Origin of the sequence: Bacillus sp. 2CMS4F (genome assembly GCF_023161785.1) — a bacterium.
GTDB lineage: Bacteria > Bacillota > Bacilli > Bacillales > Bacillaceae > Bacillus > Bacillus halotolerans.
The window spans coordinates 1-461373 of the sequence record NZ_JALNTO010000002.1 but is presented as its reverse complement, the minus strand read 5'-3'; the positions used below and the strand labels follow the sequence as shown (position 1 = coordinate 461373).

The 461373-nt window shown below is 44.1% G+C and carries 479 protein-coding genes, 3 tRNA genes, 1 other RNA gene, 6 pseudogenes, 2 riboswitches and 7 other annotated features (1 of these 498 only partly in view); of the genes and pseudogenes, 97 read left to right on the top strand and 392 right to left on the bottom strand.

The window, feature by feature from the left end; all coding sequences use genetic code 11:
* The 6 genes from MTN95_RS05740 to MTN95_RS05715 form a co-directional block, all read right to left on the bottom strand.
* Window positions 1-1629, bottom strand: partial view of a glycoside hydrolase family 32 protein gene (locus tag MTN95_RS05740; RefSeq protein ID WP_248337311.1) — the 5' portion only. It extends 408 nt beyond the left edge of the window; the window shows 1629 of its 2037 coding nt (coding positions 1-1629); the start codon lies at window positions 1627-1629; the stop codon falls past the left edge of the window.
* A gap of 140 nt (window positions 1630-1769) precedes the next feature.
* Window positions 1770-2597: a PTS fructose transporter subunit IID gene (gene levG, locus MTN95_RS05735; RefSeq protein WP_105953536.1), complete on the bottom strand. Its 828-nt coding sequence runs from the start codon at window positions 2595-2597 to the stop codon at window positions 1770-1772.
* Between the two features lie 20 nt (window positions 2598-2617).
* Window positions 2618-3424: a PTS fructose transporter subunit IIC gene (gene levF / locus MTN95_RS05730; RefSeq protein WP_044154405.1), complete on the bottom strand. Its 807-nt coding sequence runs from the start codon at window positions 3422-3424 to the stop codon at window positions 2618-2620.
* Window positions 3425-3428: 4 nt separating this feature from the next.
* A complete protein-coding gene (locus MTN95_RS05725; protein WP_059293540.1) occupies window positions 3429-3929 on the bottom strand; it encodes a PTS sugar transporter subunit IIB in 501 nt (166 codons plus the stop codon).
* The gene (gene levD / locus MTN95_RS05720) at window positions 3929-4369 is read right to left on the bottom strand and encodes a PTS fructose transporter subunit IIA (RefSeq protein WP_059335489.1); all 441 of its coding nucleotides are present in this window, start codon (window positions 4367-4369) and stop codon (window positions 3929-3931) included. The genes MTN95_RS05725 and levD overlap by 1 nt, the downstream gene beginning before the upstream one ends.
* A gap of 191 nt (window positions 4370-4560) precedes the next feature.
* Window positions 4561-7371 (bottom strand): sigma-54-dependent transcriptional regulator, encoded by a 2811-nt coding sequence (locus MTN95_RS05715; RefSeq protein ID WP_248337309.1) that lies wholly within the window; start codon window positions 7369-7371, stop codon window positions 4561-4563.
* A gap of 678 nt (window positions 7372-8049) precedes the next feature.
* Between MTN95_RS05715 and MTN95_RS05710 the strand changes: the two genes are divergently transcribed.
* A complete protein-coding gene (locus MTN95_RS05710) occupies window positions 8050-9423 on the top strand; it encodes an amino acid permease (RefSeq protein WP_248337307.1) in 1374 nt (457 codons plus the stop codon).
* Between the two features lie 27 nt (window positions 9424-9450).
* Here the strand turns inward: MTN95_RS05710 and MTN95_RS05705 are convergent, their stop codons facing one another.
* Together MTN95_RS05705 and MTN95_RS05700 are read right to left on the bottom strand one after the other, a co-directional pair.
* Window positions 9451-9591 (bottom strand): hypothetical protein, encoded by a 141-nt coding sequence (locus MTN95_RS05705; RefSeq protein ID WP_248337305.1) that lies wholly within the window; start codon window positions 9589-9591, stop codon window positions 9451-9453.
* Window positions 9592-9664: 73 nt separating this feature from the next.
* Entirely contained in the window at window positions 9665-10297 is a 633-nt protein-coding gene (locus MTN95_RS05700; protein WP_248337303.1) for a LysE family transporter, read from the bottom strand.
* Window positions 10298-10450: 153 nt separating this feature from the next.
* Between MTN95_RS05700 and MTN95_RS05695 the strand changes: the two genes are divergently transcribed.
* The 5 genes from MTN95_RS05695 to MTN95_RS05675 all read left to right on the top strand — a co-directional run bounded on the left by MTN95_RS05695 (window position 10451) and on the right by MTN95_RS05675 (window position 15641).
* On the top strand, window positions 10451-11278 hold the full coding sequence (locus MTN95_RS05695; RefSeq protein WP_059293538.1) for a TrmB family transcriptional regulator: 828 nt from the start codon (window positions 10451-10453) through the stop codon (window positions 11276-11278).
* A 250-nt stretch (window positions 11279-11528) separates the two neighbouring features.
* On the top strand, window positions 11529-12026 hold the full coding sequence (gene sigV, locus MTN95_RS05690; protein WP_095713414.1) for an RNA polymerase sigma factor SigV: 498 nt from the start codon (window positions 11529-11531) through the stop codon (window positions 12024-12026).
* On the top strand, window positions 12026-12883 hold the full coding sequence (gene rsiV / locus MTN95_RS05685) for an anti-sigma-V factor RsiV (protein ID WP_248337301.1): 858 nt from the start codon (window positions 12026-12028) through the stop codon (window positions 12881-12883). The genes sigV and rsiV overlap by 1 nt, the downstream gene beginning before the upstream one ends.
* Window positions 12884-13012: 129 nt before the next feature.
* On the top strand, window positions 13013-14911 hold the full coding sequence (locus MTN95_RS05680) for an acyltransferase family protein (protein ID WP_248337299.1): 1899 nt from the start codon (window positions 13013-13015) through the stop codon (window positions 14909-14911).
* 466 nt (window positions 14912-15377) lie between these two features.
* Entirely contained in the window at window positions 15378-15641 is a 264-nt protein-coding gene (locus MTN95_RS05675; RefSeq protein ID WP_207203690.1) for a YrhK family protein, read from the top strand.
* A 331-nt stretch (window positions 15642-15972) separates the two neighbouring features.
* On the opposite strand, the gene cypB is transcribed toward MTN95_RS05675, so the two are convergent.
* The 7 genes from cypB to MTN95_RS05640 all read right to left on the bottom strand — a co-directional run bounded on the left by cypB (window position 15973) and on the right by MTN95_RS05640 (window position 23009).
* Window positions 15973-19137, bottom strand: a complete 3165-nt coding sequence (gene cypB / locus MTN95_RS05670; protein WP_248337296.1) for a bifunctional cytochrome P450/NADPH--P450 reductase — start codon at window positions 19135-19137, stop codon at window positions 15973-15975.
* 16 nt (window positions 19138-19153) lie between these two features.
* Complete coding sequence (gene fatR / locus MTN95_RS05665; protein WP_024122281.1) at window positions 19154-19744, bottom strand: transcriptional regulator FatR; 591 nt, start codon at window positions 19742-19744, stop codon at window positions 19154-19156.
* Window positions 19745-19966: 222 nt separating this feature from the next.
* Window positions 19967-20515 (bottom strand): class I SAM-dependent methyltransferase, encoded by a 549-nt coding sequence (locus MTN95_RS05660; protein WP_105990315.1) that lies wholly within the window; start codon window positions 20513-20515, stop codon window positions 19967-19969.
* 188 nt (window positions 20516-20703) lie between these two features.
* Window positions 20704-20862 carry a hypothetical protein gene (locus MTN95_RS05655; protein ID WP_125825436.1) on the bottom strand — a complete coding sequence of 53 codons (159 nt, stop codon included), beginning with the start codon at window positions 20860-20862 and terminating at the stop codon, window positions 20704-20706.
* Window positions 20863-21029: 167 nt separating this feature from the next.
* Window positions 21030-21179, bottom strand: a complete 150-nt coding sequence (locus MTN95_RS05650; protein WP_105953524.1) for a YrzI family small protein — start codon at window positions 21177-21179, stop codon at window positions 21030-21032.
* Window positions 21180-21575: 396 nt separating this feature from the next.
* The gene (locus MTN95_RS05645) at window positions 21576-22376 is read right to left on the bottom strand and encodes a formate/nitrite transporter family protein (protein ID WP_105953523.1); all 801 of its coding nucleotides are present in this window, start codon (window positions 22374-22376) and stop codon (window positions 21576-21578) included.
* Between the two features lie 264 nt (window positions 22377-22640).
* A complete protein-coding gene (locus tag MTN95_RS05640) occupies window positions 22641-23009 on the bottom strand; it encodes a Na-translocating system protein MpsC family protein (protein WP_010335088.1) in 369 nt (122 codons plus the stop codon).
* 315 nt (window positions 23010-23324) lie between these two features.
* Here MTN95_RS05640 and fdhF point away from each other — a divergent pair, with 315 nt between their 5' ends.
* Together fdhF and MTN95_RS05630 are read left to right on the top strand one after the other, a co-directional pair.
* A complete protein-coding gene (gene fdhF, locus MTN95_RS05635; RefSeq protein ID WP_248337294.1) occupies window positions 23325-26267 on the top strand; it encodes a formate dehydrogenase subunit alpha in 2943 nt (980 codons plus the stop codon).
* Window positions 26268-26286: 19 nt separating this feature from the next.
* Entirely contained in the window at window positions 26287-26769 is a 483-nt protein-coding gene (locus tag MTN95_RS05630; protein WP_010335090.1) for a helical membrane plugin domain-containing protein, read from the top strand.
* Window positions 26770-26801: 32 nt separating this feature from the next.
* On the opposite strand, the gene MTN95_RS05625 is transcribed toward MTN95_RS05630, so the two are convergent.
* The 5 genes from MTN95_RS05625 to MTN95_RS05605 all read right to left on the bottom strand — a co-directional run bounded on the left by MTN95_RS05625 (window position 26802) and on the right by MTN95_RS05605 (window position 30600).
* Window positions 26802-27032, bottom strand: a complete 231-nt coding sequence (locus tag MTN95_RS05625) for a YrhC family protein (protein WP_010335091.1) — start codon at window positions 27030-27032, stop codon at window positions 26802-26804.
* 84 nt (window positions 27033-27116) lie between these two features.
* The gene (locus MTN95_RS05620) at window positions 27117-28256 is read right to left on the bottom strand and encodes a bifunctional cystathionine gamma-lyase/homocysteine desulfhydrase (RefSeq protein ID WP_248337291.1); all 1140 of its coding nucleotides are present in this window, start codon (window positions 28254-28256) and stop codon (window positions 27117-27119) included.
* Between the two features lies 1 nt (window position 28257).
* Complete coding sequence (locus MTN95_RS05615; protein WP_202853639.1) at window positions 28258-29181, bottom strand: O-acetylserine dependent cystathionine beta-synthase; 924 nt, start codon at window positions 29179-29181, stop codon at window positions 28258-28260.
* A gap of 61 nt (window positions 29182-29242) precedes the next feature.
* Window positions 29243-29938 carry a 5'-methylthioadenosine/S-adenosylhomocysteine nucleosidase gene (gene mtnN / locus MTN95_RS05610; RefSeq protein WP_248337289.1) on the bottom strand — a complete coding sequence of 232 codons (696 nt, stop codon included), beginning with the start codon at window positions 29936-29938 and terminating at the stop codon, window positions 29243-29245.
* A gap of 20 nt (window positions 29939-29958) precedes the next feature.
* Complete coding sequence (locus tag MTN95_RS05605) at window positions 29959-30600, bottom strand: class I SAM-dependent methyltransferase (protein WP_227597898.1); 642 nt, start codon at window positions 30598-30600, stop codon at window positions 29959-29961.
* Window positions 30601-30792: 192 nt separating this feature from the next.
* Here MTN95_RS05605 and MTN95_RS05600 point away from each other — a divergent pair, with 192 nt between their 5' ends.
* Window positions 30793-30996, top strand: a complete 204-nt coding sequence (locus MTN95_RS05600; RefSeq protein ID WP_024122294.1) for a YrzA family protein — start codon at window positions 30793-30795, stop codon at window positions 30994-30996.
* 34 nt (window positions 30997-31030) lie between these two features.
* Here the strand turns inward: MTN95_RS05600 and MTN95_RS05595 are convergent, their stop codons facing one another.
* The 13 genes from MTN95_RS05595 to MTN95_RS05535 all read right to left on the bottom strand — a co-directional run bounded on the left by MTN95_RS05595 (window position 31031) and on the right by MTN95_RS05535 (window position 44315).
* Window positions 31031-31738, bottom strand: coding sequence for a YrrS family protein (locus MTN95_RS05595; protein WP_105953518.1), 708 nt, complete (start codon window positions 31736-31738; stop codon window positions 31031-31033).
* A 64-nt stretch (window positions 31739-31802) separates the two neighbouring features.
* Window positions 31803-33557: a peptidoglycan D,D-transpeptidase FtsI family protein gene (locus MTN95_RS05590; protein WP_105953517.1), complete on the bottom strand. Its 1755-nt coding sequence runs from the start codon at window positions 33555-33557 to the stop codon at window positions 31803-31805.
* A 53-nt stretch (window positions 33558-33610) separates the two neighbouring features.
* Window positions 33611-34084, bottom strand: a complete 474-nt coding sequence (gene greA, locus MTN95_RS05585; RefSeq protein WP_010335099.1) for a transcription elongation factor GreA — start codon at window positions 34082-34084, stop codon at window positions 33611-33613.
* A 248-nt stretch (window positions 34085-34332) separates the two neighbouring features.
* On the bottom strand, window positions 34333-34968 hold the full coding sequence (udk, locus tag MTN95_RS05580; RefSeq protein ID WP_010335100.1) for a uridine kinase: 636 nt from the start codon (window positions 34966-34968) through the stop codon (window positions 34333-34335).
* A gap of 6 nt (window positions 34969-34974) precedes the next feature.
* A complete protein-coding gene (locus tag MTN95_RS05575) occupies window positions 34975-36243 on the bottom strand; it encodes a peptidase U32 family protein (protein ID WP_044154332.1) in 1269 nt (422 codons plus the stop codon).
* An 18-nt stretch (window positions 36244-36261) separates the two neighbouring features.
* Window positions 36262-37191 carry a peptidase U32 family protein gene (locus MTN95_RS05570; RefSeq protein ID WP_248337287.1) on the bottom strand — a complete coding sequence of 310 codons (930 nt, stop codon included), beginning with the start codon at window positions 37189-37191 and terminating at the stop codon, window positions 36262-36264.
* Window positions 37192-37196: 5 nt separating this feature from the next.
* Entirely contained in the window at window positions 37197-37850 is a 654-nt protein-coding gene (locus MTN95_RS05565; protein ID WP_105990310.1) for an O-methyltransferase, read from the bottom strand.
* 151 nt (window positions 37851-38001) lie between these two features.
* On the bottom strand, window positions 38002-39084 hold the full coding sequence (gene mltG / locus MTN95_RS05560; RefSeq protein ID WP_227597903.1) for an endolytic transglycosylase MltG: 1083 nt from the start codon (window positions 39082-39084) through the stop codon (window positions 38002-38004).
* 126 nt (window positions 39085-39210) lie between these two features.
* Window positions 39211-39492, bottom strand: a complete 282-nt coding sequence (locus tag MTN95_RS05555) for a DUF1292 domain-containing protein (RefSeq protein ID WP_105953513.1) — start codon at window positions 39490-39492, stop codon at window positions 39211-39213.
* Between the two features lie 17 nt (window positions 39493-39509).
* Window positions 39510-39926 (bottom strand): Holliday junction resolvase RuvX, encoded by a 417-nt coding sequence (ruvX, locus tag MTN95_RS05550; protein ID WP_024122301.1) that lies wholly within the window; start codon window positions 39924-39926, stop codon window positions 39510-39512.
* Between the two features lie 7 nt (window positions 39927-39933).
* A complete protein-coding gene (locus MTN95_RS05545) occupies window positions 39934-40200 on the bottom strand; it encodes an IreB family regulatory phosphoprotein (RefSeq protein ID WP_003225903.1) in 267 nt (88 codons plus the stop codon).
* 84 nt (window positions 40201-40284) lie between these two features.
* The gene (gene alaS, locus MTN95_RS05540; RefSeq protein ID WP_227597905.1) at window positions 40285-42921 is read right to left on the bottom strand and encodes an alanine--tRNA ligase; all 2637 of its coding nucleotides are present in this window, start codon (window positions 42919-42921) and stop codon (window positions 40285-40287) included.
* A 332-nt stretch (window positions 42922-43253) separates the two neighbouring features.
* Window positions 43254-44315, bottom strand: a complete 1062-nt coding sequence (locus MTN95_RS05535) for an AI-2E family transporter (protein ID WP_105953512.1) — start codon at window positions 44313-44315, stop codon at window positions 43254-43256.
* A gap of 218 nt (window positions 44316-44533) precedes the next feature.
* On the opposite strand from MTN95_RS05535, the gene MTN95_RS05530 reads away from it, so the two are divergent.
* From MTN95_RS05530 to MTN95_RS05515, 4 genes are all read left to right on the top strand, one after another.
* The gene (locus tag MTN95_RS05530; protein WP_105953511.1) at window positions 44534-45262 is read left to right on the top strand and encodes an amino acid ABC transporter ATP-binding protein; all 729 of its coding nucleotides are present in this window, start codon (window positions 44534-44536) and stop codon (window positions 45260-45262) included.
* 22 nt (window positions 45263-45284) lie between these two features.
* Window positions 45285-46106, top strand: coding sequence for a transporter substrate-binding domain-containing protein (locus tag MTN95_RS05525; protein WP_024122305.1), 822 nt, complete (start codon window positions 45285-45287; stop codon window positions 46104-46106).
* A 63-nt stretch (window positions 46107-46169) separates the two neighbouring features.
* A complete protein-coding gene (locus MTN95_RS05520) occupies window positions 46170-46820 on the top strand; it encodes an amino acid ABC transporter permease (protein WP_044154313.1) in 651 nt (216 codons plus the stop codon).
* A gap of 16 nt (window positions 46821-46836) precedes the next feature.
* Window positions 46837-47493, top strand: coding sequence for an amino acid ABC transporter permease (locus MTN95_RS05515; protein ID WP_095714638.1), 657 nt, complete (start codon window positions 46837-46839; stop codon window positions 47491-47493).
* A gap of 33 nt (window positions 47494-47526) precedes the next feature.
* Here the strand turns inward: MTN95_RS05515 and MTN95_RS05510 are convergent, their stop codons facing one another.
* The 8 genes from MTN95_RS05510 to cymR all read right to left on the bottom strand — a co-directional run bounded on the left by MTN95_RS05510 (window position 47527) and on the right by cymR (window position 54312).
* Window positions 47527-47658: a YrzQ family protein gene (locus tag MTN95_RS05510; RefSeq protein ID WP_024122308.1), complete on the bottom strand. Its 132-nt coding sequence runs from the start codon at window positions 47656-47658 to the stop codon at window positions 47527-47529.
* A gap of 21 nt (window positions 47659-47679) precedes the next feature.
* Entirely contained in the window at window positions 47680-47871 is a 192-nt protein-coding gene (locus MTN95_RS05505) for a hypothetical protein (RefSeq protein ID WP_010335110.1), read from the bottom strand.
* An 11-nt stretch (window positions 47872-47882) separates the two neighbouring features.
* The gene (locus MTN95_RS05500) at window positions 47883-48407 is read right to left on the bottom strand and encodes a PRC-barrel domain-containing protein (RefSeq protein ID WP_151174396.1); all 525 of its coding nucleotides are present in this window, start codon (window positions 48405-48407) and stop codon (window positions 47883-47885) included.
* A gap of 58 nt (window positions 48408-48465) precedes the next feature.
* Window positions 48466-50862 carry an SF1B family DNA helicase RecD2 gene (recD2, locus tag MTN95_RS05495; protein WP_248337285.1) on the bottom strand — a complete coding sequence of 799 codons (2397 nt, stop codon included), beginning with the start codon at window positions 50860-50862 and terminating at the stop codon, window positions 48466-48468.
* 24 nt (window positions 50863-50886) lie between these two features.
* Window positions 50887-51507, bottom strand: a complete 621-nt coding sequence (locus tag MTN95_RS05490; RefSeq protein ID WP_081638347.1) for a tetratricopeptide repeat protein — start codon at window positions 51505-51507, stop codon at window positions 50887-50889.
* An 82-nt stretch (window positions 51508-51589) separates the two neighbouring features.
* A complete protein-coding gene (mnmA, locus tag MTN95_RS05485) occupies window positions 51590-52705 on the bottom strand; it encodes a tRNA 2-thiouridine(34) synthase MnmA (RefSeq protein ID WP_004398509.1) in 1116 nt (371 codons plus the stop codon).
* Between the two features lie 28 nt (window positions 52706-52733).
* Entirely contained in the window at window positions 52734-53876 is a 1143-nt protein-coding gene (locus MTN95_RS05480; RefSeq protein ID WP_059293514.1) for a cysteine desulfurase family protein, read from the bottom strand.
* A gap of 19 nt (window positions 53877-53895) precedes the next feature.
* Window positions 53896-54312, bottom strand: coding sequence for a cysteine metabolism transcriptional regulator CymR (cymR, locus tag MTN95_RS05475; protein ID WP_003225879.1), 417 nt, complete (start codon window positions 54310-54312; stop codon window positions 53896-53898).
* Window positions 54313-54513: 201 nt separating this feature from the next.
* Between cymR and MTN95_RS05470 the strand changes: the two genes are divergently transcribed.
* Window positions 54514-55779, top strand: coding sequence for a replication-associated recombination protein A (locus MTN95_RS05470; protein ID WP_248337283.1), 1266 nt, complete (start codon window positions 54514-54516; stop codon window positions 55777-55779).
* Window positions 55780-55820: 41 nt separating this feature from the next.
* On the opposite strand, the gene MTN95_RS05465 is transcribed toward MTN95_RS05470, so the two are convergent.
* The 5 genes from MTN95_RS05465 to MTN95_RS05445 form a co-directional block, all read right to left on the bottom strand.
* Window positions 55821-56585 (bottom strand): tRNA threonylcarbamoyladenosine dehydratase, encoded by a 765-nt coding sequence (locus MTN95_RS05465; protein WP_248337281.1) that lies wholly within the window; start codon window positions 56583-56585, stop codon window positions 55821-55823.
* 83 nt (window positions 56586-56668) lie between these two features.
* Window positions 56669-56861, bottom strand: a non-coding RNA gene (gene ssrS / locus MTN95_RS05460) — 6S RNA.
* A 60-nt stretch (window positions 56862-56921) separates the two neighbouring features.
* The gene (aspS, locus tag MTN95_RS05455; RefSeq protein ID WP_248337279.1) at window positions 56922-58700 is read right to left on the bottom strand and encodes an aspartate--tRNA ligase; all 1779 of its coding nucleotides are present in this window, start codon (window positions 58698-58700) and stop codon (window positions 56922-56924) included.
* A gap of 13 nt (window positions 58701-58713) precedes the next feature.
* The gene (hisS, locus tag MTN95_RS05450; RefSeq protein ID WP_105990303.1) at window positions 58714-59988 is read right to left on the bottom strand and encodes a histidine--tRNA ligase; all 1275 of its coding nucleotides are present in this window, start codon (window positions 59986-59988) and stop codon (window positions 58714-58716) included.
* Between the two features lie 90 nt (window positions 59989-60078).
* Window positions 60079-60309 (bottom strand) — a binding site (T-box leader).
* Window positions 60310-60368: 59 nt separating this feature from the next.
* Window positions 60369-60539, bottom strand: a complete 171-nt coding sequence (locus MTN95_RS05445; protein WP_010335119.1) for a YrzK family protein — start codon at window positions 60537-60539, stop codon at window positions 60369-60371.
* Between the two features lie 133 nt (window positions 60540-60672).
* Between MTN95_RS05445 and MTN95_RS05440 the strand changes: the two genes are divergently transcribed.
* The gene (locus tag MTN95_RS05440; protein ID WP_105990302.1) at window positions 60673-62226 is read left to right on the top strand and encodes an N-acetylmuramoyl-L-alanine amidase family protein; all 1554 of its coding nucleotides are present in this window, start codon (window positions 60673-60675) and stop codon (window positions 62224-62226) included.
* A gap of 25 nt (window positions 62227-62251) precedes the next feature.
* On the opposite strand, the gene dtd is transcribed toward MTN95_RS05440, so the two are convergent.
* From dtd to MTN95_RS05400, 8 genes are all read right to left on the bottom strand, one after another.
* Window positions 62252-62692, bottom strand: coding sequence for a D-aminoacyl-tRNA deacylase (gene dtd / locus MTN95_RS05435; protein ID WP_059293508.1), 441 nt, complete (start codon window positions 62690-62692; stop codon window positions 62252-62254).
* Between the two features lie 12 nt (window positions 62693-62704).
* Window positions 62705-64909, bottom strand: a complete 2205-nt coding sequence (gene relA, locus MTN95_RS05430; RefSeq protein WP_044154273.1) for a GTP diphosphokinase — start codon at window positions 64907-64909, stop codon at window positions 62705-62707.
* Window positions 64910-65076: 167 nt separating this feature from the next.
* The gene (locus tag MTN95_RS05425) at window positions 65077-65589 is read right to left on the bottom strand and encodes an adenine phosphoribosyltransferase (protein WP_010335123.1); all 513 of its coding nucleotides are present in this window, start codon (window positions 65587-65589) and stop codon (window positions 65077-65079) included.
* Between the two features lie 5 nt (window positions 65590-65594).
* Window positions 65595-67955, bottom strand: a complete 2361-nt coding sequence (gene recJ / locus MTN95_RS05420) for a single-stranded-DNA-specific exonuclease RecJ (protein WP_248337277.1) — start codon at window positions 67953-67955, stop codon at window positions 65595-65597.
* 66 nt (window positions 67956-68021) lie between these two features.
* Window positions 68022-68357 (bottom strand): LapA family protein, encoded by a 336-nt coding sequence (locus tag MTN95_RS05415; protein WP_044154255.1) that lies wholly within the window; start codon window positions 68355-68357, stop codon window positions 68022-68024.
* Between the two features lie 75 nt (window positions 68358-68432).
* Window positions 68433-68930, bottom strand: coding sequence for a cation:proton antiporter regulatory subunit (locus MTN95_RS05410; protein ID WP_105953503.1), 498 nt, complete (start codon window positions 68928-68930; stop codon window positions 68433-68435).
* Window positions 68931-69089: 159 nt separating this feature from the next.
* On the bottom strand, window positions 69090-71303 hold the full coding sequence (secDF, locus tag MTN95_RS05405) for a protein translocase subunit SecDF (RefSeq protein ID WP_248337275.1): 2214 nt from the start codon (window positions 71301-71303) through the stop codon (window positions 69090-69092).
* 37 nt (window positions 71304-71340) lie between these two features.
* Window positions 71341-71637, bottom strand: coding sequence for a post-transcriptional regulator (locus MTN95_RS05400; RefSeq protein ID WP_010335127.1), 297 nt, complete (start codon window positions 71635-71637; stop codon window positions 71341-71343).
* 115 nt (window positions 71638-71752) lie between these two features.
* Here MTN95_RS05400 and spoVB point away from each other — a divergent pair, with 115 nt between their 5' ends.
* Window positions 71753-73309: a stage V sporulation protein B gene (gene spoVB, locus MTN95_RS05395; RefSeq protein ID WP_248337273.1), complete on the top strand. Its 1557-nt coding sequence runs from the start codon at window positions 71753-71755 to the stop codon at window positions 73307-73309.
* 3 nt (window positions 73310-73312) lie between these two features.
* Here the strand turns inward: spoVB and MTN95_RS05390 are convergent, their stop codons facing one another.
* Window positions 73313-73969: a DUF421 domain-containing protein gene (locus MTN95_RS05390; protein WP_024122323.1), complete on the bottom strand. Its 657-nt coding sequence runs from the start codon at window positions 73967-73969 to the stop codon at window positions 73313-73315.
* Window positions 73970-74165: 196 nt separating this feature from the next.
* Here MTN95_RS05390 and MTN95_RS05385 point away from each other — a divergent pair, with 196 nt between their 5' ends.
* Window positions 74166-74552 (top strand): TIGR04086 family membrane protein, encoded by a 387-nt coding sequence (locus MTN95_RS05385; RefSeq protein ID WP_024122324.1) that lies wholly within the window; start codon window positions 74166-74168, stop codon window positions 74550-74552.
* A 58-nt stretch (window positions 74553-74610) separates the two neighbouring features.
* Here the strand turns inward: MTN95_RS05385 and yajC are convergent, their stop codons facing one another.
* The 9 genes from yajC to iolG all read right to left on the bottom strand — a co-directional run bounded on the left by yajC (window position 74611) and on the right by iolG (window position 82078).
* Window positions 74611-74877, bottom strand: coding sequence for a preprotein translocase subunit YajC (yajC, locus tag MTN95_RS05380; protein ID WP_024122325.1), 267 nt, complete (start codon window positions 74875-74877; stop codon window positions 74611-74613).
* Between the two features lie 47 nt (window positions 74878-74924).
* Window positions 74925-76070 (bottom strand): tRNA guanosine(34) transglycosylase Tgt, encoded by a 1146-nt coding sequence (gene tgt / locus MTN95_RS05375; protein WP_024122326.1) that lies wholly within the window; start codon window positions 76068-76070, stop codon window positions 74925-74927.
* 26 nt (window positions 76071-76096) lie between these two features.
* Complete coding sequence (gene queA, locus MTN95_RS05370; protein ID WP_024122327.1) at window positions 76097-77125, bottom strand: tRNA preQ1(34) S-adenosylmethionine ribosyltransferase-isomerase QueA; 1029 nt, start codon at window positions 77123-77125, stop codon at window positions 76097-76099.
* A gap of 26 nt (window positions 77126-77151) precedes the next feature.
* Complete coding sequence (locus MTN95_RS05365; RefSeq protein ID WP_248337271.1) at window positions 77152-77352, bottom strand: DUF2905 domain-containing protein; 201 nt, start codon at window positions 77350-77352, stop codon at window positions 77152-77154.
* Entirely contained in the window at window positions 77345-78349 is a 1005-nt protein-coding gene (gene ruvB / locus MTN95_RS05360; protein ID WP_024122329.1) for a Holliday junction branch migration DNA helicase RuvB, read from the bottom strand. Before ruvB ends, MTN95_RS05365 begins: the two co-directional genes overlap by 8 nt.
* A gap of 10 nt (window positions 78350-78359) precedes the next feature.
* Complete coding sequence (gene ruvA / locus MTN95_RS05355) at window positions 78360-78965, bottom strand: Holliday junction branch migration protein RuvA (RefSeq protein WP_024122330.1); 606 nt, start codon at window positions 78963-78965, stop codon at window positions 78360-78362.
* Between the two features lie 139 nt (window positions 78966-79104).
* Window positions 79105-79614, bottom strand: coding sequence for an intercompartmental signaling factor BofC (locus tag MTN95_RS05350; RefSeq protein ID WP_105953499.1), 510 nt, complete (start codon window positions 79612-79614; stop codon window positions 79105-79107).
* Window positions 79615-79661: 47 nt separating this feature from the next.
* A complete protein-coding gene (locus MTN95_RS05345; RefSeq protein WP_024122332.1) occupies window positions 79662-80969 on the bottom strand; it encodes an MFS transporter in 1308 nt (435 codons plus the stop codon).
* An 83-nt stretch (window positions 80970-81052) separates the two neighbouring features.
* Window positions 81053-82078, bottom strand: a complete 1026-nt coding sequence (gene iolG / locus MTN95_RS05340) for an inositol 2-dehydrogenase (RefSeq protein ID WP_248337269.1) — start codon at window positions 82076-82078, stop codon at window positions 81053-81055.
* A gap of 237 nt (window positions 82079-82315) precedes the next feature.
* Between iolG and MTN95_RS05335 the strand changes: the two genes are divergently transcribed.
* Window positions 82316-82966, top strand: coding sequence for a phosphotransferase (locus tag MTN95_RS05335; RefSeq protein ID WP_248337267.1), 651 nt, complete (start codon window positions 82316-82318; stop codon window positions 82964-82966).
* 41 nt (window positions 82967-83007) lie between these two features.
* On the opposite strand, the gene MTN95_RS05330 is transcribed toward MTN95_RS05335, so the two are convergent.
* Window positions 83008-83130 (bottom strand): hypothetical protein, encoded by a 123-nt coding sequence (locus MTN95_RS05330; protein ID WP_216394355.1) that lies wholly within the window; start codon window positions 83128-83130, stop codon window positions 83008-83010.
* A gap of 251 nt (window positions 83131-83381) precedes the next feature.
* On the opposite strand from MTN95_RS05330, the gene MTN95_RS05325 reads away from it, so the two are divergent.
* Together MTN95_RS05325 and MTN95_RS05320 are read left to right on the top strand one after the other, a co-directional pair.
* Window positions 83382-83660 carry a DUF5412 family protein gene (locus MTN95_RS05325; protein ID WP_227597920.1) on the top strand — a complete coding sequence of 93 codons (279 nt, stop codon included), beginning with the start codon at window positions 83382-83384 and terminating at the stop codon, window positions 83658-83660.
* A 270-nt stretch (window positions 83661-83930) separates the two neighbouring features.
* Complete coding sequence (locus tag MTN95_RS05320; RefSeq protein WP_248337266.1) at window positions 83931-85385, top strand: alanine/glycine:cation symporter family protein; 1455 nt, start codon at window positions 83931-83933, stop codon at window positions 85383-85385.
* A 48-nt stretch (window positions 85386-85433) separates the two neighbouring features.
* Here the strand turns inward: MTN95_RS05320 and MTN95_RS05315 are convergent, their stop codons facing one another.
* The 6 genes from MTN95_RS05315 to nadB all read right to left on the bottom strand — a co-directional run bounded on the left by MTN95_RS05315 (window position 85434) and on the right by nadB (window position 91793).
* Complete coding sequence (locus MTN95_RS05315; protein WP_217827916.1) at window positions 85434-86153, bottom strand: YebC/PmpR family DNA-binding transcriptional regulator; 720 nt, start codon at window positions 86151-86153, stop codon at window positions 85434-85436.
* A gap of 103 nt (window positions 86154-86256) precedes the next feature.
* Window positions 86257-86859 (bottom strand): YhcN/YlaJ family sporulation lipoprotein, encoded by a 603-nt coding sequence (locus MTN95_RS05310; RefSeq protein ID WP_059293496.1) that lies wholly within the window; start codon window positions 86857-86859, stop codon window positions 86257-86259.
* Window positions 86860-87005: 146 nt separating this feature from the next.
* Window positions 87006-88169 (bottom strand): SafA/ExsA family spore coat assembly protein, encoded by a 1164-nt coding sequence (gene safA, locus MTN95_RS05305; RefSeq protein ID WP_248337265.1) that lies wholly within the window; start codon window positions 88167-88169, stop codon window positions 87006-87008.
* Between the two features lie 115 nt (window positions 88170-88284).
* On the bottom strand, window positions 88285-89388 hold the full coding sequence (nadA, locus tag MTN95_RS05300; RefSeq protein WP_248337264.1) for a quinolinate synthase NadA: 1104 nt from the start codon (window positions 89386-89388) through the stop codon (window positions 88285-88287).
* Window positions 89375-90244 (bottom strand): carboxylating nicotinate-nucleotide diphosphorylase, encoded by an 870-nt coding sequence (gene nadC / locus MTN95_RS05295; protein ID WP_248337263.1) that lies wholly within the window; start codon window positions 90242-90244, stop codon window positions 89375-89377. The genes nadA and nadC overlap by 14 nt, the downstream gene beginning before the upstream one ends.
* Window positions 90198-91793 (bottom strand): L-aspartate oxidase, encoded by a 1596-nt coding sequence (gene nadB, locus MTN95_RS05290; RefSeq protein ID WP_248337262.1) that lies wholly within the window; start codon window positions 91791-91793, stop codon window positions 90198-90200. The genes nadC and nadB overlap by 47 nt, the downstream gene beginning before the upstream one ends.
* Window positions 91794-91895: 102 nt before the next feature.
* Here nadB and MTN95_RS05285 point away from each other — a divergent pair, with 102 nt between their 5' ends.
* The gene (locus MTN95_RS05285; protein ID WP_248337261.1) at window positions 91896-93077 is read left to right on the top strand and encodes an IscS subfamily cysteine desulfurase; all 1182 of its coding nucleotides are present in this window, start codon (window positions 91896-91898) and stop codon (window positions 93075-93077) included.
* The gene (locus MTN95_RS05280) at window positions 93043-93585 is read left to right on the top strand and encodes a transcription repressor NadR (protein WP_024122346.1); all 543 of its coding nucleotides are present in this window, start codon (window positions 93043-93045) and stop codon (window positions 93583-93585) included. Before MTN95_RS05285 ends, MTN95_RS05280 begins: the two co-directional genes overlap by 35 nt.
* Window positions 93586-93606: 21 nt before the next feature.
* Here MTN95_RS05280 and pheA read toward each other — a convergent pair whose 3' ends face one another.
* The 4 genes from pheA to MTN95_RS05260 are packed head-to-tail and all read right to left on the bottom strand — an operon-like array spanning window position 93607 to window position 96879.
* On the bottom strand, window positions 93607-94464 hold the full coding sequence (pheA, locus tag MTN95_RS05275) for a prephenate dehydratase (RefSeq protein ID WP_024122347.1): 858 nt from the start codon (window positions 94462-94464) through the stop codon (window positions 93607-93609).
* Between the two features lie 17 nt (window positions 94465-94481).
* Window positions 94482-94925 carry a transcriptional regulator ThrR gene (thrR, locus tag MTN95_RS05270; protein ID WP_010335153.1) on the bottom strand — a complete coding sequence of 148 codons (444 nt, stop codon included), beginning with the start codon at window positions 94923-94925 and terminating at the stop codon, window positions 94482-94484.
* Window positions 94926-94979: 54 nt separating this feature from the next.
* Window positions 94980-96266, bottom strand: coding sequence for a GTPase ObgE (obgE, locus tag MTN95_RS05265; RefSeq protein ID WP_024122348.1), 1287 nt, complete (start codon window positions 96264-96266; stop codon window positions 94980-94982).
* Window positions 96267-96300: 34 nt separating this feature from the next.
* Window positions 96301-96879: a sporulation initiation phosphotransferase B gene (locus MTN95_RS05260; protein ID WP_095714292.1), complete on the bottom strand. Its 579-nt coding sequence runs from the start codon at window positions 96877-96879 to the stop codon at window positions 96301-96303.
* Between the two features lie 77 nt (window positions 96880-96956).
* Here MTN95_RS05260 and MTN95_RS05255 point away from each other — a divergent pair, with 77 nt between their 5' ends.
* Window positions 96957-97079 (top strand): hypothetical protein, encoded by a 123-nt coding sequence (locus MTN95_RS05255; RefSeq protein WP_125825434.1) that lies wholly within the window; start codon window positions 96957-96959, stop codon window positions 97077-97079.
* A gap of 119 nt (window positions 97080-97198) precedes the next feature.
* Here the strand turns inward: MTN95_RS05255 and rpmA are convergent, their stop codons facing one another.
* From rpmA to valS, 16 genes are all read right to left on the bottom strand, one after another.
* Complete coding sequence (gene rpmA, locus MTN95_RS05250) at window positions 97199-97483, bottom strand: 50S ribosomal protein L27 (protein WP_003222623.1); 285 nt, start codon at window positions 97481-97483, stop codon at window positions 97199-97201.
* Window positions 97484-97495: 12 nt separating this feature from the next.
* Complete coding sequence (locus MTN95_RS05245) at window positions 97496-97837, bottom strand: ribosomal-processing cysteine protease Prp (RefSeq protein WP_024122350.1); 342 nt, start codon at window positions 97835-97837, stop codon at window positions 97496-97498.
* Window positions 97838-97839: 2 nt separating this feature from the next.
* Complete coding sequence (rplU, locus tag MTN95_RS05240; protein ID WP_003222620.1) at window positions 97840-98148, bottom strand: 50S ribosomal protein L21; 309 nt, start codon at window positions 98146-98148, stop codon at window positions 97840-97842.
* 13 nt (window positions 98149-98161) lie between these two features.
* Window positions 98162-98239, bottom strand: a sequence feature (ribosomal protein L21 leader region).
* Between the two features lie 57 nt (window positions 98240-98296).
* A complete protein-coding gene (locus tag MTN95_RS05235; RefSeq protein WP_105953485.1) occupies window positions 98297-99163 on the bottom strand; it encodes a M50 family metallopeptidase in 867 nt (288 codons plus the stop codon).
* Window positions 99156-99950: a M23 family metallopeptidase gene (locus MTN95_RS05230; protein ID WP_248337260.1), complete on the bottom strand. Its 795-nt coding sequence runs from the start codon at window positions 99948-99950 to the stop codon at window positions 99156-99158. Before MTN95_RS05230 ends, MTN95_RS05235 begins: the two co-directional genes overlap by 8 nt.
* 149 nt (window positions 99951-100099) lie before the next feature.
* Window positions 100100-100906, bottom strand: a complete 807-nt coding sequence (gene minD / locus MTN95_RS05225) for a septum site-determining protein MinD (protein ID WP_227597943.1) — start codon at window positions 100904-100906, stop codon at window positions 100100-100102.
* A gap of 1 nt (window position 100907) precedes the next feature.
* Window positions 100908-101588 (bottom strand): septum site-determining protein MinC, encoded by a 681-nt coding sequence (minC, locus tag MTN95_RS05220; RefSeq protein WP_024122354.1) that lies wholly within the window; start codon window positions 101586-101588, stop codon window positions 100908-100910.
* A 52-nt stretch (window positions 101589-101640) separates the two neighbouring features.
* A complete protein-coding gene (gene mreD / locus MTN95_RS05215; protein WP_010335162.1) occupies window positions 101641-102159 on the bottom strand; it encodes a rod shape-determining protein MreD in 519 nt (172 codons plus the stop codon).
* The gene (gene mreC, locus MTN95_RS05210; RefSeq protein WP_010335163.1) at window positions 102156-103028 is read right to left on the bottom strand and encodes a rod shape-determining protein MreC; all 873 of its coding nucleotides are present in this window, start codon (window positions 103026-103028) and stop codon (window positions 102156-102158) included. The genes mreD and mreC overlap by 4 nt, the downstream gene beginning before the upstream one ends.
* A gap of 30 nt (window positions 103029-103058) precedes the next feature.
* Entirely contained in the window at window positions 103059-104072 is a 1014-nt protein-coding gene (mreB, locus tag MTN95_RS05205) for a cell shape-determining protein MreB (RefSeq protein ID WP_010335164.1), read from the bottom strand.
* A gap of 91 nt (window positions 104073-104163) precedes the next feature.
* The gene (radC, locus tag MTN95_RS05200) at window positions 104164-104859 is read right to left on the bottom strand and encodes a RadC family protein (RefSeq protein ID WP_024122357.1); all 696 of its coding nucleotides are present in this window, start codon (window positions 104857-104859) and stop codon (window positions 104164-104166) included.
* 37 nt (window positions 104860-104896) lie between these two features.
* Window positions 104897-105466: a Maf family nucleotide pyrophosphatase gene (locus MTN95_RS05195; protein WP_103672517.1), complete on the bottom strand. Its 570-nt coding sequence runs from the start codon at window positions 105464-105466 to the stop codon at window positions 104897-104899.
* 150 nt (window positions 105467-105616) lie between these two features.
* Window positions 105617-106615: an SPOR domain-containing protein gene (locus MTN95_RS05190; protein ID WP_105953484.1), complete on the bottom strand. Its 999-nt coding sequence runs from the start codon at window positions 106613-106615 to the stop codon at window positions 105617-105619.
* 132 nt (window positions 106616-106747) lie between these two features.
* The gene (locus MTN95_RS05185; protein ID WP_105953483.1) at window positions 106748-107494 is read right to left on the bottom strand and encodes a prepilin peptidase; all 747 of its coding nucleotides are present in this window, start codon (window positions 107492-107494) and stop codon (window positions 106748-106750) included.
* A gap of 141 nt (window positions 107495-107635) precedes the next feature.
* Window positions 107636-108928 carry a bifunctional folylpolyglutamate synthase/dihydrofolate synthase gene (locus MTN95_RS05180; RefSeq protein WP_248337259.1) on the bottom strand — a complete coding sequence of 431 codons (1293 nt, stop codon included), beginning with the start codon at window positions 108926-108928 and terminating at the stop codon, window positions 107636-107638.
* Between the two features lie 59 nt (window positions 108929-108987).
* Window positions 108988-111630 (bottom strand): valine--tRNA ligase, encoded by a 2643-nt coding sequence (valS, locus tag MTN95_RS05175; protein WP_248337258.1) that lies wholly within the window; start codon window positions 111628-111630, stop codon window positions 108988-108990.
* Between the two features lie 59 nt (window positions 111631-111689).
* Window positions 111690-111912 (bottom strand) — a binding site (T-box leader).
* A 166-nt stretch (window positions 111913-112078) separates the two neighbouring features.
* Here valS and MTN95_RS05170 point away from each other — a divergent pair.
* On the top strand, window positions 112079-112270 hold the full coding sequence (locus MTN95_RS05170) for a hypothetical protein (protein WP_024122364.1): 192 nt from the start codon (window positions 112079-112081) through the stop codon (window positions 112268-112270).
* 19 nt (window positions 112271-112289) lie between these two features.
* Here MTN95_RS05170 and cotN read toward each other — a convergent pair whose 3' ends face one another.
* From cotN to hemA, 8 genes are all read right to left on the bottom strand, one after another.
* Window positions 112290-113315, bottom strand: a complete 1026-nt coding sequence (cotN, locus tag MTN95_RS05165) for a spore coat protein CotN (protein WP_248337256.1) — start codon at window positions 113313-113315, stop codon at window positions 112290-112292.
* A gap of 32 nt (window positions 113316-113347) precedes the next feature.
* A complete protein-coding gene (locus tag MTN95_RS21515; RefSeq protein WP_396022367.1) occupies window positions 113348-115669 on the bottom strand; it encodes a LysM peptidoglycan-binding domain-containing protein in 2322 nt (773 codons plus the stop codon).
* Window positions 115670-115803: 134 nt separating this feature from the next.
* Window positions 115804-117096: a glutamate-1-semialdehyde 2,1-aminomutase gene (gene hemL / locus MTN95_RS05150; RefSeq protein WP_059293481.1), complete on the bottom strand. Its 1293-nt coding sequence runs from the start codon at window positions 117094-117096 to the stop codon at window positions 115804-115806.
* 29 nt (window positions 117097-117125) lie between these two features.
* Window positions 117126-118100 (bottom strand): porphobilinogen synthase, encoded by a 975-nt coding sequence (hemB, locus tag MTN95_RS05145; RefSeq protein ID WP_024122369.1) that lies wholly within the window; start codon window positions 118098-118100, stop codon window positions 117126-117128.
* The gene (gene hemD / locus MTN95_RS05140; protein WP_248337254.1) at window positions 118097-118885 is read right to left on the bottom strand and encodes a uroporphyrinogen-III synthase; all 789 of its coding nucleotides are present in this window, start codon (window positions 118883-118885) and stop codon (window positions 118097-118099) included. Before hemD ends, hemB begins: the two co-directional genes overlap by 4 nt.
* Entirely contained in the window at window positions 118875-119816 is a 942-nt protein-coding gene (gene hemC, locus MTN95_RS05135; RefSeq protein WP_095714283.1) for a hydroxymethylbilane synthase, read from the bottom strand. Before hemC ends, hemD begins: the two co-directional genes overlap by 11 nt.
* 36 nt (window positions 119817-119852) lie before the next feature.
* Window positions 119853-120683 carry a cytochrome c biogenesis protein gene (locus tag MTN95_RS05130; protein ID WP_010335178.1) on the bottom strand — a complete coding sequence of 277 codons (831 nt, stop codon included), beginning with the start codon at window positions 120681-120683 and terminating at the stop codon, window positions 119853-119855.
* 7 nt (window positions 120684-120690) lie between these two features.
* Window positions 120691-122058: a glutamyl-tRNA reductase gene (gene hemA / locus MTN95_RS05125; RefSeq protein WP_044156696.1), complete on the bottom strand. Its 1368-nt coding sequence runs from the start codon at window positions 122056-122058 to the stop codon at window positions 120691-120693.
* 230 nt (window positions 122059-122288) lie between these two features.
* Between hemA and MTN95_RS05120 the strand changes: the two genes are divergently transcribed.
* Complete coding sequence (locus tag MTN95_RS05120) at window positions 122289-122786, top strand: hypothetical protein (protein WP_105953476.1); 498 nt, start codon at window positions 122289-122291, stop codon at window positions 122784-122786.
* A 23-nt stretch (window positions 122787-122809) separates the two neighbouring features.
* Here MTN95_RS05120 and yihA read toward each other — a convergent pair whose 3' ends face one another.
* The 13 genes from yihA to ilvB all read right to left on the bottom strand — a co-directional run bounded on the left by yihA (window position 122810) and on the right by ilvB (window position 139904).
* Complete coding sequence (yihA, locus tag MTN95_RS05115; protein WP_010335181.1) at window positions 122810-123397, bottom strand: ribosome biogenesis GTP-binding protein YihA/YsxC; 588 nt, start codon at window positions 123395-123397, stop codon at window positions 122810-122812.
* The gene (gene lon / locus MTN95_RS05110) at window positions 123394-125718 is read right to left on the bottom strand and encodes an endopeptidase La (RefSeq protein ID WP_248337252.1); all 2325 of its coding nucleotides are present in this window, start codon (window positions 125716-125718) and stop codon (window positions 123394-123396) included. The genes yihA and lon overlap by 4 nt, the downstream gene beginning before the upstream one ends.
* Window positions 125719-125897: 179 nt before the next feature.
* Complete coding sequence (gene lonB, locus MTN95_RS05105) at window positions 125898-127556, bottom strand: ATP-dependent protease LonB (protein WP_248337250.1); 1659 nt, start codon at window positions 127554-127556, stop codon at window positions 125898-125900.
* A gap of 152 nt (window positions 127557-127708) precedes the next feature.
* Complete coding sequence (gene clpX, locus MTN95_RS05100) at window positions 127709-128971, bottom strand: ATP-dependent protease ATP-binding subunit ClpX (RefSeq protein ID WP_024122377.1); 1263 nt, start codon at window positions 128969-128971, stop codon at window positions 127709-127711.
* 271 nt (window positions 128972-129242) lie between these two features.
* A complete protein-coding gene (tig, locus tag MTN95_RS05095; RefSeq protein ID WP_059293478.1) occupies window positions 129243-130517 on the bottom strand; it encodes a trigger factor in 1275 nt (424 codons plus the stop codon).
* Window positions 130518-130744: 227 nt separating this feature from the next.
* Window positions 130745-131749 carry a DNA damage checkpoint antagonist DdcA gene (gene ddcA, locus MTN95_RS05090; RefSeq protein WP_059293477.1) on the bottom strand — a complete coding sequence of 335 codons (1005 nt, stop codon included), beginning with the start codon at window positions 131747-131749 and terminating at the stop codon, window positions 130745-130747.
* 120 nt (window positions 131750-131869) lie between these two features.
* Window positions 131870-132469, bottom strand: a complete 600-nt coding sequence (gene leuD / locus MTN95_RS05085) for a 3-isopropylmalate dehydratase small subunit (protein ID WP_101861315.1) — start codon at window positions 132467-132469, stop codon at window positions 131870-131872.
* 12 nt (window positions 132470-132481) lie between these two features.
* On the bottom strand, window positions 132482-133900 hold the full coding sequence (gene leuC / locus MTN95_RS05080) for a 3-isopropylmalate dehydratase large subunit (RefSeq protein ID WP_044154095.1): 1419 nt from the start codon (window positions 133898-133900) through the stop codon (window positions 132482-132484).
* Between the two features lie 51 nt (window positions 133901-133951).
* Window positions 133952-135049: a 3-isopropylmalate dehydrogenase gene (gene leuB, locus MTN95_RS05075; protein ID WP_024122382.1), complete on the bottom strand. Its 1098-nt coding sequence runs from the start codon at window positions 135047-135049 to the stop codon at window positions 133952-133954.
* A gap of 20 nt (window positions 135050-135069) precedes the next feature.
* The gene (locus MTN95_RS05070) at window positions 135070-136626 is read right to left on the bottom strand and encodes a 2-isopropylmalate synthase (protein ID WP_105953472.1); all 1557 of its coding nucleotides are present in this window, start codon (window positions 136624-136626) and stop codon (window positions 135070-135072) included.
* Entirely contained in the window at window positions 136613-137641 is a 1029-nt protein-coding gene (gene ilvC, locus MTN95_RS05065; RefSeq protein WP_105953471.1) for a ketol-acid reductoisomerase, read from the bottom strand. The genes MTN95_RS05070 and ilvC overlap by 14 nt, the downstream gene beginning before the upstream one ends.
* 23 nt (window positions 137642-137664) lie before the next feature.
* Window positions 137665-138183 (bottom strand): acetolactate synthase small subunit, encoded by a 519-nt coding sequence (ilvN, locus tag MTN95_RS05060; protein WP_105953470.1) that lies wholly within the window; start codon window positions 138181-138183, stop codon window positions 137665-137667.
* Entirely contained in the window at window positions 138180-139904 is a 1725-nt protein-coding gene (gene ilvB / locus MTN95_RS05055) for an acetolactate synthase large subunit (protein ID WP_105953469.1), read from the bottom strand. Before ilvB ends, ilvN begins: the two co-directional genes overlap by 4 nt.
* A 121-nt stretch (window positions 139905-140025) precedes the next feature.
* Window positions 140026-140275: a binding site (T-box leader), on the bottom strand.
* Between the two features lie 450 nt (window positions 140276-140725).
* Between ilvB and MTN95_RS05050 the strand changes: the two genes are divergently transcribed.
* The 3 genes from MTN95_RS05050 to MTN95_RS05040 all read left to right on the top strand — a co-directional run bounded on the left by MTN95_RS05050 (window position 140726) and on the right by MTN95_RS05040 (window position 142690).
* On the top strand, window positions 140726-141049 hold the full coding sequence (locus MTN95_RS05050; protein ID WP_248337248.1) for a hypothetical protein: 324 nt from the start codon (window positions 140726-140728) through the stop codon (window positions 141047-141049).
* A 171-nt stretch (window positions 141050-141220) separates the two neighbouring features.
* Window positions 141221-141676 (top strand): GNAT family N-acetyltransferase, encoded by a 456-nt coding sequence (locus MTN95_RS05045; RefSeq protein ID WP_248337246.1) that lies wholly within the window; start codon window positions 141221-141223, stop codon window positions 141674-141676.
* 186 nt (window positions 141677-141862) lie between these two features.
* Window positions 141863-142690 carry a YsnF/AvaK domain-containing protein gene (locus MTN95_RS05040; protein WP_248337244.1) on the top strand — a complete coding sequence of 276 codons (828 nt, stop codon included), beginning with the start codon at window positions 141863-141865 and terminating at the stop codon, window positions 142688-142690.
* 57 nt (window positions 142691-142747) lie between these two features.
* On the opposite strand, the gene MTN95_RS05035 is transcribed toward MTN95_RS05040, so the two are convergent.
* The 9 genes and pseudogenes from MTN95_RS05035 to MTN95_RS04995 all read right to left on the bottom strand — a co-directional run bounded on the left by MTN95_RS05035 (window position 142748) and on the right by MTN95_RS04995 (window position 149295).
* A tRNA-Arg gene (locus MTN95_RS05035) sits at window positions 142748-142821 on the bottom strand.
* A 129-nt stretch (window positions 142822-142950) separates the two neighbouring features.
* The gene (locus MTN95_RS05030) at window positions 142951-143460 is read right to left on the bottom strand and encodes a YfcE family phosphodiesterase (protein ID WP_044154061.1); all 510 of its coding nucleotides are present in this window, start codon (window positions 143458-143460) and stop codon (window positions 142951-142953) included.
* Between the two features lie 14 nt (window positions 143461-143474).
* Window positions 143475-144071, bottom strand: coding sequence for an XTP/dITP diphosphatase (locus MTN95_RS05025; protein WP_101863450.1), 597 nt, complete (start codon window positions 144069-144071; stop codon window positions 143475-143477).
* Window positions 144072-144083: 12 nt separating this feature from the next.
* Window positions 144084-144821 carry a ribonuclease PH gene (rph, locus tag MTN95_RS05020; RefSeq protein ID WP_044154054.1) on the bottom strand — a complete coding sequence of 246 codons (738 nt, stop codon included), beginning with the start codon at window positions 144819-144821 and terminating at the stop codon, window positions 144084-144086.
* 110 nt (window positions 144822-144931) lie between these two features.
* Entirely contained in the window at window positions 144932-146032 is a 1101-nt protein-coding gene (locus tag MTN95_RS05015; RefSeq protein ID WP_105953465.1) for a GerMN domain-containing protein, read from the bottom strand.
* Between the two features lie 115 nt (window positions 146033-146147).
* The gene (racE, locus tag MTN95_RS05010; RefSeq protein WP_101863452.1) at window positions 146148-146966 is read right to left on the bottom strand and encodes a glutamate racemase; all 819 of its coding nucleotides are present in this window, start codon (window positions 146964-146966) and stop codon (window positions 146148-146150) included.
* A gap of 7 nt (window positions 146967-146973) precedes the next feature.
* Window positions 146974-147414: a MarR family winged helix-turn-helix transcriptional regulator gene (locus MTN95_RS05005; protein ID WP_003222521.1), complete on the bottom strand. Its 441-nt coding sequence runs from the start codon at window positions 147412-147414 to the stop codon at window positions 146974-146976.
* A gap of 239 nt (window positions 147415-147653) precedes the next feature.
* A pseudogene (gene gerE / locus MTN95_RS05000) lies at window positions 147654-147740 on the bottom strand (spore germination transcription factor GerE); the annotation flags it as partial.
* A 31-nt stretch (window positions 147741-147771) separates the two neighbouring features.
* Complete coding sequence (locus MTN95_RS04995) at window positions 147772-149295, bottom strand: recombinase family protein (RefSeq protein ID WP_248337242.1); 1524 nt, start codon at window positions 149293-149295, stop codon at window positions 147772-147774.
* Window positions 149296-149423: 128 nt separating this feature from the next.
* On the opposite strand from MTN95_RS04995, the gene MTN95_RS04990 reads away from it, so the two are divergent.
* From MTN95_RS04990 to MTN95_RS04980, 3 genes are all read left to right on the top strand, one after another.
* Window positions 149424-149762 (top strand): YolD-like family protein, encoded by a 339-nt coding sequence (locus MTN95_RS04990; protein ID WP_248337240.1) that lies wholly within the window; start codon window positions 149424-149426, stop codon window positions 149760-149762.
* Between the two features lie 107 nt (window positions 149763-149869).
* Window positions 149870-150076 carry a hypothetical protein gene (locus MTN95_RS04985; protein ID WP_124072816.1) on the top strand — a complete coding sequence of 69 codons (207 nt, stop codon included), beginning with the start codon at window positions 149870-149872 and terminating at the stop codon, window positions 150074-150076.
* Window positions 150077-150078: 2 nt separating this feature from the next.
* Window positions 150079-150975: an SDH family Clp fold serine proteinase gene (locus MTN95_RS04980; RefSeq protein ID WP_248337238.1), complete on the top strand. Its 897-nt coding sequence runs from the start codon at window positions 150079-150081 to the stop codon at window positions 150973-150975.
* Between the two features lie 29 nt (window positions 150976-151004).
* Here the strand turns inward: MTN95_RS04980 and MTN95_RS04975 are convergent, their stop codons facing one another.
* From MTN95_RS04975 to MTN95_RS04960, 4 genes are all read right to left on the bottom strand, one after another.
* Window positions 151005-151235, bottom strand: coding sequence for a helix-turn-helix domain-containing protein (locus MTN95_RS04975; RefSeq protein WP_202328365.1), 231 nt, complete (start codon window positions 151233-151235; stop codon window positions 151005-151007).
* Window positions 151213-151488, bottom strand: coding sequence for a hypothetical protein (locus tag MTN95_RS04970; RefSeq protein ID WP_248337236.1), 276 nt, complete (start codon window positions 151486-151488; stop codon window positions 151213-151215). The genes MTN95_RS04975 and MTN95_RS04970 overlap by 23 nt, the downstream gene beginning before the upstream one ends.
* Before the next feature lie 28 nt (window positions 151489-151516).
* Entirely contained in the window at window positions 151517-151660 is a 144-nt protein-coding gene (locus MTN95_RS04965) for a hypothetical protein (protein WP_017696611.1), read from the bottom strand.
* A gap of 122 nt (window positions 151661-151782) precedes the next feature.
* Window positions 151783-152319 (bottom strand): hypothetical protein, encoded by a 537-nt coding sequence (locus tag MTN95_RS04960; RefSeq protein WP_248337233.1) that lies wholly within the window; start codon window positions 152317-152319, stop codon window positions 151783-151785.
* A 74-nt stretch (window positions 152320-152393) separates the two neighbouring features.
* On the opposite strand from MTN95_RS04960, the gene MTN95_RS04955 reads away from it, so the two are divergent.
* Window positions 152394-152729, top strand: a complete 336-nt coding sequence (locus tag MTN95_RS04955) for a hypothetical protein (protein ID WP_248337232.1) — start codon at window positions 152394-152396, stop codon at window positions 152727-152729.
* 36 nt (window positions 152730-152765) lie between these two features.
* On the opposite strand, the pseudogene MTN95_RS21635 reads toward MTN95_RS04955, so the two are convergent.
* Window positions 152766-152865, bottom strand: a pseudogene (locus MTN95_RS21635) (peptidoglycan-binding domain-containing protein); the annotation flags it as partial.
* Between the two features lie 186 nt (window positions 152866-153051).
* On the opposite strand from MTN95_RS21635, the gene MTN95_RS04945 reads away from it, so the two are divergent.
* Window positions 153052-153801, top strand: a complete 750-nt coding sequence (locus tag MTN95_RS04945) for a hypothetical protein (protein ID WP_248337230.1) — start codon at window positions 153052-153054, stop codon at window positions 153799-153801.
* Window positions 153802-153859: 58 nt separating this feature from the next.
* Here the strand turns inward: MTN95_RS04945 and MTN95_RS04940 are convergent, their stop codons facing one another.
* The 3 genes from MTN95_RS04940 to MTN95_RS04930 form a co-directional block, all read right to left on the bottom strand.
* The gene (locus tag MTN95_RS04940) at window positions 153860-154033 is read right to left on the bottom strand and encodes a hypothetical protein (protein ID WP_248337227.1); all 174 of its coding nucleotides are present in this window, start codon (window positions 154031-154033) and stop codon (window positions 153860-153862) included.
* Window positions 154034-154105: 72 nt separating this feature from the next.
* A complete protein-coding gene (locus MTN95_RS04935; protein WP_248337225.1) occupies window positions 154106-154228 on the bottom strand; it encodes a hypothetical protein in 123 nt (40 codons plus the stop codon).
* Window positions 154229-154365: 137 nt separating this feature from the next.
* Entirely contained in the window at window positions 154366-154737 is a 372-nt protein-coding gene (locus MTN95_RS04930) for a MerR family transcriptional regulator (protein ID WP_248337223.1), read from the bottom strand.
* Between the two features lie 96 nt (window positions 154738-154833).
* Here MTN95_RS04930 and MTN95_RS04925 point away from each other — a divergent pair, with 96 nt between their 5' ends.
* Window positions 154834-155226, top strand: coding sequence for a carboxymuconolactone decarboxylase family protein (locus tag MTN95_RS04925; RefSeq protein WP_248337221.1), 393 nt, complete (start codon window positions 154834-154836; stop codon window positions 155224-155226).
* Window positions 155227-155460: 234 nt separating this feature from the next.
* On the opposite strand, the gene MTN95_RS04920 is transcribed toward MTN95_RS04925, so the two are convergent.
* The gene (locus tag MTN95_RS04920) at window positions 155461-155688 is read right to left on the bottom strand and encodes a hypothetical protein (protein ID WP_044156343.1); all 228 of its coding nucleotides are present in this window, start codon (window positions 155686-155688) and stop codon (window positions 155461-155463) included.
* A gap of 106 nt (window positions 155689-155794) precedes the next feature.
* Between MTN95_RS04920 and MTN95_RS04915 the strand changes: the two genes are divergently transcribed.
* Window positions 155795-155983: a hypothetical protein gene (locus MTN95_RS04915; protein ID WP_044430359.1), complete on the top strand. Its 189-nt coding sequence runs from the start codon at window positions 155795-155797 to the stop codon at window positions 155981-155983.
* 43 nt (window positions 155984-156026) lie between these two features.
* Here the strand turns inward: MTN95_RS04915 and MTN95_RS21505 are convergent, their stop codons facing one another.
* Both MTN95_RS21505 and MTN95_RS04910 read right to left on the bottom strand, forming a co-directional pair.
* Window positions 156027-156158 (bottom strand): hypothetical protein, encoded by a 132-nt coding sequence (locus MTN95_RS21505; protein WP_255004112.1) that lies wholly within the window; start codon window positions 156156-156158, stop codon window positions 156027-156029.
* Window positions 156158-157288 (bottom strand): Rap family tetratricopeptide repeat protein, encoded by a 1131-nt coding sequence (locus tag MTN95_RS04910; RefSeq protein WP_044156345.1) that lies wholly within the window; start codon window positions 157286-157288, stop codon window positions 156158-156160. Before MTN95_RS04910 ends, MTN95_RS21505 begins: the two co-directional genes overlap by 1 nt.
* 210 nt (window positions 157289-157498) lie before the next feature.
* Here MTN95_RS04910 and MTN95_RS04905 point away from each other — a divergent pair, with 210 nt between their 5' ends.
* Both MTN95_RS04905 and MTN95_RS04900 read left to right on the top strand, forming a co-directional pair.
* Complete coding sequence (locus MTN95_RS04905; RefSeq protein ID WP_248337218.1) at window positions 157499-159319, top strand: T7SS effector LXG polymorphic toxin; 1821 nt, start codon at window positions 157499-157501, stop codon at window positions 159317-159319.
* Window positions 159320-159331: 12 nt separating this feature from the next.
* Window positions 159332-159772 carry an SMI1/KNR4 family protein gene (locus MTN95_RS04900; RefSeq protein WP_248337216.1) on the top strand — a complete coding sequence of 147 codons (441 nt, stop codon included), beginning with the start codon at window positions 159332-159334 and terminating at the stop codon, window positions 159770-159772.
* Window positions 159773-160041: 269 nt separating this feature from the next.
* On the opposite strand, the gene MTN95_RS04895 is transcribed toward MTN95_RS04900, so the two are convergent.
* The 58 genes and pseudogenes from MTN95_RS04895 to MTN95_RS04610 all read right to left on the bottom strand — a co-directional run bounded on the left by MTN95_RS04895 (window position 160042) and on the right by MTN95_RS04610 (window position 197078).
* Window positions 160042-160404 carry a hypothetical protein gene (locus MTN95_RS04895; protein WP_248337214.1) on the bottom strand — a complete coding sequence of 121 codons (363 nt, stop codon included), beginning with the start codon at window positions 160402-160404 and terminating at the stop codon, window positions 160042-160044.
* Window positions 160405-160419: 15 nt separating this feature from the next.
* Window positions 160420-160899, bottom strand: coding sequence for a hypothetical protein (locus MTN95_RS04890; protein ID WP_248337212.1), 480 nt, complete (start codon window positions 160897-160899; stop codon window positions 160420-160422).
* Window positions 160900-161063: 164 nt separating this feature from the next.
* Complete coding sequence (locus MTN95_RS04885; protein ID WP_248337210.1) at window positions 161064-161885, bottom strand: peptidoglycan recognition protein family protein; 822 nt, start codon at window positions 161883-161885, stop codon at window positions 161064-161066.
* Between the two features lie 45 nt (window positions 161886-161930).
* Entirely contained in the window at window positions 161931-162353 is a 423-nt protein-coding gene (locus tag MTN95_RS04880; protein WP_041052495.1) for a phage holin family protein, read from the bottom strand.
* A 39-nt stretch (window positions 162354-162392) separates the two neighbouring features.
* Complete coding sequence (locus MTN95_RS04875) at window positions 162393-162587, bottom strand: XkdX family protein (protein WP_041052497.1); 195 nt, start codon at window positions 162585-162587, stop codon at window positions 162393-162395.
* Window positions 162577-163017, bottom strand: coding sequence for an XkdW family protein (locus MTN95_RS04870; protein ID WP_041052499.1), 441 nt, complete (start codon window positions 163015-163017; stop codon window positions 162577-162579). Before MTN95_RS04870 ends, MTN95_RS04875 begins: the two co-directional genes overlap by 11 nt.
* Before the next feature lie 12 nt (window positions 163018-163029).
* The gene (locus MTN95_RS04865; RefSeq protein WP_248337208.1) at window positions 163030-164271 is read right to left on the bottom strand and encodes a hypothetical protein; all 1242 of its coding nucleotides are present in this window, start codon (window positions 164269-164271) and stop codon (window positions 163030-163032) included.
* 12 nt (window positions 164272-164283) lie between these two features.
* Window positions 164284-164913 (bottom strand): hypothetical protein, encoded by a 630-nt coding sequence (locus MTN95_RS04860; protein WP_199680908.1) that lies wholly within the window; start codon window positions 164911-164913, stop codon window positions 164284-164286.
* Entirely contained in the window at window positions 164910-166094 is a 1185-nt protein-coding gene (locus tag MTN95_RS04855) for a baseplate J/gp47 family protein (RefSeq protein ID WP_248337206.1), read from the bottom strand. Before MTN95_RS04855 ends, MTN95_RS04860 begins: the two co-directional genes overlap by 4 nt.
* The gene (locus MTN95_RS04850; RefSeq protein WP_248337204.1) at window positions 166078-166434 is read right to left on the bottom strand and encodes a contractile injection system sheath initiator; all 357 of its coding nucleotides are present in this window, start codon (window positions 166432-166434) and stop codon (window positions 166078-166080) included. Before MTN95_RS04850 ends, MTN95_RS04855 begins: the two co-directional genes overlap by 17 nt.
* The gene (locus tag MTN95_RS04845; RefSeq protein ID WP_248337202.1) at window positions 166431-166778 is read right to left on the bottom strand and encodes a Gp138 family membrane-puncturing spike protein; all 348 of its coding nucleotides are present in this window, start codon (window positions 166776-166778) and stop codon (window positions 166431-166433) included. Before MTN95_RS04845 ends, MTN95_RS04850 begins: the two co-directional genes overlap by 4 nt.
* A complete protein-coding gene (locus MTN95_RS04840) occupies window positions 166778-167743 on the bottom strand; it encodes a phage protein (RefSeq protein WP_248337200.1) in 966 nt (321 codons plus the stop codon). The genes MTN95_RS04845 and MTN95_RS04840 overlap by 1 nt, the downstream gene beginning before the upstream one ends.
* Complete coding sequence (locus MTN95_RS04835; RefSeq protein ID WP_248337197.1) at window positions 167730-168086, bottom strand: phage baseplate plug family protein; 357 nt, start codon at window positions 168084-168086, stop codon at window positions 167730-167732. The genes MTN95_RS04840 and MTN95_RS04835 overlap by 14 nt, the downstream gene beginning before the upstream one ends.
* A 13-nt stretch (window positions 168087-168099) precedes the next feature.
* Window positions 168100-168654, bottom strand: a complete 555-nt coding sequence (locus MTN95_RS04830) for a LysM peptidoglycan-binding domain-containing protein (protein WP_015715399.1) — start codon at window positions 168652-168654, stop codon at window positions 168100-168102.
* The gene (locus MTN95_RS04825) at window positions 168655-173316 is read right to left on the bottom strand and encodes a transglycosylase SLT domain-containing protein (RefSeq protein ID WP_248337195.1); all 4662 of its coding nucleotides are present in this window, start codon (window positions 173314-173316) and stop codon (window positions 168655-168657) included.
* Between the two features lie 158 nt (window positions 173317-173474).
* Window positions 173475-173771: a hypothetical protein gene (locus MTN95_RS04820; protein ID WP_089030046.1), complete on the bottom strand. Its 297-nt coding sequence runs from the start codon at window positions 173769-173771 to the stop codon at window positions 173475-173477.
* Window positions 173772-173868: 97 nt separating this feature from the next.
* Window positions 173869-174264 carry a phage structural protein gene (locus MTN95_RS04815; protein WP_015715395.1) on the bottom strand — a complete coding sequence of 132 codons (396 nt, stop codon included), beginning with the start codon at window positions 174262-174264 and terminating at the stop codon, window positions 173869-173871.
* Window positions 174265-174278: 14 nt separating this feature from the next.
* Window positions 174279-175310: a DUF3383 family protein gene (locus MTN95_RS04810; RefSeq protein WP_248337193.1), complete on the bottom strand. Its 1032-nt coding sequence runs from the start codon at window positions 175308-175310 to the stop codon at window positions 174279-174281.
* A 5-nt stretch (window positions 175311-175315) separates the two neighbouring features.
* The gene (locus MTN95_RS04805; protein ID WP_248337191.1) at window positions 175316-175786 is read right to left on the bottom strand and encodes a phage neck terminator protein; all 471 of its coding nucleotides are present in this window, start codon (window positions 175784-175786) and stop codon (window positions 175316-175318) included.
* Complete coding sequence (locus MTN95_RS04800; RefSeq protein WP_248337189.1) at window positions 175743-176132, bottom strand: hypothetical protein; 390 nt, start codon at window positions 176130-176132, stop codon at window positions 175743-175745. The genes MTN95_RS04805 and MTN95_RS04800 overlap by 44 nt, the downstream gene beginning before the upstream one ends.
* Window positions 176132-176635: a hypothetical protein gene (locus MTN95_RS04795; protein ID WP_248337187.1), complete on the bottom strand. Its 504-nt coding sequence runs from the start codon at window positions 176633-176635 to the stop codon at window positions 176132-176134. The genes MTN95_RS04800 and MTN95_RS04795 overlap by 1 nt, the downstream gene beginning before the upstream one ends.
* A 4-nt stretch (window positions 176636-176639) precedes the next feature.
* Window positions 176640-176975 (bottom strand): phage head-tail connector protein, encoded by a 336-nt coding sequence (locus MTN95_RS04790; protein ID WP_248337185.1) that lies wholly within the window; start codon window positions 176973-176975, stop codon window positions 176640-176642.
* A 14-nt stretch (window positions 176976-176989) separates the two neighbouring features.
* Window positions 176990-177868: a phage minor head protein gene (locus MTN95_RS04785; protein WP_248337183.1), complete on the bottom strand. Its 879-nt coding sequence runs from the start codon at window positions 177866-177868 to the stop codon at window positions 176990-176992.
* An 11-nt stretch (window positions 177869-177879) separates the two neighbouring features.
* Window positions 177880-178044 carry a hypothetical protein gene (locus tag MTN95_RS04780; protein ID WP_248337181.1) on the bottom strand — a complete coding sequence of 55 codons (165 nt, stop codon included), beginning with the start codon at window positions 178042-178044 and terminating at the stop codon, window positions 177880-177882.
* A gap of 13 nt (window positions 178045-178057) precedes the next feature.
* Window positions 178058-178918 carry a phage major capsid protein gene (locus tag MTN95_RS04775; RefSeq protein WP_041351390.1) on the bottom strand — a complete coding sequence of 287 codons (861 nt, stop codon included), beginning with the start codon at window positions 178916-178918 and terminating at the stop codon, window positions 178058-178060.
* A 14-nt stretch (window positions 178919-178932) separates the two neighbouring features.
* Window positions 178933-179655, bottom strand: coding sequence for a DUF4355 domain-containing protein (locus MTN95_RS04770; RefSeq protein ID WP_248337179.1), 723 nt, complete (start codon window positions 179653-179655; stop codon window positions 178933-178935).
* 142 nt (window positions 179656-179797) lie between these two features.
* Complete coding sequence (locus tag MTN95_RS04765; RefSeq protein WP_248337177.1) at window positions 179798-181195, bottom strand: phage portal protein; 1398 nt, start codon at window positions 181193-181195, stop codon at window positions 179798-179800.
* Window positions 181196-181206: 11 nt separating this feature from the next.
* On the bottom strand, window positions 181207-182445 hold the full coding sequence (locus MTN95_RS04760; RefSeq protein WP_248337175.1) for a PBSX family phage terminase large subunit: 1239 nt from the start codon (window positions 182443-182445) through the stop codon (window positions 181207-181209).
* A complete protein-coding gene (gene terS, locus MTN95_RS04755) occupies window positions 182438-183175 on the bottom strand; it encodes a phage terminase small subunit (protein ID WP_248337172.1) in 738 nt (245 codons plus the stop codon). The genes MTN95_RS04760 and terS overlap by 8 nt, the downstream gene beginning before the upstream one ends.
* Window positions 183176-183220: 45 nt before the next feature.
* Entirely contained in the window at window positions 183221-183451 is a 231-nt protein-coding gene (locus tag MTN95_RS04750) for a hypothetical protein (RefSeq protein ID WP_248337170.1), read from the bottom strand.
* A 249-nt stretch (window positions 183452-183700) separates the two neighbouring features.
* On the bottom strand, window positions 183701-183922 hold the full coding sequence (locus MTN95_RS04745; protein WP_248337168.1) for a hypothetical protein: 222 nt from the start codon (window positions 183920-183922) through the stop codon (window positions 183701-183703).
* An 81-nt stretch (window positions 183923-184003) separates the two neighbouring features.
* Entirely contained in the window at window positions 184004-184477 is a 474-nt protein-coding gene (locus MTN95_RS04740; protein WP_248337166.1) for a hypothetical protein, read from the bottom strand.
* A gap of 319 nt (window positions 184478-184796) precedes the next feature.
* A complete protein-coding gene (locus MTN95_RS04735) occupies window positions 184797-185321 on the bottom strand; it encodes a stress response protein YvgO (protein ID WP_396022366.1) in 525 nt (174 codons plus the stop codon).
* Window positions 185322-185700: 379 nt separating this feature from the next.
* A complete protein-coding gene (locus tag MTN95_RS04730) occupies window positions 185701-186216 on the bottom strand; it encodes a sigma-70 family RNA polymerase sigma factor (protein WP_248337164.1) in 516 nt (171 codons plus the stop codon).
* Between the two features lie 13 nt (window positions 186217-186229).
* Window positions 186230-186358, bottom strand: a complete 129-nt coding sequence (locus tag MTN95_RS04725; RefSeq protein WP_041344252.1) for a hypothetical protein — start codon at window positions 186356-186358, stop codon at window positions 186230-186232.
* 133 nt (window positions 186359-186491) lie between these two features.
* Complete coding sequence (locus tag MTN95_RS04720; protein ID WP_202328086.1) at window positions 186492-186662, bottom strand: hypothetical protein; 171 nt, start codon at window positions 186660-186662, stop codon at window positions 186492-186494.
* A 12-nt stretch (window positions 186663-186674) separates the two neighbouring features.
* Window positions 186675-187022: a hypothetical protein gene (locus MTN95_RS04715; protein WP_164998433.1), complete on the bottom strand. Its 348-nt coding sequence runs from the start codon at window positions 187020-187022 to the stop codon at window positions 186675-186677.
* A complete protein-coding gene (locus MTN95_RS04710; RefSeq protein ID WP_248337162.1) occupies window positions 187019-187453 on the bottom strand; it encodes a YopX family protein in 435 nt (144 codons plus the stop codon). Before MTN95_RS04710 ends, MTN95_RS04715 begins: the two co-directional genes overlap by 4 nt.
* Window positions 187450-187668, bottom strand: coding sequence for a hypothetical protein (locus tag MTN95_RS04705; protein WP_248337160.1), 219 nt, complete (start codon window positions 187666-187668; stop codon window positions 187450-187452). Before MTN95_RS04705 ends, MTN95_RS04710 begins: the two co-directional genes overlap by 4 nt.
* A 109-nt stretch (window positions 187669-187777) precedes the next feature.
* Window positions 187778-188532, bottom strand: a pseudogene (locus tag MTN95_RS04700) (DNA cytosine methyltransferase).
* Between the two features lie 4 nt (window positions 188533-188536).
* On the bottom strand, window positions 188537-188794 hold the full coding sequence (locus tag MTN95_RS04695) for a YrzE family protein (protein WP_248337158.1): 258 nt from the start codon (window positions 188792-188794) through the stop codon (window positions 188537-188539).
* On the bottom strand, window positions 188791-189120 hold the full coding sequence (locus tag MTN95_RS04690; protein WP_248337156.1) for a hypothetical protein: 330 nt from the start codon (window positions 189118-189120) through the stop codon (window positions 188791-188793). Before MTN95_RS04690 ends, MTN95_RS04695 begins: the two co-directional genes overlap by 4 nt.
* 35 nt (window positions 189121-189155) lie before the next feature.
* Window positions 189156-189359, bottom strand: coding sequence for an XtrA/YqaO family protein (locus MTN95_RS04685; RefSeq protein WP_248337154.1), 204 nt, complete (start codon window positions 189357-189359; stop codon window positions 189156-189158).
* An 87-nt stretch (window positions 189360-189446) separates the two neighbouring features.
* Window positions 189447-189614 (bottom strand): hypothetical protein, encoded by a 168-nt coding sequence (locus tag MTN95_RS04680; protein ID WP_248337152.1) that lies wholly within the window; start codon window positions 189612-189614, stop codon window positions 189447-189449.
* 119 nt (window positions 189615-189733) lie between these two features.
* Window positions 189734-190192 carry a DUF1064 domain-containing protein gene (locus MTN95_RS04675; protein ID WP_248337150.1) on the bottom strand — a complete coding sequence of 153 codons (459 nt, stop codon included), beginning with the start codon at window positions 190190-190192 and terminating at the stop codon, window positions 189734-189736.
* Complete coding sequence (locus MTN95_RS04670; RefSeq protein WP_248337148.1) at window positions 190179-190469, bottom strand: hypothetical protein; 291 nt, start codon at window positions 190467-190469, stop codon at window positions 190179-190181. The genes MTN95_RS04675 and MTN95_RS04670 overlap by 14 nt, the downstream gene beginning before the upstream one ends.
* Window positions 190466-190864 (bottom strand): YopX family protein, encoded by a 399-nt coding sequence (locus MTN95_RS04665; protein ID WP_248337146.1) that lies wholly within the window; start codon window positions 190862-190864, stop codon window positions 190466-190468. The genes MTN95_RS04670 and MTN95_RS04665 overlap by 4 nt, the downstream gene beginning before the upstream one ends.
* A 93-nt stretch (window positions 190865-190957) precedes the next feature.
* A complete protein-coding gene (locus MTN95_RS04660; protein WP_248337144.1) occupies window positions 190958-191101 on the bottom strand; it encodes a hypothetical protein in 144 nt (47 codons plus the stop codon).
* On the bottom strand, window positions 191098-192060 hold the full coding sequence (locus tag MTN95_RS04655) for an ATP-binding protein (RefSeq protein ID WP_248337143.1): 963 nt from the start codon (window positions 192058-192060) through the stop codon (window positions 191098-191100). Before MTN95_RS04655 ends, MTN95_RS04660 begins: the two co-directional genes overlap by 4 nt.
* Window positions 191945-192643, bottom strand: a complete 699-nt coding sequence (locus tag MTN95_RS04650; protein ID WP_248337141.1) for a DnaD domain protein — start codon at window positions 192641-192643, stop codon at window positions 191945-191947. Before MTN95_RS04650 ends, MTN95_RS04655 begins: the two co-directional genes overlap by 116 nt.
* A 164-nt stretch (window positions 192644-192807) precedes the next feature.
* Window positions 192808-193650 carry a recombinase RecT gene (locus MTN95_RS04645; RefSeq protein WP_248337139.1) on the bottom strand — a complete coding sequence of 281 codons (843 nt, stop codon included), beginning with the start codon at window positions 193648-193650 and terminating at the stop codon, window positions 192808-192810.
* 2 nt (window positions 193651-193652) lie between these two features.
* Window positions 193653-194603, bottom strand: coding sequence for a YqaJ viral recombinase family nuclease (locus tag MTN95_RS04640; protein WP_248337137.1), 951 nt, complete (start codon window positions 194601-194603; stop codon window positions 193653-193655).
* Window positions 194603-194791 carry a hypothetical protein gene (locus MTN95_RS04635; RefSeq protein WP_248337135.1) on the bottom strand — a complete coding sequence of 63 codons (189 nt, stop codon included), beginning with the start codon at window positions 194789-194791 and terminating at the stop codon, window positions 194603-194605. Before MTN95_RS04635 ends, MTN95_RS04640 begins: the two co-directional genes overlap by 1 nt.
* A 100-nt stretch (window positions 194792-194891) precedes the next feature.
* Window positions 194892-195089 carry a YqaI family protein gene (locus MTN95_RS04630; RefSeq protein WP_248337133.1) on the bottom strand — a complete coding sequence of 66 codons (198 nt, stop codon included), beginning with the start codon at window positions 195087-195089 and terminating at the stop codon, window positions 194892-194894.
* A 174-nt stretch (window positions 195090-195263) separates the two neighbouring features.
* Complete coding sequence (locus MTN95_RS04625) at window positions 195264-195521, bottom strand: YqaH family protein (protein WP_248337131.1); 258 nt, start codon at window positions 195519-195521, stop codon at window positions 195264-195266.
* A complete protein-coding gene (locus MTN95_RS04620) occupies window positions 195518-196087 on the bottom strand; it encodes a helix-turn-helix domain-containing protein (RefSeq protein WP_248337130.1) in 570 nt (189 codons plus the stop codon). Before MTN95_RS04620 ends, MTN95_RS04625 begins: the two co-directional genes overlap by 4 nt.
* Before the next feature lie 56 nt (window positions 196088-196143).
* On the bottom strand, window positions 196144-196890 hold the full coding sequence (locus MTN95_RS04615) for a Rha family transcriptional regulator (RefSeq protein WP_248337128.1): 747 nt from the start codon (window positions 196888-196890) through the stop codon (window positions 196144-196146).
* A 47-nt stretch (window positions 196891-196937) separates the two neighbouring features.
* Window positions 196938-197078: a hypothetical protein gene (locus MTN95_RS04610; protein WP_017696669.1), complete on the bottom strand. Its 141-nt coding sequence runs from the start codon at window positions 197076-197078 to the stop codon at window positions 196938-196940.
* A gap of 124 nt (window positions 197079-197202) precedes the next feature.
* On the opposite strand from MTN95_RS04610, the gene MTN95_RS04605 reads away from it, so the two are divergent.
* Window positions 197203-197454 (top strand): hypothetical protein, encoded by a 252-nt coding sequence (locus tag MTN95_RS04605; protein WP_041345248.1) that lies wholly within the window; start codon window positions 197203-197205, stop codon window positions 197452-197454.
* A 129-nt stretch (window positions 197455-197583) separates the two neighbouring features.
* Here MTN95_RS04605 and MTN95_RS04600 read toward each other — a convergent pair whose 3' ends face one another.
* Window positions 197584-197760: a hypothetical protein gene (locus MTN95_RS04600; protein WP_248337126.1), complete on the bottom strand. Its 177-nt coding sequence runs from the start codon at window positions 197758-197760 to the stop codon at window positions 197584-197586.
* A 10-nt stretch (window positions 197761-197770) separates the two neighbouring features.
* Entirely contained in the window at window positions 197771-198016 is a 246-nt protein-coding gene (locus MTN95_RS04595; protein WP_248337124.1) for a helix-turn-helix transcriptional regulator, read from the bottom strand.
* 172 nt (window positions 198017-198188) lie between these two features.
* On the opposite strand from MTN95_RS04595, the gene MTN95_RS04590 reads away from it, so the two are divergent.
* From MTN95_RS04590 to MTN95_RS04580, 3 genes are all read left to right on the top strand, one after another.
* The gene (locus tag MTN95_RS04590; RefSeq protein ID WP_248337122.1) at window positions 198189-198572 is read left to right on the top strand and encodes a helix-turn-helix domain-containing protein; all 384 of its coding nucleotides are present in this window, start codon (window positions 198189-198191) and stop codon (window positions 198570-198572) included.
* Window positions 198573-198854: 282 nt separating this feature from the next.
* Entirely contained in the window at window positions 198855-199892 is a 1038-nt protein-coding gene (locus tag MTN95_RS04585) for a hypothetical protein (RefSeq protein WP_248337120.1), read from the top strand.
* Between the two features lie 138 nt (window positions 199893-200030).
* A complete protein-coding gene (locus MTN95_RS04580) occupies window positions 200031-200507 on the top strand; it encodes an ImmA/IrrE family metallo-endopeptidase (RefSeq protein ID WP_248337117.1) in 477 nt (158 codons plus the stop codon).
* 41 nt (window positions 200508-200548) lie between these two features.
* Here the strand turns inward: MTN95_RS04580 and gerE (MTN95_RS04575) are convergent.
* The 5 genes and pseudogenes from gerE (MTN95_RS04575) to sdhC form a co-directional block, all read right to left on the bottom strand.
* Window positions 200549-200701 (bottom strand): annotated as a pseudogene (gene gerE, locus MTN95_RS04575) (spore germination transcription factor GerE); the annotation flags it as partial.
* 115 nt (window positions 200702-200816) lie between these two features.
* Window positions 200817-201260, bottom strand: a complete 444-nt coding sequence (locus MTN95_RS04570; RefSeq protein WP_103671725.1) for an acyl-CoA thioesterase — start codon at window positions 201258-201260, stop codon at window positions 200817-200819.
* A 58-nt stretch (window positions 201261-201318) separates the two neighbouring features.
* Window positions 201319-202080, bottom strand: a complete 762-nt coding sequence (sdhB, locus tag MTN95_RS04565; RefSeq protein ID WP_024122397.1) for a succinate dehydrogenase iron-sulfur subunit — start codon at window positions 202078-202080, stop codon at window positions 201319-201321.
* A gap of 2 nt (window positions 202081-202082) precedes the next feature.
* Window positions 202083-203843 carry a succinate dehydrogenase flavoprotein subunit gene (gene sdhA / locus MTN95_RS04560; RefSeq protein WP_044154038.1) on the bottom strand — a complete coding sequence of 587 codons (1761 nt, stop codon included), beginning with the start codon at window positions 203841-203843 and terminating at the stop codon, window positions 202083-202085.
* 33 nt (window positions 203844-203876) lie between these two features.
* Entirely contained in the window at window positions 203877-204485 is a 609-nt protein-coding gene (sdhC, locus tag MTN95_RS04555; RefSeq protein ID WP_248337115.1) for a succinate dehydrogenase cytochrome b558 subunit, read from the bottom strand.
* 292 nt (window positions 204486-204777) lie between these two features.
* Here sdhC and MTN95_RS04550 point away from each other — a divergent pair, with 292 nt between their 5' ends.
* Window positions 204778-205224 (top strand): YslB family protein, encoded by a 447-nt coding sequence (locus MTN95_RS04550; protein ID WP_059293467.1) that lies wholly within the window; start codon window positions 204778-204780, stop codon window positions 205222-205224.
* Between the two features lie 44 nt (window positions 205225-205268).
* Here the strand turns inward: MTN95_RS04550 and MTN95_RS04545 are convergent, their stop codons facing one another.
* The 14 genes from MTN95_RS04545 to zapA all read right to left on the bottom strand — a co-directional run bounded on the left by MTN95_RS04545 (window position 205269) and on the right by zapA (window position 221635).
* Entirely contained in the window at window positions 205269-206498 is a 1230-nt protein-coding gene (locus MTN95_RS04545) for an aspartate kinase (protein WP_105990259.1), read from the bottom strand.
* 125 nt (window positions 206499-206623) lie between these two features.
* Window positions 206624-206803: riboswitch (Lysine riboswitch) on the bottom strand.
* Window positions 206804-206867: 64 nt separating this feature from the next.
* A complete protein-coding gene (gene uvrC / locus MTN95_RS04540; protein ID WP_024122401.1) occupies window positions 206868-208640 on the bottom strand; it encodes an excinuclease ABC subunit UvrC in 1773 nt (590 codons plus the stop codon).
* Window positions 208641-208775: 135 nt separating this feature from the next.
* A complete protein-coding gene (gene trxA / locus MTN95_RS04535) occupies window positions 208776-209090 on the bottom strand; it encodes a thioredoxin (RefSeq protein ID WP_003222500.1) in 315 nt (104 codons plus the stop codon).
* 305 nt (window positions 209091-209395) lie between these two features.
* Window positions 209396-210883, bottom strand: coding sequence for an alpha-N-arabinofuranosidase (locus MTN95_RS04530; RefSeq protein ID WP_248337112.1), 1488 nt, complete (start codon window positions 210881-210883; stop codon window positions 209396-209398).
* 205 nt (window positions 210884-211088) lie between these two features.
* A complete protein-coding gene (locus MTN95_RS04525) occupies window positions 211089-212066 on the bottom strand; it encodes an electron transfer flavoprotein subunit alpha/FixB family protein (protein WP_024122403.1) in 978 nt (325 codons plus the stop codon).
* 36 nt (window positions 212067-212102) lie between these two features.
* Window positions 212103-212876, bottom strand: a complete 774-nt coding sequence (gene etfB / locus MTN95_RS04520) for an electron transfer flavoprotein subunit beta/FixA family protein (protein ID WP_248337110.1) — start codon at window positions 212874-212876, stop codon at window positions 212103-212105.
* A gap of 14 nt (window positions 212877-212890) precedes the next feature.
* The gene (locus tag MTN95_RS04515; protein WP_248337108.1) at window positions 212891-213667 is read right to left on the bottom strand and encodes an enoyl-CoA hydratase; all 777 of its coding nucleotides are present in this window, start codon (window positions 213665-213667) and stop codon (window positions 212891-212893) included.
* A 14-nt stretch (window positions 213668-213681) separates the two neighbouring features.
* Window positions 213682-214266 carry a fatty acid metabolism transcriptional regulator FadR gene (fadR, locus tag MTN95_RS04510; RefSeq protein WP_014477593.1) on the bottom strand — a complete coding sequence of 195 codons (585 nt, stop codon included), beginning with the start codon at window positions 214264-214266 and terminating at the stop codon, window positions 213682-213684.
* Window positions 214267-214384: 118 nt separating this feature from the next.
* Window positions 214385-216067: an AMP-binding protein gene (locus tag MTN95_RS04505; RefSeq protein ID WP_248337106.1), complete on the bottom strand. Its 1683-nt coding sequence runs from the start codon at window positions 216065-216067 to the stop codon at window positions 214385-214387.
* A gap of 187 nt (window positions 216068-216254) precedes the next feature.
* Entirely contained in the window at window positions 216255-216659 is a 405-nt protein-coding gene (locus MTN95_RS04500) for a DUF350 domain-containing protein (protein WP_010335217.1), read from the bottom strand.
* Window positions 216660-216673: 14 nt separating this feature from the next.
* Window positions 216674-219031 (bottom strand): endonuclease MutS2, encoded by a 2358-nt coding sequence (locus MTN95_RS04495; RefSeq protein WP_248337104.1) that lies wholly within the window; start codon window positions 219029-219031, stop codon window positions 216674-216676.
* A gap of 20 nt (window positions 219032-219051) precedes the next feature.
* Complete coding sequence (polX, locus tag MTN95_RS04490; RefSeq protein ID WP_248337102.1) at window positions 219052-220764, bottom strand: DNA polymerase/3'-5' exonuclease PolX; 1713 nt, start codon at window positions 220762-220764, stop codon at window positions 219052-219054.
* 73 nt (window positions 220765-220837) lie between these two features.
* Window positions 220838-221371, bottom strand: coding sequence for a CvpA family protein (locus tag MTN95_RS04485; protein ID WP_024122409.1), 534 nt, complete (start codon window positions 221369-221371; stop codon window positions 220838-220840).
* Between the two features lie 6 nt (window positions 221372-221377).
* Window positions 221378-221635, bottom strand: a complete 258-nt coding sequence (gene zapA, locus MTN95_RS04480; protein WP_101863461.1) for a cell division protein ZapA — start codon at window positions 221633-221635, stop codon at window positions 221378-221380.
* A 133-nt stretch (window positions 221636-221768) separates the two neighbouring features.
* Between zapA and rnhC the strand changes: the two genes are divergently transcribed.
* Entirely contained in the window at window positions 221769-222710 is a 942-nt protein-coding gene (gene rnhC / locus MTN95_RS04475) for a ribonuclease HIII (protein ID WP_059335557.1), read from the top strand.
* A gap of 36 nt (window positions 222711-222746) precedes the next feature.
* Here the strand turns inward: rnhC and pheT are convergent, their stop codons facing one another.
* Both pheT and pheS read right to left on the bottom strand, forming a co-directional pair.
* The gene (gene pheT / locus MTN95_RS04470; protein WP_248337100.1) at window positions 222747-225161 is read right to left on the bottom strand and encodes a phenylalanine--tRNA ligase subunit beta; all 2415 of its coding nucleotides are present in this window, start codon (window positions 225159-225161) and stop codon (window positions 222747-222749) included.
* Window positions 225162-225176: 15 nt separating this feature from the next.
* Window positions 225177-226211 (bottom strand): phenylalanine--tRNA ligase subunit alpha, encoded by a 1035-nt coding sequence (pheS, locus tag MTN95_RS04465; protein WP_105990248.1) that lies wholly within the window; start codon window positions 226209-226211, stop codon window positions 225177-225179.
* An 83-nt stretch (window positions 226212-226294) separates the two neighbouring features.
* Between pheS and MTN95_RS04460 the strand changes: the two genes are divergently transcribed.
* On the top strand, window positions 226295-226543 hold the full coding sequence (locus MTN95_RS04460; protein WP_202852729.1) for a hypothetical protein: 249 nt from the start codon (window positions 226295-226297) through the stop codon (window positions 226541-226543).
* 24 nt (window positions 226544-226567) lie between these two features.
* On the opposite strand, the gene MTN95_RS04455 is transcribed toward MTN95_RS04460, so the two are convergent.
* Window positions 226568-227314, bottom strand: a complete 747-nt coding sequence (locus tag MTN95_RS04455; RefSeq protein ID WP_202852730.1) for a TrmH family RNA methyltransferase — start codon at window positions 227312-227314, stop codon at window positions 226568-226570.
* Window positions 227315-227434: 120 nt separating this feature from the next.
* On the opposite strand from MTN95_RS04455, the gene sspI reads away from it, so the two are divergent.
* The 4 genes from sspI to MTN95_RS04435 all read left to right on the top strand — a co-directional run bounded on the left by sspI (window position 227435) and on the right by MTN95_RS04435 (window position 231673).
* On the top strand, window positions 227435-227650 hold the full coding sequence (gene sspI, locus MTN95_RS04450) for a small acid-soluble spore protein SspI (protein WP_010335228.1): 216 nt from the start codon (window positions 227435-227437) through the stop codon (window positions 227648-227650).
* Window positions 227651-227719: 69 nt separating this feature from the next.
* A complete protein-coding gene (locus tag MTN95_RS04445; RefSeq protein ID WP_202852731.1) occupies window positions 227720-228826 on the top strand; it encodes a CdaR family transcriptional regulator in 1107 nt (368 codons plus the stop codon).
* A gap of 103 nt (window positions 228827-228929) precedes the next feature.
* Window positions 228930-230342, top strand: a complete 1413-nt coding sequence (glcD, locus tag MTN95_RS04440; RefSeq protein ID WP_248337098.1) for a glycolate oxidase subunit GlcD — start codon at window positions 228930-228932, stop codon at window positions 230340-230342.
* Window positions 230339-231673, top strand: coding sequence for a (Fe-S)-binding protein (locus MTN95_RS04435; protein ID WP_248337096.1), 1335 nt, complete (start codon window positions 230339-230341; stop codon window positions 231671-231673). Before glcD ends, MTN95_RS04435 begins: the two co-directional genes overlap by 4 nt.
* 37 nt (window positions 231674-231710) lie before the next feature.
* Here MTN95_RS04435 and MTN95_RS04430 read toward each other — a convergent pair whose 3' ends face one another.
* From MTN95_RS04430 to MTN95_RS04355, 16 genes are all read right to left on the bottom strand, one after another.
* Window positions 231711-232094 carry a VOC family protein gene (locus MTN95_RS04430; RefSeq protein WP_248337094.1) on the bottom strand — a complete coding sequence of 128 codons (384 nt, stop codon included), beginning with the start codon at window positions 232092-232094 and terminating at the stop codon, window positions 231711-231713.
* A gap of 33 nt (window positions 232095-232127) precedes the next feature.
* Window positions 232128-233924 carry a carbon starvation CstA family protein gene (cstA, locus tag MTN95_RS04425; protein ID WP_248337092.1) on the bottom strand — a complete coding sequence of 599 codons (1797 nt, stop codon included), beginning with the start codon at window positions 233922-233924 and terminating at the stop codon, window positions 232128-232130.
* A gap of 111 nt (window positions 233925-234035) precedes the next feature.
* The gene (locus tag MTN95_RS04420; protein ID WP_248337090.1) at window positions 234036-234926 is read right to left on the bottom strand and encodes a DUF4097 family beta strand repeat-containing protein; all 891 of its coding nucleotides are present in this window, start codon (window positions 234924-234926) and stop codon (window positions 234036-234038) included.
* The gene (locus MTN95_RS04415) at window positions 234923-235477 is read right to left on the bottom strand and encodes an HAAS signaling domain-containing protein (RefSeq protein ID WP_248337088.1); all 555 of its coding nucleotides are present in this window, start codon (window positions 235475-235477) and stop codon (window positions 234923-234925) included. The genes MTN95_RS04420 and MTN95_RS04415 overlap by 4 nt, the downstream gene beginning before the upstream one ends.
* On the bottom strand, window positions 235474-235800 hold the full coding sequence (locus MTN95_RS04410; RefSeq protein ID WP_024122421.1) for a PadR family transcriptional regulator: 327 nt from the start codon (window positions 235798-235800) through the stop codon (window positions 235474-235476). The genes MTN95_RS04415 and MTN95_RS04410 overlap by 4 nt, the downstream gene beginning before the upstream one ends.
* 151 nt (window positions 235801-235951) lie before the next feature.
* Window positions 235952-237454: an arabinosylfuranosidase ArfA gene (gene abfA, locus MTN95_RS04405; RefSeq protein WP_248337086.1), complete on the bottom strand. Its 1503-nt coding sequence runs from the start codon at window positions 237452-237454 to the stop codon at window positions 235952-235954.
* A gap of 18 nt (window positions 237455-237472) precedes the next feature.
* The gene (araQ, locus tag MTN95_RS04400) at window positions 237473-238318 is read right to left on the bottom strand and encodes an arabinooligosaccharides ABC transporter permease AraQ (protein ID WP_044153972.1); all 846 of its coding nucleotides are present in this window, start codon (window positions 238316-238318) and stop codon (window positions 237473-237475) included.
* Entirely contained in the window at window positions 238319-239260 is a 942-nt protein-coding gene (gene araP / locus MTN95_RS04395) for an arabinooligosaccharides ABC transporter permease AraP (protein ID WP_010335239.1), read from the bottom strand.
* A 35-nt stretch (window positions 239261-239295) separates the two neighbouring features.
* Window positions 239296-240597 (bottom strand): arabinooligosaccharides ABC transporter substrate-binding protein AraN, encoded by a 1302-nt coding sequence (araN, locus tag MTN95_RS04390; RefSeq protein ID WP_248337084.1) that lies wholly within the window; start codon window positions 240595-240597, stop codon window positions 239296-239298.
* 30 nt (window positions 240598-240627) lie between these two features.
* Complete coding sequence (gene egsA, locus MTN95_RS04385) at window positions 240628-241812, bottom strand: sn-glycerol-1-phosphate dehydrogenase (RefSeq protein WP_248337082.1); 1185 nt, start codon at window positions 241810-241812, stop codon at window positions 240628-240630.
* The gene (locus MTN95_RS04380) at window positions 241809-242627 is read right to left on the bottom strand and encodes a sugar-phosphatase AraL (RefSeq protein ID WP_248337080.1); all 819 of its coding nucleotides are present in this window, start codon (window positions 242625-242627) and stop codon (window positions 241809-241811) included. Before MTN95_RS04380 ends, egsA begins: the two co-directional genes overlap by 4 nt.
* On the bottom strand, window positions 242605-243294 hold the full coding sequence (araD, locus tag MTN95_RS04375) for an L-ribulose-5-phosphate 4-epimerase (protein ID WP_024122427.1): 690 nt from the start codon (window positions 243292-243294) through the stop codon (window positions 242605-242607). The genes MTN95_RS04380 and araD overlap by 23 nt, the downstream gene beginning before the upstream one ends.
* Window positions 243295-243306: 12 nt before the next feature.
* Window positions 243307-244992 (bottom strand): ribulokinase, encoded by a 1686-nt coding sequence (araB, locus tag MTN95_RS04370; RefSeq protein ID WP_248337078.1) that lies wholly within the window; start codon window positions 244990-244992, stop codon window positions 243307-243309.
* A 15-nt stretch (window positions 244993-245007) separates the two neighbouring features.
* Window positions 245008-246498: an L-arabinose isomerase gene (gene araA, locus MTN95_RS04365; RefSeq protein WP_248337076.1), complete on the bottom strand. Its 1491-nt coding sequence runs from the start codon at window positions 246496-246498 to the stop codon at window positions 245008-245010.
* Window positions 246499-246679: 181 nt separating this feature from the next.
* Window positions 246680-247651 carry an arabinan endo-1,5-alpha-L-arabinosidase AbnA gene (gene abnA, locus MTN95_RS04360; RefSeq protein ID WP_105953437.1) on the bottom strand — a complete coding sequence of 324 codons (972 nt, stop codon included), beginning with the start codon at window positions 247649-247651 and terminating at the stop codon, window positions 246680-246682.
* 197 nt (window positions 247652-247848) lie between these two features.
* Window positions 247849-248934 carry a M42 family metallopeptidase gene (locus tag MTN95_RS04355; protein WP_029441383.1) on the bottom strand — a complete coding sequence of 362 codons (1086 nt, stop codon included), beginning with the start codon at window positions 248932-248934 and terminating at the stop codon, window positions 247849-247851.
* Between the two features lie 187 nt (window positions 248935-249121).
* Between MTN95_RS04355 and ysdB the strand changes: the two genes are divergently transcribed.
* Window positions 249122-249514 (top strand): sigma W pathway protein YsdB, encoded by a 393-nt coding sequence (ysdB, locus tag MTN95_RS04350; protein ID WP_168748494.1) that lies wholly within the window; start codon window positions 249122-249124, stop codon window positions 249512-249514.
* A 16-nt stretch (window positions 249515-249530) separates the two neighbouring features.
* Here the strand turns inward: ysdB and MTN95_RS04345 are convergent, their stop codons facing one another.
* From MTN95_RS04345 to infC, 4 genes are read right to left on the bottom strand one after another with little or no spacing between them, the layout of a single operon-like run.
* Complete coding sequence (locus tag MTN95_RS04345; protein WP_010335250.1) at window positions 249531-249800, bottom strand: DUF1294 domain-containing protein; 270 nt, start codon at window positions 249798-249800, stop codon at window positions 249531-249533.
* Between the two features lie 53 nt (window positions 249801-249853).
* Window positions 249854-250213, bottom strand: a complete 360-nt coding sequence (rplT, locus tag MTN95_RS04340) for a 50S ribosomal protein L20 (protein ID WP_003222420.1) — start codon at window positions 250211-250213, stop codon at window positions 249854-249856.
* A gap of 31 nt (window positions 250214-250244) precedes the next feature.
* Entirely contained in the window at window positions 250245-250445 is a 201-nt protein-coding gene (rpmI, locus tag MTN95_RS04335) for a 50S ribosomal protein L35 (protein WP_003222418.1), read from the bottom strand.
* Window positions 250446-250457: 12 nt separating this feature from the next.
* Entirely contained in the window at window positions 250458-250979 is a 522-nt protein-coding gene (infC, locus tag MTN95_RS04330) for a translation initiation factor IF-3 (RefSeq protein WP_071543361.1), read from the bottom strand.
* A gap of 57 nt (window positions 250980-251036) precedes the next feature.
* Window positions 251037-251167: a sequence feature (ribosomal protein L20 leader region), on the bottom strand.
* 478 nt (window positions 251168-251645) lie between these two features.
* Here infC and MTN95_RS04325 point away from each other — a divergent pair.
* Window positions 251646-251921, top strand: a pseudogene (locus MTN95_RS04325) (hypothetical protein); the annotation flags it as partial.
* A gap of 30 nt (window positions 251922-251951) precedes the next feature.
* Here MTN95_RS04325 and lrgB read toward each other — a convergent pair.
* The 4 genes from lrgB to lytS form a co-directional block, all read right to left on the bottom strand.
* Complete coding sequence (gene lrgB / locus MTN95_RS04320) at window positions 251952-252647, bottom strand: antiholin-like protein LrgB (RefSeq protein WP_202852739.1); 696 nt, start codon at window positions 252645-252647, stop codon at window positions 251952-251954.
* Between the two features lie 21 nt (window positions 252648-252668).
* Entirely contained in the window at window positions 252669-253109 is a 441-nt protein-coding gene (gene lrgA, locus MTN95_RS04315) for an antiholin-like murein hydrolase modulator LrgA (protein WP_248337074.1), read from the bottom strand.
* A gap of 134 nt (window positions 253110-253243) precedes the next feature.
* The gene (locus MTN95_RS04310) at window positions 253244-253969 is read right to left on the bottom strand and encodes a LytR/AlgR family response regulator transcription factor (protein WP_248337072.1); all 726 of its coding nucleotides are present in this window, start codon (window positions 253967-253969) and stop codon (window positions 253244-253246) included.
* Window positions 253947-255728, bottom strand: coding sequence for a two-component system sensor histidine kinase LytS (gene lytS / locus MTN95_RS04305; protein ID WP_105953431.1), 1782 nt, complete (start codon window positions 255726-255728; stop codon window positions 253947-253949). Before lytS ends, MTN95_RS04310 begins: the two co-directional genes overlap by 23 nt.
* Before the next feature lie 173 nt (window positions 255729-255901).
* Between lytS and MTN95_RS04300 the strand changes: the two genes are divergently transcribed.
* The gene (locus tag MTN95_RS04300; protein ID WP_105953430.1) at window positions 255902-256687 is read left to right on the top strand and encodes an HAD family hydrolase; all 786 of its coding nucleotides are present in this window, start codon (window positions 255902-255904) and stop codon (window positions 256685-256687) included.
* Window positions 256688-256726: 39 nt separating this feature from the next.
* Here MTN95_RS04300 and thrS read toward each other — a convergent pair whose 3' ends face one another.
* From thrS to MTN95_RS04255, 9 genes are all read right to left on the bottom strand, one after another.
* Window positions 256727-258658, bottom strand: a complete 1932-nt coding sequence (gene thrS / locus MTN95_RS04295; RefSeq protein ID WP_010335257.1) for a threonine--tRNA ligase — start codon at window positions 258656-258658, stop codon at window positions 256727-256729.
* Window positions 258659-259054: 396 nt separating this feature from the next.
* Window positions 259055-259900, bottom strand: a complete 846-nt coding sequence (ytxC, locus tag MTN95_RS04290) for a putative sporulation protein YtxC (RefSeq protein WP_105953429.1) — start codon at window positions 259898-259900, stop codon at window positions 259055-259057.
* A 78-nt stretch (window positions 259901-259978) separates the two neighbouring features.
* Complete coding sequence (locus MTN95_RS04285; RefSeq protein WP_248337070.1) at window positions 259979-260620, bottom strand: TVP38/TMEM64 family protein; 642 nt, start codon at window positions 260618-260620, stop codon at window positions 259979-259981.
* Between the two features lie 36 nt (window positions 260621-260656).
* A complete protein-coding gene (gene dnaI / locus MTN95_RS04280) occupies window positions 260657-261589 on the bottom strand; it encodes a primosomal protein DnaI (protein WP_024122442.1) in 933 nt (310 codons plus the stop codon).
* 27 nt (window positions 261590-261616) lie between these two features.
* Entirely contained in the window at window positions 261617-263038 is a 1422-nt protein-coding gene (gene dnaB / locus MTN95_RS04275) for a replicative helicase loading/DNA remodeling protein DnaB (RefSeq protein WP_248337068.1), read from the bottom strand.
* Between the two features lie 113 nt (window positions 263039-263151).
* Complete coding sequence (nrdR, locus tag MTN95_RS04270; protein ID WP_010335260.1) at window positions 263152-263610, bottom strand: transcriptional regulator NrdR; 459 nt, start codon at window positions 263608-263610, stop codon at window positions 263152-263154.
* A 273-nt stretch (window positions 263611-263883) separates the two neighbouring features.
* The gene (gene speD / locus MTN95_RS04265; RefSeq protein WP_003223584.1) at window positions 263884-264264 is read right to left on the bottom strand and encodes an adenosylmethionine decarboxylase; all 381 of its coding nucleotides are present in this window, start codon (window positions 264262-264264) and stop codon (window positions 263884-263886) included.
* Between the two features lie 237 nt (window positions 264265-264501).
* Window positions 264502-265524, bottom strand: coding sequence for a glyceraldehyde-3-phosphate dehydrogenase (locus MTN95_RS04260; protein ID WP_059293437.1), 1023 nt, complete (start codon window positions 265522-265524; stop codon window positions 264502-264504).
* 206 nt (window positions 265525-265730) lie between these two features.
* The gene (locus MTN95_RS04255; protein WP_202852745.1) at window positions 265731-266111 is read right to left on the bottom strand and encodes a winged helix-turn-helix transcriptional regulator; all 381 of its coding nucleotides are present in this window, start codon (window positions 266109-266111) and stop codon (window positions 265731-265733) included.
* 183 nt (window positions 266112-266294) lie between these two features.
* Here MTN95_RS04255 and MTN95_RS04250 point away from each other — a divergent pair, with 183 nt between their 5' ends.
* Together MTN95_RS04250 and MTN95_RS04245 are read left to right on the top strand one after the other, a co-directional pair.
* The gene (locus MTN95_RS04250) at window positions 266295-267485 is read left to right on the top strand and encodes an MFS transporter (protein WP_248337066.1); all 1191 of its coding nucleotides are present in this window, start codon (window positions 266295-266297) and stop codon (window positions 267483-267485) included.
* Between the two features lie 24 nt (window positions 267486-267509).
* Window positions 267510-268373: an aldo/keto reductase gene (locus tag MTN95_RS04245; protein ID WP_248337063.1), complete on the top strand. Its 864-nt coding sequence runs from the start codon at window positions 267510-267512 to the stop codon at window positions 268371-268373.
* A 14-nt stretch (window positions 268374-268387) separates the two neighbouring features.
* Here MTN95_RS04245 and coaE read toward each other — a convergent pair whose 3' ends face one another.
* From coaE to MTN95_RS04195, 10 genes and pseudogenes are all read right to left on the bottom strand, one after another.
* On the bottom strand, window positions 268388-268981 hold the full coding sequence (coaE, locus tag MTN95_RS04240) for a dephospho-CoA kinase (protein WP_095714231.1): 594 nt from the start codon (window positions 268979-268981) through the stop codon (window positions 268388-268390).
* 15 nt (window positions 268982-268996) lie between these two features.
* Window positions 268997-269647 (bottom strand): annotated as a pseudogene (ytaF, locus tag MTN95_RS04235) (sporulation membrane protein YtaF); the annotation flags it as partial.
* A gap of 153 nt (window positions 269648-269800) precedes the next feature.
* Window positions 269801-270628, bottom strand: coding sequence for a DNA-formamidopyrimidine glycosylase (gene mutM / locus MTN95_RS04230; protein ID WP_059335582.1), 828 nt, complete (start codon window positions 270626-270628; stop codon window positions 269801-269803).
* 24 nt (window positions 270629-270652) lie between these two features.
* Window positions 270653-273295, bottom strand: a complete 2643-nt coding sequence (gene polA / locus MTN95_RS04225) for a DNA polymerase I (RefSeq protein ID WP_248337061.1) — start codon at window positions 273293-273295, stop codon at window positions 270653-270655.
* A gap of 243 nt (window positions 273296-273538) precedes the next feature.
* Window positions 273539-275278 carry a two-component system histidine kinase PnpS gene (pnpS, locus tag MTN95_RS04220; RefSeq protein WP_248337059.1) on the bottom strand — a complete coding sequence of 580 codons (1740 nt, stop codon included), beginning with the start codon at window positions 275276-275278 and terminating at the stop codon, window positions 273539-273541.
* Window positions 275271-275993, bottom strand: coding sequence for a two-component system response regulator PhoP (gene phoP, locus MTN95_RS04215; protein ID WP_105953420.1), 723 nt, complete (start codon window positions 275991-275993; stop codon window positions 275271-275273). The genes pnpS and phoP overlap by 8 nt, the downstream gene beginning before the upstream one ends.
* Window positions 275994-276209: 216 nt before the next feature.
* A complete protein-coding gene (gene mdh / locus MTN95_RS04210; RefSeq protein ID WP_010335270.1) occupies window positions 276210-277148 on the bottom strand; it encodes a malate dehydrogenase in 939 nt (312 codons plus the stop codon).
* A 43-nt stretch (window positions 277149-277191) separates the two neighbouring features.
* On the bottom strand, window positions 277192-278463 hold the full coding sequence (icd, locus tag MTN95_RS04205) for an NADP-dependent isocitrate dehydrogenase (protein WP_024122455.1): 1272 nt from the start codon (window positions 278461-278463) through the stop codon (window positions 277192-277194).
* A 160-nt stretch (window positions 278464-278623) separates the two neighbouring features.
* Window positions 278624-279742, bottom strand: a complete 1119-nt coding sequence (citZ, locus tag MTN95_RS04200) for a citrate synthase (RefSeq protein WP_010335272.1) — start codon at window positions 279740-279742, stop codon at window positions 278624-278626.
* A 330-nt stretch (window positions 279743-280072) separates the two neighbouring features.
* Window positions 280073-280537 (bottom strand): DUF441 domain-containing protein, encoded by a 465-nt coding sequence (locus MTN95_RS04195; RefSeq protein WP_010335274.1) that lies wholly within the window; start codon window positions 280535-280537, stop codon window positions 280073-280075.
* Between the two features lie 95 nt (window positions 280538-280632).
* Here MTN95_RS04195 and ytvI point away from each other — a divergent pair, with 95 nt between their 5' ends.
* On the top strand, window positions 280633-281748 hold the full coding sequence (gene ytvI, locus MTN95_RS04190) for a sporulation integral membrane protein YtvI (protein WP_105953419.1): 1116 nt from the start codon (window positions 280633-280635) through the stop codon (window positions 281746-281748).
* Between the two features lie 30 nt (window positions 281749-281778).
* Here ytvI and MTN95_RS04185 read toward each other — a convergent pair whose 3' ends face one another.
* The 7 genes from MTN95_RS04185 to dnaE form a co-directional block, all read right to left on the bottom strand.
* Window positions 281779-282162 carry an FxsA family protein gene (locus MTN95_RS04185; RefSeq protein WP_024122457.1) on the bottom strand — a complete coding sequence of 128 codons (384 nt, stop codon included), beginning with the start codon at window positions 282160-282162 and terminating at the stop codon, window positions 281779-281781.
* 96 nt (window positions 282163-282258) lie between these two features.
* Window positions 282259-284016: a pyruvate kinase gene (gene pyk / locus MTN95_RS04180; RefSeq protein ID WP_105953418.1), complete on the bottom strand. Its 1758-nt coding sequence runs from the start codon at window positions 284014-284016 to the stop codon at window positions 282259-282261.
* A gap of 43 nt (window positions 284017-284059) precedes the next feature.
* Window positions 284060-285019 carry a 6-phosphofructokinase gene (gene pfkA, locus MTN95_RS04175; protein ID WP_024122459.1) on the bottom strand — a complete coding sequence of 320 codons (960 nt, stop codon included), beginning with the start codon at window positions 285017-285019 and terminating at the stop codon, window positions 284060-284062.
* A 185-nt stretch (window positions 285020-285204) separates the two neighbouring features.
* Window positions 285205-286182, bottom strand: coding sequence for an acetyl-CoA carboxylase carboxyl transferase subunit alpha (gene accA, locus MTN95_RS04170; RefSeq protein WP_024122460.1), 978 nt, complete (start codon window positions 286180-286182; stop codon window positions 285205-285207).
* Window positions 286167-287039, bottom strand: coding sequence for an acetyl-CoA carboxylase, carboxyltransferase subunit beta (gene accD, locus MTN95_RS04165; protein ID WP_248337056.1), 873 nt, complete (start codon window positions 287037-287039; stop codon window positions 286167-286169). The genes accA and accD overlap by 16 nt, the downstream gene beginning before the upstream one ends.
* Before the next feature lie 334 nt (window positions 287040-287373).
* On the bottom strand, window positions 287374-288606 hold the full coding sequence (gene ystJ / locus MTN95_RS04160; protein ID WP_095714225.1) for an NADP-dependent malic enzyme: 1233 nt from the start codon (window positions 288604-288606) through the stop codon (window positions 287374-287376).
* 136 nt (window positions 288607-288742) lie between these two features.
* Window positions 288743-292090 (bottom strand): DNA polymerase III subunit alpha, encoded by a 3348-nt coding sequence (gene dnaE, locus MTN95_RS04155; protein WP_248337054.1) that lies wholly within the window; start codon window positions 292088-292090, stop codon window positions 288743-288745.
* A gap of 140 nt (window positions 292091-292230) precedes the next feature.
* Here dnaE and ytrH point away from each other — a divergent pair, with 140 nt between their 5' ends.
* The 3 genes from ytrH to MTN95_RS04140 all read left to right on the top strand — a co-directional run bounded on the left by ytrH (window position 292231) and on the right by MTN95_RS04140 (window position 293364).
* A complete protein-coding gene (gene ytrH / locus MTN95_RS04150; RefSeq protein ID WP_024122464.1) occupies window positions 292231-292572 on the top strand; it encodes a sporulation membrane protein YtrH in 342 nt (113 codons plus the stop codon).
* Window positions 292569-293072, top strand: a complete 504-nt coding sequence (ytrI, locus tag MTN95_RS04145; protein ID WP_024122465.1) for a sporulation membrane protein YtrI — start codon at window positions 292569-292571, stop codon at window positions 293070-293072. The genes ytrH and ytrI overlap by 4 nt, the downstream gene beginning before the upstream one ends.
* A gap of 100 nt (window positions 293073-293172) precedes the next feature.
* Entirely contained in the window at window positions 293173-293364 is a 192-nt protein-coding gene (locus MTN95_RS04140; protein WP_010335284.1) for a YtzJ family protein, read from the top strand.
* A 17-nt stretch (window positions 293365-293381) separates the two neighbouring features.
* On the opposite strand, the gene nrnA is transcribed toward MTN95_RS04140, so the two are convergent.
* The gene (gene nrnA / locus MTN95_RS04135; RefSeq protein WP_105953416.1) at window positions 293382-294323 is read right to left on the bottom strand and encodes a bifunctional oligoribonuclease/PAP phosphatase NrnA; all 942 of its coding nucleotides are present in this window, start codon (window positions 294321-294323) and stop codon (window positions 293382-293384) included.
* Between the two features lie 130 nt (window positions 294324-294453).
* Between nrnA and MTN95_RS04130 the strand changes: the two genes are divergently transcribed.
* On the top strand, window positions 294454-294756 hold the full coding sequence (locus MTN95_RS04130; protein ID WP_024122467.1) for a YtpI family protein: 303 nt from the start codon (window positions 294454-294456) through the stop codon (window positions 294754-294756).
* A 19-nt stretch (window positions 294757-294775) separates the two neighbouring features.
* Here the strand turns inward: MTN95_RS04130 and MTN95_RS04125 are convergent, their stop codons facing one another.
* The 13 genes from MTN95_RS04125 to MTN95_RS04065 form a co-directional block, all read right to left on the bottom strand.
* Complete coding sequence (locus MTN95_RS04125) at window positions 294776-296095, bottom strand: CBS domain-containing protein (RefSeq protein ID WP_010335287.1); 1320 nt, start codon at window positions 296093-296095, stop codon at window positions 294776-294778.
* A 209-nt stretch (window positions 296096-296304) separates the two neighbouring features.
* Window positions 296305-297207 carry a sulfite exporter TauE/SafE family protein gene (locus MTN95_RS04120; RefSeq protein WP_248337052.1) on the bottom strand — a complete coding sequence of 301 codons (903 nt, stop codon included), beginning with the start codon at window positions 297205-297207 and terminating at the stop codon, window positions 296305-296307.
* 73 nt (window positions 297208-297280) lie between these two features.
* Window positions 297281-298513: an amidohydrolase gene (locus MTN95_RS04115; protein ID WP_248337050.1), complete on the bottom strand. Its 1233-nt coding sequence runs from the start codon at window positions 298511-298513 to the stop codon at window positions 297281-297283.
* Window positions 298514-298535: 22 nt separating this feature from the next.
* The gene (gene ribR, locus MTN95_RS04110; RefSeq protein ID WP_248337048.1) at window positions 298536-299237 is read right to left on the bottom strand and encodes an RNA-binding riboflavin kinase RibR; all 702 of its coding nucleotides are present in this window, start codon (window positions 299235-299237) and stop codon (window positions 298536-298538) included.
* A 28-nt stretch (window positions 299238-299265) separates the two neighbouring features.
* Complete coding sequence (locus tag MTN95_RS04105) at window positions 299266-300594, bottom strand: LLM class flavin-dependent oxidoreductase (RefSeq protein WP_105953413.1); 1329 nt, start codon at window positions 300592-300594, stop codon at window positions 299266-299268.
* On the bottom strand, window positions 300591-300872 hold the full coding sequence (locus MTN95_RS04100) for a glutaredoxin family protein (RefSeq protein WP_105990219.1): 282 nt from the start codon (window positions 300870-300872) through the stop codon (window positions 300591-300593). The genes MTN95_RS04105 and MTN95_RS04100 overlap by 4 nt, the downstream gene beginning before the upstream one ends.
* A gap of 12 nt (window positions 300873-300884) precedes the next feature.
* Window positions 300885-301889, bottom strand: coding sequence for an LLM class flavin-dependent oxidoreductase (locus MTN95_RS04095; protein WP_248337046.1), 1005 nt, complete (start codon window positions 301887-301889; stop codon window positions 300885-300887).
* Window positions 301886-302665, bottom strand: coding sequence for an amino acid ABC transporter ATP-binding protein (locus tag MTN95_RS04090; protein WP_105953410.1), 780 nt, complete (start codon window positions 302663-302665; stop codon window positions 301886-301888). The genes MTN95_RS04095 and MTN95_RS04090 overlap by 4 nt, the downstream gene beginning before the upstream one ends.
* Window positions 302662-303369: an amino acid ABC transporter permease gene (locus MTN95_RS04085; protein ID WP_105953409.1), complete on the bottom strand. Its 708-nt coding sequence runs from the start codon at window positions 303367-303369 to the stop codon at window positions 302662-302664. The genes MTN95_RS04090 and MTN95_RS04085 overlap by 4 nt, the downstream gene beginning before the upstream one ends.
* Window positions 303370-303399: 30 nt before the next feature.
* A complete protein-coding gene (locus tag MTN95_RS04080; protein WP_024122477.1) occupies window positions 303400-304119 on the bottom strand; it encodes an amino acid ABC transporter permease in 720 nt (239 codons plus the stop codon).
* A 21-nt stretch (window positions 304120-304140) separates the two neighbouring features.
* A complete protein-coding gene (locus MTN95_RS04075) occupies window positions 304141-304950 on the bottom strand; it encodes an amino acid ABC transporter substrate-binding protein (protein WP_024122478.1) in 810 nt (269 codons plus the stop codon).
* Between the two features lie 21 nt (window positions 304951-304971).
* The gene (locus MTN95_RS04070; RefSeq protein ID WP_105990217.1) at window positions 304972-305784 is read right to left on the bottom strand and encodes an amino acid ABC transporter substrate-binding protein; all 813 of its coding nucleotides are present in this window, start codon (window positions 305782-305784) and stop codon (window positions 304972-304974) included.
* A gap of 13 nt (window positions 305785-305797) precedes the next feature.
* Window positions 305798-306334, bottom strand: coding sequence for a GNAT family N-acetyltransferase (locus MTN95_RS04065; protein WP_024122480.1), 537 nt, complete (start codon window positions 306332-306334; stop codon window positions 305798-305800).
* A 154-nt stretch (window positions 306335-306488) separates the two neighbouring features.
* On the opposite strand from MTN95_RS04065, the gene MTN95_RS04060 reads away from it, so the two are divergent.
* Window positions 306489-307409 carry a LysR family transcriptional regulator gene (locus MTN95_RS04060; RefSeq protein ID WP_202852757.1) on the top strand — a complete coding sequence of 307 codons (921 nt, stop codon included), beginning with the start codon at window positions 306489-306491 and terminating at the stop codon, window positions 307407-307409.
* A gap of 76 nt (window positions 307410-307485) precedes the next feature.
* On the opposite strand, the gene MTN95_RS04055 is transcribed toward MTN95_RS04060, so the two are convergent.
* From MTN95_RS04055 to sppA, 13 genes are all read right to left on the bottom strand, one after another.
* Entirely contained in the window at window positions 307486-308169 is a 684-nt protein-coding gene (locus MTN95_RS04055; RefSeq protein ID WP_105953403.1) for a metal-dependent hydrolase, read from the bottom strand.
* Window positions 308170-308232: 63 nt separating this feature from the next.
* Window positions 308233-309000: an SDR family oxidoreductase gene (locus tag MTN95_RS04050; RefSeq protein ID WP_248337044.1), complete on the bottom strand. Its 768-nt coding sequence runs from the start codon at window positions 308998-309000 to the stop codon at window positions 308233-308235.
* Window positions 309001-309128: 128 nt separating this feature from the next.
* Window positions 309129-309260: a hypothetical protein gene (locus MTN95_RS21500; RefSeq protein ID WP_010335290.1), complete on the bottom strand. Its 132-nt coding sequence runs from the start codon at window positions 309258-309260 to the stop codon at window positions 309129-309131.
* Window positions 309261-309324: 64 nt separating this feature from the next.
* A complete protein-coding gene (gene argH, locus MTN95_RS04045; protein WP_248337042.1) occupies window positions 309325-310710 on the bottom strand; it encodes an argininosuccinate lyase in 1386 nt (461 codons plus the stop codon).
* Complete coding sequence (locus tag MTN95_RS04040) at window positions 310707-311918, bottom strand: argininosuccinate synthase (protein ID WP_024122485.1); 1212 nt, start codon at window positions 311916-311918, stop codon at window positions 310707-310709. The genes argH and MTN95_RS04040 overlap by 4 nt, the downstream gene beginning before the upstream one ends.
* A 168-nt stretch (window positions 311919-312086) precedes the next feature.
* Complete coding sequence (locus MTN95_RS04035) at window positions 312087-312599, bottom strand: MogA/MoaB family molybdenum cofactor biosynthesis protein (RefSeq protein ID WP_248337039.1); 513 nt, start codon at window positions 312597-312599, stop codon at window positions 312087-312089.
* Between the two features lie 78 nt (window positions 312600-312677).
* Entirely contained in the window at window positions 312678-313865 is a 1188-nt protein-coding gene (locus MTN95_RS04030; protein ID WP_024122488.1) for an acetate kinase, read from the bottom strand.
* 347 nt (window positions 313866-314212) lie between these two features.
* Window positions 314213-315199 (bottom strand): class I SAM-dependent methyltransferase, encoded by a 987-nt coding sequence (locus tag MTN95_RS04025; RefSeq protein ID WP_248337037.1) that lies wholly within the window; start codon window positions 315197-315199, stop codon window positions 314213-314215.
* 61 nt (window positions 315200-315260) lie between these two features.
* Window positions 315261-315764, bottom strand: coding sequence for a thiol peroxidase (gene tpx / locus MTN95_RS04020; protein ID WP_024122490.1), 504 nt, complete (start codon window positions 315762-315764; stop codon window positions 315261-315263).
* A 109-nt stretch (window positions 315765-315873) separates the two neighbouring features.
* Window positions 315874-316329, bottom strand: a complete 456-nt coding sequence (gene ytfJ, locus MTN95_RS04015; protein WP_024122491.1) for a GerW family sporulation protein — start codon at window positions 316327-316329, stop codon at window positions 315874-315876.
* A 13-nt stretch (window positions 316330-316342) separates the two neighbouring features.
* Window positions 316343-317023 (bottom strand): DUF2953 domain-containing protein, encoded by a 681-nt coding sequence (locus MTN95_RS04010; RefSeq protein WP_105953399.1) that lies wholly within the window; start codon window positions 317021-317023, stop codon window positions 316343-316345.
* A gap of 75 nt (window positions 317024-317098) precedes the next feature.
* Window positions 317099-317593, bottom strand: a complete 495-nt coding sequence (locus MTN95_RS04005; RefSeq protein WP_105953398.1) for an RDD family protein — start codon at window positions 317591-317593, stop codon at window positions 317099-317101.
* A 12-nt stretch (window positions 317594-317605) separates the two neighbouring features.
* Window positions 317606-318613 carry a signal peptide peptidase SppA gene (gene sppA / locus MTN95_RS04000; RefSeq protein ID WP_044153849.1) on the bottom strand — a complete coding sequence of 336 codons (1008 nt, stop codon included), beginning with the start codon at window positions 318611-318613 and terminating at the stop codon, window positions 317606-317608.
* Between the two features lie 184 nt (window positions 318614-318797).
* Between sppA and MTN95_RS03995 the strand changes: the two genes are divergently transcribed.
* Window positions 318798-319601, top strand: coding sequence for an NAD kinase (locus MTN95_RS03995; RefSeq protein ID WP_024122495.1), 804 nt, complete (start codon window positions 318798-318800; stop codon window positions 319599-319601).
* A gap of 34 nt (window positions 319602-319635) precedes the next feature.
* Here MTN95_RS03995 and MTN95_RS03990 read toward each other — a convergent pair whose 3' ends face one another.
* The 5 genes from MTN95_RS03990 to MTN95_RS03970 form a co-directional block, all read right to left on the bottom strand.
* Complete coding sequence (locus MTN95_RS03990; RefSeq protein WP_248337035.1) at window positions 319636-321228, bottom strand: amidohydrolase; 1593 nt, start codon at window positions 321226-321228, stop codon at window positions 319636-319638.
* 19 nt (window positions 321229-321247) lie between these two features.
* Complete coding sequence (mbcS, locus tag MTN95_RS03985; protein WP_105990208.1) at window positions 321248-322837, bottom strand: acyl-CoA synthetase MbcS; 1590 nt, start codon at window positions 322835-322837, stop codon at window positions 321248-321250.
* A gap of 177 nt (window positions 322838-323014) precedes the next feature.
* Window positions 323015-323224 carry an alpha type acid-soluble spore protein SspA gene (sspA, locus tag MTN95_RS03980; protein WP_014114778.1) on the bottom strand — a complete coding sequence of 70 codons (210 nt, stop codon included), beginning with the start codon at window positions 323222-323224 and terminating at the stop codon, window positions 323015-323017.
* A 92-nt stretch (window positions 323225-323316) separates the two neighbouring features.
* The gene (thiI, locus tag MTN95_RS03975) at window positions 323317-324522 is read right to left on the bottom strand and encodes a tRNA uracil 4-sulfurtransferase ThiI (protein WP_024122498.1); all 1206 of its coding nucleotides are present in this window, start codon (window positions 324520-324522) and stop codon (window positions 323317-323319) included.
* A 3-nt stretch (window positions 324523-324525) separates the two neighbouring features.
* A complete protein-coding gene (locus tag MTN95_RS03970) occupies window positions 324526-325671 on the bottom strand; it encodes a cysteine desulfurase family protein (protein WP_248337033.1) in 1146 nt (381 codons plus the stop codon).
* A 192-nt stretch (window positions 325672-325863) separates the two neighbouring features.
* On the opposite strand from MTN95_RS03970, the gene brnQ reads away from it, so the two are divergent.
* Entirely contained in the window at window positions 325864-327204 is a 1341-nt protein-coding gene (gene brnQ, locus MTN95_RS03965; protein WP_095714206.1) for a branched-chain amino acid transport system II carrier protein, read from the top strand.
* A gap of 89 nt (window positions 327205-327293) precedes the next feature.
* Here the strand turns inward: brnQ and ezrA are convergent, their stop codons facing one another.
* On the bottom strand, window positions 327294-328982 hold the full coding sequence (ezrA, locus tag MTN95_RS03960; RefSeq protein ID WP_044153843.1) for a septation ring formation regulator EzrA: 1689 nt from the start codon (window positions 328980-328982) through the stop codon (window positions 327294-327296).
* Between the two features lie 196 nt (window positions 328983-329178).
* On the opposite strand from ezrA, the gene hisJ reads away from it, so the two are divergent.
* Window positions 329179-329985 carry a histidinol-phosphatase HisJ gene (gene hisJ / locus MTN95_RS03955; protein WP_105990206.1) on the top strand — a complete coding sequence of 269 codons (807 nt, stop codon included), beginning with the start codon at window positions 329179-329181 and terminating at the stop codon, window positions 329983-329985.
* Here the strand turns inward: hisJ and refZ are convergent.
* Window positions 329969-330604 carry a transcriptional regulator RefZ gene (refZ, locus tag MTN95_RS03950; protein ID WP_010335311.1) on the bottom strand — a complete coding sequence of 212 codons (636 nt, stop codon included), beginning with the start codon at window positions 330602-330604 and terminating at the stop codon, window positions 329969-329971. The two genes, hisJ and refZ, sit on opposite strands and share 17 nt — an antisense overlap.
* A 129-nt stretch (window positions 330605-330733) precedes the next feature.
* Between refZ and MTN95_RS03945 the strand changes: the two genes are divergently transcribed.
* Complete coding sequence (locus MTN95_RS03945; protein ID WP_101860116.1) at window positions 330734-331222, top strand: GAF domain-containing protein; 489 nt, start codon at window positions 330734-330736, stop codon at window positions 331220-331222.
* A gap of 44 nt (window positions 331223-331266) precedes the next feature.
* On the opposite strand, the gene MTN95_RS03940 is transcribed toward MTN95_RS03945, so the two are convergent.
* Complete coding sequence (locus MTN95_RS03940) at window positions 331267-333009, bottom strand: diguanylate cyclase domain-containing protein (protein ID WP_248337031.1); 1743 nt, start codon at window positions 333007-333009, stop codon at window positions 331267-331269.
* Window positions 333010-333303: 294 nt separating this feature from the next.
* On the opposite strand from MTN95_RS03940, the gene rpsD reads away from it, so the two are divergent.
* Window positions 333304-333906 (top strand): 30S ribosomal protein S4, encoded by a 603-nt coding sequence (gene rpsD / locus MTN95_RS03935; protein ID WP_024122504.1) that lies wholly within the window; start codon window positions 333304-333306, stop codon window positions 333904-333906.
* A gap of 22 nt (window positions 333907-333928) precedes the next feature.
* Here the strand turns inward: rpsD and sr7p are convergent, their stop codons facing one another.
* From sr7p to acsA, 3 genes are all read right to left on the bottom strand, one after another.
* Window positions 333929-334057, bottom strand: a complete 129-nt coding sequence (gene sr7p, locus MTN95_RS21495; RefSeq protein ID WP_258182092.1) for a small protein SR7P — start codon at window positions 334055-334057, stop codon at window positions 333929-333931.
* Window positions 334058-334188: 131 nt separating this feature from the next.
* The gene (gene tyrS / locus MTN95_RS03930) at window positions 334189-335457 is read right to left on the bottom strand and encodes a tyrosine--tRNA ligase (protein ID WP_248337029.1); all 1269 of its coding nucleotides are present in this window, start codon (window positions 335455-335457) and stop codon (window positions 334189-334191) included.
* Window positions 335458-335505: 48 nt separating this feature from the next.
* Window positions 335506-335747, bottom strand: a binding site (T-box leader).
* 54 nt (window positions 335748-335801) lie between these two features.
* Complete coding sequence (gene acsA / locus MTN95_RS03925; RefSeq protein WP_248337027.1) at window positions 335802-337523, bottom strand: acetate--CoA ligase; 1722 nt, start codon at window positions 337521-337523, stop codon at window positions 335802-335804.
* 160 nt (window positions 337524-337683) lie between these two features.
* On the opposite strand from acsA, the gene acuA reads away from it, so the two are divergent.
* From acuA to MTN95_RS03910, 3 genes are read left to right on the top strand one after another with little or no spacing between them, the layout of a single operon-like run.
* Entirely contained in the window at window positions 337684-338316 is a 633-nt protein-coding gene (gene acuA, locus MTN95_RS03920; RefSeq protein WP_069487059.1) for an acetoin utilization protein acetyltransferase AcuA, read from the top strand.
* Between the two features lie 26 nt (window positions 338317-338342).
* Entirely contained in the window at window positions 338343-338987 is a 645-nt protein-coding gene (locus MTN95_RS03915; RefSeq protein ID WP_227598057.1) for an acetoin utilization AcuB family protein, read from the top strand.
* On the top strand, window positions 338984-340150 hold the full coding sequence (locus tag MTN95_RS03910; protein ID WP_105953386.1) for an acetoin utilization protein AcuC: 1167 nt from the start codon (window positions 338984-338986) through the stop codon (window positions 340148-340150). Before MTN95_RS03915 ends, MTN95_RS03910 begins: the two co-directional genes overlap by 4 nt.
* A gap of 11 nt (window positions 340151-340161) precedes the next feature.
* Here the strand turns inward: MTN95_RS03910 and motS are convergent, their stop codons facing one another.
* The 13 genes from motS to MTN95_RS03845 all read right to left on the bottom strand — a co-directional run bounded on the left by motS (window position 340162) and on the right by MTN95_RS03845 (window position 352307).
* Window positions 340162-340890 (bottom strand): flagellar motor protein MotS, encoded by a 729-nt coding sequence (gene motS, locus MTN95_RS03905; protein WP_105953385.1) that lies wholly within the window; start codon window positions 340888-340890, stop codon window positions 340162-340164.
* Window positions 340880-341698 (bottom strand): flagellar motor protein MotP, encoded by an 819-nt coding sequence (gene motP, locus MTN95_RS03900; protein WP_105953384.1) that lies wholly within the window; start codon window positions 341696-341698, stop codon window positions 340880-340882. The genes motS and motP overlap by 11 nt, the downstream gene beginning before the upstream one ends.
* A 69-nt stretch (window positions 341699-341767) precedes the next feature.
* A complete protein-coding gene (ccpA, locus tag MTN95_RS03895) occupies window positions 341768-342772 on the bottom strand; it encodes a catabolite control protein A (protein ID WP_024122513.1) in 1005 nt (334 codons plus the stop codon).
* 281 nt (window positions 342773-343053) lie between these two features.
* The gene (locus MTN95_RS03890; protein ID WP_024122514.1) at window positions 343054-344130 is read right to left on the bottom strand and encodes a bifunctional 3-deoxy-7-phosphoheptulonate synthase/chorismate mutase; all 1077 of its coding nucleotides are present in this window, start codon (window positions 344128-344130) and stop codon (window positions 343054-343056) included.
* 234 nt (window positions 344131-344364) lie between these two features.
* Window positions 344365-344691 carry a bacillithiol system redox-active protein YtxJ gene (gene ytxJ, locus MTN95_RS03885; RefSeq protein WP_044153830.1) on the bottom strand — a complete coding sequence of 109 codons (327 nt, stop codon included), beginning with the start codon at window positions 344689-344691 and terminating at the stop codon, window positions 344365-344367.
* A 24-nt stretch (window positions 344692-344715) separates the two neighbouring features.
* Window positions 344716-345171 (bottom strand): YtxH domain-containing protein, encoded by a 456-nt coding sequence (locus MTN95_RS03880; protein ID WP_044153829.1) that lies wholly within the window; start codon window positions 345169-345171, stop codon window positions 344716-344718.
* Window positions 345172-345201: 30 nt separating this feature from the next.
* Window positions 345202-345621: a DUF948 domain-containing protein gene (locus MTN95_RS03875; protein WP_024122518.1), complete on the bottom strand. Its 420-nt coding sequence runs from the start codon at window positions 345619-345621 to the stop codon at window positions 345202-345204.
* 162 nt (window positions 345622-345783) lie between these two features.
* Entirely contained in the window at window positions 345784-347082 is a 1299-nt protein-coding gene (gene murC, locus MTN95_RS03870) for a UDP-N-acetylmuramate--L-alanine ligase (RefSeq protein WP_248337025.1), read from the bottom strand.
* 246 nt (window positions 347083-347328) lie between these two features.
* Complete coding sequence (locus MTN95_RS03865) at window positions 347329-350220, bottom strand: DNA translocase FtsK (protein WP_248337022.1); 2892 nt, start codon at window positions 350218-350220, stop codon at window positions 347329-347331.
* Between the two features lie 160 nt (window positions 350221-350380).
* Window positions 350381-350986, bottom strand: coding sequence for a YtpR family tRNA-binding protein (ytpR, locus tag MTN95_RS03860; protein ID WP_248337020.1), 606 nt, complete (start codon window positions 350984-350986; stop codon window positions 350381-350383).
* Window positions 350987-351002: 16 nt separating this feature from the next.
* Window positions 351003-351812 carry a DUF1444 domain-containing protein gene (locus MTN95_RS03855; protein WP_248337018.1) on the bottom strand — a complete coding sequence of 270 codons (810 nt, stop codon included), beginning with the start codon at window positions 351810-351812 and terminating at the stop codon, window positions 351003-351005.
* Between the two features lie 15 nt (window positions 351813-351827).
* Complete coding sequence (locus MTN95_RS03850; protein ID WP_010331513.1) at window positions 351828-352151, bottom strand: thioredoxin family protein; 324 nt, start codon at window positions 352149-352151, stop codon at window positions 351828-351830.
* Between the two features lie 39 nt (window positions 352152-352190).
* Window positions 352191-352307 carry a hypothetical protein gene (locus tag MTN95_RS03845; protein WP_125825412.1) on the bottom strand — a complete coding sequence of 39 codons (117 nt, stop codon included), beginning with the start codon at window positions 352305-352307 and terminating at the stop codon, window positions 352191-352193.
* 77 nt (window positions 352308-352384) lie between these two features.
* On the opposite strand from MTN95_RS03845, the gene MTN95_RS03840 reads away from it, so the two are divergent.
* On the top strand, window positions 352385-352831 hold the full coding sequence (locus tag MTN95_RS03840; RefSeq protein WP_227598060.1) for a YtoQ family protein: 447 nt from the start codon (window positions 352385-352387) through the stop codon (window positions 352829-352831).
* Between the two features lie 57 nt (window positions 352832-352888).
* Here MTN95_RS03840 and MTN95_RS03835 read toward each other — a convergent pair whose 3' ends face one another.
* Window positions 352889-353962 (bottom strand): M42 family metallopeptidase, encoded by a 1074-nt coding sequence (locus tag MTN95_RS03835; RefSeq protein WP_248337016.1) that lies wholly within the window; start codon window positions 353960-353962, stop codon window positions 352889-352891.
* A gap of 157 nt (window positions 353963-354119) precedes the next feature.
* On the opposite strand from MTN95_RS03835, the gene MTN95_RS03830 reads away from it, so the two are divergent.
* A complete protein-coding gene (locus MTN95_RS03830; RefSeq protein ID WP_248337013.1) occupies window positions 354120-354437 on the top strand; it encodes a PepSY domain-containing protein in 318 nt (105 codons plus the stop codon).
* A 54-nt stretch (window positions 354438-354491) separates the two neighbouring features.
* On the opposite strand, the gene MTN95_RS03825 is transcribed toward MTN95_RS03830, so the two are convergent.
* From MTN95_RS03825 to trmB, 3 genes are all read right to left on the bottom strand, one after another.
* Window positions 354492-356192 carry an NAD-dependent malic enzyme gene (locus MTN95_RS03825; RefSeq protein WP_248337011.1) on the bottom strand — a complete coding sequence of 567 codons (1701 nt, stop codon included), beginning with the start codon at window positions 356190-356192 and terminating at the stop codon, window positions 354492-354494.
* 82 nt (window positions 356193-356274) lie between these two features.
* Window positions 356275-357120, bottom strand: coding sequence for a YtnP family quorum-quenching lactonase (locus tag MTN95_RS03820; protein WP_181185708.1), 846 nt, complete (start codon window positions 357118-357120; stop codon window positions 356275-356277).
* Window positions 357121-357190: 70 nt separating this feature from the next.
* Entirely contained in the window at window positions 357191-357832 is a 642-nt protein-coding gene (trmB, locus tag MTN95_RS03815) for a tRNA (guanosine(46)-N7)-methyltransferase TrmB (RefSeq protein ID WP_038954257.1), read from the bottom strand.
* Between the two features lie 208 nt (window positions 357833-358040).
* Between trmB and MTN95_RS03810 the strand changes: the two genes are divergently transcribed.
* The gene (locus tag MTN95_RS03810) at window positions 358041-358319 is read left to right on the top strand and encodes a YtzH-like family protein (RefSeq protein ID WP_024122528.1); all 279 of its coding nucleotides are present in this window, start codon (window positions 358041-358043) and stop codon (window positions 358317-358319) included.
* Here MTN95_RS03810 and MTN95_RS03805 read toward each other — a convergent pair whose 3' ends face one another.
* From MTN95_RS03805 to thpR, 5 genes are all read right to left on the bottom strand, one after another.
* A complete protein-coding gene (locus tag MTN95_RS03805; RefSeq protein ID WP_248337009.1) occupies window positions 358320-359117 on the bottom strand; it encodes a phosphotransferase family protein in 798 nt (265 codons plus the stop codon). It abuts the gene before it with no gap.
* A 181-nt stretch (window positions 359118-359298) separates the two neighbouring features.
* Window positions 359299-361455 carry a type I pullulanase gene (gene pulA / locus MTN95_RS03800; RefSeq protein WP_248337007.1) on the bottom strand — a complete coding sequence of 719 codons (2157 nt, stop codon included), beginning with the start codon at window positions 361453-361455 and terminating at the stop codon, window positions 359299-359301.
* A gap of 25 nt (window positions 361456-361480) precedes the next feature.
* A complete protein-coding gene (locus MTN95_RS03795) occupies window positions 361481-362410 on the bottom strand; it encodes a YegS/Rv2252/BmrU family lipid kinase (protein ID WP_202852618.1) in 930 nt (309 codons plus the stop codon).
* A 48-nt stretch (window positions 362411-362458) separates the two neighbouring features.
* Complete coding sequence (locus MTN95_RS03790; RefSeq protein WP_105953375.1) at window positions 362459-363373, bottom strand: hypothetical protein; 915 nt, start codon at window positions 363371-363373, stop codon at window positions 362459-362461.
* Window positions 363374-363396: 23 nt separating this feature from the next.
* On the bottom strand, window positions 363397-363948 hold the full coding sequence (gene thpR, locus MTN95_RS03785) for an RNA 2',3'-cyclic phosphodiesterase (RefSeq protein ID WP_248337005.1): 552 nt from the start codon (window positions 363946-363948) through the stop codon (window positions 363397-363399).
* Window positions 363949-364096: 148 nt separating this feature from the next.
* Between thpR and cysK the strand changes: the two genes are divergently transcribed.
* A complete protein-coding gene (cysK, locus tag MTN95_RS03780; protein ID WP_029441392.1) occupies window positions 364097-365032 on the top strand; it encodes a cysteine synthase A in 936 nt (311 codons plus the stop codon).
* Between the two features lie 33 nt (window positions 365033-365065).
* Here the strand turns inward: cysK and pepV are convergent, their stop codons facing one another.
* Window positions 365066-366457, bottom strand: coding sequence for a dipeptidase PepV (gene pepV / locus MTN95_RS03775; protein WP_248337002.1), 1392 nt, complete (start codon window positions 366455-366457; stop codon window positions 365066-365068).
* A 96-nt stretch (window positions 366458-366553) separates the two neighbouring features.
* Here pepV and pbuO point away from each other — a divergent pair, with 96 nt between their 5' ends.
* Entirely contained in the window at window positions 366554-367852 is a 1299-nt protein-coding gene (gene pbuO, locus MTN95_RS03770; protein ID WP_095714540.1) for a hypoxanthine/guanine permease PbuO, read from the top strand.
* A gap of 35 nt (window positions 367853-367887) precedes the next feature.
* Here pbuO and MTN95_RS03765 read toward each other — a convergent pair whose 3' ends face one another.
* Window positions 367888-369045 carry an ABC transporter permease gene (locus MTN95_RS03765; protein ID WP_248337000.1) on the bottom strand — a complete coding sequence of 386 codons (1158 nt, stop codon included), beginning with the start codon at window positions 369043-369045 and terminating at the stop codon, window positions 367888-367890.
* The gene (locus MTN95_RS03760) at window positions 369042-369752 is read right to left on the bottom strand and encodes an ABC transporter ATP-binding protein (protein ID WP_248336998.1); all 711 of its coding nucleotides are present in this window, start codon (window positions 369750-369752) and stop codon (window positions 369042-369044) included. The genes MTN95_RS03765 and MTN95_RS03760 overlap by 4 nt, the downstream gene beginning before the upstream one ends.
* A gap of 287 nt (window positions 369753-370039) precedes the next feature.
* Here MTN95_RS03760 and MTN95_RS03755 point away from each other — a divergent pair, with 287 nt between their 5' ends.
* Window positions 370040-370261, top strand: a complete 222-nt coding sequence (locus MTN95_RS03755; protein ID WP_003152337.1) for a DeoR family transcriptional regulator — start codon at window positions 370040-370042, stop codon at window positions 370259-370261.
* A 125-nt stretch (window positions 370262-370386) separates the two neighbouring features.
* Here the strand turns inward: MTN95_RS03755 and MTN95_RS03750 are convergent, their stop codons facing one another.
* Both MTN95_RS03750 and murJ read right to left on the bottom strand, forming a co-directional pair.
* Window positions 370387-371106, bottom strand: coding sequence for a pseudouridine synthase (locus tag MTN95_RS03750; protein ID WP_069487047.1), 720 nt, complete (start codon window positions 371104-371106; stop codon window positions 370387-370389).
* Window positions 371107-371171: 65 nt separating this feature from the next.
* A complete protein-coding gene (gene murJ / locus MTN95_RS03745; RefSeq protein WP_105953367.1) occupies window positions 371172-372809 on the bottom strand; it encodes a lipid II flippase MurJ in 1638 nt (545 codons plus the stop codon).
* A 204-nt stretch (window positions 372810-373013) separates the two neighbouring features.
* Between murJ and MTN95_RS03740 the strand changes: the two genes are divergently transcribed.
* A complete protein-coding gene (locus tag MTN95_RS03740) occupies window positions 373014-374276 on the top strand; it encodes a BaiN/RdsA family NAD(P)/FAD-dependent oxidoreductase (protein WP_248336996.1) in 1263 nt (420 codons plus the stop codon).
* Between the two features lie 193 nt (window positions 374277-374469).
* On the top strand, window positions 374470-376002 hold the full coding sequence (gene opuD / locus MTN95_RS03735) for a glycine betaine transporter OpuD (protein ID WP_248336994.1): 1533 nt from the start codon (window positions 374470-374472) through the stop codon (window positions 376000-376002).
* A gap of 43 nt (window positions 376003-376045) precedes the next feature.
* Here opuD and MTN95_RS03730 read toward each other — a convergent pair whose 3' ends face one another.
* The 6 genes from MTN95_RS03730 to rmgP form a co-directional block, all read right to left on the bottom strand.
* Entirely contained in the window at window positions 376046-376228 is a 183-nt protein-coding gene (locus MTN95_RS03730) for a sporulation protein Cse60 (RefSeq protein WP_003325003.1), read from the bottom strand.
* 64 nt (window positions 376229-376292) lie between these two features.
* The gene (locus tag MTN95_RS03725) at window positions 376293-376961 is read right to left on the bottom strand and encodes a YesL family protein (RefSeq protein WP_105953364.1); all 669 of its coding nucleotides are present in this window, start codon (window positions 376959-376961) and stop codon (window positions 376293-376295) included.
* 21 nt (window positions 376962-376982) lie between these two features.
* A complete protein-coding gene (locus MTN95_RS03720) occupies window positions 376983-378272 on the bottom strand; it encodes a Gfo/Idh/MocA family protein (RefSeq protein ID WP_248336993.1) in 1290 nt (429 codons plus the stop codon).
* Window positions 378273-378284: 12 nt separating this feature from the next.
* Complete coding sequence (locus tag MTN95_RS03715; protein WP_248336992.1) at window positions 378285-378788, bottom strand: lipoprotein YteS; 504 nt, start codon at window positions 378786-378788, stop codon at window positions 378285-378287.
* A complete protein-coding gene (locus tag MTN95_RS03710) occupies window positions 378785-379906 on the bottom strand; it encodes a glycoside hydrolase family 88/105 protein (protein ID WP_248337448.1) in 1122 nt (373 codons plus the stop codon). The genes MTN95_RS03715 and MTN95_RS03710 overlap by 4 nt, the downstream gene beginning before the upstream one ends.
* Before the next feature lie 7 nt (window positions 379907-379913).
* Entirely contained in the window at window positions 379914-380879 is a 966-nt protein-coding gene (gene rmgP, locus MTN95_RS03705) for a polygalacturonan/rhamnogalacturonan ABC transporter permease (protein ID WP_059352175.1), read from the bottom strand.
* Window positions 380880-381086: 207 nt separating this feature from the next.
* On the opposite strand from rmgP, the gene MTN95_RS03700 reads away from it, so the two are divergent.
* A complete protein-coding gene (locus MTN95_RS03700; RefSeq protein WP_248336991.1) occupies window positions 381087-383402 on the top strand; it encodes a helix-turn-helix domain-containing protein in 2316 nt (771 codons plus the stop codon).
* Window positions 383403-383441: 39 nt separating this feature from the next.
* On the opposite strand, the gene MTN95_RS03695 is transcribed toward MTN95_RS03700, so the two are convergent.
* The 10 genes from MTN95_RS03695 to MTN95_RS03650 form a co-directional block, all read right to left on the bottom strand.
* Window positions 383442-384932: an extracellular solute-binding protein gene (locus MTN95_RS03695; RefSeq protein WP_105953360.1), complete on the bottom strand. Its 1491-nt coding sequence runs from the start codon at window positions 384930-384932 to the stop codon at window positions 383442-383444.
* Window positions 384933-384955: 23 nt separating this feature from the next.
* A complete protein-coding gene (locus tag MTN95_RS03690) occupies window positions 384956-385816 on the bottom strand; it encodes a carbohydrate ABC transporter permease (RefSeq protein ID WP_105953794.1) in 861 nt (286 codons plus the stop codon).
* A 205-nt stretch (window positions 385817-386021) separates the two neighbouring features.
* On the bottom strand, window positions 386022-386792 hold the full coding sequence (locus MTN95_RS03685; RefSeq protein ID WP_248336990.1) for an NAD-dependent epimerase/dehydratase family protein: 771 nt from the start codon (window positions 386790-386792) through the stop codon (window positions 386022-386024).
* A gap of 82 nt (window positions 386793-386874) precedes the next feature.
* Window positions 386875-388059, bottom strand: a complete 1185-nt coding sequence (gene bioI, locus MTN95_RS03680) for a biotin biosynthesis cytochrome P450 (RefSeq protein ID WP_248336989.1) — start codon at window positions 388057-388059, stop codon at window positions 386875-386877.
* Between the two features lie 89 nt (window positions 388060-388148).
* Window positions 388149-389156 carry a biotin synthase BioB gene (gene bioB, locus MTN95_RS03675; protein WP_105990185.1) on the bottom strand — a complete coding sequence of 336 codons (1008 nt, stop codon included), beginning with the start codon at window positions 389154-389156 and terminating at the stop codon, window positions 388149-388151.
* A 2-nt stretch (window positions 389157-389158) separates the two neighbouring features.
* Window positions 389159-389854: a dethiobiotin synthase gene (bioD, locus tag MTN95_RS03670; protein ID WP_059352171.1), complete on the bottom strand. Its 696-nt coding sequence runs from the start codon at window positions 389852-389854 to the stop codon at window positions 389159-389161.
* Window positions 389851-391023, bottom strand: coding sequence for an 8-amino-7-oxononanoate synthase (bioF, locus tag MTN95_RS03665; RefSeq protein ID WP_248336988.1), 1173 nt, complete (start codon window positions 391021-391023; stop codon window positions 389851-389853). Before bioF ends, bioD begins: the two co-directional genes overlap by 4 nt.
* The gene (bioA, locus tag MTN95_RS03660) at window positions 391013-392359 is read right to left on the bottom strand and encodes an adenosylmethionine--8-amino-7-oxononanoate transaminase (protein WP_248337446.1); all 1347 of its coding nucleotides are present in this window, start codon (window positions 392357-392359) and stop codon (window positions 391013-391015) included. The genes bioF and bioA overlap by 11 nt, the downstream gene beginning before the upstream one ends.
* On the bottom strand, window positions 392331-393125 hold the full coding sequence (bioW, locus tag MTN95_RS03655; RefSeq protein ID WP_248336987.1) for a 6-carboxyhexanoate--CoA ligase: 795 nt from the start codon (window positions 393123-393125) through the stop codon (window positions 392331-392333). The genes bioA and bioW overlap by 29 nt, the downstream gene beginning before the upstream one ends.
* 269 nt (window positions 393126-393394) lie before the next feature.
* Window positions 393395-394294 carry a dienelactone hydrolase family protein gene (locus tag MTN95_RS03650; protein WP_248336986.1) on the bottom strand — a complete coding sequence of 300 codons (900 nt, stop codon included), beginning with the start codon at window positions 394292-394294 and terminating at the stop codon, window positions 393395-393397.
* Window positions 394295-394540: 246 nt separating this feature from the next.
* On the opposite strand from MTN95_RS03650, the gene MTN95_RS03645 reads away from it, so the two are divergent.
* Genes MTN95_RS03645 through melA form a run of 5 tightly spaced genes read left to right on the top strand, consistent with a single transcriptional unit; the run spans window position 394541 to window position 399938 of the window.
* A complete protein-coding gene (locus MTN95_RS03645; protein WP_248336984.1) occupies window positions 394541-395599 on the top strand; it encodes a LacI family DNA-binding transcriptional regulator in 1059 nt (352 codons plus the stop codon).
* Between the two features lie 10 nt (window positions 395600-395609).
* Entirely contained in the window at window positions 395610-396887 is a 1278-nt protein-coding gene (locus tag MTN95_RS03640; RefSeq protein ID WP_248336982.1) for an ABC transporter substrate-binding protein, read from the top strand.
* The gene (locus MTN95_RS03635; RefSeq protein ID WP_248336980.1) at window positions 396880-397791 is read left to right on the top strand and encodes a carbohydrate ABC transporter permease; all 912 of its coding nucleotides are present in this window, start codon (window positions 396880-396882) and stop codon (window positions 397789-397791) included. Before MTN95_RS03640 ends, MTN95_RS03635 begins: the two co-directional genes overlap by 8 nt.
* Window positions 397788-398618, top strand: a complete 831-nt coding sequence (locus MTN95_RS03630) for a carbohydrate ABC transporter permease (RefSeq protein ID WP_105990178.1) — start codon at window positions 397788-397790, stop codon at window positions 398616-398618. The genes MTN95_RS03635 and MTN95_RS03630 overlap by 4 nt, the downstream gene beginning before the upstream one ends.
* A gap of 21 nt (window positions 398619-398639) precedes the next feature.
* Window positions 398640-399938: an alpha-glucosidase/alpha-galactosidase gene (melA, locus tag MTN95_RS03625; RefSeq protein WP_248336977.1), complete on the top strand. Its 1299-nt coding sequence runs from the start codon at window positions 398640-398642 to the stop codon at window positions 399936-399938.
* A 23-nt stretch (window positions 399939-399961) separates the two neighbouring features.
* Here melA and MTN95_RS03620 read toward each other — a convergent pair whose 3' ends face one another.
* From MTN95_RS03620 to MTN95_RS03610, 3 genes are all read right to left on the bottom strand, one after another.
* The gene (locus tag MTN95_RS03620) at window positions 399962-400273 is read right to left on the bottom strand and encodes a rhodanese-like domain-containing protein (protein ID WP_248336975.1); all 312 of its coding nucleotides are present in this window, start codon (window positions 400271-400273) and stop codon (window positions 399962-399964) included.
* A gap of 115 nt (window positions 400274-400388) precedes the next feature.
* Window positions 400389-402803 carry a leucine--tRNA ligase gene (gene leuS / locus MTN95_RS03615; protein ID WP_248336973.1) on the bottom strand — a complete coding sequence of 805 codons (2415 nt, stop codon included), beginning with the start codon at window positions 402801-402803 and terminating at the stop codon, window positions 400389-400391.
* Window positions 402804-402913: 110 nt separating this feature from the next.
* Window positions 402914-403128: a binding site (T-box leader), on the bottom strand.
* Between the two features lie 103 nt (window positions 403129-403231).
* Entirely contained in the window at window positions 403232-403567 is a 336-nt protein-coding gene (locus MTN95_RS03610; RefSeq protein ID WP_003223352.1) for a DUF4257 domain-containing protein, read from the bottom strand.
* 402 nt (window positions 403568-403969) lie between these two features.
* Here MTN95_RS03610 and ytvA point away from each other — a divergent pair, with 402 nt between their 5' ends.
* Window positions 403970-404755: a YtvA family blue-light photoreceptor gene (gene ytvA / locus MTN95_RS03605; RefSeq protein WP_105953349.1), complete on the top strand. Its 786-nt coding sequence runs from the start codon at window positions 403970-403972 to the stop codon at window positions 404753-404755.
* Between the two features lie 30 nt (window positions 404756-404785).
* On the opposite strand, the gene MTN95_RS03600 is transcribed toward ytvA, so the two are convergent.
* On the bottom strand, window positions 404786-405979 hold the full coding sequence (locus tag MTN95_RS03600) for an MDR family MFS transporter (protein WP_248336970.1): 1194 nt from the start codon (window positions 405977-405979) through the stop codon (window positions 404786-404788).
* Between the two features lie 189 nt (window positions 405980-406168).
* On the opposite strand from MTN95_RS03600, the gene MTN95_RS03595 reads away from it, so the two are divergent.
* The gene (locus tag MTN95_RS03595; RefSeq protein ID WP_248336968.1) at window positions 406169-406915 is read left to right on the top strand and encodes an LMBR1 domain-containing protein; all 747 of its coding nucleotides are present in this window, start codon (window positions 406169-406171) and stop codon (window positions 406913-406915) included.
* A 37-nt stretch (window positions 406916-406952) separates the two neighbouring features.
* Here MTN95_RS03595 and bceB read toward each other — a convergent pair whose 3' ends face one another.
* From bceB to MTN95_RS03535, 12 genes are all read right to left on the bottom strand, one after another.
* Complete coding sequence (bceB, locus tag MTN95_RS03590) at window positions 406953-408893, bottom strand: bacitracin ABC transporter permease BceB (RefSeq protein ID WP_202852640.1); 1941 nt, start codon at window positions 408891-408893, stop codon at window positions 406953-406955.
* Window positions 408883-409644, bottom strand: a complete 762-nt coding sequence (bceA, locus tag MTN95_RS03585) for a bacitracin ABC transporter ATP-binding protein BceA (protein WP_044153733.1) — start codon at window positions 409642-409644, stop codon at window positions 408883-408885. Before bceA ends, bceB begins: the two co-directional genes overlap by 11 nt.
* Before the next feature lie 101 nt (window positions 409645-409745).
* The gene (locus MTN95_RS03580) at window positions 409746-410750 is read right to left on the bottom strand and encodes a sensor histidine kinase (protein ID WP_248336966.1); all 1005 of its coding nucleotides are present in this window, start codon (window positions 410748-410750) and stop codon (window positions 409746-409748) included.
* Entirely contained in the window at window positions 410743-411438 is a 696-nt protein-coding gene (locus MTN95_RS03575; RefSeq protein WP_248337444.1) for a two-component response regulator BceR, read from the bottom strand. Before MTN95_RS03575 ends, MTN95_RS03580 begins: the two co-directional genes overlap by 8 nt.
* A 99-nt stretch (window positions 411439-411537) precedes the next feature.
* Complete coding sequence (ytrF, locus tag MTN95_RS03570) at window positions 411538-412848, bottom strand: ABC transporter permease YtrF (RefSeq protein ID WP_105953346.1); 1311 nt, start codon at window positions 412846-412848, stop codon at window positions 411538-411540.
* Window positions 412838-413533, bottom strand: coding sequence for an ABC transporter ATP-binding protein YtrE (ytrE, locus tag MTN95_RS03565; protein ID WP_105953345.1), 696 nt, complete (start codon window positions 413531-413533; stop codon window positions 412838-412840). The genes ytrF and ytrE overlap by 11 nt, the downstream gene beginning before the upstream one ends.
* A gap of 14 nt (window positions 413534-413547) precedes the next feature.
* On the bottom strand, window positions 413548-414525 hold the full coding sequence (locus MTN95_RS03560; RefSeq protein WP_248336964.1) for an ABC transporter permease: 978 nt from the start codon (window positions 414523-414525) through the stop codon (window positions 413548-413550).
* A gap of 30 nt (window positions 414526-414555) precedes the next feature.
* Window positions 414556-415539 (bottom strand): ABC transporter permease YtrC, encoded by a 984-nt coding sequence (ytrC, locus tag MTN95_RS03555; protein WP_248336962.1) that lies wholly within the window; start codon window positions 415537-415539, stop codon window positions 414556-414558.
* Window positions 415533-416411 carry an ABC transporter ATP-binding protein YtrB gene (gene ytrB / locus MTN95_RS03550; protein WP_095714569.1) on the bottom strand — a complete coding sequence of 293 codons (879 nt, stop codon included), beginning with the start codon at window positions 416409-416411 and terminating at the stop codon, window positions 415533-415535. The genes ytrC and ytrB overlap by 7 nt, the downstream gene beginning before the upstream one ends.
* The gene (ytrA, locus tag MTN95_RS03545; RefSeq protein ID WP_105953342.1) at window positions 416404-416796 is read right to left on the bottom strand and encodes a GntR family transcriptional regulator YtrA; all 393 of its coding nucleotides are present in this window, start codon (window positions 416794-416796) and stop codon (window positions 416404-416406) included. The genes ytrB and ytrA overlap by 8 nt, the downstream gene beginning before the upstream one ends.
* Before the next feature lie 33 nt (window positions 416797-416829).
* Complete coding sequence (locus MTN95_RS03540; RefSeq protein WP_141243802.1) at window positions 416830-416967, bottom strand: hypothetical protein; 138 nt, start codon at window positions 416965-416967, stop codon at window positions 416830-416832.
* A gap of 156 nt (window positions 416968-417123) precedes the next feature.
* Window positions 417124-417396, bottom strand: coding sequence for a YtzC family protein (locus MTN95_RS03535; protein WP_010331570.1), 273 nt, complete (start codon window positions 417394-417396; stop codon window positions 417124-417126).
* A gap of 159 nt (window positions 417397-417555) precedes the next feature.
* Between MTN95_RS03535 and mnmL the strand changes: the two genes are divergently transcribed.
* The gene (mnmL, locus tag MTN95_RS03530; protein ID WP_213417855.1) at window positions 417556-418524 is read left to right on the top strand and encodes a tRNA modification radical SAM protein MnmL/YtqA; all 969 of its coding nucleotides are present in this window, start codon (window positions 417556-417558) and stop codon (window positions 418522-418524) included.
* Window positions 418521-419105 carry a tRNA 5-(aminomethyl)-2-thiouridylate-methyltransferase MnmM gene (gene mnmM, locus MTN95_RS03525; protein WP_202852644.1) on the top strand — a complete coding sequence of 195 codons (585 nt, stop codon included), beginning with the start codon at window positions 418521-418523 and terminating at the stop codon, window positions 419103-419105. The genes mnmL and mnmM overlap by 4 nt, the downstream gene beginning before the upstream one ends.
* On the opposite strand, the gene tbcS is transcribed toward mnmM, so the two are convergent.
* Entirely contained in the window at window positions 419095-420198 is a 1104-nt protein-coding gene (gene tbcS, locus MTN95_RS03520) for a tetraprenyl-beta-curcumene synthase (protein ID WP_202852661.1), read from the bottom strand. The genes mnmM and tbcS overlap by 11 nt on opposite strands.
* An 18-nt stretch (window positions 420199-420216) precedes the next feature.
* Window positions 420217-420996, bottom strand: coding sequence for an alpha/beta hydrolase (locus MTN95_RS03515; RefSeq protein ID WP_227598088.1), 780 nt, complete (start codon window positions 420994-420996; stop codon window positions 420217-420219).
* Window positions 420997-421046: 50 nt separating this feature from the next.
* Between MTN95_RS03515 and MTN95_RS03510 the strand changes: the two genes are divergently transcribed.
* Window positions 421047-421562, top strand: a complete 516-nt coding sequence (locus tag MTN95_RS03510; RefSeq protein WP_095714573.1) for a gamma carbonic anhydrase — start codon at window positions 421047-421049, stop codon at window positions 421560-421562.
* A gap of 255 nt (window positions 421563-421817) precedes the next feature.
* Here MTN95_RS03510 and alaP read toward each other — a convergent pair whose 3' ends face one another.
* The 3 genes from alaP to metK form a co-directional block, all read right to left on the bottom strand.
* Window positions 421818-423209 carry an amino acid permease gene (alaP, locus tag MTN95_RS03505; RefSeq protein ID WP_248336960.1) on the bottom strand — a complete coding sequence of 464 codons (1392 nt, stop codon included), beginning with the start codon at window positions 423207-423209 and terminating at the stop codon, window positions 421818-421820.
* 136 nt (window positions 423210-423345) lie between these two features.
* On the bottom strand, window positions 423346-425244 hold the full coding sequence (gene asnB, locus MTN95_RS03500) for an asparagine synthase (glutamine-hydrolyzing) (RefSeq protein WP_248336958.1): 1899 nt from the start codon (window positions 425242-425244) through the stop codon (window positions 423346-423348).
* Between the two features lie 149 nt (window positions 425245-425393).
* Window positions 425394-426596 (bottom strand): methionine adenosyltransferase, encoded by a 1203-nt coding sequence (metK, locus tag MTN95_RS03495; protein ID WP_010331578.1) that lies wholly within the window; start codon window positions 426594-426596, stop codon window positions 425394-425396.
* 168 nt (window positions 426597-426764) lie between these two features.
* A riboswitch (SAM riboswitch) is annotated at window positions 426765-426904 on the bottom strand.
* Between the two features lie 197 nt (window positions 426905-427101).
* On the opposite strand from metK, the gene pckA reads away from it, so the two are divergent.
* Entirely contained in the window at window positions 427102-428685 is a 1584-nt protein-coding gene (pckA, locus tag MTN95_RS03490) for a phosphoenolpyruvate carboxykinase (ATP) (protein WP_105990164.1), read from the top strand.
* A gap of 39 nt (window positions 428686-428724) precedes the next feature.
* On the opposite strand, the gene MTN95_RS03485 is transcribed toward pckA, so the two are convergent.
* Together MTN95_RS03485 and MTN95_RS03480 are read right to left on the bottom strand one after the other, a co-directional pair.
* Window positions 428725-428967, bottom strand: coding sequence for a DUF2584 domain-containing protein (locus MTN95_RS03485; protein WP_024122585.1), 243 nt, complete (start codon window positions 428965-428967; stop codon window positions 428725-428727).
* 51 nt (window positions 428968-429018) lie between these two features.
* Complete coding sequence (locus MTN95_RS03480; RefSeq protein WP_248336956.1) at window positions 429019-429792, bottom strand: alpha/beta hydrolase family protein; 774 nt, start codon at window positions 429790-429792, stop codon at window positions 429019-429021.
* Window positions 429793-429941: 149 nt separating this feature from the next.
* Here MTN95_RS03480 and MTN95_RS03475 point away from each other — a divergent pair, with 149 nt between their 5' ends.
* The 3 genes from MTN95_RS03475 to MTN95_RS03465 are packed head-to-tail and all read left to right on the top strand — an operon-like array spanning window position 429942 to window position 432528.
* On the top strand, window positions 429942-430946 hold the full coding sequence (locus MTN95_RS03475; protein ID WP_202852645.1) for an ABC transporter substrate-binding protein: 1005 nt from the start codon (window positions 429942-429944) through the stop codon (window positions 430944-430946).
* Between the two features lie 12 nt (window positions 430947-430958).
* The gene (locus tag MTN95_RS03470) at window positions 430959-431741 is read left to right on the top strand and encodes an ABC transporter ATP-binding protein (RefSeq protein ID WP_024122588.1); all 783 of its coding nucleotides are present in this window, start codon (window positions 430959-430961) and stop codon (window positions 431739-431741) included.
* On the top strand, window positions 431716-432528 hold the full coding sequence (locus MTN95_RS03465) for an ABC transporter permease (protein WP_198097398.1): 813 nt from the start codon (window positions 431716-431718) through the stop codon (window positions 432526-432528). Before MTN95_RS03470 ends, MTN95_RS03465 begins: the two co-directional genes overlap by 26 nt.
* A gap of 23 nt (window positions 432529-432551) precedes the next feature.
* Here the strand turns inward: MTN95_RS03465 and ytkD are convergent, their stop codons facing one another.
* From ytkD to MTN95_RS03450, 3 genes are all read right to left on the bottom strand, one after another.
* Window positions 432552-433028, bottom strand: coding sequence for an RNA deprotection pyrophosphohydrolase (ytkD, locus tag MTN95_RS03460; RefSeq protein ID WP_202852646.1), 477 nt, complete (start codon window positions 433026-433028; stop codon window positions 432552-432554).
* Window positions 433029-433240: 212 nt separating this feature from the next.
* Window positions 433241-433645 carry a phage holin family protein gene (locus MTN95_RS03455; protein ID WP_202852647.1) on the bottom strand — a complete coding sequence of 135 codons (405 nt, stop codon included), beginning with the start codon at window positions 433643-433645 and terminating at the stop codon, window positions 433241-433243.
* A 158-nt stretch (window positions 433646-433803) separates the two neighbouring features.
* Window positions 433804-434241 carry a Dps family protein gene (locus tag MTN95_RS03450; protein ID WP_010331587.1) on the bottom strand — a complete coding sequence of 146 codons (438 nt, stop codon included), beginning with the start codon at window positions 434239-434241 and terminating at the stop codon, window positions 433804-433806.
* Between the two features lie 123 nt (window positions 434242-434364).
* Between MTN95_RS03450 and ytzI the strand changes: the two genes are divergently transcribed.
* Window positions 434365-434514: a YtzI protein gene (gene ytzI, locus MTN95_RS03445; RefSeq protein WP_044153683.1), complete on the top strand. Its 150-nt coding sequence runs from the start codon at window positions 434365-434367 to the stop codon at window positions 434512-434514.
* Here the strand turns inward: ytzI and MTN95_RS03440 are convergent.
* Both MTN95_RS03440 and MTN95_RS03435 read right to left on the bottom strand, forming a co-directional pair.
* Window positions 434508-434951, bottom strand: a complete 444-nt coding sequence (locus tag MTN95_RS03440) for a FixH family protein (RefSeq protein ID WP_202852648.1) — start codon at window positions 434949-434951, stop codon at window positions 434508-434510. The two genes, ytzI and MTN95_RS03440, sit on opposite strands and share 7 nt — an antisense overlap.
* A gap of 121 nt (window positions 434952-435072) precedes the next feature.
* Window positions 435073-435546, bottom strand: a complete 474-nt coding sequence (locus tag MTN95_RS03435; protein ID WP_010331590.1) for an S-ribosylhomocysteine lyase — start codon at window positions 435544-435546, stop codon at window positions 435073-435075.
* 127 nt (window positions 435547-435673) lie between these two features.
* Between MTN95_RS03435 and yidD the strand changes: the two genes are divergently transcribed.
* Window positions 435674-435901 carry a membrane protein insertion efficiency factor YidD gene (gene yidD / locus MTN95_RS03430; RefSeq protein WP_010331591.1) on the top strand — a complete coding sequence of 76 codons (228 nt, stop codon included), beginning with the start codon at window positions 435674-435676 and terminating at the stop codon, window positions 435899-435901.
* Here yidD and MTN95_RS03425 read toward each other — a convergent pair.
* On the bottom strand, window positions 435898-436461 hold the full coding sequence (locus MTN95_RS03425; RefSeq protein ID WP_024122594.1) for a beta-class carbonic anhydrase: 564 nt from the start codon (window positions 436459-436461) through the stop codon (window positions 435898-435900). The two genes, yidD and MTN95_RS03425, sit on opposite strands and share 4 nt — an antisense overlap.
* A 110-nt stretch (window positions 436462-436571) precedes the next feature.
* Window positions 436572-436820 carry a type B 50S ribosomal protein L31 gene (locus MTN95_RS03420; protein WP_010331593.1) on the bottom strand — a complete coding sequence of 83 codons (249 nt, stop codon included), beginning with the start codon at window positions 436818-436820 and terminating at the stop codon, window positions 436572-436574.
* Between the two features lie 201 nt (window positions 436821-437021).
* On the opposite strand from MTN95_RS03420, the gene MTN95_RS03415 reads away from it, so the two are divergent.
* Genes MTN95_RS03415 through MTN95_RS03405 form a run of 3 tightly spaced genes read left to right on the top strand, consistent with a single transcriptional unit; the run spans window position 437022 to window position 439651 of the window.
* A complete protein-coding gene (locus MTN95_RS03415) occupies window positions 437022-438353 on the top strand; it encodes a cytochrome ubiquinol oxidase subunit I (protein WP_044153676.1) in 1332 nt (443 codons plus the stop codon).
* A 42-nt stretch (window positions 438354-438395) separates the two neighbouring features.
* Window positions 438396-439439 (top strand): cytochrome d ubiquinol oxidase subunit II, encoded by a 1044-nt coding sequence (locus tag MTN95_RS03410; protein ID WP_024122596.1) that lies wholly within the window; start codon window positions 438396-438398, stop codon window positions 439437-439439.
* A 53-nt stretch (window positions 439440-439492) separates the two neighbouring features.
* Window positions 439493-439651 carry a DUF1540 domain-containing protein gene (locus tag MTN95_RS03405; RefSeq protein ID WP_010331596.1) on the top strand — a complete coding sequence of 53 codons (159 nt, stop codon included), beginning with the start codon at window positions 439493-439495 and terminating at the stop codon, window positions 439649-439651.
* 22 nt (window positions 439652-439673) lie between these two features.
* On the opposite strand, the gene MTN95_RS03400 is transcribed toward MTN95_RS03405, so the two are convergent.
* The 10 genes from MTN95_RS03400 to MTN95_RS03355 all read right to left on the bottom strand — a co-directional run bounded on the left by MTN95_RS03400 (window position 439674) and on the right by MTN95_RS03355 (window position 451318).
* A complete protein-coding gene (locus tag MTN95_RS03400; protein ID WP_248336954.1) occupies window positions 439674-440561 on the bottom strand; it encodes a metal ABC transporter permease in 888 nt (295 codons plus the stop codon).
* A complete protein-coding gene (locus MTN95_RS03395; protein WP_248336952.1) occupies window positions 440551-441858 on the bottom strand; it encodes a metal ABC transporter permease in 1308 nt (435 codons plus the stop codon). Before MTN95_RS03395 ends, MTN95_RS03400 begins: the two co-directional genes overlap by 11 nt.
* 5 nt (window positions 441859-441863) lie before the next feature.
* Window positions 441864-442616 (bottom strand): metal ABC transporter ATP-binding protein, encoded by a 753-nt coding sequence (locus tag MTN95_RS03390; protein ID WP_202852662.1) that lies wholly within the window; start codon window positions 442614-442616, stop codon window positions 441864-441866.
* Between the two features lie 18 nt (window positions 442617-442634).
* Entirely contained in the window at window positions 442635-443558 is a 924-nt protein-coding gene (locus tag MTN95_RS03385; protein WP_248336950.1) for a metal ABC transporter solute-binding protein, Zn/Mn family, read from the bottom strand.
* Between the two features lie 276 nt (window positions 443559-443834).
* Window positions 443835-444950: an o-succinylbenzoate synthase gene (menC, locus tag MTN95_RS03380; protein ID WP_105953330.1), complete on the bottom strand. Its 1116-nt coding sequence runs from the start codon at window positions 444948-444950 to the stop codon at window positions 443835-443837.
* The gene (locus MTN95_RS03375; protein ID WP_105990154.1) at window positions 444947-446407 is read right to left on the bottom strand and encodes an o-succinylbenzoate--CoA ligase; all 1461 of its coding nucleotides are present in this window, start codon (window positions 446405-446407) and stop codon (window positions 444947-444949) included. The genes menC and MTN95_RS03375 overlap by 4 nt, the downstream gene beginning before the upstream one ends.
* A 91-nt stretch (window positions 446408-446498) precedes the next feature.
* Complete coding sequence (gene menB, locus MTN95_RS03370) at window positions 446499-447317, bottom strand: 1,4-dihydroxy-2-naphthoyl-CoA synthase (protein ID WP_010331603.1); 819 nt, start codon at window positions 447315-447317, stop codon at window positions 446499-446501.
* Between the two features lie 34 nt (window positions 447318-447351).
* Entirely contained in the window at window positions 447352-448176 is an 825-nt protein-coding gene (gene menH, locus MTN95_RS03365) for a 2-succinyl-6-hydroxy-2,4-cyclohexadiene-1-carboxylate synthase (RefSeq protein ID WP_227598099.1), read from the bottom strand.
* Complete coding sequence (gene menD, locus MTN95_RS03360) at window positions 448164-449906, bottom strand: 2-succinyl-5-enolpyruvyl-6-hydroxy-3-cyclohexene-1-carboxylic-acid synthase (RefSeq protein ID WP_227598100.1); 1743 nt, start codon at window positions 449904-449906, stop codon at window positions 448164-448166. Before menD ends, menH begins: the two co-directional genes overlap by 13 nt.
* On the bottom strand, window positions 449903-451318 hold the full coding sequence (locus MTN95_RS03355; protein ID WP_105990151.1) for an isochorismate synthase: 1416 nt from the start codon (window positions 451316-451318) through the stop codon (window positions 449903-449905). The genes menD and MTN95_RS03355 overlap by 4 nt, the downstream gene beginning before the upstream one ends.
* Window positions 451319-451609: 291 nt before the next feature.
* Here MTN95_RS03355 and MTN95_RS03350 point away from each other — a divergent pair, with 291 nt between their 5' ends.
* On the top strand, window positions 451610-452329 hold the full coding sequence (locus tag MTN95_RS03350; protein ID WP_024122606.1) for a yteA family sporulation protein: 720 nt from the start codon (window positions 451610-451612) through the stop codon (window positions 452327-452329).
* A gap of 153 nt (window positions 452330-452482) precedes the next feature.
* Window positions 452483-452950, top strand: coding sequence for a TspO/MBR family protein (locus MTN95_RS03345; RefSeq protein WP_106020319.1), 468 nt, complete (start codon window positions 452483-452485; stop codon window positions 452948-452950).
* A 29-nt stretch (window positions 452951-452979) separates the two neighbouring features.
* Here MTN95_RS03345 and glgP read toward each other — a convergent pair whose 3' ends face one another.
* The 7 genes from glgP to MTN95_RS03310 form a co-directional block, all read right to left on the bottom strand.
* Window positions 452980-455376, bottom strand: a complete 2397-nt coding sequence (gene glgP, locus MTN95_RS03340) for a glycogen/starch/alpha-glucan phosphorylase (protein ID WP_248336948.1) — start codon at window positions 455374-455376, stop codon at window positions 452980-452982.
* Complete coding sequence (glgA, locus tag MTN95_RS03335; protein ID WP_248336946.1) at window positions 455363-456817, bottom strand: glycogen synthase GlgA; 1455 nt, start codon at window positions 456815-456817, stop codon at window positions 455363-455365. Before glgA ends, glgP begins: the two co-directional genes overlap by 14 nt.
* A complete protein-coding gene (gene glgD, locus MTN95_RS03330; protein ID WP_248336944.1) occupies window positions 456814-457845 on the bottom strand; it encodes a glucose-1-phosphate adenylyltransferase subunit GlgD in 1032 nt (343 codons plus the stop codon). Before glgD ends, glgA begins: the two co-directional genes overlap by 4 nt.
* Before the next feature lie 24 nt (window positions 457846-457869).
* Window positions 457870-459012 carry a glucose-1-phosphate adenylyltransferase gene (locus tag MTN95_RS03325; RefSeq protein ID WP_248336942.1) on the bottom strand — a complete coding sequence of 381 codons (1143 nt, stop codon included), beginning with the start codon at window positions 459010-459012 and terminating at the stop codon, window positions 457870-457872.
* Window positions 459009-460892: a 1,4-alpha-glucan branching enzyme gene (gene glgB, locus MTN95_RS03320; RefSeq protein WP_248336940.1), complete on the bottom strand. Its 1884-nt coding sequence runs from the start codon at window positions 460890-460892 to the stop codon at window positions 459009-459011. The genes MTN95_RS03325 and glgB overlap by 4 nt, the downstream gene beginning before the upstream one ends.
* Window positions 460893-461129: 237 nt before the next feature.
* Window positions 461130-461201: transfer RNA gene (locus MTN95_RS03315), tRNA-Glu, on the bottom strand.
* Window positions 461202-461205: 4 nt separating this feature from the next.
* Window positions 461206-461296: transfer RNA gene (locus MTN95_RS03310), tRNA-Ser, on the bottom strand.
* Between the last annotated feature and the right edge of the window lie 77 nt (window positions 461297-461373).

The window sequence follows — 461373 nt, the reverse complement described above, 5'->3', positions numbered from 1 at the left end:
TGATCGTCCTTGTTTTCCATCAATTGTGTCGGCCCACGTACCGTTTACAGTTGTCCAGCCAGTCAAATTGGATATAAACGGTGACGCTCCCCATGCTTTTTTTAAAGGATGAATCGTTAGGGAGTTTACCTTAGCACGGCCATTAATAGCATATAATTCAAGACCTTTGCTTGATCTATCCGGAAGAATGATGTCAGTCAACACCTGTTGCCCGTCATTACCAAATACTTCGACTGAAGAGCGGTCAACAAAAATACGCATTTTAATCTTTCCATTTACCGGCTTCAGCGGAGCTGCTTGCTTCCCAGTATTAAAGGTTGGATTAAAGGTGACATTTCCGGATTGGCTTCGGTCAACGAACAGTTTGCCGCTCTTTTGATGATAACCGATTTTTGTATATTGATTTCTCCCTGTTCGAACCTTAAAACCGAATTCAGAAGCCGAACCTGGATTCACTTGAAACTCTGCATTCATTTCATAAGCATCTCCAGATATACCCGCCAATACATTACTGCTTTCTGGCGATATAATCTTATTTTTCCACTTCTGCGCGGCTCCCCTGATAGATTGCAGCTCTGTTACTGGTGTTTGAATAACTCTGATCCCTCCAGAAAGCGCTTTCAATTTTACTTCTCTTGGAATAGTCGTTGCACTTCTCCATGGAGATGTAGGAACATCGTTGGCATATTGCCAATTGCTCATCCACCCTAGCCAAAGCCGCCGTCCATCTGAAGAAGGGACATCGGACCAAGAAACAGCCGCATAAAAGTCTTTACCATAGTCAGTCCATAATACTTTGTCTGACGGGTTTTCGTTCTTGAAAGTTGTTCCATCAAAACTTCCTACAAAATATTGCATGCCTGATCCTCCTGAAACCGCACCGTTTCCGACACTGACTTGCATCACCCATTTCTTTTGTTTCGGATTGCCGTCTACAGGAAGCTCAAATAAATCCGGACATTCCCATACGCCTCCATGACTTCCTTGTCCTTGACCAAACTCACTTGCATATGTCCACTTCTTCAGATTTTTTGATGTATAAATGAGGATTCGGTCACCAGCTGCCAGGACCATCACCCACTTTTTATCTTCTTCATACCAAAACACTTTCGGATCGCGAAAATCTTTTTTTCCCGGGTTTGGAATAACCGGATTACCTGAGTATTTCGTCCACGTTCTGCCTTTATCATTACTATAGGCAACGCTTTGCACTTGGCCGTCTTCATGATCCTGCGTATATATAGAGACAAGCGGCTTCTCCTTTCCGGTTTGAAAACCGCTTGTATTATTCCAATCGACCACTGCGCCCCCGGAAAAAATTGTGCCTTTTTCATCAGGTGACAGCGCTATGGGAAGGTGCTTCCAGTGAACTAAATCCTTGCTTACTGCATGGCCCCAATGCATCGGCCCCCATTGCAGACCGTATGGATGATGCTGATAAAACAAATGATACTCCCCTGCATAATAAACCATTCCGTTTGGATCATTCATCCAGTTTGCCTCTGGTGTGAAATGATATTGAGGACGGTAATCCTCATCATAGTAGCTTGAATCGGCTGCACTTACTGGCAGTGCCATAGTAAACAGCATGGTGAATAGGATCACGACTTGAATAAGCTTCTTTTTCATTCTGATTCTCTCCTCTCTAACATATAAAAACATTCAAGAGAGACATCTGCACGAGTGATCCGTGATAAAAGCTGTATCGAATGATGAAGAGGTTATGAGAAAGACTTCGGCAGGTTCTCCCCTTTTTACCCGTTAAGCGCTTATGCCAGAAATCCAGCCCAATAGCCAAGAATACCGATCACAAATATGCCAACTATAATTAGGAGAGGATTTACTCCTTTTCGCAGCATCCATGCCACTAATAAAGTCAATCCTAAAGGCAGCGCCCCCGGCATAATGCTGTCTAAAATATTTTGCACAGTTTGAACGTCAACTTTTCCGTTATCATCTTTAATTCTTGAAACAACGATCGGGATGTTGATGGTGGTCCACTTGGAGACCAAAGCCCCCATCACAAATAACCCGAGGATGGAAGCACCTTCTGTCAGTTTTTGAATACGATTCCCTGCTAGATCCTGCAAAATCTCCATCCCTTTTACATAGCCATACTTTAAACCGTAATATTTTGTGGTTAATCTGATGGCATTCAGCAGAAAAAAGAACAGCAGAGGACCGGCAATGTTTCCGCCTAAAGCAAGAGAAGCCCCTAAAGCAGCCAATACGGGACGTACGGTTCCCCAGAAAATAGGGTCGCCCACACCCGCTATCGGGCCCATTAAACCGATTTTCATCCCGCTTATTGCTTTCCCGTCAATTCCTTTATTGTTCGCCATTTCTTCTTCCATGGCAGCTGTCACCCCAAATATGGGTGCGGACAGCCACGGGTGTGTATTAAACCATTCCAAGTGGCGCTGTAATGCTGCGTTTCTTTTCGCTCCCGGACCGTACAATTTTTTTATCGCCGGTATCATCACATAGCAATATCCCATTGCCTGCACACGTTCAAAGTTAAATGAGCCGAGCAAGAAATTCGAACGGATAAACATACTGAAAATGTCTTTCTTTGTTAATCTTTTTTCTTTCTCCAATTTTCATCCCCCCCTCGTTCTTATGCATCAAGATCGTCATCATCATCATAGACAGCTGCATTGCTGCCGTCTGCGGCTGCGGCAACTGCCCCGTGGGCGCTATTTTTTTGCATAACCTGCTGGTATAAAAGCGCCAGACAGAGACCAAGAGCGCCAAACCCTACTAAATTGAAATCGGTAAACGCTGCCAACAAAAAACCAATATAGAAAAATGGCTTAAGATAAGGGATATTCATCATATTGATCACCATTGCATACCCCACAACAACAATGATGCCCCCTCCTATTTGCAAACCTTTGGTAATGACTTCCGGAATATTTCCTAAGAACGCCTGAACAGCGCTCACACTGATTAAGGCCACAATCAAAGTCGGTATCATAACACGCAGCGCCTGAAACACCATGGCAGTAATATGCATAATTTCAATTCCTTTGATATTCCCCTCCCTGGCATATTTATCAGCACGGTGAATGAAAAAGACAGTAATCGTTCGGACAAAAATAGTAAGCGCTTGACCTGCAGCTGCCAAAGCAACAGCGACGGCAATGCCTTCACCAATGCCTTGATCAGCGGTAATCACTAAAATGGTTGAAATCACAGAGGCAATGGCTGTATCAGGCGCCATGGCGAGGCCGACATTCATCCAGCCCAGCGCCATCAGCTCCAGCGTTCCTCCTAAAATGATTCCTGTTTTTAGATCACCAAGCACAAGGCCAACCAAAGTGCAGGCAATCAGCGGACGGTGTGTTTGTCCTTCATCCAATACACTTGCAATACCTGTAATGGCTGCAATGATTAACAACAAAATAATTTGTATTGAAGTCATCATCTCATCCCCTTGATGATTTTGTTACATTTCTCAAAATCTCCATAAAGTCTTCACTGGCATCAGAAGGCAGCTGCCTCAATTCCAGCGTGACGCCTAATTCATTTAATGTCTCAAACGCCTCTATATCCTCTTCAGTTACGCTGACTGATTTGGTGATTTGCCGGCGATTATTCTCAAAACGCATCCCTCCGACATTTACGGTTTTGATAGGGACGCCTGCTTCTATGAGAGATACAATATCGGATGGGTTTTCAAACAGCAGCATCGCCGTTACCCCTTCGTAGCGCGGACTATGAAACGCCTTTGCCATTTTAGAAATTGATACGGCACTCGCCTTTACATTGGAAGGAGCAACAGAAAGGATCAGGGTTTTTCTCATTTCATCCTGCGCAACGTCATCTGACACAACGATGATTCGGTCTGCTGCATGGACTTTAATCCATCTTGTCAGGATTTGGCCGTGAATAAAGCGGTCATCAATTCTTGCCAATGTAATGTTCATCATAGTTCATCCTCTCTTTTTTCTTCACAAACTGTTTTTGCTTTTTCTAAATGTTCGCTGCACACTTGAAAGCTTTGCTGACTCATTTTTTTTAAGTGATTCAGCATTTCTTTGAGTTTCATGTGTTCTCTCAGGCTTAATACCTCCAGTAATATCGGCAGGTTTATGCCGGCAGCCATATCCATTCTTTGATCCTTAGCGATGAAGGAAGCCGCTGCGTTATATGGTGTGCCTCCAAAAATATCAACTAAAAAAAGCACCTCATTTTCTTTCGGAATATCCTGAAGCGTCTGATGATATTTTTCTTGCAGCGTTTGGATGCCCTCTCCTTTAAAAAACGGCACCGCTATCAGATGATTTTCTTCACCGAATATCATGCCTGAAGATTCTTTTAATGCTATGGGAAAGTCCCCATGTCCGCTAATAATGACTGAAATCATAACACGTTTGCTCCTTTCCTTTTTCGTACATCCATTTATAATGCAAGTATCGTGCCAAAGAATCTGTGTTAAGCGTTTTCATTTATTTTGCAGCACATGAAGAAAGCTGATTGAAACACATGTGAATACAAAAATAAACCTGTATTAAAATGACGTTCCATTTAATACAGGTTTACGGAAAAAAACTGCTTTTAACACATGTGGCCATGTACTTCTTCAGCAAAAATGGCGGCTATAAATAATTTTTCATCATCGCTTATGTTCAGTCCCAATTTTTGTTCATAAGGGATTAATGTTCGCTCTGTCACCTCAAAAATCTCTTTCAGCTGATCGGTTATTTCGTCTTCTTCGGAAAAAGCAATCGGATTCTGTTTAATCACCCTTTCAAAGGCAAAAGCCGTATGCATAATCACTTTGATCATCACTGTGTTATTGAAAATGATGCCTAACTCATCTTGAATGGTCTGAAGCCACTCTAATAAGATTTCTATAATGTGATGGGGGTTCAAAAAAACCAGATACTTTTTCAAACTATCCTCGCAAAGCTCCCGTACAATGATATTTGCGCCCGATAATCCATTACTCATCGGGATGCTGCCTTTTGTGATCGCCTGTTGGATCATCTTCTCTCCTTCTCCTCCAATTAATACCTCCAAAGATACATGCGGAGCATTGATTTTAGGATCTTTTGTTCCTACTGTCGCAAGAATCTCATACTCTTTTTCGATTTCTTTGATGCTGTTTGCCAATTTAATCGATGATACGGTCAATATGTGGATGGGAACATCAGAGGCCTTGTTTACGATCGTTGTTAAGATGTCTTCCAGCTTTTTTGCCGTTCCGCTGCCTGTTGTGCAAATCGAAACCAACGCTCTCTTTTTGCCTGGTGAGGCGGCAGGCTGCCGATCCCATAACTCAATAAAATCCTTTGTGACCGAATCATATATGGCATGTAAATGTAAATTCAGATAGTTCACCTTTCTGACGGCGTCCAGCACCATTGAGGTCGTGACATTGCTGATTGTTTTGATTTTGATGCCTGTTTTTTCTTCAAGCTTGCTTTCCAGCATTGCAAGTGACCCCATATCAACAAGCATTAAAACACCTTCACCTTCATCTACCTGCTGTATTTTCCCCGCTAAGCGCTCCATAATTTCCGCAGGTGAAACAGAAAGGGGCATATCGACGGCCGCAATTGGGGTGCTTCCTAAAAGCTCCGTCGCTACTTCAACCATGGAACTCGCCATGCTATTTCCATGTGCGGCAACCACAATCCCTACTCTTTTGTTTTCTTTTAACGTTTTGATGGAATGAATCAGCATCGTTAAGTAGATGACTTCTATTTCCGGGACGGTTACTCTGAAGTGTTCCTGAATTTTGTCTTTGAATATGAGCGCCACCTGATACTCTTTCACATGGGTATCACGGATTTCATCCGTTTCCTGCGCATTTAAAACATCAATTTGCTTACCGCGTTTTAAAAATGAATCGATATGCATACTTAAAAAATAGATAAATTTACGGTCAAATGTGCAATTCAGTTCTTGTTCAGCAACTTCTTTTAATTGCTTCGTCATTTGAATCACGCCGTCCTCAACAAATGTCAGCAGGTTGTCATTTCGGAACGCGCTTTGATTAAAAAAGCTTCTGACATGCAAATGAATATCCGTTAAAATATATTGGTTTATTTCCTTTTTGGACAAGCCTTCTTTGTTTAACACTTCGACTTTTTCTTCTATCAAATGATACAAATTAAATGATAGATCATCATCAATTTTTGTTGTTTCATCTTCTACTATCGGGGATATGATGGTTGTGATATTGACATATTCAGAAATCGTTTTGCTTCTTTTCATGTTTTTGCTGCTCGACATCCAATCTTGCTTGATTTCATCCGGGAGATCCCGAACGGTCAGTTCAACAACTTCATCTCTGTCAAGATTATGTAAAAATCCATGTGCACAAACTAACTGCACATTTGATTTCAGCTGTCCCACATTCCCAAACTTCGCAGAATGAATCAATGCATTATATACATCGATATGCACACTTAGATTCTTCTTAATACGCTCTGCTTCTTTCCCTAATAAAAACGTTGTGAGATCAACTCTCTCTTTAAGAGATCGTTCTCCCAGCGATGGAATATGAATCGTCATTGGAATTCTTCGCAAAAATGTTTTTAATAGAGCAGAATTAGGGTTTTCGGTAGTTGCGCAAATAAATAATACTTTCGATGTTCTTTTATGTTCAGTTTCTCCAAGACGGTTATAAGATCCGCTGTCGATAAAATAAAACAGCATTTCTTGTCCCTCAGGCGGAAGACGATGAATTTCATCCATAAACAGAATGCCCCCGTCGGCCTGCTCAACTAAACCGGCTTTATCTTCGCTGGCGCCGGTAAATGCTCCTTTCTTATGACCAAATAATTGAGAGAGTAATAATTGAGGATTGTTATAGTAATCTGCACAGTTAAATGTGATGAACGGAGAACCAGGATTCAAAATGTCAGAGTAAATCGCAAACTGGTAAATCCGGTTCGCAAAAAGGGATTTACCGGAGCCTGTCGGTCCTAAGAGAAGCATGTGCAGACCGTGCGGAGGATAAAAAACAGCTGCTTTTGCTTGAGAAATTGCTTTCTTCAAACTGCCTTTTGCTCCAATCATAAGTTCAAGAGGATTCGTAGAAATATTTTGATCGTTCTTTTTTTGATTTTCAGAAAGCCCCTTCAGCTCTTTAACTTCCATTATCTCTGTATTCCATTTTTTGTTGAATGCTCTTTCCACTACTTCCACTGGAATGTACCGCACGGGAAACGTTTTAATTTTTATCACCTTTTTGGACCGCACGAGATTGTTTAATTCAAAACTGACATTGGACCGCTCTATCTTCAATTGCTGAGCAATTTCCTTTGCTGAATTTCCCTGTACCTTTAAAAGATGATCTAAGCTGGAGTCATGAAAATTATGCATGAGCTGATGGTATATTTTATCAATTCTTTTCATCTATAACATCCTTTGTCCTTATTAGTCAAAATTGAAAAAACGGACATCAATTTTTATGCCTTGTACTGAGGATCTCATCTCATTCTATGGCCTTGCGTCCGCACTTGGATTTTCTTTTTCAATATTCTGTGAAATGTTTTTATATGCAGGAACAATAGCACGTATCTCAACACAAAAGCTTGCACCGATTAAAAAATAATTTCGTTATTTGTCTAAACAAACACCCTTTTTTGGTGTTTTTGATCTATGATTCACTCAGGTTGTCCCCCTTCAAAAGTAATAATTCGTAAACAGTTTACCACTCTCCGTGAACATATTGGTGACAAAGTTCTGATACTTCGGAAAATACATCTTAAAGATCAGGGCAAACAACCCAAAACTTAATCTCTTGTCATTATAAACATGACTGAATGTAAACTCTCTATTCTTCTTATAACATTATTATTTTCATAAAAAATAGTTGGATATATTATTAGAGCGGCAGAAAAGAAATCCTTTACACATCCTGGTGGATATTACACCTTATAAAAATAGATACATTAGTTACATTTAATTAAAAAAATCAATAAAATTTAATATAATATAAGTTTCCTGTTATAATGATAGATAAAAAATTCAGGAAGCTATGATTCCTAAACAACCAAGATAACTATATTTTTTATTGGAGGAAAACATAAAGTGACGGACGATTCCACTATGGACAATTCTCTGCACAAACGGAAATTGTCCAGAGGCCTTAAAAACAGGCACATACAACTCATAGCGATTGGGGGGGCAATCGGAACTGGTTTATTCCTAGGATCAGGGAAATCAATACATTTTTCAGGACCCTCTATTTTATTTGCTTACATGATCACGGGCGTATTTCTCTTTTTCATTATGCGTTCACTGGGAGAGCTGCTCTTATCTAACGCGGGATATCACTCTTTTGTCGATTTTGTAAGTGATTATTTAGGAAATATGGCAGCATTTATTACCGGCTGGACGTACTGGTTTTGCTGGATCTCACTTGCTATGGCTGATTTAACAGCTGTCGGCCTTTATACCCAATATTGGTTTCCTGGTGTACCCCAATGGATGCCAGGGTTCATTGCGCTTATGATGTTGCTCATCATGAATCTAGCGACTGTAAAACTTTTTGGTGAATTGGAGTTCTGGTTCGCATTGATCAAAATCATCGCAATACTGGCACTGATTGTTATCGGTATTGTCTTGATCATAAAAGGATTTTCCACACAGTCAAACATAGCCTCCTTCACGAATCTTTGGAGTCACGGCGGCATGTTTCCAAATGGTTTACATGGATTTATCCTCTCATTCCAGATGGTCGTGTTTGCATTTACGGGCATTGAACTTGTGGGGCTTACTGCAGGCGAAGCAGAAAACCCAGAAAAAGTAATCCCTAAAGCAATTAACAATATCCCTATTCGAATTTTACTTTTTTATATTGGCGCTCTTCTTGTGATTATGAGTATTTATCCATGGAATATCATCAATCCTGCTGAAAGCCCGTTTGTTCAAGTATTCTCAGCGGTCGGTATCACAGCAGCCGCCAGCATAATTAATTTTGTTGTACTGACATCTGCTGCTTCAGCTGGCAATAGTGCTTTATTTAGTACAAGCCGGATGGTATACTCGCTTGCCAAGGATCATCATGCACCTGACCCATTGCAAAAGCTGACTGCCTCAAATGTACCAAGCAATGCATTGTTCTTTTCAGCCATTGCCATTCTTATTGGTGTTATTCTGAACTATGTAATGCCAGAGCAAGTCTTTACGCTTATCACAAGTGTTTCTACTATATGCTTCATCTTTATTTGGGGCATTATTGTGATTTGCCATTTGAAATATCGGAAAACAAGACCGGATGCAGCAAAGGTGAATACATTTAAAATGCCGCTTTTTCCATTATCCAATTACGTAACACTGGCTTTCCTAGTGTTCATACTGGTTGTGCTGGCACTCGCGAAAGATACGCGTGTTTCCCTATTTGTCACTCCAGTTTGGTTTCTCTTATTGATGATTGCTTATAAAGTTCGTCATACTAAGTGAAATCATAAAAAAAGACAAGGGAGCTGTTTATCCCTTGTCTTTTTTGTGTGCTGCGAGGTACTGGATATTCCATGTTTTACGATCCCGCTCATGTAGTGTCATGATCTTTTCTCTGACAAATGTCTCCAAATAAACGTATGCTGAAGATAAAAACATACCTGCCTCCATGATTTAATCTCCTTATTTATCAAAAGACTCCGTTCAAAATATGAACGGAGTCTTTTGATAAGTGGCCGTGACATCAATTTAAACCAGTTTTAATACCAAACCCAACTAATATGATTCCCGTTATTTTTTGAAAAGCTTTCTGGAACTTGGGGTTTTTCATCCATTTTTTTGCGTAATCAATGATATAAACGAGAAAGAGGAACCATAACACCGCTAATAGGGTGAGAATTGAAGCTAAAATAATAAGCTGCTGGTTTACATTTCCCTTCAGATTGATGAATTGGGGCATGATCGTGACATAGACCAAAACCGTTTTGGGATTAAGAATGTTACTGAGTGACCCTTGCATAAAGGAAGATTTATAGTATCGTTTCGTAGAAATTGCTGCGGTTTTTGCTTGAGCTTGCATGTCGTCTAAAGAAAACATATTTTTTGCAAAAAAACTTTTTATCCCTAAATAAATTAAGTATGCTCCTCCCAAATATTTGATTGTTGTAAAAAGAATCACCGACTTGGCAATGACCATTGATAAACCTAGAATGGCAATAACCGTCCAAAAAGATAGTCCCGTTGCCAATCCGAGAATATTATATCGGCCAGCCTTTGCGCCATACCTAAGGGTATTTTTCATAACAAGCATCGTATCTGCTCCTGGAATGATAACCATCATGGCAGCGATCGGTATGTATGCGAGTAAGCTGTGCATGTTCTTTCCCCCTTTAAATGAATCGCCTTAATATATAGTGACTACTAAAGTAACTCCCTACAAAAAGTGTATCAATACGTTTGGAAAAAATCAATATGGTTTGTTAAAATAGCGATTACAAAGGCAGCGACTGCTCTTTATATTGGAGGATGTATGAAGGAAAATATGTTAGACATTTTAAAAAACCTTAATTTTACCGAATATGAATCAAAAGCTTATCTGGCATTATTGCAAGAATCGCCTTTAACCGGCTATGCGGTAGCCAAAAATTCCGGCGTGCCTCGTTCAAAAATATATGAAGTCTTGGAAAGCCTTGTCTTAAGAGGAGATGTTTTTGTAAGCCACGGAAACACGCCTCAGTATGTCCCTGTACCCGCTAAAGAACTGATTAAAAACCGACGGCTCAAAGCGGAAGAGAATTTTGACCAGGCTGAAAAATACTTTGAAAAATTCGAGCAGACCGCAAATGACCGGGAAAATATCTGGAATATCACCGGCCGCAGTGAAATTCTTGAAAAGGTGAAGGCTTGTATATTATCAGCAAAAAAAAGAATCCTCTTGGAGATCTGGAAAGAGGATTTCAAAGAGGTGGAATCAGAGCTGAGACAGGCGGCAAATAAAGGTGTCATTGTCACCATTATTGCCTACGGAGATATCGCATCTGATTTTGCTAATGTGTACCTTCATGATATGAGCAGTGAAATTACAGAAGAGTATGACGGACGGTGGCTTGTATATAGCGGAGATGATTCAGAAGTAGTAGCAGGTATTGTCTCTCTTGGCAACGATAGCCGTGCTGCATGGACGATGCATGTAGGTTTAGTCATGCCTATTACAGAAGTGATCATTCATGATCTGTATCTCATGGAAATTATGAAGAAGCATAGAGGGCTTTTAGAAGATAGTTTTGGAAAAAACCTCATCCAGTTACGACGCAAATTTTCAATCCACTCAGATTTTAAAAAACATTACTTGGAATAGAACACATGATATTTCCTGTATACCATGTAACCAAAAAACATGGCTTGTATCAACAAGTCATGTTTTTTTATGCATTCCCCCATTAATAGGGTCTTTTCCGTTTATTTTTAAGCAATTGACCCTCCCCTCCCGCTCCTGATCACTTTTTTTAAAAAAATAATATCTGCGCAAACTATTTTTCAAACTGCCCCGTCTATCCTAGGTAACGTCCTACGATATACGTATATTCAAAAAGGAGCCCTTTATTGCAATGAAGAAAAAACAAACAATAAAAGCGTTGCTTGTCACGTGTATAACTGACCATAAGCAAGATTTCTACAGGTTAGCCTTCAGTTATGTGAAAAATCAAGATGACGCATTAGATATTATTCAGGAATCTATAAAAAAAGCGCTCAGCTCAGTTGAAACGGTCAGAAACCCTGAGACGATAAAAAGCTGGTTTTATAAAATCTTAGTACGTACAGCTATTGATTTTTTGCGAAAACAAAAAAAGTTAAAGGTGATGGATGACGAAACGATTGAGTTTTTAAGCTCAGGAAAGGAAGATCACTATAAGGACACTGATCTTCATGAAGCGCTCGACGAATTGCCGTCCCACTATAAAACAATTATTATTTTGCGTTTTTTTGAAGACCTCAAACTAGAAGAAATTGCGGAAATTACAGGGGAAAACTTGAATACCGTCAAAACGCGCCTTTACAGAGCATTGAAGCTGATGCGCATTCAGTTGACGAAGGAGGATTCTTAATGGATAAGAGATTACAGCAATTAAAAGAAGAATATAAAAATGTCCAGATTCCTAAAGAATTGGATATCATTGTTGAAAAAGCCCTTCAGCAAAAACCAAAAAAGAAAAGAATCGTCATGTGGCCGACATCAGCAGCTGTCGCGGCAGCTATTTTATTCACTGCACTTGTCAACATCAACCCAGATGCAGCTCAAGCTATGTCAAAAATCCCTGTCATCGGCAAGATCGTCAAAGCCATCACTTTTATTGAGATCAAAGAAGAGAAAGATGAATCAAGCATCGATGTCAAAACGCCTGCTCTGTCGGGACTTTCTAATAAAGAGCTTGAAAACAGCATCAACCAGAAATATTTGAAAGAAAGCAAGCAGATGTATAAAGAATTTATACAGTCCACATCCAAAAATAAAAAAGGACATCTCAGCATTTACAGTGATTACGAGACAGTAACAGACACGCCAGATTTAATTTCTATTCGGCGAGATATTGAAAAAACACAAGCATCATCTTACACACAAAGCCGTTATATCACAATTGACAAAAAGAATGATATCTTACTTACCTTAAAAAGCTTATTTAAAGATGACCGCTATATCAAAGTCATCAGCCAAAACATCAAAGAACAAATGAAACAGCAAATGAAGGAAGATCCAAATAAAATCTATTGGGTCACTGACGAGGATGCAGAACCATTCAAACACATTCAGCCTGATCAAACGTTTTATATTACAGAAGACCATAAACTTGTGATTTCATTTGATGAATATGAAGTTGCCCCCGGCTATATGGGCGTTACAGAGTTTAAAATTCCGACCAGCGTCATCTCACATCTGCTCATGGGAGAACGTTATGTTCGATAACAGAAAAACATCCATGTCATCATCTGTCATGGGTGTTTTCCCTTTCGCAAAGGGACCTGACAAATATCAAGAAGGCGTAACCTTGCAGCCAAAACAACGAGAATATCTGCACATTATTGGAGGAATATCATGTATCACAAGACACAGCATCACCGCTACATCACTGGGCTCGATGGCCTTCGGGCTTTTGCCGTCCTGGCAGTTATCGCTTATCACCTAAACTTCAATTGGGCTAACGGTGGCTTCATTGGAGTTGATATTTTTTTTGTATTATCAGGCTACTTAATTACATCTATTATACTGCCGGCACATGGAAATAATATCAGCCTTGATTTTCGGGACTTTTGGGTGCGCCGAATTCGGCGGCTTCTGCCAGCGGCTTACCTTATGATCATTTCCGCTGTTATTTGGGTCGTCGTATGCAACCGGGAACTTTTGCACACTGTGCGCGGAGATGCCATCTCTTCTCTCTTTTACATGAGCAATTGGTGGTTTATTTTTCATAAACTCTCGTATTTTGATAGCTTCGGATCCCCGTCACCGCTTAAAAACCTTTGGTCATTGGCAATTGAAGAGCAATTTTATATTGTATGGCCGATGTTCTTGGTTGCTGGAATGTACATATTTAAAAACCGTGCGAAACTGGCGGCAGCGGTATCGTTGCTTGCGCTCTGTTCAGCCGTGATGATGAGCGTACTGTATGAACCCGGCGGAGATCCGAGTCGCGTGTACTACGGCACAGATACTCGTTCGTTTGAACTTCTCATAGGATGTGCTCTGGCTCTGATATGGCCGATGAAAAGGCTGTCTTCCAACAGGCTGCCATACAAACTGAAGCGCCTTTTGTATGTCACAGAACTTTCGGCGTTTTGTATTTTAGTTTTGTGTGTTTATTTTACAGATGAATACGAACCTTTTCTTTACAGAGGCGGAATGTTTTTAATAAGCATTACCGCAGCGGTCCTTATTGCATGTGTATCCCATCCGAGCAGCTTTTTGGGCATTCTGCTTTCATGGAGGCCTCTTCGTTGGCTTGGAACGAGGTCTTACGGTATTTATCTTTGGCACTACCCTGTTATTGTGTTAAGCACGCCGGTTCAAGAAATCGGAAACCCTGTTTTTTGGCATATTGCGCTAAAGATCATCGCTACATTTATACTCGCCGAGCTTTCCTATCATTTTATTGAGAAGCCGATACGGACAGAAGGGGTTAAGTCATTTTTCTGCCGGGCTTTTATTCATAGAATTCGGGAATGGAAAACGACATCTGTCATCAGCAAAATGTCAATTGGCTTCGTCATTCTCGCTATACTTATTTTTGCAGGGGGACTGTCAGGGGTAGCCGGAGAGAAAAAACATCCGCAATGGACGTATAGCTCACAAGAAACAAGCGCTGACACAAACCAGACGTCAGAGCATAGAAAGATGGCAGCATCCGATAAAGACGGAGAAAACAAATCCAAACAAAAAACAACAGCCTCAACTAAAGATCAAGAGGAAACGAGCGCAAAAGGACAGGAGACTAAGAAAAAAAAGGACATAAAATCTCAGAAAGAACCGGCAGCTGCTGATAAAGAAGTATTAGCTATAGGGGATTCCGTCATGCTTGATATCGCCTCCAGCCTCCGTCAGTCTCTTTCACATGTCATAATTGATGGGAAGGTGGGAAGACAAATGTCTCAAGCTTTAGAACTGACACGGGAATACAAGTCTTTTAATCAGCCGAATAAAGCCGTCATCATTGAACTGGGAACCAATGGCTATTTTACAAACAGCCAAATCGATCAATTGCTTACATCTTTCTCAAAAGCTCATATCTATCTTGTCAATACGCGGGTTCCCCGGCAATGGGAAAGCAAGGTGAATGAAGCTTTGCGGCAGCAGGCTAACACGCATAACAATATTACGTTGATTGACTGGCATACAGAAGCTCTCCAGCATCCGGAGTATTTCACCCCCGACGGCGTACACTTGGTTCCTCAAGGGGCTAAAGCTTTAACCGCTCTTATCATTCAGGCAATAAAATAGATTAGCAAAAAAGAGGTCTAAGCAGGACCTCTTTTTTTGCTATAGATCAATTCCAGCTGCGTGCAGCAAACTGCTTTTAAAAAAGGATTGCCGTTCACATTGATGACATGGACCAGGCATAAAACCTAATCTATTGGTAATTTATATTCTGCATTCTAAAATTATTCCTTCCGCTTCGTTCTCAAATTCACCTAATACGATAATAACCTTCGATTCTTTATTCATATTGCCACCCCCTTCGTTTATGATCCATTTATATTATAACATTTTTCAATTTATGTTAATAAATAGGTATAAGAAAACTCACAAACTACCGCCCTTCCTAACTTGAGAAATGGCTGACCTATATATGGTCCTCATCATTTTTATTTCTAGCTGTGAAGCTCTTATGTTTACCTATCGTTTACGTGAGGGTAAGCAAATATAGAATGGAGGGATCATCGTGGAAGCTAATGCAGAAAAAGAGATGAAAAAGCAAATAAATCGATACGAGCTTTTTTTCAAAAAACGATATAAAGTTCTCTATACAGTAAACGATTTTATCATTGGCGCTTTATTTTTAATCGGCAGCTTTTTCTTCTTTTACGATGAATTAATGTCTGCAGGGATATGGCTGTTTGCGGTTGGCAGTTTCCTGCTTTTAATCAGACCGACGATTCGTTTGGTTCATGATTTTCATTACAGAAAACATCTTGAGCGTCTATATCATCATGGAACATCCTCTGACTAGATTGGAGTGTGAGGAAGCGAACAGACAAATGCATAGTCTCAAATAGGATAGTCTAACTCAAACGGCAGGATGAGATGCAAGAATAAAAAGGAAAAAACGTTTGATTAAGTTTCTGGAAAATTAAACTCCAAGATACAAATATATAACTTTATAACTATTTATTTATAAAAAACCAGAAAAAAAACCTAAAGTATTATATCTTTCGGGCGATAATAATAACAAGGCCGGCGCGATACTCCCTATAACATCCTTTTCAGTAGATTTCAATATCGTGCCGGTTTTTTTCACATGCTAAAGCAATCCCGCCATCTCTGGCGGGATTTATTTTTACTTACATTCCAGTCCATACATCTTTTACATAACGTTTTTGATGTTGCAGCTTCTTCAGCCATTCTGCTGACGCTTCCTGACTTGCTCCTTTGTCAGCTTCATAAGCCGCACGCAGTGTGTTCTCTACTTCAGGAGCCATTTGCGCACCATCGCCGCATATATAAACGTGCGCACCTTTCTCGATCAGTGAAATTAATTTATGTGCATCTTGTTTTAGCAAGTGCTGAACATATACTTTTAGTTCGTCTTCCATTCGTGAATAGCATCGATGGACTGTTACCAAACCGGCTTTTTCCGCCTTATCAAGCTCTTCTTTATAAAGATCGTCATGATCAGGACGCCGGCATCCGAAGTATAAATGAGCTTCTCCAAGCGCACTTCCTTCCTTCTTCAGAACGGATCTGGCCTGGATGAAACCTCTGAATGGCGCAATTCCTTTACCCGGCCCCACCATAATAAGAGGGGTTTCAGGATCATCAGGCAGTTGGAACCCAGATTGCGGCGTCCGAATGAAACAGGCAATCGTATCACCTTGACGGAGTCCGGCTAAATAATTGGATGCAACGCCCTTGTATTCTCCGCGTCCGCTCCAAGCTGAGGCCTTTACAACTCCCACCGTCATACTGACCCTATTTGCTTTTACCTTCGGTGAGCTTGAAATTGAATAATATCTTGGCTTTAGTGATGGCAAAAGCTCTAAAAACCGTTCAAACGGCATTTCGCAGGCCGGATAGTCCTCTAACAGATCCAGCATTGTCACACGTTTTGTCAGAACCTGTTCCTTGTACATTTCATCACTCGATACAAGCAATTCCAGCTCTTTTTTATGAGGCGGGCATACTGTATATGGAGCCAGCTCACGAAGCTGAAGCCTTGAAGCAGAATCCTGCAGCTCTACGTAGGATGATAATAACTCCGTCACTCTGATCGGCCGATCCAGCGGAAGGTGAGCCATATGCGGGCTCCCGTTCAGTTTTATCACAGCTTGCGGCTGCAAATCGAATCGGTTGAGAACCCGTTGAACCAGCTCTTGGCTGTTTTTCGGCAATATTCCGATGTGATCGCCTTCTTTATACGTTTTTGAGTCAGGGAGCTCCAATTCTATATGACGCGTCGAACGCAAACTGCTTGCTGTCTGAAGCTCATGGTTTTCAAGAACGATACCTTCAAACGCGCCATACGCTTTAGCAAGGGGTGTCTCTGTTGCTTCACTAAGGAATGTAATGGATAGTGACGGCTTCGTTTCTTTCTCGGTTATTTCATTCACGTGAAAGGCTTCCATTGTTTCCTTCCAAAAGCGGTTCTCCCAAGACTCACGATGGCTTTCAAAGTCATCGGCCGCATCGCCTTCCCCAATGGATGTCAATCGTGATGCTCCTTTTGATGCCATCATGTCATCGATAAGGCGAGGAATTCGCTGATACGTGCTGGCCCAGCTCCGGTTTCCGCAGCCAAATACCGCATAGGAAACACCCTTTAATTGACCTTCCTCCAACTCTCCCAGCCACTCGACAAAGCCAGCAGCATTATCAGGCGGCGCTCCGTTATATGAGGCAGTCACAATGACAACAGCGCCTTGGTCGGGGAGTTTTCCAATGTAATCATCAAGAGGTGCAGTTTCCGCTGTAAAGCCGAGCCGGCGCCCGTAAGCTGCCAATTCACCTGCCATGCCTTCTGCGGTGCCGAGGTTTGAACCGTAAAGAACGAGTAAAGGAGTGCCGTGTTTAGGTTTTGTCTCGTTTTCCTTCGTTTCGTGCGCAGTGCCAGTCTGTTCTTTTTTCTGAACATTCATTTGGACCGGTTTCCTTGGTTTCACTGTAATTTTAAAATCATCCGGTTTAATTGTTAATGCCTCTTTGATTTTGAGCTCGTAACCAGTGTGATTCATCAATTCAAAGTGCTTTAATACAAGTCCGAGAACCATTGTCGCTTCTTGAAGCGCAAACTGCATCCCGATACACGCCCGCTGGCCGTTTCCAAACGGTTTATACGCATGGTGAGGAATATTTTCAGGGTTCTCAAACCGTTCCGGACGAAAAACTTCTGCATCTTCACCCCAAGCCTTTTGATCTCTGTGAAGTTTTGGGATCAAGACGGATACGGGCTGTCCTTTACTGATAGGGTATTCGCCGCCTAAAACTGTATCCTCCTTGGCATAAAGAGAAAAAGCGGGCGCTGTCGGATACAGCCTAAGCGTTTCATTGAGAACCATCCGAACATATTTCAGCTGCTGAATGTGTTTATATTCAGGCGTGTCTTCCGTTAACACGCGATCGGCTTCCTCTTGAGCTTTTTTAAGTTTTTCCGGATGTTTAAGCAGACAGTAAATCGCAAAGGAAAGCAAGCCGCTCGTTGTTTCATGGCCTGCGATTAAAAACGTGATGATTTGATATCTGATGTTTTCATCATCCAGTGTCTCACCCGTTACAGGATCTTTCGCATAAAGCATGAGCGATAACAGATCCTTAATGTTTTGGTCCGGGTTTGCTTTTCGCTCTGCTATAATTCTGTCAACCAGCGAATTCATCACTTCGATATCCTTTTGGAACTGCTGTCTCGTTTTGACCATCATCTTATCCTGCAGGCCCAGTCTTTTTGTTTGATTCATTCCCTCTTTTAAAGCCCGGAGCATGCTGGTGATAAACGGATGCTGCGTATCACGGTAAAAGCTGTTAAACCGATAGTTAAATCCGCATAACCCGATGGTATCAAGCGTCAGGCGGGTCATATCGTCTGCCACGTCAATTTCTTCATTTGGATTCAGCCGGCTCCATTTTTGAATCAGCTGTGTCGCGATATCCAGCATCATAGAATGATAGCCTTTCATTGCTTTTTGACTGAAGCTCGGCAGCAGAATACGATGGGCTTTCTGCCAATTCGGCTCGTGCGTCCAGCTAGTAAACAACCCGTCTCCTCCGAACTCACGCACTTTCAGCAAGCCTTTTCCAAGGTTTTTGTCAAATCGGCTCTCGTCACACACTTCAGCAACGAGTTCATGGCCTGATACAAAAACGCCGGATACACCAGGAAAATCGAAACGGAAAATCGGCCCTAACTCATCAGCAATCCGCCATAAGGATTGGGAAAGCTGTTCCTTTTCCAAATGCGGGAGATTTTTTAAAGGTCCGTATGTTTTCGGCTGCGGTATTGCACTTGCCTGTTTCATAAACATCTTCCTTTCTTTATTCTTCTGAAGTCAATGAATGAAGTTTAATCGCGTCCCAGCAGCACTGCTCCAATTCAGAAATCAAATCAGCATTCATCTCTATATCACCTTGTTGCACAAGCTGATACAACTTGAGAAATGCGCCTAATACAATCGCAATTAATACATTGGAGGGCAAGGAGCGGATCACTCCTTCTGTTTTTCCCTTGTTAAAGAAATCGTCAAGCATTTGAGTCAGGTTTTCTATCATTTTTTTGCTTGTTTCATTTAAATAGTGAGCATCCTTTTTCGTTTCAAGGAAAAATAGCGCGTAGTCGCTCTCCTTCGTAAATTGAACGAGACAGCAAAATATGTGGCGAAAGCCCTCTCTGACAGGCATTTCAGAATAATTTCGCTTTACCTTTTCTGAAAAACGCTGAATGCTTTCTTGAAACAAAACATTGACGAGTGTTTCTTTGCTGTCAAAGTAGCGATAAATCGTGCCTGTACCAACTTCAGCTCTTTTTGCTATCATTGGGATGGTGGTGGCATCAAATCCTCTTTCCGTAAAAAGCGAAAGCGATGCCTTCATGATCAAATCGTATTTACTGATAAGTGCGGATGCCATGTAAACTTAAAACCTCCGATTCATTTAGGAATGAACATTCATTCCGTTTGTTCATAAATGATATCCACTCTGTCTCGAATCACCTCTTACCCATTCTTATGTTTATAGTTTATATGAAAAAAACTTTTTTTAATATAAATGCTATGCAAAAAATATAAAATTAAGAAAATATACCCAAATCCCTGAATGTCAGAAGTCTGGATATATTTCCCGAGAAATTTTTTATTTAACAGCGACAATACAAAGACACGAATCGCGTCTGATGACAGAAATGTCTCTAAAATGCTGATCTTGCAGCAATTGAATATATTTTTTCTCGTTTTTTTCTGCATTGTTATCAATACTGATGTAAAATCGGCCGTCAATTTGAAGCACTCGATAAATCTCTCTTAATGCAAGCCTGACATCAGTACAAGCCTGAACCGTATGTAAAGAAAATACTTTATTGAAGGTACGGTCTTCAAAGGGGATCCTTTCCGGATGACCATGGAAAATGCTCCCTTGATCTGTTTTCTTTTGCTTTTGGATTGCACGAGATACCTGTCTTACTTTTCGCTTAGAAGAGTCGATGCTTTTTATGCTTCCCTTTTCAAGTTTTCCCGTTATTGTCTTAAAGACAGAGCCGTTTCCGGTTCCAATTTCTAAAATTCTGTCATTTTCTTGTATGTCTATAGAATCAATCATCATATGCTCAATTATTTTAGTTTGCTTATATTTCCCAGAAAATAATTTCAATAGGTTCGCTCGTTTATAAAGTTTGTTTTCTAGCATTTTAAACACCTGCTTTTGGTTTCCTGTGCTTATTTATTATATTGAAAAAATAAACATCGCTTCATTTCTTATACAGAATGAAGATATCAACTAGACGGCAATGTGTTTAGAAATGTTTCAACAGAACTGAACATTTTCATTTTTCCCCGCAAAAAAAGGCAGAAAACAAAATGTTTTCCGCCTGCTTTTTAATGCCAATGATATGGGAACATATACAGCCTTTGCTGCTGCATCGCCGCCAGCCTCTGCTGACGGAATGGATTGCCATAGCCGTGTTTGAAGGAATGCGGCATGGATGCATAACCATGACCTATCGACGGCAGCCTTTTTTGTTGAAAGTTCATCATGCCATCACCTGCCCTTACATAAAGTGCTGCTTTTTTTATGATATGCAGGACGGCATTTCCTTGACAGCTTCATTCGCTACACTTGGTCCTTCTCCATCGTATAATGCATCAATAGTTCCATTTTAAGCATTTGTCATCTCTCCCTTCTGTATTTTGTTTCCTTTTTTTTAGCGCCAGTTTGTCAAATAAAGATGTTTCAGCTGAGATTTTTTCATTTCATCATAAATCTGCTCGATCTGCTGTTCTTGTTCGAACTCTTCCGGGCTTTTAAACCGTTTGTTAATCGTTAAAGTCAAAAAGAATAGGTTAATCGTCATATCGCTCACCCCCTTTCAAAGTCCGCTCCAAGCGAAATAACCCGCGGCATCTCCCTGCTGCGGGCACATAAAAACCGCAGACAAAAGAAGACACCCATGTCTCTACTGCCTGCGGGGAGTTGCGTATGTCCGACGATTCCGAATTTAATGCGTGCGATAAGCATCGGTTAAGGAAGGACACGGACTCTTCCACAGGCTGAATAAACCATTATAAATTCCTTGTACATTGCGTGAGCCATTAACTGGTCTGCGTCGTTGTCGCATTGTCATTTTGATTCAGCCTCCTTTGCTTTTTTTCTTACTTTGTAAGTATATCCACCAAATTCCATTTTGTAAACATCTTTTTCTAAAAATGGACGTAAATTGTGTGATTCATCGACTGTCTTTGTCCCTTGTTTATGATACCTGTTTCATTTCTTTTCTGGAGCGGTCTTTCTTATGATATGCGATAAAATAGATGAATCCGACAAACACTGCTCCTCCAATAACATTGCCGATAAAAGCCGGAATGAGGTTTCCGATAAACTGCCCCCACGTAAACGAGCCCGCAAAAATGGCAGCCGGAATTACAAACATGTTGGCGACAACGTGCTGAAATCCGATTGCCACAAAGGCCATGACAGGGAACCATATGCCAACAATTTTCCCTGCGCCATCTTGAGCACCGAAGGAAAGCCAAACTGCAAGACACACCAGCCAGTTACAGCCGATGCCGGAAACGAGAACCTTGCCAAAGCTCATATCAAGCTTGCCTTGCGCGACAGCGATCGTCTTTTCCAAATATGGCCCCGTTTCGGTTAAGCCGACAAGATGGCCGAAAAAGTAAGCAACAAACAAAGCGCCGACCAGATTCATAATGGTAACGATCACCCAATTAACCGCCAATTCCTTTAGTGATATTTTTCTCGAAAATAATGCCATTGCCATTGACATCATATTTCCTGTTATCAGTTCAGCCCCTGCAAGAACCACAAGTATCAATCCTACAGGAAATACCGCAGCCCCGATAAAACTGGACAGGCTTCCCCATTCTTTCGGAAGATCGCCGATCACCCTGATATCAAGCAAATAACCGAGTGCGATAAAAGCACCGCCTAAAAAACCCAGCACCAAGAGAGACAGCAGCGGAAGCTTTACCTTTTTCATCCCTGCTTCAATTGCTGCTTCTGCTATTTCATCCGGTTTCCGAAAACCCATACTACATACGCCTCCATTGTTACTCCATTTTTACAGTTATAAAAGAAAAGCATCAAAAAAGGCAGCACTCAAATAACCTGTATCAATCAGGTGTTTGAATGCTGCCTAACTTGTGTGCATACCCATACAACAACATCAAGCAGAATTAAGATATTGATAGAGAATATATACAGTTCGTGCATACATTCCATTGCTTTTGTCCTTCTATAACTGCAGTAAAAACATCATATCAAATGTGACAATTTTGTGTCAATGGCAAATATGCTAGTTATAAAGGACTTCTTTTTGGTCGTCAATTTTTCGGTCAAAGACAAAAACAGATACGGCGATATTTTCTTCAATTTTGATATCAGAAAACAAATGAACAAGCTTAGCCCCGATCAGCTCCTCCATTCCTTCCGGCGTTTTTTTAGAGTAAAGGTCTTGAATCAGGCTTGTCCGGGCCGCATGCACCATTTCTCTTCCCTCAGGCGTGCGGGCGATAAACTGCTCGCTCGCGCTCAGGTTGCCGTAGAGCGTCGACACAGCCATATTATCTACAAATACCGTGTGAATCCGTTCAGGTCCTTTGCCGAACAATTCCTTGCGAAGTTTTCGAATAATATCATTGAACTCATGAATTTTCTTTGACATGCTGATTACCCCTTCCGATTTTGCCTTAAAAAAGGCCGTTCCCGGTTCCCCTCAGGACATTTCACTTGGTTAAAATTTTCCTGTCATATTGTATTATAATAAATATCACTTTATAATAAAAGCAGTGTTGATGGATTTGTAATAGGATCTTGTTATGAGTCTATCGGTTTATAAAAATCCAGGATTGGTCTGTTAGTAAGACTTGCTAGTGAACTATTCCGCCATGTGTGTTTACACCTTCTGTGAATGAAAGACAGGTGTATCTATACATGGCTTTTTTGACTTCTTGAAAGAAAGATGGAGGGGAATATGAGTATGATGGACGATAAGTCGATCAGTGTCCGCGTTGACGGAACAGAAATTCAAGCACGAGCAGGGGCCACAATTTTAGATATTTTAAATGAAAATGGGATTGAGTATCCGCAAATCTGCCACGTCCCAGAGGTTGATCCGATTCAAACATGCGATACATGCATTGTAGAGGCAGACGGCAAGCTGGTTCGTTCATGCTCTACGGTCGCTGAAAACGGAATGTCAATTGATCTTTCGGGAAATCGGGTGAAAGAGGCACAAACCGAAGCAATGGATCGCCTTCTTGAAAATCATTTGCTGTATTGTACGGTTTGCGATAATAACAATGGGAACTGTACACTGCATAATACAGCGGAAATGATGGGGATCGAGCATCAAAAATACCCTTATACGCCAAAAGAAGATCCGTCTTGTGCGGTTGATATGTCTCACCCTTTTTACCGATATGATCCAAACCAATGCATCGCCTGCGGCCAGTGTGTTGAGGTGTGTCAGAACCTTCAAGTCAATGAAACACTCTCTATCGACTGGGAACGCGAACGTCCGCGGGTTATTTGGGATGAAGGAGTTTCAATCAACGAATCTTCTTGTGTCAGCTGCGGCCAATGTGTCACGGTTTGTCCGTGTAATGCACTGATGGAAAAATCAATGCTTGGCCAGGCTGGCTTTATGACGGGTATCAAGCAGGATGTCATGGAACCAATGATTGACCTTGTCAAAAATGTTGAACCGGGGTACAGCAGCATTTTTGCCATTTCTGAAGTTGAAGCGGCAATGCGTGAAACAAGAACGAAAAAAACAAAAACGGTATGTACGTTCTGCGGTGTCGGCTGTTCCTTTGAAGTATGGACAAAAGGACGGGATATTTTAAAAATCCAGCCTGTTTCTGACGCTCCTGTTAACGCAATTTCTACATGTGTCAAAGGGAAATTCGGCTGGGATTTCGTTAATTCTGAAGAGCGGATCACAAAGCCTTTAATCCGTAAAAACGGGGCTTTTGTGGAATCTTCTTGGGAAGAAGCCCTCGATCTTGTCGCAAGCAGATTAGGTACAATTAAAGAGACATACGGCAAAGGCTCTGTCGGATTCATTTCTTCTTCTAAAATTACGAATGAAGAAAACTATGTCATCCAAAAATTAGCGCGTCAGGTATTTGAAACAAATAACGTCGATAACTGCTCTCGCTACTGTCAGTCTCCTGCTACAGACGGGTTGTTCCGTACGGTCGGCATGGGCGGTGACGCCGGCACGATTAAAGATATTGCCAAAGCCGGACTCGTCATCATCGTCGGCGCCAATCCGGCTGAAGGACATCCGGTGCTTGCAACACGGGTCAAACGTGCACACAAGCTCCATGGACAAAAATTAATCGTTGCCGACCTGCGGAAAAATGAGATGGCTGAACGGTCTGATCTGTTCATCAGCCCTAAACAAGGTACAGACCAAGTATGGCTGATGGCCGTTACGAAATATATGATCGACCAAGGCTGGCATGATCAAGCGTTTATTGATGAGAACGTGAACTACTTTGAAGACTATAAAGAAACACTTAAAACCTATACGCTTGATTATGCGGAACGCATCACAGGCCTCTCAAAAGAAAGCATCATTCAAATTGCCGAGATGATTCGTGATGCTGACGGCACTTGTGTTCTTTGGGGAATGGGTGTTACTCAAAATACGGGCGGCTCTGATACGTCAGCAGCGATTTCGAACCTGCTTCTGGCAACAGGCAACTACCGCCGTCCGGGTGCCGGCGCTTATCCTCTGCGCGGACACAATAACGTTCAAGGCGCTTGCGACATGGGGACATTGCCAGGCTGGCTTCCGGGATATCAGCATATTACAGATGACGAAGCACGCGCCAAATTTGAAAAGGCTTATGGTGTGGAGATTGAAGGAAAACCAGGTTTAGACAATATTCAAATGCTTCATTCCATTGAAGAAGGCAAGATGAAGGCCATGTACCTTGTTGGTGAAGATATGGCACTGGTCGATTCGAATGCGAACCATGTGCATGATATTTTATCAAGCCTTGATTTCTTCGTGGTTCAGGACATTTTCCTGTCGAGAACGGCTCAATATGCCGATGTCGTCTTGCCTGCCACTCCATCTCTTGAGAAAGATGGAACGTTTACCAATACAGAGCGCCGTGTGCAGCGATTGTATCAAGCGCTTCCGACACTTGGAGACGCGAAACCGGACTGGTGGATTATTCAAGAGGTGGCAAACCGCTTAGGAGCCGGATGGAGCTACAGCCATCCAAGCGACATTTTCTCTGAAATGGCGAGTCTTTCTCCTCTGTTTGGAAAAGCCAGCTATGAGGTGCTTGAAGGCTGGAACACCTTCCTATGGGGCAGCTTCACAGGTGAAAGCACGCCGCTTCTGTATGAAGACGGATTTAATTTCCCAGACAAAAAAGCCCGTTTTGCACTGTCTGATTGGACTGAACCTGCCGCTTTCCCTGAAGAATATGATCTTCACATCAATAACGGCCGGATGCTTGAGCATTTCCATGAAGGAAATATGACAAATAAATCGAAAGGCATTCAATCCAAAGTGCCGAATGTATTCGTCGAAGTATCGCCGGAACTTGCACAGGAGCGCGGCATTTGTGACGGTTCACTGGTTCGCCTCGTATCTCCGTTCGGAGCTGTTAAATTAAATGCGCTCATTACTGACCGTGTGCGAAAAAATGAACTCTACCTGCCAATGAACTCGACAGACAAGGATTCAGCGATTAACTTCCTGACAGGGCCTGCGGCTGATAAACGCACAAACACGCCTGCTTACAAACAGACGAAGGTTCGCATGGAGGTGCTTGGAGGCTGCGAAAGCGCACCGCTTCCTAAAACAAATCCGCGTAACAAGAAACGGAATCCGCAAAACGGCGTCGAGGCAGAAAGAAAATGGAACCGTCCGGGTTATATCCATTTGACTGATTAAATGAAAGGGGGAAACGAAAATGGCCACTCCGATTACAACGATCAAAAAAGAAACAAAAACAGCGGAGCAAATCAAGCTTGAGAAAATCGAGGAGCTGAAGGAGCTGCTGACGGAAAATGAGGATGCCGTCTCGAAAACCATGACGTTAATGAGTGAACTTAATGAGCTTGGCATCTTTGATGCAGCAGCAAGCATGCTGAGGGCGAAAGAAGACATCGCCAAAATTGCGCTTGGCCAGGTATCTCGCGAGCCTGTCACAAACCTCATCAACACGATGATGGCGGCTGGAGGCGCTTTGACAAAGGCTGATCCTGCGTTTACAGGCAAGCTTTTAGAAAGCGTAATGGCGGGAACCGAACAGGCGCAAAGCTTTTTAAAAGAAGACAAGAAAGTCGGCATTCTCGATCTCTTAAAAGCGATGAACGACCCTGATATTAACAGAGCAGTCGGCTTCGGCCTTCAGTTTTTAAAAGGCATGGGAAAAGAGCTGCGGGAAGAATAACAAAAAAACAGCCATCAGTTGATGGCTGTTTTTTATTCGTCGGCTTCCTCCAAGCGCTTCTTATATACGAGTGAACGGTCGGCGCAAAAGAAAGCGCCGGCTAAAAACACGCAATCCGTCATAAACATAACTGATTTCTGGCCTAACGTTAAGCCCTGATCAGGAAGAACCGCGCCTATATATAAAAAAGTGCTGACTGCAAGCAAGGTAAAAGCGAAATGCTTGTAGTCTTCTTTTAATGATTTCATTCTATTCTTCTTCATAAAAGAATCACCTGCCAGATTCATAGTATATGACTATTATAATATACTCTGGCAGCTTACAGAGAAAGTAAATCTATCCATTTGTTATAAAATGTTAAGAGCCTGCTCGATATCTTCCAGCAAATCCTCCCCATCCTCTATTCCCACAGAGATTCTGATCAAGCCGTCTGTAATGCCGAGTTCAAGCCGGCGCTCTCTCGGAATAGAGGCATGTGTCATTCTAGCCGGAACAGAAATTAAGCTTTCTACAGCGCCCAGGCTTTCCGCAATTGTAAACAGCTTAAGTTTGCCTAAAAAGGCATCCACTCGCTCTTCACTGCCAATATCAAAGGAGATCATGCCTCCAAAGCCTGATCCTTGAGATTTCGCAAGCTCATGTCCCGGATGGTTTGGAGAACCAGGGTAATATAACGTTTGAACAGCAGGATGTTGCTCAAGAAAACTTGCGATTTTCCGCGCGTTTTGATCGATTGCTTCCATTCTGAGCCCCAGTGTTTTGATCCCTCTCATTAACAGCCATGAATCCTGAGGGCCGAGCACGCCGCCTGTTGAATTTTGCACAAAATGCAGCTCTTCTCCAAGCTCTTTCGAAGCTGTAATAACTAAACCGCCGACAACATCACTGTGTCCGCCGAGATATTTAGTCGCACTGTGAAGCACGATATCAGCGCCTAAAGTAAGCGGCTGCTGAAAATATGGTGTATTAAAGGTGTTGTCTACGATTAGAAGAACACCCGCTTTTTTCGCAATATCTGCCATCAGTGATAGATCGGTGATTTTGAGAAGCGGATTTGTCGGTGTCTCAATATAAATTGCCTTTGTATTGGGACGAATCGCTTTTTCGACTTCTTCTCCGCTGCTTGTATCCACAAAAGTTGATTCAATGCCGAGACGGTTAAGCACCTTTGTCATCACTCGATATGTCCCGCCGTACACGTCATCAGTCAAAACAACATGGTCTCCGCTGTTAAACAGCATCATAACAGCTGTAATTGCAGCCATTCCTGAGCTGAACGCATAACCTGCTTCCCCGGCTTCGAGCTCTGTCACAAGCGTTTCCAGTGCAGTTCTTGTCGGGTTGGCCGTTCTTGAATATTCATAGCCGGTATGCTGGCCTGCTTTCGGCTGCTTGTACGTGCTCACTTGATATATCGGAACGGAAACAGCTCCTGTTTTCTCATCACCTGTGATCCCGCCATGTACCATCAATGTTTTTTTCTTCATATCAGATGCCTCCTTCGTATATATGTTTGCTGATATATCGATCACTGCTGTCTGGGAATACTGTGACAATATTTGTTCCGGCAGACGATTTTTTCGCTTCCTCCAATGCCGCATAAAGCGCTGCACCTGAAGAGCTTCCGATCAGCAGGCCTTCTTTTTCAGCCGCTTCTTTAACAAGTCTAAAAGCATTCTCATCTGTTACCGTATATATTGCATCAAAATGGCTTTCATCCATATAGTCAGGGATAAACTCCATGCCGATCCCTTCTGTTTTATGAGCATGAGGCTCTCCGCCGTTTAATATGGAGCCTTCCGGTTCGACAATTACTGTTTTGACTGCGGGATGTTTTTCTTTTAAGAAGGATGCTGTTCCCGCGAATGTGCCTCCTGATCCTGCCCCAGCGACAAACGTATGAATCTTGCCGTCAAGCGCTTTCCATATTTCAGGCCCAAGAGTCTTATAGTAAGTCGATGGATTTACTTGGTTTTTAAATTGCAAAACACAATAGGAATTATCAATTTCCCTCTCCAGCTGTATCGCTTTTCGAATGGCTCCCTGCATTCCGTCTTTACGCGGCGTATGCACGATTGACGCTCCTAGCGCCTGCATAATTTGCTGCTTTTCTTTGCTGAAATGTTCCGGAACACAGAAAATGGCTTTTAAACCATGTTTTCTGGCGTTAAGGGCAAGCCCGATACCTGTATTTCCGGCCGTTGCCTCTATAATGACTCCCCCGGGCTTTACTTTGCCTGAATCCAGGGCGTCACGGATCAGCATATCTCCCAGTCTGTCTTTTATGCTTCCGCCAGGGTTCATCATTTCCAGCTTGGCATATACAGCCACACCTTCAGGAATATCAAAATTCTTCAAGCGGAGAAGCGGTGTATTCCCAATCAGCTCGGTAATGTCCGTAATAACTGTCATATATGTCCTCCTCCTTGATAGAGGTTGTTTTAGGGAAAACGGAGGAGAACACTCCCCCGTTTTAATGAATTCGTTTGATCACTTTTAACACAAGCTCTGTTGAGTGAACAGCAGCCTGCTCTAAAAATTGGTCAAATGATACAGGTGATTCTTTTCCTGCGATATCAGATAATGCTCTGATCACAACAAACGGCGTTTTAAACTGGTGGCACACTTGAGCGACTGCCGCTGCCTCCATTTCTACCGCATACAGATCAGAAAATCTCGCACGCACCTCTTCGACCCGCTTCGGATCATTCATAAAGGAATCGCCTGTTGCGATCGTTCCTTTTGCAACTTGAATGCCGTCAAGCTCAGAAATCGCTTCTTCAGTAATGCTGATCAGCGTTTCATCTGCGGCGTAAGCAGCCGGAAGGCCTGGCACCTGTCCGTATTCATAATCAAAGGCCGTTACATCTACATCATGATGGCGAACGTCAGTAGAAATGACAACGTCTCCCACATTCAGTGTATGATGAAATCCGCCCGCTGAGCCTGTGTTAATCACATAATCAGGCTTGTAGCGATCAAGCAGAAGTGTCGTGCTGATCGCAGCATTCACTTTTCCGATTCCTGATTTTAAAAGAATGACTTCAGTTCCTTCATATTGGCCTGTTGTAAATTCACAGTGCGCGATCGTTTCTGTTTTTGCATTTTCCAGTTTGTTTCTTAGGATGGTTACTTCCTCTTCCATTGCTCCGATGACTGCTAGTTTCATCTATACACATTCCCTTCACTTTACCGTTTGATCGCCTCCATTATCCACACGAAGTCGTTTTGCTGAATGAATTGGACTGCAAAACCTTCAGCTGTAAACATCTCTTTCATCGTTTCCAATGTGGGATAATGCTCCGTCTTTAAATCATTCGCCAGCTGATAAAAGCCCTGAGAACGTGCTTTATCAATGGCTTGATTATACGCTTCCTCGTGTTCAAAGACAGTATCGGCAAACACTATTTTATCATGCATGTGAAGGTATTTGCCATATTGCTTTATTGCGGCTCGTTTTTCTTCGTCAGTCAAATGATGAAAAGCATATGAACTGACAATCGTGTCAGCCTGAAATGGCGGTTCAGGGAATGTCAGGAAGTCTCCGTCAACAATTTCCGCCCTGCCGCGGAGCTTGTCAGATGCTAACTTGCGCATCGCCGGAGACGGCTCGACTCCAAATACAGATTTCCCCGCTTCAAGCAGTTTCGCTGTCAAGTTGCCGGTCCCTGGCCCAAATTCTAATACACGAATCCCTGACCGGCTGACAATGGCATTCAAAATATCATCATAGCCTCTGAATGCCTCTTTATACTGAATATCCAAACCTTGAACTGTTTGATCGTAAGTTGCGGCCCAATCCTCAAAAAGAGGGATAAATTCACGTCCCATAGTTGTCACACTCCATATTTTATAATTCCTATAAGCATACTATGAATTAATGATGGAACAGTTCCTATCTTACCATATCTTCTTGAAAGTAGGTACTAAAACACTTTGTGTTTTTTATCCAGTCATATATTGCGCGTACAGCGTAAAAAGGCTTATACTTCATATGACTTGTAAAGGCGGAGGGGTCGAAAGATGAATTTTCAATTGGATCTGATTAAAGACAAAGTAGAATTTTTCGAAGCGGCATCATTGCAGGAGCTTGAAAAGAAAATCAACACACAAATTGAAAACAATAAAGCGATCATGCTGCGTGTGAAATCTGTCTCGCATCAAACAGCTGTGGCAGACGGAAAATTTTTTTACAGCGCCGTTGTTCATTTTGCAGCTGAGGTGTAAAACAAAAGCAGCCGAAAGATTCGGCTGCTTTTGTTTATTTTAATTTTTCTACTTTTGTCGGCTTCCAGCCTTTTTCATCAACCCATGTAATCGTTACTTGATATTTCTCTCCGCTCGTTTTATCTAAAATCTTACCTTTGGCATCCTGAGGGCTGCCGTTATTTCCGAGCCAGAGAACGGTCATGTTATCTGTTGAAACACCGGTTGCATATGATATGGCTTTCAGCATCTCAGCCCAGTCTTGTGAGCTTGAGTCATAAGTGGCAGCATGCTCGCCCTTCTGCTCAGTTCCGACTGCCTTCCAGTCAGGATTTTCATACGTTTTTTCCACATCACTTGATGAGCCGCCTTCTGTGACTTTTGCGTCTTTAAGCGGGTCATCTGAATTTGAGTTTGAGTCTGAATCAGAATCAGAGTCATCACTTTTAGAAGAATCATCTTTTTTGGAATCTGAATCTGAGTCAGAAGATTTCTCAGAATCCTTTTCGCTGTCAGATGTATCTTTCTTACTGTCTTTTATATCCTCATCCGATTTCTTTTCCGTCTTTCCTGAAGCCGGAGATTCCTGTTTTTGCGCCGTTTCAGAATCCTTGCTGACATCTTTGCTAGAAGGACTGTTAATGAAGAGATTGGCTGCTACTACAACAATTAGAATAGATACGATTGCGATTAAGATGTTAAGCACTAAATTAGCTTTCCTGCGCTTATCACGGTTTTCATAACGAGATTGATTATTGCTCAATAATTCTGCACTCCTTTATCCCTCTTGGCTCAGCATATATTTTACCATGTGCTGAGAAGTTGTTCTATTTCTGATTGATTTCAATTTCGTGTACTTTTTTAACAATATCATAAAACACCGAATTTGTCAGAGCCTTATCCCCCGGCGTATCCATGTGCAATACGACAAGCGCGTATTTTGGCTTATCCGCGGGAAAATACCCGGCAAACCATTTTTCATAAAGCGTTTCTTTATCTTTTGAAAGCTTGCCTGTCTGGGCGGTGCCTGATTTCCCTGCTACAGTATACGAAAGATCCTGAAACCTTCTGCCCGTTCCGGAAGGAGATTCCACCACCCGCCGCAGCATTTTTTGAAGCTGCTGTGCCGTATATTTGTCTATTGTTTCTCCTTTAAGCTTCTGATCTTTAAACTTGACGAGCGTTGTGCCGTTTTTGTATTCAATCTGCTCTGCGATTTTCACCTGCCGCTTTTCACCGCCGCGGGCGATTGTCGCCATCATATTAGCTACCTCAAGCGGCGTTACCTTTACATTTTTCTGCCCGATCGCTGTTTGCGCAATTGCTTTTTTGACTGATTTGTCTTTTTCATCCCCCCAAATCACGCCGCTTTTTTCATTATAGAATTGGCGGAAATCTGACTCGTGGTACAGTTTTCCTTCCCAGCCTGCCCGATCTGTAAGGGACAGCTTTTCTGACATGTCTTCAATGACGGAATGGTCTTTCTTCATTAATTGTTCGGCAAGACTTGTAAACGTGTAATTGCAGCTTTGTGCGAAACTTTCTTCAAAGGACAGGGTTCCTTTGTCGTCTCCCGGTTCGCCGTACAGGTTTAAATTACAATTAAAGGTTTGGCTCGGCTTTACCGCGTTATGCTCAATCGCAGCTGCCGCTATCACAGTTTTAAAAACGGAGCCGGGATAGATTGGCGTCAGCATATAATTTTGAAGCGTGTTTTGCCTGGACACATCGGCATCCGGTTTGCTTACGATGCCCAACACACTGCTCTTTTCGATGTCCAGCAGCACCGCTCCTCCTTTTTTCAGCCCCTGATCATCTAGTATGCCTTCTATCGCTTTTTGAATGCTTTGATCAATCGTTGTTTTGACTTGGAGCGGATAAAATGAGTTGGCCTCAGCTGTATATTTGACGTCCATGCCGAACAAAGGGTTTCCTTTTCCGTCCACATGATACAAAAGCTTCGTGTCCTGTTCCGGGAGCAAAAACTCATCAAATGTCCTTTCTAAACCAGTTGTGCCGATTTTCGTTTTAATCGGCAGGTTTTCCTTTTCTGGATACTTATTGCGGAGAAGCGCCGGATCTTGATTGGTTGTGCCTATCGTATGCGAGGCAAGACTGGGCTTGTCTTCATTCTCCATATATACGCCGTAAATGCCAGGATATTTCAAAGAATTGATTTTTGTGATAGATTCCTTCGAAAGTGTTTTGATTTTCTTTTGATGTAAAATAACTGGTTTTTTCGATTTTGCAAGAGTCTGATGCAAATCATCTTCAGACATGCCGAGAATCTCTGCGACTTTTTTAATCGGCCAGTCCTGCGTTAACAGAAAAGGGAACAAGACAACCGCAGGCTCGCTTGTCCCAGTCAGCGCTTGTCCGTTTCGATCTAAAAACGCTCCTCTGCCGTCAGAAATGAGCACTTCCTCCGTTCTCTGATTAACACTTTCCTGTATTAAATTAATTTTCTTTTTCGAAAATGATTCTGTGAAAAACAGCTGGATTTCCGCGAGCCTCAGCAAAAGCAGAAAAAACACGATTAAAAAAGCCAGGACAGCCAGCTTCATTCGTTTCGATAACTTCATAAAAAAACACCTCACCCACATTGTGGACGAGGTGTTTCTTTGCTAAACGGATATTATGAAATTTTCACAATTTTCACGAGCATTTCTCCGCCCGGTGTCTGAACTGTGACTTCATCATCTACTTTTTTGCCAAGCAGGCTTTTAGCGATCGGCGAGTCGTTTGAAATTTTCCCTTCAAACGGATCAGCTTCAGCGCTTCCGACGATTGTATAAGATTCTTCATCACCATCAGGCAGTTCGACGAAAGTGACGGTTTTACCTAAACCGACAACGTTAGAGCCGCCGTCATCTTCAATGATTTTCGCATTGCGGATCATATTCTCAAGAGTCGTTACACGGCCCTCTACGAATGCCTGCTCTTCTTTCGCTGAGTCGTATTCAGAGTTTTCGGAAAGATCCCCGAAACTTCTCGCGATTTTGATGCGCTCTACTACTTCTTTTCGTTTAACCGTTTTCAAATATTCTAATTCTTGTTCAAGTTTTTGTTTTCCTTCTACAGTCATAGGAAAAACTTTCTCTTGTGCCATGTCCCTTCACTCCTTCTGGTTGTCCCTCAACATCTTCGATTATGTATGAGAGCATAAACTAAAATACAAGAATGAGAACACAGGGCAGTCCTCGTTCTTCTCTCCCATATTGGTACTGTTTATCTTAAACTGAATCTTGTGGTTCTGCAAATATTTCGCGTTTATAAACAGGGAAAGAAGGGAATTTACACATCCCCTTCCTGCCTATACATAATATGGTCAGAGTTATTTATGTCTATGCTATGGTATTACAAAATCGCGTTTTGTTCAAGAATGGTTTGAATTTTTGTGACCATCAGATCAATTGCAACGTGATTTTGTCCGCCTTCCGGGATAATAATATCAGCGTATCGCTTTGTCGGCTCAACGAATTGATTGTGCATCGGGCGGACAACAGACACATATTGTTCAATGACAGAATCAATAGAGCGTCCGCGCTCATTAATATCTCTCATAATCCGTCTGATGATGCGCAAGTCTGCGTCTGTGTCAACGTAAAGCTTGATATCCATCAGGTCGCGCAGCCTTTTATCCTCAAGAACAAGAATGCCTTCAAGAATAATCACGTCTTTCGGCTCTACGTGAACCGTTTCTTCTGACCGTGTGTGAAGCTTATAATCGTAAATCGGCTTTTCAATCGGACGGTAATTCAATAGGTCTTGAATATGCTCGATTAAATAGTCATTATCAAACGCAAGCGGATGATCATAGTTTGTATTCAGCCTTTCTTCAAATGGAAGATGGCTTTGGTCTTTATAATAGAGGTCTTGCTGGATCATTAAAATCGAGTGCCCTTTGAATTGTTCATAAATTGAACGTGTTACACTCGTTTTTCCTGAACCGGAACCTCCTGCGATTCCAATGACTACTGGACTCTTACCCATGGGTGATTACTTCCCCTTTCTCATCATGTTGCTCGGATAAATCTTTTTGTCTAATTTGAATTTGACAATTTGCAGGGGATGGCGGGCAGCGTCTAGCTCATTTCCGTCTTCGTCCCAAATGGTTTCAATCGTATGTGTAAAGTTTTCGATTTCCGGACCGAAAAATTCTACTTCGTCGCCTTTTTTGAAGAAATTGCGCTGCTGAAGAGTGACCATTTGTGTATCCTCATCATAATTCAGCACTAAGCCGACAAAATCAAATGTTGTTTTTTTGCCGTGTTCGCCAAACATTTGCTCTTCATAGCCTGGTGTTCCTTCGAAGAAAGCTGTCGCAGTGTCACGGTTGGCGCATTTATCAAGCTCTTCCAGCCATTCTTTTTGAATCACAAAGTTATCGGGATCAGCGCAATAAGCGTCAATCACTTTACGATATACGCTGACAACTGTCGCTACGTAGTGAATGGATTTCATCCGTCCTTCAATCTTTAAGCTGTCGATGCCCATTTCAATCATTTTCGGAATCGACTCAATCAGCTTCAAGTCTTTCGGACTCATTGCAAACGGAGCGTCTTCTTCACTGTATAAAGCAACGGCATTGGCACCGTCGGTTTGATATAAATCATAATCCCAGCGGCATGACTGGCAGCAGCCTCCGCGGTTGGAATCGCGGGCTGTCATGTGATTGCTCAAGACACAGCGGCCGGAGTATGCAATACACATCGCACCGTGAATAAAGGATTCGATTTCGATATCTACTTTTTCTTTCATTTCTCTGATTTCGAGCGCGCTTGTCTCACGGGCTAACACCACACGGTCAAGCCCTTCTTCCTTCCAGAACTGAACAGCCTTCCAGTTGGAGAGAGATTGCTGCGTGCTCAAGTGAACCTCAACATGAGGAGCTACTCTGCGGCAGGTTTCGATAATAAGCGGATCTGCCACAATGATGCCGGCAACATTGGCGTCACCGAGAGCTTTTAAATAATCTTCAAGCCCGTCAATATTCTCATTATGGGCAAAAATGTTTGTCGTGACGTAAATTTTCGCGCCGTATTTTTTCGCAAATTCGACGCCCTCTGCGATTTCTTCAATCGTAAAGTTATCCGCATTCGAACGAAGCCCGTATTCCTGCCCTCCGATAAAGACGGCATCCGCTCCGTAATGTACAGCAATTTTCAGCTTTTCAAGATTCCCCGCAGGCGCGAGAAGCTCTGGCTTTTTCGTAATCACACGCTTACCATCAACTATTTTAGAAATCTTATCATTTACGGCAGTCATAGCGTAACCTCCTTTTCATTAATAAACCGTTTCTTTAAAGAAGAAGCCGGTATCTATTTTTCTGTTTACTGGCTGAATGTTTTCAATACGTTCGATCCAGTCTTCTTTTTTCGCTTCGTAATCGTCACGGTTTTCCGTACACAGATCAATCGCTTCTCTGTACATGCTGGTGACTTCCACTAAGTATTCAGATGATTTCAGAACACCGTCGATTTTGAAAGAATCGACTCCCGCATCTATCAGCTCTTCAAGTTCATCAATAATGCACACATCGTTCGGGCTCATGATATGTGTGCCGTTCTCATCTTCGAAAATCGGATATTTATTATGGCGTTCCTTATCATGCAGGAACATGCCGGATTCCTTTTTCTTTCTTTCAATGTCCATGACTTTGCCTTGGTATTCGAAATAGTTTCCGATCAAGGAACGTTTCGACTGGAACATGCAGGTCATTCCATGCACCTGAACTTCAATTTCAACTTCTGCGTTTTCTTTGATCTCAATAATGCTGTCCATATTTAATTCTCTGGCAAGCACAGATCGAGCTGCGCCTTTACGTCCCCAGTAGTTGCATGTATAATAGTTGGTTCCTGTCGTTTCTGTGCTCCAATGAAGCTTCAGATCCGGCGCTGATTCACGTGCAGCCATAAGAACGGCAGGATCGCCGAATACAGCCGCATCAACGCCCGTTCCCGCTAAGAAAGCGAGATAATCGCCAAGTTCTCCCACTTTATCGTTATGAAAAATTCCATTTACGGCAACGTATACTTTTGCTCCTTCGTTATGGGCAATGTCTACCGCTTTCGTTACATCCTCACGGGAAAATTCCCCCGCTAATCTCAGACCGTATCTCTGTTCCCCAACTAAAAACGCAGTTGCCCCCGCCTGAATCAGCGGCAAAATGTCTGCCGTACTTGTCGGTGTGACTAAGAGCTCTGGTTTTTTCATGACGTTCACCTCTTCTTTTTACTGATCGCAAGCCCGTCCCCAACAGGGATAATCGCAGTTTGATAATCAGGATGATTCATCAGCCAATGATTATACTCATCGATTTTTGATACCAGCCTGCGCCTTCTTTTTGGTTCTATTTTGCTGTAATCCTCTGCCACCAGACCTTTAAACAGCACGTTGTCTGTTAAAATCACCCCGTCTGGCGAAAGCATCGGTTCGTATAAGTGAAAAAAGTTTTGATATTGACCTTTAGCAGCATCAATGAAGATCACATCATATGGCGCTGTGACATGAACGGCTTCTGCTAATTCGAGCGCGTCCCCGTAAAACACATGGATTCGGTCATCAAGCTGAAAATCCTTTATGTTGTGAACAGCTTCCTCATGGCGTGTCTCATTGCGTTCAATCGTATATATTTCTGCAGACGGCAGTGCCAGCGCCATTCGAATGGCCGAGTAACCGATAGCCGTTCCGATCTCCAGTATTTTCTTCGCCTGTTTGACAGACAAAATTTGGAGCAGCACTTCTATGCCCGCTTTTTCCATAATCGGAACATGATGTTCTTCCGCATATGCTTCCAGTTTCCTCACGTTATCCGGCTGAGGCTTCAATAATGCTTCTATATAGTCATTTATTTGTTCATAGCGGTCTGTCACAACAAACAGCCTCCCGTTCTAAAAAGGAGTGCCCCAGTCTTTGACACAGGACACTCTCTGAGCACAACTTGTATACGTTAGTAAACAACCCGATATATTTTATCATAAAACCTTGCGGAATGCGAATAAAAGGAGAGCTTTTGCTCTCCTTTTATTTCTGATTTTTTGCCGAAATATATTTTTCTTTTGCTTTATTATGTTCTTTTAATGTTTTCGTAAATACGACCTCACCGTTTGATTTTGCTAAAAAGTACAGATAGTCCGTTTTATCCGGATGAAGCGCCGCTTCCCAAGACGACATTCCGGCATTGGCAATCGGTCCTGGCGGCAGACCGGTGTTTTTATACGTATTGTACGGCGAATCGATTTCAAGGTCTTTATAAAGCACCCGGTCTTTATGCTTTCCAGCCGCGTACAAGACGGTCGGATCGGTCTGAAGCGGCATCTTCTTTTTCAGCCTGTTATAAAAGACGCTGGAAATTTTATGGCGATCCGCTTTTTCAGTCGCTTCCTCTTCGATCAAAGAAGCCATCGTCAGCAGCTTATGCACAGAAAGCTTTTCTTTCTTCATTTCTGTTTTGTATGTCTTCACATAAGAATCTGTCTGTTTCATCATCTCAGTTATGATGTTCTCAAGCGACGTATCCGGATCGTTGAATGGATATGTAGCCGGGAATAGGTATCCTTCCAGCGGATGCTTTATATTTTTCTGAAAAACATCGTTTGTAACGGTGTCCGGAAATTCCTTTTTCAGCTGATTGATAAACGTTTTATCGTCCAGCTTTGCCATGACCTGTTTTTTTGAGTATTTCGTTTCCTCCGCAATGGCGTCGGCGATCTGTGTCAGCTGTTTCCCCTCAGGGACCGTGATTTGAAAGGCGTAGTTTGTTGCTCCGCTTGTCAGCTTCTTGATAATGGCATCCAGATCCATTCCTTTGTTCAGATGGTAGTACCCGGCTTGGAATCCGGAAGCTTTTTTATATTTCACATAATACTGAAATGCCTTTTCACTTTTTATGACATTGTTTTCCTTCAAAATCGTTGCGATCGCAGATACAGACGATCCGCTCGGAATGTTAATATTAACTGTCGTTTTATTGTTTTTTTCAACAGGTTCCAGCAGTGATTTCCCATATAAAAATGCTCCGCCTATGATGAGAAGCAGCACAATAATGGAAGACAGTACAATTCTTTTTTTATTTAAAAATGATTTTTTTTGCTGATTAATATACATAAGGTCTCCTCCCATCAGCTTTTATACTACATGATTCATGCTGTTTCGGCAATTTATTACAAAAAAAGGTCTCTTTATAAGCAGAAAAAAGCCGGAGCAGTATAGGCTCCGGCTTTTGGCGCGGTTTTACTCTTCGTCTTCTTCCGCTAAAAACGTGTTTAATGTCTCTTCGATCATATCCCATTCTTCATCGGTTTCGATCGGGAATAGTTCGCCGTCTTCACCATCTTCGTTTGGCGTAAAGCTGGAAGCAAGAATTTCTACTTCTTCATCATTCTTTGTTTCAATTGGGTAGTACAACACATAAGATTTGCCAAACTCTTCGTTTTCAAATGTAAACAGCACTTCGCAAAGCTGTTCATTTCCTTGTTCGTCAACAATTGTAATATTTTTTTCGCCGTGTTCCATTATATTCACCTCTGGCTTTAATTTAAGCTGTCAAGATATCCTTGCAGAATCATAACAGCCGCCATTTTATCAATGACTTTTTTTCGTTTCTGCCTGCTGACATCAGCGGCAATCAGCATTTTTTCAGCCGCCATTGTAGTAAGACGCTCGTCCCACAGCACAACAGGAACATTGTACGTGGTTTCAAGCACTTTCGCAAATGTTTGGCTGGCTTCACCTCTCGGGCCGACTGTTCCATTCATGTTTTTAGGAAAGCCGAGCACGATCTTATCTATAGTATAGTCTTTTGTCAGTTCAGATAAACGGGGTAATCCGTAATCGCCCTCTGCTTCATTTATCTTTATGGTCTCAATGCCTTGAGCAGTCCAGCCCATTTCATCGCTCAGAGCAACACCGAGTGTTTTGGTTCCTAAATCGAGCCCTAATATTCTCATTGTTTATTTACGCCTCTTTATGCTGTTCTAAATAAGACTTCACCAATTCCTCGATTAATTCGTCTCTTTCAAGTTTGCGAATTAAATTGCGAGCGTCACGATGCCTAGGAATATAAGCGGGATCACCTGACAGCAAGTATCCGACAATCTGATTGATTGGATTGTAGCCCTTTTCCTGAAGCGCGTCATAAACAGTAATCAGCACCTCATTTACGTTAGTCTCGGCAGAATCATCGGAGAAATTAAATTTCATCGTTTTATCAAACGAGCTCACCGTTTTGCACCTCTTTCCCAAATTCGCAGGCAAAGTTCAGCCTGGGGTCCTAATCTTACCATCATTCTACACTACATGGGCAAATTATAAAACGGATTTCACCCAATCTTCTACAGAAGCCAATGCTTCTTCTAATTTTTCCGGCTGTTTGCCGCCTGCCTGTGCCATGTCCGGACGGCCTCCGCCGCCTCCGCCGCAAACTTCTGCGGCTTGTTTGACAAGCTTGCCGGCATGAAGGCCTTTCTCAATCAGATCCTTTGTAACACCTGCAGAAATATTGACTTTATCATTTTGCACAGCGCCAAGCACGATGACCGCAGAGCCGATTTTTGCTTTCAGTTCATCAACCATTGTGCGGAGATGGTTCATGTCTTTGGCGTTTACCTTTTCCGCAAGCACGCTGACACCATCAACTTCTTTTACTTTTGATAGAATCGCGCCTGCTTCAACGTTGCCGAGTTTCGCCAGAAGAGATTCATTTTCTCTTTGCGCTTCCTTCAGCTCAGCCTGCAGCGCAGCAACGCGCTTCGGCACTTCTTTGATATTTGTTTTCAGTTCGTCGGCAGTCTGCTTCAAAACTGAGATCTGGCTGTTCATTTCCACGTAAGCGCCTTGTCCTGTTACAGCTTCAATCCGTCTAGTGCCCGCTCCGATTCCAGACTCAGATACGATTTTAAACAAGCCGATTTCCGCTGTGTTGCTGACATGGCATCCGCCGCAAAGCTCAAGGCTGTAATCTCCGACTTGAACAACCCTTACAATATCACCGTATTTTTCTCCGAACAGAGCCATAGCTCCCATTTCTTTTGCTTCAGCGATCGGTTTCAGATCAATGCTGACCGGGATGCTTGCCCAAATCTTTTCGTTTACAATGACTTCAATTCGTTCGAGTTCTTCTTTTGTCACTTGCCCGAAGTGTGAGAAGTCAAAACGAAGGCGGTTTTCATTCACAAGAGAGCCCGCCTGATTGACGTGCGTTCCAAGAACATCCTTCAAGGCCTGGTGCAATAAGTGCGTTGCCGTATGGTTTTTAATCACGCCGCTTCTCATATGATCTTCAACCTCAGCTGTTACATGCATGCCTTTTTGAACGGTTCCGCTCTCGACAACACCTTCATGCACATGCTGGCCGTTCGGCGCTTTTTGCACATCTTTCACTTTTACCACTGCCTGCTCGCTGCGCAAAAAGCCTTTGTCGCCGATTTGACCGCCGCTTTCCGCATAGAAAGGTGTTTCGTCAAGAATGATCTGTACAGTTTCGCCTTCATGTGCTTCTTCAATTAACTGGCCGTCCTGCAGAAGCACAATCACATTGGCATCAGCCTTTGTTTGGGAGTAGCCGACAAATGTGCTTTCTTCTGTTACGTCGCGTAATGCACCGCCCTGCACCTGCATGCTGCCGACATCCTGACGTGCATTTCTGGCCCGCTCGCGCTGCTGGTTCATTTCTTCTTCAAAGCCTTTATGGTCAACTGTCATGTTCTCGTCTTCCGCATATTCTTCAGTCAGTTCAACCGGGAATCCGTAGGTGTCGTAAAGTTTAAAGACATCCGCACCTGAAATGACGCTGCTGCCCTTATCTTTTTCCTTTTTGATCATTTCTGACAAGATGGCAAGCCCTTCATTCAATGTTTCGTGGAAGCGTTCTTCCTCCGTTTTTATGACCTTTGAGATGAATTCTTCCTTCTCTTTTACTTCAGGGTAGAAAGCAGTCATGATCTCAGCAACAACCGGCACAAGATCGTACATGAACGGACGGTTGATGTTGATCGTTTTGGCATAACGCACAGCGCGGCGCAATAAACGTCTTAATACATAGCCGCGTCCTTCATTAGACGGAAGCGCCCCGTCACTGACAGCAAAAGCAACCGTTCTGATGTGGTCGGCGATGACTTTAAATGCAGTGTCTTTTACATGGTCTTGGCCGTATGCTTCACCGGAAATCGTTTCTGTCGCTTTGATGATTGGGACAAACAAATCAGTATCGAAGTTTGTCGGGACATTCTGGATGACAGATACCATTCTTTCAAGTCCCATGCCTGTATCAATGTTTTTCTTCGGAAGCGGTGTATAGGTGCCGTCCGGGTTATGGTTGAACTCAGAGAATACAAGGTTCCATACTTCAAGGTAACGGTCATTTTCTCCCCCAGGATAAAGCTCTGGATCATCTGGATCGTTCCCATACGCTTCACCGCGGTCGTAGAAAATTTCTGTGTTCGGTCCGCTCGGCCCTTCGCCGATGTCCCAGAAGTTCCCTTCCAGGCGAATAATTCTTTCTTCCGGAATACCAATTTTTTTCGCCCAGAACTCATATGCTTCTTCATCTTCGGGATGAACCGTCACAGAAAGAAGCTCTTCATCAAAACCAATCCACTTGTCACTCGTTAAAAACTCCCAAGCCCATGTGATCGCTTCTTCTTTAAAATAATCGCCGATGGAAAAGTTTCCGAGCATTTCAAAGAATGTGTGATGGCGCGCGGTTTTACCCACATTTTCAATATCGTTTGTTCTGATTGCTTTTTGAGCGTTTACGATTCTTGGATTTTCCGGCACAACGCGGCCGTCAAAATATTTTTTCAGCGTCGCAACACCGCTGTTGATCCAAAGCAGTGAAGGATCTTCATGAGGCACTAATGACGCGCTCGGCTCTACAGCATGTCCTTTTTCTTTAAAGAAATCCAAAAACATTTGACGCACTTCAGCAGAAGTTAAGTGTTTCATTGTATTTCCTCCTCTATAAAAATCGAAATTCTCTTCAGTGACAGCAAAAAAGCCCTCCCCCTATGCAAACACACGTTTACACAGGGACGAGAGCTGTCTCGCGGTACCACCCTGATTACGGGCCTTATGATTCGCCCGTCACCTTTCATCCAATAACGCAGGATGTGCGGCAGCGATTAACTGCACTCAGGATTAGCTTCCTCCGATCTTCTGATAAAGCTCCTTTCAGCTTGCGGAGCTTCTCTCTTTAACAGGGCTTCGGCGTACTCAGATCCGTCACTCGAGATTCGTATGTATTCTACGAGAAATTATAGACAAGCGGCACGCCAATGTCAATGCTCCGTCCGCATCCGCAGAAAATGGATCATCATTACTTTTAAAACAGCCGCAGCAGGCACTGCCAGTATCATGCCGACAATCCCCGCCAGCTCTCCTCCGGCAAGAAGCGCAAGCATAATCACTACCGGGTGCATCTTGAGGCTTCTGCCGACAATAAACGGACTGAGGACATTTCCTTCCAAAAATTGAAGTACAAACACCGTAATGACAACGACAAGAACGGCCTTCACAGAAATCGTCATTGCAATCAAAAGCGCAGGAACAGCGCCGATAAAGGGACCGAAGTATGGGATGACATTCGTAATACCCGAGATAAGACCCAGTATCAGCGGATACGGAAGGCCAAATATCCAAAATGTAATACCGGCTACGGCTCCGAGAATCAAGCAGACGAGCAGCTGGCCGCGAATGTAATCACCGAGAGAATCATCTACATCAAGCAAAAAAGCGCTGCCCCGCTTCCTCCACGACTTCGGCGTCAAATACCACACCGTTTTTTTCATCAATTCGATGTCCTTGACCATATAAAACACGAGAAAAGGAATCGTTGCCGCAATTAAGAAATAGTCGAGCACTTTACGGATTCCGCTGATTGCCCCTTCGATTGTGCCGGCGAAAAACGCCTCTGTCTGCCTAATCATTTTGTCTATGCGGTCATGCATGCCGTCCGGCCAGTCATCTGTATGGTTATGCACATGAAGAAGGAGCCCATTGTACGTCTCGGCAAACATAGGTATATTTTCCGACAAGTCCGTCAGCTGCACAATTAAAACGGGCACACCTTTATATAATGCCCACCCCAGCCCGCCAAAAAAAAGGACGTAAATCACCAAAATGCTTAAAGTCCTTGGCAGACCTTTGTCATGAAGCCACTCAGTGACCGGAAGTAATAAATAAGAAATAAAAATAGAAATGATCAAGGGAATAAAGATCGATTTTATGACGAGCCACAGGGGAGACCATAACATATCTAGCATACAAAAGACATAGACTGTTAACAGGACCAATAAACAAATGGCCACCCATAACAAAAGCTGCACCGGTTTCTGGAGCATCTGCTTTCACCTCTTCTATATCTTTTGAGGATTATAGGGAATTATTCTCTTATGTTTTCTTTACACAGACAAATGGAATGGATATTTGCGTTAAATTTTCAGAAAAGTTTGACCCTTTTGCACTAAGGTATGCATCATATCGTGTTGTTACTTTCCTCAACCTTGTAAGTTAGTTACATTTACACATAATTATTGAAGTTTCTGTTAGGAGGATTGTGATGATCTCATTTCAAAATGTAAACAAGCATTACGGAGATTTTCATGTGTTAAAGCAGATTAACCTGCAAATCGAAAAAGGTGAAGTCGTCGTCATTATCGGCCCATCCGGTTCCGGAAAAAGCACTTTGCTCAGATGCATCAACAGGCTGGAGACAATTAACGAAGGAACACTTACCGTAAACGGCACAGTTATTAATGACAGAAAAACTGACATTAATAACGTACGGCGAAATATCGGAATGGTGTTTCAGCACTTTCATTTATATCCTCATAAAACCGTGCTGCAAAATATTATGCTGGCGCCCGTAAAAGTACTCGGACAATCCGCTGAACAAGCAAAGGGAACTGCGCTGTATTACCTTGAAAAAGTCGGAATCCCTGAGAAAGCAAACGCCTATCCTTCCCAGCTTTCCGGCGGGCAGCAGCAGCGTGTGGCTATTGCCCGGGGACTGGCGATGAAGCCGGAGGTCATGCTGTTTGACGAGCCGACATCGGCGCTCGATCCGGAAATGATCGGTGAAGTGCTTGATGTGATGAAAAACCTCGCCAAAGAAGGCATGACAATGGTTGTCGTGACGCATGAAATGGGGTTTGCGAGAGAAGTGGCGGATCGTATTGTCTTTATTGATGAAGGAAACATTCTGGAGGAAGCAGCACCGGCTGAGTTTTACGCAAACCCGAAGGAAGAACGGGCACGCCTATTCTTGAGCCGTATTTTAAATCATTAAAAAGAGAAATGGGGGAGTTTGTGTGAAAAAGATTTTATCGTTAGCATTGATTTCTTTAATCGCTGTTGTCATGCTTGCTGCATGCGGAAGCAAGGGGTCAAACGGAGAAAGCGCAAAGGATAGCAAAAAAGATACATTAGCTGCCATTAAAGATCAAGACAAAATTGTTTTCGGTGTTAAAACCGACACCAGGCTGTTCGGCCTGAAAAACCCAAGCTCAGGTGATATCGAGGGATTTGACATCGACATTGCCAAACAAATCGCTAAAGATATTTTAGGGGACGAAAACAAAGCTGAATTTAAAGAAGTCACATCAAAAACAAGGATTCCGATGCTTCAAAACGGAGATATCGACGCCATTGTCGCAACGATGACGATCACTGATGAACGAAAAAAGGAAGTTGACTTTTCCGATGTCTATTTTGAAGCAGGCCAATCACTTCTCGTGAAAAAAGGCAGCAAGATCAAAAGTATTGAGGACCTTGGCAAAGGCTCGAAAGTTCTCGCTGTAAAAGGCTCCACTTCCTCTCAAAACATACGCGAAAAGGCGCCAGATGCGAGTGTATTAGAGTTCGAAAACTACACCGAAGCCTTTACAGCGCTGAAATCCGGTCAAGGCGATGCTCTCACAACGGATAATGCCATTTTATACGGAATGGCTGACGAGAATAAAAATTATCAATTAACAGGAGAACCATTCACGGATGAGCCATATGGAATTGCCGTAAAAAAAGGACAATCGGCTCTCGCGAAAGAAATTAACGCTTCTCTCGAAAAGATGAAATCGGACGGTAGATATGACGAGATTTATAAAAAATGGATTAAAGAAGAACCAGCTGAATAACGAACATCCCGGGGTGAGCAGGCGATGCTCATCCCGATTTTATAAGGAGAGTGAATAAAGCATATGAATGTGTCTATTCTATTCGATAACTTCGACATGTATATGGACGGTTTTTACCACACGCTGCTCGCAAGCCTGATCGCGCTGGCCGGCAGCTTTGCGCTTGGCGTTCTTGTCGCGGTGATGAGAATAACAGTATTTAAGCCCTTGCAATGGCTCGGGACGGCTTATGTCGAATTTATCCGCAATATCCCTTTGCTTTTGATCACATTTGTCTTTTACTTTGGACTTCCAAATGCGGGTCTGAGGCTGGATGGATTCCAAGCGGGTACCGTTGCGCTCACAATTTATACGTCTGCTTTTATCGCAGAAGCCATCAGAGCCGGCATCCAGTCTGTTTCAAAAGGGCAAATGGAAGCAGCAAGATCGTCAGGCTTTACCTACAGCCAGGCAATGGTATATATCATTTTGCCCCAGGCGATCAAAATTGTGATCCCCCCCTTGGGCAATCAATTTTTAAACTTGGTCAAAAACTCGTCTATTCTCGGGGTTGTTGCCGGATTGGATCTCATGTATCAGGCGGATTTGGTGTCATCAAGCACGCTCGTCGTTTTTGATGTCTATATCTTTGTGGCACTCTTTTACTTAGTACTGACGATACCGCTTAGTATCGGTGTTAACTATTTGGAAAAACGGCTGGAAAGAAGCTATTGATAAGGAGTGAAAACCATTGGATTTCATCGGAGCTTATTCATCTGAACATTTAGCTTTTTTATGGGACGGCTTTCTCGTCACACTGTACGTTGCATTTATTTCTATCATTCTGAGCTTTATTTTTGGGTTGATCGCAGGTACTCTCCGCTATGCGAAAATCCCAATTCTTTCTCAACTGATTGCCGTTCTCGTTGAAACGATCAGAAATCTCCCCTTATTATTAATTATTTTCTTTACATTTTTCGCCCTGCCGGAAATCGGGATCAAACTTGAAATTACAGCTGCCGCTATTACAGCCTTAACAATCTTTGAATCCGCCATGCTTTCTGAAATCATACGGAGCGGCCTGAATTCAGTTGACAAAGGGCAAATTGAAGCGGCGCGTTCCTCCGGTCTTAGCTATACACAGACACTTTTCTCTATTGTGATGCCTCAGGCGCTTCGCCGGATGGTTCCGCCGATCGTAAGCCAGTTTATTTCTTTATTAAAGGATACATCGCTAGCTGTTGTGATTGCGCTGCCTGAGCTTATTCATAACGCGCAGATTTTAAACGGGCAAAGCGCTGACGGCAGTTATTTTTTCCCGATTTTTCTGCTGGCGGCATTGATGTATTTTGCAGTCAATTACAGTCTGTCACTTGCAGCCAGACGCCTAGAGGCACGCCAGACATAAAAAGGATACTCTAAAGAGAGTATCCTTCATTCCTTAAAACATCTTCATCATTCTTTTTCTCATCCGCTTCATGCTTCGATTATTCAGCATGTCAGATTGAGTCGCCATTCGGTACACGAGAGCCCCGGCTCCCAGCGCCAAAAGAGAAGTCATTGTCCGATTCATCCTGCGCATCTCCTTTCGTTATTAAAAATTGATGCTGCGTTCATCCTCAGAAAACAAATCATCCAGGCTGCTTAGCGTTCCGTCTTCTTCCACTTGATGAGTTTCAATCTTCCCTTTGACCACTGTCAGCTCAATGAAACAGCCCCAGCAATAATATTGGTTCACGCCGATTTTCCCGATATCCTTACTTTTGCAGTTCGGGCATATAAGCATATCTCACACCTCTATCCGTTCAGAACGATCTCGTCTTTCCGCACCTCTACAAGCGAATCCGCTCTTTGGATCTGGCGTTTGCACCCCGCTAAGTCAGAAAAGAAACCGTCCGAGAGTTCATATGCTACGATTATGCCCTTGTCCAAACAAAAGTATACATCTTCCAGCATCCCCAAAATATCACCCTCTTGCGATTTCACGAGCTTCATTTTCATCTGCTCATATGTGAAGCATGATTTCGGAAGAGGCAAAAGCTGTTCTGAATTGACTGCGGCCAATATCCGGTCATGAAGAATGCAACTGATATCACATGCTCGTAAAAGCGCATGATGGTTATGAAAAAGACGTTTTTGTTCAAGAATAAATCCGAGACAATTTCCCTCAAGAGAAAAACAAATATCAGAAATCGTCCCAAGATAAAAAGAAGTTTGTTCTGAATATACAGGAAATCCTTCTACCTCATGGCATGTTCTCAAAGTGTGATCAACCACCTTTTGTTGAACAGGCTTAGGTTTTGCTTTTCGCCTTTGACACATACGATGAAATCACTTCCACCCCCAATGAAAAAAGCTCCCGCAAACACGGGAGCCCTTTTTACAGCTGTTCTTCTTTCATAAAATCGAATGGCGTAATGCCTTCCATTCCGATATTTGCGTCGTGCACGCTGAACGGGAGCTCTTTTTGCAAAGCCGCAAGCTCAGCATCCATTTCAGCCACCTGCGCTGACAGCCTGTTTTTTAATGAGGTCTGTCTGACAGTCGCGTCATTATTTTTCACGCCCCACTCCAGCGCTTCCTCTTCCCCGCATAAAATGAGAAATTTCTTCGCCCTCGTGATGGCGGTATATAGAAGGTTTCTTCTGAGCATTCTATAGTAGCCCTTCACTACAGGAAGAACCACGATCGGAAATTCACTGCCCTGCGATTTATGAATAGAGCAGCAATACGCATGAGTAAACTGACTGAAGTCTTTTTTCGTAAACGTCATTTCATTGCCGTCAAAAGAGACAACAGCCATGTCTTCTTTTTCTGTATTTTCCTTCGCATAGAAAATGGAAGTGATTTCTCCAATATCGCCGTTAAACACATTGTTTTCCGGCTGATTGACAAGTTGCAAAATTTTATCCCCAGTTCTAAAGACAACGTCACCGAACTTAATTTCCCTCCGCTTTTCTTTTGGAGGGTTTAAAATATCCTGCAGCATCACATTCAGCTCATTGATTCCGGCTTTCCCTCTGTACATTGGGGCGAGGACCTGTATATCTTTTGCCGTATATCCTTTTTTCAATGCATTCGCGACAACCTTCTCAACCACTTCTTTAATTTGCGAACCACCGCAGCGAATAAAGGAACGATCCTTTGTCGGGGCCGTCAAGTTGTTCGGAAGCAGCCCGTTTTTCATCTCGTGGGCAAGCTCGACAATCGACGATCCTTCCGCTTGCCGGTAGATGTCTGTCAGTCTTACGGTCGGAATCACCTGGGATGCCAAAAGGTCTCTGAGCACTTGACCGGGTCCGACGGAAGGCAGCTGGTCTTCGTCTCCGACAATGATGATTTGAATATGGTCAGGGATCGCTTTGAACAAATGATTCGCAAGCCATATATCAAGCATACTCGCTTCATCGATAATCAAAAGCTTCCCTTCAATCGGCTGGTCCTCTGTATGAGTAAATCCTTCCGCGCCATTCCAGCCGAGCAGCCGGTGTATCGTAACCGCCGGAAGACCCGTTGACTCACTCATTCGTTTCGCCGCTCTACCTGTAGGCGCGGCCAGCACAATCGGAAAGGCTTCATCTTTTTTATAATCCGACGGATCAAGCGAAGCACCGTGGAGTTCTCCATACAATTCCACAATGCCTCTGATGACCGTTGTTTTACCGGTACCCGGCCCTCCCGTTAAAAGAAGCATCGGTGACGACAGAGCTTTTTGTATCGCTTCCTTCTGACTCGGCGCGTACTGAACATTCATACGCTCTTCCAATTCTCCTAAAGCCAGAAGGAATTCTGATTCAGGAAACTGATCGTCATATTCGGTTTGGCTTGCGATCTGTTTCACACGCTTTGCAACATTTTGTTCAGCGAAAAACAGCGACGGAAAGTAACATCGTTCATCTTCAATGACAATATCCTTATTTTCTCCAAGCGCAATAATTGCGTTAGCGGCATCCATTTCTGTAATGCGCTGTCCATCTGCCGCTGACTGATTTAACAGCGTTTGGGTTTCGATAATCAGCTGCTTCGTTTCTATGTACGTATGCCCTTCTGAAAGGCATGTCGTTTCAAGCGTGTACAAAATAGCCGCTTTTATCCGCTCAGGATGATTCCCTGAGAGCCCCATTCTTCCGCCAAGCTCATCTGCTTTTCCAAAGCCTATGCCTTCCACGTCTCTCACAAGCTGATAAGGGTTTTCCTGAATTTTCTCCAGCGTCTCGGATTCATAGGCCTGATAAATTTTCATAGACAGCTGAGGGCCGAACCCAAATTGATTCAGCGAAATCATAATTTGCTCCAGTCCCTGATGCCGCTGCAAAGCACCGGCAAGGGTGTCAGCTTTCTTTTTTGACAGTCTGGGAACATCATAAAGGACTGAAGAATCAGCCAAAATTTTATTAATCGCACTGTCACCCAGTTTTTTCACAATCTCTTCAGCGGTTTTTTTACCGATTCCTTCAAACAGATCGCTCGACAAATACTGAATGACGCCTTCTTTTGTTGTCGGGATCTCCTTTTTGAAATGCTCAGCTTGAAATTGCAGTCCGAACTTTGGGTGAGTAACGGTTTTTCCGTAAAACGTGTAGGTCTCTTCTTCTTGAAGCGCAGGGAAGTAGCCCGTCACGGATACGACTTTATCTTCAATAGCTTCGGAGGTCTCTGTGACTTTCACTTTCAGAACCGTATATAAATTGGCGTCATTGTGATAAATGACGGTGTTTACTGTCCCTTTTAAAAAGGGCTCCTCCTCCATTTTCAGCTGATCCGGGTGCTGCTGCACGAGCCGTCCCTCCTCCTGAGCTTTTTATGATGGGTCGATCAGTTTTTTTGCATGAAGCGCCAGCATATGATCGGGCTGGATTTCGATAGCCTTGTCCAGCATTTCAAGCGCTTTTTCACGATTTTCTTTATAAGCATAAGCGACACCGGAATTATAAAACGCATCCGCGTGCCCTGGGTCTTGCTCTGTTACAGCTTCGAATTGGCTGAGTGCTTCGTCCAGCATGCCTTCGTTCGCTAAGCACATCCCGAATTGGAAACGCGCTTCTGCATCGTTTTCATTCAGCTCGACGGCTCTTTGTAAATATGGCAGAGCGAGCTTAGGCTGCTCAAGCTTTACGAGAACGGTTCCAAGCATGTAGAAAAGATCACCGTTCTCCATTCCGGCACGCAGCGCTTTTTCAAACATGTCTTTCGCTTCTTTGTACATTTCTTTTACAACATAGACATTTCCTGCTCCATAATAAGCAGTGGCTGCCCCGCTGTCTAAGTCAAGCGCTTTTTCATAAAACGCAAGTGCCCGTTCCAGTTCATTTACTGATGAAAGCAGGTTAGCAAAGTTAATATACGGAATTGCGTCTTCTTTGTTCTCTTCAATCGCTTTTGTAAAAGCCTCTGCCGCTTTTTCGTAATCGCCTTCCTGCATTGCCTCTATACCAGCTTGATTGTAGTCCACATACATCTTCCTTTCATTAAAAAACCCCAACTCGCTGTTGAGGTTTTTCATTTTATACATACCACAATTTTGTTCCGTCTTTATATACGTCATCGATGGTTCCGCCGCCAAGGCATTCTTCGCCATCATAAAAGACAACGGCTTGTCCCGGTGTGACAGCACGGACCTGTTCGTCGAAGATAACCTCCGCTTCGCCTTCCCCAGTCATTCGAACCGTGACTTTATGGTCTTCTTGACGGTAACGGAATTTGGCCGTGCAGGAAATCTCTTCGCCCTTCATGATATCCGAACGAACCCAGCTGATATTGGTTGCTGTGATTTTATCGGAGTAAAGGAGCGGGTTGTGGAACCCTTGATCCACGTAAAGGATGTTCTTTTCAAGATCTTTACCGACCGCAAACCACGGCTCGCCGCTTCCGCCGATGCCAAGGCCGTGACGCTGTCCGATCGTGTAGTACATTAACCCGTCATGGCGTCCTTTTACTTCGCCGTCCATCGTCATCATATCGCCCGGCTGTGCAGGGAGATATTGGCTGAGAAACGTTTTGAAGTTGCGTTCGCCGATAAAACAGATGCCTGTACTGTCTTTTTTCGTTGCCGTTGCAAGTTCTGCTTCTTTGGCAATTTCACGCACACGGCTTTTTTGAAGCTCGCCGATCGGGAACATGACTTTGCTTAGCGTATCTTCTGTCAGCTGATTCAAGAAGTACGTTTGATCTTTGTTTTCATCAATGCCGCGCAGCATTCTGACTTTGCCGCCGCTTCTGTCGACCCTTGCATAGTGGCCAGTCGCTAAATAGTCGGCGCCAAGTGACAGGGCATGCTCCAAAAATGCCTTGAATTTAATTTCTTTGTTGCACAGCACATCCGGGTTTGGTGTTCTGCCTGCTTTATATTCATCTAGGAAGTATTGAAATACCTTCTCGTAATATTGCTTTTCAAAATTAACGGCATAGTACGGAATTCCGATTTGATTGCAGACGCGGATGACATCTTCATAATCTTCCGTTGCCGTACAAAAACCATTTTCGTCCGTATCATCCCAGTTTTTCATAAAGATTCCGATCACGTCATAGCCCTGTTCTTTTAAGAGCAGAGCCGCCACAGATGAGTCTACTCCGCCGGACATGCCGACAACGACTCTTGTATCCTCCGGCCGTTTTTCCATTTCATTCACTCCAATAATTAAGTCCGCCTTATTGTGTCAGCCGCTTTACAACGGCAGCCACATGTTCGGCAGCGGTTTTCACTTGCTCAGCCGTATTGCCGAGACCGAAGCTGATTCGAATTGAGGACGTCAGCCGGTCGCTCTCTTCACCGAACATGGCAGTCAGAACGTGTGACGGCAGGACTGAACCAGCGGTGCACGCTGATCCGCTGGAAACCGCGACTCCCGCCATATCAAGATTTACCAGCAGGGCCTCCACAGATACACCGGGAAAATAAAGGTTCATGACATGCGGAAGGCTATGCTCTTGATCTCCATTGATCTCGAATGCCACACCGGCATCCTTAAGGGTGCCGGCAATGATTGTTTTAAACGATTGATACTTCTCGTTTTTTTCGTCCCGTTCTTCGCCCGACAGCTTGACCGCTTCTTTCAGCCCGACAATTCCCGGAACATTTTCTGTTCCGGCACGGCGTTTTCTTTCTTGCTCTCCTCCGAATAACAGCGGAGAAAGCTTTACATCCTTACTTGCATATAAAAAGCCTGTCCCTTTTGGCCCGTTGAGCTTGTGCCCAGAAACAGACAGAAGGTCAATATGGCTGCTTTTCACATCAATTGGAAAAAATCCGAATGCCTGAACAGCATCGGTATGAAAATAAGCCTTATGTTCCTTCAGCAGCTGGCCGATTTCATCGATTGGCTGCACAGTTCCGACTTCGTTATTTCCATACATCACTGTCACAAGGATTGTATCATCACGGAGTGCTTCTTTCACCTGATTTGCACTGACTCTGCCGTTTTCATCAACATCCAGATACGTCACTTCAAATCCGTCTTCCTCCAGTTTTTCACATGTGTGAAGCACGGCGTGATGCTCAATTTTTGTCGTGATGATATGTTTTCCCTGATCTTTTCTGGCAAGCGCAGTTCCCATTATCGCTAAATTATCGGCTTCCGTTCCCCCGCTAGTGAAAATAATTTCCTGTTCTGCCGCACCAATTTCAGCTGCAATCTGCGCTCTTGCTTCGTCCACCCATTTCCGTGATTCCCTTCCAAATGAATGAATGCTGGATGGATTGCCGAAATTTCCGGAGAAATGCGGTATCATTTTCTCCAGCACGCGATCATCCATCGGAGACGTTGCGGCGTGATCCAAATAAATCCGTTCCATTTTGTTTTACACCTCTGATCTAAATATAGAACATATAAGCTTCTTGCTCTCCATCTGTGTAGCTGGCAAGGTCCTCTAATGTTGTGCTGTCTAACACTTCTTTAACGGCATCCCGTATGCGGATCCACAGCTCCCGCTTGGCAGGCTCCTCGTCTTCGAGCACTTCCACAGGGCTGATCGGACCTTCAAGCACGCGGATGATGTCTCCAGCTGTAATGGCATCCGGCTCACTGCCTAATACGTATCCGCCGTATGCGCCTCTGATGCTTTTGACTAAGCCGGCATTTCTGAGCGGTGATACCAGCTGCTCTAAATAATGCTCTGACAAATTATTCGTCTGTGCGATGCTTTTTAATGAAGTCGGGCCTTCACCATGCTTTTTCGCGAGCTCGATCATAATGGTGAGACCGTATCTTCCTTTAGTTGATATTTTCAACATGAACACCTCTGTTATTTCATGATTTTCCACATATATAATGGTAATTTCTATATAATTCGTCCGTTTATTAAATAATAGACCAACTGCTATTATAGCATACCTTCTGTGAATTTTCATGGAAGCCGGCGGAAACGGGGCTTCCCCCTTTTCTAATTTCCGGTTTTCCGTTACCCTGTAATTAAGTAAGGAGAGATGATGATGAAGCCATTGGCATATCGGATGCGTCCGACGAAAATAGAGGATATTATCGGCCAGCAGCATCTGGTGGCTGAAGATAAAATTATCGGCAGAATGGTTCAGGCAAAACATTTGTCATCCATGATTTTGTACGGGCCGCCCGGAATTGGAAAAACCTCAATCGCAACAGCAATCGCCGGTTCAACAAGTATTGCTTTCCGCAAGCTGAATGCCGTTATTAACAATAAAAAGGATATGGAGATCGTAGCCCAAGAAGCCAAAATGTCCGGCCAGGTCATTTTGATTTTGGATGAAGTCCACAGACTCGATAAAGGAAAACAGGATTTTCTTTTGCCTTATTTAGAAAATGGCATGATTATTTTAATCGGCGCCACTACAGCTAACCCATATCACGCCATAAATCCGGCCATCAGAAGCCGAACGCAGATTTTTGAGCTAGAGCCATTAACACCTGAATTGATTAAACAGGCATTAGAGCGATCTCTTCATGATGAGCATCGGGGGCTTGGCACATATTCCGTTTCAATTGATGACCAGGCGATGGAGCATTTTGCCCACGGATGCGGAGGAGATGTCCGTTCCGCTTTAAATGCGCTTGAGCTTGCCGTATTGTCAACGAAGGAGTCTGCGGATGGCGTGATCCACATCACATTAGAGACTGCGGAAGAATGCCTGCAAAAGAAGAGTTTTTCTCACGATAAAGACGGTGATGCGCATTATGACGTCTTGTCCGCTTTTCAAAAATCGATCCGCGGCTCTGATGCCAACGCCGCTCTTCACTATTTGGCCAGATTAATTGAAGCGGGTGACTTGGAAAGCATCGCCAGAAGACTCTTGGTTATCGCCTATGAGGATATCGGCTTAGCCAGCCCGCAGGCCGGACCGAGAGTGCTGCATGCAGTTCAGACCGCCGAACGTATTGGCTTCCCTGAAGCGCGCATACCGCTGGCCAATGCGGTCATTGAGCTCTGTCTCTCGCCAAAATCCAATTCAGCTATTTTAGCAATCGATGAAGCGCTCGCGGACATCAGAGCAGGAAAAATCGGCGATGTCCCAAAACATTTAAAAGACGCGCATTATAAAGGCGCACAGGAACTTGGAAGAGGAATCGACTATAAATACCCTCATAATTACGAAAATGGATGGGTTGAACAGCAGTACCTCCCTGATCCTTTAAAGAACAAGCAATATTACAAACCGAAACAAACTGGTAAATTTGAATCTGCGTTAAAGCAAGTGTACGATAAATTAATAAAAAGAAAATAAAAAAACAGCCTTGAATATGCTTCAAGGCTGTTTTTTATTCATTATTTATCCTTCACGCGTTTGATTTCAATATCTTTCAAAAGATCCATGACAACATGACCGCCCATAATCAATCCCGCAACAGACGGCACAAAAGCATTAGAGGACGGCGGCATTTTGGCTTTGCGGATTTTCGCATCGTCATTTCCGACTTCTTTTCTGACGTCTTCCCGGATCACAATTGGGCTTTCATCGGAGAAAATCACTTGAACGCCCTTTTTGATGCCTTCTTTACGGAGTCTCGTACGAACCACCTTTGCAATCGGGTCAGTATGTGTTTTAGAAATATCTGCGATTTGGAAACGTGTCGGGTCTGTCTTGTTCGCCGCACCCATGCTGGAGATCAGCGGAATATCCCGTTTCAGACATTCTTTCATTAAATGGATTTTATAATGAATGGTGTCTGACGCATCAATTACGTAGTCAATGTTATACTCAAAGAATTGCTCATACGTTTCTTCCGTATAGAACATTTTTAACGAAATCACTTCACACTCAGGGTTAATGTCTGCAATACGCGCTTTCATTAACTCCACTTTCGGCTGACCGACAGTTGAAAGAAGAGCGTGAAGCTGACGGTTTACGTTTGTGATGTCCACATCATCCTTATCGACAAGCAGGATGCGTCCAACGCCTGAACGTGCAAGCGCCTCCGCTGCGAACGATCCGACGCCTCCAACTCCAAGCACAGCAACCGTGCTGTTTTTCAGCGTTTCAAGGCCTTCTTTTCCGATAGCTAATTCATTGCGTGAAAACTGGTGTAACAAGAACCTCACTCCACATTCGTAATCTGGTTTTCATATGATAAATGGCTATTACAGAAACAGCCGTTTTTTCTGCGCATAAAAAATAAAGTCCCAATCGTGCCGTTGCAGCTTTCCTTTGTTTTGAACCCGCTCTCAGCAGGTGGGTGCCCTCTTTTAAATCTTGTAAGTCCTCTTTACCGAATGAAAAGAGGCATGTACGCCATTTAAAAATGCGGGCTCCCAAATCAAAAAAATGTTCGGTCAAAACTAGGTGTACAACTAACACATCAGGACTTTATTTAACTTGTCAAAATCATATCATAGACGATTTTGATTTTCAAGAATCGAACTGCACATTCAGTTCTTTACTTTTGTTTTAATAGAAAGATGAAGTTCATCAAGCTGCGCGTCGCTTACTTCTCCCGGCGCATCTGTCATCAGACAGCTTGCACTTGCCGTTTTCGGGAAAGCGATCGTATCTCTCAGATTCGTCCGGCCGGCAAGAAGCATTACGAGACGGTCTAAGCCAAGCGCGATTCCGCCGTGCGGAGGAGCGCCGTATTCAAATGCCTCAAGAAGGAATCCAAACTGTTCTGCTGCTTCTTCTTTTGTGAAACCAAGCAGTGCAAACATTTTTTCCTGAATATCCTTTTCGAAAATACGGATCGAACCGCCGCCAAGCTCATAGCCGTTTAAGACGAGGTCATAGGCTTGCGCTTTCATGTCCTCAGGCGCTGTTTCAATCAGCTCAATGTCTTCACGGACAGGCATTGTAAACGGATGGTGCGCTGCGTAAAAACGGCCTTCCTCCGCATCATGCTCTAAGAGCGGCCAGTCAATAACCCATAAGAAATTGAAGAGGTTTTCGTCAATGAGTCCCCGTTCTTTCCCAAGCTTTAAGCGCAGGGCGCCGAGTGATGCGGCAACAACTTCGAATTTATCCGCTCCGAACAGCAGCAAGTCACCCTCAGCGGCATTAAGTGCTTCAATCAGCTTAGACTGCTTTTCATCATCAAAGAATTTGGCGATCGGGCCTTTCACTCCGTCCGCTTCGACCTTCACCCAAGCAAGTCCTTTCGCTCCGTAATTTGCAGCAAACGCACCTAGAGCATCGATGTCTTTTCTTGAGTAATCGCCTGCCCCGCCTTTTACATTGATGGCTTTGACTACTCCGCCGTTTGCCACAGCTGATGAGAACACCTTAAATTCAGTATCTTTTACAATGTCAGATACATCTGTCAACAGCATGTCAAAGCGAGTATCCGGTTTATCAGAACCGTATTTGTTCATCGCCTCGTCATACGTCATTCGAGGCAGAGGAAGCTTGAGTTCCACACCTTTCGTTTCACGCATAATCTTTGCCATCATATCCTCAGCCAATGACATAATGTCTTCCTGGCTCATAAAGGACATTTCAATATCGATTTGCGTAAACTCAGGCTGGCGGTCCGCACGCAAGTCCTCATCGCGGAAACAGCGGGCAATCTGATAATAGCGTTCAACGCCTGAGACCATCAGAAGCTGTTTAAATAGCTGCGGAGATTGAGGGAGCGCATAGAATTCACCTTCGTGCACACGGCTCGGCACCAAGTAGTCACGTGCGCCCTCAGGTGTGCTTCCTGTTAAAATCGGCGTTTCAATATCAAGAAACCCTTTTTCATCTAAAAAGCTCCGAGCAGCTCTCGTCACGTTATGGCGCAGCTGGATCGTTTGAAACATAGCCGGTCTGCGCAAATCTAAGTAACGGTATTTTAAACGCACGTCCTCTGATACATCATCCGCTTGATCAGAAATGGCGAACGGAGGCGTCTTCGCAGCACTCAATACAGTCACTGCATCAGCGTGAATTTCAATCGCGCCTGTTTTCAAATTCTTATTCACTGTACCTTCTTCGCGCGCAACCACTTTTCCTTGAATATCAAGTACGTATTCGTTTCTGATGCCTTCCGCAATAGCAAGTGCTTCTTTTGATACATCAGGGTTAAAAACGACTTGAACAATTCCCGTACGGTCACGCAAGTCAATAAAAATCAATCCGCCGAGGTCCCGTCTTTTTTGGACCCAGCCTTTCAGCGTTACAGATTCGCCAATTGCTTTTTCAGTCATTTCGCCGCAATAATATGTTCTTCCAAACAATGCATTCCACTCCTTATCCCTTTTGGTTTGCTTTCATCACATGTATAAATTCATCAAGAGCCACTTCAATCTGTTCGCCTGTTTTTGCATCCTTTACATTGATTTTGTTTTGAGCAAGCTCATCCTCTCCCAAAATCGCAATAAATCTGGCGTTGAGGCGGTCAGCTGTTTTAAACTGGCCTTTCATTTTCTTATTTTCGTAATCAATTTCACTGGAAATGCCTGCTTCTCTCAGTTTGTACACCAACGAAACGGAATAATCCTTCGCTTTTTCGCCAAGCGTCACGATATAGCAGTCAATCCCCTGATCGACAGGCAGTTCTCTTTTTTCAGCATCAATTGCGGCAAGCAGACGTTCAATGCTCATCGCAAATCCGATGCCGGGCGCTTCTGGTCCGCCGATTTGCTCGACCAATCCGTCATAGCGGCCGCCGCCGGCAAGCGTTGTAATAGCGCCAAAGCCTTCCGCATTGCTCATGATTTCGAATGCGGTATGATTATAATAATCCAGCCCTCTCACAAGGTTAGGATCAATTTCATAAGAAATGCCGAGATCGTTTAAATATTGCTTCACTTTTTCAAAATAAGCGGCTGATTCTTCATTTAAGTAAGTAAGAATAGAAGGTGCCGATTTCATCAGCTCATGATCCCGGTCCTTTTTGCAATCCAAAATTCTGAGCGGATTGGTGTGCAGACGTGACTGACAGTCTGAACAAAATTCCTCGATGCGCGGCTCGAAGTGTTTCACGAGCGCTTCTCTGTAGCTTTTGCGGCTGTCCCGATCGCCAAGACTGTTTATGACAAGCTTGACGTTTTTCAAGCCGGCCTTCTGATAAATACCCATCGCCAGCGCCATTACTTCAGCATCTATTGCAGGGTCTTTCGAACCAATCGCTTCGATTCCAAACTGATAAAACTGGCGGTAACGGCCTGTCTGCGGACGTTCGTAACGGAACATCGGCCCGACATAATACAGCTTTGTCGGCTGAACAGGATTCGCAAATAATTTATTTTCATTAAAAGCGCGAACTGCTGCAGCAGTTCCCTCGGGGCGAAGCGTCAGGCTTCTGCCTTTGCGGTCCTGGAAGGTGTACATTTCTTTTTGTACAATATCCGTAGACTCCCCGACGCCTCTGGCGAACAGTTCTGTATGCTCAAAAATCGGCGTGCGGATTTCTTTATATTGATAAGTTCGGCAAGTGTCTCTCATGATTTGTTCAACATACTGCCAGCGCTCTGATTCTCCGGGCAGAATATCTTGTGTTCCTCTTGGAATGTTATATCCCATGTGTAGACCTCCTTATGTATCCCTTATAAAATATACATTTATCGTCAATGATGAAAAATAAAAAAACTCCCGTCTCTACTATACACATATAGTAGGGACGAGAGTTATACCCGTGGTGCCACCCTAGTTGGAATATTTTCGTATTCCCGCTCGATCCTTTAACGCAGGTTCACGTTCACTGCCTAATGACGGTATCACGCGTTCAGCAGGAAACCTCCGGAGTGTTGTTTCGAGAAAGACGCAATGGGAGCCGCTTTCAGCCTGGGGCGGTTCCTCTCTAGCCATGCAATCTGACCTACTCTTCTCCATTATTGGTTCAGTTTAATTATTATTTATTATGTACTCGATTTCTATTATAATAATGGCATTGCTGTACTCTGTCAAGCTTTATTCCGGTTGTTTTTCTGCTGTGATGCTTCTTTGGACATAAGACCAAATTCCGTTGCCGTTTCAGTGAGATAACCGATTGTATCAGGATCGGCATGATCACTGAAATGCAGGTTTCCTTCGCCGTCGTGAAATGCACGTCCCATTTTTGGATGATATTTCATGATTTGCACACCTTTTTCATTGGTTTTATGCCTAGTATAAACAAATCATTTTATTTTTATTTAAAAATCAGAAAGGACTTTACGATATTAAGAAAGAATGCTTTTTTTTATGATCATTAGAAAGGAGGACACAATGAGCAAGAAACACTTTGTCCTTATTGTATGTATTATCGTCGCCGGGGCGCTTTTCCCGCCTTTTTCTGCCGTTACAGCCGCTCAGGGAGAAGCCGTCATCGCAACAGATGAAATGAACGTCAGAAGCGGCCCGGGGCTTAGCTACGGCATCATGGCGGAGGTGAAAAAAGGAGAACGCTACCCCATCTTGAAGGAAGACGGAGACTGGGTGCAAATACAGCTTGGTTCCGGAGATAAAGGGTGGGTTGTCTCCTGGCTTATTACTAAGGAAAAACAGTCAGGCACAAGCTCTACAGACAGCAGTGAAACTGTAACATCAACAGATCCCGATTTACGGATGAGAACAGGCCCTGGTACTTCATACGAAGTCATCGGCAAATTCCCGCAGGGCAGCCAAGCCGCAGTGATTGACAAGAATTCCGGCTGGATCAAGATATCATATCGAAATTCCACCGGATGGGTATCTTCCGAATACGTCACTTCAGGCAGCGGCAGTTCAGCGTCTGAGGAAAGTGATCAGACAGAATCATCTGGTTCAACAACGGGCACGGTTGGCGTTTCTTCACTGAATGTCAGAGGCTCTGCCTCACATGATGCAGCGATTATAACAAAACTTTCACGAGGAACGAAGCTTACAATCCTCGAAGAGAAAAACGGCTGGCTCCATATTGAAGTGAATGGGCTAAAAGGCTGGGTCGCAAGCCATTACATTGTGACCAGTTCTGACCCAGCTGAAGATTCAGCTGATGTCAGCAGTTCAGACAGTACAAAAAAAGCCTATATCGTATACGGAGGAACGAATTTAAGAAGCGATGCCTCAACGTCAGCTTCTATCGTTAAACGCGCAGCCAAAGGCGATGCGTACTCCATTACCGGATCAAAGGGCAGCTGGTATGAAGTAAAACTTGACAATGGGCAGACCGCTTATGTCGCCAACTGGGTGGTACAGACGTCTAAAAGCGCTGAAGAATCCGGAGAGCCGCCTGTCGCTGATTCCGCTTCCGGAAGCGGGTCGCTGAAAAACAAAGCGATTGTTGTCGATCCGGGGCATGGAGGAAAAGACAGCGGAACAATCGGCTATTCAGGCCAATTCGAGAAAAAACTGACGATCAAAACGGCGAAACTGCTGGCCAGCAAACTTAGATCAGCAGGAGCAGACGTGTATGTGACACGGCAGGATGATACATTTGTCAGCTTACAATCACGAGTCTCGACGTCTCACTACCGCAATGCAGACGCCTTCATCAGCATTCATTACGACAGCTTTGCGGATACTTCTACAAGGGGAAGCACAGCTTATTACTACAGTCCTGCAAAGGATCAGGAACTGGCATCAGATGTACACTCTGAAGTGGTTAAGCGATCTTCCATTCCTGACCGCGGCGTACTGTTCGGAGATTATTATGTGCTCCGTGAAAACAAACAGCCCGCTATGCTGTACGAGCTAGGATATGTAAGCCATCCGCAGGAAGAAGCCATTGTACATAGCAATTCATATCAAGAAAAAGTAACAGATGGAATCGAGAGCGGATTGGAGAAATATTTCCAATAAAAAAAGCTGCCTTTTGGCAGCTTTTTTATTTTGAATCCATAATCAAAGTGACCGGTCCGGAGTTAGTGAGCTTTACATCCATCATGGCGCCGAATTTACCGGTTTCTACTTTGATTCCTTTTTCACGAAGCAGGTCATTCCATTTTTCATAAAGGCCCAAAGCCTTATCAGGTTTTGCGGCGTTCATGTAGTTCGGGCGCCGTCCTTTTCTCGTATCTCCGTAAAGCGTAAACTGTGAAACAGACAAAATCTCTCCGCCTGTATCCAGAAGCGACAAATTCATTTTTCCATCGCTGTCATCGAAAATGCGAAGATTCACCATTTTATCCGCTAAGTAAGCGGCGTCCTCTTCTGTATCATCGTGAGTGATGCCGACCAGGACCATAATGCCTTGTCCAATTTGGCCGATCACATCTCCATCAACGGTTACGCTTGCTTCTGTTACTCGCTGAACCACTATTTTCATTTTGTGACTCCTTTAATTCATGACGCGGCGCACAGAATATATATCCCTTATTTGCTTAATGCGCTCGACGACTTTATGCAGATGATTGATATTCTGGATAAAAATAGCCATATGAATGGTTGCCACTTTGTTGCGATCCGATTTGCCAGAGACAGAAGAAATATTTGTTTTCGTTTCATTCACTGCCTGAAGCACCTCGTTAAGCAATCCGCGGCGGTCATACCCAAGAATCTCGATCTCAACATTGTATTCCTTGCGTTTTTGCACCTGTGACTCATGTTCCCACTCTACGGGGATCAGCCGCTCCTGTGCTTCATTCGTTTTGACATTCGGACAGTCGTCGCGATGGACGGAAACCCCTCTGCCTTTTGTAATGAAACCGACAATATGGTCACCAGGCACAGGATTGCAGCATTTCGATAATCGCACAAGAAGATTGTCGATCCCCTTGACGCGAACGCCAGCTTCCCGCTTTCTTCCTTGCGGATACGGTTTAGGCTCCGCAGCGACATCCTGAACGATTTTTTCTTGTTCTTCCTGATCGCGCTGTTTTCTTTCTTTTTCCGTCAGCCGGTTCGCCACCTGCAGGGCTGTGATGCCATTGTAGCCGACCGCTGCGTACATGTCTTCTTCATTTGAGAAATTAAATTTATCGGCAACTTTTTGGATGTTCTCCGGTGTCAGGACGTCCTTCACTTCAAAGTCCAGATTTTTAATTTCTTTTTCTACCAATTCACGGCCTTTTTCAACATTTTCTTCGCGCCGCTGTTTCTTAAAGAATTGACGGATTTTATGCTTCGCCTGTGAAGTTTGAGCAAGCTTCACCCAATCCTGACTCGGCCCATAGGAATGCTTGGAGGTGAGAATTTCAACGATATCACCTGTCCGGAGCTTATGGTCAAGGGTCACCATTTTTCCGTTGACCTTCGCACCGATTGTTTTATTGCCGATTTCAGAGTGTATCCGGTAAGAGAAATCAATCGGGACAGAACCGGACGGAAGCTCGATGACATCTCCTTTTGGCGTAAAGACGTACACCATATCCGAGAACAAATCGATTTTGAGCGATTCCATAAATTCTTCGGCATCTGTTGATTCATTTTGGAATTCCAAAATTTCGCGGAACCATGAAAGCTTTTTCTCAAATGTTGCGCTTTCACTCGCTGCTTTTCCTTCTTTATAAGCCCAGTGAGCCGCAACCCCGTATTCCGCGATTTCATGCATTTCAAAGGTGCGGATCTGCACTTCCAGCGGGTCGCCTTTAGGCCCTATAACTGTTGTATGAAGCGATTGATACATGTTCGGCTTCGGCATTGCGATATAATCTTTGAACCTGCCGGGCATCGGCTTCCAGCAAGTATGAATAATGCCGAGCACCGCGTAGCAGTCCTTTATGCTGTTCACGAGAATCCGGACAGCAAGCAGATCATAGATTTCATTGAATTGCTTATTTTGCAGCACCATTTTTCTATAGATACTGTAAATATGTTTCGGCCGGCCTGAGAAGTCAGCCTTGATGTTGACTTCTTCGACACGTTTTTTCACCTCATTGACAACCTCGTCGACATAAAGCTCGCGTTCTGCGCGTTTTTTCTTCATGAGGTTGACAATTCTGTAATATTGCTGAGGATTCAAATAACGGAGCGCCGTATCTTCCAGTTCCCATTTAATCTTTGAAATCCCGAGGCGATGAGCCAAAGGAGCAAAGATTTCCAGCGTTTCATTAGAAATTCTGCGCTGTTTTTCTTGGGGAAGATGTTTCAGCGTCCGCATATTGTGAAGACGATCCGCCAGCTTGATCAGTATGACCCGGATATCTTGAGCCATAGCGACAAACATTTTGCGATGATTTTCCGCCTGCTGTTCCTCTTGAGATTTATATTTAATTTTACCGAGCTTTGTTACACCGTCCACAAGCATTGCCACTTCCTCGGAGAATGCTTCCTTCAGGTCATCAAGCGTCACATCAGTATCCTCCACTACATCATGCAGAAATCCGCCCGCGATTGTGGATGGATCCATTTCAAGATCAACGAGAATTCCCGCAACCTGAATCGGATGAATGATGTAAGGCTCACCTGATTTGCGGTATTGCTCGCGATGAGCATCTTCAGCGTACAGGTATGCTTTTTCGACAAATGCGATATGCTCATCGGATAGATAACTGCGCGCTTTATCAATAACTTGCTCGGCAGTCAATACTTGTTCGTTCGCCATGGAATCACCTTTTTTAAAATGTAAACTGTATTGTAGTTTATTATCAAGAAAAAAACGATAGATGTAAAGAGCAGAAGTTCAAATCACCAAATAATATATCAAATAAATGCAAAACAATAGGAAAAAAGCACCCTGTATCGAGTGCTTTTTCCTTTATGAGGTTATCTTTAGTATTTCATTAGTGTTAAGATGTCATAATTATCAAGTTTATTTCTGCCGTCAAGGTAAGAAAGCTCGATTAAGAAAGCGATACCAGCTACAATGCCGCCAAGCTCCTCAACTAGTTTGATTGTCGCTTCAATTGTGCCGCCTGTCGCAAGCAGGTCATCTGTAATAAGCACACGCTGGCCTGGCAAAATCGCATCTTTGTGGATCGTTAATACGTCTTTTCCATACTCCAAACCGTAATCCACTTTGATGACCTCACGCGGCAATTTGCCTTCTTTGCGAACCGGTGCAAAACCGACGCCGAGCGCGTAGGCAACCGGACAGCCGATAATAAAGCCGCGCGCCTCCGGGCCGACAACCAAATCAATTTGTTTTTCTTTCGCATATTCAACAATTTGATCTGTTGCATAGCGATAGACATCGCCTTTATCCATCAGTGTCGTAATATCTTTAAATTGCACGCCTTCTTTCGGGTAATCGGGTACAATTGTTACGTATTGTTTTAAATCCATCTGTTTTATGTCCTCCTCGTACTTTCATAAGCCTCTGAATCTTGTTTCATCAGCTTATTCAGCCATTCCTTCAGCTCTTCAGCCGCAGAATAATTCAGCTTTTGATCCAGCTCCATCAGCTGCTGTTTTGCTTGATATGTTTGTGAGTCTGTTAAATCGCGTTTTTTCGCTCCGCTTATCACAGACAGCACACCATTCTCTATTTTAACAAAACCGAGATCAAAAAACACCTTTGTCATGAAATTGATTGTTTCAACGGACCAGCCTTTATGCCTCGCAAGCTCTGAACCGTGTTTTTTCAAGTCAAAAGCGCCTCTTTTCAGCAAGAATGCATAATACCATTTAAAGTGGTCTCTTGCCGGAAAAGATGATAAAAAGTGTTCCTCATGATTGAGAAAGATGAAGTAAATCCGCTCAGGCGCTTTGCCTTCCAGCAAACGTGCGAGCATGTCCAGCGAAGGCGGAGAATCCAGTAATACAATATATGCACCGTCAAGTTCATATGCCTTCGCTTGGTCTTCAGAACTGATAACGTGCACGTCATGGCGAAGATCTTCAGACTGAAGAAGCGTTGTGGTTTCTTCTTTGAAGGAGACAATGACTCGTTTATCAGACGGAAGGGCGGAAACCGTATCTTTCCACGTGCGTTTTCCTCTTAAGTCAAACAGCTGCCATTCAGCAACAGCCGCATCCTTGATCATCAGCTGCGGTTTTTTTCTGTTATTCCATTCATTGATCGACATTTCACCAACAATCGAAATTTTTGAACCGGGCACTATACTTTCCTCAAGCTCGCCTTTGTTAAAACCGACGCAGTCAAGCTGGGATGAATCGTTTCTAATCGTCATTTTGACATGATTTTTATTCGCCCCGATTTTGCGGACATCTTCCAGCACTGCGTTTTCTACCATCACATGCGGTTTCGGGTTCAGCATGCCGAAGGGAGAAAGCAGATTCATCTCTGTGATGCTTTCAACCGTAATGTCCTCCACGCTGCATACGAGGTCTACTTCCTGTACAGGAATAAAATCTTCTTCTGTAAGCGTATTGTCAGCTATCTCATTCAGCCTGTTCCGCAATTCCGGCACATCTTCGGCATTCAGCGTCATGCCAGCCGCCATTGGATGGCCTCCAAAGTGCGGAAGAATATCTCTGCATTCAGAAAGGCTTTCAAACAAATTAAATCCCCTGATGCTTCGTGCCGAACCTTTGGCGATCCCTTTTTCTTCATCAATTCCAAGAACAATGGCCGGGCGGTAAAAACGGTCTACAAGCTTTGAAGCTACAATTCCGACGACTCCGGGATTCCACCCTGCTTTTGCCACGACAATCGCAGTTTGATTAAGCCCTTCTTGTTCAACCATTTCAATCGCTTCATCCGTCATTTTGCTGACCATCTTTTGCCGTTCTTTATTAAGCTGATCGATTTCAGCGGCAAGCTCTTCCGCTTCAAACGGGTCCTCGGACATAAGCAAATGAACAGCAGGATCGGCCTGTTCAATTCTTCCGACTGCATTCAGTCTCGGTGCGAGCTGAAATCCGACGGTTTCTTCGTTCGCTTCTCCGATTTCTCCGCCTGAGAGCTTAATCAGTTCTTTTAAACCAAGCCGGTTCGTCCGCCGGAGCTTTTCGAGACCTAATGTTGCAATTAATCTGTTTTCATCATGCAGCGGAACTAGATCGGCAATGGTGCCGATTGCCGCCAGGTCAAGAAGTTCATCTGGCAATTCGCCCAATAATGCGTGGGCAAGCTTAAACGCCACGCCCACTCCTGCAAGCTCCTTAAAAGGGTAGGTGCAGCCAGGCTGCTTCGGGTGAACGATCGCATGGACATCCGGAAGCTCCGGTCCAGGCTCATGGTGGTCGGTAATGATGACATCTAAGCCAAGCTCTTTTGCTACCTCCGCTTCATGGACAGCGGCAATCCCCGTATCAACCGTAATAATGAGTGAGAAGCCTCGTTCTTTAATCGAGCGAAACGCCTGTTCATTAGGGCCGTAGCCTTCTTTAAACCGGTCAGGTATATAAAAATCAACTTGCGCCGACAGCTTTTGCAAAGTGTGCAGCATCACTGACGTACTGGTAACTCCATCGGCGTCATAATCGCCATATATCATAATCTGTTCTTGTTGTGAAATCGCCTGTTTTATTCGTTCAACCGCTTCTTTCATCCCCTTCATCTCATAGGGATCATAGAATTCGGCATCCTTTGTATGTAAAAACAGCCTCGCGTTTTCTGCCGTATCAAAGCCTCTTTTTACAAGCAGCGACGCAACAAGAGGTGTTATGTCCAATTGTTCTGTGAGTGATTTGACCTTTTCCTGATCTGGTCGCTGGATTTCCCATCGCATTTTTGACGCTAACATAAATTCACCCCTCAACCACCCTATTATACTAGAGCATGCTGAGGGGTTTCAAATATAATTCGAAAACTAGTCTTTTTTCTCAATCATGGCGGATGCATCCTGTGTGTCGGCTTGAACATTATTCAAATGAGCATCCTCTTGGTTATGTATCACATCCTGTGCGGTTTTGGTTTCTTTCCGCAACGCTTTTATTTCTCTCTTTAATTTCATGACTTGAAAAATTCCGGCAGAAAAAACGATCAGCGCCCCCATCAGTACTGAACCTAAAATAACTAGAATAAGCGGCCACTCTGATCTGCCAAACAGGTAATCAACTTCTACGGATCTTACATTAATTACTGCGAAAACAGCGACAAGCAACGTAAAAATAAGTGCAAATATAATCGTCCATTGTTTGTTCATTCGATTACCCCCAAACTTCACTTATTGAGGTTAGTTTCCCTATTCACATTGGTTTTAAACATGGCTTGACGCGAGTCAAGCCCCCAGTGCGGTTAATTTTTCACGGATCAGCCTTTTCAGTCCGTCTCTCTCTCCAGAGATGACGAGTGTATCTCCTTCTTCTATCACTGTTTCAAACCCTGGATTCAATTGCTTTTTCTGATTCTTCTTTAATATAGCGATGACTGTCGCTTGATATTCCTGCCGCACGTCCAAATCACCGATTGTCTTGTGAACGGCTGGTGCTCCTGCTTCTGCTTTAAACCATTCTATAATCAAATCGTCAAGAGCCACTTCCACGGTTTCTAACGCTTTCGGTTTATATGCCATCCCGCCCAGAATCGCAGAAATCTGCCTCGCTTCCGCATCATCAAACTGTACGGATGTCACACATTCTTCATGATCATTTTCGTCAAAATAATACAGCTCTCTTCTGCCGTCGTCATGAATGATAATTGATATTTTATCTTGGTTTCTGGTGACAATCTCAACTTTTTGCCCGATACCCGGCAGCTCCGACTCGCGAACCTTCATACCCAAACCCTCCCACATAAATGAAAACCTGTCACAAATCCTCTTCACACCATTTATATGTTTAATTGTAAGCGTATGTCATTATAGCAAATGTCTATTTTAAGATCAATCAAACGCCAAAAAATCAGGCTGCCCATAATGGACAGCCTGACAGTTACTCTATTGTTCCGTACCTTTTTTTAATTCTTTCCCTTTCCAAACAAGCCAAATTTGCGCGGCAATGTAGAGGGATGAATAAACACCTGTTAACAGCCCAACCAATAGAGCGATTGAGAAGTTTGTAATAGAAGATGCTCCAAAGATCAGCAATGTTATGACAACAATTACTACAGTTAATACAGTATTAATGGATCTTGTAAAGGTTTGCTGCAAGCTTAGATTTACGATATGGCTCAAATCGGCAAACGTTTTCGGCTTGCGCTTTTTCATATGCTCGCGAACCCTGTCAAATGTAACGATTGTATCGTTAATCGAATAACCGACAATCGTCAGGACGGCCGCAATAAAGGTAACATCTACCTCCAGCCTTGTAATGCTGAAAAATGTGACAATAAAGAAAGCATCATAAAGCAGTGAAACAATCGCAGCAATCGCCATTTTGTACTCGAATCGGATGGAAACGTAAATAATGATTCCGATTGAAGCAATGGCTACTGCGTACAATGCATTTCTCGCCAGTTCTTTACCAACAGTAGGTGACACCGTGCTGACATTCGGCTCGGATCCGTACTTGTCTTTAAAGTAATCTTTCACTTTTGCAATGGTTTCTTTATCAGGCACTCCTACAAAGCGGGCAACACCAATATTGCTCTTTTCGCCTGACAAGACTACCGTGTCAGGTTCCATGCCGAGTGATGCAAAGTCCTTCTCCACCTGCTCTGTCGTGAGCTTATGGTCACTTTGCACTTCAATCCGTGCGCCGCTCGCAAAGTCAATGCCCAGATTCAGCTTAAATACAAGCAGAATAATAATCCCGGCAACGGTAACTACACTTGAGAAAATAAAGAAAAATTTTCGTTTGCTCGTAAAATCCCATTTTTGGAACGGCGTATACGGTTCTGTATTTTCATCTGTGTCCTGGATGTCCACAATATGTTTCTTTTTGACGCCAAACCAGCCTTTTTTCCGGTCTAACCATCTGCTTTCCACAAGAAGCGAGAGCAGAAATCTTGATAAGAAGACTGCGGTAATAAAGCTTGTCAGAATCGACAGAATCAGCATTGTCGCAAACCCTTTAACAGAGCTTGTCCCAAAAACAAAGAGCACAACCGCTGCAACAATGGTTGTAATATTCGCGTCAAAAATCGTCGCAAATGACCGTCTGTTTCCTGAGCGAAAGGCAGAACGGACGGATTTTCCTAGCTTAAGCTCTTCCTTAATCCGCTCATAGGTGATGATGTTGGCATCTACAGCCATCCCGACGCCTAAAATGAGTGCGGCTATTCCCGGAAGAGTGAGAACAGCGTTCATCCAGTCAAAAATCTGAAGCGTAATGTATACATAAACTGATAGCGTAATCACCGCAATCAATCCTGGCAGGCGGTAATACAAAAGCATAAATAGGAAAATAATAGCTATTCCAACAATACCTGCAAACACCGTATCATGCAGCGCCTGCTGTCCAAATTGTGCGCCTACTGATGTTGAGTATTTTTCAGTCAGTTTAACAGGCAGCGCCCCGGCATTTAAAATGCTGGCTAAATCTTTCGCTTCCTGGACTTTAAAATGCCCTTCAATTTTTACATCTTTTGTATTTAATTCCTGGCTTACATTCGGAGCGGAAACATATTTAGGGTCCTCTTTCTGAACTTCTTTTTTAAAAGAATCGCCTTTTTCGTAATCCAGCCAAATAACAAGCTGGTTGTTTGGCGCCATATTCATGACCTTTTTCGTCACTTCTCCGAATTTATCAGCGTCTTTCAATTTGATAGTGACAATCGGTTCATTTGTTGTACTATCATAAGTTTGTTGTGCGCCGTTTTCGACGAGATCCGCACCATTCAGCAATTCTTTATCATTTGCATCTCTGAAAGAAAGCTGAGCCTCAGTCGCCAAAATTTCCCGCGCTCTGTTTTGGTTTGTCACACCAGCTAGCTGAACACGAATCCGGTTATTTCCTTCAATTTGGATGTTCGGTTCACTGACACCGAGGACATTCGCCCTGCGGTTCAAAGCCTCTACTGTGCTGACCAGAACGTCTTTTGTGATTTTGTCACCTTTTTTTACGGGCTGTACGTCATACAGCACCTCAAATCCGCCTTGCAAATCCAATCCTAACGTAATATTGTTTGCAGCAGGCTTTGTAAAGTAGCCCAGACCCGTGCCAATCAATAGAACGAAAAGGAAAAACGCAATCAAGCGTCCTTTTTTCATTATGTATATCCTCCCTTAAACCTATGCAGATCAACTGCTACCTCAGTAGTTCTTCCAATGCTTCCTGACCTTCTTCACTGCCCAGCCAATTAGACGTTTTAAATGACTCAACAGTTGCATAGTTCATAAATTCTCCAATTTTCACTGATAAAATATCCCTTGTCAGTTCATAGATGTGCAGTTCCGATTTCTTTTTCCACTTCTTGTTTTTTAAGTATGACCACAAACTATCGAGTTCAACATCATCATATCCCAGAATCTTAAACTCTTCCAGTTTGCTGTAAAGAAACGGCCTTACGTGGTCTTTATACAGATCGGCTGGATGCTTATCCACGAATTCCACGCTCCTTTTTTATTGTTTTTCAAGAAGACTTGTCATGCTTGGACGATATATACGCATATCTTTATTGTATATGATTCCAGGTAGTTTGAGAAGGCAGGGGGTAAAAATGGCGAAACAGACGTTTTTAAAGGGCACTCTTATCCTTATCGCAGCAGGGATGGTCACAAGAATGCTCGGCTTTGTCAACCGGGTGGTCATCGCCCGTTTTATCGGCGAAGAAGGGGTCGGGCTCTATATGATGGCGGCTCCTACCTTTTTCTTAGCCACTACATTAACTCAATTCGGTCTTCCCGTCGCGATCAGTAAGCTTGTCGCTGAAGCCAGTGCACGCGGAGATCATCAAAAAACGAAAAATATTTTAGTCATGTCTCTTACCATCACTGGGATTCTCAGCCTGATTTTCACACCGCTGTTTTTATTTTTCGCCCCGGTAATGGCGGAAACCATGCTGACAGATCAGAGGACGCTGTACCCCCTCTTGGCCATTACTCCGGTCGTGCCGATTATCGCCATATCCAGTGTGCTGAGAGGGTATTTTCAAGGAAAACAAAATATGAACCCGCTTGCCGTTTCACAAGTCCTAGAACAGGTCGTCCGCATTTCTCTAGTGGCTGTATGTACGACGATTTTTCTCCCTTACGGAATTGAATATGCCGCAGCGGGAGCCATGCTTTCTTCAGTTGCAGGAGAGCTGGCATCACTCGTTTATTTATTCATTTGTTTCAAATTCAAAAAGACAATGAAAATCAGAAACCATTTTTTTCAATCGATTAAAAATGGAAAAGAAACTTTTTCTCAATTAATGAGCGTCTCACTTCCTACAACCGGCAGCCGTTTTATCGGCAACCTGTCTTGGTTTTTTGAACCCATTGTTGTCGCGCAAAGCCTTGCAATTGCCGGAGTGGCGACAGTTGCGGCTACAAAGCAATACGGGGAACTGACCGGCTTTGCCATGACGCTGCTGACTCTGCCCAGCTTTATTACATATTCTTTGTCGACCGCGCTTGTTCCTGCGATAAGTGAAGGAATGGAACAGAAAAAACTTCAGGTGGTTGAATACCGATTGGAGCAGGCCATGCGGCTGTGCCTGCTTAGCGGGGGCATTTCAGTAGTGATTTTATATGTGTTTGCGGATGAGCTGATGAGCGTGATGTATGGGTCCTCAGGCGCAGCTGTGTTTATAAAAGTCATGGCTCCGTTTTTTCTGCTTTATTATTTCCAGGGGCCGCTTCAGGCTGTGCTGCAGGCGCTCAATTTAGCAGGAGCTGCAATGATGAACAGCTTGATCGGAGCCCTTGTAAAAACAGGCCTTATTTTCGTCCTTGCCACGAGACCGTCTCTCGGCATCATGGGTGCTGCATTAGCGATTGTAACGGGCATGGTGCTCGTCACCCTTTTGCATGCAGCGACAGTGAGCAAAGTGCTGCCGATCAGCATCAAAATAAAAGAGTACGTGCTCTGCTTTGCGGTTATTTTTATATGCGGGTTCCTCAGCTCTGCTGTCAAACAATATGTGCGGTTCGGAGAGTCAGAGGCTGTGAATGTTGCCGGATGGATTGCGATAAGCGCTGTTTTCTATATCATCTTGCTGCTCGTTTTCCGTTTAATCAAAAAAGATGAGCTTCGCCGCATCCCTATTATCGGACGCCTGATCGTCCGATGAAAATCAGGTGCGGTGCCCATCTTTTTCATCAATAAAAAATTCGCCGTCAGTAAACGAACAAAATGATATAGCTGAAGGATTCGTATATCCCTGTTTCAATAAATTCTCCTCAAGCCACTGGTTATCTTTGCCGATCCGAGCCAGGTTCTCAGTTTGAATGTCACCGTCAATGATAAGCGGCATCTCCAGCTGTCTATGTTCATCATTGTTTTGTTTTTTTACGACAGTCAGTTTGCCTGACGGCTCTAATATAGCAAATGATACATCTGCCACTCTGTCGATATTATTTTCTCTTAGCTGAACCATCAAATCATCAAAATTATAACGCTGTGATTTCATGGCGTTTTCGTCAATTTTTCCGTATTTAATGATAATGGTGGGCTTGCCGTCAAGAAGCTGACGTACGTTCCGGTTTTTTAAGGATATGTATGCAAACGTCACTTGGATCATCATTAGCACAAGCATTGGCAAAATGGTATGAAACAGATGGTCCTCTACGTTTTCTATGGCCAGGACAGCAATTTCTGCCATCATGATAAAGACAACGAGATCTAATATACTAAGCTCTCCGATCTCCCGCTTGCCCATGAAACGAAAAATAATCAGGATCACAAAATATAATACGACTGTGCGAAACGTTATAGTAAGAAGCTCTTCCATCATGCACCTCCAACTCATCATAGCATGCAACAAAACATACGATTTATGTAAGAAAAAGCGATCGTATTTCATAAAGCTTTTACGTCTAATTCACGGAACGAGGGAATACATTTTTACAAAGACGAGCCATCAGCATGTCTGAGGCTTTGTTTAAAAAGAACAGAAGCCTTTATAGATAGGCAGGGAGGAGAAATTCATGGAGGAAACGAAACAAGTTGGAAAAGGCATACTCTACGGCTTAATCGCTATTTTTTCAGCCATGCTCCTAACGAGTTTAGCCGTTTCACTTTTACTGACAGCAACCTCGCTTGAAGAATCATCATTCAACTGGCTGATTACCGCCGTATCATTTCTTTCTTTATTTATCGGCGGATTCATATCTGGCGGGAAAGGGAAGGAAAGAGGATGGCTGATTGGGGCATTGACTGCTTTAAGCTTTTCCTTGATTATTTTACTGTTTCAATATCTGGGATTCGGAAAAACATTTACAGCAGAACAGCTGCTCTTCCATCTTGGCTTTTTAGGAGTATGTATGCTTGGCGGCATTTTCGGAGTGAATTTGAGAGGAAGCAGATCTTCCTAATAAAAAAAGAGCGGGGGTTACCCGCTCTTTTTTGTTTGCTATGTATGAACTCCTGCTGTTATTCAGCAGCAGAAGTTTCTCTGATCGCGCGGCGGTCGAAAGTAAGACGTGTGTTATCACCAGTCTTAATGACGACTTTGCTTTCGTCGATAGAGTCAACTGTACCGTGCAATCCACCGATTGTCACGACTGAATCGCCTTTTTTCAGTTCCTCCTGCATTCGACGCACAGCTTTTTGCTGCTTCTGCTGCGGACGGATCAGCAAGAAATAAAGAACCGCAAACATTAAAATAATAGGAACTAATGTACCTAAAGTACCTGTCATCTTTTTCCCCCCTTTCTGAAACAAACTTGCCATTATGGCTTTTTATATTAGAAGCTTTTCGCATTTGGCTTGTTATAGCCGTAACGCTCAAAGAACTCTTCTCTGAAATCACCCAGACGATCCTCGCGAATAGCCTGTCTTACCTGCTCCATTAAGTGTAACAGAAAATGAAGGTTATGGTAAGTTGTTAATCGGAGTCCAAACGTTTCATTGCAGCGAATCAAGTGTCTGATATACGCCCGTGTGTAATTTTTACATGTGTAGCAATCACACTCTTCATCAATCGGACGGAAGTCTCTCTCAAATTTTGCGTTTTTCATATTGAGCCGGCCTTCAGCAGTAAACACTGTGCCGTTCCGTGCAATACGGGTAGGCAGCACACAGTCAAACATGTCTACTCCGCGGATCGCTCCGTCAATCAGAGCATCCGGAGAACCAACTCCCATCAGATACCTCGGCTTATCCTTCGGTAAAAGCGGTGTCGTAAATTCAAGCACCCGGTTCATAACGTCTTTCGGTTCACCAACGGACAATCCACCTATAGCATATCCCGGAAAATCAAGGGAAATCAAGTCTTTCGCGCTTTGTGTGCGCAAATCTTCGTATTCTCCCCCCTGAACAATACCGAACAGGCCTTGCTCGTCCTGCCGGGCATGGGCATTGAGGCAGCGTTCAGCCCAGCGGCTTGTCCGCTCAACTGACCGTTTCATGTAATCGTATTCTGCCGGATATGGCGGGCATTCGTCAAATGCCATCATAATATCAGAGCCGAGTGCGTTTTGGATCTCCATCGCTTTTTCCGGAGATAAAAACAGCTTATCTCCATTTAAGTGATTGCGGAAGTGAACGCCCTCTTCCTCTATATTACGAAACTTGCTTAATGAAAAGACCTGAAAACCGCCTGAATCTGTTAAAATTGCGCGGTCCCAGTTCATAAATTTATGGAGTCCGCCCGCTTCTTTTACAATATCCTGTCCCGGGCGGAGCCATAGGTGATATGTGTTGCTTAATATGATGCCCGCGTCCATTGCCTTCAGCTCTTCAGGCGCCATTGTTTTGACTGTCGCCAGTGTGCCGACCGGCATAAAAACAGGCGTTTCAAAGGAGCCGTGGGGAGTATGCACTCTGCCCAGGCGCGCCCCTGTTTGTTTGCATTCTTTTATAAATTCATAGCGTATTGGTTGTTCAGCCACTTTTTATGAGGCCTCCTGTTCTCAATTTATATAATCAGCATTGCGTCGCCGAAGCTGAAGAAACGGTATTCTTCTTCAACCGCATGGTTATACGCACGCAGAACGTTTTCTCTGCCTGCAAGCGCACTGACCAGCATAATCAATGATGATTTCGGCAAGTGAAAGTTTGTAATCATTCCGTCAATGGCTTTGAATTCATAGCCCGGATAAATAAAAATAGATGTCCATCCGCTTGATGCTTTAAATCGCCCATCATGTTCACCGGCAATCGTTTCAAGCGTGCGGGTTGAGGTCGTGCCGACAGAAATAATCCGTCCGCCCTTTTCCCTTACGCTGTTTAAAGCCGCGGCCGTTTCTTCTGACATTTGATAGAACTCTGCATGCATATTATGCTCTTCCACTTCATCGGCACTGACCGGACGAAACGTTCCGAGACCGACATGCAGTGTGATGAACTCAATCTGAACGCCTTTGTCCTTCAGCTGCTGTAAAATGTCTTCCGTGAAATGAAGTCCGGCTGTAGGCGCAGCGGCAGATCCGATTTCTTTTGAAAACACCGTTTGGTAGCGCTCTCTGTCATCAAGCTGTTCCTTAATATATGGCGGAAGCGGCATTTCTCCGAGTGATTCCAGCACCTCGTAAAAAATACCGTCGTATTGGAACTCAACTTTTCTGCCGCCATGCTCCAGCTCTTCCGTGCAGACAGCTTTTAATCTGCCGTCTCCAAAAGTTACAACGGTTCCTTTTTTTACCCGTTTTGCCGGTTTGACGAGCGTTTCCCACCTGTCACCGGCTTCCTGTTTCAGCAAAAGCAGTTCTACTTTTGCCCCCGTATCCTCTTTTGTTCCGAATAACCGGGCAGGCAAAACGCGGGTATTGTTCAGCACGAGACAATCCCCTTCTTTAAAGAAACTGATAATCTGTTTAAACGAGCTGTCTGTCAGCTCTCCTGTATGTTTATCAAGCACCATCAGCCTTGAAGCGTCACGCTGTTCCAATGGCACCTGTGCAATTAAACGTTCCGGAAGTTCAAAATCAAATAAATCAACTTTCATAATTTCACCTTTATTCTAGTCTTTTGTTATTTCATTCTGCCGAAAAGATTAAGCAAGATTGATAATACCACACTTATGATAATACAAGTGACAACCGGGAAGAAAAACGTCACATTTCCTTTTTTCACAAAAATATCTCCCGGCATCTTGCCGACAAAATGCAAAACCGATCCGATAATAAGCAAAACAGCACCAAGAATCATAATGATCTTAGGAAATTCAGTCATATCGGGGAGCCTCCATTTGAAAATGATGATAAACGGCCGGTGTGACGATCCTTCCCCGCGGCGTTCTCTGGATAAAACCGATTTGCAGAAGATACGGTTCGTACACATCTTCAATCGTATGCGGTTCTTCGCCGATCGTGGCTGAAATCGTATCAAGCCCCACCGGACCGCCGTTAAATTTTTCGATCATTCCCATCAGCAGCTTGTGATCAATGTGATCCAAGCCAAGACGGTCGACTTGAAGCCGCTCCAAAGCGTCCTGAGAAATCTCTTCTGTAATCCGGCTGTCGCCTAACACCTGTGCAAAATCCCGGACCCTTCTCAGCAGGCGGTTGGCCACCCGCGGCGTTCCTCTTGATCTTCTGGCAATCTCAAGCGCTGACGGCTGATCAATTTCAACCTCAAACACATCAGCCGTTCTCGTAACAATATCAGCAAGCTCTTCTTGTGTATAATACTCAAGCCGCGACATGACGCCGAATCGATCTCTTAACGGCGCCGTCAAAAGCCCTACTCTTGTCGTGGCGCCGACCAGTGTAAAAGGCGGAAGATCAAGACGGACTGAACGGGCAGAAGGCCCTTTTCCAATGACAATATCAAGACAAAAATCTTCCATTGCCGGATAAAGCACCTCTTCAATCGATCTGTGCAGCCTATGTATCTCATCGATAAATAATACATCCCCCGGCTCGAGCGCCGTTAAGATCGCAGCCAAATCACCCGGCCTTTCAATCGCAGGTCCCGAAGTCGTCCGCAACTCCACTCCCATTTCGTTGGCAACGATGGAAGCAAGCGTCGTTTTTCCAAGCCCTGGCGGACCGTATAAAAGAACATGATCAAGCGTTTCCTGTCTCATTTTTGCGGCATCTATAAAAACACGCAAATTCTCTTTTACCTTATGCTGCCCGATATATTGAACCAGGCGCTGAGGCCTCAGGCTTTGCTCTATCACTGATTCATGGTTGTCTGCTTCACTTGAGACGAGCCGTTCATCCATGAACATCACCTTACTTCAATAGTTTTTGTAATGCTTTTTTTACGTACTGGTCTGTTGTCAGACCAATATCCTCTTTTAAGTGAGGAAGTACCTTTTTGATTTCTTTTTCGGCATAACCAAGTACCCTAAGTGCCTCCAGTGCTTCTTCAAGCGCCGTTTCTGCCGTTTGTTTTTCAAGTCTTTCTTCATGATTGAACAGATTTTCAATCATTTCAGGCACGACGTCAGCCAGCTTTCCTTTTAAATCAAGGATAATCTGGCGGGCAGTTTTTTTGCCGACACCCGGAAACTTGACTAAAAAGGCTTCATCTTCATTTTCAATTGCTTGAATGACCGCTCCCGGGTCACCTGATCCCAAAATGGCGAGTGCCCCTTTTGGACCGATCCCGGTCACATTTAACAGCTTTGTAAAGAGCGCTTTTTCCTCCCTTGTTGAAAAGCCGTATAGTAAAAACGCATCTTCTCTTACATGATGGTACGTAAAAATGGTTTCTTGACTTCTCTCCTTATATATAAACGGATTTGGCGTAAAAATTTGATAGCCAATGCCGCCGTTTTCTATCACAATATATTGGGGAGATACATAATCAATCGTCCCTTTAACAAATTCGATCACGAAAATTCACCTCTTTGACTGTTCTTCATTGTACCATAAAAACAGCCAAAGGCTTAAAGAAAAGTTAACATATGTTCGCTTCTCATTCATTGTTCCACGAAAAAAAAAGACATGAGCACATGTCTTCAATCAGCAGTGGTCACCCGCTGTACGTCTTGATATGTTCTATGACATCTTCAAACTCCGCTTTCGTCCGAAACGGAATGCCTTTTTCGAGATTTTTTTGCATATGGCTCTCCAGTCTTTCTAAGTCAATTTGAAAAAAAGATTGAATCGGTTCAGAATCCGACTCTGGCCGTCCATGAAAGGTGGAAATTACTCCGCTGTCAGAAACGCCGATATAACCATTCACCTTGCTGAGCGGAGAAATATCGTCCACCTGCTTCCGAAATAGAACGTACCCATTTTTATGTTCGACAAGCGTCCATCCCGCATAATCCGCCCAAAAGTCATCCATGGACAGCACCTTTTCACGCTTATGCTCGATGCTGACCTCTCCATCCAAAAACACTTTTTCAAGCTGCACATGCACCTGCAGCGGTTCATAGTGCTCCACTTCCGCCCCTGACGCGCGGGGAGCACCCATTAGAAAAGCTGCGGCTGAGCATAAAATCCCCAGCAACAGATACGCAGTGCTAAATCGTTTCACCCTTTACACCTCTTTGCACACGTTTATGACTAGTCTGACCAAAGAGGCTACTGCTTAACCGTTTCCTCAAAATTTGTTTGCACATTTTTCCTGACAAGCCGTTCCTCTGGATACATATCGGCGTGCCGTTCTGAAATCGTCAGAAATTGTGTCAGGAAAGCACTGAGAAAATATAATGCTGCAAAAATCCATATCACGCCGCCTGCGCCGAGCGGGCCGATAAAAAGGCTCACGATGCCGGGAGCAATAAAAGCGCACAGACCCGATCCCAGATTTAACACAGACATGGCAGCACCCTTGTTATCAGGCGCAAGCGTCGGCAAAAGCGCGCTTAATGGAACATATCCGGCCAGTGCCGCACCGTAGCAGCAGGCAATGATCATCAGCACCCAGTACTGATGCCCGATCAATTGCGGCGTGTAATAGAGCGCCAGTGTAAAAATGCCGCAGCCGACTCCGCCAAACCACATGACAGTATTGCGCCAGCCCAGTTTATCTCCAACCGCGCCGAAAATGATGTTAAATACAATGTTGACAAAAAACAGCGTCCCCCAAATTTGCAGCCATTCTGAAACAGAATAGCCGTAACGCGCCAAATAGGTCGGAAGAAATATCGCAAATCCGAATTGTCCGATAGCATTTATTGTCTTGACTACGCCGCCGATGCCGACTTTAGGATTTTCAAACATAATTGTAAACGCCTTCGACAGCTCTTTCCATTTCGGCTGATCTTGTTTTTGTACAGGCATAAATTTATCTTTATTAAAAAACAGTGCGAGAACTCCGCCTGCTGCCACAAATAGTAAAGCGCTCCAAAGCGTATTGATTTCTCCAATCGCCGGAACCGCATAGCTCGAATAAAACGGTCCAAGCACGTTCAGGCCGCACGTAAACATAAACCAAAACCAGCCGACGGCTTTACCAAGGATTTGCTGAGAGGTGCTGTATGATACCCATACAAGAAACGAGTATGCAAACAGCGGGTACCCCAAGCCCCTGAGCGCGTAGCTGCCCAAGAGAGCCGGATAGTACATATGAGGAATCGCCCAGCCGATAAAAGCAACCGAACCGAGGATAAAAGCAAGTAAACCGACCGTCATCGTCTTTCTTGGCCCCCAAGTCTGGACAAAGGTTCCTGATAGCCAAGCCGAAATCGTGACAGCAATGCCATACACCGTAAAGAGCGAAGCAGATTGCTGCATACTGAGACCGTGATCAACAAGAAAAGGAGACAGCCATCCTTGCTCAAGTCCGTCTCCAACCATAAAGATGACCACACCAATATAACCCCAAATCATGTGAGAAGGAATTCCGATTTTGTTTAAAGCATTTCCTTTAGCATGTGCTGTATTCATGATTTCCACCGCCTACTTTTTATAAAGTATCAATGGAATGTATATACCCAAGCTTGCTGTATTGTAATCCCTTTATCTGAATATTAAAAAACAATTTTTTCAGTATGTTCAATGCTGACAGGCATGCCTAAAGCGAGTGACTGCTGAGCCGCCCTTGCTATACGTTCCGCCTGAAAGCCGTCATCGCCGGTGCAGGCAGTCTCCCGATTGGTTTTGATCGCGTCTGCAAACTGAAGAATCTCTTCTGTGTAGGCTTCCTTATAGCGTTCAAGAAAAAAGAAATGCGGTTTATCCTTCATGACAAAGTCAGCGGTGGACACTTCTACCGTCGTCGGCCTGCTGTTGTCCGCTGTTGCCGAGCCTTTCGTGCCGAAAACCTCGACCCGCTGGTCATATCCGTACACAGCTTGACGGCTGTTGTCTATCACACCCATGGCACCGTTTGCAAATGTCAAGGTAATGACAGCCGTATCAATGTCCCCCAGCTCTGCAAAGGACGGATTCACCAAAGCCGCTCCTTTTGCATACACTTCCGTCACTTCACTTCCCATGATGTATCTCGCCATATCAAAATCGTGAATCGACATATCGATAAATAAGCCGCCTGATGTGCGGACATAATCAACATTCGGCGGTTCAGGGTCCCGTGACGTAATTTTTAATAAATGAGGAGTGCCGATTTCCCCATTTGAGACAATGGTTTTGATTTTCTTAAAATGAGGGTCGAAACGGCGGTTAAATCCGACTTGCAGCTTAACCCCATGTTTCCGCACGGCCGCAAGTGCCTCCTTCGTTTCATCGGGAGAAAAACTGATTGGTTTTTCACAAAAAATATGTTTTTTCGCCTCAGCTGCTTCTCTGATGATTTGCGCATGTGTATTTGTTGGCGAACAGATAAATACAGCGTCAATATCAGGATCAAGTAATAAATCTCTATAGTCAGCGGTTATGTATTCAATGTGGTGACTGGCAGCCCAATCCTGTAACCAGCTTGCAGAAATATCAGAAACCGCTTTTATTTTCATATGAGGAATCCGATGTATATTTTGAACATGAAGTTTGCCGATGCGCCCTGCACCGATAATTCCTGTCACCATCTGTTTCGTCATAGCGTGTTCCCCCTTGATAGTTTACGAAAGCGCTTTATTTAAAATTAATAGTATCCCATTTGTAAGCGCTTTTCAAGGAGTGGAATAAACGTTTTCATGTCTCTTTTATCACAATCAAAGCTTATAGGTAGCCTTCTTTCCCAAGACCAGATACACTATATTTAGGCTCTTTTTCCTGAACAGTTTTGGATTTTCTTATAAACAACTGCATAAAATAGAGCAAAGAAGGTGAATGAAATGCTGACAAAAGCAGAGGCACTGGCCCATTCAGTCATATACCGCCAAAACAGCAGATTTGATAAAGTCAAAGAGAAACCCGAGGAATTAACATTGATCGGCAAGGGACGAAGCGCCTATGTGTTTGCCATAACAGAAGGTGACCGGAAAACGGCGCTGAAGGTATTTTTTCCGGAGTATCAAGCGACAGCCGTCAAAGAAGCAGCGATTTATGAAAAATTAGCCGGATCCGCATTCTACCCTGACATTTATGAAACTGGTGATTCATTTATTTTAATGGAATATATTAAAGGCGATACCTTTTACAACTGCCTGAAAAAAGGCATCGCGATCAGCGACGATATGATTCAGCAGGTAGAGGACGCACTTTCTGACGCCCGTGCAGCCGGCCTCAACCCGTCAGACATTCATTTGCGCAATCTGATTCTGACAGAATCCGGAGCAGTGCGGGTCATTGATGTTGCGAGATTTGAACAGACGAAAACGTGCACGCAGTGGGACGATTTAAAAACGGCGTATCATACGCTTTATAAAAAGCCGATTTTCCCGAAAAAAATCCCGGGCTTTTGGCTTGAGGTTATTGCTTTTTTATATAAAAAAGATTGGTTTCAGAAGCACTTTGCACAACGGAAAAGAAAATATTCTTCATAGAAAAGGCAGCCGCATATGCGGCTGCCTTTATCATTTTATTTTTACTTTCTGACAGCAGAAATTAAATTCATTTGTTCAGGCGACAGCTTGATGCGATACCCTCTCACACTCAAATAAACCGCTTCTGAGTTCTTTTCGCTGGAATGACAATATGTGTTTTCCATTTCTGTCTCCTCCACCCTTTATCTATTTTCTTTTATCATACCTGCACTTTATTGAGGAAATTTTAAAGAAATGTAAAGATCGTATAAAGTCCGTGATGTGGTAAAATGGGAGAAAAAAGGGAGATAGTCACATCAAAACACGCAGTAAAGTCCTTCTTATAATATTCTCATGTCTTCTGTTTTTTGGCGGTGCCGTCTATTGGATGTTTTTTCCACTGAAAAATGTTCCGTAAGGCAGCCTCGTACAATCAGTGGAATCGCCTGACGGAAGCTATACGCTAAACACTTATGTATCCAAAAATACCTTAAGCTCAGATGCCGCCAGAGGCGAACTCGTGAATGAAAAAACACTTGTCAAAAAAACAATCTATTGGAATTATCCTGACAGCAGACCATCTGTTAAATGGTTGAACAACAATACAGTAAAAATCGGCAGCCAGACTTTACATCTCAATATCGATGAAACTTATGATTGGCGAAAGGATGATCATTGGATTCGTGAGGAACCGCCGCAAGCATCAGTGAGGTGAGATAATGAAAGATCCTTATCGCTTTGCCTTTTATATACGCAATGGCAGATCTTGGCTATTTATTTCTCAAGGACTGTTTCACAATTGGTGTCCACATGCCTTTATAAACAGAAGCGCGGCGTACTTCATACGCTGCGCTTTTTTCACCCCATTCTCCCCTCTCATGATCATTACACGTTAAATAATGTGACAGATTAATTGTAAAAATAGTTCAATTAACCCAAAATCCTCTTTATAAAAGCAATCGAAACGACGTGAGGAGGAAGCTTGATGGCAGATTTTGTTGCTAGTTTAAACGCGATCTTATGGAGTACACCCGTCATTTATATTTTATTAGGAATTGGATTGATCTTTTCTATTGTGACCCGTTTTTTACAAGTCAGACACATCAAGGAAATGATTGTGCTGATGTTTCAAGGCAAGAGCTCAGAGGCAGGGGTATCTTCTTTTCAAGCATTATCAATCGCGCTGTCCGGCAGGGTGGGGACCGGAAACATTGCAGGTGTGGCAACAGCAATTGCGTTCGGCGGACCCGGCGCGGTGTTCTGGATGTGGGCCATTGCTTTTATCGGTGCTTCAAGCGCCTTTGTCGAATCTACTCTTGCCCAAATTTATAAAGTGAAACAAGGCGGCCAATATCGAGGCGGACCCGCTTATTATATAGAAAAAGGATTAGGCATTAAGTGGTTTGCTGTTTTATTTGCGGCTGCGGCCCTTATTGCAATGGCTCTCCTTATGCCAGGGGTCCAGTCCAACTCCATTGCAGCGGGCGTCCAAAATGCATTCGGCATCTCTCCTGCCATTACTGGCTGTTTTCTTGTTCTCTTATTAGGTTTTATCATTTTCGGAGGTGTAAAACGCATCGCCAGTGCCGCACAAATGATTGTCCCGTTTATGGCAGTCGGATACATTCTGCTCTCTCTGATCATCATTGTGATGAATATTTCTGAACTGCCTGCTGTCATTTCTTTGATTTTCAGAAGCGCTTTTGCGTTAGATTCCGCATTCGGCGGTCTCATCGGCATGGCCATTTCATGGGGCGTCAAACGAGGCATTTATTCAAACGAAGCCGGACAAGGAACAGGCCCTCATCCCGCTGCCGCCGCAGAGGTATCTCATCCGGTAAAGCAAGGATTGGTTCAGGCATTTTCTGTTTATATCGATACTTTATTTGTATGTTCCGCTACAGCATTCATGATTTTATTTACCGGTATGTACAATACACAGGCTGCCGACGGTTCATTTATTGTCAATCACCTGAAAGGTGTAGAAGCTGGACCGGGCTTCACTCAGGCCGCCATTGACAGTGTGCTGCCCGGCTTTGGTGCAGGCTTTGTCGCTATTGCTTTGTTCTTCTTCGCTTTTACAACCATTATGGCTTATTACTACATCGCTGAAACAAATATCGCATATTTAGCGAGAGGCAGAGAAAGCAAGTGGGCAATGCTCGGCTTAAAAATGATCATTTTAGCCGCGACATTCTACGGTGCTGTCAAAACCGCTACACTTGCTTGGGCATTAGGTGACGCGGGACTTGGCATTATGGTTTGGCTGAACGTCATTGCCATTGTTTTGCTCGCCAAGCCGGCGCTTATTGCGTTAAAGGATTATGAGCAACAGAAGAAACAAGGCTTAGACCCAGTCTTTGATCCTAAAGCTCTCGGCATCAAAAACGCTGATTTCTGGGAGAAAGAATACACACACGAAAATGAGCGCGTCTCTTAAGACGAAAAAAGACCGGCCTGAGATCACTTCGCGCCGGTCTTTTTTATATTACTGGTAATTTGTATACACTGCCTGAACATCATCATCGTCTTCAAGCGCATCAATCAATTTATCCAGTTTTTCAACAGCCTCATCATCAGCATCTGCATATGTTTTCGGAATCATGGTTACTTCAGCTGAATCGACTGGATAATTTGCTTCAAGTGCTGTTTTTACCTCTTCAAAACGTTCAGGCGCTGTTAATACCTCAAAGTATTCATCCTCTGTCTGCAGCTCTTCGCCGCCCGCTTCTATGACATCAAGCATCAGGTCATCCTCTTCTATTTGCCGATGTGTACGGTCAATTGCAATGTACCCCTTCCGCTCAAATAAAAATGCTACACATCCGCTTTCTCCGAGACTTCCGCCGTTTTTATTGAAAGCTGTCCGCACATTTGTCGCCGTACGGTTTTTATTATCAGTTAAGCACTCCACCATGACGGCAACCCCTGATGGGCCGTAGCCTTCATAGGTGATTTCCTCGTAGCTGCTGCCGTCCTGGCTTCCTGCGGCTTTTTTTAGGGCACGGTCTATATTATCATTTGGCATATTGGCGCCTTTTGCTTTTTCAATCACAAGCCGCAATGCTGAATTTGCTTCAGGATCGGCTCCGCCTTGCTTTGCTGCCACATAGATTTCTTTAGCAAGCTTCATAAATACTTTTCCGCGCTTTGCGTCTTGCGCATTTTTTCTTTTTTGGATGTTTTTCCACTTAGAATGGCCAGCCATGCTTTCACCTTCCTTGATATTTCTATGTACACTTTAATGGGTATTGCAAGCCGTTGTAAAGAAAAAGACCGCCGGGAATCACTCTCCGGCGGCCTTCTTAGTCCTAGCGTCTGTTCATTTTATGAAGTCTTGTGAACAGTCCTTTATCTGTAGATACTTGAACGTCACGGCCATCCGCATAGTTTCGTGCGGCTTTTTTGACATTTTGCCTGTCAGACTGTGTGAAATCAGCGTGGCTTCTGACTGCGATGACTACTTTGTCATCCGTTACCATCACTTGTGTGTCGTTGACGTTTTTGACTTGTTTCACACGATTGGCGATTTTTGCGGCAAGTCTTCTGTTCTCTTGGTTATCATACCCGTTGTTGTTCGTCCCATTTCGGTTCATGTTTCTGTTATTTGTGTTGTTATATGTTCCGTCAGTTGCCAATGGGACGCGATCATCTGCAGTAACACGGTCGTTTACATTGGTTGTGTTTCGGTCACGGCCGTTCTGGTCCTCCATCAATTCAGAGACCGGGCCGTCGTGATCCATCCCGTCTCCCTGTCTGTCAGCGTCATTCTCATTTGTATAATATCCGATTGGACGGGTATTGCCGTTATTACCGTTATTACGAGTATCATTAAGGGCATCATTATTTGCGCCGCATGCTGTTAATCCGGCTGTCATCAAAATGAGGCCTGCAATTGTTAACTTTCTACCCAATGGAAAAACCCCCCGAGGACTGATTGAGCATGTTGTGCTCGTTTTTATCATGTGCATCAGGGAGATATGTTAAGCGTGTCAGTTATGACCATTCGACGATTGTAAGGCAATACAAAAAAAGGAACGATTTACATCGTCCCGAACAATCATTCACTTTCTTCTTCCGGCCGTCCAAACATCTGGTTTGTTGAAGGCTGATTCGGCATGGAAGTTCCTGCTGCATACGGATTCGGATTTGCTCCTCCGTAAGGCATATAAGGAGTTCCATATGCTCCTCCCTGATATCCAGGTGCTGAGAAGTATGGCTGCTGATCATCGTCACACCCGCAATCATCATGATCCTTAAATGGCGGCATATAACCATGTGCCACATTTGGCTGATAAGCACCCATCACTTGAGGAGCGCCATAATAAGGACCATATGGCATATGCCCATAAGGAGATCCATAAGCCGGCGATGCATATTGAGGCGCGCCGTGCGAAGGCTGATATCCGTAATGCCCGTGATGGCTGTTTTCATGATGCTGGTTATCATATTCACCCGGATCATATTGCGAAGGTGATACAAAACTTGGCTGGAAGCCATAAGGCTGATGCATCGGAAATGCATGTGCAGGATAGTATGGGTAGCACAGGCCGGATCCAGGCAGAACCGGTGAGATAGGAACCGGACATGGCACAAAATGGGCTGGATACGGATAGTATGGCTGAACTGCCGGCATATTCGGAACAGTGTGGTGGATGTTTTCTTCTTCCATACCGCCTACATCTGGCGCCTTAGGCGTATTAGGCATATTCGGATAATTTGCATTCTCCATATTACTCATTGCCTCCTGTTGTGGAAATTGATCTTGCATGTCATACATATGATCTATATTTCCGTCATGATGCTTTTTAGGCTCCTCCGGTTTAGGAGGTGACCAAGGCTGAAAAAGCTGATTCATATCATAATAATCGTTCACATCAGCTTCAGGATACACATTATCATGCAAATTCGGCATCGGCGGGACAAAAGGAACAGACTGCTTTTCTTTCGGTTTTGTGTCTTCTACGTCGACAACGGATTTAGGCTTCTCCTTGGAAAATGGGTGTTCTTGCTTCTCATCCCCGACTGCCGCCGGACTTTTGCCCGCTTTTATCTCTTTTCTGACTGGAACACCCCCAGACGGCACTTTTATTTTCATTCCAGGCATGATTAAATCTGGATTGCTGAGCTGCGTATTGAGTTTTTTTACTTCCTCAACATCAACTCCGTATTTTTCAGCTATTTTCCAGAGTGAATCGCCTTTTTGAACGATATGGATTTTCAACGTTTTCCCCTCCTATGCAAAACGTGAACAGTTCAGTTGTGATTACAATATGTTTCTTCACAACATATGCCTGATCAAATGAAATTATGAGTATAGGAGGGGAAATATTTCTGATTTACGTGATGGAAAGCATTCGATTCAGCGCTAGAAGGGCATCGTCCTGAATGACTTTCGGCACTTTGATCACGCCTGCTGGTTCTCCTTTTTCTATTTGCTCTAAAGACCAGAGCAAATGCGGGAGGTCAATTCGATTCATCGTCAGACATGGACACATATCCGGATTGAGTGATTCAATTTGTTTGTCGGAATGCTCTTGAATCAGTCGCTGAACAAGATTCATTTCTGTACCGATTGCCCATTTGCTTCCCGGCTGAGCGTGGCTGATTGTATCAATAATATATTTCGTTGATCCGCTGTCGTCACTTTGCATTACGACTTCATGGGAGCATTCAGGATGAACAATGATCCTGATGTCAGAATCTCGTTCTCTCAAATCATTTATATTTTTCACGGTGAATTTTTCATGAACAGAGCAGTGGCCTTTCCAAAGAATAACCTTGATATCGTTTTGTTCTGCCTCGTTCTCTAATTGATCCTGAATCGGGTCCCAGACAGCCATGTCCTCAAGCGGGATACCAAGTTCATAAGCGGTGTTCCTTCCTAAATGCTGATCGGGCAGAAATAAAATGCGTTTTTTCTGTGTAAACGCCCATTCAAGCACTTTTTTTGCATTGGAGGAGGTTACAGTCGCTCCGCCGTGCTTTCCGACAAATGCCTTGATCTCCGCTGTAGAATTCACATAGGTTAATGGTATGATCGTGTCGCCGAATATATGCTGAAGTTTCTCCCACGCCCTGTTCGTCTGCTGCATGTCAGCCATATCAGCCATAGAACAGCCCGCTCTCATATCTGGCAGGATGACCGTTTGGTCCGCACCTGTCAGCATATCAGCAGTCTCTGCCATAAAATGTACGCCGCAAAATACAATATATTCCGCATCCTTATTTTTTTCCGCCATTTGGGCAAGCTGGAGTGAATCGCCCGTTTGGTCAGCAAATTGAATTACTTCATCCTTTTGATAATGATGGCCTGGAATAAACAACCTGCTCCCGAACTTTTCCTTAATCGCTGCAACACGTCTCTCCATCTCTTTCATTGACAGCTCTTTATAATGGTCAGGCATCATTTCAAATTGTTTGATTGCATCAAGAATTGACATAACCGCATTCCTCCACTGACTGATTTGTTAACGCCACATCCATGCTGATATCTAAGCTTTTGACCGAATGAGTCAGAAAGCCTAAGGAAATATAATTCACACCCGTCCCTCTAAAAGCGGGCAGAGATTCTAATGTAATTCCTCCGGAAGCTTCGGTTTTAATGTGATCCGGTGTGATATTTGCAAAATGGCGGACAGTGTCAGGCGGGCAATTGTCAAACATAATGACATCAGCTTCAGCAAGAATGGCTTCTCTGAGCTGCTCCTCAGATTCAATTTCCACTTCAATATTCACCATGTGCCCTGCAGCCTTCCGCGCTTTTTCACACGCCTTTACAATGGAACCGCAAGCTGCAATGTGATTATCTTTGATCATGATTCCGTCGTACAGGCCGAATCGATGGTTATATCCTCCTCCGACCCTGACCGCATATTTTTCGAGCATTCTTAACCCCGGCGTCGTTTTCCTTGTGTCACAAATCTTAATCTGTTCATCATCAAGCCGTTCAACAGCCTGCCTTGTCATCGTCGCAATACCCGACAGCCTTTGAATAAGATTTAATACTACCCTCTCTCCAGAAAGAAGAGCAGCGGCCGGCCCGCGTAAGACGGCAATCACATCACCCTTTCGCAAATGATCTCCATCTTTTTTGGGTAAAAAGGTCTGAACCTTTTCATCTAATAAAGCAAAGCCTTCCTTAATCACCGCAGCTCCGGCGAAAATGCCGTCTGACTTTGCAACAATTGAGGCCTCACAGTTCTGTCCTTCAAAGATGGACTGTGATGTAAGATCTCCCGTCCCTATATCCTCATGAAAAAAGTGATTCAGCAATTTTTTCAGCTGTAAATGATTCATTTCTCCAAATCCCTTCGTTTTTTCTCATTTTGGTTCTCTTTTTTGTATGGACAATTTGTTTTCCTTGCCAGCCTGCATCAGCCTGAGGAATATCAATTCGAAAATGCGCCCCCCTGCTTTCTTCCCGCAATAGAGCAGACGAAGTCATCAGCTTTGCAACCTGCCACAAGTGAGAAAGCTCCAGCTGCGGAATTGTGATATCCTTCACATTTATCTTCTGAGATGGGAGCCCATAAAGCCAATTGCTCATCCCCATCAGTCTGTCTTTTTCTCTTACTATGGACATGTCGCTTGTCATTCTGTTTTGCAGTTCAGAAAGCTCGATATTCGGCACCTCATAAACTCCGCTGGTTTCACCGTTGAATTGACTATACCTGTTATCAGCCGGTTTTCTCATGATATGTTCTGCTGCTCTTTTACCAAACACAAGTGCCTCCAGCAAAGAATTGCTCGCAAGACGATTGGCTCCGTGTAAGCCGGTGCATGCTGTTTCCCCTATCGCGTAAAGCCCGGGTACAGTTGTTTCTCCCCACCGATTGACTGAAACGCCTCCCATTAAAAAATGCATTCCCGGCGCAACAGGTATTTTTCTTTTGCGAATATCAACCCCTGCCTTTTCGCAAATAGAGGTGATTGTGGGAAAACGCACTTCGAAGTCAGAAATAGCGCTGCAATCGATATACACACGTTTTCCTTTTACTATTTCTTCATGAATCACCCGCGAGACGACGTCCCGTGGTGCTAAATCCTCCAGCGGATGCCGTCCGGCCATAATACGGCGGCCGTTTTGGTCTGTTATAAAACCGCCCTCACCTCTGACTGCCTCTGAAACAAGCCCACACGAGACGCCATTTTTGACAAGAAGTGTAGGATGAAACTGGGTAAACTCTAAATCAGTTAATTCCGCTCCGGCCCGGTAAGCAAGTGAAAGACCATCACCCGTGACAGATGGATCGTTCGTATGGTGCTGAAACAAGCTTCCGCATCCGCCAGCTGCCAGCACAACCTCATCCGCATGCCGCAAATTGATCCGGCCGCGGCTGTCTTTCGTCACTACACCGGCACAGCGCCCATTCTTCATCAGCAAATCAACCGCTGTTTCATTCTCGATGACTTCGATTTGGCTATTGATTTGTTTCAGCAAGTAATCAATGAGCATGCTGCCTGTAGCGTCTCCGCCTGCATGAAAAATGCGGTTGTGCGTATGGGCTCCTTCCCTGCTGAGGCTGACTTTGCCTTGTTTATCCCGGTCAAATGGAAAGCCATTCTCCAAAAAATTCTCAATGATGGTTTTTCCATCAAGTAAAACGTCTGATACGATGTTTTGATCGTTATGTCCGCAGCCTGCATATAACGTATCCTCCATATGAGACGCAATCGAGTCATCTTTTGCATAAGCCGCCGCAATTCCGCCCTGTGCATGTCTTGAATTGCTGTTTTTTGTGCTTTTTTTCGTGATGACAGTCACCTGGTATGATGGCGGAAGTGCAGAAGCCAGGGCAAGTGCCGCCGCTCCTGAACCAATGACCGCAATCGTCTTTATAGACATATGCCACCTCCTGTTGTTTACACCTGTCTTGACACCTATATTTACACAACGATAAAATAAACTCAAGAGTTTTTTATGAAGAACATATGGAGGAAAGACCGGATGATTTATTTAGATTATGCAGCAACCACGCCAATTTGCGAGGAAGCACTGGACGTATTTCAGAAGCTCAGCATTGATATGTACGGGAATGCCAGCAGCTTGCATGACGCTGGGGGAAAAGCAAATCATATACTGGAGTACTGCCGGGAGAAAATAGCTGACATAATCGGCGGAGAAACAGGCGGTATATATTTTACAAGCGGCGGCACTGAATCCAATTTTCTTGCCATTCAATCTTTGTTAAACGGCCTACCAAAAACAAAAAGACATTTTATTACGACTGCCATGGAACATCAATCAATCCATAACTGTGCTGCTTTACTGCAGAATCATGGCTTTGACGTGACAATCATTAAGCCTAACGAGTACGGACTTATTACCGAGGAAATATTGGCAGCTCATATTCGCCCGGACACAGGCCTGGTTTCTATTCAGCATGCCAATTCAGAAACAGGAATTATTCAGCCCATTAAACACCTGTCATCGTATCTTCACAACAGGCAAATTCTTCTTCATTGTGATGCGGTACAAACATTCGGCAAACTGCCCATCCATACTGAAGAAATGGGGGTGGATGCTCTCTCTATTTCCAGTCACAAAATTCACGGCCCTAAAGGAGTCGGAGCTGTCTATATTCGGCCGGACGTCAATTGGAAACCGGTGTACCCTGACACCGTTCATGAGAATGGGTTTCGAGCAGGCACGATAAACGTACCGGGTATCGGAGCCTTTACAGCGGCAGCGGAGCTGATCGTAAGTGAAATGGAAAGTCAGATATCCCATAATCAAATGTTAAGACAATACTTTTTAGAACAAATCCGTATTCGGTCTCTCCCTCTAACCCTTGCGGCAGATGGTGCAAACACAGAATGTCTGCCCCATATTATCGGGTGTTTTTTTGGCTCATTTGAAGGACAATATGTTATGTTAGAATGTAATCGGAATAATATTTGCATTTCAACGGGCAGCGCTTGTTCTGCAGGTTATCACGGGCCGTCTGAAACGATGAAAGCGTTAAGAAAAACAGAACAGGAAGCCCTGCAATTTATCCGCATCTCTTTCGGAAAAAACACAACAACTGAACAGCTGGATATGTTATTACATACGTTTACAGCGCTTTTGGAACAAAGGAAAGGAGAATATCATATTGACCGAAGAATTAAAGCTCTTGGGCGCCAATAGGCGTGAGCAGCTTCTTTTGTGGCTGAAGGAATCCACATCGCCGCTGACAGGAGGAGAGCTCGCAAAAAAAGCAAATGTTTCGAGACAGGTGATCGTTCAGGATATCTCGCTTTTAAAAGCGAGAAACGAGCCGATTATCGCCACAAGCCAAGGCTATGTCTATCTCGACGCCGCCGCTCAGAAGCATCAGCAGGCAGAAAGAATCATAGCTTGTCTGCACGGGCCTGAACGGACAGAAGAAGAATTGCAGCTCATCGTGGATGAAGGGGTAACTGTAAAAGACGTAAAAATTGAGCACCCTGTATACGGAGATTTAACTGCAGCGATCCAAGTCGGCACGCGAAAAGAAGTCGAACATTTCATCAAAAAGATCAATTCCACAAATGCCGCCTATTTATCACAGCTGACAGATGGTGTGCATCTTCATACACTGACAGCACCCGATGAATATCGCATTGATCAAGCCTGTCAAGCACTCGAAGAAGCCGGTATTTTGATTGAAGACTAAAAAAAGCCCTAATAGGGCTTTTTATAATTGATAAGATTGATATGTACCAAGCAGCTTTACTTTGCATCCGAGCGCTTCAAGCTCCTGCATAGCCCCAGGGATTAATACTTCATCAAACGCCTGTTCAATATCAATAATAAAGAAATAATTCCCTAACCCGGTTTTGGTCGGACGGGATTCGATTTTTGACAGGTTTAAGTTTCTCCAAGAAAAAGCAGACAGCACTCTATGCAGCGCTCCGGACTGATCATCCTGCGGAAGCATCACCATCAGTGTTGTTTTTGGTCTTGAATTCAATTTTGAATTCACTTCAAAGGTTATATTTTCATCAGGAGACAGAATGACAAATCGCGTATGATTGTCTCTATAATCCTGTATATCCCGTTTTACGATTTTTAATTCGTATGTAGAAGCCGCCATTTCATTGGCAATCACCCCGATATTCAGCTCGGGATGGTCACTGACAAACTTTGCCGCCGCTCCGGTTGAATTGGCGTATTCATACGGCACAGAAGAAAAATGCCGATGGAGAAATTTATGGCACTGCGCAATCGCATGTGAGTGAGAATAAATTTTGTCTAGATCTTTCCACGCATTTTCTCTGGAAGGATGAACGAGTAAGTGCTGATGAATCGGTAATGTCATTTCACCTACGATGGGCAGAGGCTGTTCATGTATTAAATAGTCTATTGTTAAATTTACTGATCCTTCTAATGCGTTCTCTAAAGGAACAAAAGCAAAATCAACCTCACCTGCGACTGCCGCATCTATACATTCCGGTATCGTGCGGTAAGCAACATGCTCGGCGCCATTTTGGAAACAAGAACTGACTGCTAGATGTGTGAATGTAGCTGCTGGACCTAAATAACCGACTTTCATGACAATATTCTCTCCCCTTACGCTCCTGAACCTAATATTTCAACCTTTTCTACAAAGTCAAACTTTCTCATCTTGTTCATTAATGTATGAATATCCTCTTCCATTGCAGATGTACTGATAGACAGCGTTACGTTTGCTCTCCCTTGAAGCGGGATGGTCTGGTGAATGGAAAGAACGTTGCTTCCAGAGTCAGCCACCGCCTGAAGGAGCTGAGATAACGCCCCGGAGCGATCCTCTAAATGAAAGAAAAGTGTGATAATTTGCTCTTTAACCATTGTATAAAAAGGAAAAACGGCATCTCTGTATTTATAAAATGCACTTCTGCTTAAATCCACCTTTTGAACGGCATCTGCCACTGATTCTGCTTTTTTTCGATCCAGCAGTTTTTTGACTTCCAATGTTTTTCTCATCGCATCAGGCAACACATCTTCACGGACAAGATAAAACGTCTCCTCTTTCACTTGCATCCCCCCTTTTGAAAATAGAGAGCCTGATATCCAGGCTCTCACCCATCATTAATCAATAAATTCAAATTCGAATTCAAGAAGTCTGATAATGTCTCCGTCTTTGGCCCCGCGTTCTCTGAGTGCTTCATCAACACCCATTCCCCGCATCTGTCTTGCAAATCGTTTAACAGATTCATCACGTGAGAAATCAGTCATCTTGAATAACCGCTCAAGACTGTCTCCTGAAAGCACAAAGACTCCGTCAGGATCTCGCGTAATGCTGAATGGCACTTCTTCATTCTCCATCGTGTACATAACACGGTTTTGCGTAAGCTCTTCCTCGTCATACAGCGGGAATTCCGGAGTGTTTTCCAGCTGATTGGCAACTTCATACAGAAGCTCGCGAAGACCTTCTCTTGTCACTGCACTGACCGGGAACACCGGATAATCATCCGTCAGCTTTTCTTTAAACCCTTCAAGATTTTCCGCCGCCTGCGGCATGTCCATTTTATTTGCGACAATAATTTGCGGGCGCTCAGTGAGACGCAAATTGTACTCGCTCAATTCCTGATTAATTGTCACATAATCCTCATACGGATCGCGGCCTTCCAAGCCGGACATATCAATGACATGAACGATAACACGGGTCCGCTCAATATGGCGCAAAAATTGGTGGCCAAGCCCGACGCCTTGATGAGCCCCTTCAATCAGTCCAGGCAAATCGGCTATAACGAAGCTCCGTCCATCATCTGTTTCGACCATGCCAAGATTCGGAACAAGTGTCGTAAAATGATAATCCGCAATTTTCGGTTTTGCAGATGAAACGACGGACAACAAAGTCGACTTTCCTACACTTGGGAACCCGACAAGCCCGACGTCTGCAAGCACTTTTAATTCAAGAACAACATAGCGTTCTTTTCCCGGTTCACCGTTTTCTGAGAGCTGAGGTGCGGGGTTCGCCGGTGTGGCAAAGCGTGAGTTCCCTCTTCCGCCTCTTCCGCCCCTTGCGATGACAGCCTGCTGTCCATGTTCGGTTAAATCGGCAATGACCTGTTTTGTATCATCGTCTGTCACAACAGTGCCAGGCGGAACTTTAATGACCATATCATCAGCATTTCGTCCATGCTGGTTTTTTGACATGCCATGCTCGCCGCGAATCGCTTTAAAGTGTTTTTTATATCTAAAATCCATAAGAGTACGGAGACCTTCGTCCACTTCAAAAACGACGTCTCCTCCTTTTCCGCCGTCGCCGCCGGCAGGGCCGCCTTTCGGCACATATTTTTCACGGCGAAACGCAACCATCCCGTTGCCTCCGTCGCCGCCTTTTACATACACTTTCACCTGATCTACAAACATAATGTCCTCCGTTCTAAACCGTTAAAAAACTCCGCTAGTTCAACCCAATTTCAATCAGACATTCGTGACTTGTGATCTCAAAACGCATGATATCAAAGTCCTCATATCCATTTTGCCGAAAATCGTCAAAGGCAGATATATTGGCAAAAGTGCCGTGAAAATCAAGGTACAGAATCAGCTGTCTGTCAGGATGATCGGTTTGAAGCGAAACGGTTAAATGATTTTCACTGCCTCTAGTGACTGCTTGTTCAAACAGATCAAACAGCTTTCTCATCAGTTTCGCCAATTTTTGATCATAAGCTGACAAATCCTTAATTTCCCCGAGAACTTCATATTCAAGTGTCATACATTGGGCTTTCCAATTAAACGTAAGAAAATCAAACGCTAAATGCGGTGTTTTCAGGTTTGAGAGCTTTGATTCGTGCTTAGCGTCTATCACCATTTCTTCAATGATTTCAAAGACGCGGTCATACTTCTGCAAGCTTAAGTTTCCTTTAATTAGCTGCAGCTTATTCATCCAATCATGCCGGGAATGGCCAAGAAGATGAATCAGTTCATTTGTTAAAGCCGTATCGCTTATATTTTCTTCTTGATTTTTTGAAACATCCTTCATTTTCGCACTCCCAATCATTTGATTTCTTATTTAGGAGTCTGTATAAGTGTGTATTATGAATTATAACAGAGAAGGCTTTGATAGAAAAACAATTGTTTTTCCCAGAAATATCATGTTCCTTTTTTCTGGCTTCGGTTGATTTTCAGCCAGGCAGAACATTTTATGTATTACTGCTTGGGGAACATATCCAGTGGGTTTGAGACATTCGTTCTCATTCTTGGCGGGGTCTGCTCGCACATACTCTGCATAACATTCTTGATGCTTACTCCGCATATTGCAAAAAAAACTCCAGTCATCATCGACCGGAGTTTTTGAATCATTATTGAGCTACAGGATATACGCTCACTTTTTTGCGGTCACGGCCGAAACGTTCGAATTTAACAGTTCCGTCGATTTTCGCAAAAAGAGTGTCATCTCCGCCGCGGCCCACGTTTTCACCTGGGTAAATTTTTGTTCCGCGTTGACGGTAAAGGATAGAACCGCCTGTTACGAATTGACCGTCAGCACGTTTAGCACCTAAACGTTTAGCCTCAGAGTCACGTCCGTTCTTTGTAGAACCTACTCCTTTTTTAGAAGCGAAAAACTGAAGATCTAATCTAAGCATGTAGCTCACCTCCTATATTATGTTTGTGGTCACACGCAAGTGATCTTTATAATCCCGCTCAATTGTCTCTAACGAAACAATCATGCCTTCAATCAGCAACTGAGCTTTTTGGCGCGCCTCCGGATCGAGAGATTCAGGGAATTCAAAATAGAAATAACCCCCATCTTCTCCTATATCAAGAAGCGGCTCGAAGCCCGCCAGCGCGATGACCGCGTTAACGGATCCAAACACAACGGCTGTTACTCCGGCACAAACGAGATCTTGTCCATGTTCAGCAAAGTCGGCGTGGCCCGTCATTTCAAAAGACAATAAGCTTTTGTCAGTACGGGACCTTCTGATTGTTGCCTGAATCATGCTTACGCGTTGATTTTTTCGATCGTCACTTTAGTGTAAGGCTGACGATGACCTTGTTTTTTATGAACGTTTTTCTTTGCTTTGTATCTGAAAACAGTGATTTTTTTCGCGCGGCCTTGTTTTTCAACTTTAGCCGTTACTGTTGCGCCTTCAACTGTAGGGTTGCCGACTTTCACATTGTCTCCGCCAACAAACAAAACGTCTTCAAAAGTAACTGTTTCACCTGCTTCAGCAGCAAGTTTCTCGATGTAAACAGTTTGGCCTTCTTCAACTTTAATTTGTTTACCGCCTGTTTTAATGATTGCGTACATTCTCTGCACCTCCTATTAGACTAAGACTCGCCAGATACCAGGGGGCTGTAAAACAACTCTTAACACCTGTACTGAGCGGTTGTAGCATTGGTGCTACATCCATAACATTAAAAAATATATCAGAATACAAGGCGTTTGTCAATCGATTTTAATAAGGGAGCAGCAGCTCTTCCATGGAGGAATTTGTCCGCTTATCAGCAAAGTAGGCATGCAGCACTTCATTCTCATCCAGCTGGCTTAGCTTCTCTCCGGATTTTTCTATAATAATGGGATGCTTGCAGCCTCGTTTGAATTCCGCCATGACATGATAGACTTTGTCCTCAGCATTAACGGTAAGCGGTAGCAATTTTTCAAGCTCGCGGTTTTTCCCATAATATCTTTCCAGGAGAAACCTCACATGGATGTAGTGTCTTTGCCTGTACTCCTCAAACAAAGAAACAGCCAGAAAGACAAACAAAACCCATGCGCTGATTTGCAGAGGAACCGCAAATAAAACCCAGCATGCGAGAAGCAGGCAGCACACAAGTGAAGTCTTTAGATTCAGCCGGTGCGCTTTTTGAAAAGACAGATGCTTTGAAAAAATTAAAAATAACAGCTTGCCGCCATCAAGCGGCCAAATCGGCAGCAGATTCACAAATAAAATAGCTAGATTATAAAATGTAAACAGTTCAAAGGTCTGCTGATCAATTATTGAGAGGCCTGCAATTATCCAAGCCGCAAGCTGGAGCCAAATGTGCTGAAGAGGTCCGGCAATAATAACCGCAAACTCTTCCTTTAACGGCCGATTTCCGTGCTCTTCCACTTCAACTGTTCCTCCAAATGGTAGCAAAAAAACACGCTTGATTCTCCAAGAAAAAAACACGGCCAGAGCGGCATGCCCCAGCTCATGGATCAGAACAATCACAAGCAAACACAGCAATGCTTTCATATGCCCTGTAATCAGCCCCAGCGCCATGATAATCCAAAGAAAAGGATGAACATGAATTTTCAAGATGAGGTCAAGCCATTTATTCAAATGAGATCACCTGAATCGGATCAATAAATTTGTCGCCGTCTTTCATGGCAAAATAATAGAGCCCTTTGTTATGATCATCGAGTTTAATCGAACCGAGCTTTTTGCCTTTATCTACAAAATCATATAAAGCGACATCCACGTCTTTCAGTTCACCATAAATGCTGTAAGTATTGTCAGCATGCTGCACTTTCACTGTCAGCCCCGTCTCACCGTCTTTACTGACTTCAACAACATAGCCTTCTTTTATACAATCGATTGTATCGCTGCTTGTTTCGACTTTAATGCCTTCCCCGTTGTCCTGAAAATCCTGCTGAACTTTACCAGATGCGGGTGCGACGAGATCCTGACCCACTTCAACCTGCTGTTCCTTATTTTTCTTTTCAGGAGCGAGAAATGCAAGCGGGCTACCAAATTTCGTTTCAAACCAATGGCTTGCTGAAGCAAATTGAAATTCTGTTTCGAAGGTTTGTGCAACGACCGGCTTGATCTGGCTGACGGGTCCACTATTTGTTTTATAGGCTATAGCAGAAACAAGAACAAGGCAGGCCGATAGAAGACATTTCAGAATAATTGAGTCTGTTTTCACCAAAGGGTGTCTTCCGCTGAAATTCGAATTGCCATCCTCATATACCGGGAGGGTTCCATGTTTTTCCTGATCAGACATCATGACCCAGGACGGCGTTTTTTGCTTTTCGGAACCTGTCTGAGTAGGGAAACGTTTTGAGCCGGAAACCTGTTTCCTTCTTTTCTCTAATCGTTTTCTGATTTCATCTGCTCTGTGACTCATTGCCATCATCCTTTGCATTCGTTGGGTTTGTACATCATATGTCTTGTCCACGGCAATTATTCGATTTACCTTCAGCACAGAGCAGTCAGAAACAAAAAAACCTGACACAGCATTTGCTTTGTCAGATTCTTCTCTTTTATTCTATGAAATTATGATCTTACTCCGAAAAATGACTTAATCTTAGCCATCATTCCCTTGTTTTGCTCTTCAAGCACCTGCAAAGGAACAGATTCGCCTAAAATGCGGCGGGCAATATTGCGATATGCGATGGAAGCGCGGTTTTTCGGGTCCATTGCAATCGGTTCGCCATGGTTAGATGCCTTAATGACTTCATCATCATCGACAACGATACCGAGCAAATCAATCGACAAATGCTGAACGATTTCATCGATATCCATCGTGTCACCGTTTTTCATCAGGTGATTTCTGATTCTGTTTACAACGAGCCGCGGCGGTTCAATATTTTCTTCTTGCTCCAAAAGCCCTATAATGCGATCAGCATCTCGCACAGCTGAAATTTCAGGCGTTGTGACCACTACCGCCTTGTCAGCCCCAGAAACGGCGTTTTTGTATCCTTGCTCAATTCCTGCGGGGCAGTCTATGATGACATAATCAAATTCCTGCTTGAGCTCTTGGACCATAGTTTTAATTTGTTCAGGAGCAACAGCCGTTTTATCACTCGTTTGAGCAGCGGGCATTAAATAGAGCAAATCATCAAAACGTTTATCCTTTACGAGCGCCTGATGCATTTTACATCTGCCCTCTACAACGTCTACGAGATCATAAATAATTCTATTTTCAAGACCCATTACTACATCCAGGTTGCGCAGTCCTATATCAGTATCTACTAAACATACACGCTTCCCTAAAATGGCTAAGGCGGTACCGAGGTTAGCAGATGTTGTTGTTTTACCTACTCCGCCTTTTCCCGAAGTTATTACGATAGCCTCACCCAATTCACATTCCTCCCTCAAGCCTTGTTAGATCAGGTCTTAAATGAGCCAAATGTTGAAGGCGTTCAATGACCATATTTCCGTCTGTATCTAAATAAGCACATTCCATTTCGTTCCCTTTTTGAATGTGGTCTGGGGAGCGATTTAACACGTGATTGATTCTTAACTGTGTCGGCAGCATTTCAGAGGCAGCAATGACCGCATGATTATTTCCGTTAAATCCGGCGTGGGCAATCCCTTTCAGCGAACCCAGAACAAAAATGTTTCCGCCGGCTCTGACTGTCCCGCCCGGGTTCACATCTCCGATTAGAAGCAAATCGCCCTTCACCTCGAGCACTTGGCCTGAACGGACAATTTTTGAAACAGAAATAATTTCAGCTTCCTCTTTCATACGCTGTGCTTCTTTTTTAGTAATGACTTCACTCTCAATAGAATGAACAAACAAATCTTTCTTTGACGCAATTAATTCGGTCAGCTGTTCCTCTTGCTCCTGATATAAGCAGCGATTGCCCAGCTTAATGTGAACGCTGATTTTTTGGCCTTTTCCATCTGTATATTGTTCAATTGACAGCATATTCTGAAGACCATCGAGAAGCTCATCAAAAGAACATGCATCATCAAGATGCAATGTCAAACCATTCTTTGTTCCTTTTATCGTTACATATTGCTGCTTTTTGGTCTTCACAATATTCACCTCAACAACATACTCATTTCGTCAAAAAAAGATAAAATCCTTTTTACTCATCTCTCAATTCTTTCTTTAGACTCATAAAAAATAATCTAAATGGGAGAACCAGGATGAGTGCGCTTATCATATTTAATAAAACTGTCGGTATAAACCGGTCTAGCACAAAGCCATTAAACGTCATAATGTCTTTGTGAATCAGTGATTGAATGCCGAATACATAAAATTCAAGCAGGCAAACTGCGAGAACAGCAATCAGGATGACGACAAAAGCGTTTGTGTGCAGCACTTTAAACGCTTTTGACGCCAAATAGCTTAGCCCCGCAAAGCCAAACATATAAACACCTAATAGACTTGTATAATTCATATCATATAGAAAGCCGAAAATAAAACCGTAGATCACCGCGTGTTTTTGATTGATAAAAGCCGACATAAAAATCAGCACAAGCATCAGAAAACGCGGGACGAGCACCTGGTCGTCCGTGACGAACGGGAAATGCACCAGATCAGTAAAGATGCTTTCCGCCGAAAAAACCAACATCATAACGAAAGGGAGAAGGAAACGTTTCACGATCCTTCCTCCTCTGTATCGACAGTCGGCACATCACGATTAACAACGATCACATTATTTAAATCAGAAAGATCAGCCGCAGGTTTTACATAGGCAACTTTCGTTAATCCATAAGAGTCAGACTCGATCTCAGTCACTTCACCGATTGTCAGCCCTTCTGGAAATACGCCTCCTGTGCCCGACGTTTCGATCAGATCGCCTTTTTTCACATCTTGTTTATCCTTGCGTTCGATTATGGTCATCTTAAGCCGTTTTTTGTCTTTATCATAGCCTTCGATTAAACCGTAGCCTTTGCTGCCTTTTTTCCCGGAAATGGTTGTTGCGACTCTGTTATTCCGGTCAGTATCGCTTAAAAGCTGGACCGTAGACGTAAAGTTATTAAGGCCGGAGCTTTTAATCTTCCCGATTAATGCGCCTTTTTCGTTCGTTACAGCCATATCTTTCGCTACGTTTTGCTGAGTCCCTTTGTTAATAGTCACCTGCTTCGCCCAGTTATCAGGACTTCTGGCAATGACTGTCGCCAAAATCGGCTTGTAATCTTTTATTGATTTCACATGGCCGAGTTCGTCACGCAAGGATTTGTTTTCGTCTTCAAGTTCTTGGAGCTTGGCTTCATATTTTGTCTGTCCGTCAAGCTTTTCTCTCAGACGCTCGTTTTCTTCGTATGTGTTTTTTAAATCACTAATGTTCTCAAATATCCCTGCAAAAAATTCGGCAGGCGTATGAAAAATGTTTTGAAATACTCCCGTCGTATCACCGATCAGTTTCTCAGGCCAGGTGGTATTACGGCCGTCCTTCAGCGAAAATCCAATCATAGCCACCAATATGATAATACACAGAAGTAATAGCATTAACCGTTTATTCGGCATCGTGTTACACCTCTTCTATTGAACTCCCGATTATCTTGTTTTTCCTTTGAAAAGATGGATGTGCTCCAGTGCTTTTCCTGTACCGATCGCTACACAATCAAGCGGGTCTTCAGCGATAAGGACCGGCATTTTTGTTTCTTCGCTGATGACTTTGTCCAAATTACGAAGAAGCGCTCCGCCGCCGGTTAACACAATACCTCTGTCCATGATATCTGCGGCAAGCTCAGGCGGTGTTTTTTCAAGTGTGCTTTTCACTGCCTCTACAATAGTTGACACAGTGTCACGCAAAGCATTAGAAATTTCTTTTCCAGTAATTTCGATCGTTTTCGGCAGACCTGTCAGCAAGTCACGGCCGCGGATTTCCATTTTATCGGATTCTTCTGCGGATTCAGCAGAGCCGATATCCATTTTAATCGCTTCAGCAGTGCGGTCCCCGATCATCAGGTTGTATGTTTTTCTGATGTAGTTGATAATTGCATCGTCCATTTCATCACCGGCAACGCGGATGGATTGAGATGTTACAATACCTCCGAGGGAAATAATCGCAACTTCTGTCGTTCCGCCACCGATATCAACAACCATGCTTCCAGTCGGTTCCCAAACCGGCAGATTGGCGCCGATAGCCGCAGCAAACGGTTCTTCGATCGGATACGCGTCACGCGCTCCGGCTTGTCTTGTCGCATCGATAACAGCACGCTCTTCAACCGCAGTAATGCCGGATGGCACACAAACCATCACATAAGGTTTTCTGGCAAACATGCCTTTATTTTTAATGGCCTGATTGATGTAATATTTCATCATGGTAGCCGTCGTTTCATAATCAGCGATAACGCCGTCTTTCATCGGGCGAAGAGCTACTACGTTTCCAGGAGTCCGTCCGATCATATTTTTCGCATCATTTCCGACAGCAACAATCGATTTCGTATCCGTTTGCAGAGCAACGACTGACGGCTCTCTCACAACAATTCCTTTACCTTTCACAAAAACAAGCGTATTCGCAGTTCCAAGATCTATACCAAGGTCTCTTGTACCAATTCCAAACATATGTATGTATCTTCCTTTCTTAAAGCAAAAATACCCTAAAGGGAAAAACTCATAAACTCTATTATAGCTTAATTCGACGAAAAAAAAAGTGTTACAAATATCCTTTTTCCTTTAAACTCACAAATTTTTTGTCGCCAATCACCAAATGGTCAAGCAGCTCGATGCCAATCAGGTTTCCGCATTCAAACAGCCGTCTTGTCACTTCAATATCTTCCCTGCTCGGCGTCGGATCCCCCGAAGGATGATTGTGGATACAAATAAAGGAAGCGGCAGATCGTTTGAACGCTTCTTTAAATACCTCCCGGGGGTGGACAATAGATGAATTCAGACTTCCGATAAAAACAGTGCGTTTATGGATGACTTGGTTTTTTGTATTTAAATATAAACAGACAAAATGCTCCTGGGTTAAAAAGCGCATATCCTCCATGACCAGGTTTGCGCCGTCTTCCGGGGAGCGGATTACAAAATGTTCTTCATTGGCTAATTTATGAATACGGCTTCCCAGTTCAACTGCTGCCAGTATTTGCACAGCCTTCACCAGACCGATTCCCGGGATGCTGGACAGCTCCTCAACGGAAGCTTCTTTCAGCAGACGCAGCCCGTCAAACGAGCGCAGAAGCCTGTTTGAAAGGTTCATAACAGACTCGTTCTTTGTGCCTGTCCGCAATAAAATAGCCAAAAGTTCGTTGTTTGCTAAGTTCTCGGCTCCGACTTTCAGCAGCCGTTCTCTAGGTTTTTCTTTCTTTGGGAAATCTCTGAGCTTTAATGGCAGATCGTGTATGATCAAGCCCTCCTTTTCTTTCCCTTCCCGTTTATAAAAATCGTCAGGCTTCTACATCAAAATCCTTCAGAACTCTCATTGTTTTTGATATAGGGAGCCCTACGACTGAATAATAATCTCCGTCTATTTTTTTTACAAAAAGTGCGCCTTTTCCTTGGATGCCGTAAGCACCTGCTTTATCCATCGGTTCTTTCGTTTCAATATAAGTCCAAATATCTTCTTCACTGAGGGGCCAAAACACAACCTCAGTCTTATCATAGAACGTTTCGCTGTGATTTGCGGCTTGAATACTGACAGCGGTTATCACTGAATGACTACGGCCGGAAAGCCTGCGAAGCATTGCAGCGGCTTCTTCTTGATCTTGCGGTTTTCCAAGGCACTCACCGTCAAGACATACCATTGTATCAGCACCGATTACGATTGCGCCCGGATTGAGATCGGCCACAGCCTTAGCTTTTTGTTTTGCCAACCATTGGACGTTTTCTTCAGGTGAAAAGTTTCGAATTAATTTTTCCTCTACTTCACTGACAATAATGGTGTAGGGGATCTGAAGCAGATCGAGGAGTTCTTTTCTTCGCGGAGATTGTGATGCAAGTATAAGCGGCTTAGCCATGTTCGTCATCCTTTCAGGGTTTGCTTAAGAAAAAAAGATACTCATTTATCCTACCAAATCATGAGGCTCGCCACAATTTCAGAAAAATAACTTTTTCATGACAAAATAAAAAAAGCCTGTCACTAAGGACGAAGGCTCAGGCACTTTCTATTATTTAATTACGGCTAAAAGCTGCTGCTGAGCCTTCCATCCGGCTTCAGCACTTGGGTCCTCTAATTCCTTTAACGCCTGCAAAACTGCTTTTTTCTCTCCCGTTTCAGCCGCTTCTGATTCACCGAGCGACTTTTCTATTTTTTTAACACTTGCTTTTGTGATATCTTCTCCGAGGATCGCCTTTGCAGAGAGCTCTGCTGTTTTCTTGAAAGAATCTGTCATATCCGACTCTATTGATAAGGATAATTCCTTGCCTCCCCAAGCTTCAAAATCGCTGTCGATCAAAAGCTGCCCTAACTGCTGTGATACCGCCTTATCATTTGCCAGGCCCGCAATGACATACGTGTACCCGTCATCCTTCGACAGGGAGACGGCGGAATATCCTTTTTCAGTCAGCTGTTCAGTTAACGTCTCAGCACCCTTTTCATTGGAAAACTTTCCTGCTTGAACTGCATATGTTTTATATGTACCTTCCGTTTGTGCCGCTTGTTTTTCTCCGCCGGTGCTTTGTTTCTCCGCAGATGTATCTCCTGCTTTTGCCGTCTGGCTGCCTAAAGAATCATCTAAGGAGGCTGGCGCCGACGCTTCTTTATTGCCTGATATATTCAATGCGAATAGCCCTAAGCCTGTGCCTAAAACCGCCGCAAAGGCAATTGTCGCCGCCACTCTTTTTACCGGCTTGGCCGACCCTGACTTTCCTTTTGAATAGAGCTTCGATTTCTTCTTTTGATAAGGCGGTACAACTTTGGGGTCATCTTTAAACACCTTATCCTCGTCTGAATCCCAGTTGAATTCATCTTCATCAGTATGTTCATGGGATGCCGCAACCTCCTGCTCCGCCTTTCTCTTTTCCTCCCAATTTGAAAACGTCATGTTTTTTTCTTGCTCTGTCTCCGGTGTCTCTTGTTCGTAAACTGTTTCTTCTTTTCCATTAATCGTCACCTTGAGGGCTTTTTCTTCCGCTTTACTGATTTTTTTTTGCTTCCTTTTTTTCAATTCTGCTTCCTCCCTTCATTTGTGTGACCGTTCTTGTGGCTTTTCATGCTACACACTTTAGCACAGGCGAAAAAAAAAAGAACAAGACTTTTGTCGTCTTGTCCAAAAAACGTTCGTCAAATTTTTCATCAGTCAGCCTAACGCCGTTTTGACATAAAAGGAAATGATAGAGTCACCGTATAAATAAGCGAAAATACTTCCTGCCGCAATTGCCGGGGCAAAGGGAATCGGCTGTTTTCTGGCCAGCCTTCCGAACAGTACAGCGGCAGCTCCGTACAATGCGCCTATAAGAACAGAAAAGAAAAAGGCGGCAGCAAGCATTTTTACACCAAGCACAAGGCCGATAACGGCAAATAATTTAATATCCCCTCCCCCTATTCCTCCATGAGTGATGACGGCAATAAAGGCCAGTAAAAGAAAACCGGCAGCCGCGCCTATAAAGCCTTCATACCAAGAAAGAAGCGGAGAAATGATTCTGCCAGCTGCCAGAAAGGGAAGAAAGAATAGCAATATGCGATTTGGAATCAGCATAAAGTGAATATCTGTCACAGAAACAATAATTAGAAGAGATAGAAACACCAACGCAACAATCAGTTCCCAAGACAAACCGAAACGAAATCCCGCGGCTGCAAATAAACACGCTGTCGAGAGCTCTGCCGCCGGGTACATAAGAGAGAGCTTTTGGCCGCAGCTTTTGCAATTGCCTTTTTGCAGAATAAAAGATAAAACAGGGATTAATTCCGTCGGGGTTAGGGTTCGACGGCAAAAGGAACATGCCGAACGCGGACTTATGATGGATATGTGCAAGGGGATGCGGCATCCAACCGTATAATAAAATGAACCGAGGATAAGGCCGAGGACAAAAAGAATCGGAATCATAGACAACACACCTTTACTCTCTTTAGGATTATGCTATGGATTGTAGCACAGCAAGCATATTGATCTATAATAAACAATTTTAGATTTTGACAGAAAAAATCCCGGCAGAATATTATTATTGATTCTGCCGGGCCAAAGTCATTACAGCATTCTTTTTCGAATGTCAGAAATAAAATAAAGTGATCCCGTAATGAGCACGATATCATTTGAGCCTTTTTTGCTTTCTATTAATTTGATCACATGCTCCGGATCTTCATTCCAGCTTTTGCTGCTGATTTCACTAGCATCATACAGATCTTTCGCAAGAGAAGCACGCGGAAAATCAAAAGAAGCAAAATGAATCGAGTGCGCGATCGTTTCCAGTTTCTTAATCATGTCATGATACGGCTTATCCTTTAACGCACTGAACACCACACAAATGTCGGAATCCGGGAAACGCTGCTTCATCGTTTCAGTCAGCTTATCGATCCCTTCTTCATTATGGGCGCCGTCTAAATATACCGGCGGATGTTCCTGAACCAACTCTAATCTGCCCGGCCAAGCAGCCTTTACGAGCCCGCTTCTTAACGCAGCATCACTCATTTCAGCAATGTTTTCCCTGTTAAGCCATTCGGCAGCCAAAATGGACAATGCCGCATTTTGTCTTTGATGCGTACCGATGAGAGATGTTCGAATATCTTCATAACACGTTTCTCCGGTTTTTAAAGAAAACTGTTCTCCTGCAGAAAGAGCCTTTTCATTATAAATCCTGCTTGTATCATGCAATGACTGAAAAGGAGCAGATTTTCGTTCAGCTTCATGCCGGATTACCTGTAAGGCTTCCGGCTGGGTAACGGCTGTCACGATCGGAATGCCTTCTTTTATAATTCCAGCTTTTTCGCCTGCGATTTCTTCAATGGTGTTCCCTAAAATGTTCATATGGTCGTGTCCGATGCTTGTGATGACGGTTAAAAGCGGTTCGACAACATTAGTAGAATCGTACCTTCCGCCCAGACCTGTTTCAAAAATAACAAAATCGACCTGATGATGCGCAGCAAAATATAAAAATGCACAAGCCGTCATAATTTCAAATTCTGTCGGCTGACCGTGTTCAGTTTGATCAAGCTCTTCAACGATCGGTTTCACCTGATTAACGAGTGTGACCCACTCCTCATCTGTAATAGGTGTGCCGTTTACGCTGATGCGCTCATTAAATGTGATGATATAAGGCGATGTAAACGTACCGACAGTGTATCCCGCTTCTTGCAGCATAGAACGGATAAAAGCGACAGTTGATCCTTTGCCGTTTGTTCCCGCCACGTGGAGCGCGCGGATTTTCTTTTCAGGATGGTCCAATCGCGCCATCAGCTGCTTCATTCGATCAAGACCAGGCTTCACTCCGAATTTTAGACGGCTGTGAATCCAGCTGCGCGCTTCTTCATATGCAGTAAACAATGATAATCCCCTCTTTTATAAGACAAGGCGGTTTCTCAAGAAACCGCCTCGGCTTTTCATTAGCCCTTCAGCTCAGCCATTCGTTTTTGAACAGCGTCACGCTTTGCCACATAATCTTTCTCTTTCTCACGTTCTTCATCAATTACGTGCGCAGGCGCTTTTTTTATAAATCCTTCGTTTCCAAGTTTCTTTTGGACACGCTCGACTTCTTTCGTCAGCTTATCGAATTCTTTTTGCAGACGGGCGATTTCTTCTTCGATATTAATTAAACCTTCAAGCGGAAGTATGACCTCTGCTCCTGTGACAACTGCCGTCATTGCTTTATCAACAGCTTCAATATCTGTACCGATTTTCAGCACGCTCGGATTTGTAAAGCGTTCCACATAAGAACGGTTTGCTTCGAGACGGGCTGCGACCTCGTCCGTGCTCGCTTTAATGTACAGTTCAACTTGCTTGCTCATCGGTGTGTTTACTTCGCTGCGGATATTACGCACAGAACGGATCAGTTCAACGAGAAGCTTCATGTCAGCAGCAGCTTCAGTGTCTGTATGCTCAGGCACAACAACAGGCCATGTGCTTACAGTAATGGATTCCCCTTGGTGAGGCAGGTGCTGCCAAATTTCCTCCGTTAAGAATGGCATAAACGGATGGAGCAGGCGCATCGTTTGGTCCAGAACATAAGCAAGGATGGAACGGGTTGTTTTCTTAGCCGCTTCGTCTTCTCCGTATAGAGGAAGCTTCGCCATTTCAATATACCAATCACAGAAATCGTCCCAAATAAAGTTATATAAATGGCGGCCGACTTCACCAAATTCATATTTATCAGCTAGCTGTGTCACACTTTCGATCGTTTCGTTTAAACGCGTCAAAATCCACTTGTCAGCTACTGATTTCTCACCTGAAAGATCAAGCTCTTCATATGTCATGCCGTCCATGTTCATTAACGCGAAACGAGAAGCGTTCCAAATTTTATTGGCAAAATTCCAAGTCGATTCCACTTTTTCATAGCTGAAGCGAAGATCTTGGCCAGGAGAGCTTCCAGTCGCCAGGAAATAGCGAAGGGAATCGGCTCCGTACTTGTCAATCACGTCCATCGGATCGACACCGTTGCCAAGAGATTTACTCATTTTTCTGCCTTGCTCATCACGGATTAAGCCATGGATTAAAACATCTTTAAACGGACGTTCGCCAGTAAATTCAATCCCTTGGAAAATCATGCGTGACACCCAGAAGAAAATGATGTCGTAGCCTGTAACGAGAACGTCAGTCGGATAATAGCGTTTAAAGTCTTCAGCTGTCAAATCAGGCCAGCCCATAGTGGAGAAAGGCCAGAGCGCAGAACTGAACCATGTATCCAGCACGTCTGTATCCTGCTCCCAATTTTCGCTGTCCTCCGGCGCTTCAAGACCGACATATAACTCGCCTGTTTCTTTATGATACCAGGCAGGAATGCGGTGGCCCCACCATAATTGACGGGAAATACACCAGTCGCGGATATTTTCCATCCAATGCAAATACGTTTTTTCGAAGCGGTCAGGAACAAAGTTGACTTTTTCTTCTTTCTCCTGCAATTCAATTGCTGCATCAGCAAGCGGCTGCATGCGCACAAACCATTGGGTAGAAAGATATGGTTCAACAACCGCTCCGCTTCGTTCACTATGTCCGACAGAGTGCAGATGGTCCTCGATTTTGAAGAGAACGCCTGCCTCTTGTAAATCTTTAACGAGCTTTTTGCGGCATTCAAAGCGATCCATGCCTTGATATTGCAGCGCATTTTCATTCATCGTGCCGTCTTCATTCATGACAAGAATACGCTCTAAGTTATGGCGGTTGCCAAGCTCGAAGTCGTTCGGATCATGAGCAGGCGTAATTTTCACTGCACCTGAACCAAATTCCATATCAACATAGTCATCGCCGACAATCGGTATTTCACGATTTGTGATAGGCAGAATAACCGTTTTTCCGATAAGGTGCTTGTAGCGCTCATCTTCAGGGTGAACCGCAACGGCCGAATCACCAAGCATCGTTTCTGGACGTGTCGTCGCGATTTCAATTGAACCTGATCCGTCAGCAAGCGGATAGCTCATGTGATAAAACGCGCCTTGAACATCCTTGTAAATGACCTCAATGTCTGATAAAGCTGTTTTTGTTGCCGGGTCCCAATTTATGATGTATTCGCCTCTGTAGATCAAGCCTTTTTCATAAAGTTTGACGAATACTTCGCGAACCGCTCTGTTTAAGCCTTCATCAAGCGTGAAGCGTTCACGGGAATAATCAAGGCCAAGCCCTAATTTCGCCCACTGGCTGCGGATGAAGTCAGCATACTCTTCCTTCCACTTCCACGTTTCTTCAAGGAATTTCTCACGGCCTAAATCGTATCGGCTTGTGCCTTCTTCACGAAGTTTCGCTTCAACTTTAGCCTGTGTCGCGATACCGGCGTGGTCCATACCAGGAAGCCACAGTACATCATAACCCTGCATGCGTTTCATTCTTGTTACAATGTCTTGCAGCGTGGTATCCCAAGCGTGGCCAAGGTGAAGCCTTCCTGTTACGTTTGGCGGCGGAATAACGACAGAGTACGGCTCTTTTGTCTGATCGCTGCCTGCTTCAAAAAACTTACCTTTTAGCCAAAAATCATATCGGTCTTTTTCAACCGCAGCCGGATCGTATTTCGTCGGCATTGTTTGTTCATTCGTTTCCATCATAACCCTCCAGCATGTTTAAAATGGCTGAGAACGAAAAAAGAGCCCTTCATCCTTGGGAAAAGGACGAAAAAGCTCTTTCGCGGTACCACCTTTTTTCATGAACCTTGTCAGTTCATGCGCTTCAACGGATAACGGGGGTTTCCCGAATTTCTCTACTCTTCTTTCAAGAAATTATGCTCCCGGGCGACCTTCCAATCAGACAACATAAGAAGCCTTTCAGCAAGCGGCTTCTCTCTCTGCATGCGTCTTTCTTGTACTCTTCCCGTTCTAAGCAGGTGTATCTATCAGCTCATTATATACTTTATTTATGTTCTTTATTATAGTAAAAGTGTTTTTGATTCGTCAATCATCTTTTCCAAAAATACTGCTTCCTATACAAGATGGGCAGGCACCTATTGACCAAGTATACATATGATGCTTGTAAATGCGTAGAGGAGGATGCACCGTGAAGAAACGTTTCAGCTCTTATTCCCTGCCGCCGTGGGTCAGGCAAATTCGGCTTGTATCCGCGCAAGTGATTATCCCGATTACGATTTTCCAAGGTATCAGAACCATTTTCTTTCCGACAACCTTTGATGTCTTGCTGCTCGCAATATTGATTCTGTTAGCCTGTGCGCTTCATTTGGAATGGATATAAACAAACAAGTCCGCGCCAATTAAGACGTGGACTCGTTTTCCGCCTGAAATTTTTTCTCTTGTTCAATTTGATGGATTTTCATCACAAACGGCTCAATATTTTTCATTTGCCAGTATGCCTTTAATAAATGTGTACATTCATCTTTTTCACGCCGTCTTTTCCCGGTCTGATAGCGGTTCAGCACTTTGTACACCGTTGCCGGATAAGCCATGTAACTGAGAAAAAGACTGATTTCAGCCTCATGCAGAGGAAATGCTTTCGTATATGCATAAAACCAATCGACACACTCCGGACAAGCTTTTGGAAAACCGCTGAACATTCGTGTGTAAAAGCCGAGCAAGTCGTTATGCGGCGGCCCCACAGACGCTCTCTCAAAATTCGTAAAGTATCCGGTCCCTGCATCATTGTACAGAAAATGGTGAATAGACAGGCTGCCGTGGGTAATGACAACCCTTGAGGAGCCTTTTTCTTTTGCCGCTTCATACCAGTCCTTAATCCGCTCAAGCGCAAAGTTTACGGCGGAAATGGTTTCTGAATAATAGGTTACAGCCTGCAATTCAAAGGGGGAAAGGTACCATTCTTTCTCAGCTCTTTCTACAAACTGTTCATAAATGATCTTTTCATTTTCCCACTTTTTTCTCGTTTGTTCATAGTGGCGTTCAATGTCTTCACGCCTGACCTTGATTTCCTGCGCAGTTCTCTCGTGAAGGCGGGCTGTTTCTCTAAATAGATAGGCATGTTTCTGATCCCGCTCTTCCTCTTGGTCAAATTGGAGCCAAGGCATTAAGTAATAGGAGTCTCCAGTTTGTACGCCCCCGGAGAAAAACTCTCCCCCATTTGTTCTGTATATGGGAACAAAGGAATGAAAGCCTTTTTCCTCAATTGCCACCATTTGATCTGTAAAATGTTTGCCGTGAACCGATTTCATTTTTTTCAGCGCAAATACCCCATAATCTGAATACACTTTCCACACACGAGAACTGACTGGCTCAATAAATTGAGCCGTCAGTCCGTATTCCTGAAGAACCGATTGGACATCTTCCATTCCATTCACCACATTTTCCGATCGCTTACGGCTTACGCATGGCTGCTGTTGTATTGAGGGATATAAAGAATCTGCCCTGCTTTCAATTCATCATCCAGCGCCAAAGAATTCATCCTGATCAGCTGCTGGGAGGTAATGTCGTATCGTTCGCATAAACGTTCAATGGTATCTTCCTGCTGAACAATACAGATTTTCATTCTAGAAAACTCATCTTCTTCTCTTGTAAAGAGTTTTGTTAAATAAAGAGAATTATGATTTTCCTTTGTTTCAGTTTCCTTTGTTTGAGCAGCAGGAACAGCTCCAGCAACAGCATCTTGTTCCTTCCTTTCAGGTTCGGAAGTGTCTGGCAGCTGGTAAGAATGAAAAGACGCCTCTTCCTCAGGTTCTTCAGGTGAAGGTGTTTTTCTCACTTCAATTTCAAAGCTTTCTTTCTTCTGCTCTTCTTCCTCCAGCAGCTTAGGCGCTGAATAAAAGGAATGCTCTTCTGAATCTTGTTCCGGCAGGAAGGTACGGTAGGCCGGCGTAAGCTCTTCTTCCTGAGATTCCCCTTCAGCACTTATCTTTTGATTAAAATGCAGGGTTGGAGCTGCTGCTGCTTCCTTTAAAAGTGCAGCTGGCGCTTCTTCCTGCTCTCTGCTTCCTTCTAAAGAAACAACGTCTTCACGTATAGTTTCCTGGACTTCCTCCAGTTGTTCTGCATCCTGTCGAGGTGCAGGCTCTATGTGATCCGATAGCTCCGATTCTGTTTTTTGGGATTCTTGACGCAGAGCATGCTCAAGAATAGGAGAATCTGGTTTTTCTGTTTTTTCTTCACCACGCTCAGCCTCTTGCTGAAGCTCAGCTTCTACAGCAGGTGATATTTCCGCCGCTGAAACAAGCGGTTCTGACAGTTCAGCCTGCTCTTCTTCCGCCTCTGCTTTTTCGCGGATCTCTATAGCCTTTGGGGAATCTGCTTCTATTGTTTCCGCTTCCTCACGAAGCCCTGCCTCTGAAAGAATGAGCTCCGGCGGCTTCGCTTCTTCTGCTTTTATATCTTTGCTGTCCTCTGGTTCTAAAGCAGCTGATTCTGATCGTACAGTTTCTTTCTCTTCATTCGCCTGCTCTTCACGAAGCCTCGCTTCCGAGACAACAAGCTCTGACGGCTCGGCTGGCGCTTCTTCCGCCTTTATATCTTCGCTGTCCTCTGCTTTTAAAGCCAATGGCCCTGACCGCTCAGCTTCTTCCTCTTCATCTGCTTGCTTTTCACGAAGCCCCGCTTCCGAGACAACAAGCTCTGGCGCTTCTTCCGTTTTTATATCTTCGCTGTCCTCTGCTTTTAAAGCCAATGGCTCTGACCGCTCAGCTTCTTCCTCTTCATTTTCCTGCTCTTCACGAAGCCTCGCTTCCGAGACAACAAGCTCTGGCGACTCGGCTGGCGCTTCTTCCGCTTTTATACCGCCGCTTTCCTCTGCTTTTAAAGCCAATGGCTCTGACCGCTCAGCTTCTTCCTCTTCATTTTCCTGTTCTTCACGAAGCCTCGCTTCCGAGACAACAAGCTCTGGCGGCTCAGCTGGTGCTTCTTCCGCCTTTATATCTTCGCTGTCCCCTGCTTTTAAAGCCAATGGCTCTGATCGCTCAGCTTCTTCCTCTTCATCTGCTTGCTCTTCACGAAGCCTCGCTTCCGAGACAACAAGCTCCGGCGGCTCAACTGACGCTTCTTCCGCCTTTATACCGCTGCTTTCCTCCGATTTCAAAGTCAATGGCTCTGACCGCTCAGCTTCTTCCTCTTCATTTTCCTGCTCTTCACGAAGCCCTGCTTCCGAGACTAGAAGCTCCGGCGGCTCGGCTGGCGCATCTTCTTCGCTGTCCTCTGCTTCTAAAGCAAATAGCTCTGGCGGCTCAGAAAAACCTTCATCAGGAGCTTCATAGAGAGGAATCTCTTGCTCCCTGTCTGCTGTGTCATCAAGAAGGCCTTCTATTGCTAAATCAGCCTGGATCGTCAGGATGCGCGAGTCTGTTAGTTGATAGTCAAATGCATCAATAAACACAAACACTTCATGTAGATGACTGACTTTATTTTTCGGGATGGTAATATCGACAGGGAAACAATGAGTCAGTTCCGCAGTTCCATCCTCTCTCGTTCTGACCTCTTCGACAAACCGCTTATCGGTATAAAACTCTTCAGTATTTTTGCTCTGATCTATGTTGTACTCACCTGTAAGTTCAAGCGATCCTCTGATTGAAACGTAATCATTTACTTCCTGAACCCTAATATCAGGATCTAATGAAATGGAAAGCAGTTCAGAAACTTCCTGTCCTTTTTGGAAACAGATCGATTCTTCTACAGAAAATTGCAATCGATGATTTTGCGGCAAGTTCATATCCTCCTTTCATCTAATCCTTAAAATTAGATGTCACTAAAGGTGTATGTATGAAATGGAGAAAATATGAATGGGGAAGCATAGAAAAACCGGTACAAGGATGTCCTTGATACCGGTTTTTATCGTACTTATCCGCGGCTGATCTCAGCGAATACGTTCTCAGCTGCCTGAATTGTTTTTTCAATATCTTCATCAGTATGAGCCGTCGAGAGGAAAAGCCCTTCAAATTGAGACGGCGGAAGGAACACACCTTCGTTTGCCATTCCTTTATAATACTTGGCAAACAGCTTCAAATCCGATGCTTTGGCTGTTTCATAATTGATGACAGGTTCATTTGTAAAGAAGAAACCGATCATTGAACCTGCGCGGTTAAAGGTATGCGGAATACCGTGCGCCTCTGCCGCTTTTGAAATGCCTTCTTCCAGCCTGTCGCCTTTTTTCATAAAGGTCTTGTATGATTCAGGCGTGAGCTGCTTTAATGTTTCGAGTCCAGCCGTCATCGCAAGCGGGTTGCCTGACAGCGTACCTGCCTGATAAATCGGACCGCTCGGAGCAATCCGCTCCATAATTTCGGCTTTACCGCCATAAGCGCCGACAGGCAGTCCGCCCCCGATCACTTTTCCTAAGCAAGTCAGATCAGGCGTTACGCCGAAATAGCCTTGAGCGCATTTATAATCGACCCGGAAGCCAGTCATGACTTCATCAAAAATCAGCAGCGTGCCGTACTGTTCAGTAATATCACGCAATCCTTGCAGGAAGCCTTCTTGCGGCGGAACTACTCCCATGTTTCCGGCAACCGGTTCTACGATGACGCCTGCAATATCTTCACCGAACTGTTGGAATGCAAGCTTTACACTTTCTAAATCATTGTACGGAACGGTGATGGTGTTTTTCGCTATTCCTTCAGGTACGCCCGGGCTGTCAGGCAGACCGAGTGTTGCCACTCCTGAACCCGCTTTAATCAGCAGAGAATCTCCGTGTCCATGGTAGCAACCCTCAAATTTTAAAATCTTATTGCGGCCTGTATATCCTCTTGCCAAACGAAGCGCGCTCATGGTCGCCTCGGTTCCCGAGCTGACCATCCGTACAATTTCTACTGACGGCACTCGGTCAATGACGAGCTTCGCCAATTCATTTTCCACCTCAGTCGGAGCCCCGAAGCTTGTCCCGTATTCAGCCACTTTTTTGAGGCTCTCTACAACGCGGTCATTTGTGTGTCCTAAAATTAAAGGCCCCCATGACAAGACGTAATCAATATACTCATTTCCATCAATATCATAGATTTTAGAGCCTTTTCCGCGCTCCATAAAAATCGGGTCCATGTCTACCGATTTAAAGGCGCGAACGGGGCTGTTTACACCGCCCGGCATGAGTTTTTGCGCTTCTTTAAAAGCCGCTTTTGATTTTTCATAGCTTCTCATCTGCCTCAACTCCTGTCAACTGAATAAAATTACTCCGCAAGCCATTTTGCTGCGTCTTTTGCATGATACGTAATAATCAGGTCGGCACCCGCACGCTTCATGCTTGTCAAAATTTCTAAGACAATCTCTTTTTCCTTGATCCAGCCGTTCTGAGCTGCAGCCTTCACCATAGAATACTCTCCGCTTACATTATAAGCCACAAGCGGCAATGTAAACTCATTTTTCACATCCCGCATGATATCCATATAAGAAAGTGAAGGTTTCACAATCAGGAAGTCCGCGCCTTCCTCAACATCTGATTGGGCTTCACGGAGTGCTTCCAGACGGTTGGCAGGGTCCATTTGATACGTTTTGCGGTCGCCAAATTGAGGCGTGCTGTTTGCTGCATCACGGAACGGACCGTAAAACTCACTTGAATATTTCACGGCGTAAGACATGATCGGAATATTGATGAAGCCTTCTTTATCTAACGCTTCTCTGATAACCGTCACAAATCCGTCCATCATGTTAGAAGGCGCAATGATATCCGCTCCGGCTTTTGCTTGGCTGACAGCTGTCTGTGCCAATAGCTCCAAGGATTCATCATTCAGGATCTGTCCGTCTTTGACGAGACCGCAATGTCCGTGATCTGTATATTCACATAGGCATGTATCAGCAACGACAACCATCTCAGGGAAGTGCTTTTTAATTTCGGCAATTGCTTCTTGCACAATCCCGTGGTCATGGTAAGCTTGCGTTCCGCAATCATCTTTTTCTTCAGGTATGCCGAAAACAATGACGGATTGAATTCCGAGACTGACCAGCTCAGCCACTTCATCCTTTAATAGATCTAAAGATACATGATAAACATCAGGCATTGATGGAACAGCTTTTTTTCCTTCTAAACCTTCAACGACAAAGATCGGATAAATAAAATCAGATGGATGCAGACGAGTTTCTTTCACCATCTCTCTCATTGCTTTTGATGACCGCAAACGGCGGTGTCTGTTAAATGATTGACTCATATTCTATCTTCCTTTCTAGACATGCGGCACATTAAATCAAGCATGCCGTCAATTGTAAATGTATCAGGCATATACGACGTGATTCCGTACGACAGCAGAGCGTCCCTCGTTAACGGTCCGATGCTGATGCAGGCCGTCTGGTGCGCCGGCCATTTTTTTATTCCTTCTCCCAAAACATGCATAAATGTATGTACGGTTGATGAGCTTGTAAATGTCACATAATCAAATGAATACTGATTCGCGGCATTTTTTAATTCCTCGATGCCATCTTCATCAGGAACAGTTTCATATACGACCCATTCCTTCACCTCAAAGCCAAGAGGCGTAAGCTCTTTTTTTATCACATCGCGAGATAAATTGCCTTTTATGACTGTAATCCGTTCTGACGGTTCGGCATGCTGCTTAAGAGCGTCCGCCAATTGTTCTGCAATATAGTCATGAGGCATTACATCAACCGATACGTTGTACGATTCTAAACGGCGTGCGGTTTTTTCACCAACAGCCGCAATTTTTTTATGACTGGGAACAATAAGCTGATTTTCTTTCAGATAAGAAAAAAAGAAATCCGCTCCATTTACACTCGTAAACACAAGCCAGCCGGGTATGGTTAGATCTATTCGCACCTGTTCTGCCAGATCATTCGGCAGAGCTCGGCGAAACGTGATCAATGAGGCCAATACCGCTTTTCCGCCAAGCTGCTCCACTTTCTGCCGAAACGATTTTGCCTGCGTCTTATTTCGGGTGACAAGCACTGTTTTTCCTTTCAAAGGAAAATCATTTACCATCCTCATCAAGCTCCCGTTTTACGCGATCGATTAAATCTTTAGCGCCTTTATCAGTCATGAGAGCCGCACAGCGCTTACCGACTTCCTCTGGATCGTTTCCGGTGACGGTTTCTTTGAAAATGATTTTTCCATCGGGCGAAGCCACAAGCCCTGTCAGTTCAATTTCATCCTGGCCGTTTATCACCGAATAGCCGGCGATCGGCACCTGACAGCCGCCCTCCATCGCGTTTAAGTAGGCACGTTCTGCAAGTACAGTCCGTTTTGTGTACTCATCCGTAAACTGAGAAAATAACGTTAAAAGCTCTCGATCGGATTCGCGGCACTCAATTGCAAGAGCGCCTTGGCCAACAGCCGGAAGACAGCGCTCAGGCTCAAGAAATTCAGTTACGACATCCTGCTTCCAGCCCATTCTGGAAAGCCCTGCTGCTGCTAAAATAATTGCGTCATAATCTTCGTTTTCCAGCTTTTGAAGTCTCGTATCTATATTACCTCTAATCCATTTAATTGTAATGTCAGGGCGCTCAATCAAAAGCTGCGCGCTTCTTCTTAAACTGCTTGTGCCAATTACAGCACCTTCCTTCAATTCAGAAAGCTTTACACGATTCTTTGAAATAAGAGCGTCACGAGGATCTTCCCGTTCAGGAATACAGCCGATCACAAGGCCTTCAGGCAAAACGGCAGGCATATCCTTCATGCTGTGAACCGCCATATCAATATCTTCGTTTAAAAGCGCTTGTTCGATTTCTTTGACAAACAGCCCTTTCCCTCCCACTTTTGACAGGGTAACATCGACAATCCGGTCACCCTTTGTGACGATTTCTTTTATGTCAAAAGCAAAAGAAGGATTGATTTCCTTCAGTTTGCGAATCACCCATTTTGTTTGGGTCATAGCGAGTTTGCTCCGTCTGGAACCTACTTTTATCGTTCTCATTTTTTCTTTCCTCCCGAATCTGCTTGGGCACATTATTTAACTGAACCAATGGAATTGAGACAGGCTTCCGAGCAGGAAATAATTGATCATCAGCACGAGAAAACAAGCCGTATTCCACAGTGCGGCGACCTTCCCCTGAAGCTCTTTAATCAGCCTGATATAGAGATAATAGCTGTAGAGAAGCAGGACGACAAACGAACCAAGCACTTTGGCGTCGAACCAATACAGCGTTTCTAGAGACACATACGCCCAAATGACACCAAGAATCAAACTCAGCAAAAGCATCGGAACTCCGATAACATTCAGAACATACGCCATATAATCAAGCTTAGACAAATCTTCTATTCTCAACAGCCACTTTCCCCATTTTTTCTTTTTTAACAGATGATATTGAAACAAATAGAGCACAGAAAATACAAAAGAAAGGGAAAAAGCACCGTAAGAAAGAATCGCCATTGTAATATGAATTACTAACAGCTCCGATACGAGCTGACCCGAAAAAGCCGCTGACTGCTGCTCCGTCGGTGAAAATGTATGAATGGCGATCATAGCAAACCCTATTACATTTGTAAAAAACACAATAAAATCAACACGCAGCAGCTTTGTCAGTACAAGTGACAGTGTGACAAGCACCCAAGCATAAAAATAAAGCGCCTCCGTCACATTTAATACCGGAAACCGCCCCGTCACCCACATAAAGTAGGCTAAATACACGGTTTGCAGAGTCCAGACAATAGAAAGCAACCAGAAGGCCATTTTCCCAGCCTTCCGGTTGTGTTGAAGAAAATCTATAAAATAAAAGAGTACACTTAATGCGTAAATGACGATTGTCCCTTCATTAAGTCTTGCCATTGCAGTATCAATCATTCAGCTTTCACTCACTTACAAGTGGGGCAAACCCCGCTCTTGATTCAGCCTTCTTATAAGAATGGACCTTTTGGCTGCCTTCAACGCTTTTGATCATTTGCCGGCCCGCAGCTTCTTCTATATCAAAAATCTGCTTAAACAAAGCCAGCTTTTCTTCAGAATCAGCCTCTGCCGCAAGTTCTTTCACCTTTAATATCGGGTCGCGGAGCATTTGATTAATGATACTTTTCGTATGTTTATTCAAAAGTTTTTTCTCTCTTGTCGTCAAATGAGGCAGCTTCCGTTCGATGCTGTCCATCGTTTCAGACTGGATTGCCAGCGCCTTTTCACGCAATGCGGAAATGACGGGCACTACACCGAGTGTATTCAGCCATTGTTTAAATTCAACAATGGTTTCTTCGATTAACAGTTCAACCTTCTCAGCGGTTTCTCTCCGCTCTTTCAGGTTCGCTTCTACGATCCCTTCAAGATCATCTATATCATAAAGGAAGACGCCTTCTAGATCGTTCAAAGCGGGATCCAAGTCTCTTGGCACGGCGATGTCCACCATAAATAAAGGACGGCCTTTGCGAAGCTTATTCGCGTTTTCCATCATTTCTTTAGACACAACAAAATCACTCGCACCGGTAGAGCTGATTAAAATATCGGCTTCTGCAAGCGCGCTTTCAAGCTGATTTAAGCTTCGCGCTTCACCGGAGAAACGGTCTGCAAGTTCTTTCGCTTTCAAGTATGTTCTGTTAATGACGGTCACTTTTCCGATTCCCTGTCCGTGCAGATTTTCGGCTGCAAGCTCGCCCATCTTTCCTGCACCAAGGATCAATATATGCTTGCTTGAAAGGTTTCCGAAGATTTTTTTCGCAAGCTCAACGGCCGCATAGCTAACAGACACTGCATTAGAGCCAATGTCTGTTTCGGCGTGAGTCCGTTTACCCACTGTAACCGCCTGCTTAAACAACTCATTAAAAATCGTGCCGATCGTTTTTTCTTGCTGAGCTGTTTTGAAGCTGTCGCGCACCTGGCCGAGAATTTGCGTTTCACCGATCACCATAGAATCCAATCCGCAGGCTACACGGAACAAATGCTCAACAGCCGCATCGCTTTCATAAAATCTTAAAAACGGCGACAGGTCTTCTTTGCTTAAGTGAAACCAGTCAGCTAAGAATTTCTTTATATAATAACGGCCGGTATGGAGCTGGTCGACTACCGCATAAATTTCAGTGCGGTTGCAGGTAGATACGATGATATTTTCGAGAATGCTTTTCTCTGCTTTTAGCTGCACCATCGCTTCTGCAAGCTCATTCGGCTGAAAACTTACTTTTTCACGTATCTCAATAGGGGCGGATTTATAATCTACTCCCACAACAAGTATATGCATAGCTTTCCTTACACCCCCAACACCCAAACTTTAATTTATAATCATTCTAACATAGAATTCATTATTTATAATAATTATAACATAGTTTCTTTCGCAAAATGTGAACAGATTTCAAAAATCTTGTGCTATATTAGAAAAAGCTTCACGAACAAAATATGTTCCTATTGACAATACCAAAAACAGCAGAAATTTACTCAAAATCAGCTCTAGAAAACAAGAAGGTGATATGCATGAAACAAAAATCAATTTTATTTCCTTGTCTGCTGCTCGCCGCATCCGTTTACGCATGGCTTGAAAGCGGCCAAGCCGAACTGTTTTCAGGACAGGATCAATGGCCTGTTCTTCTTATGCTGTTAGGCGCAGCCTTTATATACCAAGGAAAAAAAGAAGCTGTCTCCCCCCATTTCTTTATCGGCTTGCTTCTCTTCGGAATCGGTTTGCACTTTTTCGCTAAGCCAAAGTGGACATGGTGGCCGGATGATTTTGAAATGCTACTCTTCATGGTCGGCTTCTCACTGCTCGTTTCAACCGTTCAGAAAAAAGAATATGTATATGAAGCTGTTTCGATGATTTGTTTTTCCCTGTTTCTTTACTTTTTCAAACAGATTATGGCATGGCTCGAGTCTGCGCATATTCCCACGGCCCTGCTGAAAGAGTATTGGCCGTTTGTATTTATCGGAATCAGTTTATTGTTATTATTGATAAAACGAAAAAAATCTATACGATAAATAAAACCGGCAGAGAGTATTCTCTACCGGTTTATCATTTTTTTGATCACTCCCCAAGCTTCGTCTTTCCCCTTTTTCGTTTCTGAGGAGTAGAGAATCAGCTCGTCTTCCGGATCAATATTTAATGTCTGTCTTACAACCTTCGCGTGTTTGTCCCATTTTCCTTTCGGGATCTTATCGGCTTTTGTAGCGATAATAATAACAGGAATGCCGTAATACTTTAAGAATTCATACATCTGCACATCATCATTAGACGGTGCATGCCGCAAATCAACGATCTGCACCACTGCTTTCAATTCCTCGCGTGTCGTAATGTAGGTTTCAATCATTCTTCCCCAAGCTTCACGCTCGGATTTTGACACTTTGGCAAAACCGTAACCCGGTACATCAACAAAATGCAATTCGTCATTAATAATGTAGAAATTTAATGTTTGTGTTTTTCCCGGTTTTGATGATGTTCTCGCAAGATTTTTACGATTAATCAATGAATTGATAAAAGATGACTTTCCAACGTTCGATCTTCCGGCCAGTGCAATCTCCGGAAGCCCCCCTTCAGGGTACTGTTCAGGTTTAACTGCACTGATTACGATTTCTGACTTTGTGACTTTCATTTCTTCTCTCCTACTAAGGCATGTTCCAAAACGTCGTCTAAGTGAGATGCCAATATAAAGGTAAGCCCCTCTCTGACGCTCTCTGGAATATCCTCTATATCTTTTTCATTATCTTTAGGCGCAATAATGGTCGTCAATCCCGCTCTATGTGCCCCGAGTGCTTTTTCTTTCAGTCCGCCGATCGGAAGCACGCGTCCGCGGAGCGTAATTTCGCCAGTCATTCCGACTTTACGCGATACAGCCCGTCCTGTTAAAGCAGAAACAAGCGCAGTCGCCATTGTGATACCGGCAGACGGACCATCTTTAGGCACCGCACCCTCAGGAACATGTATATGAATATCATACTTCTCATGAAAGTCAGGTTCAATGCCAAGTTCTTCTGTTTTTGAACGCACGTAGCTGAAAGCCGCCTGAGCAGACTCTCTCATGACATCGCCAAGCTTACCCGTCAGGATCAATTTTCCTTTCCCTGGAGAAAGCGATACTTCGATCGACAGCGTATCTCCGCCGACAGTTGTATAAGCCAGCCCCGTGACGACGCCCACCTGATCTTCCGTTTCTGCTTGTCCATATCTGAAAATTCGTTTTCCGATAAAGTCATGAAGATTTTTGTCCGTAACTGTAATCCGTTTTCTATCTTCAGAAACAATGGCTTTTGCGGCCTTGCGGCAGATGGCAGCAAGCTGGCGTTCGAGGTTTCTCACACCTGCTTCTCTCGTATAATAGCGAATAATATCAAGAATGGCCTGATCACGCAGCTGCAGGTTGCTCTTTTTGAGCCCATGCTCCTTGATCTGCTTCGGAAGAAGGTGATCTTTCACAATTTCAAGTTTTTCCACTTCCGTGTAGCCCGCAATATTAATGATTTCCATTCTGTCTCTAAGCGGTCCCGGGATTGTCGCTAAATTGTTAGCCGTAGCGATAAAGAGCACTTTTGACAGATCAAAGGTCTCCTCAATGTAGTGGTCGCTGAAGGTGCTGTTTTGCTCTGGATCAAGCACTTCAAGCATTGCGGATGACGGATCGCCTCTGAAATCAGAAGACATTTTGTCAATTTCGTCTAATAAGAAGACCGGATTCAGCTTGCCGGCTTTTTTCATGCCTTGAATAATACGTCCAGGCATTGCCCCGACATATGTCCGTCTGTGCCCGCGAATTTCTGATTCATCACGCACCCCGCCAAGTGAAATTCTGACAAATTTCCGATCCATACTTTTAGCAATCGATTTGGCCAAGGACGTTTTTCCGACCCCTGGAGGTCCAGCCAAACAGAGAATCGGGCCTTTTAAGGATTTTGTCAGCTTCTGAACAGCCAAATACTCTAAAATACGCTCTTTCACTTTTTCAAGTCCGTGATGTTCTTTGTCCAAAAGATGTTCAGCCTCTTTTAAATCAAGCTTATCTTCGGTCTCATCCGTCCATGGGAGAGCGACCAGCCAGTCAATATAATTGCGGATAACAGAACTTTCGGCAGAACTGGACGGAATTTTTTCATATCTGTTTAATTCCTTAAGAGCCGTTTCCTTCACATGGTCAGGCATGCCCGCTTCTTCGATTTTTTCGGTCAGCGTTTGAACTTCACCTGTTTTGCCTTCTTTATCGCCAAGCTCTTTTTGGATCGCCTTCATCTGTTCGCGCAAATAGTATTCCTTTTGCGTACGCTCCATTGAACGTTTGACGCGCTGGCCGATTTTTTTCTCGATTTCAAGCACTTCTTTTTCATTGTTGATAAAATCAATGACCTTGTTCAGTCTGTCTTTGACATCAGCCGTTTCTAAAATATCCTGCTTATCCTTTAGTTTAAGAGGCAGGTGAGAAGCAACAATGTCTGCCATTCTGCCCGGCTCTTCGATATCAGTAACCGCGGCGTACGTTTCGGCTGAGATTTTTTTAGAAATTTTTATGTACTGATCAAAGTGGTCCAACAAAGTCCGCATCAGCGCTTCGTCTTCTGTATCTTTTGAATCATCTTCATGGATCAGCTGAATGTCTACTGATGTATAATCTTCATGCTCATTGTATTCAATGATCTGGGCGCGCTGTATGCCCTCCACCAGCACACGAATCGTACCGTTCGGAAGCTTCAGCATTTGTTTAATTTTCGTATAGGTGCCGACAGTAAAAATTTCGTCTTCACCCGGTTCGTCTATCGAAATATCCTGCTGAGTAGCTAAAAATATCATATGATCATGCATCATTGCCTGTTCAAGGGCCTGAACCGACTTATCACGTCCTACATCTAAGTGCAAAACCATTGTCGGGTACACTAATAAACCTCTTAAAGGGAGGAGCGGGATGCTGCGTTTTAATTCTTCTGCCATGTGACTGACACCTCCGTGACTTTAGTATGAACCATTATAATACAACTTTTTCATCCTTGTACAATAAACGGCATGGTTTCATTTTCTATAACACAGTCTCCTCGTAGTATACCCTTTCTTTCTGATCTGAAAAAGGAAAAGATGTCCTTCATGAAAAAAACCCTATTTTAAAAATAGGGTCAGACCGATTCTTTATTCATTTGCATGTTAAACGGTTTTTGTTCAGTAGGCGGGTTCACTAAAATTTCATCAAGCACTTCCTGGAACGTTTTCACCGCCACAATTTTGATCCCTTCAATCTGTTTTAAGATCGATTGCTGATTTTCATGCGGGATAATAACTTTTTTGGCACCGGACTGTTTTGCAGCTTTAATTTTCGGGATCACGCCTCCAATCGGTTTTACAAGTCCGTTTAGACTGATCTCGCCTGTCATGGCAACCGTGTGGTCAATCGGAATTTTATGAACCGCTGAAAAAATTCCTGCCGCCATGGCAATACCTGCCGACGGCCCGTCAATCGGAATGCCGCCCGGAAAATTAATGTGGATATCATAGTCTGAAGGCTTCATTCCCATTGTACGCAGTACGGTTAGCACATTCTCAACCGAGCCCTTTGCCATGCTTTTCCGGCGAATTGATTTTGATTGGCTGCCGATGCTTTCTTCTTCTGCTATTCCGGTAATGTTAATTGACCCTTTATCCTGAGCCGGTGTTACGTTCACTTCGATTTCCAGCAGCGAACCGCTGTTAGGGCCATACACTGCGAGCCCGTTTACAATGCCGATTTGCGGTGCAGTGCCGATTTTCTGCTCGTGCTTAGGGGTAAGCTGGCTGGAATGGATCACCCATTCTATATCCTCAATGGTGATGTCCTTCCGATCTTCGGTCACCGCCATTCCCGCCGCGATTTGAATCATATTGACGGCTTCACGGCCGTTCCGCGTATAGCTGGTCAGTAAATCAAGCCCCTCTTCAGAAATATTCTTTTCAATCTTATCCACTGCTGTTTTGGCAACTGATTTCAGCTCATCTTTCTCAAGCTCGCGGAAAAATACCTCTAAACAGCGGGATCGGATTGCCGGAGGGATTTCATTGGGCATTCTTGTTGTCGCACCGATCAGACGAAAATCAGCTGGAAGCCCATTTTGAAAAATATCGTGAATATGGTTCGGTATTTGTGTATTTTCTTCGCTGTAATAAGCGCTGTCTAAAAAGACTTTCCGGTCCTCAAGCACCTTCAGCATTTTATTCATTTGAATCGGATGCAGCTCCCCAATTTCATCAATAAACAATACACCGCCGTGGGCATGCGTGACAGCCCCCTGCTTCGGCTGCGGAATACCCGCCTGTCCCATCGCTCCGGCCCCTTGGTATATCGGATCATGTACAGAACCAATGAGCGGATCGGCAATTCCTCTTTCATCAAATCGAGCCGTTGTCGCATCGAGTTCCACAAAAACAGCCTGCTCTTTAAAAGGTGATTGCTTATGTTTTTTAGCTTCCTCTAACACAAGCCTTGCAGCAGCTGTTTTTCCGACTCCCGGCGGTCCATAGACAATGACGTGCTGGGGATTCGGTCCGCACAACGCGGCTTTTAACGCTTTAATCCCGTCTTCCTGACCGACGATATCTTGAAAGCTTTTAGGGCGCACCTTTTCAGATAACGGTTCGGACAGGCTGATAGCCCGCATTTTGCGAAGCTGCTCCATTTCCTTCTTTGATTCCTTATCTATCGTGACTTTTTGTGTCCTTTGATTTTTAAGCAAATTCCAAAAATACAAACCAATGATAATCCCAAAAAACAGCTGAATAAATAATGCGATCCCTGTCCAACTCATGGTGGTCCCTCCTGAAAAACAATTTATGTATCCAATTCATTCCTCTGGTTGCTAGTATCTCCCACAAAAGAGGGGAATAAACGTTTTCCGGAAGAGTTTACACAACAAAAAAACCTCCTGAATGTTACCACTCAGGAGGTTCATTTTCATTTTTAAGCAGACGTTTTGTCTTGGCTAACCTCAGTACCGTCCTTTAACAAAAGGCGAGGCGGTTCTCCATGCGTTACAGTTGCCCCAGTAATCACACATTTTTCAATGTCATCACGGGAAGGCAGGTCAAACATCACATCAAGCATAATGCCTTCAATGATGGAACGGAGTCCGCGTGCTCCTGTCTTACGCTCAATTGCTTTTTTAGCAATTTCAGACAGCGCTTCTTCTTCAAACTCAAGCTCAACATTATCAAGCTCAAGCATTTTTTTGAATTGCTTCACAAGAGCGTTTTTCGGTTTTGTTAAGATCGCAACCAACGCTTCTTCGTCAAGCTTTTCAAGGCTTGCAATAACCGGAAGACGTCCGATGAATTCCGGAATTAATCCGAAACGGAGCAAGTCTTCTGGAAGCACTTTTGAAAGAAGGTCTTCTTTCTCCAGATCTGCAGCCTTATTATCTGAACCGAAGCCAATCACTTTTTGTCCTAAACGGCGTTTGATGATTTGTTCGATACCATCGAAGGCACCGCCGCAAATGAACAAAATGTTTGTTGTGTCAATTTGAATAAACTCTTGATGAGGGTGCTTACGTCCACCTTGAGGCGGCACGCTCGCCACAGTTCCTTCAAGAATTTTCAGCAATGCCTGCTGCACGCCTTCACCTGACACATCACGTGTAATAGACGGGTTTTCAGACTTTCTTGCCACTTTATCGATTTCATCAATATAAATAATGCCTTTTTCCGCTTTTTCCACGTCATAGTCAGCAGCTTGGATGAGTTTCAAGAGAATATTCTCTACATCTTCACCTACATATCCAGCTTCTGTCAGGGACGTAGCGTCAGCAATCGCAAACGGCACATTTAAAATACGGGCTAAAGTTTGCGCAAGAAGGGTTTTACCGCTTCCTGTCGGGCCGATTAATGAAATGTTACTTTTCGAAAGCTCGACATCGTCCACTTTGCTGTTGGAGTTGATGCGTTTGTAGTGGTTATACACCGCAACAGCTAGTGATTTCTTCGCCTGATCCTGACCGATTACATATTCATTCAGAATTTCACGAATTTCCTGCGGCTTCGGCACATCTTTAAATTCTACTTCTTCTTCTGTTCCGAGTTCTTCCTCCACAATTTCAGTGCAGAGTTCGATACATTCGTCACATATATATACACCAGGTCCAGCTACAAGCTTACGAACCTGATCTTGTGTTTTTCCACAGAACGAGCATTTTAATTGTCCTTTTTCCTCGTTGAATTTAAACATTCTTTCACCCCTTAATCTTGTCTCACTTTTTCTTTTACCGGCAGAGCAAAAGAAAATGATTCTTGAAACGAAACGAGTATGTATTGCATTTTACCATACTTTCCAAAAAGACGGTAACATTGTGTTTCTGACTTGCACATTCTATATGTATGACAAAAAACAACCTGCATTAACTATATTGCCCCAAGAAAAAGAGATATATCATAATTGTACAAAACAAGGCACGAATCATTCGCGCCCTGTTTTATTATTACTATTATTATGCACCATATTAACGGTTTTCTACAAGAAAATCAATTGCTTTGCGAACTTTTAAATCTTCTTTCATCGCGTCAGTAGAACCGATGGCTTGTTTGATATTTTCAACAGGCATGTTGTATGCTTCAGCCATTTTAGAAAGCTCAGCATCAACTTCCTCATCTGTTACTTCAAGGTTTTCCGCTTTCGCAATCGCCTCAAGAGTCAGGTTAGATTTTACGCGTTTTGCAGCATCTTCTTTCATTTGCTCTTTTAACGCAGCTTCATCTTGGCCTGAGAATTGAGTGTAAAGCTCAAGGTTCATGCCTTGCATTTGAAGACGCTGTTCGAATTCTTTCAGCATGCGGTCAAGCTCAGTGTCGATCATCGCTTGAGGAACATCGATTTCAGCGTTTTCAGAAGCTTTCAGAACAAGCTCTTCACGCAATTTAGCGTCAGCTTCGTTTTCTTTTGCTTCTTCTAAACGTTTCTTCGTTTTTTCAGTCAATTCAGCAAGTGTTTCCACTTCTTCATCGATATCTTTTGCGAATTCATCATCAAGCTCAGGAAGCTCTTTCGCTTTGATTTCGTGAATTTTCACTTTGAAGACAGCTGGTTTGCCGGCAAGATCTTCAGCGTGGTACTCTTCAGGGAATGTTACTTCAACATCCTTCTCAGCACCTGCTTCAAGGCCAACTAACTGATCTTCGAAGCCAGGGATGAATGAACCTGAACCCACTTCAAGTGAATAGTTTTCAGCTTTTCCGCCTTCGAATGCTTCGCCGTCAACGAATCCTTCGAAGTCAAGAACAACTGTGTTTCCTTCTTCAACAGCGCCTTCTTCTTTTACAACAAGCTCAGCTTGACGCTCTTGAAGCGCTTTTAGTTCGTTTTGAACATCTTCGTCAGTTACAGCTGTGTCGTCTTTTTCGACGCCTAAGCCTTTGTATTCGCCAAGCTTCACTTCAGGTTTCACTGTTACTTTTGCAGTGAAGATTAAGCTTTCGCCTTTTTCGATTTTTTCAACATCGATTTCAGGACGGTCTACAGGCTCGATTCCAGCTTCTTCAACCGCTTTAGGGTATTCTACAGGAAGAAGAATATCCAAAGCATCTTGGTAAAGAGCTTCTACGCCAAAGCGCTGTTCGAATAAACCGCGAGGAATTTTCCCTTTACGGAATCCAGGAATTGAAACTTGCTTAACTACTTTTTTAAATGCATCATCAAGTGCCGTTTTAAATGTTTCAGCATCAACTTCAACCGTTAAAACGCCTTCGTTGCCTTCTTGTTTTTCCCATTTTACAGACATGTGTTTCCCTCCAAAAATCTATTCAGGTTGTGTCGGTCTTCCATTCTAAAGCAATCATTCGGCTTCGTCCAACAAAAACGAAGCTGCCAAAGATCAGAATCATTATGTATACATTTTAATAATGAACTGTAAAGCCTGTCCAACCGTATTTCTTATAACCCGTTATACACAAATACAACCATTATATTATAACATAACACATACCGCTTTCAACTATATGGCGTGATTTACAAATAAGAAATTTCTTCAATATCTTTAATCATTGTGCACGCTTCATCAAGTTCTCTGTCGGTAAACTCATACATCATATGCAGCTCTTCTCTCTCAATCTCAATCCCATGCATTTCATAGCCGACTTTATGCAGGGCCGCCGCCCAAAGATCTGCAGACAGCAATTTTGGCTGAAATGGATATAAAACATACAAATGTCTTCTCCACAGTTCTTCTACCGCTGCATACAGGGTCGGATTTTCATTCCCAAGCGTTTCATCCAGCACACGGAGAACGCGGTGCAAAATCGGGGAGGCGTCAGGCGGAACAGTCTCGCTCGGCTCGATTGTCATGGAGTCGCCGAATTTTGTAATGTGGACCGGTTTGCTGTAGTCGTGTTCCGCCAATAACATCACGATCATCGTCTTGATAATCGGGTGAGCAGCGGGATCTTCAAGAATTGTTTTTAACAGCCCCGTATACTTCGCTACATTGCGGTCTTTCAATGAATGGATCAAATTCATTTGTTCCTCTGGACTGGCTAACACTTTCTCCGTGTCGATCACATCTTCATACTCTTCGGCCCAAGCCTCGTCTTCTCGCTCCGGGTCGGTCATTTTGCGGCTGAAATCAAGCAGCTTATAAAATTGCTCGGCGCTTTCCGCAGGCAGCTGATTTTCCTCCAGGACGGCCTCAATCGTGCTTTTTACTTCTTCGTATTTCTTAAGCTGAATTAAGATCGTCATGTATACTTGTAAAACCGTAAAATACTGGCCGTATCCTTCTTTCAGCATCTTTTCGCATACACGTTTTGCCTCTTCCAATTCGCCCAGCTCCAAAAAGCAAATGGCCATGCCCAAGTGAAGATCTGATTCAGTATCATCATATTTCATTGCTTCTGAAAACAGTTCCAGCGCCTCTTGATACTTTTTCTCCTTCAGCGAGGACATTCCTTTTTCCACCAGACGGTCTTTCAAATGAGGAAAAGGAATAATTTTTGCGTTTTTCTTGTCATGCGTCATACCTATATTCCTTTCAGGCATTTATTTTGTTCAAGTGTATCAACACCCGTACACAAAAACAAGAAAGGAAAGGTTCTGCCAGACAAAAAAGCTGCCGGACAAATTGCCGGGCAGCTTTTTTTAAGCTTGTAGCCATGAACTTCTCTGCGACTCAAATTGCTTGATTTCATCTTCAAGTAAAAGCGTTAATGAAATTTCATCATAGCCGTTGATCAGCATTTCTTTCCAATGCGGATCGACTTCGAATGAGATCTGATTGCTTTCGCTGTCGTGAATAAGCTGATTTTCAAGATCGACTGTCATTTGCAGTGACTGATTTTCGTATTGTCCGACAAGCTTTTTCCAATTGTCATACGGCATGCGAATCGGCAGCATACCGTTTTTAAAGCAGTTTTGGTGGAAAATATCAGCAAATGACGGTGCGATAATGATTTTAAAGCCGTAATCATCAAGCGCCCACGGAGCGTGTTCACGCGATGACCCGCAGCCGAAGTTTTCTCCCGCTATTAAAATGGACGCCCCTTCATAAGCCGGCTGGTTCAGTTCAAATTCCGGGTTCGGTTCACCATTCGCATCGTATCTCCAGTCAAAGAATGCAAAACGGCCGTAGCCCGTTCTTTCAATTCTCTTTAGAAATTGTTTCGGAATGATCTGGTCTGTATCAACATTAATACGATTTAATACGGCCGCTTTCCCCGTATGTGTTTTCAAAGGTTCCATCTCGTGCACTCCTTACACAACTGTTTTTTCCTGATAAAACTTTCTGACATCCACGAAATGGCCGTGAATGGCGGCCATCGCAGCCATCGCAGGGCTGACGAGATGTGTTTTCGCGCCTTTTCCTTGTCTGCCCTCAAAGTTACGGTTAGAGGTTGACGCACAGCGCTCTCCTTCAGGAACAACGTCATTATTCATGCTCAAACACATGCTGCAGCCTGATTCTCTCCATTCAAATCCAGCGTCTAAGAAGATCTGATGAAGCCCTTCCTTTTCAGCCTGAAGTTTTACGCTCTGAGATCCAGGCACGACGATTGCTCTAACACTTTCAGCCACCTTTTTCCCTTTGATCATATCGGCAGCCTGGCGGAGGTCAGTCATGCGTGAATTTGTACAGGAACCGATAAATACGTGCTCCACTTTGATGTCTTCAATTTTCTGATGAGGAGTCAGCCCCATATATTCATAAGCGCGAATCGCTTCTTTTTTGTCGTCTTCCGCTGAAAAGCTTTCCGGCGCCGGAACTTCCGAATCGACAGGAAGAACCATCCCCGGGTTGATACCCCATGTCACCATAGGGGAAATTTCATTGCCGTCAAGCACAATTGATTTATCGTAAACAGCGCCTGGATCAGTGCGCAGTGCTTTCCATTCTGCTACGGCTTTATCAAATTCTTCTCCTTTTGGCGTATACTTGCGGTTTTTGCAATATTCAAATGTCACTTCGTCAGGCGCAATCAAACCTGCTCTTGCTCCGGCTTCAATTGACATGTTGCAAACGGTCATCCGCTCATCCATCGTCATGTTTCTGAATACTTCCCCAGTGTATTCAATAACGTAACCGGTGCCGAATTTCACACCGTATTTACCGATAACAGCAAGAATGACATCCTTTGCCGTTACCCCTTTTTGCAGTGTCCCGTCTACACGCACCTCAAGCGTTTTCGGGCGCTGCTGCCAGAGTGTCTGTGTAGAAAGAACATGCTCAACCTCACTCGTTCCGATTCCGAATGCCAGGGCGCCGAATGCACCGTGAGTTGAAGTATGGCTGTCGCCGCATACGATCGTTTTTCCCGGAAGCGTTAAGCCAAGCTCAGGCCCGACTACATGAACAATCCCCTGATCTACGCTGTGAAGATCGGCAAGGCGTACGCCAAACTCTTCGCAGTTCCGCTCAAGCGCTGTCACTTGGCGTTTCGCAACTTCATCCGTTATCTCAAAGCGATTGACGGTTGGAATGTTGTGATCCATCGTTGCGAATGTATTTTGCGGTCTTCTGACCTTTCTTCCCTTTTGTCTCAACCCTTCAAATGCCTGAGGGGATGTCACCTCATGGATGAGATGCAAATCAATATAGAGAAGATCCGGTTTTCCCTCACCATGTTTTACAATATGCTGATCCCAAATCTTTTCGATGATCGTTCGAGGCATCATCTTTATTTCCTCCCTCTACCTATGAACTAAGACCGCTTACACCATAAGCTGTCACACGTTAGAAATTGTATTTTCACTCATTAATGCCGTCTTTACTTCCTCTGTAATAGCCTGAGTGCTGCTGTATTCTTCGCCTCTTGCCAAGTCTCTTGTTCTTTTTCCGGAAGTAAGAACCTGATTGACTGCATCTTCTACAGCTTTCGCTTCTTCTTCAAGCCCGAAAGATGTTCTCAAAAGCATTGCCGCTGATAATATCGCCGCGAATGGATTTGCCATCCCTTTCCCTGCTATGTCAGGTGCTGAGCCGTGTACAGGCTCGAACAGATGGAGTCCTGAGCTTGATAAGCTGGCTGACGGAAGCATTCCGAGAGAACCTGTTAGCATGGACGCTTCGTCGCTTAAAATGTCACCAAACATATTTTCAGTCACCACGACATCAAATTGATTCGGTGCATAAATCAGCTGCATAGCCGCGTTATCAACGAGCATATGCTCAAGTTTCACATCAGGATAGTCTTTTGCGACGTCTTCAGCCACTTCCCGCCACAGCCTGCTTGATTCAAGAACGTTCGCTTTATCAACAGAGGTAACCTTGCCTTTTCTGGCAGCCGCCATTTTAAAGCCTTCTCTGATCACGCGTTCAATTTCTTCCCTCTTATAAAACAGTGTGTCTACCGCTTCTTGCTCACCTTCACTGTTTACATAGCGTTTGCTCGGCTGGCCGAAATACAAACCGCCTGTCAGTTCACGAACGATAACGAAATCAACGTTATCAATATATTCTTTTTTCAAAGGCGAAGCGTCAGAAAGGCTTTCAAACACTTTCACAGGCCGTAAATTCGCAAACAGGTCAAGCTGTTTTCTAATGCTGAGCAGACCTTTTTCGGGTCTCAGCTCCGAAGGGTTTTGATCCCATTTCGGGCCGCCGACAGCACCAAGCAAAATAGCATCAGCCTTTTTACAAATCGCAATGGTTTCCTCTGGGAGAGGGTCGTTGTGTTCGTCAATTGCCGCTCCTCCAATAAGGCCGTATTCAAATTCAAATTCATGGCTGAAGCGTTCGGCAACACTTTTCAGCACGTCTGTCGCTGATTCTAATACTTCAGGGCCGATCCCGTCTCCGGGCAATAGAGCAATCCGTTTCTTCAAATTAACCGTTCTCCTTTCTTTTATGATCCGACTGCTGTATGGTTTTGCAGTCCGTTGATATTAGACTGGAAAACCAATTGACGGTTGACTGCGTTCAGATAGGCTTTCGCCGAAGCTTCTAATACGTCTTGCGCTATGCCCCGCCCTGCTGATTCTTTTCCGTTTACTACTACTCTTACATAAACCTGGGCAAATGCGTCTTCGCCTTTTCTATTGGACTGAATGCGGTAGTCTAAGAGCTCCACATCTTTATCAATACAGCGTTCAAGGGTATTGTATATCGCTTCCACGCTTCCGGCTCCTGTTGCCGCTTCCTGAATAAGCTGGGCGTTTTCTTGATTTTTCAAAGAAACCGTAGCCGTAGGGACCTGAGATGTTCCATAATGGACTTGCAGAGAAAGAAATTCATACCCAATCTTGCGGTCTGTTACTTTTTCTTCTAAAATAAGAGAGACAAGATCCTCATCAGTGATTTCTTTTTTCTTCTCAGTCAACTCTTTAAACATCGTAAAGAACTTATTAATCTCTTCACTATCAAATTGGAATCCCAATGCAGTCAGCCGGTCTTTAAATGCATGGCGTCCTGAATGCTTGCCTAGGACAAGCGCATCTGCCGTTACACCGACAAGCTCTGGTGAAATAATTTCGTAAGTTGATTTTTCTTTTAAGAAGCCGTCCTGGTGGATGCCTGATTCATGAGCAAATGCGTTGTCGCCCACTACCGCTTTATTTCGCGGAACAGCCATTCCTGTGAACTTGCTTACTAAATCACTAGTGCGTTTTATTTCATTTAGCGTAATGCCTGTTTCGACTTGATAGAAATCTTTTCTGATATGAAGGGCAACTGCAATTTCCTCTAATGCAGCATTTCCGGCTCTTTCACCAATTCCGTTAATCGCACATTCAATTTGATCAGCGCCATTTTCGATCGCTGAGAGAGAATTGGCGACTGCCATTCCTAAATCATCGTGGCAGTGAGCTGACAGCTTCGCTTGATGAATGTTTGGAACGTTCTCTTTCATATATTTAAAGATATTCCCGTATTCTGCCGGAGCCAAATAGCCGACTGTATCCGGAAGGTTGATGACACTGGCCCCCGCGTCAATCACTTTTTCTACGATTTCCGCTAAAAACGGCAGTTCAGTTCGGCAGGCATCCTCAGCAGACCATTGAACAATCGGGAAACGCTCTTTTGCGTATTTCACCATTTCAACCGCTCTTTCGATGACCTGTTCACGCGTCATTTTCAGCTTGTGTTTTAAATGAATGTCCGATGTGGCAATAAATACGTGAATTCTTGGCTGAGCACCGTCTTTTAACGCTTCCCATGCAGCATCAATATCACCTTTTACACAACGGGCAAGACCTGTCACAGAACAATTTTTTATGGTTCTTGCGATTTCCTGCACAGCTAAAAAGTCACCTCGGGACGAAGCGGGAAATCCCGCTTCAATGATATCTGCCCCGAGTCTTTCGAGCTGCTTTGCTATGGCAAGTTTCTCCTGTGTATTTAAGTTTACTCCAGGGGATTGTTCACCATCACGAAGCGTCGTATCGAAAAAATTAATTTTGCGCAACGGAGACCACCGCTTCCTTCTTCTTGCCTTGTTTGACAAACGGCATCATTTCACGAAGCTTTCTTCCCACCACTTCGATTTGATGTTCGTTTTCGTTCGTATTGATTGCGTTGAAACGAGGACGGTTTACTTGGTTTTCTACGATCCATTCTTTTGCAAATGTTCCGTCTTGGATGTCTTTTAAGACTTCTTTCATTGATTCTTTTACTTTTGCGTCTACAACACGCGGCCCGGATACGAAATCTCCCCATTGAGCAGTATCAGAAATAGAGTATCTCATGCCTTCCAAGCCTTCTTCATACATAAGGTCAACGATCAATTTCAGCTCATGAAGACATTCAAAGTATGCAAGTTCCGGCTGATAACCAGCTTCAGTTAATGTTTCAAATCCAGCTTTTACAAGGGAAGTTAATCCTCCGCAAAGTACAGCTTGCTCACCGAACAGATCCGTTTCTGTTTCTTCTTTAAATGTCGTTTCCAAAACGCCTGCTCTTGCTCCGCCGATTCCTTTTGCGTATGCCAAAGCTTTATCTTTCGCTTCACCTGTCACATCCTGATAGATCGCGAACAACGCCGGTACGCCTGCTCCTTGCTCATATGTTCTTCTAACCAAATGTCCAGGACCTTTAGGCGCTACCAAGAATACGTCAACATCTGCCGGTGGAACAATTTGGTGGAAATGAACGTTAAATCCGTGAGCGAAGACCAATGATTTGCCTGCAGTCAGCTCATCTTTGATTTCAGCTTCATATACTTTTTGCTGCTGTTCATCCGGAAGAAGAACCATAATGATCTCAGCTTGAGCCGCAGCTTCTTTTACTGAAAATACTCGATGTCCGTCTTCTTGCGCCTGAGTGAAAGATTTTCCTTGTCTGACACCGACAATCACGTCAATTCCGCTTTCTTTCAGGTTCAGCGCGTGTGCATGCCCTTGTGAGCCATAACCGATAATCGCTACTGTTTTCCCAGCCAATACGTTCTCTTTGATATCACCGTTATAATATACTTTTACCATTTCAATCTCTCCCTTGTTTTGTTTTATACAATAGATATTGTTTTATTGGATGACGCCTTTTGCTGAGTACCCCTCGCAAAAGCCGTTGTACCTGTTCTCGCAATTTCTTTGATGCCATATGGTTTTAGTAATTCAATCAGCGCTTCAATTTTGTTAGATTCGCCAGTCACCTGTACAACGATGCTGTCTCTGCTGACATCAACGACAGAAGCTCTGAACGGCTCTATCATTCCGTGAATCTCTGTCCTCGTTGACGGTGCGGAAACGACCTTGATTAAGGCAAGCTCCCTTTGGACAATTGATTGATTTGTGATGTCAGTGACTTTCAGCACATCAATTTGTTTGTTAAGCTGTTTTGTCAGCTGTTCAACATCATTTTCTCCTTCAACGTGAACGACAAAGGTAATTCTGGAAACGCCGCTTGTTTCTGTGTGTCCAACTGTAATGCTTTCAATGTTGTAATGTCTTTTTGTAAATAGACCGGTGATCCGGTTTAACACGCCGGAACGGTTCACCACAGTCAATGTGATAATTCTTTTCAAGGTTTCACCCCCACCATTTCATGCAGCCCTTTCCCCGGAGCCACCATCGGGAATACTTTTTCTTCTCTGGCAACCCGCACGTCAATGACAACCGGTTCTTTTGATGTTAATGCCTCTTCCAGCTTTTCTTTCGCTTCCGCTTCTGATGAAATTCTCATGCCTTTAATGCCGTATGCTTCCGATAATTTGACAAAGTCAGGCTGAGAAGCGAATTTAGATTCTGAATAACGTTCTTCATAGAAAATTTCCTGCCACTGTCTGACCATCCCGAGACAAGCGTTATTTAAAATCACAACTTTGACCGGGAGATTCAATTCGCGAATGACATCAAGTTCTTGGAGCGTCATTTGAAAACCGCCGTCTCCGAGCACCGCCACCACGGTTGCATCTTTATCAGCCAGCTGTGCGCCGATCGCTGCCGGAAGGCCGAAACCCATTGTTCCAAGACCGCCTGATGTCACCCATTTATCTGCCTTTTGGAACGGATAAAATTGCGCTGACCACATTTGATGCTGGCCGACATCCGTTGCGACAATGGCTTCCCCCTTTGTAAATTGATGAATGTATTCAATCAGTTTTTGAGGTTTAAAGCCTTCTTCTTCATTGTCTACGTACCAGAGCGGATACTCTTCTTTCCACTCGGCAAGCTGTTTTTTCCATTCGCTTGAGTCGCCTTGTTTGCCGTTTTGTTTGATCAGCTCTTGCAGGACAACTTTGCTGTCGCCGACAACCGGAATCTGTGTTTTCATGATTTTTCCGATTTCAGCCGGATCAATATCAATGTGGGCAATCTTTGCGTTTCTCGCAAAATGCTTCAGGTTTCCTGTGACGCGGTCATCAAAACGGGCGCCGATGCTGATTAAAAGATCACAGTCATGAAGGGCCATGTTCGCTGTATAAGTGCCGTGCATACCCGCCATCCCCAAGAAAAGCGGATGGTCTGCCGGGAAACCCCCAAGTCCTAAAAGCGTGTGTACAACTGGAATTTGCTGCTGCTCGGCATAATTTTTTAATTCTTCTGACGCTTTTCCGTGCAATACGCCCGCACCGGCTAGGATAACCGGTTTCTTTGCGCTGCTTACGGCTTCCACAAGCTTGCGGATCTGCAAATAATTCGGCTCCGTTGTCGGCTGATATCCCGGGAGATTCATCTCGTGATCATAACTAAATTCCCCTTCAATTGCTGCAACATCTTTCGGAATATCGATTAGTACAGGTCCCGGTCTTCCCGTTGTCGCAATATGGAATGCTTCTTTAATGATGCGCGGCAGATCTTCCGGCTGGCGGACCTGATAGCTGTGTTTTGTAACCGGCATTGTAATTCCTAAAATGTCCGCTTCCTGAAAAGCGTCGCTGCCGATAACGGAGGTTGCCACCTGCCCTGTAAAGACGACTAAAGGCAGTGAATCAATCATGGCATCCGCAAGTCCAGTAACAAGGTTTGTCGCTCCCGGTCCTGATGTCGCAATAACGACCCCTGGTTTTCCAGAAACTCTCGCGTATCCTTCTGCTGCATGAATGGCGCCTTGCTCGTGTCGGGGAAGGATATGTACCATTCCTGAATTGTACAGTTTATCGTAGATTGGAAGTACAGCTCCGCCCGGATAACCGAATATCATTTCTACTTTTTCTTTCTTTAATGATTCAATCAGCATTAACGCTCCGCTCATCGTCTGTGTACATTTGGCAGATGCTGAATCCACCTGTACATTAGTCCCCATTTTTAGTTCCTCCTTTTGGATTTTCATCCTCTAAAGATCATCATTTATTAGCTTTACAGCTGATTATTCAATAAAAAAAGCCCTTCCGCCCACAATCAGCCGCGCAGTGAATGCGATAGCCAAAAGGGGCGAAAAGGCTCTTCTTTCCGCGGTACCACCCTTGTTTACGGCCTTTTATACGGCCGTCTCATGGATATTCCTATCCGTTTTAATAACGAGTAAACATCATCGTTCACCCGGCCAAGTCCTACTATGATTTCAGACTGGCACTCTGAGGCGAGTTCACCTTGTAAAGCTTCGCCGGTTCTCAGCTAATCCGGTTCTCTGTGGAAAGCTTTTTCAAGGCTACTTATCCTCATCTGCGCTTTTCATATTCAGTCTCTTGAACAGTTTTTCTGCCGTCCAAGAAGATCGTTTGTTTTTCATTTTTTTAGAATCCTATTGCAATCATTTGTGCTTGTGAAACTTGTGTTTATCTTTTGTTGAACTCATATTACGCCGCTTTGGACGCAGTGTCAACAGCATTTTTTAAAATTATTAGACAATTTAGATTAATCAAACTATACTGTATACGCTTTCATTATTGGTATATAAGGCATTTCAAAAGATAAAAGTTTTTGTAATTTTTTTATTAATCTATCAAGTTTACACTCGAATTTTTCAATTTCATATAAACATGTCATATAATATGACGTGTTTTTGTTTCGATGAGACGTATATATGAAAGATCTTCTGTCAAAAAACAATTTCAGTTCGGATAGGCTCTTTCATTATTTTTCGTCATACACTGGTGTTATCTTGCAAAGAAAAGGTGATACGAGATGAATAAATCATTAGCAGACATCCAATTCCCCGGGGGTTTTCCAAGCTTTCCCCAGCCATTTTATCCGGCAGCTCCCAGCTTTTATCAGCAAGGCCATCAACCATTTGAAGGCTTTGGATACGGACAGCCGTACAGCCAGGCATACAGCCCGCTAAGCACCCCCTCTGCTATGTACTCCTCATTTCCATATGCTTCAGGATTTTACGGGCAGCAATTTTCAGGTGCCGGCTATAGCGGTCATGGCGGCGGTTTCAGTATTCCCGCAACGCACGCCGGAGGATTCAGCGGAGCATCTGGAGTACACGGAGGATTTCGATATTAAAATATCATGGAGGTGCCGAACATCTATGTTCGGCACTTGTTAATTTATTCATCTTTAATAAAGTTAATATACTGTAAGGTTTCCTATCTTACTATTTGGAAGCAAAAAGGATATATTTTAAGATAAAGGATAAGTATGTTCAGAGTTACGGTTTTTGAGGAGGAATTCATTTTGCATATTAAAGTAGATGATTTGACCGGACATCAAGTGATCGAATTAGTGAGTGAGCATTTACATAGCATGACTCTCATGTCTCCGGCTGAAAGTATTCATGCCCTGGACATAGAAAGGCTGAAAAAACCTGAGATTACATTTTGGAGCGCATGGGACGGCAATGAATTGGCCGGCTGCGGAGCACTAAAAGAACTGGACAGCCGGCATGGAGAAATTAAGTCGATGCGAACCTCTTCTTCCCATTTAAGAAAGGGCGTTGCCAGCAAGGTTCTTCAGCACATTATAGAAGAAGCCAAGCGGCGCGGCTATCAGCGATTGAGTTTGGAAACGGGGTCGATGACTTCTTTCGAGCCGGCAAGAAAACTTTATGAAAGCTTCGGTTTCCGGTATTGCCAGCCGTTTGCAGACTATATGGAGGATCCGAACAGCGTGTTTATGACAAAGGAATTGTGAAATATAAAAGATAGATAAGTGCGGGATTATGTTTCTGTCTTATCTATCTTTTTTATTTCCTCCTGTCTTTCGCCTGAATGCTGTTGGCTGCACCAAGTGTTTTCTATTTTGTTTATTTTAAAACGTAACGGGAATTAAAGACGACAAGAACGATAAAATTTTATTTTTACAGAGGAGGAGATTAATATGACAAAAAGTGTAGTTGGTGTATACGAAACTCCGCAAGAGACCATTGCAGTGATTGAAGGCTTACTAACAAAGGGGTATGATTCTGACGATATTTCTGTTGTCACAAATCGCCGGGATACCGATTATCTCGAATCCCGTACAGGGACAGAAGTAAATCAAGCCCTTGAAGCAAATGATAGCGATTCTGAATCCTTTTTCGATAAACTGAAAGATTATTTCACAATGGATGATACTGGCGCGCACAGCAAAGCATTATCAGACCTGGATATCTCAAATGATGAAATAGACAAGTATCAAGAGGATCTGGATGACGGAAAGCTTCTCGTAGCTGTCGATACAGACGCAGACTTAGGTGCGACTATTGATAACGGCAATGCCCTTTCAGGCGGCTTTGCCAATACAAATGAGACAGTAGATTATACAACAAAAGAAGAAAAAACCATGCCGCTTCGAGAAGAACAGCTGAAAGTGGATAAAGAAGATATCCAAACCGGAGAAGTGGAAATCGGAAAAGAAGTCAAAACAGAACAAAGAGATATGGACATTCCGGTAAGACATGATGAAATTTACGTTGAACGCCGTCCGGTGGATGAAAACACGGCAGACGCTTCTCCCGTAAATGACTCAGAAACGGTCAGGGTTCCTATCGTTGAGGAAAAGCTTGAAGTGACAAAAAAACCCGTTGTTACGGATGAAGTGGTTGTCGGAAAACGGACTGTCGAAGAAAACAAACATATTTCCGAAACTGTGAAAAAAGAAGAACCGCGTCTGAATAAAGAAGGAAATGTCCGCGACCTGGATGATGATACGTTAAATAACAAATAAAAATCATCATAAACAAAAACCTCAAATCCTTTAAGGATTTGAGGTTTTTTCTTGGTACGTCCCAGGAGAGATTCGAACTCCCGACCGACGGCTTAGAAGGCCGTTGCTCTATCCAGCTGAGCTACTGGGACACGTTTTGTTTTTTTGTTTTCGCTTTAACTATCAGCGACAAGATTTATTATATATGGGATGCAATGATAAGTCAACGGTTTTTAGAATTTTTTTCATGAGGAAGAATATTTTCTTCCTCATGTGATATTTCATAGGGTTACCCGGTGTTGCAAATCAATGATTTCATCGCCTGCCTGGTTATAAAAACGCACTGTTGCTGTATCATTTTCTAAAGACAGTATAGCATAGCTTTCTGTGCTGCGCACTCTTGGAAGGCGGATGCTGCCGGGATTAATCAGCAGTTTTCCGCGCAGCATTTCGCTTCCTGCGATGTGTGAATGCCCGAAGCAAATGATTTCCGCTCCGAGCTCCTCTGCACGATAGTATACGTTTAATAAGGTCTGTTTAATACCATGAAGGTGTCCGTGCGTAACCAATATTTTTTTGGAACCGGCCGTCAGCAGGAGCTCGTCCTTAAAATCGCCGATAAAATCACAATTGCCTTTTACAACGGAATAAGGCTCTAACGCCGGATGGCCGGTTTCAAGCTCAGAGTCTCCGCAATGAATCATGAGATCAACATCCGCTTCATGACGTTTCGCGATGGTTTGGAGTTCTTCTTCAAGCCCATGGCTGTCACTGATAATCAGCACGTTCATATATACGCTCCCCCTTATGCCTCCAACAGCTTCGACAGCTTTTTAAGTGCGTCAGCCCTGTGGCTGATTTTATTTTTTTCATCACTTGTCAGCTCTGCCATTGTCTTATCTTTATCTTTGACGATAAAGATCGGGTCATAGCCAAATCCGTATTCTCCTCTCGGCTCTTCGGCAATATACCCTTCAACATGACCTTCGACTGTTTTTGTTTCCTCTCCCGGAATACTTACGGCAAGCGCGCAGCGAAAACGTGCCGTACGCTGTTCTTTTTCGATGCCTCTCAGCTCGCTCAGCACTTTATCGATATTCGCCTGGTCATCTTTCTGTTCCCCTGCATAGCGTGCTGAATAGACGCCGGGACGGCCTCCTAAATTATCAACGGACAAGCCAGAGTCGTCTGCAATGACCATTTTGTTCACTGCTTTCGCCACCGCTTCCGCTTTTAGAATCGCATTTTCTTCAAACGTATGGCCTGTCTCTTCAATTTCATCTGTAAACCCGATTTCAGCTAATGATTTTACCTCGTACCCTTTCGGCTCAAGGATTTCTTTAAATTCCTTCACTTTTCCCGGATTGTGAGTTGCAATAATTGCTTCTTTCATGATGATCAAGCCTTTCTGTCATTATTTCAGTTCTGGAAGTGAATCGCCCAGCACTTCTTTTTGCTTGTCAATCAGTTCCTGAATGCCTTTTTCTGCAAGACCGAGAAGCCCATTCAGATCCTCACGTGAAAAGGTTGCCTCTTCCCCTGTTCCCTGAAGCTCCACAAAGCGGCCGCTGCCTGTCATGATGACATTCATATCAACTTCAGCAGCAGAATCTTCTTCATAATTTAAATCTAACAAAATTCCCTGCTCTTTATCAATTCCGACAGAGATCGCTGCCAGGTAATCAGTGAGCGGGTTTGTTTTAATCGTTCCTGCTTTGAGAAGCTTGCCAACCGCAATCGCCATGGCAAGAAATGCTCCGGTAATGGAAGCCGTTCTCGTTCCTCCGTCAGCCTGAATGACGTCACAGTCAATCCAAATCGTACGTTCGCCCAGTTTCTCTAAATCAACGACTGCCCGAAGCGCGCGGCCGATCAAACGCTGAATTTCCATCGTTCTGCCGGAAATTTTTCCTTTGGAAGATTCTCTGATCGTTCTTTGATTTGTAGCCCGCGGCAGCATGCTGTATTCAGCTGTAATCCAGCCTTTGCCTCCGCCCCGCAAAAACGGCGGTACGCGATCCTCTACAGATGCGTTGCAGATTACTTTTGTATTCCCCGCTGTTATTAGAACAGACCCTTCCGGATGGCTGATAAAGTCCAAATCAAACGTGATTGGACGCAGCTCATCATGTTGTCTTCCGTCATGTCTCATGTTTTACCTCCGATTGTATGTACATAAACCATTTTTGTCCCGGAATTGAATAAAGAAAGAGGCAGCCGGAACGCTAACCTCTTTCTTTCTAGTATATCAAAAATCCCAATTTAAAAACTACCCGTATTCACTTGAGACGGTCTGGATACCGCTTCTGAAAGTTTTTCGCCTTTTTCGTTCACAAGCTCGGCTTTTCCGTTCACTTTAACGGATACGCTTTTTACATCCGGCTGTTCTGTTAAAGTCAGCACAATGCTGTTGAGCACTTCTGAGGAAATCATTTTCGTCTTTTCATCTGCGCTTCCGAAAATGGATTGATTAAAATCTAGCGTTACACGTCCATCTTTGATTTTCGGCTTACTGACCAATTTCACATCTTCGCTGAAATCCGTTAACAGGTCGCTCGCCTTGCTCGGGCCCTCAGCCAGTTCATTAATAGCGGCTGTAATGTCGTCTGTTTTAGAATTGTCAATTCGTTTCGTTACCGGCACGTAATACTCACTGTCATCGGTTTCCGCCAAATAGTAGACTGTCAGCGGATGTGTAGCAGTGAGATCATTGACGCCTGCTGTTTCCAAATTAATCCCGTCCTTACGGCTTAAATCGTCCGAGATCGGCGTGCCGCCTACAGGCATCTCCTTAAGTTCGTGCCCGTTGATTCTCAGCTTCACTTTGTCTATTGAACTGAATTGAGTCAGCGTCCACGTCACCGATTGAACGATTTTCTGTTCATCTTCCTTCTTATAGTTTTTAAATTCCTTTGAGAAGTCCGCTATAGCAGTGCCATCTTTTTTGATGTCTACGTTAACAGTTGTGTCAGCCGGCAAAACGGCTCTGAAGCCATTCGGCAGAATCTCTGACACAGGTCCGCCCTGCACAAGGTATTCAAGCGCCTGCTTAGCCGTTCCTTCACTTTTCGGAAGAGGCATCGTTTGCGCAACGACATAACCGTTTTTATCAATGAGATAAAGCTCCCTCATCACTGTAGAAGAGTCCTGATTCGCTTTTTCGGTATCACTTTTTTCATTTTTTGTTTTTTCGGCTGCTGTTGTATTTGAATCGGTCCCCGCTTCATCATTTACGTATGTAACGTCTTGAGGCGGATCGATTTCCTCAGCTGTCTTATCGGATTGAAATAAACCGCACCCGGATAAAAGCAAGGCAGAGGTGAGACAAGTGGCACCAATGACTGCAGGTCCTTTTTTCAGCATACTTTTCCCTCCTAAGGCTGTTTGTACTACTATGTATACGAGCCTCAGCGGGAAATAGACCGATGAATTCCATTAAAAACAGAAAAAACCCGCAACACGCCGTTGCGGGGCAAAACTATCTTCTAATTGGTTCTCGCAAAGAGATGCATTCTACGTGACCTACTTCATGGCCAAACCAGTCATCTGCTATTTTCGCAAACTGATCCCGTTCTCCTGTAGTCAGGAATTGATGATCTGGGGTAAACGGGGATTGATTCAGCAGTCCTTTATACGATAGAATCGTACTCACTTCCCGGGCTGTTTCATCACCTGACGAAATAATATTCACATGCTCTCCCATATATCTTTGAATCGCGTCTTTTAAAATAGGATAATGGGTGCAGCCTAAAATCAGCGAGTCAATCGATGTATCTTTTAACGGAGATAATGATGTTTTGACAATCTCGTCTGCTGTTTTGTCAAGAAACTTTCCGCTTTCCACAAACGGCACAAGCAGCGGACAGGCAAGATTTTCGACCTTCAGTTCGGCATTTAATGCCAGAAGGGCTTCTTCATAAGCATTGCTCTTAATGGTGTTTTCTGTGCCGATTACACCGATATGCTGATTTTCCGTCACTTTTATCGCGGCCCGAGCACCAGGCTGGATCACCCCGACCACCGGAATATCAACGTCGCGCTGGATGTCTTCCAGTGCAATTGCTGTCGCGGTGTTGCAGGCGATCACCAGCATCTTAATGTGGTGGTTTTTCAACAGATAATGTGTCAGCTCCCGCGTGTATTGAAGCACTTCTTCTTCAGGACGCGGCCCGTACGGACACCGTTTTGTATCCCCTACGTAGATTATATTTTCTTTTGGTAGCTGTCTCATGATTTCCTTTGCAACGGTTAACCCGCCAACCCCGGAATCAATGACTCCTATTGGTTGTTCCAACAAAATCGCCTCATTTTCTCTTCATTTCATGCTGCAGTTTCATCAATGATTTTTCGAAGATGGCTATTTCTTCATCTGTAAACGTTTCGAACATATCACGCAGGTATTCCTGCCTTTTTGTAATGACCTCTTGGATAATGCGTTCCCCTTCAGGCAGAAGGTGTATCCTGACGACACGTCTGTCCGCCGGGTCCTTTACCCGCTCGACAAGCTCATTTTTTTGCATACGGTCGATGAGATCCGTCGTCGTGCTGCATGCCAGATACATTTTCCCCGATAGTTCGCCGATTGTCATGTCTCCTAATTCATAAAGCCATTGCAGACCGACAAATTGCGGCGGCGTGATCGCGTATTGGTTTAGGATTTCTCTTCCTTTTTGTTTAATGATCGCGGCAATGTGGCGGAGCGACTTTTCAATGTCCGCAACATGCTCCAAAGGTTTTGATGTCATTTGTCCATCCCTCACTCAAGGATCTCTTACGCACAAAAGCGTTCCGTGTCTATTTTCCTTCTTTTTTAAAGAAAATGCAAGACTCGCGGGACGAGAAATAGAGGGACATTAGGCAAATGAAAGCAAATTGAAAATCTCGTTTTATATCGTATCATCATGGTTTAATATAGGAATTTGGAACTTTTCAAACAAACAGCAATAACCGGCTCCCTCCTGAAAAGAAGGAATACCGGCAAGGATTAAAGCTCTAGCTCACCCATTCTAAGAAGCTCAACAACGGCTTGCGAACGCCCTTTCACACCTAATTTCTGCATGGCATTTGATATGCATATCTATCGCAAACTAAAACAATAATAATCACTTGAATTTATAATGGAAATCGACTGTTCCATCCTCGTATACTACAAGTTTATCAATAAGCGCAGAAAATGCTTCGAATAAATCCTGATCAGTTCTTTCCAGCTGTGCGAATGCATTCTTTATATTCGATATGTCAATTGTTTCTTCTTCCTCACGCTCAAGCATGAACAGCTTATCGTTTAGTTTTTCAATTTGTTCTTCAAGCTCTTTTCGCTTCACCTGGAATTCCGCCTTAGTGATCAGCTGATCTTCCAAGTACAATTCGATTAAACGTTTTTTCTTGTTTTCTGCGTTTTCAATTTCTATTTTCGTTCGCTTGATCCGGTTTTTCTTCTGCTCTTCAAAATCAGATTTTACATCCAGTTTTAACTTCTTGCCCTTTTGTTTCAGTGTTTTAATAACAAAAGCCCGCAAGTCCTTATATTGCATCGGAGCATGGTTTACACAAAGAGCTGTTCCACCTCGTCTATAGGCGCTGCACTTCAAATAATTAAACTCTTTCTTCTCACGTTTCTGATTGTATTTGTACGACGGCAACACAACCATATTGCAACCGCACACACCACATTTCATCATTCCTCGCAGCTCATTCCGAGGGTTAAAACGCTTTTTACGCATCTTGTGTTCTTTGTTATTAGCTTTCTCATACTCTTCTTCTGATATGATCTTAGGGCACCAGTCTTTGTAAACAGTCCATTTTTCTTTTGGATTGCGGATGAATTTTTTCCGTCCGCCTATTTTGACTTGAGTATGTCTATTGGCAATAAACACGCCACAATAAATAGGATTCTTTAAGATTGTTTGTACTGTGGACAGCTGCCAAAAATCAGTCTTTTGAGGCTTTACAATGTTTCCGAGTGCCAATTCTTCATTAAGTTTGAGAACAATCCTTTTATGTCCGTATCCGTGATTATTATGAAGATCGAAAATAAAACGAACAACTTTTGCTTCTTCTTCATTGATAGCCAGGAATTTACCCTCTTTTTTAAATCCAAAAGGTACACGGCCGGAATGTTCACCGCGGCGGGCTTTGGCTGCTAGTGCCCCGCTGGCTGCCACAGAAATTGTTTGAGGGTATTGGGCAGCAAACATTGAAAACATTTCAAATTTCATTGAGTTTTTGCCTTCATAAAGGCTATCATACCCCTCTTCAAGCGTTACAACCCTTACACCATGAGCCAATAAAACCTCACGAATTTCAAGGGCATCTTTAAGATCACGTGCAAGCCGGCTGATTGATTTAAAAACAACCATCTTCAGCTTTCTTTTTTGCGCCTTATCTAAAATGAGTTGCATCGCTTTACGATCAAGCAGCACTGTTCCGCTTATACCGTCATCTAATTGTATAGCTTCGTCTTTCCATTCATAGTTATTTTTCTCTATCCAGTGATGGCAAATATCAATTTGGTTGGCTATTGATGTCACCTGTTCATCTTTTTCTGACGAAACCCTTGCGTAAACTGCATAAGGGTATTCCTCATAGCTGATGATCTCCTGTGTTTCATTTTCTTGGAAGAACACTAAACCACCTCATTTGCATTTGGTACATTTTAGCATGATTATAGCATAATGATTACGAACCTCCTATACTTTTCCGGTTGATTTTCGAACATTTGTTCCTATATATTTTTTTCAAGGAGTTGATCAGAATGAATGAAGGTATTTACGATAAAAGATGGGAACAAAAATTTATTTTGCCGGAGCAAAGGACTGCCCTGTTAAATAGGAAAGAACAAGTCCGAAAAATTGAAAAACCCATTCTTGATGAATACCAACTGGAAGAAATGGCCCGTGTTATTTGCGAGGCGATGGAATTCAACTCGGTTCTGGTCATTAGTGTATACAGAGACGGTTTTATTGAAGAAGTCACAGGACATGTTCATTACATAGATGAAGTTAAACAGAGGCTGCATGTGAAGGATTTAAAAGGTGATACATGGTTTATTGCATTTTATTGTGTTGTTTCCATAAGATTCATTAGAAAATGAATTAACATTTTTTTCTTTTATTTTTTAAAATTTCCCCTCATGTTTATTGCCTAATTTATGAAGGTATCATAAAATAAAGAAACCTTATATAAAGGAGGAAGATATAAATGTTAGCCGCCAAAATGTTAACTACTGCTGAAATTAACAATGTTTTTGCAAGTTTAGACTTATTGACTGAAGAAAAGAGAGAAAAGTTTAGAACTGTTACAACTGCATCACATTCCACAATTCCTACAAATGAGAAACGCCAATCCAAAAACAACTTTAGACTTTCTCATAACTCTAATAGTGTTATTGGCTTTTCAGGGAGATAAAGATGCCAAATTGGAATACTGTTCTCGAAGAAATACATTCACAAGGAACTGCACAAGATATTACAAGAAGAAATTATCTTAGAAAACTTTCTGAACATACTGGAAGGAATACAATCATTTATTATTCTGGTTGGTTGCAAAAGCCTTATCTTGATAGGGATTTTGAATTTCATCAACGAGTTAATGACAATGACAAAAATGGTTTTATGGCGACAATCTCAAATTTAGACCGAACTAAGGGACTAGACTTGATATTGCATACACCAGGTGGTGACATTGCTGCTACAGAATCATTGGTAGATTATTTAAAAGAAATGTTCGGAAATAACATACGAGCAATCGTTCCTCAATTAGCCATGTCAGCTGGCACCATGATTTCTTGTGCATGTTCAGAAATAATAATGGGGAAACATTCTAATATAGGACCTATAGATCCACAAATAGGTGGTATTCCCGCTCATGGGATTATAGAAGAGTTTAATACTGCTGCTCATGAAATTCAACAAGACCCAAGTAGGATTCATGTTTGGCAACCGATTATTGCAAAATATTCACCAACTCTTATTGGGAATTGTAATAAAGCAATTGAATGGTCTCAAGAAATGGTCAAGTCATGGTTGGTCGATAATATGCTATCAGAATATGAAAATCCAGCAGCTTCCGCTGATCAAATTGTCTCTTATTTAGGTAGTAATGAACTAACCAAATCACATTCAAGACATATTTCATTAAATACAGCAAAGAGTATAGGCTTAAAGATCTCAGCCTTAGAAGAAGATTCAACTCTTCAAGATTTGGTTCTTAGTCTCCATCACTCAACGATCCATACTCTATCGGCTTCTAATTCTATTAAAATAATAGAAAATAATGAAGGTGTCTCATATATTCAGCAACACTAAAAAAGGCTCTCCTGCATTAGGGAGAGCTTTTAGTCATCATATGGCCGGTACTTCTTCCGGCCGGCCTCTAATTCTTTTTTAAGGGCTTGTACATGTCCAAGCAAAAACAATGCAACGGTCCCAACCTTTTTCACCGGCTTGAGCTTTCCGGAAGTCACAAGGGTGCTTAAACGCTGCCGGGTGACTCCAAGCAGCTCCCCCGCTTCCGCTGCAGTCAAAACTTCTTCCTGGATAAACTTAATTTTTTCGCTTTCTTTCATGTCGGCTTTCTCTCCACATCATAATGAATCCTTTTAACAAGGTAATAACAACGGCTATCATCAATACAGTATGCGCAATCTTTCCAGACATACCCTCATCGGTCAGATCAATTGCAACGATTCCAGTAACCAAAATGAGCAAAACGGCAAAGTCACCTGTGCTGTACTGCTTAAAATATTTTTTCATACTATCGTGGACGTGGGCTTTTACGGTATACTGTAATTCAATTTTGCAGTATACTGTATAGAGCAAGGGGATTTCTCCCCTTGTCTCACTAGTATCAGCGCTTTCTGCTTGTCCGGCGGGAGCGCTTTTTCTTTTTCTTGCTATGCTTTTCGCTTTCCTTCTGCCATATATCGTAGATGTGTTTTATGATGGTCACGATACCAGCGATAGCAAGAATCCAGTTTCTTACCTCGTCCACTTCAGCACCTCCTTTCTATACTTTAATTATACAATATCTGTTTACCATAGTCAATAGGTAGCACAAAAAAATATATCCTTTACATCACAAAAGGACCTATTGTAAGGTCCTTTTATGAGTTATTAGAATGAAGTTCCAGCGCCAGGCAACACTTTGTATTTACTAAAATCCAATGAGTATGCAGTACCAGTCAAGGTTGCATAACCTCCATTGTTCTTGTTCATGTGTACAGCTCCACTAAGACTAGAGCCTAAAGCTCCCATACCACCTACTGGTGCATCTCTTTTAAAGCCGGAATAATATCTTAATTTTACTTTTCCTTCAAAGTGGTACGGCCATAATGTGTTCGGTCTAACTGTCCAGTAGATAGTTCTTCCGTAATCACCTGCAGTTACAACCGCTCTTCCTCCAGGACCAACAACTTGTGGTTTAATCCCAGCATTTTCTTCAGCTATAACACTATTCGGGTCTTCGGTAATGATATTAGAAATTACAGGATCATTTCCAAAATCTCTTACTGTAATCTCATCATCTTGATAAATAATTTCGCCAAGATTAGATAAATCATCTAAATTCTGAGGTTCTTCGCCAGCGAAAGCAGGGACGGCTAAAAACAAAGAGAAAAGCACAGTAAATGACATTACAAATAATTTTTTCATAATTTTCAAATCCTCTCCCATTTTATTTCCACTTGGATAATGGTACCATAAAAACAAAATAAAGGGGTGATTTTTTGACAGGAAATAGTGAAAATTTAGACATTTTCAAACAATATGTGAAGGGTCTTTGCAAAATTAACGACATTTCTCCCCGGAAACCTAGGTTTGAAACCATCGGAAACACCGTAGTTATTAGTATTAAGAACCATCTAAAAGACGGAGTAGATTTAGATTGTTTTACAATTTTAAACCTGATATACCGAATAGTCGGGCAATCAGGAATAAAATTTAACCAACAATTATTCCTCTATCCAGATTCAGATAGAGTGGATAGAGTAACTGTCTCTTTTAACAAAGAGGATTATGACGCATTAAATTTAAAAATGAAGGATGGAAACATAGAGGATTGAATTTAAGCCCCCTTCAGTTGTAGAAGGGGGTTATTATTACCTTAATAGAGCTTCAAGTTTTGCTTTCGTTCTGTCCGTAAATGCCATCAGGAGTTAGTCCATTCATCAGCTGGAACCGTCTGACGGCGTCTCCTGTGGTTTTGAAAGGCATGTATTTTTCAATACGGTATTGAAGAATGACCAGAAACTGATATCAATTGATTCTAACGAATCTTTGCATTTTCAAGAAACGGAATTTATAGGCACAAGGTCTCTATCAAACACCCAAAAAAAACAGTTACAATCGACACAGGCGCCTAATAATTACCAGAGAGGAGATTTTATGAAGAAAAAAGCAGTTTTAATGAGTATCCTGTCACTGTCTTTGTTAACCACCTCAATTAGTCCAAGTTTAGCTTCAGCCAAAAACACAGAAACAACCCAGACTAAACCCTCTTCGATTCTCTACCAGGATGAATTTGTTCAAAATATGGATGGAGAAAAAACCACAGTCAGAACCGTTGAAGATGTCGACACCATCACCACTACATTCAAAAGTCAAAAAGGAACCCAAGAATTTAAGACAGATAAGGATTCAGGAAAGATTACAGTTAGCAGCAACTATTTAAGTGATGCAGCTGTTAAAGAAAACGAGGAACAAGTCAACCAAATTGCAAAACAGTTTATCGAGGAAAATAAAGAGGCTATCACTTCAAACAATGCTTCTTTATCCAAATTAAGCTCAGATTCAATTGACATTCAGAAAAGAAAAGGTAAATGGGCTTGGAATAAAAAATGGATCAAATACAAAATTTCTGTTCAAGACAAGGCCACTGTTGCGATCATTACATCAGCTATCTTGTCCCAAATACCAAGAATAGGATGGGTAGCAGGTGCTGCTGCTGGGATTTATATTCAATATAATATGAATACTGGCTATTTTAGCGTTAAACATGCAACATCTCTAGATACTGATCAATGTTATCTATGGACCAAAAAACGAGTGAAACTGTTTAAGGATAGTAAGCGAAAAAATTTAAAATTCGATAAGACATCCGAGCCTTATAGAGTTTATATGTGTGGAACTGGTTGATAACCAAAAAAGAACACTCTTTAACTTGGGAAGTCCCCAAAGTCAGAGTGTTCTTTTTTTAATCATGTTTTTTATACAGCGTTTTAAGCAAAATAAATTGGTATGCTCCAAAAAGTAAAGTCAGTATGATCACAGCAGTGATTACTTGTTCAGCCGGTAGAATAAAATAAACAAGAACGAAAGAGAGCAAAAGTACAACATAGCCAATATTAAAGGCCTTTCTAAATGTCATTTAACTCCCTCCTTTTTACAATCATATCATGATCATTGACCACATATAACATTTTTTAAAATTAATTTCCCGTTATCTGTGTATTATTTTTAATGTTCTCGGGGACCCCGCTTCCCAAGTCACATATTCTTTTCTTCTCAGGGCATCCAGCAGCCCTTTTACTGTACTCGTTGAGATTAACTCTAACAGATTCATTAATTCTCTATTGTTGGAACAAACCAGCGTGAGGTTGTAAATTGATCCTCCCTCAAGCAATCCAAAGCCTGTTCTTAAAGCTCTTCATCCGCACTCTTTAGGAGACATCCTTACTCTTTATATAGGTCATACCAAATTTATTTAGTTTCCTCCAATGACTTATAGTAATCAATCTTTTCTTCAATCTTCGTCAAGTTGTCCCTTAACCCTTCAATTTCTTCAAGAACATTTTTTTGATGCGTTTCTAATAATTCTAGTCGCTTGTTTACCGTAGACTCTCCTTGGCTTCTCAGATCAGAAAACCGTATCATGTCAGTAATCGACATCCCAGTTGTTCGTAAACGGATTAAAAAATTGATCCAAGACATATCAGACTCCGCGTACTTCCGATAACCGTTTTTATCCCGTCTCACTTCACGAAGCAATCCTATTTTTTCATAGTATCTTAAAGTGTGGACGGAGAGTTTAGTCATATTTGAAATTTGTTGAATCGTATAAAGTTTTTCCATATAAATCATTTTAGCATAAAAAAGTATTGCTTTAGAGTGTGCTCTAAAGTGTAGCATTTAAATCGAAATTGACTAACCCTAAAGGAGGAAATTGAAATGAGCAACGATCGGTATCAGCGAGGTTGGCAAAAACTTATGGAAGTTGATGGAGAGGGCGGACAACGTGTAATAGATTCACTCAAAGACATTGCTCCTGATCTCGGAAAATACGTAGTGGAATTTGCTTTTGGAGATGTATATCAGAGAGAAGGACTTGATCTAAAGCAACGACAATTAGTTACAATCGCATCACTCACTACACAAGGTGGCTGTGAACCGCAGCTACACGTTCATATCAATGCGGCACTCAATGTTGGACTTTCACCAGGTGAGATAGTAGAAGCAATCATCCACTGTACGCCTTATACCGGCTTTCCAAGAGTGCTGAATACAATCTTTGTAGCAAAACGAATTTTTGAAGAGCATAACATTCAAACGATATCCACTTAATAAATCAGAGGCTTTCCCGTTTAGACGCCAGGGGGAATCCTTGGCGTTTTATCACTATGTTATCTTCTACTTTATCAGAGCAATATTCATTTTCACTATGAAGAGTCTGATCACTGTTAATATACGTTTCCGTTTTGCACACTACCTAATATCATTGTTTATAAAGAGTTTTCGACCTCATCTTTAATGTATTTTTCAATAAATTAGAGTGGTTAAAATTGCCCTTCTGTAATTTCACGCATAATTCCTGACCCCTCTTTTATATGCTGCAGGAGAAACAGCAAGGATATTTTCGATAGTAAACGTCTTTGTTTGACGGCTGGTGAAACAATAAGCGCGTATGTAACTCTGATTAATTTGCCGAACAATAATTGATCTCTTCGTGATAAGACCGTCATTTCTCATATAAATCATATCTAATGCTGTTTTCTCAGTTAATGAACGTTTTAAAATCGATTCCATGCTTTCCTCCTCCTTCTCTACCATTATTTTATACGAACATTAGTTCTATTTCAAGTTGAAAAGAGAATGTTTGTTCTGGTATTATTTACTCAAGGAGGCAATTGAATTGAATGATTTTGAACAAAAAGTATATCGGATTATTTTTAATATGACCCATTTAGGAAAAAATCCTTCGTTGGATCAATTGAAGAGAAAAACTGGGAAAGATGAACGAGCTATACGGGAAGCCGTTAAGAATCTTATGAGGCAGCGTTTGTTAAAATGGGATAAGAAAAAGAATAAATGGATTGTGTAAAAACCCCACCTTAAAAAGATGGGGTTTAACAGGATAATATTACTTAGATATTAATAGCTTTTTCGGCTACATGGAAAGTTCCAGAATCATTCATAGCAGCATATACATTTTCCACATTTAATAAACCTGCAAAAAGAATACCGATTAAAGCGGAGCTGATTAAAAATTTTTTCATTATATAGCCTCCGTAACCTTAAGTATTTGTGTTTGTGCATGTATAGTTCTCTTTAAGAAGCTTCTTCCCTCTGCATAGTTTCTTTGCTCATAATGAAAGTCACCCAATTTTTCTGCTAATTCTGCAAAATCAGACCACAGGCGTTTCTTTTCCAAATAGTCTAAGCTTCGATTTACTTCTGTTTCATTATATTCTTCATATATTGAATTAATGATCTTTAATTTCGCCATATATTCTTCTTCATTAGAATCTTCAGCCCGTTTTATAGCTGTTTCATAAAAGAAACGTGCTTCCTTAGGTTTGTTGCTTTGGTAAAGTACATTTGCCATCATATATAATGATCTTACTCCATACACCGTATCAAGATGTTCTTTCATGTCTATTGCTTTTTTGAAATGCTCTTCAGCTGCACTTAGGTTTTGGGTCCTTAAATAAACTAAGCCTAAATTATGAAAGATCACTCCAATGATCCTTTTTGTCTTTTTCTCATTCATTCCCTCAGCGACACTTAAAGCTTCTCGGTAATATGATTCCGCCTCTCTCAGCCGGTACATATCGTACATATTAGCTCCAAACATCATATTGCATCCGATCACTTTCACCTTATATAATTGATTCTTTTCAAACAAATGCTTAGCTTTTTTCAAATGATTCAGGGAAACAAAATGCTGATCAATTTGATAGTAGGCATCTGCTATTTTATAATGAAATTCAGCTTGTTCCATTTCATCTGAAACTGCAGTCAATTCTTCCTCAGCTTTACGATAATAACTTATCGCTTCAACGTATTCTTTATGATCAAATTCATACATCCCTCGGAAAAATAATGAGTAATATTTTAAAAGGCCTGTAAGTCTTTTTTGCGGTTTTTCTATTTTTTCAAGTAGTTCATCGACTGTGGGACGATCCCGATATCTGTCTTCTGGCTCCAATGAATCTAACATCAATTGATGACGGAAACACATCAACGAATAATAAACAAGTAAATCCTGATCCTCTTCCATTTCCTCTATTTCTTGCTCCACTTCCGCCTTTAAGATTTCTGCATCAGGAACACTGAATTGACGAATCATTTTATACCATTCATTGATCTTGACTCCCACTCGGGATGACGGTAAAACTTGGTCCATACATACCCCTCCCTCTTATGTCTATTTTTGTAATATTGTAACATTTCCAAAAAGTGTTTATACCGCAAAAAAACCGCAAACATTTTCTTCGGTTAGTTTCGTGTGGGATTCATTTTCCAGATAGAAGGTTTTTTGTATTACTCAATATCATAATATGGTAAAATTTTGTTAATCGTTGAAACACGAAGCTTAACAAGAAAGGATATGATCATGAAGGTATTTGAAGCCAAGACGTTGCTTTCTGAAGCAGATAAACGTGCAAAAGAATACAAAGAATTAAGAAGTCAGATGGTCAATCTAAAAAAAGCCTTCAAAGCTGTAGCTGATTTAGATGACAGTGAGTTTTCCGGCAAAGGCGCCGATAATATCAAAGCATTTTATCAAGATCATGCCGGAGTTGCTGACAATTGGATTGATCTAATTGATATGAAAATTGCTTTTTTGACAAGCATTTCAGGCGCTTTAGAGGACGCCAGCTTAGCCGATGCATACATAGAAGAATCCTTTTTAGAACATGAGCTGGCTAACGCCTACACAAAATCAAAATCTATTATGTCAGAACAAAAGAAAGCCATGAAGGATATCTTAAATGATATTGACGATGTCCTTCCGCTTGATTTGTTCTCGACAGAAAACTTCAAAGACGAACTCGCCGATGCCGAGGACAAACGCAAAAAAACAGTCGATAAACTAGGCAACGTGGACGAAGCACTTGTTACTGAATATGCCCAGTCAGAGCCAAACGAGCAATTCATCAAGAAGGACTTCCAAAAGCTTGAGGAATCCACAGGCAAAGGCAAGCATGCTACACCCATCCATTACAATGCCAAAGCTTATCGAGAAAGTGATATACATAAGAAAAAAGGCGATATCGAGAAACAAACTGAAGCTTATTTGAAGATCAAGAAAGATGAAGCGAAAGAACGAGAAATCAAAGATTTAAAGAAGAAGCTAGCTGACGGAGTCACGGATCCGGATGAATACTTAGAAATTGCCAAGAAAGTCGGATATGATAATCTACCCCCTGAACAGATTGAATTTGTCTCATTTCTTGAACAGCGTAAAGCTTTCATGGATAACGGAAAAGAAGTGTTGCAAATCATTGGTGACGGCGCCAAAGGTGCGATTGTTGGTGTATATGATCTTGCCAAAGATACCGGTGAAGGAGCCATTCAACTGGGATGGAATATCGGTTGGACAATTGACACCTTAAACAAGGATCCTCAAAAAGTGCTGGATACAGTTCTGGAATATGACTATCAAGCTGCCTTTCAAAGTATGGTTGACACATTGAAGGATGATTGGGATAAAAAAATGATTCATGGGGATGCATACACACGGATGCACTATGTTACTTACTTAGGCGGAAGTCTTCTGTTATTGAAAGGTGGAAAGTCCTCTGTCTCAACAGGCTCGAAAGATCTTGCTAAAGTTGGGAAAGCAGCTAGTGAAAAGATTAAGAATGGCAATCCATCTGGCAAACCTTATGTTAATCGATATACTCCTGCATTAGAAGGGATTCTACAAGACGCCGGGAATACTATTAACGTTAAAAATACACCGCTTTTAAAGAGATTAGTTCAATCAAAGGATGATTTGTTTACTAAAGCCGCACCTTATACTTACAGAGATGAATACGGAAATCTCAAAACAGTTAACTTAAAAATGGGTCATCTTAAAAACGAAAAACATCCTAAAACTGGAGTTCCATATGATAAAGACGGTTTCCCAATTTTCAAAGCGAAATTTGATACGAAGATTGACTCAAATCTTTATAAGGAAAGCGATTATTTACAATTTAAAGATGCAACCTTAAAATTAAAAGAAGAAATTGAAACGGATCCTTTACTTAGAAATCAATTCAATGACCTTCAAATCGAGATGATTAAAGCAGGCGAAACACCGGACGGTTATACTTGGCATCATCACCAAGAACCAGGGAGGATGCAATTAGTTGACCAAAAGGTGCATCGGAAAACAGGCCATACAGGAGGCCGACACCTTTGGGGTGGAGGAAGTAAGAACAGATAGGAGTTGGACAATATGACAGAGTGGAGATTTGCCGAAAAACCTATTGGGGAAACAACTGTTAAAAAAATCGAAAAGGCATTAGATGTTAAGTTCCCTAACGACTACATTACAACTATATTAAACAACAATGGGGCACGCCCAAGTAAAAAGATATTTGACTTTGAAAATACAAAAGGTGCGGTTTTTAATCGATTACATGGTTTAACTGAGGATAGTTCAAGTTTTATTTTAGAGATCTTTGAAGATTACCAGGATGGAAGAATGCTTTCAGGAATAGTTCCTTTCGCCTGTGATCCTTTCGGTAACGAAATCTGTTTCGATTATCGTCAGAATAAAGAGAACCCTTCCGTGGTATTCTGGGATCATGAGATTGCATATGAAGATCCTGATGGAGCTTTGAGTCATATATGTGATTCATTTACCGAGTTGATTAATAAACTATACGAGGAATGAACGGATAAAGAAAAGACCAGAAATAAATAAGCTCATTGCCCTTCCTCTTTGTGGCAAAGGGCTCTTTTTTTATTTCAATAACTTATTGTTTCACTTTTGTTTCGGACCGCTCAGAATTTCAGGAGTAAGCCATGCATAAGCTGGAACCTTCTCACTGCATCCCTTGAAGGATTTAAAAGGTGATACAAATTTCCTTGAGTTTGATTCACTTTTTTCTGTAGAGTAAAAATAAAAAAGGACCAGCCACATAATAAGCTGGTCCTTTATCTTTAATTAAAGAAATGGTTATGTAAAGGCTTAGAAAAGCCAAAACCTTCTTCTGGTCCCTTTAGCCAGAGAGAGATAAACTTATCGAAATCCACTTCTTTTTCAATGTCTTGCAAAATTCTTTTAAACTCTGCAGTAAAGTTATGAAGAGAGACCTCTTCTCCATTTTTAAGTTTATCAGTGTAATTGCTCGTTAACTCTCTTAATCCCTGATACTGTTTTTCACTTAAATCATAGGCCAAAATTTGATCAAATAAGCCAAACCGATCATAATCAGCTGCTAATTGTTGAACTAACCTTAGTTGAAAAGCCTGCTTCTCGACTTTTTTCTCTAAGTTGTCAAGCCTTTCTTCTACTGTTACCAATTCAAATCACCTCAATTAAAAAGCTAAGAAAGTAAATACATTTGCAATAGTTCTAGCTGTAGAAGATTTTACTCCTGCATCTATTAGATACGAAGACACAGTGTCAATAATTGCATCCTCCACAACATCGCCTCGTTTAACTAACTCGTCCAAAGCATCTGCTACATCATCAGTATGTTTTGCGAATGTTTTTCCTGCTGATCCACCTAACTCATCGACTACCTTACCAACAATTCTCCCTCCATTACGAAGTGCGGAGGCTGTTGTTTTCATCGCTTCTTTAGCAATCCATTTTTTAAAACCATTTGTGTGAAATTCACCAGATTGTTCAGTTGTACTCGTTGGTAATTCGGATAGTTTAGCAGGAGTTTGATAAGTGACTTCTTGCTGTGTCTGTAATGTTACCTCTTGAGCTTTGGCGTGTCCATCCAACGGAAGAACTAATGATAAAGAGAAAGTTAATGCGGATGTTGCTAAAAGTAATTTCTTAAACATGAAATCAATCCCTTTCTTTTAATTTATTTACATGTAAATGATAACATTATATTCCTACTAGAAAAATAATGCTTTTTACTCAAATATTAGAATAATTTTGAACTATCTGCAACAAAATAAACAAAAGTATCTCCTCGAGAAAGATACTCAAGGAGACTATTTATTTACTTCAAGAGCGTTTCAAGTTTCGCTTTCGTAGCTGGTCCATAAATTCCATCAGCTTTTAGTCCATTCATCAGCTGGAACCGTCTTACTGCATCAGCTGTTTTCGGCCCATAGTAGCTATCAATCCCGAAATTTTTGGCTTTCTTATCCGGATAGAAATGCAACGCAGCCAGGGCTGTTTGAATTTGCTCAACTGCACTGCTGTGAATCAACGGGCTTTTCACTTTAAAAATGCCAGAAGGCAGATTAAAAGATGATTTCTTTTTGCTTGAGCTTGATTTCTTCACTGCCTTGGATGAAGTTGTTTTCTTGCTGGATGATTTGCCGCCAAGTGCTTTTAATTCAGCATCAATCGCCGCTTTAACTTCATTCCAGCGTCCCTCGTCTAAAATACGGTGCGGGCAATACTTTCCGCTCCAATCTTGGTGCTTCCGCACACGATCAATGCCCCATCCGCGTTCTTTAAGCAGTTGCGCCACAAACTTGATAGCCAACTTTTCAGCAGCGTAGTATTTAGCCCCTCCCGACTTGCTGTAGCAGATTTCAACACCGATAGACTTACGGTTCCCAGTGCCGTTTGTACCGTCTCCTGTGTGCCATGCATTGCGATCTGTTGGGATGCCCTGCCTTACCTCTTTGTCATCAACGGCAAAGTGAAAGCTCGTTGAACTGGTGTTTCCAATCATGTAGCTGACTTCGTTCGCAGCTGATGCATCATTGTACGTGTTATGAATAGTGATGTATTCCGCGATCATCGGATTAGGGCATTTCAAGCCGTATTTTGATGTTGATACAAGGTTCTTTTTCACTGCAATTGTCATGAAAATCTCTCCTATTCTGTTTTTCAAATAAAAAGAGCCACTGGATTATCCAGCAGCCTGTTCGTCTTTTTCTTTTGTTTGTTCGTTGTCGTTTTCGATTACATGCAGCCGCTCCGTAATGGTAGCCGGAATCTTAACGCCGATCTGTGCTAGGTTCTCTGTAATCGACAGCCCTTCATTTGCGATATAAAAAAGAACGGTTCCAAATGTGAGAACACCGTTCAGGTTAAGAATTGTATCTACTATATTTGCCACAATGACCACTAGAAAACTGAGCATCTTACGCACATAACCGAACCATGCGCTACGGCTGCGGAGCTTTTTGAATTTCCATGCCTTGATTACACCTGTTATAACGTCGATAATGCTGAGAACTAGTAGTAAATCTAGATATTTCACACCTCCAAACAGGTAAACCCTCGCTAAATCTAATGTTTCAAAATTAATAAACACTGTCGTTTCCTCCATTTCTTTGATCACCTCCTTAGAGGCAAAATAAAAAAGCCCTTATTGACTGGCTTCTGTCGTTTCCTCATATGTCTGACCTGTTACCTCGTGGTATTGGTCATGTGTAATGTATTTTGCTTGAACACCCTCTTTCATGTCCTCAACGGAACAATCGTTAAATGCCATAGCCTGCTTTACCATAGATGTTGTAGCCCATTTGTAGAACAACGCAAATACCCAAAAATTAAGATTCACTTGTCATTCCTCCCTTTAAACTCAGTACGTCTAATTTTAAAACCGCCATTTGCTCACCAAGAGATTGATTCAATGCCTCAGCTTCTTTCCTTGCCAGAACTTCTGCGGTAAGCTGCATACCTAAAGCATTTTGAGCCTGCTCAGCTTGTTTTCTTGCAAGTTTTTCGTCCGCCAACTGCTGCCCAAGTGTTGATAACTGTTCCATAATGGGATTCGACTCAACTACATCCTGATACTTGTTTTTTTGATTGTCCTTATATTCTTGATCAGCAGATTCATTCCAAACATTATTATCTATATCAAACTGCGGCCTCCATAAGCCATCGGGAGGCTTTACAGTCGTTGAGTTCTGTGGCATCGGGCTAGCCGGATCATCTAAAATTTTGGGTCTTAGAAAATAAAAATTTTCATCATACAAGAATACTTGCACATTCGTCCCTCCTTACAAAGTGAAATTATTATCTATCGAAACCCCAGAAATGTTTTCCTCAATGTTGGCGTGTTTTCCAACCAATCTTAATTCGCCAGTTGTTTCAGCAATATATTTTGATGTCCCTGTGGTTCCAAAGAGCGTTGCAGCCATCGACTTTTGTGTTAATGGGCGCGCTTCAGCTGGAAGTCTAGCAAAAACACTGTTGAAATCCGGCGAGACTACTTCACCGCGAGTAAACACTTCGTTGCCCCATACAGCATACTGAGGTTTTCTTCCACCAGCCTTATTTCCATTGATTAGCGTTAAGTCATACCAAGTCATTTTTTTGAAATCTGCTTCAGTGATAAGACGTTTCCAGCCCTGCCAACCTAAATTTCCGTCAACATAATTTGTATACATATTGTTCTGGTAATCTACCGCGATAACATATCCAAAAGTGCCATTACCGTCGCTATCTACAGAGGTAAAATGAAAAAATCCCCTCGTTGATAATGTTGTAGGTGCATTTGTTGGCTTACCGGTAGAATAAAAAGTGCCGAATGTTTTGCCGGCTTTAACAATTTTACTTAAAAAGTCGTCTGTATCTCCTATAGACACAAGCACGCCGCCAACATCGTTTGTAATTTTGAAAAGCTGAGCACCATTCCATTTTGTGCGCTCTGTTGCAGATATATGGGCTGTAGTATCTTTAACATGGTTGTCAAACTCTGTTTTGGTTGCCTGTTTGTCATTGGAAACATTACCGAGTCCGACTTGATCTTTTGTCACCCCATGAGGGTTACTTTTATTATTAATGTGTTGATCAGTATACGTTTTTGCGTTTTTCTCGGCTGTATCTGCCTTGTTTTGTGCTCCTGTTGTCGTTTCCTTCGCATTCCAGTTTGAACGCTCTGTGGACGAAATATGCCGCATAGAATCTGTATTGTGTGCGTTGAATTCTGCTTTAGTTGCTTGCTGCACGTTGTCTACGTTCCCTAAACCAACTTGCCCCTTTGTAACTTGGTTGGGGTTATCCCTACGCGCAGCAAATTCATCTGTATAAGCTTTTGCTGTTTTTAAAGCAGTGGAAACATCATCCTGCGTTGCTCCGATCTCTTGCAATTCCTTTAGTGCATGATAGGCCGTATATTGATACCAGTTGAACCAATCCGCAGGGGGATGATCCATCGGTTTGTATCCTTCATCAATGGAGGACTGCGGGGGCCTCTGCCCGGCGTTCCCCCATTCAGGCAATTCTTTTATAAAAGGCATAAAAATCACTCCTTAAATCGGTAAAGGGTAATCATCTTCAGGCTGAAAGATTCCGCCGAGTGTTCCCCCGTCTGTCCCGTCTGTTGAAAATCCATATTGACTCGTTTCTATAGAGTTAGCAGATGACGAAAAACGAAAGGTGCCGTTTAAATCCACATATGCCACCCGCACCCCTGCAGCTACTGTTTTTTGAACAATATTCGAAAACTGTGTTGCGCTCATTCCGACTTTACTCAAAGCCTCAATAGGTGCCTTTTTTACGATAATAGAGGCGGGCTCATCTTCGTTGTTTTCCTTACTGCTTACAATGTGTATTTCACTCGGCTTGCAGTTCAGTGTTTTTGCTAAAGCTTCGATGATCCGGTTTGTGGTGCCGTCAGAAACATTTCTGGCAACCTTGCCACGAATAAGCACACGATAAATTTCATCGGTGGCACGCCCTCGATCCTGTGACACGTTGTCACCAAGTAGATCCAGAGCCTTTCCTTTTGCTGCGTCAATATCCCGCCAGTTCTCAGCTGTAGTCAGTGCGCTTTTAAGTGCTGTCAGCTGTTCATCGACAATTAAAAAAAGCTTACCGATATTGCTCTTTTCATCTTTCAAAAAGGCATCGGTCAGCTTTCCTATTAAGTCTTTAATCATATGAGATTCACCACTATTTCATCAAAATGTACCTGAGCAACCTCTTTAGGTTCAATCTCAATGTTTGACTGTGAAAGGCTTGTCGCATCTTTCCCTATCTTGATCGTTACATCGGAGACACCATCTACTTGATATACCGCGTTGAATAACTGCGACAATATAACATCATCGCCCATTTGTGAGCCGGTATAGTAAGAGCCGTTCGCATCAATTCCCCCGATTTTATAAACGAGATTGTTTTTGATCTGACTAACTCCATCAATAGGGAAAGAAGCATTTGTTTTTAAATCCAGCTGCAGATATATTTTGACTTCCCTTGCAAAATCAAATTTGACGGCATGATCAAGCCCGCTGGCGTCTGTTATCGTAACAACTTGCTCCCCGACCGTTTCAATTCCTGCAGCAACACTGTCAAACAGTGCTTGCGCAACATCATCTTTTGTACCGCCCAGTACATAAGCGTGAATGCTTTTTGGTGGGTTGCCGTCCGCATCGGTCTGCATTGTATTGTTGGCAACAATGTTCGCTGATCTGACGCCTGAAACGTTCAGCAAGGCCGAAATAATACCTCCGTTTGTAGATGCTGAACTGCCCTCAACTGATTTCTTTATACGTGCTCGGAATTCCGAATCTGTTTCCTCGTCGGCACCGCCTGCCGATGGTTCCGGATTTGTAACTGAATACACGCCCTCAGAAGGCTCTGCTTGCACGGTAATGGTATTTGCCGCAACATTGTTTATAACGCCCTTAGAAAGCGAGACAGCCGTCCCTGAGCCTGTCCCATTAGCCTCAATTACAACGTCTTCAATCAATTCAAAATAGATGCCTGATTCCGTAGTAAACTGAGTTTGTTCTTCAATTACGATGTCGGGTTCTCCGGTAAAGGATAGAGTCACAACCGACTCCGCAGCTGGCTCCCGGGTGATTCCCGAGTTACTACCAAGACGATCAAGCTGCACACCCTCAGACTTACTAACAAAGCCACTGTTATAAACTCTTTCTGCAATGTCCCATAGGCCGGCCAGAAACCAAGCGAAAATACGAATAATAATTCCTAACGGTGTTTTACTGGATGTGTTTACATCCTCCCCGAATTGTTCCCGCGCCCGGTCCTCCATACTATCTACAAGCTCGGAATAGGTTTGCCGTTGAAAGCCCGTTTCATCAAGCAAGATCAACACCCCCTATTTCAATTGTTTCTTCATCTTCCTTTGTCATTTTTACATGTACTGAGAGATTGCGTGATTCTTTATTAATCGAAAAGCTCACTGACTCAACACTGGCAATTCGCTCTTCTTGAGAAATCGCATTGATGATGTCATATTGCGCCTCTTCTTGATCAAACTGCTTTCTTAAAATGTTGCTGCGATCAAGGCCGACATGTTCATCAAGATCAAATTCTCCCATACTTGTTTTAAGAATCATTTCTACCGATTGAGCCAACTCAGCGTCACCCTCAACCATCTGCAGCTCTCCGTTTTCGAAGTAGAGATCCCCGTTTTTAAGCTTGAGAGTCTTCATCCTTCCCACACCCCTATGACAACCGGATCATTTATGCTGTGTGTACGTCGGGAATCAGGATCAAAGGTTTGGTTGCCGTCCAGGTTATCAAGTGACCGTTCAGCAAACGAAACAAATACACAGGCCCCCACTTTTATATCAGCCTCAACATGTTTCAAGACAGGTGCATGCTCAATCAAAGGGTATTCATGAAGATATTCACCATCATTGGTTTGAAACAGCAATTTCAGATCAGCAGTATGTTTTTCAGCATTATAATTTACAACCTTCGCTGGTGCCGTTGTATGGATTGACTGTTTTATCCGTTTCTCAAATGCATCAAAAAATCTTGTCGCTTTACTCATTAAATCACCTTACATTCTGTGAAAAAGTCTTTACCGTCAAAAGAATGGGTACCCTCTTTCACTCGATATTTTCCTTTTGCTGTCTTACTGTTCACCTCTATGATTGAGGCTACTGCAATACGATGCTGCAGAAGACATTTCACCTTATACCCTTTGAGATCATCTTCCTCAAATTGTTCTGGCGTTTCTACAAGACCTGTCGCCTCTTCGAGCTTGAAACGTTCGTCATCCCCTTGGCTGAGTGGCCGAATAACAGGACGGCCGCGTCGATAGTACATGACAGCCCCAGCATCATGAATGACCTCTTCAAGATTGTTTTCAATCAATCCAGTGACGCGATAGCCTTTTTTATAAACTTTATTTTTTGGCAGAATGATATTTTTCACTTTGATACCAAGCACACGCAGAAGCTTATCAACAATTTGCCTTGAGGTTGTGCCTGCCTTGAACGTGATTTTCATGTATCTCTTACGGTATCTGACCTCTGTCCGGGTGCCGTAATTCCTGACTGTTTTATATGTCCGGCCGTTTTTGTCTTTTTTTACAGTCACCACTGGTTTTGCGAGCTTGTACCGCTTTTTCACATAATATTTTTCAGCAGGATCAGCGTTTTCAGTGGTAACTTTCATATGTGTGTAATCATCGCCATCTTTTGAATAGATGGCCGTTACCTTATTCAAACCGTCCCAATTATTCAGCACCTTGGTAACTTTACCGATAGTTAAAATACCGTAATCATCTTTATAACCAGCTTGAACAGTGATAGTGCTGCCTTTTTTAATTTTGTTTATTGAATCTTTGCTCAGGTTGTATATTTCAACCTTTGTTTCATTCGGTTTGAAGTCATCATCAAACGGTACTTCAAAATGAATTTCTAAGTCTTTATAGTCGAAAGTTGTCTGTGAACTGCCGTTATCTATCGTGACCTTAACGACGCGCCCAAACAGCATTTTATTCGTTGCCATCGTCTTCTCCCTCCGCATCGTCCGAGACATCATCAATATAAAGAAACACGGTTTGCATAAAATTCTCGTATGTAACCCGTGTTTCTGTATTCGATTCATCCATAGGGATAAGGGAAGGCGCTGGCAGATTTTCATTTACGATGTCTTCCCACAAAGGAACGTTTAATATTAGCTTTTCGCCCAGCACGATTGGTTCCATATCTTGATCGTATAAATCAAGTGAAAAACTATCGTCTGTTTGATTGTAATTGATACGCAAAATGTACGTGTCATCTGCTAAATCAAATTCAAACTGCTGTGGTATGTCCTCTTTGTCAAAAGGAATGTAATCTCTTGATGCCATGCCTTTCCCTCCTTCATCTGATCCTCATTTTGACCCCTATCGGAATTCTTCGGTCCGGCCACGGATTCAGCCGACGCAAAGCATTTACTGTGGTGCCGTATTTTCGAGCGCAGCCCCAATAAGTGTCACCCTTCTTGACCTTGTGGTATAGCTTGCTGGATTTTTTTGTTTTCTTCTTGCTGGCTTTCTTCTTTTTTCCGGCTGTTTTCACTTTCTTTTTGACCCACGGGCTTTTTGCAATACGGATTTCTTGCAACTCAATTGAAATAGCAAAACCGTTTGTGTAATCGCCTGTGTCGCGATCTATCTTTGTGATGATCACATTTTTAGCGACCTTACGCCCGGTATAAGTCAAAAGAGTGCCGGCATAAGCCTGCTTTTTCAGATATTCATAATCACTATTTGCTGTTTTGCCTAATAAATAGCCAGAGACTGTTGTCGTCTCTGGCTTTCTTTGTACATGGTCCGTAATCGGGACCCCTTTTTCAACGGGATATGAAGTTACCTCCACATCCGCGCCGTCAGATTCCTTTTCATTTACAAGATTAATCTTTCCGAGCTTCGCCAATTAATAAGCCCCCTCTGGTGGATAAAGCGACTTCAGCATGTCGAAAACTTCGTCAAATGTTTCAGTTACAGCCTTTTTCACCTTGGTTTCTGCCCCTTCACTGCCGCCCTCAACTTTTACATTGATCGACGGGTTAAACGTGATATTGACAGATGAACTATTCGAGCTTGTAGCAGCCTTTTCTGGTGTGTACCCAGTATCCGCGCCAAGCTCCCGACCCAGTGCAGCATACATTCCGAGTGATTGGTTTCTGTATCGTGGCTCAGTGGTGATGACATATTCTCTAAAGCCGTTTTCACCAAGCGCAGCGACTTGTGGGCTGTTAATGACTCCGCCTGTCGCATAACCTCTATACGGGCCACCATGTGCCATAGACACAAGGCCAGGATGTTTCAAGATGCCGCCGTATCTGCTGTTCAAATAATTGATAGCAGCAAGGATCTGGTCAACTGGATTTTTAATATTTCCGTGACCCGGTTCCTTGTTGGCATTGAATGTACTCGGGATAAACTGCATAAGCCCTTGTGACGGGTGTCCAGCTTTCGCATTTGAATCCCAATTGTTCACGACATTAGGATTCCCGCCTGACTCTTTCATGGCAATGGTTTCAAGTGCGCCAGCATACTCAGAGCCAAGGCCCTTGATTGATAGCGCTTGAGCTACCCACTTTTTGACGGCTTTTGAGCCGCCGCCAGAAAAGCTTTCAGCGTAACTGGACATTTTGCCTTTAACAAAGCCAATCGCATTGTCTTTGACAAATTTAAAGGCCCCTTTCGCCACATCACCGAAAGATCCGGACATAGAAGGAGCTTTGACACCCATTTTTTCTAATACTTTTGTTAAAAGCTTAGATGGGTGCCCGATGTAATCAAAAACATCAAGAGCAACATCTTTCACTTTACCGGCAACGGATTTTACACCATTCCATGCTTTTGTAAAGATATTTCCTTCTGTACCTTTTGCGTAAGCCGGGACTCCTGCTAAAGCAGCTCTTGTCTGTTTCGCAGATAACACCTCAGTGCCTTTCGGAAGGTTCATCAGTGTATCATTTGCAGGGCTAAGTCCCACATGACCTGATGGAGTACGATACATTTCAGGGCCAGCGTTTGCCCCTTTACCGTCTCCCAGTATTGCCGGGCCTCCCGGGTGCCCTCCGGTTCCGTGTGCATATTTAGGCACTTCCCATTTAGGGATATGCTTATCTTTCAAACCGATCTTATCAAGGACCCAGTTCACTCCGCCGATTACACCATTTACACCTTTTCCGAGTGCACCAGCAAGTTTGTTCGCTAAGCTAGTCACACCAGATACAGCCTTATGAGCCATGTTCTTAATTCCATCACCGATTCTACCCGGCAATTTCTTGGCCCCTTCAACTAAGTCGTTGAAACGATCCATGACTTTCTTGCGCAGATCGAAGGCCAATAACGCGACTTTATTTTTTATATAAAGCCATTTGTCAGTGATTGCTGCGCCCATATTGCTTACAAGCTTTTTCACCATTCCGACTGCACTAGAGAAAATCTGCTTCACACCGTCCCACATCATGCGGAAATTCCCAGTGAATAAGCCTTTGAAAACCTTCACTATTCCCATAATAATGCCGATTGCACCCTGTATGATCGCAATGATATTTTTTAGTGCAACTTGTATTATTGAGAGCACAACCGGGAACACAGCAGTCACGATATTTAGGATGAAACGGATCGCTGGAATGACAACAGTTGTGATGATATTCGCCAGAAATTGCAAAAGAGAAACAACAATCGGAAGTGCCGCTTGTATGATTTGCATGATCTGCGGGAATACCTGCTGCACAACTTGAATCAAGATAGGAAGTGCCGCTTGTGCCAACTGTAAAATGATTGTTGCCGCCACAGTAAGCAATTGTGCCACGATTGGAAGAACAGCCATGATGACCTGTTTAATAATCGGGAACACTTGCTGTACCGCTGATAAAATTAACGGCAGCACTTGAACCGCTATTTGTCCGATGGATGAACCTAATAGCTGAATCAATTGCAAAACAATCGGAAGAGCTTGTTGTACAATGCTCAGGATCAACGGGAATGCAAGCTGAATCATCTGGACCAAAATCGGTAAGGCATTTTGCACAATTGAAACAAGGATTCCTGAGAAACTGCCTATCAATTGAATAATGATTGGTAACACCGCATTAATTACGCTCAGAATAACCGGGAAAATCGTCTGGAATCCTTGGACAAGTAACGGCAGAATGCTGCTTGCTATTTGCAAGACACTTGTCCATAAAGTACCCGACAACTGCATCCAAGCTGAAAGCAATTGCTGGATCAGTGGCATGATTTGCGGACCGATTGTCTGGAACGTTTGTGAGATAGATGCAGCAAACAAAACAAGCGTGCCGCCTATTTGAACGAAAGCCTGCTGAAGTTGTCCGGCCAGCTGCTGAAACTGTGGCGTCAATTGCGTGACCAATTGCCCGAAAGACTGTTGAAGCGTGTTGATGATTGGCTGCAATGCCTGAAAAACAGTCGTTAGAACAGATTGTACCGATGTCCATGCTGTCTTTAAGGCCTGGCTTACATTTTGGTTTGTTTGTTGCATGCGATACAAGGCGCCGGCAACACTCAAAATAGCACCGACAGCCACACCGATTGGCCCTGACACTCCGAGGAATGCAAGTCCGATCGCCGCGACAAACGGTGCTACCAATGAAACCATTCCCTTAAAGCTGGATAAACCGACTTTCAGCTGCTCCATGAAACCTGTTACGATTCCATTTAGCCCGTCTGACAGCCCTTTCCCGAAGAAATCCGAGATTGTCTTTCCAGCATTATGAATGAAGCCTGACACGGTTTTCACAGCCGTTTTGTAAGCCGACTCAATACCAGCTACTAATTGAGGGTGTGATTCACCGAGACGATCCCACAGTTTTAAGGACTCGGATTGCATCTTATGAATAGCCGTGATAGCCACTTTTTGCGCGCCCTTAAAACCTTTCATGAAGGCAGGCTTTAGACCCTCAGCCTCTTTGATCATCGTATGGAAAGCACCGACAACCGCCGATTTCCCCATGTCAGCAAAGCGTTTCATCGCGTCTGTCGCTGGCTTGAATCTCTCCTGAAGCTTATCGAAATTCTTGTAAAGCAAATAAATGCCGGTTACAAGGAGAACGATGGCCCCAGCTACGACATACACCGTGCCCGACATAGCAGCCAGCCCGGTTACAACTGGACCAATGAACATCCACAAACTGCTGAGAGCTCCAAGGAAACCATTCACTAACCCTACCCCTATCGCTAGTGGCGATAAAAGTAGGGTTAAAACAGGGATGAGAAGCATAAATCCTTGGATCATTTTGGAGAGTACAGGGTGTGCCTCATTAAACTGAATGATCAGTTTTGCAACGGCCGTAATGCCCTTGTATATCGCCATCGCAAATGCCGCAAACACTTCGATTGCTGGCTGAATGGCTTTTAGTAGTGTACTGCACATCTCTTCCCATGCTTTTGAATAGCCGGGAACTGTTTGTGTTGCCGCTTTATGAAGCCCTTGGAACATGAAAAAGTTTGTAAAGGCTGCACCCAGTGCCACCATTTGAAAACGCATATAACCCTGAGTGATCATCATTGTCATATCGTTAAGCTCTTTCATGTTGGCAGTAGGCCCGAGCATTTTCAGAGCCAAATGCGCAGCAGTACCCTGCTTCGCCATGTTCTCAAGCGTATTTGATACGGCAAGCCCCGCTTTATTGACTTGATATAACGGGTTTCCCATTCGGTCATAGTTGGCCGCGATCTTCTCTGATTGAGTAGACCGGGCCATTAGTGTTCCGACAGTCTGCAACATGCTCATGCGCATCATTTTGTTGTTTTTCATCATGTTGTCTGTGACTTGCTTGTGAGCCCGCCCCAGCCTGTACACTTCATCCATAAACTGCTGATTGGTGCCAGACCAGCTGTCCATCTGGTTCCCTAACTGAAAGAAACCATACTGAGCCCGGATCATTTCATTCCGGAAACCTGACATATTGTATCGTTCATTGTTCCATGCCTGCCGCATCTCGTTCATCATTCGGATTGTGTCTTCTTCCAAACCATGAGTTGAACCGCGCAAAAAGTCCATTTCACGGCTATACTGCCGCACACCCCTATAATCTGGGGCCGGGACAGCTACCGCTGCCACGTTATTTTGAACACTTTGTGTGTTCGGTGTAACGTTTGTGCTTGGTGCAGGCGTACCAATGCGACTCATATCAACGTTATTCAAATTCTCTCTGAGCCTATCAATCTGATCATTTGTATTTATGATTGATGTCTGATCAATATTGATATTCACTTCAGACGGTAGATTCTGAATAAGCCGGCTTGTCTCTTGTACCTGGTTATTCAATAAACCGAAACGTGATGTGACCAAGTCAATTTGTGGCCCCATGCGTTCTAATGTTTGGCTGGCAAGTTGCAGCGAAGAGTTGTCCAGAATCATACTCATGTGTATGTCTCTGAATCTCCGCTGTTCCCTATGAATTTCAGCCATACGAGACTGCATCTGCGAAAACTGACCGCTTGCATCGTCAACATTATCAACGAGCCTATCTATTTGCTGATTTGCTCTTTCTAGAGGGGAGGTATCAACGTTCAATTCAACGTCAATATGCGTACTTCTCAATGCGTCTGACAACGTTCATACCCCCTCATTTCCTTTTGTTCCTTTTGTTTTCTTCCTCAATGTGGATGTCGAGTGCTGCGTTTGCTTCCATCAGTGTATCGAGATCCATCATCGCGACCTCTGAGAAGGAGAACTTCCCAGACATCACGAGTCTATACATAGGCCAGTTGTCACTCGCCTTCTTTTTGTAATACTGCTTTGGTTTCGGTTTCGTCGCTAAGAAAGGTTTGAACCTCTCTCATTAGTTCCATGAACCCTGGGTGCTCATCAAAATAGTTCCAGCTAACTTTTGGAGCAACAATAACTTCTTTCATGTACAGGTCAAATAACGCTGCTGAAGTCGGTTTACCTGTATTCAGGTTGATTGCTTCGTCCTGTAATTCCACCATTCTTTTTGTTCCTGGGTGTTGAAGAGTGTACTCAGTTCCTTTGATAGTTACTTTCTTTTGTTTACCGAATTTTGACATAGGTTTTCCCTCCGCTTGTTTAGTTTGCATATATTGAAAAGCAGCCCTATTGGACTGCTTCTTTGCGTTTGATTTTCTCTTTTTTGCCATAGCTTAATTACTGTTCCAATACTGTATAGTCAAAGACTTGAATCTCGAACTCACGATCTCCAATCTCGTCACTGAATTCAGCGTCAGCAGGCTTTTTGACCATCGCTTCTGTTCCACCGATTTTTTCCTGTCCGCCAGTAACCCAGATAGGGAATGTTTGGGCTGTATTTGCCAGTTTGTTTAGGTACGGCACAAATGGCGATCCCATGGAAAGCGTCAGTGTGATGGTTCCAAGTGGGTTGTTTTTCGTCGCAACACTGACATCACCCTTGGCGCTGACTTTCGTCGAGAACTTTTCTTCATCTTTGGAACACGAAACCATTGTGCCCTCGGAATAACCGGTTACGATTTTCCCGTCAATGTTCGTGTTTACTTCATTTGCATCATAAACATATGCTGCCATTGTTTAGATCCTCCTTAAATTGAGATTTCACCAGTGATTTCAGCAGAATGAACCGCGCCAGCCAGTTCAAAAGTAAAGGACAAGCCGTCGTATACACGATTTTTTCTGTTTTCATCTGTGATTTGATCACGGGTTTTAGTGCTGATTGAATACACTGGCTGCCCGTCTGCATCTTCGGCAACGATGCCATTTGCAAAGGCTGTTTGCAGAACGTTTGTGACCTGTACACTCAGCAATGAAAAACCAGCATTCGAGAACGGGATTTTACCGTTGTTTGAGAATGCTGATTGAATAGAGGTTTCAATATTCAATTTCACCCAGTCTTTGCCGTGCAGCACGTCGATATATTCCCCAGATGCAGTAATGCCCTCGGATGTCTCGTTGTGGCCCGCTTTGGTTACATAAGCAATAGCCCCTTCTGTGTGCAGTTTCTTCAGCTCGTCTGCCTTAATATCTTGAGGCGTGATACCTACGATATTTTTAAACTTCCAAGTTACTGAACCCACTGTATGAGAAGCAACCGAACCAACAAGGCCAGCGTCTGGATGCTCGTCATTTAACGGGTGATAGAAAACGATTGTACGGTCCTTACCTTTGTAAGAAGCAACTTCTTCACGGTCAGTTACCTGTAAGACTACAAATTTATATGACTTCTCTTCCATCGCTTTTGCAGCTTCCAGCCTTTCATCCGCTGTCGCATCAGCAAGGATCAAGAAGTGCCAGTCATTATCGAAATACTCGTCAAACGCATTCCGAATGGAGAATGTTCCTTGTGTAGTAGCTCCTTCTTCTGGTGTTTCTGTGCTGCCTCCATAAGTACCGATGGCAACCTTTGAAGGTGCATTGTCACCCTGCGCAAAAATAGCCGCAGCCTTTTTATATGCTGCTGTGGTTTCCGCATAGTCTGCCTTAATAGCTTCTAATGAGCCATAATCTTTATATGTGTTGTGGCCGTCTACCTTCGCAAGAATCAGAGGTGTTCCCAATCCTTTAAGGCTGGACGGTTTCACTAAGTCAATTTTGACTGTAACGTCACTAAGTGGCATATGATTTACCCTCCTGTATTTTCAATTCGCACAGAGTCGAAAACCTCTGCATTTGCTTCACCATGAGACACACGAGTTCTAAAGCGCGTATCGAAGCCGTGACGACGTTCTGTGTCGATTGTGATAAATGTATCTCGATTACCGAAACCGTCGTTCCTGACCCACACCAGCCCATTATCATGAAGTTTTTGACGTGCTTCAGCTGTTTTGAAGTACGCCGCTGTTTGTTGAGCAAGGGAAATGGCCTCAATATGGCTGTTTGAAACCCATGTAAAAGAGAAAACAAGCTCGATGTCTTCCGTTAACACTCCCTGTTCTTCAATGCCTCTATGTTGGGGCAAATACGGGGATGTCACGGTATACGTGCAAAAAGGGTAGACAGGTTGTTTCCCTGTACCATTTGCGACGATAACGACATAGCCTGTTTTCTCTCTAATCAGTCCCAGAACTGTTTGTATTATGCTGTTGTAGTCCATCTGAATTGATCACCGCCTTTAAGATATAGCTGTTGAAATCGGCATACGTCCCATAAGGCGTCATCGCTTCAACATCAAAGGTGGCACCATCAAAAATCACCTGAGCTTTCAGAGGAATTTCATTCTTGATAAATAGCTGCCTGTCCATAGATGTAAGCCGGCCGCCAGATTGATAGATCAGTTGTGACTGTAAAGGAACTATTGCCCCTCTTTCGTCTGATTTTGTCGGTTTCGGTGGCACCCATTCGCCGAGATCATCGTATGAGCCTTCTTCAGATGGAATAAGCAATGTAAAATCAACGCTGTACCGCTCAATCAGATCAGAAAAAATGAAATGATTCCCCATCAGCTTTCAACCTCATAATTCATAGAGCCAATCATTTCCCCAGTATCAACCAATGGATTTGAAGAGCCTTTTTCCTCGGTTGTAAATGGATGGTTGGCTGGGTTCCGCAAGTCTCTGGCATACACTTGAAGCCGCCCTTTCGCAAGCAGGCCGACTGTTTCCATGATGTCATTCATTGAATCGCCATTCTCTAACGCTCTATTGACCAGATCTTCAACCTTTTGAACAATCTCTTCCTCGTTCTCGTCCCATCCAGCACGGATGAAAGAACGCTCTGGAATATTGATATATTGAGTTTCTTTCTTGAGATACAGCCCTTTTGCAGCAAGATAATTCCGCATGCGATCAGTTACAGCAATACGGCAACCGAATTCGTGAACAGCTGCGATCATTTGCCGCTCACTGTCCAGGATTCCAACTTTCACCTTACCGACTGAACCGAGGTTTCTTATGATTTCTGGAATACGGTTGCTATCTCGTACCCGAATGTTTCTATGCGCCATTTGATCACCTCAGTGCCCTAAAACGTATTTTTCTGTAGGGCCGGAATAACTCATGAACAGGATTGAGCCTTTCTTCATCAGCCGCATAGGATCTACTCATGCCCCCTATTGATTCAGATAAGACACCTGATGGGCTTTCCCTCTCAATCTTAATTAATAGGGCGATCCCCTTTTTTACGGCCGGAGGAAGAGACACAGTATTATCTGGACCAACAAAGAGATTGTTGCAGTATGCCATCGCATATGAAATACCATCTTCCAGATCAATTTGCAGTTTGGCATCCTGCGATGTGTCATCAGCCGGGATTCCCAGCCTGACTTTTAATTCTGCCAAGTCCATTTCTCTCATTCCTTTCAAAGAACCGGTTCATATGTCGCAAAACATCGGCAGTTAATATCATTTGATGGATCACCGCTTTGTCCCGGCGCTTCTGCTGTTACATGAACACCATTTTTATTGATGCCAAGATCAAACAACTGATTGACCATGCGTTCCTGTCCTTCTAAATGAACATGATCCGCATGTTTTGTCTCACGGACTCTTTCATCACCCACGTTGTGCCAGATTTTTTTCATGTTGATGCCCCGTGACTGAGCTTTTTTAGCAGCGTCAAGCGTTGCTTTTTCCCTTGTGCGATGCATTTCTGTATTGGCAATGCGCTTTGATCGGTTGTAACTCAGGCCGACATCAGTCTGCAGCTCCTTCGCAACCTGAGCAAAGCGTTTCCGCTCAATAAAACCGCGTTCTATTGTCTTGTTAATCTGCTGTATTGTCTTTTTGCGATCAGTTTCTATGGCTTTGTCCATTTGTTTACTTTTAATAGCCCGCTGAACGTCTCCGGGAGCCCATTCAGCAGGCAAATTCGTCTGATTCATTGTTGCTTTGGACCGCGCAAGTTTGATCCCTAACGCAGCCAGAACGCCAAGGATCAGCCAGCTATAAGATGATTCGTAGGTTTCTTCAAGAAATTCTATTATCATGGCTTTGACTTTCACTGAAAGATCACTAATCAACGATGTGATTTCCCGCTTTATTCGGTTTAGATCACCGTGTCGATTAGCGTCAGCAAGTGTCGGTTCTTCGGTTTGATCAAGCTTGACGAATAGTGCCGTCAGCTTTGACAGTACATCTTTTGAAGCACGCTGAAAAAGCCGCTTGAGTTTCCGTAAGAATTCCTTGGTTTTACGGTTCAACGGCTTCAAAAGCTCTTTTTCAGTTTGTTCTTTATCCACCGCTTACCCTCCTACTCTTCGGCTTCTGCTTCTTTGCTTACAGGTTTTTTACTGTTCTTCTCGGCTTTTTTAATGGGAGACTGCACTTTTTTAAATTTATCTTCCTTCAAAAGCTTATTGCCGCGCTCTTCACCCACAAACCAAGTAGCATCAGTTTCAGTATTTTGAATCCACATAAAAAATCCCTCCTTATTTCGGACGGGCTGCACTCAGAACGGCCAGCGCTTCCGGTCTAGTTACCTTTGCACCATACAGATGAAGTCCTTTAACTGCATCAGCAAAACGTTTTTCAGGACGGTAAGCTTCAACTTGAGCCGCTTGATCCGCATATGACCATGCAATATTATGACCAGCAATAATCTTATGATTTTCTGTTCCGCCTTCCGGAATAGATACAGGGGCATTATTTGACTTTAGAATTAAGAATCCTGCAGCTTGTCCTACTACGCCGTTCATCAAACGATCTTCGGAAGACATGTTGCCAGCTTTAACAAAACGATCATCTTTCAGCATTAAACCTTCATACCATGGTGGAACAACCGCCCATCTCCCTTGTTCCGGGACATCCGCTTCATCCAGTTTTACTGACAAATCAACAAGATACTCATAAGCATCATTCTTTGTCGGTGTAACAACATTTGTATCACTACCGATCGTATGAGCTGCGTTTACGTATTGAGAAGCAATAAACGAATCTGCTTTATTTTTAAGCGCGTATGCCGCCTCTTTCATAGCTTCATCCATTAATTTAGGGTTTTGCTGGATCTTGTCCACATCATCAATCTGGAAGTTGAAATATTTCATTTCGGTAATGACAAGTTTGCGTGATTGATCATCCAGTGTTTGTGGACTATCCATATCAGCATTTTTTGTGTAATCTCCTACACTTACTCGACCGATGTTGTTAATTGTTACTGAATCACCAAGGTTCTTGATTTCACCTTCATAATCTCTATTGATTACGCCCGGCTGTCCATAAACCAGGTTCTTTTGTAGGTTATAAAGTAGCCTTGCGCTCCAGAGTGTAGGAATAAAATTGTTTAATGCCATGTTTTTTCATCCTCCTATTTTCCTTTGTAAAACTCCTGAATTCGATCCCAGTTTTTATTGATTTCATCAGGTGTCATCTTTTCAATTGCCTCATGAGTTAATGGTGTTGGGGAGCCACCTGATGGTGGTGGTGTTGATCCACCTTGCTTGAACTGTTCATTTACAATGTTTTGCTGAAATGTTTTGAATGCTTCTGAAAGCACGCCAAGATTTTGTTCAGTTGCCGCTTCATCTTGTCCGATAAAAAAGTCCACCAAGTTGGCTGGCAATCCTTTTTCAGTAGCAATTGACAAAGCTTTATTCCTCAAAGTTTCGCGCACTTTCTCCTGCTCTAAGCTTTGAAATTTATCTTGCAGCTCACGTAATTGTTTTTGTTCTTCCGTTTCAGGCGGAAACCTTTTTGAGATCTCTTCTTCAAGTTTCTTCGGCAAGGTCTTTGATTCATAAGTCTTAATAGCGTCTGTAACCCGGCTGTCTGAAAATGATTGAAGCCATTTTTTCCCCTGTTCGTTGTTCTCAACAAAATTACGTACAGCATCTAATGTTATTTCACTGCCGCCGCCCAGCTGAGGTGTCGGTGACGGATTGTTTCCTGCATTACCGGAATCCTGATTACCTGCTGGATCAGCAGTAGAACCACCTTCTTCGCCTTCAGCGAAAAACTGCATATTTTTTAAGTGAAGTGGTAATCTTTCATTACTAAAAAACTTCAATGACTGTGTATTTAATCGTTTCATTCTGTATAGCCTCCTTGCCCTTATCAGTTGCCCTAGCCCCTAATAAGTACAAAAGTATTTCGGTTGCTCTTTAACGCCTACAACGCGAAAAAAAGGCATGAAAAAAGCCCCTCAAGAAGTGAGTTGCTGTACTTTATATATTTTATTTTTGTAATCCGTAATCTTCGTGTTGTTCCTGTTCTTCAATATAGTTTCCCTCAAGATCATAGGCATCTCGTTCCGCTGCCATTCTTTCAAGCTCAAAACGCACATCATCAACGAAGGATAGTAGAGCCAGTCGTGTTTCTTCACTCACTTGTCCTTTGAGTTGCGCAGACGCTTGAGCCTCTTCAAGAATATTTACAGGTAAATTCCTTTTGAATTGAAACCAAAGTTTCAAATACCCATTTTTGTCTGCAAGGATCTTCTTGTCCCATGCTGAGCAAAGAATTTTATACTGATACCGGAATGCTGCTGTCATTTTGCGTTCCATTGTAATTGCTTTATGCTCTAAGGCCATAAGTTTGTAACGCATAGCAACACCCGTTATAGTTCCACCAAATGAGCCATCTGAGAAATTGACCGTCTTTGCGAAACGGAGAATGTTTTCTTCCAACCGGTTCAAATGATTTTCAATCATAGTATCGTTGATTTCCTTGGTTAGAAATTTCACATCGCCATTTTCGTCAAATACTTCAAAAACACCGCTTTTTTTCAGATTCTCCATATCTTCCTCATCCAGTGAAGCCCCTTTTACAATCAGATAAGCAAGACGAAACTGCTCAATCTCATTAGAAGCATCAGAAAGAGTTCGATCATATGCATCAATTAGAGAAATAACCTTTTCTGTGTCGCCTTTCAGTTCTTTGTTATTAGGCACACCAAACAAAGGGCAGCCGTCAAACATGTGCGGTTTTCGTTCGATCAATTGATAAAGCTCTTTATCTGACGACTTGAAAGAATAAATGTACGTAGCATCATAGAAATCGGCCCGATATGATGTTACTTTCGTTTCACCGGACCACTCAAACACTTGATAATAACGCAAACCAAATGTCGGCTCTGTAATGTCGTCAGAAGCAAGAATAATAGCTTCCCAGGGATCAACATTGCGCAGCCGCTCATTACCTTCCTCATCGACATAAAGTAACCGGGCACCGTATCCACATATAGAGGCTGTTTTCCCTAATTCTGAATCAGAGTCCTCAATATTATTTCTTGTATTGAATGTACTGACCATTTTCTTGAGTGCTTCATCTTCGGTTTCATATGTGATCGGATGACCGAACATGTACCCTGTTTTTGTATCTATGATTTCGGAATCGAATGAGTTGTTCAGCTTATTATTCACTTTGTCATCGATCCGTTTCACAGCTTCATTACCGATACCATCATAGTCAATTAACTTTCTTGTAAGAATAGGAACACCAGAGGGATCAGCCTTGTATCGTGCATATAGCTTGATCATTTTGTCCCTAATGGGTCGATGCTCCTCAATCATCAGCTTAATGATATTTCCATTGATACCATTCTGCTGAATAAGATTTATGAATTCTTTCATGGTTTCATCTCCTACAATCGCACGCGCTTTTTGATTGGCTCCATGCTATACCGAAGCGCATCAATGAAATGGTTATACTCATCTATAGGCTTATTGATAAGCTTGCCGTCTTTGTTTTTGTCCCACACATAGTTACTAAATTCCATTGCAGCATTCGAACATTTCGGATGAATAAAGATGGTGAACTGCTGCAGGAACTGGATGCCTGCTTTAATGCTGTCAGGCCCCTTCTCAGCCGGCTTGATCTTCTTTAAGCCGTATTTACGGAGCTCTGCAATACTTTTTTGCTCAGCTGAATCAGCGATAATCAGTTCTTTTCTGTAACCCATATCAGTGATAGTTTCTGCTATCTCGTTATTTAAGAGCCCCGGCTTATACATTTCATCAAATATATAAAGCTCTCGGTTTTTAATATCCACTAATGAACACGCCAGAGCAGATGGATCAGTTGTAAACCCAAAGTCCAAACCGAAAGCCGATTTGATACCTTCACGCTTCGCTATCTCAAAACGATCAAAAGCAAATTCACGCCAGTTCGTAAAGATTGCACCTTCTGCAATCCCCCATTCGCCCAAACCTTCAATTTTGTAACGCCGGAGATTGTTCTTTTTCATCCAGTCAAATAGCTGCCTGTCATCATCACCTAGAAATTCATTGCATTTGTAATTCGTAGTGAGAGCCAAAATATTGTTGTCTTGAACATCAAAAAAACGCCGCTTCAACCAGTGTTTTTCATTCCACGGGTTAAATGACAGCGTTATTTGCTTAAAATATCCGGGTGGCAATTCACCCCGAATACTCATATCAACTTTGTTAAAATCGTCTTCGTTTAATATCTGATATGCTTCCTCAAACCAAGCCCAGCAGAGGTACCCTACATCAACTGTGATTGAAGTTACACTCATTGGATCGTCTAAACCACGAAACAAAATCTTCTGTCCTGTCGGCTTGTATCTGATCTCCAATGGGCTTTTAGTCCATTCCCATAGGTGTTCAACTTTAAGGCGTCTAATAGCCCATTTAAGCTGAGCATATGTTGAATCTTTATGATCTTTGAAAACCTTCCTCACAACAAGCGTATTTGCTTGAGGAAATTGCATCATGCGGTAAATAATGTTTAGTGCAGTTGTGGTGGATTTTTTAGAACCACGGCCGCCCTTTACCACTCGATACCGACCTTGATAATTCCAGAAGGTTTTATAACCGCCGCCCACAATCTCTTTTAAGCTGACGCGTACAGTATTAATCATCTAAATCATTCACAATCTCAACTTTTATATCAGCGCCACCATTTTTAACAACTGCTCTTGTTTTCTCGATATTCAAGCGCATTTGTTCCAATTTAAGGCGCCGTTCGTCTTCTTCATGCGCAAGCTGAACAAACTGCTTTATCAAGCTCCTGAGCTCTCCCATTGCCCGAGATTGAGCGTTCAGGAATGTGGCGTGACGATCCCAAGCGAACTGTATTTCAAGCTCTTCCTCAGCAATGGATTTTTCAAAATAATCGTTTCCATCTTCGTCCTCTTGAGGTTGGTAAACGTATTTTGCTTTTTTCTGTTCTTTTACAAGATCATCTTTATCTTGTACGAACATGATAGGCTGCGCCCGGATAATTGCTGCATATTGAATCTGTATCTGATCCCATATCATATCAGCAGGCGAACGCTCCTGTATCTCTTCCATAATCTCAAGAGTTTCTTCTGGCAGGAATTTAGAGAAAAAGCCGTGAGTCACAGCGTTTTGATTGCCCGCCGGAGCCGCACCGCCTTTGTTTCCTATTGCGTTTTTATTACCGGGTGGCGCACCCACCTTTTTTGTGTGCACACTTTTTTCAGAGGGTGCACCCTTTTTTCTTTCCCAACCGTGCCGCTGTTTCCACGATTTTATGGTGTTCATTGACACCCCGTATTTCTCGGCAAGGTCCTTGTATTTCATGCCTTTGACGTAATCCTTATACGCCTGAATGTGCTTTTCGGGCATCTACATTCACCGCCGCCCCCTTCTAGATTGTGTTTGTTTTGGAGATTATTTTCTCGGGATGAATTCGTCATCGTGTGCAAGCTGATGAATCGTATCCTTCCCAATGTCTGCAAGCCCAACAGCCTGCACATATGTTTCCGTGTCATGTATTGTCATTGTGGTGCCATCCTTCATGTTGAAAGTAGCAACATAGCCATCTATCTCATGAAAGTTCTGCTCCATCCAATTAATCAGTCCGTTAGTAGGACCAGGAAAGACTCTCCTCACATTGCTCATTATGCTCTCACCTTCATTAATCCTTTTTGACTTAAGCGTGAATACAGACCGCAGTCCAAAAAATAAATCCCATTGTCATAAACGGATGTGCATAAATTGTCTCCATGCTCTTCCTCCTTCATATTCTCTCTAAACCAAGCCCAAACTCAGAGGCTGTCAGCCGCCAATAGTCTGATCTGAGATTCACTGGACCCGGTTTACAAAGAACATAAAAAAGCACCCCGAAGGATGCTTTGCTTTATTACGAAACTATTTGAATGAGTTCAAAATATCCGGATCTTTTGTCTCGTAATACGTAAAAGTTTCAACATGATCTAAAAAGATCACCTTTGTTATGTTTTCAATTACAAAAGTGAATGTGTTACCATCTTCAAATACTTCTTCCAACATAGCTTTTTCGCTTTCGGACTGTATAGTTACAGATTCATCTTTGCCTGAACGCATATCAAATCTTAATACATAAGTTTTCAATTTCTTCACCTCCCCCACCTTATTATTGGACAAGGAGGGTGTCAATGGAATAATTCTCAGAATTTATCGAATGAATTCCGATTATTTTACGGACATATCTTTTTCTTTTCTTGCCTTGATTAATTCAAATGTTTTTAAGACTGAAACGGCTATGTTTCTATTTCTTCTATCGACAGCAACTATGTAAACAATACAAATAATTGTAACAGTAGCAAAAACTAATCCCATCCATTTTTGCTCATTAAAATTAAAGAACATTGTGAGGTACGCTGCCAATAAAGGGATAAAAGCAGGAACATATTTTGAATGATCTTTGATATTCTCTATATGAGACAACCTTGAAATAGCAAACTCCAAACATTCAATGTCCAATTCATAAATAAGAGATTGCCGTTCCTTGTAATAACTCATCTCTTCACCATGCCGAAATTCTTCAAGAAAGTGGGCTAGTAAGTCCTTTTCCGAGTTTGTATAAATTACTTCTTCTAGCTCTTTTAATTTTTCTTTGTTTACCTTCTTACTAAAATTTAAATTCCGTTTTCTTTTTTTACTCAATTTCTAATCACTCCCAATTTTTATATCGGGACCTAAATGTTATCTTTAATAAAATGCAAAATTTGTCGAACGAAAGCACCCTACATAAATAGGTGGCAGTCGTAAGACAAAAAAAGCACCCCTTAGGATGCTTAAGTTATATTCCGTTTTTCATTCAATAAATTGTTCTGCAGCATTGAACAAGGGTGCATCCGTATCAACATAAAATAAACCTTACTTGTTGATAAGGAACTTTATTTGACTGATCGGTCTTTAATTTACTTTCAACAGAACATCAAAAAGGTGTGCAACTTTATCAATTGCACACCTTTTTGACATTTTACGGTTTATGAAATGTGACATGTTTGTCATCTCTGTCAAACCAGCCTCTGAACGCCCAGTTATCCCAGCCGCCATCTCCTTTGTTGGTGAATTCTCCGCTTTCAAACACCCAGATGCCGTACACCACTCCGTTAAGAACGGCAGATCCATAGAATTTGACTCCATTGAAGTGATCTTCGTAATCCTGGGCCAAATTAAATACCATGACATTATAGCGCTGTCCCGCAGAGTAAAAGGTAGATTCCATCATGTTTTTGACAAAACCGCTTCGATTTGCGTTTTGCACAACAGCATCTCGGATTGAATTTGCTATGCCAAGTACGTCAAGATTCACGTTGAAATTAACACCGGGGATGCCAGTGCTGGCCTTAGCATTAAGCTGTTTAAGGCTCATTGTTTCGTTAACAGCTGGTACTGATGTAACAGTGGGTTCAGCCTCTTTTTCTTTAGCGTGGGCAAAAGCAGGCAGACTGGAAGTAGCAAGCATCATAGCGGTGACGGATGTAATTATTTTTTTCTTCAATTCATTTCCTCCTTAAGATTTTAATAAGTGTGAGATCAATAGGCCGACAACAGACAACTTATCTTATTTCTCGTTTCCTGCTTTATGCCCCCTCCTTTCTATGAACCCAGTATATAAAGTTTCTCGTTTGGAATAATGATGAAAAATGAGTATTTTCCGATAAGTAAGAAATCATATAAATGGGCAGAAAAGAAAATTAGACCATGGGACAGATCGATCGGTCATATCAATCAATTGAGGCTTATTTAATAGAAATTTTAGTAAATTTTTAACTTTTTCCAGAAGATTTTGTAAGAGAATATCACACTTGTTTTCAACGTGGTCAAAAGGATTCATTTTCAATGATTTAAAAGAGAACGATAACAAAAAAAGAGCCTATTCACCCTAAACAGAATAGGCTGTGTTCTGCTCTATTTTTCATTTTCAACCGGGAACGCTCAATGTTTTTCTGCACTGTTCCTTTTTTAATATCCAGCAGCTGGGCGATCTCTTCAAAGGACATGTTTTGCACAGTGTGCATGATGAAAATGTCCTTCTCTCTTTCAGTAAGGACAGAAAGGGCATCAGCAATTCTTTCTTTGTCCCAGTCGCTTACCTCTCCTTCTGGCTCCTGATTGATCGCATATTCTTCTGGCATTGCATCAATGATACGAGGATCAGCAAGAATCGTTCTTTGATAAACGTCCCTTCTGTCAGCTCCCCGGCGTGCTCCTGGTTGTCTTCCGTTCTGTAGCCATTCGAGAGTGAATTCAATATCGCTGATCATACTGCCGATGATCTTCTTATCGTTCTTTTGTTCTGCTGTCATTTCAATTTCAGGTGTTTCCGAGAATGCCAGGTACATCTTTCTTGCTTCTTTTAACGCTCTTTTGTATTCAATGATTAAATCCTGCATGTTTATCCTCCTATTATTTACGCTTAAAAGCGCCGCCTTTGCCGCGTCTGAGTGTTTGCATGTTGGTGTTCATCATTGATTGCCAGAAACGATCTGAGCGTTCCTGTTGCTTCTGTGATGGCTTCTTTTTGGACTGTTTCATGTTCATCACTCCTTTCACCAAAAGTAATCGCGATAGACATCTAGATAGTTGCGAAATAAAAAAGGACACCGATCAAAGCACAGATTTCTCTGTACAGCGATCAGTGTCCGCAGGCTTTCCGTCTTGGACTTATTTAATTTTGTTCTGATGCCCATTTCAATTTTTTGAAATCATCAGAGCTTATTGCAATACCCTCCGTTCCACAGTGTGCACAATGAACACCATTGGGGTATTTAAGCACTTCGATATATGTCCATTCTTCACAATCCTCGCAATAGTAGCAGTGCAATTCTTCTTTTGTCACTCCGCTCCCTCCTTATTCGGTAAATGTTTCGCTTACCCATCCGCAACGGCATTTCATCGCCCACCAAGACGGATATCCTTCTTTATCGCGCTTTAAGAATTTCCCTGTTTTCACAGACTTCTCAAACCCTAACGTCATTTCGCCATATTCAATAAGCTGATCATTCCCGCATTTTGGGCATTCTGTGTATTCATCCTCCTCTTCATCTTCATCATTTACACCGACTAAAACATGAGGAAATTCTTCATGAGGATAATTTTTTAATGAAAACTCCATACATTCCCGTTCTGTCCCCGTGAACAACGTGGCGTTATTTCTTGTATCAAAAACACGCGCCGGCTTTCTGTTTATCTTCATCACTCCGCGCCCTCCAACAACTCAGGATTTTCAAAAACGTCGCCGATTATTGAGTTTAGCGCCATTTCAGAAAACAACGGGCGGCACTCTTCTTTTTTCTCGTTAACGATGCACCATGAACCCTCAATCATTTTCACTTCACCAATAAGAGTGGGATTCCCACATAAGTCAGGGTCAAGATTCTCTTGTCGGACAATGTGCCCCGCATAAATTGTGTCATCTAGCTTAATTTCCCCGGTTGTTTCTCTTATTTGCGTTCCCCACATGAGAACCGCTGCATCTTCATGACTTCCTGTAATGCAATCCTTGAAGCCTAATCCATACTTATAATCACGCCATAAAATCCACTCGTTGCCCATTATTTGCAAACTAAGTGCCGCTTCATGCCCATAATACATCTGCTTTCCGTCCCAGACTCTGTATGCTGTGTTCATTGCGCATCCTCCTGAATATCTTTTTTGATCACTTTTAAAGCGAATGCAGCCATATCTTTCACGTCTACTTTCTGCAAACAATTTCTACTTTCTGTATCGCACACTGGTATTTTTATGGCTATGTTGGATTGTTCATAGATTTTATACGAATAAGTTTTACTATTGCATACTGCACATGGCTTTTTTTCTGATAATACGACTCTCTCTATTTTCACGCTATTTCCTCCTCAACGCCCATGCTGCAGCCGCATTTCGGACAGCGTGCATCCGGGCGGATTTTTATATCTAATTCGTTGTGACCACATTCAGGGCAGCTGTATTCGATCATGATGCCGCCTCCTGATCCATAATCGCTTTGAATATCGGGTAAATCTGCTGAGCACAACTGCGTTGCCTAAAGCTATACTTCTGTCCACCCGATTGGGAAACCCATCATCCACTCCAACAGGTGGGGATTGATGTATTTGCCAGTAAGATGGGGAAACTGATGGCCCAAGCCACCTGGCAAGATCACCCCGTGTGTTCCGTCCGCTTCCGAAGGAGCTAAAGGTCTGATCGGTTTGTGATTTTGACTCGCGGCCGGAGTGGGCAACAACAAATGTCCTGTATCTTTGATGCGGCGCGCCGACACTGACAGCCGGAAGTACGAATACCCTTGCTTGGTAGTCTTCACTTTCCAAGTCGGAGAGGACTGTGTCCAAGCCCATTGTGATGTGTCCAGCAACGTTTTCTCCAACAACCCAATCGGGGCGTAATTCTTTTGTGAGCCGGAACATTTCAGGCCAAAGCCATCTATCGTCCTGCTCTCCTTTTCTCTGCCCGATAACACTTTCACCTTGGCAGGGATATCCTCCAGAAATAATGCCAACTGTTCCACCGGGTTCGATCACTCCTTTCTCCTCCAAAAGCTGTCTGTTTAAGGTGCAAACATCATCGAAGATAGGGACACCCGGAAAATTCTTCTTTAAAACCCTCTGACAGAAAGCATTTTGCTCACAGAATGCGACTGTTGCAATGCCTGCCCACTCTGCCGCCAGTGAAATACCCCCTATTCCTGCGAATAACTCGATGCTTTTCACGCTGTCATCCCCCTATCCCCGGCAGAACCGCAATTGCAAAGAATAAAACCGCAACCATCGCCCCAATGAGCCAACCGTTTGTCTTATCACGTTTTGCAATGATTGTTTCATCACCGATCATTTTCAGGTCATCTGACTTTGCCACGAGCACCGGTATGTAATCTGGATGCACTTTTAGAAGTTCCGCCGCCTGCTCAACTGTCATCGCCTCGTCTTTCGTGGCTTTGACTGCCCGCTGAAGCTCAACTTGTAAAGGAATCATTTCGCATCCCCCTCCATTCCTCTGCCTTCCAGAAGCTCCTGCGCATACCGGGAATACATTTGAATCACTAACTCAGGCGCCGTTCTAACTAATTTCATATCCACGAACTGACGCAAAGCTTTTCTAAAAATACCGTTCTCCGTCCGTAGCCGCTGAAGCTCTTCCTGCGCCTGCCGGAACTGATGAACCGTTACTTCCTGCTGGCGTTTGTTTTCCTCAATGATTTCCCGTTGCTTAACAGCTAGTTCAGCTTGCTCAATAAGCCAAGCAATTTCCTTCTGAGGAATGTATGTCAATTTTTTAAGACGTTCAATTCTCTCTTTCATGTCCGTTCCTCCCCCTCAGGGGAAAGCCCCTGCTATTAGAATTTGTGGCCGATCCTATAATCTAAACGAGCCAGACCGCCCTTAATTGTTTGAATGATTGTTTCTCCGTGTTCTGGGGCATCAAGGACATGTGCAGTGCCCTCGTTCCCATCTAAAATAAGAATCTGTATTTTGCCCGGCTTAATTGCCTGTTCAATTGTTATATCTTTGCTTAAATTAATTTCTTGTGGTTTGTTCACCTAGCGCGCCCCCTGTGCATGTGCTATGATAGAAGTACCAGTTCATATCAGAGCATCGAGGCCAAGCGCTTCGGTGCTTTTTTGTGTTTAATAGTGATCCGGTTTCCATCCGGCCATTGTGAATGATGGCGATGGTTTCAATTCCTCCCGGTAAACAATCGGATGTTTTTTCAAGTATTCAGCCAGCTGTTCCGGCGTCATCTTCCATTCTTCAACCGGTCCTGGCAGGTAAGGATTGATGCTTTGCTGTTCCACGGTATCTACCTCCTGAATTGATTTTGGGTATTTCCGTGCCGCCGAGCTTCTTGCAATCAGAACCCATTCGGCTGGCGCATGCCTTAAACTGAGAGCAACGTGTCATACAGGCCATGAGCTTATCTTCTTCCTGCACCCACAACGGCCGATCGTCTGCGATTACCACGTTTAACAGTGGACTTTCCCGCCTTTCTTTTGAGTTTTTTCAGCTCGTCCAGCTCGATGAAGCCAAGTGACTTATCAAGAGCCAGCACCTTGAGTGGTTTATCGTAAAGCCGCTCATACAGCTTGCGTTTGATGGCAAATTCCTTTGTTTCTACACCCTTGATGTCAATGATCTCGATGCTGCCGTCCAAGTTATGAACCTCAAAGTCTGCAATATATTCAATCTTCCGAAAAGTTTTGCCGTTCTTTTTGAATGCTTCTTGCAGCAGGAACCGTGGCTGCAGCTTAAAATCTTTGATCTGCTTGCTTACCTTGAGCCATTTCAGCTGCTCATAGTATTTGGCTTCGGCCCGGCTATCGAACGTGATACCGTCCACCTGTGTTTTTCTGGCGCCGTATTTATTTTTCTGCATTTGCTTTCTCCTTAATTTGTTTCCTAATCTCTAGTTCGTTCATGCCGCAATCTACACAATATTCATAGTCGGGCATCATCAAATGATCTTCTCCCGGCATAGTGCAGTAACTCATTTCCATGTGTTTATGTTCACAGGAGTCCTGACGTTTTTTCTGTTCTTCCTCTCTGACAACCGAGCAATATACTCTTTCATGCAACCTAGCCCCATGTTTTGTCATCAGCCGCTTTCCACAATGTTCACACTGATAAAGTGTCTGATTCTCTAACACTTTCATTCTGCCGCCTCCAAAAGCTGAGGATCTTCATAAATGTTGCCAATGACTTCCACATAACCGTTAAAAAGCAAATCGCCCAGACCATTTTCTATTTTTGAAACGTTCCAAAATCCCCATTTAGTTAACCATTCAACTTTTCCTATACCGGTATCAACTCCGCCTAACTCTTCCGCGCCGTTAGTGACTTTCACAATATCTCCCTCATAAATTTCTCGATCGTTCTTGTCCTTAAATCCGGTGTATTGCTGAAAAATTAAGTTTGAGTATTCTTCGTTTATGTCTAAAATGTCACTAGTGTTTCCAATAGGGAATTTGACTTCGCTATCTCCTAAAAAGATGTCGTTTATCAATCTGTCCCACTTCTTATGCCATGCTCTGAATTTAATCTGTCTCATTCTCCTTACCTCCCGTCATTCTCTTCCCATTGCTGAATCTGCTTTTCTTTTGCTGGCGCCGTGATTATTATGGCAGGCAGCAGGATCACCGCTTTAAGCACTGCGCATCAGCTCCATTTGTCTGATCTTTTCCTCAAGCACCCGAATAGCTGGTGTGAGGTCCTTGCCGCTCTTTTGTTCAGCAGGCCCGAACAAATACATTCCTTTGGATCCTATAACGTTCGTTTTCTCACTCAATCCCAATCACCCAATCTATGATTTAATTCCATTCGGTCTCCTTGAATGATCACCGTGTAGTATTTGCACATCTGGTGAATCCGAGAGCCCAACGCCTCGTCAACGTCTAGCAGTTCGTCCGTTGTGAGCTCAGAAGAGATCAACAAAGGCTTATGATTCAGGTAGCGATAATTCACAACTGACTGAATCTGTTCGACTTGCCATTCAGTGGCCCGAGGTTTCTTCACCCGTCCATCTTTGGTATTTGCATACACTGGCTTGAATAAGTCATCAATGAACAGCACATCTGCTTTTCGCATGGCGTTCAGCTTTGTTTCCAGCTGGTCAAAGTCATTTTTCAGATCACTCATGCCCTCAACGTAAGGGAAGTACATGCAGTGAATTGATTTCTTCTTAATGAGGTTGTTCATGATAGCCGTTAACAGATGGGTTTTTCCGCTGCCTGGCTGTCCCAGCAGAGCAATACTGTTGGCACGCTCTCCTTTGATCTTTTCAAAGTCCTTGAAGTATTCGACCGCGCATTCATAGGCATCTTTGATCATTTGGGGCTTGCCATCTAATTTGAAATTGCCGAACAGCAACTTTTCAAATTCCTCAGTAATGCCACTGGCTGCCATGAGCCGCGCTATTTTCTTTCGTTTCACACACTCACATTGCTTGGAATACGTCGTTTTCCATTCCCTGGCCTTATCCGGCGTGCAAACCTTGCCAGAAAGAAAGTCATCTTCCGGCACCATGCTCTCAGGCACTAATAGATCAAGCTGTTTGTCTAAATTCCATTTTGTGTCCTTGTGAACCCGATAAATCACAACGCCGCGATCCTTGCACTCTGAACACTCATACTCAACCTTTTCTTCTGATGCGGCCTGTTCTGTTTCCCAGGAACGCGATCTTGCTTGAAGACCCTTCATCATTGCTTGGAACGCTGTGTCTATGCTGACTGCTTTGTTTATAGCCATACTGTTGTTTCTCCTTTCTCTTTTGGCTGAACGGGTTTGACAGGATCGCCTCAATGTAGTTCAGGCCAACGTTGCTGCCTTTATTTCTGAAAGCCTGCTTCATTGCTTCCATGACCTTCTCTTCGCCGTAATCATCCACCATGTAGCCGATTCTTTGTGCCTCAATGGAGCCGATAGAACGAGCGACCTTATTTTCAAATAGCTCAAAAGCGTTTTTCATTTTGGGATCAACCTCCTGCGTTTCTTTTGGTGCTGGTGCAGGTTCCGGAACAGGCTTTTCAGATGGTTCCTGCTCCGATACAGGCGTTTCAAAAGAGATCAGCCTGTATTGCCCTGCCTTCCTACCCTGCGGCTTATATTCAATTCTCTTAAGATCAATCAACATTTTTCGGTGTTTGATCAACGTGTTTTCGGAAATCTCAATCTTCGCTTGCAAAGTGGTATTGGAAGTAGTGAACCACTCCCGCCACCCAGCTTTATTGTTGATGTGCAAAAGATGAAACCATAATGCTTGAGTTGTAGCAGACAACGGATTCGTTTCTAGCCAATTCATGAAGCCGTTCATTTCTTTCAGGTAGTTCATGGCTCACCTACTTCCTTTCACACAGTGCTGTCATTCCGCTGATGCGGACTAAACGTAAGCCAGGTTCATTTGTCTTTAGATAGCCTTCAACATAAGCACGGAACAGCTGCGCGCGATTTGGTGCCCCTTCTGCCAGCCACTTGTAACAGAAGGGGATACTAACCTTAATCAAATGAGAGGTCATCGTCGCTGATGTCTACAGGCTTGCCGTCAAAAGGATCAGCATCCTGCGCACTTGGTTTTTCCTCGGATGGTTCCGCATCAATGATTTCTGGCTCAGTCATTTCGTCAGTAATGTCAATTCGCTCGCGTTCCTCGTTATCCTCAATGACTGCCTTTTGCATTTCAACGGAGAGAATCCCCCACTTGCTGAGCATGGATTTTAGAACGGTTTTGAGTGCCATCGCATCCCAGTCCTTGCCCCAACCGAAGTCCGACTTGCTAAATTTCTTTTTGTGTTTCTCAACTTGCGCCTTTGTCCAATAGACAGTTTTTCGGAATCCATTTAAAAGTTCAAAATAAGCAGCGTAACCAATAACCGACTCCGATTCCCGCTTTTCAAAATCAATTTCAATTTCCTCGGTCAACGGATTCCACTTTTGCAATTCTCCTTCATGAACCGGTATGCAATTGATAGATTTATATTGGCCAGTCCGCAAAGCAAGCTGAATGTATCCTTTGTAACCAAGCTGAAATTGCGCGCGGCCTTTATACGGAACGATCCAGGCATAACCCAAGTTCTTATCCACTGGCAAATCAAGCGTTGCCGCCACCATAGCCGATGAAATTACACTCATAGGCTCTGCCTTTTGAAGCGTATTTTCACTGTTGTACAGGCTCAAAATTGACGCTGTGAATTGAGACGCTCTTTTTCCCAGAACTTCTTCGAATCGATTCATGACTGCCGGAGAAGAAAGTAGGCCCTTCATCGTTGTTCCCTGCTGTTGTCCTGGGGCACTGTTTTGTTTCTTCTGAATGCTGTTTTTAAGCGTTTGATTTGTAGCCATATTCAGCTAACCTCCTTAATTCCAAAGCGCCTGAATTGCACTTCTTTTGTGACTTTCTCGTATACATCTGGAAACTGCTCTTTTAGTTTCTTGCTGTCGATCCGGTTCGTTGAAACTGACTTCCAGCTAGTTTGATAGTTTCCGATGAAGCCGTATTCTGCTTCTTTCATTTCGTGTTTGATCTGGTTTTCTAATTCCTTTGCCTGCAATGTAAGTTCGTTTATCTGTTCTTTCAGATGCAAATACTGCTGAATGCGTGTTTTATTATCAGATGTGAGATCAACGACTTTGCCGCCTTCTGCCTCGGCATAACGTTGCTTGAGATATTCTTCTGCAGCACTCGAACCGTCAAGAACCGGAGCCTTTCCGCCCAAGACCTTTTCATTCCAAAATTCAATCTCAGCCTGAAAGATCATTGCAATGAGCTCGTCATCGCGCTCAATCTCTTTCCAAACGAATTTATTGCCGCCGATCAGTACAGCAAAATATGCTTTTTTATATTCTGGCCCCAGCACTCCTAGATAGTGTTGAACCTGAACAATATAGCTGTCAGGAATCTCGTCATCTTCCCACTCTTTCAGGTTGTATGCTGAAGTGGTTTTGCACTCCAATATGGCCTTTTCACCAACGATCATTCGGTCAACATTGGCTAATATAAAATCATGTTCTGGATGCTTGAGCATTGCTTTTCTTCGCCTTACTTTTTTACCGCTGCGTATCTCAAACTCTTTTGCAACAATATCTTCAAGAAGTGAACCGAAGTAAGCAGCCTCACTGCCTGATTCGCTCACAGGCACCTGACCTGTTTTGTCCAACCACAATTCAAACGGTGTTTGCCATTTGTTTATTCCTAAAATTACGGAAGCATCAGAACCGCCGATGCCCTTCCGTCGCTCAAGAAGCCATTCGTCCCGACTCATTTCCGCCGTCGAAGCGAAAACCTCTGCTTGCATCAGACCACCCCCACCTTTCTTTTGTATGCTTCCGTTCCAAGCCGCTGCCATTCCCGGTAATGATCCATTGAAGGAAAACTAAACTGAGCTTTTCCGTTTTTGGCGAATACAATTGAACCGCCGACCTGTCTTAAACGTTGCTGATCCTCTGCACGTTCACTGAATGCCACTTTTATTGCTTTAGCCATGTATAAAACCTCCATTGATTTTAATGAGGCATTTTGGTATAATTAAGTAACTATTCAAGTCAAAACGCCTTACCGAGTCCACTTTGCCGAGTGGACTTTTTTATTGCCCATTTATAAACTGGAAACCTAGCTGCTGTTTTAGGTATCGATCAAGATTTTCTCTCAAAATCAAAGTGCCGCAATCAATCACATAATCATCAATTGGTGTTACTTCATCCCCGAAAAAATCCTTTTGCGTTTCCGGCTCAGTCAGCCCGTCATGCCAGTTGTTCAGAATCATTGGGTTCTCGACTTCCATTTTCCTCAGCTCCTTCGTTTGCTTTAGCAAGTTTTGCAAGACTGTCGATCGCATTCTCTAATGAGTAAAATTCCTTATGAAGAATACTCACGGCACCTTTAATCTCTTCCTCTGAATATTTCGCGTTTTGGGCATGTCGCAAGAAGCTCGCCGCTAGCTCAAATTTTCTTAGATTCATCCCAAACACCTACTTATCACTGCCAAATTGATGCCCCGCTGTTGCATTTTCATAGCTGCTTCATACAACCGCCCTTTATTAGCCAGTCGGCTGATATCCTCTGTAAGAACTTTGATGCTTCCAGCAAGGCTGATTGCCTCTTCATAATCACCATCACGTAATGCCTCCGAAAGCATGATAGAAAGCTCTTCCGCAGATTCGATTTTTCTTTTAGCTGACTCTATATCTGTTTTCAAAAACTGATTGGTTTTCATACTAAAACCGCCTGCCTTTCCTCTTGTTTTGACATAGCAACCTGATCCATTAATGCTTTACGTGTCCACCTATCGGCCAGCTCTTGCATGTTTAAGCCGTGACTCCGCACTAATGAATAAATCAACGTTTTATTTGCTGGGATCAAATCAAATATTTGTTTGATGTCTCCCATCGGTATATCATCTGACCTTCCTGGTCGATCATTTGCCAGCCAACGAGCCAGATGTTTTGTCGCTTGCAATGCTTCTTCGAGCTGATGAATCATATTGATAACCGCGCTGCTTGCGCTCTCATTTAATGCCGGATCAATAGGCGCCGCTGCTGTCGGATGAAGCTTAAACAAGAAATGTACGAGATCAATATGTTCATAGGCTCCGCAAGCTTCAAACCACTTGATACACAGATCAGGCGTAAGAGGAAAAATACCGTTTTCGACATTGGAGACATATGATTGATCTCTATTCCCAATCACCTTGCCAATTTGATACTGCGACAATCCTGCCCTTTTGCGTTCCCGCCTGAGAATGCTTGGTAAATTGTCCATATTGTATGGATTGTTCGACATATGTTTGCCCCCTGATATATTTAGTTTTAATTGGTAAAATTTAAGTAATGAAAGAACTAGCTGGCTTGCTGTTTTTTCAGCTTATTGATGATGAAGGCTTGTCCCTTCGGAGTGATGCGCATTGTCAGCCAGGACTTCGGTGTCCCGTTTACTTGGCGCACCCCCTGTGCGATCTCAAAGAAACCTCGCTCGATGTATTCCTGGTATGGCTCATTCTTGTTGGCCATGATCATCTTCCATTCGCGCAGCTTCTGGAACAATCGCTTTTCACCAATCATGATGCCGTTTTTCGAAGCAAGCTTTGCCAGTTCTCTCACAAGCAATGATTTTTCAGCCGCCATGCAACTCTGTGCAAAGTTGACCAATGGTTCCTGAATCTTCACTGTTTGTTCAAGCCGCTGCCGTTCTTCCTCTTCGCTGATCCATCGCTTTGCCCGGCTGACTGGATCTTCGATCATGTAGGACGGTTCATTTAATTGTTGAATGTAATCTTTCATTCTCTTGAACTCGTTGATAAATCTAATTTTCATTTTCATGGCTTCTGGCGTTACATAGGCCATGACAACCAATGTGAATGCATCTTCTGTTAAATTGTATTTGCGATATTCTCGGCCGCGCCCATTCTCATAAGTTGACTCCGCAAAGTTGTGGAGTGAGAATTCCTTTTCGCCGGCTTGTTGAATTTTTTCAATTTGAACTTCGATGTCTCGCAGAACTGTGTCGTGACGTTTTCCGAATACCTCAGCCACTGTCAGGCTGTCTGTCACGGCTTGGTTGCCTTCAATAAAAACAATTTGTTTCATGCTGTTACCTCCTTGCTTGTCCACCAAAAAAAAGGTGAAGCAGAATATTAAGCGTGAAGCCTTAATTCTTTTTTAGAAGTGAAGTACGGCTCAAGAGCTTTACGGAAACACTCTTCTCTGTCCATCGTTCCGTAATATTCTTTGCCCATCTTGATGTTTGTTGTTTTTTTCTTAGTTTGTTTCGCCATGTGATCACCTCACGTCAGTGTATTCGTGTTGGACGGTTGGACTAACCAAGAATTTTGCTTACTTTGTAATCTATCAACCTTTCACTTGTGGTAAAATCTTCTACGTGAAAGGTGGGGAGAATATATGGATTTTAAGAAAATCAGTGACAATGCTTATCTTGAATGGTTTACAGAACACGCTGGTAATCTCAGCATGTACGGTAAGGAAGACTTACCGGAATTCATGAAAGATGAAAAAGATGTTCACTTATTTCTTCAAAAATTCGCTCAAGATATCAGCTTACTAACTGTCAAAAGCTATCATTCTGAGCTTGCTAAGAAACTGAAGGAATACGACATCGACCTTGAATCCTTAGAAATTCCAAACAAGAAATAAGACAAAATTCAACTTGGCCGGGACTGGATTTTTCAATGAAGTTGGCGGCTTCATTGATGGTCCAGTTCGTGGCTGAAGCAATTACTTTTGCTTTGTTCATTTGAATCTAACTCCTTTTATTGGTTCATATTAAGAAATTCTAAATTCACGTTTTAAGTTAATTTCTAATAGTTCTGAGTCGTCAAACTGCACTTTGGCGACTTTAGAACTGAACAACATATCTACATGTTGTTTGATCCGATTCCATTCAGACTGAGACATACCATTCAACAAACCGTTTAATTGATCTATCTTCTTTTGATTCATGTTTTCACTCCTATGCTGTGTGCTTTTTTGAATTACTCAAAACGCGTACCGAATCATCAAAAAAAAGAGTCCAGTTAAAATCAAGAACTTTTGCTATAGCCTTGGCTGTTTGAACCCCCGCATTACGCTCACCTTGTTCAATTGAAGCGTAAGTAGTTCGTGCGATTTTCGCTTTATCAGCAACATCTTTTTGAGTCAATCCTTTGTTTAAACGATGACACTTTAGCCATTCTCGTTGTTTTGATTTAGTGGTCATTCCTTTCACCTCCACTACTCATTTCGTGTCGTTGAATATAATATACTACGCATTTAGAGTATTGTAAACCCCTATACCTAAAAAAAATACTCTTTTCGAGTAATTTAATATACTACGCTTATTGTGTAGTTATAATGTTCTTAGTGCCACAAAATGTGAGAGGCGATAAAATATGAACTTTTCAACCAAAATAAAGAAATTAAGAGAAGAAAAGAAGATGAAGCAACAGGAAGTAGCAGATAAATTAGGTATTGCGCGTACAACCTACGCTTCATATGAACAGGGAAAAAGAGAGCCAGATCATGAGACTCTAATAAAAATTGCTGACTACTATAACGTCACTATTGATTTTCTTTTGAGAGGAGAAAGTCAGGAGACTCAAGATAAAATCTTCAACGAAGAAGCAAGAAGAATTCTTGAAGATCCTGATACTCTGGTAGCTGCTGCTGATGGAAAGATAACAGCTTCAATTTTAGAGGCAGCTCAAAGAATTATTGCTGAGCAATTAAAATCAGGTAGACAACCCGGAGATATTAAAAACGGGAACAAAAAATAATTACATAACATCTCTTTATCTTTATTTATTATTATTGTTTAGTTTAGTTTAATTAATGCTGAACACTTCGCCTCAAAATTTGAGGTAAAACATTCAGTTGAAACCATTTCAACCTCAATTTTTGAGGTGATCCGTGAGGTTATTTCTGCATTCAACCGCAAATTTTGAGGTAAAACATTCAGTATTTTTTAATCAGACGACAGAGAAAAAAAGTAAAAAAATCCTTTATCTAGTCGATACAAAAAGAGAGATAGCACTTCATTATAAAAGGGGAAATTACAATTGAAAAAATGGTTATTAGGTATTGGAGCTCTTACTCTCAGTTTTTCTTTAGCTGCATGTAATTCTGATTCATCAAGCAGTAATGAAAAAGCCTCTTCAAGCAAGACAAGTTCACTTAGTGCTGAGGACCAGTTTAAAAAAGATGCAAAATCATACGCCTATGAAAAAGTAAATAGCGCAGGCATTAAGAAAGGAACAAAAGTTGTTATTGAAGGCGATGTTACTTATGCCGATAAAGTCAATGATGATGGAGAAACAGTTTCTAAAAATGTTGAGTTTACTGTAAGTAAAAATAGCGATGGATCTGAAGTTTTCACAGTAAGCAATAAAAGTGAAGATAAGTTCAAACTAAAAGATACCGTTAAAATTTATGGTACATATGAAGGAAGAGCTGATGGAAGTGCCCTTCCTAAAGTGAAAGCCGTTTACGTTGAAAAAATTGATAAAGAAAAAGAGCAAGCTAAACAAGACGCTGCACTAAAAGAACAGTTTGAAAAAACTGGCGAAGGTGATATTGAAGGATTGGGCCACGTTAAAGATATTGGCGTTGGATATAACGACGAAGTCGGAATTGACGGCAAAGACACTCCTATAAAACCTGTTACTATGGGCAGCATGAAGTTATACATTAATAGTGTCGACGTACTCGAAATTCAACCAGATGATGATGCAAAATCACTTTATTTTAATGATCAAGATAAAGTTCGGGCTATTGTAGTCGATATGAAGGCCGAAAACACTTCTTCTAAAGACGTAACGTTTGACCCTAACCAAGCTGTTATTGTTACAAATACAGGAGAACAGCTGGAATCTGAAATGGGATTAATGGGTGAAGTAGGCGGAGACTTCTTAGGGAAAGTTAAAAAAGAAGGCCAGGCATGGTGGATACTTAAAGATAATTCAAAAGATATCAGTAGCTTGAAAATGATCATTTCTCCTCCAAGTGATGCAAAAACTTATGAGGATTTAGGAAGCGAGAAAAGACTTGATTTTAATATCTTGAGTTTTGAAGAAGCTAAGAAAAAAGACTCAAATTAAGTTGAGCCCCTAAAGGGGGCTTTTCTTTTCGCCAAAAATAGAACATACGTTTGTTCATCTTCAGCGAAATAGGTGATAAGATACAATAAAGCCCATGATAAAAGTCACATCTTTGGTTATTTAAGGGAGGTTTCATCTTTGAGATATACTAACAGCCATTTAGAGGATTGGATTGAACAGTTATACAGAGACATCAATATTACAAAGCCACATGAGATTAATTTTGATAGGATTGCTCAGGCCTTGGACATCTTAATAGTTTACAATCCAGAAACGAGTTTTGCTTTGCGATTCAACGGCATGTATACAATTTCTTTAGATTCGCGAAAGGCACGACAGGAACAGTGGCTGGATTTTGCTCATGAAGTTTGCCACGATTTTAGACACATGAACGATGATAAGATCATGCCCGCTTCATGGAAACGATATTTAGAGTACCAGGCCAATTATTTTGCGTATCACTTTTGTATACCTACTTTCATGCTCCGAGCAATGGACATCCCCCGTAATCAATACGACGCAGCTCAAGTCATTGCCGATGCCTTCAAGGTACCTGAATCATTTGCGATGACCCGCATCAATATGTACTTCAATAAAAAACGACTTATCATATAAAAAAAGAGCCCTTTAGAGGCTCTTAGTTTGCGACCGATATGCATACCATTTGAAATATGGTTTCGAACGGTTTTCTCACTGATAAATAGCTCGCTTGCAATCTCCTTTGTTGTCTTATCTTGAACGAGCAATTCGAACACTTCTCTTTCTCTTTTCGTTAGCAGCGGCTTCGATTGAAATTCTTTCTCCTTCAAGTATTGTAACCCTCCTTGCTAAGGTGAGAGCGAATCTGAAACGAATGGGTTTTGATATAGTCAAGATATCATATGTCAGGAGGGCGCAGGAGGTGACGTTTACAGAAGAATTAGTTTATGGTGTATGGAGAAGCTTTTCTTTCTCCTCATTCGTCCAGCTGACAGCCTTTCCGCTTTCCTTCGACACTTGAACCATGACAACAGCTCCGGTGAAGCAAGGCTCCCCTACGCTGTTTTCTCCGAGGTAATGCAAGGTGAGGGATGAACTGCCGACAGCGCTTGTTTTCACATAAATACGCAAGTCTTCATAAGGCATAACTTGGCGCAGATAATCACATTGCTGACTGGCGACGACTGTCATGGTTTGCTTATGTTGTTTCATCATATTCAGATTTTTAAAATAAGATATCCTCGCTTCTTCAAAATAGATGAAAGGGATTACATTATTCATATGCCCAAACATATCTGTCTCAGAAAATCGTACAGATACTTCATTAAAAAAAGAAAAGGATTCTTTCCATTTTTGAAACGGCATGTCAATGTAAGCAGGAAGCTTCATTTCACTCATCTCCTTATTGTTAAAAAAACCTCTCCCATGCGGAAGAGGTTTTTTCATCTTATACTCTGTCGCTTCCGAAGAAATTGCGGAATGCTTGTAAGTTTGTATCCCTGTTTAAGGCAGCGATAGAAGTGGTAAGCGGAATGCCTTTCGGACAGGATTGAACGCAGTTTTGCGAGTTGCCGCAATCTGCAAGGCCTCCTTCATCCATCAGCGCTTCCAGCCGGTCGGATTTGTTCATGGCTCCTGTCGGATGGGCGTTAAACAGACGGACCTGAGACATCGGAGCAGGCCCCATGAATTTCGATTTGCTGTTTACATTCGGGCAGGCTTCCAGGCAGACACCGCACGTCATGCATTTTGATAATTCATATGCCCACTGGCGGCGTTTTTCCGGCATTCTCGGTCCCGGTCCTAAATCGTACGTGCCGTCGATCGGTATCCACGCTTTTACTTTTTTCAGAGAATTAAACATTCTGCTGCGGTCAACCTGCAGATCACGCACGACCGGGAATGTTTTCATCGGTTTTAAGCGGATCGGCTGTTCAAGCTGGTCAACAAGCGCCGTACAAGACTGGCGGGGCTTTCCGTTTATAACCATTGAACATGCGCCGCATACTTCTTCAAGACAGTTCATATCCCATGTGACAGGAGTTGTCTTTTCACCCTTCACGTTAACCGGATTCCGGCGGATTTCCATTAAAGCGGAAATGACGTTCAGGTTCGGGCGGTATGGTATTTCAAATTCTTCATCGTAAGGCGTGCTGTCGGGTGTATCTTGACGTGTGATAATAAATCGTATGGTCTTTTTCTCACTCATGATTATTTCGCCACCTTCTTCTTCGAGTAATCCCGTTTCCGAGGCGTTATCAGTGATACATCGACATCCTGATACTCAAACTCAGGCGCTTCATACGGGCTTACATGTTTAGCCATTGTTGTTTTGAGCCATTCATCATCATTACGCTCAGGGAAATCCGGTTTATAATGGGCGCCCCTGCTTTCATTACGGTTGTAAGCACCCAGTGTAATCACCCTGGCAAGCTGAAGCATGTTTGAAAGCTGGCGTGTAAACATAGCTCCCTGGTTGCTCCATTTTGTCGTGTCATTGATGTTAATCTTTTTATACCGCTCCATTAACTCCTGAATTTTGTCATCTGTTTTCAACAGCTTGTCGTTATGGCGGACAACCGTCACATTCGCCGTCATCCATTCCCCGAGCTCTCTATGGAGGACGTATGCATTTTCGTTTCCGTCCATATTCATAATCTCAGCCCATTTTTCTTCTTCTTTTTTCACGTGGGCATCGAATATCGATGAAGACAGATCCTCTGCGGAAGATTCTAAGCCGTTTACATATTTCACAGCATTCGGTCCGGCTACCATTCCTCCGTAAATCGCGGAGAGCAGGGAGTTTGCTCCCAAGCGGTTGCCTCCGTGCATGGAGTAATCACATTCTCCAGCGGCAAACAGTCCCGGGATATTTGTCATTTGATCGTAATCTACCCATAAGCCGCCCATTGAATAATGAACCGCAGGGAAGATTTTCATCGGGAGTTTGCGCGGGTCGTCTCCCATGAATTTCTCATAAATCTCAATGATGCCGCCGAGCTTAATATCAAGCTCTTTTGGATCTTTATGAGACAGATCGAGATACACCATGTTCTCGCCATTGATGCCGAGTTTCTGATTCACACACACATCAAATATTTCGCGTGTCGCAATATCACGCGGCACCAAGTTTCCATATGCAGGATATTTTTCCTCAAGGAAATACCACGGCTTACCGTCTTTGTATGTCCACACACGTCCGCCTTCACCGCGCGCCGATTCACTCATCAGCCTTAATTTATCATCCCCCGGTATAGCTGTCGGGTGGATTTGAATGAATTCTCCATTTGCATAATACGCTCCCTGCTGATAAACGATCGATGCAGCAGACCCTGTATTAATCATGGAGTTTGTGGATTTACCGAAAATGATTCCCGGTCCGCCTGTCGCCATAATGACAGCGTCAGAACGGAAGGATTCAATTTGCATGTTTGTCAGGTTTTGCGCGACAATTCCGCGGCAGGTTCTGTCATCATCTAATATAGCGCCAAGGAATTCCCAGCCTTCGTATTTTGTGACCAGACCGGCCACCTCGTATCTGCGCACTTGCTCGTCCAAAGCGTAAAGCAGCTGCTGGCCAGTCGTCGCACCTGCATAAGCTGTTCTGTGGTGCTGTGTACCCCCAAATCGGCGGAAATCAAGCAGCCCCTCAGGCGTCCGGTTAAACATGACGCCCATCCGGTCTAATAAGTGGATAATTGATGGCGCCGCTTCACACATCGCCTTAACCGGCGGCTGATTGGCAAGAAAGTCTCCCCCGTATACAGTATCGTCAAAATGTTCCCACGGAGAGTCGCCTTCCCCTTTTGTATTGACTGCTCCGTTGATGCCGCCTTGGGCACAAACCGAATGAGAACGTTTCACAGGAACGATGGAAAACAGCTTAACCGCCATTCCTGATTCCGCTGCTTTGATTGTCGCCATGAGGCCGGCAAGACCCCCGCCGACTACAATAATGCTTGTTTGACTCATGATAGCCCCTCTCCCTCTAGTAATCTAGTACTCTTATACAAATGCAAAAATCGCTTTTAAGCCTACGTATGACAGTGCAACAAAGATAATCAGCGTAACGTACGTCCAAATTCTTTGAGAACGTGGCGTTACAGTGATGCCCCACGTGACAGCAAAAGACCATAAACCGTTCGAGAAGTGGAAAATTGTCGATAAAACACCTACAATGTAAAAGCCCAGCATAGCCGGCGAGCTCAAGATATTCGCCATCATGTCGAAATTAACCTCAGCGCCCATCTGTGCAGCAATGCGGGTTTCCCACACATGCCAGCTCACAAAAATGAGAGTGATGATACCGGTTACACGCTGCAGGACGAAGAGCCAGTTTCGCATATAGCTATATTGTCCCGCGTTATTTTTCGCAGTAAACGCTATGTACACACCATAAACTGCATGATAAATTAAAGGTAAGAAGATAATAAAGATTTCCAGAGCATACCTGAAAGGCAGACTATCCATAAAATGAGCAGCATTATTGAATGCTTCCGCGCCCCTTGCGGCAAACTGGTTGACGACTAAATGCTGAATCAAAAAGATGCCGACCGGTATGACGCCAAGCAAGGAATGCAATCTTCGAAAATAAAACTCTCTGTTCCCAGACATTACTTTACCCCCTGTTTGATAAGTGCGAAATGTGCTAAATCTCTTCCCCCACTTCTTTCAATTGTAAGCACTTTATTAAGATTTATTGACAATTTCATTTTACTCCTACCACAAAAGGGCGTCAAGAAAACGCGTACATAAATTCTAATTTTCCGAATTGATTAGTTGATTCAAAAATTTTATTTTATCAATATATAATTCTTTCTTAATTTTTCATGAGAAATACAGGATCATTCTGTAATCCTCCCCCCTGTTTGGGCTATAATATACGAAGGAGAGAGGGGAGACAGATATGAAGTCTAAATATGAAGCATCTATACACAATTTAAAAGAAATTGAAATGAACGCCTATGCCTATGAACTGATACGAGAGATTGTTCTCCCAGACATGCTTGGCCAAGATTACTCTTCCATGATGTATTGGGCAGGGAAACATCTCGCCCGTAAGTTTCCTCTTGAATCATGGGAGGAATTTCCGGCTTTCTTTGAAGAAGCAGGCTGGGGAACCCTCACAAACGTTAGCGCAAAAAAACAGGAACTGGAATTCGAGCTCGAAGGGCAGGTTATTTCCAATCGGCTTAAATATCAGAAAGAACCGTGCTTTCAGCTGGAAGCTGGCTTCATCGCCGAGCAAATTCAATTGATGAATGATCAGATTGCCGAATCATATGAACAAGTAAAAAAGAGAGCCGATAAAGTGGTACTGACTGTCAAATGGGATATGAAAGACCCGGTGTAATGAAAAAGGCGGTGACTGCATGAGTCCCGCCTTTTTGGTTGTCATTACACAGCTGAAGGGTGTTTCGAGAGCTCGAATGCATCGTGCAGTGCTTCCACCGCTTTTACCATGTCATTTTCGCTCACTACTGTTGAAACTTTGATTTCAGATGTGCTGACCATTTTGATTAATATGTTTTTTTCCGCCAGTACAGCAAACATTTCAGCCGCTACACCAGGGTTTGATACCATGCCTGATCCGACAATGGATACTTTGGCCAATTTGCTTTCTGTCTCGATTTTTTCGAATTCCAGCGCATCTTTGTACTCTTCAAGTACGGCAACAGTCTGGTCCGCGTCTTCGGATTTAACAGAGAAGGAAATTCCGGTCTCATGGTCTCCCGCCTGCGTTTGGATAATGATATCCACGTTAATGTTTCTTCTTGCAAGAGTTGTAAAAATAGTAGACAAAGTGGTCAGGCCGCTTGTCAGCCCGTAGATGGTTACCCTTGTGATTTGATCTTCGAACGCGATGCCTCTGACGATAAGATTCTGCTCCATGGATGATTCCTCCTCAATTAATGTTCCCGCTTCTGTTTCTGTACTTGAACGCACTTCTAATGGCACTTGGTAATTTTTCGCGAATTCAACCGCTCTCGGATGAAGAACACCCGCGCCTAAGTTGGCAAGCTCCAGCATTTCATCGTAAGAGATGCCGGCAAGCTTTCTCGCTGATTTCACATAGCGCGGATCGGTTGTAAACACGCCGGGCACGTCCGTATAAATATCACATTTATCCGCTTTTAATGCGGCAGCCAAAGCCACTGCTGTTGTGTCTGAACCGCCTCTGCCCAATGTCGTGATTTCACTGTCGTCTGTCATGCCTTGAAACCCTGCCACAACAATGACTTTTCCTTCCTGAAGCTGGCCTTCTAACACGGATGTGTTCATATCCGTAATTCTGGCGTTGCCATGGACGGCCTCCGTGCGGATCCCCGCCTGCCATCCTGTATAGGAAACGGCGTCATAGCCTTTTTCCTGCAGCGCCATGGAAAGCAAGGAAATGGTGACCTGCTCGCCTGTTGCCAGCAGCATATCCATTTCACGTTTGCTCGGCTGATCAGTGATGTCTTTTGCAAGGCTGACCAATGCGTCAGTGGATTTCCCCATAGCTGATACGACAACAACGACTTGATGGCCTTTCTGTTTTTCCGCAATGACGCGATTTGCTGCATTTTGAATTTTTTCGACTGAGCCGACGGAAGTACCTCCGAATTTTTGTACAATGAGACCCATGTATAACCACCCTTTACATTTTGGTTCGTGCGGGTGAGGAGAAAGAGCGCTTTGTCCACAATAAAAAAAGCAATGAGAGGAATTGCTCTCATTGCTTATCAATTAATCATCACGATGATTATGAACAACGAGATAGCCCTCCAAGAAAATGATTTCTTGACAGCCTTACATTTATTCAATGCACGGCCAGCAAATAATACCGATGGGGTTTTATTTACTTCGGCGACGCTCCCCTTTCAGCCTTTTTCTCAGAATCCATCTTTCTCCAAAGGCTTACTCTTGAAGTTCGCACCTCTATCTTCACCATATTACACGATCTAATTATGAAATTAGTTCACATTTTATCAGAATTTTTTCAAAAGGACAACATTATTTTTGCAATTTATCATAAAGCAGCTGTGCCGCCGCTGCGGGTACACCCGCTTTTTTGATGTCCTCGAGGCTTGCTTCCTTCATTTTTTTGACGGAACCGAAATGCTTTAACAGCATTTTCTTTCTTTTTTCTCCAATTCCGGGTATATCGTCTAGCACAGACTGGAACGCGCTTTTCCCGCGGATTTGCCTGTGGAAGCTGATCGCAAACCGGTGCACCTCATCCTGAATTCGCTGAAGCAGGTAAAATTCCTGGCTGTTTCGTTCAAGATAAACCGTCTCCAGCGGATCGCCGATTAATAAATTGGAGGTTCTGTGTTTATCATCCTTCGCCAAGCCGGCAATCGGGATATCCAAGCCCAGTTCGTTTTCTATGACGTCACGGGCCGCGTTGATCTGGCCTTTCCCTCCGTCTATAATGATCAGGTCAGGGAGCGGCAGGTTTTCACGAAGCACTCTCGTATATCTTCGTCTGACAACCTCTCTCATTGAGCCGTAATCATCAGGCCCTGTGACAGTTTTGATTTTGTATTTGCGGTATTCCTTTTTGTATGGTTTGCCGTCGATGAAGACAATCATCGCCGAAACCGGGTTTGTCCCTTGTATATTCGAGTTATCGAACGCTTCGATTCTGTGCGGGGTATAAATATTTAAGGCGTCACCAAGTTTCTGCACAGCACCGATTGAACGCTCCTCGTCACGTTCGATTAAAGAGAATTTTTCTTTAAGCGCGATTTTTGCGTTTTTATGTGCCAGCATAAGCAATTCTTTCTTCGACCCTTTTTTCGGCTGATGGACGTTTGTTTCCAGCAGCTGCTCAATCATCGATTGATCGACGCTGTCCGGCACTAAAATCTCCTTCGGCAGAAAATGGTTGTTTTTTGAATAAAACTGACCGATGAAGGTAAGGAACTCTTCATCTGCTTCCTGATAAAGCGGAAACATACTGACGTCACGTTCGATGAGCTTTCCTTGCCGTACGAAAAAGACCTGTACGCACATCCAGCCTTTATCATAAGCGTAAGCGAATACGTCACGGTCGACTAAGTCGTTCATCGTCATTTTCTGTTTTTCCATCGTTGATTCGATATGGGCAATTTGGTCACGAAGCTCCTTCGCCCGTTCAAATTCAAGGTTTTCAGCCGCCTCAAGCATTTTCTCTTCTAGCTCTTTTTTAACGTCGTTATAGCCGCCCTTTAAGAAACGGGTAATATTCTCAACCAGCTCTCTGTTTGTCTCTTCAGAAATGTCCTTTACACAAGGAGCAAGACATTGTCCGAGGTGATAATAAAGACACACTCTGTCGGGGAGCTTTGAGCATTTTCTGAGAGGGTAGAGACGGTCGAGCAGCTTTTTCGTCTCCCTTGCGGCCTGCACATTCGGATACGGTCCGAAATAGCGCCCTTTGTCTTTTTTGACATTGCGGGTGACAATCAGCCTTGGGTGGCGTTCATGAGTGAGTTTTATAAAAGGATAGGTTTTATCGTCTTTCAGCATGACGTTATATTTCGGATCATGCTTTTTGATCAAGTTCATTTCTAAAATTAGCGCTTCAAGATTGGAGGACGTCACGATATATTCAAAATCCTCGATTTCCGTCACAAGCCTCTGTGTTTTTGCGTCATGGGACCCGGTAAAGTAGGAGCGCACTCTGTTTTTCAGCACTTTTGCTTTTCCTACGTAGATCACTGTCTGCTGACGGTCCTTCATTAAATAACACCCGGGCTGATCGGGAAGGAGGGCGAGTTTTTCTTTCAGTTGTTTGTTCATATGTTACCCTTCCTTATAGTTAGTCCTTTGTTTCCAGTTTAACACGAACAGGTGTTTTTCTCCATGGTTCACGATTGGCGAATAAAAAAAGCGATCCCTCAATTGGAATCGCTCTGGCATGTAAGCAGCCGAAAATTAAAGATGTTTGTTTACAAGCTCTTGAAGCGCTTCTTTCGGTTTGAAGCCTACAGATGTTTCAACAACTTCTCCATCTTTTAAGACAAGAAGTGTCGGGATGCTCATAACGCCGTATTTGCCTGCTGTTTCTTGGTTCTCATCTACATCGATTTTTACGATTTTCAGTTTGTCGCCCATTTCTTGATCCAATTCTTCAAGAACAGGTGCAATCATTTTACAAGGTCCGCACCAAGGAGCCCAGAAATCAGCAAGTACGACGCCTTCGCTTGTTTCAGCTGAGAAAGATTGATCAGTTGCTTTTACGATAGCCATTATTGAATTCCTCCAATTGTGAAATGATGATTTTTAGTATAGCATCTCCCATTCGTTCACGCTATTTAAATGCTTATAAATTATTTTTTCCTGATCACAATCGGTTTACTCATAGAATGGGGCATTAAAACACGAATCTGATAATCGCTCCGATCACCACGATTGCGCCGATGATCATTAAAATTGTACGAAGCATAGGACAACATCCCTTCTATAACCGTCATATACTTTACCATGCCCTTTTGGAGCTGTTTCAAAACAAAAAAGAGCGCTGTCCTCTAGTGGATCGGCGCTCCTTTTTTTGGTTAAGAATCAGTCCGTAATGTGAGTAAGACAACTGCCATTGGCGGCAGCTTTGCTTTCAATTTGTTTTTATTTACAGAATAACGGCTGAACGATTCAGGTTTTACGTGCTCCGGATCATCAAACGTGTTATGGGCGTTCATCTTTTCAGCAGTCAGGATAACGCCGGAATGATCCACAGCCTTGTCAAGACCTCTCAGCTCGATCTCCACCTCTGCTTTATTTTGATGATCAATGTTACAGATGCTGACGTTTATATCGCCCTCAGCATTTCTTGATGCTGACACACTGATTTGAGGCAGCGTTTCTCCCTTCCATTCATAGTCAGCGGACGTTGTTTCAGTATCTAAAAGAGAGGCATCCTGATGTACCTTAAACATGTCAAATACATGGTATGTCGGCGTTAATAGCATCCGTTCTCCCTCAGTCAGAATCATAGCTTGAAGAACGTTTACCGTCTGCGCGATGTTGGTCATTTGCACCCGGCGGCAATGCTGATGGAAAATGTGAAAGTGAGAAGCTGCGACCAGCGCGTCACGAATCGTGTTTTGCTGATATAAAAAGCCTGGGTTCGTTCCTGGCTCAGGGTCAAACCATGTGCCCCATTCGTCAATAATCAGTCCGACCCGCTGTTCCGGATCATACCGGTCCATAATTGTGCCGTGTTTTTCAATCAATTCATCAATGTATTTGGCCTTTTTCATCGTGATGAACCATTCGTCCTCTGTAAATTCTGTGGCCGATCCTTTGCCCTTCCAGAAATCTCCCGGAATCGTGTAGTAATGAAGGCTTAGCCCATCCATCAGGCCAGCGGCTTTTTTCATGAGCACGTCCGTCCAATGAAAATCATCGACGTTTGCACCGCCGGCAATCTTATAAATTTCATTGCCGCTGTAATTGCGGACATAAGTTTGAAAACGGCGGTATAGATCGGCATAGTACTCAGGGTGCATGTTGCCGCCGCAGCCCCAATTTTCATTGCCCACTCCAAAATATTTCAGCTTCCAAGGCTCTTCTTTTCCGTTTTGTTTTCTCCAATCCGACATGGGCGTGCCTTCTTTAAAGGTCATATATTCGATCCATTCCGCCATTTCCTGAACTGTGCCGCTTCCTACATTGCCGCAAATGTAAGGTTCGCACTCAAGCAGCTCGCACAGCATCATAAATTCATGTGTCCCGAATTCATTCGATTCAACTGTGCCGCCCCAGTGAGTGTTGAGCATCGTCTTGCGGTCACCCACACCATTAGCCCAATGATATTCATCCGCAAAGCAGCCACCCGGCCACCGGAGGACAGGAATACGCAGCTGTTTCAGCGCTTCTAACACATCTTTTCTTATACCGTTTATATGAGGAATGCTTGATTCCGTTCCGACCCAAATCCCTTCATAAATCCCTCTTCCTAAATGCTCAGCAAAATGACCGTATATATTTTTGTTGATCGTTCCTTTTACAATATCCGTTTGAATCACTGCTGTATGTTCAGACATGCTTGATCATTCCTTTCATACAAATATGAAAAGCACCACAGTCAAATATAGGATCTGTGTTTTGTCTGAGGAGCCAGCATGAATGTAAGCGCTTTTAAAGTAACCTTATTATATATGTCCGTACATGTCAACGACTTTTTTTATTACTGATTATTTGTACGTATGTATTCAAAAACCCCGAACTTTTGCAGTCCGGGGCTTCCCTTTATGAGTGAATATTCAGCTGTTTGAATTCTTCAGTCAGTAATGGGACGACTTCAAATAAATCTCCTACAATACCGTAATCAGCTATTTTAAAAATATCGGCTTCAGGATCTTTATTGATGGCGACAATTACCTTGCTGTTGGACATACCCGCCAAATGCTGAATGGCACCGGAAATTCCGCAGGCGATATACAAATCGGGAGTGACAACTTTTCCGGTCTGTCCGATTTGAAGAGCATAGTCACAATAATCAGCGTCACACGCCCCGCGTGAAGCGCCGACTGCTGCGCCCAGCACCTCGGCAAGCTCCTGCAGCGGCTGAAAGCCTTCCTTGCTTTTTACTCCGCGGCCGCCCGCAACAATGATTTTCGCTTCAGAGAGATCAACGCCGTCCGCTGTTTTTTTGACGATCTCTTGTATGACGGTACGGAGATCCGTAAGGGAAACTTCGATGCTTTCAATGCTGCCTGCCCGGCTGGCGTCTTTTTCTAAGGCTTGAATGTTGTTTGGACGAATCGTCACAAGCGTCATCGGATCCGTTGAAATGACACGTTCAAATGCCTTCCCTGAGTAAATCGGTCTTGTGAAAACAACGTTCTCTCCGGTAACGCTTACATCTGTAGCGTCAGAAATCAATCCCGTTTGGAGCCGGGCTGCAAGCTTCGGTGACAGATCCTTCCCCATTGCAGTGTGTCCGCATACGACCGCATCAGGTTTCTCCTTTTCAATAATGGTTCGCATCACTTGGCTGTATCCGTCTGCCGTATATGCCTTGAGCTTTGGGTCCTCAGCTGTGAGAACTTTGTCTGCACCGTAGTGGATAAGCTCCTCTGCATGCTGTGATACGTTTTCTCCTATAAGAACACCGATCACTTCTCCATCACCTGAAATGGTTCTTCCAGCGGAGATCGCTTCAAAGGTGACATTTCGCAGTTCTCCGTCACGAATTTCTCCGAGTACGATCACTTTTTTTCCCATCCTAACATCCCCCCTGTTTCTTTGAATGTGCAAGCGCTAAATGACTTTCGCCTCGCTGCGGAGCAATGATACGAGCTCTTTTGCCTGTTCGGCAGACTCACCCTGCAGAAGCTTCCCGGCTTCTTTTTTCGGCGGCAGAAAACGTTCAATTGTTTTCATTTTTGGTTCAGCATCTTCTTCATCCAAGTCCAGATCATCCAGCTCAAGCTCTTCAAGCGGTTTTTTCTTGGCTTTCATGATTCCCGGAAGCGATGGGTAGCGCGGTTCATTTAAGCCTTGCTGAGCTGTGACCAGCAAAGGAAGAGTCGTTTTGATTTTTTCAACATCCCCTTCAACGTCCCTTTCCGCTTCTGCGTCACTTCCATTGATGTCGAGTTTGGTGATCGTCGTGATGCACGGAATGTCCAAAAGCTCTGCCAGGCGAGGCGCCACTTGTCCTGAGCCTCCATCGATCGCGACATTTCCGCCGAGAATAAGGTCAAACTCCTGTTCCTTCATATAGTGGTATAAAACTTGAGAAATGGAATACTGGTCGGGTTCTTCGAGATCATCTTCTATGTTGATTAAAACGGCTTGGTCACACCCCATGGCAAGCGCTGTACGCAGCTCCTTTTCCGCTTCTTCGCCGCCGACAGTAACAACGGTGATGGTGCCGCCGTGTTTTTCCTTCAGCTGAATGGCTTCTTCAATCGCGTACTCATCGTACGGATTGATAATCCATTCAGCCCCGTCATCCTGAATCTTTCCTGCGTCAATGACGATTTTTTCTTCTGTGTCAAACGTCCGTTTCATCAGTACAAATAGATTCATGATCATATCCCCTTTTATTCGCCTTTGAACTGAGGCTTTCTTTTTTCGAGAAATGCCTGAATGCCTTCCTTGGCGTCCTCCGACTCAAACGCTTCTCCAAACCGCTTTGCTTCAAGCTTTAAGCTGCCTTCATAGGAATACACCTTGTTTGTATAGAGAAGCTCAAGCAGAGACGCCAGCGTTTGCGGACTTTTTTCTGCAAATTTGCCAGCAAGCGTTTTCGCTTTTTCAAGCACTTCTGCTTCATCTTTTGCTCCGATTGTCACAAGTCCGAGGTCAAGCGCTTCTTTCCCCGATATCGGTTCTCCTGATCCAATGAGCTCCAATGCTTTTGCTGTACCAACGTATCGCGGGAGCCGCTGTGTACCTGCAAAACCGGGAATAATGCCGAGGTTAAGCTCAGGAAGCCCCAGCTTGGCATCTTCTGCCGCAATTCTGATATGGCAGGCCATTGCAAGCTCCAGCCCGCCGCCGAGGGCAGCTCCGTGAATCGCTGCGATAACCGGTTTTGGAAAGCTCTCCATTCTCTCCATCAGCTGCTGGCCGCGTTCAGCCAGCATTGAGGAATCCTCACTGTTTCTCAGTGATGTAAATTCTTTAATATCAGCGCCTGCGGAGAAGAACCTTCCTTCCCCGTGTATAACAATGCACCGCACGCCGGCATCTGTCTCACACTGATCAAGACAGGAGGACAGCTCTTCTAATATCCGGCTGGAAAGCGCGTTTGCCGGCGGATTGTGAATCGTCATAACTGCAACAAATTGATCAACTGCGAGTGATATTGCATTCATAGGACAGAACTCCTTTACTTATTGTGAATTCCGGATACCAGTAATTCTAAAACACTGTCTGACAAAGCAGCCAGATCGTACTTTTGATCATTCATCACCCAGGTCGTCACGGTTTCGTCAATCGTTCCAAAAATCATTTGCCGGGCGAGGCGGACATCGAGGCCTTCTTTTAACTCGCCTGATTGTATTCCTTCCGTCAGAATGCCGTCTAAAATATTTAAGTAGCCTTTTAATATTTCATTAATTTTCTGCCGCAGCTCCAAATTGGATTGGCGGAGCTCAAGCTGAGTGACAATGGCAAGGTTATGGTCGCCCGCCAAAAGTGAGAAATGTTTTGAAATCACGAGCGCCAATTTCTCTTTTGCTGTTGCCTTTTCTTTTATGTCCTCTTCCATCCGCTCAATGAATTGGCCCATTTTTTCTTTAAACAGAGAAATTAAAATGTCTTCTTTATTTTTAAAATAAAGATAGATGGTGCCGTCCGCTACTCCGGCTTGTTTGGCGATTTTAGATACCTGTGACTGGTGGTAGCCGTTTTCCGCAATTACTTCAACTGCTGCATCAATAATCTGCATATACTTTGGCCGTTTTTGCTTCAATTTTCATCGTTCCTTCCTATAGAAATGAATGACTATTCATTCATAATTTTATGATAAGAAGGATTTTCCGGTTTGTCAAGTTTATTCATAAATGTTCTCTTTTTCTTGCTCTAATTTGTTACTTGATATGATGATTTTCGGTTTCTTCTTCAAGTAAACGCCTTCTTAAAATTTTCCCAACCGCTGTTTTCGGAAGCTCTTTTCTGAATTCATAGGCTTTCGGCACTTTATAGGGTGCGAGACGGGCTCTGGCGAAAGCATCCAGTTCTGCTGCGTCGGCTTGTGCGCCTTTCTTTAACACGACAAACGCTTTTACCGTTTCCCCTCTGTACGAATCAGGCACGCCTGCAACGACAATTTCCTGAATCGCTTCATGTTCGTACAGCGCTTCTTCAACTTCACGCGGGTAAATATTATAGCCGCCTGCGATAATGATGTCCTTCTTCCTGTCGGCAATATAGAAAAATCCATCTTCATCCATATAGCCCATGTCTCCGGTGAAGAGCCATCCGTCCTTTAAGACAGCAGCCGTTTCCTCCGGCTTGTTCCAGTACCCCTTCATGACCTGCGGGCCTTTTACGACGATCTCACCATGCTCATACGGGGCGGCAAAATGGCCAGTCTCGTCAGAGTAAATGGCTGCGTCTGTATTAGGCCAGGGACAGCCGATACTGCCGGGTTTGTTTTTTCCCCAGATAAAATTAGCGTGTGTCACCGGAGATGCCTCGGATAAACCATATCCCTCCACAAGCTTTCCGCCAGTCACCTTTTCAAATTGCTGCTTCACCTCGACAGGGAGAGCGGCTGAGCCGCTGAGGCAGCTTTTGATGGATGACAGATCGTATTGCTGTAATTGGGGATGATGCAAGAGGCCAATGTAAATCGTCGGCGCGCCGGGAAACAGTGTCGGTTTTTGTTTATCGATGAGTTTGAGCGTGTGCAGTGGATCGAACTTGGGAAGCAGGATCATTTCAAATCCTAGTTTAATCGAATAATTCATCACTGCTGTCAGCCCATAGACGTGAAAAAATGGGACAATGCCAAGCACTTTTTCATCGCCTTCCTTTACGTTGTACATCCAAGCCGCACACATTTCGGTATTGGCTAAAATATTTCTGTGCGTGAGCATGACTCCTTTGGGCGCTCCTGTCGTACCTCCGGTGTATTGCAGAACGGCGATATCATGTTCAGGGTCAATGTCCGGAATTGTGATCAGCTCTGTTTTTTCCCGCTTCATGCTCGAAGCAAAGGTATGAATATTGTCGTTTTCATCATAGTCAATGTGCACTTTTTGTTTTTGCGTAAGCGGATAGAGAATATTTTTTGGAAACGGCAAATAGTCTTTTATACTCGTCACCACTATCTGATCTACGATTGATAACGTTTTCATTTTTATTGCCTTCGGGAAAAGCAAATCTAAGGTGATGATCACCCTGGCCTCTGCGTCTCTCAGCTGATATTCGAGCTCATGCTCAGTGTAGAGCGGGTTTGTCTGCACCACGATACCGCCGGCAAACAGCACCCCGTAATAAGAAATGATGGATTGCGGACAGTTGGGCAGCATGACAGCCACTCTGTCTCCTTTTTGCAGGCCATTTTCCTGCAGAAAAGCTGCGAGTTTAAGAGCATCGGTCAAAATGTCATGAAAGGTGAGTTTTTTTCCGAAAAAAGATACGGCTGTTTTGTCAGGGAATCGTGCGGCGGAGTCTGTCAGGATGGATTGCAGGGTTTGGTTCGGCAACGGAAGCTCATGCGGGATATCGTCGGGATACTCGGCAAGCCACGGCTTTTGAGACTGCATAAAACCTCCCCTTTCGATTTTAGAGTTCACCCTATTATTATAGCAGATGGACGGCAAAAAAAAGAAAAAGAAAGGAAAATCTTTCTTTTTCTCATCATACGAACAGATATATAAGACCAATCAACAAAAAGATTCCCGCCGTGGCGAGCAGTATTTTTGCAAGCTTTTCCATCTATTCTCCGTCCCCTTATATTCCGGCTGCCACAACAAATGAGAGCCCGACAGAAATGACAAATGAAATAAAGCCGACAGCCCGGTTATCATTTTCAATTTCTTGATCAATTTTAAACCGCGGTGTCAAAAACTCAAAAATGAAGTAGCTGATCAAAAGCATAACAAACCCGTACACACCCCAGCCGATCATTTGCAGCAGAGAATTGTGCTGAGAGATGGAGTGCTGGAACACATTTGCTATTCCTAAAATTTTCCCGCCTGTAGCCATTGCCACAGCGAGATTTCCATTTTGAATCTCTTCCCAGTTTTTATAAGCTGTCACCAGCTCAAACACAGTCAAAAAGAGGACGAGGCAGAGAACCGCGACACTGTAATACGCCGCGATTTCCACAAGCTCGTTTTCCCAAAAATCACTCATGGCCATACTCCCTTTTATTTTAATTCAACAATTGTAACGCCTGATCCTCCCTCAGCAGCTTCACCGAAACGGGAGTTTTTAACGCTGCGATGATTTTTCAGGAGATCCTGCACGCCTTTTCTTAAAGCGCCGGTACCTTTGCCGTGGATAATGGATACCCTTGGATATCCCGCTAACACCGCGTCATCCAAGTATTTTTCAACACGGCTGAGGGCATTTTCATAGCGCTCGCCGCGAAGATCAAGTTCAAGCGATACGTGGTAATCTTTGCCCTTAACCGCCGTAATGAGTTTTTCTTTTTTTGGTTCCGGAGCCGATTTGATAAATTCCAAGTCTTTTTCTTTCACTTTCATTTTTAAAATGCCGATTTGAACATTCCATTCATTGCCGCCGGTTTTTTCAAGCAATGTTCCTTTCTGCCCGAAAGTAAGGACTTTTACTTCATCCCCCGGCTTCAAGACGCGTTTTTGCGTTTTCGGTTTTTCCGGTTTTTTGGACTTTTCAAAGGTCGGCATCGCGCCTTCTAACCGTTTCTTCGCGTTAATCAGCTCGTGATCCTTGAAGGATTTGTGTTCTTCTTTAATCGAGCGTAATTCGTGAATGATGTCTTCAGCTTCTTTTGTGGCCGCTTTAACTTTTTCAGCCGCCTGCTGTTCGGCCTCTTCCATCAATTTGTCTTTTTTGCTGTTGAGTTCAATGATTTGCTGCTGCAGCTCTTTATGCAGCTTTTCGGCTTCTTTTCTGAACGCCTCTGTTTCAGAAAGCTCTTCTTCCGCCCGTTTTTTGCTTCGTTCAAGAGACGCAATCATCGTATCGACCTCATTATGCTCGGCCGTCATTTCTGATTTCGCCTGCCCGATAATATGGTCCGGAAGCCCGAGCCGTTTAGAAATTTCAAAGGCGTTGCTTCGTCCCGGTACACCAATTAAGAGCTTATAGGTTGGTGAAAGTGTCTCAATGTCAAATTCGACACTGGCGTTCATGACGCCTTCTCTGTTATAGCCATACGCCTTTAACTCCGGATAATGCGTCGTCGCTAATACTCTGGCATTGGTGCGGTGGACTTCATCCAAGATGCTCATGGCGAGTGCCGCGCCTTCTTGCGGGTCTGTACCCGCTCCCAGTTCATCAAAGAGCACAAGGCTGTTTTCGTTGACTTGTTTTAAAATGCCGACAATGTTCACCATATGGGAAGAAAATGTACTTAAGCTTTGCTCGATCGACTGTTCATCGCCGATATCAGCGAACACATGCTCAAATACAGCGGCTTCCGATCCTTCATCTGCCGGAATATGAAGACCCGATTGCGCCATTAAGGTCAACAGCCCCAGTGTTTTTAATGTAACTGTTTTCCCCCCGGTATTCGGTCCTGTAATCACGATCGTTGAAAAATCGCCGCCCAGCTCGATGTCATTGGCGACCACCTGATCAGACGGAAGCAATGGATGGCGCGCTTTTTTCAGACGGACAAATCCGCTGTCATTCATGGTCGGTTTTGTAGCTTTGACCGCTTTTGCGTATTTCGCTTTTGCAAAAATGAAGTCAAGCGTCTGCAGGACTTGCAAATCTTGAAAAAGCTCCTCTGTGTGCTCCGCCGTATGCTCTGTCAGCACGCGTAAAATCCGTTCAATTTCTTGCTTTTCTTTCACTTTCGCCTGCTGAAGCGAGTTGTTCATATCTACAATCGCCTGCGGTTCAATGAACAGAGTCGCGCCAGAAGAAGAGGTGTCATGCACAATGCCTCCGTAGCTTGATCTGTACTCTTGTTTGACCGGGATAACAAAGCGGTCATTTCGGATTGTAACAATCGTATCAGACAGCATTTTCGAAGCGGAGGAGGAACGCAGAATCGACTCTAACCGGTCTCTGATTCTCGATTCGAGCGTTCTGAGCTGCGTGCGGATTCCTCTTAACGTTTCTGACGCGTGATCAAGCACTTCGCCGTGATCATCTATGCAGGAATTAATTTCTCGTTCTAAATCGGGCAGTGTCATGAGCTGTTCAGTATATTGCTGCATCAGCGGAATATCGACTCCGTCTTCAGCCATTTGTCCGAGAAAGTGTTTCATTTGTTTGACTGCGTAAAGCAGTCCTGATATTTCAGTGAATTCCGAGGGACTGAGAACGCTGCCGATTTCCGCCCGTCTTAATGCCCCTCTGATATCGGTAAGGCCGCCAAACGGTGCCTGGCCTCGCAGCCGGATGATCGCAGAGGCTTCATCTACCTCATCCAGCTGTTTTTTGATTTCGTCAATCGAAGCAGAAGGCTTTAGCTGGAGAAGCATTTCTTTTCCGAGCGATGAAGCGGCGTGCTCGATTACCTGTTCTTTCACTTTATGGAATTCAAGAGATGATAATACTTTTTGCTGCACGGTTGTGTGAGCCTCCTTACTTAATCGTTGCGCTTCAGGAATGCCTGTACGTCTTCAAGCGACCGGGCATTCAGGACGTTTTTCGTTTCCGTCCAGCCTTTGCGCGCGGCAGTGACGCCGGTTTTCATATCGTTTAACATCTCGATGTTATGGGCATCGGTATTAATGACCAATGTAACCCCTTGTTCATTTGCTTTGATTAAATGCTCTGTCCGCAGGTCGAGACGCGCAGGGTTAGAGTTGAGTTCAAGCGCCGTATTTGTTTTCTTCGCGAGCTCAATCAAATTGTCGATATCGATTTCGTAACCGGCACGTCTGCCGATGAGGCGTCCGGTCGGATGGGCGATAATGTCAACATGCTTGTTGGTCAGTGCCGTCTCAAGCCGCTTCATAATGACGTGCTCCGGCTGATTAAAGCTTGAATGGATGGATGCAATGACCAGATCCATTTCCGCCAGCACATCGTCATCATAATCAAGTGTGCCGTCAGGAAGAATATCCATCTCAACGCCTTTAAAAATACGGAAGTTCTCAAACTCAGCATTCAGCGCGTCAATTTCTTTCGCCTGCTGCTTGAGCCTTTCAGCAGTCAGCCCGTTGGCGACCTTTAAATATTGCGAGTGATCAGTGATGGCCATGTACTGATAGCCTTTTTCCATGCATGCTTCAGCCATTTCCCTGATAGAAAAGGCGCCATCGCTCCATGTGGAGTGCATGTGAAGATCACCCTTGATTTGATCGTGCTCTATGAGTTCAATGCTGTCGTTGTAGGTTTCCACCTCTTGCCCGCTTTCACGGAGTTCCGGCGGGATCAGCGGCAAGCCGAAGTGTGCGTAAAATTCCCGTTCGCTCGGGAAGGTTTTGATTTCTCCTGTTTCAACCGTCTCGACGCCGTACTCACTGATCCGTTCACCGCGTTCTTTTGCAATTTGCCGCATTTTGATATTGTGGTCCTTCGATCCCGTAAAATGATGAAGAGTTGTCGGGAATTGTTCTTCCGTCACGAGACGGAAATCGACACTTGTTTCATATTCAAAGGAAAGAATGACCGATACCTTCGTGTCCCCGCTGGCAATGACGCTTTTGATGTTTGGCAGCGCAAGCAGCTGCTCTCTTACTTCAGCGGGATGATCCGTCGCAATAATATAATCCAGATCTTTGACGGTTTCGCGTGCTCTGCGGAGACTTCCGGCACGGGAATATTTGATGATGTCTGTCAATTGAGAAAGATGCTCTTCAATTTCCCGCGCGACCCGGAGCGCATAGCCGATCGGAAAACGTTCAGGCTGTTTTCCGGCTTCTCCGAGCGCCTGTAATATTTTTTCTTCTGATTTCTTGCCGAATCCCGCAAGCCCTTGGACTTTCTGCTGTTCGCAGGCTTCCTTCAATGATTCTACATCATGTACGCCAAGCTCTTTATACAGCTTTGCGATTTTTTTGCCGCCGAGCCCCGGGAGCTTCAATAAAGGCACCAGCCCTTCCGGCACCTCCTGCTGCAGTGATTCAAGCGTACTTGACTTTCCTTCATCTATATATTCTTTTATGACGCTGTACGTGCCTTTTCCGATACCGGACAGTGACATCATGTCGTCCATTTCTGATAAACTGCGGTCGTCCTGTTCCAGGGCTGCCGCTGCTTTTCGGAATGCGGAAACTTTAAACGGGTTGTCCCCTTTCAGTTCCATGTAGACTGCAATGGTTTCCAGCAGCCGGATAATATCTTTTTTATGCATAGAATAACCCCCAGACGTTCACATATGTTTCCATCATACTTGAAAAAAACTTCTCCGGACAAGAGAAGTTTTTTTATCCTCCGTATTGCGTCCAAAGCTCCTGTAAAAGCCCTGATAAATACGGTGTATGGTTGATCATGACATTTGCGAGAGACGATTGCCCCATCATTTGCTGTAAGCCGTCTATCGGAAGTACGGAAGCAACATACAGCAGCACAAATGTAAATAAATAGACTTCCAGAAAACCGAGAACGGCGCCGAGCATTTGGTTGATTTGTTTAATCACAGGAATGCCCGCTACAATACTTAGGAATGAGCCGATGATTCTCAGTAAGATTTTAGCGATAATAAATAGAACGACAAACGCAATCGCATTATAGTAGGCTGCTTCCAGATTTCCCGAGAAAAAAGAAAACGCCGGCTGTCCCGCTGAAAAATCGGGCGCAGGAATCCACTTCAAATGCGGTGCGACATTTTTATAGAATAAAGACGCAAACGCGATCGAAAGAATAAAGCTCGTCAAGCGGATAAACTGGAGGATAAAACCGCGTTTTAATCCCAGTAAAGTCCCCATCAGGAGCAAGATTAAGATGATGATATCTAGCATAGTTGTTCAATCCTTTTCTTTAAGCTGACGCTCCAGTTTTTCATATTGCTCTTTTAATTTCACATAGTCGTGCACCACATTTACCGCTGTCAGCACTGCAAGTTTATTTATATCAAGATATGGATTTTTTTGATTGATTTCTCTCATTTTATCATCAACAATTCCGGCCACATATCTCATATGGGCTCTGCTTTCTTCACCGATAATCGTGAAGTGCTGGCCGTAAATGTCAACGGTTGTTTTCGTTTTTTTGCCGTCAGACAACGTTTCTCCTCCATTCCGTGAGAATCCTAGTTCCTATCATAACACGTTTATTAAATGAATGGAAAGACGAGCCTCCCGCTGTTATGATACACTGGTAGATACAGCGAATCGTGTAAAAAAAGGAGATTATTACGTGTCCCATTCTGTGATAAAAGTACCAATGTCTGCTATTGACCAAATGAAAACAGCGTATAACAGTTCACTTACTGCATCTGTGCCGCAGGGTGCCATTTTCCAGGCAAAACCGGCAGGCTGTACCATTACAGCTTATAAGTCAGGGAAGGTATTGTTTCAGGGCAAAAACGCAGAGGCAGAATCTGCCCGCTGGGGAACTGCTGAGCCGCAGGAAAAGAAAAAAACGGCAAAAAAGCCGGCTGATTCACGCTACGCCCCTCCAACAGATATCGCAGGGATGTCTGTCATCGGCTCTGACGAAGTCGGAACCGGAGATTACTTTGGCCCAATGACGGTTGTCTGCGCATACGTTGACAAAACAAAGCTTCCTTTAATGAAGGAACTCGGTGTGAAGGATTCTAAGCACTTAAAGGATCCGCAAATCATTGAGATCGCCCGAAGCCTGATCAAAACCATTCCGTACAGCCTGCTCGTTTTAAAAAACGAAAAGTACAACAGCATGCAGGAACGAGGCATGAGTCAGGGAAAAATGAAAGCTCTCTTGCATAATCAGGCCATAACCCACCTTTTGCGAAAAATGGACGGAGTAAAGCCTGAGGCGATTCTGATCGACCAATTCGCCGAGCCCGGCGTCTACTACAACCATTTAAAGGGAAGAGACATTGTACAGGAGCGCACCTATTTCAGCACAAAAGCCGAAGGCATTCACCTGTCAGTAGCTGCTGCATCGATTATTGCAAGATATTCCTTTTTAATGGAAATGGATAAGCTTTCGCGCGAGGCAGGAATGACACTGCCGAAAGGGGCCGGCCCTCATGTAGATGAAGCGGCCGCCAAACTGATCATCAAAAAAGGGGCATCCGCTCTCCGAACCTTTACAAAACTCCATTTTGCCAATACGCAGAAAGCGCAGCGCCTGGCGGATAAAAAACGTTCATAGAAAAAAGCTTGCAGAGAATATCTGCAAGCTTTTTTCTTAGCCTCTCAATACGGCCTGATAAGTGTTTTCTAACGCTTTCAGCACTTTGTCGTGCGCTTTTGCCACTTCTTCTTCAGTCAGCGTTTGCTCCGGGTTTACATATTGGAGTGAGAAAGCGACTGACTTTTTGCCTTCCTCCATATGCTCTCCTTCGTAGACGTCAAAGACGGTTACTTCTTTCAGCAGTTTGCCGCCCGCCTCTTTGATGACGCTCTCGAGCTGGCCGCTTGTCACTGATTGATCTGTCACAAGCGCGATATCACGTGTCACAGACGGATATTTCGGAATCGCCGTGTACACGAGCGGCGCCGTGTCTGCTGTGAGCAGCGTGTGAAGATCAAGTTCGAACACGTACGTTTCTTTAATATCCAGTTCTTTTTCCAGTGAAGGGTGGACTTGGCCAATAAAGCCGATAAGAGAGCCGTTTAAAAGAATGTTCGCAGTTCTGCCCGGGTGCAGCTGTTTTCTTTCTGATTGCACAAATTCAATGCTGTCCAGGACGTTCAGTTTATCTAACAGCCCTTCAACAATTCCTTTTGCGACAAAGAAATCGACCGGTTTTTTCTCGCCCTGCCATAAATGCTTGCGCCATAAACCGGTTACCGCACCTGCCACGCGCTCCGTTTCAACAGGTTTTGTATCCTCTTCCTTCGTCAGGAAAACGGAACCGACTTCGTACAATGCAACCGAATCAGTTTGTCTTGCCAGGTTGTAAGAAACGGATTCAAGCAGATTCGGAACAAGGCTGTGTCTGAGAATGCTTCTTTCTTCACTCATCGGAAGCGCAAGAACAGTGTTAAACGATTTTTCAATCGCAAATGCCGCCGCTTTTTTCTCGTTTGTTAATGAGTAGGTAATCGCTTGTGATAAGCCGGCTCCTTCAAGGAAACGTCTGACTTTACGGCGTTTTGCCTGGTAAGGCGTCAATCCGCCTGTTGTTCCCGCTGTTTCAGGAAGTGTGGACGGAATGTTGTCGTAGCCATACAATCTTGCTGCTTCTTCAATCAAATCCTCTTCGATTCGAATGTCACCGCGGCGTGACGGAACAGTCACAACGAGCAAGTCATTTGCTTCTCCGACAGCAAAGCCAAGACGCTGATAAATGCTGATCAGTTCTTCTTTGCTGATCGTCATGCCGAGAACGCTGTTCACCTTTTCAGCCGATACATGAACGTTGTTCGCTTCGATTGTGAGATGGTCTTCTTCAACAGTTCCAGCAAGCACTTCACCGCCGGCATACAGGTGGATCATCTGTGCCGCACGTTCTGCCGCAAGGCGCACACGCGCAGGATCAATGCCTTTTTCGAATCTTGCACTCGATTCACTTCTCAAACCAAGATCTTTTGAAGCCTTGCGAACCGTCTGCCCGTTGAAGAACGCAGCTTCAAGCAAAATCGTTGCTGTGTCTTCCCGAACTTCTGATTCTGCTCCTCCCATAACACCAGCAACGGCTTGTGCTTTCGACCCGTTTGTAATGACAAGATGATCGGCAGACAGTTTTCGTTCCTGATCGTCGAGTGTTAAGATTGTTTCATTTTCAACAGCTTTTCTGACTACAACTTCCTTAGAGCCGAATCTGTCATAATCAAACGCGTGAAGCGGCTGTCCGTACTCTAATAAAACAAAGTTTGTGATATCCACGACGTTGTTGTGCGGGCGAATGCCTGCATTCATCAGTTTCGTCTGCATCCAAAGCGGTGACGGAGCAATTTTTACGTTTTTAATGATTTTGGCTGCATACAGCGGATTTGCTTCCTGGTCTTCAACTTTGACAGAAATGTAGTCTGACGCTTGTTCTGAAGCGACTGGGTAATCCGTTTGCGGAAGCTTTACCTCTGTGTCTAAAATCGCTGCAACCTCATAAGCAACACCAAGCATATTCATCGCATCGGCACGGTTCGGTGTTAAACCGAGCTCTAAGACAGCATCGTCAAGCTGTAAAGCAGCTAACGCATCACTTCCTGCTTCAACATCATTTGGGAAAACGAAAATGCCTTCCGCATATTCCTTCGCCACAAGCTTGCTCTCAATACCGAGCTCTTGTAAAGAACAAATCATGCCGTTTGATTCTTCACCGCGAAGCTTGGCTTTTTTGATTTTGAAATTGCCCGGCAGCACCGCTCCGACTGTAGCGACTGCAACTTTTTGCCCTTTATCCACGTTTGGCGCGCCGCAAATGATTTGGACGGGTGCCTCAGCTCCGATATCTACAAGGCACTTATTCAGCTTATCGGCGTTTGGATGCTGTTCGCGCTCCAGCACATGGCCGATGACAACGCCTTTAATGCCTTCTCCTTTATACTCAATTCCTTCAACTTCAATACCGGCTCTTGTTATTTTCTCAGCAAGAACAGCCGGATCCATGCCTTTTAAATCAACATAATCCTCTAACCATTTATAAGAAACAAACATTCTAGCATCCTCCTCTTACGCCTGTTTAAACTGCGAAATAAATCTGACATCGTTTGTATAGAAGTGGCGGATATCATCGATGCCGTATTTCAGCATCGCGATGCGCTCAACGCCCATTCCGAACGCAAAGCCCTGATATTCGTTCGGATCAAAGCCGGCCATTTCCAGCACATTCGGGTGAACCATGCCGGCGCCGAGGATTTCAATCCAGCCTGTTCCTTTACATACAGAGCAGCCGTTTCCTCCGCACTTAAAGCACGTTACGTCTACTTCTACTGAAGGCTCGGTAAACGGGAAGAAGCTTGGGCGAAGTCTGATTTCACGGTCTTGCCCGAACATTTTTTTCGCAACGAGTTCAAGGGTTCCTTTTAAATCACTCATGCTGATGTTTTTATCAACAACAAGCCCTTCAATCTGCATAAATTGGTGAGAGTGCGTCGCGTCATCATTATCGCGGCGGTATACTTTTCCGGGACAAATGATTTTAACAGGCCCTTTGCCTTTGTGCTTTTCCATCGTCCGCGTCTGAACAGGAGAGGTTTGCGTTCTCATCAGCATTTCCTCTGTGATGTAAAAGCTGTCCTGCATATCGCGGGCAGGGTGTTCTTTCGGCAGATTGAGCGCTTCGAAGTTGTAGTAGTCCGTCTCGACCTCAGGGCCTTCTTCAACGGTATAACCCATGCCGATAAATAGATCTTCAATTTCTTCAATGACAACAGTGAGCGGATGGCGTCCTCCGATTGCGACAGGATTACCCGGGAGCGTGACGTCAATTGTCTGTCCCGCAAGCTTCTGTTTCATTTCTTCTTCCTCAAGCTTTTCATTTTTAGCTGCAATCGCATTGGCGATTCGTTCTCTTACCTCATTGGCAAGAGCGCCCATTTTCGGACGCTCCTCCGCAGAAAGCTTGCCCATTCCGCGCAGCACTTCTGTGATCGGCCCTTTTTTTCCGAGATATTGAACCCGAATATCATTGACAACCTTCAATGAGCTTGCCGCTTCTACTTGATCTAAAGCTTCTTGTTCCAGCTGTTTTAGCTTTTCTTCCATTTTGCATCCTCCTTTTATGTAAACAAACCGTTATATGTCTTTGGAAAACAAAAAAACCCGCCCCTTATAGGACAAGGGACGAGTTGTGGCCGCGGTACCACCCTTATTTCAGACAGACTGATGCTGTCGTCAGCTTCATTGACATAACGGAATCAGATTCCGGTTCACCTTTACGCGCAAGGTGCGCGGTCCCGGTGACAACTCGAGAGGTGAAACCAATTTCCGGCTGCTTTAAAAATGCTCTCAGTCTGCGGCATTTTCTCCCTGGAAGGCAGTTGATGAGAAATCGAGATCCTCTGTCACGGTTTTTCAAATATTATGTTCTATTATAGTGAAATACTCCGCTCGGCGCAACACTATCCTCGCAAGTGGTACACCAGGATAGCCGCCGCAATTGCAACGTTCAGTGATTCAGCCTGCCCGTACAGCGGGACGTACAGGTTTAAATCTGTTTTTTCCAGCAATCCGGCATCCACTCCTGCGCCTTCATTGCCGACGATTAAAGCAAATGAACCGGATGGTGAAATGTCCTGGTAAGGCACCCCGTTTTGCAGTGCTGTGCCGTACACTTTTACGCCCTCTGCTTTTAATTCATCCACGTATGATTGTAAATTTCTTCTCACAACAGGAATGTGAAAATGGGAGCCTTGCGCGGATCGCAGCGTTTTTCCGTTAAACGCGTCCGCCGTGCCGTCACCGAGCACAACCGCATCCAAACCGGCTGCGTCCGCCGTGCGAATCATCGTGCCGAGATTCCCCGGATCTTGAACAGCGTCAATCAGCAGCACACGTTTAGGCGGCGCGAGATGTTCTTCCGGCATATGACAAACAGCGGCGATCCGCTGCGGTGTTTCCGTTTCTGTAACAGCTGAAAACGCGTCTTCGCTCAGCACGTAGCACTGGATGCCCATATCAAGATTCGGCGGGATGTCCGCTTCATCCTTGACAAGAATTTCTTTCACCGCGCCCGGGCTCTTCAAGGCTTCTTCAACAAGATGTTCTCCTTCAATCAAATAGGTATTCGTTTTTGTTCGTTCTTTTTTTGTGTGAAGTTTTTTCCAATCCTTCACTTTTTGGTTTTTTGCCGATTCTATTTGTTTCACTGTCTGTGTGGCTCTCCTTTTTTTAACATGATGTTATTATATCGCAAGAACAGCACATAATAAACCGGGTGCAGGGTTAGAATATACGTATTACATTTTAGAAAAAAAGGAGCGCTTCATATGGATCTTAATTTACGTCATGCCGTCATTGCCAATGTAACCGGCAATGATCAGGAGCAGCTTGAGCACACAATTGTGGACGCGATTCAAAGCGGTGAAGAAAAAATGCTTCCGGGACTCGGCGTTTTGTTTGAAGTCATTTGGCAGCACGCATCTGAGAGTGAGAAACAAGAAATGTTAAAGACGCTTGAAGGCGGATTAAAACCTGCCCAATAGCACATCAAAACCGGGTGACAGCGCCCGGTTTTTTTCTTATATAATAAAAACATGAGGGGGATCGCCGCCATGTTTTTACAACCGCTGTTAGCAAAAAAAATCATTGCCGAAGTGAAAAAAATGTACGAACGTGAAGTCATTATTGTCAGCACAGACGGCCTCATTATCGCAAGCACAAATGATGAGCGAGTCGGGCTATTTCATGAAGGAGCGCTCATCTGCGCGAAAGAGAAACGAAATGTGATCATTACAAAAGAAGATGAAAAGAGACTCGAAGGGGTAAAGGCGGGGTTAAACCTCCCCGTATTTTCTGAGCGTGATGTCATCGCCGTGTTCGGACTGACGGGAGAACCTGCTGAGATTCAGCCGTACGGGGAGCTGCTCAGGAAAATGACAGAGCTGTTTATTAAAGAATCGTGGCATTTGGAGCAGACCCAGTGGCGCGAGAGAATGCTGGAATCCTTTATGATCGACTGGCTGCAATTAAAAGAATGGTCTCCGGGCTTTCTCGAAAAAGCGCAGCTTCTTGGCGTTGACCTTACCTCCCTCCGCCAGATGATCCTCATTCAAGGGCACGAATGGTCACCGGGCGATATTGATCAAATGACACGCGCCTGGAAATCAGTGTTTCCATCCGATTTATTCATCAGATGGGGAAATGAACGTATTCTGATTAATCACGAAGTGCCGAAACATGAACAAAAGGAGCAGCTTTTGCGGCAAATTCAGCTTATTTGTTCATTGGCTGAACGCCTCGGAAACAGCCGCGCAGCTGCCGGCGCCGGAAGGGCTGTCGCAAGCTCCGGCCTGCCGCAGTCATACGAACAGGCAGAAAAAGCGCTGGCCGTCAGCCTCAAACGCAAAACCGCCGTATGCGAGGAAGACCTGAAGCTTGACATGTGCCTGACTGAGATCAGCCCGGGGACACGACATGAATTTCCGCAAAGAGTGTTTCAGGAAGCGCTCCGAAACGAAGAGCTTATGAATACGATACGAACTCTCTTCCATTACGATTTGTCCCTGAAAAAAACGGCTGAAGAGATGCATATTCATATCAATACGCTCCGCTATCGCCTGTCAAAGGCTGAACAGCTGACAGGTTTAAGTTTTCAGCGTACAGAGGACATCGTCACGATGTATGTCGCACTTTACTTTTTAGATCAAGATACAAAATAGAGAGAGTTTCAGTTTCATATTTTGTATGTTTCTCCATAGAAAGCTTCTCTTTTTTTCTTTTACAATAGATTGAAAGCGTTTTTTGACAGGGGGATGGGTGAACATGATCACCAAAGACGTAAAAGAACAGCTGATCCAAATCGTCGGACCGGAAAACTATGATGACTCGAAAGCCGGCCGTCTCGTGTATTCATATGACGCGACACCGCAATTTCAGTCTATGCCGGATGCAGTGATTGCGCCGAGAGATACACATGAAGTATCACGTATTTTAAACATTTGCAGTGAGCACCGTGTACCGATTGTTCCGAGAGGATCTGGGACAAACCTGTGCGGGGGCACGTGTCCTACTGAAGGCGGGCTTGTTCTTCTCTTTAAGCATATGAATCAGATCCTTGAAATTGATGAAGAAAATTTGACGGCCACAGTCCAGCCTGGCGTTATTACCTTGGATATAATCCGTGCGGTTGAAAGCAAGGGGTTGTTCTATCCGCCTGATCCGAGTTCTATGAAAATATCAACCATCGGAGGAAACATCAACGAAAATTCCGGCGGTCTCCGCGGCTTAAAATACGGCGTCACCCGTGACTACGTCATCGGGCTGGAGGTTGTTTTGGCAAACGGAGATATGATCCGCACTGGGGGAAAACTTGCAAAGGATGTAGCCGGGTATGATCTCACGCGCCTTTTTGTCGGCTCAGAAGGGACACTCGGCATTGTGACAGAAGCGATTCTCAAACTCGTGCCGAAGCCAGAAACAAAGAAGACGCTGCTCGCCCTTTATGAAAATATTGATGCCGCTGCTCAAACAGTGTCAGCCATTATTGCCGAAAAAATTATACCGGCTACGCTTGAATTTCTCGATCAACCTACCCTTTTGGTGATTGAGGATTATGCCAAGATCGGCCTTCCGACAAATGCGAAAGCGGTTCTTTTGATCGAACAGGACGGGACAGCTGAGACCGTGGCTCGTGACATGGAAAAAATTGAGGCAATTTGCAAAAAAGGCGCTGCCGTCTCCGTTCAAACTGCGCAAACAGATGAGGAAGCATTCGCCCTCACTGAAGCACGGCGTTCAGCGCTTTCTGCACTTGCCCGCTTAAAGCCGACCACCATTTTGGAGGATGCGACTGTACCGCGGTCAGAAATCGCAAATATGGTAAAAGCCATTAATGACATTGCCGTGAAATACGATATTTCGATCTGCACCTTTGGCCATGCCGGGGATGGAAATCTTCATCCGACATGCACGACAGACATAAGAAATAAGGATGAAATGGAGCGAGTCGAGCAGGCTTTTGCCGAGATTTTTGAAAAAGCGATTGAGCTTGGCGGCACGATTACCGGGGAGCACGGAGTCGGGGCCATGAAAGCGCCTTACTTGGAAATGAAGCTGAAAAAAGAAGGCATCGCCGCGATGAAAGCAATGAAAGCGGCATTTGATCCAAAAAATATCTTAAACCCGGGCAAAGTGTTTGCGAAAGATGCCAGAAAACGTGTGGTGACGGAAAGATGACAACAGAAAAAGAAATGAAACAGATCCAACATGAGTTTAAAAAGCGTATGGATGAAAGCGAACTTTTGAATTGTATGCGCTGCGGTTTCTGTCTGCCTTCTTGCCCGACCTATATCGAATCCGGTTTTCAGGAATCTCACTCGCCGCGCGGGCGAATCGCCTTAATGAAAGCAGTCGCCGACGGTGTGATTGAACCGGATGAAGATGTCGCACGTTCACTGTCTCTTTGCCTCGGCTGCCGCGCGTGTGAACCGGTATGCCCATCAGGCGTTAAATACGGACAGCTGCTGGAGGAAGCAAGAGATATTATCCACCAAAATAAAAAGCACTCGCTCAGCGCGCGTGTTATGAGAAAAGCGGCTTTTCAGGAGCTCTTTCCGCATCAAAACCGCATGCGTTCGGCTGTGAGTCTCATTGGGTTGTACCAGCGGTCAGGGCTGCAGACGGCTGTGCGAAAAACCGGCATGCTCCGCATTCTGCCTGAGCATTTGCGCACGATGGAAGCCGTTCTTCCAAATGTGCCTAAACGTGAAGAAATGAAGCATCGGCCACGTTTACTGCCGGCGGTCGGCCCAGCTAAAAAAAGGGTTGCCTTTTTTTCAGGCTGCTTAATGGATACGATGTTTTTGCCGACAAACAATGCCACGCTGAAACTGCTGCAGCTGGCAGGCTGTGAAATTGTCATCCCGCCTGAGCAGGCATGCTGCGGCGCACTGCATGGACACAGCGGCGAAAAAAATGCGGGAAAAGAGCTTGCGAAACAAAACATCGCCGCGTTTGAAGCGCTAGACGTAGATACTGTCATTACAAACGCGGGCGGATGCGGAGCCTTTCTCACTGAATACGGCCATTTGCTGAAGGATGATCCCGAGTGGTCGGAGCGGGCTGTTTCATTTGTGCAGAAGCTAAAAGATTTTTCATCGGTTTTGATTGAGCTTGATTTTCACCAAAAAGACTTGCAGCTTGAAACACCTAAGCTGATTACCTATCAAGATTCATGCCACTTGAGAAATGTAATGCATACATCTTCGGAGCCCAGAAAGCTTCTTCAAAGCATCAAGGGAGCTGAATTCAGAGAAATGGATAAAGCGGACAGCTGCTGCGGATCAGCGGGAATTTACAATATTGTTGAAGCAGACATGTCAATGAAAATACTGGACAGTAAAATGGCTGCTGTCAAAGCAACTGAAGCAGCGGTCATTGTAACCGCCAATCCAGGATGTCTTTTGCAGATGAAGCTCGGCATTGAACGAGAGGGATTAAACGACAGGGTCCGAGCTGTTCACCTTGCTGATTTGCTATTAGAAGCCGCCGGATCGCTAACATCATAAGAAAGCCCAAAACAATTTCTGTTTTGGGCTTTGTGCTTTATTCCATCGGACTGCAAATTTCAATATAATGTCCATCAGGATCGGCGATATAAGCGACCGTCTGTCCCCATGGCTTCACTTTAGGCTCCGCGATAATGGTTACGCCGTGTTCTCTTACTTTTTTGATGACCGCTTCTACACTTTCAGTGACAAACCCGATTTCAAATGTTTGTGAAGAAACGGGTGTTTCCGGTATATCTAACGGCGTCATTTCCTTGACACTTTCTCGTGTATTGAGCGCCAAAATGGTGGAGCCGGTATCAAACTCTACATATGTGCCGTGTTCCGCGCGGATCGGCAGCCCCAAAATATGCTGATAAAAATGAATCGAGCGCTGGCTGTCCGATACATACAGGATGATATACTTCATTGATAAATTCATTTCTTTTCCTCCTTAAGGTTTCCATTTTTCCTTTTATCCCGGTATAGAGGCTTCCATTCTTAAGCTGGGATCTCTCCACATCTGCGCCCATTTTTTCACTGCCGCCACGATAATGATGAAGCCTAACAGCAGCATGATGATAGACAAAACGCCATTCAGGACACTGTAACCCGCCGCGTCTGGATTGAGATACACATAGCGCACCATCCAATAGCCTGCGTAGTTCACAGTCACATATAAATAGGCGAGCGGAATGAGGCAGGTGAGGATGTAACGGCGTTTGTCGGCGATTTTCAGCACAATGGTTGCTCCGATAATCAGACCCACTGAAGCCATCAGCTGATTAGAAACACCAAACAGCGCCCAAATGGATCCGATATCACCTGAGTAAAGCAAATAGCCCCACATAAAGCAGGCAAGCGCACTGGCAAATACAGATCCGGGAATCCAGTCCGTTTTCTTCAGCGGCTTATACGCCTCTCCGAAGAAGTCCTGAATCAAATAGCGTGCCACACGCGTGCCGGCGTCGATCGCCGTTAAAATAAACACCGCTTCAAACATAATGACAAATTGGAAAAAGTATGAGGCCAGATGGCTGAAAAACGGAATTCCGGTAAAAATATAAGTCATTCCTACCGCAAGCGTGACGGCTCCCCCTGTTCTGCCTTCTAAGTCCAAACCGATTTCCCTGCTCAGTTCAGGCAAATGCACAACATCCATGCCGAGCGTACGGAAAACCTCAGGCGTGCTGTTGATCGCAAAGTAATCTGCAGGCTGCAAAGCAGTCGCCGCAATCAGCGCCATAATGCCGACAAGGCACTCAACAAGCATTGCACCGAAAGCAACCGGCTTCATATCACTCCATTTATTAAGCATTTTCGGCGTGGTGCCGGAACCGACAAAGGCATGGAACCCCGAGATCGCGCCGCAGGCTATCGTGATCGAGATGAATGGCCAGACAGGACCCGCAAGCACAGGCCCGCCGCCTTTTACAAACTCCGTAAAAGCCGGAAATGGAATGGACGGATTCACAACAAACACACCCGCAATTAAAGCGACAAACACACCGATTTTCATAAAACTGCTTAAATAATCGCGCGGTGCGAGCAGCAGCCAGACCGGCAGTGCCGCTGCAAAAAAAGCGTAAATCGGCAACGCGATTGCAAGCGTTTTCGTATCAAGGGTTAACAGATCACCAAATGCGGTAGTCTGCACCCAAGGGCCAATAAACACTCCGGCCATTAAAAATAGAAAACCGATAGAAGACGCCAGCTTTAAATTCCCTGTTTTCTTATAAAACAAGCCGACGCCCATCGCTATCGGAATCGTAATCCCTACAGCAAATGTCCCCCACGGATTCCGTTCAAGCGCGTGCAGCACAACCATCGACAGTCCCGCCATCGTTATGGTAATAATAAATAGCATGGACAGTCCCGTACAAAAGCCGGCAACAGGACCAAGCTCATCCTTCGCCACTTCCGACAGCGACTTTCCGTTTTGACGCATTGACGCGAACAGCACAACAATATCATGGACGGCTCCCCCTATCACCGCCCCGATTAACAGCCATAATAATCCCGGCAAATAACCGAACTGCGCCGCGAGAATCGGTCCGACCAGCGGCCCGGCCGCCGCAATGGCCGCGAAATGATGACCGAATGAGACCCATTTATTCGTAGGCACATAGTCTTTTCCATCCTCAAGCGCATGTGCAGGCGTTGGCTTTTCATCAGTCACTTTGAGAACCTTCACCATCATAAATGTTCCGTATAAACGATAGGCGATAGCCAATATACACATTGACGCTATCACAATTGTAACCGCATTCATTTCTCCCCAACCCCTTTGCTGTTTTTCATAAATATATCATAATTTCAAAGCAAAAAGCGGTCATTTTTTCCTATTCAAAAAAGCCGGCTGGAATGGGCCGGCTTGAGGCAGTTAGTTTAGTTCAATGTCTCCAGAGGTTGTACGAACTTTTAAACGGTTAGAGGGGCTATCACCTACATAACCTACAACACGGTGCTCTGTCTTTTCTTTATACAGGATGTGGTCGAGATTGACCGCAGCATCACCTGAGTCAGCCTGAAAATCCACTGCCAAAGATGCAGGTTCTTTCTGATACCCTACTGACACACTTCCGCTCGTAGTGACGATGTCGACCTCTTCGTTCTGATGATCCTGAAGAAGATCAATATCCCCGGAAGTTGTCTTATAGTTCACCTTTTCAGCTGTTGTGTGGCTGCTTTTTATTGATCCGCTTGTTGTCTTTACCTCACCTTGGCCGAATGAATTTTGATCAGCTTGAACATCTCCGCTCGTTGTTTTTAGCGTCAGCTCGTTTTCGATGCGTGTATGCTTCAGCTCAATATTTCCTGATGTAGAGTCAGCAGCTGATTGATCCGTTTGCACATTTTCTATCAGAATATCGCCAGAGGTTGTCGTTACGGTTATCTCATCATACTTCTTTTTCGGAATCGTGATTGTGATTTTCATATCCTTTTCGCTGCCCCACGATATAAAAGAGATGATATTCTCGCGTGCTATTTGATTGATTGTTAATGATTTGCCATCTTGGGTCACATCGAACAGCTTTTTGCTTTTATCACTGACTTGTCCTTCAGCAGCTACCTGAATATCATCCGTTTGCCCGCTTTTGACCTCTGCATTCATCGAGCTCGTTGCTACCTCAATTTTTTTAATATCTGCAGGATCATAAGTTTCGGCAGCTTTCACCTCTTCTTTTGTAAAATCCGAGGCAGCTGCAGAGATGACAGCTCCGATTACCCCGACTGCAAATACTGCGATCAATCCTATTATGATTTTTTTCATGTCTGCGCCCCCGCCACCAGCTTTAAATTATATCTGACATATCGTAAACTCACGCTATACAGCAGCTTTCCTATATGCCACAGCCCTATACAAGATAGCAGTCCCAGACTGCCAAACATGAGTGATAAAAAGAACTCCAGCATCATGTGCGTATTCATTTGAAACATCACCATGCCGACAAACATAATTGGTGATACAGAGAGTGCAAGCGCTGCCCCGCAGAAACCTACGTACACTCCAAAAATGCCAATAGCTGGTCCCAGCACAAAAATCAAATTCAAGATGCTTATCGCTGCTGCTGAACATGCCATCTGGAAGAGGTTCTTCTTAGGGCGCTGCACTGCTGGAGCAGTTTCCGTCACATCTGGCACCAATTCCTTTGCAATTTGTTTTGGGGAGCCGAGTTCCCTGATAATGTTCGCTTCCGGCCTGCCTTCTTTCATCCCTTCGGTAATATGTTCCTCAAAATCAAATAAGATCTCATTCCGCTCTTCTTCAGAAAGCGGCTTTAACGCTTTACTTAACTCCTGTAAAAACTGTTCTTGATTCATCGTTCTCCTCCCCTTGCCGCATCAATGATTTGGTTGACGGATGCTGTGAACTGATCCCATTCTGCCAGCAGCAATTTCATTCGCATGACACCAAGCTTTGACAACGTGTAATATTTTCTGGCTGGCCCTTCAGAAGACGGAGCCATATATGTTTCTAAATACTCCTCTTTCGTCAGTCTTCTGAGAAGAGGATATAAGGTGCCTTCAGCAATAGCCATATACCGGGAAATGTTTTGAGACAGCTCATATCCGTATTGGTCTTTTTCAGCAATACATACAAGCACACATAACTCTAATGCTCCCTTTTTAAATTGAGCATTCATGATCAAATCCTCCCTGCGGCCCATAAATTTTGTTTATATATTCCACCGTCCATCACATGGTAACATCCACTACTGAGCATTACAAGGTACTGAATCATATTTACTAAGAAAAAATAAAAAACCGGAGACAGGTCTCCGGCTCATGTTGCTATTATGATTGTTTTTGCAGGCGGATCACATTCCATGAAAGCGGCGTGAAATGCGCAGTTAGACCGTTTTCGCTGACGGAAGACGTTCCGTTGGAATGTGGGGTGACATTTTTTCTGTTATGCAGGTTTGTCGCTTTGATGTCCTGGTGCTCAAGTACGATGTGCTCTGCGATTTGGTACGATTCAAAGCCTCTGAGGGAAATTTCAGTTTCCATTTGATCTTCAGCTTTGTTCACCGCAAAAATCGTCAGTGTTTCTTCCTCTTCAGAATATACGACAGCGGCGTCAACATACGGCACATCAGTAAAATCAGAGCAGTCATACTTCGGTGAAGAAATAAGCGGTTTCAGCGACTCTCCTCGGCCGTAGACAGAAGCATGCATGTACGGATAGAAAATCGGCTGTCTCCATGCTTCTCCGCCTTTTTCCGTCATGATCGGCGCGATGACATTTACAAGCTGTGCAAGACACGCGATTTTCACACGGTCTGCGTGCTGCAGCATCGTAATGAGCAGAGAGCCTACCAATAAGGCATCTTCAAAGTTATAAATATCTTCTAAAATAGGCCGCGCAGTAATCCACGGTTCTACTTTTTTATCAGCTTCATTTGAGTGATACCATACATTCCATTCGTCCAGAGAGAGATTGATTGTTTTCTTGCTGCGTGTTTTTGCTTTTACATAGTCACAGGTTGCAGCAACAGATTTAATAAAATGATCGAGATCCATGGAACGGGCCAAGTAGTTTGGCAGATTGTTATCCCGGTTTCCGTAATACGTATGGAGAGAAATATAGTCGACATGCTCGTACGTATGCTCCAGTACCTTTGCTTCCCAATCGATAAAGGTCGGCATGCCGCTGTTTGAGCTGCCGCAGGCAACAAGTTCAATTGATGGGTCAACCCATTTCATGACCTTTGCCGTCTCCGCGGCAAGCCGTCCGTATTCATCAGCTGTTTTGTGGCCGATCTGCCACGGGCCATCCATTTCGTTACCCAGGCACCATGTCTTAATGCCGTACGGCTGCTCATAGCCATGCGATCTTCTCAAATCACTCCAGTAAGAGCCTTTCGGATGATTGCAGTATTCTACGAGATTGCGGGCAGCATCTATCCCTCTCGTGCCCAGGTTAACAGCCATATTGACTTCTGTGTTCACCTTTTTTGCCCAAGTTAAAAATTCATTCGTTCCCACTTCATTGGTTTCTGTCGTTTGCCATGCCAAGTCAAGGCGTCTCGGGCGGTTCTCGACAGGCCCGACGCCGTCCTCCCAATTATACCCTGATAAAAAGTTTCCGCCCGGATAGCGGATGATCGGAACCTGCAATTCCTTGATTAACGCCTGAACATCCTTACGAAACCCGTTTTCATCAGCCTGAGGATGATCAGGTTCATATATGCCTTCGTATACAGCACGCCCCATGTGCTCGATGAACGACCCGTAAATCCGTTTGTCGACTTCACCAATTTTATATTCTTTGTCCACAATCACTCTCGCTTTTTTCATTACACGTTTCCTCCTTCATTATCCTTTGACTCCGCCTACTGTCAGGCCGGAGATAAAGTATTTTTGGAAAAACAAGAAAATGATAATCACCGGCAAAATGGCAAATACTGAGCCGGATATGAGCATGTCATAGTTGTTTCCGTAAGGGCTAAGCAAGCTGGACAGCCCGATTGGAAGCGTAAACATTTCTTTCGACCGAAGCACAATCAAGGGCCATAAGAAGTTGTTCCAGCTGTTTAAAGACTGGAGAATAATCATCGCTCCGAATGCCGGTTTCATCAGAGGCGCCATAATCCTGAAAAAAATGCCGAATTCCGTACATCCGTCCATCCTTGCTGAATCCAGCAGGTCTTTCGGAAGGCCGAGTGCATATTGCCGGAAAAAGAAAACAGCTACCGGCGAAACGATAAACGGCAAAATGACACCCGTATACGAATCGATCAAATGCAGTCCGACTGTAAGCTTAAACAACGGGAGCATCATCACTTCCAGTGGAACCATCATAATAATCAGCACAAGAACAAAAATGATATTTCTGCCTTTAAATTCATACACCGCTAGCCCGTATCCGATCATCGACGAGAAAAACAGAGTAAGCACTGTCGTTAATAGACCGAGCACAAGGCTGTTAAAAAACCATTTAAAATAAATGCTGCCGCCGTTAAACAAAAATGTATAGTTATCAAGGCTCATCACTTTTGGATCGATGTCCACATTCAGTCCCACCCGCAAAAGCTCAGATGACGGCTTTAATGATCCTAAAAGCAGACAGAAAATCGGGAAAATATACAACAGGCTCAGCATGATAAAAAATAGAGTAAGCGCGATTCTGTACACCCGAAACTGAGGACTGTGCTGCAACATTTACCCCTCCCCCTTAAACGAGCCTGACAGTTTTAATGAAATCAGGCTGACAACAAGTATGACAATCAAAAGGACAATGCCGATGGCCGCCCCGTATCCCATTTCATTGTAAGCAAGGCCCTGCTGATACAAATATCCGACAAGCGTCAGGCCGATATTACCCGGGGAATTATTTTGCCAAAGGACGTAGCTTTCCTCAAACATCCTAAAACCGCCAATGATGCTGATGGTTAAAACATAGACGGATACAGGCTTCAGAAACGGCAGCGTAATGTGCATAAATTTTTTCATCGTATTTGCTCCGTCAATATCAGCGGCTTCGTACAGCTCTTTCGGCACATTTTGCAGTCCGGCCAAAAAGTAAAGGATGTTGATTCCCATCCATCTCCACGAAGCAAGCAGCACCATCAAAAACATGCCGGTATGTTCATTGTTCATCCAGTTCTGCGGTGAAAAGCCGAGTTTCAATAAAATCGAATTGGCTAAAGATGTTTCCATCTCTCCAAAGATCAGCCTGAAAATGATACCAGCCACAATGGTAGAAGTCAGTGCAGGTATAAATAACGCTGATTTGAAAATGTTTCTGAATTTGACCAGTTTCGAATTCAAGAATATGGCTAACAGCAATGGAACTGGAATCAGCACAATCAGCGTCCAAAACGTATATTCCAGCGTATTAAAAAGGGCGGTATAAAACGTCGGGTTGTTAAGAGCGGTGTAATTGGATAACCCGACAAACGTCACTTCTCCAGGCAATATTCTTTGAAAGCTCATGATGAAGACACTAATGATGGGGTATAGAAAAAAAACAAGAAAGGATAAAACAAATGGCGCTGTAAACAGATAAGGCGCCGCTTTTTTCGAATAAAAAATACCTCGCCAGCCTGATTCTTTCGCAGCCGAAGGAACGGGATGAGCCGTTCCCGTTTTCACAGGTTTCATGAGAACCTCCCCGCTTTCACTTTTTGAATGGGATTCTATTTCTGTTTCAGTTCACCTGCCGCTCTGTCCAAGGCTTGTTTTGGCGTCTTTTGCTGAGATTTGAGCGCGTCGAATAAGACGCTTCTGTTAACAAGGTCTGAAGCCTTGGCAAAATCCTCATGTAAATAAATCGGATTGATTTCATCCTTGATATCGAGCAGCATTGAAAAAATACCTGTTCCGTTTTGGAAGTAATCCGTGTATTTGTTTTTCTCTTTCAATTCCTTGGAGCTCCAGACATCCCAGCGAAGCGGATCGAACCCGAGCACACTCCACAGCTTTTTGTTTCCTTCTTCAGAACCCTTCGCAAAGGCGAGAAACTCTTTCGCTAATTCGACATGTTTGGCCTGCTTTGGCACAACGGTGGCTGTGCCTCCCAAACCTGCTGAACGGTCGCCTCCTTCTTTCCATGCCGGAAGCGGCCGAATGGCAATCTTCCCTTTCAGATCAGGCATATAATCTATGAATCTTCCCATATACCAAATCGGCATCAGAACAGAAGCCGCTCCGCCTTGGTTCATAAAACCGTAATATTCTTCACTGTGATGCCCGCCGCCTGGTGCAGCGATCATTGTTTTATCATTAATCAGGTCTTTTAAATACTGAAGCGTTTTTACGTTGGTGTCATTATTCAGAATCAACTTTCCATTTTTATCAAAATACCCTGAGTTTTGCTGTGAAATCATTGATAAAAATGTTGCTGAATCATTTGTTTCCACCGTTCCCATTGGCTTTCCGGTCGCTTTGCGCACTTTCTGTCCGGCTTTGCGGTAATCATCCCATGTTTTAATATCATCCGGGTTGATGCCGGCTTTTTTCATAATATCCATGTTATAGAACATAACTGTCGTTCCTACATGAGTATCCAGCCCGTATAGCTTGCCATTTTTGCTGTAAAGCGTAAGACGCGCCTCTACGAATTTATCCCGGTCCTTTTCAATAAGCGGGGACAAATCGGCAAGCGGCACATCGGTGCCCTTCAGAAAGTTTGAAAACCGCGCCAATTCTACATCTGCAATGTCAGGCACGCCTTCCCCGGCGATTAAGGAAATCGACAGATTATCGTGCATTTGGCCATACGGATAGACGACCGTATTCAGTTTAATTTGACGGTCAGGATATTTCTTGTTCCACTCTTTCACCATTTCCACATAAAACTGCTCATGAAGTCCGTTAAATGTCCAAAAAGTCAGCTCCGTTTCACCCGCTTTACCGGATGACCGTTCCGCTGAACACCCAGCGATAAATAATGTCAAAACCATCATGAGCGCAAGAAAACAGACAGTCATCTTTTTCATCTATGTTACCCCTTCCATTCGAGGTGCGGGCTATTCATAAAGACCATGATTGACAAGCGTTTTGTTTTCATTGATGAGTCTTAATCCGGTGCAGCGGTCTCTTAAGGTGTGTGCGTGTCTGAAGGCATTTTTGACGGAATCCTGCCCGACACCGATTTCGTCAAAATACGCAGGGCCTCCGGCAGATTTCAGCCAGCCGGCCAGCTTTTTTCCTTCCGGCAGCGTTTCATAAGCCGATTGAATGACTTCCCGCTGACGCGGAGAAAATTCGTTCAGCTCTTCGGCTTGGATCAGCTTTCTGTACGTGTCAGTCAATAAAACGGCCGCACAGCCCACTTTTGCCCCATGGAGAATCTGAGGCCGTTTTTTCTCCATTAATTCCATCTCAATCCAATGGGAAATATGATGCTCCCCTCCTGAAGCAGGACGGGAATGATCCAAAGCCAGCATGACAAGTCCTGATACAATCAAGGACTCCATCAGGACCCGGATGCCGGTTTCCGTTTTCATCGCAATGTCTTCAGCGTTTTCGATACAGGCATCAAGTGCTTCTTGTACGAGCTTTGCGCCTGTTGATGAATATGGCTCACCAGCGAGCTGATGAGAAATGTTCCAATCAGCCAGAGACGTCATTTTGCCTAGCATATCCCCAAATCCAGCCGCCACCATAGGCTGCGGCGCCGATTTTAAGATGTCAAGATCAGCGAACAGCGCGGACGGGGCCTTCGTTTGGATGGTGGTTTTCGTACCGTATAAAATAATGGGCGCACCGGCTGATGTAAATCCGTCAACGGATGGGGCGGTCGGATAAGAAATAAACGGCAGCCCCCTCTGGAAGGCGGCAAAACGCACGATATCATGGATAGTCCCCGAACCGACTGCGATCATGATATCTGTTGATTTTTTCGTATGGACCAGCACATGAATGAGTGACCGTTCATCTGCCGCCACATCTCCCGCTTCATTTTCCGGAATGATCAGACACTCCGCCTGAAGCCCTTCCTTTATCAAGCGGTCTTCTAACTCGATCCCCGCTATACGGTGCGTATTCCGATCACAGACAAGGACGATACGCTGATCATTCTTTCTTTTTACATAATCCAACAACCGATCGGCTGCTTGTTTTTCAAGAACAATTTCTTCTACTTCTACAGGAAATGTCATCTCCCCCGCGTGTTCAAAAGCACGCTGAACGTCAGCTGCGATATGATTCATAGCAGAATCCCCTCCTCAGCCAGTTTGGTTACATCCTTAATGGACTCCAGTACATAATCCGGCGTATACAAACGCTGTTCACCCGGTTTCGCTGAACCAGTCAGCACTAAAGCGCTCTTCATGCCATACAGCTTTCCCATTGCGATATCAGATTCAATGCTGTCCCCTATAATCATACATTCATGTGCAGAAAGCCCCAGCGCAGTACAGGCAGCCTCCGCCATCAGCCACGATGGCTTTCCGATGACAAGCTCCGTCTTCGCCTGAGCAGAAGCTTCTATCGCCCCAATCATTCCGGCGACGTCGATGGCATTGCCGTACTCATTTGGGAAATAGCGGTCTTTGTTCGTGGCAATTATACGAGCGCCTGCGGCGGCCGCTTTAAAGGCTTGATTCAAGTCTTCGTAGGTGAGTGTTTCATGAAGCGAGATGACAAGCCAATCCGCCTCCTTCGGTTCATCTGCTGTCTGGACGCCTGCCAGCCTCAGTTCGTCAATCAAGCCCTGTTCTCCAAGCACCCATACCTTTGAAAAACGATAGTTCCTTTTTAAAAAGGCTGCTGTCACACTTGATGACAGGACAATTTCGTTTACATCTGCATCTATTCCGGTACCAAGCAGTTTTTTTCTGCACATGGCACGGGAGATATTTCCCCGGTTGCTCAAAAAGACGATTTTCTTTCCCATATTTCGAAGTGTACTGATGGCTTCTCTTGCTCCATCGATCAGTTCGTTTCCTCTGAATACGGTACCGTCCAAGTCAATCAGAAAACCGGCCGGTGATACTGCGGGATTATGACTGGCCATAATACGCATTTGCTCCGTGTTTTCGATAAAAGTGCTTTTCGTGGAGAACAGTATTGATCGGGTTGACATTCTTGTTCAGCATCATAGAGTGATACGCCATTTCCGCAACCGTTTCTAACACCACCGCGTTATGAATGGCGTTTAAGGCATCTGTGCCCCAGCAGAACGGGCCGTGGTTATTAACGAGCACGCCCGGCACCTGCTCGTATTTATGATGCTGAAAGGTCTCCGCGATCACTTTGCCTGTATTCAGTTCGTAGTCATGAATGATTTCTTCATCGTACATTTCACGTGTACACGGAATCGCACTGTCGAAATAATCGGCATGTGTCGTGCCTAAAGGGGGTATGTCCCTTCCGGCTTGCGCCCAGCTTGTCGCCCATTGAGAATGGGTATGGACAATCCCGCCGATATTTGGAAACGCGTTATACAAATAAACATGAGTGGGTGTATCAGAAGAAGGTTTGAGCGAGCCTTCTACGACCTCACCTTCCAAATTCAAAACAACCAAGTCATCGGCTGTCAGCTCGCTGTATTCGACTCCGCTCGGTTTAATGACGATTAACTCTTTTTCACGGTCAATACCGCTCACATTTCCCCATGTAAAGGTCACCAGCTGATGCTCTTGAAGCTTCAGGTTGGCAGCCAGCACCTCTTTTTTTAACGTTTCAAGCATGCTCATCACCCTTTATGAATTCTTTTGTGCGGCAGATGAAAATTGAAGATTTTTTATCGTTTTCAGACGCTTCATGACATGATTCTTTCTTCCGAAATATTGAACCAGCTCTTTATATTCAGCGTATAGCTTTTCATATACGGCGGCATGCTCAGCATTTGGCGTATAGGATATATCTTTCAGTTTCCCCATGTGCGCCGCTGCCTCTGTGACGTCATCATAGCCGCCGTTTTCTTTACCGGCCGCAAGCGCGCCGAAAATGGCAGATCCTAAAGCAGGGGCTTGCGGTGAACCTGAGATTTTAATATCCATGTTTGTGACATCCGCATAAATCTGCATGACAAACGGGTTTTTCTCAGCAATACCGCCAGCTGCGTAAAGCTCTTCAATTGGCACTCCGCTTTCTCTAAATGTTTCAATAATCATCCTTGTGCCGTATGCTGTTGCTTCAACTAACGCACGGTAAAGCTCTTCGGGTTTCGTCAGCAGCGTCATGCCAAGCAGCATCCCCGTTAGATCAGCATCAACAAGGGTTGAACGGTTTCCATTCCACCAATCCAGGGCAAGCAGGCCGCTCTCCCCCGGCGCTTGCATGTTTGCCTTCTCGCTCAGCAGCTCGTGAATGCTGACATTTTTTTTCTCCGCTTCGTCTTTATAGGCTTGCGGGACACACGTTTTCACGAACCATTCAAAATGATCGCCCACACAGGACTGTCCGGCTTCATACCCCGCAAATCCCGGAAGAATGCCGTTGTCCACAACCCCGCACATGCCGGGCACAATGTTTACCTCGTCTCCTAAGAGAACATGGCATGTTGAGGTTCCCATAATCATCAGCATTTTTCCTGGTTCTGTGATACCGACAGCCGGAACAGAAACATGAGCGTCAACATTCGCAACAGCCACCGCTGTTCCCGGAAGGAGACCCGTCAGCTGTGCCATTTTTTCCGTCAGCCCGCCTGCTTTTTCCCCTACTGAGTGAATCGATCCCGCTAACTTGTCTTTTGTAATCGTTTTCATTACAGGGTGAAGTTTTTCAAAGAAATTCTCTGAAGGATATCCCGCTTTTTCACTCCAGATCGCTTTATAACCGGCTGTGCAGTTGCTTCGCTTCAGCGAGCCGCACAGCTGATACACGATCCAGTCAGCTGCTTCGATTATCCGATCTGCTGCTTCATAAATGTGCGGCGCTTCTTCGGCAATTTGCATCACCTTCGGAATCATCCATTCTGATGAAATCTTTCCTCCGTAGCGCTGTAAAAAAGCTTCCCCTTCTTCTTCGGCGATTTGATTGAGCCGATCAGCATGCTTTTGGGCGGCGTGATGCTTCCAAAGCTTCACATAGCTGTGCGGCTCCTCTTCAAATTCCGGCAGCATACATAATGGCTGTCCTTCACTGTCGACAGGCAAGATCGTACATGCCGTAAAATCAATTCCGATCCCGATGATCTCTTTTGGATCAACACCAGTCTGTTCAAGTAATGACGGAATCGTTGTTTCCAAGACTTCCAGATAATCTGCCGGATGCTGAAGCGCCCAGTCCCGCGGCAGCTTTTGACCCGTTTTGGGAAGGACGGTATCAATGACGGCGTGTGGATATTCTTTGACAGCCGCCGCCAGCTCTTCTCCAGTTTTGACGTGAACGAGCACCGCTCTTCCTGATAATGTTCCGAAATCAACACCTATTGTGTAAGCCAAGTGACATCCTCCTCTCTACTTTTGAAGCCTGTAAAGCGCCTCGTTCCATTTCAATTCATGTTTCAGCTTGTGAATCGATGTATCGCGAGAAATCAAGATACTTTCAACCCCCGCCATTTCCGCCCAATCCATCAATTGCTCCGCTGTCAATTCGTAAGACAAGCAGGTATGGTGTGCGCCGCCGGCTAAAATCCATGCCTCCGCCGCTGTTTTTAATGAAGGCTCAGGCTTCCAGAGAACGCGGGCGACAGGCAGATTCGGCATATCTTTCTCAATTTCCTGTCCGTTTACCTCATTGAGCACGAGACGGAAACGCCCTCCGATATCAACCAGACTCGCTTGAATGGCTGATCCGCTGATGCCATTGAATACAAACCGCGCCGGGTCATCCTTGCCTCCGATAGACAGCGGATGAACTTCAATTTTCGGCTGATCCAAAGCAACTGTCGGGCACACCTCAAGCATGTGTGAGCCAAGAATCATTTCATTTCCAGGTTCAAAATGGTACGTATAGTCTTCCATGAAGGATGTTCTTTTACCTTCAGCCATGATCTTCATCATCCGGACGAGAGCAGCCGTCTTCCAATCACCTTCTCCAGCGAACCCGTAGCCTTTTTCCATCAGCCTCTGAACGGCCAGCCCAGGCAGCTGTTTCATTCCGTGCAGTACTTCAAATGAAGTCGTAAAAGCCGTGTATCCGCCTTGTTCAAGAAACGCGGTTAGGCCAAGTTCAATTTTCGCCTGTTCTTTAATGGACGCTATCTTTGCTTCGTCTTGTTTCGTTTCCTCGCTGATGACATAAAGCTTGTCATACGCTGCATAAAGTGTTTCGACCTCATCGTCAGTAATTCCATTCATCACTTCGACAAGATCCCCGATGCCATAGCCGTCAACCTGCCAGCCGAATTGAATATGCGCTCCCACCTTGTCTCCGTCCGTTACTGCAACATGGCGCATGTTATCTCCGAATCTGGCAACCTTGATATGTCTGCTTTCATTTAGCGCAGCCGCCGTATTCATCCACTGAGAAATTTCTTTCTTTACCTCTTCATCATCCCAATAGCCCGCGACAACTTTACGGCTCAGCCCCATACGAGAATTGATGTACCCGTACTCACGGTCGCCATGTGCGGATTGGTTGCTGTTCATAAAATCCATGTCAATCGTACCCCATGGAATATCGCGATTATATTGAGTATGCAGATGCATAAGCGGTTTTTGATAAGAGGAAAGGCCTTCTATCCACATTTTTGCAGGAGAAAATGTGTGCATCCATGTAATAATACCGGCGCATGTCTCACTGTACTCCGCTTCTCTTAACAGCTGTCTGATGGTTTCCGATGAAGTTACAACAGGTTTATGCTTCATTTTATATCTGGAAGAAATGCCGCTAAGCCCCTCACAAATGCTTTTTGCATGCTGGTCTACCAGCTGCAGCGTTTCTTCTCCGTATAGGTGTTGGCTTCCTGTTACAAACCAGAATTCATAATCTCTTGTCTGTAGCATGTTAACTGCCCCTTTCTTATAAAATAAAACGCTTCCAATTCTAGATTGATAGATACGTACTAATAAACAAAAAATAGTGAATTATTATTAATTTGTACGAACAACTTCATTATAGTAATTCAGTAGGATACTGTCAATCTTTTCTTTTAAAAAAAGCCAGGTGTTCACCCGGCTTATCAGTTTAATAGGACGGCCAGCCCGAACTCCAATTCAAATCATTGATTAGTAGCTTGGGAATGCCGTTATCTTTCGCGTCATAGGCATGGCGCACAAGTATGTTTCCATTTACAATATCCTGACCTCCAGGCCCTTTCCATTGATCATTGCCTGAATCTAAGATGGTGCCCCCTCCTTCCAGCATGCTTTTTCCGCTTTTATCAAGATAAGGCCCTGTTATGCTTTTAGATCTCCCATAAGCAATTTTGTACGTACTATTTACCCCGTCACAGCATTTATCAAATGAAACCATTAAATAGTAGTAACCATTTTGGTACGTGAGGGTAGGAGCCTCCAGCGCTCCGCTATTACTCGGTCTCGACGCAATGGAATAAAGCGATCCGGTAGGCTTCATCGTGTTCTTATCCAGCTTGGTCAGCTTGATTCCGCTCCAAAATGAGCCGAACGCAAGCCACGGGTTGCCATCCTTGTCAAAGGTGAGTTCCGGATCGATGGCGTTATAATTATTGGAGCTTGTCGACCGGATTACCAGGCCTTCGTCTTTCCAGCTTCCCGAGCTGATGCTTGTTGAAGAAGCAAGGCCTATGGCAGAGACATTTTTTCCGAAAGAAGAAACTGAATAATACAGCCAGTACTTTCCGTTATAATATTGAATGTCCGGTGCCCACTGGTTTTGGCCGTAATTCGGCACATAAGTGGACCACCATGATAAAGGTGTGCTGAAAATCGATTTTTGCACGGTCCAATTTTTAGCATCCGACGATTTGAGAACCCGCAGCCCCCTTTCTTCCGTAAGGCCTGTTCCAAACGCGTACCACGAGCTTCCCTCTTTGATCATCGTTGGATCATGAAGCAGTTCATTAGACGCTCCCCAAAATGCAGCGGATGCCGGAGAAGCGGAAGTCAATAACAAACCCGCTGTCAGAGCAGCACTCGAAAAGTGAAAGAACCGTTTCCATGCTTTTTTCTTTTTCAATTTTTTCAAACCTCCCTTATTTTAGAAAGCGCTTACAAAACGTGAAATTGAATCCTCCTTTCCTTACAAATGAGCTGCATCTCGTACGTGATCAGATTCAGGAATTTTTCGGTATCTCCTTTATTGTAGTCACTCCGCCAAAATTTGTACAGACAAAAAAATAGAATCCGCCTCACAAGGCGGATTCTTCCGTATCTTTATTGGTACGTAATATCGTCAACCGTTTGCCGGTCTAACTTCTTAATGACTTCGGTGATTAATTTTACCGCGTTTTCATAATCGTCACGATGCAGCATGGCAGCGTGCGTATGAATGTATCGTGTTGCAATGGTAATGGACAGCGCCGGAACACCGTTTGCCGTCAAATGAATAGACCCGGAATCAGTTCCTCCGCCGGCGATCGCATCAAATTGATATGGAATGCCTGCTTCTTCTGCTGTATTGACAACTAAGTCACGAAGTCCTTTGTGGGAGACCATAGATGCATCGTACAGAATAATCTGCGGCCCTTCTCCCATTTTGCTTTGCGCTTCCTTCTCAGAAATGCCTGGTGTATCTCCGGCTATCCCTACATCAACACCAAAAGCAATATCAGGCTGTATCGTGTGCGCAGAGGTCTTCGCTCCTCTTAGGCCAACTTCTTCCTGTACAGTTCCAACGCCATACACAACATTTGGATGATCTGTGTTTTTTAAATTTCTCAAAACATCAATGGCGATCGCACAGCCGATACGGTTGTCCCACGCCTTTGCTAAAAGAAATTTTTCATTGTTCATTACCGTGAATTCAAAATGCGGAACGATCATATCGCCTGGGAGTACGCCCCATTCCAATGCTTCCTCACGGCTTGAAGCCCCGATATCAACGAACATCTCTTTGATGTCTACCGGTTTTTTTCTCGCCTCAGCAGATAAAATGTGCGGAGGCTTAGATCCGATAACACCTGTGACCTCTCCCTTTTTCGTCACGATGGTGACACGCTGAGCCAGCATGACTTGAGACCACCAACCGCCGACAGTTTGAAAACGGATAAAGCCTTTATCGGTTATTTGTGTCACCATAAAACCGACTTCATCCAAATGCCCGGCAATCATAATTTTCGGACCGTTTTCCGCGCCTGTTTTTTTCGCAATTAAACTGCCAAGCCGGTCAGTTGTCACTTCATCAGCAAATGGTTCTATGTATGATTTCATCACTTGCCTTACTTCTCTTTCATTTCCCGGAATACCTTTTGCATCAGTTAATTCCTTCAGCATGGTTAATGTTTCATCCAATTTAGCCATGATTCCAAAAACCTCCCTCATATGTCCTGCATTATTATTATACAAAACCTGACGGTAACCATACGACTATTTCACTTAAAAAGCGGGTATATCTTTTTTAACAAACTTCTTTTAGAAAAAGTGAAACCTTTTTCTATGCACTTCGTATTACATCAGATCATCACAATGAGGGAGGTGCCTTCACACAATGTTTATCATGGTTCTCCGGATACTATTGCTTGCTTTATTTGCTTACTGTATTTATGCCTTGGTCAAATATGTCGCCAATCCAAAGAGAAGACTGAAGCTGGCCCAATCAAAAGAACTTTTTTATATTATCGATGAACAGAACAATACCCGAAAGAACTTTCAATTGACGTATAAAGGCGTGCTTTTTGAAGGAGAAAAGCATATTCCTTCCAAGGATCATCCGCTGTTCATCCACACCATCTTCGTATGGACAGAGTCTCCTGAAAAGCTGAAAAACTTTTCTGCAAAAGATTTTAAGAACATTGAAGAAAAAGTACTGGAACGATATCCGGATTGTAAAATTGACTGGGATCAGCCCATAAAACTTGCAAAAAAAGCAGAAGAGCGCTAAACGCTTTTCTGCTTTTTTATAAATCAAACGGACTGTAATAGATACCGATCAACACCGCTTCAATTACCAAAAGAAACGGCACACCGTATTGAAATGATGTGTGCTTCGTTTTATGTCTGAAGGTCTGCATGCCGAGCCAGACACCAAGCGCTCCAAACACAATGGCAATCAGCCACAGCCGATCTTCAGAAATTCTCCATTTGTGGTGCTGCGCTCTTCGTTTATCTGCGCCCATCACCCAAAAACCGCACAGATTGATCAGAACTAGATATACAGCAATTATCATGTTCCCTCATCCTTTATATAAAAAAGCCGCTCTCTAAGAGCGGCTCTATATCATTATTTGTTTAATTGAGCTTTAGCAGCATCAGCAAGCTGATTGAATGCAGTAAGATCATTTACAGCAAGATCAGCAAGCATTTTACGGTTTACTTCGATACCAGAAAGCTTAAGACCGTGCATTAAACGGCTGTAAGAAAGACCGTTCATGCGAGCAGCTGCGTTGATACGAGTGATCCAAAGCTTACGGAAATCACGTTTTTTCTGACGACGGTCACGGAAAGCATAGTTTCCAGATTTCATGACCTGCTGGTTAGCTACTTTGTATAATGTATGTTTTGAACCGAAATAACCTTTTGCTAATTTAAGAACCTTTTTACGACGCTTACGTGTAACAGTTCCGCCTTTTACTCTTGGCATTATATTTCCCTCCTAATTGTTCCTTGTCCGATTACTTGATGTTAGCAAGCATTTGTTTGATACGTTTGAAGTCTCCTGCGCTTACAACAGCACTCTTGCGAAGCTTACGCTTTTGCTTTTGAGATTTGTTGGCGAATAAGTGACTTGTGTATGCATGAGAACGTTTTAACTTCCCAGAACCTGTCTTTTTAAAACGTTTAGCAGATCCGCGGTGAGTTTTCATTTTTGGCATGGGATTTCCTCCTTATTGCTTTTCGTTTTTCGGCGCGAGCATTAAGAACATGCTGCGGCCGTCCATTTTTGGTTTTGTTTCGACTGTCGCAACCTCAGCACATGCTTCAGAAAAACGGTCTAGTACACGCTGGCCGATTTCTTTATGAGTGATTGCGCGTCCTTTAAAGCGGATAGAAGCTTTCACTTTATCGCCTTTTTCAAGGAATTTAATCGCATTGCGCAACTTCGTGTTAAAGTCGTGCTCATCGATTGTCGGGCTTAATCTAACTTCTTTTAAGTTAATGATTTTTTGATTTTTGCGTGCTTCTTTGTCCTTTTTCTGCTGCTCGAATCTGAACTTTCCGTAGTCCATGATGCGGCAGACAGGCGGTTTTGCATTTGCTGCAACTAACACAAGGTCAAGATTTGCGCGGCCGGCTATTTCAAGTGCTTCCTGACGGGACTTGATTCCAAGCTGGTCGCCATTTTGTCCGATTAAGCGGACCTCACGTGCACGGATACCCTCATTAACCAATTGATCTTTGCTAATAATGAGCCACCTCCATAGTTTCTTCGAATTGATTCACAACTCTTTTGACTGCATTCTGCAGGCAAACAAAAAGTGCGGGCATTATAAAACACCCACACTACGAACATCTGTATCAATAAAAATGTACGGTCAACCTGCCAACTACATGAATGTGTCAATCAGGTGAGAAGCGGGTGCTTCTGCTTGTGATTTATATTCAATTCAATAACTATTCTACACAATGCCGGATGTTTAGTCAAGGATGACTTATCCGGAACAACTTTCTCATTGTAACATGGGTTATTTATGAGTGCAAGAGAGAAAAAGAAAATCTTTTATTCTTATCCAGAATGCAAGGTTCTGAACCCTCCAGCCCATCATGCAGGATTTTGTTAAACAGCATCGGCTGAGCCAGCGGCGCTCCATGCCGATCACTGGAAACATAACGGTTCTCGAATTTTCATTCATCTTTGCGATTTCAGCTGCCGATGCATTCATCACTTTTTTTCTTTTTCCCGACCTTCACCAGCAGGCTGGTACTGGTTTGTCTTAACGAATCGGGTATCGTGCATGTTATATTAGTATTTGATAAAGCGTATCTGCACTCAATTGACTGCTTTCTTTTATAGTATGTTTCGAATCGGCTGGCATGAAGATAAAGCATTTTTTCCTGCCGCCTGGAAAAGATCAGAAATGCAGCGTCAGGCAGCAATCCAAAAACAGCAGGAAGCGGATGCCAAAAAAGAACGGCAAGCGCAGGCACAGCGTCAGCAGAATGAGGCTTCCTCATCTAACAGCCAAAATGCGCCATCTTCCCCGAGCCAGACAGATGATGCCATTCAACAGCCGGCTTCAGAGCTTCCTGATGACGACGGCTATGGTTATAAAGAACGAAAAAAGTGGCATGACGATCAAGTGGAATGGGGCATTAAACAGGGATATATCGATCCGGAAGACGCACCATAAAATAGAAAAAGCCAAGGGTTCAACCTTGGCTTAACCTCCGATCAGCTGCACGAACACAGGAATGACCAGAACCGTTACGACCCCGACAACGACAACAGCAATACTTGCCATCGCGGCTTCGACTTCACCCATCTCGATCCCGACAGCTACACCGAGTGCGTGTCCGGACGTTCCGAGAGCCAACCCTTTCGAAATGGGATTATTCACTTTAAACACTTTTAAGAACAAAGCGCCGAGCGCATACACAATGACGGCGTTAAAGATAACAGCAAAAGCTGTGATATCGCTGATGCCACCAATATCTTTTGATAAAGGAAGCGCAATCGCTGTTGTTGCCGCCTGCGGAAGCATACTTTTCATCACTGACGCATCAAGGTGAATCCCTTTTGCAAGCAAATAGACAATCGTGACAGAGCAGATAGAGCCTACGATAATGGAGGACATAATTTGCCACCAGTATTTTTTCAGTTTATCTCTTTGTTTGTACAATGGAATGGCAAAGGCAATCGTCGCGGGTTCCAAGAAAAACTTAATGATTTCTCCCCCGTTATTATAGTCAGCGTAAGAGAAACCGCCGATTTTCAAAAATGCAATCCCTAGCACCATCGCAACAAACAATGGAGTGAAAAGGAAGAACCCTTTTGTTTTTTTAAATAAAAAGGTGCCGATGCCGAAAGCGGCCAGTGATACGACAATTCCGAAATATGGACTCATTGTGCTTTCCATTTCATGAACCTCCTGCTTCTCTTAATGATGAACAAGTTCGTTTTTCTTCTGCGGGGGCTGTACTGTTTTTGCTTTTATGTCATCAGCAGTCTTGCGTTTTCCGCTCAGTGTAAGAATAAGCTGAGAAAACAATCCTGTTGCCCCCAATAAAATAATCGTTGTGAGAAGAATGACAAGGACGATTTGCAGGCCGTATTGCTGCATCACACCAAGAGAATTCATAACAGATATACCTGATGGAACAAATAAAAATCCGATCAATGAGGTTAAAGACGCTCCGAGCGTTTCTACTTGTTCCAGTTTAATCACTTTCAAACATAATAGGAGAAATAATAAGACCAAACCTACAACCGACGCCGGTATAGGAATTGGGACAAAAGCGGCAATCATATTGGAAACCAGCATAATGACGGCAAAAATAAATGCTTGTGTTAAAAATCCGTACACTTTTTTAGCACTCATTTTCTTCACCTCTTTCTCTTTTGTACCCTCATTATAAATAAGAATCCCTCTCTATTAAGCGCTTACATGATAACTTGCCGAATATTAAAGATGAGTTGCAGCATAAAAAGGATGAAATACAAAAAGCCGCCCTGTCAAATATGGAGCAGCTTTTTTAATTCCTTGGCATATGTCCGGCTGACCGGTATTTTCGATCCGTCTTTCATGATCAGATTATAGGTGGAATTAAACCATGGCTGTATCTCTTTGATGTACTCAGTATTAACGACAAAGCTTCGATGGACGCGGAGAAAATCAGTTTCCGGCAGCTTTTTTTCAATGACAACGAGCGTATCATTGACTGAATAAGATGCATCAAAGGTTTTTACATGGACATGGCCGTCTCCGGTTCCCACAAAGATTATATCCTTCGTATCCACAATCACAATCGATTCACCGACAGATAAGGCTAATTTATGCTGGCTGGCATGGCTGATCTGTTCTGGTTCATCAATCTCCCGCTTTACCTTTTTATACTTTTTCATTGTTTGCCTAACCCTTTCTTCATCGAAAGGTTTGGTTAAGTAATCAAGAGCGTCCACTTCAAAAGCTTTAAGTGCATACTGGTCATAGGCCGTCGCAAACACAATAGCCGGGGGGTTCTTCATATTCTTCAATCGTTTTGCGATATCAAAACCATTCTCTCCGGATAAGTCAACGTCTAAAAACAGCAAATCAGGCTTTTGATCCATCATTTGGTCAAACGCTGATTCAATATTTTCCGCTTCATTGATTTCCAATTCCTCATTTGTCCTTTTGAGTAAATAAGCCAGTTCATCTCTTGCCAGAATCTCATCATCAACTATTAACACCCTGAGCATGTTCTTCTCCCTCTTTCATTTGTTGCATAGGTACTTGAAAGGAAACCTCTGTCCCTTTATGTACCTCACTCTTGATATGTAATGCAGCCTGCTGGCCGAATAAACCGATCAGCCGCTGATTCAGATTATAAAGCGCAGTCCCTGTTCCTTCCTTAGAAGGCAGCGGTTTATTCCCCAATTCCGGCAAGACGTCCGGCGGAATTCCGCGCCCATTGTCCGTGACCTTCATATAGACGGATGACTCGTCAGATAAGACACAAACCGTTACCTTGCACATGTCTTGTTTTTTTGGAAATGCGTGCCGTAATGCGTTTTCAACAAGCACCTGCAAGACAAACGGAGGAATCTCAATTTGTTCCAGTCTGCTGTCAATATCAAGCTCAATCTTATATTTCCCGGGAAAACGCGCCTGTTCTAATGACAGATAGGCTTGAAGATGGTTCAGCTCCTTTGAAAGCGGGATCAGCAGCTGTCTTGCTCCCTGGAGATTAGAACGAAAGTACACGCTAAGCTGCAGCAAAAGCTTACGGGTTTTTTCAACATCTGTCCGGCATAAAGCAGAAATCGTATTGATGGCATTAAATAAAAAATGCGGGTTAACCTGTGCTTGAAGCGCTTTGATTTCCGCATCCTTCAGAAGCTTGCTTTGCAGCTCGGCTTCACCGAGCTCAAGCTGTGTCGAAAACAGCATAGCCAGCCCCTCGGCAAGCTCCTCCTCTACCTGACTGAGGCCTGCCGGGCTTTTAAAATACATTTTTAACGTTCCGATTGTGTTGCCGTTTGATGTCAAAGGCAGTACAATCGCCGCATGCAAAGGGCATTCCGAATGGGTGCATTCAATCTCTTCCTGTGAAGTAGCCTTCATGATACGCCCTGATTTAATTACCTTTTTAGACAGGCCTGTGATCAGGCTTTTAGATGGGATATGATGGTCCATTCCCGCGCCGACATGCGCAAGTATTTTCTCATTGTCCGTCAGAGATACCGCATCCGTTCCGGTCATCTTATGGATGATGGCCGCTACACTTTTACAAGAACTTTCATTTAACCCTTGACGGAAAAAAGGAAGCGTCTGATCGGCAATGGTCAGCACCCTGTGCGTTTCAAGCGCCCTTGCCTGTTCTTCCTTGCGAATAATGGCTTGAATAATCGACAGGAAAATAAAGCTGCCTGTTCCGTTAATGAGGATCATCGGAATCCCGATCATGCTGACAAGCTCCCAAGCGTCATTGAACGGCTTTGCCATCAGCAAAATAATGACCATTTGCAAGGTCTCCATACCGATCCCGACGAGGGCTGCGATACGCGGTGTCGGCATTCGATAGCGCTTCGTAAAATACCTGCCGATCCATCCCGCAAGAAACCCTGCTAAAACGGATGAGACCGCACAGCTTAAAGCCGTGCTGCCGCCGAGCGAAAAACGATGAAGGCCTGCTAATAAACCGATTCCCGCTCCAACAAACGGCCCGCCCAAAAGCCCGCCTATTTCAACGCCCAAAATACGGGTATTTGCAATAGAGCCCGACGGATCTATTGTAAACACCCAATCATTATTCACAATCATATGTTTTTGAATTTCGATGCCGGTATAATTGCTGATGATGCTGAAAAGAGAAAAAATAGAAATCAATACGGCTTTTCCTTTGTAGCCCTCCGGATTTTGAAGTGCCTGTCTGAAAAGTTTAGTGTGGGCCAGAATAAATCCCAATATAACAATAATCCCTACTCTTTCCAGCATCATGATCATTAATTGAATCATCTGTGTCACCTGTTCTTTCCCATTTCATTTTATCATTTTTTCGGCAAATCGTTTCATGGCTGACTGTTTTTTTAAAATCGTCTGAAAACATATTTCACAAGGCTTTTATCTATTGTAGAATAAACATGAGCCTTTTGGCAGAAAGAATTGAATCTGAAGCAGAGGAGAAGATCATGAAAGCCGTATTTTTTGATTTAGACGATACACTACTTTGGGATGAGAAAAGCGTCAGAACAACATTTGCAGAAACATGTTTACAGGCCGAGAAAAAATATGGTCTTGACCCTGAGGAATTCGAAGCAGCTGTTCGGGAAGCGGCGAGAGAATTGTACATGTCTTACGAGACATACCCTTATACGGTGATGATCGGCATTAACCCATTTGAAGGGCTGTGGTCGAATTTCTCCGAGCCGATCAGTGAAGGATTTCAGAAGCTGAATAAGATTGTGCCGGAGTACAGACGAAACGCATGGACAAACGGCCTGAAAGCGCTTGGTGTCGACGATCCGGCATATGGTGAATATTTGGGAGAGTTTTTTGCAGCGGAACGCCGAAAACGCCCGTTTGTTTACGATGAAACATTTGATGTGCTTGATCAATTAAAAGGAAAGTATGAGTTGCTGCTTTTGACTAACGGCGATCCGAGTCTGCAAAAGGAGAAGCTCGCCGGCGTGCCTGAGCTCGCCCCTTATTTCAATGAAATTGTCATCTCAGGCGCTTTTGGCAAAGGGAAACCTGATGCTTCTATTTTCGAGCATTGCCTGCAGCTGATGAAGATCCAGAAAGAGGATGCCATCATGGTCGGCGATAACCTGAATACAGACATTTTAGGCGCTTCCAGAGCCGGTATCAAAACCGTATGGATCAACCGGGCGGATAAGAAAAATGAAACAGAAGTGACGCCGGATCACATCATCAGCAGCCTTCATGATTTGTTTCCTATTTTAGAACATAAATAAAAAAGCATGATCTCTTTCATGAGATCATGCTTTTTTGTATTATTTCTTCGCTTCAGCTACAGCCTTTTTCACAAAATCATCAAGTGAAATGGTTTCAGACTTCTGCTCTCCGTATTTACGGACGTTTACCGCACCGTTTTCTGCTTCTTGGTCACCGACCACAAGCATGTACGGAATTTTTTGCATTTGCGCTTCGCGGATTTTGTAGCCGATTTTTTCATCACGGCTGTCGACTTCTACACGCAGGCCTTCACGCTGGAGGCGCTCTTGTACTTGCTTCGCATAATCCAAATGCACAGCCGGAGAAACCGGGATGACTTGGAACTGAACCGGTGCAAGCCATGTTGGAAGTGCGCCTTTATGCTCTTCGATTAGGAATGCAACAAAGCGTTCCATTGTTGATACCACACCTCTGTGAATAACAACCGGACGATGCTGCTTGCCGTCTTCACCGATATATGTCAGATCGAAGCGTTCAGGCAGCAAGAAGTCCAGCTGAACAGTAGACAATGTTTCTTCCTTGCCGATCGCTGTTTTCACCTGAACATCAAGTTTAGGGCCGTAGAATGCAGCTTCGCCTTCTGCTTCGTAATAGTCATGGCCAATTTCGTCCATTGCCGCTTTCAGCATAGATTGCGCTTTGTTCCACATTTCATCGTCATCAAAGTATTTCTCTGTGTCTTCCGGATCACGATAAGACAGACGGAATGTGTAATCGTGCAAGCCGAAATCTTCATATACGTCCTGAATCAAACGAACTGTCCGGATAAACTCATCCTTAATCTGATCCGGGCGGACAAAGATGTGGGCATCATTCAGTGTCATGCCGCGCACCCGCTGAAGACCTGACAGCGCACCTGACATTTCGTAGCGGTGCATTGTGCCGAGTTCAGCGATACGAATCGGAAGCTCACGGTAGCTGTGAATATCGTTTTTATAAATCATCATATGGTGCGGGCAGTTCATCGGACGGAGCACAAGTGTTTCATTATCCATTTCCATCGGAGGGAACATGCCTTCTTGATAATGATCCCAGTGTCCTGATGTTTCATACAGCTCTTTGCTTCCAAGCACTGGTGTATAGACGTGTTCATAGCCGAGGCTGATTTCTTTATCGACGATGTAGCGTTCGATTGTGCGGCGGATTGTCGCGCCTTTTGGCAGCCAAAGCGGCAGACCTTGTCCGACTTTTTGAGAATTCGCAAACAGCTTTAATTCTTTGCCAAGTTTTCTGTGGTCACGCTCTTTTGCTTCTTCAAGCATGCGAAGATGCTCGTCAAGATCAGCTTTTTTGAAGAAAGCTGTTCCGTATACACGCTGAAGCATTTGATTATTGCTGTCACCGCGCCAATATGCACCTGCAAGGCTTAACAGCTTAAACTCTTTAATTTTTCCTGTTGATGGAACGTGTACGCCGCGGCACAGGTCAAAGAATTCGCCCTGCTCGTAAATCGATACGGTTTCTCCCTCAGGAATCGCATCCAGCAGTTCAAGCTTCAGGTCATCGCCGATTTCCGCAAAGCGGGCTTTCGCTTCTTCACGGCTGACTTCTTTTCGAACGATCGGAAGGTTCGCATTGACGATTTTTTTCATTTCTTTCTCGATTTTCGGCAGATCCTCCGGCGTAATCGCTTCTTCCATTTCTACATCATAGTAAAAACCGTTTTCGATAACAGGACCGACACCGAATTTCACGTCTTTGTAAATGCGTTTAATCGCTTGTGCCAGCAAGTGAGCCGTACTGTGGCGCATAATCTCAAGACCCTCTTCTGATCCTTCAGTAATGATTTCCACAGTGCCGTCTTCGTTGATCGGCGTTTTCAAATCGATTTCTTTTCCGTTCAGTTTTCCGGCTAATGATTTCTTTTTTAATCCCGGACTGATGGATGCCGCGATATCTTCTGTTGTTGTTCCTTTCGCAAACTCCTTGACTGCTCCATCAGGAAATGTGATTTTTACCATATCTGACATCATTGTCACTCCTTTTTTTGCATATAAAAACCCCGCCCCCTATGAAAGGGACGAGGTTGAATAAACGGAATCGTGGTTCCACCCTTTTTTCCGCAAGCCAATACACCGGCACCTGCGGCTCTAAACTCTGTAACGGGAGTTCCCGTCAGCTATTACTGTTCCTTATAAAGGGGTTCACAGCTGAGGTTCAAAGGCGGTAAAGCGAATGGTCCTTAGCTGGGAAGCTTGCAGCCGTGACTTCCCTCTCTTTAAGCCGGTATCATTCCTTCATGTCCTTATCAGTACGTGTGTCAATCTTAATCTCCTATGTATTATAAATTGTTCGTTCCAAAAAATCAACACGATTGTATTTCCTTTTTTTCAAGCGGCAGCCTTATGTTTACAGGCTGCCGGCACTTATCCCTCTGAGTGCTTGACCGGTGTTTCAGCGTTTGAAAACGCCTGAAGCGGAAGCATTTGCACACGCTCTTGAAATACGTTTTGAATCGTCCTTACCATCATATGCTCGGGCTGGTCTGTATAGAGAATCACCTCATCAGGCGCGATGGAGATCAGCGGCGCAAGCAAATGGGAGTCAATGTACATGGGATGATCCCGGACAAATCGCCTGTCTATGTATTTCATTTTTTCCCGTTCCGGCACATAGCGCATCTCCCACAGTGTAAATGAACCATCATGGACAATGTGCACCTTTTTGATTCGCGGCGGTTTAGCCATTACATAATCTCTGAGTGTCTGAATAAAGTTTTGGTACTCCTGCTCCATCTTATATTCGTCTATTGCCGCTTCCACAGTTTCTCTAAGCTGTTCGTAGTACTTTCCGAGGCGAAAGGTTTGAAAGGAACGAATTGAAAATACCCCTTCCTCTAAACAAATCGTTTGGAGCTCATCTAAAATACACTGCTTACGCGGCGGCTTCATCGGTTCAAACGGAAGAACATCAGCTTCTCCTTCTATAATACTGTGTGCGAGCTGAAGGATTTGCTGCTGCTCATCCTGGTCCGTGAAACAATACGTCTCTTCAATCAACGACAGCATATGCTCGTCTTCTTTGCAATCTAAAAAAAACTTGACCAGAATCGGCTCCATAAAACCCTGAATAGAGAAAGCCGGCTCAGCTTTTTCAATCCCGATTTTTCGTATGCCTTCACGGACAATGATGTTTTTCCGATCGTCCGAATGCTGAATGAGATGTAAAAAAGCGGCTGTATCATGGTCATCTTCAAAGATTATTTCAAGCATGTTTGTCCCCCCTTACGGCATCTGTTACAAGTATATGGGGGATGTTTTTAAAATAGACGTAAAGGTCACCGGCAAATCTTAATTTGATTCTTGAAACAGGCTTTGCATTTTCCTTCTGAAGATAAATGGCATCGCCATAAAAATGAGATAGAATCCGAGGACGAGAAAGAAGGCGGGCAAATTGCCCGTGAAAAAGCTTGCTCCCAGCACGTTCAGTGCAACGGTCCCAGGGATGATTCCCGCAGCCGTCGCCGCAAAATATGGGAGCGGCTTGACATTAGAAAGTCCTGCCGCATAGCTGACAAAGTCAAAATTAATCGGAAGGATCCGCAGAAGAAAGATATAGAAAAAACCGTTTTCCTCCATCTGTTTCTGGATGTTTTCCAGCCTTTCGTGACGGCTGTTGGTTTTTGCCGCCAACAGACCGGCTGCAAAAAATGAGACAGCCGAAGCGCACATCGACCCGAATAGTGTGTAAAGCGTGCCGAGAATCGGGCCAAAGGCCAGACCGCCCGCAATAGAAATAACTGATACCGGAAATAATACAAGCGGCCTGACGATCGATATCCCGATAAAGATAAGCGGCGCAAAGATGCCGAATGATAAAACCCATATCCGGATTTCTTTCGGAGATAGATTTAAATACTTTTTATTTGCCCAAAAAATCAAGCCTGCTCCCGCAAGCACTGCCAGCCATTTAACAGCCGTTTTAAGTTTCATACCCTCAGTTCCTTCCCCTTTGAACCGCAGCGGTTATTAATGGCGGCGGTTTTCTCCGTCAAGACGGATAGGAGCAGCCAGATATAAAATCCGCTCCATTAATCTTGCCGCTTTCACTTCTTCCTTTTCTCCCCTTTGCGAATACGTAAAATGATGCTTCAGCTCATCAGGCGAGAAATTAGAAGAGAAGAAAGTCGGTAGCTGCTGGGACATTCTGTGCTGAAGCACTGTTCCGATAACTTCATCCCTGACCCAGCTCGTCATCGATTCTGCTCCGATGTCGTCGAGCATCAATACAGGCGTGGTTTTTACCATGTTCAGCTTTTCTTCCAACGAATGATCTTGAAGCGAATTTTTCAGCTCTCTGACAAATTCGGGCACATAGACGATCATGGAGGAATACTCTTTTTCCGCCAGCTCATTGGCAATAGCGGCGAGCATAAAGGTTTTTCCTACACCGAACTTGCCGTACAAATATAATCCTTTCCCTTTTCCCGTCTCATTATAGCTTTTCAGAAAATCCGTGACATGCTGGAACATTGCAAGTCTGCTCGGATCATTAATATCGACCTGCTGGAAGGTCGCTCCGAGAAGGTCCTGCTGAATATACATGCTTTTCATGAGAGACTTCTGTTTTTTCTGCTGATCGAGCTTTCGTTTGACCGGGCATTCGTAATACTCGATATCAATAGAGCGGCCGGTCATCACAAGCTTCGGATGGTAGCCCTCCAACAGATTATTGCTGTTTTCGTCTTCTGAACAATAAGAGCAGTGCTTGCTCTGTCCAATATATTCATAAAGCTTATTTAAGCTTCTTTCAATCATTTTTTGATCGATGACGTCTTCATTTTCCTTTAAAAATGCCTGAACGTCTTGATCCTTCATCACTTTTTCTTTCATTTGTTCAAGACGCTTTTGGAAATCCGGTCTGCCGGTTACGCCCTGCAGGGAACGGCTGATTGGTTCCATGTATTACTTCACCCCGCATCTCTGCTCTTAATAGGCAGAGTATTTTTTCAGTTTTTTCATTTCTTCCATCATCTTTTTCTTCTGTTCTTCCAAGTCCTGTTCATGCAGCATGTGCTGTCCGGTTTCAGAATCGGAAGCCGTTTTCTTTTCTTTCATCCAGTCAGGAAGTTTTTCCTCGCGAATCACTTTTTGATTTCGTTTAGAAGATTGGCTCGTTTTCCCTTCAGCCCATTCGAGATACTGGCGGTTTTCTTCTATGGCAAGCTTCATCGCTTCTCTGACCGTTTTGACTTTTTTGCGCGCCCAATGGGAGGCAATTTTTTGTATATAATTTTTCGACAGCTTCATGTCGGTTTTCAGCATGACGTAATAAATCAATACATTTGTGACGCCTGGCTCCAGCTTCTGTTCAAACATAATTTCTTCTATAATTTTTAGATCTGCTTTTGACGGTTCGGTTCCGTCCGCGATATCCTGAAGAAGCTTTTTCGGTGAGATGACCTCCAGCAATGCGATCAGCTCACTATCCAGCGAATCCTCTTCTGCCGGTTTTCCGCCTTCGCGCAGATGTACCGGCTGTGTTTTCTCCACTAAGTCTGGCAGCTGTCCGTTCCTCTCAATTTGGTACCAGTCGCTTGCTGCTTTTCTTAAAGCTTCGGTGGTAATCACTTCATGCTCATCGATCGCGCTCATGACGACATTTTGCATCTGCAAAGGATCAATGCCGTACAAATAAGAAAGCTTTTTAATCGTTTCCCGCACCTGCTGTGTCATTGCTTTTCTTGGAATCATCGTCTCCGAAAGCCCCGCTAAAAACAAATCAAAATCGAACACATCCTCTGTAACGGTATAGGACGGAGCCTGTCCGACAGTTGTATACTCCCTTCCCGTCGCAAGTCTCACCGTTTCCTCCATTTCGGATGTGAGCTTCCATTCACTCGGCTGCAGTGATTCAAACGCATGATTAAACGGCCTTGTAATTTCTTTGGCGTCTTCTGAAATCGCCGGATGCGTAAAAAATTGTTTTAACTGCTGATATTTTGTTTTTCCGACCCTGTTATACAGAAAAACGTTCAGCATGCCGTCTTCGAAAAATTCATTCGGCCGCAGCGGCGGCAGCAGTTCATATATAAAGAGGCGCTCCTGCCGTTCGGATTCTTTCATATATACTTTTAGCAATCCGATGCCCTCGAGCTTTCCCTGTTCCTGATGGATCGTTTTCAAATTGGACTGGGTCATTCCCATCAGCTGTCTATGTGTGGATTCTCCGCCCCACAGACGGTTTTGTTCAAGTTCTCCCCACAATGTCATATAAAGAGAGAATGCAACAGGGCCGATTAAGGGCTGGTACAGTTGTGTAACAATTTGTCTGTCAATATCCTGCAGCATTGATTTGCTCTTCACCACATAAGGGTCTACAGGCAGTACATCTTTCCAATAGTCAGCCATACATTCTCAAACCTTCCGATTATGTTTCTACCTCTCATTTTACACCGTTTCGAATATCTATCAAATGCCAATTTTGCACATGAGAAAAGAGCTAGAAGAATCCTTTTAGCTCTTTAACGCTCTTTCTTTATTAAATCTTTTAATTCATCGATAAAGACATTAATATCTTTAAACTGCCTATAGACGGACGCGAACCGCACGTATGCGACTTCATCAACCTTAGCCAGGCGGTCCATGACCATTTCTCCGACGAACTCGCTTTTCACTTCGGAACAGCCTTGATTGCGCAGTTCTTTTTCAATGTCAAAACACATATCTTCCAGCGTTTTGAGTGAAACAGGCCTTTTTTCACACGCTTTAATAAGGCCGCGCAGCATTTTTTCCCTGCTGAATTCCTCTCGCACGCCTTCTTTTTTTACAACGATGAGCGGGGTTTCCTCCACTTTCTCAAAGGTGGTAAAGCGGTAATGGCAGGCTTCGCATTCCCGTCTTCTGCGAATGGATTTTCCGTCATCCACAGGCCGTGAATCGAGGACTCGCGTTCCGTTATGCTGGCATGAAGGACATTTCAATAAAATCAGCTCCCAACTATTTCGTTCCCTGCAATGTATATTCGGCAGCCTCCGGCTATAAAGTGATGTGACAGGCATCTGTCGGGAGAGCCGTTGTTTAGGCTGTATCTAACAGCATCAGGCGGTTTATGACATATCTCTTTCTTATTTTACAAAAAAAACGGAAAAAGAAAAAGCTAGCCGCCCCTGTTTGTTCATAAAAATAAAAGGAGCATAAGCTAAAAAGCGCGTAACGGCTTTCTAGCTCCAGCTCCCTTTGTGTTCGTGTTTACTTTATAGGACTTTCGCTTGCGCCTGTTTAATCTGCACAGGCCCCATTCCTCTTGGTATTTCAATGTTTTCTCTTGTATCAGCATGTAATGCCTCTGCAATGTAGTCAGCAGCGACATTAGGATCTAAGTCTCCACAAGTATAAACATCAATGCTTGCATATCCGTGCTCAGGAAAACTGTGAATCGTTAAATGTGATTCAGAAATAATAACGACTCCGCTTACGCCCTGCGGTGCAAATTTGTGAAATGCAACCTCGCGCACCTCAGCTCCTGATTTTAAAGCAGCATTTACAAACGTTTTTTCAATAAAATCCATGTCATTCAGCTTATCAAAATCGCATCCCCATAGCTCGGAGATAACGTGACGCCCCATTGTTTCCATAGTCATGGACCCCCCTTAACAAGAATTAAAAAGTGAAGTTCCAACAACTGGGTCGGCTATTTACCACGGGGGAAAGTTAGTCCGGAGAGGTCCTAACCCTTTAAGTAATCCCGAAACAGTCTCAAGCAAGAAGTTCACGAAAAATAGTATACTGTGTTTAAGTCTAATTTGCAAGAAGCGTTTTTTCAGAAATATGCTGTTAAGGGTTTTTTCTTAAATTGTGTCCATGACCTTATTCTATACAGCAGATGGATGTTTCATTCGTGCCGCCACATGGCGGATGAGATCAACTACTCTGCATGAGTAGCCCCATTCATTGTCATACCATGCGAGAACCTTTACTTTCCTGTCTTCCATCACCATTGTCGTAAGCCCGTCAATAACCGCCGAATGCGGATTCGTATTATAATCTGTCGACACGAGCGGTTCATCCGAATAATCAAGCACTCCGTACATTGACGTTTTGGCAGCCTGTTTGAATGCTTCGTTTACCTCTTCTGCCGTTACATCCGTTTTCAAGTCGACAACAAGATCAACTAATGAGACGTTCGGTACAGGCACACGCAAAGCGAGACCGTGAAGTTTTCCTTTCAGGTGAGGAAGAACAAGCGAAAGCGCCTTTGCCGCTCCTGTTGTCGTCGGAATGATGGATTCACCGCATGCCCGGGCGCGGCGCAAATCTTTGTGCGGATTATCAATGTTTTTTTGATCGTTCGTATAAGCGTGCACTGTCGTCATTAGACCGCTCTCAATGCCAAATTCATCATCAAGCACTTTCACAACCGGTGCAAGGCAATTTGTCGTGCATGACGCATTTGAGATAATCACGTGGCGTTCAGCATCAAATTGGTCTTCATTAACACCCATCACAATGGTAACGTCTTCATTTTTCCCCGGAGCGGTCAGAATGACTTTTTTCGCGCCCGCTTCAATATGTCCCATCGCTTTTTCTTTTGAATTAAACTTCCCTGTTGCTTCAACGACAATGTCAATATCATATTCCCGCCAAGGCAGCTGTTGCGGATCACGGCTGTTTAACAAGAGTACTTTTTTTCCATTCACAATCAGACTGTCTTCTCCAGCCTCAACCTCTTTGTCGTACCGTCCGTGATTTGTGTCATACTTTATTAAATGAGCCAGCGTTTCAGCCGAATAGCTGGCGTTAATAGCCACTACTTGAATTTGATCGTCTAACATTGCTTTTCTAAAGACCATTCTTCCGATTCTTCCAAACCCGTTTATCGCTACTTTTACCTTCACGTTGGTCACCCCTCATCAATTATGTCATTCTAAATTGTTGTCATCTGAAATTAGTATAACACATTAAAAAGAATTCGCCAGTACATATTGATAAAAATCAACGATTATAACGCTAATTTATGATGTATCATACGTTTTCTTGCACACAATATGAGGATAAAGAATCAAAAAAGCAGCCAGCGCTGCGCACTGCCTGCTTTATTTTCTTATGATTCCTGTTTCAATTTATCATTGAGCACACTTTCTTCTAATACAGAGAAAGTATTGCCGTATACCTTGTTGATATGATTCGCTCCCCAATCGCAGAGCATATCTAAAATGCCTTCTAAGCTGCGGCCGTATTCACTCAGTTCGTATTCCACTTTAGGAGGAACCTGATTGTACACGATACGGTTAATGACACCGTCAGCTTCCAGCTCACGCAGCTGCTGGGTCAGCATTTTTTGAGTGATATTCGGCATTAAACGCTTTAACTCACTTGTTCGTTTTTTTCCGTGTGTCAGGTGGCATAAAATCACGCATTTCCATTTCCCGCCTATTACTTCAAGAGTCGCTTCAACTGAAATGTTATATTTTTTCTTCTCCATGCGGTTCACTCTCCTTACAGGCACCAAAAAGTGACTATAGCACTTAAAAGTACGTACTTTTCTTTTTTGATGATATCTTTCATAATCACATTTGCCGGCTGAATTGAATCTGCTCTTTTATTTATATAGCTTGTTCGGCAGAATTTCAATCATACAACACATAACAGAAAAGGAGGAACTTGAATGACTTCAGCCAATAAAAGCAGCATTCCTGCACTTCTGGCTCTCGCCATTAGTGCATTCGCGATAGGGACAACCGAATTTATCAGCGTCGGCCTTTTGCCGTTAATATCTGATGATTTACACATTCCTGTAACAACAGCGGGATTGACCGTTTCGCTATACGCACTGGGTGTTACGTTCGGCGCGCCTATTTTAACGTCATTGACCTCAAGCATGTCACGAAAGACGCTATTGCTTTGGATCATGATCATTTTTATCGCCGGGAATACGATGGCCGCGTCGGCCTCAAGCATCGGGATTCTTTTAGCAGCACGTGTGATATCCGCTTTTTCACACGGTGTGTTTATGTCGATCGGCTCGACGATCGCAGCTGATCTTGTCCCTGAAAATAAAAGGGCGAGTGCGATTTCCATTATGTTTACAGGACTCACCGTCGCAACAGTAACCGGAGTTCCTTTCGGCACGTTTATCGGCCAGCAGCTCGGCTGGCGGTTTGCCTTTATGGTTATTATCGCCGTCGGCATTATCGCTGTCATTGCAAATGGCATTCTTGTCCCTTCCAATTTACGAAAAGGGACGAAAACAACGATGCGGGATCAATTGAAGCTTGTGACAAACGGCCGTTTACTGCTTTTATTTGTCATAACAGCTTTAGGATACGGAGGAACATTTGTTGTGTTCACTTACCTGTCTCCCCTGCTTCAGCAAGTGACGGGCTTTAAGGCCGGCACTGTAGCCATTATCCTGCTCGTTTACGGAATTGCCATTGCCATCGGCAATATGATTGGCGGGAAACTGTCCAATCGAAATCCGATCGCCGCGCTGTTTTATATGTTTATCGTACAGGCGCTCGTCCTGTTTACGTTAACATTTACGGCTCCTTATAAAATTGCTGGCCTCATTACGATTCTCTTTATGGGCTTGCTGGCCTTTATGAATGTGCCCGGCCTGCAAGTATATGTCGTCATGCTGGCTGAACGTTTTGTACCGAGCGCAGTAGATGTAGCATCCGCGATTAATATTGCAGCATTTAACGCAGGAATTGCCCTAGGATCTTTTTTGGGAGGCGTGATTACCGATTCCATCGGACTGATTCATACCGCGTGGATTGGAGCTTTAATGGTAGCAGGAGCCGTCATCTTAACAGGCTGGAGCCGCCTTCTGGAAAAACAGGATCGGCAGGCAGCCTAACATTTTAATAAGGAGGAAACAAACATGACAACACATTTACAAGCAGCAGCAACATTTCATAACGGGGTGAAAATGCCGTGGTTCGGCCTCGGTGTATTCCAAGTGGAAGAAGGATCGGAACTCGTCAATGCGGTGAAAACCGCCATTGTTCACGGTTACCGCAGTATTGATACTGCCGCTATCTACGGAAATGAAGCGGGAGTCGGGGAAGGCTTGCGGCACGGAATTGAAGAAGCCGGCATCTCCAGAGAGGATCTATTTGTCACATCAAAAGTGTGGAATGCGGATTTAGGGTATGAGGAAACATTGGCGGCATTTGAAACAAGCCTGTCAAAACTCGGTTTGGAATATTTAGATCTATACCTCATTCACTGGCCTGTGGAAGGCAAATATAAAGAAGCTTGGAGAGCACTTGAAACATTGTATAAAGAAGGCCGTGTCAAAGCGATCGGTGTGAGCAATTTCCAAATCCACCACCTGGAGGATCTGCTAAAGGGTGCTGAAATGAAGCCTATGATCAACCAAGTGGAATTCCACCCGCGCCTCACGCAAAAAGAGCTGATGGCTTATTGCAAGAAGCAAGGCATTCAAATGGAAGCATGGTCTCCTTTAATGCAGGGACAATTGCTTGATCATCCCGAACTGACAGACATTGCAACATCATATAACAAATCCGTCGCGCAAATCATTTTACGCTGGGATTTACAGCACGGCGTCATCACCATTCCTAAATCAACAAAGGAACATCGAATTAAAGCGAACGCGAACATATTTGATTTTGAATTATCACAGGATGACATGAACCGAATTGATGCGTTGAATGAAAATCTGCGCGTCGGTCCTGATCCGGACAATTTTGATTTTCAATCACAAAAACACCGTTCATAATGAACGGTGTTTTGTTATGCCCAGCAGCTGAGAATTTCCTCAAGCTGCTGTTTTGTCTCTTCGAGTGTGCCGCTATTGTCTATTACGTTATCCGCTCTTGACACTTTTTCCTCTAATGGAATTTGGGAGCGGATCCGGCTAAGCGCTTCTTCCTCCGTTAATTGGTTGCGCTTGGTCAGGCGTTCAAGCTGAAGCTCTTTTGTCACACTGACCACAATAATTTTATCCACTAAAGACTCCAATTTGCTTTCGAACAAAAGCGGGATATCTAATACTACAAATGTCTCCTGATTTGCAATGGACTCATCACGCCGCTTGAGCATTTCCTCTCTGACCGCAGGATGAACAATTGAATTCAAAGCAAGACGCTTCTGTTCATTTGTAAAGACCAGCGCCCCAAGCTTTCTTCTGTCTATATCACCATTTTCGAGCAGAATGTCTTCACCAAATTCGTCAATGATCTGCCGGTAGGCCGGCATCCCTTTTTCTACCGCTTGTTTTGCAATGATATCCGCATCTATGACAGTGATTCCTTTATCTATCAGCATATTGGCAACCGTGCTTTTGCCGCTTGCTATTCCTCCCGTTAAACCAATGACTAAGGTCAAGAGATCCACTCCTTTTTACAATTTCCAGAGCCCGATCGTGATCAGCAGAAGCCCCGGCAAAAACGCCATTTTATCGATCCATCTCCATTTAGACAGAATATGGCCGGCATTGATGCCGACTGACACAAACAGCGAACTCATAATCGCGACGGTTATGCTCATTGCAATGGGAGAAAAACCGAGAATGGCAGCTCCCATACCTGCCCCGAAGGCATCAATCGACAGGGCGAATCCCAATAACACCGCTTCAATTCCATTAATCACACCAGATTTGTCGATATCCGCACTCATCGGTTTTCTCAAAATATGGATCACAATGCCCAATGACCGAACCTCTAAATTAAGCAGCGTTTTTTCATGCAATAAGTAGTCTTTGTCTTTTGCCGGCCTGAAAAATTGATATAAAACCCACACGCCGATTCCAACCAATATTAACCCGCCGAGCTTCTCAGTCACATATACGGGGAAAAACTTGGTGAGAAAGCTTCCGATCAGCATGGATATAAACATAACAGTGCCGGAACAGAAGGCAATGACAATAATGGCTTTTAGCGGTATCTTCATTTTTCGCAATCCATACGTAAATCCGACTGAAAAACTGTCCAAGCTGACAGCTAACGCCAGCAGCAGTATAGAAACCATTTGCATATCCGTTTCTTCCTTTCTGTTGGTGCTCTTGTATCAGATGTTTAATGCCCGGAGATTCATCACAATCATGTATATGGAAAAGTGAAAAATCCGTGTTTCCGAAAAACGGCACTTCCTCTATTACAGAGTTACTGATATATGCACCGACAGCTTGGACGATGAAGCATTCCTCTATTTTTTCTGGCACTTGGCGCAAAAATGTGTGCCTCTGCCTCCGACGACAATTTTGGTAATCATGGTGCCGCAATTTTTGCAGGGCTCATCTTTTTTCCCGTACACAAAATGCTGCAACTGAAACATTCCGATTTCTCCTTGGGAATTGATATACGACCGGACAGTGCTTCCACCGGCATCAATCGCTTCCTGAAGGGTATTTTTAATTTCAGCATGAAGTTTTTTGATTTTTTTATCTGATAGCTGGTTTGCTTTTGTCTCGGGATGGACGCCCGCTCTGAACAGAGCCTCGTCCACATAAATGTTCCCGAGTCCGACGACCGTTTTCTGATCCAGAAGAGCGGTTTTGACAGCTCGGTTTGTTTTCGCCAGCCGTGCTTTCAAATACGCACTCGTAAATTCTTCTGCATCCGGTTCGGGTCCGAGCTGAGAAAGCGGCAGCTCCCCTGCTTCCTCTCCCGGTTTAAATAAATGCATGGTTCCGAATTTCCGAACGTCCCTGTAACGCAGCTGGGTTCCGTCCGTCATCGTAAATATGACATGCACGTGTTTATCGTCCGGCTCCTCCTCTTGGTGAAGTCCGTACTTTCCTTCCATACGAAGGTGGGAGACCATGACATAATGATCTAAGTAAAACAGCAAAAACTTTCCCCGTCTTCCGATGGACTGGATGGTTTCTCCTGCTAAGTTTCGCGCAAATTCCTCCGGTTCGGCAGGCCGTTTGATGATATTCGGCCATCTGATCTCCACCGATTTGATTGTTTTTCCTCTTACAAGCCCGGTCAGAGTGCGCCGGACGGTTTCAACCTCTGGTAATTCCGGCACATCCATCACTTCCTTTATCTCTGTTTATTTCGCATCGTACCAGGATGGGCCTGAAGCAAAGTCCACCTTTAACGGCACATCTAATGCAAGCGCATGCTCCATCACTTCTGGAACAAGCTTTTCAAGTATTTCAATTTCTTCCTTCGGCGCTTCAAAAATCAATTCATCGTGCACTTGAAGCAGCAATCTTGTCTTCAACTGCTTTTCTTTCAGCTTGGCTGCCATATCAATCATGGCTTTTTTAATAATATCCGCGGCACTTCCTTGAATCGGCGTATTCATTGCCGTCCGCTCCGCAAAGCTGCGGATATTAAAGTTTCGGCTCGTCAGTTCAGGGATGTATCGGCGGCGATGCAGCAGCGTGGTTACGTAGCCTTTTTGCTTCGCGTCCTGCACCGAGTCCTCCATATACGCTCTGACGCCCTGGAAGCTTTCCAAATATCGGTCGATGAATGCCCCAGCTTCTTTCCGCGTAATGCCGAGATTCTGTGATAGACCGTAATCACTGATGCCGTATACAATCCCGAAGTTGACCGCTTTCGCCTGGCGTCTCATCGCCGATGTCACTTCATCCTCAGCGACATGGAACACATCCATTGCTGTTTTTGTATGAATATCCATGTCGTTTGTAAAGGCTTCGATCAAATTTTCATCCTTTGAAATGTGGGCAAGCACCCGCAGCTCGATTTGCGAGTAATCAGCCGCAAAAATGAGCCAGTCTTTTTCAGACGGAACAAAGGCCTGGCGGATCTTGCGCCCTTCCTCAAGCCTGATCGGTATGTTTTGCAGGTTCGGATCGGTCGAACTGAGGCGCCCTGTTTGCGTTAAGGCTTGGTTAAAGCGTGTATGCACCTTGTGTGTATCTTTTCTTGTCACCTTTAAAAGCCCTTCGATGTATGTCGATTGCAGCTTGCCGATTTGTCTGTACTGCAAAATATAGTCAACAATATCATGTTTGTCAGCCAGCTTTTCAAGCACATCAGCAGACGTTGAATAGCCTGTTTTCGTTTTCTTCACAACTGGCAGGCCGATCTTTTCAAACAGGATGACGCCGAGCTGTTTAGGAGAATTGATATTAAACGGCTCTCCTGCAATATCATGAATTTTTTCTTCATATTCCTTCAGCTTGGCGCTCAGTTCTTCTCCCATTCGTTTTAAGCGGTCAACATCAACCTTAACGCCTGTTGATTCCATTTCTCCGAGAATAAGCGACAGCGGCATTTCCAGCTCCTCAAACAATTCAAGCTGATCGTTGTTCTCCAGCTCCTGAACAAGCTTTTCCCGGAGGCTTTGAATGGCTAAAGCCTTTCTGACGAGATGCTCAGACAGTTCGCCCTCTGCCGGCACTGCGCGTTTTGCTCCCTTGCCGTAAACTGATTCATCGCTTGAAACGATGTGCAAGCCGTAATCCTTAGCCACACTAGCAACGTCGTCATACGAATTACCCGGATTAATGATATAAGCGGCAAGAAGCGTATCAAACTCCGCACCTTTCAGCTCAATGCCCTGCCAGCGCAAAGCCACGACAGCCCGCTTGCTGTCAAAGACCCATTTTTTCTGATCGTCATTTTCCACCCATTCTTTAAACACATCAGACTCGACAGCAGCGTCTTTTGGAATAAAGTAGGCTCCCGTTTCGTTCACTATCGAAAAACCGAGAATCGGCACTTCATGATAATTATCGCCAATCTGTTCAACGACAAATGCAGATGGAGAAATCAATATATCGCTAGTCACGTCGGTGACTGTTTTGACATCAATTTCTTCTAACGACTGATCCTGCTCCGCCTCTACACCGTCCTCCCCGAGCCGTTCAAGAAGCGTATTGAACCCAAGGTCCTTAAAGATGGCAATGACCTGTTCACGATTAAAGCCTTGATATTCCAGACCCGAAACGGACACCTCAATCGGCGCATCGGTCATAATCGTCGCCAATTCCTTGCTCATCAAGGCCTGATCCTTAAATTCTTCCAGCTTTTCCTTGAGTTTTTTTCCGCTTACCTCATCAATTGATTCGAGCAGCTTTTCAACAGAATGGAATTGCTTTAACAGCTTAATCGCGGTTTTTTCCCCGACACCAGGCACACCCGGGATGTTGTCAGAAGAATCCCCCATTAAACCCTTCATATCAATAATTTGGTCAGGCGTGAGTCCGTATTTCTCCTGGACGTGCTCTGGTGTGTAAAACTCAACATCGGTAATTCCTTTTCTCGTAATGGCAACCGTCGTCTGGTCTGTTGCCAGCTGTGTTAAATCCTTATCGCCCGAGAAAACCTTTACCTCAAAGCCGTCTTTTTCAGCCGATTTGGCGAGTGTGCCGATAATGTCGTCAGCTTCGTATTGTTCCAGTTCGTAGCGGCTGATTTGATAGGCATCTAGCAGCTCGCGGATAAACGGCATTTGTTCTGAAAGCTCAGGCGGGGTTTTCTGTCTTCCGCCTTTATACTCTTTAAATGTGCCGTGACGAAACGTCGTTTTCCCGGCATCAAACGCAACCAGCATATGCGTCGGCTTTTCATCCTCAAGCATTTTCATCAAAATCATCGCAAAACCGTAAACCGCATTTGTATGAATTCCTTTATCATTGCTTAACAGCGGCAATGCGAAAAACGCCCGGTAAGCCAGACTGTTTCCGTCTACAAGCACTAATTTTTTTCGTTCCGTCATTCAATATCCTCCTAAGAAGCAGCAGCTTCCATTCATCTCATAATAATAGTCTTTAGCTTCTCTTATTTTAACAAAGTTCAATTTGAAAGGAAAATACGCGAACCGATGAGAACACACAAAAAAGGACGGGAACACAAAAAGGTTCCCGCCGTCAAAATTGGCTCCTTGGATGAAGGGGTTCTACTACATCCTACCAGCATAGGTTTAACAGTGCATGAAGATATTGTTAAAGCTTTGTAAACATTAAACAGGCTTTTCAGCAGTCCGCTTCAGCGTCACTGTAAACACAGTGCCTCTGCCCGGCTCGCTTGTCACATCGATCTTGCCTTCATGAGCCTCTATTAAATGCTTTACAATCGCAAGACCGAGACCGGTCCCGCCTGAGTTTCTGCTTCTGTCTTTATCAACGCGGTAAAACCGTTCAAAGATGCGGGGAATTTCTTCTTTCTGGATGCCAATCCCGGTATCGGAAACTTCGATTTGAATTTCTGTTTCTCCCGGTTTGACATTGATAGCTACCGAACCCTTCTCCGGTGTATAGGTTAATGCATTGTTTACGAGATTTAAAAACACCTGTTTCAGCCGGTACGGGTCGCCCGCTACATAGAGAGGGTCTTTCGGAACGTTCAGCTGTAAAGAGATACCTCTCTCCGTCGCTTTATGCTTAAGTAGCGTTTCAATATCAGCCAGCATTTTCGCTGCATCGAACGTTTCGATGCTGAGCGTAAAGTTTTGCTGCTCAATCTTAGAAAGATCAAGCAAATCCTGCACCAATGACTGAAGCCTTTTGCTTTCCTTTAAAATAATCGAGAGAAATTCTGAAAGCGCCTCTTTGTCCTCCATTGCCCCGTCTAATAGCGTTTCCGTAAACCCTTTGATCGATGTAATCGGCGTTTTCAGCTCGTGGGAAACATTGGCCACAAAATCTTTTCTCATCTGCTCTAATTTTTTCGTTTCCGTCATGTCATGAAAAACGAGCACGATCCCTTTCCATTCATCATCCGGCCCCATAATAGGAACGCCGTCCACTTCAAAATAACGCCTTTCAATTTTGATCGGAAGCCTTAATAGCTTGCATTTCTTCGTCTCAGTCATAAAAATCTCTTCGACAAGCTGGATCACTTCTTCATGTTCAAATGCATCATGGTAAAGACGGCGCAGCATCTGATTCGGATTGACATGAAACTGCTTCGCGTAAGACCTGTTGACGAGATTGATAAAACCTCTTCCATCAATCATAATCAGCCCGGAGCCGATGTTTTCAATGACAGTCAGCAGGCGGTCGCGCTGCATTTCCTGCGTCCTCGTCATTTCCATCAGATCAACGGCAAGGCTGTTCATGGCCCGGCCAAGCTTGTCAGAACGCCTGATATAACCGCCGTATGTACGGGCATCGTAATTCCCCTTGGACAGCTCTGTTGCCATGTTTGTGGCTGCTTCAATAGATCTTTTGTAGCGAGAGGTCATATTAGAATAAAAGAAAACAATAATAATAAAAGCGGTACAAAGACTGGCTGTCAGCATGCCCCACATCTCGCCATTCAGACCCGAGCTTTCTTCACGGGAAGTAAGCAGCACATACCCCGTTTTTTCGCCTTTGCTCCTAAGCGAAAGCCCATAATAAAGCATGTTCTCCTCTTTCGCGAGAACTCCCTCATGACCGGAGACAAGCGCCTGAATCTGTGAAGAATCCTCCGCGCTGCCGTCAGACCCGTACAGCACCTTTCCTTCTGTATCGATCACGGACGCTTCTACATCAAGCGCACTGCCTGCATCTTTAATGACTTTCTCATTTGCCTGGTCATTCAGGTTGCCGGCATCAAGCAGCGAAGCCATGTATTTGGCTTCCTTTTCAATGTGTTCCTCCGATTTTTTTTGATCAGAAGATTCAAAGAGCTGCTGTAAAAACAGCCCGAGTACACTAAACACCACAATCATACAGACAACGAGCACAGAAAAAAGGCGCACACGATATTTAATCATTCATTTTTGGCTCCTCCAATTTATACCCCAATCCCCTAATGGTTTTAATATAGATCGGTTTTTTTGTATTCGTTTCAATTTTGTCTCGAAGATGGCTGATATGCACATCAACAATTCTCGTATCTCCGGCAAAATCGTAATTCCAGACAGCACTTAAAAGCAAATCTCTCGTCAGCACTCTTCCTTTATGTCTGCCTAAATACAATAGCAGCTCAAATTCTTTCGGTGTCAGCTCAAGCTGATTTTCTTTAAAATAAGCTTCATAATGATCGGGCAGAATCTTCAAATCGCCGATAACAATTTGTCCTTCTGTTTCCTCGTTTTTCATATCACTAGAGGGCGCAGCCATTTCAGAACGCCTTAAAATAGCTTTTACTCTTGCATTGACTTCTCGAGGGCTGAACGGCTTGGTCATATAATCATCAGCACCAAGCTCAAGCCCTAATACTTTGTCAAATTCTTCATCCTTCGCTGTCAGCATTAAAATAGGAAACATGAGTTTTTGCTGTCTCAGCTGCTTGCATACTTCAATTCCATCCAGCTTTGGAAGCATCACATCAAGCACAATTAAATCAGGATTTTCTGTTTCCGCCCTTTTGAGTGCTTCTTCTCCATCCGAAGCAGTAATAACCTCATAGCCTGATCGCTCCAAATTGTACTGCAAAAGTGTAACGATAGATTCTTCATCATCCACAACTAAAATTTTCTTGTTCATGCTGTGCCTCCAGTATCTTAATTCCCCGACATCCTATTTCTCTATTTTATGTCATCTTACCATGTTTCATGATTTTATTTTAACGAAAGCCGGACATTCCGACAATTCGCCTTTTACATCATTTTAACAAGAGGCAGCTGAGAAATAGGAGGAAGCGCTTTCATTTTGTAATAAAAAGAGAAAGGCTTCGATTAAACCAGCCTTTCTCTTTTTATTTTAGGATAATACTTTCATCACATTTTTGACAGATTCAACTGATTTATTCAGCTGTTCTTTCTCGTATTCTGTCAATTCAAGCTCAATGATTTGTTCAAGCCCGTTTCCGCCGACAATTGTAGGAACACCAAGGTAGATGCCTTCATAGCCGTATTCTCCTTCAAGATAAGCAATTGTAGGAAGGACGCGGCGCTGATCTTTTAAGATTGCTTCGATCATTTCTGTCAGTGAAGCCGCAGGCGCATAATACGCGCTTCCGTTTCCTAAGAGATTCACGATCTCGCCGCCGCCTTTTCTTGTGCGCTCCACAATTGCGTCAATCCGGTCTTTTGGAATGAGGGTTTCAAGCGGGATACCGCCAGCATAAGAATAACGTACAAGCGGCACCATATCGTCACCGTGTCCGCCGAGAACAAAACCAGTCACATCTTTCACTGACAAGTTTAATTCCTCCGCCACAAACGTTCTGAATCTTGCCGTATCAAGCACACCTGATTGGCCGATCACGCGCTCTTTCGGGAAGCCAGACTCTTTGTATACTGCGTATGTCATTGCATCAACAGGGTTTGTCAAAACCACAATGATAGAGTCAGGAGAATATTTCACGATTTCTCGTGTGACGCTTCTCATAATTTTTTCGTTTGTAGAGACTAGATCATCCCTGCTCATACCAGGTTTTCTTGCAATACCGGCTGTAATGACAACAATGTCAGAACCAGCCGTATCCTCATAATTAGATGTACCCGTAATTTTCGCGTCAAAGCCTTGAACCGGGCTGGCTTCCAGCATATCAAGGGCTTTTCCTTTCGTCGGGTTCTCCAATTGAGGGATATCAACGAGAACAACGTCCGCCAGCTCTTTTTGAGCGGTTAAGAAAGCTGTTGTCGCTCCGGTAAAACCTGCTCCGATAACAGAAACTTTTTTACGAGTATTTCCCATGTCTCTCTTCTCCTTTATGGCTAATTTTAGGCTGTTTCCTTGCTTAGTCCATGTTTTTAATCAGTTCTTCTCCGAACTCTGAACATTTAACTTCAGTCGCGCCGTCCATTAATCTGGCAAAATCGTAAGTTACGACTTTAGAAGCGATTGTTTTTTCCATAGATTTAATGATTAAATCAGCCGCTTCATTCCATCCTAAATGCTCAAGCAGCAGCACACCTGAAAGAATAACTGAAGATGGGTTTACTTTATCAAGTCCGGCGTATTTAGGAGCCGTTCCGTGTGTCGCCTCGAAAATCGCATGTCCTGTTTCGTAGTTGATGTTTGCCCCAGGAGCAATACCGATTCCGCCTACTTGCGCCGCAAGAGCGTCAGAAATATAGTCTCCGTTAAGGTTCATTGTTGCAACAACATCAAATTCGCTTGGACGTGTCAGAATCTGCTGAAGGAAAATATCAGCAATGCTGTCTTTGATAATGATTTTGCCTGCTGCTTCTGCTTCGCTTTGCGCTTTATTAGCGGCGTCTTTTCCGTCTTTTTCAGCAATGCGGTCATATTCAGCCCATGTGAAAACTTTTTCGCCGTATTCTCTCTCTGCAAGCTCATAGCCCCAGTTTTTGAAGGCGCCTTCCGTGAACTTCATGATGTTTCCTTTGTGTACAAGCGTTACAGACTTGCGGCCGTGCTCAATCGCATATTCAATTGCCGCTCTGACCAGACGGCTTGTTCCTTCTTCAGAAACAGGCTTAATGCCGATACCTGATGTTTCAGGGAAACGGATTTTGTTAACATTCAATTCATTTTGCAGGAAGCTGATGAGCTTTTGCACTTCTTCAGAGCCTTTTGCGTACTCGATGCCTGCGTAAATATCTTCTGTATTTTCACGGAAGATGACCATGTCAGTATCCTCAGGACGTTTTACCGGTGACGGCACTCCAGTAAAATATCTTACCGGTCTCAAGCAAACGAATAGGTCAAGCTCTTGTCTGAGCGCTACGTTCAAAGAACGGATACCGCCGCCGACAGGTGTCGTTAACGGGCCTTTAATCGCGATGAAATATTCGCGGATAACATCTAATGTTTCAGCAGGAAGCCACTCACCTGTTTTATTATAAGCCTTTTCTCCGGCATAAACTTCTTTCCACGTAATTTTCTTTTCACCTTTATATGCTTTTTCTACTGCGGCTTCCAAAACTTTTGAAGCGGCATTCCAAATATCAGGACCGGTTCCGTCTCCTTCAATAAACGGGATAATCGGGTTGTTTGGTACGTTTAATACTCCATTAGAGACTGTAATTTTTTCACCTTGTGCCACAATAAAAACCTCCCAGTATGTAATTCATATTTAGAAAACATTTTATTTTTCTTATATAGAAAACAAAATGATTTTTCTTAACATTCTAAAGTGTAAACCATCTTTGATGTTCTGAACAAGAGGCTAACTTCATTAACATAAGCCAGCCTCCCATGGTTCTTTAGGCTCTTTCTTCAATCGGAACAAAAGTTTGTTTGTCAGGGCCTGTGTAATCTGCACGCGGGCGGATCAGGCGGTTATTGTCATACTGCTCAAGGATATGAGCGAGCCAGCCTGACATTCTGCTTACAGCAAAAATCGGTGTGAACAGGTCATGGTCTATTCCGAGGCTGTGATAAACAGAAGCGGAATAGAAATCAACGTTAGGCGGAAGCTTTTTTTCTGATGTCACGATTTCTTCGATGCGAATCGACATGTCATACCATTTGCTTTCGCCGGTCAGGTTGGTCAGACGTTTGCTCATTTCTTTTAAATGTTTGGCGCGCGGATCGCCATGCTTATAAACGCGATGGCCGAATCCCATTATTTTTTCTTTCTTTTCCATCTTGGCACGAACGAAAGGCTCGACATTCTCCACTTCGCCGATCTCTGTCAGCATTTTCATGACGCCTTCGTTTGCACCGCCGTGAAGCGGGCCCTTCAGTGCGCCGATCGCTGCAGTAATTCCTGAGTAGATATCCGAAAGTGTTGCGACACAGACCCTCGCTGTAAACGTTGACGCGTTCAGCTCGTGATCGGCATGTAAAATCAGTGCTTTGTTGAAGGCTTCAACCTCAATCGGTGAAGGCTCTTCTCCATTTAATGTGTAGAGAAAATTCTCGGCAATGCCGTAGTCTTCTCTTGGCTCAACGGGTTCAAGACCCTTGCGGATTCTGGAAAACGCTGCAACCAGACCAGGCACCTTTGCCTGAAGGCGGATCGCCTTTCTGTAGTTGGCTTCCGGGTTCATGGTATCAGCCTCGCTGTCAAGCAGGCCTAGTAAAGAAATCGCTGTCCGAAGAGCAGCCATGGGATGAACATTTTCGAGGGAATAAGATTTGAAGTGCTCAATAATTTCTTGCGGAACGGCAGCTTCTTTTGCTAACTGCTGTTTTAACTCATCAAGCTCTTTTTTGTTTGGCAGCCTTAAGTGCCAAAGCAAGTAAATGATTTCTTCAAAGCTCGCATTCTCTGTCAAATCATCGATATCATACCCCACATATGTAAGGGTATCATCAATAATCGAACTAACAGATGATGTTGTTGCTACCACCCCTTCAAGACCGCGTGTCGCTGTCATATATAACATCTCCTTTTCAATAAATTTCCCCTTTAAGAGTGTTGTAAAAACATGAGGCTAACTTAAAAAGCACGTTGTAAGTATTTCTCCCCCCAAAAGAAAATGCTTACATTTTACTGCCTGCTGGTGCTGAAACCCTTTGCTTATGAAAGAACATAACAAATTCTTATAAGCTTTTTTAAGTTTGTGCCTATTCCTATTATAAACAATAATCAGACATTTGTTAAATGTTTACCTATAATTTTTTTTTTCATTCTATGATTTTCCCGAAAAAACGCCTTTATTTGCGGGTTTTTGGCATTAAAAAAAAGCGGCAGCAAGCCGCTTTTTTTATGAAGTGAACAGTTTTACGAGCTGCATCGCGATATAAGCAATCCCCGCTCCGATCAGCGGACCCACTGCGACTCCGCCGAAAAGCGCGACTGCGAGAATGGTACCGATGACAAGAGCAGTGGTGATGTGAGGATCGTTTTCCAGCAGGGTCAGGCCATTTTTGGCAATCAGCGCAACGGCAATTCCCGCCCCCAATGCAATCCATGCGTAAGAAGAACGCATTGCCTCACCAAGCTGTTTAAATCCAATCTCGCCTGTGGCGATTGGAACAAGAACAGCAATTGTGATGACGGTCACGCCCCAGTTGATGCCTTTTGACTGGATAGTCGGAAAAAATTTTTGGTCAAGTCCCACGATTTTAATGATCAAAAGGACGGATACAGCAAAAAGCAGCGATTGATTTTTTGCGATAAGTGCAATAGCCAAGAGTAATATTAAAAATAAATTCGCTTGTGTAAACACGCGTTATCCCTCCTTTAAGATGAATGTATTCATATACAGCCGTACCGTGAATAAACATAACAATAGGACATGCTGACGAGAGGAGGATCGTTTTTGTGAATCAATCCTATATCACTATTTTTTTCCGAACCCTCTTTGTCGTGTCGCTTACCGCCGGATCAGCAGCCGCTGTTTATTATTCGTTTCCGTTAACATATCCGTTCCTCATTGCCCTTATTCTTTCAACAGCGATTCACCCTGTTGTAGACTACTTGGACAAAGTGACGGGATTCCCGCGAACTTTAAATGTCATCGGCGTGCTTGCCTTTTTTCTGCTCGCGGCGTTCGGTGTGCTGACCATTGTGGTAGCAGAAATCGTAACAGGGACTGCATATCTTGCAAAAACCCTTCCCCCGCATATCAGCACATTTATCTCTTATTGTGAAAAACTGTTTACCACTCATATCCAGCCGCTCTATCACGAACTGACCGTTTTATTTCATGAATTGGAGACCAACCAGCAGGCTTCCATCGTCACTCACATTCAGACACTTGGAGATTCCGCTGCCAAAAACGCAGGACTGCTGCTGTCTCACATTCTTGAAATGATCCCGAAGTTTTTCGCGCTGCTTCCGAATACCGCGGCTGTTTTGATATTTTCACTTCTTGCTACATTTTTCATGACAAAGGACTGGCACAAGCTGAAAGCGATGCTCGTTTCAGTACTGCCGGATCGAATAACAGCAAACGGAAAGGCGATCAGCAGCGAGCTGAAAAAAGCAATGACCGGTTTCATTAAAGCGCAGGCTGTTCTTGTATTCCTTACGATGGTCATTGTATTCATCGGTCTTTCTCTCTTAAAGGTTGAGCATGCAGCAACGATTGCTTTTTTAATCGGGCTAGTCGACCTTCTCCCTTATTTAGGAGCAGGATCCGTCTTCGTGCCGTGGATTTTGTATTTATCGATTACAGGCCAGCTTCCTCAAGCAATTGGAATTGGTGTGCTGTACCTTGTCGTACTCGTTCAGCGGCAGCTGACAGAGCCGAAAATATTAAGTAAATCAATCGGAATCGATCCGCTGGCAACACTCATTGCCCTCTTTGCCGGCTTTAAATTGTTCGGATTTTTAGGACTGATTGCCGGTCCTGCCGTTCTCGTCGTCATCCAGGCTTTTATCACAACTGGTGCCTTAAAGGAAATATGGTCCTACATCACTGTCCAGCAAAAATAAAACAGCAGCCCATGATGCAGGCTGCCGTTTTTATTTTATAATGATCCGCTTGTTCTTCGACATGCCTCTCAGCCATTTGAACAGGATCGGCTTACACCAGCTGCGGGTGAACGGGATAAGCAGGCATGCGCCGGCCAGATCTGATAAAAAGCCTGGAAGCATCAGCAAAAGGCCGCCAATAAAGATGCACAGGCCGTCAGCAATCGCTTCACCAGGCATCTTGCCGTATTGAAGGTCACGCTGAACCTTGAAGTAAACTTCAGTTCCTTGTTTTTTGGCAGCTGCTGCCCCAATGATCCCGGTCAGAATCATCAAAAGAACCGTCGGAAGAATACCGATCAGCTTGCCCGAAAATAGAAATATGCCGATTTCAATTGCCGGAAACACAATAAAAAGCAAAAATAAAAACCTCATCTCCAGCCCCCCACATGTGTAAAACGCCTTCGTTCAAAAATAGTGCCAAATAGAGAAAAGGAAGGGAATACGCTCCCTTCCCATTTTCAGATGTGATTAAAGTACACTTGCACGTCCTTGGTAGACTGCCCCTCTAGAAGCGTCAACCGTAATATCCTGGCCTTCTGTCAAAATGGATGTCGCATTTTCCAAACCAACAATAACCGGAATGCCGAGGCTTAATCCGACTACTGCAGCATGGCTTGTCAAGCCGCCTTCTTCTGTAATAAGGGCAGACGCTTTTTCAAGAGACGCGATCATATCACGGTCAGTGCTAGTTGTCACCAAAACAGCGCCGTCAGTCATTTTTTGTTCGGCTTCTTTTGCGTTTTGCGCAATGACAACCGGACCGTAAGCTGATTTGCGGCCGATACCTTGGCCTTTAGCGATGATATCACCGACAGTATAAACTTTCATCAAGTTCGTTGTTCCTGACTCACCGACAGTACCTGCTGTAATGACGATCAGGTCACCATTTTTTACAATTCCGCTGTGTAATGATTTTTGCACAGCGTCTTCCAGCATCTCATCAGTTGAGCTTGCATTTTGACCGCTTTCTGCGAAAACGCCGGATACAAGAGCGAGTTTTCTGGAAACAGAATCATTTACAGTCACAGCGACAATCGGTGCCTGCGGGCGGTATTTTGCAATCATACGCGCTGTATGGCCGCTTTCAGTCGGCGTTACAATCGCAGTAGCATTCAAGTTAATGGCTGTATGTGCAACAGATTGGCCGATTGCATCAGTAATCGTCATGCCTACTTGGTCTCTGCGCTTTGAAAGAATCTCTTTGTAATTCAGCGCCTCTTCAGAACGGGATGCGATGTTGTGCATCGTTTGAACCGCTTCAACCGGATAGTTTCCGGCAGCTGTTTCACCAGAAAGCATGATCGCATCTGTGCCGTCGAAAATTGCGTTTGCGACGTCACTCGCTTCCGCACGAGTCGGACGCGGGTTGCGCTGCATGCTGTCAAGCATTTGTGTCGCTGTAATAACCGGTTTGCCCAGTGCGTTGCATTTTTTAATCAGGTCTTTTTGCACGAGCGGCACTTCTTCAGCCGGGATTTCCACACCTAAGTCTCCGCGCGCAACCATTAAGCCGTCAGACACTTCGAGAATAGAATCAATGTTGTCTACGCCTTCTTGGTTTTCAATTTTAGGGATAATTTGAATATCCTGAGCATTATGCTCCTCAAGAAGTTCACGGATTTCAAGCACGTCAGTAGAACGGCGTACAAAAGACGCAGCGATGAAATCTACCCCTTGCTCAATACCGAAAACGATATCTCTCGCGTCCTTCTCAGTAATACCAGGAAGGTTGACGCTGACACCCGGCACGTTAACGCCTTTTTTGTTTTTCAGTGTTCCGTTGTTTAGTACTTTTGTTTTGATTTCGCGTTTAGCGGCATTCACTTCAAGTACCTCAAGACCGATAAGCCCGTCATCTAAAAGAATCGTTGAGCCTTTTTCAACGTCCTCTACTAAACCTTCATACGTTACTGAAATCTTATCAGTTGTTCCAACTACCTCGTCCATTGAAACGATAAGCTCTTTGCCTGTTTCAAGCTCAATAGCACCGTTTTCCATTGTATGTGTACGGATTTCAGGGCCTTTTGTATCAAGCAGGATTCCGACGTTTTTGCCGAGCTTTTTGCTCGCTTCGCGGATATTTTTAATACGTGCTCCGTGCTCCTCAAAATCTCCGTGAGAAAAATTCAAACGAGCCACATTCATTCCTGACTCCATTAATTTCGTAAGCATTTCAATACTTTCACTTGCCGGACCGATGGTACAAACAATTTTTGTTTTTCTCAATTCGTTCACTTCCTTCTGAAATCTTCAGCCTTCTGCTGCATTCTTAAATAGACAGTTCTTTTGAAAGCTGATACATGTTTTGCTCAACTGTGTGTTTTTGATCCAGTATTTCTATAATATCATGGTCTACAAGCTTATTGTTTTGTATACCTACACAGCGTCCGCCTTTTCCTTCAAGCAGCAGTTCAACCGCATACGCGCCAAGTCGGCTTGCCAGAACACGGTCAGCAGCACTTGGGGAACCGCCGCGCTGGATATGGCCTAATACAGATACCCTAGTTTCAAGATTTGTTTCTTCTTCAATGCGTTTCCCGAATTCAACACCGCTGCCTACCCCTTCGGCAACGATAATAATACTGTGTTTCTTCCCGCGCTCATGACCGCGTTTTAGCCGGGCAATGATTTCGTGCATGTCGTAATCAGCCTCAGGGATCAAGATTGATTCCGCACCGCCTGCAAGTCCGGCCCATAATGCAATATCGCCGGCGTGGCGGCCCATCACTTCGATCACATATGTACGTTCATGAGAAGTCGCTGTATCGCGAATCTTATCAATTGCGTCAATTACTGTATTTAAAGCTGTGTCGAAACCGATTGTAAAATCAGTACCCGGAATGTCATTATCAATTGTACCCGGTACACCTACACATGGAAACCCGTGCTCCGTTAATTTCTTCGCACCCATGTATGAGCCGTCTCCGCCGATAACGACAAGCCCTTCGATACCCAGCTTCTTCAAGTTTTCGATCCCTTTTTCACGGCCTTCAACCGTTTTGAATTCAGGACATCTTGCTGTATAAAGCTTTGTTCCTCCGCGATGAATAATATCACCTACAGAACCGAGCTCTAGCTTTTCAATCTTTCCGCTGATCAACCCTGAGTATCCGTTATAAATGCCGTAAACTTCAACGTCATGATAAATCGCTTTTCTGACAACTGCGCGAACTGCTGCATTCATTCCCGGGGAATCCCCGCCGCTCGTCAATACCCCTATACGTTTCATTCTCCATTCACCTCAGCAAACATATATGATTAAAACATAACATGATCATTGCCCTAAAAACAATGAAAAGGGATCTCCATCCTCCCTATGAAACCTTACCTATTATACAATTAAATAAATTGTTTTTAAATAAAATTTAAGGAATGTCACAAAAAATAAACGTGAGCCAAAGGCTTCACGTTTATTTAGTTTACCCCGATATATTGATCTTCAATCGATACTTTCCCAATTGCTTTGTATTTTTCATAGCGCTGCTGAATTAATTCTTCTTCATTCAGCTTCAGCAAAGTCTTTAACGATTGTTTAAGGGTTTCATCCATGTAGCTTGCCTGCAGCTTAATATCGTGGTGCGCTCCGCCTTTTACTTCTTTTATCATATGATCTATAATACCTAATTCTTTTAAGTCAGGCGCAGTGATTTTCATTGTTTCCGCCGCTTTTTTGGCAAGACTGGAGTCCTTCCATAAGAGTGCCGCAGCACCTTCCGGAGAAATAACAGAATAAGTAGAGTTTTCCAGCATATGCAAGTGGTTGCCCACACCTAAACCTAGAGCTCCGCCGCTTCCGCCTTCGCCGATGACGATACAAACAACAGGCACTCTTAGGCCGGCCATTTCAAACAGGTTTTTGGCGATTGCTTCGCTTTGTCCTCTTTCTTCAGCTGCTCGTCCAGGGTATGCCCCCTTCGTGTCAATAAAACAGATAATCGGTCTGTTAAATTTATCAGCCTGTTTCATCAGACGAAGCGCTTTACGATAGCCCTCAGGATGAGGCATTCCAAAGTTGCGGACCAGGTTTTCCTTCGTGTCTTTTCCGCGCTGATGTCCGATAACTGTCACAGGCAGGCCGTGGAACTTGGCAATACCGCCGACAATGGCTTCATCGTCTCCGTACGCTCTGTCTCCGTGACATTCAAAAAAGTCTGTAAACAGGTAATGAATATAATCAAGTGTTGTCGGACGGTCCGGCAGACGTGCGATTTGAACACGGTCCCAAGGCTTCAGATTTTTATAAATATCATCCTGAAGCTTAGCTAGACGGTCTTCAAGCCGTTCGATTTCTGCACTCAGATCCATTTCCGAATCCTGGGTGAATTTTTTCAATTCGGCGATTTTGGTTTGCAGTTCAATCACCGGTTTTTCAAATTCTAATCTTGCAGCCACTCAATGTCACCTCCTGTTTGATGCATATCCAGCAGATTCTCTAACGTTTTTTTCATGTCGTCGCGGTGAATAACCGCATCAAGCTGTCCATGTTTTAATAAGAATTCCGCCGTTTGGAAGTCCTCCGGCAGTTTTTCGCCTATTGTCTGTTCGATAATCCTTCTTCCGGCAAAACCGATCAGCGCGCCGGGCTCCGCGAAATTATAATCGCCAAGAGAAGCAAAGCTTGCCGATACCCCGCCGGTAGTGGGATGCGTCATGACTGAGATAATGAGACCCTGTTCCTCACTGAATAATTTTAAGGCAGAGCTTGTCTTTGCCATTTGCATAAGGCTTAATATGCCTTCCTGCATCCTTGCACCGCCGGAAGCAGTAAAAATAATAAACGGAACTTTATCCGCTTTTGCTTTTTCAATCGCAAGCGTGATTTTTTCACCGACGACAGAGCCCATGCTGCCCATACGGAATGAAGAATCCATTATCGCGACAACAGCAGGAAATCCCCCGATGGTGCCCTTGCCTGTGACAACAGCCTCGTTTAAGGATGTTTTCTCGCGATCTTTTTCAAGCTTTTCCAGATAACCCGGGAAACCGAGCGGGTTTTCCGATAACATCCCCTGATTGAATTCCTCAAAGGACTGTTCATCCATCAAGCTTTCGATACGCTGTTTTGCATTCATTGGGAAATGATAATCGCAGTTCATGCATACCCGCATATTTTTATCCAACTCTTTAGTGAGCATGATTTTTTTACACTTAGGACATTTTGTCATAATGCCTTCCGGAACATCGTGCTTCGCTTGATCTGACGGTACGGAAGCATACTTTTTCTTTTTAGTGAATATATCCTTTAACAAATGATTACCTCCCTTTTGTGAAGGGTTCTCTTCACCGCATGCCATCCAGACAGATAGACTTGCTAATAACTTTACCGAAACTATTGTACTTTTTTTGTCAAACGCTGTCATCCTCAATTCGACAACTTTTTATCCGCAGACGCGTGCGGACAGACTCTTGATAAACCTAATAAATCGTTGAACCAGTAAGGTTGGTAACGTATTCAAAAATCATGTTAAACTCGGCTGAAATTTTTTTAAGTCCTGACCCCAAAAAAATTTCAGCCGCAAGTTTAACTTGAGAACAGCGCGCCGGTCTCCGCCAACGCGCTGCCATTTTTGGAATGAATTAAAATTATTCGCCAATAATCGTAAGTTTTCTGGTTTTTTCTGCAACTTCTTCAGGATCTACAGTAATTCTTGCCACACCTGTTTCCATCGCCGCTTTCGCCACAGCCTTAGCCACAGCAGGCGCAACACGTTTATCAAACGGTGCAGGGATGACGTACTCTGGGCTAAGCTCATCGTCTGATACTAGTGAAGCAATGGCTTCAACCGCTGCAATCTTCATTTCTTCGTTAATGTGAGTGGCGCGCACGTCAAGCGCTCCGCGGAAAATTCCCGGGAAGGCAAGCACATTGTTTACTTGGTTCGGGAAATCTGAACGGCCTGTTCCGATAACGCTCGCTCCAGCTTCACGCGCATCTTCCGGCATAATTTCCGGATTCGGGTTTGCCATTGCGAAAATGATCGGATCTTTCGCCATGCTTTGTACCATTTCTTTTGTTAGCGCACCTTCGACAGACACACCGATAAATACGTCAGCACCAGCGATCACATCTTCCAAAGAGCCGTCTTTACGGTCTTGGTTTGTGAATTTCGCCACTTCGTTTTTAACATCGTTCATACCGTTCGGACGCCCTTCATAAATGGCTCCTTTTGAATCGCACATCACGATGTCGCGCACGCCGAAATGGTAAAGAAGCTTAATGATCGCAATACCTGCAGCACCGGCGCCGTTAGCCACAACTTTAATGGAAGACATGGATTTTCCAGACAATTTCAGCGCGTTTACAAGGCCAGCTACTGTGACAATCGCTGTGCCGTGCTGATCGTCATGGAAAACCGGGATGTTCGTTTCTTTTTTCAGACGCTCTTCAATGATGAAGCAGTTTGGCGCCGCGATATCTTCAAGATTGACACCGCCAAATGTCGGTTCAAGCAATTTAACGGTTTCAATGATTTTATCAACATCATTTGTGCCCAAAGCAATTGGGAACGCGTCTACGCCGGCAAAGCTTTTGAAAAGAACGGCTTTACCTTCCATAACAGGAAGTGCTGCTTCAGGGCCGATATTTCCAAGGCCGAGCACAGCTGTACCGTCTGTCACAACTGCTACCATGTTCCCCTTCATTGTATAATCATATACTTTGTTAATGTCTTCATGAATATCCTTACATGGTTCTGCTACACCCGGGGAATAAGCAAGGCTTAAATCTTTCGCATTTTTAACCTCTACTTTAGATTTGGATTCGAGCTTCCCCTGGTTCACTTTATGCAGATGTAATGCTTCTTCTCTTAATGACATTCTCCTAAACACTCCTTAATGGAATTTTTTGATTCGTATGCTGCTGCATTGATTGCTGCATTCTGCGGAGTTGATCTATCAGAATATTTAAACAGAGTAACATAATTGCTCCAATTGTATAACAAAAAGCGAATGGTTACCACTGTTTTAAAACGACGTTTTTTTGACCTAACAGCTCTTTTAAGCGGTATAACACCTGGTGATCCGCATCGATATGGAACGCCTCAGGAAGCTTTATCGTCTGTTTTTGCCTTTCATAATAGAGATAAACGCCGGTTTCCCCCTTATGCTCCAGCAAAATGCGCTTGATCTTTGTCAGGATCTCCTGACTGTGCTGACTGCTTTCTATCTTCATATAAACCGATGGCGCTTTTTCAGCATTCATATTTTCCAGCAATTCCGCTCTGGACATAATAAACTGGACTTTTTCCTGCCTGATTTCACATTTCCCTGCTGTGAACAATAGAGCGCCCTCTCTTAAAACCGGGGAAAGCTGTCTGAATTGTTCAGGGAACACAACGGCTTCCATTTCGCCGGTCTCATCACTTAACGTTAAAAACGCCATGTTTTGACCTGTTTTTGTCCGAATCGTTTTGATTTTCGACAGCAGGACACCGAGTGAAACCTGCTTTTTAACAGCCTGCTGAGCCTGCTGAATGGGTACCGCTCCTCGCGCTGTCAGCTGGTTTCGAAAGGCAGAGAGCGGATGATTTGAAAAATAAATACCGAGCGTTTCTTTTTCAAATGCAAGAATATCCACAAGCGGAAGCTCCTCGGTTTCCACGTACTTCGGTTTAATGGAGAACGATTCTTCTAAAAACAATCCCATTTGGTCATCGTCCGCGGCGAATAGCTCGGCATGCTCTAACGCAACGTCAATCGATGCGAGCAGCGTAGCCCGGTTTTGATCGAATTCGTCCATTGCGCCAGAAAATATGAGTGCTTCAAGCGTTTTGCGATTTACGCTTTTTGACGGCACGCGAAAGCAGAAATCGAAAAAATCTTCAAATGGTTTCTCTTTTCTTGCTTTATATATATCTTTGACTGCTGAGACGCCTACACTTTTTATCGCACGGAGGCTGTACCTGACAGCTCCGTCTTCAACTGTAAACGGATAGCTGCTTTTGTTCACTGACGGAGGAAGGATACGAATCCCGCTCCCCTTCGCTTCGTAAAGATATTGAGCTATTTTATCCTCATTGCCAATGACGCTTGTAAGCAGTCCGCACATAAAATATAAAGGATAATGAGCCTTCAAATACGCAAGCTGGCAGCCGATCATGCTGTATGCCACCGCATGGCTTCTGTTGAAGCCATAGTTTGCGAATTTGACGATTAAATCGTAGACTTCATTTGCAGTGTCTACAGAATACTCCTTTTTTAAGCACCCTTCAACAAAATGGCTTCGCTCTCGGTCAAGAATGTCTTTCTTTTTTTTGCTGACTGCACGTCTGAGCAGGTCCGCCTCGCCTAAAGAAAATCCTGCCATACGCGATGCAATCACCATAATTTGCTCCTGATAAACGATGACGCCATACGTATCTTCCAATATCCCTCTTAAATCTTCGTGAGGATAATGAACCGGCACGCGCCCGTGTTTACGGTCGATAAATAACGGAATATTTTCCATCGGGCCGGGCCGGTACAGTGCGTTTACCGCGACAATATCTTCTAATCCTGAAGGCTTAAGCCTTTTCAAAACGCTTCTCATTCCTGAGGATTCAAGCTGGAAAATCCCTGTCGTATCCCCTTTTGACAGCAGGGAGAATGTTTTTTCGTCTTGATAGGAAATACTCGAAAGATCTATTTTAATATTTTTTTCTTTTTCAATCATTGAAGTGATGGACTCGATGAGTGTCAGGTTGCGCAAGCCCAAGAAATCCATTTTCAAAAGGCCCAGATCTTCGAGGTGATCCATCGCGTATTGCGTTAAATAGATCCCTTCATGTCCTTCCTGAAGCGGGACAACATCAGTTAACGGTTCCTCACTTAAGACAACGCCGGCCGCGTGGGTTGACGTATGTCTCGGAAGACCTTCTATTTTTCTGGCAATCGTAAACACTTGCTGAAGCAGACTTGACTCACTGAGTCGCTTATTCAGCTCCGGCGATTGCTTTCTCGCATCATCCAAGGTTACGCCAGGCCTTGAAGGAATGAGCTTCGCAAGCTGATCCGCTTCCTTCGGGCTTACACCGAATACCCTTCCGACGTCCCGAAGCGCCGCTTTTGCCGCCAGCGTCCCGAAGGTAATAATCTGGGCGACGTGCATTGCGCCGTATTTCTGCTGAACGTATTGAATGACCTCGTCCCTTCTCGTATCCGGAAAGTCGATATCAATATCCGGCATACTGATTCGTTCCGGGTTTAAAAACCTCTCAAACAGCAGGTGATGCTTGATCGGATCAACGTCCGTGATATAGAGGACATAAGCTACGAGCGATCCCGCCGCAGAACCCCTTCCCGGTCCTGTCACAATCCCTTTTTCATGGGCGTGCTTCATAAAATCCCATACGATCAGAAAATAATCGCTGAACTTCATCCGCTTGATGACATCAAGTTCATATTGAAGACGTCGAATATACTGTTCATCTGGTGTATCGAAGCGGCTGCGAAGCCCTGTCATACAAACATCCGTCAAATAATCATCCGCGGATGTACCGTCTGGAGTCGGAAATGATGGCAGGCGGGTCTGTCCCAGACTGACGTCAACCCGGCATTGTTCTGCAATCTCAACAGATGCTTGCAATGCCTCAGGATGCTCTTGGTATATAACACGCATTTCATCAATGGATTTCAAGTCGAGATCCGGCATCTCTTCGTTTGATGCCTCAGTGAGTTTTTCACCTGACTTTATCGCTTTCAAACAGCGATAGGCAGCCTGATCTTCTTTCCTTATATAATGAACATCGCCTGTCGCCGTGACCGGAATTCCCGTTTCTTCAGACAGCCGGAGGATTTGCTCAGATAAGAATTTATTTTCTTTAAACGGCTGAAAGGATAAATAAAAAGCGCCTTTTCCGAATATAGACTGAAAATAAAGTGCGGCTTGAGCGGCCTGGTCAAACAGCCCTCCTTCAAGCAGCATTTCAATATAGCCCTTCTCGCCGGGAGTGATCGCAATAATGCCTTCGCGATAGCTGTTAAGCCATTTTGGCTTCAGGCCGTTTTTTGATTTCGATTGCAGGACGCTGCTGATTTTCAGCAGGTTTTGATAGCCTGTATTTGATTTTGCCAGCAGGACGAGCGGGTAGGCTTCGAGCTCGTCATCATCTGTGAAAACAGAGGCCGTCAAGCCGATAATCGGGTTGATCCCCCTCGCCTTGCATGCTTTATAAAATTGAATAGCTCCGTACATGACATGATCATCTGTCAGCGCCAAAGACGCATATCCGAGCCTGTCAGCTTCATTGACGAGCTCTTCCACAGCCGCGGCGCTGTTTAGCAGGCTGTACCCGCTATGCACTTGCAGGTGAACAAAAGACATGCTATCACCTCTTTCTCCATTACGATCCATTTCTTTCTTCATTATAAGTCGGGTTTTCAAAAGAAACAAATGTTCTTTTTCGAGTCGTCATCATACTTGTCCCGAATGCTCAATATGATATAAAAGGTGAGGTGATCAAGATGGATCAGGAAGCTGGTTTCATGGTAAATTTTATCAACAGTTATTTTATTGCATTAGGGGTGCTGATCGGAGGCGCACTCATCGGAGGCCTTGGAGCATATTTGGCAGGCGAAGCCCCGCTTACGGTCATTACAAAGCTTGCGAACAGATTAAAAATATGGGCGCTGGTCGCCGCTATCGGCGGTACATTCGATGCGGTATACAGCTTTGAACGGGGTATTCTTGAAGGCAATACGAGAGATTTATTCAAGCAGATTCTTCTCATTATCTCGGCCATGGGCGGGGCGCAAAGCGGCTGGCTTATCATTTCATGGCTGACGCAGGAGCATATTTCTTCATGAGAGTGCCGCAGCATTACAAGAAACCGGGATGGCAGCGTTTTTTTGCAGGTATGATGTGCGGAGCCGTGATCAGCTGGTTTTTTTTCCTGTTTACATACGGAACATTCCAGGAGGAGCAGGTTTCCCTCATCGAAAAACAAAAAGAGCACGTCAAAGACTTGAACGACCAAATTTCCATCTATCAGGAAGACCTCCACAAACTAAATGAAGACAATAAAAGAAAACTGCTTATTCAAAGCGTCGATGTCAAATTGCTGAATGGAGAAAAATATAAAATTTCGCAGCCTGATAAAACAAAATTCGAGGAGCATGTAAAGGATGATATTTCAGAGGTCATTACAAAGGATATAGAAAGCGTCTATAAAACAAAGGAGCTTTTAAAACGGACAATTGAAAATAAAGTCTATACGATCAATGAAAAAAAATATGAGGCAGCCGTCAAGGAATTAATTATTTACACAAGGCTTTCGGTAGAAATCGAAATATCATTCGCGACGTAAATATGGAATTTTTTTAAATTTTTCAAACTCCTGTCGCTTTTTCCCATTCTTTTTTATAAACTATAAATGAGGCTTAATAGCGAAAGGAGGAGGAAGGGAAATGGAGGTTTACAGTGACCGTCAGTTAGCAAAAGATCAAGCAGCCCGACTCAGACAAGGTTTTTCTGCCTATGCCGAAACAAACTCACTCGCTTCCCTCATCAAAAAAGAACTTCAATCTCACAATCTCCAAGTCTACGAGGACCTTACTGAGTTCGGCTGCTGGTTCATCCCCGTCACAGATGAACACTAAGAGAGAGGGTCTCCCCTCTACTTGTGTTCTTTACATAACGTCTCCAGATCAGCTAAAATCTGTTCCGCTTTATCCCAGCTGTAAATGGAGGCGCCTGAAGCCAGAGGATGCCCTCCGCCGTTATATTTCCGGGCGAGTCCGTTAATAACAGGCCCCTTTGAACGGAATCTGACTCTGATTTGATCGTCTTCTTCTATGAAAAACACCCATGCGCGAATACCTGAGATATTTCCAAGCGTCCCGACAAGCTGCGACGCTTCAGAAGCCGTTGTGCCGAACCTTTCAAGAGTATCCTTTTTGATGAAAACAGAAGCAGCGCCATTTTCAGACAAAGACACATTTTGAAAGATATAGCCGTTAAGCTTCACCACATTCAGTTTTGTTTCATACAATTGATTAAACAGCTCTGAAGAAGAGAACGGATACTTAATGAGCTCACCTGCATATTTTAATGTTTTTTCCGTTGTATTGGGAAATAAGAAGCGTCCGGTATCACTGACAATGCCGGCATAGATCAGCTCTGCAGCTTTTGTATTCAGCTTCCAGCCGTGCTCTTTTCCTTCTAAATACAGCTCATAAATCATTTCACTTACTGAGCTGGCATTCGTATCGACCCACAGAAGATCGCCGTAAGGATCTTCGTTCGGATGGTGGTCGATTTTCATTAGTTTGGCGCCTGATAAATAACGCTGATCGTCGATTCTTTCCTGATTTGCCGTATCGCAGACGATCACAAGGGCGCCTTTATATGTTTCATCGTCCACCTCATCGAGGGTATATAAGAAAGAAAGGGACGGTTCCGGTGTGCCGACCGCAAAAATATTTTTTTCAGGATACGTTTCACGCAGGATTTCCGTAAGTCCGCACTGAGATCCGTAGGCATCCGGGTCAGGGCGCACATGTCTATGTAAGATAATCGTGTCATATAATGATATGGTTCTGATCAATTCTGTTTTCATTTGATACTCCTTTATTGTTTTTTTTCATTAAATCACATTCTCTGCCGACGGAAAAGAAAAATAACGTCAAAACCAAGCCCGTTTTTGTATAAAATGGGTTTGTAAACTTTTACGATGGAGGATTTCATTTATGCTGGTTCTTGTTTTTTTGATTGGGCTTTCAGCCTGCTTTTATGTGTACTATAAAGTAAAAGGCGTACGGGCAAAGCAATCTTTGGAAAAAGAAATCTTTTCAGCAAAATCTAGCATGGCATTAGGATCGCTGGTGCTGTTTTACGGACTCAATCAAATGATATTATTCCATTCAGTATTAACGTTAGTAATCGGCGGCATCTTTATCGTCATCGGAGCCGGAAGCGCATGGGCAGGTTATAAAGCCTACAGCCATTACAATCCCCTTCACGCCAAAGAAGCTGAAAGAGATCACGCGTAAGGGGCGCCTGAGACGTCCCTTAGCTTCTTTCCATCAGCTGAACCATCAGCATTGCTTTAGACACGATATGGCCTTGGCTGTGCACTTCAACTTCCATTTTTCCGAACTTTCTTCCAGCCTCTAAAATGCGCGGCTTGACTTCGATGACCGACTCCATCTGCACAGGCTTCAAAAAGAAAATGGTGATGCTTTCTATCACTAGTTCGCCGCGTTTTTTCGAGCGCAAAAACCGATTGGCCGCTTGCGTCAAAATGGTCGTAAACACGCCATAAGAAATTGTCCCCAGCTGATTTGTCATTTGCGGTGTTACTTCATACTGATAAACCGTCTGATCCTGTTTATCATCATCCTCATCTTTAAATCCTCTTGAGACGATATCATCAAGCTTTTCCCCGACTTGAGGCTGCTTTTGAATCATTTGAAGAGCTTTCAGCACGTCTTGGCGGCTGATCATGCCAATCAGCTTTTGGTGTCCGTCAGTGACGGGAAGCACTTCGATCCCTTCCCACACCATCATTTGCGCCGCTGAGGCGACAGACGTTTTCCCAATAACCGTAACCGGATTTTTTGTCATGACTTTTTCAATGGGTGCATTCCGGTCGTGACCTGCGATATCTTTCGAAGTCAAGATCCCGTGGATTTTCATTTGTTCGTCGACAACCGGGAAACGCCCATGGCCCGTTTCAAAATTTTTCTCGTACCATTTTTCAAGTTTATCCTTGGGTGAAAGATATATCGTACGGTCAGCGGGCGTTAAAATGTCCTCCACCAGAACGATTTCTTTTTTGATCAGCTGGTCATAAATCGCCCGGTTAATCATAGCGGCAACTGTAAAGGTGTCATAGCTCGTGGATAAAATCGGCAGCTCAAGCTCGTCTGCCAGCTGCACGATGCTGTCATCTGTGTTAAATCCGCCCGTTACAAGTACAGCGGCGCCTGCCTCAAGCGCCTGTCTATGTGCATTGATTCGATTTCCGACAATCAAAAGATTCCCGGCTGCCGTGTACCGCATCATCGCGTCCAGCTCCATTGCGCCTATGACAAATTTATTTAATGTCTTATGGAGTCCGGCCCGGCCTCCGAGCACTTGTCCGTCTATGACGTTTACAACCTCTGCATATGTAAGCTTTTCGATATTTTCTTTTTTCTTTTGTTCAATTCTGATTGTTCCGACACGTTCAATCGTACTGACAAAGCCTTTATTCTCTGCTTCCTTGATGGCTCTGTACGCCGTTCCTTCACTTACTTTCATTTCCTTTGCGATTCTCCGCACAGAAATTTTTTCACCGACAGGCAGCGAATCAATATACGTTAAAATTTGTTCATGCTTAGTTGCCAAACCTTTCACCTCTAAGGGACAGTCTTCTGCTTTTATTATAAGGGCTCGGATGATTGATTCGCAATGAGGCAGGAAAATAAAAAGGAAGCCTGGTCGGCTTCTTACAGCGCAGTGTGCTGTTGGGTGCTGAAGGACGAATCCATCATTCAGACTTCCCGCAAGCGCCTGGCCCTCGTGTTTCCTTTCACATCTATAAAAAGTCAATGTCTTTATTTTTCTTTTATATTGATGTCAACTGCTGCTTTTACAATCTTTTTATTCCCTATTTTAGATAAAATAAATAAAACAGCAAACAGCCATATTGCTCCTATCGCCGTATAGATAAATGGATAAACAGCTGTGTTTTCAATCCATTCATTTATCAATGTTCTCGCATTTACTAATATAATAAATCCTCCTACCAGCACACCCATCAATTGCGGGTGAAATTTCTGTACGAGCCATGCTGCGATAGGGGCCGCGATAATTCCGCCAGCCATTAACGAACACACCCATAACCAATTGACATCCTCCCATCCCAATGAAACAAGAAAACCGACAGTTGCAGATACTGCGATGGCAAACTCACTAGTATCTACAGTTCCTACTACTTTCCTCGGACTCAGGCCTTTTCGGGATAATAAAATCGGAGTGGTGACGGGGCCCCAGCCACCTCCTCCTGTGGCATCTGCAAAACCGGCGATCACTCCTAAGGGAATGGATTGTTTTCTGCTTAACGGCACATGTTTTTTCTCAAGTGCAGGCTTGTATTGAAATAAAAATCTTATCAATACATATCCGCCCAGCAGGAGCAGAAACAAAGAAATATAGGGTTTCGCCACATCTCCGGGTAAATGGCTGAGAAATGCAGCGCCTAAAAAAGCACCTATTGAACCGGGAATGACAAGCTGATAAACAGTTTGTTTGTCAACATTTCCAAATTTAATATGTGACACTCCTGATGCGGCAGTCGTGACGACTTCCGCTAAATGGACAGAAGCCGAAGCAACAGCAGGCGTTATGCTGAAAGCTAATAACAGCGAAGTTGAGGTAACACCATAAGCCATACCTAACGAACCGTCTATTAACTGCGATAACAAGCCTATAAATGCAAAAACAATTAATTTCTTCATCAGCACACCTCGTCTGTATCAATCGAATATTTTCTCAAAGCAAACCATCTCTGACTCTTCATTCCTGCGTTCATTAACTTAATAATCTCTTAGCGCTTTCATATAAAAAATAAGAGGCTTTTATAATGGCAGTTTCATCAATTGTAAATGCCGGGTGATGCCAATCATGATCACCGCCTGTTCCAAAAAAAGCAAAGGATCCGGGAATATGCTCCAAATAGTAAGCAAAATCCTCCCCGGCAGTGGATGGGTCGGGTGAAATGACCTGAAGCTGTGCTTTATGAGCAGCAGCTCTTACAATTTCAGTTATTGCTGTATCATTACAAAGCGGCGGGGGTCCGGAAATCCACTTCACATTCGCCTTCAAAGAAAAAGCAGAAGAAATCTGCTCTGCAACAGACAGAAAACGCTGCTTCACTTGTTCCCGAACCTCTGAATCAAATGTTCGAACAGTGCCTTCGATCACCGCTGTATCGGGGATGACGTTCCATGTGCTGCCGCCTTCGATTTTCGCTACAGTTACAATCGCGCTTTTTAGCGGATTTACATTTCTGCTTACAATCGTTTGCAGGGCGACGATAAGCTGAGAGGCGCCGACAATAGGATCAAAACCATTATGCGGCAATGCTGCATGAGCGCCTTTTCCTTGTATCGTTACTTTAAATCGGTCAACAGCAGCCATAAGAGGGCCTGTTTTTAACCCTACAGCGCCAACCGGTATATCGGGTTTGTTGTGAAGACCGATAACGGCTTCAATGCCATCCAATTGGCCATCCGCTATCACTTTTGCAGCGCCTGCGCCTGATTCCTCAGCCGGCTGGAATAACAAACGAACCTTTCCTTTCAGGCTATCTTGATTTTCCTTTAGCAAAAAGGCCGCACCAAGAAGCGCTGCCGTGTGAAAATCATGGCCGCACGCATGCATGATTCCTTTCTTTTTAGATGCATAGGGCAACCCTGTTTTTTCTTCGATTGGCAGCGCGTCAATATCAGCCCTCAAAGCAATGGCCGGACCTTCTGACTCCCCTGCTATATCTGCGAATACACCTGTTTTTAATGATGTAGGACGAATTGGTATGCCCTTTTCTCCAAGGCATTTTGCAATAAAATCGGTTGTTTCAAATTCTTCTTTTGACAGCTCGGGGTATTGGTGCAGATGCCGGCGTATTGTGATGAGCTCTTTTTCAAGCGATAAGAGATTCAATGGATTATGCTCGCTATCATCTTTTCCATACTCATCTTCAATTGTTTTTGCTGTCTGATATGGGTATGTCCCTTCTATATTTCTCCAATAATCTAAAGACATGTTTTCTCCTCCTTTCAGCTCTTTACCTATCTGCCTTTAACATCACAAGATCTCCAGTCTCTTCAATATAAGCAGTAATAAAACGGCTCAATTGAAATGCAAGACCGCCCGGCCCAAATTTTACACACTTACCGGGAGGGTTCTCATTCTCTGCCTGCAAAAAGCTTAAAAAAGATAGAATATATATTCGCCGATATGCAACTTGTGTAATACCATAATCAAAAAACCAATTGTCAATCACATTGTAGACACCGCGGTTGATGCCGTATAAACTGTTACACTTCTTGTAAAAGCTGAGATCCGGAAGATTTAACTCAGGGTGCGAGAGCAGGCTTTCTTTATTTTGAGATGCAATTCCCATACGTTCAAAGCGTTTGGAAGCGTATGAAATATCCTTTTTGATTTGCTCTTTTAGTGACTCCAAAGAATAAAACCTTCTTTCATCTCTTATTTTAAAGAGAATGCTGCATTCCATATGTTCTCCGTAGATCTCCCTATCAAAGTGAATCAAAAAAATCTCAATGGTTTTTTTCAGATTAGGACCAATCGTTGGTTTCACTCCGATATTCATAACCCCTAAATAAAATTGCTGATTGATCGCCGTCAGAACCCCGTAAACGCCGTTAGGAAGCCCGTTTATTTCGGTTTCTATATTCGCTGTGGGAAATCCTAATTTTCTGCCCAACTGTTTTCCTTTCACAACCGTACCTGCAATGATTGCCAAAAAAGTCATCCTCCTCCTGCTTCTCCTATTAATGATTTGATGAATGTACAAAAGGATGATGAACCGAAGTATCAAGCCCAAGATTTTCCCGCAATGTCCCGCCGTTATATTCTCTGCGGTACAGCCCTCTTTCTTGAAGAATCGGAATCACTTTTTCTACAAAGGCATCAAGTGTTCCCGGGATATCCGACCCGATGATAAAACCGTCAGCAGCTTCGGCTTTGAACCAAGTCTCAAGCAAGGAGGCGACCTGCTCTGGTGTACCGATGAATGGAGTCCTTGGAAAAGCCATTTCCCGCGCCACTTCCCGTAGTGTCAGATTTCTGGCTTTCGCTTCTCTCTTAATTCGATCTGTTGTGCTTTGAAAAGCGTTCTTTCCAACTTCGCCAATATCGGGAAACGGTTCATCAAGCGGGAACACACTCAGATCGTAATCATCAAAAAATCTCCCCAAATAAGTAACTGCATTCTCAATCGGAATCAATTCTGCAAATTCCCGGTATTTCTTCTCTGCTTCTTCTTCCGTATCTGCCACAATCGGGCTGATTCCCGGAAAAATCAGCACGCTGGAAGGGTCGCGCCCTTGAGCGGCAGCCCGCTTTTTAATATCCGCATAAAATGCTATTGTCTCGCCTAATGAATTGGAATGGGTAAAAATCGCATCTGCATTTTTGGCCGCAAATTGACGGCCTGTTTCTGAAGAACCCGCTTGAAACACGACAGGCTCTCCCTGATTTGAGCGCCCGATATTTAAAGGCCCCTCTACTTGAAAATACTCTCCTTTGTGATTCAGACGATGAAGCTTTGCCGGATCAAAAAACTGCCCTGTTTCTTTATTGTGTATAAATGCGTCCTTCTCCCAGGAATTCCACAAACCACGCACAACATCCAAATGCTCTTGAGCAATAACGTAACGCTCGGTATGTTCTGGCAGTCTGCTTCTGCTATGATTGCGTGCAGCTCCTTCCTGCGGAGAAGTAACCAGATTCCAGCCAGCCCTCCCCCCGCTGATGTGGTCCAGCGACATTAACTGCCTTGAAATCGTAAATGGCTCAGTAAAAGAAGTAGAGAACGTACCTACTAAACCAATGTTTTTTGTGACGGACGCAAGCGCCGATAATATGGTGATAGGTTCAAATCGATTTAAAAAATGGGGAATTGATTTTTCAGAAATAAATAAGCCGTCTGCAATGAAAATGAAACTGAACAAGCCTTTTTCAGCTGTTTGAGCCTTTTGCTTGTAAAATTCCACGTTTGTACTTGCGGAAGGATCGACTTCAGGGTGACGCCAGCCGTCAGTTGTTCCCCCAACCCCATGAATAATGGCTCCAAACTGAATATCATTTCTTCGCGTCACCTTTTTTCCTCCTTTATCTGAGCGTAATTGGCAAGTGCAAGCTCAAGATTTTTAATACCAATTTCAGTAATCCCTTCATAACGATTACCGCTGCCAACTTCTACCACAGGAACGTGGCGTACTCCGTATTTCACCTGTAAAATGTCTCTCAGCTCTTCCTTCTCCGAAACATCGATATTTTGAAATGCTATTGCTTTTTCATGTAAGTAATTTTTGACTTCTTCGCAATATGCACAGCCTTTCTTACTCCAAACCACAACGTTGACAAAATCGCTCATGTTTTATCCCCCTTATTGTTTTGCGGCTAGAACTGCATCACTCAGCAGCTGATAAGACAGCCGTTTTTCGTCTGCATTTTTGATCGGTGAAAAAATGACAAAATCGTTAATTCTGTATGTGTCTGATAAACGTTTTAATTCGTCCGCCACTTCTTCCTTCGTTCCGGCAATCACCCCGGTTTTTTGGACGATGATGTCATAGGGCTGGCTGACGTTCTCAAGATAGGTTTTGGCTTGTTCGCGGGTACCGACATTCACTCTCCTCCCGTCTTGCAAAATCACTTTTATCGATTCACGCGACTCAATATGTTTTTGTGCCTCTTCCTTTGTACGCGCCGCAAAAACAGCGGGAGCAAGGTGAAATTCCGCTTCAGAGCCTGCTGGCAGATGCGTGTCAAAGGCTCGGCGGGCTTCTTTTAGCACTTTCTCTTCACCGTTAATAAAGTAAGCAAAGACAAAAGATATTCCCAGTTTTGCAGCTGAAATTGCGCTCTCTGTGCTTCCCCCCAACAGAAAAAGTCCCGGCCTGTGTTCAGCCTGCGGTGCCGGCCGCAGTTGCGCAAAACAGTGGGCATCTGGAAAATCATCCCGAATGAAATGAGTGAGATCCTCCAGCTTTTCTTCAAACTTGCGCGCCGGTTTTACATATTCATATTGCAGAGCGTCTGTCGACAGCTGAAAGCCGCCGGGCGCTTTGCCTACTCCAAGGTCAATGCGTCCGGGAGCTAATGCAGACAATAGATGAAACTGCTCCGCCACTTTGTATGGGCTATAATGCTGCAGCATCACCCCGCCGGATGCTAAACGAATGGTCTTTGTGCTTGCGGCAAGATACCCTAAAAGAACCTCAGGAGCGGAGCCGGCAATATCACTATTGTTGTGATGTTCAGCGACCCAAAAACGGTAATATCCATACTCTTCAGCCATCTGCGCCAACTTCACCGTATGCTGTAATGTATCGGCTGCGGTTTCTCCTTCACCTGCCAGACTTTGGTCTAATATACTTAAGCGGATCATATTACCGGCTCCTTTATGTGTTCTTTTATTTCATATAAATACTCCGGCGAAACACGGCGGAGAAACCGCTTTGTTCTTTCTTTTTTCGTATGGCGGAAAACTTCATCCGGAGTTCCTTGTTCAACAATGACGCCCTCATCCATAAAAACAACTTGATCTGAAACCCTTTTCGCAAACTCCATTTCATGTGTAACAATGATCATAGTGGCTCCGGTCCTCACAATATCGAGCATGACCTCAAGAACTTCGCCGACCAGCTCTGGGTCAAGCGCAGCTGTCGGCTCATCGAACAGCAGCACATCAGGATTAATGGCAAGCGCCCTCGCTATTCCAACCCTTTGTTTTTGCCCTCCCGATAATTGACTCGGATAAGCGTTCAATTTGTCTTGAAGCCCAACCTTTATCAGCTCGTTCTCTGCTATGGCATACGCGTCTTGTTTTCTCATTTTTCGGGCGACCGTCAAGCCCTCCATGACATTTTCAATCACCGTTTTGTGAGTAAACAAATGATATTGCTGAAATACCATTGCTGTCTGTTTTCTGAGCCAGCGAGTGTCTTTTTTTGTCGGAAAACTGCAATTAATCACTTTGTCATGTAAAGAGATGATCCCTTCGTCCGGCCTTTCTAATAAATTAAGGCAGCGTAAAAAGGTGGTTTTCCCCGACCCGCTTGGACCGATAATTGTCACAACTTCTCCTTTGTGCACAGTCAGATTTATTCCTTTTAATACCTGGTGCATGCCAAAACGCTTATGAATATTTTTAATCTCAATCATAAAGTGCCTCCTTGAAATCTGGATGCCTTCCTCTCAAATATTCCATTTACGGTTTCCATCATAAGAGTCAGCACCCAATAGATAATCGCCGCTCCGATAAAGGCTTCCAAAAACGCATAATTATCAGAAGCAACGATAGTCGCTGTCCCTGTTATTTCAGGAACAGCCACTATAGCTGCAATAGAGGTCGTATGCAAAAACCCGATGCCTAAATTTGTGAAGTTAGGGATTGATACCATCAGCGCCTGCGGCAATATCACTCGACGAAAGGTTTGAGCGTGCGTCAGGCCGATGGAATAGGCCGCTTCGACCTGTCCGGTATCCATTGCCAAGATGCCCGACCGGATAATTTCTGTTAAATAAGCACCAGCAGTTAAAGACAAAGCCATAACCACAAACACGGCGACCGGAATCTCATTGGCGGACCAGCCGAGATGAAAAAAGCTGCTGACACGATCCACAATCGGCGGCACGCCTAAATAAATCAGCATAATATGGAGGATGGCAGGTGTACTCCGAAAAAATGACACATAAAGCCTTGAACAAGCTGCCAAGCCCTTAATTCTAAAAATTCTGACCATTATATTTCCAAGTGCCGCAAGAAATCCGAGAATGATCGGCAAAACAGCCATCATCAATGTCAGCGGAATGGTTTTTATCATTTCTTTCATGGCGGAAGCAATAAATGGAAAGTCAAATTGCAATCGTCTCCCCTCCTAGTCCCCGTACATATTTCAATGTATGTTCATGTCAAAAACGGTAACAAGCCGTTTTTGATCCTTCTTGATTCGTTTTTCGGCCAATGTAAAGAACCTTTCGAATAAAACTGCTACGGCATAATAAACAACGGATAGCGCAATGTACACTTCAAGAGAATGATTGCTTGAGGTAATCAGTGTTTGGCCCCTTCCCGACATATCCATCACACCTATTGAAAAAGCAAGAGACGTATCTTTTAAAGAACTGATCACCATGTTTCCCATATTCGGAAAAGCCTGCACAAAGGCCTGGGGCAGAACGATGCGCCTGAAAGCCTGTCTTCCGCTGAGACCAATGCTGTAGGCCGCTTCCGTTTGGCCTTTATCAACACTGCCCGCCCCCGCTCGAATGATTTCAGCTGCTGCTGCGGCATTGCTTAACGCGTATGTTGCAACAGCGGCATAAAACGGATCCATTTTTGATGTATCAATCCCAATCACCCCCGTCAGCGCCGGTATGCCATAAAACACGATAAAAAGCTGCACCATAACGGGTGTACCTCTGAAAAACGAGATATACACTCTTGCAAATTGATTTACAATAGGAAAGTTATAGATGCGGGGCAGCGCTAAAAAGAGCCCCAATACAAACCCGAATAGCAATGACAGCGTTAAAATGTATAATGTAACCGGCAGATAGCCGATTAAGGTCGGTACAAAATCTGCAATCATGCTGATATCAAACGCTTTTTCCATCACGGCTCCCTCTCTTTATACTCAATACTGTTCCTTGGAATAGTCGTCGCCAAGCCATTTTAAACTGAGCTCTTTCAGTGTTCCGTCATCAATGATTTCCTGTAATGCTTTGTCAATGTTTTTACGTAATGTTTGTTCATTTTTGTTAAACATAAAATACACTTTGGCATTGGAAAGCGCATCACCGACCGTTTTTTCTTTTATCGCGCTCGTTTTGTTTTGAAAATCCACTGCAAAAGGCGTTGAGATTGTTGCGTCGGCACGGCCTGACTGCAGCTGGTTCGCGGCATCGTTTGAACCTTGGCCCGCATAGGCAATCTCGAATGGGTCGCCATGTTTCTCATTCCATTTTTTCAACACAAGGGCGCCGTTTGAGGTTGCGCTTGTAATGACCCGTTTCCCTTTTAAATCTTCAATCCCGTGGATGGTATCGTTATCTTGAAGGACGGTTATTTTTAAAGGAAAATGATTGTAGGCGACCTCGTTAAAGAGAAACTTTTTTTCACGCTCTTCGCTTTTCTCCATTTGATGTGCCACGATATCGACTTTATGCTGGCCGAGACTGACGAGCAGGTTGGAAAATTCCATCGTTTTGAAAGTGAATTTATAATTCGGCAGACGCTTATCAATCTCTTTGACCAGCTCGACATCATAACCGGTCAAATCGCCATCATCATTAATAAAGCAAATATTCGGAAATTGGGTCCCAGTTCCGACCGTAATCGTCTGCACCTTCTTTTCTCCAGCCCCCGTTGTTTGGCTGCCGCCGCAAGCCGAAAGGACTGTTGTAACGGCAAACAATATTGTCATGACAGCTGCTTTTGTCCTCATCTTATCGCCTCATTTTCAGCTTCATTTATTTTTAAAACTTGATTTTGAGTAATCTGCGCCGAGCCATTTTTGACTCAGCCTTTTTAACGTTCCGTCTTTCTCCAGCTTTTTAATGGCTTGATCCGTATCATCAGCTAAGGTTTGGCTGCCTTTATTGAACATGAAATATACCTCAGTATCCAATAACACCTCACCGACTGTCTTTTGACGGAAAGCGTGCGTTTTATTTTGAAAGTTGACCGCAAACGGTGTGGATATGGTTGCGTCGGCACGGCCGGTTTCAATTTGATTGGCCGTGTCATTGCTTCCCTGCCCGGCGTATTTCAGATGAATCGGATTGCCGTGAGCTTTGTTGTACGACGTGATATAATCCGCTGCATTTGATGTGGCACCGACAATGACTGTTTTTCCCTGTAAATCTTTTAATGTATGAATCTTGTTATTATCCTCCCTCACGGTGATATACATCGGCGAATAGTTATACGGCACTTTATGATACAAAAAACGTTTTTCGCGCTCTTTGTTTTTGGCCATATTGTGGGCGATCACATCAATTTTTTTATTTCCGAGACTCGTCAGAAGATTTGAGAAATCCATCGTCTTAAATTCGAAGGTATATTGAGGCAATTGTTTATCGATGGCTTTCATCACTTCAATGTCGTACCCGGTCAAATCGCCTTTTTCATTTAAAAATGCAATATTCGGAAAATCTGTTCCAGTGCCGACAATAATCGTTTGAGCCTGACTATCCGTTTTCCCGTTTGTTTCCTGTCCGCATCCAGCCAGTAATCCAAACACCGACAGCAGAAAAGCTATTCTCATTCGCTTATTCATAGGCTGCCTCTCATTATGCCCAGCTGGGGGTGCCTAAAAGCGACGGCTCAAATCGTTCCGGAATCAGAACCTTATGCATCATGACACCTATATCCCCATCTTTCTCCTGCTCAAAATACACTTCATACCCTCTCCTTCTGTACATATCGACGAGCCAAGGATGCTTGCGCGCCGAGGTGCCGAGCGTCAGCGCCGGGGCCTTCAGCATATCCCGCAGCACTTTTTCCTCAACATACGTCAGCAGCTTACTGCCGACGCCTTTCCCTTTATATTCCGGCAGCGTTGCAAACCACCATACAAATGGATATTTTGAAGGGGGCGCTTCATTCTCCCATGGAAACCGGATGGTAATCGTTGAGATGAGCTTCCCGTCCCGCTCCAGCACAACTGCTGAATGATTTTTGATATTTTCTGACACCATATGTATGTCAGCTCTTGTGGAAGGCCAATCAATATCCAGCTGCCGAATTGGTTGAAAGGCGCTGTTAACCAGTTTTAAAAACTCCGGTGCATCTTCAACAGTTGCCAATCGAAAAATATCCTCACTCATTTTGAGCACTCTCCTCCACAAAATATATAATTCCTATTTGTTTACTAAGCTTTTATTGTTTATACTATAAAGCATACTTTCATGTTTGACTAATCAAAAAAAATAATCCTTGAGTTCAGAAAATGTAATGATGAAAAAACAGGGGGGAAGCACATTGGAGTTTCGCTCAATTAAAACGTTTCATACGATTGTTACATTCGGAAGCTTCTATAAGGCTGCGGAAATATTAAACTATTCACAGCCGACAATATCGATGCGCATGAAGCAATTAGAGCAGGATTTAGGCGTGCAGTTGTTTGAACGTGGAAAACACCTGCAGCTGACAAAAGCCGGAAGACTCTTTTTCGAAAAAACAGGGGATCTTTTAAATCAATACGAGGCGCTTACGCACACTCTTTCCGACTTAAAGGAAGGGGATGCCGGCATTATCAATGTAGGTATTTCAGAGCCGACTGCAAGCTTCATATTTCCTGATATTCTGAGGGATTTCTTAAATGATTATCCAAAGATAACGGTTAATGTAAACGTAGATGACGCCAATACCTGCAGCCAAAAGCTCTTAGACGGCACGATTGATTTTGCAGTCTGCGGCGAACCGGAACTGATTCTTGAAAATTATTACCACCCGTTCTTTTATGACACTTTAAATTTAATTGTATCTGATCGTCATCGGCTCGCTGAGAAAAAAGCTGTTCATTTATCTGATTTAGAAGGCGAATGTTTTATATTTACGCCTGCCAATTGCCCCATTCGTATTCAAATTGAACAGCACTTGCATAAGGCATTTAGTAATCATTACAAGAAAATGGAGCTCACAAGCAGCATGGCACATGAATATTACGTGCGAGAAAACATTGGTATTTCAATCTTCACCAGTACGGCACATTCTAAACCGCTGAAAGGCACAAAAGTCATCCCTATTATCAATCTAGACATATCACCGCCTATAGGGCTTTTGACAAACAGAAAAGAAAAACATTTTGACAGCGCGACAAAGGACTTAATTGATCGAATTAACAACTGCTTCCATCAGCGCAGCCAAGAGCTGAAAGCTGCGGTCAGTGCTGAATTGTAAATGGCAGAAATGGCAACGGTCATTCCGCACGAAAAATAAAAAGCATCTCCTGATTTTCAGGAGATGCTTTCAGCGTTTAAAGCTCAATCGTTTCACCGACGGCCATGACTTTTCCGACTCCGCCCGGCAGGCTGTCTGCAAATGCTTCCGGGTCTTGCTCGATGACCGGGAATGTATTGTAATGAACCGGTACAACTTGTTTTGCCCGCAGCCATTCTGCAGCTAGTTTGGCGTCTTCAGGCCCCATCGTAAAGTTGTCGCCGATCGGCAGGAAGGCAAGATCAATATGGTTCAGCTCCCCGATCAGCTTCATGTCAGAGAAAAGAGCCGTATCGCCGGCGTGGAAGATCGTTTTGCCTTCGACAGTCAGCAGAATACCGGATGGCATGCCTGTGTAGGTGATCGTTTTATTTTCTTCGTCAGTGATGGCAGATCCATGAAAGGCCTGTGTAAGCTTCACTTTCCCAAAATCAAACTGATGGGAGCCGCCGATGTGCATAGGGTGAACATTTAACCCTTTCCATCCCAAATATACAGCCAGCTCATTCGGTGCCACAACCAGCGCGTTATTTTGCTTTGCGATTTGCTCAGTGTCGCCCACGTGATCATTGTGGCCGTGAGTCAATAAGATAGCGTCCGCTTTTGCATCCTCCGGCTTCAAGTCGGTTAACGAATTTCCTGTCAAAAACGGGTCAAATAAAATATGGTGGTCATTCGTTTCTACTGCAACTACAGAATGTCCGTGATACGTTACTTTCATTTCCTTCACCTCGTCACTTTGTTTTTGATGTTTTCATTTTCCCTTTTTAAGATGCTGAAAAACTTATGTGGATTGATTCTTGTTAATCACATTGAGGCCCCCGGTTGCTTCAATTACAGTTCCTGTCACCAGGTCTGAGTTCTCTTCGCACAAAAAAGCAATGATTCTGGCGATATCTTCACCGGTGCCGGATCTTCCTATCGGCGTTTTTTCTTTGCCGATACGCTGTCTGGCTTCCTCAATTGACGCTTCCTTCATGTCGCCGACAATGTCGCCCGGGCAAACCATATTAGCGGTTATGCCCGATTCAGCTTCTTCTATCGCAATTGTTTTTGTTAAAGAAGCCAATCCCACTTTTGCGGCGCCGAAAGCGGAGCGGTGAAGCCAGCCGGGTGCGTGTGCCGCGCCTTGAAATCCGTACGTGATGATACGCCCGAATCGCTGTTTTCTCATGACCGGAATAACTGCTTTGAATAAGTGAAAGACGGCGCTTAAATTCCCTTCCAGCATACCGTACCATTCGTCATCGGTATAATCAGCTAACTTTTTTCGTTCAAATATGTATGGCCCCGCGTTGTTAATCAAAAAGTCGATTCTCCCGAAGCGGTCCAAGGCAGCGTCTGCGATGCGCAGCAAATCTTCTTTTTTGGTGACATCACCTTTTACAAATTGCAGCCGGTCAAGGTAATCAGGACAGGCTTCCTTCAGGCGGTTTACTGCCTCTTTATCCTGCCTGTAATTCACTGTTACTGAATACCCCTTTGCAAGCAATGTTTCAGTCACTTTGCGGCCTAATCCCTTCGAACCGGCAGTAATTAAAGCATGTCGCACATGAATACCTCCCAAAGCAACGTCGCCGCTTTTCAATAAAGTGTTTCTTCTTCTACTTTACTATAAAAGGCCGTCAATATCACTTTTTACACTTTGCCATACAAAAAAAGCTGCCTATAATAGACAGCTTATTCCGCAGAAGATGAAGGCTCTTGATCCGGGATATCCACATAACCGCTTTGATATGCTTCGGAAATGAGCCTTGTTGTCTCCTGGCTTTCTTGTTCATCATAAATATAGCGTTCCGGTTCTTTTTTCATCCTTCTGCCTCCCATCATTATAGAGGTAGGTTGGCTATAATGACGGGATTTTATGAAGGAAATTTTAACAAACTCCGGCAGCCACGCAAGCTTTCGCCTTTACGAGCGCCTCCTCTACCTGTTTGAAGCCCGTGCCTCCTGCGCTCATTCTTTTTTCGACCGCATGATAAGGATCCAAAACAGTGTAAATATCCTCTTCGAAGAGATCGCTCGCCTTCTGAAAATCGTCAAACGGCATGTCGCTTAAATAGATTCCTTTTTCGATGCATGTGTACACAAGCTTTCCGACCACTTCGTGCGCTTCTCTGAATGGCATTCCTTTCTTCGCTAAATAATCAGCCAGTTCCGTCGCATTTGAAAAGTCTTGTTTTGTCGCTTGCTTCATGACGTCTTTGTTAACAGTCATTGTTTGAATCATGCCTTTGAAGATTTGCAGGCTGCCTTCGACCGTTTTCACCGTGTCAAACATGCCTTCTTTGTCTTCCTGCAGGTCTTTGTTATAAGCGAGCGGAAGGCCTTTCATGATCGTAAAAAGCCCCATCATGTCACCGTACACGCGCCCTGTTTTGCCGCGGATCAGCTCTGCCATATCCGGGTTTTTCTTCTGCGGCATCATGCTGCTTCCCGTTGCATACGTATCGTCTAGCTCAATGAATTTAAACTCCTGCGAGCACCACAGAATGATTTCTTCAGAGAAACGGGAAAGGTGCATCATCAGCATGCTGCTGTTGCTTAAAAATTCCAAAATGAAATCTCTGTCGCTGACGCCGTCGAGGCTGTTTTCATAAATGGAATCAAAGCCGAGCAGCTCTGCTGAATACTCACGATCGATCGGGAAGGTGGTACCCGCGAGCGCTCCGCAGCCGAGCGGAGATTTGTTGATCCGTTTCATTGAATCCTGAAAACGTTCCTTGTCGCGCTCCAGCATCCAGAAATACGCAAGCAGATGGTGAGCGAATGAAATCGGCTGGGCGCGCTGAAGATGAGTGTAGCCCGGCAGAATGGTTTCAACATTTGCTTCTGCCTTATCAATGAGCGCGCCTTGGAATGCCTCTAGCAGCTCGATAATGTGAGCGACATGGTTTTTCAGGTACAAATGCATGTCAGTTGCCACCTGGTCATTCCGGCTTCTTCCGGTATGCAGCTTGCCGCCGAGAGGGCCGATTTCGTCAATGAGCATTTTCTCAATGTTCAAATGAATATCTTCATAATCAACTGAGAACTCTAATGTCCCGTCTTCTGCTTTTTGCAAAAGGGCATTCAGTCCCTCACGGATTTTCAGCTCTTCTTCTTCTGTCAGGATACCGCATTTTTTCAGCATGGCAGCATGTGCGAGAGACCCTGTAATGTCTTCGGTCACTAAATGTTGGTCAAATGATATGGACGCGCCGAATTCGTCGACCCATTTTTCCGGTGTTTTTTGGAATCGGCCTCCCCAAAGCTTCTTCATGCTTTAATCTGCTCCTTCTTTTTCACGATGCTGTTCACTTTTGTCGGAAGTCCCCAAAGCTCGATAAATCCGATTGCCGCATGGTGGTCAAACGCATCGTCTTTTGTATATGTTGCAAGCTTTTCATCATATAGAGAGTATTCTGATTTACGTCCCTCTACAATCGCATGGCCTTTAAACAGCTTCACGCGAACGATGCCTGTAACGTGTTTTTGCGTTTCTTTTAAGAAAGCGTGCAGCGCGTCTTTTAAAGGCGAGAACCATAAGCCGTTGTAAATGATTTCTGACAGTTTTTGTTCGATGGCCGGTTTAAAGTGCGCGACCTCTTTCACTAATGTCAAATCTTCCAGTTCTTTGTGTGCTTTGATAAGGGTCATCGCACCCGGGCATTCGTATACTTCACGGGATTTAATGCCGACAAGGCGGTTTTCTACGTGGTCGATACGTCCGACACCATGCGCGCCTGCAATTTCGTTCAGTTTTAAAATTAATTCAGAAAGTGAGTAAGAGACGCCGTCGATGGATACAGGCACGCCTTGTTCAAATGCGATTTCTATCACTTCCGGTGTATCCGGTGTTTTTTCCAGCGGCGCTGTAAGGTCGTATGCTCCTTCTGGCGGAGCAGCCCACGGATCTTCTAAAATGCCGCACTCATTTGCGCGTCCCCAAAGGTTTTGATCAATGGAATATGGGCTGTCAAGATTAATCGGAATCGGAATGCCGCGGCTTGCCGCATATTCAATTTCTTCTTCACGAGACCATTGCCATTCCCGAACCGGAGCGATGACTTCAAGGTCAGGATTTAATGATTTAATTGATACCTCAAAACGCACCTGGTCATTTCCTTTCCCTGTGCATCCGTGCGCAATTGCCTGCGCCTCTTCTTTTTCTGCGATCTCGACTAATTTTTTTGCAATAAGCGGCCGAGACAATGCGGACACGAGCGGATATTTCCCTTCATACATCGTGTGAGCCTGCAAAGATAACAGCGCGTAATCCTGGGCGAATTCTTCTTTTGCATCGATCACGTAAGAATTTGTTGCGCCGACTTCAAGCGCTTTTTGCTGAACAAACGCCAGGTCCTTGCCTTCGCCGACATCCAGACAGCAGGCGATGACATTATACCCTTGCTCTTGAAGCCATTTTATCGCGACGGAAGTATCGAGACCCCCTGAGTATGCTAATACGACTTTTTTCTGTTCTGCCATGATAAAAATCTCCTCTCAACCCTGTTTCTTTTGTATAAAAATAAATTATATTTAATAAAAATACATTTTGTATGTATACACTTTAACAAGTAAGTTCCTTTTTTTCAAGCCTTTTATTAAAAAAACTTCACCCATTTTTCCAGGTGAAGTTTCGTAGTATTTATTCATTTACTTGTCTTTTCTGATTTCTTTGACCACATGGGCGATCTCCGGAATAATCAGCTTATTCATCGCCAGCTTTACCGCACCGCTGGAGCCTGGCGTTGAAAAAACGGCTGTATGTTGGATAACGCCGGCTGTGGCTCTCGACATGATCGCACTGGAGCCGATGTCTTCTGTATAACTGAGCATCCTGAATATTTCTCCAAAGCCGGGCAGCTCTTTAGAAAACAACGGCGAAATGGCTTCAATGGTGACGTCCCTCTTTGCAATACCCGTCCCGCCGTTTAAGAGGACCGCGTCCGTCTGATCATCCATGCATCCCGCTAAGACAGACCGCTGCAGGGCATCCTTTTCGTCTTTCACAATTTCATATGCAGCGATCTGATGGCCGGCTTCTTCTAAAAATGAGATCATCAGCCTGCCGCTTTTATCCGTTTCTTCCGTTCTCGTATCACTGACAGTAATCACTTTGCACCGGACAATATCGGGTGCTTCTTGTTTATGCTCTTGAACGCTCATTAGCTCACCTCTTTGTTTTTTGTCTACCTTTATCATGCTTCAACAAAAAAGCACATTCAAGTGAATGTGCTTTTTGCATTATTTAGCTAAACGAACAACGTCTCGTGCAATCATAACTTCCTCATCAGTCGGAATGATCATAACTTTTACTGGAGAATGAGGGTAGCTGATGAACGCTTCCTCACCGCGTACGTTATTAAGCGCAGGATCCCAGTATACACCCATAAATTCCAGACCGCGAAGAACGCGTTCTCTGACTTCTACGCTGTTTTCACCGATACCGGCAGTAAAGATAATCGCATCAACACCGCTCATTCTGGCAGCGTAAGAACCGATGTATTTGTGGATGCGGCTCGCGAAGACTTCAAGCGCAGTTTCCGCGCGCTCATTTCCTTGTTTCGTTGCTTCAACGATGTCACGAAGATCGCTTGAGAAACCGGAGATGCCAAGCAGTCCGCTTTTTTTGTTTAATGTATTCAGTACTTCGTCAGCTGTCTGGCCTGTTTTCTCCATAATGTATGGGATAAGGGCAGGGTCGATGTTTCCAGAGCGTGTACCCATTGCAACACCGGCAAGCGGCGTGAAGCCCATAGATGTATCAATTGATTTTCCGCCTTCAACAGCTGCAATACTTGCGCCGTTGCCAAGGTGGCAGGAAATCAGGCGTAAATCTTTTAACGGACGGCCGAGAAGCTCTGCCGCACGCTCAGTCACATATTTATGAGAAGTGCCGTGGAAGCCGTATTTACGGATACCGAATTTTTCATAGTATTCGTATGGCAGGCTGTACAGGTAAGACTGTTCAGGCATTGTTTGGTGGAATGCCGTATCAAAAACAGCAACCGCAGGAACATTTGGAAGCACTTCTTTGAAGGCTTTAATTCCGACGATATTTGCCGGGTTGTGCAGCGGCGCCAATTCAGAAATGTCTTCGATCTCCTGAATTGTTTCGTCCGTTAATAAAACGGAATCGCTGAATTTTTCTCCGCCGTGTACCACGCGGTGTCCAATTCCGTCAATTTCATTTAAATCTTTGATAATGCCGAATTCTGTCAGCTTATTAAGCAGCATTTTAACCGCTACCGCATGATCAGGTATATCAGTTACTTCTGTATTTTTTTCGCCGTTTACAGAAATCGTGAACACACTGTCGGCGATACCGATTCGTTCAACTAAGCCCTTCGTTAAAACGGTTTCTGAAGGCATTTCGAAAAGCTGAAATTTCAAAGACGAGCTTCCTGCGTTAATTGCAATAATTTTGGACATGATTGACGCTCCTTTTTACTCTGTATCAACATCTTCGTTTTTCGTACTTTTTTCCCGGGTGAATCATCATTTTCTCCCGAAAAATATCTGACTTTTCCATTTAAACATTGTCATGTCGGCTTTTCAAGTCAACTTGTGTATTGATAACGCTTACAATAAGAAGTCGTTATTTTCAGACACATTACCTATGCGCTTAACATTGATTAACGCTTACATTCGGCAGTTTCTCCTTTCGTATTTTGTGTTTTGAAACCCTATTCAATTCGTTTATCGGCCCCAGATATCCATACAAAAAAAAACAGCTTAAGCTTCCTCATATGACGGACGCTCAAACTGTTTTTTCACTTCTATTTTTCCTTAGTAAACCACGCATCTATTTGCGCCATCATGTCGAGCATCGCCTTCTGGTTGGAGAAAGACGGCAGATTCGCAAGCAGAATTTGGTTCGGCGCTTTCGTCTCTTCATCTGTTTTCTGAAGCACAAGGATACTTTTGGCATGGGCTTCGTCTTTAAAAATTGATTTCGGCAGCTGCAATAGTGCATTGATATGAACCTTGTCCTTGAAAAACTGCTTCAGCTTGTCGCTTTGAGAGCTTTCAAACAAATGATTAGGGATCATAAAGAACAGGTAGCCGCCCGGTTTCGTATGCTTGACGCTTTGCTCAATAAACAAATGATGGGCGAAGGAATGGCCTTCATCCGCTTTCAGTTCAAAGGCTTTTGCCCCTTCGTCATTCGGATAATAGCCAACCGGCAGATCGCATATCACTGTGTCAACCGGATCGATAAACAGCGGCTCGAGGCTGTCCTGGTGGAACAGTTCCATCTCTTTTTTCAGAAGGTTCGCCTGATCATAGGCGATTTTCAAGAGCACGTCATCTATCTCTATGCCATAGCTTTTCGCCGTATTTTCAGACAGCTGGTTTAACACGGTGAACAGAAGATTTCCCGTTCCGACAGCCGGATCAAGAAGCGTTAACTCCTTTTTTCCTGCCATAAATTTATTTACCAGATAACTGATAAAAAGCCCGATTGTGTCCGGCGTCATTTGTCTGTTTGGATGGGATATATCCTTTAATCCCTTTAGGACGGCAAGCTGGAATGCTTTGCGCACCCACTCGTGCTCATATGTGTCAAATTCGGCTTTTTCAAGCAGTACTTGAAGCTTTTCAGCCTTCTCCTTCGGCAGCTTCAGCTGATCCGTTTTTTCAAGAAAATACATTTCTCCCGCTTCGGCAAGCGCTTCTATATATGAAATCTGCAATTCATTTTTTATGATGATCGCGGCATCATCCAGCAGCCCGTATACCGCACCTACATGATCGTTTTGCATAATGTGTTCCTCCTTGCCATGAAAAAAGCTCCGGCGGCAGCCTGGAGCTTTTTTCACCTGCTTACTTCAATAATGCCTTGGCAGCCTCAATCGGCTCTTCATAATTCGGGTGGTTCGTTGCTTCGCTTACATATTCAGCGTAAACGACTTTTCCGTTCTCATCAAGTACAAATACGGAACGCGCAAGCAGACGAAGTTCTTTTATGTATACACCGAACGCTTCGCCAAATGACATGTCTTTGTGGTCTGACAGAGTTTCTACTTTGTCAATTCCGTTTGCTCCGCACCAGCGCGCCTGTGCAAATGGAAGGTCCGCACTGATTGTGTAAATGTTGACATCTCCAAGCTTTGCAGCCTCTTCATTGAAGCGGCGGGTTTGTGCATCGCAAACGCCTGTGTCAATTGAAGGGATAACAGAAATAATCGTTACTTTTCCTTTCATGTCAGCTAACGATTTTTCTTCAAGGCTGTTTGTCAGCACTGTGAAATCAGGAGCTTGATCCCCTACTTTCACTTCTTGTCCGACAAGCGTAACCGGACCGCCTTTGAATGTAATTTCAGCCATTATAATTCCTCCCTTTCGTATGTATGTCTCTATCATAGTAAAGTTTCTTGCAAACTGCAAAGTTTATGCCAAAAAAAAGTTAACTGCGGCCGCCGCAGTTAACCCTTCTTTAATAATTCATATTGTTCATTTGGTTTTGATTTTGGCCTTGGTTTTGATTCTTGTTATTTTTCTTAAACATTTGCTGTATGCGTTCCAGTGTTTGAGGGGCTGCGTCTAGAATTTTCTCAATCAAATGAGTATTTTCATCTAAATGAAGCATTCTGATGCCAGTCGAACCGACAATTAAAAACGCGATCGGCGTAATGGACACGCCGCCTCCGCTTCCGCCTCCGAAGGGCAGTTTTTGTTCTCTTGTTTCATCGTCTTCCGATTTTTTCTCAGCCGGCTTGCCGCCAAACTCGCTGCCGCCTGCGGCGAATCCGAATCCGACTTTAGAAACGGTTAAAATCACGCTTCCATCCGGTGTTTCAACCGGATCCCCGATGATTGTGTTAACATCAATCATTTCCTTCAAGTTTTCCATTGCGGTTTTCATTAAACCTTGGATGGGATGGTCTGCCATATACGCTTCCTCCTTAAACTGATGAATCATTCTTTGAAGTCATTCGAGCCGACGGATTTTTCTTTAATACAGAAAGCTCCCGTCCGTATTTGACGAATTTGAAAGCTGCAAGCATAGCATGTCCAAAGCGAAAAAAGAATATACACTGAAAATGGGTCTTGGAAACAGGGACTTGAAACGATGGAATCACTTCATAAACAGGCTTGTTCACAAAGTCTAAATGGTCATGAAGCATAGCTGCGATACCGCCTTTGACTCCCCATACGGCACCCGTTAACACACCTGTCACCGCTGCGTCATGAACCCCGACAACTGTGATCCATTCGAGTTTTGTGATATGCAAATGCGCCATAAAAGAGGCGCTGATTTTCCTTAACTTAGTGACATGATGCAGAAGCATTTCAATTTTATTGATGCTTTGCTGCACATCATCAAACGTAATTTTTTTCTTGCTGCTGCTTTTTTTCACTTTCGATTTTGTGTTCTGTCTGATATCGACTGTTCCGTCATCTTTGTTCACCTTAATCGCCGGAATTGTTTTTTTAATCCGAACCAGGCCAAACAGCGTTGTAATTTTCAAAGTTATTTTGTCATTATCCTCAGCATGAAGATACTCCGCGGCAACATGAATTTTCATTCTGAGAAGCAGCACGATACCTATAAGAATAAGAATGGCTGACAGCACATATACCATATTCTTCACTTCCTCTAGGAAGCATTATCGCCCATTCAGCAAAAAATAAACCCGGACGGGGTCCGGGTTTAGCTGTTATTTACGATATAATTTTTCGTGCACCACAGTTGTATCAGCAATGTAATCGTGAATCCCCTGTTTTTTAGGAGAAAAAGCGACGACGATATATAAAATCCAAATCTTATCAATATACCGCCCGACCACTTCACGGAAAATCACAGTGCTCCATGTCAGCTTATGGCCCTGCTTGACAGAAATTACTTTGAGGCCGAACACCATTTTCCCGAGCGTTTGCCTGAAGTATTTGGTCATCAGCGCAAAATATGCCAGATAAACGAAAAGCGTTGTGATGCTGTACGCTGAGATGGTAAACATGCCGGATGTTTTCGGCAGATCCAGTAAAGTAAAGATGGGAGAAACGATTAAATGGTTTAACCCCCACACAACGAGCCAATCAAGCAGGAAAGCCCAAAAACGGACCCAAAAGCCCGCATATGCGTGTGTGAGCTGTTCCGCTTGATCCGGGCCTGCGATGTCGCTGCGCTCTAACTCTTCATATGTCGCATCCATTATTGATCCCTCCTACTTCGCATAGAGATACATCATTCTCGGCGAACCGGATTGTGAAAGAACTTCTCTCATATTCAGAAAATCAATTTCACTTTTAAACATTTTGTTCGCTCCCATGGTAAACAGAGAGCCTAATCCGAAGCTTTCCTCGTAAGAGACGACAGAAGCGTTTTTCAAGTTTTTATGATCCTTTTTCATGGCCGCAATTGTATCATCATAAAATCCTAGTTCATCCACAAGATTCAGTTTTTTCGCCTGCCGCCCGTCATACACGCGTCCGTCCGCGATTTTCTTTACTTCCGCTTTCGATATGCCGCGGCCTTCTGAAATGACATCGACAAAGCCTTCATAGGAGTTATCAACCATAGATTGCATGATATTTTTTTCTTCTTTTGTCATCTCACGGGAAGGAGACATAATGTCCTTGTGAGCCCCGCTTTTAATGGTCTCAAAAGAGATGCCGAGCTTATCAGCCAGCTTTGAGTAATTCACGCTCTCCATGATAACCCCAAGAGATCCTGTCAGGGTTTCCGGTGTCGCAAAAATTTTATCGGCAGCTGTTGAGATATAATAACCTCCGGAAGCTGCCATCGATCCCATTGACACATAGATTGGTTTTTTTGTTTCTTTTTTTACCTCTTCCAGTTTTTTATGTATTTCGGCGCTTTCATACACTCCGCCTCCCGGAGAGTTTACCTTGAGTACGATCCCTTTTACCGCATCATCCTCTTTTGCCTGCTCAAGGTTTTTTAAGAATGTTCGGTGGTTATACCCGTCTGAACCGAGCAGACTGCTTGAATCACCATTATCCTGAATGGTGCCGCTGACCTCCAAAACGGCGATTTTGCTGGAAAGGCTTCCGTTTTCAAGCGTCACTTCCTGGGATTCATCTGTCAGTGACGTAAGGTCTGTTTGAGCACCCTTGACACTTTCAAAGAAACTCATTGAGATACTGACGATGATGGACACGCCAAAAATTCCAAGGGCGATCACTAATGCGATCCATCTTTTTGCATTCATTTTTTCTCCTCCTTTTTCCCAAACTCTCTCATTATACGATTCAAATGAAAAAATGTTTCATTGATGAGAAAGCTCCGGCTTAACGGGCTGCCGGCAAACGTGGTACACTTATGACCAAAGGTATTTTATCACAAATACTGGATGGCAGAAAAACTTAAATATGACAGCAAAGGGGAAATGGGATATGACCGATCATCGCCGTAATGTTTATTTTTTTCACAAACAGGACCAGGAAACAAACAAACAAGTCAGCTCCTTAACACAATTGGCTGAAGAGAACGGATTTACTGTTGTCAATCAGCCTTCTGACGCCAATATTATTGCCAGTGTAGGCGGAGACGGTACATTTTTGCAGGCGGTCAGAAAGACGAATTTCCGTGATGACTGCTTATACGTCGGCATCACCAAAAAGGGGAAAGCTCATTTATACTGTGATTTTAATAGTGATGAGCATGAAAAAATGGTGGATGCGATGACGTTTGAACAAATTGAGGTCAGAAAATATCCGCTGATTGAAGTGACAGTGGATCAGACCAGTCCTTTTCATTGTTTAAACGAAGTTTCCATTCGTTCGAGCATAATTAAAACCTTTGTGATGGATGTGCTGATTGACGATCTGCACTTCGAAACGTTCAGAGGAGACGGGATGATTATTTCCACGCCTACAGGCAGCACGGCTTATAATAAGTCTGTGGCCGGAGCTGTCGTTGATCCGCTGCTTCCCTGCATGCAGGTGACGGAGCTTGCTTCGCTTAACAATAATACCTACCGCACTCTAGGCTCTCCGTTTGTCCTCAGCTCTGAACGAAAGCTGACGCTTCGTGTGGTGCAAGCCGGAAATGAACACCCGATTATCGGTTTGGACAATGAAGCACTCAGCACAAGAAACGTGAAAACGATTGAAATCAAGCTGTCTGATAAAAAAATAAAAACAGTGAAACTAAAGGACAATTCATTTTGGGAGAAAGTAAAACGGACATTTTTATAGAAAAAGAAAAGGACAGGCTATCCGCCTGTCCTTTTTACTGTTGATTCTCATATACAATCTGACCGTTGATAACGGTTTTTTCTATCTTTAAAAGATGAAGCTGTTTCGGGTCAATTGTAAACGGATCTTCACTGAGAACGGTAAAATCCGCGTCATACCCTTCGGCTATTTTCCCCCGTGTCTGCTCTTTGTAAATGATCTCAGCACTTCCTGCTGTATAAAGCCTGATAGCTTCATATACTGTTAAACACTCGCTTTCGTTATAGCTCGGACCGTTCTGTTCGCGGCTGCTTGTCCGGAGCACCGCAGACTGAATGCCGAGAAGCGGCTCAACAGGCTCAATCGGAGCATCAGAACCCCCTGCACATAAAATGCCTTTAGAGATCAGTGTTTTCCAAGCAAATGCTGTTTTCATACGGTCTTCTCCAAGACGGTCAATCACCCACGGAAAATCACTGGCGACAAAATGAGGCTGAAGATCAAGAGCAATCGGCATGCGTGCTGCTTTTTCAATCAGTTCATCATTCAGCACCTGAGCATGGATCAGGCGATCATGCCGGCCGCTTTTTGGCGGATGCTGCTCGACAGCCTGCAGCACTTTTTCAAAGGCAAGGTCGCCAATGGCATGGACGGCAACCTCCATTCCTTTCTCTCTCGCTTTTTGAACGAGGCGGCTGAGTGTTTCATCATCATGGACTTGAACACCGTTTGTGGAAGGATCGTCATGATACGGTTCTTTTAACAAAGCTGTTCTCCCGCCAAGCGCTCCATCAGAAAATAGTTTCATCGCACCGAATTCAACGTACGGGCCAGACGGCTTCTTCATTTGCTCCCACCGATCAACCGCTTCATGATGAACGAGCAAATGACAGCGAAACGGATACTTTCCGCTTGCCGCAGCTGTCTCATAAGCTTTCATCGGAACGGACACATCGCCGTAATAAGACAAATCTTCCGAATGGCCGCCTGTCAGGCCTTTTGTCCAGCAATCCTGAATGGCCGCTGTAAGCGCCTGATCAACATAGTGCTGAGATACAGGCGGAACGGCTTGCAGGACCAGATCCTGCGCCTTATCAAACAGAAGCCCCGTCGGCTCGCCGTCTGCATCTCTGCCAATCACTCCGCCATCGGGATCAGGAGTGGCTTTTGAAATTCCTGCGGCTTGCAGCGCCGCAGAATTGACCGCTATTGCATGCCTGCATACCCTCTTGAGCAGGACGGGCCTGTCCGGGAATAAAGGATCAAGGTCATGCTTCGTCAAATAAGCCGGCTTCTCGAATTGATTTTCATTCCAGCCCTCTCCAATGAGCCAATCGTCTTCAGACAGGCTCTCTTCTCTTGCCTTCGCAGCCTGCAGCACAGCTTCTTGAGATGTAAACGAAGACAGATCAAGCTGGAGCTGTTTTTCTCCGTGCCCGATCAAATGTAAATGGCTGTCCACAAACCCGGGAAACATGACTGCTCCGTTCAAGCTGATGTCTTTTGTTTCCGGTGAACTGTATTTCTTCTTCAGACTCTCATAGCTGCCGGTGCCTTTTATGACACCATCCTCAACATAAACAGCCTCTGTTTGGTGGCCTTCTTCGAGCATCGTATAAATGAAACCGCCGTGCCATATCGCCTTCATTCACGTTCACTCTCTTTCTTTACGCCTTTTTATTGGCTTTAAGCTGTTCTTCACGTTTTCTTAATTCCACTCGTCTGATTTTTGCAGAAGCCGTTTTCGGCAGGCTTTCGACAAATTCAATCTCTCTTGGATATTTGTATGGAGCGGTAATGGTCTTCACATGATTTTGCAGAACTTTGACAAGCTCATCACTGCGTTTTTCGTGATCTTGCAGGACAACGTATGCTTTAACGATGGAGCCTCTTATTTCATCAGGGCTTGCGACGACAGCACATTCTTTGACTTCAGGGTGCTTCACGAGCGCATCTTCCACTTCGAATGGCCCGATCGTGTAGCCGGAGCTGATAATGATATCGTCATTCCGGCTTTCAAACCAGAAGTAACCATCCTCATCTTTTCTTGCTCTGTCTCCTGTCAGGAAATAATCGCCGCGAATTTGTGTTTTCATTCTGTCCGGATCTTTAAAATATTCTTTAAAGAGCGCCGGGGTGCTGAGGTGAACAGCGATATCGCCAACCTCACCAGTTTTGCAGATTTCACCGTCTTCATTGATGATTTCCACCTGATTTCCCGGTGTCGGTTTTCCCATGCTTCCCGGTTTAATATCCATATCCTTTAAGACACCGACTAAAAGCGTGCTCTCTGTTTGGCCGTATCCGTCTCTGACCTTGACACCGAAATGCTTTTGGAACACGTCAATCACTTCGCGGTTGAGCGGCTCACCGGCTGAAACAGCGCTGTGCAGGGCTGAAAGATCGTAGCTATCTAAGCCTTCTACCTTAGCCATTAAACGGTATTCCGTCGGCGTACAGCAGAAGACATTGATTTTGTAGCGGTTTAAAAGCTCTAAATATTTTTCAGCTTTGAATCTGCCTTGATACACAAAACCTGTTGCTCCGCTTCCGAGTACCGCCAATAGCGGACTCCACACCCATTTTTGCCAGCCTGGCGCAGCAGTCGCCCATACGGTATCCTGTTCAGAAATATCAAGCCAAGCGCCGGCTGATGTTTTTAAATGAGCAAATGCCCATCCATGTGTATGTACAACACCTTTCGGCTGTCCCGTTGTTCCGGAAGTATAAGACAAGAACGCCATGTCTTCTCTTGTTGTATCAGCAGTTTGAAAACGGCTTCCATCCGCATCAATCGTTAATAGATTTTTCCATCCGGCATCATTTTCGCCAATAGAAAGTTTAATCAGGCGGTCTGCAGTACTGACATCACGGAAAGCGCCAATAAATGCAGAATAAACAATAGCGCCTTTCACTTCGGCATGTTCAATCCGGTATTCAAGATCTTTCGCACGAAGCATTTCAGAACAAGGAATAACAACCATTCCCGATTTCAGGATAGCCAGATAAACGGCATAGGCTTCGAGCACACGCGGCACCATTACAATCAGTTTATCTCCCTTTTTAAATCCAAGATCAGCCAGAGCCGCACCGATTTTATTTGTTTCTTCCATAAGCTTTTCATACGACCATGATTTTTGTTTGCCCGATTCATCCTCCCATAATAGGGCGGTTTTTTGTCCAGTTGCACTGAACTTTTCGATTTCATTAACTAAATTGTATTCCATTGGGGCAATTAAATCTTCTCGTTTCAACACGAACAACTCCTCACTTTCTCCACCCATTATACATAAATACATGCCGTTTCCGTAAGGATATGCCTAAAAACAAGCTCCATAAACATCGGTTTTTATAGGCCGCTGGTCCTTTTTTATAAAAAAACGAAAAAGAGTGGGGAAAAACCCCACTCCTAAGCCATTATGTGAAATTGTAAATTAGAATTGTCCTCCGCCCATGTTTTGTTGAGCAAAAGATACAAGACGTTTTGTGATCTCTCCTCCAACAGAACCGTTAGCGCGAGAAGTTGTTTCTGCTCCAAGGTTTACACCGAATTCAGAAGCGATTTCCAATTTCATTTGGTCGATAGCTTGAGCAGCTCCTGGTACTAAAAGGTTGTTGCTGTTACCTGAGTTATTGTTAGCCATGTGTCTCACCTCCTTGTGAGTATAGAATGTGTTAAAACACATGGCTTCATACAGAAAATCTTTGGTAATTGTATACAGGAGCCGGCTCTTAGTTAAAAGAGTTCTGCGAATTTGTCGTTTGCTTCTTGTTCGCTATATAATGTCATTGTTTCAATGTGATCAACCGCCTCTTGAATCAGCGGTTCAAAATCCACAAAGCTCTCAAAGTGTTCGATTTTTTCTTTTTTCGGGCGTGTTTTCGGACTTGGCGGCGTAAAGATCGTGCAGCAATCTTCAAATGGCTGGATGCTTGTTTCGTATGTGCCGATTTCCCGTGATATTTCGATGATTTCTGTTTTATCCATGGCGATTAACGGACGCAGAATCGGTGTAGACGTAACCGCATTAATCGCGTACATGCTTTCAAGCGTCTGGCTTGCTACCTGTCCGAGGCTTTCCCCCGTAATAATGGCGAGCCCGTTTCTTTTTTCTCTGATTCTGTCGGCAATTTGAAGCATTAAGCGGCGGGTTGCCGTCATCGTATAGTTTTCAGGAATTTGTTTTTGGATCAGCTCTTGCGTCTTTGTAAACGGGACGATATGAAGCGTCATGCTTCCTCCGAAGCGAGACAGACACTTCGCTAAGTCCATCACTTTTTGTTTCGCACGTTCGCTTGTGTATGGCGGGCTGAAGAAATGGACAGCTTCTACTGAGAGCCCTCTTTTCATTGCGTAAAAACCGGCTACCGGGCTGTCAAAACCGCCGGAAAGCATCAGCATCGCTTTCCCCGCTGAACCGACCGGAAGACCGCCGGCGCCTTTTTCATTGCGAATCGTCAAAAAGGTTGCTTCCTCCCTGATTTCAATTCTGAGCGGAATGTCTGGATTGCGGACATCAACTGTCAGCCCTTCTGTATTTCGCAAAATATGGCCGCCGATTTCAGCGTTCATTTCATTCGTATCTAATTCAAACTGTTTATACGCTCTCTTTGTCGCGACTTTAAACGTATCACCAGGCTGGTATTGGTCCTTGATCGCCTGCAGGGCAGTTGTCTTAATATCATCAAGGCGGCTCTCACACTTAATGGCCAGACTGAAGCTTTGAATGCCAAACACCTGTTTCAAGTGAGGAAAAAGAGCCTCAGGGTCCACTCCATTTAATGTAATCGTCATACGATCCCGATTAGAAAAGTATTTTAATGTCGGATAGTCTTTCAGGACAAGCCTGACGTTTTGCTTTAAACGTTCAATAAAGCTTTTTCTGTTTTTTCCTTTGGTTGATATCTCCCCAAAACGAATTAATATATGATCGTAATTCATGTTCTACCTCATCATTTTTTTTAGTTTTTTGATGCCAGGCACAAGCGCGTTCATAAATGGCTCTGTCACATCGCTTGTCTGGCTGTAGTTTAAGCTGATTCTGATGCTGCTTCCGGCGATCTGCTCTCCCTTGCCCATCTGTAACAGGACTTTGCTCGGTTTATGTTCCTTTGCCGAGCAGGCTGATGTCGTTGAAACGAATATATCCTTTTCCTCCAGCATGTGCAAAAGCACCTCCGCTTTTATGCCCGGCACAGAAAAATTAATGATATGCGGAGCGCTATTGAAGTGAGGCGTATTTAAGACAACACCGTCTGAATCACTCAGCCTTTTCATAAACAATTCCTTTGCGGCCGCCATTCTTTCAAGGTGATGATGATAATCATCAGCCGCAAGATTGATGGCTTTTGCCAGTGAAACCGCACCTGCTGTATGCTCGGTTCCTGCACGTATGCCTTTTTGCTGAGAGCCGCCTGTTATCAGCGGGATAAGACGCGTTCCTTCCTTTACTAAAAGTGCACCTGTCCCCTTCAGTCCGTGGAATTTATGGCCGGATATGGAACAAAGATCAATGCCCGCATTCTCGATCGCCAAGGGAACTTTAAAGATGCCTTGCACATAATCGACGTGAAACAGAATGTTCGGATACTGCTTCAGCACTTCTCCGGCCTCTTCAATCGGCTGCACGGAGCCAACTTCATTGTTCACATGCATCATGCTGACAAGCACGGTATCCGGCCGAATCGCATCTTTCAGTTCCTTAATGGACACAACTCCCTCTTCATTTACTGAAAGATAAGTTACTTCAAACCCGAATAGCTCTGTCAGCTGCTCCAAAGATTCAGTAACGGACGGATGTTCGATAGAAGTGGCAATGATATGTTTGCCTGTTTTTATCTTTGACAAAGCGGCTCCTTTTAAAGCCACATTATTAGCTTCTGTAGCACCTGACGTAAATACAATATCATAATTCTTTAGGCCCAAGGCTCTTTTTATTTGATTTTTGGCTGCCTGAAGCAGCTGTTCCGTTTCGGCTCCATATCGGTGCAAAGATGAAGGATTGCCAAAATATCGGCTGCTAGTCTGTTCATAAACGTTCAAGACTTCATTATACGGTTTGGTCGTTGAACTATTATCTAAATATATCATCTTTTTTTACTCCTTTATGAAAGCGGTACAAGGTATGATATTTATGTTACCATAACAAAATTTAATAGAAAATTACAAAAAGCTAGTATTGACTTCTAAATTTTTTACCATATAATAAGATTTGTTCGTTTCGTCATATTATCTGACAATTAATTGACAGAATATTTTAACATAATTATTAGGAGGATTTTCATGAAACACTCACTGCCTGTCAAAGATACCATTATTATTGGTTTCATGCTATTTGCGCTATTCTTTGGAGCAGGAAATATGATTTATCCGCCGGAACTTGGACAAGCAGCCGGACACAATGTCTGGAAAGCCATCGGCGGATTTTTACTGACCGGGGTAGGTCTGCCTCTTCTCGGAATTATCGCTATCGCATTAACCGGCAAGGATGCTAAAGGACTTGCTGATAAAGCTCACCCTGCATTCGGTACAGTATTTACTGTTGTGCTTTATTTATCAATCGGACCATTATTCGCCATCCCGAGAACAGGAACCGTTTCTTATGAAATTGGTGCAGTTCCGTTTCTGGCTGGCGTTCCTGAAAGACTGTCTTTATTAATTTTTACACTCATTTTTTTCGGCATTACTTACTATTTAGCGCTAAACCCAACCAAAGTCGTGGATCGAATCGGAAAAATTCTCACTCCAATTAAATTCACAATTATTTTAGTGATTGTTCTCAAAGCGATTATCACGCCAATGGGCGGTTTAGGTGCAGTAACGGAAGCATATAAAGGAACACCGGTATTTAAAGGATTTTTGGAAGGCTACAAAACAATGGACGCGCTTGCTTCAATCGTATTTGGTGTTGTCGTTGTAAATGCTGTGAAAAGCAGAGGCGTTACACAATCAAAAGCTCTTGCGGCAGCTTGTATTAAAGCCGGAATAATTGCTGCATTAGGACTGACATTCATTTATGTTTCTCTTGCCTACCTAGGTGCAACAAGCACAAACGCAATCGGGCCTGTTGGTGAAGGAGCTAAAATTTTATCAGCATCGTCCCATTATTTATTCGGTTCATTAGGAAATATCGTACTTGGATCAGCTATCACAGTCGCGTGTTTAACCACAAGCGTTGGGCTTGTCACTTCTTGCGGCACATATTTTTCAAAGCTTATCCCTGCGTTATCATATAAAGTTGTCGTTACCATTGTCACTTTATTCAGCCTGATGATTTCTAATTTTGGGCTTGCTCAAATTATCGCTTTTTCAGTTCCTATTTTATCAGCTATTTATCCGCTTGCCATTGTCATTATCGTTCTTTCATTTATTGATAAGCTCTTTAAAGAAAGACGTGAAGTTTACATTGCATGCTTAATCGGTACAGGATTATTCAGTATTTTAGACGGAATAAAAGCAGCAGGCTTTTCGCTCGGAGCTCTAAATACGTTTTTAAATGACAATCTGCCGCTATACAGCCTTGGCATCGGCTGGGTGATTCCTGGAATCATCGCCGCCATTATCGGCTATATTCTTACCTTTTTCATCGGTACATCCAAACAACAGCTTAAAGAAATAAGTTAATGTTATGGTCGCCTGCGTTACTGCGCAGGCGTTTTTTTAATAAAAAAGAGCCCGCTCATAAACTGCGGGCTCTTTTTTACGATCTGAATTTAAGCGGATAAATCAGCTTTTATTTTTTTCACAGCACCTGGCGCAGCTTTCTCTACAGCTGCAGCCGCAATTTCATAGGATTCTTCATAATCATAAGCGTAAAACCGTCTTTCCGCTTCTTTCAGCTGTTCAGATAAAATATGGTTCTGGCTTCTGAAGCGGTTTCCAAACTGAATGATTTTTTCAATCAGCATAACCTGCTCTACCAGTTCCTCTGATTCCCGGCTTGCCCTGTTCACGATATCTTCCGCTTGTTTTAGATGGGCTCCGGCTTCTTCCATATTTAAAGGAATTTCGTTTAATTGATTGACCGTTTCTTGAATGTGATGATGTGCGTTTTCCAGCATCTCTTGAATATGACTCGGGATGCCCGGGATGTTGCTTGTCTTCAGCAGTCTTGCTGTTTCAGAAATTGTTTTTTTCAGATTGCCAAGTGTCTCTCTCGCCTGCAGTTCTTCTTTTCTAAGAGCCTGCAGCTTTTCACGGTAATCCGTATGGTCTTTTTTCACTTCTTCAATCTGCTTCTCAATTGATGCGACCTCTTCAACTAAAAGAGAGTAGGCGACATGCTCTGCATCCAGCTTATCTTTTACTGACGCAAGCAGCTTGCCGACTTCATCAATGCGCTTTTCAAAGGCCTGCTGTTTGCCTAGCTCACCAGCTGTCAGTCTGTAGCTTTCCTTCACCAGTTCAGTTTCCGCCTTTGTCTGCTCCTTCTCTTCTTTCAGCTTATCGTAAGCAATGATCAGCTCAGGCATTTTGCTTAACACAGATTGGCCTGCTTCAACTTCACCCTCGAGCTGCTGGTAAACAGATTGAATATTTTCGTCTATGAGCTGCAGTATGGCAGATGCTTCATCAATATCCAGCTCAGTCATCAAAACATGTTCTGCCCGTTTCAGCTGATTTGACAGGTTTTCCAGTTCCTTATCAATCTGGATATGTTCAAGCTTATACCCTTTCTCTTTCATTTCGCGATATCCGTCTTTGAGCTTTGCAATCTGGCCCGGCAGCGTCTGCTTGCAGTCGGCTAACAGTTTCGGCACATCATCTATGTACGACTGAAGCCGTTCTAGATTGCGGTCCTGCTCAAGGAGAACTTTTCTTGCAGTAATATAGTTCCCGCCCTCTGTCTCTTCTTCAAACTGTTTGATCCCGCTCCAAATCTCGTCAAGATCTGCTTCAAGGCTGTCATAAAGCTCTCCGTAAAGGTGGCTGTATGCCAGCAGGTTTTTTCGGGACTTTGAGTAGCGTTCTCTTACCTGTTCAATCTCTTCGCGGCTCTTTTCTTCACTCGTGACGAGATTGCTGATTTCCCGGAGTATCTTTTCAATGTTCGATTCCGCCGCTGTCAGGAGATCGTCGATATGAACGAGCACTTGATTGGCTTTTTTAAACCGGTATTTGTCCGCGCATTCTTCGGCATCATAAAGGAGCTCTTCAACTTTCGGCATATGGGCAGTGACAATCTCATCCCATTCTTCACGCCATTTTTCAAAGAACTCTTCTGTCTGCCCCGTCATTTTCAGATGTTTAATTTTGGACATTTCTTCCACTATCGATCGATTGAGAATTTCAATCTTCCAAGATTCCAAACGATCAATTTCCGTGTAGATTTTTTTCCTGAAAAAGTAGCCCGCCGCAAACAGCGCGAGCAGTACAATTAATAATCCAATGACAAACTCCATAATGAGCCCCCTTGCTGTTAACCTTAATCTGTCAGGGTGTTTTATTTATTCAGAAAGATTTCAGGATATGTATTGAGAAAAACTGTCGTTTTCATTGTTATTATGATACCATGTAACCAACATTTTTTGAGCAGAAATCAAAAACTTTTTGTGCAAAATCGGCAGGATTTGACTATTTTTTCACGAGGTGACACCAATGCTAAAGCGAGACGGACATATTCACACACCATTTTGCCCTCACGGAACAGCAGACACACTCAGACAATATGCGGAGGAAGCGATAAAAAAAGGCTTTCAATCAATTACGTTTACAGAGCACGCTCCTTTGCCTCCCTCTTTTACCGATCCGACACCGCAAAAAGACAGCGCGATGGCGCAAGCCTCTTTGGAACGCTACATTAATAAAATTTCCGGATTAAAAAAAGAATATCGCGGACAGCTTGACATACGGACCGGGCTTGAGGTCGATTATATTGCTGAATACGAAGATGAAATCAAATCGTTTCTGAATACATACGGCCCATTTTTAGATGACAGCATCTTATCCGTTCATTTTTTGCGCACGGGCTCGTCCTATCTGTGCCTCGACTATGATGAGCATACATTTAAAAAGCTGATCTCAGAGTGCGGAAGCATCGAAGCTGTATATGAACTGTATTACCGCAGCATTTATTCTTCTATTGTAGCATCTCTCGGCGCCTATAAGCCAAAAAGAGTCGGTCACATCACACTCGTTAAAAAATTCATCAGGCTGTTTCCTTATAAAATGTCCGATCATATTCGCAGACTTGCTTCTGAGTGCCTGAACGCTGTTAAGGAAAACGGAATGGAGCTCGACTTTAATACATCAGGTCTGAGAAAAACATACGCGGGGAATATTTATCTGGAGGATTGGATGATTGAGGCGGCGAAGCAAAAAAACATCCCGCTTGTATTCGGGTCTGATGCCCATCAAGCGGGTGATGTCGGATACGCGTATGAGAAATTTACTGAACTGCGCTAATTTGTGACCGCATGTCTCCTGTCCGGAATACGCTTCTGATCCAAATCTTGATTTCTTCAAAATACATTTTATAAAAGTACGGCTCGTGCGGCTGCATATAGAGCACTTCTGAAATATATTGAGGCTGGAGATAGGGCATCATCAAGAGAGATTTTAATTGAAGAATAAAATGAGGCAGCGGCAGCGTTAAATGTTCTCGCTGTTTTTCTCCTTCCTCAATAATCAGCTGGAAGATATACTTTTCCTTCATCAGGTACGTCGACATTATTTCTCTTATTAAAGTCGAATCAATGGTGACTTCCCGGTAGACAAACCGAGTTAATTGACGATTGTTATGCTGATAGGATAAAATATCGAAAACCAATTGGAGAAGCTGTTCCTGCGTGCTTTGAAAAGAGATGTTGCCTGCCGCTGTTTCAAGTGTTTTATTGTAGCCTTCGTAAAACTCTGAAACTAAGTGTTCCATCAAACCTCCTTTGCCTTTAAAATAGTAGGAGATGTGCGCAACATTTACATCAGCTGACTTTGCAATTTCACGGACAGATGTGCCAGAAAATCCTTTTTGGTTAAAGAGCATGACAGCAGATTCAATAATTTTGTCTTTGGTGCTTACTTTCATACCGGCTCACTCCTTCCTCTTGTTACAAATTCAAGGCGGAGACCGGCTGTTCCTGTAAGAACTTATCGACAAATGCCGGCAGAAAAGCCGGGATTTTGTTTTATATTATAGAAAAAGTGAGGGTTTTCCATGTTTCATGTCGAACAACAATCTGGAGATAAAGAAAAAGACTATCAGCTTCTGCTCAAACAGCTCGAAGCCATAACAGAAGACGAAACAGATCAAATTGCAAACTACGCAAATGCGTCAGCACTGCTTTATCATTCATTGCCTGAGGTCAACTGGGCCGGTTTCTATTTTGCTAAAGAAGGGGAAGGACAGCTTGTGTTAGGACCGTTTCAAGGTCTGCCGGCATGTGTTCGTATTCCTTTCGGCAAAGGCGTTTGCGGAACAGCATATGCAAACGGAAAAGTAGAGAGAGTTGCGGATGTAAACGCATTTCCGGGACATATCGCCTGTGATGCAGCATCTCAATCAGAAATTGTGCTTCCGATTCATGTAGACGGAAACCTAGTCGGCGTTTTGGACATTGACAGCCCTGTCAAAAACCGATTTGATGAGATCGATGAAAAGTATCTTACACAATTTGCAGAAATCCTTGAAAAAGCTTTAGTGTAGAGCATACAACAAAAGCCCAAAACATGTAGCGTTTTGGGCTTTTTTCATTTTATCGACTCGTGAATCATCAAACGGTTTTTCCCGCTGCGTTTCGCGGTGTAAAGCGCTTCGTCGGCCTCGTGAACAAGCTCCTTCAAGGATTTTTTCGATTCTGAGTCCCAGCAGGAGATTCCGCATGAAATCGTCACCTCAGGCTTCGTGCTTTTTCTCACAGCACAAACAAGCCTTTCGGTAATCCGTTTCCCGACAGCAACCGTCACATTCGGAAGGTAAACCGCCAGCTCCTCGCCACCCCAGCGGGCGCCGACATCATGCTTTCGGATATTGCTTTTGATAACGGAAGCGACCTGTATTAAAATCTCGTCCCCTGTCTGATGTCCGTACGTATCATTTACATTTTTAAAATTATCAATATCAACAAGAATAAAAACGCCTTTTTGATGAATTTTCATGCTGTATTGGATTTTTTCATCTAAATAAACTCTTGAATACAGCTCTGTCAGCTGATCCGTTTTCACAAGATGCTCAAGGCGGTCGCGAAGCATCGAATTGGTCACAGCCAGTGTTGCGTGATGAATCAGCGCTTGGAACAGCTTGTACATTTCAAATGTAAAAGCGTACATTTCCTTTTTCAGCAAAACGGCAAATCCCAGGAGCTGGGCATTCTCCATCATCGGAACAGCCATAAGTGAACCGTATCCGGCTTTTCCAAACACAGACTGTCCATTTCCGATAAAAACGCCATTCTCTCCTTCGTACAGTTTTTCTTTTATTTCATTATATATATCAGACGACTTCGTTTCTTTAAAAAATGCTGTGCTCCCGGGAAGCAGTGTCTGATGTTCAAAATGGTCAATATGGAAAAAACCCACTTCTTCAGCATGAAATGATTCAGCCATTCTCACAGCAAGATCGTTCATCGTATCCGTCAGCGTCAGCCGCTGGTTGAGACGGCGCGATGTTTCATTAATTAATTCCAAGTTTGCAATACTTGTTTTGGATTGTTCATAGAGCTGGGCATTTTCAAACGCCTTTCCCGCCGCATTTGCTATCAGTGACATTTCATCAAGGTACACGTCGGTAAGAGGACTGTCTCCCGCCCCACCTGCCATCAGAACGCCGTACGTTCCCTGCTGCCCTTTAATTGGGATGTAAGCGACCGTTTCATTTTTCCGCAAAATGTTCCCGGATAGATAGACTTTAAGCGCAAAGGAATCGGCATCTTCCCCTTCCATATACAGTTCCTTTGCAGGAACACCTATACATTGGTCCTGATCATGAGAAATAAACAGAGAAAATTGAAACAGGGGAAACGTGGTGTGTAAGCTTTCAAGAAGCTTCTTCAACACTTCCGTCTGATCGAGCAGCGAATGGAACAGTTCTGTCATCTTGTATATCTTTTTTTGATAGATTGTTTTGATATAAAGTCTTTCCTGTTTCATTGACTGATTTAAAAAAGAAGAAATCAAATCCGGAAGCTCTTCCGGAAACACTCCGCCCTGCCTGCATGTTAAATGAAAGCTCCTGCCGGAGACATGATCCTCGATAACATAAAATGAGGCATTTATTTTCGATGCAGAAAAATGCACTTCATCTTCTGTCATTTGTGCCATGCGATCAGATGGAGACGGTATAAGGGATACGCAAAGTGATGGAAAATATGTTTGAATAGCCGATGTCAGCCATATAAGAGAGTCGGTGAATGAGACCTTTACAGATTTGGTTAATAAAAAATCGAGCATATGATAACGAAAGGCGGGTAATTGATCTTTTGTTTGTTCTATCATGTTTTATCACCTAAAAAGTTTACCACTAATTTTTGTTTATTATATCATAAACAGCAAAGCGATAATGGATGAATGGTTGACTTCAAAACAAATAAATTATATAATGACCTTTGTGTGAAATATTGCAGCCTTTTTGTTCAGCTTCTATGTTTTCATTTTGTTCCTTATCAGTAAGGTGTATCGTGTAACTCTCTGCTGCTGGAGCGAGGATACATGAAAACAAAATGTACATGGTCGAATAGAACAGACGGTTTTTATTTTCCACAAAAATAAAACCAAAGGAGGAGTCACATTATGGCTCGCTATACAGGTCCATCTTGGAAACTGTCCCGCCGTCTAGGAATCTCTCTTAGCGGAACAGGAAAAGAATTAGAAAAACGCCCTTACGCTCCAGGTCCACACGGCCCAGGACAACGTAAAAAATTATCAGAATACGGTTTGCAATTGCAAGAAAAGCAAAAGCTTCGTCACATGTACGGTGTAAACGAACGTCAATTCCGTACATTGTTTGACAAAGCTGCAAAAATGACTGGTAAACACGGCGAAAACTTCATGATTCTTTTAGATTCTCGTCTTGATAACGTTGTGTACAAGCTAGGTTTAGCGCGTACTCGCCGTCAAGCTCGCCAATTGGTTAACCATGGCCACATTACTGTAGACGGAAGCCGCGTTGACATCCCGTCTTACCAAGTAAAAGCTGGTCAAACAATCGGTGTTCGCGAAAAATCAAGAAACCTTTCTATCATCAAAGAATCTGTTGAAGTAAACAACTTCGTTCCTGAATACCTTACTTTCGACGCTGAAAAGCTTGAAGGTACATTCACTCGTCTTCCAGAGCGTTCTGAACTTGCTCCGGAAATTAACGAAGCGCTTATCGTTGAGTTCTACTCTCGTTAATCGTTTAAAAAACCCCCTGCCGCTATGCGGTCGGGGGTTTTTTTTCGTCTGATTCTTCTACCGTTTCCTGCTGGACAACACTTTCTCTGGCCTGCTGCTCCCAATAATCCCGCTGCAATCTTTCTTTGGCGATCGTACACATGAGATTCACGGTGAGCTCTCCCTCCTATTGAAAAGGTGGTGAATGGTCGTGTTTGCCCTATCTAATATACTCTTTCCCTCAAATTCCTATGCGCTAAACCAAAAACATCCTTTGCCAATTAAGCAAAGGATGTTTTTTTCTTATTTATATGTGACAAGGAAGTATTTTTTCTTCCCGCGGCGCAGAACAGTAAATTGATCTTCAATGCGGTCTTCAGCAGATAAGATATAGTCAATTTCTGTCTGGCGTTCACCGTTAATGTAAACAGCCCCGTTTTTAATATCTTCACGGGCTTGGCGTTTAGACGGTGACAGTTTCGATTCAACCAGCACATCTACGAGTGACAGTTCTTCAGCGCTGTCTTTTTCTAGAGAAGGCACATCTTTAAAACCGATTTTTACGTCTTGGGCAGAAAGCTCTTTAATATTGCCGCTGAACAATGCTTGGGAAATATTAATCGCTTGCTCCAGTGCCTCGCGTCCGTGAACGAGCGCTGTCACTTCTTCTGCCAGGCGTTTTTGCGCTTCACGCTTTTCAGGTGCTGTTTCAGTTTTTTCAGCATATTCTTCGATTTCTTCCTTTGAAAGGAACGTGAAGTATTTTAAATATTTCACTACATCACGGTCGTCTGTATTGATCCAGAATTGATAGAACTCATATGGTGACGTTTTTTCTTTATCAAGCCAAATTGCGCCGCCTTCGGTTTTTCCGAATTTTGTGCCGTCCGCTTTCGTTACAAGCGGAATGGTAAGACCGAATGCTTTTGCTCCTTCTTCTTCAGATTTTCTGATCAGCTCAAGGCCAGCTGTAATGTTGCCCCATTGATCGCTTCCGCCGATTTGCAGCTTACAGTTTTTCTCTCTGTACAGGTTTAAGAAATCATAAGATTGAAGAATCATGTAACTGAATTCTGTGTAAGAGATGCCGGATTCGATTCTGGAGCTGACTGTATCTTTTGCCAGCATGTAATTGATGCCGAAGTTTTTGCCGACGTCACGAAGGAAGTCGATCACATTCAGGTTTCCGATCCAGTCGTAGTTGTTTGCCATAACAGCCGAGTTTTCTGCTGATTCAAAATCAAGAAATCTTGAAAGCTGATTTTTGATTTTTTGCGACCATTCGACAACGATATCAGCCGTGTTTAACGTACGCTCAGCTTTTTTTCCGCTCGGATCGCCTATTAAACCCGTCGCGCCGCCCACAAGCGCAATCGGATGGTGCCCCGCAAGCTGAAAACGGCGGAGTGTTAAAATGGGCAGCAGGTGCCCGATATGCAAGCTGTCTGCTGTCGGATCAAAGCCTGAGTACAGGCGGATTTTTTCTTCGTTCAGCTGTTTATTCAGTCCTTCTTCATCCGTCATTTGCTGAATCAATCCGCGGAAGGATAAGTCTTCAAGTAAGTTTGTCATGAGATAAAGCTCCTTTTTTAATAAAATAAAAACGCCCCTTCGTGTAAACGAAGGGACGATTGATTATCGCGGTACCACCCTACTAATAAGAGCATACATACAGCTTTTCGCTCTTATCACTTTGCCTGATAACGGATCAGGTCCGTTCTTTCACTACTGAAAGCCTGAGCGGCTTTGTTTGCAAAAGCGGTTCATGAGTGTATTCGATATATCCGTCTGTGCTGATTTTCACCGGCCATCAGCTCTCTGGAACGTAAGGATATTCTACTTGTCTCAATCTTTACCTTTTCATATGAAGCTATATCATTTTTAACATAAATAAAATCCCGTGTCAACGGCGCCTTTTAATCCTCCATCGTTGACAGGTCTCCGGCCGGAAGATTCAACTCCCACGCCTTCAGCACACGTCTCATGATCTTACCGCTCCGTGTTTTTGGAAGCTTATCCTTAAATTCAATTTCACGCGGAGCCGCATGGGCTGCAAGACCTTGTTTGACAAATTGGCGGATTTCTTCCTTCAGTTTATCAGATGGCTCAAACCCTTCTCTGAGAGCGATAAAGGCTTTGATGATTTCGCCGCGCACGGGATCAGGTTTTCCAATGACCCCCGCCTCCGCAATTGCCGGATGTTCGACAAGCTTGCTTTCCACTTCAAAAGGCCCGACACGCTCACCGGAGGTCATGATGACATCGTCCACTCTGCCTTGGAACCAAAAATACCCTTCATCATCCATGTAGGCAGAATCACCCGACACATACCATCCGCCAGGCATAAAATAAGATTCGTATTTTTCAGGGTTATTCCAAATCGTGTGCATCATAGAAGGCCAGCCCTTTTTAATGGCGAGGTTCCCCATTCGATACGGCGGAAGCTCGTTCCCCTGATTGTCAACGATTGCTGCTTCTACACCGGGAATCGGTTTTCCCATCGAGCCTGGTTTAATATCCATGCAAGGATAGTTGCAGATCAGCTGGCCGCCCGTCTCTGTCATCCACCATGTATCATGAATCCGTTTATTAAAAACTTTATGCCCCCATCTGATCACTTCCGGGTTTAAAGGTTCACCGACACTCAGCACATGGCGGAGTGAAGTCAGATCATATTTGGCAGCCATCTCATCTCCGGCTCCCATCAGCATTCGAAAGGCAGTCGGCGCGCTGTACCAGACGTTTACGCCAAGCTGCTCAATCGTTCCATACCAGCTTTCCGGGCTGAATCGTCCGCCGACAATCACATTTGTCGCTCCATTCAGCCACGGCGCAAAAATCCCGTACACCGTTCCAGTCACCCAGCCTGGGTCGGCCGTGCACCAGTAAATGTCCTCTTCCTTTAAATCAAGGACCCACTTTCCTGTCTGATACTGCTGAACCATCGCCTCATGAACATGAAGCACACCCTTTGGCGTACCCGTAGATCCTGATGTATAATGAAGCAAATAGCCGTCTTTCCTGTCCATCCATTCAATGTCCAGTCTTGTGCTCTCATGCTTAGCCACTTCATCATAATGAATGATGTTTGTTCCGCTCTGTTCAGCCTGGCCGCCGACTATGAATATATGCTGTAAATCAGGCAGCTTGTCAACCGGAATCCTTTCCAAAAGCTCAGGCGTCGTGACAACAACCTTTGCCTCGCTGTTTTGAAGCCGGTCCTTAACAGCCCCCTCCATAAACGCTTCAAATAACGGCCCGGCGATTGCGCCGATTTTGATAGCGCCTAGCATAATAAAATAAAGCTCGGGTGATCTCGGCATAAAAATAAAAACGCGGTCCCCTTTTTCCACATTTCCATACCGTCTCAGCACATTCCCGGCTCTGTTTGTTTCTTCTTTCATTTCTTTAAATGTGTATTTTTCATCCCGTTTTGCGTCCTTATAATAAAGCGCTACTTTGTTTTTCCGAAAAGATTCGGCGTGGCGGTCTATCGTTTCATAAGCCGCGTTCAATTTCCCTGTCTTATGCCAAGAGAAATGTTTCTCCGCTTCGGACCAATCAAATTGCCGATACGTTTCATCGTAGTTTTCTAGGTTATGATCCCCCTCTATAGCTGGTAACGCTTTCAAATTCATGTCCAAACATCCCCCTTTGCTGAAGTTGTCACATTTATTATAGTATATATTCATATTCTTCTCAATTTTTAAAATATAAACCATGTTGAAAACGCTTTATAATTTGTTATTCTTAAAGGAGGCATGTATTTTTTATAGAAATTGATGGGACGGTGAATCAGTGGAACATCATAAAACATATCACTCTGCAAACATCAAAACAGCAACCGGCTCCTTACTGATAGAAGGGCCTGTCTCTCCAGAAGACTTGGCAGGTTATGAGTTTCATAAGGATTTGACCGCATTTCGGCCGCCCCGGGAACAGCATGAAGCATTAGTCGATATTGCCGGCCTTCCTGAGGGACGCATTATCATTGCCAGAGACGGCCAGGCCATTGTCGGCTATGTGACGTATCTATACCCTGACCCGCTCGAAAGATGGTCAGAAGGAAATATGGAGGATTTGCTTGAGCTCGGAGCCATTGAGGTGGCACCGGAATACCGGGGATGTTCTGTCGGAAAAACACTTCTGACCGTCAGCATGATGGACGAACAAATGGAGAACTACATTGTGATGACGACAGAATATTACTGGCATTGGGATTTAAAAGGGATGAAAAAGGATGTGTGGGAGTACAGAAAGATCATGGAGAAAATGATGAACGCAGGCGGATTGGTCTGGTTTGCCACCGATGAGCCAGAGATCAGCTCCCATCCTGCGAACTGCCTGATGGCGCGCATCGGAAAAAACGTCAGCCAGGAATCAATTGAACGATTTGACAGGCTCCGTTTTTATCATCGTTATATGTATTAACTGACACTGACAAAGGGGAAAAGATAATGATTGTTGAGCAAATCATGAAAAAGGATGTCATCACATTAACGAAAACGGATACGCTTGAAACGGCAATACACAAGCTGAAGGAATTTCATATCAGGCATTTGCCTGTTATTAATGAAGACCGTCATGTGATTGGAATGATTACAGACAGAGATATGAAACAGGCCAGCCCCAGTATTTTTGAAGAAAGCAAACGCAGCCGTTTTCTCACACGAAGCGTTGAATCCATTATGAAAAAAGACGTCGTGTGCGCCCATCCGCTTGATTTTGTTGAAGAAATATCAGCAGTTTTCTACGAGCATGGCATCGGCTGCCTTCCAGTCGTGCAGCATCAAAAGTTAATCGGCATTCTGACAAAAACCGATTTGCTGCGGACTTTTGTGAAGCTGACAGGCGCTGACCAGCCCGGATCGCAGGTTGAGATAAAAGTAAATGACATCACAAAAAGCCTCGCCGATATCAGCGGCCTCTGCCAAAGACTTCAGGTGAAAATACTGAGCGTTCTTGTCTATCCCCATGACGATTCCGGCGCAAAAGTGCTTGTATTCCGTGTCAAGACGATGAATCCGCTGCCGTTTTTGCAGGAATTGCAAAAAAACGGGCATCTCATCGTATGGCCGTCAGAGCACAGGGATCAGCTATGAGGGACAGTGTGTTTATTTATTCTCCCTCTTATCAGACTTATATGTTTCATCAGGAGCACCCCTTTAATCAGCAGCGTGTTCTGCTGACATATGATTTGCTCAAATCGATGGATGCCTTTGACGAGGGAGATATCGTCAGTCCGCGGCTTGCTGCGGAAGATGAGCTGGCTCTTGTGCATACGGACGATTATATTCAGGCAGTACAGCTTGCCGGCGCCGGAAAACTTCCACCCGAAGAAGGGGAAAGCTACGGGCTCGGCACTGAAGATACACCCGTCTTTGCAGGCATGCATGAAGCGGCCTCACTATTAGTCGGCGGAACCTTAACAGCTGCGGATTATGTCATGTCTGGACAAGCACTGCATGCTGCCAACCTTGGGGGAGGCCTGCACCACGGGTTTCGCGGAAGGGCTTCTGGATTTTGCATATACAACGACAGCGCTGTAGCGATTCAATATATTCAGAAAAAATATCAAGCCAAGGTGCTGTATATTGATACGGACGCCCATCACGGAGACGGTGTGCAATTTGCGTTTTATGATAATCCCAACGTATGCACCCTGTCCATTCATGAAACGGGACGGTATTTATTCCCCGGAACCGGTCAGATTCAGGAAAAAGGCAGCGGAAAAGGCTACGGATACTCCTTTAATATCCCGCTTGATGCTTTTACGGAGGATGATTCATTTATTGAGGCTTACCAGACAGCAGCTTCAGAAATCGCCGCTTATTTTCAGCCGGATGTGATTATCAGCCAAAATGGAGCTGATGCCCATTACTACGATCCGCTGACGCATTTGTCGGCAACGATTGCCATTTACGAACAGATTCCGCGGCTTGCTCACGCTTTAGCGCATCAATATTGCGGCGGAAGATGGATCGCCGTCGGAGGAGGCGGATATGATATTTGGCGTGTGGTGCCCCGTGCCTGGGCCCGAGTATGGCTTGAAATGAAAGGGATCGATCCGGGACATGACATTCCATCTAAATGGATTGCAAAATGGCAAAAGCAATGCCCAGTCACCCTTCCGTCCAGCTGGAGCGATCCCGCCGATTTATATCCGCCGATTCCACGGAAGCCAGAAATTACAGAAAAAAATGCTCAAACCGTCAGCAAAGCGTTATACGCAATTCGATCAGAGCGTCAGGAAAAAACAAAATAAAAAAACGACCTTCACGAAGAGGTCGTTTTTGATTTTTTGATGACGATTTCTACACGTCTGTTTTCCTTCATGTGTTCATTTGTTTTGTTATCCTTTACAGGCTTTGTATCCGCATAGCCAACAGCGATAAATCGCTTCGACGGGAGTTTCTCTTTTGATGTGAAATATTGAATGACTCCGCTTGCCCGTGCTGCGGATAGCTCCCAGTTAGACGGATACCTGTACGTTGAAATATTTCGGCTGTCTGTATGGCCCTCCACCTGAATATCATTTGGAATAGTCTGAAGAAGAACTGCAATTTGGTGGAGAAGCGTTTCAGCATTTTCCAACACTTTAGCCTCGCCTGAATCAAACAGCACCGCTTCCTGAAGAACGAGCACGACACCGCGTTCATCCCGCTTTGCTGTCATTTTCGCCTTCAGCTGGTGCTCTTGAATGTATGTATTCACTTTTTGCAGCAGTTGATCCTGCTGATTCTCTTGCTTCTTTGCATCGGCTGACGGCGTGTCTTTTTGATCGATGGCTGTTTGGTCTGGCTGAAGCCCGCTGCCTTCCTTTTGGATCGAGTTCACCGCTGCTTTAAATTTCTGCAGATCAATCTGCGACATCGAAAAAAGTAAAATAAAGAACACAAGGATCAGCGTAACCAGATCTGTAAAGGTTACCATCCAGCCGGAGGATGACTGATTGTTTTTCCCGTTTCCATTCCTTCGTTCAAATCGGTCTCTTCTAAGCTTCATGTACAGATCCCTTTTTTGTCTTTACTTGATTATGCTGCTTCCGCCATTCTTCCCGAGAACTGAAAACGACGAGCTGGCTTTCCAGATTGCGCGGATTTTTTCCGGATTGTATCCCGATGATACCTTCCACCATCACCTGTTTGATGAAGATTTCGCTTTCTGTTTTTTCTTCGAGCTTAGCCGCAATCGGGTTAAATACCATGTTTGCCAGCAATGATCCGTATAAGGTCGTCAAAAGTGCAACAGCCATATTCGGACCGAGCATATCAGGGTCATTTAAGTTTTTGAGCATCAGCACCAGCCCGACCAGTGTCCCGATCATGCCCCATGCCGGAGCGAATTCTCCCGCCTTCTCCAAAACACGCCGCCCTTTGCGGTGCCGTTCCTCCATTGCTGCAATTTCTGAATCCATGACAAGCCGAATCGTTTCTTCATCCCAGCCGTCAACCGCCAGAAGCAGCCCCTTTTTCAAGAATGGATCTCTGATTTCTCTAGCCTGGTCATCCAGTGATAAAAGCCCATGTTTTCGCGCATGATCGGAAAGGGAAACGAAGGTTTTCACAAGATCTTTTACATTGTCTTCCTGGCGGATAAATGCCTGCTTTAACACAGTGGGCGTTTTTTTCAGCTCTCTCGGCGGAAAACTGATAAAAACAGCGGCGCAAAGCCCTCCTGTTACGATAAAGAAAGAAGTCAGATCTAGAAAAGAGCGGAAACCGCTTACTCCCGATCCGGAAATAATTCCAATCACAATCATAATCGTTCCTAACACAAAACCAACAGGTGTAAGATAATCAAAACGTTTCATCATTTCTCCTCACTCATACGAAAAAAGCAAGAATCCACCTTAGAGGTGAAGCTTGCTTTCTTGTTTTTCTTATGACTTGGTTGACTGTCTTAACTCTATACGATGCGGCAATTCGACAATATGCTCTTCCACCGGCTCTTTATTCATGAGCTTTGTCAGCAGTCTCATGGCAACCGCGCCAATATCATACGTCGGCTGAACTACTGTTGAAAGCTGCGGTCGAACCATCAAGCTTAATCTCGTATTATCAAAGCCGATAATGTCGAGATCTTCAGGAATGGAAAGACCTTGATCCTGTGCGGCATGAATAATGCCGAGCGCCATTTCATCAGTTGCTGAAAGAATCGCTGTCGGTTTTTTATCCAGGCTCATGAGGTGCTGAAGCGCCTCTAGTCCGGAATCATACGTATAATCACCTTCAGCGACAAATTGTTCATTAAACGGAAGATTCGCCTCTTCAAGCGCCCGTTTGTAGCCTTGCAGTTTCTTTGAGCGGTTGATCGGTTCTGTCATCGGGCCGGAAACAAACGCGATATCAGTGTGCCCCTTATCAACCAAAAGCTTCACCGCATCATAAATCGCCTGCTCGTAATCAATTGCGACTGATGGTGTTTCACCTTGCTCTTCAACAGAAGCGGCAAGCACGATCGGCACTGGCGAACGCTTAAATTCCGCTACATGCTCGTCCGTAATGTTTCCGCCCATAAATACGATGCCGTCGACCTGTTTGCCGAGCATTGTGTTTAATAAGTGCAGCTCTTTCTCCAGGTTTTGGTCAGAGTTGCTCAAAATGATGTTATATTTATACATTGTCGCGATATCTTCAATTCCGCGCGCAAGCTCTGAATAGAAAATGCTTGAGATATCAGGAATGATGACACCTACAGTTGTTGTTTTTTTGCTTGCAAGCCCTCTTGCCACCGCGTTTGGACGGTAGCCGAGACGGTCAATGGCTTCCAAGACTTTTTTTCTCGTTGTCGGTTTTACATTCGGGTTTCCATTCACGACACGGGAAACGGTTGCCATGCTTACATTAGCTTCTCTCGCTACGTCGTAGATCGTAATATTGCTCATCCTAAAACCACTCCTTTTACTGGATACACTTATCCTTATCTATAGCATAAACACTTTATGTAGAGAAATGTCATAATGTCCGAATTTATGTCGTTTATGATTTGTAAGCGTAAGTCAGTAGTCTACATTATTTTTCATTATTCATCAAATTTAAATACTTCTCATGAAATTATACACGTTTTTATAGATGATGAAAACGTATACTTGAGTTTTATAATTAAATAAACGAGAAAGCGCAAAAAAAGGCCGCATATGCGGCCTTTTGTATTGATCTCATTCCATTAGGCGTTGACTTTCACCATTGGTTTCAGTTCATTCAGCCATTTTTCGAATTCAGGGATCGCCATTTGCTGAGCAGAGTCAGAAAGTGCGACTGATGGATCAGGATGAACCTCTGCCATTACGCCGTCAGCACCGATCGCTAAAGCGGCTTTAGCTGTCGGAAGAAGGAGGTCTCGGCGGCCTGTTGAATGCGTCACATCAACAAAGACCGGCAAATGCGTTTCCTGTTTCAGAATTGGCACAGCTGAAATATCGAGCGTGTTTCTCGTTGCTGTTTCGTATGTTCTGATACCGCGCTCACAAAGGATAATTTGATCATTGCCTTGTGCCATAATGTATTCAGCTGCATTGATGAATTCCGAGATCGTTGCAGCAAGTCCGCGTTTCAGAAGCACAGGCTTTTTCACGGAACCTGCAGCTTTCAGCAATTCAAAGTTCTGCATATTACGCGCACCGATCTGAATTACATCAATGTAGTCAAGCGCTTCTTCAATATGAGCCGGCGTTACGATTTCGCTGATAACAGCCAGATCAAATTCATCCGCTACACGTTTTAAGATTTGGAGTCCTTCTACACCGAGGCCTTGGAAATCGTATGGGCTCGTACGAGGCTTAAAGGCTCCTCCGCGGAGAATTTTAATCCCTTGTTTTTTAGCAGCCGCAGCCACTTCCGCCACCTGCTCATAGCTCTCAACCGCACATGGTCCGACGATAAATCTTTGCTGGCCGTCTCCGACTTTTTCACCTTTGATATCAACGATTGTATCTTCAGGTTTTTTCTTACGGGAAACAAGAAGCGCTTTGCTGTGATCTTCCTCCTGAAGCTCTAAACCTGCTTTAAAGATTTCTTTAAAAATGTGCTGGATAGTAGAATTTTCGAATGGTCCGTCATTGTTTTCAATGATTTTATTTAACATTGTGCGTTCTCTGACAGGATCAAAGCGATTGACACCTTGCGCTTCTTTCGCTTTACCGATCTCTTTTACAACATTTCCGCGCTGGTTGATTAATTTTAAAATTTGCAAGTTTAATTCGTCTGCCTGCTGCCTTAGAAGCTCTAATTCTGTGTTGCTCATTTTTTTCATCCTTTCCCTGCACATTCATTTTTTATTTTGTAGTTAACATGCATCTTACTATAAGTAAAACCAAATGGAAATACTGAAATACAAAATTTTTAAAAAAGTCTACTTTATTACCCAAACGCTTTTAAGTGATAAAGTAATGTATGATGCTATCGTACATGATGTGAAGAAAATGATCAATAGTTTTTTCAAAAAAAAAAGCGCCAGATCATATCTGGACGCTTTTTTCTAGGACAGATGCTGCTCAATCGCCGCTTCTGTAATTTGTGAATGTGAGGTATGCCACTTTACTTCACCGTTTTGGATCACGAAAACTTGAGGGCTTTCGTGCTTGACTCCGTATGTTTCTGCGATGAAATTTGACAGGGGCCGTGCCTCTTGTACTTGCAGATAGTAAGCCGGCACTTCTTCATGATGATTTGCAAAGGCATTAAATTCTTGAAATGCGGCTTGGCTGATCGGGCATGTTAAGCTGTGCTTAAAAAACAAGAATGTGCCTTCCTTTTCTGCAATACGCTTAAACTCTTCCTCAGATTGAATTAGCTGTTTTGCCATTAGTCAAGTCTGCTCCTTCCGGGCTCAGCGGTTGATGTGCTCGGCCTGTTTTTGTGCATCTTTCAGCTCGTCTTTTACGTCTTCTTTCGTTTGGAGGACTTGATCTTTTGCTTCGTCAGCCGCCTGCATTGCTTCGTTTTTCATATCTTGCATAGCAGATGATGACTCGGTATTTGCAGATTTTGAACGGTCTCTTAAATCTTTGACCTTGTTCATGATCTGTCCTGACTGATCGGCAACAAGCTGTGTGATGTTAGATGTTTTGTCTTTTGCAATGCTGACATATTGTGTGCCTTTTTCTTTTGCGTCTGCCGTCATTTTATCTGTTTTATCCCGCAGAGCAACAGCTTGATTTCCGAGATCGTCGCGTAGTTCTTTCCCAGATTTAGGTGCTAGGAAAAGCGCAGTGGTGGCTCCGATGATTCCTCCGATTAAAGTACCGATTAAAAAATCTTTACTATTAATTCCATCTTTGCTCATCATTATTCCTCCTCAAAGTGTTTTTCTCTCTTAAAGAGCTGATTTCTTTCGCTTCCACTTCTCCCAAATTTCCATTGCTGCTTGGCTCCAGGTGACAACCTGATTGATTTTATCTTGGTTTTCTCTCACTGATGCCGATACAGACCCTGCCGCCTGCTTCATTGATGTATTGAACTGCTGTACAGAGGTTCCCACCCCTTGAACAGCATGAACGACCGTGTTCAGCTTTTCTGATTTTTCCTGAATATCTTCAGCCAAGCGGTTGGTCTTATGTAAAAGCTCGGCAGTTTCAGTGGTAATGCCTTTCATTTGTCCCTCCAGCCCTTCGAGCGTGGATGCAACATGTTTTAATGTCAGCTGCAGTGACTTTAGTGTTTTAGACAAATAGATCACTAAGACGAGAAATGCTACTGCGATTAGTGCAACGCTTAAATAAAGAATGATAATCATCTTAAACCTCCTTGCTGCAGGATATACTGCTGTTTACCCGATTTGTAAAATCATAAACATATCTGTTGGGCTGTATACATATTATTCTCCATTACATTTGAAAAATCCTTTAAGAGGATGTCTCTTCAGATAAATAAAAAGCAGTGAGATCACTGCTTTTTATTATGCCATGACGTTTTCGTAGGCTCTCATATATTTTTGGATATCTCCTGCTCCCATAAAGATGAGAACGGCTTTATCATGGGCTTTTAAAACAGATGTATCATCTTCTGCAATCAGCTTGGCATTATTAATTTTTCCCTGCAGGTCGCCGATCGTCAGCTTTCCTGCGTTTTCCCGGGCTGACCCGAAGATGTCGCATAAATACACACAGTCTGCCCCGCTCAGGCTTTCAGCAAATTCATCAAGGAATTGCTGTGTCCGCGTAAATGTATGAGGCTGGAATACCGCAACGATTTCACGATCAGGATATTTCTGTCTTGCCGCCTCAATCGTCACTTTTATTTCTGTCGGATGATGAGCGTAATCATCAACTAACACTTGGTTTCCGAGCTGTTTCTCATTGAATCTGCGTTTGACGCCGCCGAATGATTTGAGGCCATGTTTAATAACGCTGGCGTCAATTTCTTCATAATGGCACAACGCGATGACCGCCAATGAGTTCAATACATTATGATGGCCGTACGCAGGAATATAAAATGTGTCATAGAATGTATTGCGGACAAAGACATCGAAAGTTGTCCCTTCTGTGCTTTTTACGATGTTTCTCGCTTGAAAATCATTTTCTTCTCCTGTGCCGTAATAAACGACAGGCACGTTCGCATGGATTTTCGGCAGATACTCATCATCACCGCAGGCAATAATGCCTTTGTTAACTTGAAGAGCCATTTCCTGAAAAGCGTCAAACACATCATCAATATTTGAGAAATAATCAGGGTGATCAAAATCAATATTTGTCATAATCGCGTAGTCAGGCTGATAGCTTAAGAAATGGCGGCGGTATTCGCACGCTTCAAATACGAAGTATTCGCTGTTTTCATTTCCTTGGCCTGTTCCGTCCCCGATTAAGAAAGACGTCGGTTTTGCGTTTTGGATGACGTGAGCCAGCAGCCCCGTAGTCGACGTTTTACCGTGCGCACCAGTAACCGCGACACTGGTGAATTTTTTCATGTAGTCACCTAAAAACTTATGATAACGAATCACCGGAATTCCGTCAGACATCGCTTTTTCAATCTCAGGGTGCGTGTCTGGGAATGCATTTCCGGCGATAACTGTCATGCCGGGTTTGATGTTATCCGCGCTAAAAGGAAGAACAGTGATGTTTCTTTTTTCAAGCGCCGTTTGTGTAAAAATGAATTTTTCGATATCCGATCCTTGGACAGTATATCCATTATCATGAAGTATTTGGGCAAGCGGACTCATACCCGTCCCTTTTATTCCAACAAAATGATAAACAGTCATAATTGTACCTCCAACAAACGTCTATCTGTTCCCCAGTATATGACGTTCATTTCAATTTGCGACCGCGGCGGCTGAAAAGCCGCCTGACGGCGTATCCTTATATTTTTTGTTATGTTCAGTATCCGGTTATTTCTTTCCGATTAAACCTGAATATCACGATTTCTATGCCCATTTGCTGTAAAGCGGCATAGCTGTTAAATGCTCTATCCATTATCATACCATGTTTGCTGTGAAAATGAACCTATATTATTCGTTTATTAAATCACTTGCAGTGATCAGCACCTCTCGAGGCTTGCTTCCTTTCGCCTCAGAGATCATACCTTCCGCTTCCATCATATCAATCAGCCTTGCAGCCCGATTATATCCGATTCTGAATCTTCTTTGCAGGCTTGACGTGCTTGCACTGTTTTGTTCAACAACAAATTCGCACGCCTCATAAAACAGCTCATCCTCTTCCTTTAAGGCAGAGCCTTGTCTGACCAATTCTTCCTGTTCGAATAAATAAGCTGGCGGCAGCTGGTTTCTGACATGGGAAACGACACGGTCAATTTCCCGGTCCGATACAAAGTTGCCTTGAAGACGCACCGGTTTTCCAGAACCGTTCTCTAAAAAGAGCATGTCTCCTTTGCCGAGAAGTTTTTCCGCACCAGCCATGTCAATGATTGTTCGGGAATCAACCTGGCTGGAGACAGAAAACGCAATTCTCGTCGGGATATTCGCTTTAATCAGACCGGTAATGACATCGACTGACGGACGCTGAGTCGCGACTAGCAAATGGATTCCGCAGGCTCTTGCTTTTTGAGCAATCCGGGCAATGCTTTCTTCTACATCATTTGGAGCTACCATCATCAAGTCGGCAAGCTCGTCAATGACCACAACTAAATACGGCAATTTTTCGCCTGTTTGGTGATCAGAGGTTAATTGATTGAAACGGTCAATATCGCGAACACCGGAATGGGCAAACAGTTCATAGCGGCGCTCCATTTCCTCAACGACCCATTTTAAAGCAGCAGTGGCCGCTTTGGCGTCGGTAATGACAGGGCTGACGAGATGAGGAATTTTGTTGTAAGGCGCAAGCTCTACCATTTTCGGATCAATCAGCAGCACCTTCACTTCACTCGGATCAGCTTTATAAAGCAGACTCACTAAAATCGTATTGATGCACACGCTTTTTCCCGATCCTGTAGCTCCGGCAATAAGACCGTGCGGCATTTTCTTCAGATCAATGACAACAGGATTCCCCGAAATATCCAATCCAAGTGCTGCCGTAAGCGGTGACGTGCTCGTCCTGAAAGCAGAGCTGCGAATCATTTGGCGCAAATCAACCACCTTGCTCGTGCGGTTCGGCACTTCAATTCCGATCGTGTTTTTCCCCGGAATCGGCGCTTCTATTCGAATATCTCTGGCGGACAGGCTGAGTTTAATGTCATCAGACAGGTTGGTGATTTTATTCACCTTTACACCCGGTTCAGGGTGTACTTCAAATCTTGTGACTGACGGCCCTTGCGTTACATGAACCACATTGGCCCGAACGTTAAAGTTTTTCAAAGTTAAATCAAGCAGCTGACGCTGGTTTTCTATCCACGCAGTATCGTCCTGAACTTGTGCTGGCGGCACATCAAGCAGTGAGACATTTGGGAACACATAGCTTCCGCGGCGCTCCCCTGCTTTTTGCTGTTTATGCGCATCGCTTTTCAGCATCATAACATTAAAAGGAACAGACGGTCCCTTCTGAAGTGCTGGACTTCGTTCAGGATTGTTACTCGACTTCTCGGTTCTGTTCTGCTGTTCTGCTGGGGCCGTGCGTCTTTCACCCGCAGAAATTTCTTCCTCCCGGCTTTCATCCGCCGCAGAATAGGATTGAGAATCCTCTTCTGTGCTATGTTCCGGTACTGGATAGTCATTTATCTGGGCCGCGGATGCTTCAGGCTGGCTGTTTTCCTCTATCACTTGAGCTGCTGCAGCTTCCGGAATGATTTCTTCGTGAGCAGCTGTATGGCTGTCTGACAGTTCCTCTGCTTCTTGCCCGGCATCTGCCACAGTCTCTTCCTCGTATCTTTCATTATGCAAGAAAGGCTGCTCATGCTCATGGATTTCCATTTGTTCTGCTGGGGCTGACATGGTGTCAGCAGTTTCTGGAACTGCTTTTTCACGAACGTTTTCTTCGTTGGCTGACGGCTCTTCTGCCTCAGTTTCAGCACCTGTCACAGCCTCTTCCCCATATCGCTCATCGGGTAAGAAATGCTCTTGGTTTTCCGTTTGTTCTGCTTGAGTTGAGGCGGTGTCAGCAGTTTCTGGAACAGCTTCTTCGCGGGCATATCCTTCGTTACCTGACAGCTTTTCTGCTTCCATTCCGGCACCTGTCACAGTCTCTTCCCAAGATTTTTCTTCGCGCAAGAAAGATTCTTCCTGCTGCTTCATTTGTTCTGTTTCTTCTGACCGCATCTCAGCAGCTTTTGGAGCCATTTCGTCTCCAGCGTTTACTTTTTTGTCTGACAGCTCCTCTGCTGAGTGCTTTGCCATTGTTTCATTCGTACTTTTTAGGACGCCAGAAGGCTGTTCTTCGAATCGGTCATATGAAAAGAGAGGCTCCTTCTTCTGTTGCTGCGGCGGCCGGTCCGGCATTGGATAGCTGCGTTCGCGTTCGATTTCTTCTGAAAGCAGCGTGACCTTCTCTTCTACCGGCTTGTTTTGCACACCTTTTCTTTCCGCAGATTGTTTCGGCACGTCCTTTTTCACAGATGGTTTTTGATTAAATCCATATACAGGCGAAGGTATATTTGTCGGTTTAAAAGGTTTCTTGGCCGGCTCTGATTTTTCATATGTATGATGCTCTTTTTCATTATTTGTGCGGTCTCTGTGCTGAGCAGCGCTCGAACGAGGCTCCGCTTGCGGTTCCTCCGATGGCGGGCGGCGCCTTCTCAAATCATTTTTTTGGTATCCGTCAGGCACAACCGGAAAACGGAACTTGCCTTTAGGATATTCGTAATATATTTTAGGATCTTCCAATCGTTTTAATTGTCCTTCGGAGTGATGCGATTCTGGCTGTTTCGGAATTTGAGCAGGTTTTGTCTCCCGTTCAGCGTCCTCTTCACTCTCTCCTAAAAACAAATCAAAAAATTTATGAAGCCAACTCATAAGTCATCTCTAACTCCCTTATAGTTTTCTGGGACGATTTTTAGTATACCACTGCTTGTCGGCCCAGAAAAGATTAAGCTTTCAGCAAAACAAAGCCGCTAAACAAGGGCTTAGCGGCTTTTTTTACATGATTCGATTTTTTCGGCGCGTTTATGGGAGTCTAAAACTGAAATGCGTCCCCAGCCTCATGGTCTCCTTCTAATACAAGGATTCCTTTTTCAGCCGGAGCGTCAGGCAATGCAAGCTCTTTTGCGGAGCAGATCATTCCGCTCGACGGTACGCCCCGAAGCTCAGCATCCTTAATGACGAGTCCGCTCGGCATCACAGCGCCGACTTTGGCAACGACAACTTTTTGACCTTGATCAACATTAGGCGCGCCGCAAACGATCTGAAGCGTTTCATCTCCTACGTTGACTTTACATACGCTTAATTTATCCGCATTTGGATGTTTTTCTTTTGATTCAACATATCCGACAACAAACTTTTGCGATAAATCAACGACTAATGTTTCTTCAATGCCGTTTCTGTTTAGCATTTCATTCACATCTTGAACGAATGTTTCTGAAAGGGCAACAGGGCCGTTTTCATCAATGGTTAAGTATGAAGACGCGTTAAAGATGTTAAAACCCGTCGTTTCATTTGTTTCGCTATTGAAAATTTTGACGACGTCGCCGTGTTTTTCATAGCCTACTTGCTCACGCGTTACGTCTTTTAGAGAGATTAGAAGTGTATCTCCCACACCTTCTTTATTATAAAAAGCGTTCATAAGTAAAAAATCCTTTCTAATCCTTTTTCGGACGGCTTTTTGCCAAGATAAACACCGGCTCCAGCTTTCCTTCATTGTACAGGAAAGAAAGCGCCGTAATCGGAACGGTGCCGCCTGCAAAGAAGCTCATCGACATTTGTCCTAAAATATCATAACCTGATTCATTCCGAATGTCAGCAACTATCAGAACGTCCTGATGCGGAACAGAGATCGCGAGCTCACCTTTAGCATTTTGTTTATACTCATTTAAAATCGCTTCGTTCAGAATCCGGCTGGCGTCGTAACCGTCGTTTGCTCTGAAGAAGTAAAAGAGATTGCCGGCAACTGTATCCTCTTTGACAACCGCCGGCAGAGAGCGGAGGTTAAACGCAGCCGTTTCTCTGATCCGCTCCCTTGTCCAGTTTTCTCTCTCCAGCATGCGCTGATCAATTAAACGATAGGTTTTGCCCAGATCAAGCGCATAGTAAATTCTTGTTTCTGCGGTATGATCGTCATAAATAAGCGGAATCTCTTCGCTGGACTTGTCCGGAAAAGAGGTTGAGCGGATGACCGGATAAATGCGGCTTTCCTTCCCGGTTATTTCCTGCGACTTCCCTTCCATAGCTGTCATGGCTTCTGATACATAGTAAACGATCTCGTCAATGGCTTCGTCTTTTTTCAGTTCCCATTTTGCAATAATCGGCGGCAGGTCGAGCGTAATTCCTTTTTTAGTTGTTTCATCCTCAACACGGAGGGTGTCTTTTTCTCTGTCAAATAAAAAGGAGCGATTCTCGTGCTGAAGGCGCTGTTTCAATATGTCTGACAGCTTCCTTGAGGTCATTTTCAAACCGGATATCCTCCTTTACGCTTTTGCGAGAGAGTCAGTTAAAAACTGTTCAATTTCTTCTTTTGTTTTGCGGTCTTTGCTCACAAAACGATTCACTTCTTTTCCTTCATTAAACACAACAAAGCTTGGAATGCCGTAAATCTCCCACTCTGCGCATGTATCAATAAATTTGTCGCGGTCTACATAGTAGTAAGTGAATTCAGGAAAGTCTGCTTCCAATTCCGGAAGAAAAGGCTCTACAAAACGGCAGTCCGGGCACCAGTCAGCAGAAAACATAAATACTGCCCAATCATCCTTTACCGCTTTTTCCAGCTCTTGCGTTGTTTCGATTTTTTTCATCAAATATCCCTCCAGTTGTTTATGTTCTTACATGTTAGTTTATCGATACTCGTCCATTTGGATCATACCAAACTGCTTGCGGCAAAACCACTTATATGCAACGAATGAATATGTAAGATAAGCTTTCCCATTATCATTATCATATTTTATTTGCATTATCAAGCACGTTTCGTTTAACATCTTTTACATGAGGGTAAAATTGACAAATGGTCATACATAAGGAGGGATCCAGTTTGGAGTTTATCGTCTATTTAGCCGGAGAAATCCACAGCAATTGGCGTGAGGAAATAAAGGAGAAAACGAAGTCACTGAAGCTGCCGATTACGTTTGTCGGCCCGATGGAGCATCACGACCGTTCAGACAATATCGGAGAAGAAATCATGGGCGCTCAGCCAAACGCAGTCTATAAGGACGACAAGGCTTCTGATATCAATAACTTCAGAACTGCCGTCTTGATGAATAAAGCCGACTTTGTAATCGCCTTGTTTGGCGAAAAGTATAAACAATGGAACACAGCAATGGATGCTTCCTATGCCATCGCAAAAGGCAAACCCCTGATCATCATTCGTCCTGAATCGCTCCACCACCCATTAAAAGAGCTTTCAAACAAAGCGAATATGACTGTTGAAACGGTGAACCAAGCCATTAAAGCACTTTCCTATGTATTTGAAATAAAATAAGAAAAAAGCTTGTCGACATGGCTTACAGCCTTGCTCAACAAGCTTTTTCTCCAGGTTTTACATATTTTCTTTAATTGCTTCAACAGTCTGCTTGTCACAGGCAGTTACGAGCTTTATCAGCATTTCTTTAGCCGCAGCGTAATCATCAATATGGATAATAGACGCATTTGTATGAATGTAGCGGGAGCAGATCCCGATAACTGCTGACGGAACGCCGCTGTTTGAAATATGCACTCTGCCTGCATCTGTTCCGCCGCCGGAAACAAAGTATTGATATGGAATCTGATGCGTTTCAGCCATATCCAGAACAAATTCTCTCATTCCGCGGTGCATGACTGTCGTTCTGTCAAGAATGCGGAGCAAAAAACCCTTTCCAAGCTGCCCAAACTGCTGTTTATCGCCGCTCATGTCGTTTGCCGGACTGGCGTCAAGCGCGAAGAACAAATCCGGTTTGATCATATGAGACGCTGTCTGCGCGCCTCTTAAGCCGACTTCTTCCTGAACAGTTGCGCCAGCGTAAAGCGTATTCGGCAGTTCTTTTCCTTGCAATTCCTTCAGCAATTCAATGCTCAATCCGCAGCCATACCGGTTATCCCACGCTTTTGATAATATTTTCTTTTCATTCGCCATAATGGTAAACGGGCATACAGGGACAATTTGCTGGCCCGGTTTAATGCCGATTTTGATGGCGTCTTCCTTATCATCCGCTCCGATATCAATCATCATGTTTTTGATATCCATCGGACGGTTTCGCTGAGCATCTGTTAACAGATGCGGCGGTATGCTTGAAATAACCCCCGGAACCGGGCCGTTATCTGTTTGAATTTCCACTCTTTGCGCCAGCAGCACCTGACTCCACCAGCCCCCGAGCGTTTGGAACCTGAGTAATCCGTTATCTGTAATGGATGTCACCATAAATCCGACTTCATCCATATGTCCAGCCACCATGATTTTCGGCGCGTCCTCTCCGCCTTTTCTGACTCCGAAAACACTTCCCAGTCTGTCCTGAACGATATCATCGGCATATTTGGCAAGCTCCTGCTTCATAAACGCGCGGACCTGATGCTCATTGCCCGGCGCTCCGGGAAGCTGCGTCAGTGTTTGGAAAAGCACTTTCGTTTCTTGATTCATGTTTTCCCCTCATTTCTATGTAGTTCTTTTATTTTATTAGAAAAAATTCTGTTTTCCAAGCACGCTGATTGAATCTGCTCAATGAGCCGCGTATCGCTTAACAGGATTTGGCGGTTTCTGTATAATGAAAGTACGATCAATCAGGAGGTGCTTTATTTTGAAATTGCGTCATCTTCTTTTAGGAGCAGGACTTGGAATTTGTACGGCTGTTGTTTTGAAGCAATATGTGATGAAGCCTTATATTTCTTCAGAACGAGCGCTTCGTATCGTAAAATCCGCTTTTAAACAGCGGGGGCCGATTGATGGATCATGGATCTACACCCAGCCGGAGCCCTACAATGTGAATGGAGAAACCGTGCAGGTGTACAAGACCGGTGTTACACGGTCAGCTTTCGGAGAACTAGAGCAATATGAAGTGATGGTGGATGCGAAAACGGGGAGAATTGTAGATGTCATCGATACAATCGCGTCTTAACACCGGACAAGCGTAAAATAGGAGCCGCTGCCCATGCAGCGGCTCTTTTTTATATTATATCGCGCGAATTGGTTTGTATACCGGATACCACATCGCGTCCTGCACAGCCTGAATGATGTCCTCAGGCTCTTCAGTGGCCACGCCTTCCTTAATGGCGGTTTTAGCGACTTCAACTGCAACCGTTGCCGATACAGTCCGTAAATCCTCCACCTTCGGCAGCATCGGCGCGCCAGGCATGCCGACATTGACCATACTTGCGATCGCGCGGGCACATGCTTCAAACATGCCATCGGTGATTAATTTTGATTTGGTGACAATCGTTCCAAGCCCAAGTCCTGGGAAGACTAGTGCGTTGTTGGCCTGTCCGATATGATATGTCACGCCGTTATATTCCACTGGCGGGAACGGGCTTCCTGTCGTGATAAGCGCACGGCCTTCCGTCCATTCAATTAAATCTTGCGGTTTTGCTTCGGAAAGAGTCGTCGGATTCGACATCGGCAAAATCGCCGGACGTTTTACGTGTGACGCCATTTCTTTTACAATTTCTTCAGTAAAGGCACCGGAAACCGTAGATGTCCCGATCAGGATCGTCGGTTTCGCCTGCCGGACCACTTCAAGAAGATCAATGCCCCCGCCTTCTCCGTTACGCTGATAATCCTTCACTTCATCAGCCGAACGGGCATAAGGCTTTTGGAAATCGAGAAGCTGATCCATATCAGCTGTTAACAGCCCGTTTCGGTCTATGCACCAGAATCGCTGGTATGATTCTTCCTCACTCAGCCCTTCGCGCACCAAGGCTTCCCGCAGCTGTTCAGCAATTCCGATTCCGGCCGTCCCCGCTCCGAATATCACGACTCTGTGATCCCTCAGCGGCACTTTAGACGCTTTTGCACAGGATAAGACTGCCGCCAGTGAAACAGCGCCTGTACCTTGGATATCATCATTAAACGTACATACTTTATCTTTATAGCGTTTCAAGATGCTGCGCGCATTTTTCGCTCCGAAGTCCTCCCAGTGGAGCAATGCATTCGGGAATGTCTCTCTCGCAAGTGAGACATATTCATCAATAAATTGGTCATAGCGTTCACCGCGCACTCTGGAATGCTGGTTGCCGACATAAAGCGGGTCGTTCAAGAGGCTCTCTTGATTTGTGCCAGCATCCAAAACGACAGCCAGCACTCTGCTCGGATCAATTCCCGCAGCGGCCGTGTATACCGCAAGCTTGCCAATTGATATCGCGATGCCGCCGACTCCCCAGTCTCCGATTCCTAAAATTCCTTCAGCATCGGTTGCGACAATTAAATCGATGGCATCACTTTTGTCTTTAAACTGTTTAAATGCCTCTCTCATGCCTTCCGGGTCATCGATGGACAGATAGAGCCCTCTCGGCTTCCTGTATTCATGGCTGTATCTCTGAATGGCCGTACCTACTGTCGGCGTGTATACAATCGGGAGCATTTCCCCTAAGTGGTCATTTAACAAACGGTAAAACAGCGTTTCATTTCGATCGTGCAGCGCTGTCAAATAAACGTTTTTACTTAAATCATCAGGCTGTGAGGAAAACTGTTCGTACGCTCTTTTTGCCTGTTCATCAATGGTCAATACCTTCGGCGGCAAAAAGCCATTCAATCCGAGCGCTTTTCTTTCCTCTTTTGTAAAAGCCACTCCTTTGTTCAAAAAAGGAACAGAGAGTACTTCAAGGCCTCTTAATGTTGTCTGAATGTCTCCTTCGTTCGTTACTTCAAATTGTTTCACCCTGCCTCTTCCTTTCTGAGCATAATTAGTACTAGGTTTGCTTTATTAGCCGGAAATCATGCAGGGTAAACATGAAAATATGCTATTGTTTCTTTCGTTTGAGTGATTCTGTCATTCTTTCGTCCCCGTCCCATTTCAGTGCGCGATATACGGCATCATGATAAAAAATAAACCATGCGTCTTTTTCCGCTGCATACGCCTGCCACTTTTGCTTTTGCGGTATAGAGGTCATCGGATAATCATCATAAGCCAGCACCCATAATGGATTGCGGTGGGCGTGTGTCGGCATCAAATCCGCCATATGTACCGCGGTTTCACCCGCATCCTCACATACAAGAACACAGTGGCCGTCACTGTGGCCCCCGGTATGATGCATTGTAACCCCCTCTGTTATCGTGCAAGTGTCTTCAAAGGTCTTCACTTGGCCGGCAACCGCCTCCCAGTTTTCTTTCCAGTAGGTATTTTTCGATCTGATGTTCGGATGGCGCATTTCATTCCATTCGACAGATGAAGTATAAATAACGGCATTTGGAAAAACTGGCACCAGTTTATCTCCTTCGTATTCCGTCAATCCGCACGCATGGTCAAAGTGAAGGTGTGTCATGGCGATCACGTGGATATCTTCAACTGTTAACCCGAGCGCTGCTAATGATGTTTTCACATTGGATTCTTGGGTCACGCCGTAGTTTCTTTTTTGTTTCTCAGTCAGCTTTCCGGACCCGATCCCGGCATCGACAATCACGTTTTGACCGTCCTTTTGAATAAGAATCGGATCTGTCCTTAATTCAATCTGGTTTTTTTCATTGACTGGATATTTTTTTGACCATAACGGCTTTGGAACAACGCCGAACATGGCTCCTCCGTCCATATGAGTCACCCCTCCGTCAAGCCAAGTTAACGTCGTGTTTCCAATTTTCATCGTTTCCATCTTCATCCCCCCTGTCATCATCGTAGCAAACAGCGCATAAAAAAAACAGACTCCTGTGTCAGAGTCTGTTTTACGCTCTCCATTCAACTTCAGCCCGATAGATCGGCTGGCCGAGTGCTGAGAATTTTTCTTCATATTCTGTCATGATGTTATCTTCCATATCGCTGTTATGCAGATCAAGACTGACATATGTCAGCAGCAGACCGTATTCCGAGAAGCTTTTCAGCGAGTACTCAAACAGGCCGCGGTTGTCTGTTTTAAAATGAATTGCTCCGCCTTTCCCCATCACTTCTTCATATTTCTTAAGAAAATGGGAATACGTCAGACGGCGTTTTTCGTGGCGGTTTTTCGGCCAAGGATCAGAAAAGTTCAAGTACACCCGTTTGACTTCACCCGGCTCAAACACGTCTGTCAGCGTGTCCGCGTCTATATTCAAAAGCTTTACATTCGGCACTTCGCTATCCTTTACTTTCTGGACAGCTGTCACAATTACGCTTTTAAATAACTCAATACCAATATAATTAATGTCAGGATTTTGTTTGGCCATCCCGGAAATAAATTGCCCTTTTCCTGTACCGACCTCGATATGGATCGGATTGCTGTTGCCAAACACTGTATTCCATTTTCCTTTATAATCAGCAGGATTGCTGATGGCAATATCTGCGTTTTCAGCCAAAAAGTCATCAGCCCAAGGCTTGTGGCGCATTCTCATATGATTGACACCTCTATCTATTATTTCGACTAACAACATACCATGAATTAAAAAGACCCGCAAGCTTGTTTTTGAAGGTGTGCCTTTTTAGAGCAGATCACATAAAAAAAGAGGGTCCCATCTGTCGGAACACTCGTGTCTCATGCATAAAACCATACTGTTTTGAACAATTTAACCCGTAAGATACTGAAGGGATGTGTACCGTTTTATGGGTTTAAATTACGAGAATCAAGTTGATCTATTGAAGGACATTTTGACTGACCATCAATTAGACTGCTGCGGAACCGTCGCAGAGTACGAACAGCTTGAACGTGTGATTAAATCGCTGATGGCAAACACCGAGCTCGATTCACACTTAAAAAACGTGCTGGAAGATGTGTACCGATACAGCCAATCAGGAATATCATCCAAATCCATCGACTCACACATACAAGAGCATCAGAGCAGCTTGTCTCAATGGGTAGAGGAAATGGATTCGTATTCCTGATTATTGAACAATCCGCTTCATCAGCATATGCAGTTCTTCCATTGCATCATGGAATTCTTTATCGTTTCCTTTGGATTTATGCCAGGCAATGAAAGTGATTGTTTCAGATAGCACATACCATGCCATTCTTAGCCGAAGGCCGTCCGTTAACTCAATGCCGTACATGCCCAGCCAGCTCTCCCAAGCTGGCTTTTCGACGTAGTGGTACAGCAATGGCCCCAGATCCATCGCCGGATCAGCGATCATGGCGCCGTCCCAGTCAATTAAATACAGCTGGTTGTCTTCAGACAATAGCCAGTTATTATGATTGACATCACAATGGCAAACGACTTTCTCACCGAAATGCACTTCATGCAGATGATCTTCTAAATACGTAATCCCTTCTTGAATCAGCGGCGAAGTTTGCTGCACAGCAAATACAGCCTGTTTAAGCTGAGACAGCAGAGCCCCTGGATTCAGCGGTTCCTTTCCAAGTCTCTTCAGCATGTCCAGCAAGGCCTTTGATGTGTGTATTTTACGAAGCAATTCAGCAACCGACCGTCCGCTCATGTCTTTCGGCTTCAGCTCTCTGCCGGTCATCCAGTGCTGGGCCGTAATGACATCCCCATTCTCCATCCGTTTTGTCCAAACCAGCTTAGGAACAATGCCTTCGGCGGATAAAACAGCTAAAAAAGGTGAGCTATTACGTTTTAAAAAAAGCTGCTGCCCGTTATGTTTCGCATAATATGCATCTCCTGTAGCTCCTCCGGCGGGGAAGATCTCCCAATCGCTACCTAGTAATTGTCCCAACCAGTTCATATCAATGTTCAACCCATCATTTCTTAAAATATTTTAGAATAAAGGCCTATTCGTCTTCAGTCTATCCAGCGAATGCCTTTTTCGTACGAATCGTATGAAAAATAAAAAAGACAGCTATTGAGAGTCTCATATGCTAATCAATAGCCGTCTTTTAAATTTTAGCGCTATAGCACAAACTTCGTCAAGCAAAACTCGTAAGATCTCGTGCTAAATATAAGATAACCGTTCCGATGCCGTTTACAGCAACCGCTTTCTTGATTTCTCCAGGATCAGCACGAAACCCGTCAGTATCACATAGAAGGCGGTAAGCCTTATCTTTCGGCAGCTGCCATGTAACAGAATCAGGGCTGGCATGATGGATGACAATGATTTCTTCCCATTCATCGATTGCGCCGAGGTTAAACAGCCGGTATACAATAAGATGCTCTTTGAGAGCCAGACATTCAAGGCAGCGCTGAATATCGGCTGATGACGTAAGCCGGAATGCCGGATGCGCTTTTCTGAGCGAAATCAGCCTGCGGACATAGTCAACATCCTGCTTGAATGTTTCACGCCGCGACCAGTCCAGCTGGTTGATGCTGTCACTGGATTGATAGCTGTTTTCCACCCCCTGCTTCGTCCGGAAAAATTCCTGTCCGCTGTGAATAAACGGCACTCCCTGGGCCAGCAGAATGATTGCAGACGCCAGCTTTTGCCTGCTTCTTTTTCGGCTCTCACTTTCTTGAGGTAGCGCGAGGCTCATTTTATCCCAAAATGTGTGGTTGTCATGCGACTCGACATAATTGATGGACTGGCTCGGCGCAGACACAAGCGGGTCTGTCTCTTTCCATCCGGAAGATCCGGCAATCCCGCGCATGACTGTTTCCGTTTGTTCGCCGTTCCCAAGGGCAAAACCCGCCGCCGCGATATGAAAGGTATTCCCTTTAACAGCGTCACGAAACGAATCATTAAAAAAACCGACGCCCGGCATTTTCGATGCATTCGCCAATGTCGCTTTCTGTTCAGGCGGCAGCGGTGTTGCCAAATCCCAGCCTTCCCCAAAGAGAAGGATTCCGGGCTTTACCTCATATGCTTTTTCTTTCATATGAAGAACCGTTTCAATATCTAAAATGCCGAGCAGATCAAAGCGGAAGCCGTCGACATCGTATTCCTTCAGCCAATACATGACGCAATCCGTAATGAATTTCCTTGCCATCCGCCTTTCTGAGGCGATGTCATTCCCTACGCCGGTGCCATTCGAAGGCATCCCGAATTGATCATGCCGGAAGAAATAACCGGGCACCGTTTTTTCAAAGGGCGAGTGCTCTCTTTGATATACATGGTTATAAACAACATCCAGAATGACACGCAGGCCATGCTGATGCAGGGTGTGAATCATTTGTTTTACTTCTGTGTTTCTTGTCTGAGGGTCGTGAGGATTGGAGGCATAGCTTCCCTCCGGGGCGAAAAAATGAAGCGGATTATAGCCCCAATTGTAGGCGGCAAGCGGGTTTTCTTCATCAACTCCGGCATAATCGTTTAGCGGCAAAAGCTCTATATGTGTAACGCCAAGCTCTTTTAAATAAGAAAGTCCTGTAGAATTGCCATTTTTCGTTTTGGTGTCCGTTTCAGCAAGCGCCGCATATTTCCCCTTGTTCTTCATACCGCTGTTTTCATGAATGGAGAAGTCTCGGATGTGCATCTCATAAATAATGGCATCAACTGGGGCTGAAAATGGTGTAAGCGTAGGAGCCGAATTTACTTGATCAGGGCGCAGCACAACACCCTTCTCTCCGTTGACCGTCACAGCTTTTGCATACGGATCAACCGTTTCTGTCCATTCTAAATTGTTGCAAATCCGGTACACATACTCATAACCGTGCAGATCTCCAGCCACTGTAACGGCGTATACTCCATTTTCCATTCTTGTCATTTGAAGCGTGTGCCCGCTTTTTTCGGGATGTGACAGCTTGACGGCAGCTGACGTGGCAGCAGGCGCCCATACCTTAAATTCAGTATAATCCGAAGCGTAAACAGCTCCGAGCTCCCCGTCATAATAAAATGCAGCATCAAACGCATCCGTCCTGACAACCGCCCCGATTTGGAGATCCGTTTTTCCGCCGCCGAATGCTTTGACACGATGCGTTTTTCCGAAAGTCACCGGCTGTTCAGCTACACATACATACTTGTATTTCCCTTCTATTTGCCATTCCTGACTGACTGTCAGAGGAATTTCCGCTGTATCTGTCTCAAGCTGAAAAGGCGGCGTAAAGGTATCTTTTTGATCAGCAGGAATCAGAACCGTAATGATATTCATTTCATCGGCATACGCTTCAAAGCTGCGTTGGATACTGACCATCAGAATCTCTCTCCTCCAAAAACGTTTATGTTTTGATCCGTAAGGGTGAGGGACTCGATGCCAGACGGAATGGGGTTGTGCCCATGATTTCTCCGTCAGCATGGAACGGAATTTTGTCCTTCGTGTAAAACGTAATGTCTTTCGCTTTAAACATCGTCACGCCGTCCATTTTGGTGTGTTTTCCAAATGTCATCAAGCATAAAAACCAATACTTTTTCAAAAACGGCAGATTCTCAACAATGATGATATCAAATGCCTGTTCGCGCGGATTCGCAAGCGGGGCCGCCTTCATGCCGCCTCCGTAAAACGGATGATTGGAGACGACCGCAAACCAGACATGATGAAATTCCTGTGTCTCTCCTTCAATTGTACAAGCCAACGAAAACGGCTTAAAGGTAGCCGACGCGTACAAATGGGAAAGCGGATAGACAAGGTAGCGGAGGCGCAGAAAATGGATCGCCCGTTTTAATGGAAATTCCATCGCCTTCTTATTGACGTATGCGTCAAAGCCGATTCCGATATGATTCAAAAAATAAAGAACCTGCGATTTATCCTGAAGCAAATTAATGCTTCCTAAATGAAACGTTCGCGTTAACGGACGCTTCAGCTGTCTGATTTCCTGAATCAGATCTATTTTCTTAATGGAGAATCCTCTGGAAAAATCATTGAACGCGCCAGCCGGCACAAAACTCAGTTCGATATCGTCAACATCTTTCAGCCCGTTGACGACTTCGTGCATCGTTCCGTCTCCGCCGATAACGATCAGGCGTTTCAGCTTATGTTCCTGAATCGTTGAAATCTGCCGGGCGAGAACCTCGGCGTGTCCCGGATGTTCAGTTAAAAATGAGCGGTGCTCAATCTTTCGTTTCAGTAATTCCTTTTGTATCGACTTCCAAACACGCAGGCCTTTTCGATGCCCTGCTGCCGGATTAATAATAAAAAACCATTGGCTCATCTTTCTCACCTGCTTATGTTATGAGAAAACCGCTCAAATCGTTCTGCTTTACTCCAGCCACTCTTGTCTGCGATAGGAGTCTGACAGGCAATAAGACAACAAAGCCTTTGCAGCCTTTAATTGATGATGTTTTATCGGAGCAGTGTTTTTCTTCTGCCTCTCCATCCAATCCGCCAAGCCCCGTTTGTCCACTATTTCCAGACCGTACGGCGGCTCGGGGTAATCGATGTATGACGTTCTGCTCAGGAGTAATTTCGAGACTGGAATATCAGCGCCTTTTTCCTTTACGATCTTCGACACAACAGATCCCGTCCGAAACAGACTCAACGCCGGATTTAATACCGATTCAGTCTGAGAGCCTGTTTTCTTCTCCCAAAAACGATGTTTAGATCCTATGTACACACTGTCTTCCTCTGCCTCTATAAAAGAAACGCAAAAAATGTCAAGAGGTGAAATGATCACTATGCTTAATTCTACTGCCGCCTGCTGAATTTTGAGCACAGGCTTATACATAATAAAATAAGAATCAGGAAGCTGCTGGGCCAGAAAACGCAAAAGGCGGTCCTGCTTCACCTGGTTTGACAGATTTGACATCTCGGAAAGAGTAGAGCTTGCCCATTTGAGCTGAAATTCATATAAATGTCTTTTATAAAAGGAAGCAAGCGCCATCCTGCTCTTCGGCAGCCTTACGTTCAGATCGTCTTCTTCCTCAAACCATTGGTGTCTCTCTTCTTGTATATCGGCTTCTATCTCTTCTTTTCTTCTTTTCAATGAAAATTTTTTTCGTTTCTGCACCGGTTCCGGCTGTTCAGCACTGGCTTGTCTTTCTTCATGCTGGCGCTCCGCTGCTTCTAATAGTGAAAGCCAGCGCTCTTTTTTCAGCCGTATAAACTGATTCATATAATGGTACGGATCAAGTTCATATCTCGATATATAATCATGTATTTTGATGATTTGTGCCATTTTGTTTCTCCACTCCGCATGAATTAAGTTAAATGAAATTTGTATTTTTCCTCATATTTTGGTGATTGATTTAAGTGTGTCTGAAAAAGTGAAAATCGTTCAATAGCCGTTGAAACCTCACCGCTTTTAAACGGGACATGCGCTGGAAATCCCTTTTGGCCTGTCCATTTTCTTGCCAGCGTCATATGGGGATGATACGCTCTCTTTTCCACTTTAAAGCCTGCTTGAAGAACAGCTTGTTTTGTATACTCCCGCAGTGTTTCGAGCGCCGTATTCTTCTTCGGCTCCAAATGTAACACGCGCGGCTGCCTAAGGTCTCCGAACACATCTATTTTGTCAAACTCAATTGTAAACGGATTGACATCTGCAGCTATCTCGGCAAGCGAGCCTTCAAGCTGCTTGATTTGCGCTTCATCCGCCGCACCGAGAAAAATTAACGTGATATGGTAGTCAAGCGGGTGCACCCATTTCTGAAACGTGAGCGCCGGCTCGCTTTTCGCAGCCTGGTAAATCGGATTTGCAATTTCCGGCGGAATGGGCACGCCGATGAAATAATGAGGCCGGATATCTGACATCCGTCTGACACTCCCTTCTTTAACTGCTATTATTTTATCAATAAAGAGGCTGCGCGAATAGAGGAACCGCATATGAAAACACTCTCGCGCAAACGTTTATTATGTTAGGATATTATATGACACTTGTTTTATTCAGAAAGGAATGACAATGTTGAAAATCGTTGAAAACACTTCTGATCTTATAGGAGATACACCGCTTGTGAGATTGAATCGGCTTCAGCCGGAAAACGCAGCACAAGTCTATTTAAAACTTGAATTTTTCAATCCAAGCGGCAGTGTGAAAGACAGAGCCGCTTACAATATGATCATAGAAGCAGAACAAAACGGCTTACTCAAGCCTGGCTCAGTTATCATTGAGCCGACCAGCGGAAATACCGGAATCGGACTCGCCATGAATGCGGCGGCCCGCGGCTATAAAGCGATTTTAGTCATGCCGGATACAATGACGAAGGAGCGGATCAACCTCCTCAAAGCCTATGGTGCAGAGGTTGTGTTAACTCCCGGATCGGAAAGAATGCCGGGCAGCATTAAAAAAGCAAAAGAGCTCGCCGAACAAATTCCGAACAGCTTCATTCCGATGCAATTTGATAATACCGCAAATCCTGACGCGCATCGAAAAACAACTGCTCTTGAAATTGCCCGGGCAATAAAAGAAATCGGAAAACCGCTAGGCGCTTTTGTAGCTTCTTCCGGTACTGGCGGGACCATTACAGGCACCGGTGAAGCGCTAAAAGAACTTTTCCCGGATATTTTGGTTCATGTTGTTGAGCCTGCAGGGTCTCCGGTATTATCAGGCGGAAAACCGGGTGCGCATAAGCTGGTTGGAACAAGCCCAGGTTTCATTCCTCCAGTTTTAAATCAAGATGTATATGATGAAATTATCAAAATCACTGATGAGGATGCTTATACGACAACCAGACGCCTTGCTGCAGAGGAAGGAATTCTCGTCGGGCCTTCTTCAGGCGCTGCCTGCTTCGCAGCGATTGAAGCAGCCAAACGTCTCTCTCCTGATCAAGTCGTTGTCTGTATGACAGCTGATACCGGAGAACGCTATTTATCAACTGATTTATGGTCATTTGTGTAAAAAAAGGACTGGCTTCAGTAGAAGCCGGTCCTTTTATTTTGCAAGTTCGTAGATGGCCTGCGCATATAAAGCAGTCGCTCTGAGGAGATCATCAATTTCAATATACTCGTCTTTTTGGTGCGCACTGTCGGGACGTCCGGGGAACAGCGGACCGAATGCGACGCCGGCTTTCAATGATCTTGCGTACGTTCCCCCGCCGATTGAAATTAAATCAGCTTTTTTGCCCAATTGGCCTTCATATACCTTTTGCAGTGTTTTGACTAGCGGATGGTCTGCTGATACATGATGCGGCTTGCTGTCTTTAAATTCTCCAAGCTCAAATTCAGCGGCGCTTTCAAACGCATCGCGGATCATTTTGCTTTCCGCCGTTACCGGATAGCGGATATTGATTCCGAGCTCGCCTCCTTGCCCTTCTGTATAGCGCAGTGTTCCGACATTTAATGTCAGCTCTCCGCTAATGTCATCCTCACAGTCAATATTCAGTTTCTTTCCTCTCGTATCATCTGAGAATTTGTCTGTCACGACTTGAACAAAACGCTGTCCGGCTTCACCCAGCTTAGTCTGGCGCAAAAATTCTGCCAGTTTGATGCCGGCATTCACTCCATTGTTCGGTTCCATCGCATGGCAGGAAAGTCCGTGCATGCGCAAGATCAGCTGCCCATTCTCAATCTCAGCTTCACCTTTTTGATCTGTTGCGCGGAGCATGTCTTTAAATGAGGCAAGAACCTCTTCTATATTTGATCCTTTGAGAACGGCTTCCGCAGCGTCTGGCACCATGTTTAAGCGGAGGCCTGATGTAAACGAGGCAAGAACTGTTTCTGAAGTGGCTTCGTTTGCGCGGTGCGGGATGAGCAGTGAAGCATCAATAATTCCTTTTTCCGCGTTAATAATCGGGAAATCAGCATCTGGCGCAAAACCGAGAGTCGGCATTTCTTCGTGCTTGAAATAATGCTCCACACATCTCCAATCACTTTCTTCATCTGTTCCGATAATGATTCTGACACGTTTAGAAAGCGGCAGATTCATGTCTTTGACGATTTTCAGCGCGTAGAACGCCGCCATCGTCGGACCTTTGTCGTCAATGGCGCCCCTTGCATAAATCCGCCCGTTTCGGATGTCCGCTGAAAACGGATCACTTGTCCAGCCGTCTCCGGGCGGTACAACATCAACATGGCAAAGAACGCCGACAATATCTTCACCCTCGCCCCATTCGATATGACCGGCGAACCCGTCAAGATTCTTTACGGAAAATCCTTCTTTTTCTCCAAGCTCAAGCAAAGAGGTCAAGCTGGCATTTACCCCTTCTCCGAATGGTTTGCCGGGCCCGGCTGTTGTTTCGTCCATTACACTGTTGATTCTCAAGAATTCCTGCGTATCGCGAATCAAATCATCTTTTTTTCTGATCACTTCGACTTCCCAGTTCATAATGATCCCCTTTCTGCAATAAATCACTTGCAAAAACTAAATAAAACGAATAATATTAATGGTGTTTTGTTAAAACGTTCGTAATTGGAGGTTACTATGTTTCATCTAAAAGAGCAGCAAACATCGATTAAACAAGAAATCATAGCTGGATTGACGACCTTTTTCACAATGGTCTATATTGTAGTGGTGAATCCGGTCATTTTAGCGAATGCCGGAGTTCCTTTTGACCAGGTCTTTACCGCAACAATTATCGCCTCCATTGTTGGAACGCTGTGGATGGCCCTGGCTGCAAATTATCCGATTGCCATTGCGCCCGGCATGGGCTTAAACGCTTACTTAGCCTATCACGTTGTAGGCGCAAGCGGCGGCGGCATCACGTACGCAACAGCTTTCAGCGCAGTATTCACAGCAGGGGTTCTCTTCATTATTCTATCGTTAACGCCTTTAAGAAAACAACTGATAGAAGCGATTCCAAACAATTTAAAATACGGGATCACCACAGGGATCGGGCTTTTTATTGCGTTTATCGGTTTACGGCAGGCGGGAATTATTACGGCTGATAAGTCAAATCTGGTCACACTCGGCAACCTTCATTCGCCAGCGGTTATCTTAACGCTGATCGGCTTATTGATCAGTGTGATCCTGATGGTGCTGAATGTAAGCGGAGCGTTATTTATCGGAATGGCAGCTACCGCTTTGATCGCGTTTTTTACCGGCCAGCTGCATTTTCCTAAAGGCTTTATGTCTTTTCCGCATTTGCCTGAGGGATTGATTATTTCAAATCCGTTCTCCGCTTTTGGCGATGTGATCCATCACGGCCTGTACGCTGTCGTCTTTTCATTTCTGCTGGTCACGATTTTTGATACGACCGGTACGATGATCGGTGTGGCCGAGCAAGCCGGATTGATGAAAAACAACAAGCTCCCGAACGCGCGAAAAGCACTGCTTGCTGATTCAACGGCGACCACAGTCGGTGCTGTTTTCGGAACAAGTCCGACAACCGCGTTTGTCGAGTCTTCAGCTGGCGTCGCAGCCGGGGGAAGAACAGGTCTTACGTCTTTAACTGTCGCGGTATTGTTTGCAGCTTCGATGTTTTTCAGTCCGCTTGTCAGCGCCTTATCCGGCATATCCGCCATCACTTCTCCGGCTTTGATTATTGTCGGCAGCCTGATGATGGGCTCGGTGTCGAATATTAACTGGAAGGAGATGGACGAGGCATTTCCGGCATTTCTCGTTGTTCTGACCATGCCTCTTACATCAAGCATTTCCACAGGAATTGCGCTTGGCTTTATTTCGTATCCGATTGTGAAAGCAGCACGGGGAAAATGGAGAGACATTCATCCTCTCGTCCTCGTATTTGCCGTTCTGTTTTTCATCCAGCTATTTATTCTATAACATACAGAAAACCCAAACGGCATCCGTTTGGGTTTTTATTTCACCAAAAAAGAGATAGCAGCCGCCAAAAAGCAGCAGGCAACACAAGCATAGTGCAGCGTGTTCACACTGCTTTTTCTGGCCCGGTAATATTCATCACTTTCCTTATCAGCCCCAATTAAGATCGGCGCATCCATCACTTTGTCAAAAATAAGCGAAAGCACATAACGGCAAACACCTGTATAAACCAGCAGCGCAATCACCTTAAGAACGATCGGGGAAACGACTGTTAAAACCGTAAAAGCCGACAAAAGCATATACAGATGCCTCGCATACTCCCCATTCCTCAGCATGACTTTAAAAAACAATTCTTTATAAATTGTATACATTGTCCGTTTCTTAAATATCCTTTTAGAATTCCGGAATAATAGTGGTTTTCTCCTCATCCTGTCCTTTACTCTCGGCATTCTCACATCCTGGCTCGTCATCATTACAAGACCTGCAAGAGTGAGCCTGATTTTTTTCTCCTCAAGCACCTCTGCCTCAAAAGCCGATAATGAAGCCGTCTTTTTCAAACTGCGTATGAAAGCAAAAATAAAAAACAAAACACCGGCAAGCGAGAGCAAGTGCCACTCGGTAAAGGTAATCATGAGAAAAGAACACGCCAAAAGCACAGCCTTGAGAAAAAAGTCTGCAATCTGTCTCCAAATAGATCTTGGTTTTCTGACCCTGTCCTGCTTCAAGGATAAAAAGAGCGTATGAAGACCGAATGCATAGATCAATAGAGCAGCGCTTTCTGGAATAGTGACGCGAACAGAATCAATGATAAAGGGAAGAAAAAGAAAAAAGAGCAACAGCCATTTGGCGAACGTGAACAATATAGAATACACCAATGCGTATTGTTTCATCTGGCGAATGATCGCTTTCTTTTGCAGCAAAAACACCTGGTCCGCTTCCAGTAAAAAAGTATGGATGGAGCCTGTGCAAACAATCAGTATACCGACAGCGTATAACCATCTCCATTCGACTCTCTCAGACCACTCGTAAAGAAGGCCGCTTCCGTTTGTCCACTCCACATACTGATAAATCACAAAAGCAAGCGCCGGCAGGACAATGTAGAGCGCAACCGTCCAATCAATGACAGCATGCAGCACCTTAAACTGATATCGGTAAAAATCCATCCACCTTCGAAAAAAGAGAGACCGCCCGTTCATGCCTTTTCTCCTTGAATCGCCGTATAAAAACAGTCAAGCAATGACTGCCCGTCTAACCCTGTCTGCTCTTGAATATCTTTTAAAGTTCCCTGAAGAAACAAAGAACCTTTATCAATCATGTAAAACCGGTCGCAGATTTTTTCCGCGGTATCAAGTACGTGTGTGCACATAAGAATGCCGGCTCCTCTATCTTTCTCAGCCTTCAGCATGTCCACAAAGCGTTTTGTCGATATCGGGTCAAGGCCGATAAACGGTTCATCAATCACATACATATCAGGCTTAGAAAGAAAAGCCTGAATCAGCATCAGCTTTTGCTGCATGCCCTTCGAAAACGTCACCGGCAGCTCATGCATGACATGATCAAGCGAAAATGTTTCAAGAAGACTTTGGGCCCGATATTCGAATTCACTCTGATCAATGCCGTGCAAAGTGCTGATCAGATCGAGATGCTCCCACAGCGTTAATTCCTCATAAAAGGACGGGTGCTCCGGAATATAAGCAAACAAGCAATCATTCCAAGTGATAGTCCCTTTAAAGTCTTGCGAGAGGCCGAGTATCGCCTTGATGGCTGTACTTTTTCCAGCGCCGTTCGCTCCAATCAACCCGACAAGCTCCCCTTCTCTGACTTCCAATAAAACATCGGTGAGCACTTTTTTTCGGTTTGTATACCCTGCTTGCTCTATTGATGCTTCCAACAACATTCTCAATCTCACTCACCCCCTTAATCACATACGAAACGGAATAAAAAAAGTTTCTTTATCCATAATAATATTGTGCTGAAATACATAGTAATCCAACAAGGATGGCGGCCAAACTCAAATTGGAAAAAATTTATCATACTTATTCCTAGATTCACTGCGGCGAAATCGTGTATAATGAAGGCGAATTATTTAAATATTACAGATGTCTGCCTTAGTTGCTATTTCGTACGCAGTTGATAGTCGTGAGTTGTGGTTAGTCAAGTCCATCCGATCTTATGATAGGGAGTGGTTTTTTGAAACCTTCAACAAACCGTATGCTAACTCGAATCAAATCAGTTTACATGTTTATTCAAGAGAAAGGCCTTGTGACAACACAGGAACTGGTTGACGAATTCGGCATTACACCTAGAACGATTCAAAGAGACTTAAATGTGTTAGCATATAATGATCTTGTTCATAGTCCAAGCCGTGGCAAATGGGAGACAACGAGAAAGAAAGTAAAGATTACCTCATAACATTAAAAATTACATAGGGCCGCCCTGTGAGCGGCCTGATAGATACAGGGCGAGGAACGTTCTTAGCCTTGTTTTTGTGTGCTTATATATAATAAAAAATCCCGCATGTGTGATGCGGGATTTTTTCATGCTTGCGGCTCGTTCAGCCTTTCAAGTTCTTCTTCTGTAAGCTCACGGTATTCTCCCGGCTCCAGAGCAGGATCCAAGGATACGCGTCCCATTGAGAGCCGCTTCAGATAAATGACTTCATTGCCGACAGCATTTGCCATCTGTTTGACTTGATGATATTTCCCTTCTGTTATCGTCAGGTATATCACGGTATGCCCTTTATCGTTTGCCTTTATTTCTGCTTGTGCCGGCTTTGTTTTGTAGCCGCCTTCAATAAATACCCCAGTCTCTAAGCTGGTGATGTCTTCTGGCGAAATTTGCGATTTTAAGTGGACCTCATACGTTTTCGGAACATGCTTTTTCGGCGATAGCAGCCGGTGAGCGAGCTGACCGTCATTTGTCAGCAGCAGAAATCCTTCTGTATCCTTATCAAGCCGGCCGGCAGGAAACGGCTCGAATCTAAGTTCATCCGGCGTCAGCAAATCGACCACTGTCTTTTGCCGGCTGTCCTCAGTCGCTGACAGCACGCCCTGCGGTTTATTCATCATGATATAAATAAACTCGCGGTAATCAATCGGCTCGCCATAAACGGTCACCTCCTGCGCATCAGGGTCTACGTGCGCCTTGACATCTTTTGCCGGCTTTCCGTCGACCATGACGGCTCCCGCTTTCACAATCGATTTAACCTCTTTTCTCGAACCATACCCGCTGTTGGCAAGCAGCTTATCTAGTCTCATGCCAATCTCTCCTTCCTATAAAAGAAAGCCCGCATCAAGCGAGCCCTCTGTTTCAACATATTCTGTTAATCAGCGGCATGTCTGCCTTTCTTTAAGAACCCCGGTAAACGGCGGCCGAATATTTTCTGTAAAAACCCTAAACGATAAGCGCAATACAGGTAGACAGCTCCGCCGACCACAGCAGCAATCAGCACGACGATCGCAGCATGCAGCTGGCCATCCTCGTAGGAGATGAAAAAGCTTAACACCCACTGGACGATTTTAACGGCTATCGCCATCACTGCTGACAAGAGCAGCATCAGAACGCTCCGTTTCACTAATATTTTATACGAATAGCCGGCATGCCGTTTGATCATGATAAATCCGTATATAAGTGAAGCTGTATACCCGAGTGCCGTAGCTAAAATAGCGCCGTCAGCCTGCATCAGCTTAATCAGCGGGACATTCAGCACAAGTTTGATCACGACACCGATCACAAGACTGGCAACCGCAAATTTTTGCTTATTGATGCCCTGCAATATGGCGGCGTTGACAGTAAACAAAGAGAACAAGATCGCAACTGGCGAATACCAAAACAGGATGTCTTTCCCCAATTCAGGATGAAGGCTCTCTGATCCGTAAAAGAACGTATACACAGGGCCTGCTAATACCGATATACCGACAACAGCCGGAATAATTAAAAACAGGATCGTCTGCATCGACTGGTTGATCTGCTGATTTAACAGCTTGTAGTTTCTGCTTGTAAACGATTCTGTGATCGTCGGGATTAAGGTCAGTCCGAATGCCGTCGCAAGAGAAACCGGGATCATCACGAGCTTCTGCACGTAAAGTGTCAGAATGGCCATCATGTCCTGACTGATAGCTTGATGCCCCGCTTCAATCATGGCTTTGTTAAACGTATTTGTATCAATATAGTTATACAAAGGGATGGCTAGTCCGACAAACACGTAGGGAGCGGCATAGCTGAAGAGCTCGAAAAACATTTTCTTATAGCTTAAATCTGCTGTCGGCCCCGTATTAGGCATCATCGCCAGCAGATTGCCTTTTCGTTTGTTCCAATAAATATACAATACGATCAGCCCGCCGAAGGCACCGATCAGCGCTGCAAAGGTTGCATAACCGACAGCGATCACAAGGCCGCCGTTTAAGACTTTCAAAATCAAGAAGGTCGCACTCAATAAAAAGATGATGCGGACAATCTGCTCAACAACTTGTGAGACAGCCGTCGGCCCCATCATTTGGTGACCTTGGAAAAATCCGCGCACAAGACTCATAATCGGCACGACTAAAAGCGCTAAGCTGACCATGCGGATGACATATACGACATGATCAATCGTCAAACCGTTATTATCTTTGCCCCCAAGCGATATTTCCGCAAAAAACGGAGCAGATAAATATAGTATGAAAAAGGCAATCATTCCCGTTACAAGCATAACCGACATGCCCGCCTTCAGCATTTTTCTGCTTGTTTCATAATCCCCTTTGGAATTATATTTGGAAACAAATTTAGAAACGGCGGCTGGAAAGCCCATTGTGGCAATGTTCAAAAATAAAGTGTATTGATTGTATCCGTATTGAAATAACGCACCGCCTGTCGCTCCGACCATGATGCTGAAAGGAATTAAATAAACCATTCCCAGTATCCGTGAAATATATGTACCGAGCGTTAACACAAACGTGCCTCTTAACAGTTTGCTTGACATGTTTCTTCATCACCATTTTCTACGAAGATTCAACTTTTCTATTTTAACACAACTGGGCATATAGACGGTAATAAATACAAAAGCAATCTCAGGAACAATGCAAGTTTACGGCAAAATACGTTTAAGCAGAACCTGTCTTTCGCTATAATAGTACTGCGGACAGCGTTCTGCACACGAAATGTAAAAAGAAAGTTGATGATAAAGATGAAGCAGTATGACGTAATTGTAATCGGCGGAGGCCCTTCAGGTCTGATGGCTGCCATTGCAGCCGGAGAACAGGGTGCTGATGTTTTGTTAATAGATAAAGGAAATAAGTTAGGCCGTAAACTTGCCATATCCGGAGGCGGCCGCTGCAATGTGACAAACCGCCTTCCTGTCGAAGAAATTATTAAGCACATCCCCGGCAACGGCCGTTTTTTATACAGTGCGTTTTCTGAATTTAATAACGAAGATATTATCAAGTTTTTTGAAAATCTCGGGATCAAATTGAAGGAAGAGGATCACGGCCGGATGTTTCCGGTGACAGACAAAGCGCAAAGTGTTGTCGACGCGCTCTTAAACAGGCTGAAACAGCTGCGTGTGACGATCAGAACGAACGAAAAAATCAAATCTGTTACATATGAAGATGGACATACAGCAGGCATTGTGACGAATAATGGCGAAGTGATTCATAGTCAGGCAGTCATTATCGCGGTTGGCGGAAAAAGCGTTCCCCATACCGGCAGCACGGGTGATGGCTATGAATGGGCCGAAGCCGCAGGCCACACTATAACAGAGCTATTCCCGACAGAGGTGCCCGTCACATCTGCCGAGCCGTTTATTAAGAAAAAAACACTGCAGGGTTTATCGCTCAGAGGTGTCGCCGTCAGTGTATTAAACAAAAAAGGCAAAGTCATTATCACACATAAGATGGACATGCTGTTTACTCATTTCGGCCTCTCAGGCCCCGCCATACTCAGGTGCAGCCAGTTTATCGTGAAAGAGCTGAAAAAACAGCCGGAAGTGCCCGTCAGAATTGATTTGTTTCCGGATATCAATGAAGAAACGCTATTCCAAAAGATGTACAAGGAGCTGAAAGATGCACCGAAAAAAGCGTTAAAAAATGTGCTGAAGCCTTGGATGCAGGAGCGCTACCTTCTTTTCCTGCTTGAAAAAAACGGCATTTCACCGAACGTATCATTTTCTGAGCTGCCGAAGGAGCCTTTCAGACAATTTGTCAAAGACTGCAAGCAATTTACCGTTCTCGCAAACGGCACGCTGTCTCTAGACAAAGCGTTTGTCACAGGAGGCGGTGTATCGGTGAAGGAGATTGACCCGAAAAAGATGGCGTCTAAAAAAATGGACGGCCTGTATTTTTGCGGCGAAATCTTAGATATTCATGGTTATACAGGCGGATACAATATCACATCTGCGCTCGTCACAGGCAGACTCGCCGGACTGAATGCCGGACGCTTTTCCCGTACGTAAACATTAGACTTTTCAAACTCTTACAGCATGCCGGGCATTTGAAAATTCCCCGCAAAAATGTTAGGCTGAGATTTGTTTTGTTTCACCTGATTGCGGGGTAATTTACAGGAAGGAATGATCTGCCATCGTACGACCATACTAAGCCTGCGAGGAAGATATAGGCGTACACAAAAAAGTCAGAGGGTGAGAATGTTTGAAGAATATATCTAGTGTATTTTGGATTGTGATTGTCATCACAGCCGCAGCCGTTTTGTGGGGCGTTATTTCTCCTGACAGCCTGCAAAACGTGTCTCAATCGGCACAATCGTTTATAACAGATTCATTTGGTTGGTATTATCTATTAGTTGTCTCTTTGTTTGTCGGGTTCTGTCTCTTTTTAATTGTCAGCCCGATCGGGAAAATTAAACTGGGGAAACCGGATGAAAAACCGGAATTCGGGTTATTATCTTGGTTTGCCATGCTGTTCAGTGCAGGCATGGGAATCGGCTTAGTATTCTATGGTGCGGCTGAACCGATCAGCCATTACGCAATTAGCTCTCCATCAGGTGAAACAGAAACCCCCCAAGCCTTCAGAGATGCGCTCCGGTACACGTTTTTCCACTGGGGACTGCACGCTTGGGCCATTTATGCCGTCGTGGCATTATGTATCGCATATTTTCAATTCCGCAAAGACGCGCCTGGATTAATCAGCAGCACACTGACTCCGATTCTTGGCGATAAAGTAAACGGCCCGATCGGTAAACTGATTGACTGTATTGCTGTTTTTGCAACAGTTGTCGGCGTTGCAACGAGTCTGGGGATCGGCGCAACTCAAATTAACGGCGGATTGAACTACCTATTCGGAATTCCGAATCATTTTATCGTTCAATTGATTTTGATTGTCATTGTAACAGTGCTCTTTTTACTATCGGCTTGGAGCGGACTCGGAAAAGGCATTAAATATTTAAGCAACACCAATATGGTGCTAGCCGGATTGCTGATGCTGTTTATGCTGGTTGTCGGACCTACCGTTTTGATCATGAACTCATTTACAGATTCAATTGGGCAGTATATTCAAAACATTGTTCAAATGAGCTTCAGACTGGCGCCGAACGATCCAGGCAAACGTGAATGGATCAACAGCTGGACGATTTTCTATTGGGCATGGTGGATTTCCTGGTCTCCATTTGTCGGCATTTTCATCGCCCGTGTATCCCGAGGCCGGACAATCCGTGAATTTTTGATCGGCGTCCTGGTGACACCGTGTATTTTGGCTTTCCTATGGTTCTCCATTTTCGGTGTTTCCGCAATGGACCTTCAGCAAAAAGGTATCTTTAATGTGGCGAAGCTGTCTTCCGAAACGATGCTGTTCGGAACACTTGATCACTATCCGCTGACGATGATCACGTCTATCCTGGCATTGATCCTGATCGCCGTGTTCTTTATCACATCAGCTGATTCAGCGACATTTGTCCTTGGTATGCAGACGACATACGGTTCATTAAACCCGGCTAACTCAGTCAAATTCAGCTGGGGTATCATTCAGTCTGCTATGGCAGCTGCGCTCTTGTATTCCGGCGGACTTGCCGCTTTGCAAAACACAGCGATTCTGGCGGCACTGCCATTTTCAATTGTTATCCTGCTCATGATTGCTTCTCTTTATAAAGCATTGGCAAGAGAACGAAGAGAAATCAGAGCAGCAGAGAAATTCCAGAAACCGAGAAGCCCAAGAGTGAAAAAGGCTTAACCATAAAAAAAGATCTTTCCGCAGTCCGCGGGAAGATCTTTTTTTATTTTCGATATAGAATGAGTGCGGAAAAACAGTAGAGCTGCTCGCCTTCAGGGTCACACGCCGCTGAAACCGTATATTTGATATCAACCAGCTGCTCTTCCGATATTCCTTTTAAAAATGAATTGATCTCCGTTTGCAAATCTTTTTCATGCTCTTCATCAAACACTGCCACCTTCAGCATTTATCCGCTCTCCTTTCTCTATCAATCTATTCCGTTTGGAATCAATATATGATAGAGAAAATGTTTACCTCGTCTCCGGATAAAAAGCTTCTGGTGTAGGATGTTTCTTTGCCGGTTCATGGTCCTGCTGCTCCAGCTTCACCAGGACGGCATAAGCGATCCTCATGTGGCAGTAGCTGATGAGACTGACGCTGAAAAAAGGAACAATTCCCGGCAGATAAGCCAGCAGGAAAAAGAGCGCGACCGTCAGCGCAAGCATGACGAGGGTATATTGTAAGTACGCCACACTCAGCAAGAGGGAAAACTTAAAATACAGGCGCTTTTTCCAATCAAAGTGGACGAGCAGCGGAAACACATAAAAAAGCATTGATACAAACAGAAAGCCAAATATCATAATAGCAAAGCGCAGGATATGCAATAAGAAGTGGCTCGGGTAAATAAAGGCCAAATCGATATAAATGATCAAACCGATTAACACCAGTACAGCACCGATCAGATTGGAACGGAGAAATTCAGCTTTGTATTCCCGCCAAAAGGTCGGCAGCACCGGAACGTGATCCTGATCCTGAATCCATTTTCGCATAACAGCGAATAAAGCGGCAGTCGCGGGCATGACACCGAACACTCCGAGACCGATGATCGTAAAAAGCAGCCAAAGCAAATTGGTATACGCAAACCTCATGATCCACTCGCAAAAACGCAGCACCCGTGCCATTGATCCGTCATGTTCCACGAAAGCCCCTCCTCTTCGCTTTTATACATTTTGCATATGAAAAAGCTGTTTAATATCAATTGGTTTTTTTTCAACAACGGAACGCCATATTCCCTCACCGACCGCGATAGAATAGGCTCCGGCTTCGGCTCCGGCCAAAATGTCATACTGGCGCAGCGGATCTTTGCCTATAAATAGATCAGCAAGCAAAAGCGGATCACCTCCGCCGTGTCCTCCCTCGTTTTTGACGACTTGAATGGTCTGCTTCGATTCAAAAAGCGGATAATACTCAATCGTCTGCTCGGGAAAAGCAAACGGAATTCTGGAAGGCTCATGGAATTCATTTGATTCAATGCGTCCTTTTGTGCCGTTTATCGTAAGGCGGTAGCCTTCGTACGGAGCGGAAAATGTGATCGAGTAGCTTAAAAGCGCACCGCCGTCATATTTGACAGCCGCCACATACGTATCCTCAATGTTGATCTCCTCGTCAAAAATGCATGCGTCAGGGCGATATGCGGTATATAAGCTTGACTGGTCTGCATCCGCCTTAAGATGATCATCCTTTACTGAAGCTTTAGAGGCACGGGGGTGCCATCTCGCATAGTAATGGCATTTCTCTTTGACCCGGCATGTGCCGCAAAAACGCCCGTCTTCTTCCGGCAGCGGATTCCACTCACTGTCCGGCCCGTAGTAATTCAACTCGCCGTAAGCAAATACCTCCGCCGGGTTTTGGCCGAGCCACCAATTCACCAGATCGAAATGATGTGTGGATTTATGGACAGAAAGGCCGCCGGAAAATTGCCTGGATCGGTTCCAGCGTTTAAAATAGCTGGCGCCGTGATAGGTATCAATATACCAATTCAAATCAACAGACGTGACCCTTCCTATTTTTCCTTCTAAAATCATTTCTTTGATTTTCCGATGATACGGACTGTAGCGGTAATTAAACGCGACAGTAACCTTCCCTTTGCTTTTCGCTTCTGCCTCAAGCACCCGCTTTGCATCCTGCACCGTCGTCACCATCGGTTTTTCCGTTATGACATCCGTATCCCACTGAAGGCTTCTCAATATATAGGTGATATGGGTGTCATCCCTTCCCGTCACAATCACAATGTCTGGCTTCGAAACGCTCATCATATGGTCAAAATCTTCTTCTTTATACTCCGGTACTTGTGCAAGCTCCGGAAATGCCTCTTTGCAGACGGCGAATCGTTTCGAATCGGCATCCAGCAATCCCGTAATTTCATAAATGGATGAAAACTGTTTGAGCAGCGGTTTGATAAACATGCTGAGGGCTCTGCTGCTTAATCCGCAAATGACGATGCTTTTCAATGGTCCCCACCCCTATCGGACTTCTGTTAATTGGGAAATCAGCTGCAGCGCTTCCTCTGTTTTTTCGGAGTATACAGGGATAAACGCCGCCATATTTCGATTCAGCCGAAAAGAATAGCCGTTCAGCTGTTTTTCCCCTTTCTCAATCAGAACGGCATAGACTGTTTTTTCTCCCGTTTTTTGATTTACGGCTGTATAGGGCGATGAATGTTTCAGTGACAATCCGTCTAACGGCTGAAAATTTTCCGGATCATCGTATGCTGCAAACAAGTCTTCAGGCACGATAAAGACGTCACCCTCGCGAGCCGTAATTTCAGTCAGCAGCTTTTCCGGCAAAACGGGAAAGATTTCTGCCCTGCCTGCCTTCTTTTCAGCGGCCTCTTTTATGTTATCCTGTACGCCTGCCTGCATATCTGAAAACAGGATGACATGAATGCCGTCCGGTCTGCTTGAGCACGAAGCCAAAAACAGCAACGAGACGATCACACATACAGCCGCACATAGAGATCTTTTCATTTTTCGTCTGGCCCGAGAAGCGCTTCCAATTCTGTCATCGCCAAAATAAACGCTCCCGCCCCGTGAAGGTCGTTTGTGCTCCGTTCGCGGCTGACATAATAATCATAAAATCCTGCCGACGTTCCGACACATATATCTTTGACGAGAAACGCGCCGTCTTTTGTTGTTTCAGTTTTATGCTGAATCAGCCCTTGATACGCTTTTAATAAAGGCGTTTTATAGGATCTGTCGAGATATCCTTTATTAATTCCTTTAGCGATGGCATACATATACAGGCACGATCCCGAGCTTTCCAGCCAGTTGTCAGATCTGTCGCCCTTGTCAACGATCTGATACCATAATCCTGTTTCCTTGTCTTGGCAGCGGCAGATGCTTTCGAGCATGTCCTGCAGTGTTTTTTTCCAGACATGACGGGTTGGGTGCTTCTCAGGCAGCTCTTCAATCATGTCTGCGAGTGACATGACGTACCAGCCGATTGAACGCGCCCAAAACTCCGGAGAGCAGCCTGTCTCTTGACTGGCCCAAGGCATTTTTTTCGCTTCATCCCACGCATGATAGAAGAGCCCGGTCTTTGGATCCTTCGTATGCTTTCTCATCAGGCCTTCCTGAAGCACAACCATGTCAAACAGCTCCGGCTCGTGCTTCAAATTGGCATATTTCAGTGCAAACGGCCCACCCATATATAAACCGTCAAGCCACATTTGATATGGATAGCCGTCCTTATGCCAGAACCCCTGCTCTGACGTTCGGTTCAGCGTTCCGTATAAGCCCCGCAGCCTTTTTGCCGCTTTTACATAGCGTTCATCCTTCGTCTTGTCGTATAAAGGAAAAAGAATAAGGCCCGCCTGGATTGCGTCTAGTTCGTCTCTTTTAAATAATAGATTGCCGTAATCATCAATTAGGAGATCCGCATAAGCTTTCGCATAATCAAAGTACCGTTTCTGTCCGGTTGCTTCCCAAAGACGCAAAACCCCGCATAAGAAAACGCCCTGATGATAGTGCCAGCGGTTTGCAGGCGGCAGCTCTTCAACTGTATACGTGTTCATAATCGTTTCTGCCAATGCCTCCGCATACGTAAGAGGCGACTTTACAGCGATTGATTGATCCATTGATACCATCCCTTTCTTAATAGATTCCTTCCTCGCCAAATTTCTTCGCCAAACGATTCGCAAGCATGACCAAAATCAGTCCGACCGCCGCTTTAAATACGCCGACCGCTGTACTGTAGCTGAATTGGCCCTGTTTCAGCCCTGCAGTATAAACGTACGTATCAAAAATTTCCGCGACTTCCCTGTTTGTGGCGTTTAACAGCAAATATACATGCTCAAAGCCAAGCTCCAGCGTGTCCCCAATTTTTAAAATCAGCAAAACGACGATGACGCTTTTGATAGCCGGCAGCGTAATATGCCACATTTGCCGCAGCCGTCCCGCTCCGTCCATTTTCGCCGCTTCATAAAGCTGAGGATCAACCGCCGTCATTGCGGCCAGGTAGATGATCGTTGACCAGCCCGCTTCTCTCCAGATAACCTGCAGAATATACAGCGGACGGAACCATTCTTCATTCAGCAGAAAATTGATTTTTTCGCCGCCAAAAAACGTAATCAGTTCATTAATCAGGCCCCCGTCTACTGTCAAAAGCACAAATGACAGCGATACAACAATGACCCAGGACATAAAGTGCGGAATATAAATCAGCGTCTGAACGAATTTTTTAAAGAGTGCGATCCGCACTTCGTTTAGAAGAAGCGCTAATAAAATCGGCACCGGAAAAAAAATGACCAGATTCAAGGCAAAGAGCACGAGCGTATTTTTTAACAGGACAAAAAATGTAGGCTCTGTAAACAGCCTGATAAAATGCTTCAGCCCGACCCACTCGCTGCCCCAAATACCGAGAAACGGCTGATAATCCTGAAACGCAATCACGATTCCCCACATTGGAACGTATTTAAAAAGCAAAAAATAAATACATCCCGGCAAAATCATAAAGTACAAAAACTTTTGCTGCAGCAGCTTATTTAGTAAGCGCTTTCTTTTTTCTTTTTTAAAAATGACTGCGTCTACAGCCGGCGCTTGCGCTTCTGCTGTTTTCATCTTTTTCAAAGCCTCCTTTCACGGGTTCTTGTTTTCACTGTAGCGCAGCGTGCAAAAGTCCGTCTACAATCATATGATCACATTCTGCCTGAGCCCTTTGTCATCAAGGGTTTCGCCTCTCTATCTGAAAAAAAGACACCGATATTAGAAAATGATTATTGACAATATCTATCAATCTTTGGATTAATTGTATTAAGGTGTTATGAAATGGGGGGTTTTATGAAAAGAAGCCAATACAAGTTTTATTACAAACTCATCACGTTTTTTTGTTTACTCAGCACCATTCCCGTCATTTTGGTCGGTTTGTTTTCGTACGAGCACTCTCAGAAAACGGCCATCTCCAACGTTTCGGAGGAAAAACTTGACACACTCCAGCAGACCCAGCTAAGCATCGAGCACATCCTAAAAACCGTCGATCATTCTTTAACCCACTATGTGAGTTCGCCGCCTCTCCTCCGCACACTGTCCGAGCCTTTGCACTCTGACCAATTTCAAATCTATGACCAAGTGAACCAAGAGCTCAACTATTTGCAAAGCTTTGATACCGATTTGTCCAACATGACGCTTGTCAGCTATATGAAAAACTGGTACATGAACAATTCCGGTTTGTACCGCATGAATACGGACTCCCTTCATGAAGCAGCCGAGGCGTATTCGAAAAACAAAGCGAGCCGGTCCTATTGGACGCTGGAAAAAAACAACCGTTTGATCTCCACAAAGGAAGGCGCTTCAGAAAGCTGCCGGTATAATATCAATTTGATTAAGCAGCTCCCGCTGAACAGCACAAACACGAAGGGACTGGCAGCCGCAAGCATCCCAAGCTGTTCACTCGTTAAAAATATGCCTGATTATTCAAGCGCAAACAGCGTGTTTATCATTGATGAAAAAGGCCGTATCATCCTTCACAACAACCTGTCTGATATAGGCGATTCTCTTCAGAACGACGATTTTGTCAAAAAAATGCTGGCGCAAAGCTCCAAAAGCGGCCAGTTTGAAACAGTCATTGACCTCATTCATTATAAAGTGACCTATCAAAAATCAGACTATAACACGTGGACTTATTTTTCTCTCGTTTCCCTGCCTGAACTAAAAAAAGAAGCCAAGTCGATCGGCTGGATCACCTTTACGGTATGCTTCGTTTTGTTAACGCTTTCATTATTATTCTCTTGGCTGGGCTCCCGTCATTTTTATAAGCCGATCCGGCTGCTTTATGAATCGTTTGCGCGGCACGGAGCCTTTCCAGAAAAACAGCCTCATCAAAACGAGTTTGAATTAATTGAGCAAAGCTTCAAACAGCTCAAAAACAGAAACGACGACCTTGAAGAAACAATGAGGCAGCAGGCCACTCATCTTCAGCAATATTTTATGGTCAGGCTTATGCTTGGAAAGCTGACGGATGAGGAGGTCAATAACCGCTTTGAAAGCCTCGGCTTAAAACAAAATTGGCGGCATCTCGCCCTGCTGGTGCTCCAAATTGACACGCTGAATCAGACACCGTATGAGAAAAAAGATATGGATCTGCTGTTGTTTGCCGTCAACAGCCTGATTGAGCGGAACATCCCCGCGGAAAAACGCCTCGCACCAGCGGTAGTCGATAAACAGCAGGCAACCATATTGATGAATGAGAGCGGAACAAAAGAGGCATTTATGGCCGAGCTGAATGATACTGCCCGGATGATTCAGGATACAGTTGAAGCTGAGCTGCACCTGTCTGTCAGCATCGGCGTCAGCCAGCCGTTTGATGCATTAGCAATGGCGAAAAACGCCTATGCGGAAGGCTTAGAAGCGTTAAAATACCGGCTGAAAGCAGAAAACAAATCGATTATCTTTTATGAAGACCTGGATCAGAAAAAAACGTTCAAAACCCATTTTCCGAAGCAGCTTCAGCATGAGCTGTTTGATGCTGTAAAAGCCGGTGACAAGGAGAAAGCAGACAAATGCCTGCACGCGATTTTACAGTCGATTTTTACACACAACACCAACCCGTACCAATTTCAGATCGCAATCGCCCGTTTTCTGAATCATGTCATTGAACTGATGCATGTACTCGGAATTGAACTATTTGAGCTTGAAGAAAACAAAATGCTGTATGACCAAATTTTTGAGCTGAAGACATTCGAGGATACTGAAAACTGGCTGAAGCAAGAATTCATTGATCCGATGACAGACAAAGTAAATGCCCGGGCCGATGCACAGTACAAAAATATTTCCGACAACATAATCCATATCATCCACCATGAGTTTGAATCCGATTTAACGCTGGACGAAATTGCCCGCAGGCTGCATTACAACCCGAACTACTTAAGCAGTATTTTCAAAAAAGAAATGGGCATTTCATTCAGCGAGTATGTATCAAATTACCGCCACCATATGGCAAAAAGCTGGCTGGCTGAATCCGACATGGCGGTGAAAGACATAGCTGAAAAGCTCAAATACAAAAACTCTCAAAACTTTATCAGGTCCTTTAAAAAGCTGGAAGGCATCACACCGGGCAACTACCGCCAGCAAAAAAGAAGCATATAAAAACCCAAAACCGCTTGCGCGTTTTGGGTTTTTTCAATATTACTTTGTTTTTTTAAACGCTTCTTCGTATTCCTGAATAATCTGCTTTCCTCCGCTTGTTTCCCATTTTTCAACTTCTTTATCAAACTGGCTTTCTGTAATTTCTCCGATCATATATTTATAGGTGGCATCGTCTATCATTTTTTTCAGTTCATCTCCGCGTTCAGACTCCGCGGCGGAATACAAGCTCTCTGCCGGATTGGAGACGATGATGTTTTCATTGTCTTCCGTGAGCTCCTCGTACGCTGTCCGCAGCGGATCACCGGTGTTTTTTAAGTATGCTTTATCGATGGCGATTAAGGCGGACAGCGGCTGAATATCAGTCTGCCAATCTTTTACCTGGCTTTCTTTTCTTGTGAATGTTTTGCCCTTTCCTTTATTGTAATGGACCCCGTCAATGCCGTATGTCATCAGGCTGTAGACGTCCTCTTCTGCTATTCGGTCAAAAAACGCCAAGATCCGTTTCAGCTCGGCTTCTGATTTCACACTCGTTTTCGGAAAAGCAAATACACCGTTATGCCCTCCTGACGCCCATACACGCTCTTTTCCGTCAGGGCCTTTTATGCGGTTGATGATCTCCAGCTCCATTGATTTATCGGAAGCATTGTCACGCAAATTGACAGCGTCCACCATATTCCCGATATAGATGCCGGCTTTTCCTTGAGAAAACAGCTCCTGCTGCTGGGTTTTGCTTGTGACCGGAAAGTCTTTATTCATGTAGCCGTTATCACGCAGTTTTTTCATGTAATCCATCGTGTCTTTGTATTCTTTCGTCATGAAATCAGGCGTAAATGTGCCGTTTGATTCCTTCCAGTCTGTCGGCATGCCTTCATAAGAGCCAAGCGTCTTAAAAGCGCCGTAAATCAGATCATTTCGGTCAGTCAATCCGAATGTATCATCTTTTCCATCCTTGTCCGGGTCGTTCTCTGTAAACGCTTTGGCAACTTCATAAAGATCATCCAGCGTTTCCGGCGTTTTCAAATTCAAATTGTCCAGCCAGTCCTTCCGAATGACGATGCCTTGTCTTGAGAGAGGACGCTCTCTGTATATCCCGTAAAGCTTGCCATCGATTGTGACATTTTTATTAATGAGTTTATTCATCTTGTTTAAATTCGGATAATCTTTGATATAATCGCCGATTTCCCAGAACATTCCCGATCTGAAGGCATTCATGACTGACGAATTTTTAATGTCTTGAATCGTCACGATTTGCGGGAGATTGCCGGCTGCAAGCGCCGCATTCAGTCTGTCTTCTTTCACCGCATCAGGAACCCACGTGATGTCCAGTTCTGTATTTGTGAGCTTCTCAATTTCTTTGATCGCCCTGTCTTTCGGCGGCTGCTGGTGATACAAAATCGCCATCATAGACAGCTTTACCTTTGAATCCGAGTCCTCCTTGCCTGATGATTGATCAGCCCCTTTACAGCCCGCCAGCACTCCGCCGAGAGCAAATACAAGCACAATCAGAAGCACCCTCCATTTGTTTCCCATCATATCCCTCCGTTTCATATTCTTTATCCTTTGACAGACCCCAGCAAAGCCCCTTTTGCAAAATGCTTTTGAATAAATGGATAGACCAGCAGAACCGGAATGGTCGCTACGACTATTACTGCCATTTTGATCGTTTGCTCAGGCGGCGGGCTGCCCGAGCCCATTTCCGACATATCCCCTTGTACCCCGCTTGATACAATAACGATTTGGCGCAAAAGCACCTGAATCGGCCACTTAGCTGAATCATTTAAGTACAAGATCGCCGTCATATACGTATTCCAGTACGTCACCGCATAAAACAGTGAAATCGTTGCGATTGCTGGAAGAGACAGCGGCAGCACAATTTTGAAGAAAATCCCCAAATCATTGCAGCCGTCAATTTTTGCGGACTCTTCCAGGCTCGCCGGGATGTTTTGAAAGAAGTTTTTCAGAATGATCAAGTTAAAGGCATTAATCGCTGTCGGTAAAATAAGGGCCCAGTAAGAATCGAGCAATCCAAGTGATTTGACCACCAGGAAAGTCGGAATCATTCCGCCGCTGAAGAGCATCGTAAATACGACGAGAAACATGAGCGGCTGCCGTCCAATTAAGTCGCGGCGGGATAAACCGTAAGCCATCAATGAAGAAAGAAACATGCTGACCGCCGTGCCTACAACTGTCACAAACACAGAAACGAGCAAGCTTTTATAAATGATATCTGTCGAAAAAATGTAACGATAGGCATCGAGCGAAAAAGTGGTCGGTATTAAGATGAATTTTTTCGAAACCACTTCCTCTACTGTGGCAAAGGATGCCGCAATGACATGAATAAACGGAAGTACGCATATTAAAGCGAACATCAGCAAAAATCCGTAAATCAACATATCAAACAGGCGATTTTTCAGTGAATGTGCGATCGTTCCCACCTCCTTTTGTAAGCGTTATCATTTTTGATAAACGAGCTGCAGCTTGTGACGATATCGTGTCTAAAATGTAGCAAATGTGCGATTGCCGTGTCTATAATCATTTGAACACTGTCCCTTGCCCGACGGCATCGGAACTGGCTTGAAACCGATCATAAAAGAAAAAGAGCATAATCTTAGAAAATGATTATGCTCTGTTATTGCTGTTCTCTTCCTCTTTCAGAAGCTCAGCGGTATTCATTTGAGGCGCAAACCCAAGCTCCTGAACCGCGGATTCTATCGACCACGGCTTGCCGGGATTGTCAGAGACGGCGTAATAAGTGCCATAACGGATATTCGTTTCAATGGCTGCTTTAAAAATCGACAGCAAGTCCAGATGGGAAAGAAGCGTTTTTTTCGTCCGGTCGTTCTCATGCAGTGTATCCATTTCATCTGTGACAACCGTTCCAATTCGAAGGTTGATGACAGAGAGCTTATTTTCCAGATAAAACAGGTGGCCGATATGTTCCGAGGTCAGCTTTAGGACGCCGTATAGATTTTTTGACAGCGGATAATCGTCGGTTGTGATTTCCCGCCCTAAGAGCGAACGCCCGTCTTTTTCGTACACATCTGTCACATGATTGCTGCTGGCGAAAACAACCTTTGGGATGCCGAGCTCTGCTGCCGTGCGGCACAAATAGTAGCTTGCTCTATAAAAAATATCCGTCATTTTTTCAAATTCAGCTGTGTCCATGACATCGTATTTGATTTTGACAGCGAGTAAGTTCACGATCACGTCTGTATCTCTCGGAATCTTTTTCAATAGATCCTCATAGTTTGACGCGTCTGCCTGAATAGCGGGTGCTAAGCCTTCGTAGCGGTCTTTATCCAGCACCGTCACCTCGTACTCAGACATAAGCCCTTTAGCCAATATCCTCCCAATCACACCATTTCCGCCGGCGATCAGCACTTTTCTCATATGTTCACTCCCCTTTTTTATAGATTGCCCATTTTTGCCGGGGATGACACGTTTTCAGCATTCACATGGCCTTTAGCCTTCATTAAAAAATAATCGGCAGCTCCATAAGCGCTCTAAAACCAATTAGCTTCCGGTATCGCACTTCAGAAACAGCGAGCTGCAGGCCTGGCATGCGCTGCAGAAGAGTGTTGATTGCAATTTGTGCTTCTAGCCGCGCCAGCGAGGAACCTATACAAATATGGCGGCCCTGTCCGAACGAAAGATGGGGATTAGGGCTTCTGGTGATATCGAACTCATTGGCATGCGAGAATACTTTTGGGTCTCGATTGGCAGCCCCCAGCAGAATAAAGACATGCTCCCCTTGTCGAATCGTTACGCCATTCATTTCAATATCTTCTGACGAAACACGGGCTGTCATTTGTGTGGGGCTTTCATAGCGTAAACATTCTTCAACTGCGGTATGAATCAGAGCTGGGTTTTCTTTGAGCTGCAAAAGCTGTTCTTGATGCTGCAGCAGACAAAGAATTGAGTTGCTGATGAGATTCACTGTTGTTTCATGTCCGGCGATCGCCAGCAATATACACGTTGATGCCACTTCCTCCTCCGTCAGCTTACCAGCCTGTCCTTCCTTCAGCAACATGCTGATCACGTCATGCTGCGGTTTTTGTTTTCGTTTTTGAATAAGCTCTCTAAAATACTCCCTCATCACTACAGTGATCTGATTGCCATCTGTTAACACCTTTCTTGATCGGGTAAAATCAATCGTTTGAACAAGGTTTGACGACCACTCTTTAAATTGATCCCTTCCTTCTGCCGGCACACCTATGATCTTAGCTATAATGCTGCTTGCCAAAGGAAAAGCAAAGTCAGAAATCAGCTCCATCTTTTTTTTACCTTGCACTTGATCAAGCAGGTGATGGACAGTTTCATTTATAAATGGGCGATAGCCCTCTGTCATTCTCGGAGTAAATACCCCGCTGACCGGCATACGGAGGCGCCTGTGATCAGACTGATTCTGAAACAGCATCATCTGCTTCTGGACATGATTCAAATCCTTATATTTTATGGAGGTCTCAGGCAGCGGGACACGTGTTCTGAATCTGGTATCTTTCAGAATTGCTGCCGCTTCCTCATATCCCGTGACATACCAGCCTGGATACTTCAAAACATTCCCTTTATATAAAGGGTGTTCAGAACGTAATGTATCGTAAAAAGGATAAGGGTTTTTAAAAAACGCAGAAGGTGTAAGTGAAATTGGAATTGTCATATGCTCCCTCTCATGATTCTGACATCATCATTTTGACTCCATAAAAATAAAAGCAATCGACATGATACCGATTGCTTCTATTCTTGCTTTCAGCTATTTGCACTTAAACTGGCTTTCATTTCTTCGACCGATTCTACTTCAAATCCTAAATCACTCAGCATTTTATGATCCTCCGTCTCCTCCTGTCCGGAAGTCGTTAAATAATCTCCGACAAAGATGGAGTTGGCGGCGTACAGCCCCAATGGCTGCAATGAACGGAGATTGACCTCTCTTCCTCCAGAAATGCGGATTTCTTTTGACGGATTGATATAACGGAACAGCGCCAGCACTTTTAAGCAATACAGCGGGTTTAATTCATTTACGCCTTCTAATGGTGTGCCGTCAATCGCATGCAAAAAATTCACCGGAATGGAATCAGCGTCAAGGGCCTTCAAGCTTTGTGCGATATCGATGACATCCTGTTTCGTTTCCTTCATCCCGATAATGGCGCCTGAACATGGAGACATGCCGGAGGTTTTTGCAATCTCAACCGTATTGACCCTGTCCTCATACGTATGTGACGTGGTAATATTTGAATGATTTCTCTGTGATGTATTGACATTATGATTATAGCGGTCTACGCCGGCTTCTTTCAGCCGTTTCGCCTGCTCCGGCTTTAACAATCCGAGACACGCACAAACTTTCAGTCCATACGTATCTTTTATTTCCTGTACCGCTTCTACGACCCGATCCACTTCTCTGTTGGACGGCCCCCTGCCGCTTGCCACGATACAATATGTACCTATGTTCAAATCATGCGCCCGCTTTGCGCCTTCCAGAAGGGTTTCCTTATTCACCATCCGGTAACTCTCAATCGGCGCTTTTGAAATGGCAGACTGGGAACAATAGCCGCAATTTTCCGGACAGAGCCCTGATTTTGCATTCATAATCATATTGAGCTTTACTTTTTTTCCATAAAACCGTTTTCTGATGTGAAAAGCTCCATGCATCAAAAGCAAGATGTCTTCATCTGGACAGTTTAATATCGAAAGCGCCTCTTCGTTGGTCACCTCTGCTCCGCCCAGCACCCGGTCTGCAAGTTCCATCCATTGATTCATTTTCATGCCCCCACTCGATTGATCAGTAATGATAAATCTATATGGTCCTTCACCATATTCTGAATCGTTTCTTTTGTTGTGTTTATCAGCTTTGGCGTCACTCCTAATAGCGGCACACCGCATAGGCTTTCAATCATTTCAGGATTGGTTTTTTCATCATGATCTGGAGAATCACTGATTCCATTGATGACGATTCCGGCGATTGGAAGACCCATGCTTTTGGCATATTGAACAGTTAAAAAGGTGTGATTAATCGTTCCAAGATGAGGGCGTGCCACAATAATCACTGGAAGCTGTAACGCTTTTATGACATGACTGACTAAAAAATCCTCTCCCAATGGCACAGAAATCCCGCCCGCACCTTCTACGATGAAGCATTCATGTTTTTCTCTTATCCGCTCCCAATGGCGTAAGACCTCTTCCATTTTGACAGCCTTTCCCTCCAGCTTTCCTGCAACGTATGGAGCTAGCGGCTCTTTGAATGCAAAAGGCGTAATCTCTTCATGTGAAAGACTCGTTTGCGACATCTCTTTCAGCAGGCTTGTGTCGCTCTCTGGATGATGAGGGGAGATCCCGCTTAGAAATGGTTTAAATACTCCGACATCCATCTTATTTTCCCGCAATAAGGCTGCAAGACCGCTGGATATCACCGTTTTCCCCACTTCTGTATCTGTTCCGGTTACAAAAAAACCTCTCATGGAATGATGTTCAGCTCCTTTCCGATTGAACGAAATGCTTCCAGCAAATGATCAATATCCCTCATACTGTGCCCAGCAGTGATGGTTAATCGGATACGGCTTTCTCCTGGCGCAACGGTCGGCGGACGAATGGCAGGGGCATAGATTCCTTTGTCCTGCAGTTTTTCAGCAAACGTGACCGTTTTTCGGGTATCGCCGATGACCACCGGAATAATCGGTGTATGATGCCCCTTCACCACATAGCCCATGTGCTTCAGATTCGTTTTGATCATCTGGATATAAGAATATAAAAGCTGCCGTTTTTCCTTGCTGGCCTCCATGATGTCTAACGCCTCATGGGCAGCAGCACAGCTTGCCGGCGGAATAGCGGTTTGAAAGATAAACGTTCTGGCATGGTTCAGCAGAAAGTCGATGAATACCGCTGAACCTGCAGCGAATCCCCCTTCTGCTCCGGCAGCTTTGCTTAACGTGCCGATGACAATGTCAGGACAAACACCGAAATGTTCACTCGTCCCTCCTCCTGATTCGCCCAAAACACCTGTTGCATGCGCATCATCAACGATCACGTAAGCATTGCAGCGTTTAGCAAGGGAGATGATCTGATCAAGAGGGGCAATCGTGCCATCCATGCTGAATACCCCGTCTGTTACGATAAAACGGCGCTGGTACCGCTGTGTTTCTTTCAGTTTTTCTTCAAGATCAGCCATTTCGATATGGCGATAAATGACCGTATCAGCCTTAGACAGGCGGCAGCCATCGATGATACTTGCATGATTTAATTGATCACTTAAAATGACGTCCCCTTTTTCAGGTAACGAAGAAAGGACACCGACATTGGCTAAATAGCCGCTTGAAAACAGTAAAGCCGCTTCTGTCCGTTTAAAGCCGGCAATCTTTTTTTCGAGTTTTTCATGCCAGGTCGAATTGCCCGTCGTTAAACGCGAGCCGGTGCTTCCTGCTCCAAATTGCTGCAGTGCTTCTTGAGCTGCAGAGATCAAGCGGTTATGGTTTGCGAGGCCTAAATAATTGTTTGACGACCAGACCGTTTGATGTTTGCCATCAATCGTCACCTCCGGAATTGGAGGCCCATTCATTGTTCGCAGTGTACGGTATACGCCGGCTCCCTTCGCTTTGTCTAACCGGCGGCTTAACCAGCTGTCAATGCTCAAGGCTGGTTACCTCTTGGATCGCTTCTTTCATAATAGACACCATTGCTTCGAGCTCTTCAGCTGTGCTGGCAAGCGGAGGCAGAAATGCAATTACATCGCCGAGCGGTCTCGTCAGCATCCCGAGCTCTCTCATTTTCAAAGAAACTTTGTACCCTACCCGCCGATCAGCAGGATAAGGCCGTTTGGTTTCCTTTGACTGAACAAGCTCTGCGCCGCACATAAAGCCGAGCTGCCGAATATCCCCAACGTGAGGAAGAGCATGCAAGTCTTGAAGAAGTAAATGGAGCTTTTTACTTTTTTGCGCGACTTGTTCAACGATGTTTTCAGATTCAAATAATCTCAGGTTTTCAAGAGCAACCGCACAGCCAAGCTGATTTCCTGTATAGGAGTGACCGTGGAAAAAGGTTTTTTGTTCTTTGTAATCATCGTAGAATGCACGGTAGATGTCTTCGGTGGCAAAGGTGACGGCTATCGGCAAATAGCCTCCTGTAATGCCTTTGCCCGCAGCCATTAGATCAGGCTGAACATTTTCGTGCTCACATGCAAACATTTTCCCCGTACGCCCAAAACCAGTGGCAACTTCATCAACAATCATTAAGACATCGTAAGCTGTACAAAGCTCGCGCACACCTGCCAAGTATCCTTCCGGCATCACAATCATGCCGGATGCTCCTTGAACCATTGATTCAATCGAAAGTGCTGCAATTTCGTGATGGTGTTCCTTCAGCAGCTGTTCAAGCGCATAGAGACACTCATCACGGCTCTGCACAGGATCGCCGCTTTCAGAGCGGTATACATAAGGGATCGGAGCTTTATAACTATCAAACATTAACGGGCCATAGACGTGGTGGAACAGTTCAATCGAACCGACACTGACGGCACCGATCGTATCGCCGTGATACCCATTTTTCATTGCAATAAATTTTTGTTTCTCAGGCTTTCCGATGTTCTTCCAATATTGAAACGCCATTTTTAGAGCAATTTCCATCGCTTCTGCACCGCTGTCTGAATAAAAAACACGCGTCAGCTTCTCCGGACTGATCTCGGTTAATGTCTCGGCAAGTTCAGTCGCCGGAACGTTGGTCATGCCCAACAATGTGGAGTGAGCAATTTTTCCAAGCTGTTTTATGATGGCCTCATCTAATTCCTTTTTGCGGTGCCCGTGCACATTAAGCCAAACGGAGGAAAAGCCGTCATAATATTCCTTGCCGTTTATGTCTTTTACTTTGATTCCGTTGCCGCTTTCGATGATCAAGGGATGTTCATCATAGTCTTTCATTTGAGTAAAAGGCAGCCAAAGATGTTTTTTACTTTTTTCTATCAAATTTTGAGTCATCATCTTCCTCCCACTCTATTAAAATAGGCTGCTTCTCGAGATCATTTATGTATGTGTTTACATTTACAGAGCCGTCAGCAAAAAAGATTCGGCAGCCCTCTTCAGTCCCGTATTCTTTCATTGCTGTAATACGCTGATAGCCCAATTTTTTACCCGCGACGTAGCCTGTTATGTAATCAGGGTCATCTGACCAGCATAATTCTGCAACGGTTGCCGGATGCTCACTCACCTTTGAAGCAAGTGCAAGGGCCTCTTTTATTCTTGGGTTTAATGGTGCGCCATAGCGTTGTGCCCATTGTTCAAAATTGAGGTCGAGCCAATCCATTCTGGACACCCGTACACCTTTATCGTGTGTTTGATCAATTCGTTCGCCAGTGTGAATATCAACCACCACCGCTCCCCTGATACCTGACCATTCAGGAATTTGTTGATATGCTTTTTCAATCACTTTTCTTGGAACACCCGCTCTCTCCAATAAGAATCGGGCAAGACTTTGTCCCTCTTCCGGGGATTCTACTTCATTTGTCTTCATTGGTAATGGATGAATCTTCTTAACCGGCTCATGCACCTCTTCAAATTGAATTTGCATAAAATCCGGTTTTCCTCTAGAGTGAGATAACCCTTTTTCTAATAAGGCATTCACCGTACGTTTCATATTATCGAACGTGATGAGCCGTTCTCCGCCGGATATATGCTTTCCTCCATCTTCGTGAGACCCATTCATAGAAGCTCTCATTCTGACACTGTAAAATGTTTCTTCTTGCATACCTTCTCGCCCTTTCAGCTTTGATTACAGAAGAAAGTATTCTATTTGTTAACCATTTATAAATTAGGGTTAACAAATAGAATACTATTATGTATACACAATTCTGTCAATATCAGAACGCCATTTCCTCTTAAACAAAATCTATTTATCATGTATATTCCTGATAACTGTATTGATCCGCTAGAAAAAGAAGAGACGGGCAGATGCTCGCCTCCTTACCTGTTTAGAACCATTTCAGAAAAACACGTAAAGCCTGCCCTTTTTCACTGTCACAGCCACTTTTTCAAAAACTGCAGAGCTTCATGCCTCATCATAGCTGTCTCAAAATGCCCTGAAGCGGAGCGCACCATACGGTAACAATCAGAAGCCCCTTTTTCAGCGTACAAAGCTGTTAATTCTTTTTCGATTTTGTTCACTCCCTCAGCGGGTGTTAGCCGATCATGTATGCCGGCAAGACTAAGGTGCGGGCGCGGTGCGATCAGGCTTTGGATATCTGCTGCAGAAAAATGCTTGGCAAGCGACGGAACGTAATAATAAAAGCCATGCCGGTCAAGGTTCTGTGTTTCAATCAGTACATGATGGTCAACCTGACTGCATAAATCCACACATGCCTTAATCCGTTCATCAAGCGCCGCTGTCCACCAAGCCATCAAGCCCCCCATAGACATGCCGATCGTTCCGATTCTGTCAGGCTGAATATCAGGGCGGCTCTGCACATAATCAATGGCTCTTATACTGTCGTACATCATCATGCCCCATATCACCCTGCCCGTCAGAAGCATCTCTTTAAAAATCTCGCTTTCTGATTTTCCCCGTCTGTCTCCAAATCCCCAATGGTCGATTGCCAATACGCCATATCCGAGAGAAGTCAGCTCCCGAGCAAAAGAAGGCGCTTTCAAATAATCCGCTCCCTCAAGCAGTTCACTTTTTCCCCGTTCATACTGCCCGCCATGCGAATGCTGAAATAATATAACCGGGCACCGTCCTTTTGCGGCTTTCGGCTTCACAAAATATGCAGGCACCTTTTCAAGCCCATTTATATCAAGCAGCAGCGTTTCAATCATATTTCCCTCTTTTTCCTCAATACGCAGCGTTTCCGCCCCCGTATGCTTCCGATCAGGCAAATCACCAAGCAATCGAAACAGCAGCTCTCTTTTTTCGTTACTCATCCCATCACCCTTCCTTCTTCGCTTATCTTCAATGTACGAGACGGATTTGTTATTCCCTTTATTTTTCACACAGCATATAGAAACAAAAATCGTAGTTTACTAAAATTTTACTAAATATAACAAAATATTCTGGAATTTATTATTGTAACCGCTTACTTTCATATGATAGTATCAATTTATCAAAAACGTATGAGTAAAATATTTCTTTTGTTTTAGTAAATCTCATTCAAATGAAAGGGAGTAACCATGGTTCGTATAAAAGATATCGCCTTAAAAGCGAACGTTTCAAATGCTACTGTTTCGAGAATTTTAAATGAAGATCATTCGCTTTCTGTGGCTGGTGAAACGAGGCAAAGAGTAATCAGTATCGCTGAAGAGCTAGGCTATCAAACTGTCGCTAAACGCCGAAAAGCCCGCGGACAAAAACAGCGCGCCCAGCCGCTTATCGGGGTGCTGAGCTGCTTATCTCCCGATGAAGAACGGCAGGATCCTTATTTTTCTTCTATTCGCAAAGGAATTGAAAAAGAATGCTTTGAACAGGAAATTTTCATTACAAACTCCATCCATCTCGGTTCCTTCCAGGAGCATATTTTTCGGGAATTAGACGGTATCATTGTTATCGGCCGTGTCCATGACGAAGCCGTTCAACATATCAGCGGCCGATTGGAGCATGCCGTATTTATCAATCATTCTCCCGATCCGCAGATATACGACTCGATTGGGATTGATTTTGAAGCCGCCGCACGCCAGGCAATTGATCACCTTTTCGATTTAGGTTACCAACGATTAGGCTATATCGGCGGGCAGGAGAAGGAGCATACACTGAGGGACGGTCAAAGCATTCGCAGAACAATTGAGGACAAACGCCAGACTGCCTTTTTGCAGTCCGCCCATCCTCATCCTGAACACGTCCTGGTCGGCGATTACAGCATGCGCGAGGGCTATCGCCTGATGAAAAAAGCCATCACTCAAGGCAAGCTGCCGGAAGCCTTTTTTATCGCAAGTGATTCTATGGCCATTGGCGCATTGAAAGCACTTCAGGAAGCCGATCTGCATGTGCCGCGGGATACAGCCATTGTCAGCTTTAACGGCATTGAAGAGGCCGAGTTTGCCAGCACACCTTTAACCACCGTGAAAGTGCATACAGAGGAAATGGGCCGCACAGGCGTAAAACAGCTTCTCGACCGCTTTAACGGCCGAACAATTCCTCATCAAGTCACCCTGCCGACAACACTGATCATCAGGCAAAGCTGCGGATACACAGCTAAGGAGGTGACGCAAGACAAACGTTCATCAAGATCATAAGGAGGAAAAGATGAAACACATATTTGTTTTATTTCTCTCTCTTATTCTGCTGATTCTGCCGGGCTGCTCATCTGAAGAAAGCGCTGCAGATACGGGCAAAAAGACGTTAACCATCTATTCTACGATGTCAACGGACAGTGAAAGAAACACATTCAGAAAACTAGCCGCAGCGTTCGAAAAGGAAAGCGGCATTCACGTCAGCATTCATTTCCCAGGCAATGACTATGAAAATATGATGCGTGTCAGAATGGCAGCCAATGATCTGCCTGATCTCTTTGATACTCATGGCTGGGGGAAAATCAGGTACGGGGAGTATACAGCCGATCTCCGGGATATGGACTGGACTCAGAATCTTGATCCAAATTTAAACAGCATCCTTAAAAACAAGAGCGGAAAGGTATACGCATATCCGATCAACCAGGCAAAGGACGGCCTGGCGTACAACCGCAATATGTTAGACCGTTTCGGCATTGATCCGCCGGAAACGATGGATGACTTTATAAAAGCACTGAGAACGATTAAAGAAAAAAGCAATGGAGAAATCGTTCCTTTCTGGTTCGCTGGATATGATAAAAGCTCTTTCGCCCAATATTATGACCAATTCGCAACACCTCTTCTCATCACAGATCCTGCCCATAATGAAAAGAAACAGCTCATTGACGGCACCTTCAATTGGAGCAAATTTACTTATCTTTCAGATACCCTTAAACAAATGCAGAAAGAAAAACTCATCAATATCGATGCCGTAACAGCAAAAAAATCACAGCTCATTGAGTTAATGGCTCAAAACAAAATTGCTTTTACCATGCAGGGCGGCACCCTCGGCCAAGACGTCGCCCAAATTAACCCGAATGTAAAGGTTGGGATTATCCCGACACCAGCTATTCACTCCGGTGATGACCCGATATGGATTGGAGGCGAGCGCTATACCCTGGCAGCATGGAAAGACTCGCCTCATTTAAAGGAAGCAAAGCAATTTATCGCCTTTATGGCTCGTCCCGCCCATGCGAAAGAAATGGCTGAAGCCACATCGCTTCCTTCAGGGCTGACCAATGTAAAAGCTGATATTTTCTATGCCAAAGACTATCAGCATTATCAGAATATGAAAGTCGAGCCCTATTTCGACCGGTTGTACCTGCCGAACGGGATGTGGGATGTGATGGGAACGGTCGGCCAGGAGCTTGCGGCAGACATTTTGACACCCAACGAGATTTCCAAAAAGCTAGGAAGAGAATATAAACGACTCCGGGAGCAATCTGGAACACAGGGAGCTGAAAACAATGAGTGAGATCGCAAGAGATGTTCATGTGAAACAGGTCAAGCCGAAAAAACAATCCTCACTTTGGTGGATGTATATTCCGGCTCTGCTCTCCGTTTTGATCTTCATGATTTATCCGTTTGTAAAAGGCACTTTTATCACCTTCACAAACTGGAACGGATTTTCTCAGGTTTATCAGTGGGTCGGTTTCGCTCAGTATGAAAGGCTGTTTGCTGATCCCGACACATGGCATATCTTAAAAAACACGCTGCTATACGGACTCGGCAGCACCTTTTTTCAAAACGTCATTGGGCTTCTGTACGCCCTGCTATTAAATCAAAGCATAAAAATGAAAGCGATAACAAGAACCATTGTGTATTTGCCGGTTATGATCAGTCCGCTCATTATGGGCTACATTTGGTACTTTTTCTTTTCTTATGACGGAGGCGCACTTAATGACCTGCTTGGCGTTTTCGGCATCACCCCGATCAACGCGCTCGCCAGTCCGTCTTCGAACCCATGGATCATCGTCATGATTAACACGTACCAATATGTCGGCATCGCCATGATTGTCTATTTGGCAGGCCTGCAAAGCATTCCGAAAGATTACTATGAAGCAGCGGAAATGGATGGCGCGACACGGGGCCAGCAGTTTTTCGGCATCACCCTGCCGCTGTTAATGCCTTCGATCACGATCAATATGGTCATCAACATTATCGGAGGCTTAAAGCTATTTGACGTGATCATTGCGCTCACTGCAGGCGGACCCGGAAACGCGTCGCAATCGATGTCAACGTTTATGTATGACCTGTATTTTAAACGGCAGGATGCCGGATATGCTGCGACACAAGGCATATTTATGGCATTTGTCATTTTGATCATCAGCTTTTGCGCGCTTGCGTACTTTAAAAGAAAGGAGACGGAAATGTCATGAGAGTCGCCCGCTCAAACAAACTGCGGTTGATTACACTTCTCGCTGCCATTGTAGCCTGTGCGCATTTCATTCCTTTTTACATTCTGCTGACCACTTCATTGAAAGCAAAAGGAGATTACAGTTCCAAATGGCTGTTTCCAGCTGACTTTTCCTTTCAAAATTTTTCTGAGGCATGGGAGCGCGCTTCACTTGGCAACTCGTTTATCAACACAATCATCATCACAGGCGTTTCGGCATTGTTGTTAATCATATTCGGCTCACTGGCCGCCTACCCGCTTGCCCGGCGGGAAACCAAGCTGAATAAAGCCGTTTTCGCGTTGCTGATTTCTATTATGATCATCCCTCCGTTAACGTCCATGGTGCCTTTGTACAGAATGGTCGTGGACGCCGGCATGGTCAACACACACGCAGTCGCCATTTTGATCAATACAGCGGCGTATATGCCATTAACCGTGTTTTTGTATTCCGGCTTTATCCGTTCAACCATTCCAAAAGAGCTCGAAGAAGCGGCAAGAATGGATGGAGCAGGAATGCTGAAAATCTTTTTTACGATTGTATTTCCTTTGCTGAAGCCGATCACTGCCACCATCTGTATTATTTCCTGTGTCTTTATATGGAATGACTATCAATTTGCGATTTTCTTTTTACAGGATCAGAAGGTGCAGACACTTACGGTCGCAATGGCCGGGTTTTTCGGAGAAAACGCCAACAATCTGCATTTGGTCGCCGCGGCTGCCATCATGGCAATGCTGCCGATGGTCATTCTGTTTCTGGCGCTGCAAAAATATTTTATTGCCGGGCTGTCATCAGGCGCGGTAAAAGGATAATGAATTAAAGGAGGAACCGACATGAAAAAAATCACATTTATCGGTGCAGGGAGCACAATTTTCGCAAAAAATGTTTTAGGAGACTGCTTGCTAACGGAGGCGTTAAATGGATTTGAATTTGCGCTTTACGACATTGACCCAAAACGTTTGCAGGAATCTCAGCTTATGCTTGAAAACTTGAGAGACCGCTATAATCCGAGCGTGGTTATCAACAGCTATGATGACAGAAAACTGGCTTTGCAGCAAGCGGGCTATGTGATTAATGCCATTCAGGTCGGAGGCTATAAACCAAGCACAGTCATCGATTTTGAGATTCCTAAACGATACGGATTGCGGCAGACGATTGCCGACACGGTGGGCATCGGCGGGATATTCAGATCACTCAGGACAATCCCTGTGTTATTTGATATCGCAAGAGATATTGAGGAAATGTGTCCCGACGCCTGGTTTTTAAACTATACAAACCCAATGGCCTCCCTGACTGGCGCTATGCTTCGCTATACGGATGTGAAAACGATCGGACTGTGCCACAGCGTCCAAGTGTGTACAAGAGATTTATTTAGATCTCTCGGTATGGAGCATGACGGGATTGAAGAACGAATCGCAGGCATCAATCATATGGCATGGCTGTTGGAAGTGAAAAAGGACGGCGCTGATCTATACCCCGAAATCAAAAAGAGAGCGAGAGAAAAGCAAAAAACAAAGCATCATGACATGGTGCGATTTGAATTGATGGATAAGTTCGGTTATTACGTCACGGAATCATCAGAACACAACGCAGAATACCATCCTTATTTTATTAAGCGGAATTATCCTGAATTGATCAACGAGCTGCAGATCCCGCTGGACGAATATCCAAGAAGATGCGTGAAACAGATAGAAGATTGGGAGAAAATGAGGGATGACATTGTGAACAATAAAAACCTCACCCATAAACGCTCAAAGGAATATGGCTCAAGAATAATAGAAGCAATGGAAACGAATCAGCCGTTCACCTTCGGAGGAAACGTCTTAAATACCGGACTCATCACAAACCTTCCTTCCAAAGCGGTAGTCGAAGTGACATGCGTCGCCGACAGAAAAAAAATAACCCCGTGCTTTGCCGGAGAACTGCCTGAGCAGCTCGCAGCGTTAAACAGAACGAATATCAACACACAGCTGATGACCATTGAAGCTGCTGTTACACGAAAAAAAGAAGCTGTCTACCAGGCAGCCATGCTTGACCCGCATACAAGTGCGGAGCTGTCCATCAATGACATTATTTCTATGTGTGATGATTTATTTGAAACGCACGGCGATTGGCTCCCAGCATACAAATAAAAAAACTAGGGGTGATCTCTCCCCTAGTTTTTCGGTTTCGTTTCGCCTTCCCAGGCCATCATGCCGCCTTCTACGTTGACTGTTTTAAAGCCTTGCTCATCCAAATACCTGCAGACATTCATGCTGCGCATCCCTGATCGGCAGATAAAAGTGTACTCTTTGTCTTTATCGAGGGTGTCCATTTTTTCAGGAATATCCCCCATGCGAATATGAACCGCTTGCGGAATCATGCCTTCCGCAACCTCTTCATCTTCTCTGACATCAATCAAATACAATTCTTCATCCGCCTCGATTTTTTCTTTCAGATCGGCAGTGCTGATTTCTTTTATTTTCAACCGATAACACTCCTATTCACGATGATGAGTTTAAGTATACCAAAGTCCGTCAGTCGATTTCTATTAAGAGAATGATGAAAAAATCCCCTTTTTGACCAAGGGGATTTTTTCAGGATTAGTTTGCCACAATATTGACAAGCTTACCAGGCACCGCGATGATTTTACGAATGGTTTTGCCTTCAAGCTGCTCTTTGACCTTTTCATCTGCTTGAGCAAGCTGTTCGAGCTGTTCCTTCGTCGCATCTGCAGGAACCAGTAGTTTCGCTTTCACTTTTCCGTTCAGCTGAACAACGATTTCAACTTCGTCGTCAACAAGTTTTGCTTCATCATATACAGGCCAAGCCTCATATGCAATCGTACCGCTATGGCCCAATTTCTCCCACAGCTCTTCCGCGAGGTGAGGCGCGATAGGAGAAAGAAGCTTCACAAAGCCTTCCATATATTCCTTCGGCAGCTCTGACGCTTTATAGGCTTCGTTGATAAAGACCATCAGCTGAGAAATACCTGTGTTAAAACGCAGGCCCTCATAGTGGTCTGTCACTTTCATGACTGTTTCATGGTAGACGCGCTCCAATGTTTCACCGGCGCCTTCAACGATTTTGCCATTAAGCTCACCGCTGTCTTCAACAAACAGGCGCCATACGCGGTCAAGGAAGCGGCGTGCGCCGTCTAAGCCTGATTCAGACCAGGCAATTGAAGCATCAAGCGGTCCCATGAACATTTCGTACAATCTCAGCGTATCAGCGCCATGAGAGGCAACGATTTCATCAGGGTTGACAACGTTCCCTTTTGACTTACTCATTTTCTCGTTGTTTTCACCGAGAATCATTCCTTGGTTATACAGCTTTTGGAACGGTTCTTTCGTCGGCACTACACCGATATCATAAAGGAACTTGTGCCAGAAACGGGCATACAGAAGGTGAAGCACAGCATGCTCCGCGCCGCCGATATACATATCAACCGGAAGCCATTTTTCCATTTTCTCAGGTGATGCCAGCTGATCCGGATTGTGCGGATCAATGTAGCGCAAGAAATACCAGCAGCTTCCCGCCCATTGCGGCATTGTATTCGTTTCTCTTCTTCCTTTTTTCCCTGTTTCAGGGTCTGTGACTTCAACCCACTCTTTAATGTTCGCAAGCGGTGATTCGCCGGTGCCGCTCGGTTTGATTTCGTTTGTTTTCGGCAGAATCAGCGGCAGTTCTTCCTCCGGCACAGCTGTTGACGTTCCATCCTCCCAATGAATGATCGGAATCGGCTCGCCCCAGTAGCGCTGGCGGCTGAAGAGCCAGTCGCGCAGACGGTAAGTGACTTTCTTTTCGCCGTTTTTCGTTTCTTCCAGCCAAGCGATCATTTTTTCAATCGCTTCCTGTTTATTAAGTCCGTTCAGGAAGTCAGAGTTTACGTGCTCTCCGTCGCCTGTGTACGCTTCTTCTTCCACGTTTCCGCCTTTCACGACTTCCTTGACTGGAAGGCCGAATGTGTTGGCGAATTCAAAATCACGCTCATCGTGACCGGGAACAGCCATGACTGCACCTGTTCCGTATGAAGCAAGCACGTAATCTGCGATCCAGATCGGCAGTTTTTCACCGTTTACAGGATTGATCGCATAAGCTCCCGTGAAGACGCCTGTCTTTGTTTTCGCGAGATCCGTGCGCTCAAGGTCACTCTTTGATTGAATTTCTTTGATATAAGCTTCGACAGCTTCTTTTTGCTCAGCAGCTGTGATTTTTTCTACCAATGCATGCTCCGGAGCAAGTACAGTGTATGTAGCGCCAAACAATGTATCAGGTCTTGTTGTAAACACCGTAAATGATTCATCATGTCCGTCTATGCCAAAATGAACGTGCGCGCCTTCAGAACGGCCGATCCAGTTGCGCTGCATGTCTTTAATGCTTTCCGGCCAATCAAGCTCTTCCAAGTCATCAAGAAGCCTGTCCGCATAAGCTGTGATTTTCAGCATCCACTGCTTCATCGGGCGTCTTTCGACCGGATGGCCGCCGCGTTCACTCTTTCCGTCGATGACTTCTTCGTTGGCAAGAACCGTACCGAGTGCAGGGCACCAGTTTACCGGCACCTCATCAACATAAGCAAGGCCCTTTTCATAAAGCTTTAAGAAAATCCATTGTGTCCATTTATAGTATTCAGGATCTGTCGTGTTGATTTCGCGATCCCAATCATATGAAAAACCGAGCGCCTGAATTTGGCGGCGGAAATTATCAATATTCTGCTTCGTAAACACTGCCGGGTCATTCCCGGTGTCGAGAGCGTATTGCTCAGCCGGCAGACCGAATGCGTCCCAGCCCATCGGATGAAGAACGTCATACCCCTGCATGCGCTTCATGCGGGAGAGGATATCCGTCGCTGTATAGCCTTCAGGGTGTCCGACGTGCAGACCCGCTCCAGACGGATAAGGAAACATGTCCAGCGCGTAAAATTTTTGTTTCTCATTATGATCAAGAGTGGCAAATGTTTTGTTTTCCAGCCAATAATTTTGCCATTTCTTTTCTATCTCTTTGTGCTGAAAACTCAAAGTAAAAACCTCCTTCTGATTGAATACGGCGTTTTATGGTTCAAGTATTGACGGGAAAGGGACAATTATATTCAGAATATTCCCAAACTAAAAAAAACTCCCTCATCCCTAAAAGGGACGAGAGACTTTCGTTTTCCCGCGGTACCACCCTCGTTAGCGCGGCAGACGCCGCACTCACTTGATACTTTTAACGCAGTTATGCGTCAGCGGCTTTTCACCGCTGCAACTCTGAGGTGAGTTCGGAAACAAACTTGATTGACTTTCACCAGCCGTCAACTCTCTGAAACAATATCTGCTTCTTACTGCTCCTCTTCATTGTTCTTATCGCAACCGTAATCTTAACTGTATTTTATAGAATTCTGTTCATAAGTGCAAGCAGGTTTGTATACAATGGGAATGTACCCTGAACGGGCGAAGATTGAGGACAATTATTCTGGTGGAGTTTTGGTTTGACGTTTCGACTCGGCCGGTTCGCCGCCGCTGTTCATTTCTCTTACAAAATCAAAGCTTCTGAGAACAGCTTCACCGCCGTAGCCTGAGATAATGGATAAGATGACAAGTTGAATTCCTGAATCGGGGTCAGCGGATAGTACAAGTAAAATGGAAGCCGTCATGCCGATAAACCAATCTTCCAAAAATCCAAGATAGATAAACCGCTTCGTCATCCTAGGTTTCTCCAGTCTGCCTCTCTTTTTCACATGACCGAGAATCCCCATGATTCCTCCAATTACACAAGCAATTAATACCTGATGCAGCATCTTCATCATCACCTTCCTAAAGCCCTTATTTCGTAAAGCGACTTCAGGCCATCCAGCCCCCTTAAACGATTCCGATGATTTTCGATATCTACATACTGGCAAATCTGAAAAAAGCTTGTTTCTTCCATTATATGTGAACACATGATCGGTAAGCTTGATGCATTGGATTCATTTTTCACCCAGTGACATTGACCTAGTCACCTATTTAGCATGTAGAAACCCTTCCGTTCATATGTTCAAACTCTGTTCTTATTTTTAGTGTATACGAGGACAAGCCCTAATGACAAACAACAAACTGCGCTTGCTTGAATCAGAACATGTGTTGTGCTACGGTTACTGTAGAATTCATTAAAAAAAGGGGAATATCAGGCTTTCGCATAGCAAGCTGGCAGCCTAAGGGGGAATTATATGGCTAGTTTTCAATCATTCGGAATAAAAGGACAGCTGGACATCATCAAAAAAGCGCTTGATCACGCGCGAGTCGGTGTAGTGATTACAGATCCTTCACTTGAAGATAATCCGATTGTCTACGTAAACCAAGGCTTTGTTCAAATGACCGGCTATGAGGCCGAGGAAATTTTAGGGAAGAACTGCCGCTTCTTACAGGGGAAAGATACAGACGCTGGTGAAGTGGACAACATCAGAACCGGTTTACAAAATAAAGAACCGGTTACAGTTCAGATTCAAAACTACAAAAAAGACGGAACGATGTTCTGGAATGAGTTAAATATTGATCCGCTGGAAATAGAAGACAAAACCTATTTTGTCGGAATTCAAAAAGACATCACCAAGCAAAAAGAGTATGAAAAGCTTCTCGAGGATTCCCTCACAGAAATTACTGCACTTTCAACTCCTATTGTGCCGATTCGCAACGGCATTTCGGCTCTTCCGCTAGTCGGCAACCTGACAGAGGAGCGATTTAATTCCATCGTCAGCACATTGACGAATATCTTATCAACATCCAAAGATGATTATTTGATCATTGATTTATCAGGATTGGCCCAAGTAAATGAACAAACCGCCGACCAAATTTTCAAGCTGAGCCATTTGCTGAAATTGACCGGTACCGAATTAATCATTACCGGTATTAAGCCCGAATTGGCTATGAAAATGAATAAACTGGATGCCAATTTCTCATCGCTGAAAACATATTCTAATGTAAAGGATGCCGTGAACGTGCTTCCGATTATGTAAAAAGATCCCGCTCATCCGGCGGGATCTTTCTTATGAAGAAACTGAAGCTTGCTTATTCGCTTTATCAGCTGATTTTAACCGTTTGTCGTATAAAATCGTCGTGGCTATGCTGATCATAAGCAAAACCAAAAGTGATAAAACAAGAGCGTGAATGCCGGAATGATCGACAATCACTCCTCCGAACAAAGGCCCTATCATTCTGCCGCCTGTCGCAGCGCTGTTCACAAACCCTTGATAAAACCCTTCTTTCCCTTTAGGCGCAAGCTGGTTGGCAATCGTCGGCACGGCAGGCCAAACAAGCATTTCCCCGATGGTCAAGATCACCATGGCAGCCAGAAACATTGGGAATTGCTTCGCAGTCAGCAGCATGCTGTAAGACACAATAAAAATGACAAAACCAATGATCATTTGCGCTTTCAGCGACTCAGCCCATTTTTTCACAAAAAAGCTGACAAGCGGCTGTCCAACCACAATTAAAATTCCGTTAATCGTCCACAGCACACTATATAAAGAAAGAGACATTCCGATGCTTTGCGTGTACGATGCAATGGTGGTAGACCATTGAGAATATGCCAGCCATCCGAGCACATACCCGCTGCTCAATATGACCAGAGCCGTAAATTTCGCTTTGCTGCTTACAGCGTCATAATCAAGCACAGACGTTTGAGACACATCCTTCGTCTGAATGTTTCGAAATCCGAAATATACGATAAAGAAAAAGACCACATACAGCGCGGCATTCGCCAAAAATACATATGAAAACGAGAAAGACGCCACCACGCCGCCAAGCGCAGAACCGACGGCAACACCTGCGTTTTGCGCGACATAAATCGCATTAAATGCCCTTCTTCCCCCTTCTGGCCACACTGATCCAGCCATTGCGTAACTGGCCGGAAAAACAACACCCGAACCAAACCCGACAATCGTAAGCAGCGCGATATAAAACGGCCAATCATGAAAAAAGACGAGACCCACCAGACTTGCTAACGTAATCGCAATTCCGAGCATGATGGATTTGAACCCGCCGATTTTATCAAACAAAAACCCGCCGCATAAATTCCCTGCCACACTGGCGCCGGAATTCAGCATAAGGACAATCCCCGCGACCGTTAACGACTTTCCTAAATGATTATGAATATAGATCGTGTTAAGCGGCCATAAAAAGGATGCCCCTGTCACATTAATAAACATCCCTATCACTAAAATTTTCAATGCGCGCGGCATACTGATCCCCCTTTCTTATCTATAAAAGCTCATGAAAAAACGGAAACCTCAACAGGCTCCGTACGAATCCAGTTATCATAGCACATTCATTCTATCTGTCTATCTCATATTTTTCAACAGATGAGTGTGAAAAAATCTAACAAATATTGTTCGAAAATTGTAAAATAAATAGAAAAAGGGGTAATTTTCATGGAAATGGCATTCGCATTCCTCGGTTTTTTTGTATTTCTCTTTTCGCTTGGCTATGGAGTGTACCATCTCGTCAGATATGTGCTGAAAAAAGAAAAACGATTCTCTAAAAAACTCTTTTGGCCGCTTTTCATTGGAGGCCTCATTCTGCTCTTCACCGGAGCAGCTTTGACAGAACCTGACGCTGCCGCAGCAAATGCTGATAAAAAATATTCAGCACTAAACACTGAATATAAAAGTCTTAAACAAGAGCATGAAGCACTTGAGAAAGAGTATGAAGCCATCAGCTCTGAAGCAAAGAAACTGAAAGACGACACAAAAGATCAAGACAAGCTCAAGCAGCTGGAGAAAGAAAATAGTGAACTAAAAAAGACTCAGAAATCATTAAAAGCAGAAAATAAAGAACTTCAAGAAAAACAAAAACAGCTCAAAGATGATACCACAACAGCAAAGGCTGAAAATGAAACCCTTCAACAAGATAAAACAAAACTTGAAAAGCAATTAAAAGAGGCACAAAACCGAACAGCCAGCACAAAAGAAAACAGCGAACATTCTTCAACCAGCACAAATAAAAGCAACGAAACCAGCTCAGCTGATACAGCAGAAGGCTGTCTTATCAAAGGCAGCAAAAACGGCATCTATCATACACCGGGCAGTACATACTATGACCGGACGACAGACCCTGCTGAAATGTTTTGTTCAGTTGAAGAGGCTGAGGCAGCCGGGTATCGGGCGCCGAAACGATAAACAAAAAAGCTCCAGTTTCTCTGGAGCTTTTACTGTTTTACAATGCCGACTTAATCACCTTTTTATAATAAAGAACCGACAGAATACCGAAAATAGAATAGAGTGCAGTATATAACACCATCACCATAATCATCGGCGACCATACCTCTGATCCGAATAAGAACCAGCCGGATTGAACGGCAAAATAACTGTGAAAGAGGCCGATCACCAATGGAATGCCGAAGTTATACATTTGTTTGATGCGTATCCCCTTCAGCAGGTCTCCCTGTGTAAAACCGAGTTTTCTTAGGATGGTATAATTCGGTTTTTCTTCTTCACTTTCACCCATTTGTTTAAAGTAAAGAATACACCCCGAGGTGATGAGAAATGTTAATCCTAAGAAACCAACGATGAACATGACCATACCAAAAAGAGATTTTTGCGCAATACTTGTATCCAGCCTTGATAAATGTAGATCTTTCTTGTTCACCTTTTGAAAAAGCTCATTTGCTTTTTCAAGCTGATCTCCATGTTTCATATTAATGCCGATAAATTCAGATTGCGCCAGCTGAATGCGAGGGTCTTTATCTTTATTCAGCTGTTTAAACAGGTTGTCATCCACTATGACTGCGGGCATTCCCCCGCTTGTAAACGTGTAGGATACAAGAAACTCTTCTCTTAATCCTTTATAGTGTAATGATTGTGTCTCATTCTTGCTTTTGACTTTAATGCTGCCGGAGTCTTTTAAAACCATTATCTTTTGCAGCAAGTCAGTATATCCTGAGAAAACCGCTTCCCCAGCCGCCACATCGACTCCTTTTACATCTTTATCGCTAACAACAGCGAGCTGTGTGTTGCCGGGATCGCCCTGCATCTCTTTCGGGGTTCCATCCATGATATTTGTGATATCAAAAGACGATTGCAGGACAGGCATTTCTTTTTTGACGTATGAAATGTCATTTTCACTCAAACTGCTTTCAAACCGTTTGGCATCTTTCTCATTCATGAATGAAAAATCCGCCGCTACATTTTGTTCAGCAGTCTTTTCTGCCGAGTAATACGAAATATAAGCAAGGGATAACAGCCCGATGGCGAGCGCTGAAACGGTTGTGATAATTGTCAGCAGCAAAGCGTTCGACTTCATTCTGAACATAATCGATGACAGTGACAGAACCTCTGAGATATTCAAGTACCCGCCCTTGCTTTTCCGAATAATGTTCGAGATAAACGTAACCGATCCTTTATAAAAGAGAAACGTCCCGATAATGACGGACCCTAAGATCAAACTCATTGCGAAAAACAGTTCATTTATGGTCTTGAATTTTCCGCTAAACAGCTCGGAAGACACGTAGTATCCCGTTAAAATCAACACGATGCCCAGCGCCCCGATCAGCATCTGGAAAAAAGAGATTCTCTTCACTTTATCCTCAGTGGAAGATGTTACTTTAAACAAAGATAAAATGCTTTGTTTTTTGATAAACGTATAATTCATGATCATAATCAAAAGGTAAATGCCGCAGAACACAATGATTGTTTGCACCAAGGCTTGCTCAGAAAAATGCAGTTTCGCATCAGCTTTGACATCGACGATTTTGAACAAGATCATGAGCACAAGCTTTGAGATTGAAAATCCGGCAAAAACCCCGATGGCTAACGAGCCGAAATACAGCATGATATTTTCCGCACTTAAGATACGAAAGATTTTGTGCTTTGTCATTCCGATTAATTGAAACAGCCCGATCTCTTTACTCCGCCTTTTAATAAAAATGGTATTGGCGTATAAAATAAAGATTGATACAACAGCCACAAGCAAAATTGAAGCGGTTTTAATAGCCGCGGCGCCTTTTATGGAAGCTTTTACTTCATTAATGGCCGGGTCATATTGGAGTGTGACAAATGCGAAATAAAGCGCCACACTAAAGATTAAAGCAAACACATAGAGATAATAATTCCTGATATTCTTTTTCAGATTTCGCAGAATGAGCTGATTAATGTTCATGCTGCACCCCGCCTAACACGCCTTGTGTTTTCATGATATCCTGGAAAAACGTCTGCCTGTCTTGGCCTCCTTTATTCAGCTGCGTATACATCAGACCATCCTTAATAAAAATGACTCTGCCGCAGTAGCTCGCTGCAACAGGATCATGGGTAACCATAATAATTGTGGCGCTGCGTTTTTGATTGAGCTGGCTCAGCTTGTTTAATAGATCAGAGGCTGATTTTGAATCAAGCGCGCCGGTCGGTTCATCAGCGAAAATAATGCTCGGGTCATGAATAAACGCTCTCCCGGCGGATGTTCTCTGCTTCTGGCCGCCGGAAATTTCATTCGGGTACTTATCCCGCAATTCATAAATACCCAATTCCTTCGCTACTTCCTCAAACTTGCGGTTTGCTTCCTTTTTTGATATTTTCGTGATCGATAACGGCAGAAGGATATTTTCTTTCACTGTTAATGTGTCTAACAAATTGTAATCTTGAAAGATAAAGCCTAAGTGCTGTTTTCTAAATTCAGCCAGCTGCTTTTCCTTCAAGGACGTCATTTCGTTTCCGTTAATATTGATCGTACCCTGGCTGACCTTATCAATCGAGGAGAGAACGTTAAGCAAAGTCGTTTTGCCCGACCCTGAAGCACCCATAATACTGACGAATTCGCCCTTTTCAATGTGAATATCGATGCCCTTCAGCACTTCCTGTTTATTTAGCTTGTTACCATAGCTTTTTCGAATTTTATTCGCTTCTAAAATCATCATTTCCGTAGTCTCCTTTATATTGGATAATGTTATTATAAAAAGGATTGACGGGCTTTTCCTTCGATTAGGCGAACAAAATAGAAAAGCATGTGACATTTTCGTCACACGCTAATGACACGTTCGAATTGATTTCGTTTCGGAAAGGTTAAAGTAAAGGTTGTTCCATCCCCAAGCTCTGAATGCACATCGATATCGATCAGCAACGGTCCTGCGGCTCTCTTCGCCAGATACAGCCCCATACCCGTAGAAGACTGATTATGATGATCGGTTGTGGATGTAAACCCTTTATCAAAAATTCGTGAGACATCTTTCCTGTCAATGCCCCGTCCAAAATCTTTCACCTCAAGAACCTTCCGTTCGTCTTGTTCATAGCTGTTGATCACAATATCAGCGGCTTCACTGTATTTTACGGCGTTGGTCAGCAGCTGCCTGATGATAAAGGCCAGCCATTTCGCATCGCTTAAGACTTCCTCTGCCTCCAGCTGAATGTCAAACCCGATTCCTTTCTGTATACACCACGATTGCAAGTCTCTGATCTCTTTGATAATCAAGGGCTTAAGCTTGATCATCTCTAAAGACAGATCATTTTCGATAAAGGACATGCGCTTTTGATGAAGCTGCTGATCAAGAAGCAGATGGATGCGCAGCCACTCATACGATAGCTGGGATTTTAATGATGGGTCTTCCATCCGATCGATGATTAAATGCAGCGCTGTTAATGGCGTTTTGACCTCATGTATCCACGCCATCAGTTCATCTTTTTCATTTTCTAATGCCAAGCGATTCTGCAATGCAGATTGCTTCAATTGTTCCGTTTGTCCGGTGATGCTTTTTTCAATCATCTCTTCAAACGGCGTCTCCGGTTCACTTATGGCTGTGACATCAAGATTATTTTCCCATTCTTCGAGGCTTTTATAGAATGCGGTTTCTTTCCGAAAACGGATGATAACAAACACAACAAAGATCAGGACACACAAATAAACAATATAAAGAACATTTTTAAATGGAATAGACGGATCGAAAAAGGCAATCAGCAAAATCAGAATTTGCTGCAGCAAAAATGCGGCAATCCAGCTTCGTCTTTCGATGAGGAATGCTTTAATCATAGAAATGATCCTCTTCCTTCGCCATGTAGCCTTGGCCGACCTTCGTCTCGATATATGTTCCAAGCTGCAGTTCGTCCAGTTTTTTCCGCAGGCGGTTGACATTGACGGTCAGTGTATTATCGCTGACAAAACGCTCATCATTCCACAAGCTTCTGATCAGCTCCTCACGGCTGACGATCTTGTTTTTTTGTTCAATTAAGTGTTTTAAAATAAACATTTCATTTTTAGTCAGTTCAACAGAGCCTTCGTCATTGCTGACGAGATTCTGCTCTGCGTCTATGGCAGCCCCGCACCATGTTTTGATCGTGCTCGGCTCCGTATTATAATGATGCACGCGCCGGAAAATCGCTTGGATTTTCGCAATCAGCACATCAAAATGAAACGGCTTTTGAATAAAGTCATCCGCTCCCAGCTGCATCGACATGACCATATCAGCAGGGTGGTCACGAGAGGATAAAAAGAGAATCGGAACATTTGACCGGGAACGGATCAGCCGGCACCAATGAAACCCGTCAAATTTAGGGAGCTGAACATCAATAATGACGCAATCAGGTTTGATTGACGCAAATTCCTGCATTACTTGGCTGAAATCCTGTATGCCGTATACATCATAGGACCATCCCGTTAAACGCTCCTTGATTTCATGAAACAGCGATTGATCATCTTCTATCAGCATAAGTTTAAACAATGGACTCACCGCACTTTTTCCTTTTTTATGTCAAGTGTATAGCAAATCTTGTTGATGCGCTATACAGAAAAGCCGGCTGGTTCAGCCGGCTTTTTCTGATTACAACTCTCTTCTTAATGCTGTCAGCACGTTGGTTTTTGTTGCCTTTCGAGCCGGGTTCATACCCGAGATCACAGCGACACCGCCGCAAATCACAACCGCAATGATGACAAGGCTGAGCGGAATATAAGAAAACGTATAATTCAGATCGCCCGCTTCGCCTCCGCTTGTCGCCGCGAGAATCATCGGAACGGCCAGGTTGACAAGGTAGCTCACGCCGTAAGAAATGATAATCCCAATCACACAGCCTAAAATTCCGATATACGCGCTTTCCATCAAGAACATTCGGCGAATGATTGACGGACTCGCCCCAATCGCTTTCATAATGCCGATCTCCTGCGTTCTTTCTGTCACCGCCATCGTCATCGTGTTAAATATCCCAATGGCTGAAATGATAACCGCGATACATCCGACAAAGATCAGGCCGATTTTGAAGACCATGAAGAAGGTGTTGGCTCCTTCGAGCTCGGTAGTAACTGATGTGACATAGTATCCGTCATCTGTCAGGTCATTTGTCAGCTGTTCCACATTCTCAAATTTATCAGCAAAAACGCCAACATTTTTTTCAACATTCCCGCCCTTGAAGTCCAAAAATTCCGAAAAGTCCTTCTTGAACTGATCACTAATGAAGATGTTTGAATCCTCCATCCAATCTTGAGATGGTTTTTTTGTAATACCGACAATTTTAAAGTCATATGTTTTTGTTTTCGTAACATCCCCTGTTTTAGGATCTGTTTTTGATACACTTAATTCAATCGTTTTGTTCAGGATGTCTTTCGTATAACCCTTTGGTTCTTCTATATCCTCGGGGTTTCCATTTGCTTCCTCGATTTTTTTGTTATATGCTTCAGATTCTTTTTTCGTCAATAATCTCTTTGCAAAGTCGTACCCTACTACAATTTCATTTTCCGACTTTGCGACTCTTCCTTTTTCTAATTCCATATTGGCCTTTAATTCATCATTCATATTGGTAAAGATAAGATTAGAGCTTTCATTTGTGCGATTGCCTAAAGTTGCTTTGTTTGGCTCATACACTTGCGTTCTTTCTACAACTGACCTTACATGATCATACTTCTCTAAATCAGCTTTTTTAATAGGCTTATCCCCTTCCTTGCCCATTACACTGACTTTAGTCACAATTTGCTGGCTCATCGTCATATCTGTGATTGTCTTTTGAATCCCGAATCCAACCGACGACAGCACAACCAAAAACGCACACGCCATTGTTGTCGCAAGAATTGTCATAAAGACACGGAGCCTGTTTTTCTTCATATTTCTTCTGATAAAATGAACCTGATCCTTAAATCTCAACGGTAATACCTCCTTTTAACACACCGTCATGCAGCTGGAATTTTGAGTGTCCGATTGAAGCTACTTCATCATCATGGGTAATAATCACAAATGTAATGCCCCGCTCACGATTCAGCTGCTGGATCAATTCAAGCACTTCCTGTTCCGTTTCTGAATCTAGACTTCCCGTCGGCTCATCCGCTAAAATAATTGACGGATTTAAAATCAGCGCTCTCGCAATGCTGACACGCTGCTGCTGCCCGCCTGACAATTCATTAGGATAGTGTGCAGCATGGTTTTCAAGACCGACGCGTTTCAGCATATCCTGTACCTTTTGCTTGCGCTCTGACGGCTTGATCCCTTTTAACGCCAGCGGCATTTCCACATTTTCATACGTCGTTAAGCCCGGGATGAGCTGAAAGCTTTGAAAAATAAACCCAAAGTGTTCAAGGCGGAACTGAGCCCATTCCTTCTCATTAAAGCCCGTGACATCAGTTCCGTTAATCACAATACGCCCTTTTGTCGGTGAGATGTAGCCTGAAATCAAATTCAGAAGCGTTGACTTCCCCGACCCGCTTCGTCCGACGATACAGGCGATTTCTCCTTTCGCAACAGTCAACGAGACATCTTTTAAGACAGGCACTTCATTCTCACGGCCCTTTTTTCCGATCGTGAAGGAATGGTTAATATGCTGAACATCAATCATCTTTTCTCTCTCCCTTATAAATGTTTTGTTTTTTTATAAATCGCAAAATAGCTGATAAGAAAACCAATCACGGCGCCAGCAGCCATACCGAATATGTAGCCGACGAAGCTCTCCGTTGCGGCAAATCCAAAATACCCGAAGCCCATGATCCCAATGATAATGACAATGACCTGTACCGGGCGGTCTAGCGGTTTCCACAAAAAGAAATATCCGTTCCGTTCATTAGACAGTTTGACAAAACCGATGTGGCCGATGATGTAAAAGATGATCGTCATGATGGCCGGAATCACTAAATAATACGGAGAATCCTCAACCCAGTTCGGCACAACGTAAGTAACCGGGAATAGATACTGCACCCATTCGGGCACAGGACCATGTATAAACTCTACTGTTCCGCCAAGAAGGATTTCCAAGTTGATAGCAGGAAGAGTCATGAGCAAAAAAGGCAAAATCGTAACAGTAGCTGAAACCAAAAGCTGGGCAAAAGTATGGCCTGTCAAAGCTCCCCCCGCCATGACCAGAGAATAAGCCAGCAAGCTGACGATGATCATTCCAAGGCTGTAGTGATGAAAATAAACGGCTTGCTCGGGTTTCAAAAGCACTAGGAGCAAAACAGATAATACATATCCAAAGATTTGCGGTGCCACAATCACCATTCCGCCGGTAAGGAACTTCGCATTAAATATTTGCCCACGTGTATAAGGAAGGCTTAATGTAAAATCAAAGAGGCCCTTGCTTCGTTCTATTCCAAGCTGGCTGACAGCCAAAACGACACCCCACATCCAAAACAGTGAGATAAATGTGCCGTTTAAATAGTTAATCGTAAATACGCAGGTTCCGACCCACTCGTTCTGATTAGCCACGCAGCCTTGGTATGAGATGTACGTATTTAATACGGTAAAAGGATTGCTAAGCATAAATACCAAAAAAATCATGGTTAACAGAGCTTTATTTTGCTTCCACTCTTTATAAAACAGCCCGGAATCCGGCACATCACTTCCCTCCCAACTGAAAGCACTTCTTTAATGTTTTGTTTTCTTATAAATTGCAAAGTAGCTTACAAAAAAGCCGACAACCGCACCAATGATCATTCCAAAAATATAACCAATCATGGAATGTCCGGCAGAATATCCAAACAAACCAAATCCGAGAATGCCAAAAGCCATAACCAAAATTTGTACCGGACGATCTAAGCTGTTCCAAAGGAAAAAGTATCCGTTTCGTTCACTTGGATGCTTTTTAAAGCTTATATAGCCAATCAAGTAAAACAGAATGCTCATGACAGCCGGAATGAGTAGAATATATTTACTGTCGGTTAGCCAGTCATTTGCAACATATCCCATAGGCACAAGATAGTATAACTTACGAACCAATGCAAAATAATCCTCAACAGAAGGAAAATAATCCCATATATTTACATCAAAAATAAATTCTATGTTTAGAATCGGCAAAGCAACAATTAAATACGGCAGTACCGTAGCAGCAAATGCCGTTAATAGCTGGGCAAAAGCATTTCCAGTTAACGCTCCGGCGGCCATCACCAGTGAGTAAGCCATAAAGCTAATCACGATTACTCCAACACTGCTGTGCTCAAAATAGTAGACATGCTCAGGTTGATAAACAAGAATCAGCAGCCATGCAAGTAAAAAGCCAATCAGTTGCGACAGTACAATCACAAAACCGCCTAACCAAAATTTCGTCTCGAAAATTTGGCTTCTGTTATATGGGAGGCTTAATATAAAATCCATCGTGCCTTTCGAACGTTCCATTCCCAGGAAGCAGACCGCCAAAATGACACCCGGCACCCAGTTGATATCTATCAAGTTGCTCGTGTAATTCACTATAAAATCACAATATTGCGGGTCTTGGCGATCAAGACATCCTTGATAAGACAAATACGTATTAACGATAGAAAGCGGATTTGCCAGCATCAAAAACACAATACTTAACAAAATCACCACTTGATTCTGCTTCCACTCTCGATAGAGGAGACCTCGGTCTACCATCTCCGCTTCCCTCCAAACTTCGCAATGAATACTTCTTCCAAGTTGACAGGAAGCTCGTTCCACACTTTTGGCTTCAGCTCTCTCAAAAAGCTCTTGTTCTTCTCATCGCTTTTCGGAATCAGTACCGTGTAAAACACACCGGCCTGATCGAGCATCGGAATGTTTTGCTCTCTGATCGCCAGATTGACATCTTCATCAAACGCCATTTGAATTTTGATGTATTCTTCTTTTAATTCATCAAGATCCATTACATTTGTCAGTCTGTTATCTTCGAGAAAACCAATTCGGTTGCACATCCGTTCAATGTCCTCAAGGCGATGAGAGGTGATCAGAATGCTCGTATCACGCTCAGCCACTTCATCAACCATCAGCTGCAGCACATCATGTCTTGTTACCGCGTCAATGCCGTCCGTCGGTTCATCAAGGAGAATCAGTGCCGGTCTCGCTGCAAACGACAGAACGAGCGACAGCTGTTTTTTCAAACCTGTCGACAGCTCGCGGTATTTTTTCGTTTCTGGAATTTCATATCTGTTCATCAGCTCATTCGCGTACGTGACATCAAATTTCGGATAAATTCTTCTTAGAATATCGACTAGCTGCTTGTATGTATACTTGTCGTAAAAAGGATTTTGAACAGGCATGTAGATGATATTCTGTTTGACCTTCGGATGCTTTTTGATTTCTACGCCATCAAATAAAATCGTCCCGCTGTCGGCGAAAATGATTTGTTGGATTAAGCGAAGCATTGTCGTTTTGCCTGACCCATTGCGGCCGAGCAGCCCGAAGATTTCTCCTTTTTCAATTGTTAATGAAACATCTTTTAATACTTGATTTCCGTCAATCGTTTTTGACAGCTGTCTTAATTCAATCATCGCTCTTGCCCCCTTTCACATCAGCGCTGATTTCCTTTATCCATTCTTGCAGTTTATCCAGCTCAACCCCCGCATAATGTGCATCGATGATGAGCTGTTTGAGTTGCTCTTTAATCATCGTCATCTTCCCTTCAATCAGTGTCGTTTTTGCATTTTCCGATATATAGGTCCCTCTGCCACGCAGCGTTTCAATAATACCCTCTCGCTCAAGCTCTTTGTACGCTTTGCTGACAGTATTCGGATTCGCAATAATGATCGTCGCCAATTCTCTGACAGAAGGAAGCTTATCACCAGGCTTCATGATCCCTTTCAAACAAAGCTCTTTCATTTGCTGAATAATTTGTTCGTAAATGGGCGTTGAGCTTCTTGGATCGATTTGAATCATTTACTTCCCTACTTTCTATACGATCTGAACCTTTCATAAATAAAACGGATCAATTATACTTTTTTGCCATTCAAAACCGATCATCACGAGTACAAGAAAAAAAGAACAAGCGATCACAGATGCCGCGATCAGCATTGGCACGTTACGTTTGTTTTGTTTTTTATGTTTCATAACTGCCTCCCTTAATTTCAATATATAAATGACTTTTTCATTAGTGTCTATAGTGTATTACTTCAATTAGTACACTTAATACAATAAATACTTTACTGTGCAAAGTCAATCCTTTTTTTACAAAAAAAATGGACCCTTATCAAAAGGGTCCGTTTCTTACACATCAAGAGGGTGCTGCAAGATCATATTATTTTGCAAAGCTTGAAGCTGAAGTCTCATTCTGTACAGCTGTTCTCTCTGCTGATCATTTGATGACAGCCATAGTTTATTCAAGGCATTTACCGCATTTTCAATCTGCATTTGCGCATCACTGTATTCTTGGTCGTTATAATGCTCTTGTTTAGAAGCGATTTTCAGCTGTTCTTCAGCATAATCATACGCCTGCATACATTGTTGGAGATGTTCATCTACTGATTGTCTTGTTGCCACAGTAACCCCTCCTCTTGGTAATGGAAACAATCCATCATCCATAGTGTAGCCTCATCAGACACGATTCAATAAAGAAATTTATGGTCGATATTCATTTGTTCTCATATGAAATGCGTGCTACAATTTTAGGATGCAATTGTACGCAAGGAGGCATTAATCGTGATTCAGAATAATCCTTTTCCTTATTCAAATACGGAAAAACGCTATCATACATTAAATTATCATCTCAGAGATCATTTCGGGCATAAGGTATTTAAAGTAGCGCTTGACGGCGGCTTCGACTGCCCGAACCGGGACGGCACTGTCGCTCACGGCGGCTGTACCTTTTGCAGCGCTGCGGGCTCCGGTGACTTTGCAGGAAACCGGGCCGATGATTTAATGACACAATTCCACGACATTAAAAACCGCATGCACGAAAAATGGAAGGACGGGAAATATATCGCTTATTTCCAAGCGTTCACCAATACGCATGCTCCGGTTGACGTGCTGCGAGAGAAATTCGAGTCTGTTCTCGCGCTCGACGATGTGGTCGGTCTTTCAATCGCCACACGTCCGGACTGCCTGCCGGATGACGTTGTTGAGTATTTGGCAGAACTGAATGAACGCACGTATCTTTGGGTGGAGCTTGGGCTTCAGACAGTTCACGAACGCACAGCTCTTCTGATCAACCGGGCACATGACTTTGACTGCTACGTTGAAGGTGTGAATAAGCTAAGAAAACACGGCATACGCGTCTGCTCGCATATAATCAACGGACTTCCTCTGGAAGACCGCGATATGATGATGGAAACGGCAAAAGCAGTGGCAGATTTGGACGTCCAGGGTATTAAAATCCATTTGCTTCACCTGCTAAAGGGCACGCCGATGGTGAAACAATACGAAAAAGGAAAGCTGGAATTTCTCTCTCAAGACGATTATGTGCAGCTCGTCTGTGACCAGCTTGAAATCATCCCGCCCGAAATGATCGTACACCGTATCACAGGTGACGGGCCGATTGAATTGATGATTGGGCCGATGTGGAGTGTGAACAAATGGGAAGTGCTTGGCGCTATCAATAAAGAACTTGAAAACCGCGGCAGCTACCAAGGTAAGTTCTTTCAGCGTCTTCAGGAGGAATCGGCCTTATGATTCTGAAAAAAATTCTTCCCTACAGTAAAGAGCTGCTGAAAATGGCCGCAGGGGATGGAGACATCGTTGTTGACGCCACAATGGGGAACGGGCACGACACCCTGTTTTTAGCTGAGCTTGTCGGTGAAAACGGCCATGTATACGCATTTGATATACAAGAATCAGCAGTGGCCAATACGAAGGAGCGGCTCGGTGACACCTATCAAAACCGGACAACTTTATTTCATAAAAGCCATGACAAAATTGCTGAATCACTTCCGCAGGAAACACACGGCAAAGTGGCGGCCGCTGTGTTTAACCTCGGCTATCTGCCAGGCGGGGACAAATCGATTACGACAAACGGCAATTCAACGATCCAAGCAATTGAACAGCTTCTCAGCATCATGAAAGATGAAGGCCTGATTGTTTTGGTCGTCTATCACGGCCACCCGGAAGGCAAAGCTGAAAAAAACGACGTGGTAGACTTTTGCCGGGACTTGGATCAGCAAACAGCCCGTGTCTTAACATACGGATTTATCAATCAGCAAAATGACCCGCCGTTTATTATTGCTATCGAAAAAAAAGCTCAAATCAGCAAATGATTTGAGCTTTTTTCTTTGAGTTTTTCATCCAGGCCATTTTTTGAAACTTTCTGTAGGCTCTGCCGTTGATATAAAAGAAAAAGGAGGTTTTTCCGCTTGCTTTGATCAGCTTTTTCGCGAGCCGGCCCATTTCCTTTTGGCCCGCCACTTTATCATCAGACAAATAGACACCCAGCAAGCCGCGGTTGATTAAGCGGTGGAAGTTTTCGTGCGGAATGCCGTGCAGATGTTCATCGGCTTTCTGAATAAAGTGCTGCAGCCGATTCATCATTTCTTCATGCGACTGATAATACGAGCAGAAATTCAAGTCCCCTTCAAGCAAGTCCTCCTCCTGGTCAATCAAATAATCAAGCAGAATATGAAGACCTTGTATGTAAGGAAAATAACTGTTGCGGATTTTTTTTGCGGTGCTTTCAGTAAAATCGGGCTGAAACGAATATGCGACAAGACAGAAAATGCCTAGCGTGGAGCCTGCACAAGCTGAGAATTCATACCATTCCATCTCGGGAAGCTCTGATTCATATTGGGTAAACCACTTTTCAAGGCGCGGGACACGCTCATGCTCAACAACGTGCTTATGCACCTGCAAATCGCAATAATAGCCGCAAAGCTCAAGCAGATAAGGTTTAATCATTTCGTAGTGTTCAATAGATCCGAGGACACGCTGGCACGTTTTCACCAATTCCTGCAAATATCCGCTGTCATCCTGCTCGTCCCTGAATTGATAATAATGTTGCGGTTCAGCTCCCACTGTCAATGCGTCCTGCATAGAGGTGTGAAGCATTCGAAAATCTTGCGGGTCAAGTGATGTGCTGCGGTCGCACAAATTGTCCAGGTAGTCGCTGATCGTTTGGTATGCGATGATGAACTCAACACATTTCTGCTTATGATTTCCTGACAATAAGGCCAATATGCCGCCGCCTTCGCAATGAAACGTTTTATCTCGAATACTTGCGGTTGCCTGTGCTTTTAATTCACTGTTTTTAATTGCTTCTGATTTTTGCTTCCATATGTTCAGCTCTTGATGAACGAGCGGAAAAATATCACGATATACTTTTGCCATCAGTCCAAAAGGATGTTCCGGTACTGTCAACACATGCACCCCCCTAGTTCAAATATATTGATCAGTAAATGCTCTTGCGGCTTTAAAAACGTCTTCTCTTTCCGGTTCATTAAATATTTCATGATAAAGCCCTTCCCATTCCCTATATGACTTATTGTGGGAAGCAACCCCTGAAAACCACTTGATGACCTTCGTTTTATCGACTAGCTTGTCATCTCCGGCCTGCATGACCAAAAGCGGCACCCTCAGAAAAGCCTCTGTCGGCACCATGGCAGACTCGAGAGTTTTTAACAGCTCTCTGTACCATCTGACAGAAACCTTCTTCACAAAGAGGGGATCGTTCTGGCCTGCTTCGATGACATCTTCATTGCGTGTCGCCATATCAATCGATAATCCCGAATCAACTTTAAGCGACGGGGCAATGACATTCAGCCCCTTTGATGCAAGATCAAGCACTTTATTGACTTTAATTTGCAGCCCGAGACACGGTGATGATAAAATAATTCCCGTAATGCGGGGGTTTCTCTGCTGTTTAAACCATTCAATCGCAATCAGGCCGCCCATGCTGTGGCCGAGAAGAAAAACAGGCAGCTCAAAGGTTCGCGCTTTATCTATCCAAGTATCTACTTCATCAATGTATTCTTGAAATGAGCGAATATGACCTCTGGCCCGGGTGGTTGTCCCTTGTCCCGGCAGATCACCCATTACAACGTGATAACCCGAAGATCTCCACATTTCACTCAGCCATTTATATCGTCCATGATGTTCACTTGCCCCGTGGATCATAACAATCACTGCCACAGGTCTGTCTGCTTTCCAGGTCCACATGCGGTTCACCTCATACAAAAATTAAATAGAGAAAGAAGGATGAAAGATATATGATTTACCCTTATAAGGAATACACGCCAGAAATCCACCCAACGGCTTTTGTAGCCGATAATGCAACAATTACCGGTGATGTGGTCATCGGGGAACAATCCAGCATTTGGTTCTCAGTTGTCATAAGAGGAGATGTAGCCCCGACCAGAATCGGTAACAGAGTCAATATCCAGGATTTAAGCTGCCTCCATCAAAGCCCGAACCGGACGCTTCTCATTGAAGATGACGCCACGATAGGCCACCAGGTTACACTCCATAGCGCCGTGATCCGTAAGAACGCCTTAATCGGCATGGGTTCAATCATTTTAGACGGAGCCGAAATCGGTGAAGGCGCATTTATCGGTGCCGGCAGCCTTGTTCCGCCGGGGAAAATCATTCCGCCAGGCCATCTAGCCTTCGGTCGCCCGGCAAAAGTCATCCGTCCTTTGACGGATGAAGACCGAAAAGACATGCAGAGAATACGGTCTGAATATGTAGCAAAGGGTCAATATTATAAATCACTTCAGCAAATGTAAGACCAGCTTCGTTTTACTTTACCATTTTTCAAAATATTATTTAAGCGATAACCATCGCTGACCCGAACCAAATGCAGTTCGGGTTTTTAATTTTCCATAAAACGTTCACATGTAAAAATAACCGTGTGACTTTTATCTTATCATAAAAAACAAGACGCCACTGTAAGCAGTCTTTGCAAAAAATATATTCCTATTCTCTGCTTTCTATGAGCAGCTTTACTTAAACAAAAAAGAGCCCTCCGGGAGCTCTTTTTGTCAGCTGATCTGTTGCTCAGTTGACACAGCTGCGTTTTTCTTATGAAAGCCTTTGCCATAATAAACGGCTATCAAAATCAGAAACCAAATCGGACCGACAATTATGGCGACTCTTGTTTCCGGGCTATAAGCCATCAGGATAATGACAAATGCTAAAAAGGCCAAAGATAAATATGATGTGAATGGGTAAAAAGGCATTTTGTATTTTAATTGCTTTTGATCCTTTGGCTGCATGCCTTTTCGATATTTGATCTGAGAAAGCAAGATGATCGCCCATGTCCAAATCGCTCCGAACGTCGCAATGCTTGTGACCCAAGTAAATACCTTCGCAGGCACAACATAGTTTAACAGCACACCGACTAATAACGCACCCGCAGAAGCCAGTACGGCTTTACCCGGAATGCCGCCTTTGGTCAGCTTACCGTATGCTTTTGGCGCCTCGCTCTGCTCCGCTAAGTTAAAGAGCATACGTCCGGTGCTGAATATGCCGCTGTTGCAAGAAGACAGCGCTGCCGTCAGAACGACAAAGTTAATGATGCCTGCCGCATATGGAATCCCCACTTTTTCAAACGTGAGTACAAAAGGGCTTCCTTGCGATCCGATTTCCTGCCACGGATAAATGGACATGATAACAAATAAAGCACCGACGTAAAAAATCAAGATACGCCAAAATACCGTATCAATCGCTTTCGCTAATGATTTTTGCGGGTTTTTAACTTCGCCGGCCGTCACCCCTATCATCTCAATGCCTAAATACGCGAACATCACCATTTGAAGTGACAATAAAACCCCTTTTATTCCATGAGGAAAAAATCCGCCGTTGCTCCACAAGTTGCTGATGCCAGTCGCAATACCTCCATTGCCGACGCCTGCAATGATCATTAATAAACCGACAGCAATCATAGAAAGGATCGCGACAATTTTAATCAATGCGAACCAAAACTCCAGCTCTCCATACGCCTTTACGGCCAGGAAATTGACACCAGTCATAATCACCAGCGCCGACAATGCCCAAATCCAATTGGGCACATCCGGAAACCAGTATCCCATATAAATTCCGACAGCGGTGATTTCCGCCATACAGGTTACAACCCATAAGAACCAGTAATTCCACCCGGTTAAGTAGCCTGCGAGCGGACCTAAGTAGTCACGCGCATACCTGCTGAAAGAGCCCGCGACCGGCTTTTGAATCGCCATTTCCCCAAGCGCCCTCATAATAAAAAACATAACCAGACCGCTGCAGGCATATGCCACCAAAATACCCGGTCCTGCTAATTGAATAGCTGATGCAGAGCCAAGGAAAAGTCCCACTCCTATGGCAGCCCCTAAAGACATCAAAGAAATATGCCTTTCTTCCAGACCGCGATGCAATTCTTGTTTTTGTTTTTGCATGTTCCCTTCTCCCCTAGAAAAAAATATCATTACATCATTTTTCTGAATATTTCACACGAATGTGCAGGGTAATCAATGATGATGGAGAAATACTGGTATAATAACAAGGCTTTCGACGAATCGAAAGCCTTATCTGTTAGACAAAGATGACTTCTTTAGGCTGATGGCTCAGCTCTTCAGGCATATACCGTTTTTCAATATTGATGCTGTGCCAGATCATAAAGATGAGCACTGTCCAAATTTTACGGCTGTTATCAGCCTTGTCGGCACAATGGTCTTCAAGAAGCTGAAGAACGTAATCCTTATGGATATAAGCGTCCGTTTGGCTTTCCTGAATAATGCTGCGCACCCATTCGTTCATTTCGTTTTTCAGCCAATGACGGATCGGTACAGGGAAACCGAGCTTTTTGCGGTTCAATACATGATCCGGCACAATGCCTTCAGCAGCTTTGCGAAGGAGATACTTTGTCGTACCGTTCTTTGTTTTCAACTCATCAGGAATTTTAGAAGCAACGTCAAATACGACTTTATCAAGGAACGGCACACGCAATTCCAAAGAATTCGCCATCGTCATTTTATCCGCTTTTAGCAAAATGTCGCCTCGCATCCAAGTGTGGATATCGACATACTGCATTTTGTTAATATCGCTGTATGAGCTGCTTTCTGTAAAGTAAGGCTTCGTCACATCGCGATACGAAAGGCTCGGATCATAGTGCTTCAGCAGCTGTTTCTTCACGGATTCTTCAAAGATCTTCGCGTTGCCGATATAACGCTCCTGAAGCGGAGTGCAGCCGCGCTCAAGCAGGCTCTTTCCTCTCATTCCCTCAGGCATAACGGCCGCTACGTGCAGAAGCATCTTTTTCAAGCCGGACGGAATGCGTTCAAACGGTTTAAGGGAAAGCGGTTCACGGTAGATGTTGTATCCGCCGAACAGCTCGTCCGCACCTTCGCCAGATAACGCAACCGTTACGTGTTTTTTCGCTTCTTTCGCCACGAAATACAATGGAATCGCAGCCGGGTCTGCAAGCGGATCATCAAAGTGCCATACGATTTTAGGAAGCTCGTTCATGTATTCTTCAGGTGAAATGACTTTGCTGATATTTTCAATGCCCAGTGCAGCGGCAGTTTCTTTCGCTACATCAACTTCACTGAAGCCCTGCTGTTCAAATCCGACAGAAAATGTTTTCAGGTTTGGATGAAATTCTTTCGCAACGGATACAATAAACGAAGAATCGATTCCGCCTGATAGGAATGAACCGACAGGCACATCACTTCTCATATGAACGTTTACAGAGTCATAGATAGCGTCTCTGACTTCTTTGACAAGTTTATCTTCTTCCGTCTGAACAGGCTGGAAGCGCGCCTTGAAATACGTTTTGAATGTGATATCACCGTCAGGGCGGATTGTAAACTGAGAACCCGGCTCTACTTTTTTCACATCAATATCAAGCGTACTTGGCTCAGGAACGAATTGGAAAGACATATACTGCTGTAATGCTTCTTTATCTATTTCAATATCATTTTGGGCTGCCATTAAACTTTTTCTCTCTGAGGCAAAATAAACCTGATCATTGATCGTTGTGTAATACAACGGCTTAATGCCGAATGGATCTCTTGCTCCATAAAGAACATGATCGTTTTTATTCCAAATCAGAAAGGCAAACATGCCGCGCAGCTTGGAAGCCGCTTCTTCTTTATAGTGACGGTAAGTCGCAAGAAGAACCTCTGTGTCAGAATCTGTGTTGAAAGTATATCCCTTTGCTTCAAGCTCTTTTCTCAGTTCGATATAGTTATAGATTTCCCCGTTAAAAATAATCCAATATTTTTCATCTTCATATGATAAAGGCTGTCCGCCATTTTCCACATCAATAATGCTGAGCCGTCTGAATCCGAATCCAACGTGCTCATCATGGTAATATCCATCACTGTCAGGACCGCGGTGAACGATCATTTGGTTCATTTGTTTGATTAGTTCTTCTTGATCAGCGGTTTGAGTTAACGGATGCTTGTTAAAAACCCCGACAAATCCACACATAGTATTGCCTCCATATTTAAAATTGTCATCATTGAACCCCTATTTATAGACGCTGTGAACAGTGTTTGGTTTCACAGTTATGTAAAAAAATAAACATGGATACATCGATAAAAAAGGGAAAGCCGCTTAACCAGTAAGCGGCTATAAAATTATTCTCCTAACGCTTCTTTACGCAGCTGTTCCGCTTTGTCTGTACGCTCCCACGGAAGGTCAACATCGTGGCGTCCAAAGTGGCCGTACGCAGCAGTCTGTTTGTAGATCGGACGGCGTAAATCAAGCATTTTGATAATGCCGGCAGGTCGTAAATCAAAGTTATTGCGCACAACTTCAATCAGTTTTTCCTCCGAAGCTTTTCCGGAACCGAATGTGTTGATTGAGATAGACACAGGCTGTGCAACACCGATCGCGTAAGCAAGCTGCACTTCGCAAGAATCTGCAAGCTCAGCCGCAACAATGTTTTTCGCAACGTATCTTGCAGCATAAGCAGCTGAACGGTCTACTTTCGTCGCATCCTTACCAGAGAACGCGCCGCCGCCGTGACGTGCGTAGCCGCCGTACGTATCAACGATGATTTTACGTCCTGTAAGCCCCGCATCCCCTTGAGGTCCTCCGATGACGAAACGGCCTGTAGGGTTAATGAAGTATTTTGTTTCTTCATCAATTAATTCTTCAGGAACAACCGGATTGATGACATGTTCTTTAATGTTGCGCTGAATTTGCTCAAGCGTAATTTCAGGGTGATGCTGAGTTGAAATAACAATCGCGTCAATGCGGACAGGTTTGTTATTTTCATCATACTCAACCGTTACCTGTGTTTTGCCGTCAGGGCGAAGGTAAGGAAGAACATCTTCTTTACGCACTTCACTCAAGCGGCGGGCTAATTTATGAGCAAGTGAAATCGGAAGAGGCATGAGCTCTTTCGTTTCGTTGCACGCATAACCGAACATTAAACCTTGGTCACCCGCCCCGATTGCTTCAATTTCTTCGTCGCTCATTGTGCCTTCACGGGCTTCAAGCGCTTGGTCTACACCCATCGCAATATCAGCAGACTGCTCGTCAATTGATGTTAAAACTGCACAAGTTTCCGCATCAAATCCGTATTTTGCACGTGTGTATCCGATTTCTTTAATCGTTTCACGAACCGTTTTTGGAATGTCAACATACGTAGAAGTTGTGATTTCTCCGCTGACAAGAACCAAACCAGTTGTCACAGACGTTTCACAAGCAACACGCGCGTTAGGGTCTTTCTTTAAAATTTCATCTAAAATGCTGTCAGAAATCTGGTCACAGATTTTATCCGGATGCCCCTCCGTAACAGATTCTGATGTAAATAAACGACGATTTTTACTCATGATTTGCTTCCTCCTGCACAAGGCCTCCCGAAAGACCTTATATATATGATACGGAACTCGCTCCCTCTTATACAATGTTACGTTTATATTAGAGATGTTAATTGGCATATTTATGAAATAAAAAAACCTTTTCCGTTCGAGGAAAGGGTTTGGTCTTTGTGCCTTTCACTCTTATCGCTCAAGGAATCATTCAACCTTGCATCAGGTTAGCACCTTGGTTGTCTCACACAATTTGAACATAATGAATAATAGAGAAACCGGTTGCTGGGCTTCATAGGGCCTGTCCCTCCGCCAGCTCGGGATAAGAGTATCCGCTCAATGAAATATCTTATCGTAAAAGGGTTTGCAATGTCAATATGAATCAGGAGAAATAGACGCCTTTATTGCGGAAAACAATGGAAATGCACACACAAAAAACGATAAATAGTATAGACTATTTGAAAATATATGTTATACTAATTCACAATTAGCAAAACACAAATAAAATGATAAAGGAAGGTTTCTTATGAACTCAGTTGATTTAACCGCTGATTTGCAAGCCTTATTAACAAGTCCTAATGTGCAGCATAATTTATCTGCAGCTCAGCTTACAGAAAAAGTACTTTCCCGCAGCGAAGGCATTTTGACATCCACGGGTGCCGTCCGGGCGACCACAGGCGCTTACACGGGACGTTCGCCGAAGGATAAATTCATTGTAGAAGAAGCAAGCACAAAGAGTAAGATTGATTGGGGTCCGGTGAATCAGCCTATTTCCGAGGAAGCGTTTGACCGGCTGTACACGAAAGTTGTCAGCTATCTGAAACAGCGAGATGAGCTGTTTGTTTTCGAAGGATTTGCCGGTGCCGATGAAAAATACAGACTGCCGATCACCGTCGTTAATGAATTTGCATGGCACAATTTATTTGCCAGACAGCTGTTTATCCGTCCTGAAGACAATGATAAAAAAACAGTCGAACAGCCGTTTACCATTCTTTCCGCTCCGCATTTCAAAGCGGACCCAAAAACAGACGGCACACATTCAGAAACCTTTATTATTGTTTCTTTCGAAAAGCGCACGATTTTAATCGGCGGAACGGAGTATGCCGGAGAAATGAAAAAATCGATTTTCTCCATCATGAATTTCCTGCTGCCTGAGCGAGATATTTTATCCATGCATTGCTCCGCTAATGTCGGTGAAAAAGGCGATGTCGCGCTTTTCTTCGGCCTGTCGGGAACAGGAAAGACCACCCTTTCGGCGGATGCTGACCGGAAACTGATCGGTGATGATGAACACGGCTGGTCGGATACCGGTGTCTTCAATATCGAAGGCGGATGCTATGCCAAGTGCATTCATTTAAGCGAAGAAAAGGAACCGCAGATTTTTAAAGCGATTCGGTTTGGATCCGTTCTCGAAAATGTTGTTGTAGATGAAGATACGCGTGAAGCCAATTACGATGATTCCTTCTATACAGAAAACACACGTGCCGCTTACCCGATTCATATGATCGACAACATTGTCTCTCCGAGCATTGCGGGCCACCCGTCAGCGATTGTATTTTTGACGGCTGATGCATTCGGCGTTCTGCCGCCAATCAGCAAGCTGACGAAGGAGCAGGCTATGTACCACTTCTTAAGCGGTTATACGAGTAAACTAGCCGGAACCGAACGCGGCGTCACGTCTCCTGAGACGACATTCTCCACATGCTTCGGTTCACCGTTCCTTCCGCTCCCGGCCCATGTATATGCGGAAATGCTCGGCAAGAAAATCGACGAACACGGTGCAGACGTTTACTTGGTCAATACCGGCTGGACCGGCGGCGGCTACGGCACAGGCGAACGCATGAAGCTTTCATACACACGGGCGATGGTAAAAGCAGCGATTGAAGGCAAATTAGAAAATGTGCAAATGACCACTGACGATATTTTCGGCCTGCACATCCCGGTTCATGTTCCGGGTGTTCCCGATCATATCCTTCAGCCGGAAAACACGTGGAATAACAAAGAGGAATACAGAGAAAAGGCTGTGTATCTGGCAAACGAATTCAAAGAAAACTTCAAAAAGTTCACAAATACAGATGCCATCGCGCAAGCAGGCGGGCCTCTCGTTTAAAAAAGCAAAAGCCAAGAGCAATTAAGCTCTTGGCTTGTTTTAATTGACTGTATGCAAGGAAGTCAGCTTGTACGTAATGATTGTCCGCCCGTCTGTCCATTCAAGCTTCTGCACTTCGGCTGTGCCTGACTTTTCACCAAACTTTGTTTTGCTGACATCCATCGGAATCTCCATTGGATAAATGCGATACCCGTCTTTCTCTAATCTGAATATATTTTCATCTATGCGAACTTCTTTTCCTTTTGTCACAATCAATGTATTAAATTCAACAGGCATTCCCAAATTGAAATCCCCTTTCGTTCTCTTTTTTCTATATCATAACATATTTCACCGTCAGCGGTTTTTCATCCACTGCGTGAGCTGCCGCACAATACGCCGGTTTTCCTTCGGCGGAAAATAATGTGTGAATGTACTGTAGTACCACGTCTCTACAGGCTTGTGCAGCTGTTTTAATTTCTCCTCAAATAAATACGAATGCTGAATGGAAACGTTTTGGTCTTTTTCTCCGTGAATTAATAAAACGGGTGCCTCAATTTTGTTCACTTGGTCAAAAGGCGTTCGCCATTTGTATTCGTCAGGCACCTTTTTCGGCGTTCCCCCAATCACTCTTTTCATCATTCTTCGTAAATCCTGCCGCTCTTCATATGTAAGAATCATATCACTGACGCCTCCCCACGAAACGAATGAAGCCGCATGCCGTCCCATTTCAATCGCAGTAAGCATTCCCATTATGCCGCCTCTGGAGAAACCGAAAATATGAATTCTGTTGTTTTTCACTTGCGGATGCTGCTGGAGCAGGCGAAAAGCGGAAAAAGCATCCTCTCTGTCTTCTCCTGCAAAATCCTCGTTGCCCTCTCCTCCCTGGTTCCCTCTGTAAAAGGGGGCAAATACAACAAATCCTTGGGACGCAAACTGGATAATTCGGCCCGGTCTGACCATTCCAACACTTTTAATACCGCCGCGCAAATATAAAAATCCGTCATATTGCCCAGGTGCCGCCGGCTCCGCCAGCAGCCCTTTCACTTTTAAGCCATTTGAAAGGTAGCAGATGGTAAACAAACGCACATGCCGGCTCGGCGACGGAAATCTTCTTTTCTCAACAATCAATGCTCCCGCCTCCTTTTTTCTTTATTCTTTCCTGCCTTTAAAAATAAATCCTGTAACCCGGATTAGGCATTCACACATTTTTATACCCATCATACGATATGTAAAGCAAAAAAGGATATTAACTTGATGCTAAATAAGGAGGTTGTCATGTGAACAAATGGTTAAGGCTGGGCTGTTTCTGCGTTTGCAGTGTGTTTCTCATCATTGCCCTGAGCGCTTGCAAGCAGGAAGCAACACTCACGAAAGTAAAAGTAGCCGAAGTGACCCATTCCATTTTTTATGCACCTTTATATGTTGCAGAATCTAAAGGCTTTTTCAAGGATGAAGGCCTTGATGTTGACGTCAATACGACCTGGGGCGGCGATAAAACGATGACTTCGCTTCTTTCAAACGGCTCGGACATTGCTCTTGTCGGTTCAGAAACATCCATTTATGTCGAATCGCAAGGGGCTAAAGACCCTGTCATTAACTTCGCACAGCTGACTCAGACAGACGGAACGTTCCTTGTCGCAAGAGAAGATGCCGAAAAGTTCAGCTGGGATCAGCTGAAAGGAAAGACTTTTCTCGGCCAGAGAAAAGGCGGTATGCCGCAAATGGTCGGAGAGTATGTGCTGAACCAACATCACATTGATCCGCATAAGGATATTGAACTCATCCAAAACATAGACTTCGCCAATATATCCAATGCCTTTGCTTCTGGAACCGGTGAGTATGTCCAGCTTTTTGAACCGACTGCTTCACTCTTTGAGAAAGAAGGCATCGGCCACATCGTTGCTTCGTTCGGAGAAGAATCAGGCCAGGTTCCTTATACAACATTTATGGCAAAACAAAGCTATTTAAAGAAAAACGAGGATACAGCCGTCAAATTCACGAGAGCTATTTATAAAGCGCAGCAGTGGGTGGTAAACCACTCAGCGAAGGACATCACAGAAGCGATTAAAAATGAATTTGACGATACAGATCCAGATGTCATCGAAACGTCCATTGAACGCTACAAAAAACAAAATTCGTATTCTCCAGACCCGCTCCTCAACGAAAAAGAATGGGAACTGCTCCAAACGATTATGGATCAGTCGGGTGAACTGCCAAAGCATATACCATACAGTCAGCTTGTGAACAAACACATCGCCGAAAAAGTCACCTCGGAAAAATAGGAGGCGCCATCTATGTCTTTTTTACATGTCGACCATGTAACTCATACTTATTTTTCTATTAAAGAAAAAACAACAGCCGTACAGGACATTCATTTCGATGCCGAAAAAGGCGATTTCATCTCATTTCTCGGTCCGAGCGGCTGCGGAAAAACAACACTGCTTTCCATAATTGCAGGCTTAATTGAACCCTCGGAAGGCAGAGTTCTGATTGAAGGCCGCGAGCCGAATCAAAAAGAACATAACATTGGCTACATGCTTCAGCAGGATTACTTATTTCCCTGGAAATCCATTGAGGAAAATGTGCTCCTCGGTTTAAAAATTGCCGACACGCTTACTGAAGAAAACAAGGCCGCAGCACTTGGTCTTTTGCCGGATCTGGGTCTCGTTGATGTTGAAAAGAAATATCCTAAGGAGCTGTCAGGCGGGATGAGGCAGCGGGCCGCGCTTGCAAGAACTCTAGCCCCAAATCCAAGTCTGCTGTTGCTGGATGAGCCATTTTCCGCGCTTGATTTTCAAACGAAGCTGTCTTTGGAAAACCTCGTTTTCCGCACATTAAAGGAATATCAAAAAACAGCGGTGCTTGTCACTCATGATATAGGGGAAGCGATTGCGATGAGTGATACCATCTTTTTATTTTCTAATCAGCCGGGCACCATTCATCAAATTTTTACAATCCCTAGAGAATTGGCTGCGATGATGCCTTTTGACGCCCGTCAGGAGCCATCCTTCCAGACGCTGTTTCAAACGATATGGAAGGAGCTGAATTCTCTTGAGAAACAGCAAAGAAACAATTGATCTGCTTCATGAGCAATATCAATTTAAACAGAAAAAAGAGAAATGGAATGTGCATTCTTTTCAGCTTGCGATATTTATCCTCTTTTTCTCCGGATGGGAAATCGCAAGCAGACAGGGCTGGATTGATCCTCTCATCTTCAGCTCGCCATCAGCCGTATGGCGTTTACTGATTGAAAAGGTTGCTGACGGCTCATTGCTGTCGCATATCGGGGTTACTTTATTTGAGACGGTGCTTGGCTTTTTGCTGGGGACTTTCCTTGGCACGTGTCTTGCCGCGTTGTTATGGTGGTCCAATCGGCTTGCCAGGATATTAGATCCGTATCTGGTCATTTTAAATGCAATGCCGAAAGTGGCGCTCGGTCCTATTCTGATTGTTGCGCTCGGTCCCGGCTTTGTCAGCATCATCGCGATGGGAGCGGTCATCAGTGTCATCATCACAACCATCGTCGTTTATACTGCCTTTCAAGAGGTGGATGAAAACTATATTAAAGTAATGAAAACATTCGGCGCAAACAAGTGGGTTATTTTTAAAGAAGCGATTCTTCCCGCATCTTCGCCCGCTATTATTTCAACACTGAAGGTAAACGTCGGTTTATCGTGGGTCGGTGTTATCGTAGGCGAATTTCTTGTTTCAAAGGTCGGATTAGGATACATGATTATTTACGGATTCCAAGTCTTCAATTTTACACTCGTCTTCTTAAGCCTGTTGATCATTGCTGTATTTGCCACCCTGATGTATCAGGGCGTAGAACTGTTAGAAAAGAAATGGACGAAGGGCAGAACATAAAAACCCGGCGGATAGCCGGGTTTTTACTTGATCCATCCCGCTTCTTTCAGTTTTTTCAAACTGATAGGAAGCACAGAATCCTTCATAATAAAGCTGAATTTTTTATTGCGGGGCAAGTTTTCCGGAAGTTCATGAAACAGAACCGGCCCTTTCGTTTCAAAGTAATCGCTTTGCTTTTCAAGCTTCTCTATATCTGCAAAATATATATTTTTCACAATAACCTTTTCTTTTCCGAGAACTTTATACTGTCCGAGATACTTGAGGCTTTTCACTCTCGCCCCTGTTTCTTCCTTCACTTCTCGAAGCGCCGCCTCTTCCGCGCACTCCATCGGTTCCACTTTCCCGCCCGGAAACTCAAAGCCTCTGTCCTCATGTTCTGTCAAAAGCCATTTGTCACCAAAACGGCAGATGACCCAGACATGCTTCGGGCTGTCCGAAAAGGGCTGATTGTCAAAGGAGAGCTGAACAGTATTCTGATAATAATCTTTAAACTCGTACATGTTTATCCCTCAAATCCGTTCCTAGCTATCTTCCATACATCATACCACAGTTACGTTTCTTCGGAAGCTTTTTATCAAAAAATAAGGGAAACCCAGCACGCTAGCCGGATCTGAAACGATAGACCAGCTCGTACAGCTTTTGGCCGCAGCTCTTGTCAAAATGTAAATGACTGACGCTCTGGGCTTTATTATGACCCGCGAACAGATAAAAGTTACGGTTTGCGCCTGAATTTATTTTTTAACGTTTCTAATAGATCCACAAGCATTTCCGGAACAGGTATACCGAGAGAGCTGGCTGTCACGACAATTTGCACAGATTCATAAAGAATATAAAACATAATGGCCAAGTCACGTATCGATCCCTGTGTATTCAGCAGCTGGTCAAAAAAGTGGCAGACAGAAATCAGAGCCAACGTAACTAATTTTTTGACGAGACGTGCAAAAACCTTCTTAATCGCCAGTTTGTGAATAATCGTTTCCTTCAAGGTCGTACTGATAAATTCAATTGCCATAAGAGACAGCAGAATGAGGAGTGAGTACTGAAAACCTCCGAAGAAAAACCCCGCTGCTGAAACGCTGACTGCAAAAAACGAAAAGATGCCAAAGTCTCTATCCATTTATCCCAACATCCTTTCACAGAAACGGCCTTACCATATTCTATGGAAAGCATGCCGAACGGATTGGATTTTTCAGAAAAATGGACTGGTTGTCGCCTATTTTTGCGAGACAAAACAAAAACCGGACATCTTCAAAGATATCCGGCCTTTCTTTTCTATTATCCAAGGTAAGCTTTCAGCATCCAGTTATGTTTTTCAATATTTTGGTGAATGGCAAGAAGCATGTCCCCTGTTGTTTCGTCTCCGACCTCATCGGCTAAGTCCATGCCGCTTTTCAGTTCTTCCGCGATGACTGTAAAATCATCATACACACTCTGAACCATTTGTTCTGCTGTCTCGTTTCCGTTCGCTTCTTTTACAGAAGCTGTTTCCAAAGATTCTTTCATTGTCGCGATCGGTTTTCCGTTCAAAGCCAAAAGACGCTCTGCCAAATCATCAATATAAGTTGCTGTCTCGTTATAAAGCTCTTCAAATTTTTCATGCAGTGTAAAGAAATCTTTCCCTTTTACATACCAGTGATAATTATGTAGTTTCACATACATGACTGTCCAGTTGGCTACTTGTTTGTTCACGGCTTGAATCAATTGTTCTGACATATTATCTTCCTCCTTGTTTATATTAGGTGTATACCCTTAATATCGTACGCTAAAACCTTTATTTTACCCGTCTGCCACAATGTCTTCCACTATGTTACAATTATTGAAAACGGAGGTGGAATCATGACGCTTCTCATCACGATAAGTATTTTGATTGTGCTGGCTGTTTTGCTCGTAAGTGTTTGGACGACTGTAAAAGCCTATAATGTAAAACACACGATTGACCCTCCTCAAGAAGGAAATGCTCCCGGTTCAGACCCAAAAGGTCAATGATGGTGTGATTGATCTTCTTCAGGTTGCTTGGTGGCAGCATCGGCGTCTCCGACTTGGACTTTTAAGGTCGGCATGCTGTGCTGTTTTTTTGCAGTGACATGAGATTGCACAGTGTATACGCCATCTTCCTTAAACTCTGTATCAAATCGATATACGCCATCTTCCTGTTTGGCTTTAAACATCTTGCTGTCGTTTTTTTCCCCGTCTTTCCATACCTCAAACTCCACTTCATCAGCATCTGTCACCGCTTCATCTCCGTAAGAAACCGCCGCTTCATAAGCAGCATTCTCTCCCGGCTTCACTTTTTCCGGTCCGGTGAGTTTTACATCTAATACCTCAGGCGTCTCAGCTGCTGTATGTGCTTTATTCTCCTCAGATCCGCACCCGTTCAGTAAAAAAACAGCAGAAAAAAGTACTGCAGCGACCATCTTTTTCATTCCATCACCCTTTTCGTCGTTTACCTCAATAGTAGCAAACGCTTACAGCAAATGGTATACAAAATCTGTAACGTCACAAAAAAGACCTTTTTGCTTTCGGGCAAAAAGGTCTTTTTTCTATTTAGCCAAATACTTTTAGCAATTCTTCTTTATCCTGTGACAGCCAGAAACGCATCAAACGTTTTGCGCCTTCCAGGTCATGAAGCTTCGCCTGGCCGCACTGCTTTTCATTGGCAGCCGGAATTTCGGTAATTTCTACAGCTTCCTTCATTGTGTCTTCAAGCAAGTCAACGATTTCCGCAGGAGTCGGCTCTCCGCTGACAACAAGATAGTAGCCGGTTTGGCAGCCCATTGGCGAAATATCAATAATATCAAAATGATCATATTTCTCAGCATGAGTGCGAATCGTAAATGCGAGCAAATGCTCAAGTGTATGGATCGTATCAGGCTTCATCGCCTGTTTATTCGGCTGGCAAAAACGAATATCAAATTTATTTACAACACCGTCTGTTCCTACTTTATGCACACCGCAATGTCTGACGTATGGGGCAACAACCGCATTATGGTCAAGTTCAAAACTTTCTACTGAAGGCATAATGGCACTCTCCCTTTTTTAAAAATGTATTTTTATTATAACATACCTTTCCGATAAGAATTATCGAATAACTTTTCAAACCGCGTTATTTTTTTTATACTTGCATCAGAAAGGTTGCTGAAGACACATGAAAACCATATTTATTGCCCTGATCAGAGGGTACCAAAAATTCATCTCGCCGCTGACGCCGCCAACATGCCGCTTTTATCCGACTTGTTCACAATATGGAATCGAAGCCATTAAAACGCACGGCGCCCTTAAAGGCGGATGGCTGACTCTCATACGGATTTTGAAATGCCATCCATTTCATCCGGGCGGTGTCGACCCCGTCCCTGAAAAAAAGCGCAAAGATTAAGCGTTATAGCCGTTTACGACAACATCCAGTTTTCCTGTCTCAGGATCAATGACTAAACCGTGGACAGGCACAGTTTCCGGGAACAGCGGATGATGTTTAATGACGTCCACGCTGTCTTTTACGCTCGCTTCCACTGAATCGAAGCTTTTAAACCATTGGTCAAAGTCAACTCCGGAGTACTTCAATGTTTCGATGCGTTCTTCCGGAATTCCTCTTTCCTTTATTCTATTAAGCATGCTTTCGCTGCTGATTTTGCTCATACCGCAATCGTGGTGTCCGATTACACATACTTCATCTGCGTTCAGCTCGTACACTGCAACCAGTAAACTTCTCATAATGCTTCCGAACGGGTGTGTAACAAGCGCACCGGCACTCTTTATAATCTTGATGTCACCGTTTCGCATATTCATCGCATGCGGCAGCAATTCAACCAAACGAGTGTCCATGCAAGAAAGAATCGCCATTTTTTTATCCGGGAATTTTGATGTCTGATACTTTTCATAATCTTTTTGTTCAATAAAAGTTTTATTAAAGTCAAGAATATCATTTAGAAGACTCATAGCGGTATTCCTTTCCGGTCTTTTTTCTTCAATATATCACAGCCTCTGCCTTTCGTCATCCTATCGGCAAGATGTTGAGGCCAGAAAAAAAGGCAAGCCCTGCGGCTGCCTCATTTTCCCATGTTATATCTTTTGTTGAACTGCTCGACTCTTCCGCCTTTTTCATTGAATTTCTGGCGGCCTGTATAAAACGGATGAGTATCTGAGCTTACCTCTACTTTAATAACCGGATATGTGTTTCCATCTTCCCACTCCGCTGTTTCTTCCGATGTTTTGGTAGACCTGCTCAAAAAGCGGTATCCGCTGTTTACATCCTGAAATATTACTTTGTGATTCTTCGGATGAATTCCTTCCTTCATGTCTATCTCTCCTTATTAAATCGTAATAATTACGTTTTATTTTATATCCTAACAAACATTTTGTCAATCTCCTTACAGGTTTCCCGATCTTTCGCTTCATAAACCTCATGCTTTTAAGAACAGGAAGAATAATCTAACCGAGGAAGCAAATAATAAACCCATATTACATACAGATCGTTTTGAGAAAGGTGGTTTATGATTGTGGATGATTTAGTTTTGGCTAGGAGTCTTTTTGGTACGACAATGGGCTTTCATATCATTTTCGCAACCTTGGGAGTCGGTCTGCCGCTCATGATTTTAATAGCTGAATTGATCTATCAAAAAACGAAGGATGACCATTATGCCATCATGGCGAAGAGATGGACAAAAGCACAGGCTGTTTTGCTGGGGGTCGCCATTCCGACCGGAACCATTGCCGGTACTCAGCTCGCGCTTTTATGGCCGGGTTTTATGGAAGTCATCGGCCGGGTCATGTCCCTGCCATTCCAAATTGAAATCTACGCTTTTTTTATCGAAGCCCTGTTTATGTCGATTTATGTATATGCCGCAGACCGCTTATCGCCGGTCATGAGGATTATCGCTGTTGTCTTTGTGCTGATCGGGGCCGCGGCGTCTGCCATTCTGATCACGAATGTCCATGCCTTTGAAGGAACCCCGGCCGGATTTAAAATTATAAACGGAAAGATAACTGATGTTGATCCGTGGGCTGCGTTTTTTAACCCAAGCTTTTTTGTAACCGCCGGCCATGTCGTTCTGTCTGCGTTCATGACCGGAGCCTTTATCGTTGCTTCTGTTGCCGCATACAAAATGATCCGGTCGAGAAAAAAAGAAAACGTCTATCGCTTTCACCGGAAAGCCCTGCTGCTCGCGCTGACGATCGGCGGTATCTTTTCATTGATAACAGCCTTAAACGGCCACGAATCAGCACAGATGCTGCATGAATATCAGCCGGAAAAACTCGCCGGAGCAGAGGGCCTGTTTGAAACAAGATCCCATGCCCCGCTTGCAATCGGCGGATTTACCGATCCGGAAGAGGAAAAAGTGAAATGGGCAATCGAGATTCCGTGGGCATTAAGCTTTTTGGCAGCCAACAGTTTTGACACTGTTGTAAAAGGATTAAATGCGTTTCCGAGAGACGAATGGCCGCCGCTTTTTATCCACACGTTATTTAACGCGATGGTCGGTGTCGGAATGCTGCTTATTCTTTATTCCATTATCGGTGTCGTCTGGAGAAAAGTATTAAAGAAAGATCGTTTTCCAACCTGGCTGCTGTTGATTTTCATGACGGCCGGTCCTCTCAGCATTATCGGAATTGAATTCGGCTGGATTTTCGCTTGTACGGGGAGACAGCCGTGGGTCATCTATCACCTGCTGAAAACATCAGATGTCGTCACGACGACAGGCTCGATCGGTGTGCTCTTTCTGTTTTTCACATTTGTTTACGCCGTGTTGGGCGCAGCTGTCGTTTATGTGCTGCTTTACTATTTCAAAAAGCACCCTGTGGATGAGGATTTAAATACGGCGGAGTCTTAATAGCTTCGCAAGCAGGAAACTAAATGGAAGGAAGATCGACAAATGGACATTTCAACTGACGCTCTGATCGCCATCTCAATTATTTGGGGTTTTGTGTTTATTTACGCCGTCATGGCCACAATGGATTTCGGAGCGGGATTTTGGTCTATGATCTATTTAAACAAAGAGCATATGAAGGCGACTGATATCGCAAACCGCTTTCTGTCGCCGACTTGGGAGGTCACTAACGTCTTTATCGTGGCCATCGTCGTTGCACTTTTCAGCTTTTTTCCAGGTGCGACGTTTGTGCTCGGAACTGTTTTATTAATTCCCGGCAGCATTATTTTATTGCTTTTAGCAATCCGAAGCGGATTTCTCGTTTTTTCAAACACAGCGAAGGAAAGGAAATTGCTCAGATATATTTCCGGCATCTCCGGTTTTATTATTCCCGCTGTTCTGATTTTGGTTCTCCCGGTGACACACGGTGGATTTATCGAAAACACAGACGGCGTATACAGCTTGAATATGTCTACCATTTTGACAAGCCCAAACGCCTATTCATTTATAGGGTTTGCGATTTTAAGCACTTTATTTTTATCCTCCCTGCTGCTGGCGGATGTTTCGAATGTGGCTGAGGAACAGGACGCCTACACGGCGTACAGAAAAAGCGCCTTAATCACCGGCCCGATTTCGCTCCTATTTGCCGTATGCATTATGCTGACGATGCGGAATGAAGCAAACTGGCTTTATACTGGAATGATGAATGATTTTTCCTGGATTATTGCGTCGTTTATTACATTCATCATCGCAGGCATAGCTCTTTTTCTGCCTAACAAAAGCTTCGGCAAAAAGATTGGGAAACCCAGACTGGCGCTTGTCGCGATTGCGATACAGTATTTCCTGGCAAGCTACGCGTACGGCCGCGCCCACCTCCCTTATATGATTTATCCTGACGTGACGATCATGTCCGGTTTCACCGAGCCCGCCACGTTCAGAGCGCTGTTTATGACATATATCGTTGCATTCATTATCCTGTTCCCAGGCTTCTACTTCTTCTGGAAGCTGTTTATGAAGGATAAACGGTATATCCGCCAGCAGGAAGAATAGGGCCCAAGCCCTCCGGCTATACTAAGCTTGAACCTTTATAAGGAGGGGATGGCATGGACCAGAAAATCCTATGCGAGGTCAACAACTGTTCTTATTGGGACAAAGGCAACAGATGCACAGCCGATGCCATTTATGTTGTCAGCCATACTGGCGAAACTGCCGAAAACAGCCGGGAAACAGACTGCAAAACGTTTAAACCGCAAGATTTGTAAAAATCAAAAGAAAGAGCTGGCATCAGACAGCTCTTTCTTTTTCTGTTTTGAGCATTCTTATCTTTTTCGTCATCACTCCGTTTGACGGCGAAAATAAAAAGGCACCTGCATAAAAAACTCCTGTCATTGCCGCCATCGCCCCGGAGATGGAAACATTGAGCCATGTTGCGCAGATATAGCCCAATAGAGCTGACAGCCCACCGATCACCGCGCTGATAATCAGCATATAAAGCAGCCGGTCCGTTAATAGATGGGCGGCAGCAGGCGGAACAATCAGCATCGCCACAACCAATATGGCGCCGACCGAATCAAAGGAGGCAACGGTCGTAAGCGACAGCATCCCCATCTGGAGGTAATGAATCAGCATGACCGGTATTCCGATGGCCAAAGCCATTTGCGGATCAAACGAAGAAATTTTGAACTCCTTATAACACACACTGACCATCGTTATATTGAAAAGCAGCACAACAACCAGCATCCAAAACGCTTTTGGCCCGATGTCCACTCCGAATACCGTGATCGTATTCCATGGCACAAAAGCGATTTCTCCCATTAACGAATGTTCAATATCGAGATGGACATTCGCTCCATATACTGATAACAAAATGACACCCACTGCAAATAAGGAGGTAAAAATAACGCCTATGGCGGCATCTGATTGAACCCCTTTGCTGTGAAGAAGCTGTACCAAAAATGCCGTTAACAGTCCCGACACGGCTGCACCGATGAACATAGGAATCCCGTCAAGGCTTTTTGTCACAAGAAAAGCACCAACAATTCCAAGCAAAACAGTATGGCTGATGGCATCGGCCAGCATTGCCATTCTCCTTAATACAAGAAATGTTCCGATCAGCGCACAGCTGACACCGACTAGTATGCCCGTCACTATAATCCACGCTTCAAAGCTCATTGGCAATCTTCCCCTTCTCGATTTCAGGGTATGGCTGGCGGAGCTCAGGCATCCTGCCATGCAGCTTCAAAAGTGAAAGAAGCCTATCTCTTGTAGCCTCCGGCAATCGGTCCGGCACAAAATCATCCTGATCCGCATCTGCTTTTTCTATATCCATTTCATGCATGAGGTACATTTCATACATCCGATATTTTAAAGCCGTCAGATAACCTTTTTCTATCCCAGCCTGTGTCACTTTCCAAACCCCGTTTTCAATCCGTACAACGCACCTCTCTTTTTCCAAATCATTCAAAACTTTATGACACAATGAAGGTGAAAGCCGCCTTTTCTTTTGTACACTTTCCTCCGTTACATATATTTCCTTATGTTCATACTGCTCAAAAATCGTCAGAAGCACCTGCTCCCGGTTAGTTTTTCTACGCAGCCTTATTAATCTTATCCCTTTAGCAGCCAGTCCCCGCTTAGGTGCACAAATCATCGAAAAAAGAAAAATGATCGTTGCCGATAAAATCATCAAAGGCCCCGTCGCCATGCCCTCCATTGTTGTACTCAGCAATGTTCCGGACACGCCGCTGATCCCGCCTGTCACCCCGGCAATCACGATCATGCCCGTTAAACGCTCGGTCCAATATCTTGCGGCAATCGCGGGTGTAATGAGCATAGCTGCCATTAAGATGACACCTACAGTTTGAAGCCCTATCACAACAGCGCAGACAATAAGACAGGCCAAAAGTCCGTTTAAAAAACGTACCGGCAATCCCAATCCCTTTGCAAATGCGATATCAAAGGTGATGATTTTAAATTCCTTAAAAAAGACAGTACAAAGCAGCAATAAAACGGCGGATACTCCCGCAATAAGAATGATATCCTGTCTGACTAATGAAGCAGCCTGGCCGAACAGAAAGGAATCAAGTCCGCTTTGGCTTCCCGACCCCAGCTGCTGAATATATGTCAGCAGTATAATACCGACGCCAAAGAACACAGAGAGAACGATCCCGATAGCCGAGTCCTCTTTTGTTTTTGAAAGCCGCGGTATCAGCTGAATCAGCCACGTTCCGAGAAGCCCTGCAAGCGCTGCGCCGAGCAAAAAGAAAGGGTGTGATTTTTCTCCGGTGAACAGAAAAGCGAGACACACACCCGGCAGGGCAGAATGGGCCATCGCATCTCCGATTAAACTTTGTTTTCTAAGCAGCACAAAGCTCCCCAACACGCCGCTTGCTGCGCCGAGCAAAAGCGTCCCGGCCAACACCCACTGTGTATTCGGATGCTGGAGCTGCTGCCACAAACTTTCTATCAATGCGCTCACCCCTTATTACCTTCTGCCAGTACTTTATCTTTTAGAAATGTCAGCCTTCCTCCATACGTTTTTTGAAGGTTTTCAATCGTAAACACTTCCTCCGCCGGTCCGAAGGCGATTTTCCTTAAATGAAGCAGCAATATCCAATCGAAATAGTCTTCGGCGGTTTGCAGGTCATGGTGGACGACAAGTACGGTTTTGCCCTTCTCCTTAAGCTCCGCCAAAAGAGTCATGATTGCCCGCTCCGTCGCTGCATCCACGCCGGCAAACGGTTCATCCATAAAGTAAATGTCGGCGTCCTGACAGAGTGCCCGGGCAAGGAATACCCGCTGCTGCTGGCCCCCTGACAGCTGGCTGATCTGCCTGTTCGCATAATCGAGCATGCCAACTTTTTCCAAAGCCGCTTCAGCCATTTCCGCGTCTGCCTTTTTCGGTCTTTTCAGCAAGCCGATTCGGCCGTACCTTCCCATCAGCACGACATCGAGAGCGCTGGTAGGAAAATCCCAATCAACCGAACCTCGCTGCGGCACATATCCGATTCTTGTCCGCTGTTGTTTATAAGTTTCGCCATAAATGGAGATGTCTCCTGAGGCACGGGGCACAAGACCGAGAATCGTTTTGATCAAAGTGGACTTTCCAGCGCCGTTCGGGCCGATAATACCGATTAATTTCCCCTTCGGCACCTGCAGCGAAATCTCTTGCAGAACGGGCTTTTTATCATAAGCGACTGTTACATTTTCCAGCTCAACAGGAAACATTTCTTTCACCTCTATTCCTTATTTAAGCGCTTCGGTAATCGTGTTGATATTATGGCGGAACATGCCTTCGTATGTACCTTCTTTTGTCCCCTTTTCACCCATTGCATCCGAATAGAGCTGACCGCCGATTGACACCGAATGGCCTTTTTCTTTAGCCCCTTCCACCACGGCATTAATTGATTTTTCAGACACGCTGCTTTCTACAAAAACAGCCTTAATTTGTTTTTCTGCCAAAAGCTCAACCAGGTCCTGTACATCCTTTAAACCATAATCTGAATCTGTGCTGAGCCCCTGCAGGCCTTCTACTTTAAATCCATACTCTTTCCCAAAATACGCAAACGCATCATGAGCGGTTACAAGCACACGGCTTTTCTCCGGAATGTTCGCAACCTCCTGACGAGCCCATTTATCTAAATATTGCAAATTATCTTTGTACTTTTTTGCGTTTTTCTTAAAGTCATCCGCATGCTCAGGCATCGCTTTGCTGAATTGCTCTTCGATTTCATCAATTGCGTAAATCCATAATGGGATGCTGAACCAGACGTGAGGGTCATACATCTTCCCTTTTCCCGCAGAAATAAGCTTGCTTTTCGGAATCGCTTCGGCAACCGCCGCCGCTTGTTTTTGTTCACCGATTTTACGGAGAATGTCTTCCATCTTCCCTTCGAGATGCAAGCCGCTGTGCAGCACAACGTCTGCTGAAGTCAATTTTCTCGTATCACCTTGTGACGCTTTGTAAAGGTGCGGGTCTACTCCCGGTCCCATTAAAGAAGTGACCTTCACATGCTTTCCGCCGACTTTTTCAGCCGCGTCTGCAATTTGGGAAGTCGTTGCCGTCACTTGCAGCCGCTGATCAGAGCTTTTACCGGAAGACTCTGATCCACAACCCGTTAAAGCAAGGCATGCAAGGATCAATGCCGCTATCAGTCCTCGTTTTTTCATTTGTTCCCTCCTCTTTGTCATCGATGTCCTGTTGTTTTATCTTATGTTGTGTTTTCTTAGACATGTGACATTTAATTAGACAAAAGCATGTTTTGTTTATATAGGACAAAAAGTTTCCTTAGTGCAAAATTATCGCGTTTGTCCATTTCTGTCAAGATATTTTTCGCATAAAAAAACCGGCTGGTTCAGCAGCCGGTCAAACGAGAAGGGATGTATTCAACGCTTTTACTCTAACAGCACACTCACATTCTCTCAAATTGATAAAATGCCTTTTTCTCATCCATGCTGTGTGAAAACATCCATTTTGGTCACATATTTTCGCATTATTTCCTGATTTACTTCAACCCCTAAACCAGGCTGTTTCGACACAGAAATAAATCCGTTATCGATACAGATATCAGGGGTCACGATATCCTCATCCCAATACCTTGAAGATGACGAAATATCGCCCGGTATCGTAAATTGGGGCAAGGAAGCCAGCGCCACGTTTTGCGCTCTTGAAATGCCAGTCTCCAGCATTCCTCCGCACCAAACCGGCATATTCTGCTCCTTGCACAGATCATGGATTTTCAGAGCTTCCGTCAATCCGCCGACACGAGAAGGCTTGATATTAATTACTTTGCAGCTTCCCAGCTCAATCGCCCGTCTCGCGTCATCAGCTGAGCAAATGCTTTCGTCAAGGCAAATCGCCGTTTTCATATGCTTCTGCAAGTGGCGGTGATCAACAATATCATCAGCTTGGAGCGGCTGTTCAATCATCATTAAATGATATTCGTCAAGCTCCTTTAAGCGGCTGATATCCTTGAGTTCATAAGAGGAATTCGCATCAGCCATAAGCGGGATGCCAGGGAATCGGCTGCGGATGGCTTTTACCAGTTCCACATCTTGTCCTGGCTGAATTTTAATTTTTATTCTTTGATAGCCTTCTTTTTGATAAGCCTCAATTTCTTTCAGCATATCCTCAAGAGGCGCTAAGCTGACAACGACTCCGGCAGGGACTTTGTCTCTTGTCCCTCCTAATGCCTCCGCAAGAGAAATCCCCTTCTTTTTTGCATAAATATCCCAAACAGCCGATTCAAGCCCCGCTTTTGCCATCCTGTTACCTTTATAGCGCGCCAAGCTGTCCGGCACTTCAGAGGGGTGGCTGAATTCACGTCCGACGACATTAGGAATAAAAAAATCCTTCAGCATATGCAGACAAGTGCCAATCGTTTCCTCGGTGTACCATGGTGAGGAGAATGCAGACACTTCTCCCCATCCTGTAACTCCGGATATATCGATGGCTTCTACAATCAAAAATTTGCGCTCCTGAAGCGTCTCAATACTGTTTTTGAACGGTTTTTTTAGATTCATGCTCAAATGATAAAGCGTAATTTTTTCTATTTCGATCATAACAGTTCTCCTTTACGCGCATCCTTCAGCTGATTTCGCAATAGCTTATTCGACGCATTGCGCGGCAGGCGGTCTAATACAAAGAATTTTGCCGGAACTTTATATTTCGCCAATCGTTCTTTGCAAAAAACGGTCAGTTCTTCAGCGCTGACAGGCTGATGGAGCACAAGATAAGCATGAGGCACTTTTCCCCATTTTATGTCCTCCGCGCCTGAAACGCCGGCTTCTGCAACAGCCGGATGAGAAAGCAGCACAGACTCCACTTCAGCGGGATAAATATTTTCTCCGCCTGAAATGATAAGATCTGATCGCCTGTCTAATACATATAAAAACCCTTCACTGTCCAAATAACCGAGATCGCCTGTTTTCAGCCAGCCATTTTGAAAGGATGCTTTATTTGCGCTTTCCCGGTTGAAATAGCTTTTCATGACATTCGGGCCTTTCACCATAATTTCACCGTGTTCAAACGGCTCACACGCTTTTCCGTCCCGCTCAATTTTGATTTCGCATGAAAACAGCGGTTTTCCTGCTGATCCGAGCTTTTCCATACTGAATTCCGGCGAGAGAGTAACGATTTGTGAGCATGTCTCCGTCATTCCGTATGATTGAAAGACGGGGAAGCCTTTCTCTCGGCATTCTTCTAACAAAGGAAGCGGCGCAGGACCTCCGCCGAGCAGGATGCATCTGAGGGGTGACGGGCAGCAGCTTGTTTCTGCCAAAAGACTTGCCAGCATTGTCTGCACCGCAGAAATAATCGTAACTTGATGCCTGTCGATAGAATCCAATACATCACTTACGGAAAAACGCTGGTGAAGCACGACCGTCATTCCGTAAATCACAGATTTAAATAATGCGGACAGTCCGCTGATATGAAAGAGCGGCAGCGTGATAAGCCAGCGGTCTTGTTCTGTTATACCCAAATTAAGAGCAGAAGACACCGCACTGAAATAATGATTTCCAAACGTTTGCTGAACTCCCTTGGGCTTGCCGGTTGTCCCGGAGGTATACATGAGAGTCGCCGTTGCGTCCATTTGTATGTATGGCTCAATGTCAATATCCTGTGCGTCTTCTTTTACCAGTTCATCCACATTAATGGTTTCAACCATATGCTCATAATCCTGCATGTCAAAACTTTCGTCCGTCAGTAAAAAGCGGGCGCCGGAATCCTCCAGCTGGAACAGCCTTTCATGTTTAGACAGCTTTGTATTCAGCAGCACCGCTTTTACGCCGAGCAAAAAGCACGCGTGAACGGCATATACCATCTCCGCCCGGTTTCCGAGCAGAAGAGCCGCGGTGTCCCCTTTCCGAAAAGAATGAGCGGAAAGCTGGGACGCCATTCGTTTGGATGCGGCAAATAATTCAGCAAATGTCACGGTTTGATCTCCATAAATGAGAGCGATTCTCTCAGGTGTTAGCTGTGCCCGTTGCAGGAGCCAGTTGGGCTGTTCTGTCAGCATGTCATCATCTCCGAGGTAAAATTACTTTATTGAAAAGAAAACAGCTTGGACCGCAATGGCTCAAGCTGTTCGTTTCATACGTATCTGCTGATCACGGAAAACGCGGGAATTGACCGAAATCCGGTTTGCGTTTTTCCTTAAAGGAATCACGACCTTCTTTTGCTTCATCAGTTGTGTAGTAAAGAAGGGTTGCATCCCCTGCAAACTGCTGAATTCCAGCAAGTCCGTCTGTGTCCGCGTTAAACGCAGCTTTAAGAAAACGAAGTGCGGTCGGGCTTTTCTCAAGCATTTCTTCACACCATTTAATCGTTTCTTCTTCAAGCTGTTCCAAAGGAACAACTGTGTTGACAAGTCCCATATCCAGCGCTTCCTGCGCGTTGTACTGACGGCACAGGTACCAGATTTCACGGGCTTTTTTATGTCCTACGATTCGAGCCAGGTAGCCTGAACCGTAACCTGCGTCAAAGCTTCCCACTTTAGGGCCGGTTTGTCCGAAAATCGCATTGTCGGCAGCGATTGTCAAGTCACATACGATATGAAGCACGTGTCCTCCGCCGATCGCATATCCGGATACCATCGCAACAACAGGCTTCGGAATGACACGGATTAAACGCTGAAGATCCAATACGTTTAAACGCGGAATTTGATCGTCGCCTACATAACCGCCGTGTCCGCGCACTTTTTGGTCTCCGCCAGAACAAAACGCTTTGTCTCCGGCACCGGCAAGCACGATAACGCCGATGTTTTGATCATCTCTCGCGCGAGCAAATGCATCAATCATTTCAGCAACCGTCTTAGGGGTAAACGCATTATGTACCTCAGGGCGGTTGATAGTTATTTTTGCAATACCATTATACGTTTCATACAGGATTTCATCGTATGTACGTTCAGTTTTCCATTCTACAGCCATGATATGACCTCCTCTATTTTTCCATATGAACGAGTTATAAGTTTGTTAAAAACCCACTCACTATTTTACCAAAAAAACGCGGCTGTTCCACATGCACTGTATGGCCTGCTTCAGGAACAATCTCTATTCTACTAGATGGAAGCTTCTTATGCACCTCTTGATTAATGGCGCAAAACTTTTCGTCCCATTCTCCGCAGATGAGAAGCACAGGCGCCGCAATATCTTTTAACCGGCTCCACCAGGAAGGCTGAGAACCGGTGCCCATACCGATTAAACTGTTGGCCAGTCCAATGTTATTGTTTCTAAGACGGCCCGACCGTATCCTTTGCCGAACGTCTTCAGCAAGCCGCTGCTGCGTCGAAAACAAAGGGATGCCTTCCCAATAGTCCACAAAGGCTTTGATCCCGTCACGCAAAATAAAATCGGCAAGCTTCCGATCCCGCAAGATTCGTTCTTTCCGTTCCCCGAGGGTTTTAAGGCCGGGTGTCGTGCTTTCGAGCACAAGCGCTGATATCCGTTCAGGGTATGTCATGGAAAAGGAATATGCAAGCCTTCCCCCCATAGAATAACCAATAAGTTTCACTTTGTGAAGTTTTAAATGATCAAATATTTCGGCAAGGTCTGAAACCTGCCGGCTCGTGCTATATCTTTTTCCATTCAGCGGGGCATCACTTTCTCCGTGCCCTAAGCAATCAATTTTGATGACACGGGAATCAGGCAGCAACTGGTCCAGAAAGGCCCAGGATTGTTTGCTGCCGGTAAACCCGTGCAGACAGACTATGGCATCAGAAGCATTCGGCCGATCATCTGTCACAGCATAGCGGACGCCGTCTGCAACAGTTATGCTTACAGTTCCCATTGTTTTTTCACTTCCCGCACAGCCTCATTCAGCATATCACGATGAAGCTGAACTCTTGATTGGCGATCAGTTTTGATTTCTATAATGTGAAGGCCGGGCTTGTCAGCCTGCGGTGCGTATGATGCTTTAAACTCATCCCACGAAGCCGGGCATGAATACGTGCCCCCGTAAAGCTCAGCCGCATGCTTGAAATCGAGCCCCGTCGGCGTGCCGAACAAATCTTCAAAGTGTGTCTTTTCAGATGCCTGCGGCAAAAATGAAAAAATCCCTCCGCCGTCATTGTTCACGAGGATCACAGTAAGCGGAATACCCAGTTTTTTAGCCGCCAGCAGCCCGTTTAAATCATGATAAAAAGACAAATCCCCGATCACGAGTGTCACAGGTGCTTTTGTTCCTTCACAAACACCCATGGCAGAAGAGACAACACCATCAATCCCATTTGCGCCGCGGTTTGAATAGATACGGAAATTGCGGTCCTGATTTTCGAAAAACGTATCGACATCCCTGATTGGCATGCTGTTTCCGACAAATAGCGAGCTATTTTCAGGCACAAGATGCTGGAGGATTCGATAGAGGTTGCCCTCAAATGAAACCTCTTCATCGCTGACCGTTTGCAGATATTCACGGAAACGCTGATTCACGATCTGCCATTTTTCCAGCCATTCCGATGTTCGATCCATTCCAGTATATTCAGCCATGATCGCATCGGCAAAACTAGACGGGCTGCAGTGAATCATATGTGCGCTTGCCTGTGTCGGGTCTCTCCAGCCGCCATCCTCATCAATCACAATCTGCTGAATGGCCGGGTCATCCTTCAGCCACAAAAAAACCGGCTTTGAAACAGGCATCGGTCCGAAACGGATCACGACATCAGGCCGCAGTGCTGACTTCAGCTCATCATCTTTCAAAAATGAGTCATACGCATCTATAACGGTGCTTTTATCATGGACGCCGTTCCGCAGGTTAGACAGCGGGTCAGCTAAAATTGGATAATGCAGCGCTTTTGACAGCTCCACAATTTTTTGCTGATCAGCATCACTGTGGAGTTCCCCGCAGACGATCATGCCTTTTTCGGCCTCTTTCAACATCATAGCCACGTCAGACAGAGAGTCCCGGTCCACGGATTGCGTACCCGTTTTCACTGACACGTGACGCCCAGTTCTCATTCTTTCAAACGGCTGATCAGAAAGGTCAGGCATCAGCGGCTCACGAAGAGGTACATTCACGTGCACAGGCCCCATTGGACGCTTTTGCGCTTCCCCGGCGGCACGGCCTGCCAGAGTTCGGATATATCTCAGCATATGCGGCGACTCTTCGGGAAGAGCAGAGTCTGTGAAAAACTTAACAAAGTTACCGAATAAGAAGTGCTGATTAATGGCCTGCGGTGCGCCTACTTCACGCAGCTCGTGGGGCCGATCAGCAGTTAACACTATAATCGGTACTCTTGAATAATGGGCTTCAATCACAGCCGGATAAAAGTTGGCCGCGGCTGTTCCTGATGTGCAAATCAGAAGCACGGGACGCTGCTGTGCTTTTGCCAGCCCTAATGCAAAAAATCCGGCAGATCTTTCATCAATTTGGATATGGACGTTGATATCCGGATGCGCGGCTGCTAGAATTGCCAGCGGTGTAGATCTTGAGCCCGGACAAACGACAGCGTCCGTAATTCCGGAAAGGGCGAATTCATCAATAAAGCTTCCGATGTAATGAGTAATCGGGTTCACTGTCAACGTCTCTCACCTCCCAGTGCAGAGATCATCGGCTTTAATTTAATCTGTGTTTCTTCGTATTCCGATTGCGGTTCAGAGTCTTCCACAATGCCGCACCCGGCAAACAGGCGTGCTGTGCTGCCTTCAATCAGCCCTGAACGAATGGCAACAGCAAATTCTCCGTTATCCTGACTGTCAATCCAGCCGACAGGAGCCGCATACCAGCCGCGGGACATCGGTTCGATCTCTCTGATCACTTCTACAGCTTTTTTCTGAGGTGCTCCCCCAAGCGCCGGTGTGGGATGCAGTTTCTCAATTAAGTCAAAAAGCGAAGCAGAAGCGTGAAGCTGTCCGACAATCGGCGTAAATAAGTGCTGGACGCTTTTCGTTTTGTACAATACAGGTTCGTCAGGCTTTTCAACGTCAGAACAGCTTGATACAAAAGCGTTATGAATCATGCCTACAACAATATCATGCTCCAGCAGATTTTTCTCATCGTTTAATAATTCTAGGCCGATGCGGCGGTCTTCTTCTTCATCGGAGCCGCGCTTTATGGAACCTGCCAGACAAGTAGACATGACAGTGTTGCCGTCTCTTTTGATCAGTCTTTCCGGGGATGCGCCGACAAAGGTTTTGCCTTCTTGTTCGATTGCAAAAACATAGCTTGTCTGCTGATCGGTCAAAAGCGTTTTAAGCACCGGTTCCATTTTGACCGGACCGTCAAACGTGAGCAGCAGCTCTCTGGCAAGAACCACTTTATCATATTGATTTTCTTTAATTTGGCTTGTTGCCGTTTCGATTGCTTTCAGCCAATCAGACTTATCCAGCTCCTGAGATGCTGTCATCACAGCCTGATCTTTTTGATTTAAATCGGGGACCACAAATTCCGCTGCAAAAGCTTTTAAGCCTTCCAAAACAGCTTCTGCATCATCTTCTCCGCTGACCCATCTGTTGACTGTTAAAAACGAACCGTCAGCAGACATCGTCAGCATAAGCGAAGGCACAAAGAAATCCCCTTCCGAGAAATGGTCCCATTGAGTACCTCTTTCTTCGTAAGGGTCAAAGGAAAAGCCTCCGAATAAGACAGGTCCCACTGCAGAATGCTGCAGCTTTTCTTCTTCATAAATATGAAAAGCCGTCTTTTTAAAGCGCTCCCATTGTTCAAAAACCTCGCGATACCGCTCGTCGTTTTTTTGATTCGTCTGGAAAACAGCTTCTTTGCCAAGACCGACTATTGTCAATTCACTTTCAGGTTCTGACCAAAAAAATCGATTGCCTGTATATTTTTTTGCTCCGTAATTGAAAAATGATAGAGGGTCAAGAGACTCAATTTGTCTCGAATAGCTTATTAAGACAGCATGGTTGACTTCTTTGGCTTTATGTAATGCATGTAGAACTTCCTTTCGGAACGTACGCTGCACCGTTGTCACCATGAGACATTCCTCCATAATTCTTAAAATGCTTTTAATACCATACACCTGTGTCTACATTGTGTCAAATACACAGATCATGCAGTCCAAATGGCCTGCCTTACCTATTATAAACCTAATTGCAGAAATGAAAAAGAAACAAACCTTAAATTTCTTTCTCCACTGATAGCAAAGCTTGTATCCGCTTACCATATAAGGAAATTCTCCTATATTCCTCCACAAGGGATTTATGAAAGTTCTCAGGCGATCTGTCCATACTAAAGGTATGCACTACAGAGAAACGAGGCGATCATATTGCTTACAAACGAACAGCTTCAGCATTTAAAAAAGGAACTTGAACAAACGAAAGAAGATATATTGAACCGCTTCAAAGACAATGACCATTTTCAGCTCAATTCCGCTTTTCCATATGATTCGTGGGGTGAGCTTTCTGCTTATGACAATCACCCAGGCGATCAGGCGACAGAGCTTTATGAGCGCGAAAAAGACATTGCTCTTGATTTGCATGAACGGGAGCATCTCCGGGACATTGAGCATTCATTGAAGGCGATAGAAAACGGCACGTACGGGATTTGTGAGGTCAGCGGAAAGGAAATTCCTTATGAACGCCTAGAAGCGCTTCCGACTGCTACAACGCTCGCGGAATATTCATCACAGGATGTTGTTTCCAAAGACCGTCCGATCGAAGAAGAAACACCTTTCGGGCAATTTGAATTTGACGATGATGAAGAAATCAGAGCGCCTTACGACAGTGAAGATTCCTACCAGGACGTTGAAAAATACGGAAACTCAGAAACACCGCAGGACATGGAAAATCCGCCGCTCAGCTATGATGATATGACGATGAATGCCGAAGAAAATATCGGCAATACAGAATCATATGAGAATTTCATTGCCACAGATATTACAGGCAAAGAAATCACAGTGTATCCAAGCAGGGCGCATGAACGTTATGAGGAAGAGCTGGATGAAGAAGGCATCATGACGACGTTTGGCGATCTCCATGCAGATTGAACCCCCAGGCAAAGGGGGTTCTCTTTTGTGTTTTCATAAATGACCGCATTACAGCAGCTCTCTACATCATCTTCCCCGCATATCAGGGGTTTGATCTATCCAAGATAAAGGGTAAACCTACATGTAAAATAAATACATACCGGAGGGAAATATATGAAAAAGATGTTCGGCGCAATCGTAGTTTTTATCATTACATACGCACTGTTTTCAGCCGCAGACTTTCTATTTCCGATCGACCAAAGTTGGTATCATTCACTGAAAAAGCCAGACTGGACGCCAAGCGGGTCAACGATCGGCATCATCTGGGCCGTCCTGTTTGCACTGATTTCTCTTTCAGCTGCCATTGTTTTTGCCAAATGTTCATTTAAAAAAGCCAAAAGCTTTTGGCTGGCGTTTTTGATCAATTATGTGCTTAATCAGGCATTCAGTTATTTTCAGTTTACGCAAAAGAATCTCCTTGCCGCATCCATTGACTGCCTGCTTGTCGCCATAACAGCGCTGGTTGTAATCATCATTGCAAAAGTATACAGCAGGGCCGCAAGCTGGCTTCTTGTGCCTTATTTTTTATGGAGTGCCTTTGCAACTGTCTTATCCTTTACGATCTATTCAATGAATCTTTGAACAAAAAAGCCGCTCAAACAGCGGCTTTTTTACATCATCGGCTTAATTCTCCAAATGTGTTTCGCATATTCGTGAATCGTCCGGTCGCTTGAAAAATAACCTGAATGGGCAATGTTTAAAATCGAACGCTCTGTCCACTTTCGCCGATCTTGATAATCGGCTTGAATACGCTCCTGGGCATCCGCGTATGAACTGAAATCCTTCAATACAAAATACTCGTCATTATGCGGCAGCAGCGAATCATAGATGGATTCAAATTCATCGGCTTCACCTTCAAAAAAACCGTTGATCAGCTGATCCGCTACCTGCCTGATTCTGCGGTCATGCTGATAATACTCCCTTGATCTGTAGCCTCCGTTTTCCTGGTAGGAAAGAACGTCATCCGCTTTCAAACCAAAAGTGTAAACACAATCAGTTCCGACCCGTTGCAGAATTTCAATATTCGCCCCGTCATGCGTGCCGATTGTCAGCGCGCCATTCATCATAAACTTCATATTTCCTGTACCGGACGCTTCCTTGCTTGCAGTCGAAATTTGTTCACTTACATCTGATGCCGGAAAAATCTGCTCCGCCATAGAGACCCTGTAATTTTCTAAAAAAACGACCTTGAGCAGCTGCCTCACCGCCGGGTCATAATTTACTTTCTCCGCAACGGAATGAATCAGTTTAATGATTTTCTTCGCGTAATGATAGCTTGGTGAAGCCTTTGCTCCGAAAATAAAGGTTTGCGGATAAATAGAAAATCCCGAATCTTCCTTCAGGCGGTTATACAAATACATAATATGAAGAACATTCAGCAGCTGCCGTTTATACGCATGAAGCCGTTTCACCTGTACGTCAAATATGCTGTCCGGATTTACAGCCACTCCGGCCGTGCAAAAAATCAGATCAGCAAGTTCTTGCTTTTTTCTGCTTTTGTTGTTTTGGAACTGCTCAATAAAAGCGGGATCAGCAGCGTACGGTTCCAGCCGAATCAAGGATTCCGGCTGTTTTATCCATTCATCGCCTATCGCATCCGTTATCATCGCGGACAAGCCGGGATTGGCTTTTAACAGCCAGCGCCTATGGGCAATTCCATTTGTTTTATTGTTAAACCGATTCGGAAACATCAAATGAAAATGACGCATCTCCCGTTCCTTTAAAATGTCGGAATGAATTTTGGCAACTCCGTTTACACTGTAGCTTCCTACTATTGCGAGATGAGCCATTTTGACAACACCGTGCGCCGAAATCGCCATATCCTCTATCCTTTTCCAGTCACCGGGATACTTCTCCCAAACCGCTCTGCAAAACCTCTCATTAATCTCTTCAATAATCATATACATTCGCGGGAGCAACGGCTTAAATAAATGAATCGGCCATTTTTCAAGCGCTTCTGACAGTGTCGTATGATTCGTATAGGAAATTGTATGTACCGTGATATGCCAGGCATCTTCCCAGCTCATGTTTTCTTCATCAAGCAAAATCCGCATCAGTTCAGGCACAGCAAGTGCAGGATGGGTGTCATTAATATGAATGCTTACTTTTTTATGCAAGCCATATAATGATTGATTCGTTTTGCGGTAATTGTTCACAATGCTTTTTAAACTTGCACATACTAAAAAATACTGCTGCTTCAGCCGTAATATCTTACCCTCGTCATGCGTGTCATCAGGGTATAAAAATTCAGATACAGCTTCTGTTTCCCGTTTATAAGACAAAATATTGCCGCCGTGATAATGCGCATAAGGCTCGGCGTTCCAAAGTCTTAACGTGTTGACTGTGCCCGTATCGTATCCGATGATCGGGATATCATAAGGAACAGCGGTAATGATTGTTGCTTGCTCATGACGAAAATGCAGACGGCCGTTTTTTTCAGTCATATGCACCTCGCCCCAAAACGGCACGTCAACCGCTTGATCAGCATTTCTTACTTCCCACACATTTCCGTTTTTCAGCCATTGCTCAGGCAGCTCAACCTGATGCCCGTCAACAATTTTTTGTTCAAATAAGCCATGCTTATAGCGAATTCCCATCCCATGCCCAGGCAAGTTTAACGAAGCCAGAGAATCTAAGAAACAAGCTGCCAATCGCCCCAGACCGCCATTCCCAAGCCCTGCATCACTCTCCATATAAAGGATCTCGTCTAAACTGATGCCGATCTCTTTCAGACCCGCTTCCACTACATCCCGAATACCGAGATTCATTAAATTCTGTTCAAGGAGCTGTCCCAGAAGAAATTCAATCGACAAATAATATGTCTGCTTTCCGGAATTGGACCTGCTTCTTTCATTTGTCTGGATCCAATCAGCGCTGATGTACTCTCTGATCATATTGCCTAAGGTTTTATATTGATCAAGCCTGGAAGAGTCCTTAAAGCTTTTCCCGCACGTCATTTCCAGACGCTTTAAAAATAAGGCTGCAAAGCGTTCTTTACTCGAGAACATCCCGTCCACTCCTTGTCACATGCTCGAAAATGCGCTGATACTGTTTGGCTGATTGTTTCCAGCTGTAATCTGCATTCATTGCGGTCTTCATGATGCTCTTCCATACATCCTTTTGGCGATAAAACGACAGCGCCCTCTCGATCGTAAATTTCAGATCGTGAGCATTAAAGGCTGAGAACGTAAAACCGTTGCCTGTGCCCTCTTCCTCCCGGTAGGAACGGACAGTGTCATAGAGCCCGCCTGTTTCTCTGACAATCGGAATAGCGCCATATTGAAGCGCGATCATCTGCCCCAGACCGCACGGCTCAAATTTCGACGGCATCAGAAACAAATCCGAGCCCGCATAAATCTGATGGGCAAGCGGCTCATCAAACCCAATATACGCCCTGCATTTATCGTGAAATGCAAATTCAATGTACCGGAAGTAGTCCTCAAATTCCCGTTCCCCCGTACCGAGCACAATCAGCTGTATGTCTCTCTCCTCCAGCAGCTCGTGCATCATTCTCTTAACAAGATCAAGACCCTTCTGTTTGGTCAGCCTTGTTACCATACTGATCAGCGGAATATCTTTTCGTTCCGGAAGGCCCATCCGCCGCTGGAGCTTCGTTTTATTTTCTTCCTTTAAATCAAGACGTTCAGGATCGTAATGCATCTCAATATACGGATCGCTCTCTGTCTGATAGAAAGAGTCATCAATACCGTTTAAGATCCCTGTTAAATCTTTTTCCCTATGCTGCAAAACTGGCTCAAGCTGCTCGCCGTAATACGGCGTTAAGATTTCATTTCTATAAGTCGGGCTCACCGTTGTTACATGATCAGCAGCGAGAATCCCTGCTTTCATAAAATTAACAAATCCATTGCATTCTAATCTCTCATAATGAAAATGACTCATGTCGAGACCGAGCAAGTCATGTGTCACCTCAGGCGGGAATATACCTTGAAACTGCAAGTTATGGATCGTGAGCACACTTTTCATCTGCTCATAAAAAGGGCGCTTGCTGTATTCCTTTTTCAACAAATAATTGACCATCGCTGTATGCCAGTCATGAGTATGAATGATATCGGCTTGAAAATTCACTGCTTCTGCCGCTTCCAGCACAGCTCTTGAAAAATAAGCAAACCGCTCCCCATCGTCAAAATGCCCGTACAGGGAATCCCTTGAGAAATAATATTTATTGTCGATAAAATAATAATCCACACCATCTTCAGCCAAATGCTCAATCCCGCAATATTGCTGACGCCAGCCAACAGCAACCGTACATTCAGCTGTTTTCTTCATACGCTTTTTCCAAGGATCAGGAATTTGACTGTATTTCGGCATGATCACCGCTACGTCGTTCCCAAGATGAGAAAGCACTTTGGGCAGCGCGCCGGCCACATCGGCCAGGCCTCCTGATTTTACAAACGGGGTACATTCTGAGACAGCAAATAACACCTTCAAGAATTCATCAGCTCTCCTTGCACCAAACCTTTTTTTAATACGAGCGGCTGCTCCTCCGTTCCCGCAGCTTCAGTTGTATTGCCGATTTTGACATCTTTATCAGCAATCACCTGCTCCAGCAAACAATCCTCACCAATCTGTGTTTTTTGCATAATAATGCAGTTTTTCAGCTTCGTGCCTTTCCCGACATGCACCGCCCTGAATAAGATGCAGTTTTCGACCTCCCCCTCAAGCACACAGCCGTTTGCCACTAAAGAATTTCTAACAGTGCTGTTCTTCCCGTATTTCGTTGGGGGCTCATCCTTCACTTTTGTATAAATCGGCTGCTGAGGCAAAAACACCTGCTGCCAAAAACGCGGCTGAATAAGCTCCATACTGTGGGTATAATACTTTTCTACAGAATCAATAACAGCTGCATACCCCGAATATTCATATGGGCAAATGGTCAATGCGGAGGCTTCCTTTTCAACAACCTCCTGAATGGTTCTGTATCCTTTTTCAATATGTCCGTAGATCAGATCCTTCAAGAGTTTAGAAGACATGATATAGATTTGCAGCGACTGACCGTCCTGAAAGACCTCGGTAATGTCACAGCCCGCCTCCTGATGTCTTTTCAGCACGTATTGAAATTGAATGTTGCATACAGTATGGCTGTTGGTGATGACGGCATATTGCTGTGTGCTTCTATGAAAGTAATCAAGATGATCAGAAAACTGGCGAAATGAACCGAATTCATTATATTCATCATGCAAATGCGGTGACGGAAAAAAAAAGAGGCCGTCCTTTTTTCGGTGCAAATCCCATTCCTTCCCTGCTCCAAGATGATCCATAAGAGACCGGTAGCGATATTTCGGAAAAATCGCCACACTCCTAATGTCCGCATTCACCATATTGGACAGCATAAAATCTATCAAACGGTATCTGCCAGCAAAAGGAATCGCACCAAGCGACCGCTGTGCGGTTAAATCCTGAAGAGAATGCTTATATGTGGTTTCATCTATAACACCTAACATTTGATTATTGATCAACTGATTCTGCCTCCTCTTCAGTCATTAAATCAATTCTTTCTCTACAAATTCCTCCGAAACAAGCAGCACCTCCTGAATGTCTTTTTCAGATTTAATCACTGCGCCATCCGGAAGCACTAAGCCCTTGGGCACGATAGCATTCTCAATCACGACATGCTCACCAATTGTCACATCCGGCATAATCACTGAACGCTTGACCGTTGCGTGCTTACCGACGGTGACACCTTGAAATAGAACGGAGTGAGACACATTCCCATAAACAACACACCCCTCATTCACAAGCGAGTCATGAACCTGCGCCTCAGACGAAATAAATTGCGGAGGCTGATTCGGATTGACAGAGTAAATCTTCCAATTGCGTTCAAACAGCCTCAGCTCAGACTGGTCTTTCAGCAAATCCATATTGGCTTCCCATAAGCTCTGCACCGTGCCGACATCCTTCCAATATCCTTTAAACGGATAAGCCGAAAGCTTCTTTTTCTCCTCCAAAAGCAAAGGAATAATGTCTTTGCCGAAGTCATGGCTTGAATACGGATTCCGGTCATCCATCTCAAGGTATTGCTTCAAGAGCGGCCAATTGAAAATATAAATACCCATGGATGCCAAATTGCTCTTTGGAAATTTAGGCTTTTCATCAAAATGTGTGATTATCCCGTCTTCATTTGTCTTCATGATGCCGAATCGGCTCGCTTCTTCCCATCCCACTTCAATCACGGAGATGGTCACATCCGCTTTCTTTTCAATATGAAAATCAAGCATTTTGCCGTAGTCCATTTTATAAATGTGATCGCCTGATAAGATCAGCACATACTCAGGATCATACTGGTTCAGGTAATTGAGATTTTCATAAATTGCGCTTGCCGTCCCTTTATACCATTTCACTTCGGATGACTCGGCATAAGGAGGCAATACCGTAACGCCGCCATTGTGCCTGTCAAGGTCCCATGCACTGCCAATGCCAATATAGGAATTCAGCTCAAGCGGCTGATATTGCGTTAAGATGCCTACTGTGTCTATGCCTGAATTCGAGCAGTTGCTGAGTGTAAAATCAATAATCCTGTATTTTCCCCCAAAAGATACGGCCGGTTTTGCCATATGTTTTGTTAATCCGCTGAGACGGCTGCCCTTCCCGCCGGCAAGGAGCATAGCCACACATTGTTTTTTCATTCATTTATCTCTCCTCTTTTTTTCACCGCCCGCATAATCGAAATGCCATAAGGGGGGATTGTCATTGTGATATAGCACGGTTTGTGATGAACAGCTCCAGGTTTGGCTGCCAACGGCTTTTTATTCAATTGACCTGAGCCCCCATATTTTTCATTGTCACTGTTCAACACTTCGATATATTGGGTAAGAAAGGGAACGCCAACATCGTATTGATGATAGACCGAGGGTGTAAAATTACATAAGATGATAAGCGCCTCACCGTGCCGTCTGCCATACCGAATAAAAGAAAAGATTGATTGCTCCTCATTGTGGACATCAATCCATTCAAATGACTGAGCACGATGGTCATTTTCATAAAGGATTTTGCTTTTTTGATAAAAGCGGAGAAGATCTTGAGTAAAAACACTTGCTTTTTGATGCATGGGGAAGGAGTTCAAAAACCAATCAAGCTGTTCTGTATCTTTCCATTCATCGAATTGGGCAAATTCCGATCCCATAAAAATGAGTTTTTTTCCGGGATGAGCCGTCATATAACCGAGTAAAAGCCGATATTGGGCAAACTTCTGCCAATAGTCGCCAGGCATTTTGTGAAGAAGTGATTTTTTTCCATACACGACTTCATCATGAGAAAATGGCAATACAAAATGTTCACTAAACGCATAAAGCAAGGAAAAAGACACAAGCTGATGGCAGTGCCGCCTTTGTTCAGCAGGCGTCTCCATATATTTCAGCACATCATTCATCCAGCCCATATTCCATTTAAAATGAAAGCCGAGTCCCCCTTCCTCAACAGGACCTGTTACTTGAGGCCATTCGGTGGAATCTTCCGCTATCATCATGACATGCGGATATGCCTCCCGCATTGTTTGATTTAGCTTTTTTAAAAATTCAACTGCATAGAGATTCGTATGGCGTTCATCCTGATTTGGCCAATACAGCATATTAGCCACGGCATCGACCCTAAAACCATCTATATGATAGAATTCCGCCCAGTACAACGCATTAGAAATTAAAAAACTATGAACTTCCGGTTTTCCTAAATCAAAGTTAGCGGTGCCCCACAGACAGTTCTCCCTGTCACGCTCTTTTTGATATTCGTAAAGAGGCGCTCCATCAAACATATAAAGCCCATGCGAATCTTTACAAAAATGTCCGGGGACCCAATCAAGTATGACGCCGATGTTTGCCTGATGGCATTCATCCACAAACCTCATTAAATCATGAGGCGTGCCAAATCGGCTTGTCGGGCTGTAATACCCCGTTGCTTGATACCCCCAAGAGCGATCATAAGGATGTTCATAAACGGGCAGCAGCTCGATATGGGTAAATCCCTGCTCTTTGATATAAGGAATAAGAGACTGGCCTAATTCTCCATAGGAGTAAAGCGTGCCATCGGGATGCTTCTTCCATGAACCAAGATGAAGCTCATAAATAAAAACCGGCTTTTCATATATCGTTTTAGCTTTCTGCTTCTTCTGCCACTTTTGATCATGCCAGCTGTACCCTGCAAGATCGTAAGTAAGAGACGCCGTATTCGGTCTTACTTCTGAATAAAAAGCATACGGGTCTGCCTTCAGCATGGTCTCTCCGCTATTTGTCACGATTTCATACTTATATCGTTCCTTTTCTTTCAAACCTGGAACAAATAACGTCCAAATGCCATGATCATTAACTTTCTGCATAACATGAAGCTCACCTGACCAACTGTTAAAATCTCCAGCCACTCGAACTTCTGACGCATGAGGCGCCCACACACAAAATTCATACCCGCTTTGGCCATTCAGCTCGCGATAATGCGAGCCAAACAGCTGATAGCTTTTAAATAGACTGCCTTCGTGAAAAAGATAAACATCATGTGCTGTTGGGCTGGCAGCGGCCATGTAATCATCCTTTCTGACATCATAGTTTTCATTTATATTATTTATTCGTAGAAATAAAAAAAAGCCCTTTCTAGAAAGCGCTTATATTTATTGACATAAAACTTCATTTTCTGAAGAAAAACAAAAGATATGGAGTTTTTTGTTGTAAATTTGATATAGAATAAAAAACAAAATCAGATGCATATCATATAGTTTTAGAAAACAAAAAAACCTTGCAGGATATGCAAGGTTTCAGGATGACCCGTACGGGATTCGAACCCGTGTTACCGCCGTGAAAGGGCGGTGTCTTAACCGCTTGACCAACGGGCCGTCATGGCGGAGAAGGAGGGATTTGAACCCTCGCGCCGCTTACACGACCTACACCCTTAGCAGGGGCGCCTCTTCAGCCACTTGAGTACTTCTCCATATGGCTCCACAGGCAGGATTCGAACCTGCGACCGATCGGTTAACAGCCGATAGCTCTACCACTGAGCTACTGTGG

Bases quoted from the DNA above. Each gene is read 5' to 3' on its own strand.
- MTN95_RS04610 (WP_017696669.1), bottom strand. From the start codon at position 197,078: ATGGCGAAACAAACTAAGAAAAAAACAACAAACATCAAGATGGGCAAA.
- sigV (WP_095713414.1), top strand. From the start codon at position 11,529: ATGAAGAAAAAACAAACAATAAAAGCGTTGCTTGTCACGTGTATAACT.
- MTN95_RS03355 (WP_105990151.1), bottom strand. From the start codon at position 451,318: ATGGTGACAACGGTGCAGCGTACGTTCCGAAAGGAAGTTCTACATGCA.
- MTN95_RS04075 (WP_024122478.1), bottom strand. From the start codon at position 304,950: ATGAGGACAAAAGCAGCTGTCATGACAATATTGTTTGCCGTTACAACA.
- nrnA (WP_105953416.1), bottom strand. From the start codon at position 294,323: ATGAAAACAGAATTGATCAGAACCATATCATTATATGACACGATTATC.
- MTN95_RS04300 (WP_105953430.1), top strand. From the start codon at position 255,902: ATGAAAGCCGTATTTTTTGATTTAGACGATACACTACTTTGGGATGAG.
- MTN95_RS04805 (WP_248337191.1), bottom strand. From the start codon at position 175,786: ATGGACTACAACAGCATAATACAAACAGTTCTGGGACTGATTAGAGAG.
- bioB (WP_105990185.1), bottom strand. From the start codon at position 389,156: ATGAATCAATGGATGGAACTTGCAGACCGGGTGCTGGGCGGAGCAGAG.
- ytvA (WP_105953349.1), top strand. From the start codon at position 403,970: ATGGCTAGTTTTCAATCATTCGGAATAAAAGGACAGCTGGACATCATC.
- MTN95_RS03640 (WP_248336982.1), top strand. From the start codon at position 395,610: ATGAAACACATATTTGTTTTATTTCTCTCTCTTATTCTGCTGATTCTG.
- MTN95_RS04380 (WP_248337080.1), bottom strand. From the start codon at position 242,627: ATGCGTATTATGGCCAGTCATAATCCCGCAGTATCACCGGCCGGTTTT.
- MTN95_RS03940 (WP_248337031.1), bottom strand. From the start codon at position 333,009: ATGATAGAACAAACAAAAGATCAATTACCCGCCTTTCGTTATCATATG.
- MTN95_RS03790 (WP_105953375.1), bottom strand. From the start codon at position 363,373: ATGGCACAAATCATCAAAATACATGATTATATATCGAGATATGAACTT.
- MTN95_RS05050 (WP_248337248.1), top strand. From the start codon at position 140,726: ATGAATAAATCATTAGCAGACATCCAATTCCCCGGGGGTTTTCCAAGC.
- ytxJ (WP_044153830.1), bottom strand. From the start codon at position 344,691: ATGGCAAAACAGCTAATTCAATCTGAGGAAGAGTTTAAGCGTATTGCA.
- MTN95_RS04760 (WP_248337175.1), bottom strand. From the start codon at position 182,445: ATGATTAATACTGTACGCGTCAGCTTAAAAGAGATTGTGGGCGGCGGT.
- sppA (WP_044153849.1), bottom strand. From the start codon at position 318,613: ATGAATGCAAAAAGATGGATCGCATTAGTGATCGCCCTTGGAATTTTT.
- MTN95_RS05570 (WP_248337287.1), bottom strand. From the start codon at position 37,191: ATGAAAAAACCAGAGCTCTTAGTCACACCGACAAGTACGGCAGACATT.
- clpX (WP_024122377.1), bottom strand. From the start codon at position 128,971: ATGTTTAAATTCAACGAGGAAAAAGGACAATTAAAATGCTCGTTCTGT.
- brnQ (WP_095714206.1), top strand. From the start codon at position 325,864: ATGAAACACTCACTGCCTGTCAAAGATACCATTATTATTGGTTTCATG.
- rpmI (WP_003222418.1), bottom strand. From the start codon at position 250,445: ATGCCAAAAATGAAAACTCACCGCGGATCTGCTAAACGTTTTAAAAAG.
- levD (WP_059335489.1), bottom strand. From the start codon at position 4,369: ATGATTTCAGTCATTATTAGCGGACATGGGGACTTTCCCATAGCATTA.
- trxA (WP_003222500.1), bottom strand. From the start codon at position 209,090: ATGGCTATCGTAAAAGCAACTGATCAATCTTTCTCAGCTGAAACAAGC.
- MTN95_RS04525 (WP_024122403.1), bottom strand. From the start codon at position 212,066: ATGGGAAAAAAAGTGATCGTACTCGGAGAAATTCGTGACGGAGAACTG.
- MTN95_RS04640 (WP_248337137.1), bottom strand. From the start codon at position 194,603: ATGCAAGCAGAGGTTTTCGCTTCGACGGCGGAAATGAGTCGGGACGAA.
- MTN95_RS03470 (WP_024122588.1), top strand. From the start codon at position 430,959: ATGTCTTTTTTACATGTCGACCATGTAACTCATACTTATTTTTCTATT.
- tig (WP_059293478.1), bottom strand. From the start codon at position 130,517: ATGTCTGTAAAATGGGAAAAACAAGAAGGCAACGAAGGCGTTTTAACG.
- MTN95_RS05130 (WP_010335178.1), bottom strand. From the start codon at position 120,683: ATGATTGATACTGCAATGGCAAGACTTAATGAAGGGACAATCGTCATT.
- menH (WP_227598099.1), bottom strand. From the start codon at position 448,176: ATGGGAACTGTAAGCATAACTGTTGCAGACGGCGTCCGCTATGCTGTG.
- cypB (WP_248337296.1), bottom strand. From the start codon at position 19,137: ATGAAACAGGCAAGTGCAATACCGCAGCCGAAAACATACGGACCTTTA.
- ruvX (WP_024122301.1), bottom strand. From the start codon at position 39,926: ATGAGAATATTAGGGCTCGATTTAGGAACCAAAACACTCGGTGTTGCT.
- mdh (WP_010335270.1), bottom strand. From the start codon at position 277,148: ATGGGAAATACTCGTAAAAAAGTTTCTGTTATCGGAGCAGGTTTTACC.
- MTN95_RS04550 (WP_059293467.1), top strand. From the start codon at position 204,778: ATGAAGTCTAAATATGAAGCATCTATACACAATTTAAAAGAAATTGAA.
- alaP (WP_248336960.1), bottom strand. From the start codon at position 423,209: ATGCAAAAACAAAAACAAGAATTGCATCGCGGTCTGGAAGAAAGGCAT.
- valS (WP_248337258.1), bottom strand. From the start codon at position 111,630: ATGGAAACGAATGAACAAACAATGCCGACGAAATACGATCCGGCTGCG.
- rpmA (WP_003222623.1), bottom strand. From the start codon at position 97,483: ATGCTTAGATTAGATCTTCAGTTTTTCGCTTCTAAAAAAGGAGTAGGT.
- MTN95_RS05650 (WP_105953524.1), bottom strand. From the start codon at position 21,179: ATGACGATTAACCTATTCTTTTTGACTTTAACGATTAACAAACGGTTT.
- glgB (WP_248336940.1), bottom strand. From the start codon at position 460,892: ATGGCCGCTGCCAGCCCAACAGCACATGATGTTTATCTTTTTCACGAA.
- MTN95_RS05575 (WP_044154332.1), bottom strand. From the start codon at position 36,243: ATGACTGCCGTAAATGATAAGATTTCTAAAATAGTTGATGGTAAGCGT.
- dnaI (WP_024122442.1), bottom strand. From the start codon at position 261,589: ATGGAACCAATCAGCCGTTCCCTGCAGGGCGTAACCGGCAGACCGGAT.
- MTN95_RS04725 (WP_041344252.1), bottom strand. From the start codon at position 186,358: ATGAAACAGTCCAAAAAGAAGCCATCACAGAAGCAACAGGAACGCTCA.
- MTN95_RS05655 (WP_125825436.1), bottom strand. From the start codon at position 20,862: ATGATGAACTTTCAACAAAAAAGGCTGCCGTCGATAGGTCATGGTTAT.
- MTN95_RS04485 (WP_024122409.1), bottom strand. From the start codon at position 221,371: ATGCTAGATATCATCATCTTAATCTTGCTCCTGATGGGGACTTTACTG.
- bioW (WP_248336987.1), bottom strand. From the start codon at position 393,125: ATGCAAGAAGAAACATTTTACAGTGTCAGAATGAGAGCTTCTATGAAT.
- MTN95_RS04765 (WP_248337177.1), bottom strand. From the start codon at position 181,195: ATGAAAGAATTCATAAATCTTATTCAGCAGAATGGTATCAATGGAAAT.
- MTN95_RS04815 (WP_015715395.1), bottom strand. From the start codon at position 174,264: ATGGCAGCATATGTTTATGATGCAAATGAAGTAAACACGAACATTGAC.
- MTN95_RS05500 (WP_151174396.1), bottom strand. From the start codon at position 48,407: ATGTGTCAAAGGCGAAAAGCAAAACCTAAGCCTGTTCAACAAAAGGTG.
- MTN95_RS04770 (WP_248337179.1), bottom strand. From the start codon at position 179,655: ATGAAACGATTAAATACACAGTCATTGAAGTTTTTTAGTAATGAAAGA.
- MTN95_RS05505 (WP_010335110.1), bottom strand. From the start codon at position 47,871: ATGCTTATATGCCCGAACTGCAAAAGTAAGGATATCGGGAAAATCGGC.
- hemA (WP_044156696.1), bottom strand. From the start codon at position 122,058: ATGCATATACTTGTTGTGGGAGTAGATTATAAATCCGCCCCTATTGAG.
- MTN95_RS05260 (WP_095714292.1), bottom strand. From the start codon at position 96,879: ATGAAGGATGTTTCAAAAAATCAAGAAGAAAATATAAGCGATACGGCT.
- MTN95_RS05480 (WP_059293514.1), bottom strand. From the start codon at position 53,876: ATGGAACGGATTTATTTGGATCACGCCGCAACGTCTCCGATGGATGAT.
- bioI (WP_248336989.1), bottom strand. From the start codon at position 388,059: ATGACAATTCCAATTTCACTTACACCTTCTGCGTTTTTTAAAAACCCT.
- MTN95_RS04255 (WP_202852745.1), bottom strand. From the start codon at position 266,111: ATGGAGAAGAAAAAATATAACATTTCAGTTGAAGCGACTCTTGAAGTA.
- pfkA (WP_024122459.1), bottom strand. From the start codon at position 285,019: ATGAAACGTATAGGGGTATTGACGAGCGGCGGGGATTCCCCGGGAATG.
- abfA (WP_248337086.1), bottom strand. From the start codon at position 237,454: ATGAAAAAAGCGAGAGTGATTGTGGACAAAGAATATAAAATTGGTGAA.
- dnaB (WP_248337068.1), bottom strand. From the start codon at position 263,038: ATGGCTGACTATTGGAAAGATGTACTGCCTGTAGACCCTTATGTGGTG.
- MTN95_RS05040 (WP_248337244.1), top strand. From the start codon at position 141,863: ATGACAAAAAGTGTAGTTGGTGTATACGAAACTCCGCAAGAGACCATT.
- MTN95_RS04505 (WP_248337106.1), bottom strand. From the start codon at position 216,067: ATGCAGTCTCAAAAGCCGTGGCTTGCCGAGTATCCCGACGATATCCCG.
- MTN95_RS03375 (WP_105990154.1), bottom strand. From the start codon at position 446,407: ATGCTGACAGAACAGCCCAACTGGCTCCTGCAACGGGCACAGCTAACA.
- mltG (WP_227597903.1), bottom strand. From the start codon at position 39,084: ATGTATATTAATCAGCAAAAAAAATCATTTTTAAATAAAAAAAGAATT.
- MTN95_RS03345 (WP_106020319.1), top strand. From the start codon at position 452,483: ATGAAAAAGATGTTCGGCGCAATCGTAGTTTTTATCATTACATACGCA.
- MTN95_RS05640 (WP_010335088.1), bottom strand. From the start codon at position 23,009: ATGTCAAAGAAAATTCATGAGTTCAATGATATTATTCGAAAACTTCGC.
- MTN95_RS05510 (WP_024122308.1), bottom strand. From the start codon at position 47,658: ATGAATCGGACAATGACTTCTCTTTTGGCGCTGGGAGCCGGGGCTCTC.
- hemD (WP_248337254.1), bottom strand. From the start codon at position 118,885: ATGGTAAATGATTTTCCTTTGAAAGGAAAAACAGTGCTTGTCACCCGA.
- MTN95_RS04010 (WP_105953399.1), bottom strand. From the start codon at position 317,023: ATGGTATATGTGCTGTCAGCCATTCTTATTCTTATAGGTATCGTGCTG.
- murJ (WP_105953367.1), bottom strand. From the start codon at position 372,809: ATGTCAAGCAAACTGTTAAGAGGCACGTTTGTGTTAACGCTCGGTACA.
- ytrC (WP_248336962.1), bottom strand. From the start codon at position 415,539: ATGGTAGACCGAGGTCTCCTCTATCGAGAGTGGAAGCAGAATCAAGTG.
- pnpS (WP_248337059.1), bottom strand. From the start codon at position 275,278: ATGATTAAATATCGTGTGCGCCTTTTTTCTGTGCTCGTTGTCTGTATG.
- MTN95_RS04900 (WP_248337216.1), top strand. From the start codon at position 159,332: ATGACAGAGTGGAGATTTGCCGAAAAACCTATTGGGGAAACAACTGTT.
- MTN95_RS05490 (WP_081638347.1), bottom strand. From the start codon at position 51,507: ATGCAGGAAGGCGATTACGAAAAAGCGGCAGAGGCTTTTACAAAAGCG.
- MTN95_RS04530 (WP_248337112.1), bottom strand. From the start codon at position 210,883: ATGTCTGAACATACAGCAGTGATTCAAACGGATATTGTAAAAGGAACG.
- MTN95_RS03835 (WP_248337016.1), bottom strand. From the start codon at position 353,962: ATGAATCAAGAAACGAAAGTGCTTTTCCAAACACTGACGCAGCTTCCC.
- MTN95_RS03600 (WP_248336970.1), bottom strand. From the start codon at position 405,979: ATGCCGCGCGCATTGAAAATTTTAGTGATAGGGATGTTTATTAATGTG.
- MTN95_RS04880 (WP_041052495.1), bottom strand. From the start codon at position 162,353: ATGGAGGAAACGACAGTGTTTATTAATTTTGAAACATTAGATTTAGCG.
- MTN95_RS03325 (WP_248336942.1), bottom strand. From the start codon at position 459,012: ATGAAAAAACAATGTGTGGCTATGCTCCTTGCCGGCGGGAAGGGCAGC.
- MTN95_RS04800 (WP_248337189.1), bottom strand. From the start codon at position 176,132: ATGGGGAATCATTTCATTTTTTCTGATCTGATTGAGCGGTACAGCGTT.
- rplT (WP_003222420.1), bottom strand. From the start codon at position 250,213: ATGCCAAGAGTAAAAGGCGGAACTGTTACACGTAAGCGTCGTAAAAAG.
- MTN95_RS03455 (WP_202852647.1), bottom strand. From the start codon at position 433,645: ATGGATAGAGACTTTGGCATCTTTTCGTTTTTTGCAGTCAGCGTTTCA.
- ytrI (WP_024122465.1), top strand. From the start codon at position 292,569: ATGAGAGTGCCGCAGCATTACAAGAAACCGGGATGGCAGCGTTTTTTT.
- MTN95_RS04570 (WP_103671725.1), bottom strand. From the start codon at position 201,260: ATGAAGCTTCCTGCTTACATTGACATGCCGTTTCAAAAATGGAAAGAA.
- MTN95_RS05535 (WP_105953512.1), bottom strand. From the start codon at position 44,315: ATGCTCCAGAAACCGGTGCAGCTTTTGTTATGGGTGGCCATTTGTTTA.
- MTN95_RS04945 (WP_248337230.1), top strand. From the start codon at position 153,052: ATGAAGAAAAAAGCAGTTTTAATGAGTATCCTGTCACTGTCTTTGTTA.
- MTN95_RS05555 (WP_105953513.1), bottom strand. From the start codon at position 39,492: ATGGAACACGGCGAAAAAAATATTACAATTGTTGACGAACAAGGAAAT.
- MTN95_RS04890 (WP_248337212.1), bottom strand. From the start codon at position 160,899: ATGTTTAAGAAATTACTTTTAGCAACATCCGCATTAACTTTCTCTTTA.
- MTN95_RS04905 (WP_248337218.1), top strand. From the start codon at position 157,499: ATGAAGGTATTTGAAGCCAAGACGTTGCTTTCTGAAGCAGATAAACGT.
- tpx (WP_024122490.1), bottom strand. From the start codon at position 315,764: ATGGCTGAAATTACATTCAAAGGCGGTCCGGTTACGCTTGTCGGACAA.
- MTN95_RS04645 (WP_248337139.1), bottom strand. From the start codon at position 193,650: ATGGCTACAAATCAAACGCTTAAAAACAGCATTCAGAAGAAACAAAAC.
- MTN95_RS04310 (WP_248337072.1), bottom strand. From the start codon at position 253,969: ATGCTCAGGGTGTTAATAGTTGATGATGAGATTCTGGCAAGAGATGAA.
- MTN95_RS03890 (WP_024122514.1), bottom strand. From the start codon at position 344,130: ATGAGCAACACAGAATTAGAGCTTCTAAGGCAGCAGGCAGACGAATTA.
- refZ (WP_010335311.1), bottom strand. From the start codon at position 330,604: ATGAAAGTAAGCACCAAAGACAAAATTATTGAATCTGCTGTCATGCTC.
- MTN95_RS04655 (WP_248337143.1), bottom strand. From the start codon at position 192,060: ATGGCTATAAACAAAGCAGTCAGCATAGACACAGCGTTCCAAGCAATG.
- pulA (WP_248337007.1), bottom strand. From the start codon at position 361,455: ATGGTCAGTATCCAACGCAGCTTTGAAGCGTATGCCGATGAAATGAAT.
- MTN95_RS03845 (WP_125825412.1), bottom strand. From the start codon at position 352,307: ATGCAAATAAAATATGATAATGATAATGGGAAAGCTTATCTTACATAT.
- MTN95_RS04820 (WP_089030046.1), bottom strand. From the start codon at position 173,771: ATGTCAAAATTCGGTAAACAAAAGAAAGTAACTATCAAAGGAACTGAG.
- trmB (WP_038954257.1), bottom strand. From the start codon at position 357,832: ATGAGAATGCGCCACAAGCCTTGGGCTGATGACTTTTTGGCTGAAAAC.
- MTN95_RS04065 (WP_024122480.1), bottom strand. From the start codon at position 306,334: ATGAGTGAGGATATTTTTCGATTGGCAACTGTTGAAGATGCACCGGAG.
- MTN95_RS05520 (WP_044154313.1), top strand. From the start codon at position 46,170: ATGAATGTGTCTATTCTATTCGATAACTTCGACATGTATATGGACGGT.
- MTN95_RS04630 (WP_248337133.1), bottom strand. From the start codon at position 195,089: ATGGAAGTCGAGAACCCAATGATTCTGAACAACTGGCATGACGGGCTG.
- MTN95_RS05030 (WP_044154061.1), bottom strand. From the start codon at position 143,460: ATGAACGTGCTGATTATCAGTGACAGCCATGGGCTTGAAGAAGAACTC.
- ytpR (WP_248337020.1), bottom strand. From the start codon at position 350,986: ATGAACGCTTTTTATAATAAAGAAGGTGTGGGAGATACACTTCTAATC.
- relA (WP_044154273.1), bottom strand. From the start codon at position 64,909: ATGGCGAACGAACAAGTATTGACTGCCGAGCAAGTTATTGATAAAGCG.
- melA (WP_248336977.1), top strand. From the start codon at position 398,640: ATGAAAAAAATCACATTTATCGGTGCAGGGAGCACAATTTTCGCAAAA.
- MTN95_RS03390 (WP_202852662.1), bottom strand. From the start codon at position 442,616: ATGTTTCCTGTTGAGCTGGAAAATGTAACAGTCGCTTATGATAAAAAG.
- MTN95_RS03810 (WP_024122528.1), top strand. From the start codon at position 358,041: ATGGGTTTAAATTACGAGAATCAAGTTGATCTATTGAAGGACATTTTG.
- ytrA (WP_105953342.1), bottom strand. From the start codon at position 416,796: ATGATTCAAATCGATCCAAGAAGCTCAACGCCCATTTACGAACAAATT.
- MTN95_RS04545 (WP_105990259.1), bottom strand. From the start codon at position 206,498: ATGGGTCTCATTGTACAAAAATTCGGAGGTACTTCCGTCGGCTCAGTC.
- polX (WP_248337102.1), bottom strand. From the start codon at position 220,764: ATGCATAAAAAAGATATTATCCGGCTGCTGGAAACCATTGCAGTCTAC.
- MTN95_RS05195 (WP_103672517.1), bottom strand. From the start codon at position 105,466: ATGGCTAAGCCGCTTATACTTGCATCACAATCTCCGCGAAGAAAAGAA.
- MTN95_RS03715 (WP_248336992.1), bottom strand. From the start codon at position 378,788: ATGAAAAGATCTCTATGTGCGGCTGTATGTGTGATCGTCTCGTTGCTG.
- MTN95_RS05410 (WP_105953503.1), bottom strand. From the start codon at position 68,930: ATGAAGGTTCGCGAGTCGGAGCTGCCGGGTATCGGGCAAAAAGTTGAG.
- udk (WP_010335100.1), bottom strand. From the start codon at position 34,968: ATGGGTAAGAGTCCAGTAGTCATTGGAATCGCAGGAGGTTCCGGTTCA.
- MTN95_RS03795 (WP_202852618.1), bottom strand. From the start codon at position 362,410: ATGAGCCAATGGTTTTTTATTATTAATCCGGCAGCAGGGCATCGAAAA.
- ytrH (WP_024122464.1), top strand. From the start codon at position 292,231: ATGGATCAGGAAGCTGGTTTCATGGTAAATTTTATCAACAGTTATTTT.
- sdhB (WP_024122397.1), bottom strand. From the start codon at position 202,080: ATGAGTGAGAAAAAGACCATACGATTTATTATCACACGTCAAGATACA.
- fatR (WP_024122281.1), bottom strand. From the start codon at position 19,744: ATGGCATCCGCACTTATCAGTAAATACGATTTGATCATGAAGGCATCG.
- ilvB (WP_105953469.1), bottom strand. From the start codon at position 139,904: ATGGGGACTAATGTACAGGTGGATTCAGCATCTGCCAAATGTACACAG.
- spoVB (WP_248337273.1), top strand. From the start codon at position 71,753: ATGGCGAAACAGACGTTTTTAAAGGGCACTCTTATCCTTATCGCAGCA.
- MTN95_RS05320 (WP_248337266.1), top strand. From the start codon at position 83,931: ATGGCAGATTTTGTTGCTAGTTTAAACGCGATCTTATGGAGTACACCC.
- MTN95_RS04430 (WP_248337094.1), bottom strand. From the start codon at position 232,094: ATGAATTTATCAATGAAGTATATCATCCTGTATGTATCGGACAGCCAG.
- hemL (WP_059293481.1), bottom strand. From the start codon at position 117,096: ATGAGAAGCTATGAAAAATCAAAAGCGGCTTTTAAAGAAGCGCAAAAA.
- MTN95_RS04675 (WP_248337150.1), bottom strand. From the start codon at position 190,192: ATGCAGAAAAATAAATACGGCGCCAGAAAAACACAGGTGGACGGTATC.
- MTN95_RS04625 (WP_248337131.1), bottom strand. From the start codon at position 195,521: ATGAAAACCAATCAGTTTTTGAAAACAGATATAGAGTCAGCTAAAAGA.
- MTN95_RS03400 (WP_248336954.1), bottom strand. From the start codon at position 440,561: ATGAGCTTTGAAGCGTGGATTATAGTGACGGGCATACTAGTCGGTGTC.
- hisJ (WP_105990206.1), top strand. From the start codon at position 329,179: ATGCTAAAGCGAGACGGACATATTCACACACCATTTTGCCCTCACGGA.
- MTN95_RS04695 (WP_248337158.1), bottom strand. From the start codon at position 188,794: ATGATTCCTTTACAAGTTGAGCTTCAGCGGGCAGTCAAAGCCACGAAA.
- MTN95_RS04795 (WP_248337187.1), bottom strand. From the start codon at position 176,635: ATGGCGCATAGAAACATTCGGGTACGAGATAGCAACCGTATTCCAGAA.
- murC (WP_248337025.1), bottom strand. From the start codon at position 347,082: ATGACTGTTTATCATTTTGTTGGAATAAAAGGGACGGGTATGAGTCCG.
- MTN95_RS05620 (WP_248337291.1), bottom strand. From the start codon at position 28,256: ATGAAGAAAAAAACATTGATGGTACATGGCGGGATCACAGGTGATGAG.
- MTN95_RS04775 (WP_041351390.1), bottom strand. From the start codon at position 178,918: ATGGCATTAAACAATTTTATTCCTACACTCTGGAGCGCAAGGCTACTT.
- asnB (WP_248336958.1), bottom strand. From the start codon at position 425,244: ATGTGTGGATTTGTCGGGGTTTTTAACAAGCATCCGTTAACTCAAACC.
- MTN95_RS05680 (WP_248337299.1), top strand. From the start codon at position 13,013: ATGTATCACAAGACACAGCATCACCGCTACATCACTGGGCTCGATGGC.
- yajC (WP_024122325.1), bottom strand. From the start codon at position 74,877: ATGACAGGTACTTTAGGTACATTAGTTCCTATTATTTTAATGTTTGCG.
- acsA (WP_248337027.1), bottom strand. From the start codon at position 337,523: ATGAATTTGAAAGCGTTACCAGCTATAGAGGGGGATCATAACCTAGAA.
- MTN95_RS05330 (WP_216394355.1), bottom strand. From the start codon at position 83,130: ATGGAAAACACATATTGTCATTCCAGCGAAAAGAACTCAGAAGCGGTT.
- MTN95_RS21505 (WP_255004112.1), bottom strand. From the start codon at position 156,158: ATGAAAAAATTTTTAATCAGCTCCGCTTTAATCGGTATTCTTTTTGCA.
- motS (WP_105953385.1), bottom strand. From the start codon at position 340,890: ATGAAGCTTAGAAGAGACCGATTTGAACGAAGGAATGGAAACGGGAAA.
- MTN95_RS04100 (WP_105990219.1), bottom strand. From the start codon at position 300,872: ATGAGCGATTTTGTCAACGTTGTGGTTTGGAGTAAGAAAGGCTGTGCA.
- MTN95_RS05385 (WP_024122324.1), top strand. From the start codon at position 74,166: ATGGAGGAAACGAAACAAGTTGGAAAAGGCATACTCTACGGCTTAATC.
- alaS (WP_227597905.1), bottom strand. From the start codon at position 42,921: ATGAAACACTTAACTTCTGCTGAAGTGCGTCAAATGTTTTTGGATTTC.
- MTN95_RS04935 (WP_248337225.1), bottom strand. From the start codon at position 154,228: ATGAATCTGTTAGAGTTAATCTCAACGAGTACAGTAAAAGGGCTGCTG.
- araA (WP_248337076.1), bottom strand. From the start codon at position 246,498: ATGCTACAGACAAGAGATTATGAATTCTGGTTTGTAACAGGAAGCCAA.
- MTN95_RS04790 (WP_248337185.1), bottom strand. From the start codon at position 176,975: ATGGACTTGGCAGAATTAAAAGTCAGGCTGGGAATCCCGGCTGATGAC.
- MTN95_RS05285 (WP_248337261.1), top strand. From the start codon at position 91,896: ATGATTTATTTAGATTATGCAGCAACCACGCCAATTTGCGAGGAAGCA.
- speD (WP_003223584.1), bottom strand. From the start codon at position 264,264: ATGGAAACAATGGGGCGTCACGTTATCTCCGAGCTATGGGGATGCGAT.
- pepV (WP_248337002.1), bottom strand. From the start codon at position 366,457: ATGAACTGGGAAGTCGAAGTGATCAGAAAAAAAGATGATTTGATTCGC.
- MTN95_RS04055 (WP_105953403.1), bottom strand. From the start codon at position 308,169: ATGAAAGTAACGTATCACGGACATTCTGTAGTTGCAGTAGAAACGAAT.
- MTN95_RS05185 (WP_105953483.1), bottom strand. From the start codon at position 107,494: ATGATTCCGATTCTTTTTGTCCTCGGCCTTATCCTCGGTTCATTTTAT.
- araP (WP_010335239.1), bottom strand. From the start codon at position 239,260: ATGAAACCTGTGAAAACGGGAACGGCTCATCCCGTTCCTTCGGCTGCG.
- MTN95_RS03915 (WP_227598057.1), top strand. From the start codon at position 338,343: ATGATTGTTGAGCAAATCATGAAAAAGGATGTCATCACATTAACGAAA.
- MTN95_RS04865 (WP_248337208.1), bottom strand. From the start codon at position 164,271: ATGCCTTTTATAAAAGAATTGCCTGAATGGGGGAACGCCGGGCAGAGG.
- MTN95_RS04980 (WP_248337238.1), top strand. From the start codon at position 150,079: ATGCCAAATTGGAATACTGTTCTCGAAGAAATACATTCACAAGGAACT.
- MTN95_RS05715 (WP_248337309.1), bottom strand. From the start codon at position 7,371: ATGAAAAGAATTGATAAAATATACCATCAGCTCATGCATAATTTTCAT.
- MTN95_RS04975 (WP_202328365.1), bottom strand. From the start codon at position 151,235: ATGAAAGAAAGCGAAAAAATTAAGTTTATCCAGGAAGAAGTTTTGACT.
- MTN95_RS03405 (WP_010331596.1), top strand. From the start codon at position 439,493: ATGGACCAGAAAATCCTATGCGAGGTCAACAACTGTTCTTATTGGGAC.
- MTN95_RS04670 (WP_248337148.1), bottom strand. From the start codon at position 190,469: ATGAAAGTGTTAGAGAATCAGACACTTTATCAGTGTGAACATTGTGGA.
- MTN95_RS05625 (WP_010335091.1), bottom strand. From the start codon at position 27,032: ATGAAGAAGAATAGAATGAAATCATTAAAAGAAGACTACAAGCATTTC.
- glgP (WP_248336948.1), bottom strand. From the start codon at position 455,376: ATGTTCTCGAGTAAAGAACGCTTTGCAGCCTTATTTTTAAAGCGTCTG.
- ezrA (WP_044153843.1), bottom strand. From the start codon at position 328,982: ATGGAGTTTGTCATTGGATTATTAATTGTACTGCTCGCGCTGTTTGCG.
- hemB (WP_024122369.1), bottom strand. From the start codon at position 118,100: ATGAGTCAATCATTTAACAGACACCGCCGTTTGCGGTCATCAAAAGCA.
- MTN95_RS03510 (WP_095714573.1), top strand. From the start codon at position 421,047: ATGATTTACCCTTATAAGGAATACACGCCAGAAATCCACCCAACGGCT.
- nadA (WP_248337264.1), bottom strand. From the start codon at position 89,388: ATGTCAATTCTTGATGCAATCAAACAATTTGAAATGATGCCTGACCAT.
- MTN95_RS04780 (WP_248337181.1), bottom strand. From the start codon at position 178,044: ATGTGGATTCAAAATACTGAAACTGATGCTACTTGGTTTGTGGGTGAA.
- MTN95_RS04810 (WP_248337193.1), bottom strand. From the start codon at position 175,310: ATGCCACTTAGTGACGTTACAGTCAAAATTGACTTAGTGAAACCGTCC.
- MTN95_RS05600 (WP_024122294.1), top strand. From the start codon at position 30,793: ATGAATTTTCAATTGGATCTGATTAAAGACAAAGTAGAATTTTTCGAA.
- MTN95_RS04140 (WP_010335284.1), top strand. From the start codon at position 293,173: ATGGAGGTTTACAGTGACCGTCAGTTAGCAAAAGATCAAGCAGCCCGA.
- MTN95_RS04025 (WP_248337037.1), bottom strand. From the start codon at position 315,199: ATGCAAAACGATCATGTAGGTGCGGTATACGGGCTGCTGGATGATGCC.
- sdhA (WP_044154038.1), bottom strand. From the start codon at position 203,843: ATGAGTCAAACAAGCATTATTGTAGTCGGCGGGGGTCTTGCCGGCCTC.
- egsA (WP_248337082.1), bottom strand. From the start codon at position 241,812: ATGAATCATATCGCAGCTGACGTTCAGCGTGCTTTTGAACACGCGGGG.
- pckA (WP_105990164.1), top strand. From the start codon at position 427,102: ATGAACTCAGTTGATTTAACCGCTGATTTGCAAGCCTTATTAACAAGT.
- MTN95_RS05445 (WP_010335119.1), bottom strand. From the start codon at position 60,539: ATGAAATATCATCCAAAAATGGGACGTGCATTTCACGACGGCGAAGGA.
- MTN95_RS04130 (WP_024122467.1), top strand. From the start codon at position 294,454: ATGCTGGTTCTTGTTTTTTTGATTGGGCTTTCAGCCTGCTTTTATGTG.
- lrgA (WP_248337074.1), bottom strand. From the start codon at position 253,109: ATGAGTGCTAAAAAAGTGTACGGATTTTTAACACAAGCATTTATTTTT.
- MTN95_RS05245 (WP_024122350.1), bottom strand. From the start codon at position 97,837: ATGATTCAGGCAACAATCAGAAGGTCCCGTACTGACAAAAGCTTATTG.
- MTN95_RS03990 (WP_248337035.1), bottom strand. From the start codon at position 321,228: ATGAAGGCGATATGGCACGGCGGTTTCATTTATACGATGCTCGAAGAA.
- araQ (WP_044153972.1), bottom strand. From the start codon at position 238,318: ATGTTGCAGCACAGTCCTCAGTTTCGGGTGTACAGAATCGCGCTTACT.
- MTN95_RS05590 (WP_105953517.1), bottom strand. From the start codon at position 33,557: ATGAAGTTATCGAAACGAATGAAGCTGGCTGTCCTGGCTTTTTTAATC.
- MTN95_RS05390 (WP_024122323.1), bottom strand. From the start codon at position 73,969: ATGGAAGAGCTTCTTACTATAACGTTTCGCACAGTCGTATTATATTTT.
- MTN95_RS05675 (WP_207203690.1), top strand. From the start codon at position 15,378: ATGAAAAAGCAAATAAATCGATACGAGCTTTTTTTCAAAAAACGATAT.
- MTN95_RS03515 (WP_227598088.1), bottom strand. From the start codon at position 420,996: ATGTGGACCTGGAAAGCAGACAGACCTGTGGCAGTGATTGTTATGATC.
- rsiV (WP_248337301.1), top strand. From the start codon at position 12,026: ATGGATAAGAGATTACAGCAATTAAAAGAAGAATATAAAAATGTCCAG.
- MTN95_RS03820 (WP_181185708.1), bottom strand. From the start codon at position 357,120: ATGGAAACGATGAAAATTGGAAACACGACGTTAACTTGGCTTGACGGA.
- MTN95_RS04845 (WP_248337202.1), bottom strand. From the start codon at position 166,778: ATGAGTAAAGCGACAAGATTTTTTGATGCATTTGAGAAACGGATAAAA.
- levF (WP_044154405.1), bottom strand. From the start codon at position 3,424: ATGACTTCAATACAAATTATTTTGTTGTTAATCATTGCAGCCATTACA.
- MTN95_RS04120 (WP_248337052.1), bottom strand. From the start codon at position 297,207: ATGAAGAAATTAATTGTTTTTGCATTTATAGGCTTGTTATCGCAGTTA.
- pheT (WP_248337100.1), bottom strand. From the start codon at position 225,161: ATGTTTGTTTCTTATAAATGGTTAGAGGATTATGTTGATTTAAAAGGC.
- MTN95_RS04650 (WP_248337141.1), bottom strand. From the start codon at position 192,643: ATGAACTACCTGAAAGAAATGAACGGCTTCATGAATTGGCTAGAAACG.
- MTN95_RS03630 (WP_105990178.1), top strand. From the start codon at position 397,788: ATGAGAGTCGCCCGCTCAAACAAACTGCGGTTGATTACACTTCTCGCT.
- MTN95_RS03440 (WP_202852648.1), bottom strand. From the start codon at position 434,951: ATGAAAAAGATGGTCGCTGCAGTACTTTTTTCTGCTGTTTTTTTACTG.
- MTN95_RS04090 (WP_105953410.1), bottom strand. From the start codon at position 302,665: ATGATTGAGATTAAAAATATTCATAAGCGTTTTGGCATGCACCAGGTA.
- hisS (WP_105990303.1), bottom strand. From the start codon at position 59,988: ATGGGATATAACATTCCAAGAGGAACACAAGATATTCTGCCCGGAGAA.
- ddcA (WP_059293477.1), bottom strand. From the start codon at position 131,749: ATGACGCATGACAAGAAAAACGCAAAAATTATTCCTTTTCCTCATTTG.
- MTN95_RS04415 (WP_248337088.1), bottom strand. From the start codon at position 235,477: ATGAATCAAGAACAGTTTTTACAGGAGTTAAGTAAAGCGTTAAAGCCG.
- araN (WP_248337084.1), bottom strand. From the start codon at position 240,597: ATGAAAAAGATGACTGTCTGTTTTCTTGCGCTCATGATGGTTTTGACA.
- MTN95_RS03595 (WP_248336968.1), top strand. From the start codon at position 406,169: ATGGAAATGGCATTCGCATTCCTCGGTTTTTTTGTATTTCTCTTTTCG.
- MTN95_RS03645 (WP_248336984.1), top strand. From the start codon at position 394,541: ATGGTTCGTATAAAAGATATCGCCTTAAAAGCGAACGTTTCAAATGCT.
- secDF (WP_248337275.1), bottom strand. From the start codon at position 71,303: ATGAAAAAAGGACGCTTGATTGCGTTTTTCCTTTTCGTTCTATTGATT.
- MTN95_RS04615 (WP_248337128.1), bottom strand. From the start codon at position 196,890: ATGAAACAAATTGTTTTTATTGAAGGCAACCAAGCCGTGACAGACAGC.
- MTN95_RS03995 (WP_024122495.1), top strand. From the start codon at position 318,798: ATGACCGATCATCGCCGTAATGTTTATTTTTTTCACAAACAGGACCAG.
- MTN95_RS05470 (WP_248337283.1), top strand. From the start codon at position 54,514: ATGAAGCCATTGGCATATCGGATGCGTCCGACGAAAATAGAGGATATT.
- MTN95_RS03850 (WP_010331513.1), bottom strand. From the start codon at position 352,151: ATGAAAAAAATCGAAACAACGCAAGAGCTGGAAAAAGCGGTAAAGGAT.
- ytrB (WP_095714569.1), bottom strand. From the start codon at position 416,411: ATGATTGAATTAAGACAGCTGTCAAAAACGATTGACGGAAATCAAGTA.
- ystJ (WP_095714225.1), bottom strand. From the start codon at position 288,606: ATGTCATTAAGAGAAGAAGCATTACATCTGCATAAAGTGAACCAGGGG.
- MTN95_RS03540 (WP_141243802.1), bottom strand. From the start codon at position 416,967: ATGAAACATAAAAAACAAAACAAACGTAACGTGCCAATGCTGATCGCG.
- MTN95_RS05315 (WP_217827916.1), bottom strand. From the start codon at position 86,153: ATGGCTGGCCATTCTAAGTGGAAAAACATCCAAAAAAGAAAAAATGCG.
- MTN95_RS04595 (WP_248337124.1), bottom strand. From the start codon at position 198,016: ATGACCACTAAATCAAAACAACGAGAATGGCTAAAGTGTCATCGTTTA.
- greA (WP_010335099.1), bottom strand. From the start codon at position 34,084: ATGGCACAAGAGAAAGTTTTTCCTATGACTGTAGAAGGAAAACAAAAA.
- MTN95_RS04250 (WP_248337066.1), top strand. From the start codon at position 266,295: ATGACTTCAGCCAATAAAAGCAGCATTCCTGCACTTCTGGCTCTCGCC.
- MTN95_RS04600 (WP_248337126.1), bottom strand. From the start codon at position 197,760: ATGAATCAAAAGAAGATAGATCAATTAAACGGTTTGTTGAATGGTATG.
- MTN95_RS04930 (WP_248337223.1), bottom strand. From the start codon at position 154,737: ATGGAAAAACTTTATACGATTCAACAAATTTCAAATATGACTAAACTC.
- MTN95_RS04750 (WP_248337170.1), bottom strand. From the start codon at position 183,451: ATGAGCAATGTGAGGAGAGTCTTTCCTGGTCCTACTAACGGACTGATT.
- MTN95_RS03685 (WP_248336990.1), bottom strand. From the start codon at position 386,792: ATGAGAAAAGTGCTGATCGCCGGCGGAAATGGTGTGATTGGGAGGATA.
- citZ (WP_010335272.1), bottom strand. From the start codon at position 279,742: ATGACAGCGACACGCGGTCTTGAAGGGGTGGTAGCAACAACATCATCT.
- yidD (WP_010331591.1), top strand. From the start codon at position 435,674: ATGAAAACCATATTTATTGCCCTGATCAGAGGGTACCAAAAATTCATC.
- thrS (WP_010335257.1), bottom strand. From the start codon at position 258,658: ATGTCAGATATGGTAAAAATCACATTTCCTGATGGAGCAGTCAAGGAG.
- dnaE (WP_248337054.1), bottom strand. From the start codon at position 292,090: ATGTCTTTTGTTCACCTGCAAGTGCATAGCGGGTACAGCCTGCTAAAC.
- cysK (WP_029441392.1), top strand. From the start codon at position 364,097: ATGTTGAAAATCGTTGAAAACACTTCTGATCTTATAGGAGATACACCG.
- recJ (WP_248337277.1), bottom strand. From the start codon at position 67,955: ATGTTAGCGTCAAAAATGCGATGGGAAATCCAGCGACCAGATCAGGAA.
- thiI (WP_024122498.1), bottom strand. From the start codon at position 324,522: ATGAATTACGATCATATATTAATTCGTTTTGGGGAGATATCAACCAAA.
- MTN95_RS04410 (WP_024122421.1), bottom strand. From the start codon at position 235,800: ATGAATGCTCAATTTAAAAAGGGAGCATTAGAGTTATGTGTGCTTGTA.
- MTN95_RS04860 (WP_199680908.1), bottom strand. From the start codon at position 164,913: ATGATTAAAGACTTAATAGGAAAGCTGACCGATGCCTTTTTGAAAGAT.
- iolG (WP_248337269.1), bottom strand. From the start codon at position 82,078: ATGACGAAACAGATGGTGACAGGAATTATCGGTGCAGGGCGCATCGGC.
- metK (WP_010331578.1), bottom strand. From the start codon at position 426,596: ATGAGTAAAAATCGTCGTTTATTTACATCAGAATCTGTTACGGAGGGG.
- MTN95_RS04910 (WP_044156345.1), bottom strand. From the start codon at position 157,288: ATGGACCAAGTTTTACCGTCATCCCGAGTGGGAGTCAAGATCAATGAA.
- MTN95_RS04620 (WP_248337130.1), bottom strand. From the start codon at position 196,087: ATGTCGAACAATCCATACAATATGGACAATTTACCAAGCATTCTCAGG.
- cstA (WP_248337092.1), bottom strand. From the start codon at position 233,924: ATGAATGCGGTTACAATTGTGATAGCGTCAATGTGTATATTGGCTATC.
- thpR (WP_248337005.1), bottom strand. From the start codon at position 363,948: ATGTCAGATATCCGGCCTCATTATTTCATCGGCGTGCCCATTCCGCCG.
- MTN95_RS03970 (WP_248337033.1), bottom strand. From the start codon at position 325,671: ATGATATATTTAGATAATAGTTCAACGACCAAACCGTATAATGAAGTC.
- MTN95_RS03730 (WP_003325003.1), bottom strand. From the start codon at position 376,228: ATGCTGAAGGTGGCAGTGTTTGATGAAGAGCATGAAAAAGATTTGCAA.
- MTN95_RS03435 (WP_010331590.1), bottom strand. From the start codon at position 435,546: ATGCCTTCAGTAGAAAGTTTTGAACTTGACCATAATGCGGTTGTTGCC.
- tyrS (WP_248337029.1), bottom strand. From the start codon at position 335,457: ATGACAAACTTACTTGAAGACTTATCCTTCCGCGGATTGATTCAGCAA.
- MTN95_RS04940 (WP_248337227.1), bottom strand. From the start codon at position 154,033: ATGACATTTAGAAAGGCCTTTAATATTGGCTATGTTGTACTTTTGCTC.
- fdhF (WP_248337294.1), top strand. From the start codon at position 23,325: ATGATGGACGATAAGTCGATCAGTGTCCGCGTTGACGGAACAGAAATT.
- MTN95_RS04355 (WP_029441383.1), bottom strand. From the start codon at position 248,934: ATGGCTAAATTGGATGAAACATTAACCATGCTGAAGGAATTAACTGAT.
- ruvB (WP_024122329.1), bottom strand. From the start codon at position 78,349: ATGGATGAACGGCTCGTCTCAAGTGAAGCAGACAACCATGAATCAGTG.
- dtd (WP_059293508.1), bottom strand. From the start codon at position 62,692: ATGAAAATAGTGGTTCAGCGAGTAACAGAAGCAAGCGTAACCGTTGAT.
- MTN95_RS03650 (WP_248336986.1), bottom strand. From the start codon at position 394,294: ATGAGTAACGAAAAAAGAGAGCTGCTGTTTCGATTGCTTGGTGATTTG.
- ytxC (WP_105953429.1), bottom strand. From the start codon at position 259,900: ATGCTTGAAATAATCTTTGAAGATGACCATGATACAGCCGCTTTTTTA.
- sdhC (WP_248337115.1), bottom strand. From the start codon at position 204,485: ATGTCTGGGAACAGAGAGTTTTATTTTCGAAGATTGCATTCCTTGCTT.
- ysdB (WP_168748494.1), top strand. From the start codon at position 249,122: ATGTTTATCATGGTTCTCCGGATACTATTGCTTGCTTTATTTGCTTAC.
- menB (WP_010331603.1), bottom strand. From the start codon at position 447,317: ATGGCTGTAGAATGGAAAACTGAACGTACATACGATGAAATCCTGTAT.
- MTN95_RS03695 (WP_105953360.1), bottom strand. From the start codon at position 384,932: ATGGGAAACAAATGGAGGGTGCTTCTGATTGTGCTTGTATTTGCTCTC.
- MTN95_RS21500 (WP_010335290.1), bottom strand. From the start codon at position 309,260: ATGAAAAAAGAACCGGAACGCTATATTTATGATGAACAAGAAAGCCAG.
- bceA (WP_044153733.1), bottom strand. From the start codon at position 409,644: ATGATGATTTTAGAAGCGAATAAAATTCGAAAAAGCTATGGTAACAAG.
- MTN95_RS03805 (WP_248337009.1), bottom strand. From the start codon at position 359,117: ATGAACTGGTTGGGACAATTACTAGGTAGCGATTGGGAGATCTTCCCC.
- polA (WP_248337061.1), bottom strand. From the start codon at position 273,295: ATGACGGAACGAAAAAAATTAGTGCTTGTAGACGGAAACAGTCTGGCT.
- MTN95_RS05415 (WP_044154255.1), bottom strand. From the start codon at position 68,357: ATGAACAAACAATGGACGATTATATTTGCACTTATTTTTACGTTGCTT.
- MTN95_RS04835 (WP_248337197.1), bottom strand. From the start codon at position 168,086: ATGGCATCAAGAGATTACATTCCTTTTGACAAAGAGGACATACCACAG.
- pheA (WP_024122347.1), bottom strand. From the start codon at position 94,464: ATGAAAGTCGGTTATTTAGGTCCAGCAGCTACATTCACACATCTAGCA.
- MTN95_RS05120 (WP_105953476.1), top strand. From the start codon at position 122,289: ATGAAACAAAAATCAATTTTATTTCCTTGTCTGCTGCTCGCCGCATCC.
- MTN95_RS04960 (WP_248337233.1), bottom strand. From the start codon at position 152,319: ATGAAAAAATTATTTGTAATGTCATTTACTGTGCTTTTCTCTTTGTTT.
- pbuO (WP_095714540.1), top strand. From the start codon at position 366,554: ATGTTTCATCTAAAAGAGCAGCAAACATCGATTAAACAAGAAATCATA.
- MTN95_RS04005 (WP_105953398.1), bottom strand. From the start codon at position 317,593: ATGGATGCGACATATGAAGAGTTAGAGCGCAGCGACATCGCAGGCCCG.
- MTN95_RS04040 (WP_024122485.1), bottom strand. From the start codon at position 311,918: ATGGCAGAACAGAAAAAAGTCGTATTAGCATACTCAGGGGGTCTCGAT.
- MTN95_RS04030 (WP_024122488.1), bottom strand. From the start codon at position 313,865: ATGTCCAAAATTATTGCAATTAACGCAGGAAGCTCGTCTTTGAAATTT.
- MTN95_RS03420 (WP_010331593.1), bottom strand. From the start codon at position 436,820: ATGAAGGAAGGAATTCATCCGAAGAATCACAAAGTAATATTTCAGGAT.
- argH (WP_248337042.1), bottom strand. From the start codon at position 310,710: ATGAAGAAGCTTTGGGGAGGCCGATTCCAAAAAACACCGGAAAAATGG.
- leuD (WP_101861315.1), bottom strand. From the start codon at position 132,469: ATGGAACCTTTGAAAACACATACGGGGAAAGCGGCCGTATTAAATCGT.
- MTN95_RS05645 (WP_105953523.1), bottom strand. From the start codon at position 22,376: ATGGGTTTTCGGAAACCGGATGAAATAGCAGAAGCAGCAATTGAAGCA.
- MTN95_RS05605 (WP_227597898.1), bottom strand. From the start codon at position 30,600: ATGGGACGTGAATTTATCCCTCTTTTTGAGGATTGGGCCGCAACTTAC.
- MTN95_RS05230 (WP_248337260.1), bottom strand. From the start codon at position 99,950: ATGAGTCACAGAGCAGATGAAATCAGAAAACGATTAGAGAAAAGAAGG.
- MTN95_RS03765 (WP_248337000.1), bottom strand. From the start codon at position 369,045: ATGAACGGGCGGTCTCTCTTTTTTCGAAGGTGGATGGATTTTTACCGA.
- lytS (WP_105953431.1), bottom strand. From the start codon at position 255,728: ATGATTCAATTAATGATCATGATGCTGGAAAGAGTAGGGATTATTGTT.
- MTN95_RS03450 (WP_010331587.1), bottom strand. From the start codon at position 434,241: ATGTCAGAACAATTGATTCAAGCCGTGAACAAACAAGTAGCCAACTGG.
- yihA (WP_010335181.1), bottom strand. From the start codon at position 123,397: ATGAAAGTCACAAAGTCAGAAATCGTAATCAGTGCAGTTAAACCTGAA.
- MTN95_RS05530 (WP_105953511.1), top strand. From the start codon at position 44,534: ATGATCTCATTTCAAAATGTAAACAAGCATTACGGAGATTTTCATGTG.
- lrgB (WP_202852739.1), bottom strand. From the start codon at position 252,647: ATGGAAAGCACAATGAGTCCATATTTCGGAATTGTCGTATCACTGGCC.
- MTN95_RS03880 (WP_044153829.1), bottom strand. From the start codon at position 345,171: ATGAGCAAAGATGGAATTAATAGTAAAGATTTTTTAATCGGTACTTTA.
- MTN95_RS05440 (WP_105990302.1), top strand. From the start codon at position 60,673: ATGAGCAAGAAACACTTTGTCCTTATTGTATGTATTATCGTCGCCGGG.
- MTN95_RS03385 (WP_248336950.1), bottom strand. From the start codon at position 443,558: ATGAAAAAACGAGGACTGATAGCGGCATTGATCCTTGCATGCCTTGCT.
- MTN95_RS04590 (WP_248337122.1), top strand. From the start codon at position 198,189: ATGAACTTTTCAACCAAAATAAAGAAATTAAGAGAAGAAAAGAAGATG.
- MTN95_RS05705 (WP_248337305.1), bottom strand. From the start codon at position 9,591: ATGGAGGCAGGTATGTTTTTATCTTCAGCATACGTTTATTTGGAGACA.
- MTN95_RS04345 (WP_010335250.1), bottom strand. From the start codon at position 249,800: ATGATAATTGCTGTATATCTAGTTCTGATCAATCTGTGCGGTTTTTGG.
- MTN95_RS04500 (WP_010335217.1), bottom strand. From the start codon at position 216,659: ATGAGTGATTTTTGGGAAAACGAGCTTGTGGAAATCGCGGCGTATTAC.
- glcD (WP_248337098.1), top strand. From the start codon at position 228,930: ATGATCACCAAAGACGTAAAAGAACAGCTGATCCAAATCGTCGGACCG.
- phoP (WP_105953420.1), bottom strand. From the start codon at position 275,993: ATGAACAAGAAAATTTTAGTTGTGGATGATGAAGAATCTATCGTTACA.
- MTN95_RS03410 (WP_024122596.1), top strand. From the start codon at position 438,396: ATGGACATTTCAACTGACGCTCTGATCGCCATCTCAATTATTTGGGGT.
- MTN95_RS05335 (WP_248337267.1), top strand. From the start codon at position 82,316: ATGCTGACAAAAGCAGAGGCACTGGCCCATTCAGTCATATACCGCCAA.
- rph (WP_044154054.1), bottom strand. From the start codon at position 144,821: ATGAGACATGACGGAAGACAACATGATGAGCTGCGTCCAATCACGTTT.
- MTN95_RS04035 (WP_248337039.1), bottom strand. From the start codon at position 312,599: ATGAGCGTTCAAGAGCATAAACAAGAAGCACCCGATATTGTCCGGTGC.
- obgE (WP_024122348.1), bottom strand. From the start codon at position 96,266: ATGTTTGTAGATCAGGTGAAAGTGTATGTAAAAGGCGGCGACGGAGGC.
- MTN95_RS04245 (WP_248337063.1), top strand. From the start codon at position 267,510: ATGACAACACATTTACAAGCAGCAGCAACATTTCATAACGGGGTGAAA.
- mnmA (WP_004398509.1), bottom strand. From the start codon at position 52,705: ATGGAAAAACGGCCGGAGGATACAAGAGTCGTTGTCGGCATGTCCGGC.
- ytrE (WP_105953345.1), bottom strand. From the start codon at position 413,533: ATGATTGATGTTCAGCATATTAACCATTCCTTCACGATCGGAAAAAAG.
- ilvC (WP_105953471.1), bottom strand. From the start codon at position 137,641: ATGGTAAAAGTATATTATAACGGTGATATCAAAGAGAACGTATTGGCT.
- MTN95_RS03910 (WP_105953386.1), top strand. From the start codon at position 338,984: ATGAGGGACAGTGTGTTTATTTATTCTCCCTCTTATCAGACTTATATG.
- MTN95_RS05725 (WP_059293540.1), bottom strand. From the start codon at position 3,929: ATGAACATTACATTGGCAAGAATTGATGACCGCTTTATTCACGGCCAA.
- MTN95_RS05615 (WP_202853639.1), bottom strand. From the start codon at position 29,181: ATGACAGTTATTACGGACATTACCGAGCTGATTGGGAATACACCGCTT.
- MTN95_RS03635 (WP_248336980.1), top strand. From the start codon at position 396,880: ATGAGTGAGATCGCAAGAGATGTTCATGTGAAACAGGTCAAGCCGAAA.
- rplU (WP_003222620.1), bottom strand. From the start codon at position 98,148: ATGTACGCAATCATTAAAACAGGCGGTAAACAAATTAAAGTTGAAGAA.
- mreC (WP_010335163.1), bottom strand. From the start codon at position 103,028: ATGCCGAATAAACGGTTAATGCTATTACTTCTGTGTATTATCATATTG.
- MTN95_RS04285 (WP_248337070.1), bottom strand. From the start codon at position 260,620: ATGAAACTTAAAACGGCTGTTAAATGGCTGGCAGTGCTTGCGGGAGCA.
- MTN95_RS03425 (WP_024122594.1), bottom strand. From the start codon at position 436,461: ATGAGTCTTCTAAATGATATTCTTGACTTTAATAAAACTTTTATTGAA.
- MTN95_RS04070 (WP_105990217.1), bottom strand. From the start codon at position 305,784: ATGAATAAGCGAATGAGAATAGCTTTTCTGCTGTCGGTGTTTGGATTA.
- MTN95_RS03610 (WP_003223352.1), bottom strand. From the start codon at position 403,567: ATGAAGATGCTGCATCAGGTATTAATTGCTTGTGTAATTGGAGGAATC.
- MTN95_RS04920 (WP_044156343.1), bottom strand. From the start codon at position 155,688: ATGGAATCGATTTTAAAACGTTCATTAACTGAGAAAACAGCATTAGAT.
- MTN95_RS04185 (WP_024122457.1), bottom strand. From the start codon at position 282,162: ATGAGGTTTTTATTTTTGCTTTTTATTGTGTTTCCGGCAATTGAAATC.
- cotN (WP_248337256.1), bottom strand. From the start codon at position 113,315: ATGGAAGATGTCCAATCGGTTCTTCAGGAATACGGACTGACGGCTCAA.
- MTN95_RS03700 (WP_248336991.1), top strand. From the start codon at position 381,087: ATGGGGGGTTTTATGAAAAGAAGCCAATACAAGTTTTATTACAAACTC.
- MTN95_RS04840 (WP_248337200.1), bottom strand. From the start codon at position 167,743: ATGGCAACGAATAAAATGCTGTTTGGGCGCGTCGTTAAGGTCACGATA.
- nadB (WP_248337262.1), bottom strand. From the start codon at position 91,793: ATGTCTATAAAGACGATTGCGGTCATTGGTTCAGGAGCGGCGGCACTT.
- mreB (WP_010335164.1), bottom strand. From the start codon at position 104,072: ATGTTTGGAATTGGTACAAGAGACCTTGGTATAGATCTTGGAACTGCG.
- lon (WP_248337252.1), bottom strand. From the start codon at position 125,718: ATGGCAGAAGAATTAAAACGCAGCATCCCGCTCCTCCCTTTAAGAGGT.
- MTN95_RS04515 (WP_248337108.1), bottom strand. From the start codon at position 213,667: ATGAATGCAATATCACTCGCAGTTGATCAATTTGTTGCAGTTATGACG.
- MTN95_RS04095 (WP_248337046.1), bottom strand. From the start codon at position 301,889: ATGATCCGCTTAAGTATATTAGACCAAAGTCTGGCAGGTGAAGGAGAA.
- MTN95_RS04435 (WP_248337096.1), top strand. From the start codon at position 230,339: ATGACAACAGAAAAAGAAATGAAACAGATCCAACATGAGTTTAAAAAG.
- leuC (WP_044154095.1), bottom strand. From the start codon at position 133,900: ATGATGCCTCGAACGATCATCGAAAAGATTTGGGATCAGCATATTGTA.
- MTN95_RS05015 (WP_105953465.1), bottom strand. From the start codon at position 146,032: ATGCTGAAAAAAGGACCTGCAGTCATTGGTGCCACTTGTCTCACCTCT.
- bioD (WP_059352171.1), bottom strand. From the start codon at position 389,854: ATGAGAGGTTTTTTTGTAACCGGAACAGATACAGAAGTGGGGAAAACG.
- MTN95_RS04420 (WP_248337090.1), bottom strand. From the start codon at position 234,926: ATGAAAAAAATCATAATAGGATTGATCGCAGTATTTGCAGTCGGGGTA.
- MTN95_RS04990 (WP_248337240.1), top strand. From the start codon at position 149,424: ATGAATGAAGGTATTTACGATAAAAGATGGGAACAAAAATTTATTTTG.
- MTN95_RS04850 (WP_248337204.1), bottom strand. From the start codon at position 166,434: ATGAAGACTCTCAAGCTTAAAAACGGGGATCTCTACTTCGAAAACGGA.
- MTN95_RS05005 (WP_003222521.1), bottom strand. From the start codon at position 147,414: ATGACATCAAAACCTTTGGAGCATGTTGCGGACATTGAAAAGTCGCTC.
- MTN95_RS03865 (WP_248337022.1), bottom strand. From the start codon at position 350,220: ATGAGTTGGCTTCATAAATTTTTTGATTTGTTTTTAGGAGAGAGTGAA.
- MTN95_RS04885 (WP_248337210.1), bottom strand. From the start codon at position 161,885: ATGACAATTGCAGTGAAAAAGAACCTTGTATCAACATCAAAATACGGC.
- hemC (WP_095714283.1), bottom strand. From the start codon at position 119,816: ATGAGAACGATAAAAGTAGGTTCCAGACGGAGCAAACTCGCTATGACC.
- MTN95_RS04080 (WP_024122477.1), bottom strand. From the start codon at position 304,119: ATGGAAAAAGCGTTTGATATCAGCATGATTGCAGATTTTGTACCGACC.
- MTN95_RS03710 (WP_248337448.1), bottom strand. From the start codon at position 379,906: ATGGTATCAATGGATCAATCAATCGCTGTAAAGTCGCCTCTTACGTAT.
- ytzI (WP_044153683.1), top strand. From the start codon at position 434,365: ATGACGCTTCTCATCACGATAAGTATTTTGATTGTGCTGGCTGTTTTG.
- terS (WP_248337172.1), bottom strand. From the start codon at position 183,175: ATGCCCGAAAAGCACATTCAGGCGTATAAGGATTACGTCAAAGGCATG.
- MTN95_RS03580 (WP_248336966.1), bottom strand. From the start codon at position 410,750: ATGATTAAAGCATTCCTCATCGAAAGACGAAGCTGGATTGCCGCATTT.
- rmgP (WP_059352175.1), bottom strand. From the start codon at position 380,879: ATGAAAACAGCAGAAGCGCAAGCGCCGGCTGTAGACGCAGTCATTTTT.
- MTN95_RS05700 (WP_248337303.1), bottom strand. From the start codon at position 10,297: ATGCACAGCTTACTCGCATACATACCGATCGCTGCCATGATGGTTATC.
- MTN95_RS05660 (WP_105990315.1), bottom strand. From the start codon at position 20,515: ATGCTAGAAAACAAACTTTATAAACGAGCGAACCTATTGAAATTATTT.
- sspA (WP_014114778.1), bottom strand. From the start codon at position 323,224: ATGGCTAACAATAACTCAGGTAACAGCAACAACCTTTTAGTACCAGGA.
- MTN95_RS04605 (WP_041345248.1), top strand. From the start codon at position 197,203: ATGGATTTTAAGAAAATCAGTGACAATGCTTATCTTGAATGGTTTACA.
- MTN95_RS03750 (WP_069487047.1), bottom strand. From the start codon at position 371,106: ATGAGACTAGATAAGCTGCTTGCCAACAGCGGGTATGGTTCGAGAAAA.
- rpsD (WP_024122504.1), top strand. From the start codon at position 333,304: ATGGCTCGCTATACAGGTCCATCTTGGAAACTGTCCCGCCGTCTAGGA.
- MTN95_RS05345 (WP_024122332.1), bottom strand. From the start codon at position 80,969: ATGAATACAGCACATGCTAAAGGAAATGCTTTAAACAAAATCGGAATT.
- motP (WP_105953384.1), bottom strand. From the start codon at position 341,698: ATGAAACGTTTTGATTATCTTACACCTGTTGGTTTTGTGTTAGGAACG.
- MTN95_RS04925 (WP_248337221.1), top strand. From the start codon at position 154,834: ATGAGCAACGATCGGTATCAGCGAGGTTGGCAAAAACTTATGGAAGTT.
- MTN95_RS03740 (WP_248336996.1), top strand. From the start codon at position 373,014: ATGAAGCAGTATGACGTAATTGTAATCGGCGGAGGCCCTTCAGGTCTG.
- MTN95_RS03945 (WP_101860116.1), top strand. From the start codon at position 330,734: ATGTTTCATGTCGAACAACAATCTGGAGATAAAGAAAAAGACTATCAG.
- mtnN (WP_248337289.1), bottom strand. From the start codon at position 29,938: ATGAAACTAGCAGTCATCGGAGCAATGGAAGAGGAAGTAACCATCCTA.
- MTN95_RS05630 (WP_010335090.1), top strand. From the start codon at position 26,287: ATGGCCACTCCGATTACAACGATCAAAAAAGAAACAAAAACAGCGGAG.
- MTN95_RS04665 (WP_248337146.1), bottom strand. From the start codon at position 190,864: ATGAGACAGATTAAATTCAGAGCATGGCATAAGAAGTGGGACAGATTG.
- pheS (WP_105990248.1), bottom strand. From the start codon at position 226,211: ATGGAAGAAAAGCTAAAACAGCTGGAACAAGAAGCTTTAGATCAAGTA.
- ytkD (WP_202852646.1), bottom strand. From the start codon at position 433,028: ATGTACGAGTTTAAAGATTATTATCAGAATACTGTTCAGCTCTCCTTT.
- MTN95_RS05695 (WP_059293538.1), top strand. From the start codon at position 10,451: ATGAAGGAAAATATGTTAGACATTTTAAAAAACCTTAATTTTACCGAA.
- lonB (WP_248337250.1), bottom strand. From the start codon at position 127,556: ATGAGTTGGACAGGGATCGCATTATTTATTCAGCTGTTTTTTGGGATT.
- MTN95_RS04985 (WP_124072816.1), top strand. From the start codon at position 149,870: ATGTTAGCCGCCAAAATGTTAACTACTGCTGAAATTAACAATGTTTTT.
- MTN95_RS04730 (WP_248337164.1), bottom strand. From the start codon at position 186,216: ATGCAGGATTTAATCATTGAATACAAAAGAGCGTTAAAAGAAGCAAGA.
- ccpA (WP_024122513.1), bottom strand. From the start codon at position 342,772: ATGAGCAATATTACGATCTACGACGTAGCGAGAGAAGCTAATGTAAGC.
- MTN95_RS05365 (WP_248337271.1), bottom strand. From the start codon at position 77,352: ATGACTGAATTTCCTAAGATCATTATGATTCTTGGTGCTGTTTTGCTT.
- mnmM (WP_202852644.1), top strand. From the start codon at position 418,521: ATGATTCTGAAAAAAATTCTTCCCTACAGTAAAGAGCTGCTGAAAATG.
- araD (WP_024122427.1), bottom strand. From the start codon at position 243,294: ATGCTTGAAACGTTAAAAAAAGAGGTGCTGGCTGCCAACCTGAAGCTT.
- bceB (WP_202852640.1), bottom strand. From the start codon at position 408,893: ATGAACATTAATCAGCTCATTCTGCGAAATCTGAAAAAGAATATCAGG.
- ytfJ (WP_024122491.1), bottom strand. From the start codon at position 316,329: ATGGCAGACCATCCCATCCAAGGTTTAATGAAAACCGCAATGGAAAAC.
- nadC (WP_248337263.1), bottom strand. From the start codon at position 90,244: ATGAATCATTTACAGCTGAAAAAATTGCTGAATCACTTTTTTCATGAG.
- MTN95_RS04115 (WP_248337050.1), bottom strand. From the start codon at position 298,513: ATGTCTTTAGATTATTGGAGAAATATAGAAGGGACATACCCATATCAG.
- MTN95_RS04635 (WP_248337135.1), bottom strand. From the start codon at position 194,791: ATGGCTAAAGCAATAAAAGTGGCATTCAGTGAACGTGCAGAGGATCAG.
- MTN95_RS04445 (WP_202852731.1), top strand. From the start codon at position 227,720: ATGTTTTTACAACCGCTGTTAGCAAAAAAAATCATTGCCGAAGTGAAA.
- queA (WP_024122327.1), bottom strand. From the start codon at position 77,125: ATGAAAGTTGATTTATTTGATTTTGAACTTCCGGAACGTTTAATTGCA.
- MTN95_RS05425 (WP_010335123.1), bottom strand. From the start codon at position 65,589: ATGGATTTAAAACAATACGTAACAATTGTACCCGATTACCCGAAAGAA.
- menC (WP_105953330.1), bottom strand. From the start codon at position 444,950: ATGATCGAAATAGAAAAAATTACGCTTTATCATTTGAGCATGAATCTA.
- bioA (WP_248337446.1), bottom strand. From the start codon at position 392,359: ATGACTCAAAATTTGATAGAAAAAAGTAAAAAACATCTTTGGCTGCCT.
- MTN95_RS04690 (WP_248337156.1), bottom strand. From the start codon at position 189,120: ATGAAAGAGAGAATTGAACGTCTTAAAAAATTGACATACATTCCTCAG.
- MTN95_RS04710 (WP_248337162.1), bottom strand. From the start codon at position 187,453: ATGAACACAGCATACAGAGTCTGGGACGGAAAGCAGATGTATTATGGG.
- uvrC (WP_024122401.1), bottom strand. From the start codon at position 208,640: ATGAACAAACAACTGAAAGAAAAACTCGCCCTCCTTCCCGATCAGCCC.
- sspI (WP_010335228.1), top strand. From the start codon at position 227,435: ATGGATCTTAATTTACGTCATGCCGTCATTGCCAATGTAACCGGCAAT.
- MTN95_RS03875 (WP_024122518.1), bottom strand. From the start codon at position 345,621: ATGATTATCATTCTTTATTTAAGCGTTGCACTAATCGCAGTAGCATTT.
- etfB (WP_248337110.1), bottom strand. From the start codon at position 212,876: ATGAATCTATTTGTACTGATGAAACGGACGTTTGACACAGAAGAAAAA.